The sequence below is a fragment of the Bacillus sp. LL01 genome, from assembly GCF_001037965.1.
The window spans coordinates 288,358-646,247 of sequence record NZ_LFEL01000002.1 but is presented as its reverse complement, the minus strand read 5'-3'; the positions used below and the strand labels follow the sequence as shown (position 1 = coordinate 646,247).

The window sequence follows — 357,890 nt, the reverse complement described above, 5'->3', positions numbered from 1 at the left end:
AAAATGGATAGGTCTAAACGAAGTACAAATTCTAATAATTTCAACGAAAACGGAACAATAAAAAAAGGTAGGCAAACTTGGATATACTCAAAAAAATACGAGAAACTACGCAAAAAAAGAAAAGAACTTTATCGTAAAATCACTGTTCAACGTAAAATGTCACACGAAAAAATGGCTAATGACATCCTTTCTCTTGGTTCTGATGTTCGAGTGGAAACCATGCGGTTTCAATCTCTGCAAAAGCGTGCGAAAAATACCACACGCAATAAGAAAAATGGCAAAATCAATCGCAAAAAGAGGTTTGGAAAATCAATCGCCAATCGTGCTCCTGCAATGTTGTTAACGATAATTGACCGCAAACTTGGTTATCAAGGCAGTTCTTTAAAGAAAATAGATACTCACGCCACAAAAGCGAGTCAATTCAACCATATAACAGGAGAATGCAGTAAAAAACAACTTTCAGAACGTTGGAATGTTTTTGGAGAAATCCTTATCCAACGTGATTTATACAGTGCCTTTTTAATAGGTAACACAACTGAAACGCTTAATTCTGTTGATATAAAATTATGCAATGCTCAGTGGAATAATTTTGTAAAACTTCATCATCTTGAGGTGGCACACCTAAAACAATCTCAAAGCAAAACGTTGCGGTGGTTTATCGCATAAAACAAATCGAATTGGTCATGACAACGCCCAATAAAAGTCGGAACGAAAAGCATATCAAGAGTCTTTCTAGGCTTGTTGAGAGAGGTGCCTTGCTATACGCAATACGTCCGTTAATGTTTTAGGAGAAAGCACGCCAGTGCTTTGGTGGAAACTCTTTTCGAAAGGAAAGATAAGGGCATCATCGAGAAGCGTGAAAGTACCCTAGAACCCCACTGCTTTAGCTGTGGGAGTTGTCAGATAAACGTATGAGTGGAAGATAGAAGACATTAGCTGCTAGAGCCTATCCATTTATCCGATATTAGGAGGAGAAGAAATGGAAGAGAAAAAAGTGACAGATTATGAGAAGTATATTCGTACGGAAGAGCTCTTAAGTTTGCAAAAAGAAGATGGGGAACGCTCCTGCGAGGACGAACTTACATTTCAAATGATTCATCAGATCGCAGAGCTCCATTTCAAGCTGATTATCCAGTACATTCACTTAGCGGATGCACACATGCAGCATGGGGAAATCCTGCAAGCTACACACCAGCTCCAAAGAGTGAATATGCATCTGAAACAGTTGCCTCCAGTATTTGATATGGTAAAAGTGATCAGTCCGAGAGATTACCACACTATCAGACTCGCTCTAGGCCGGGGGAGCGGACAGGACTCACCGGGATTCAATGAGATTCTTAGACTTGGACCAACCTTGTGGACACCGTTTGAACAGCTTCTGAATGATAAGCAAATGACTCCGTTCATGCTGCATAAGGCTGCAAGAGACAATTATGAGTTATATATGCTTATGCAGGAGATGACTGCATTCGATGAGAACTTCCAGACATTCCGTAAGCACCACATACAGCTTGTCCGCAGGATGATTGGATTGAATACGAAAAGCTTGAAAGGGATACCTGCTCAGGCTTTGGAAAAAGGAGCGAAATTCGAGTTTTACCCTAAGCTTTGGGATGCGATTTGTGAATTGACGGATTGGACGGGATCGAGTTACGATCCGAAGCCGTTGTAACGAGTTCTTATTAGAAGGACGGAATTCCTTTAAAAAAATAAAAGAGCAGCAGGGAGTCTCCCATGCTGCTCTTAGTTGTAGTTATATCTCTATTGTTTCTGCTCGGCCCATTCTTCCACATTCCAAACTTTCGTCACCCAATCCTCATAGAAGCTAGGTTCATGACAGACAAGTAGGATAGTGCCCTTATACGCTTTGATGGCGCGTTTTAGCTCCTCTTTTGCTACCACATCCAAATGGTTCGTCGGCTCGTCAAACAGCAGCCAGTTGCTCTCGTGCATCATCAGCTTGCATAATCTAACCTTTGCCTGCTCTCCACCGCTCAGCTGGCTTAACGGTCGGGAGATATGTTCGTTCTTCAACCCGCACCGTGCCAAGATCGCACGGACCTGGTGTTGATCAAGGGCTGGGAACTCATTCCACACATCATCGATCGGTGTGATATCCTTCGCCTTAACTTCCTGCTCGAAATAGGAAGGGAAGAGGAAGTCACCACGGATGACAGAACCGCCAAGAGGATCTATTTTACCCAGAATCGTTTTCAGCAATGTCGATTTACCAACCCCATTGCAACCAACGATCGCAATCTTGTCCCCACGCTCGATTTCCATGGTAAGTTTCGGCAATAGAGGCTCAGAGTACCCAATTTCGAGGTCCTTCGCTTCCACTACATAACGGCTGCTTGCACGAGACTCTTTAAACTCAAAAGTAGGCTTTGCAGATGTCTCAGGGCGGTCGATCCGCTCCATGCGGTCCAGTTGCTTTTGACGGCTTTTCGCACGGCCTGTCGTGGAGTAGCGCGCTTTATTCTTCGCAATGAAGTCCTCTTGCTTCTTGATGAACTCTTTCTGCTTCTCATAAGCATTGATGTGCTGGTTCTTATTGATCTCCGCAAGCTCAAGGAACTTCTCATAAGATGCTGTGTAGCGTGAGAGCTTGGAGAATTCCAGATGGAAAATAACATCCACCACGCCGTTCATGAACTCGGTGTCATGAGAGATCAAAAGGAAGGCATGCGGGTATTCTTTCAAGTACGAACTTAACCAGCGAATATGCTCCACATCCAGGTAGTTCGTAGGCTCATCCAGTAGTAACACTTGCGGCTGCTCAAGCAACAGCTTTGCTAAAAGAACCTTTGTACGCTGTCCACCACTAAGAGCAGCAACGTCACGGTCGAGACCAATTGCATCCAAACCAAGCCCCCGTGCAGCTTCCTCTACCTTGATATCAAGGTTGTAGAATCCACCTGCGTCCAAATGGTCTTGAATTTCTCCCATCTGCTCAAGCAACTCTTCCAATTCTTCGGGAGTAGCAGTTCCCATTTTATCCGTAATGGCATTCAATTCTTTTTCCTTCTCATATAAAGGGAGGAAAGCATCGCGCAGAACATCCCTCATCGTTCTCCCTGGCGTCAACACAGTATGCTGGTCCAAGTATCCATAATGCACACCTGGCGTCCATTCCACACGTCCTGTGTCGTACACGATCTCTCCTGTAATGATATTCATCAAAGTCGATTTACCGACCCCGTTAGCCCCAACAAGGCCTACATGCTCTCCTGCCAATAGGCGAAGGGTAACATCCTTAAATAACATACGGTCGCCAAAGCTGTGGCTTAACCCATCTATGCTTAATAAACTCATGTTTGTATCCATCCTATCTAAAAAAATATCTACTTTTCATCATACTAAAATTTCCTGAGAATGGCTATGTGGGATATGAAAGAAGTTTCTCCTTCCCCGTTATTATTGCATATACTAATTTCTCCCAATCTACTATAAAATAAAAAGTAGATAAAAAGAGATGGTGGGGAAACCAGATGAAAAGACGGGCACCGTGGATCGTTGTAGTAGTTTTGCTAGTAATTATAGGAAGCGGCTTTATACCGACTGGATATGATGTATTACTTGCAGGGAACCCAATAAACCTGGATGAGTTTGTCCAGTATGAGGGCGGCTCTGAGCTTGATGGAGATCTAGGGATGACCTATGTCTCCACGCTGGAAAACACCATCTGGCCATTCATGATCTTGACACTTTTGCTCGAAGAAGGGGTAGATATTGTCCCTGCATATTCCGAGCACGTAGATATGGAGAAAGAGGATTTGGATTATCAATACAAACAAATGATGGAACAGTCGAAAATCAAGGCGGAATACATAGCACGCGGTGTACTCGGTGAAGATCCGAAGCTAGATTTACTAGGCTTCTATCCGGTTCATTTTTTACCGGACTGGGCTGATAAGGATCTGGTAAAGGTAACAGACCTTCTAATTGAAATGGACGGTGAAAAGCTGGAATCCTATGACCACCTGGATCAATTGATTGTCGAAAAGGAAGCCGGTGAAAAGACCATGTTGACGCTGCTTCGCGACGGAGAGCCAATGGAAGTGGAGGTCACCACATACCCGCACAAGGACTTCTACGGTAACACGATGCTTGGCGTATTTTTTGAAGAAGTGTTCGAAACGAGCAAGGATAAAAACATTCAGTGGCAAAATATAGAGAACCTTGGCGGCCCAAGTGCCGGACTAATGATCACCCTCACTCTCCTGGACAAAATGATGGAGAATTCCCTCCTCAAAGGAAACGAGGTTGCCGGTACAGGGACCATCACAATTGACGGGGAAGTGGGGCCGATCGGCGGCGTGAAACAAAAAGTTATTGGGGCTGCCAATGCAGGATTTGACTACTTTATCGTTCCACAAGATGACGGATGGGAAAACAATGAAACAATTGCGAGAAGGACTGTAAAAGAAGAAGGGTTAGACATTATCCTAATTCCAGTAGGGACGGTAGAAGATGCTGTGAAAGCCTTGGAGAAACTGCCGGAGAAGAAATAGAAAAGAAAGTAATAAATATAATGGAAAAAAGATGTAACTAGGAGTATTTATAGGAATAAGGAAAGGAAGCGTTTAATGTGTTTTTCTTATATGCAATCTCATTTTTATTTTTTGGGTATATCTTTATCCTATCTTTAATAAAAGCTATGAAGGACGAAGTATCTCATCACCTTGTAGCGATTCTTTTTATCACTTGGGCTTCATTATCATTTAACTATATTGGGGGTGTACTATGAGTAAAAATAAAATACTTACATTAGTGATTATTGTTTTGCTGATCGTAAACATATACCAATTTCAACAAATGAACTCTTTAAATAAAAAGCTAGAAGACAATTTAAAAGTGGAACTAAATTCTGCTTTTAGTGTGGCAAAAGAAATTCTTCCTCCAGATTTGGAAAATGCAATAAACACCAAACAAATCACTCGACAGGAATTCGATAATATCTGGTACGTATCTAATGATATTCTATTTGGAATTGACGATTCTTTAACTTTTGCCAAACATTATGACCTAGATTTTAAAGAATATCAAAATAATTCAAACAATCTTGCTGGGGAAGTCAAAAATTTCTATAGGGAATTTTTAAACAATAATTTTCAGGATGGTATTGAAATTGTTCCTATTTCTGATAAAGATATGGAGTATTTGAAAGTTTTAAAAGAGCTATCCCAATCAATTGGTGCGTTAACTTCAACTGAAGGCGAGGCTCTAAATATTGAAGAAACTATAGAAAACATAAGTGAAATTAGCATTCAATACGAGGAAGAGTTGAATAAAATTAGAACATCTTAGTTTCTACATCCTTGCAAGTTGGTTAGAGTGTTTAATTAAAAAAGGCGGTGTTATATGAAGACAAAAGTTTTTTTGTTACTTTTTTTTAGTTTAGTTGTATTAGTGTTAGGAATACGGTGGATTCACCTATCCACTTTATCAGAGTCTAGCACTACCGCTATGAGCTATTTACAGGATGAAGGTATATTTGTTATGTACCATGAAGGTGAATATGGACCCTATACAATTACAAAGAAAAACGTTAATGAGAAACCATATCTTAACTATCTGTCAGTACAACAGCATGATCAAGAGTTCTATATGGATAGAGAACTTCACCATGAGTTTTTCTATGTAAGCAATCATCCATTAAGTGATGTATTATTAGGTCGTATATTAGTCACCGTTATGATGAGCGAAGGAGAGGTTGTAGGAGCGTTTTCTGTTAAAAAAGGTAACGTGTATTCTTTGCTCGGAGAAGAGAAATAAAAGATTGTTCTACAATCTCGGAGCTTTAATGGAATAAACATATTTAGGACAAAAGCTTTGGGAACATCCCCAAGCTTTTTGTGTTTATTGTATTGTTTTAAGTGTTATCAAAACTACTGACCAGACAATGGTCTTCTCTTTTTGACTACCGTCACACAATATGTAAAGATTAGAAGACAGGAAGCTTGAAAGGATTGTTACTATGCCAAAAACTGTCGTTCTTGCAGAGAAACCCTCTGTAGGTAGAGATATAGCAAGAGTATTGAAATGTACGAAAAAAGGAAACGGATTCTTCGAAGGGGACAAGTACATCGTCACTTGGGCGCTTGGTCATCTCGTCACCCTGGCTGACCCGGAAGCATACGACGCAAAATTCAAAGCATGGAAACTCGAAGACCTGCCGATGTTGCCAAACGAAACGAAGCTCGTCGTTATCAAAAATACAAGCAAGCAATACAGCGCGGTAAAAGCGCAGCTTACCCGAAAGGACGTAAAAGATATCGTCATCGCAACAGATGCCGGCCGTGAAGGGGAGCTTGTTGCCAGATGGATTTTGGAGAAAGCGCGTATTCAAAAGCCTGTGAAGCGTTTATGGATCTCCTCTGTTACAGACCGCGCGATAAAGGAAGGCTTTGCAAAGCTTCGTGATGGAAAAGAATACGAAAACCTCTTTTACTCAGCAGTTGCCCGTGCCGAAGCGGATTGGGTAGTTGGAATGAATGCGACGAGGGCACTTACCACTAAACATAATGCCCAGCTTTCATGCGGAAGAGTGCAGACTCCTACGCTTGCCATGATTGCCAAGCGGGAAGAAGAGATTAGAAGCTTTGTGCCTAAAGAATTTTATGGTATGAAAGCAATCACTGAAAAGGGTTTCCAGTTGGTTTGGCAAGACGCCAAAACGAAGGAACGAAGAAACTTTAATAAAGAAGTGATGGAAGGCCTACATAACAAGGTGAAAAACAAGCAGGCAACCATCACGGATATAAGCAAAACCGAAAAGAAGACCTATGCCCCGGCCTTGTATGATCTGACAGAACTTCAACGCGATGCCAACCGTATTTTCGGCTATTCCGCCAAAGAAACGTTGTCCATTTTGCAACGCCTATACGAACAACATAAGATCGTCACGTACCCGAGAACGGATTCCAGATACATCTCCACTGACATGGTGGATACGCTGAAGGAACGCGTAGAGGCAATCCGTGCTCACTCGTATAAATCGATTGCTTCCAAACTGTTGACCAAACCGATCAAGTCCAACAAATCGTTTGTGAACAATGAAAAAGTGACCGATCATCATGCCATCATCCCGACAGAGCAAGCAGTCCTATTAAGCAAGCTATCTGACAAGGAATACAAGATTTACGACCTGATTGTGAAACGATTCCTTGCCGTTCTTTTACCACCTTTCCTATATGAACAGACGAACATCACCGCTTCCATTGGTGCAGAGCAGTTTGTTGCAAAAGGAAAAACGGTCATCTCCCAAGGATGGAAGGAAGTCTTCAGTTCTATGGAAGAACAGGAGGATGGAAGTGACGGATTCACGGACCAGCTATTGCCAAGTTTAAATAAAGGCGACGTACTGCCGATCAGGAAGGTCGAACTGACATCTGGTAAAACAAAGCCGCCGGAGCCATTTAACGAGGGTACATTGCTTTCTGCGATGGAGAATCCTGCAAAGTACATGGAACAAACTGATCAGAAGCTTGTGAAGACACTAGGTGAAACAGGCGGGATAGGAACAGTTGCGACAAGAGCGGATATCATAGAGAAGCTATTCAACAGCTTCCTGATGGAGAAGCGTGGCAAAGGCCTGCACATCACATCCAAAGGGAAACAGCTGCTGAATCTTGCTCCAGAGGACTTGAAGTCTCCAGCCCTAACAGGAGAATGGGAGCAGAAGCTTGGTATGATTGCAAAAGGACAGCTGAAAAAAGCAGCATTCATAAATGAAATGAAGGCTTATGCCAAACAGATTGTCCATGAAATTAAAAATACAGACCAAAAGTTCAAACATGACAACCTGACAGGCAAACGTTGCCCGGACTGTGACAAGCCTATGCTTGAAGTGAACGGGAAAAAAGGAAAGATGCTCGTATGTCAGGACAGAGAATGTGGTCATCGTAAGAATGTCTCCAAGGTGACAAATGCGCGTTGTCCGAAATGTCGCAAGAAGTTGGAGTTGCGTGGGGAAGGGGAAGGCCAGATGTTTGCCTGCGTATGCGGACACCGCGAGAAATTAAGCACCTTCCAGGAACGACGCAAAAACAACGCCAATCAGAAAGCTTCCAAGAGTGATGTGAATCAGTACTTGAAAAAGCAGAATAACGATGAGCCTGTTAATACCGCATTAGCGGATGCACTGGCGAAATTGAAGTTGAAATAACTAGCTGGGCCGCACTCTTTTGATTAGGAGTGCGGTTCGATTTATGTTGGGAGATTACTTGGCGCCCCGCTCGCCCGATATATCAAGAAAATTTGCGGTATATCATGAAAAATTCAAGGATATCAAGAAAAATCACAATATATCAGGAAATTTTAAGATATATCAAGAAAAAATCAACTATATCAAGAAAACTGGCTCCCCCTCCTACTAAAAGCAGGTTAGCCGATCACCAAAGTTAGGCTATCACCCAAACAAACCCTGCCGCATAGGCTAAAAGGAATCGCAATTGTAAGATAACCTACCATCGAAAGGATGTTTTGACTTGGCAGGGAAAATACTGAACTATTATGCTGGTGGAAATACAGCGCGTGGATTTTACAGCCTTTATGAATCGAATATAGAAGGACTGGACCGGATCTTTATTTTAAAGGGAGGACCAGGCACGGGGAAATCCTCGCTCATCAAAAAGATCGGGAAAGCCTGGAACGAAAAAGGATACGATATTGAAATGCTTCATTGTTCATCCGATACGAAATCGGTGGACGGGGTAGTTATCCGTGCGCTTGGGGTTGGGATTGTAGATGGAACTGCTCCACATGTTATTGAACCGAAAGCTCCAGGAGCTGTCGAGGAATATGTCAACCTAGGCGAGGCGTGGGATTCCCAACTATTAGCGGAACAGAAAGCAGAAATACTGCATTTGGTCACGAAAAAGAAGGAAGCCTTTCAGACAGCTTACCAAACATTTGCAAGAGCGTTGAAAATACATGATGATTGGGAAAGATACTATATTCATAATATGAACTTTGAAGCCGCAAATAAGCTGACAAGTGAGCTCGTGGAAAAATTGTTCCAAGGCAAGAGACTTGATAAAAAAGCGGATGTCAGACACCGTTTTCTAGGAGCGGCAACACCTGCAGGTGCAAAGGATTACGTGCCAAATCTGACAGAAGGACTTACACACCGTTACTTTATAAAAGGGCGCCCCGGCTCCGGAAAATCTACTATGCTGAAAAAACTCGCCAGGGCATCAGAAGAGAAAGGGTTTGACGTAGAAGTTTATCATTGCGGATTTGATCCATACAGCCTCGATATGGTTATCTGTCGGGAGCTTGGCTTCGCGATTTTTGACAGCACCGCCCCACATGAATATTTCCCGGAACGCGAAGGGGATTCCATCGTCGATATGTATGATATAACCATCCGTAACGGAACGGACGAACGATATGAAAAAGAGATTGCCGTTGTCAAGGAACGATACACCAACGCCATGCAGGAGGCCATTGGGAAACTGGCAGAGGCAAAGGAATGGCACGGCAAATTGGAAGGGATTTATGTAAAAGCAATGGATTACGGAGTAGTGGATGAGTGGACAAAGAAAATCCAAGCGGAAATTAAAGCCATTGCTGCTACAAAATAATCAGGGAACGAGCCAAATTCAAACAAAAAAGGTGAACAGCAGATACATGCCGTTCACCTTATTACAATTTCCCCGGAAATGTGCCAAAAATCGACTTAAATTTCCAACGTTATTTCCACCCCGTAATGGTCCGATACAACTTCTCTGTTGCTTCCGTTAAAGACAACCTTGGAAGATGTCACCTCAGGAGGGTAGCTTGCCAGTATCAGGTCAATGCGCAAATCCTGTTTATTTTCATCCCAACCAGCAATTTTCCCTTCCACCGTCACTCCTGAATCCTTTTCAGAAGCCAGCAGATAAGTATCATGCAACCCGGCTGCGGAAGTCAGATATTCATAGCCCTCTCCTTTAATATGGGCGCTATTATTGAAATCGCCCATCAGGAAGTAAGGTTCTGTTCCGCGGACCTGTTTGAGGAGCTGCTCCATCTGGTACTTCGCAGGCTCCTCTTCATCACTCCACCAACCTAAATGACAGGTATAGAAGGACATCTCCACACCCTTCACCTCAACGGTCACGCCGACTATTTTACGTGTCTTCCAACAATCAGTGTTAGTGCTTTTCGATACAAAGAAAGAATGTGTATGTTTGATGGGATGTCTAGTCAGTATAGCAAGGCCCTCTTCATACGTATCATAACCCATATGGGCGAAGTCCCAGACTAACTCGTAGTCGGGAACCCCAAGTTTCTCAAGCTCCTGTTGTAAAATAAGGCCAAAGTTATTACGTTTGATGTTACCTTTGATGTTACCTTGGACCACTTCGGCATCGATGCTCTGACTAACCTCCTGAAGAGCGATGACATCGTATGCTTTTTCCTTAATGGCGTGGGCGATATGCTGTATCTTTTTCATTTGGTTCTCTTCCTGCCAGGAATGACAGTTTAAGGTTAGTAGATTCATCTTTTATTACGCTCCCAACAAGTCTTGAATATCAGATTTGATTACATCCGCTTTTGGTCCATAGATCGCTTGTACGCCTTTGTCTTTTACAATCAAACCAAGCGCGCCTTTCTCTTTCCATGCAGCTTCATTTGCAACCTTTTCTCTATCTTTTACTGTAACACGAAGGCGAGTCATACATGCATCCACGTCTTCGATATTTTCCGCTCCACCAAGCAATCCGATAATCGCAGGTGCCAAGGAATCCGCTTGAACACTTGCAGCAGCACCCTTACCAGCGCCTTCTTCTTGCTCGATATAGTTTCCGTTACGTCCCGGAGTAGGGAAGTTGAATTTCTTAATCATGAAGTTCGCTACCGCAAAGTTCAATCCAAAGAATACAAGACAGGCAATAACAAAGTTCACCAGATCCAACCATAAGCCAGCTTTCACGATCATCGGTGTACGTGTGAGCAATTCAATAACCCCGAAGGCATGGACACGAATGTCAATGATGTCAACAATGGCAAACGCAAATCCTGTCATAATCGCATAAATTACATATAACACAGGAGCAGCAAACATAAACATGAACTCAATTGGCTCTGTAACACCAGTCAAGAATACAGCAAGTCCTGCAGAGAAGAACATGGATTTGTACTTTTTACGTTTATCTTTGTCCACGTTGCGATACATCGCATAGGCAATACCAATCAATGCAGCACAAGAAAGAATCATTTGTCCTACTTTGAAACGGGCAGGTACCACTTCACGAAGAAGAGCCTCATAAGATTGTGTATCTCCAGCTGCCTGGAAGTTATTCAAATCGGCAACCCATGCAAGCCATAATGGGTCTTGACCAGAAACAACCGAACCTGCGCTACCCCCTGTCAGGATGGTATAAGTTCCACCAAGTGACGTATAGTTCATCGGAACAGTTAACATATGATGCAATCCAAAAGGTAATAATAGACGTTCCAAGGCCCCGAAAATGAATGGTGCAATGATTGGCGCACTGTCTCTAGAAGAGGCAATCCAAACACCGAAATCATTTAATAACCCTTGAATAAACGGCCAAACAACACTAAGTACAATACCTGCAATAACAGATCCAGCAATGACAACAAACGGTACAAAACGTTTTCCGTTAAAGAAGGATAATGAATCTGGTAATTTACTATAGTTGTAAAATTTATTGAATAAATTTGCTCCAAGGAATCCGGCAATGATACCAACGAATACTCCCATGTTTAGTGCTGGAGCACCTAACACAGTTGTGAAGTAATCACCAACAACTAGTTCTTGTCCAAAAAGTGTGGTGAAAGTAGCTTCAGGGTCAGCTACCATATCGTTGTTAACCCCAAAGATAGCACCAGTGATACGGTTGATAAGAACGAATGCAATCAATGCTGCAAAAGCTCCCCCCGCACGTTCTTTAGCCCACGATCCACCAATGGCAACTGCGAACAATACATGTAGATTGGTGATGATTCCCCAACCGATATCCTCCATTACTCTTGCAATCGTTTGCACAAGAGCCATGTCTCCTCCAGTCATCCCGACCAACTTACCAAGAGAGATCATAATACCAGCAGCAGGCATAACAGCAACCACTACCAGTAAAGCTTTACCGAATTTCTGCCAGAAATCAAAAGATAAAAAGTTCCTCATTTAAACAGCCTTCTTTCTATATTTATTTCTATTTTCTGATGAAAACGAATTCATTTTAATGTAGGGTAATGCACATAAAGTGCAACCGTTTGCATTTACCTATTGTAAGAGATGTTGATTTACAATGCAAGTAGAAAATATTAAATGATAGTATATCAGAAAAATTTTTTGAAGAATCTAACATTGCAGTTAGGTCTATACAGTGGTCGTGAAAACGAGTACACTATTTCCGTAATGGAAGAAGTAAAGGAGATTTGAATATGAAAAAGTTAATTTTTTCTATGGTTCTTGTTTTAGTTATCGTACTTTCTGCGTGCAATGAGGAAACAAATGAAGTGGACACTACCGAGACACAAGCAGTTCCTGCTGACCAAAGTGGGGAAACGGTAACAGTCCTTATGAATATACAGATGAAAATGATTCAGACCATCCGCAAGCATCTTGAGCCTGTTACCACTTATGAAAGGTCAGAAGGGACTGGAGATCTTGAAGCAGCAGTAGAGGCGAGCAATCGTATTGCGAACGAGCTTCGCGGGATAGAGATTCCTGAAAACTTGGATGCTAGCCTTCAAGTTGACATGAAAGATTCCATCGAACTGTTGGCCCTTTATTTTGAAGAGCGTGCTGCAACTTTGGCAGACGGATCTGATATGGAAGAGATGGACGCTGCATTGGGAGATTTCCACCAGAAGATCGGTGATACTTTTAGTGCTGCAGGATTGCATGCACCTAATTTTGAAAAGGATGTACAATAGTTTTTACGCTTTTAACGGGAGCGCCTTCCAATGTTGAGGGCGTTTTTTGGTGAACATCATCAGGACATTATTCATTAAAGTCATAATAAGATAACAATAAACCAAACAATTTTATTTAGCTATACGAAAGACTTGTTCATTTCCAAGTTTCATGATAGGATTAATAAAGTTAATAATAATTGAATAGTAAGTTTTCTTATCAAGAGAGGTGGAGGGACTGGCCCTATGAAACCCGGCAACCGTACTGACAATAGTATAGGTGCCAATTCCAGCAAGACAAACGTTCTTGGAGATAAGTGGATGTTACGGGCTCATAGTCAAACTTCTTCTTATCGGAGGAGTTTTTTTGTTTGTCTATTTTTCACAAAAGGGGTCTGTTAAAGCAACGTCTTATTACAAAGCTTCACGACAAAAATAGCAGGGGGAATTCTGATATGAAGTTTGGGTTTTGGTTGCCAATATTCGGCGGTTGGTTGAGAAATGTGGAGGACGAAAACATGCCTCCTACATTTGACTATGCGAAAAAAGTAATTCAACAGGCGGAACAGCTTGGATTTGATACGACATTGATTGCGGAATTATTTTTGAATGATATAAAAGGACCACAAGAAGACACGTTAGAAGCCTGGTCGACAGCTGCGGCACTTGCTGCTGTTACGGAGAAGATTGAAATTATGACAGCCATCAGGCCAGGGTTTCATAATCCAGCGATTGCCGCTAAAGCCACTGCCAATATCGATCATATCAGTAACGGGCGTTTTACCTTGAATGTTGTCTCTGCTTGGTGGGAGGAGGAGGCTCGTCAATATGGCGGTATTTTTACCGAACATGATGAGCGCTATGACCGCACCAAGGAGTTTATCGAGGTGCTCAAAGGTTTGTGGACAGAAGACTCGTTCAGCTATGACGGGAAATACTACCAGCTGAAAGATACAAAGCTTTTCCCGAAACCAGTACAACGCCCTAATCCGATTCTTTATGCAGGCGGGGAAAGCCCAAAAGGGAAAGAGGTGATCTCCTCCCACTGTGATGCCTATGTGATGCACGGGGGAACAGTAGAGGAAATGGCTGCAAAAATCGCCGGAATGAGAGAGAAGAGATCTGAGACTTCCAATCCACCGTTCCAATCCTTTGGGATGGCCGCCTATGTCATTTGCAGGGATACGGAGGAAGAGGCGCAGGTGGAACTTGCCAGAATCACAGATGTGAAGGAATCCGAGGCATATGCTGGGTTCGTGGATTTTACAAGTAAGTCGCAGCTGGAGCAGCAAGTACAGCTCCAGGATTATTCGGTTTCTAACAGAGGGTTGCGCCCTAATTTAATTGGTACCCCGGAGCAGATTGCTAATAGGATAAAAGAATACGAACAGGCAGGCGTGGATCTATTGTTGTTGCAGTTCTCACCACAACTGGAGGAAATGGAGCGCTTTGCAAAGCAGGTAATGCCACTTGTACACCCTCAAGCGGAAGAGCTTGCCGAAGCATAACATCAACAGAAAACTTTTAAAAATGGAGGCAAACATCGTGGCAAAAATCTATATTATTCATGAAAATAGCGAATGGACGACACATCTTACAAATAGATTGGAAGAATTGGAACTTCCTTTTGAAGAATGGCATTTAGACGAAGGGGTTGTTCCATTGACCGAAGTGCCCCCTGAAGGCGTATTTTATAATAGAATGAGCGCTTCTTCCCATACCCGAAACCATCGCTTTGCACCGGAACTGACGGGATCAGTTTTGGCATGGCTTGAGCATCATGATCGAAAAGTGTTGAACGGCAGTCGTGCGCTTCAGCTGGAATTAAGCAAGGTGAACCAGTACACGGCCCTAGAGAAGGCTGGAGTAAAGACGCCAAAGACCATTGCTGCAGTGGGAAAATCAAACATTTTACAGGCGGCCAAGCGGATAGACTCGGATTCTTTTATCACAAAGCATAATCGCGCTGGAAAAGGGCTTGGTGTTCAGCTTTTCCATTCTACAGCTTCCCTTGAAGAGTACCTGTATGGTCCTGATTTTGAGGAACCGGTGGATGGCATTACACTTATCCAGGAATATATCCAGGCCCCGGAATCTTTCATCACTCGTTGTGAATTCATCGGCGGAAAGTTTGTCTATGCTGTTCAGGTAGATACGTCCGAAGGTTTTGAACTGTGCCCGGCTGATGCCTGCCAAATTGGTGACCTTTTCTGTCCGGTAGGGGAAGAGGTGGAAGAAACGCCGAAATTCAGGATCGTGGAAGGTTTCTCCGACCCGATCATTCATAAATACGAGAAGTTCTTACAAGAGAATAACATTCAAGTGGCGGGCATTGAATTTATCCGTGACCGGAACGGTGTTGTTTACACGTATGATGTCAACACGAACACGAATTATAATGCAGATGCAGAGAAAGCTGCCGGAAAGTACGGGATGCTGGAGCTTGCGAAACTACTTGGAAAAGAGTTAGAGAGTCTAAAGGTAGCGGAAGTCCTTTAAAAAAGCATAAAAAAAGCTATCCAGAAGTTCTGATAAGAACCCTCCGGATAGCTTTTTCATCGTGTTATTAAAAGAAGAACAAATGCGCCATCAACGCGATGACAGGCAACGTAATTAACGTACGTAGGATATAGATAACAAACATCTCCCAAAGGGATACTGGAACTTTGGATCCCAGGATGACACCCCCTACCTCAGATAGGTAGATCAGCTGCGTGACAGAGACTGCTGCCACAACGAAGCGAGTTAGTTCGCTAGGAATTTCTGATGCCAAAATTGCTGGCAGGAACATGTCTGCAAACCCGACGATAAGTGACTTGGATGCCTCTGCTGCATCTGGTATTTGCAACAGTTCCAGCAGTGGAATGAAAGGCATGCCGAGGTACACGAATAGTTTCGTATTTTCAGCTAGGATGAGTGCAATCGTACCGAATGTCATGACGATAGGTGCAACTCCCATCCACATATCAAGGACGTTGCGGCCGCCGTCTCGGAAGAACTTGCCGGCACTCTTATTTTTAGAGGCACGCTCCACCGCTTGGTTGTAACCCCATTTCAGTGGTGATGCCCCTGATGGAATCAGTTCTTTCTCATCCTGTTCCTCGCCGTTATAGTACGTATCCGGCTTTCTGGATAAAGGAGGGATGCGCGGCATGATGATTGCTGCGATAAAACCTGCAACACCTATTGTGATATAAAACGGAATGAACATGTGGCCAAGGTCGACTTGAGTGATAACCACTAGACTGAAAGTGATGGACACGATGGAGAAGGTGGTAGCGATTACCGCAGCCTCTCGCTTTGTGTAATACCCTTCTTCATATTGCTTACTTGTGAGTAGGACCCCAATTGTTCCATCTCCTAGCCAAGATGCTAGGGCATCGATGGAAGAGCGGCCCGGTAATTTAAACAATGGGCGCATAATTTTAGTAAGAAGTGCTCCAAAAAGCTCCAAAAGACCGAAGTTCAATAATAATGGTAAGAACAGACCTGCAAAAAGGAACACAGTTAGTAGTACAGGCAGTAAATCATAAAGAATGACAGCACCTGTAACCTCGCTCCAAACAGCTTCCGGACCAATTTCAAACAAGGTCATGATGGCAAGGATCATAGCCAGGACCCTCACAACTGTCCAGAAAATGGAGACATTCAACAAAGTATTAAAGAAACCATCTTTTTTTGTAAAAGAAGGTTTGGCGATTTTGGTAACGACCGTAGCAATCGCTGTGATAGTGATGATAGTGGTCATGATGGCAGGGATGGTATCCCCAAGCAAATCGCCTAAAATTTCTGCAAGAATGGCGATTGGAATCGTTAATTTTTCATTATACATAACAGGGAACATAAACAATAAGATCCCGATAAGTGAAGGAATAATAAATTTGAGTTTATCTGAAGTTCTGAAAGATGCTTTTTTCAATGTAATAATCTCCTTATGTGTAAATATGCAACGTTAGTCATTTTAATACAATTTTAAATCTTTTCAAAGGTAGTTACTGGAATTAGGCATTTCCCCCCATATACATACCCCGAATATAATGGCTGCAAACCTTATATAAAGAGACTAATTGGCGAAATCAAGAATCTCCAACTCTTTATTTTTTCTAAGGTCAATAAAGTGGTCATCAACCTTGATGATCGGTAAATGTGGTTCATCCGAGTGGATGAAAATAATTTCGGCAAGCTGTCCGTTATTCAGTACTACCACTTCACGCAGATGATTGGAAAGTACATAACTGACAAATGGATAGACAATCGCCGGATTCAATCTATTATAATTTGCCTCTTGTACTAGAATTTTAGTAGTGGTAAATAAATTTTGCTTCGGACGATAGCTTCTTTCCGATGAAAGTGCATCATACATATCCGCTACAGATAGGATTTGAACGAAATAAGGAATCTTGGAATGCTTGATCCCTGTCGGGTAACCGCTTCCATCCAAACGTTCGTGATGCAATAGGGCACCTTGAAGAATATGAGGGTCAATCGCCCTGTTCTTTCTTAGCAATTCATACCCATAGGTCGTATGCTTCTGAATTTCCATCCATTCCTTTTCCGTCAGGCGTGCAGGCTTCTGTATAATGGTCTTGTCGATGAGCAGCTTTCCGACATCATGAAACATCCCCATTTGACCTAGTAGGCTTATGCTGCTTTTATCCAAACCCTGCAGCTTCCCGATCAAAGAAGAATAGATACCAACATTCAAACTGTGGGTGTACGTGTAATTGTCATAGCTTTTCACTTGTTCTATGTAGCGGATGAAAACGGGATCGTCCACGAGCTTATCAACTAGTGGGGTCAACATCTGCTGGATATCTTCCAATGGAGGCAGATTCTCCTGTTCCAGGTTGGCGAAAATGGATTGGAAGGCATCAATACTCTTTTCATACATATTTTTTACATGCTGAAAATACTCTTTGGACAAATGATGGGGCTCGTCCATTACAAAGGCCAGGTCGAAATAATAGGCATGCTTCTGTAAACTTTCCACATGCTTAGCATTAAGAACCGTCCCTTTTCTTAATAAAAGATTCCCCGATAAAGAGTAAATATCATTAATCAAGATTTTACCTATATGATTGGAGGAAATTTTCATAGGGTTCTACCTCACCTAATCCGTATAATACCTTTATTATAAGGGATTTCAAGCTTTTAAAACAGGATTAATTAAACTTTTCAAAATTTTTAGCATAATATTTTCGCAGTATAATGTTTGAAATACGTAGAGAGATTAACTAGGATAGGGGATATACAAAATAATCTACATATAAGAAGGTGAATTCACTTGGTAAAATGTATAGCCATAGATATGGATGGAACGTTATTGAACAACAACCATGTAGTAAGTGAAGAGAATGCGGACGCGGTAAAACTCGCCCAAAAAAATGGAGTGGAAGTGGTAATCGCCACTGGAAGAGCCTATTCAGAGGCCAAGGATGTTCTGGCGGAAGCGGGAATACATACCCCGATAATTTGCGTAAATGGAGCGGAAGCGCGCACGCCGGAAGGGGAAGTTGTCGCGACCAATCCTATTGGAATTATTCTTGGAAGAGAGCTTGCGCGAATTTTGGACAAGCATGATGTCTACTTTGAAATCTATACCCAAAACGGGACATTCTCGAAAGATTATGATAAGGCGATAGCAACCATTATGGATGTTTTCATGTCAGCGAGTGATGAAAACGACTATGACAAAGTTTTAAAGGCTGCACAAGAAAGAATGGAAGATGGGAATGTAAAAATGGTTGATAGCTTTGAACCTATTTTGCAAGATGAGGGGAAAGTTATCTATAAACTCCTTGCCTTCTCCATGAATAAAGAAAATCTGGAAGCGGCACGTTCTGAACTGCTGGAATTAGGCACGGTTGCCGTTAGTTCATCTGGTAAGGATAACTTGGAAATTACAAGTGTGGACGCTCAGAAAGGGATTGCTCTGACTACTTTCACCTCAGAGCGAGGAATTTCGATGGAAGACACGATGGCCATCGGGGACAACTACAACGACGTGTCTATGTTTGAGCGTGTCGGTAGAGCGGTTGCGATGGAAAATGCACCAGATGGGGTTAAGGAAAAAGCGCATATGATTACGGATACGAATGTCAATAGCGGTGTTGCCAAAGCGATTATTGATGCGATGGCGAAGAGTGAAGTTGGTTGACGGAGGTTTGGATGTTGGGCTTTTGGCTTTTGACCGGGCGGCTTGTGGGCTGCCTGGTTTGTTTTTGTTTTAATTGGGAATGGGGCAAGGTAATTTAGGGGTGATTTTCCCCCAACTTGAGAGGAAGGGCAGTGCTAGCTGAAATATATCAGTAAATTTCGAGATATATCATGAAAATCCGGAATTTATCAGGAAATTTTGGGATATATCAGGAATTCTCAAGATATATCAAGAAATCCAGAGATATATCAAGAAATCGACATGAAACCCCACCATTCGACCCTCCGGTTTCCCCCCCACTCCTCCCCTGATTCTCCTACCAAAACATCCCAAAAATTCACCATTGAGACCACCCCATCTATCCCTTATAATGGGTTAGTTGCAACAAAAGAATTTCGGCTAACAAAAGAAACATTTTACATATACAAGGGGGTCCTGCTGCCATGAAGTTTCGTACTTCTGCTGTGCAATATCCATTGCATACGATTTCAAGCTTTGACGAGTTTGCAAATCAAATCATTCATTATGTGAAAACTGCCGCTGAGTTTGATGCGGATTTTGTCCTGTTCCCTGAGTTTTTGACGACCCAACTGATCTCTTTTCCTGTGAATGGGAGAGAGCAGACCATCTATGACCTGCCAAAGTACACGGAACACTATCACCAGCTGTTCAGTGGAATTGCCATCCAGACCGGCATGCATATCATCGGCGGCACACACATTATTGAAAAAGAAGGCAAGCTTTACAACGCAGCCCACCTGTTCTACCCGGATGGACGTATTGCCACACAGGCCAAGCTGCATCTTACACCGACAGAAGTGTATGAATGGGGTCTGACCCCTGGTGAGGACCTGCAGATCTTCCATACGGATTTCGGTCCCATCTCCTTGCTTACGTGTTATGACATCGAGTTCCCGGAAGCTGTCAGACTCGTGAAGGCGATGGGGGCGGATGTGGTATTCTGTCCATCTTGCACAGATGACCGCCACGGCTTCCACCGAGTAAGATATTCCTGCCATGCGCGGACAATTGAAAACCAGATCTATGTCGTGACAACAGGAACAATCGGTTCCTTGCCGACTGTCGATTTCATGCGTGGAAACTTCGGACAAGCTGCAATCATTTCACCAAACGATGTGCCATTCCCTCCGCGCGGTATTGTAGCGGAAGGGGAGCTTAACACCGACATGATCATTACAGGCGACCTGGATCTGACACTCCTGCACAAAGTAAGGGAGAGCGGATCTGTTACAACCTGGCGAGACCGACGCAACGACCTCTACCCAGACTGGGAAAAGCTTGTCAAAGGCACACTCACATATTGATTGACAAGGCTGTTTTCTCAAAGATTGTTGCTACTCGCTAGTAAAAAGTCGGCATTTGGACTTTTTACCGTTTATCTACTCTATAAAAGCCATGCAGTCTATCCTGTAAAGCAAGGAAAAGAGCACGACAGCAACGATTATAACGGTCGTTATAAGAATACGAATAGGCAATAAAGTATGCGAAAAGATCCATTGACAAACAGAGCGATCTGTCTTACCTTATAAACATAATAATATAAACACACACATAGGATTGTGACTGGTAATGCAGGCAAGACCTAATACGCTTACTTCTACAAAGGAGAAGCGTATTGGGTCTTTTTCTATTTCTGCACAATTCAGAAAATTGGGAGGAAAATCATATGTCATTTTTCAAAAAGCTTTTCGGAAGCAAAGAAGAAGTGAAAACAGAAGAGGTCTTAATAGCCCCGATTACAGGGAAGATTGTTCCGCTTGAAGAAGTGCCAGACCCAGTATTCGCTCAAAAAATGATGGGAGACGGCATCGCAATTGAGCCGACTGAAGGAACGGTTGTATCCCCGGTAAACGGAGAAATCGTGCAATTCTTCCCAACAAAACACGCGATCGGAATTAAATCCGAGACAGGTGTGGAAGTTCTGATTCACGTAGGACTTGAAACGGTAGGCATGAAAGGCGAGGGCTTTGAAGGTCTTGTGGAAGTTGGCGACAAAGTAAAAGTCGGTACTCCATTATTAACATTTGATATTGAGCTGATTAAAGAAAAAGCGAAAAGCATTGTAACGCCTGTTATCCTGACAAACGGGGATATCATTGATACAGTGACAAAACATGCTGTCAAAACGGCAACAAAAGGCGAAACAGCATTGGTGGATTGGAATATCAAAGCTTAATTTTCCCGAGGACGCCCTGTTTTCTTTTACCCACTACGTTACTGCTTTGTATAGCCAACTGGATTGGTTATAATAAGAGGTAAATAGGACGGTAAATTGGGGAGAGACGAGATTGAAAATAAGTAAAGTGTTAAACAATAATTCGGTCGTCGTGAAAGAGGACGACCAGGAAAAGATTGTGATGGGTCTTGGTGTCGGCTTCCAAAAACGAAAGAACGACCTAGTGGACCGGAGCAAAATCGAGAAGATCTTTGTGATGAAAGAGGAGAATGACAAGTTTCAAGAACTGCTTTCCACCCTTCCTGTCGAGCATATAGATGTGGCAGAGGAGATTATCAGCTATGCAGAAGGTAAGCTGATGGTACCTTTGAGCAACCATATCCATATCTCCTTGACGGATCACCTCTCTTTTGCGATTGAACGTTTGGAAAAAGGCTACATCATTCAAAACAAATTGCTGAACGAAATTCGGGTCCTCTACAAGCCCGAATTTGTAATCGGCCAATGGGCACAGCAATTGATTAAAGAAAGGCTTGGCGTGGATATTCCGGATGATGAAGTGGGACATATCGCCCTGCATCTTCACACCGCCAAAATGGGATCGAAAAGTATGGAAAACACCATGCAGCTGGCCACCATCATCCGCGATGCGATAGAAATCATTGAGAAAGAGTTTGGCATGACGATTGAAGAGACTTCCATCAACTATCAACGTCTGCTCACACATCTTAGATTTGCAATCAACAGAGTCGAAGAAGGGGAACCTTTTCACGCGATGGACCCTGAAATGTTGGAATTATTGCAGATGAAGTTTGGGAGAGCATTCGGGACTGCGCAAAAGATTGCCGATTTTCTCTTTGCTGAATATGACATTCACTTTCCGCTATCGGAAGTTGGATACATCACGCTCCACATCCAACGGTTGACGGATAAGTAAAGAGCCTAATTTTATCGAACGGGTGAAAATGTAACCGTATTCGCTGACATCTATATACAGGATTGTGACTGGTAATGCAGGCAAGACCTAAAACTGCCAAGGACACGTAGGGACCACTCTACCTACCTTGCAGGTTTTGGGTCTTTTATTTTGAAAAATATTTGGAAAAAGAGGTGCTCAATATCATGAATTATAAAAAGATAGCCAAAGACCTTATCCCCCTGCTTGGAGGGGAAGACAATGTCATCAGTGCCACACACTGTGCCACTCGCTTGCGACTTGTCTTGAAAGATGACGAGAAGGCCACAGCAAATCGTGACAAAATAGAAGAACTTGAAGAAGTAAAAGGAGCGTTTGCTAGCTCCGGACAGTTCCAAGTCATTTTCGGTACAGGAATCGTCAATAAAGTATATGCAGAATTTGCAGAAGAAGTGGGCCTGAAGGAAAAAGACACACAAGATCACGCAGAAGCGGCGAAAAAGAAAATGAACCCGTTCGCCCGTTTCGCAAGAACATTGTCCAACATTTTTGTACCAATCATCCCCGCCATCGTGGCAAGCGGTCTTTTGATGGGACTGCTTGGGATGGTGACAACATTCGGATGGGTGGACGACGACAGTTCATTTGTGCAAATGCTGAACATGTTCTCCAGTGCAGCTTTCATCATCTTACCGATCCTGCTCGGTTATAGTGCCGCAAAAGAATTCGGAGGGAATCCGTTCCTTGGCGCTGTGATCGGGGGAATCATGACCCACCCTGACTTGCTGAATCCATGGGGGCTTGCAGAAGCGCAGCCGGAATATATGGATTTCATGGGACTTGATGTAGCATTGATAGGCTACCAGGGAACCGTCGTACCTGTTCTACTTGCAGTGTTCGTGATGAGCATGATCGAAAAAAATCTCCGAAAAATCGTGCCAAGTGCAATTGATTTACTTGTAACACCATTTGTGACCGTCATCCTGACAGGATTTTTCACACTTCTTGCCATCGGACCATTGGGAAATGCTATCGGTTCAGGTATCACGTTGGTTCTAAACTTTGTCTATGACTATGGAAGTGTGTTTGCCGGCCTTATTTTCGGTGGATTATACTCGCTGATCGTGATTACAGGGGTTCACCACAGCTTTCACGCAATTGAAGCAGGCCTGCTTGCGGACATTGGAATCAACTACCTCTTGCCGATATGGTCCATGGCTAACGTAGCACAAGGTGGAGCCGGGCTAGCCGTTTACTTCCTAGCAAAACGCGCGAAAACGAAAGAGCTTGCCTTACCTGCTGCCCTTTCTGCGTTCTTGGGGATTACCGAACCAGTTATTTTTGGAGTAAACTTAAGATATCGTAAACCATTTATCGGTGCAGCCATTGGTGGTGCACTAGGTGGAGGCTATGTCGTTCTGACTAACGTTGTCGCTAATGCCTATGGGCTAACAGGAATCCCGATGATCGCCATCCTTGTCGAGTTCGGAACGGTCAATGTCGTCAACTATCTCATAGGTTTCGCTATCGCCGTAGTCGGTGCCTTTGTAGCCACTTGGATTATGGGCATTAAAGAAGAGGATGTAAAATAATCACCTATCCCCCCTGTTGACTGAAGTGCAGGGAGTGAGACTCCAGCGGGAGGTAGCGGTAGCTTGAGACCCCACAGCGCAGCGAGGAGGCTCAAGCAGACGCCCCGCGGAAAGCGAACTCCCGGAACGAAAGGAAATAGGGAGTGAACCGGATATCCATCAGATTTAAATGAATAGGAGGAACCAACCCATGAAAAAAGGAATCATCTCACTAGGAGAAGCATTAATCGACTTCATCCCGCTTGACCCCGACAACATTACCTATCAAAAAAGCCCAGGAGGAGCCCCTGCCAATGTAGCAGTCGGTGTCGCACGCCTTCAAGTAGATTCCACCTTTATCGGCAAAGTCGGAAATGATGTGCTGGGAAGATTCCTACAGAAAACACTTTCAAGCTACGGTGTAAACACGGACTCGATGGTGCTGACAGACGACATTCGTACAGGTGTCGTGTTCGTCACTTTAGAAGACGGGGAGCGCAGCTTTGACTTCTACATCAATCCAAGTGCCGACCGTTTCTTAACAGAAAAAGAAATAGATGAGAAATTGTTCGACCAAAACAAGATCCTGCACTTCGGCTCCATCTCCCTCATTAGCGAGCCATCCAGAAGCGCCACGATTAAAGCAGTGAAGTTTGCCAAAGAAAGAGGCTTAATCGTTTCCTATGACCCGAATCTCCGCCTTGGCCTTTGGGACAGCAAGGAAGCGGCTAAAGAGCAGATTATATCCATGTTACCCTATGCAGATATTTTAAAAATTTCAGAAGAAGAACTGGAGTTTATTACTGGCGAGAAGGACATTGAAAAAGGGGCGGCAAAGCTCGAAAAGTACGAGATTCCACTTTTGCTAGTGACACTTGGATCAGAAGGAAGCTATGCATTTACAAAAGATGGACATCAGCACGTACCTGCCCGCAAGGTTGAAACAGTGGATACAACGGGAGCGGGAGATGCATTTGTCTCGGGAATTCTCTATATGGCAAATGAATGGGAAGGAGATGTTCGCTCCATCACACTCGAAAGTGCAGTGGAAATGGCGACCTTCGCAAGTGTCTCTGGCTCCCTTGCCGCTTCGGAAAAGGGTGCCATGACCGCGCTCCCGACGTTAGATCAAGTTCAATCCATACTAGCAAAATAAAGGAGTTTTTCTTTTATGACGGAAAGAGAGCAAGAGCTTATCAGACTTGCAGAGGAAGAAGTGGAGAGAAGTAGAGAGATGGTCGAGCGTGACCCATACCGTTTGCGTTACCATCTGATGCCACCAGTCGGATTGTTGAACGACCCGAACGGATTTATCCAATGGAACGGGAAATATCATCTCTTTTATCAATGGATGCCATTCAAGACGGGGCATGGGGCAAAATTCTGGGGGCACTATTCTTCAGACGATCTTGTCACTTGGAAGCATGAACCGATTGCCTTGGCACCGAGTGAGTGGTATGAGAAGAACGGCTGTTACTCCGGAAGTGCTGTGGAGCATGACGGGAAAATGGTCCTCTTTTACACCGGTAATGTGAAGGATGAAGAAGGAAACCGCGAAACCTATCAATGTATGGCCGTTTCTGATGATGGAGTGACGTTTGATAAAAATGGTCCGGTTGTCGAGCTGCCGGAAGGGTACACCCCCCATTTCCGAGATCCCAAGGTGTGGAAAAATGGCTCTCACTGGTATATGGTCGTCGGTGCGCAAAGTGAGGACCTGACTGGCAAAGTGGCTCTCTTGAAATCTGCTGATTTAAAAGAATGGGAGCATGTTGGTGCCATTGCAGGATCTGGCATGAACAGCTTAGATGACTTCGGATACATGTGGGAGTGCCCCGACCTGTTTGAGCTCAGGGGTGTGGACGTACTCATTACATCTCCCCAAGGCCTTAAGCCTGATGGAATGAAGTATCATAACGTCTACCAGGCAGGCTATTTTGTTGGAAAGCTTGATTACGAGCAGGCAAAATTTGAACATGGTGAATTTGTAGAGCTTGATCGAGGATTCGAATTCTATGCCCCTCAGACCACCTTGGATGATAAGGGGCGTCGCTTGATGGTCGGCTGGATGGGCGTGCCGGAGCAGGATGAGGACAAGCATCCGACAATTGAACATAAGTGGGTTCATGCATTAACACTGCCGCGTGAACTGAAATGGAGCGAAGGGCGGTTGCTGCAGCTACCTGTAGAAGAATTGTCGCAAATGCGCGTGGGCGAACCGTTAATCAATCGTGATTTGAAGTTGTCGGCTGAAAAGGTGGAACTGTGTACGGAGGCTCCAGGTAGTTCTATGGAGATAGAATTCAAATTCGGACCATTGGAAAAAGCGGTGACTTCGTTCGAATTGAATCTATTAGAAACATCAAAGGTAACTTTTGACTCAGAGGCCGGCGTCTTTTCCCTTCACCGCAAAAGCTTCGTTACAGGTGAATGGGAGACACGCAGCTGTGCATTAAGTGCTCTGTCGAGTGTACGTCTTTTCCTCGATACCTCCTCCATTGAGCTATTTATCAATGAAGGGGAAGAAGTCTTTACCGCGCGAATCTTCCCGGCTGAAGATGCACAAAGAACAGTGCGGGTATCTGGAGCAGGTCTCATTTCCGAAATGAAGAAATGGAGGTTGAAATAGAACTGCAATCAATAAAGCAACCCCTTCGCTTCGAATAAATCAATACTTTTGAGAAATGCTAAAGAGAAGCAGAAACAATGGCTTCTCTTTTTCCTATCCATCAAGTAATGACCGTGTCTTACCATCCCAAAAAATTTAACAAGGAGGAAAACCCCAAATGGAAATAGTCATCTACCTGATCCTGACCTGGTTCATAGCGGTATATTTCCTGTTTCAGAAAAAGAGCCTGCTTCTGATAGAAAACCTTCTGCTATTCCTCTTTTTTCTTTTCATAAACAAATGTGTCCTGACGTTGATAAGCATGAATCTAAGCTTAATCATGTACAGTAAGGAGCCACATCTATTCATCTGCTTTTGGCTGCAGCGGAATATCATTTTCCCTCTAATTCTGTTGATTTTTGTTAACGGCGTTTTCCAGAGATCCACACGCACAAAAGTGGTAGCAGGAGTGTTTACTTTGATTATCGTTCTATTAAGTGAGGCGCTGGCAATCCATTTTTCCATCATACATTATCATATGTGGTCATTTTTCATCTCATTTGTGGTGGCTGCACTTTATCTTTTGGCTGCATTGGGAATCTCTTCATACTATCGCCGTCTATTAATAAAAGAGGGGATGGTGAGCACCTGAAATGGAACCAACTCCAACGATCAACTATGATTATTATTTCAACTCAAATGAATGGTTTATTATCGTTTCCCTGCTAGCAGGCTATGCACTCATTTTCTTTTTACCGAAAAGGTTCCCGTTATCGCTGACTCTTCTTTTTCTCGTTATCGGAATCAACAGTGGCATTGTATTTGATCACACCATCAGCATCCCGCCTTTCGATTTTTACGATGTCAATGACAGCTCCTATTTCGAACTGTTCGATTTTCTGTCCTATATCCAGTACGGACCGTTTGGATATCTTTTTTTCTATCTTCATAGCTACCTCAAAATAAAGGGCTATTTCAACATGCTCTATATTGTTATGTGGTCGATCATTGCCATGTTCACCGAGGGAATTGCTGCATACCTGGGAGTTTTCCATTACAAGGGAGGCTATGTATTCTACTACTCGTTCCCTTTTTATTTTTACATCCAGAGCATTACATTGGTGCTCTATCTTTACATCATGAGGGTCACAAAGATTCCACAAAAATACCCTCCACACCAGTGATTGCGTGTAGAGGGTATAAAAGGCTTAAGGTCGTACCCGGCACGTGCCCGGTCTTTTAAAGTAGGATCTTGGACTTTTTACGGCTTATCGACTCTAAAAGAGCCTTAAAGTAACAAAAATGCCAGAGAAATGATGGCGCCACTTACAAATAGTACAATGACACAGAAGCCCATGATGTCCTTTGCTTTCAAACCGGCTATGGCCAAAGCAGGCAAGGCCCAGAATGGTTGGATGAGGTTCGTCCACGCATCGCCCCATGAAACAGCAAGGGCAGTTTTGGCAATAGAAACATTCATCGTTTGTGCGGCCTCTAACATGACTGGAGCTTGAACAGACCATTGTCCTCCACCTGAAGGGACGAAGAAGTTCACAATTCCGGCACTAAGGAAAGCGAAGAAATGGAATGTGTGCTCATTGGAAATGTTGACGAACGCTTCAGACATGACAGCAGCAAGTCCTGACGCGGTCATCATACCCATGATCCCTGCATAGAAAGGGAACTGGATAATGATTCCGCTTGCCCCTTTCACCGCATTTGTGACAGACTCAAGGAAGTTCCTCGGCCGCCAGTGGAAGAGGATTCCCAGGAACAAGAATAGGAAATTGACAATATCAAGATTTAGTTTAAAACCGTTGTCTGCAAAATAGTAAAATAGGAATAGAAGACCCATAACAGATACCACTAATGATAGAACCCAGCTGTTCTCAAGACGCTCGGCAGGTGTCATGGTTGATTTTTCAATGGTTGCCGCCTGCAGACTTGATGCATCATCCAACACGGCAGGATCGACTGTGATGGTTTCTTCCTTTGATGGCATCATGAAACGGTTCAATATTGGCAGTGTCACAAAGAGTGCTGCTAAGATAATCAAGTTGAAAGGGGAGAAAATGGTCTGATCTGTTGAGATAACCCCGATCAACCCCTCTGAAAAATGTCCCTCTGTTGCGATGGTGAGCGGAATGGAGCCGGAAAACCCTCCGTGCCATACGATGAATCCACTGTAAGCGCTTGCAATTAAGAGTCGGTAATCCACATTTTGTACTCGTTTCGCGAGCTCCTTTGCAAATAAGGCACCGATAACAAGACCGAAGCCCCAGTTGATCCAGCTAGCAATAATAGACACAATAGTTACGATAATAATCGCGCTGCCCGGAGATTTAGCTGTGGAAGCCAAGGCGCCAAGGAACCTTTTGAAAATGGCGCTGCTTGCTAGTACGTATCCTGTAACAAGAACAAGTACCATCTGCATAGAAAATGTGAGCAGAGCCCAGAAGCCGCCGCCCCAATGTTGTACCATTTCAGTAGGACCGCTATCGGTAAATAGGAGTCCAAGGCCGAAAACCACAAGTGTCAGGATGATTACAAACAAGAATGGATCTGGTAGATAACGCTGCATAATACGATTAAAAAATGAAATGATTCCCTTCACAATTACTCCCCCCAATATAGTTTTTTGTCGAAATTTATCCCTTCCCTCCTTTACATTTCTATACTAATAGATATATTCCTGCTTTTTAGGGGCAGTCCACAATACACAAAAAAATACACCCTCCGATAAAAGAGGGTGCAATCATCACAATTTTTTACTTCTTTTCAACCCCGGTTCTTGCCTTAATGATTTAAAGAGGGAGTAACAGATTCCTACTAAAATGACGGTAAACGGCAGTGCCGAAACAAGAGAGGCTGTCTGCAAGCCTTCGAGCCCACTTGCCAATAATAGCACTGCGGCAATCGCCGCCATCAAGGTTCCCCAAATGACACGCAATAATAGGGGAGGATTCAAGCTTCCACCAGATGTCATCGTCCCCAGAATATAGGTAGCGGAATCTGCAGAAGTAATCAAAAACGTAAAGATAAGTAAAATCGACAACAATGATAAAATAAACGTGAACGGGAGCTGGGCAAAAGTTGCAAACAGGGCGGAGGTGATATCATTATCCACCGCCTGGGCAATCTCCGTACCGCCAAACAGATCAAAGTGTAAAGCCGTTCCTCCAAATACCGCTATCCAGAACAAGGCAATAACAGGAGGGACGATCAGCACACCAAACACAAACTCCCTGATGGTTCGACCTCTAGAAACCCTGGCAATGAAAGCCCCGACAAATGGAGACCAGGCGATGGCCCATGCCCAATAGAAAATCGTCCAATCACGTACCCACGTACCTCCCTGATAAGGGGTTAAACGCAAGCTCGTGTTGAAGAAGCTGGATATGTAATCACCAATCCCTAACGTGAAGGTATTCAATATAAAAACGGTCGGACCTGTGAAAAACACGAAGACCATCAACAACAGAGCCAGTGACAGATTCAAATTACTCAAGTACTTTATCCCGCGCTCAATCCCGGTAGTAGTGGAAGTGAGGTAGAGAACCAGCAGCACCGCAATGATGATAAGCTGCATCATCCCATTATTGGGAATGCCAAACACCACATTCAAGCCACCGTTGATCTGTAAAATTCCAAGTCCAAGTGAAGTGGCAACCCCCATCACTGTGGCAATAACCGCCAAGATATCAATCGGTTTACGTATGTATGCACGTTTCTTCTCTCCGATAATCGGTTTCAATGTCGTAGAGATAAGCCCGTCCTCTTTTTTTCTAAACTGAAAATATCCGATTGCCAAGCCCACAATAGTAAAGACGGACCACTGGCTTACTCCCCAATGGAAAAATGAATACTGCATCGCAACCCTTGCAGCATCTTCACCTAACGCCTCCACCGTTTCCCGAGGTGGAGTAAAAAAATGGCTCATCGGCTCGGCAATTCCCCAGAACACCAGTCCTACACCGAATCCTGCACTGAACAGCATCCCTATCCATGTGAAAAAAGAATATTCAGGTCGGTCCTCGTCATTGCCAAGTCGCACCTTTCCATACTTCGTGAGTGCAATCACAAAGCAAAATAAAACAAAAAATAATACCGCCAATAAATAGAACCAGCCGAATGCATAGGTAGTAAAATTAAAAATTTCTGTTGCAACTGTTGCAAAGGCCTTAGGTGCAACTGCACCTATGATTACCAATAATGCCACCACAATGGCGGAAAACCAAAATACAATGTCTAGCTTTTTCACCGTTAAATCTCTCCAATCTCTCTCTAAAGAAGTTCAATATTTTATATTTCCCTATCTTTAGAGATTTACACTTTCTATTGACAAGGCTCTTTTCTCAAGGCTCTTTTCTCAAAGATTGTTGCTATTTTATAGTAAAAAGTCGGCAATTGGACTTTTTATCGCGCATCTACTCCAAATTAAGCATGCAGTCTATCCCGTATAGCCAGGAAAAGAACACGATAGCAAGGAATATAACGGTTGATTTATAAATACGAAAAAGCAACAAAGTTTACGAAAACAACCTTTCTCAAAGATGGTTGCTATTCCCTTGTAAAAAGTCGGTATTTGGGACTTTTTACTGCTTATCTACTATAAAATTGGCATGCAAGTTATCCTGTACCGCCAGGAAAAGAGCACGACAGAAAGGAATATAACGGTTGGTTTATTAATGCGTAAAAGCAACAAAGTTTACGAAAATAGCCATTGACATAGAGTCTGTCCTTCCCGTATGATTTAATAAAAAGTGAGTAATCACTCATTTTAAAAGGTAAGAAAGTATATAATTCTGTTGATTTCCATTCCAGGCGCTTCGCTTTCCAGTGGGCGGTCCGGGAGCCTCCTCAGGCCTCCTGCGGGGTCTCCCCTGTCCCTTCCACTCCAATCAACAAGGTAATTTCATTCATCGAAAGGCTAACTAAAAAACTATCTTAAAGAGATAACTGGTTTCTAGCTGTGTATTGGAGCAAATGGCGAAGACTCCCACGGGGGAGTAGCGACAATCTTGAGACCCCGCAACGGAGTGAGGAGGCTCAAGGTCGCCCCGTGGAAAGCGAAGCCATTTGCGGAAAGGAACAGCGCCGATTAACCAATCAACTAAAATTTTTTAGCTTTAAAAGGACCGGGCGGTTTTTCTCGGTTTTTCTTAAAAGAGAGGAGTAAACTAATGTCCAACCAAGTCTGCACTGTATCCCAATTATCTATTTCGTTTGGAAAAACAGAAGTATTGAAAAATATCAGCTTAACTATAGAAAAAGGAGAGATCTTCGGCTTTTTAGGACCATCAGGAGCGGGAAAGACAACACTTGTAAAAGCAATCGCCGGTCTTCAAGTCATCAATAAAGGAACAGTGGAGGTGCTGAATGTTAAAATGCCCACCCTGTCACTCTCGGAAAGAATCGGGTATATGGCGCAATCAGATGCTCTGTATCAGGATCTGACAGCCCAGGAGAACCTCCAGTTTTTTGCATCCCTTTATAAAATGAAAGCAACAGAAAGGAAAAAAAGAATCCAGGAAGTGATGGAACTGGTCAACCTGCAGGAGCACCTCCATAAACCTGTTCAGCAATTCTCGGGCGGGATGAAGCGCAGACTGTCCCTTGCGATATCTCTTCTTCACAACCCCGAAATCCTCATCCTGGATGAACCTACTGTAGGAATTGATCCTCTATTGAGGAAGTCCATCTGGCAGGAGCTGAAAGAACTCACTAGTAAAGGCACTACTGTACTGGTCACCACGCATGTCATGGATGAAGCGCAAAAGTGCGACCGACTTGCTATGATCAGAGAGGGAGAGTTGCTTGCCGTGGGAAGTACAGAAGAACTGGAAAGGGTTACTGGTACGACTAATATGGAAGACGCATTTCTGAAGCTTGGAGGTGCAACAGTATGAGAGTTACTGCTGTAATCATCCGTATTTTACGCCAGTTTGTTCGGGATAAAAGAACGCTGGGCTTAATGATTGTTGCGCCTATGCTTATCTTGGCCCTGATGAATGTGGTATTTGCAGATCAGGAGCCAAAGATTGAAGTTGGATTGGTTGGTGAGGCTCAGCTTCTGGAATCCCGTTTTCAGGATGACAATATTCGAATAATTTTAATAGATAATGAAGAACAAGGATGGGAGAGAATATCAGAGTCGAAAATCGATGCCTTTCTGACAAAGGAAAAACTAGTACTTGAAGGCAGTGATCCGTCCGTCAACCGGGCTATCTTACTTAAAATGCAAGGGATGAGTCAACCTTCTGATGATAGAAGAACATCGTTTGAAGTGCAGTATGCATACGGTTCGGAAGGAATGGAGATGTTTGATAACATCGGTCCCTTTCTTATTGTCTTCTTCGTTTTCTTTTTCGTCTTTTTGATTGCAGGGGTTTCTTTTCTCAGGGAACGTACAAGTGGGACGCTCGAACGCCTGATGGCTACACCGATCAAGAGGTGGGAGCTTGTGACCGGGTATGTGGCTGGCTTCGGAATATTTACCCTCATCCAGTCTAGCATCATCGTCCTGTTTACCATATACGTTCTGGACATTCAGATGGCAGGAAGTATACTCTCCATCCTATTTGTCACATTCACTGTGGCGATTACAGCGTTGACACTTGGAACCTTATTATCTGCATTTGCCCGTAACGAGCTGCAGATGATCCAATTCATTCCGCTAGTTGTCGTGCCGCAAGTCTTCTTTTCCGGCCTGTTTTCCATTGAGGCCATGCCGGATTGGCTCCAGAAAATCAGCTTGGTCATGCCTTTGACCTATGCAGGGGAAGCGATGAAGGATATTATGATTAGAGGGAAGGGACTTGAAGAAATAGTCGGAAACGTTCTACTGCTGTTTGGATTCTCCCTTCTGTTTATCCTACTAAATATAAGAGCATTAAAAAAATACCGTCCGACATAGGTTCATAGTGCGGAAAGGGGCAGGCATGAACAATCAAGATGAAAAGAAAATGAGTGAAAAGCATCGAAAAATACTGGAGGCGGCCATCGAAACATTCGCCGAGAAGGGGTATGCCGCCACCTCTACGAATGAAATTGCCAAAAAGGCGGGGGTAGCGGAGGGCACCATTTTCAGGCATTACAAAACGAAAAAAGAATTGCTTCTGTCCATCGTATCCCCGACAGTAGCCAAGTTTGTCGCACCACATTTCGCCAAATCGTTCTCCAAAGAAGTGCTCGAGGGGGAGTATGACAGCTATGAAGCATTCCTAAGAAAACTGGCATACAACCGCTATGAATTTATAAAACAGAACTTCCCAATCCTAAAAATATTCATCCAGGAAGTGGCGTTCCATGAAGAGTTTCAAAAGCCATATTTCACCCTCTTCAAGGAAGTCATCCTTCCCAACTTTACAAAAGTGGTGATACACTTCCAGGAAAAAGGGGAGCTGAAAAATCTCCCACCCGAAACAATCATCCGGTTTACAGTATCCACCATTGCGGGAACGATCTTCACGCAACGCTTTCTTGATCAAAAACAGAATTTTGATCAAGAGCTAGAAACGGCCATTTCCTTTTTGATGGATGGATTAAAGCCTCGGGATAAATAGTGCGAGCGGTTAAAGTGGAAAAGTGATTCCTCTCCTGTGTACAATGGAAAAAAGACTACTGGAGGGGAATTACCATGAATCCGACTATCGAAACCATTCTTTCGCACCGATCCGTTCGAAAATTTGAAAACAAAGCTTTAAGCGATGAACAAATAAAAACAATTGTTAAAAGTGCACAGGCAGCTTCAACGTCAAGCTTTGTACAAGCCTATTCCATTATTGGAGTAAAAGATAAGGTGAAGAAAAAAAGGTTGGCTGAGCTTGCAGGAAACCAGCCATATGTAGAAGAAAATGGCCACTTCCTTGTTTTCTGCGCGGATTTCCGTAGGCACGCATTAATTGGTGAAATGGAAGAGACAGACGTCACAGCCTCCATCGAAAGCACGGAAAAGTTCATGGTAGCCGTCATCGACGCGTCACTCGCTGCACAGAACGCTTCTGTTGCTGCAGAAAGCATGGGCCTTGGTATCTGCTATATCGGTGGGATCCGCACCAATATTGAAGAGGTTGCTGAGCTATTGAAAATGCCAGCCAACACCATACCTTTGTTCGGACTTGCTATCGGCTATCCGGCACAGGATACCGGCGTTAAGCCGCGCTTGCCTTTAGAGAACATCTACCATGAAGAGATGTACCAACAGGATGAAACGTTGTACAAAGAGCAATTGGAGGACTATAACAAAGAGATTTCAGCCTATTATCATGGACGCACTCAGGGGAAACGTTCAGATACATGGACAAGCCAGATGGCGGGCATGCTGAGGGAACCAAAAAGAATGCATATGAAAGATTTTATGGAAAAACAGGGATTTGCAAAGAAGTAGAGTTTTGGAAGTAATATAGGCAAGAAGTTGGACAGTCCATCTGAGGCTGTCTTTTTTCATGCTTTTGTAGGAGAAAGAATCGTTTCATTTGTCTCTATGAACCGTCAGGCACTACTAGTATCGTTCTAAACAGGAGTTTTTTTAATTTTAAAATTATTGAAAACTCACTGCACATGAACATGACGAAGGAGCTGGAGAGATGAACTGGAACTGGAGAAAGCCGTTTTTTGCTTTCTTATCTGTTTGGATGCTTCTATCTGTGGCAATCCCAATGCAGGGGACTCAGGCAGAAAGCATCATTCAAACAGTAGCAGAAGAAGAGATATCGACAAGTATTTCCACCGTTTCCATGACGGAAAAAAGACAGATGGAAGTACAAATTGATTTTGGAGAAAGGATCCCGCTTGAAAAGCTAGAATGGACCTTTGGTGACAAGCCATTGGAAGAGTGGAAAACTTACAACTCAGAGGATAACGATTATACGGGAGAACCGTTCATTACATTCGCAGAGCCACCTGCATATGTAGGGGAAACCACTACCATTAAGGCAGTCCTCGACTTTGACCTCTTATTTGGAACAGATAATCTGGCCCCAAGAAATATAAGAGTCCTATATCCGGAGTTTATCGCTACATACGATTTGACAGTAACAAATAAAGATACTGGCGAAAAGTTAAGTAAAGAAATTACATACAATGTTTATGACGAATATTTGAAATTTGAGCAATTAAAGCCGGAACTTAATGAAATTACAGAAGCTGCTCAAACGAAAAATGAAAGATTCATAGAATACAAGTCACTTGGACAATCCTATGAAGGACGGGACATTCATTTTATTACACTGGCAAAGGACCAGGCTGCAGTAGAAAAATACTTGAATGAAACCCTACCTGTAGCCTTGGAAAATCCGGCAGAGCTTTTGCGGAAAATAGAGGATGGAACCATTGGAGATTATCAGGTTCCAATCTGGTTCAATAATATCCACCCAGATGAAGTGGAAGGTGTGGACGCACAGGTTGAACTGTTCCGAAAACTTGCACAGGATGAGGAAATCACTTTTAAAACGGTAGATGAGAGTGGCGCTGAAAAGGAGATCACGCTGAATGTAGAAGAGGCGTTGGAACATGTGATTTTTCTTTTTAATTTTACCCATAATCCTGATGGACGAGTTCATAATACACGTGCGAATATCAACGGATTTGACTTAAATCGGGATAACGCTTTTCAAACGCAACAAGAGTCCGTTTATGTAACAGAAGAGATTGCCAAATGGTCTCCGTTGTCCTTCTTGGATATGCATGGATATGTGAATGATTTTTTAATAGAACCATGCACGCCACCGCATAATCCGAACTTCGAATATGACCTGTTGCTCGATAACATGCTTGAACAGGCACATGCAATGGGACAGGCAGGAGTGGCAAACTCTGACTATGAATCTTACGCTATTCCTTATGAGGACTATGAAAATGGCTGGGATGACATGACGCCAGCATACACGGCCATCTATTCCATGTTACATGGTTCACTTGGGCATACGATTGAGGTGCCGGGATTAAATCAGCAATCCCTTTATGCCATGGTACACACTGGATTAGGGGCAACAAATTTCGTATTGGAAAATAAAGATGACCTTTTCAAACAACAACTAGAATTATTTAAACGCGGTGTAGAAGGCGAAGATAACCAGGCGGTCGATCAGCACCTAGTTAATCAAGAAGGTGAAGTAATCGGTCGTGACCGCGGTGAAAATGAGAACTTCTTCCCGGAATATTATGTACTTCCCATGCACGACCTTCAAAAGAATAAATGGGAAGCGGCAGAAATGGTAGAGTACCTATTGAGAAATGGAATAAAAGTAGAAAAAACAACTGCTACGGTAGAAATAGACGGAATCAACTATCCGGAAGGTACGTATGTTGTACCGATGAAGCAGGCGAAGCGTGGATATGCGAATGCTGTCCTTTATCAAGGGGATGACATTTCAGACTGGAACGCCATGTATGATGCCATCGTCGTAAACTTCCCGGATCTGCGTGGATTTACAATCGAAGAAGTACGTATAGAAGATGCTTTTGAAGGAGTAGCGGAAGCAGTGTCAGAAGCTGAATATCCTACAACAGCAGTGGAAAAGAACAAAGGGCACTATGTTGTTAAAAATGTGAACAACGAAGCGGTCAAAGCAGTTAACGAACTGTTAAGCACAGGAAAATCAGTAAGCGTAGCTACTGCTGATGGCAATGGCTACAGCAAAGGCGACTATGTCATTCACCGAAAGGATTTAATGGCGATTAAAGACAGCTACTACTTGGAAGTGGTTCCATTAGACAATAAATCGAAGGTGGAAAAACTGGAAGGAACGCCTAAAGTAGCCGTAATTGGCAGTGGTGCAAGCCGGTTTGTTTTAAAGCAGTTAGGTTTTGAGATTACTAGTGTAGAAGAAGCGGATGTTATCGTCGACCCGACAGGACAGGTGGATAATGAGGCTATCGCTGCAGGAACATCTTACATTGGCATTGGCGGCAGAGTCCTTCAGGCAGTAAAACATAGCGGAATTCTGGAAGGCTTTGATTTTACCCACACAAAATTCACGCATGAAGGACTCCTTAAAACGTTTGTAAACACAGACTCCTTCCTTACTTCAGGTTATGGGACGGAGGAAATCTTATACGGTACATCTGGGTCATGGATTACAAGTGTACCAGACGGAGCCGAAACATTGATCCAAGTGCAAGATACGGAGGATTATTTCGTTGCCGGCTGGTGGCCTGGAAAAGAAAAAGTAAAGGGGCAGACATGGGCATTTACAACCACAGTTGAAAGCGGTGCAAATATAACCTTATTTGCAAACGACCTGTTGTTCCGAGCCCACACAGAAAACAGTTACCGTCTGCTTGCAAACGCAATACTACTAGATGATGTACAAGAGAAGAAGAAAGGAAAAGGAAAGAAGCATAGGTAACAAAAAAAATACGGAGGAGAGCTTAAAGTGGCTCTCCTCCTAAGTGTGTAGTTAATTAATTGGAAATGCAGAAATCCAGTTGATCGTAGTGGAAGGCGCGCAACGGTTTATAGCCTATTTTAAAGGTTACCTAACTATAATCACCTTTTGGAACCAAGGATACAGCCCGTATCCGATATAAAATCCAAATACATTCAGAATCAAATCATCTATATCAAGGCTCCCTCTGCGTGTCAGGTATTGGGTGATTTCAATCGCGCTTACCAACAGAAACGGGAGGATGGTAAGAATCAGTTTGTTAACTGTACGCTGTCTCAAAAGGATCCCAAACGGAATAAACAAGCCAATGTTAGCCGCCAAGTTATAGAAGGCAATAACCCAGTGGACTTTACCAGAGAGATAGAAAATGATGGTATCAAAGGGCATTAGGTTAAAGTACTCCATGCTTTGTTCATTAGGACGTATGAATAGGAGAATGAGCAGGGCGATCGTGTAAAGGAAAAAGCAGCCATAAAATACCCTTCGTGGGATAGTGAGCGAGAGGTTCATCACAAATAAATAAACGGATACGGTTGCTGCCAAAATACAAATAAACACTACAAAGAGAACAATGGGATGAAGATTGTCTGTCAGGTGTGCGAAGATAGGACTCAGGAATAGGAATATTCCACATGTAATAATAGTCGGGACAAGAAATTTTCTCATGGTCATGTTAGGCTACCTCTTATTAAAAATCCGGGCAGATGACACTGCCCGGTTATTTCTCTTCTTTTTCCGTTTCAACTTCATCTGCTGTACCTTCAATCAGACGCTTCAGTTGGTTAAGATGATCCCCATCTTCTTTTTTCAGGATTTTTCGGATGATTGGCTTGGTCAACTTCATAATGATCCCTGATGTATGAATATCCCCTTGGAAATGCACCTTCGTGCCACCTTCAACAGTAGGCTTAAAATCATAATAGTAGATGACCTTCAACCCGTTGGTTTCGCTTTTTACTGCATAACGCTCATTTGGAATGTATTCCGTGAACTCAATAATGGATGAGGCTTTGCGCCCACGGATCTCGCGCGTCTCTTTAAACTTGCTTCCCACATTTAAGGGACCATCTGTCAGCTTTTCGATAGCGACCACATTTTCCATGACCTGTGTGGAGTTGTCCAAATTGGAGGCGAAGGAAAATACCTCTTCCACTGGCTTGGAAATAATAACGGAATCTTGAATATCTGGCAATGTGATTGCTCCTCTCATTAAACGTGTTTTGCAATCATATAATTAGTTTAATAATAGCACAGAAAAAGGAAATCTTTTACGAGTATTTCTATTGGAAGTTTAAAAAGTTCTACCAACGGAAATATACACTGTAACAAGTAAAACAATATAAAAGTAAGAGGAGGAAAACATTATGTTAGGATTATTAATTACCCTTTTAATAGCAATTGTAATCGGTATGATCGGAAGTGCCATCGCACCAGGAGGAATGCCAGGAGGAATCTTGGGAGCTATGCTTGCAGGTCTTGTCGGAGCGTGGATTGGTCGCGCATTATTCGGATCTTGGGGCCCTGTCATTGCTGACTTTGCAATCGTCCCAGCCATCATCGGTGCAGCAATCTTCGTATTCTTGCTGACATTGATTTCAAGAGGAATGAGAAGCGCAACATAATAGCAGGATAAAGAAAAAGAGGTAGCCGTTTTAATCCGGCTACCTCTTTTATATGCAAATAATTATTTCGCTTCTAAACGGCGAATACGCTCATTTAAATCAGGGTGTGTAGAGAAAAGGGAACTCTTTCTCTTACCATTAATTTTAAGGGATGCAATAGCAGTGTCCTTCTCTTCGGATACACGGCCAGTGTAAGCCTGAAGGGAACGCAATGCATGAACCATCTTGTCTTTTCCAGCTAGGTCTGCGCCTCCACGGTCTGCGTGGAACTCACGGTAACGAGAGTAGGCGAATACCACAAGACTTCCAAGAATCGAGAATGCGATCTGGAACACGATGATGGCAATAAAATGCACGATTGGTGCCATTTCTTCCTTAACAAAACGGGAAACGGCAAATGCTGCGATACGTGCAAGGAATACTACAAATGTATTCACAACACCTTGCAATAGAGTCATTGTTACCATATCACCATTGGCGATGTGGGCAACCTCATGGGCGATAACACCTTCAATGGCAGCATCATCCATTTCTTGTAATAGACCAGAGGAAACAGCAACTAACGAACGGTTCTTGGAAGGACCCGTTGCAAATGCGTTTACTTCTGGAGAATGGTAGATTCCGACTTCCGGCATTTTCGTAATGCCAGCAGCGCGAGACATACGGTGAACCATTTCAACAATTTGACGCTCTTTTCCACTCATCGGACCATCTGGATCGATGACCTTCACGTTCATCATTTTCTTGGCCATCCAGCGGGACATCAACAAGGAAATGAAAGCACCAGTGAAACCGATAATGGCACTGAAGATCAATAGTGCGCCATAGTCAATTCCGCCGTCTTGAATATAGTTTCCTGCACCAGTCACCATAAAGATGATGGAAATCGTTGTTAACACAAGTACGTTCGTTAAAATAAAAAAGAATATACGCTTTGCCATGTTTCTCCTCCTGATTGTTTTGAGGTCTTATGAACCTCTATCTCTCTTGCTTTTATTATAGATTGAAACGTTTAATATTTCAATTAAAGTGTCTGACATAATTTGACGAAAACGGTTTACCATTTTACTATTAATGCAAGAATGACGGACGAAGAGGGTGTGTTTGGCCATGGGGAAAGAGTGGACCAGAATGGAGATGGCGGAGTTTTTGGTGAAGTTGGAACATGGAGTGCGTTCTGTTGAAAATAGACAGGACATGCCGAAAAGTTTCCAAAATCTTTTGCTGAAAAAAGGGAAAGAGGAGGTCGGCTTGACGATGTCCAATATCGTCTGGCTCGGCAATCAACTCGAAAGCACGGACTATACGGAACACGCTCTGAAGAATTGGGTAAAACGCGAGATAAAAGAGTATATAGGTGCCCCTCAGGTCGGGCGCAAGTATTCTATCGACCAGGTGGCGCTCCTTTTTATAGTTAAAGATCTGAAAGTGCTGCTTGATTTTGAAGCGATACGGAAGGTGTTAGGCTCTATTTTCAATAACCCGGTAGAGCGGGAAGATGATATCATCAGTCCGGTTCAGTTTTACAGAGCGTACGGAGGCATGTACGAAAATCTGATAAACCAGACCGAATTATTATCAGAAGATAACATTAAAAAAGAAATCCAACATTTTTTACAAAAACATGACGCCTTCTCAACAGAGGATAAAGGCAAAATCTCCGATGCCATGATGGTGGCGACTCTTGCCGTGCGAACTAATTTTTTGAAAGCATGGGCAAAGCGGTATGTGATGGAAGAGAACGGAAAAGAATAAGGAAATAATAATTTCAACCCGTGTAAACGCTTCACTCTCCGAACATAGGTTATAATAGGTATAAAGCTTGATTCGACGTGGCTTTGTATGGTATTTTCAATTCGGACTATCGCGAAACAAATTACCTTGAAGAAGGGAAGTTTTTATAATATGGCAAAGCAGCAAATCGGTGTTATCGGTTTAGCGGTAATGGGTAAGAACCTTGCAATGAACATTGAAAGCAGAGGCTATTCCGTTTCCGTATTCAACCGTTCGCCGGAAAAAACAGAAGAATTCCTGCAAGAAACAGAAGGAAGAAATTTCAAAGGTACATACAACATTGAAGAATTTGTACAATCATTGGAATCCCCTCGCAAAATTTTACTGATGGTGAAAGCGGGCGGACCGACGGATGCAACAATTGAATCGTTGAAACCGCATCTTGATAAGGGCGACATCCTGATCGATGGCGGGAACACTCTTTACACGGACACAATCCGTCGTAACAAGGAGCTTGGCGAGCTTGGCTTGAACTTCATCGGTACAGGCGTATCCGGTGGAGAAGAGGGAGCGTTAAAAGGTCCTTCTATCATGCCTGGTGGTCAGAAAGAAGCATACGATTTAGTGAAGGACATCCTGAAGAGCATTTCCGCAAAAGTGGAAGGTGACGCTTGCTGCACTTACATCGGTCCGGACGGTGCCGGCCACTATGTGAAAATGGTGCATAATGGTATCGAATACGGCGACATGCAGCTGATTAGTGAAGCGTACTTCTTATTGAAGAATGTGCTAGGACTATCTGCACAAGAGCTTCACGAAGTCTTCGCAGAATGGAACAAAGGCGAGCTCGACAGCTATCTGATCGAAATCACTGCAGACATCTTCACTAAAGTGGACGACGAAACAGGCAAGCCACTAGTGGATGTCATCCTTGATACAGCAGGTCAAAAGGGAACTGGTAAATGGACAAGTAAGAGTGCATTGGACTTGGGTGTTCCACTTCCAATCATCACAGAATCCGTTTTCGCACGCTTCATCTCCGCGATGAAAGAAGAGCGCGTGAAGGCGAGCGGCATCCTTCGCGGACCAGAAACTGTTGGGTTCACAGGAGACAAAGATGCATTTATCGAGAGCGTGCGCAAAGCGTTGTATATGAGCAAAATATGCTCCTACGCTCAAGGCTTCGCTCAGTTACGTGCAGCATCCGAAGAGTACGGATGGGATCTGAAATACGGCGAGATCGCAATGATCTTCCGCGGCGGTTGCATCATTCGTGCGCAATTCCTGCAAAAAATCAAGGAAGCATATGATCGTGAAGCGGGACTTGCTAACCTGTTGCTTGACCCTTATTTCAAAGAGATCGTGGAGAGCTACCAAGGTGGACTTCGTGAGATCCTTGGCGTTGCCATCCAGCACGGCGTACCTGTACCATCCTTCTCAAGCGCGCTGGCATACTATGACAGCTACCGTTCCGAGACGTTGCCTGCGAACCTGATCCAGGCGCAACGTGACTACTTCGGTGCTCACACGTATCAACGTGTGGATAAGGAAGGTATTTTCCATACGGAGTGGATGAAATAATTGATTAATTGAATGATGGAAATTGGACCAATTCATGGTTGCTGCTTGTGAGCAGGGGCTGTGGATTGGTTTTTTTGTGTGGTGAGGGATTTGGAGATTGGTTGATAAGTGAAGGGAGTTGGTTGATATAGTTGAAAGTTGGTTTATAAATGGGCGACTTGGTTGATAAAATGAAAACTTGGTTGATATCCGAGGGCCCGGCCCATCAAGCTTGTGTGGAACCTCCTAATATCATCCAGTAATTATTGATATATGCGTTTTTTTGTTGATATCCACCCGAGTTTTCTTGATAAATCTCAAAATTTATTGATATATCCCGAGTTTTCTTGATATATTTCCAGAATTATTGATATCATCCGAAACCCCAGCTACCACAAACGACTTTATGCCCCAAAACAAACTCAAAATAAACAAAAAACCACCCCACCCCCAAATTCCGCGGGGCAGAGTGGTCAAAAATCTCACCAAACTTACTTCATATCCATCAAGACAATACGAGCTGGCGAAGCATCCACGCCGCTCAGTTTCAATGGCGCAGCACACATGATGTACTCGCCCTCTGCGATATCCTTCAGGCGCAAGCCTTCAATGATGATCACGTTACCCGCGAAAAGTGTCTTGTGTGTCGGGTGGCCCTCTTGGCTACGCTCGATGCCAAGTGCATCCACACCAACGCCGCTCACGCCGATTTCAGCCAAGTACGCTGCAGCGTCCTCCGCGACAAACACAAAGTCAAAATTGAATTCTTCATCAAAGGAGTTTTTCGTTTTAAATAACAGGAAATCGTCCTTCTCAATATTTAGCCCTTCAATATCCTTCACCGTAATCCGGTCCTCAACAGATGTCAGGTCGAACACTTTGCATGGACCAACGAGCTTGTCCAACGGTAACGTTTCGATCGTTTCCCCATCTACCACCATATGAAGAGGTGCGTCCACATGTGTACCGGTGTGAACATCCAGCTCAAGGCGGGTTTCGGTTACATAACCGTTCGTGTTAGTCGTTTGTTTCGGCTGTTTTTCAGGTTTGTTTTTATAAACAGGCATTCCCGTGAAAATCGGGGAAGATACGTCATATACTTTCATGTGTAAAAAACTCCTTTCGAATTTGGCTCGTGCAAGTGCAACCGCAACCGCAATCGCTCAAAAGTCAAGCGGGTCGATACGCCGACAGCCTATAGTGGCCACCAGTGGAAGCCATCTTTATGAAGCAATTCATCCGCCTGCTTCGGTCCCATAGAACCGGATTCGTAGTTCGGGAAGTCGAATGATCTGGTGTTTTCCCAGGCTTTGGAGATCTCATCGATAAAGCTCCAAGATAGGGCCACTTCATCCCAGTGCGTAAAGTTCGTCATGTCACCGCGCATCGCATCATAGATGAGGCGCTCGTAAGCTTCCGGTGTGTTGAACCCGTCGATGCAGTTGTTTGTATAATCCAGTTTGATTGGGGTCGTTGTAATATCCTTACCCGATTTTTTGGCATTTAAATGTAGGGTGATGCCCTCTTCCGGCTGGATGTTGATAACAAGGAGGTTAGGATCCACCTTTTCCCCGCGATTGTAGTAAAGGTTCATCGGAATATCCTTGAATTGAACGACCACTTTCGTGGACTTTTCACTCATTCTTTTTCCGGTACGGATGTAGATTGGTACCCCTGCCCAGCGGAAGTTATCAATTAGAAGCTTCCCGGCAACATACGTCTCCGTGTTGGAATTGGTATCGACAGAGTTCCCGTCACGGTAGCTCTGAACCTGATCTCCATCCACGATTCCGGCTCCATACTGACCGCGTACAAAATAATCCTCCACATCATCCGGACCGATTTTACGCATCGCACGAAGCACCTTGACCTTCTCGCTGCGGATCTCTTCCGGATTCAGCTTAATCGGGGGTTCCATGGCAAGCAAGGCCACCATTTGAAGCATATGGTTCTGCACCATATCCCTTAAAGCTCCGGAGCTCTCGTAATACCGACCTCGGTCCTCGACTCCCAGCACTTCACTCGAAGTGATCTGGATATTGGAGATGTAACGGTTGTTCCAAAGCGGTTCGAAAAGGGCATTAGCAAAACGGATTACCTCGATATTCTGGACCATCTCTTTCCCAAGGTAATGGTCGATACGGTATATCTCCGACTCATCAAAAGCTTCACGGATTTCGGCGTTCAGGTCTTTTGCGGAAGGAAGGTTGTGACCGAATGGTTTTTCGATGACAAGACGCTTCCAGCCGTCCGTTTCCGTCAACCCTTCCGATTTCAGATTGGAAGCGATTGTACCGAAGAATTCTGGTGCCATCGCTAGATAGAAGATGCGATTACCGTTTGTAGCGTAGTCGGAATCCAGATCGCCCAAAAGCCCCTTAAGCTGCTGGTAGGACTCACTGCTTGTTACATCAAATGGATGATAGTAGAAGTGGGAGCTGAACTCCTCGACATTACTGTCACCGTTTGCCACACTGTTAACGGAGGCAGATACGTTCGATCGGAACTCCTCATTGGAAAGTGGACGTCTTGCCACGCCGACTACAGCAAAGTTTTTGGAGATGCTTCCATTCTTATAAAGACGATAGATGGAAGGATATAGCTTACGTTTCGCTAAATCACCGGTTGCACCAAAGATGACGATCAAGGAAGTCGGATTTTCTTTTTTACTCACAGTTAGAACCTCGCTTTATGTACTAGTCTCAAAAGAATGTTTAGCACAATCGCTTGATTATGATAAACAATTATGTAAAAAGTAACAAATTCACTGAAATAGTATGAAACATTATGAAAAAGAACTACCCAAATATTTTATATGGAAGTAGATAGGAATTCAATACATTAATGAAGCTCTTAACCTTTACGTTCCACTATAACATATCCAGACTTCAATTCCTGAATGATAGGCTCGTCGTTAGTATGAAAAAATACAAGCAAAACCATGCATCCACAAAACTTCCCAGACCCAAAATGAATTCCAATATGATAAAGTAGGAATGACAGAAAGGGACGGAGGGGCATGCAAGTGGAAAATCTCAGTGGTGCATGGAAGTCATTGGTGGAAAAAGAATCATGCAAGGACTATTACATAAGGTTGATGGACTTTCTCGACCATGAATATGCCTCTAGAAGTGTCTACCCGCATAAAGAGGCCATTTTTTCTGCGTTTCAGGCGACAGGCTATGAGGACGTGAAGGTCGTCATTATTGGACAGGACCCCTACCATGGCAAAGATCAGGCCCATGGTATGAGCTTTTCCGTCCAGAAGGGGATCCGGGTGCCTCCATCTCTGAAAAATGTCTATCAGGAATTACAAGAAGACATGGGAATAGAGCCTGTCCCTCATGGTTTTTTAATGGAGTGGGCTGCTCAAGGTGTGTTATTATTAAATACGGTTTTAACAGTCAGGGAACGGGAACCGAACTCCCATAAAGGGAAGGGCTGGGAACGTTTTACCGATGAAGTGATACAGGTGTTGAATGATAGGGAGAAACCGGTGATTTTCATCCTTTGGGGCAAGCATGCCGAACAGAAGGAACCCATGATCACAAACAGCCACCACTACATCATCAAAAGCCCTCATCCAAGTCCATTTTCTGCACGAAAAGGATTTTTTGGAAGTAGGCCCTTTTCAAGAGTGAATGGCATACTGACTAAAATCGGCGAGGAAGAAATCGATTGGCGATTGACGCCATAGAAATAAACAAGAATATCTAGAGGAAGTGCACGAATGCAAACTTGGAAAACACCGATACAACATATAGTCGGACATCGCTATTTTACAAATGCGGTAATGTTCGTCATCCTATTGAACGCGATATTGATAGGTGTAGAAACCTACCCGTTGTTGAGAGCGGAATACTACGACATCATTCATGGATTTGAAGTTTTCTTTTTATGGTTCTTTACAATAGAGATTATTTTGAGAATATTGGCGGAGAAAAAGATCCACCACTTCTTCCGCAGCAGGTGGAATCTCTTTGACTTTTTCATTGTGGCAGGGGTACTTTTCTTCAGTGGAACGTACTTCATTTCCGCTATCCGGATCCTGAGGGTATTCCGGGTCCTGCGTGCCGTTACCGTTGTCCCGTCCTTGCAAAGGCTTGTGACGGCATTCCTGAAGACAATCCCGTCCTTGGGGACCATCATGATGCTATTATCGTTAGTATTTTATATTTTTGCTGTTTTGGGCGTCATGTTTTTTGGGGAAATCTCACCGGAATACTTCGGATCGCTGCACCTCGCCCTTGTGACACTATTCCAAGTCATCACACTCGAGTCCTGGGCAAGCGGAATCTTCCGTCCGATTTTTGCTGAAAGTCCTTTATCCTGGGTCTACTTTGTCGCCTTCATTCTTGTTGGGACCTTCATTGTCCTGAACCTGATCGTCGGGGAAATCCTAAATAACATCCAGGAAGCAAAGGAAGAAGAAACGAAGGAAGAGAAACTTGAGATCAGTAAAAAAGAATTGGCAAAGATCACCGACGAAATTGCAGAGTTGAAGCAATTATTGATCAATAAAGAAAAAAATAACGGATCATAATTTTCAAAGAACACGCAGGGAATGAAACAGTCCTGCGTGTTCTTTTTTTTGCAATCGGAAGAAATATTTATTAATCATATTAAAGACCCAGGCGCATTTTGCCGAAATAATAAGTAAAGAGAGAAAACGACAATATCAATTTGTGCAAACGGTTTCATGTGTAGATGACAGTTTTACTAGGGGGAAGAAGAATGGGGAGCATGAGGAAAAGACTAATAGTATTGATCTGTTTGATTGGGGGAATAGGACTCGCTGCATCGCTTGTTATCTGGATGAATAGCATGCAGGTGCAAAAAGGGGTCAAGGAGTTGGATGAGATCACGAAGCTGAATGAAAGCTATTTTGAATTAGTTCAATCCTATCAGAGCACTTTGGCAGATATGTATTTTGTCGTATCCAATGGGTATTCCAAAGCGCATATTGAAAAAATAGAAGAAAATTTAGGGCAAACAGAAGAAAAGCTACAGGAATTCGAGCCTTATTTTACGGAATTTGAAGAATTAGGACAATGGAAGCAGTATTTTGTTGTTTCACATGGAACATTGTCCAAACAATTCGACACCATCAGCGACGTTTCCAACGCAGCCAACATGGACCGACTGCGGATTACGACATCAGAAGATTTGGCTAAGGCCAGGAACCAGGTGGAGCGGGCAAATGTAGGGGGAATGGAGTTCCTGCAAGCATACAACGATGAAAATAGACAGGTCATCCAGGCTAAAGTGTCGTCTACTGAACGATGGACATTATTGACGCTTGCCATCCTTGTGTTTGTGCCCATTCTTGCACTGTTATCGTTCAGACATGCTTTCAACAAAGGTGTAAATCAAGTGCTTGGACGAGTGAATGCATATCAGGATGGAAATTTTCTGTATGAAGCGGATCAATCTGTCAGAAGAGACGAGTTTGGGCAGATAGAAACATCACTCGCGACGATGGGTCAGAATATCGAACAGCTCATGAATGGAAGTCTTGGGGCTAACCAACGTCTTCAAGTTGTCATGAAGGAGCTTCTGGTTGTAGCTGAAAATAATTTGGAGGAATCGGCTGGGATCAAGCAGCGTTCGGCACAGGTGACCGAAAAAGTTTCGATGCAGTATGAGGGAACAGCCGCAATATCTGCCGTAACCGAGCAGGCCTCTGCCAGTACGCAAGAGATATACAGTATTGTGGATGAAATGAAACGCAACCTAGAAGGGATGGAGAGCCTTTCCAAAAGAGGTGCGGAATCATTGAAAGAGATGGTTGCTGTCATGCACCAATCTTCAAAAGAGACCGAAACGATAGTAGATAGATTTTCGAAAATAAAAGTGAATATCGATGAGGCGAACAGCTTCCTGAAAGGGATAACAGAAATTACGACCCAGACAAACCTACTTGCCCTCAATGCATCGATTGAAGCGGCACGTGCAGGAGAGGCTGGAAAAGGATTTGCTGTTGTGGCAGAAGAGATTCGCAAGCTCTCCGGACAGACCGATCTCTTTTCCAAGCAGATCAACAGCATCACCGGCCGCATTCAGGAAGATACCAATGAAGTGCTGAAAGAATTCCAATTGTTCAAGGAAACGATTGAGGAAACGAACGAAAAAAATGAAGCATCAGCCAACCTGTTCCAAGAAATCGCCACAAGTAGTGGAACGTTGCTGGCACAGGGAACCCACATTACCGTCACGATGGAAGAGATCAGTATGGGTGTCAATGAAATCGTCCATTCCGTAAATGACCTTGTCGCATCCTCATCTGAATTGACGGAGGAAATGGGAGAGGTTGTAAAAGCTGCCGATCATCAGGTGGACCTTTCCCACAATATGAGGCGAACCGTTGATACGGTGAAAGAGACTGTAGAGGATTTGGCTGCAAGCATCGCCTCCATAAATATGAATAAATCTTGAACAAGAAACCTGTGGGGTGGATTCTCCGCAGGTTTAATATTTTATGCGGAGATGGAAGATGGTAGAATGAAGGATGGACAAAGCATGGTTGCGAAAGGGAGGGAAGAAGGGTGGCTAGTCGAATAAACTGCTTGAAATGCAAGCATTATTATGTGACATGGGATGCCAAGTTTCCGAAAGGCTGCAGGGCATTCGGGTTTAAAACGAACCAAGTTCCTTCCGTTGCCGTCCTCCGATCTTCTGGAAGCCCGTGCTTAAAGTTCGCCCCGAAAGATTCACCAATAAAACCCGGCCAGAACGGGTACTATGTGTAAAAGGAGTTTCCTTATGAAAAAAATAAATTATTTGCCATGGATTATCGGTATCTCTATCGCGGTCAATGCGTTAGTGGTGGTATTGTTTTTCCTGCCCCAATATGAAGGGCTTGCTCACGTGGACTTGACCTTTCTGCCGATGATGAATGCGATATTCAACAGTTTCACCTTTGTCTTTTTGGTGTGTGCCCTTATTGCGATCAAGAAGAAAAATATTACCGTGCACCGCCGATTTATTTTGGCGGCATTTACATCCACCACACTGTTTTTGGTTACATATGTGACGTATCATTCGCTTACTGAATCAACTCCATTCGGCGGGGAAGGAATCATCCGTTCCATCTACTTCTTCATTCTGCTGACTCATATCGTGTTGGCGGTAGTGATTGTACCGTTGGCGTTGTATTCATTGGCTACAGGCCTTAGCATGCACAAAGAACGCCACCGCAAAATAGCGCGCTGGACGATGCCGTTGTGGTTATATGTCAGCTTGACCGGAGTTATTGTGTATTTGATGATATCGCCGTACTACTAAGAATGACATTGTAAGATTTAGAATAAGGAGGGATGAATGATGAGCATTACACTCGATAAGGTCCTTGCACGCCTAGAGTCGGAGCTTGAGCGGGCGATGGACACGGGAAATGTACAAAAAAAGCGCGAGCATCTTGCCGCAATGAAATCGTTGTGTGAGTTGGCGCTGGAAACAGATGCGGATGTTGCAGATCGCGTAAGTGCTTCGGAGGCTGTGCATGCTCCTACTTCCCGTACGCCTCACTACCCTCAAGCGTCCTATCAACAAACAGCACCAAACTACACACCACCAACCCAAGCACCACCAATAGCAAACGTCCCATCCAAACCAATCAAAGAAGACGACGCAAATGGGGATTCGTTGTTTGATTTTTAAAAAAGAATAAAAGGGGTCAGACCCCTTTTATCTCTCTAACGAACTAAAGTGAACTTCCCACCACAACTTACCATACTAAAAACGGCAATGTAACCTAAACTATAAACACCCCAGTAAGTAATGGAGGTGTTTTACATGCCTGGTGGTACAGAGGGAACGATGTTGGGTTTGGCAGCGTACGTGAACAGCAATTTTGATTCATCGACAAAGCTTTCCCACGATCGTTACGAAGTTTATGTAAATGGTGACTTTGTTGGGCAGAAGAACTTGCTCTCCACTAGAGAAGATGTCACAAGTGTCAATGAATTCTTGCAATCACATGGATATAATGACTTTTTGTCTAACATAGATGGTGATCATTATCATATACAAACGAAAAAAAGAGAACGCGAGCTAAAGCAGGCTCTCCAGATTTATCTTCATTCAAGATAAGTTTAAGTTTAATGCCCTATCCACTAATTAATATGTGTGGAGGGGTTTTTTGTTTTGTTTGGAGAGGGGGGAAGTGAACATTGTGTGTACTTCCAAGTTCTTTAACAGGACAAGCTTAGGTGTACGGCTTGGTCCAGGGAAGCTAATACTATATAATTCATTATATTGAAGAAGTATTTCTTATCATATCAGTCCTTAACTTAAGAAAGGTGGAAAACAACCGTGAATTTATTCATCATCTTAGCAGCAATAAACGGGTTTTTGGCAGTCGCGCTGGGTGCATTCGGTGCCCACGGCCTTGAAGGAAAAGTGTCGGAAAGAATGATTGAAATCTGGAAAACCGGTGTTACCTACCAGATGTTCCATGCGGGTGGCCTCTTCGTTGTTGCCCTACTGATGGAACGATTCAGCAGCACCGGCCTATTAAACGCAGCTGGCTGGTCCTTCCTGATCGGAATTATCCTTTTCTCAGGGAGCCTATATGTGCTAACCCTTTCCGGAGTCAAAGTACTCGGAGCCATCACACCACTCGGAGGAGTCGCATTCCTCATCGGCTGGGTACTCATCATCGTCGCAGCTGTGAAAGCATAATAGTTGTTAGTTGATTTATTGCGTTTTTTACCGCGTTGAAGTTTTAAAGCGGTAAAAGGGGTCTGACCCGCTGTGCGTTAATGCGTTAACACAGCATCGTCAGCCCCCTTTTATTTATCGTTATCTTGGTTGGTATTGGCTTAAGCCTTGGCCGCCGCTGTTGAATGGGTATTCGTAGTCCAGTTCTTCGTCGAAAGTGATGTAGTCTAGGTAGACCATCAGGAGCAGATAGCGTTTTCCAGTTTGCGGATCACTAAGGATGATGTGATCACGTCCTGCCGCTTCGATAATTCCTTTGAATATTTTGGCGTTCCACTCGCGGTTATTTTCGAATGTCATGTACACGGTTGCTAGCTTTCCGCGATTTAAACGGAGAATATTTTCGATATAGGATTGTTCGAGTGGAAGCATACCTGGCACATCAGGACCACCTTGCTGGCCTCCAGATTGAAATTGAGTAGGATAAGATGGTATGCCTGTTTGCTGACCTGCAACTTGCTGTTGTGGTTGTGGTTGCATCTGTTGCATCGGAAAACCTCCACCTCCACCGCCGCCATACCATTGCTGTCCATAGTTTCTTAAATAGGATGAGTAAGGATCTGCTCCGTACCCCGCTGAAAAAGGGGCACCTGCTACCTGTGAAAACTGTTGATTCATCTGTCATTCCCTCCTCAAAACTTTTATCTGCTTCATCGTGAGAAATAACTCCCATTTCCACGCCTCAAACCCTTTATAATGGCACATAGACCTATTGTTCACATAGCGGTTGGGCTAAGACGGGTGTTAAGATTCAAGTAATTAAACTACACTACTTGATTGTATGAAAATTGGAGGAGGAATATGACAGGGGTGGAAGAGGTAAGGGTGTTGTAACCCAAAAGCCTAAATCAAAAAAACGCCAAGCCACCAAACTGGAAATCCAGTCAGTAGACTTGACGTCATCAAAAAATTCGTTATTTTACACATGCAAGAAAGAGTACACGCTGTCCTCTTCCAAAAGGTTACCTACGTAGAACGCTCCGAACTCACCGAAACGTGCGCTCACTTCGTCAAAGCGCATTTCATAAACAAGTTTCTTGAATTGAAGTGCTTCGTCAGCAAATAAGGTAACACCCCACTCGTAATCGTCGAAACCTACAGACCCAGTGATAACTTGCTTCACTTTTCCAGCATACTGACGGCCGATCATACCGTGGCTACGCATCATGCGACGGCGATCTTCCATCGGCAACATGTACCAGTTGTCTTCCCCGTTGCGGCGCTTGTCCATCGGGTAAAAGCAGACATGCTTCGCTTTTGGCAATTCTGGGTATAGTCTAGCGAGGATTTGCGGGTTCTCGTAAGGGTTCTCGCCTTCCGGTAAATAATTGCTAAGCTCCACAATCGACACATACGAGTGCACAGGGATTGTGTATTGAGCCAAAGTAGTTTTATTGAATTCATTTTCAATGGCATTCAATTCTTCCAAAGTAGGTCGAAGAATCATCATCATGAAGTCCGCTTTTTGTCCCACAATCGAGTACAAAGCGTGGCTTCCGTTTTTCTCTAACTGGACATTGTTCCATTTTTCTACAAGTCCTAGAAATTCATTAATAGCCGATTGGCGTTCTTCGCTCGAAAGCGTCTTCCAAAGGCCCCAATCTACTGTACGAAAATCATGCAGGCAATACCAGCCATCTAATGTTTGAGCTGCTTCACTCATTACAATCACTCCTTGAAAAGATTGTCTATGTATCATGTATCCTTTCTTACTATATCACAGTTTTGCCATGACTTCTTGTTTGTAAAACTAAAGCTCTTTTCCATATTTACCGTTTGAGCATGAACCTGTAAAAAAATCGGGTGTTGGATTTTTTTATGTAAAGTCTAATTGTTTGCTTAAACGTTATTTTAAAAGTCGTTATAGGAAAAGAGCCCGACAGCATCTAGTTACAGGTGATAAATGTAGCTCGAAATCTTTACAATTGTGTGAAGGGTCTCAAACCGGATAAATGTGAAACCTTCATGAATAGGATGAGGCAGCTCAGATACAATAGTAGGGCATAGGTGGAGCAGTTTTTTTAGAAAATAAAGACTTTTTTCTGTAAGCGATAACAATAGAAGGTATCGGTTGCTTTTCCATGTTGAAGGAGTATCCTAAACAATAGAAGCGAAAATAAAGCGGATTAGGAGTGACCTTTGTGAGTGACTTATTTCAAACATTAAAAGACAAGGTAGCAGGCAAAGATATAAAGATTGTATTCCCGGAAGGTAACGACGAGCGTGTGTTGACTGCAGTAGCACGTCTTGCTGCGGAAAATATGGTTCAGCCGATCGTGGTTGGAGATCTGGATGAGATCAACGGACTTGCATCCGAATTGAAACTGACATTAGATGGCGTGGAAATCTACGACCCGAAATCGTACGAGCATTTAGACGAGCTTGTGGCATCATTCGTGGAGCGCCGTAAAGGAAAAGCAACGGAAGAGGATGCACGCAAAATATTAATGAACCCGAACTACTTCGGAACGATGCTTGTACACGTGGACCGTGCACAGGGACTTGTAAGTGGAGCGGCACATTCGACAGCTGACACAGTGCGTCCGGCCCTTCAGATCATCAAAACAAAAGAAGGCGTCCGCAAAACTTCCGGCGTGTTCATCATGGTCCGTAATGACGAGAAGTATGTATTCGCAGACTGCGCGATTAACATCTCCCCTGACAGCAACGACCTTGCGGAAATCGCTGTGGAAAGTGCGGCAACAGCGAAAATGTTCGGTATCGATCCGAAAGTCGCGATGCTAAGCTTCTCCACAAAAGGATCAGCAAAATCCCCTGAAACTGAGCGTGTGGTGGAAGCGGCTCGTATTGCTTCCGAACGTGCACCAGAGCTTGTTGTGGATGGAGAGTTCCAATTTGACGCGGCATTCGTACCATCTGTTGCGGAAAAGAAAGCACCAGGTTCTAAAATTCAAGGTGACGCCAACGTATTTGTATTCCCGAGCCTTGAAGCAGGAAACATCGGCTACAAAATCGCCCAGCGCCTAGGAAACTTCGAAGCGGTAGGCCCGATCCTTCAAGGTCTGAACAAACCGGTAAACGACCTATCCCGCGGCTGCAGCGTAGAAGACGTGTACAAGCTTGCGCTGATCACGGCAGGACAAACGGTTAACTAAGATTGGATGTTAGTGAGATCTTCAATTTGATTCTAAAAAGAAAGAGGTATGCGCCGGAATATGCGCATACCTCTTTTTAGTATTCGACGGAGAGATAGAAAATCCTTTGGGGGTCTGACCCCCAAAGCCACTTTCTTTCCACAAAAGCATGTATTATAATGCTAAGGAACCTAAAAGTACGAGATTTGTAGAGGAGCAATAAGGATTATGACAGAACCATCTTTCCAGCCAGCCATGCAGCTGTTGCAACAGCCGAGCTGGCGAATTATCGACCAAACTTCATTAGGGGCATCTTTTCATGCACTGCAATCTTTTGCGATGGACGACACGTTATGTACGTCTGTTGGAAAAGGTGATAGCGGAGCGGTATGCCGGACGTGGGTGCACCATAATACCATCGTGCTCGGTATTCAGGACACAAGGCTCCCGTACCTTCAAGCAGGAATCGACTACTTGAACAGCTGTGGCTATGAAGTGATTGTCAGAAACTCTGGAGGCCTGGCAGTAGTTCTTGATAAGGGGGTCCTGAACATTTCCCTCGTTTTTCCGGAAGGCGAGAAGTCCATTGATATAAATAGAGGATACGACGCAATGTGGGAACTTACAAAGCACATGTTCCGCGACATCCCTCACATCATCGAAGCAAAAGAAATTGTTGGCTCCTATTGCCCTGGCAGCTACGACCTCAGCATTGAAAACAGAAAATTCGCAGGCATCTCCCAGCGCCGAATTCGCGGAGGGGTCGCTGTGCAAATTTATTTGTGCATAGATGGAAGCGGCTCCGAACGGGCTGCTATGATCGGAGAATTTTACAGACGTTCCCTTCAAGGAGAACAAACCAAATTTGCTTTTCCGACAATAATCCCGAACGTGATGGCATCACTAACAGAACTGACTGGCCAAAATCTGAACGTGCAAGATGTGATGCTGCGATTGCTGACTTCACTTAAAGAAATAAGCGGGACCATTTTCTCCAACACCCTGCATGGCCAGGAAATGGACTGGTACGAACAATACTTTGCCAGAATCATGGAACGGAACGAAAAAATACTAGGCAAACAATAAAAAGACAAAGGTGCCTGACCCCTCTTTAACACTTTAACTCAAGTGGGGTCAGGCACCTTCTATTTCTATTCCGCCAGTTTCTCCAAATTACCGTTGCGGTCCATCATGAACTTGGATGGCACGTGGTCTTCTTCGTCAAACAAGACAAGTTTGCGGGCGCGGTTCATGATTTTCATGAGTGTTTCGTAGTCTTCCTGAACCGTCACCTGCTCGTCTTGAAGTTTTTGAACACGCTTTTCCAGTTCGTTGTTCGCACGGGAAAGTTCGGCATTCTCTTTTACTAATCTCTCATTTTCCTGTTGTAGAGCGCTAGTATGGACGTTTGAGTGTTTCATGGTTTGTAAGAAACCAATCACCTGCTCCATCGATAGAGTGGCTCCATTTCCGTTGCCACTGCCATACGTAGCAAACGATGGCTGCGACTTCAGTTCTGCGGCTCTTCTTTCCACTCTCGTTTGAGGGGCGGTAACAGGCAGCTGCGGTTGCTGTTGAGACGAAAATGCTTCAAACGCCTCAAACGCTTCCGACAGCGGCTTTTCTTCCATCTGCTCCAACACATAAGGTAGTTCCTCATTCACAACAACTTCAGGCGGCGTGTACAACAGCTTCTTCGTAGGCTGTCCAAGGGCACGTTGACGTTGCTTTCGCTGTTTCTTTGCAAGCTGCAACGCTTTTTCATAGTCATGGCGGACAACCGCGTTCCAGCGGAAACCACAAGCAGCGGACGTACGGTTCAACTTGTCGCCAACCTCCTCAAACGCATTCAGCTGCGTGCTCCCTTCACGGACATGGCGCAGTACGGTTTCTGCAAGCAATAAATCATTCTCTTCGGACCAAGCATCTTGACGATCTTTCATATATTATCCAACTCCCTTATTCAATCATCGTTCTGTCTATATTTTTGACGGAGAAAAAAATATTTATACATATTCATAGAAAAAATTACTAGATTGTTATCTGTCGCGATTTCGCCTCAAATCTCCTAGAAACGAACTTGCATTGTCACATGATTCCCTGTAAAATACCTTTTAGTTAACGAACGATAAAGTGATTCGCATCACTTTTTGAATAGAAAGGGCTGTGTAGAACCATGGCAAATGAGTTTCGCATTTGTGATGACTGCGATGCAACCAACGTGAAAACCCTGATTCCGAAACTAAAAAAAGTTGACGACGGGGCATGTGTGGAAGTGGGCTGTCAATCCTATTGCGGGCCGGGAAGAAAGAAGTCGTTTGCATTCGTAAACAACCGTCCCGTATCCGCACCAACGGAAGATGAACTGATAGATAAAATTATGAAAAAGCTAAAAAAATAAAATCGCCTCTGTATTCGTACAAAGGTGATTTTTTATTCGCCTTTTATAGAAAATGCAAGACTAACCAGCAACCAAGTAGGGTAAAGCTTAGAGGTAGTTTCCCTGTTTGTCGCAGTGCAGGGTGTTCGACTCCAGCGGGAGGTAGCGGTAGACTTGAGACCCCGCAGGGCGCAGCAGCCCGAGGAGGCTCAAGATTGTCGCCCCGCGGAAAGCGAAGCTATTTGCGGAAATCAACAGCGGTGTTTACCCAAGAACTAAAATTCAGTACTTTTTCAGTGGCCTCGGCAAAGCCGAGGAGGCTCAAGCACCGCCCATTGGATAAGCGAACACCCGGAACGAAGACTAACAGGAGTTAACCTAAATACTCATAATTCGAAAAATGACTAAAACCATCTTACCCGTAAATCCAAACAATCCATCCTTTTCTTGTAAAATATTTACGATATAATAGAGTTATCAAGAAAACAGTAGATAAATATTATGCCGAAAATAATGAGGTCAATTACATGAGTTATGCTACGGAAAAACTGAGTGAAGAAAAGGTGTTTAAAGATCCTGTGCACAGATATATCCATGTGCGCGACAGGGTTGTTTGGGATTTAATCGGTACAAGGGAGTTTCAACGTCTGCGTCGTATCCGCCAGCTAGGTACTACCTATTTGACGTTCCACGGAGCTGAGCACAGTCGCCTTAACCATTCGTTAGGGGTGTATGAGATTGTGCGCCGCATCATTGATGATGGGTTTGAAGGAAGGCAGGACTGGAATCCGGATGACCGCCTATTATGCTTGTGCGCTGCCTTATTGCACGACCTGGGCCATGGTCCTTTCTCGCATTCCTTTGAAAAAGTTTTCCACCTCGATCATGAGGATTTCACCCAGGCCATCGTGTTGGGGGATACGGAAGTGAATGCGGTGCTCCGCAAGGTCCATAGGGATTTTCCGAAGGATGTGGCCGAGGTCATTGCCAAAACGTATAAAAATAAATTGGTAGTCAGCATGATTTCTAGTCAGATTGACGCTGACAGGATGGACTATCTGCAGCGTGACGCCTATTTTACAGGTGTTAGCTACGGGCATTTCGATATGGAACGTATTCTGCGCGTGATGCGTCCGAGGGAAGACCAGGTCGTAATCAAGTCGAGCGGAATGCATGCGGTGGAAGACTATATCATGAGTCGCTACCAGATGTATTGGCAAGTATATTTCCATCCGGTAACAAGAAGTGCGGAAGTTATTTTGACGAAAATCCTGCACCGTGCCAAACAATTACACCAAGAAAATTACACATTCAAATATAATCCTGTTCATTTTTACTCCCTTTTTGAGGAGGAAATATCAGTGGAGGACTACATAAAGCTTGATGAAGCGGTAATTATGTATTACTTCCAATGCTGGCAGGAAGAAGAAGATTCGATATTAAGTGACTTATGTCGACGATTTATGAACAGGAATTTGTTTAAATACGTCGAATTTAATCCTAATAAGCAAATGATGGACTTGATGGAACTCACAAGTCTCTTTAAAAAGGCAGGTATCGACCCTGCATACTATTTGGTGGTGGATTCCTCCTCCGATCTGCCGTATGACTTCTATCGTCCGGGAGAAGAAGAGGAACGCCTTCCGATTCACCTGCTTATGCCAAACGGGGATGTTCGTGAGCTTTCTAGGGAATCCGAAATTGTGGATGCCATATCCGGCAAAAGAAGAACCGATCACAAGCTTTATTTTCCACAAGACATGCTAGAAGATCTATCATCCAAAAAGACGGCAAAGAAAAAAATTAAAGAGATACTAGGAATATAGGCAACGGCTAAGGTTAGGAGATGAAAGGGTTTGTTGACAGATCACGCAAAATTAATGAAGGTGTTTGCATCGGCAGGAGAAGTCATCGGGAGAAAGAAATTACAGAAAATGGTGTACATAGCAAAAAAGCTGAACTACCCATTCTATGAAAAGTACAATTTCCATTTTTACGGACCATACTCAGAAGAGGTGACGTTGCGAGTAGAAGAACTTTGCAATCTCGGGTTCCTAAGCGAGCTGAAAGAGAACAAAGGGGGCTACTCCCAATACCGCTACGCCCTGACGGAAAATGGGGAGGAGTTCTTGACCCACTACGATCTTGAAATGCCAAACCTGAACGAATGCATGACCCAGATGAACGAACAGAGCTCCCGCTTTCTGGAGCTCGTATCCACCGTACTATTTTTCGAGAACCTGCCTCCTGATGAGGTAAAGGAAAAAGTCTTCACCTTGAAAAGCAAGCAGCGCTACACGGCGGAAGAAGTGGACGAAGCATACGAATATATCGAAAATCTGCGTGCTTGTATAAAGCAATGATAGATGGACTGGAGCTCTCCTGATTTTGAGAACAGCCGGTCGCATAAAGCTCAAAAGGATGGTTGGATCCTTTTGGGTTTTTTATTTTGGGGGGCAAGGTAGCAATCTGGGGATATGCCTGTTGGTCAAATTGTACCATCGTTACAATAACGGCTGAAAAAGTTACAATTCATCCACGAAAAGTTACAATTACCCTCAAAAAAGTTACAATACCCAATCGAAAAGTCACAATAACTAAAAAAGTACCCGTAATTCACCTGATTTTCTGCTGCGTAATGTCTGCTCCAATCCAAAAAAGCTTAACCCCACCCAAAAAAGGGAATGCTACTTACACAAAGCCCATAAAAAGAGGAGCAATATACATATGGAAAAGTGGACCCTAAGAGCAAGGAAGGAAATCTGGTTTGTACCGAGTTTGTACGCACTGGCAAGTATCATTCTTACGGCAATTGTTATTTCAATTGATACCGTGTTTGCGGATTCTGTTCAAGAATATCTTCCGAAAATCTTTTTCACCAACGTGGATCTCAGTACGACCATTCTAAGCTCGATTGCAACGGCCATCCTCACGATGACCACAATCTCTTTTTCCACCATCATGGTCGTTCTGACAACCTATTCGAGTCAGTTTTCGCCTCGGACGCTACAAGACTTCATGACACAAAAGACTACTTTGCGTGTGCTTGGTGTGTTTGTCGGGTCTTTCATCTATTCCGTCCTGTCGCTGCTATTCATGAAGGATTGGCTGGATGAGCAACGGGTCCTGGCCTCAGGAGTGAGTGTGATCTTGGCCGTCATCTGTGTCGGCTACTTCGTATTCTTCATCCACCATGTGGCGAGGTCCATCCAGGTCAGCAAGCTTATCGAACGGCTCATGAAAGAGGGGCTGATTTCCGTCCAGAAGAGGAAACTTCTCTACAAGGCGGAGAAAATTACATTTGGGACGATGGAAACTCCGACAACCTACGCAGATAAAATAGAGCTCCGTCCGAAAGCGACAGGCTATGTCCAAGTGATTGATATGGAAGGGCTGGCATCCAAAGCGAAAGAGCACAAATTTTATATCATTTTTTCAAAAAGGATCGGGGACTTTGTGACTGAACGCACCATGTTTGCCGAGGTTTATTATACGGAGAAAAAGCCAAAGGATCTGGACCTGACTTCCTATATTGAGGTCGGGGAGGAGCGAACGCCGCTTCAGGACGGGGAGTTTGCTTTGCAAAAGCTTGCCGAAGTCGCGCTGCGTGCAATTTCACCAGGGATCAATGACCCCAACACCGCCAACAACTGTATCCGATATATGAGCAGGCTGCTGATTGAGTTCGGAGAGGTGGATTCGGAGGCTATTTCGTTTCTTGATGATAATAAGGAGAAGCGTGTCACTATACCGCAGAGGACATTCGAAAAAATCTTATATACGGCGTTCTATCAGATCCGGATTTACGGGGAAAGGGATATATCTGTTGTTTTGACGATGCTCGAATGCCTGATACTTACTGCGGAGGGAAGTAAAAAGGAAGTCAGGAATAAAATCAGAAATATGTGGGGATTCCTGGTGGACAGTATCAAAGAGGAGTTATTTGAGCCGCTCGATTTAAAAATGATAGAAGAGAAGAAACAAAAGTTAAACAGATTGTTGAACTAGAAAGGGATTCGGAAGTATGTCCGAATCCCCTTAACTGCATCTTATTGGTCGCTTAAACGCTTGCCGCCCACAGCATAGTGGCCCTTTGTCATTTCTTCAATAAAGACGACAATCTTTTCTTCAGGTGCTCCGGTCGTTTCACTGACAGCTGTTGTCACTTTCTCCACCAACGCTTTTTTCTGTTCCTCGCTACGGCCTTCTAGCATCTTCACGGTTACGTATGGCATAACGTGCACGCTCCTTTATACTTCTATTGTTTTTCCATCTCTCATAAATTATTGTATAATTAAAAGAAAAGCGCAAGCGGCACGAACGGAGTAGCCACTGCAGCGCAGCTACATAAATGGTAAGGGGGCAAGAATGATGGATCAGGAAAAGAAAAAGAAACCAATCGGCTTTAATATCATAAAAAACGACCCGACAGATGGGCACGGTGGATTCGGAATCGGGGCGTTGAGTCTGGATAATGTGTCACCTGTGTTTGTAGATGTCGAGGGTGGAGATGCTTTTGTGGACATCGGGGCAATGCATGCGCGCAGCACGGTGGAGCGCGGCATTAAATTTCTGCCGAACAAAGAGGACGTTCCGAATGGAAAACCATTTTGGCTTGTGTGGGTAACAATTGACCGGAGGCTTGAGGGACCGTATTATGCCGGGGTGACCGCATGTGAAATGACAGTGGACCGTGAAATCAGAAGAGGCTACAAATCCCTTCCAGAGCATGTCAACAAGATGGATAAATCCATGAAGCGCCATATCATGGTGGCCCACATGGATGACCGCTCCAAAGCTATCCTGCAAAACTATCTAGAGTCACATGATAGTGGAATGTGGGAACGGTCTTCCGAAGATTTGAAAAAAGGATTAGCTACTAACTAATTTGTCAAGGGCTTACCGAAAATAAAGTTGTGACATTTTTTTGAATGTTCGACTCTACCCACTTGAGTTATTTCGACAAAAAAAGTAAACTTAATCTACATGTGTAGAACACATGGAAAGCTAGGACACCTAAAACCCCCGGGAGACATCCTGGGGGTTTTAACTTTCTTAGGATACTATTTTAATTATCTCACTTAACTCCCTCATGATTTTCGTTCCCAGGTGTTCGAAATTTCCTAGGGGCGGTGCTTGAGCCTCCTCACAACGCTTCAGGGGTCTCAAGCTACCGCTATCTCCCTCAGGAGTCTCACACCTTGCACTACAATCATAAGGGGAAATTTGTTATAACATTACATCCAAGGTACAAATCGCTTCCACCATTTTTTATTTTCTTCTTTTGGCTGTTCCTCAGAGGTTGCTTCTTCCTTTTTAACATCTTCTAAATGAGCCATGCAATACTCCGTCGGCTCGGTCCCTTTTACATAATAGCTCAATCGGGAAACGGGACAGTCGCTTGTGGCAAGGAGCCCGCTTTGAGGATTGACCTGCACCCCGACAACGCCTTCTGTCGGAGCGAACGCCACGACAGATTTATTGTCCAGGGCTCGTTCCATGAATCCCGCCCACAGATTTTTCGCATAATGTTTTTCCGCCGAAAGCGTAACCGCTTGGTCGCGGTCATAGCCTGTCCAGACGGCACTGACGAGCTGTGGGGTGTAGCCGATCATCCAGCTGTCGGTTTCCGTGGAACCTGACTTTCCGGCGTAGGGTCTTGTCAGCTGGTCCCGTATCGTATTGCCGGTTACAGCCATGTATCCGTTTAAGGCCGGATCGAACATTCCTGTCATCATATGGTTCAGTACGAATGTCACATCAGGGTCCAACAGCTGCTTCGTTTCTTTTTCCCGCTCAAAAAGCACCTCTCCACGGTAATTCACCACTTTTTCAATGAACACAGGCTTGACCGATTTCCCCCCATTGGCAAATACACTGTACGCATTCGCCATATCAAGAACCCGGACGGGGGAGGTACCAAGCGCAAGTGATGGAACGTCCTTGATCTGCGAGCGGATTCCAAGCTCTTTTGCCTGCTTAGTCAGCTCTTTTTCACCAAGCAGCAGATGTGTTTTGACGGCAAATACATTATCGGATAAAGGCAAGGCCTGCATCATAGTCAGCGTATCATTTGCATAGTAGTTGTTGAAATTATGAGGCGTGTACGTCGATCGTCCGTCGTCCACCTGGAAGGTCGTCACCTCACTCCGGAAACCGGTGGACGGGGTGAATCCTTGCTCAAGTGCTCGGTAATACAATAGCGGTTTGAATGTCGACCCTGGCTGTCTTTCGGCTTGCGTTACCCGGTTGTACGGACTCTCTTCATAATCTCTTCCACCCACAAGCGCAAGCACCCTGCCTGTTTTCGGATCCATGGAGACAAATCCGACCTGCATAGCGGACTCCGGATCGAACGTTTTCTCCACTTCTTCCTCGGCAATGGCTTGGAGCGTTGGATCCAAGGTGGTATAGATGTGAAGACCGCCCATCTCAAGCTCCTTCTGCAAGTTCAACTCATTTCTGATTACGGACCGAACAGCATCCTGAAAATAAGGTGCCATAAATTCCTTTGGCAGATGTTCACGGTTTCCATAAGTCAGCGGCATTGCTAGTGCATCCTCAGCGACTTCCTTCGTAAGAGAGCCGTTTTCCACCATGGAACTCAAGACAATCTTTTGCCTTTGGAGCGCACGCTCGCTGTCCACATAAGGGGAGAATACCCCAGGACCTTTCGGAATTCCCGCAAGCATACTCGCTTCTGCTAGCGTTAGTTCTTTTGCCGGCTTGTTAAAATAATAATAGGACGCCGATTCGATTCCATAAGCGCCATGACCATAGTAGATCGTATTCAAATAGCCTTCAAGAATCTCTTCCTTCGAATAGTTAGCTTCAATTCTAATAGTATAAAGCGCCTCTTCCATTTTCCGCTTCCACGTCTTATCGTGAACGAGAAAAAGATTACGTGCATACTGCTGGGAGATCGTGCTTGCACCTTGCACCTTCGCGCGCGCCTTGATATCGGCAAGAATCGCTCCACCAATCCGCTTCGGATCAAAGCCGTGATGGCTAAAAAAGCGTCGGTCCTCCACCGCAATCGTGGCATCAATCAAATAAGGGGAAACATCCTCTAACGCAACCCAATAACGTTTCTCGCCACTATGAGCCTCCCCAATAATCGAACCGTCCTTGCTGTAGATAATTGAGGACTGGGTCACAGAAAGGGGAGGGGCACCCTTGGACTTCGCATAGATCCACACACCGCCAACCAGCAGGAAGAAAGAGATTGATAGGATAATTCCCACAAAAAACAAGGCACGAACATATTTTATAACCTGCTGAAACCGGTCATTTGTGATTAATTCCATTTTTCTCAACCCCCTTTAAATGTGGCATCTATTTATTTAAATTCTCCATAAACATAAAAACAGTTTTTATTTCCTAGTATGAAATTCTTAGAACCTTTTTAAACATTTATAGAAAAATAAAATTTTTACTTGAATTTTTGCTAGATTCATCTATACTTTTTTCTTGGTGATGAGAAAAGTGGAGGCGGTTGTTTTATGGACTGCCGAAGCACGAAATCCCGATTAATCAATGTTTCATTTTTCATCGATAGGGAACGATAAAGACGAGCATTTAACGATAGAAAATTTCGATTATGGCCGCAAGATAGATAGATCATTTTATTTTGGAAGGGAATGTTGTACAAAATGGAATTATGGTACACAGAATATCAAACGAAAAACTTCGGTATCACAGCGAAAATTAAACGCACTTTACATACAGAGCAGACGGAATTCCAAAAGCTTGATATGGTAGAAACAGAAGAGTTCGGCAACATGCTGATATTGGATGGCATGGTCATGACAACGCAAAAGGACGAGTTCGTCTACCACGAAATGGTGGCACACGTGCCTTTATTCACACACCCAAACCCTAAGAACGTGTTGGTTGTTGGTGGAGGAGACGGCGGAGTGATCCGTGAAGTGCTGAAGCACCCTAGCGTGAAAAAAGCAACTTTAGTGGAAATCGACGGAAAAGTAATCGAGTACTCCAAAAAATACCTTCCGGAAATTGCAGGAGAGCTTGAAAATGAGCGCGTTGAAGTGAAGGTTGGCGACGGCTTCATGCATATCGCAGAAAGCGAAAGCGAATATGACGTAATCATGGTAGACTCCACGGAGCCGGTTGGACCAGCTGTAAACCTATTCACAAAAGGTTTCTACGCAGGAATTTCCAAAGCGCTAAAAGAAGACGGTGTATTTGTAGCACAAACGGACAACCCATGGTTCACACCTGAACTGATCACAAATGTACAACGCGACGTACGTGAGATCTTCCCGATTACACGCCTTTACATCGCAAACATCCCAACATACCCAAGCGGAATGTGGACATTCACAATCGGATCCAAAAAACACGACCCACTGGAAGTAAGCGAAGACCGCTTCCACGAAATCGAAACCAAATACTACACCAAAGACCTGCACAAAGCAGCATTCGCCCTACCAAAATTCGTTGCTGATTTAATCAAGTAATGCGGTAGAGGGCTAAAAGGGGTCTGACCCTCAACGCTTTAAAGCGCTGAGGGTCAGACCCCTTAAATGAAAAAATCAACTATGAGGGTTAAAAATGAGTTACGTCATGATTTGATCTGTTTCCCCTGGTGAATGAAGTGCAGGGTGTGAGACTCATACGGGAGGTAGAGGTAGACTTGAGACCCCGCAGGCAAAGCCGAGGAGGCTCAAGCACCGCCCCGTGGAAAGCGAACACCCGCAACGGAAATCAACAGGGTGTTGACCAGTTCACATCATTTTCATGGAAGCCTACCCTCACTCAAAGGAGGAACCCACACATGCGTTTTGATGAAGCTTATTCAGGTAACGTGTTTATAAAAAGCCACCCAAGCTTTGAAGATAGCCAAGCAGTAATATACGGAATGCCGATGGACTGGACGGTCAGCTACCGCCCAGGTTCCCGTTTCGGCCCGTCCCGCATTCGCGAAGTGTCAATTGGACTTGAAGAGTACAGCGCATATTTGGACCGCGAGCTGGAAGAAGTGAAATACTTTGATGCCGGGGACATTCCATTGCCTTTCGGAAACCCGCAAAAAAGCATCGACATGATTGAAGAGTACATTGATGGACTTTTAGCCAAAGACAAGTTCCCACTTGGAATGGGTGGGGAGCACCTTGTATCCTGGCCGGTTATCAAGGCGATGTACAAAAAGTATCCCGATCTTGCCATCATCCACATGGACGCTCACACAGATCTTCGTGACGACTATGAAGGCGAGCCGCTTTCCCACTCCACACCAATCAAGAAAGCAGCAAACCTGATCGGCCCGAAGAATGTGTACTCATTCGGAATCCGTTCTGGCATGAAGGAAGAGTTCCAGTGGGCGAAGGAAGTCGGCATGCACATCTCCAAATTCGAAGTGCTCGAGCCGTTGAAAGAAATCCTTCCAACTCTAGCAGGCCGTCCTGTTTACGTTACGATCGACATCGATGTACTTGACCCAGCACATGCACCTGGTACTGGAACGGTGGATTGCGGCGGAATCACATCCCGTGAGTTGCTTGCATCCATCCATGCAATCGCAGGCTCAGATGTGAACGTAGTTGGAGCAGATCTAGTGGAAGTGGCGCCGATCTATGACGCTTCTGAGCAGACAGCCAACACAGCGAGCAAGCTGATCCGTGAAATGATTTTAGGTTGGGTAAAATAAGAGAATAGAGTTAGGGCCCTGTTTTCCGAGCGCGAAGGTGCAAGGGGACGGGGCTGATTTTTGTGGTTAGACAAACGGAAAAAATCCCTTCATAACTCCACATAATCCCTTCACAAGCACTCATAATTCCGTCACAACTCGATTTGTCCGCAAAAGAATCACTAAATTCACCCTCCCTAGCCACCTTACAGCCGACCGGGGAAACATTTCTTCTCTCAAAATCCATCAACTTTCCCTCCCCAATCAACATCCTCTATTGAACTCCCACCACAACTTGTTTTATACTATGAAGGTTATAGAAAAAATAGCGCAAACCAAATAGCGTAAATATAAAAGAGATATAAGGATGTGGGGCCAGATGGCAGACAATCAAAATCACTTAAAAATGCCGATAAAGGTGACGTTCCAGTCGGAAATAATTCATGCGGATAATGACAGGGAATTTGTTGTGTTTGGAGCAGATGGTCAATACTACATAAAAGGTGAATCAGAATACATCGTCTTCTCGGAAGAGCTCGAAGGGAAGGAGAAGGTCGATTGTTTTTATAAAATAACAGACAAGGAAGTGCGTCTGAAACGTTCGGGTGACATTAAGATGCTGCAATCCTTCCGTGCTGGAGAAACGACAGAAGGTAGCTACCAGGGGGCCGGCGCAGGTTTCCAATTTGAAACCGAGACCGAAAAAGTGGTCATGATGAAGGATCCAAAGAACAACCGAGGCTGTTTGCAGCTGAACTATAAATTGAAGGTTCAAGACGAAATAACCGGTCAATACTTGATAACAATTAACTACGAGGAGGAACAGGCAAGATGAATATAGTAGAACAAGTACAAGAGCGCCTGAAAGCGGAAATTAAAGCGTCCGTTCTAAAAGCAGGCTTGGCAACAGAGGAGCAGATTCCAAACGTTGTTCTTGAAACACCAAAAGATAAAGCAAACGGGGACTATTCCACAAACATGGCGATGCAGCTTGCACGCGTTGCAAAAAAAGCTCCGCGCATGATTGCGGAAGAAATCGTGAAAAATTTTGACCAGTCCAAAGCCTCCATTGAAAAAATTGATATCGCAGGTCCTGGTTTTATCAACTTCTACATGGACAATGCCTACCTTACGGAACTGATCCCGACAATCCTGAATGAGGGGTCCAATTATGGTAGTTCCAATGTCGGTAACGGCGAGAAAATCAATGTCGAGTTCGTTTCGGCAAACCCTACAGGAGACCTTCACCTTGGACATGCCCGCGGCGCGGCAGTAGGGGATTCCCTATGTAACGTACTGGACAAGGCAGGCTACGAAGTAACACGCGAATACTACATCAATGACGCAGGTAACCAGATCAACAATCTTGCGCTATCTGTAGAGGCACGCTATTTCCAGGCGCTTGGCCATGAATCGGAAATGCCGGAGGACGGCTATCACGGAAAAGACATCATCGGGATCGGCCAGGCAATTGCTGATGAGTTCGGCGACCGTTTCGTCAACGAATCAGAAGAGGACCGCCGCAGCTTTTTCCGTGAATATGGCTTGAAATACGAGATGAAAAAACTGCAACAGGACCTAGAAGAGTTCCGTGTCCGTTTTGACGTTTGGTACTCAGAGACTTCCTTATATAACAACGGAAAAATTGATGAGGCATTGACTACTCTTAACGAACAGGGTCACATCTACGAAGAAGAGGGAGCAACTTGGTTCCGCTCAACTGAATTCGGTGATGACAAAAATCGTGTACTAATCAAAAATGACGGGTCCTACACGTATTTGACGCCGGATATCGCGTACCACCAAGATAAACTGAAGCGCGGCCATGACAAGCTGATCAATATTTGGGGAGCGGACCACCACGGCTATATCCCGCGTATGAAGGCAGCAATTGAAGCATTAGGCTACGGAAAAGATGCATTGGAAGTGGAAATCATCCAGCTTGTCCACCTTTTCCAAAACGGTGAAAAAATGAAAATGAGCAAGCGTACTGGTAAAGCGGTAACGATGCGCGACCTGATGGAAGAAGTGGGCTTGGATGCCGTACGTTACTTCTTCGCAATGCGTTCAGGTGACACGCATTTGGACTTCGACATGGATCTGGCAGTTTCCCAGTCCAACGAAAACCCGGTATTCTACGCTCAATACGCACATGCCCGTATTTGCAGCATGCTTCGCCAAGGCGAAGAGCAAGGACTGAGCCTAGAAGGAGATTTCGCGCTTAAGCACATCTCCTCTGAAAAAGAGATCGACTTGCTGAAAAAACTTGGGGAATACCCACTTGCGGTAGCAGAAGCGGCAGAAAAACGCATCCCACACCGTATCACGAACTACACATTTGAACTGGCATCCGCCTTGCACAGTTTCTACAACGCTGAAAAAGTGCTGGATGCAGACAATATGGAAAAATCCAAAGCACGTCTTGGCCTGATGAAAGCCGTTCAGATCACCTTGCAGGACGCAATGAGGTTGATTGGGGTTTCTGCGCCAGAGAAGATGTAACAATATAGGAACATAGAAAGCTCTCTACTGGAATTTAGAGTAGAGAGCTTTCTTTTGGTCAAAATAAACAACATAAGACAAAAACAACAAGGGAGTTTTTCAACAATGAAAGAAAGCTTACTAGCACTAGCAACCGGAATGGTCGTAGGATTCCTATTCGCCCTATTCCGCCTGCCAATCCCAGCACCACCCGTATTCTCCGGCATCGTAGGAATCGTCGGCATCTACCTCGGCTACCGCCTCTTCACCTGGATAGCCCCAATCTTTCAAACAAGCAACTAACATACAAAAGTGATTGCAAAACAAAAAAAGGGGTCTGACCCTCACCGCTTTAAAGCGCTGAGGGTCAGACCCCTTTTATCTCTTCACCGCATCACCACTCAACCGCACCACCGCTAATCCTCTTTACCCCACGGATTTTCGCGATGTCTTCGCACAGCTGCAAAGCGGCTTCGTCCTTCCTTTTCGCTTCCACCATAAAATCAACATCCTGCCCAAGCTCAACGACCACTTTCAAAAACTCCATCAAAAATTGCACATCCACATAGTCGGCATGGTGCCGCAACTTCTTCTCCGAGATAGGGGAGGAGATATGTATCTTAGGAATGATGCCGATATCCTTCCACGTCGCAAACACCCGCGGCAGCAACTCCTCCCACGACACAGAACTAGGATTGGCATATTCATGGTGATAATCGAACGCCAGCGGAATCCCAAGCTCCTCGCACAACACCATCGTCTCCTCCGTTGTATAGGTCTTGTCATCATTCTCCAGTGTCATCCTCGCTCTAACTTCATCCGGAAGCTTCTTAATATTCTCCCGAAACCGCTCGACAGCAAGTTCCTTGTTCCCATAAGCCCCACCGACGTGGATATTGATAGTCCCTTCACCCTCTAGCCCCATCGCCTTCAGCATTTCATAATGATAGACCATATCAATCACGGCATTCTCTGTAATGTGCGGTTTATCACTCGTAAACAAAGTAAATTGGTTGGGATGAAAGCTCGAACGCATCTCATATCGCTTCACGAGATCCCCAATCTCCCTGAACTCATCGGCAAAAGGCGTGACAAAATCCCACTTCACCTCAGGATGAGTGGCAAGCGGGACAATGGAGGAGGAGAATCGGAACACCTGAATTTCATGCGCGATACAGAAATAGATGGTCCTAAGCGTGCTCTTCAAATTTTCTCGCGTTACAGCCAAAAGCTTCTCTTTTCCCTCATCAGCAGACATCTGTTTATATCGGGTATAGGTCAACGTCCTGGCAGGGGAGGCCTCCCAGAGCGTCCAGGACTGAGATACAAACCCAAATCGAATCCTCATGGAACCGGCTCCTTTCAAAAGCTTACATCACATCAACGGGGCAAGAATCTTGGAAAGTTGTTCCTTACTCTTGTCTAAAAACGAACGATTATGAATAAACTCTAACGTCAACTTTTCCGAATTGTGGATGTCCTTATGAATCTCTTGTACGGTCATATGGACGAATTCCTTATCAAAAATCAAACAATTTATTTCATTGTTCAAAAACAAACTCCGTTTATCAAAATTTGCCGTCCCGATATCACACGTATGATCATCAATTACCATGACCTTTGCATGATAAAAGCCAAGGTAAAAACGGTACACTTCCGCACCCGCTTCAATAATGGTCCTAAAGTAGGGAAAGGCCGCATCCATGACCAATGCATGATCAGCCCTGGCCGGAACAAGAACGGTGACCTTCACACCACGTTTCAGCGCAACAAGCAGTTCATCCAACAACGGCTCACTCGGAATAAAATAAGGAGTACAAATAATAATGGAGTTCTTAGCTTTTTGAAGAAGTTTTAAAAACGTTTCGCTCAGGTGCCCGCCATTTGTCGGAACAAGCTCATGTGTAATCGGGCCGCTCTCCAACACAGGGTAATACGTATCCCCCCACTCGCGCGAAGGAAAATCGCCTGCCTGCTCCCAGTTTTGGATGAACTGCGCTTGAAGATCCTGTACACCTTCACCTTCAAGCTTCAAATGATAGTCGCGCCAAACGCCAAATTCCGGATCCTGTCCCAGATACTCTTTTCCAATATTAAATCCCCCTACATAACCGATCTTCCCGTCAACCACCGTGATTTTCCGGTGATTACGCTGATTGATGCTGAAGAAGAAGAAAGGGAAAGCGGGCTTATGATAAACCTCCACTTCAATCCCGTGCTGCTTCAGCTCCTTGATTGTCTCTTTTTTTACATCAAATGACCCAAAATAATCAAGAAGGAGCCGAACCTCCAGGCCTTGATCTGCTTTATCTTTTAAAATCGATAAAAACTCTTTGCTGGCATGATCGTCCCGTACCATGTAAAAAAGGGTATGGATATGGTTTGTCGCTTTACGCATATCATGGAACAAATCCTTATATAGCAAGTTTCCATCGGAATATAGAAGAATGTCGCCTTGGCGTTTAGGGAATTTCAACCTTTTAACCTCTTTTAAATGTTTCTTTCTGCCCAGATACAAATCTAGTGCCAACCATCCGAAAATCAAGCCGACAACCAATATGAAATACAATACTACTACCATGTTCTTCCCTCCCGCTAACACGTCCATTTAGTTTTTACGTAACTGGGCCTTCTTATCCTATATCTAATTACCTATACCCCCGTTCAACAAAAAATAAAGCCATCTTTTCAAACTAAATGTGTTGACTGAATGCTCATTCAGTTATAAGATAAGGGTAAATTACTAAAGTTCTGAAAATTATATTCTTTCCAAACATTAGGGCTCTTTCGTTGCAAATAACACGTAAATTGCCGACATTAAAAGGGGACACGAAAGGAGTGGAGAGATGTGAGTAACGGTTTGTTAATTGCCAATTGGATTTTAACGATAATTGTAACCGCTTACGCATTATCGCTGTTTGTTTATTTAATCAGAACAAGGATTCAATTCATCAAGCTAGGGAAAAAAGTTGAATTCGATAACAAAGTGAAAGAACGATTGGATAAAGTATGGGTCAATGTATTTGGCCAAAAGAAATTATTGAAGGATAAGAAAAGTGGAATCATTCACGTCATGTTCTTCTACGGATTCCTGATGGTGCAACTTGGGGCACTAGATCTTATCATCAAGGGGCTTGTACCTGGGGCACGCTTGCCGCTAGGACCGCTGTATCCGGCATTCACCTTCTTCCAGGAACTTGTGACACTTATGATTCTTGTAGCGGTTGTGTGGGCATTCTACCGTCGCTATATTGAAAAACTTGTCCGCCTAAAAAGGGGCTTCAAATCAGGACTTGTTCTACTGTTCATCGGTGGTTTAATGCTTTCCGTCCTATTTTCAAACGGTATGGGAATCATCTGGCATGATCACGGTCTGACTTGGAGTGAGCCGGTTGCATCCGTCTTCGCCTTCTTATTCGGCTGGATTAATGAAACGGCTGCCATTGCACTGTTTTACGTAGGCTGGTGGATCCACCTATTATTCCTATTAACATTCCTTGTCTATGTGCCGCAATCCAAACATGCGCATTTAATTGCAGGACCAGCGAATGTGTTTTTCCACCGTACTACTAACGCGGGGAAATTGGAAAAAATCGATTTTGAAGACGAAACACAAGAAACATTCGGTGTCGGGAAAGTGGAAGACTTCACCCAATACCAATTGATTGATATGTACGCATGTGTCGAGTGTGGCCGCTGTACCAACATGTGTCCGGCTACAGGCACAGGAAAAATGCTTTCACCAATGGATTTAATCATTAAAATCCGTGACCATTTAACTGACAAGGGAGCGGCCATCACGTCCAAATCCCCTTGGGTACCAACATATGCCTTCAACAACACGCAAGGAAATCAACTTGCCATGGCTGCTGCCGGCAAAGGGGCACAGGAAAGTGCGGCAACAATCGAATACAGCCCGAGCCTGATTGGTGACGTCATCACAGAAGAAGAGATCTGGGCATGTACGACCTGTCGTAACTGTGAGGACCAATGTCCGGTAATGAACGAGCATGTCGATAAAATCATCGACCTTCGCCGTTACCTGGTTCTTACAGAAGGAAAAATGGACCCAGACGCGCAGCGTGCGATGACCAACATCGAGCGCCAAGGAAATCCATGGGGCCTAAACCGCAAAGAGCGCGAAAACTGGCGCGATGCAGCACCGGAAGTAAGCATTCCGACCGTAAAAGAAATGAAGAAATCAGGAGAAGAGTTCGAGTACCTCTTCTGGGTAGGGTCCATGGGATCTTTCGACAACCGTTCCCAGAAGATCGCCATCTCTTTTGCAAAATTACTAAATGAAGCTGGCGTAAAATTCGCGATTCTCGGCAACAAGGAGAAAAACTCCGGAGATACACCGCGCCGCTTAGGAAACGAATTCCTATTCCAGGAGCTTGCAACAAGCAATATTGCGGAATTCGAGAAAAACGAAGTAAAGAAAATCGTCACGATCGACCCGCATGCCTACAACATTTTTAAAAACGAGTACCCGGATTTCGGCCTCGAAGCTGAAGTCTACCACCACACAGAAGTGCTGGCGGAGCTTGTAAAAGAAGGAAAGCTGACACCTGTACACGAGGTAAAAGAGACCATCACGTACCACGATTCCTGCTACCTCGGAAGGTACAACGAAGTCTACGAGCCACCACGTGACATCCTGAAAGCCATCCCAGGCGTAAAAGTGGTCGAAATGAACCGCAGCCGCGAAACGGGCATGTGCTGTGGAGCCGGCGGAGGACTCATGTGGATGGAAGAGGACACAGGCACACGTGTCAACGTCGCCCGTACCGAACAAGCACTTGAAGTCGCACCAAGCGTCATCAGCTCCGGCTGTCCATATTGCCTGACGATGCTTTCCGACGGCACCAAAGCCAAGGAAGTAGAAGAAAATGTCGGCACCTACGACGTAGCAGAATTACTTGAGCGTTCCGTATTCGGTGAAAAACAGGAATTAGTATCATAATAGAAAAATAGATTCACGGCTCAAGGTGTACGTAGTTCTCTACGTGCACCATATGCTTTTCACCAAAACTGAGCGACCGTTCAGTTTTTGGATAGAAATATTGTAAGCGTTAACAAATGTTGTTTACAAATTCCCCCCAGTTGATTGAAGTGCAAGGTGTGAGACTCCTGAGGGAGATAGCGGTTGCTTGAGACCCCGCAACGAAGTGAGGAGGCTCAAGCACCGCCCCTAGGAAAGCGAACACCTGGAACGGAAATCAACTGGGAGTTAACCCGAAACCCTAAATTTTTTTTCGAATAAAGAGGAGGAACCACCAATGGGAAAAACAGTAATCGTAAGTGGAGTCCGCACACCAATCGGCCGTTTCGCAGGAGGCCTTAGCACCCTAACCGCATCAGACCTAGGAGCAACAGCCATCAAAGAAGCACTTGCAAGAGCAAACGTCTCAGGCGACCAAGTCGGAGAAGTCATCATGGGCACCGTCCTTCAAGGCGGTCAAGGACAGCTTCCATCAAGGCAAGCATCACAAAAAGCAGGCCTGCCATGGGAAGTCCGAACAGAAACCATCAACAAAGTATGTGCATCCGGCATGCGTAGCGTCACACTCGGCGACATCCTAATTCGCTCCGGCGAAGAGGAAGTCATCGTGGCAGGAGGAATGGAATCCATGAGCAATGCACCATACATGCTACCAAAAGCAAGATGGGGTCTGCGGATGGGCGACAGTACCGTGCAGGACTTGATGGTACATGACGGTCTTACTTGCACGTTCACCGGTGTTCACATGGGCACGTACGGAAACAGTGTCGCCAAGGAAATGACCATCACAAGGGAAGACCAGGATGCGTGGGCTTACAGAAGTCATCAGCGTGCAATTGAAGCAAGCGAGAATGGCATATTTGACGCAGAAATCGTTCCTGTCTCCGTGCCGCAGCGTAAAGGGGATCCAATCGTTGTGAGCAAGGATGAATCGCCTAGAAAAGATACTTCCGTGGAAAAACTGTCATCCTTAAGACCAGCTTTCGATCATGACGGAACGATCACAGCAGGAAACGCACCTGGCGTAAATGACGGCGCAAGTGCACTTGTTCTAATGGGTGAGGACCGTGCGGCGAAGGAAGGGAAAGAAGTATTGGCAACCATCCTTGGTCACACCTCTATTGCAGTGGAAGCAAAGGATTTCCCAAAAACGCCAGGACTTGTCATCACAGAACTTTTAAAGAAAACAGGAACGAAGCTTGAGGATATAGATCTTTTTGAAATAAATGAAGCATTTGCAGCAGTAGCTTTGGCATCAGCAAACCTTGCCGGACTTGATTTGGAAAAAGTGAATGTAAATGGTGGAGCCGTTGCTCTTGGACATCCAATTGGAGCAAGTGGAGCTCGCATTATCGTTACTCTGATTCATGAGCTGAAGCGCCGTGGTGGTGGACTTGGGATTGCGTCCATCTGCTCAGGTGGCGGACAGGGCGATGCGATATTGATCAAAGTATAAGCGACAAACTTTTAGGAGGAACCAGGACATGACAATTCAAAAAGTAATGGTAATCGGCGCAGGACAGATGGGCTCAGGCATTGCGCAAGTGTGTGCAATGGCCGGCTATGACGTATATATGAACGACCTGAAGCAGGAATTCCTCGACCGCGGACTTGCGGGCATCACAAAAAACTTAAGCAGATCCGTGGACAAAGGTCGCATGACAGAAGACGAGAAGGCGGCAGTCCTTGGCAAGCTGCAAACAACCACCACGCTTGAAGATGCGAAACATGTCGACATCGTCATTGAAGCGGCTATTGAAAACATGGACATCAAAAAGAAGATTTTCGCAGAGTTGGATCAGCACGCACCGGCTCACACAATTTTAGCAACCAACACATCTTCCCTTCCAATTACGGAGATTGCTGCAGCTACAGGCAGACCGGAAAAAGTGATCGGCATGCACTTCATGAACCCAGTACCTGTTATGAAGCTCGTGGAAATCATCCGCGGCCTACAGACGGTAGACGAAGTGTACGGTTCGATCGAGGATATGACGAAAAAGCTATCCAAGGTTCCGGTTGAAGTGAACGATTTCCCTGGCTTTGTTTCTAACCGCGTGTTGATGCCGATGATCAATGAAGCGATTTTTACGGTCTATGAGGGGGTAGCAACTCCGGAAGCGATTGATGAAGTGATGAAGCTTGGCATGAACCATCCGATGGGACCGTTGACACTTGCTGATTTTATCGGACTCGACACATGCCTATACATCATGGAAACGTTGCATGAAGGCTTTGGCGATGACAAATATCGACCATGTCCACTACTTAGAAAATATGTCAAAGCCGGCTGGCTGGGACGCAAGACTGGACGCGGATTTTACACGTACGAGACATAATGGTCTGATAGTCAACATAGGGAGATTTTTAAGACATCAGGAGAGGGGTCAAATAGCATGAATTTACGTTTTACAGAAGAGCAGGATATGGTCCGGAAAATGGTGCGTGATTTTGCGGAAACCGAGATTGCGCCATTCGTTGAAAAGATGGAAGAGGGCGAATTCCCTCGGGAGATCCTAAAGAAGATGGCGGACCTTGGCCTGATGGGGATGACGATTCCGGAAGAGTACGGCGGAGCGGGGATGGACTTTCCTTCCTACATCATCGCGATCAATGAACTTTCCCGCGTGAGTGCGACACTCGGGGTCATCCTTTCCGTTCACACATCGGTCGGGACGAATCCAATTCTTTATTTTGGCACAGAAGAGCAGAAGCAGAAATACGTGACAAAGCTTGCTTCCGGTGAATACCTTGGGGCGTTCTGCCTGACCGAACCAAGTGCAGGATCAGATGCGGGGAGCCTGAAAACACGTGCGGTGAAGCAGGGTGACCACTATGTGCTGAATGGTGCAAAGGTGTTCATCACAAACGGCGGTGAAGCGGACACCTACATCGTTTTCGCATCAACTAACTCGGAACTGGGGTCCAAAGGAGTTTCGGCCTTTATCGTGGAAAAGGATACTCCGGGATTTGTAATCGGAAAAAATGAGCACAAAATGGGTCTGAACGGTTCGAAAACAGTGCAGCTGACATTTGAAGATGCGAAAGTTCCTGTGGAAAACCTTCTTGGTGCAGAAGGAGAAGGCTTCAAAATTGCGATGGCAAACCTCGATGTCGGCCGAATCGGAATCGCGGCGCAGTCACTTGGTATCGCGGAAGCGGCATTGCAGGCGGCAACAAACTACGCAAAAGAGCGCGTCCAGTTCGGCAAGTCGATCGCAGCACAGCAGGGTGTCTCTTTTAAACTAGCAGACATGGCAACTGCGGTGGAAAGTGCAAGGTTGCTGACATACCGTGCTGCCAACCTGCGAGCGTTAGGAAAGCCTTGCGGAAAAGAAGCCTCCATGGCAAAACTTTTCGCCTCCCAAACGGCAATGAACGTGGCAATCGAAGCGGTCCAGGTTTTTGGCGGCTACGGCTATACGAAAGACTATCCGGTCGAGCGCTACTTCCGTGACGCGAAGGTTTGCGAGATCTATGAGGGAACAAGTGAGATTCAGAGAATGGTGATTGGGAAGCATCTGATAAACTAGTTGAGGCGGATCGGCGGGGCGGTGGACTTTCCTTACTGCTTTTGGTGGGAAATGTGGTGCCTTCGATAGGAATGTCCGAAGTTTTGTGTAAGTTGACCGAAGTTTTTCAATTCTTGACCGAAGATTTCGCAAAGTTGACCGAAGATTTCCCTAGATTGACCGAACCAATTTTTCAAATGTCCGAACACACCAACAGAGTTGTCCGAACAAGCTCAAAGATTGACCGAACCACCGGTAAAAGAGCATAACAAGTGTCCGAAAGACCTTTTCAAATGACCGAACGGTTTTCAAGTACACTTAAAATAGCAAAAAACGATAAAAAGTCGTAAAATCGACCACCAAACCAAACCGCTCAGCCCGGCCCCGCGACAAACGAAGCCTAAACCTGGTCCGTGGTGCGGAAATCAACAGAGGCCTCTAATAGAACATTAATACTCTTAAGTCAAGGCTGTTTTCGTAAACTTTGTTGCTTTTTCTTATTTATTAACCAACCGTTATATTCCTTGCTGTCGTGCTCTTTTCTCGGGTATCCAGAGTAAACTACATGCCTATTTTTGAGTAGATAAGCCGTAAAAAGTCCAATAGCCGACTTTTTACTAGTGAATAGCAACAATCTTCGAGAAAAGAGCCTAATTCAAATACAAATAAAATCATCGGGGGATGAAAAATATGAACTTTCAACTATCAGAAGAACACGAAATGATTCGCAAAATGGTACGCGACTTTGCCAAGAACGAGGTCGAACCAACAGCAGCTGAGCGTGACGAGGAAGAGCGTTTTGACATGGATATTTTCAAAAAGATGGCGGACCTTGGCCTCACTGGGATCCCGTTTCCGGAAGAGTACGGCGGAATTGGCAGTGACTACCTGGCGTATTGCATCGCGGTTGAAGAATTATCACGTGTATGTGCATCCACAGGTGTAACACTTTCCGCGCACACGTCACTTGCTAGCTGGCCGATCTACAAGTACGGAACAGAAGAGCAAAAGCAGAAATACCTAGTACCACTTGCACAAGGAACCAGCATCGGCGGTTATGGCCTTACAGAACCGGGGTCAGGCTCTGATGCGGGCGGAATGCGTACAACGGCGAAACTTGATGGCGACCATTACGTCCTGAACGGCTCCAAAATTTTCATCACTAACGGCGGAATTGCAGATATCTATGTGGTGTTTGCCGTAACAGATGCAACTAGCAAGCATAAAGGCACAAGCGCATTCATCGTCGAGGCGGACTTCCCAGGCTTCAGCGTCGGGAAAAAAGAGAAAAAATTAGGTATCCGTTCTTCACCAACAACAGAAATCATTTTTGAAGACTGCCGTGTACCGGTTGAGAACATGCTTGGAGCAGAGGGTGAAGGCTTCAAAGTGGCGATGACAACGCTTGATGGCGGCCGTAACGGGATTGCTGCACAGGCTGTCGGAATCGCGCAAGGTGCGCTGGACGCTGCCGTTGCCTATGCAAAAGAGCGTGTTCAGTTCGGGAAGCCGATCGCAGCACAGCAGGGTGTTTCTTTTAAACTGGCAGATATGGCGACAACGGTGGAAGCTTCGAGATTATTAACTTACCAGGCGGCGTGGAGAGAGTCCGAGGGCTTGAGCTATGGCTTGGAGTCAGCTATGTCCAAATTATTCGCAGGCGATACGGCGATGAAGGTGACAACAGAAGCGGTTCAAGTTTTCGGAGGCTACGGCTATACGAAGGACTATCCAGTGGAGCGTTATATGAGAGATGCGAAAATCACGCAAATCTATGAAGGAACTCAAGAAATCCAACGACTCGTCATTTCCAGAATGCTTACTAAGTAAGTAGGGGGCGGACAGGATGATGAAAAAACGTCAAGTACATGCATCCGTAAAAGACGAGCGGCTGATTGAGAAGCGCCGCGACCAGATGATCAAGGGGGCGGTGAGCCTTTTCAAAGAGAAGGGCTTCCACCGCACGACAACAAGGGAAATTGCTAAAGAGGCCGGCTTCAGCATCGGCACGCTCTATGAATATATCAGGACAAAGGAAGATGTGCTGTATCTCGTCTGTGACAGGATTTATGACCAGGTGAGCGAGCGCCTTCAGATGGAACTCGATATGAAGCGAGGCAACCTGGACAGCCTGAAATCCGCCATGCGCTACTATTTTCGCGTCATGGATGAAATGCAGGATGAAGTGCTTGTCATGTACCAGGAAGCGAAATCCTTATCCAAAGATGCGCTTCCCTACGTGCTGAACAAGGAGCTTGCGATGGTGGCCATGTTCGAGCAGGTCATAAGAAACTGCATCACAGCAGAAGGTATCGACATGAAAGAACAGCAGATTCAATTGATTGCACATAACATTTTTGTACAGGGACAAATGTGGGGCTTCCGGCGTTGGGTGCTGCACAGGCACTTTGAGCTTGAAGCCTATATCGAAGGCCAAATTGAACTATTATTGCACGGACTTACAAAGGGGGAGAATGTGAACCATGGAAGTATATCGTCCAACTAACCATATTCGTTTTGTGACAGCTTCAAGTCTTTTTGACGGGCATGACGCCTCCATCAACATTATGCGTCGCATCATCCAGGCGAGCGGTGCCGAGGTCATCCATCTTGGCCACAACCGCTCCGTCGAGGAGATTGTAAACGCGGCGATCCAGGAGGATGTACAGGGAATTGCGATTTCCTCCTACCAAGGCGGCCACGTCGAATATTTCAAATACATGTATGACCTATTAAAAGAAAAAGGCGCCTCTCACATTCGCATTTACGGGGGTGGCGGTGGTGTAATCATTCCTAGTGAAATCAAGGAACTCCACGCATACGGAATTGCCCGTATCTTTTCACCTGAGGACGGCAGGGAGCATGGGCTACAAGGAATGATCAACTCGATGCTGAAGGAATGTGACTTTGTGACAGTCAAGTCCCTTGGAGATGAAGTAGAGCGCCTTCGCGCCGATGACCACCAGGCAATTGCGAAACTGATCACCTTGTCTGAACTTCAAGTAACTTCTGATGAAGAGGTGGCGGCAACAGCCCAGGCGGCACTTGCCAAGGTAAAAGAAAAGCAGAAAACGGTTCCGGTCCTCGGAATCACCGGTACAGGTGGAGCGGGGAAAAGCTCGCTTACCGATGAACTGATCCGGAGATTCATAAATGAAGTACCAGATAAGAAGGTTGCGATTCTTTCCATCGACCCGACGAAACAGAAGACAGGTGGAGCGTTACTTGGTGACCGTATCCGCATGAACGCCATTTTCAATCCGCGTGTGTATATGCGTTCGCTCGCGACCCGTGGTTCTCGTTCCGAGCTATCCTTGGCGATCCAAGATGCAATTGCTGTCACGAAGGCGGCCGGCTTTGACTTGATCATTGTTGAGACGAGCGGGATCGGGCAGGGAGATGCCGGTATCACCGAGATCTGTGACATCTCCATGTATGTGATGACAAGTGAGTTCGGGGCACCTTCCCAATTGGAAAAAATCGATATGATTGATTACGCTGATTTAATCGTTATTAATAAGTATGAGCGAAAAGGATCCGAGGACGCGAAGCGCCAGGTACAGAAGCAGTATCAACGCAGTCGTCTTTTATGGGATAAAGAGCTTGACGAAATGCCGGTGTACGGAACGATTGCAAGCCAGTTCAATGACTTGGGGACGAATACCCTTTTTACAGCGTTAATAGAGTTGATGAATGAGAAGACCGGTTCTTCGTATGCTAGCACCCTTCCGACTTCCAAGGATGTAGAAAAGCAGAACGTCATTATTCCGAATGACCGCCGCTACTATCTGCGTGAGATCAGTGAGACAGTCCGCAATTATCATAAGATGGCGGCTGAGCAGGTGGAAATCGCTCGTAAATTGTTCCAGTTGGATGGAGCGATGGAGGCTGCTGGCGGAAACGAGGAGCTTGTGGCGGCACTTGCCGGACTTCGCCGTGAATATGAGGAAAAATTGACAAGCGAATCTAGCAAAATTCTAGCAGGCTGGGAAGAGAAGAAGGAGAAATATTCCGGAGACCAGTTTGTGACAATCATCCGCGACAAAGAAATTATCACAAAACTTACAACGAAAAGCTTGTCTGGCTTGAAAATCCCGAAAGTGGTCCTGCCGAAATATGTGGACTACGGAGAGATCCTCAAGTGGGTGTATCGTGAAAATGTACCTGGCGAGTTCCCTTATACAGCGGGAGTATTCCCGTTCAAACGTGAAGGAGAAGATCCGAAGCGTCAGTTCGCAGGGGAAGGAACGCCAGAGCGAACCAACCGCCGTTTCCACTATTTGAGTAAGGATGACGACGCGAAACGCTTAAGCACAGCATTCGACTCGGTGACTTTATACGGAGAAGATCCGGCTGAGCGCCCAGACATCTACGGAAAAGTCGGAAACAGTGGCGTCAGCATCTGTACCCTTGATGACATGAAAAAGCTGTACGCAGGCTTTGACCTGTGTGCACCAAGCACGTCTGTTTCCATGACAATCAACGGTCCTGCGCCGGTTATCCTGGCGATGTTCATGAATACGGCAATTGACCAGCAGGTGCAAAAGCGTGAAGAGGAGCTTGGCCGCATCTTGACGGTGGAAGAGTACGCGGAAGTCCGTGCGGTAACGATGCAGACGGTGCGCGGAACGGTCCAGGCAGACATTTTAAAAGAGGATCAGGGCCAGAATACCTGCATCTTCTCCACGGAATTCGCGCTTCGTGTGATGGGCGATATCCAACAGTATTTTATTGATAAAAAAGTACGCAATTATTACTCCGTTTCGATTTCCGGTTACCATATTGCCGAGGCAGGCGCCAACCCGATTACGCAATTGGCGTTTACCCTTGCAAACGGCTTCACTTATGTCGAGTACTACTTGAGCCGCGGCATGAAGATCGATGACTTCGCACCTAACCTGTCGTTCTTCTTCAGTAACGGACTGGATGCGGAGTACACGGTAATCGGCCGTGTGGCCCGTCGCATCTGGTCGACGGTGATGAAAAATAAATATGGTGCCAATGAGCGCAGTCAGAAGCTGAAGTACCATATCCAAACTTCCGGTCGTTCCTTGCATGCACAGGAAATCGACTTCAATGATATCCGTACGACGCTGCAGGCACTGATGGCGCTGCAGGACAACTGTAACTCGCTGCATACCAATGCATACGATGAGGCGATTACGACGCCGACAGAAGAGTCTGTGCGCCGTGCGATGGCAATCCAGATGATCATTACGAAAGAGCATGGCTTGGCGAAAAACGAGAATCCGTTGCAGGGATCCTTTGTGGTGGAAGAGCTGACAGACCTTGTAGAGGAAATGGTGCTGCAAGAGTTTGAACGCCTGAACGACCGCGGCGGCGTCCTTGGGGCGATGGAAACCCAGTATCAGCGCGGGAAAATCCAGGATGAGTCCATGTACTATGAAATGAAAAAGCACACTGGGGAACTGCCAATCATCGGTGTGAACACGTACAAAAATCCGAACCCGCCATCAGAGGATGACTTGAACGACATCGAGCTTGCCCGCTCCACAGAAGAGGAGAAGCAAACGCAGATCCAAAACCTAGCAGCATTCCAGAAGCGTAATGCAGTGGAAGTGGAAGAGGCGCTACTAAGACTGAAGCAGGTAGCCATCAGCGGCGGCAACATCTTCGAAGAACTGATGGAAACCGTCCGGGTGGCAAGCCTCGGCCAAATCACCACAGCCCTCTACGAAGTCGGCGGCCAATTCAGACGAAACATGTAACAAACGGAAATACAAAATAAAAAGGCGGGGAATCATGGTCTCCTCATGGTTTCCCTGCCAACTTTATAGAGTTCGACACGGAGAGAGAAATACCTTTGGGGGTCTGACCCCCATTTGTTGTTTTTTTCTCTTTTTTAGTCGGTTTTTAATTTTTTGAGGGAAAGATTTATTTTATGCTGGATTAAACATTGGTATTTTGTTTATAATGAGTGGTATGGATTTTTCTAGGAATTGCTATGAATATTGTCTTTTTACATATATAGAAAGGATGTGCAGACATTGGCATTAAAGCATTTAACGGCAGAAGAAGTTAAAGAGATGTCATTGATCGAAATCGCTACTGCTTTATTCGATGAACAGAAGCAGTCTGTGACTTTTGGTGAGTTAGTTAAGGAGATCAAGAAAATCACAGGTTTTAAGGATGCAGACCTTAAGGGTAAGATATCCCAGTTCTATACTGACCTGAATATTGACGGCCGTTTCATTTGTATTGGAGAAAACCAATGGGGACTTCGTGCATGGTATCCTTATGATCAAATAGAAGAAGAAACAACTCCTCAGGTTAAGACGAAGACAAAAACGAAGAAGAAGAAAAAGGCTGCGGATGAGGACGATATTGATGCAGTCGGATTCGATGAGTTGGATGAAGAAGAACTCGAATTTGATGATTTGGATGATTATGAAGAGGATGAAGTTGAAGAAGAAGACTTTGACGAAGCCGAAGATGATGCTGAAGACGAAGATGACGACGATGAAGAGTTTGAAGAAGACTTGATCGAAGACGACGAGTACGAACTCGAAGACGATGAAGAAGACGAAGAATCGGAAGAGGACGAGGAAGAAAAACTCTAATCTTCGCTTATGAACACTCCCTAGGACGTATGTGGGAGTGTTTTTTGATGGGCAAAAGAGTGAAAATTCGTAAGTTGATATCAGTCCTTGACTTTTCATCCCCAACTAGGTAGAATCTTTTTTGGGCTCCTTAAAAAAGGACACGTATAATTTGTTGAACATATACACGCTCCCCTTGCTGCAAATGCTGGCAAGTGGGGCGTTTTTTATTTTATTAGTGAATGAACATCCATATGCTGTACCTGAGAAATTGGGGGCAGCTTCATTTTTTAGTAAATGAATTTCGTGTTTTTGACTAATGATAAAAATGTTAAATGCCTCTTAAGAAGCATGTTCGTTACTTATTATTATTTTTAAATAAAATTAATTCGAGGGGGAGACAGCATGACAAAGTATATTTTCGTAACAGGTGGCGTTGTGTCATCTCTAGGTAAAGGGATTACTGCTGCATCTTTAGGCAGATTGTTGAAAAATCGCGGGTTGGATGTGACAATCCAGAAGTTTGATCCATATATCAATGTGGACCCGGGCACGATGAGTCCTTATCAGCATGGTGAGGTATTCGTAACGGGTGACGGAGCAGAAACGGATTTGGACTTAGGTCACTATGAGCGTTTCATCGACATCAATCTGAACAAATATTCCAACGTGACAACAGGGAAAATCTACTCCACTGTTCTGAAAAAAGAGCGCCGCGGCGACTATTTGGGTGGAACAGTGCAGGTTATTCCGCACATCACGAACGAAATCAAAGAGCGCGTTTTCCGTGCCGGTCGTGAAACGAATGCAGACGTGGTTATTACGGAAATCGGTGGAACGGTAGGGGACATCGAGTCACTTCCATATCTTGAGGCGATCCGCCAAATCAAGAGTGACATCGGTCGCGACAACGTGATGTACATTCATTGTACACTTGTACCTTACATCCGCGTGGCGGGCGAGCTGAAAACAAAGCCGACCCAGCACAGTGTAAAAGAACTTCGCGGACTCGGAATCCAGCCGAACATCATCGTATTGCGTTCTGAAATGCCGATCTCCCAGGATATGAAGGACAAGATTGCGTTGTTCTGTGATATCGATGAGAAGGCGGTTATCGAATCCATCGATGCTGACACACTTTACGAAGTGCCACTTGCTTACCAAGCGCAAAACATGGACAACATTGTGGTGGATCACCTGAAGCTTGAGACAACTGGCCAGGCGGACATGACCGAATGGACGGCACTTGTGAACAAGGTGAAAAACCTTTCCAAGAAGACAACGATCGCCCTTGTCGGAAAATATGTGGAGTTACAAGATGCGTACCTGTCTGTTGCGGAAGCGCTGCGTCATGCTGGTTACGAGTACGATGCAGATGTGAAAATCAACTGGGTCAACTCTGAAGAAGTGACTGCTGAGAACGTGGACGAGCTGTTGAACGGTGCGGACGGAATCCTTGTTCCTGGTGGGTTCGGCGACCGTGGAGTCGAAGGGAAAATCGAAGCAATCCGCTATGCGCGTGAGAACAAGGTACCATTCTTCGGAATCTGCCTTGGCATGCAGCTAGCTTCTGTCGAGTTTGCCCGTAACGTCCTTGGATTTGAAGGCGCACACTCTGCTGAGCTTAACCCGGAAACGCCATATCCGATTATCGACCTGTTACCGGAACAAAAAGACATCGAGGACCTTGGCGGAACATTGCGCCTCGGATTATACCCTTGTAAGCTGAACGACGATTCCTTGGCTCAAAAAGCATACGCAGACGAAGTGGTCTATGAGCGCCACCGTCACCGCTACGAGTTCAACAATCAATATCGTCAGCAAATGGAAGAGCACGGATTCATCTTCTCCGGCACAAGCCCTGATGGCCGCCTGGTAGAAGTGATTGAGATCAAAGACCACCCATGGTTCCTTGCATCCCAATTCCACCCAGAATTCGCTTCCAGACCAAACCGCCCACAACCGCTATTCCGCGACTTTGTGGCAGCATCCTTGAAAAATGCTGAAGTAATGGCGTAATTTTTATATGAAAAAGGAAAAGGGAAGGCCTCGTTGATGAGGGCTTTCCCTTTTTGTTGTTTCGTTTCTAGCTGTTCTACTCCTGCTCCTCTAGCATCTCTTTCAATGTAAAAGCAAGCCCATGATACACGTATAAAGCCGTCATGCTGGACGGAAAGCCGAATCGTTCCCCGTCATCCCCGGGAATTAAAGGCTTTTTCAGTTTCATGTCTATATGTACGTCAGATAAGGTTTCAAGGGTTTCGTAACCGGCGGATTCTTGCTGCTCTGTCACTGTGGAGATTCCGACAATCTTAATTCCAAGCTCCTTCAGTGCCTTTGCCGTACTCACCGCTTCCTCATCCGTTGAAAAACGGGAAACAATCAACGCACGGTCGGTATCAGTCAGGTCATGATAGCTGTCAAGATCAGACAACAGCGTAGCCCTCACCAGCGGCTCCGCTCCTTCCGTCGCCTCCGCCTCGATTGCTTTCATCTCCTTCACCCCATGCACATAGATGCGTCCATCCCCGACAGCCGCCTGTGCCAAAAGCCTGGCTGCATCCTCAAATCCAAACTCCTCACTCGAACTAATCCTATTAAACACACCCTGCAACTGAGTAGTAAAAATCTTCAACACCCCAAATCACACTCCCATAAACAAATTATTAGCATATTCCCATACCCTCATTCCACCAAAATTCAAGTATAATAAAGGCGGTACGACATAAAGGGCGAAAATCCTTGAGGGGTCTGACTTTTCGTTCGCTTTTTTCCTACATATTCCGACAGTAGCCAAGGCGGCCGGAGCCTTCTACGTCAAGGCGGAAAGTCCTGCCGGGGTCTGACCCCTTTTTCGAAATTTTCTCTACAAAAAAATTTCCCGGTCGAAAAAGGAGGAAATAAGACTATTATAGTAGAATTAGGTGGGTGGATGGAAACGGATTGATTATTTTTAGAGATGGGGTGTAATGGTGGGTCAAAAATTACTGATTGTGGATGACCAGTATGGGATACGGATCTTGTTGAATGAAGTATTCCAGAAAGAGGGCTATCAGACGTTTCAGGCAGCAAATGGGTACCAGGCATTAGATATCGTAGAAAAGCATTCACCGGACTTGGTATTGTTGGACATGAAGATCCCCGGTATGGACGGAATTGAAATTTTAAAAAGACTAAAAGCGATCAATTCTGATATCCAAGTTATTATTATGACAGCTTATGGAGAATTGGATATGATTCAGGAATCCAAAGATCTTGGAGCGATCACGCACTTTGCCAAACCATTCGATATTGACGAAATTAGAGATGCGGTACGTAAAAATATGCCGCGCCAATCGGTTTGAGAACCCGATTTACTAACTGAATATTAAAACATTTCATGTGTTATCGCTTACATTGAAAAACGGCATGCTACAACAGTTGCCGTTTTTCTGCATAGTTGATATGCTAAGTGTTGGATAAAAAACATCCGTCAAGTTTTGCACTTTGTTGCCCCGTTATACATAACTGGTTTTCCAAATGGTCAAGCTAGTTTTGATATGGGCGAAACTTTTACAAACAGGTACACATAGAAGTGCGATCTCCCCATTATGCCAAAAGGGGAATCGATCTCATTGTTTACCGACTTGTAAGAACGGGAAAAACTTTTCGGAGTGAATATATTACAAAGGAGGATGTTATTATGCCTTTAGTTTCCATGACAGAAATGCTGAAAAAAGCAAATGTAGAAGGCTATGCAGTAGGTCAGTTCAACTTGAACAACCTAGAGTTCACACAAGCGATTCTACAAGCGGCACAGGAAGAGAATTCACCAGTTATCCTTGGTGTTTCTGAAGGTGCGGCTCGTTATATGGGTGGCTTCAAAACAATCGTAGCATTAGTAAAAGCGTTAATGGAAGAGTACGGTGTAACTGTACCTGTAGCGATTCACTTAGACCACGGTTCAAGCTATGAGTCTTGTGCAAAAGCGATCCATGCTGGATTTACATCTGTAATGATCGATGCTTCTCACCATCCATTTGAGGAGAACATCGAAACAACTTCCAAAGTTGTAGAATTAGCACACTTCCACGGAGTTTCTGTTGAGGCAGAGCTTGGTGTAGTAGGTGGACAAGAAGATGACGTAATCGCTGATGGCGTTATCTATGCAGACCCACAAGAGTGTGAAGAACTTGTAAAACGCACAGGAATTGACTGCCTAGCTCCAGCTTTAGGTTCCGTACACGGTCCTTACAAAGGCGAACCGAACCTTGGCTTCAAAGAGATGGAAGACATCAACAACCGTGCTGGCGTTCCTCTAGTATTACACGGCGGAACTGGAATTCCTACGCATGACATCCAAAAAGCAATCTCTTTTGGAACAGCGAAGATCAACGTTAACACAGAAAACCAAATTGCATCTGCAAAAGCAGTTCGTGAAACACTTGCTGCCAAAACAGAAGAGTACGATCCTCGTAAATACCTAGGACCTGCTCGTGACGCAATCAAAGATACAGTAAAAGGCAAAATGCGCGAATTTGGATCTTCCAACAAAGCGTAATAGTAGTTTCCCCTGTAGATTGAAGTGTAAGGTGTGAGACTCCAGCGGGAAGTAGCGGTAGACTTGAGACCCCACAGGCGAAGCCGAGGAGGCTCAAGCACCGCCCCGCGGAAAGCGAACACCTAAAACGTAAATCAACAGGGAGTACAACTGATACATTTCAAAACAAGACAACAACACCATTCAACCAACAACAAGGCAACGATATGCAGAACCGCCACACCAGGCGGTTTTGTTCTATTTATCAATGAAAGCGCCAACAACATTAGCACAAAGGAGAGACTTACATGAAATTTTTTATAGACACAGCTAACCTCGATGAAATCAAGGAAGCACACGCACTAGGATTACTTGCAGGGGTAACGACCAACCCAAGTCTTGTAGCAAAAGAAAACATCACTTTCGAAGACCGTCTTCGTGAAATTACTGAATTCGTAGAAGGATCTGTCAGCGCAGAGGTTATCGCGCTTGATGCAGAAGGGATGATTGAAGAGGGGAAAACACTTGCAGCAATCGCGCCGAACATCACAGTGAAAGTTCCGATGACTCCAGATGGCTTGAAGGCGGTAAAAGCATTCAGCGACCTGAACATCAAAACGAATGTAACTCTTATTTTCAACGCCAACCAAGCATTGATGGCAGCGAGAGCGGGAGCTACATATGTGTCCCCATTCCTTGGCCGTCTCGATGACATCGGACAAAACGGAATGGACTTAGTTGCAACCATTGCGGACATTTTTATGATTCATGATATCCCGACGGAAATCATCGCAGCATCCATCCGTCATCCGATGCACATTACAGATGCTGCCCTTAATGGTGCACACATCGCGACAGTTCCTTACAAAGTATTGATGCAGCTTTTCGGACACCCGTTAACGGATCAGGGAATCGAGAAGTTCCTAGCTGATTGGAATAACCGTCAACAATAAATTTAATAGAAAATTTACCCCTGCTGGAAAACGGCGGGGGTATTTTGTGTAAATTCACGATAAATTTCGACAAAAAGTATATGTCGAATATAGGCGGATGGTATCAAATATTACGATTTGATAAAGAATCATGCTTTTTCATATATGAAAAGAAAGTTTTCGTGTAAACTAATACTTAACGTAAAATTTTACGATTGGTAATAATTGTGTATAATAGACAATAGCACTTTTGGTAACCAACCTCGCCTTGAAGGGAGAAATATATGGAAAAGTTAAAAATTCTTGGTGGTAATAAGTTAAATGGAACAGTACGCGTAAGTGGCGCGAAAAATAGTGCAGTGGCCTTGATCCCTGCAACAATTCTAGCGGACTCACCCGTAACGATTGAAGGATTACCGAAGATATCGGATGTTGAAATTCTAAGCAGCCTATTGGAGGAAATCGGCGGAACTGTATCTTTGGATGGGGAAGACCTGACTGTGGATCCTTCCAAAATGATCGCGATGCCGCTTCCGAGTGGAAAAGTGAAAAAGCTTCGTGCATCCTATTATTTAATGGGAGCAATGCTTGGCCGTTTCAAAAAAGCGGTAGTCGGATTGCCTGGAGGTTGTCATTTGGGCCCAAGACCCATTGATCAGCACATCAAAGGCTTCGAAGCACTTGGAGCAGAGGTAACAAACGAACAAGGTGCCATCTATCTGCGCGCAGATGAGTTGAGAGGCGCGCGTATTTATCTTGACGTGGTAAGTGTCGGCGCAACGATCAACATCATGCTTGCAGCAGTAAAGGCAAAAGGCAGAACCATTATCGAAAATGCCGCAAAAGAGCCGGAAATCATTGATGTTGCGACGCTTCTAAGCAGCATGGGTGCAAAAATTAAAGGTGCGGGTACAGATGTAATCCGTATCGATGGCGTGGAAAATCTTCACGGATGCAAGCACACCATCATCCCTGACCGTATCGAAGCAGGTACATACATGATTATGGCTGCTGCAACCGGCGGTGAAATGATTATCGATAATGTCATCCCTACTCATTTGGAGCCACTGATTGCAAAGCTCCGTGAAATGGATGTACGTATAGATATCAACAATGACCAGGATCAGGTGCTAGTCGTTCCGCCGGAAAAACTGAAGTCGGTCGACGTAAAAACACTTGTACATCCAGGATTCCCAACCGACCTTCAGCAGCCGATGACTACTCTGCTGACAAAGGCGCAAGGAACAAGCATCGTGACCGACACGATCTATTCCGCCCGCTTCAAGCACGTGGATGAACTGCGTCGCATGAATGCCCAGATCAAAGTGGAAGGCCGCTCAGCCATCATCAACGGTCCTGTCCAGTTGCAAGGCGCAAAGGTGAAAGCGAGTGACCTTCGTGCAGGTGCAGCGCTTGTCATTGCCGGACTGCTCGCAGACGGAATGACGGAAGTGACGGGCCTGGAGCATATCGACCGTGGCTACAGCCATCTGGAAGAGAAGCTTGAAGGACTTGGTGCCACCATCTGGCGTGAAAAGCTGTCAGAAGAAGAAATCGATCAAATGCAGAATTCATAAATGGTAAAAAAAGAAGGAATCCGCTGTAATTAGTGCGGGTTCCTTTTTTGTTTAAGATTAAGAAAGTATATAATTCTGTTGATTTCCGTTCCAGGTGCTTCGCTTTCCTGCGGGCGGTCCGAAAGCCTCCTCACTCCGTTGGAGGCCACTGAAAAACTAAAAAATTATAGATTTTGATGATTTCTAGCTGTTGCTTGGAGCAAAAGACGTAGACTCCAGCGGGGGAGTAGCGACAATCTTGAGACCCCGCAGGGCATAGCCCGAGGAGGCTCAAGGTCGCCCCGCGGAAAGCGAAGTCTTTTGCGGAAAGCAACAGCGGTGTTTAACTAAAACCTAGAATTAAGTACTTTTTCAGTGGCCTTCTCCGTTGCGGGGTCTTACCTGTCCCTTCCTCCCGCGGGAGTCTGCGCGCCTTCCACTGCAATCAACTGGGCTTTCATTAAGATTTCCGATATTTACTAGACATTAGAAGAGAGCGGATATTTCGATTTTTAATGAAAAAATAAATCCTATAATCGTTAAGAGGCTACCCCTGTGAACTGTAGTGCAAGGTGGAAGACTCCGGCGGGAGATAGCGGTAGACTTAAGACCCCTGAAGCGTTGTGAGGAGGCTCAAGCACCTCCCCGCGGAAAGCGTACACCTGGAACGGAAGGGAACAGGGAGTTAACCCAACCACCCCATTCCTCTATTTAGTTTTTTCACGTTTCCACTTTCAAATTCCGACGAATGTGATATACTATTAACGAAAAGTATAGCACAATGCCTATAGTTGCACAGACAACCTATGGGCCTACCATAAAAAAATGACTAGTTTCTTAGAATGCAAAGGGAGTGGAAAGAATGGAAAGAAGTTTATCCATGGAATTGATTCGAGTAACAGAAGCGGCGGCATTATCTTCTGCACGCTGGATGGGACGCGGAGATAAAGAAAGTGCAGATGGTGCGGCAACTTCCGCTATGCGCGATGTGTTCGATACAGTACCGATGAAAGGCACAGTCGTTATCGGAGAAGGGGAAATGGACGAAGCTCCTATGCTCTATATCGGCGAAAAGCTTGGAACAGGCTACGGACCTCGCGTAGACGTTGCGGTAGATCCGCTTGAAGGGACAAGCATCGTGGCGTCTGGCGGCTGGAACGCGCTGGCAGTACTTGCGATTGCCGATCACGGAAATCTGCTTCATGCACCGGATATGTACATGGATAAAATAGCTGTTGGACCTGCAGCTGTCGGGAAAATAGACATCAACGCATCCGTCATAGACAATCTTAGAGCGGTAGCAGAAGCGAAAAATAAGGATGTTGAAGACGTAGTGGCGGTTATTTTGAACAGACCACGCCATGAAAAAATCATTGCGGAACTAAGAGAAGCTGGAGCACGTATCAAGCTGATAGACGATGGAGATGTGGCTGCTGCTATTAACACGGCGTTCGACCATACAGGCGTAGACATTCTGTTCGGTTCAGGTGGCGCACCAGAAGGCGTTATCGCAGCCGTCGCATTGAAATGTCTTGGGGGAGAAATCCAAGGAAAATTACTTCCGCAAAACGAAGAAGAATTGATCCGTTGCCGCAAAATGGGAATTGAAGATATAGATGCGGTACTAAGAATGGAAGACCTAGTGCGCGGAGATGATGCCATCTTTGCTGCAACAGGTGTAACGGACGGAGAACTTCTCCGCGGAGTCCAGTTCAAAGGAACCAATGCTACAACACACTCCGTCGTCATGCGCGCAAAATCAGGAACAGTCCGCTTCATCGACGGCCAACATAACATCAAGAAAAAGCCTAATCTCGTGTTTAAACCTTAAGGGTTTATAAATAAATGTTTGGGTAAGTTTTGAAAGCTTAAAAACTTTCCCCTGTTGATTGAAATGCAAGGTGTGAGACTCCTGCGGAAGGAAGGGACAGGGGAGACCCCACAGCGAAGCGAGGAGGCTCCCGGACCGCCCGCGGAAAGCGAACACCTGGAACGGAAATCAACAGGGAGTTAACGAGAATACGCACTTGTAGCATAAATGTAAATGACCGTAAATGGAACATCCCATTTACGGTTTTTTCATATGACTACGTCAAAAAACCTTCACATTACTCGAATAATGTAATGGACAACTAACCATTTTCGACAGATTTAGGGGAAATACAAGAATATTCCCCAGAAAATAAACGCAATACACAAAGCTTGTCTACAGAAAATAGTTGCTTAAAAGTGCAATTTGTGGGTAAAATAAACAATACTACGAGTATTTTGCGAAATCTACCTTATATCTTCCTAGCGATTCTTCTACAATTTCTTCATAAGGAGAGTTTATCCCACAAACACAAGGGAATACGTCCTCACTTCCATTTCATTTTCTTAAAAGTGTGGTGACTACAATTAAATTCCCGATCCTTCGAACTTAATTTCAGCTTGAATCAGTGTTGGAAGACAAACCATTATCCTTGGATTATGAACATAACAACTAATAAAACGAATAGAGTGGTGTTTTCTTTTTATGGATTTAACTATTTCTCACTTAGAAACTTTAAAACTGAAAGAACTATACGAGTTTGCCCGTCAACACAAGGTTTCGTACTACAGTAAACTGACGAAAAAAGAACTTATTTTTGCTATTTTGAAAGCGCAGGCAGAAAAGGACGGCCTATTGTTCATGGAGGGGGTGTTGGAAGTCATCCAGTCGGAAGGCTTCGGTTTCTTGCGTCCGATCAACTACTCTCCAAGCTCGGAGGACATTTACATTTCTGCATCCCAAATCCGCCGTTTTGATCTAAGAAACGGGGACAAGGTATCAGGAAAAGTACGTCCTCCAAAAGAGAATGAGCGCTATTACGGCTTGCTCCATGTAGAAGCGGTGAACGGGGATGACCCGGAATCTGCAAAGGAGCGTGTGCATTTCCCAGCGTTAACTCCTTTATATCCTGATCGCCAAATCGTGCTTGAAACGACTTCCAATAGTCTTTCCACACGCATCATGGATCTGATTGCACCGGTAGGTTTCGGTCAGCGTGGCCTGGTCGTTGCTCCCCCTAAAGCGGGTAAAACGATGCTAATCAAGGAAATTGCGAACAGTATCACAACAAACCATCCGGAAGCGGAACTGATTGTGCTTCTAATTGATGAGCGTCCTGAAGAAGTAACCGATATCGAACGTTCTGTTGCAGGAGACGTTGTAAGCTCCACATTTGATGAAGTTCCTGAGAATCACATCAAGGTGGCAGAGCTTGTATTGGAACGCGCTCTGCGTCTTGTTGAGCACAAGCGTGACGTAATCATCCTGATGGACAGTATCACCCGTCTGGCGCGTGCCTACAACCTTGTCATTCCACCAAGTGGACGTACACTATCGGGTGGTATCGACCCGGCTGCGTTCCACCGTCCGAAGCGCTTCTTCGGAGCTGCACGTAACATCGAAGAAGGCGGAAGCTTAACGATTCTTGCGACTGCACTTGTTGAGACAGGATCCCGTATGGATGACGTCATCTATGAGGAGTTCAAGGGTACAGGGAACATGGAACTGCATCTTGACCGTCAACTTGCAGAACGACGCATCTTCCCGGCAATCGATATCCGTCGCTCCGGAACGCGTAAAGAAGAGCTCCTTATCCCGAAAGATCATCTGGATAAGTTGTGGGCGATCCGCAAAACGATGTCCGACTCTCCAGATTTTGCAGAAAAACTATTACGCAGACTCCGTCAATCCAAGTCGAACAAGGAATTCTTCGACATGCTCGAAGAAGAACAGAAAGCTGGAACGGCAAAACGATATTAATATGACACTTATGCGCACCTTGCTTACGCAGGGTGCGTTTTGATTGGGGAAATATTTGGGGTTGAATAAGTCCAAAAGTAATGTTGCAAAACATGTCATTAGTTGATATAATTTCATCAGTGTGTTTTTAAGATAAATGATGGCGACTCACGTGGTTGGTATCATTTGAATGATAACTCTGTTTCGAAAGACTCAGGGCGAAAAGGAGATGACAAGAATGAAAGCTGGAATTCATCCGGATTACCGTAAAGTTGTATTCATGGACATCAACACTAGTTTCAAATTCATCACTGGTTCTACGATGAAAACAAACGAAACTGTTGAATGGGAAGATGGTACTACTTACCCTCTAATCAAAGTTGAGATCTCTTCTGATTCTCACCCATTCTACACTGGACGTCAGAAGCATGCTGCTGCTGATGGACGTGTTGAGCGTTTCAACAAAAAATACGGCCTTAAGTAATAAAGTGAAACAGGCAGGTTATCCTATATCTTGCCTGTTTTTTTACTTTTATTTTTACATAATTCGGTGCTTGGTTCAGGTCGCTAAGCACTTTTTATACGTAAAATTTTCAAAAAGGAGGGGCCGTATATGTATGTAATGAAGCAAACAGGTTGGGTGGAAGTGATTTGTGGCAGTATGTTTTCCGGTAAGTCGGAAGAGTTGATCCGTCGCATGAGACGATCCCAATTTGCCAAACAAAAAATTCAGGTATTCAAGCCTGCTATCGATAATCGCTATAGTGATGAAGCAGTTGTTTCTCACAATGGTACTTCAATCATTGCCATGCCGGTTCCGACTTCTCAATCGATTTTGGACCAGGTGGAAACACAGACTGACGTTGTCGGCATTGATGAAGTGCAGTTCTTTGATGATCAGATCGTGGAAGTGGTTCAGGAATTGGCTAACAGAGGCTACTGTGTCATTGTAGCAGGTCTTGACCAAGACTTTCGTGGCGAGCCGTTCGGAAAGATGCCGGAGCTGTTGGCAATTGCTGAATTGGTAACTAAACTGCAAGCGGTATGTGCCGTCTGTGGATCCCCTGCAAGCCGTACACAACGCTTGATCAATGGAGAACCGGCTGGTTACGATGACCCAATTATTTTAGTAGGCGCTTCGGAATCATACGAACCTCGCTGTCGTCATCATCATGAAGTTCCTCACAAAGTGTCCGTGCTGCAAGAAATGAAAAAATAAATATTCCTGATGAAAGAGGATACGCTAAGAAACAGGAGGTGTTTGCATGAAACATGCAGTCCTGTTACTGGTGGTATGCTCTTTTTTTATTGCCGGATGCACTGGTGAACAGCGCTTCGGTTCTGACGAGGATTTCAACGGAGAACGATTGATTGGTGTGAAAAATGATGAAAAAGATGGCTTCTATGATCGTGACTTAGACACAGAAGACTACAACACCAACCAGAATCCCAATTTCCTTGATCTCTCGGAAAACCGTCCTGACTATGGTGACGACGAGGATAAAATTGTTGAAGTGATCGAAATGAACAGCGACCTTGAACCCGGATCCGTCTACATAACCGGAGACACGGCAAGAGTCACTGCCTATGCGCCGAGCGGGATTTCCAAAAAAGAGAAGAAGCGCCTGAAAAAAGAGCTGAAAGAGAAATTTATGGAGGTCACGCCTCGCTACCACGTCAAACTGACAATAAAAGAAAGATAAGGGGAACTCGTTCTGATTTTTCGGGACGGGTTTTTCTTTTAGACTCTTTTCTCAAAGAATGTTGCTATTCACTAGAAAAAAGTCGGGCATTAGACTTTTTACAAGAAAAATCGGCCTTTGGATTTTTTACAAGAAAAATCGGCCTTTGGATTTTTCACAGCTTATCTATTCTAAAATAGGCATGTAGTTTACTCTGTACACCCAGGAAAAGAGCACGACAGTAAGAAATATGACGGTTAGTTGATAAATACGAAAGAGCAACAAAGTTTAAGAAAACAGCCTTCTTTTATTGGTTTCGGAGTAGGAAGAAGTGAAAATCTATGAAACTCTTTAAGTTTCTTTTTCGTCGATAAAGGGAAATGTATAAAAACTCTAAATTTTTATTGGAATTTTATTAAAGTACTTCCTAATAATAGAAATTCATTTCAAGATTGAGCAATGTATTATTAATAACATTAATTTTAGAGGCAATTGGAGGAATTACGTTGATAAGTGATAACCGTGTAACCATCTTAATCCCGGCCTATAATCCTGATAATAAGCTAATGGAACTGGTGAAAAACATAGTGAAAGAAGGGTTTCAACAGATATTGGTTGTGAACGATGGAAGCAAAAAAGAGTGTGAATCGATATTCAACAAGCTGAAAAACGTAAAGCAGTGTACTGTTTTGGAGCATGAGGTGAATAAAGGGAAAGGTCAAGCTTTAAAAACTGCATTTTCCTATTTTCTAGATAGGTTTCCTGAAGATGTTGGATTGATTACAGTAGATGCTGATGGTCAGCACGCAGTAGAAGATGTGAAAAAAGTAGCGAAACGGCTTTTTGAATGTCCGAAGAGTCTCGTGTTGGGTGTAAGAGATTTTCAGGTGAGGATATCCCTCTTAGAAGCAGGTTTGGGAATGTCATAACTAAAGGAGTGGCACGTTTTGCATGTGGAATTAAAATATCTGATACACAAACCGGATTACGTGGCATACCTTCCCAATTTGTAAAAAAACTGATTAATGTTGCCGGTCAACGGTACGAATTCGAAATGAATATGCTTGTAGAGTGTAAACCGAACAATGTAGAGATAGAGGAAGTGAGTATTCAAACGATATATATTGAAGAGAATGAATCTTCCCATTTCAATCCCATTAAGGATTCAATCAGAATCTATGCGGTATTCTTGAAATTCGCTTTTTCTTCTGCCCTATCGTTTATATTGGATATTGTCTTATTTGCCCTATTTGTGATGATACTGAATGGAGTCTTCGTAGAGTCCTACATAATTATAGCAACCGTCATAGCAAGGGTCCTGTCCGCATTATTTAACTACGTGGTAAATAGGAGAGTTGTTTTCAAGTCAACAAGTTCCCATACTCTGGTAAAATACTTTGTCCTAGCAGTAGCTCAGATGCTTGTCTCCGCAGGTGGAGTATTTTTGATTTATGAAGCAATCGGATTTGGTGAAGTGGGAATTAAGGTTGTAGTGGATGGAATTCTATTCCTGATCAGTTACATCATCCAAAGAGATTGGGTATTCAAGAGAAAATATGAATTAGGTGCCGGTTGATGGGAAGCTCTCTATTTTATTTTGCCATTCTATTCTTATCGTTTATCGGATGGGGAGTCCTTTCCGCACATAAATTGAAACTTCATCAGGCTATTATTCCTTTGTTTGTCTTTTCCGCAATAACGACCATCTTGTTTGTAGCCGGCCTGTTGAATGTGATGCCGCAGATGGTACTTATTCTATTTGTTTGTGGATCTGGTTTAAGCCTTTACTATTTATACCTGTTCATTAAGAAAAAAGGAAAAGTGCCACTGCACCTTACACCCTCGACTATTATTTTTTTTCTGGCGGTAATGTTCATCATAATTTTATTAAGAGGGGTTATTCATACCCACTACGATGATTTCAGTCACTGGGGACTTATTATTAAAGAAATGCTCCATGTTAATGGACTTCCGGATGGCCGTTCCATAATCAGTTTCACAAATTACCCTCCAGGGAGTGCTACATTTATTTATTATGTATTGTCCATAATAGGTTATTCCGAGAGCTACACCTTCATGGCCCAAGGCTTTTTGATTACTGCCTGCCTAACCACCTTGTTCATCTTTTCTAGCTGGAAACGTCCTGGGAGTGTCATTACTGCTTTTGCTGCCGCATTGGCATTGTTCAGTATAAACAGAACCTATATTTATACTCTTTTAGTGGACAGTCTGTTAGGAATGGTGGCATTGGCCGTTTTAATCATCGCCTACTATTATCGAAATGATTGGACAAAAGGGGTGTTGGCCAATACCCCTATCATGATTCTGCTTCTTCTCATAAAAGACAGCGGGAAGGTCTTCTTTTTATTCAATCTGGTCATTATTCTTTGTTTTGTGTATTCGTATTATTTAAAAGGGAGTATCCTGAAAAGGAACAATGTCCGTATTGTACTTTGGGTAACGGTGTTCACGTTGGTGTTGCCACTTTCGATGAATTTCCTTTGGGGACAATATGTGGACAAGGCCGATCAAAAAGACCATTATAATAAATTTGCCGTCAACAGAGGAAAACTTCTGGATAACAATAAGACGGAAGAATTTAGGGAGAATCTCGGCCCGATGGTTTTTCAGGCCGCAACAGATATTAATAACAGCGGAATTAAGAGCATGTTAATTTTGAATGGCCTTGCTTTGGCAACGATTTTGATCTATATAATGCTACATAGACAACTTGCAGTTCGGCTTGTTGCAATCACCTTTTTTGTCAATATCGCCTATATAATTTATATCTTCACTCTGTACTTGATGTATTTGTTCCTAATGCCGGAAAATGAGGCTATAAGACTTGCAGGCTTCAGTCGGTACTTGGCAACAATTGTGGTATATTGTGCAGGAATATTGATGATTTCCCTATATAAGGAATGGTTTACGGCGCCTCGGGAACGTAGCCACGGCGGTCTCCGTGTGGCAATGGCAGCTGTACTTATTATTGCCTTCATGTATCCGCAATGGGAGAATATGAAAGCGATAACCCAAAATAAACCCGACACCTCAGACTCCATCCGATGGGGAATCAAAGATCAGTATCAACGCATATTAAATGATGGACTGCCAGGCCCTCAAGTGTTTTACTATAGTCCAGAAAGCTTTGAGGATAGAGGCTACCTCGACTATGTTCTCCGGTTTGAGCAGACGAACCATAAATTTACGGTATTAAGAAGTCTCGAAACAGCCGAGGAGGAAACTTCTTTCATAAATAGAATCAAAGCCTCGCAATACTTTGTGCTGGTAGGTGAAGATGAGCGTTCCCAAGTACTGCTCAAGGATCTGTTCACAGAGAAAAGTCCATCCGGTGTATATCGTGTCAACCTGAAAGATGATGAGGTGGAACTGGAACCAATCCGTTAGAACCGGGTTTATTGAATTTAACACATGACAGATAAAAATGGATCTTTCCTGTTATTCCTTATCCCTAGTGAATGGGGGAGTGTGTTTACCGTATTCCCGGCAATGTTGATTTTGACGGACCACCTAACCTATACTATAATTAAAATGTTATAGATATAAAAATAATTGCAGATTTTTCTGTACACATTTATAGAGGTGAATGCACGTGTTTGATCGTTTGCAGGCAGTAGAAATGCGTTACGAGAAATTGACGGAGCTTTTGAGTGATCCGGAAATCATCAGCGATACGAAGAAACTGCGCGAGTACTCAAAGGAGCAGTCCGATATCCATGAGACGGTGGAAGCGTACCGTGAATACAAGGCTGTCAAAGAGCAGCTTGATGAAGCGAAAGTGATGCTTGAAGATAAAATGGATGCCGACATGCGCGAGATGGTGAAAGAGGAGATTTCTGAACTTGAGGAGCAACAGGAGAACTTGGCAGAGCGCCTACATATACTTCTTTTGCCAAAAGACCCGAACGATGATAAAAACGTAATCATGGAGATCCGCGGAGCAGCTGGTGGTGATGAGGCGGCACTGTTTGCAGGCGATCTATACCGCATGTACAGCCGATATGCCGAAGCTCATGGCTGGAAAACGGAAGTGATGGAAGCCGCGTCCACTGGTGTTGGAGGTTACAAAGAAATCATTTTCATGATCACAGGTAAGGGTGCATATTCCAAACTGAAATTCGAAAATGGTGCACACCGCGTGCAACGTGTTCCGGAGACGGAATCCGGCGGACGGATCCATACGTCAACTGCAACGGTTGCCGTATTGCCTGAGGCGGAAGAGGTCGAGATTGAAATCCATGACAAGGATATCCGTGTGGATACATTCGCGTCTAGTGGACCAGGTGGACAATCCGTTAATACGACGATGTCCGCAGTCCGTCTGACGCATATCCCGACAAATACGGTGGTATCCTGTCAGGACGAAAAATCCCAGATTAAGAATAAGGAAAAAGCGATGAAAGTCCTTCGTGCCCGCGTATATGACAAGTTCCAACGTGAAGTACAAGCTGAATATGATGCGAACCGTAAGCAGGCGGTAGGAACCGGTGACCGCTCCGAGCGAATTCGTACGTACAACTTCCCGCAAAACCGTGTAACAGACCATCGTATCGGCCTGACCATTCAAAAGCTTGATCAGATCCTTCAAGGAAAGCTTCAAGAAGTCGTTGATGCGCTGATCATGGAAGACCAAGCGCTAAGAATGGAACAGATGGAGAAATGATGAAGGCCATGAAGGTGTACGAAGCCCTAAACTGGGCTTCTTCTTTTTTAAAAAAGAACGATCGCGACGAAAATGCGGGAGAATTGTTGTTGCGACACCATATGAAACTGGATCGGGCCCAGCTTTTTAGTAGAATGCAAGAAATGATGCAGATGGATACCCAAAGCTCCTTCATTTTTAACGTGCACAAGCATGTAGCCGGCATCCCAGTGCAATACTTGATGGGAAAAGAGGAATTCTACGGACGCAGCTTTTTTGTGAGCGAAGAAGTTCTGATTCCAAGGCCGGAGACGGAAGAGCTGGTGGTTGGAGTCCTGGATCGTGTGAAGAAGCATTTTAGTACTACGGATACTGATGGTGAAAAGTTGAGCGTCGTGGATGTCGGGACAGGCAGTGGCGCGATTGCGATTACATTGGCGCTGGAAAATAGCCGTCTTGCGGTGAAGGCGACTGATATCGCCGGTGAATCCTTGGAGGTTGCCATTGATAACGCGGAAGCGCTTGAAGCCGAAGTGGAATTTTTGCAAGGCGATCTGTTGCTTCCATTCATTGAGCAGGATATCAAAGTGGACGTGGTCGTTTCGAACCCGCCGTATATTCCGCAAAAGGATTATGATGGCTTATCAACGGTCGTGAAGGATTTTGAACCATATCGAGCATTGGTTGGCGGTGTGTCAGGATTAGAATTCTATGAGCGTTTCATGGACGAACTGCCGAAAGTGTTGAAGGAGCGTGCGATTGTGGCGTTTGAGGTCGGTATGGGACAAGGTGAAGTCGTGAAAGCGTTGCTTGAACAGACTTTTCCTCAAGCGATTGTAGAGGTTGTATTGGACATCAACGGAAAAGATCGGATGGTATTTGCAGAGATAGGGTAATTTTTTGTGCTGGAGGCAGGTTGCCTGAATGTTTTAAGAGGAATAGAAGAAGGGAGCTGCACCTTGCTGCGGTTGGTTTGGGCAAGGCGATGGTTTATCGGGCGGCGGAAGTGTTTGGGCTTTAACTCCACCGGGCTGGCTGCTATGCTTCCATCATAGTTCCCTCTTCCTGTTGAGGTCTGGCAATTGTCAGGCCTCTATTTGTTTTTTCTTCTACATGCTTAACAAAAGCCTGGCGGATTTCTTCCTTCTTTTCCGCGGTGCAGAAGTTAATTAGTTGGGATAAGTTCGAATCATAGGAGATGGTGCGATGGTAGTGATGGTAAAACACTTGACCGGTCATCCATCTGCCGCCTACTAGAATTTCGAAAACGATAGGTATGCTGATGTGATTGAACGCACCCTTCATTTCCCCAATGCGAAATGACTCAATGTTGCAAGTAAACGATCTCATAAAGCTATTCTTCCTTTCCAAAAATATAAAAATCTAAAGTAACACGTCCTTTTTATATACCCGCTTCCATGCCCCTTGAAACCTCCAAACTAGCAAACTACCAAAACAAAAGAAACTTGCTGGGGGGTTCGACGTGGAGGGCAAAAATCCTTGAGGGGTCTGACCCCATATTTTTCGACATCAACAATCCTGGCCCCCCTCTGGATTCCGCGTTCGACATGAGCGAGGGAATTCCTGCTGGGGTCTGACCCCTTTTTTAACTTTTTTTAAAAAGTTCTCCTCTACTTTTTTGCATTTTAGTAGTTTAGGATTTTTGTTTTTTGCCTAGACTGTTTGCTAGAGGGGAGCTGGGGGAAATGTTGAAGAAAAATAAAATTACTTTATATATAGTATTACTTTTTGTAGGGGCTTATCTTTCGCTTTTGGGGGAGCAGGCGACAGCTGGAGCAGACGTAAAGAATGGCGCGATGGTGATTCCAGACGAGGCAATCAGACTTCGCATTCTCGCGAACAGTGATAGCGAGCAGGACCAGGAGTTGAAGAGGAAGATCCGTGATCGCGTGAACGAGGAGATTACGGTTTGGGTGGAAGGATTGACTTCCATGGAGAATGCTCGTGAAGTGATCACTGGAAATATGGATGAAATCGAACAGATTGTGGAAGAGGTCATGGCAGAAGAAGGCATAGTTCAGTCCTACAATGTGGATTTTGGAAGAGTGGACTTTCCGACTAAAATGTATGGAAAATTCATCTATCCAGCAGGAGATTATGAGGCGATTCTAATAACGCTCGGAAAGGGTACCGGAGCGAACTGGTGGTGTGTATTATTTCCTCCATTATGTTTCTTGGACTTTTCAAACGGGGAAGCAACGGCAACTCCTTTTGAAGAAGAGGAAACAGCAGACGTGGCCACTGTGACAGCTTATGCTGACACATCAACATCGGAAACACAGGATTTTGTAGTAGACGAGGAGCCGGAGGAAGTGGAAGTGCAATTCTTTCTAGTAGAACTTCTATCATCTCTATGGAATAAAATTGCCGCTTAAGGTTCTACTTTTTCACTCATCTCAATAGAGTAGTAATAGAAAAATTACTAGATGAGGTGAAAAAGGATGAAAGTATTGCGGTCTGCAACACAGGATGACCTTTGGGCATTGCAGGTGTTTTTACGAAGAGCAAACATCAATGTAGTTGGACTTGAAGATAAAATAGAGGATTTCATCATCCTGGAAGAAGAGAACGAAGGCATTTGTGGAACGATAGGGATAGAAACGTATGGAGATGCAGGGTTATTGCGGTCGCTCGTGATCGGGCCATCTGTTAAACAGTTTCAGTTATTGCAGATGTTCGAGCACACCCAGCAGCATGCACGCAAAAAGGGGCTTGCACAGCTCTACCTAGTTACCAACAAGAATAACTTCATACAATTTTTCGAACTGCTCAGCTTTTATCCACAACCTATACACACAGCACCACAAACCATGCTCGCATCCGACTTCTTCCACGAAATTACCCAACAAGACGGTTGCACCTTGATGGTATGCGAACTCTAAGGGAATGTGGAGAAAGGGGTCTGACCCCTTGTCAGTAAGGTAACGCATTAACGCGCAGCGGGTCAGACCCCTTGACCCTTTTTATCCCTTAATTTCACAATACCCACAAAGTTATCCACGGAAAGGCATAGTCTTATCCACAGTTTGTGGATAAGACTTGTGTTATTTGGGGGAGTTCTTTATACTTTCAGAAGAAAACCTTACATATTCACATGTTAATAGATTGTAGAATGAGGGATTAGTTATGAATACGAAATTTTGGACTGTGGATAAAGAAGAGCCCTTAAAACACAGTTATCCACAGATTGAAGAGGCTGCCGAGTTTTTAAAGCAAAATGAAGTGGTGGCATTTCCGACAGAAACGGTATATGGTCTAGGTGCCAATGCGCTGTCAGATCAAGCGGTATTAAAGATTTTTGAAGCAAAGGGACGTCCAAGCGACAACCCTTTAATTGTGCATATAACGAAAATGGAACAACTCACAGAGCTTGTGGATAACCTGACAGAAACGGCTCATAAACTTATGGATGCTTTCTGGCCTGGGCCGTTAACGTTAGTTCTCCCCAAGAAGGAAGGGGTCTCTCGATATGTGACTGCAGGCCTTGATACGCTTGCTGTCCGTATGCCTGATCACCCGGTGGCACGAGCGTTAATGGAGGTTTCCGGCCTTCCGCTAGCGGCACCGAGCGCCAATTTGTCCGGTAAGCCGAGTCCCACAACCGCTAAGCATGTGGAGGAGGATCTAATCCACAGAATATCCGGAATTGTGGATGGTGGGGCCACTGGTGTCGGTCTGGAATCCACTGTCGTCGATTGTACAAACGAAATCCCGGTAATTTTACGTCCAGGCGGAGTGACGAAGGAGCAGTTGGAGGAAGTTGTGGGAAAAATGGATGTGGATCCCGCACTTCTCACTAATGAGGAACAGCATAAACCAAAATCGCCAGGTATGAAATACACTCACTATGCCCCTGTGGCGCCTGTTTATTTAGTGGAGGGAAGCATCGAGTTCCTGCAAACTACAATGGCGGCTGCGCAAACAGCAGGACGAAGAGTCGGCCTGCTTGCAACAGAGGAAACCATTTCCCGAACTGACACAGAGGGGATTACCGCAATCGCCTGTGGGACACAAACAGACCTTGCAACCGTGGCAACCCAGTTGTACGATGCTCTCCGGGCGTTCAACGCGACGGATGTGGATGTCATTTACAGCGAAACGTTCCCTAAGCAGGGAGTGGGAGTCGCCATCATGAACAGACTCGAAAAAGCGGCCGGGCACAAAATCATAAAAGAATAACCGTAAGGACCTCACCTATCGAGGTCCTTTTTTTGAATCCCCAAACCAACTTGTACCATTTCCCTTCTATTCCCGAAAGCTTGTGCATATCTTGAAGTAGACAAGTCCAGGGGGGGCAGCGCATGACGATCATGGTTGGGGAATTTATGACACTTTTATTGATGGCAATAGCACTAGGGATGGACGCATTTTCGGTTGGACTTGGGATGGGTATGATTAAGCTGAGATTGCGGCAGATCTTTTACATAGGAATAACGATTGGTGTGTTTCATATAGTCATGCCGCTTTGCGGGATGGCGATTGGCAAGATGCTTTCGCAGGAATTCGGTTCCATTGCGACGCTCATAGGCGGGTTGTTGCTGGTAATGCTCGGGTTGCAGATGATGCTTTCCTCGTTCAAGAAAGAAGAAGGGCCGATGATATCTCCTGTTGGGGCAGGGCTGTTCATTTTTGCTTTGAGTGTCAGTCTGGACAGCTTTTCGGTGGGTCTGAGCCTTGGGATTTATGGGGCAAGGACTTTGTTGACCATTCTATTGTTCGGTGCGGTAAGCATGCTGTTGACATGGATGGGCCTTATTTTCGGAAGAAAGCTGCAGGGGTGGCTTGGTTCCTATAGCGAAGCGCTAGGCGGTAGTATTCTGCTCGGGTTCGGCATTAAGCTATTATTCTTCATCTAGCTCTGAGATTTTTTTGCGCAGGACTTTTTTACTAGAAGGAATATTTATACTTCATGTAGAAAATAATGTATAGAAAAAGAAAGGCGGGTGATCTCTTGGTCAATAATTGGAGGGAGGCTTATGCGAAGAGGATTAAGCCGGTTTTTTTCATTCAGGTAATGGGGAGCGCGTTGATCCTCAGTCTGTTGGCAATGAACTTTATGGTGGAATTTAATTTGGTGCAATTCAAAATAGTATTTTGGTTGCTGGCTGTGATTAGTTTCGCATTGGCGCTGGAGGATATGCAGTTGAAGAGGCAGAGATCGGTCTATATTTTTAAGTTTTCGACGACACTCGTTTATCTTGTCTTTCCTTTTTTATTATTTGGTACGTAAGAGGACCTGAAGTAGGTCTTTTTTTTCGTTTTATCCTTTAAGATTTCCGACTTCATGCCGACATAAGAAGGGAGAGTGTCTTTATGACTATTTCTTCTTCTTTCTTTTTGTCTATAATAAGGAAAAAAGGAGGAGTCAGAATATGAATGTATTATTTGTGTGCACAGGCAATACGTGCCGTAGTCCGATGGCTGCCGCTATTTTAGCAGGTCGTGATTTACAGGGTGTTGAGGTGAGGTCGGCAGGTGTATTTGCCATGCCGGGCAGTCAGGCTTCAAGTCAGGCAAGAGAAGTGTTGATGGAAAAAGGCTTGCCGGTGGAGCATCGTTCCTCCCAGGTAACGGATGAGCTGGTGGAGTGGGCGGAATATATTTTCACCATGACGGCCCAGCATAAAATGCTACTGGAGAACAGTTACCCGCAAAGTGTGGGAAAAACGTATACGCTGAAAGGTTTTGTGGAGCAGTCGGGTGAAGTTTCGGACCCGTTCGGTGGTTCTGTTGCCACATATCGCGAGACATTCGAAGAGCTTCAAGAGGTAATAGGATCTATTGTAGAAAAATTAAAATAAGACTCATGCAGGACGGCTTTATAGAGAGAACCGCCCATGCATGGAGGGGGAAGCATGATGGGGGAAAAAGGGAAATTTAAGTTTGGATTGCGCTATAAATTGGTGTTGTTCACCACGATTTTAGCTGTCATCACCTATACGGTAAGTGGAATTTTCATTTATGTTGTGGCTGATTATGTAGACTTTATGGGAGCAAGTGTCTTTACCATCCTGACATTGATTCTTGGTATCGCATGGTCAGGGATTCTGGCATTCTTTGCGGCAAAATATATCACAAAGCCATTGCAACAGCTGGAGGCGGTTGCTCAGAAAGCGGCAAATGGAGATCTATCAGAGGATGTGCCTGTCTCCGATTCGCGAGATGAGATCAGTGCGGTCGGGACTGCGTTCAATTTGATGTTACATAACTTGCGTGACATGGTAAAAACCATCAATCATACATTTGAGAAAACGAATGAAAAAGTGGAAGAAATAAGTGAGGTGTCCATGCGGGCTTCCGAGCAGGCAGAAAGCATCTCCCTTACCATAGAAGAGATCGCCAAAGGTGCCGAAAGCTCTGCCTCCTCCATCCAGGATACGGCGGAATCGGTGGAAGAAGTTATCAAGATTGCCGACGCAGTCCATGAAAAAGCGACCTCGTCCCAACAGCTTTCAGAAGAGATGGTCAAAGATCTCGACGAAAGCAAAGAAGTCATCCATTCCCTTGTGTCCGGCATCCAGAAGTTGGCCGGGGAAAACCAGACGTCCTTAAAGACGGTCGAACGACTTGAAAAGAATGCAAAAGAAGTGGAAAACATCATCTCGCTTGTTGGGGATATTGCTGGCCAGACGAATCTTTTAGCTTTGAACGCCTCCATAGAAGCGGCACGTGCCGGCGAACATGGACGCGGGTTTGCTGTGGTTGCCGAGGAGGTTCGCTCGCTAGCGGATGAGAGTGCCAAAGCGGTTAAGGGAATTTCCGAGCTGATTAAAAACATCCAAGAAGAAGTGAAAAATGTCGTAACGCAAATCACTGGCCAGGTAAAGGCTGCAAATGTCGAAGCTGAAAAAGGAACGGCAACCAACGAAGTGATCGCAGAAATGACCAATTCCGTAATGGAAGTGGCTGCTTCCGTCAAGCAGATCGCAAGCCTTGTAGACCGCCAGATGGACAGCATCCAAACGACAGCGCGCCAATCACAAGAGGTAGCAGCGATTGCAGAAGAAACCTCCGCCGGAGCAGAAGAAGTCACCGCGACAACCCAAGAACAGGCAAGCATGATAGCAGATGTAGAGAAAATCTCCCAAGAGCTTGCAGGACAGGCAAACAACCTCAAGCGCATGATTGCGAAGTTCAGGGTGTAGTTGAGAAATTTTTAAAAATATAGGGAAAGCCTGGGCGCGATTGGTGCCTGGGCTTTTATGTGTTTTGGAGAGATAAACAGAACAATGGATTTTTTCCCTCCCGGGGGGTAAGATGTACATATAACAGATCTTTCGGACAGGGGATGAAAACATGAGAGTGGCAATCGCCTCAGACCACGGTGGAATTAAAATCCGTGAAGAAATTAAAGGACTACTAAAAGAATTGAACATAGAGTTTGAAGACTTCGGATGTGAATGTGAAACGTCCGTAGATTACCCGGATTACGCCCAGCCGGTTGCGATGAAAGTCGCTGAAGGTGAGTTTGATCGCGGAATCCTTATATGCGGAACAGGTATCGGAATGTCCATCGCGGCAAACAAAGTCAAGGGTATCCGTTGTGCGCTCGTGCACGATATGTTCAGTGCCAAAGCGACACGTGAGCACAATGACAGCAATGTCTTGGCGATGGGTGAACGCGTTATCGGCCCAGGACTTGCACGTGAAATCGCAAAAATCTGGCTGACAACGGAATTCGAAGGCGGACGCCATGAGAACCGTGTGAACAAGATTCATCAGTTGGAAAAATAGGTCATAAGTGATGTCGACTGTTTTGGTATGTTGGGTATCAATAGCTTAGTTGAAAAATAACAAAAAGCCTGTGGATATGGGAGGTGCTATCATACTCTATGTTCATGGGCGTTTTTTTAAAGCTCTTTGCTCGAAGAATGTTGCTATCTATTAGTGAAAAATCGGCACTTGGACTTTTCACCGCTTAACTACTCTAAAGTAGGGATGCAATTTATCCTGTACAATTAGGAAAAGAGCACGACAGCAAGGAGTATATCGGTTGGTATAAAAATACGAATAAGCTACAAAATTTACGAAAATAGCCTTTTTGAAAGGGGCAGTGAAATAATGCGTGACGAGTGGAGAGAGCAATTGCAACAGGTGTTGGCCGACTTGCAGGATCAAGCCCAACTGAAGAAGGGCCAAATCCTGGTGGTTGGATGCAGTACAAGTGAAGTGATTGGGGAAAAAATTGGGACAGCTGGAACGGACGAAGTAGCAGAAACACTCTTTGAGGTCTTAGGTGAATTTCGCAAGCGGACAGGTGTTGAGCTAGCATTCCAATGTTGCGAGCACTTGAACCGTGCACTTGTGGTGGAGCGGGAAACAGCGGATAGACGAGGGCTTGATGAGGTGACAGTTGTGCCGGTTCGACATGCGGGTGGTGCCATGGCATCATATGCCTACCATCAGTTTGACGATGCAGTCATGGTGGAGCATATCAAAGCGGACGCAGGAATCGACATTGGGGACACCTTGATCGGTATGCACATCAAACACGTGGCAGTCCCCGTACGAAGCACCGTCAAATCCGTCGGCAATGCCCACATCACCATCGCCCGCACCCGCCCCAAACTCATCGGTGGCGCCAGAGCAACTTATTAGGGGACGGTTCTCTTGCTTCCTTCGAACCTCGAAGGAAGCGAGAGAACCGTCCCTCTTTTCACTTTTCACGAAAGTTTTTAATAGTAAGCGCTATCAATCTTCCTTTTCTGTTTCTATCTTTTTGGTTGCGTGATAAAATGGAGGAGATAAAGGTTGAAAAGCCGAATGTAGTTGTTTTTTTAACAGTTAGCTCTGATAATGGGTTTGATTAATTTTACAGAGCCGACATTCCAAATTTGATGTTCATACTTAAAGGGGGATTCCGAAAGTGAAATTAGCACAACAGGATCAACAAGTGTTTCAATCAATCCAGGATGAATTGGGAAGACAACGCTCGAAAATTGAGTTGATTGCTTCTGAGAACTTCGTGAGCGAAGCCGTTATGGAAGCTCAAGGATCTGTTTTAACGAATAAGTACGCAGAAGGATATCCAGGCCGTCGTTATTACGGTGGTTGTGAACACGTAGATGTAGCAGAAAACATTGCCCGTGACCGTGCGAAGGAAATTTTCGGAGCCGAACATGCAAATGTTCAGCCTCACTCTGGTGCCCAAGCGAACATGGCGGTTTATTTTACCATTCTAGAACAGGGCGACACCGTTCTTGGGATGAACCTTTCCCATGGTGGCCATTTGACACACGGCAGCCCGGTAAACTTTAGTGGTATTCAATATAATTTTGTGGAATATGGAGTGGACAAGGACTCCCATACCATTAACTATGAAGATGTAGCGGAAAAAGCAAGATTGCACAAGCCGAAGTTGATCGTTGCAGGTGCAAGTGCGTACCCTCGTCAAATCGATTTCGCGAAATTCCGTGAGATTGCCGATGAAGTGGGAGCATACCTGATGGTAGACATGGCTCATATCGCAGGTCTCGTTGCGGCTGGTCTGCATCAGAATCCGGTACCTTACGCTGATTTCGTGACAACGACAACGCACAAAACATTGCGCGGACCTCGTGGCGGAATGATCCTTTGTAAGGAAGAATGGGCGAAGAAAATTGACAAGTCCATTTTCCCTGGCCTTCAAGGTGGCCCTTTAATGCATGTAATCGCGGCAAAAGCTGTTGCGTTTGGCGAAGCATTGCAACCATCCTTCAAGGACTATGCACAAAAAATCATCGACAATGCCAAACGTTTGGCAGAAGCATTGAAAAGTGAAGGCATTTCTCTTGTTTCTGACGGAACGGACAACCACCTATTGTTAGTGGATGTACGCTCTTTATCCATCACTGGAAAAATTGCTGAAAAAGTGTTGGACGAAGTTGGTATCACTGTGAACAAAAATACGATTCCATTCGATCCGGAAAGCCCGTTTGTTACAAGTGGAGTCCGTATCGGTACGGCTGCAGTAACTAGCCGTGGGTTCACGTTGGAAGATATGGATGAGATTGCATCCATCATTGCTTTCACGTTGAACAACCATGAAGACGAAGCGAAACTAGACGAAGCAAAGGCTCGCGTAGAAGCAGTTTCTGGTAAATATGAACTGTATCCTTCTTTAGGATAAAGGTGTGTGAGGGAGAGGTCTGAGGTTAGACCTCTCTTTTTTGTGGAAAATAACTTGAATCAAGTTAGACTTTTCTGTAGAATCAATGGAAGTGTGATTTGAGAGTCCGGTCCCGTAGAGAGAAGACCGGCTACTATCTGACATGAAGGCTCTTTTCATAAAGGTTTGTTACCTGTCCATAGTAAAAAGTTGGTAGTTTGACTTTTTACAAGTGGTTAGTACGGTATATTGCAGCCTATTTAAAAGTATCTGCAAGAAAAGAGCACGACGGCAACGTTTAATACGTCAGAATTCATAATACGCATAGGCGAAAAATATGCGATTGCAACCCATGATAAAAAGGAGAGATTTCGAATGGCAAAAGTGTTCGTATTTGATCACCCGTTAATTCAGCACAAACTTACATATATCCGCGATGTAAATACAGGTACAAAAGAATTCCGCGAACTAGTGGATGAAGTGGCAAGCTTAATGGCATTCGAGATTACCCGTGACCTTCCACTGCAAGAAGTGGATGTGGAAACACCGGTTTCTGTTTCAAAATCAAATGTGTTAGCAGGGAAAAAGTTAGGAATCGTTCCAATTCTTCGTGCCGGCCTTGGGATGGTTGAAGGAATGTTGAAGCTGATCCCGGCTGCCAAAGTTGGACATGTCGGCTTATACCGCGATCCGGAAACTCTTCAACCTGTTGAATATTACGTGAAATTACCTTCCGACGTGGAAGAAAGAGACTTCATCGTTGTTGACCCAATGCTTGCAACAGGCGGATCTGCAGTAGAAGCAATCCAATCCCTGAAAAAGCGCGGCGCGAAAAGCATCAAGTTCATGTGCCTAATCGCTGCTCCAGAAGGTGTCGAAGTCATTAAAGAAGCGCATCCTGACGTAGATATCTACATCGCTGCCCTTGACGAAAAGCTGAACGAAAAAGGCTACATCGTCCCAGGACTAGGCGACGCTGGAGACAGACTGTACGGAACGAAATAATCATTACACAAATAATTCTTTTAGCAAATTAATCTTTTAATAAAGCTGTCCAAAGGTCGAAGTGTATTTTGACCTCTGGGCAGCTTTTTTGTATTTTCAAAAAAGGACTAAATACTCAGGGGGATATATGGATTGTCGACAATTTCAGATGATTTATTGAATAATTAAGCCGCTTTATTGAATAATTGTCCCCGTTTATTGATCAAACCACCTAATTCATTAAATAATTCCAAAGCCTCACATCAACCATTCACCTTCTTCCCTCATTCCATGCATAATCCCTTCCCAATAACAAATGCTAATTATTAGAGGTGAAGGACGTGAAAATCAGAAAGGTTTTTTTATGCGTGGGGGCTGCTGGATTGTTGCTCACCACTCAACTTCAGCCGTTAAACACAACAGCTTCGGCATCTATATCACCATCTTCAACAGTCAATGCACCTACAAACGACTTTTTACATACAACCAACACAACAAAATACCCGAAAAGGCCGCCGCTTCCGGTAAACAGAACAGGCAATGAACAGGAGGAGCAGACGGTTATTTTAATCGTGAAGGACAATAGCCAGGACGCGATCCAAAATATAATCCAACAAAAATACCCGAACTTAACAATAAAACGCACCTATACAGCTGTGTTCAAAGGGTTTGCCATTCATGGCCCCCTGAAAGATCTGGAGCAGTTACAAAAAGAACCAGGCATCCTTGAAGTTTCCCCTGTCACCAATTACACCCCGACCATCGATGAGAGTGTACCTTTCATTGGGGGAGAGAAGATGCAACGACTATACGACAAAGAGGGAAACCGACTCACCGGCAGAGGAGTGAAGGTCGGCATCATTGATACAGGCATTGACTACACCCATCCGGATTTAAGAAATAACTATGGCGGTGGCTATGACTTTGTCGACGAGGACGAGGATCCGATGGAAACGAAGCGTTCCCAAGGGATGCCAACACTACATGGTACACATGTAGCAGGGATAATCGGTGCAAATGGACATCTCCATGGTGTTGCGCCGGAAGCGGAACTTATCGCCTACAGAGTGCTTGGGCCAGGTGGGCAAGGGTCCAGTGAACATGTCATCGCGGCGATCGAGATGGCCATTCATGACAAGGTCGATGTTCTCAATCTCTCACTTGGAAACACGATTAATGGCCCGGATTGGCCGACAAGTCTTGCGTTGAACAAAGCGGTGGAAAAAGGGGTCGTTGCTGTCACATCCAGCGGCAATTCCGGCCCGAACCTTTGGACGGTTGGTTCGCCGGGGACGTCTTCTGAAGCTATATCGGTAGGTGCTTCTACGCCGCCACTTCATATTCCACATTTGACCCCAATTTTCTCCAGAAGAGAGATAGAAATGCTGCCTTTACAAGGCTCGCTCCCTTGGGACTTTTCCAAAAAGCCCATGGGTATGGTGTATGCGGGACTTGGGGAGGAAGATGACTGGAAGGATTTGAAGGTGGAAGGGAAGATTGTGCTGCTCGAACGAGGTAAGATTCCTTTTTCGGAAAAAGCCCATAATGCCAAAATGCGTGGAGCGGCCGGGCTGGTCATCTATAACAATCTAGAGGGTAATTTTACAGGGACCTTGGAAGTTGAAATGGATATCCCGGTCGTTTCGATTTCAAGGGAGGATGGGGAGTATTTACAAAAACATCTGAAACGAAGCTTTTCGATGGTGAAGACGACCTTCAAATGGCATAAGGACGATATCGCAAGCTTCAGTTCCCGGGGGCCGGTGACGCATACTTGGGAGATCAAGCCTGATGTGGTTGCGCCTGGTGTGGCGATTGACAGCACGATTCCAAACGGATATCTGGCACTCCAAGGTACAAGCATGGCTGCGCCACATGTGGCTGGTGCAAGTGCACTCATCAAGCAGGCACATCCCGACTGGACGCCGGCTAAAGTGAAAGCAGCCCTGATGAATACGACCAAGCCTCTTATAAAAGAAGACGGCAAAGACTATTCCGTCCTTGAACAAGGAACGGGTCGCATCCAGCTCGATGAAGCCATCAGGACAAACAGCCTCGTCTACCCTGGATCGCTCAACTTCGGAATGCTGCAAAAGAAGGAAACCAGAAAGCAAAAGGAAATTCCGATAACCATTGAGAACGTATCAGATAAAGAAGTCACATACTCAATTGAACCTCCGAAACAACAAAAAGGCATCCAGTGGAAAACGCCGATTACGTTTACCTTGCAGCCAAAAGAAAAACGCGAAACCAAGATCACACTTGATATCACCCCCAACCAGCAAACCACGGGGATGCACGAGGGAGAGGTTGTTGTAAATGCTAACAGCCAGAAAATCCGTCTGCCTTTCCTCTATATAATAGAAGAACCGGATTATCCGCGGATTATGGGATTCCAGTTCGGCTATGGAGACAAGGAAGGTGAGTACCAGTATGAGGTGTACCTGCCAGAAGGTGCAGAGGAACTCGGAATAGCTCTCTATGAAGTGGATACGCTCCATTTCATTGACTACCTTGACTGGGAGCGGGATCTACCGCGCGGGCTGTATAAAAACCAGATTCCTGCAGATCGGGTGAAAGTGAAGGGGCTTGTGAAAGCGGTCGTGTTTGCCAAAAAGCTGGACAAGGAAGACACGGTGGAAGCTGACCTTTATTTTGAATGAGTGGGTTGCGTGAACAGGCGTGCCTGACACCCTTGGGGAGCGAAAGAACCGTCCCTTGGACATTTTTGTCGAAATGTGTCAAGCAACACATCCTGAAACGGCGTAATAGTCACATAATGTTCACAATCGACAAACTTAATCACTACGACATATATGATAAAATAATGTTATACAACAGCCGAATGAGGAAGAGCGTTCATCATTTGGCTGTTTTTTTCTGGGGAATTACATGGCCAGAAAATGCCGTTATCAAGCGTCAAAAAGAGAGAAATCTTACCATCGAAAAGATTGTCGATTTTTCCCTATAACACATTGACATTGATAAAGTGCTATTGTATGCTTACAAAGGGTATAAAATGACAGGGTTTTCATAAGCCATTTACAGACATTTTATTACATATTTAGCATCGATTTATAAGCAAGACCTCATGATTTTTACCGCATGTAAAACGGGGTGTTTTCTATGGAAGATAAACGCCGCCCATTCCAAGCAATGGCTTTGATGTCCGGAATCCTTTCCTACTTAGTTGGTCCCACCTTAGTCGGATTATTTGCAGGGAGATGGCTGGATGGCAAGATTGGTACAGAACCATTGTTCCTTATTATTGGACTTCTTTTAGGACTAGTAGCCGGTGTATTAGGAGTATTATACCTGGTCCAAAAATTCTTCTCAGGAGAGTCATAAATATGCCTGAATCAACTGAAAGTTTTATAAGGCATATGAAGTATTTCTTATTTTTTCTTGCCTTTTTTGTAGTAGGGTGGGGATTCACTTCCCATCAGGAATGGTTCGCAGGATTGATCCTGGGGACAGTGATAAGTGTTTACAACCATTGGCTGTTGCATCGGAAAGTGAAGAAGTTCACGGAAGCGGTTGCCGAGGGTGGGAAAGCTGTCACATTAGGTTCTCTTTCCAGAATGGCCGCAGCAGTTCTCGGTGTGGTCATCGCCATGAGATATCCAGAAACTCTGAATCTCTACGGCGTCATCATAGGGATTATGACATCCTATATTGTCATTATCATAGATTCATTTGTAACACTCTTTAAAGCAGTGGGGAAGAGAGGTGAGTAGTGTTGGGTCACAGTGCTCCTATACGGACGGTTGACTTGTTTGGTTACGACCTGCATTTCAACTTGTCAAATATTATGATGACTATAATAACAGCCTTAATCGTGTTTCTTATTGCCTACTTGTGCACAAGAACACTGGCATTGAAACCTACCGGAGCGCAGAACTTCATTGAATGGTTGGTTGACTTTGCAAAAGGTATCATTAACAGTACCATGGATTGGCAAACAGGAGGTAGATTCCTTGCATTAGCTCTGACAATTATGATGTATGTATTTGTCGCGAATATGCTCGGGTTGCCATTTGCGATCATACTTGGTGACGACCACACTTTATGGTGGAAATCGCCGACAGCAGATCCTGTTATTACGCTTAGTCTCGCGGCAATGGTAGTAGCATTGACGCATTATTATGGGATTAAGATGAAAGGCTTTAAGCAATACGGGAAGGACTTCTTCAAACCGATGGCGTTCTTATTCCCACTTAAGATTATTGAAGAATTTGCTAACACATTAACGCTTGGTCTACGTCTTTACGGTAACATCTTCGCAGGTGAAATTCTGCTAGGGTTGTTAGCTGGACTGGCAGTTAACGGTTATCAAATGGGCTTCATGTCCGGAATTATTGGAACAGTTGTTGCAATCATTCCTATGTTGGTATGGCAAGCATTCAGTCTTTTCATTGGAACCATCCAAGCATTTATCTTCACCATGTTAACAATGGTTTATATGGCACACAAAGTGAGTCATGACCATTAATTTATAAATTTTTAATAACCAAAAAAACTTTTTTTAATCATAAGGAGGAAATTATCAATGGGTCTTATAGCAGCAGCAGTTGCAATTGGTTTAGCAGCACTTGGAGCAGGTATTGGTAACGGATTAATCGTAAGTCGTACAGTAGAAGGGATCGCTCGTCAACCTGAGCTTAAATCCACTCTTCAAACTACAATGTTCATCGGGGTAGCACTAGTTGAGGCGATTCCTATCATCGCTGTAGTTATCGCGTTCATGGTTATCGGTGGTTAATAAACTGCTCGAATATTTCTTAAGTTTCAATAATGGCGAAGTACGTCTCACCTGAGAACCTTCGCCTTTCCTTTAGTATGAACAATTTCCAGCTGATTATTGGAGCACAGGGCGAAGACTCCTTCGGGAGGTAGCGCTTGGTTGAGACCCCGCAACGAAGTGAGGAGGCTCAAGCAGCGCCCCGAGGAAAGCGAAGCCCAGTGCGGAAATCATCAGCGACGTTTAACGCAACATAAAAATACTTGGGTCTCCAAGTATTTCGCCTTGTAAGTAAACAAAATGTCTAGCCAAGGTGCCCTTTAGGTGCTTGTGCTTTTCTTATGTATTCCTCGAAGGGAGTGAAAGCATTGTATAGCTTAGATCACTTAGTGCTTGGTGCAGGATCCCTAACTTTAGGAGATGCACTATTCCAGTTAATTACGTTTTTAATCTTACTATATTTCCTTAGAAAAGTTGCTTGGGATAAGCTAGTTGGGATGATGAAGCAACGTGAAGACCACATTGCAAACGAAATTACAGCGGCAGAACGAAGCAATGAAGAAGCAAGAGTTCTTGTAGATGAGCAAAAAGCTCTTTTAAAAGAAGCTCGCACTGAAGCTCAGGCTTTGGTGGAAAGCGCGAAAAAGATAGCAGAAGATCAAAAAGCAGATATCGTAAGAGCTGCTCAAGAGGAATCTGCACGTTTGAAAGAAGCGGCAAGAAAAGAGATCGTTCAGGAAAAAGAGCAAGCAGTTGTTGCTTTGCGTGAACAGGTTGCTTCCTTGTCCGTATTGATCGCTTCTAAAGTGATTGAAAAAGAACTAAACGAAAAAGATCAGCAGAAGCTTATCGATGATTACGTGAAACAGGTAGGCGAAGTGCGATGAGCAAAAGCGGAGTAGCAAAGCGTTATGCATTGGCTCTTTTCGAACTGGCTAAGGAAAACAATCTTTACGCCCAGTTTGACGCAGAGCTTGCAGAAGTGAAAAAGGTGTTCATGGACAACAAAGAACTTGATGTTGTGCTGAGCAACCCGAAAGTACGCAAAGACTCTAAAAAGCAAATCGTTCGCGAGGCATTTGCTTCTGCATCACCATTTATCGTAAACACTTTACAGCTTTTAATAGACCGTCACCGTCAAGGTATCGTTATCGATATGATTGACGAGTACAAAGAGCTTTCCAACGAAGCGCTTAATGTGGCAGACGCGAAGGTTTACTCTGTTCGTGCATTATCTGATGCAGAGCAGGCGACACTTTCTTCTGTATTCGCAGCAAAAGTTGGAAAAGGTTCCTTGAACATTAGCAATATCGTAGATCCATCCTTAATCGGCGGTGTGAAGATTCGCATCGGCAACCGTATTTTTGATGGAAGTGTCAGTGGAAAATTAGAACGTCTAGGACGTCAACTTACAACGAATAGATAGTAGATAGGGGTGAAATTCATGAGCATCAAAGCTGAAGAAATTAGTGCGCTGATAAAAAAGCAAATCGAAAATTATCAGTCGGAAATCGAAGTTAGCGATGTTGGTACTGTTATCCAAGTTGGGGATGGTATCGCTCGTGCTCATGGTCTCGACAACGTCATGGCTGGAGAGCTAGTTGAATTTTCTAACGGAGTAATGGGTCTTGCCCAAAACTTGGAGGAAAACAACGTCGGTATAATAATCTTAGGACCTTATACTGGAATCCGCGAAGGCGATGCAGTTCGTCGTACAGGCCGTATCATGGAGGTACCGGTAGGTGAAGCACTTATCGGCCGTGTAGTAAACGCATTAGGCCAACCAGTAGATGGTTTAGGTCCAATCGAAACAAACAGAACTCGTCCAATCGAAGGGCAAGCTCCTGGTGTTATGGATCGTAAATCCGTTCATGAGCCACTTCAAACAGGTATCAAAGCGATCGATGCGCTTGTACCAATCGGACGTGGACAACGTGAGTTAATTATCGGAGACCGTCAAACAGGTAAAACATCTGTTGCGATCGATACGATTCTTAACCAAAAAGACCAAGACATGGTGTGTATCTATGTTGCAATCGGTCAAAAAGAATCTACTGTTCGTGGAGTAGTAGAAACGTTACGTAAGCACGGTGCACTTGATTACACAATCGTTGTAACTGCATCTGCTTCTTCACCAGCTCCAATGCTATTCCTAGCACCTTACACTGGAGTAACAATGGGTGAAGAATTCATGTACAACGGCAAGCACGTTCTTGTTATCTATGATGACTTAACGAAGCAAGCTGCTGCATACCGTGAGCTTTCCCTACTATTGAAACGTCCTCCAGGTCGTGAAGCATACCCTGGTGATGTATTCTACCTTCACTCCCGCTTGTTAGAGCGTGCAGCGAAGCTAAGTGATGCAAAAGGCGCTGGATCTTTGACAGCTTTACCGTTCATCGAAACGCAAGCTGGTGACGTATCCGCCTACATCCCGACAAACGTTATCTCCATCACTGATGGACAAATTTTCTTACAATCAGACCTATTCTTCTCCGGTGTTCGTCCTGCGATCAACGCTGGTCTTTCCGTATCACGTGTTGGAGGATCCGCTCAAATCAAAGCGATGAAAAAGGTATCAGGTACATTACGTCTTGACCTTGCATCCTACCGTGAGCTAGAAGCGTTCGCGCAATTCGGTTCTGACTTAGATAAAGCGACTCAAGCAAAACTTAACCGTGGAGCTCGTACAGTTGAAGTACTTAAGCAAGGCTTGAACAAGCCACTTAAGGTAGAAAAACAAGTTTCCATTCTTTACGCTCTTACAAAAGGCTTCATCGATGATGTTCCTGTACAAGATGTAACTCGTTTCGAAGACGAAATGCTTACATGGTTAGAGCACAACCGTAAAGAACTATTAGAAGAAATCCGTACTACTAAAGGATTACCAAGCGACGAAGCAATGGCTGAAGCAATCACTGCATTCAAAAAGACTTTCGTAGCTACTGAAAAGTAATAAATCTAGATCGACATTGTGAGTTACACACCATGCGATGGAGGAAGCCGAACCAATCTTCGATTCCTCCTTTCCATGTGTCTAACCGCTCTGAATAGGGTTAAAAAGGTGGTGAGATCCTTTGGCATCATTACGCGACATTAAAACGAGAATTACCTCGACGAAGAAGACTAGTCAAATCACAAAAGCAATGCAAATGGTTTCCGCATCGAAACTGAATCGTGCAGAAACAAATGCAAAAGCTTTCAATCCTTACATGAATAAAATCCAAGAGGTTGTGGCAAGTATCGCACTAGGAAGTACAGATGTATCGCATCCAATGCTAGAAAGCCGTCCGGTAAAACGTACAGGCTACATCGTAATCTCCTCTGACCGTGGTCTTGCAGGTGCCTATAACAGTAACATCTTACGTACGGTTTATCAGACGATTCAAAAACGTCACAAGTCTCAAGATGAATACGCAGTAATTGCCATCGGACGAATCGGCCGCGACTTTTTCAGAAAGCGTAATGTTCCTGTATTCTCAGAAATTACTGGTCTAGGCGACCAAGTATCCTTCTCAGACATCAAGGATATTGCGAATCGTGCAGTTAGCATGTACGCGGATGGGACGTTTGATGAGTTATACGTGTATTACAACCACTTTGTAAGTGCAATCTCCCAAGAAGTAACAGAGAAGAAGCTTCTTCCTCTTACTGACATTGCACCTACATCCAGCAAGATTACATCCTATGAGTTCGAGCCTTCCCAAGAAGGTATCTTGGAAGTATTGCTACCGCAATATGCGGAAAGCCTGATCTACGGCGCATTGTTAGATGCAAAAGCAAGTGAGCACGCTGCTCGTATGACAGCGATGCAAAGTGCAACAGATAACGCGAAAGAGCTTATCCAAGGCCTTACACTTTCTTACAACCGTGCCCGTCAAGCAGCAATCACACAAGAGATTACCGAGATTACGGCTGGTGCTTCGGCTCAACAGTAATATAGAACGTTTGAATCAAAATTTTGCAAAAGTAAGTTAGGAGGGAATACGATGAAAGGTCGCGTTACTCAAATCATGGGTCCAGTTGTTGACGTTAAGTTCGACAGCGGACATCTTCCTGAAATATACAACGCTCTTCATATTAATCACAAAGCGCGTAGCGGAAACGAAGTAGATATTACTTTAACGCTTGAGGTTGCACTTCACTTAGGTGACAACACAGTGCGTACAATCGCTATGGCTTCTACAGACGGTGTCGTTCGTGGCATGGAAGTAGAAGATGCTGGTCACCCTATCTCTGTACCAGTAGGTGACGTAACACTTGGTCGTGTTTTCAACGTACTAGGAGAAAACATTGACTTAGATGCTCCAATCCCTGCAGGTTCTCGTCGTGATCCAATTCACAGACTAGCTCCTACATTCGAACAGTTATCTACGGATGTGGAAATCCTTGAAACTGGTATCAAAGTAGTAGACTTACTAGCTCCTTACATCAAAGGTGGTAAGATCGGTCTATTCGGTGGTGCCGGTGTAGGTAAAACGGTACTTATCCAAGAATTGATCAACAACATCGCACAAGAGCACGGTGGTATTTCCGTATTCGCAGGTGTTGGTGAGCGTACTCGTGAAGGAAATGACCTTTACCACGAGATGACTGACTCTGGCGTTATCAAGAAAACTGCCATGGTATTCGGACAAATGAACGAGCCGCCTGGAGCACGTATGCGTGTTGCACTAACAGGTCTTACAATGGCTGAGTTCTTCCGTGATGACCAAGGTCAAGACGTACTATTCTTCATGGACAACATTTTCCGTTTCACACAAGCAGGTTCTGAGGTATCCGCCCTTCTAGGCCGTATGCCATCTGCCGTTGGTTACCAACCAACACTTGCTACTGAAATGGGTCAATTACAAGAGCGTATCACGTCTACATCTGTAGGTTCTGTAACGTCTATCCAAGCGATCTACGTTCCAGCCGATGACTACACGGATCCGGCTCCAGCAACAACTTTCGCTCACTTGGATGCAACAACTAACCTTGAGCGTAAGCTTTCCGAGATGGGTATCTACCCAGCGGTTGATCCTCTAGCATCCACTTCCCGTGCATTGGCACCAGAAGTAGTTGGAGACGACCACTATGCAGTAGCTCGTGAAGTACAGGTTACTTTACAACGTTACAAAGAATTGCAAGATATCATTGCTATCTTAGGTATGGATGAGTTAACGGACGAAGATAAACTAACCGTTCACCGTGCTCGTCGTATCCAGTTCTTCTTATCTCAAAACTTCCACGTTGCCGAGCAGTTCACTGGACAAACTGGTTCTTACGTTCCTGTTCAAGAAACTGTTAAAGGTTTCAGAGAAATCCTTGACGGCAAATACGACCACCTTCCAGAGGATGCATTCCGTCTAGTTGGACGCATCGAAGAAGTAGTCGAAAAAGCGAAGCAAATGGGTGTAGAAGTTTAATTAAAGGGACCTAGGAGGGAATGAAATGAAGACGTTAAAAGTCAGTGTAGTTACTCCCGATGGCCCGGTTTATGAATCAGACGTAGAAATGGTAGTAGCCCGCGCTCAAAGCGGTGAGCTGGGAGTTCTACCAGGACATATCCCTATGGTTGCTCCACTTCAGATCGGTGGCGTCCGTATGAAAAAAGACGGCAAAACCGAACAAGTGGCAGTAAACGGAGGCTTCCTAGAAGTGCGTCCTGATAAAGTAACGATCCTTGCCCAAACTGCAGAAGCAGCAGAGCAAATCGATCTTACACGTGCAGAAGAATCAAGAAAACGCGCCGAGCAACGTCTACAGTCCAAACAGGACGACATCGACTACCGCCGCGCCGAACTTGCCCTTCAACGCGCAATCAACCGCATCAACGTAGCCAAAAGAGGGTAACATTACCCTGTGCATATAAGAATGTTAAAACCCCCTCTCACCAGAGCAGACGTGCTTTGGTGGGAGGGGTTTTTGTGATTTAAAGAACTAAAGGGGGTCTGACCCGCTGTGCGGTGAAGTGTTAAAGGGAAGGGGCTGCACGCATGATGGACAGCTCATGACGGGGGATTAGAGATGTCGACTTTGCTCGAGGTGTGTCGATTTCCTGATATAATCGAAGTTTTCTTGATAAACACCCGAGTTTTCAGGATATATCTTAATTTTTCCTGATATATCGTGAGTTTTCTTGATATATCCTGACTTTTCCTGATATCCGAAAAGCCAATTACCTCCTTTCAACTAAAACCCCTCAGATAACCCAATTTCATCAGCTCAAACACGCAACCAAGCTGACTTTTTTTAAAACAAGCCAATTTTCTTTTGAATTTTGAGTGAAGTTGCCCTCAAAATGATCCGCAATATACGAAAACTTGGACAAAAACTTCAATTTGCTAGTTTTAGAAAATCCCATGTTATCCGTTTCTCCACCCGGTCCTCCCAAAAAACAAGAAATTCACCAGCCAGCAAAAATAAGTCTCTTCGCCCCCCTAAAAACAATAGCCATTATAAGGATATCTCCTGTCGACACAGATATTGGTATTTGATATAATTGTTATCGGTTACATTTTTAAATATTATGAGCAGTCTGAAAATGAATGAGAGACTTCGGAGGGGGCGGGCATGAATCTACTAAACTTATATCAAAATAACTATTTGATAGTGGTTGTATTCTTGGCTCTAGGGGTATTGCTTCCGGTCGTGGCGCTTGCTATTGGACGGGTTTTACGCCCGCATAAGCCGAGTGTTGCCAAGCAAACGACCTATGAAAGTGGAATTGATCCCTTTCATGATTCACGTGTTCAGTTTAATGTTCGTTATTACATATTTGCCCTATTATTTGTCATTTTCGACGTGGAAACGGTGTTCCTATATCCATGGGCGGTGGCATATGAGAAGTTGGGGATATTTGCACTAATTGAAATGCTTATTTTCGTAGTATTACTACTTATTGGATTAATTTACGCATGGAAGAAGAAGGTGTTGAAATGGATCTAAATCTAGAGAGTATTTCACCAGAGGAGATGGAAGAGCTGAAACAGACGATCTTCCTGACAACATTGGAGGAGCTGAAAGCTTGGGCCCGCAGTAATTCCATGTGGCCGATGACTTTCGGTCTTGCTTGCTGTGCAATCGAGATGATGGGTGTAGGATCCTCACATTACGACCTCGACCGTTTTGGTTCCTTTTTCCGTACATCTCCTCGTCAATCCGACTGTATGATCGTATCTGGTACCGTGACGAAAAAAATGGCACCAGTGTTGAAGCGCTTGTATGATCAGATGCCTGAGCCGAAATGGGTCATTGCGATGGGATCCTGTGCAACTGCGGGTGGTCCGTATATCAAATCCTATGCCGTAGTCAAAGGAGTGGACCAGATTGTACCTGTAGATGTCTACATACCGGGATGTCCACCGAATCCAGCGGCTCTTATTTATGGAATCAACAAGCTCCGTGAAAAAATCCGCTACGAAGCCAAGACAGGGAAGCAGGTGATCTAGCAGTGAGCGACGAGAAAAGCCTGGAAGAAAAAAAGAAAGAGGCCGCAGCCAAAGCGAAAGCTGCCGCACTTGCAAAGTTAGAAGCGAAAAAGAAGATGGAAGCAGCACAGGCTTCTCAAGATGATAATGAAGGCACATCCGATACACCGGAAGCATTAACCAATGACGAAACACGCCCGGAAAACAACACAGATGACGCTAAAGAATTGGCGAAAAAGAAAGCCGCAGCAGCAGCCAAAGCAAAGGCCGCCGCACTGGCAAAACAGAAAGCAAAAGAACAAGTTGCATCTGACGCGGAATCACCTGATGCAACCGACGACGCCAAAGAGCTAGCCAAGAAAAAAGCCGCAGCAGCAGCCAAAGCGAAAGCTGCTGCACTCGCAAAACAAAAAGCAAAAGCCGCATCCGAAGAAACAGCAGGGGACACGAGCACTGACTCCTCCGCAACCGACGATGCCAAAGAACTAGCGAAAAAGAAAGCCGCAGCAGCCGCAAAAGCAAAGGCCGCCGCACTGGCCAAACAAAAACGAGAAGCAGGCGACACGTCATCCGATTCAACTGCATCCGATGGAGACGATGCCAAAGCAAAAGCCATCGCCGCAGCAAAAGCAAAAGCTGCAGCAGCCGCTAAGGCCAAAGCAGCAGCACTAGCCAAACAACAACGTGACGGAGGTTCGCCAGCAACATCAGATTCCACCGACACCGGCACAGATGACCTGCAAGACGAAAAAGCGAAAGCCATCGCTGCCGCCAAAGCAAAGGCAAAGGCCGCAGCAGCCGCAAAAGCGAAAGCAGCCGCCGCTGCCAAAGCAAAAGGAGCTGCATCCGGCACAGCAGCCGACGGAACAGGAACAGAAACACCGGCACAACCATCACCAAACCAGAAATATCTAGATAAATACGTAAAAGTGATCAACGATAATCTTGGTGAAAACACCCTGGAAGACGCGTACATCAACACGCTCTCCAAAGATGTTCCGACACTTGTCGCGAAACCCGAGACCTATTTTAAAGTGGCATCATTCCTGCGCTACAACGAACAACTGACGTTTGAATATTTGTCGGAGATGCACGGATCGGACTTTGAGACACATATGGAGATCTACAACCATTTTTACTCCTATAAGAACAAGCAGTCCGTGGCATTGAAGGTGAAAATAGATCGGGAGAATCCTGTCATCCCATCCCTGCAGCCATTGTGGGAAGGGGCGAACTGGCCGGAGCGTGAGACGTACGATCTGCTCGGCATCCAGTTCACAGGACATCCCAATTTGACGCGAATCATGATGCCGGATGATTGGGTAGGTTATCCGTTGCGCAAAGATTATGAGCCGTACGATGTGGAGGTGTAGCAGATGATTCGCACAGAGGAGATGCTACTGAATGTCGGACCACAACATCCAAGTACCCACGGGGTGTTCCGACTCGTTATTAAAATCGATGGGGAAATCATTAAGGAAGCGACACCGGTCATCGGATACCTTCACCGCGGAACCGAAAAACTCGCGGAGAACCTCCAGTACACACAAATCATTCCGTACACAGACCGGATGGACTACTTATCAGCAATGACGAACAACTATGTGCTTGTTCACGCGGTAGAAACGATGATGGGGCTGGAAATTCCGGACCGCGCCGAATACCTCCGTGTCCTTGCAATGGAACTCGGACGTGTAGCCAGTCACCTTGTTTGGTATGGTACATATTTGCTCGATATCGGGGCGGTCAGTCCGTTCCTATACGCGTTCCGTGAGCGCGAAATGATCATCAACCTTCTAAACGAGCTATCAGGTGCCCGCCTGACCTTCAACTATATGCGTGTTGGAGGCGTGAAATGGGATGCGCCTGAAGGCTGGATTGAAAAAGTGGAAGAGTTTATTCCATATATGAGGGAGCAGCTGAAAGGCTACCACGACCTTGTAACAGGCAATGAGATTTTCATGAGCCGTGTGAAGGGGGTTGGCCGTTACACGAAGGAGGATGCCTTTGCGTACTCCCTGAGTGGAGCCAACCTCAGATGTACAGGCGTGAAATGGGATCTTCGTAAAGATGAGCCATATTCCATCTACGACCGCTTCGATTTCGACATTCCGACCCGTGAAGGCGGAGATGCATGGGCACGTTACCACTGCCGCATGGAGGAAATCGAAGAATCGCTGAAAATCATTGAACAAGCAGTCGCTCAATTCCCGAAAGAAGGCGAGATCATGGCAAAAGTTCCAAGGATCATCAAAGCGCCAAAGGGAGAGGCATATGTACGCATCGAATCCCCGCGTGGCGAGATCGGCTGTTACATTGCCAGCGACGGAAAAAAAGAGCCTTACCGTCTGAAATTCCGCCGTCCGTCCTTTTACAACCTGCAGATACTGCCGAAGCTTCTAGAAGGCGAAAACATGGCGAACCTGATTGCCATTTTAGGGGCAATTGACATTGTCCTCGGGGAGGTGGATGGCTAATGATGGAAGGATTATTGCATTCATCACCATCCTGGACGAATTTTTTCATATTCTTCGGATTGGCTACCGCACTGCTGCTTGCCGTCCTGGGCTTCGTAACGTACGGAATACTTGCCGAGCGTAAGGTAATGGGCTTCATGCAAGGACGTATCGGACCGAACCAGGTCGGGGGCTCCTGGGGATTGCTCCAGACAGTTGCCGACGTATTAAAGCTTCTTATAAAAGAGGACACGATCCCGAAACTCGCGGATCGACCATTATACATCATCGCACCAGTAATCGCCTTCACACCGGCGTTCATGGTGCTTGCCACCATTCCATTCACCGACCGCTTCCAGTTTGCGGACATCGGGGTGGGCTTGCTCTACTACATCGCCATTTCCGGTATTACAACGATCGGCGTCGTTGCGGCAGGATGGGCATCGAACAACAAGTACTCGCTACTCGGGGGTATGCGTGCAGCGGCCCAAATGATTTCCTATGAAGTGCCGCTTGTCATGTCAGTAATTGGGGTTGTCCTGCTAGCAGGTAGCCTTAACCTAAACGAAATTGTCGCCGCTCAAGGCGAAACATTCTGGTTCATCATCCTGCAGCCGGTCGGATTTCTCATTTTCGTAATCGCATCCGTGGCAGAGTTGAACCGTACACCATTCGACCTGCCGGAAGCCGAATCAGAGCTTGTGTCAGGTTACCATGTCGAGTACTCCGGCTTCCGCTGGGCATTCTTCATGCTTGCAGAATATGTCTACCTATTCGCGATGGCATCCTTGACCACCGTCCTATTCTTAGGCGGATGGCTGCCACCATTCGAGTTCCTCGGATTCATTCCTGGCGCCGTCTGGTTCGCACTAAAATTCAGCGTCGTCGTATTCGTGCTCATCTGGATCCGAGTCACCTTCCCGCGTCTGCGCGCAGACCAACTCATGGAATTCGGCTGGAAAGTACTCTTACCAGTAGCACTAGCAAACATCTTCTTCTCAGCGATTATGAAGGAATTGTTCTTTAAATAACTCGGAAGTAAGAGAGATCCATAGCTGGTGATTGGAGCACAGGGCGTAGACTCCTACGGGAGGTAGCGCTTAGAGGAGACCCCGCAGGCAAAGCCGAGGAGGCTCCGCAAGCGCCCCGTGGAAAGCGAAGCCCGGTGCGGAAATCAACAGCGGTGTTTAAGCAATAACAAAAACTCACTTTCATTACTAAAGGGGTAACGGAAGAATAGGGGTGAAACGAAATGCGCGGTCTTGCAAAAGGTTTAAAATATACCCTACAAAACTTGACGAAGAAAAAAGTGACCTATGACTACCCGAACGAGCCGCTCCCACTACCGGACCGGTTCCGCGGCATCCAGAAGTTCTACCCGGAAAAATGCATCGTCTGCAACCAGTGCGCCAACATCTGCCCGACAGACTGCATCCAGCTTACCGGGAAAAAACATCCGGATCCGACGAAAAAAGGGAAAATCATCGACACATACGATATCAACTTTGAAATCTGTATTCTGTGCGATCTCTGCACAGAGGTCTGCCCGACCGAAGCCATCATTATGACCAATAATTTTGAGCTTGCCGAATACAGCCGAGATCGACTTTTCAAAGACCTGCAATGGCTCGATGAAAACGATACGAACATCCGAAGGGAGAACAAGGCATGACCATTTCCGGTGAATTTATCGCATTTCTATTCCTAGCAATCGCTGCGATCGCCGGTGGAGTCCTCATGCTCAACCTGACGAAAGTCGTCCACATGGTCGTTTCCCTTGTGTTCACCTTCATCAGCATCGCCGGCATCTATGTCATGCTCTCTGCTGAATTCGTAGCGGCTGTCCAGATTCTCATCTATTCCGGAGCCATCACCATCATCATGCTATTCGGAATCATGCTAACCCGTCACAACGACGAATCCGAAACATCAGGACTTGGCCGTAAAATACTCGTCGGAGCAGGAGTCCTCGGCTTTGCTGCAGTCATGTACTTTGGACTCTACAGCCTTGACCTGGGATCACAAGAATCAGCCGACCTGCATGTAAACAACACCGAACAAATCGGGGTGGCCATCTATGCCAAATACGTCATTCCATTCGAACTGACCTCGGTTATACTGCTCGTGGCCCTTGTCGGAGCGATCATCCTGGCAAGACGAGATGACGAAGACGCAGAAGTTGTTAAAGAGGAGGCGACCAAGGAATGAATGGAGTTCCATTATCAGCCTACCTAGTACTAGCACTAATATTATTCTGTATCGGACTTTACGGGGCACTAACCAAACGCAACACCGTCATCGTCCTGATCTGTATCGAACTCATGCTGAACGCCGTCAATATCAACCTTGTCGCATTCAGCAAATTCGGCATCGCGCCGTCCATCACAGGGCAAGTATTCTCCCTGTTCACCATCACCGTCGCAGCAGCAGAAGCCGCAGTCGGCCTGGCTATCCTCATAGCCCTCTACCGAAACCGACGCACCGTCAATATCGACGAAATGAATACGTTGAAAAACTAGCGAAACAACCAAGCTGTTGATCGAAGCTTCTTGCGCAAATCAACAGCCGCGTATAAAGTAATTTTCAGTTGAGTTTTAGAAAAAGGTGAAGCCAGAAATGCACACCAGTTTCCCCAGATGGTTGGAGTGTAGGGTATGAGACTCCTATGGGAGATAGCGGTAGCTTGAGACCCCGCAACGAAGTGAGGAGGCTCAAGCACCGCCCCATGGAAAGCGAATACCCGAAACGCAAATCATCTGGGAGGTCACCAAACAACAAAGCTTTTTGGTTGCCTTACAAAAATAAACTCTACCTCCGCAAGCACCAACTCAGCTTGCACAAAAACGCAGCCAACAAACACAAACCTGCGTAAAAGAAGGGGACTTGATACGATGATGGAAAATGCCTGGATCATCCCGCTTTTTCCGCTGATCTCCTTTATCCTACTACTGCTTGTCGGCAAAAGAATGAAAGAATCGAGCGCACTACTTGGATCCGCACTAATCGGTCTGTCGCTCATCTTTTCCCTCATGGCACTTTGGGAGCGGTTTTCAGCACCAACCTTTAAAGCCACATTCGACTGGCTCCAAATAGGAAACGTCGTCCTGACGGCGGGATATGAAATCAATCAATTAAACGCCCTGATGCTTGTCGTAGTATCACTTGTCAGCTTACTCGTACATATCTATTCCAAAGGTTACATGAACGGAGACGACCGTTTCCACGTGTTCTACGCCTACCTAGGCCTGTTTACCTTTGCCATGCTGGCACTAGTGATGTCACCGAACCTGCTTCAGCTCTACATCTTCTGGGAGCTTGTTGGAGTAGGATCGTTCTTGCTCATCGGGTTCTATTTTTATAAAAATGAAGCAAAAGCCGCTGCCAAAAAAGCGTTCATCATGACGCGTATCGGGGATGTCGGGTTATTCATCGGGATTATCCTATTATTCTGGCAGGTCGGCAGCTTCGAATACGATGTGATTTTTGCCGCAGTCGAAGCAGGCGCAATATCCGCCGGCATGCTGACCCTCATTGCCATCCTTATTTTCATAGGGGCGATGGGGAAATCGGGTCAATTCCCATTACACTCCTGGTTACCGGATGCGATGGAAGGTCCGACACCGGTATCCGCCCTTATCCACGCCGCGACAATGGTTGCAGCAGGGGTGTATCTAGTGGCAAGCCTGTTCCCGCTATTCAATGCCAGTGAAACAGCGCTTATGACCGTCGCCATCGTTGGTGCGTTCACCGCGATTTTCGCGGCGTCAATCGGCCTTGTGCAAAAGGATATTAAAAGAGTACTAGCCTACTCCACCGTCAGTCAGCTTGGCTTCATGATGCTGGCACTCGGCTCGGCAGGCTATGTGGCAGGGGTTTTCCACCTCACCACACACGCATTCTTCAAAGCATTGCTGTTCCTTGCAGCAGGTAGCGTCATCCATGCCGTTCATACGCAAAATATCGACGAAATGGGCGGACTTTGGAAAAAGATGCGCACAACAGGAATCCTGTTTCTAATCGGAACCCTTGCCATCACAGGAGTTCCGCTGTTCTCCGGGTTCTTCAGCAAAGAGGAGATCCTCATTGCCGCCTGGGTGAACGGTAATCCATTCCTATTTTTACTGGCACTAATCGCCGCTTTTTTCACGGCATTCTATATGTTCCGCCTGTTCTTCCTTGTCTTCACGGGCGAGGCACGCGGGGACCAGAGCCATGCCCATGAGTCACCGTCCGTCATGACCATTCCGTTGATTGTGCTTGGCGTGTTGGCCGTGGTGGCCGGGTACATGAACACACCTTGGTTCGGCCATTTCCTTGGTGACTGGCTGACAGAAGGGACCACCATGTACGGACCGTCCCATATTGAAGGCCCGCTCTGGATCATGGTCGCCGCCATTCTCGTCTCGGCTGCCGGAATCGGAATCGCCTACCTGGTTTACTATCGCCGTTCGATTCAACGCGAAACGTTCAGCCAGGGAGCACCACATCTTTACGGGATTCTACGCAATAAGTACTTTGTCGATGAATTCTATAAGATGACGTTCGTCTATGGATCACGCGTCATCAGCCTTTTTCTGAAATACATCGACGAGTTCCTTGTCCACGGAACGATGAAGGGAATCGCCGCGGCGTCCCAACAAATCGGTAGACTCGGAGCCAAAGTCCAGAACGGCCAAACCCAGACCTACGGAGCCGTAGCGTTTGTCGGTCTCGCCATTCTCATCATCATTTTCGTCTTTACAGGGGGGTACATCGGATGAATAGCTTATTCTTGACAGCCTTGATCTTCGCCCCTCTTTTAGGTATCTTAGTACTTCTTTTTACACCAAAAACAAATGTGGAATCCATCAAAATTGTCGGTTTCCTCGCAACCCTGCCATCGTTGGTGCTAGCGCTCATCGCGTTCTGGCAATACAAGGCGGGAGCAGGACTCGAGCAGTTCGCAGTAAAACACGAATGGATCACGTTCGGCAACCAAGGACTGACAAAGCAAATCTACGGTTCCCAGGTGTACCAACCGATTTCCTACGAGCTTGGAATCGACGGCTTCTCGCTTGTCATGATCCTGTTGACGGCAGTCCTTTCCACGCTTGCAGCAATCGCATCTGTCCATATCAAAAAAGAATGGAAAGGCTACTTCATCCTCTTCCTTCTTTTACAAATCGGGATGCTAGGTGTCTTTGCAGCGGAAAATCTGCTCTTATTCTTCTTTTTCTTTGAACTCACCCTGATCCCGATGTTCTTCCTAATCGGGAAGTGGGGCTATTTTGAAAAAGAAAGCGCGGCCTACCGTTTCCTAATCTATAACGGACTGGGTTCAGCCATCCTGCTAATCGTGTTTGTCGTCCTTTTTGCAAAAACAGGAACGATGAACATAGCAGAAATCACGGCCATGTTCACAGGCAACAGTGACGCCATGTTCCTTGGCGAGGTTTCAGATGACCTACGCATGGGGCTACTCATTGCATTGCTCGTGGCATTCGGAGTCAAGCTGCCGATCGTGCCACTGCACAGCTGGATGCTGAAAGTGCACGTTCAAGCACCGCCATCCATCGTGATGCTGCATGCCGGCGTCCTTTTGAAAATAGGGGCATTCGGTCTCATCCGTTTCGGTGTCGGAATCTTCCCGGAACAATTCGACCAGCTCGCATTCATTCTAGCAATCTTGGGTGTCGTGAATCTCCTTTACGGAGCGTTCCTCGCACTCATCCAAACAGATTTCAAAATGGTGCTGGCATATTCCAGTATCTCGCATATGGGAATCGTCCTGATCGGCCTTGCAGCGCTAAACGAAGCGGGAATCCAAGGCGCGATCTTCCAGGTTGTCTCCCACGGCTTCATCGCGGCACTCCTGTTCTTTTTAATCGGAGTCATGTACGAACGCACCGGAACAACCGACATCGGAAAACTTGGCGGCCTTGCCAAAGCGATGCCGTTGACTGCAGGATTCTTCCTGGTCGGAGCCATGGCATCACTCGGTCTCCCGGGGATGTCGGGATTCGTCAGCGAATTTCTTGCCTTCATGGGGCTTTTCCGTGAAATGCCAGTCGTTGCGGCAGTCGGAACACTTGGTATTATTTTGACAGCGGCGTACCTGCTGCGAGCTGTGCTTGGAATGACATTCGGGACCAAAGCGGCAGGCTATGGCGAAAAAGTCGTCGACCTCCGCGGAGTCGAATACATTCCCGTGTTTGCCATGCTATTCTTCATCGTCCTGATCGGAGTCTACCCGAGCATTCTCGCACAACCTCTGCAAGACACCATCAACGCCATCATTTTAGGGATAGGAGGGTGATAGGAGATGGATTTAGAAACCTTACTCAGCTTTGATTGGAGTGTCATGGCACCAGAATTCATCATCCTTGGTGTAGCAACCCTTCTCTCACTATTGGACTTATTTTTACCGAAAAAAATAGATCGGAGACTGCTCGGATGGCTCGGATTCGCCAGCATCCTAACAGCCCTCGGATTTTTGGTGGGCATGTACGACAAGGGGCCGACGGAAGTCACCACGATTTTATATGAAACATACCGACTCGACAGCTTTGCGATGGCATTCAAAACGCTGATCCTAGTAGGAGCCGCGTTCGTCATGCTTATGGCCATCAGCTACGAGCCGAAAGAAGGATTGAAGGAGTACAGAGGGGAGTTCTTCTACCTCTTGCTGCTCGGCGTACTCGGAGCCATGATCATGTCTTCAAGCGGCGATTTGATCACACTTTTCATCGGACTTGAGCTGTTGTCTTTGGCTTCATATGTATTGGCTGGCCTTCGCAAAAAGAATATGCAATCCAACGAAGCGGCCATGAAATACGTCATCAATGGCGGAATTGCCACCGCCATCACCCTGTTCGGGATGAGCTACGTGTACGGTCTGACCGGCACGACCAACCTGCAGGAAATGTGGATGACACTTGCCCAAATCAACGCACGCGACATGCAGTTCCTGCTGGTCATCGCCTTCATGATGATGTTCGTCGGCTTGTCTTTCAAGCTTGCAACAGCACCATTCCACATGTGGGCACCGGACGTCTACCAAGGCGCGCCAACACCGGTAACAGCATTCCTTGCAGTCGTATCCAAAACAGCAGGCTTCATCATCGTCCTGCGTCTGTTTGTTACATTGTTCTTCCCAACGAAGGCAGCAGAAGGCTCGTCCATGTTGTTCTCCATGGGTGAATTCATCGCCGTGCTGGCCGTTGCTTCCATGATCATCGGAAATTTCGTCGCACTGCGTCAACGCAACGTCAAGCGCATGTTCGCCTACTCGGGAGTGGCGCACGCCGGCTATCTATTAGTACCTTTGGCAACCATCAATTTCATCTTCATTTTCGAAGCCATGTGGTTCTATTTAGTAGCTTATTTGTTCATGAACATTGGGGCGTTAGCGGTATTGCAAGTCGTGACAGCGCGTGATGACTCCGAGGATATAAGCCGGTTTGCCGGTCTATACCAACGGTCACCGTTGCTTGCTGTGTTGATGTCGGTATTCCTGCTGTCTTTGGCCGGAATCCCAGGTACAGCCGGATTCATTGGAAAACTATCAATTTTCGTCGGTGCCATATCAGAACCGAACAACGCATACGTACTTGCATCGGTCTTAATCCTAACTACCGTCGTCTCATACTTTTACTATTTCGGTATCATGACCCAAATGTTCTTCCGCCCGGCAGCAAGCCAAGAAAAAATCCACGTTCCCATTGGAATCTGGATCACAGTGCTGGTGTGCGCGGTTGGAACATTGGTGCTAGGTATCCTTCCAGGCCTTGCCATGGACATGTTTGGGAACAATTTTGACATTCTGTTGGATATCTTTGAAACCGACAAGAACCACTGATTCTGAGGTTTGTCACATATAAGGGGTATATGATTTAATAGAAAAGAAGGAGTTGGGGAGCTCCTTCTTTTTCGTGTATTATTATAGGAAGAAACTATTGAAATAAGGTATATGGAGCTGGTGATTGGAGCGAAAGGCGGAGACTCCTGTGGGGGAGTAACGGTTGGTTGAGACCCCTGAAGCGTTGTGAGGAGGCTCAAGCACCGTCCCGCGGAAAGCGAAGCCTAGCGCGGAAATCACCAGCGGCGTACACCCAGACTTTTAATTAAAAATATAGAGGAGGCAGCAATTCGCCATGATCGATATCGGAGTACAAGCACTCGTCAGCATCATCTCACACCTACTATTCATCAGTATCACCTGGTGGGCACTCCAAGCCGTACAATACGAAAAATGGATGAAACCGAAAAAAGTCGTCCAGGTCAGACTTCTGCTTATTTTGGTCACCGTTGCCATCGGCTCTTCAGTAAGTAATTTCTTTTTAGACTATTTGTTCCTGTCACAGAGGTTGCCGATGATTTGGTAGGGGAGGAGTTAAAGGGCTGGTTTAGAAAGATTGGAAAACAGGGGGGCTGGTTCTTTGCTCACTTGCAACACCTAACTCACTCACGGCGAGAAGCCGCCCGTTCTGGTGTCCGCTGAATCATTAGACGTTTTCGCTGGAATAAATGAAAAAACGCTGAATTATCTACATTTTCGCTGAATTATTTAAATTAACGCTGAAAAAATAGAAAATTCGCTGGAATATCAAAATATTCGCCGAATCGCCTCTCCACCAGCCAACCTGCATAAATCAATCTCGTAAAATACCCACTTTCCTATGGGTATTTTCTTTTTTCTGGCCTCTAAAGCACCAAAAACCACTCGAATTCCTTCTCCAAAAACCAAAAAAACAAAAACAAAACCCAATTACCAACTTCTAATAAAACCAAAAGCCTCAAAATATTTAAACCTAGCTTTTTCGACATCCATCGCAAAACTCCTGCGAGGGTCTGACCCCCTTTTTTTTCTTTTTTCCTCCTCGGCGACCAGTTTCGACATCCACCCAGAGACTCCTGCCGGGGTCTGACCCCTTTTCACAAAAAAATTGACGAACAAACCTATGTATCTCTCACTCCCAACCTGGCCACACTGGTTACTAACAAGCAAAGGGGCGTGGGGGATATGCGTGTGAAGGATAATAATACAAAGGGCGTAATAACTAATACTAAATATGCAGAAAAGAAGTGGGCTTTTGTTATTAATAGATTGCTAGGACTATTTTTTATTTTATTAATATGTTTTACAGGGGTAATTCTTGGGAATGAAAGAAGCAGAGCTCAATTACCAAACGATATCAGTACTGAGATACTCGAAATCGCAAAAGTTTTTCAAAAGGAGAAAATAAATGTTCAGGAATGGAAACTTTATGGGCGGATGAACGTCTATAAAATTAGGGATTTAGTCACTTTTCAAAAAGAGATAAATCGGTTAAAACAGAATATGGGCCATCTTAGTTGGAATGTGATGGAAGAAGAGGATCAATGGAAGGCAGTTGGGACTTATTATAATGATTTACTTAAACAAGAAGAGACCCTTCAGCTCATCACCACCCACACAAAGACATCCCCAAGCTCGTATCTATTATATGAGGTCACAGGGTTTGGCTGGCAAGATGACTCAGCAACAGAGATAATAAACAATTTCCATTCGAATGTTACCAGTATTTCTCAGGGAGACTTTGAAATATTTAGTTGTATGATCGGCGATTTCAGTGCTAAAATGGAAGGTGGTTTGCAAAATACGACAAATATTTTGCTAGACTCATTTTCAGCACAAATAGTTGAAGAGATTCAGGAAGATACCTTTGTTTCCGTTTCAGCATATACTGAAGCATGGAATAATGTTCTTCCGACACAACAGGGAAAGATGAACTTACAAATCGGGCTACGAACTCAAGGAATGGGCGATAAGACTACCGTGATTGTAGGCACGCCAATTATTACTGTTGAATATTAATATATAGAATATAAGACGCGGAGGGGAACGTTTTGGAAAAAATCATCGTCCGCGGCGGACAAAGGTTAAAGGGTACTGTGAAAGTAGAAGGTGCAAAAAATGCAGTACTACCTGTCATCGCCGCAACTTTATTAGCTAGCAAAGGCAAATGCGAAATCTTAGATGTACCTGAGCTCTCCGACGTTTATACGATTAACGAGGTTTTGCGTTATTTAAATGCCGATGTTGATTTTGAAAATAATCGTATAATTGTCGATGCAACAAGAGAGCTTCACACAGAAGCACCGTTTGAATATGTACGAAAAATGCGTGCATCCGTATTGGTAATGGGATCATTGCTTGCACGTAACGGAAAAGCGCAAATTGCTTTACCTGGAGGCTGTGCAATTGGTTCAAGACCAATCGATCAGCATTTAAAAGGATTCGAAGCGATGGGTGCGAAAGTAAAAGTTGGAAATGGTTATATCGATGCCGAAGTAGACGGAAGATTACGAGGCGCGAAAATATATCTTGATTTCCCAAGTGTGGGAGCAACGGAAAACATCATGATGGCTGCGACTCTTGCTGAAGGTACAACAATCATGGAAAACGTTGCAAAAGAACCGGAAATCGTAGACTTGGCGAACTTCTTGAACTCCATGGGAGCGAAAGTTCGTGGAGCAGGTACTGGAACAATCAGAATTGAAGGGGTTTCCGAATTACACGGTTGCCAACATAACATCATCCCTGACCGCATTGAAGCAGGCACATTCATGGTAGCAGCTGCAATCACAGGTGGAGACGTTATCGTTGAAGGCGCAGTGCCGGAACATTCCAGCTCTTTAATCGCCAAAATGGAAGAGATGGGCGTTAAGTTTGAAGAAGTTGAAAACGGATTACGCGTTATCGGACCGGAGAAGCTGAAGTCGATTGACATCAAAACGATGCCTCACCCAGGATTCCCGACTGATATGCAATCCCAAATGATGTCCTTATTATTAGCGGCAGAAGGCACTAGCATGATCACCGAAACAGTGTTCGAAAATCGCTTCATGCATGTTGAAGAGTTCCGTCGTATGAACGGCGACATTAAAATCGAAGGACGTTCCGTTGTCATCAATGGCCCATCGAGCTTACAAGGCGCAGAAGTGGCGGCAACAGACCTACGTGCAGCAGCAGCATTAACCTTGGCGGGATTAATTGCAGACGGATACACTCGAGTAACCGAACTGAAACACTTAGATCGTGGCTATGTCAACTTCCACAACAAGCTGGCAGCACTAGGTGCAGACATCGAACGAGTAAGCTCAATGGATCAAGAACAAACAGTTATCCTAGAGCAAATCAAAGAAGCCTAAACACACCAAAATAGCCAATCATATATTTATATTCTACATCAAGGGTCAGACTCCTTTAGGGGTCTGACCCTTTTTTGAAGTTTTTTTGGAACCTTCGGAGACTTCGACATAAGTGCGGAAATTCCTGCGGGGGTCTGACCCCAGCAGGGAACTTTTTTTCTAACTACTTACTAATATTCCAACTATTTTTCTATCAGACCAATTTTTTCGGTGGTAAAGGTGAATTTTCAGAAAGTGATAGCTTATGTATATATAATATAGAAATTTGTAGGCATTTTGCTCCTTATATCTTCGTTCATCACTCGGTATGAAACTCGCAAAACCTGCCCATTTTTTAGTCATAATTGCTTGTCCACTCCCATAAGAATGAAAGAGTAAAGGTATCCAGTATCCAACCCTCAACAACCTACTACTTTTTGTTATCGGAGGCTCAGCGCTATGAGAAACTTGAAACCAATTATCGTACTCACATCTGTCCTATTTGTCATGGTATTAATGGTACCCACATTGTTAGTTATGCCGTTTGTTGATAAGGAAAGCGGCCAACTGGCAGAAGAACTCCAATCGAAGCAAGAAGTCCAAACACAAGTGGAAATAGCTGAATCCCCCATTGATGTGGCAGTGTATCGCAACAAGCAAGAGATGATCGAGAATATTCCATTGGAAGATTATATTGTCGGAGTGGTTGCTTCCGAAATGCCTGCCGACTTCGAGCTTGAGGCATTAAAAGCCCAGGCACTGGCAGCGCGTACGTATATACTAAGGCAACTTCTAGCTGAAGAGAAGCTCGGAACACCCGATGGTGCGGATGTGACTGATACCGATCAACACCAGGTGTATAAAAGTCCAGAAGAACTCAAAGCAATTTGGGATGCAGATGATTTCGACTGGAAAATAGAAAAAATAAAACAGGCAGTGGCCGAAACGGCCGGAACTGTCCTTACCTATAATAATGCACCGATCGATGCAAGCTATTTCTCCACCAGCAACGGCTACACCGAAAACTCTGAGGAATACTGGCCAAATGAAATCCCATACTTACGCAGCGTAGCAAGCCCATGGGATGTAGATTCGGAAAAATACTTGAGCCAAGTAACACTGACCATTCAAGAGTTTCAATCCAAGCTTGGTGTGACGCTCGGAAATGACGGTGCGGTAGGGAAAATCATCTCCCGCACGACAGGGAACCGAGTAAGCACCGTCGATATCAACGGTAAGCAACTCTCAGGCAGGGAAGTGCGCGATACCCTTAAGCTGCGCTCCAGCGACTTCACCTGGGAACGCAAAGGAGATAACATCGTCATCACCACCAAGGGCTTCGGCCACGGCGTAGGCATGAGCCAATACGGTGCCAATGGCATGGCCCTAGAAGGCAAAAGCTACACCCAAATCATCACCCACTACTACAAAGACGTGGAGATCGCCAGCGCCGACCAATACCTCAACAAAGTGACTGCGAAGCAATAGCGGCAATAGCAATAGAAAAAGAGAAAAAAACCTTTTGGGGGTCAGACCCCCAAAGGATTTTCTTCTTTCATGTCGAATATAGGTTCACCCGTCAGACCCCGGCTCCTGCCGGGGTCTGACCCCTTTCCAAAACTTTTTTCAAAGCCCATGCATAAAACACGCCTCAGTGAAGGAAAATAAGCATTTCAAAAAAATTTTCAGCACGGATGTATATTATTCTGTGAATCTGTTCAGAATGATTGCTGAGGTGATGATACAATGAGAGAGGAAGAAAAGAAACGGACTTCTCAAAATTCAAATTGGCAACGCTTAATGAAAAAGCGTTGGGTGTTCCCAGCAATCTATCTTGGGTGCGCAGCAATCATTTTGACAGCGGTTTTAATGTTCCAAGCAGGTAGTGAAACAGATGTTAATCCAGGGAATAATACTGAAGGGCAAGGACCTTCTACTTCTTACGGCGATCAAGATTCCGTGGAAGTTAACAGCCCGGTAGAAAACTTTGTAATGCCGGTAACAGATGTGAACTCATCTGTCATCCAAAAACCTTTCTGGGATGAAAATGGATCCAAGGAAGAGCAAGAGGCTGCTTTCGTTGAGTATAATGGAAGATACCAACCAAACACAGGTATCGATATCGCAATGAGGGACGGCGAAACATTCGAAGTAGTAGCATCCTTAAGTGGAACAGTAACGCATGTTGAAAATGACCCATTACTAGGAAATGTCGTAGAAATCGAGCATTTTGACGGTGTGAAAACAATCTACCAATCACTGACTGACGTACAAGTTAAAGTCAACGATTTCGTAGAACAAGGCGAAACAATCGCAAAAGCGGGTACAAACCAATTGAACAAAGACGCAGTACATGTTCATTTCGAAATCCGCAAGGACAATGTAGCAGTGAATCCAATTAGCTTTTTTAACAAACCGGTAACTTCCCTACTAGAGGAAGAAGGACAAGCTTCTGAAGAAGGAAGCGAGCCAGCTGGTGAAGGACAAGAACAAGAAGAAGCTCCAGCAGAAGGCGAAGACAAGCCTGAAGACGGAGAAGACAAAGACGGCGACGAAGGATCCTCTGACGAAGAAGAGAACTCCGTTAGCTATCTAACATAATATTAAGTCTTGTTGATAAAATAAAATGCTAGAACGATAAACTCTATTGACCCAAAGAGCAGCTTACAAACGGGGAAAACAAATCCCGGAAAGCTGCTCTTTTTCTTTGCATTTTTTGTGCTTCTAACCCCTCCAACCAGGAATAAAACCAAGCTTAACCGGGTATAATAACACTACCGATACACAAAACAACACAACGCGCAAAAAAACGAGAATGTCTCAACCGCCAAACGCAGGTACCGTTTGGCGGTATTTTTATGTCTTTTAAAAAAACTTTTTTTAAAAAGGGGTCAGACCCCAGCAAAAAAACTTTTTTTAAAAAGGGGTCAGACCCCAGCAGGAATTTCCCCCTCCATCTCGAATACAACCAAAGTAAGGATCTGTGTCGGAATTTGGCGGACGAAAAGGGGTCTGACCCTCAAAGGATTTTCACCCTCACCGTCGAACCACCTCACCCCTCAGCACTACACATCCCACCACCAAACCTCCCACACACAACCAAAATCCAAAATCCCACCCCCGAAAGGAGCACCACCCGCCATGCCACGAAACCCAAGAATCTGGTTCCCCGGAGCCAAGTATCACATCACAACAAGAGGAAACCGCCGCATCATCTTCTTCGAGCCAAAGGACTACCAAACCTATAAGCGCATTCTCCTCGAAATCAAATACAAATACCCATTCAAACTGCACGCTTACTGCCTCATGACCAATCACACCCACCTGCTCATCGAAACCGAAACCACCCACATCAGCCTTATCATGCAAAAGATCAACACTAAATACGCCCAGTATATCAACAGCAAATACCGCCTTACCGGTCACCTCCTAGAAGGAAGGTTCAAATCAAGCCTCATCCACGACATCGACTACCAGATTGACGTTAGCAAATACATCCACCTAAACCCCGTCGCCGCCCAAATGGTTCACAACCCCGAAGACTACCCATTCAGCAGCTATAAGCATTACCTCTACAACAACAAACACGACCCACTCGTCACCACAACCGACATCCTGAAATACTTTTCCACCACACACCACCAAGATTCCTACCCACACTACGTCAACACCCCAAACACCAGAATCCATTTCACCCCCAACAACAAAGCCAAATTTCTTATTTTGAAAAAATAAAGAATATTAAGTATAATAGAGATTAATTCGCATAACGAAATAATAGGGGGAACAACAAAAATGACACTCAATCTAGACTATCTCAACAATCCATATCCATCCCAGCGCAACACCGTCTTCGCCAAAAACGGAATGGTTGCCACATCCCAGCCGCTTGCCGCACAAGCCGGCCTCGACATCATGAAAAAAGGAGGCAACGCCATTGATGCTGCCATCGCTACCGCAGCCTGCCTGACTGTCGTGGAACCAACCTCAAACGGAATCGGCGGCGACGCATTCGCACTCGTCTGGACCAAAGGGGAGCTTCACGGCCTAAACGCAAGCGGCCCAGCACCACAATCCATCTCCCTCGACGCGGTAAAAGAAAGAGGCCACGACACGATGCCCAAAATGGGTCTCATTCCAGTAACCGTCCCTGGCGCACCATCTGCATGGGCAGAGCTTTCCAAAAAATTCGGCAAACTGCCACTCTCTGAAGTCCTGCAGCCTGCCATCGACTACGCGCAAAACGGCTACCCAGTCTCGCCAACACTCGGCAAGTACTGGAAGGGCGCCTACAACGCTTATAAAAAATTTTGCACGACTGAAGAGTTCACCCACTGGTTCGAAACCTTCGCACCAGACGGACGTGCACCAGAGATCGGCGAAACCTGGTCCTCCAAAGGTCACGCTGACACTCTGAGACAGATCGGCGAAACAAACGGAGAAGCCTTCTACCGTGGAGAAATTGCCCACAAAATTGCCGACTTCTCCAAACAGCACAACGGCTTCCTTACATACGAAGACTTGGCAGCATACCAACCGGAATGGGTGCAACCGATCAAGGTCAACTACCGAGGCTACGACGTCTGGGAGATCCCGCCAAACGGTCAGGGAATCGTCGCACTTATGGCACTCAACATGCTGAAGGAGGACACCTTCAACGAACGCGACAGTCTCGAAACCTATCATAAACAGATTGAAGCCATGAAGCTGGCGTTCATCGACGCAAAAAAATACGTATCAGATTCAACCACCATGACCCATACGGCAGAAGAATTGCTCTCTAATTCCTTTGCAAAAGAAAGAAGAGATCTCATCACCGACACGGCACTCACACCTGAGCCGGGAACTCCGCCAAAAGGGGGAACCGTCTATTTGGCCACTGCCGATGGGGAAGGGAATATGGTATCCTTTATCCAGAGCAACTACATGGGCTTCGGATCCGGCGTTGTCGTACCAGGAACAGGAATCGGCTTGCAAAACAGGGGCCATGATTTCTCGCTCGATCCTGAACACGAAAACGCTCTGGCACCAGGGAAGAAGACATTCCACACCATCATCCCTGGCTTCCTGACAAAAGACAACGAAGCAGTCGGGCCGTTCGGCGTCATGGGAGGCTACATGCAGCCACAAGGACACATGCAGGTCGTCATGAACACCGTCGACTTCCACCTTAACCCACAAGCTGCCCTAGACGCACCAAGATGGCAATGGATGGAGGACAAAACGGTTCACGTCGAGCACCACTTCCCGCAACACCTGGCCCAAGCCCTCCAACGCAAAGGCCACAACATCCAAATCAGCCTAGACGGAGGCAGCTTCGGCCGCGGCCAAATCATCTGGCGCGACCCAAAAACCGGCATCCTCTCAGGCGGCACCGAACCAAGAACCGACGGCTCCATCGCAGCCTACTAAAGGGGTAAAGAGGTAAAGGAGTAAAAGGGGTCTGACCCTCACTCTATTAAAGCATTAATCAACTAAAAAGGGTCTGACCCTCATCAAAGGAGGAAATCACACACCATGAAGCAATGGAACCTATTCATCGCATTCTTCCGTGTCGGGATGCTCGGCTACGGCGGAGGTCCGTCCAGCATCCCGCTTGTACATAAAGAGGTAGTGGGCAAGTACAAATGGCTATCAGACGACGATTTCTCGGACATTCTTGCACTCGCCAATACACTCCCTGGCCCGATCAACACCAAAATGGCCGGCTACATTGGCTACCGCGTCGGCGGCTACACAGGCATGATGAACGCAGTTATTGCCTGCACCATCCCGACCATCATACTCATGATCGTCCTGCTCACCACCCTCACAAGCTTCAAAGACCAAGCGTGGGTGCAAGGCATGACTAAGGCAGTTCTGCCCGTCGTAGGCGTCCTGCTCGCTGTCCTGACCTGGGACTTTCTATCAAAATCACAAAAAGGACTAGGCTGGACCGCGGCAATCCTGCTAATCCTAACAAGTTTCCTATTCATCGAGATTCTCGGAATCCATCCAGGAATCGTGATTGCCCTGCTACTCGCAGCGGCTGTCCTGAAAAAAGACAAACCAAAACCTGAAAAAGGAGGGACCCAAACATGATTTACTGGGAGATTTTCCTCGCCTTTTTCATACCGGGCATACTCGGGTACGGGGGAGGCCCCGCATCCATTCCGCTTGTAGAGAACGAAGTCGTCCACCGCTACGGCTGGCTGACCGTCTCCGAATTCAGTGAGGTCCTCGCCCTCGGAAACGCTTTGCCAGGACCGATTGCAACCAAAATGGCCGGCTACATCGGCTACGAGCAAGCAGGAATACTCGGAGCAGCCGTCGGCGTATTCGCCACCGTCGCACCATCACTTATCCTGATGATCGCGCTCATGAGCCTTCTATACAAATTCAAGGACTCACCAAAAGTAAAACGAATGTCCAACTACGTGCGGCCAACCATCGCACTCCTACTAGGAGTCATGGCCTACCGCTTCTTCGCCGAATCCTACGAAGCAAGCGGCACCATCCAAACAGTGTTTCTAATTATTGTAAGCTACCTTCTTCTTGAAAAATGGAAAGTGCACCCGGCATACGTAATTGTGGGAGCATTAGTTTACGGAGCAATATTACTTTGAATAAGCAGGGGGGACAGTTCACCTGCTTCCTTCGAACATCGAATGAGGCGCCAAAATCGTCCCTCCGCTTCCAAAATAAAAGGAGGTCTTCCATCATGACCAAAACCCTACTTTTAACTAGTTTTGAACCGTTTTTGAATTATAAAATCAATCCAACAGAGGAGATTGTCAGGGAGCTGGACCAACAGGTAATTGGTCGTTATAAGGTCGTGAGCCGAGTGCTGCCTGTTGATTTCACCGAATCGGAAAAGTTGTTATTGGAGTATATGGAGGAGCTACAACCAGATGCCTTGGTTTCCCTTGGGCTTGCTGCGGGTCGGGCGCACATAACACCGGAGCGAATTGCCATTAACTGTAAGGATGCTGGTGGTGCGCCTGATAATAATGGAGTCGTGCTTCAGGATGCACCAATCAACCCAGATGGCCCCGACGGCTACTTTTCCACTTTGCCGATCCGCTCGATGGTAAACCATTTAAACGAAAATAACTTTCCTGCAAAAGTATCCAATACAGCAGGGACCTACCTATGTAATAACGTCATGTATGCCGCCCTGCACAAGCTTGCGCATCAAAACGCGAATAGCGCGGCTAACCTTGCTGATAATGGCGAATCGAACTCAGCCCAAATCCCGGCAGGCTTCATCCACATTCCAGCCTCACACCAGCTTGCAACCCAGCTAAACAACACACCAAGCTGGTCCCAGGCTGACCTGACTGCTGCTATCAAACTGACCATTGAAACGATGTGAGTGCAAACATCAACTCTGCAATCAAAAACAAAGGGGAACTAAGTAAAATGTAAGTGATTTACTTTACCCCTTTGTATATGGAGGAAGAGAAGGATGCTAGAGAAAACCCAAATAGAAATTTTTTTATAATTCAATGATATTCTCCCCCAATTTCTTTAGCGCTTCATCATGTGTGACCATAATGACCGTTTTTCCTGATTGGTGTAGTTCTTTGATATGTTCCATGACCATTCCGGCGTTGTGGCTGTCAAGGCTGCCGGTTGGTTCGTCGGCTAGAATGATTGTGCATTTTTTCATAAATAGGCGGGCAATGGCCACTCGTTGTTGCTCCCCGCCGGACAAGGTGAAAACCTTTCTTTTTTCATACCCACCTAAACCGACCTTCTTCAACACTTCGTCCACGATGACATCATTTCGATATTTTTCATCGATCATCAGGATATTTTCTTCCACCGTCTTATTGTCTACCAAGGCGAAATTCTGAAAAAGGAAGCCTATTTTTTCGCGATATAATTTTATAATATCCTTGTTATTAGATAGACTCAGGTCATCCACCATGATCCTGCCAGAGTCCCACTGCTCAATTCCGCCAATCATATTTAAGAGGGTCGTTTTTCCGCTTCCACTTTTCCCGCTAAAAACCACAAACTCCCCCTGCTTAATGGAACAACTGAATTCTTCAAAAAGAATTCGCTCCCCGAAATGCTTCGAAACCTTATCAATTTTTATCATCTAAATACCGCCTTTTAAGATACGTGGGATGCTAATACTTTCATATTTTCTAATAAACAAGGAAAGAATCACACTAGTATTGATGAACACCAAGTTGCTTGCAAAAAAAACATAGAATAAAGAAAAATTCTGGAACAGCCATTTACCTGCAATAGCAGTGGCTACACCGACAACAAAAGCACCAATCAATAATCGGAACAAGGCCTTATATCGTTTCATGAGTGTTTTTCCAAAGATTTTATCAACTGCAATTTCAACAGATCGTGAATCGAAATCCATCTTTAAAAAAGCAGTTAAAGAAATAGTAAATAATATCATAATCATGATACTCAAAATAATATTGATGATGAGAACCAAGACTTTTTCCGCCTTTTTCTTCGAATACAAATCTTGAATATTATTTTGATAATAAACTTCATTTTCATAACCTATTGCGTTGATGAAGCTGTGAAAATCATTATTCTTATCAAATTTCACTAGTGAGTTAAAAACAAACCCACTTAATCTTTCATCCGGCAAAACACTATGGGTATCCACAAGGATAATCGGATTTTCTTTGTAATTATCAGCGAGGTTGTCGATGTTAATATCATGTACTAAAAATACATACGAATCAGCAATGGTGATGAACTCGAAGTTTCCCTCGTTCTTATTAAGAACAAAACTTATTTCATCCGTTTCCGTCCCATCATAGATCCCCAGTTGTTTTAACTCGTCCTCAGTATAGCGAGAAATAATATAATAAGTATCTGCCTTGAATTCCTCTGGTTCAAGCCCTAAATGTTTAACCTCAACTTTTGCATGTTTGTTTAAGTAAACAATAGGCTCATCCGTATCCACAATAGTGGACGAGATCCCACCATTATAAGAAAAATCGAAGGAAAGGTGCATGTTATATTTATCAATATTCTCATTATAAAACCTAACCGCATGGGCTTCATCGGTTTCCACGCATCGTGTATCGTCTTAAACGTGAACGATAAAATTAGAATGGAAGTGATGGATATAACCGATAACACAAGGAAAGCCAGCATCTTGTAACCAATTGTATAATAGCTCCGTACAAACGTCTTTTTTACATTTAAATTAAATAGAAGAAGAAAGAAGCTATTGGAGAATAGTAATAGCACGATCACTGCAACAATTGTTATGTAAGCGAATTTATAGGATTCTGTAATGAGCAAGGCAAGGAACAATCCGATAATCGCTGCGAAAATGATCGTAACAGTATTTGTGATAACCAATGGCTGTACGACATTCTTGATATTCGTACCATTTAAATATTTAAACAATGCTTCTTTTTTATAATTATTTACTTCAAAAAAGCTGTAAATTAATATAATAGAAAAAATAAAAATCCATGCTGCAGACAAGATGAATGGAGCATCATTTGCATAGTTATTGTCTTCGGGCTTACTCATCCCATATTTATCATTAGTTGCGGAGCGTAATTTCTCCACATTATCTTTTGTACCAAACACATAATAATTTTTTTCATTGATTTGGGTGATGTCTTGAAAAGGCTTGAAAAGAATCTCTCTTTCCCCGCTAATTAGCGAATGAAAGGAGGGGTTGTCCTGGTTAGACAAAATACGGTTCTTAAAAAATTCTTTGTCTTCATCTGATGAATAGATGGTATAGGTAGCCGAATTTTTGGAAGTGACATCAGATGTAACAACAAATATTTTCAGGTCAAACTCTTCACTATACCTTCCTAAGTCCTGAACATATTCTTGCTTTAACTCTCTGTCCTTAATATCCGTTTCATACCTAAAATCACTCTCAAACACTTTGCCATCCAAAAAATAAATATATGAGTCTCCAACAATCGTAAAAATAATGAAAAAAAGGAATGAAAAAAAAGCAAGCTTCTTCTTATTTATCATGACCACAGCTACTCCCAGAAAAATAAAAGATGAAATATTCTGACACAACACTAATTTTAATACACGCTCATTACTTTGTAAACTTATTCCAATAAGCAGGATGGGGTAAGGGGAAGACACCATCACTTCCATTCTGCTTGTCGAGAACGTAGTGGTCCACGGCTGTTGCCTGCTTCCCATATTCCAATTCAACGAAGTCCTAAGCAAACAACCATATTTTCCCCACAACTGTAATAAGACAAATCAACCCCGAAATATGGTAAGAGGTAGAACTCATCAAACAAGGAGGCAACACAACTGTGAAAAGACAACTTTGTCTGTTTACCCTTATATTTATCATGCTGCTGTCAGCCTGCTCAAACACCGATCCGGTGAAAGATGACCTCATAAACTATGTAAATACCGAACTGCCAAGCGTAGCCGACTTGGAATGGGAGGCGATCGACTCATACAGCAGTGTCTCGGGCCAAAACTATACAGACGACTGGACCATGCACGAAACCCTCGACACCATTACCTTACCTGCCTATGAAGAATTCATCACTAAACTCGAAAACATTCGCCCGAAATCAGAAGAAGTCAGAGAAATCCATGAAATTTACATCGAAGGCAGCAACGCCCAGCTTCAAGGCTTCAAAAAGATCCGCGTTGCCCTCGAACTCCAAGACCACGACAAAATATTCGAAGCAAACGAACACCTGGACCATGGCCGCGCCAAGCTTCGCGAATTCCAAACCAAACTAGAAGACCTCATGGAAGAGCACGGCGTAGAGTACGAAGACGAAACACTATAAAACCCGTTCGTTATTTTTATGAAACGGCATCCTTCATTAATCTAGAATTCATCTGCTCGCTCAAGAGCGCCGGTAACAACGACCCATACCACAACATCATAGCCAACACCAGTTCTGTGAAAAAAACACTAAAAAACCTGTATTCCTCTGGATAGTGGAATACAGGCCATTTCAGGTTCCTTTTTCAATCTTTCACAAGAATCAATTTATACAGTTGAATCAGTACCAACGGCATAAGTGCCAGAGCATAGACATAACCGAACTGGGCAGAAGTTAGTGTGGCAACTTCAAAAATCCCTTTTAAAGGATCAACCAGCAGAACAAGCTGCAGTAGCGCGATGCCTATGAGGACTGCCCCTATCAAGTAGAGGTTCGAAAACAATCCAACTTTGAATATCGACTGTCTGGAACGTGCGTTGAAGCCATGAAACAGTCGGGCAAGACATAGTGTGGAAAAAGCCATGGTACTGGCTGTCAGAGGGTCGTCCATAGTTAATCCGATATGAAACGCAATCAAGGTAGCTACGGCAATTAGGAATCCTTCACTAAGGAGCCGGGCTGCAAACACTTTATTGAGAAGCGGGGTTTCCACATCCCTCGGCTTTTCATCCATCACTTTTTTATTATGAGGCTCAAGTCCAATTGCAATCGCCGGCAGGCTATCTGTCAGCAGATTAATGAACAGCAGATGCACTGGCGCAAATGGAACAGGCAATCCGCCTATAGCAGCATAAAGAACAGATACAATTCCCGCGGTGTTACCGGCAAGCAGGAACCTGATGGAATTTTTGATGTTGGCATAGATGCTTCTTCCATTGGCAATCGCCTTAACGATGGTGGAAAAGTTGTCATCTGTCAAGACCATGGACGAGGCATCCTTGGCCACTTCCGTTCCTGTGATTCCCATGGCGATTCCAATGTTCGCCTGTTTCAATGCAGGACCATCGTTGACTCCGTCGCCGGTCATTGCAACGATATTCCCTTTGTCCTGCCAGGCTCGGACAATTCGTATTTTATGCTCTGGAGATACTCGTGCATAGACGGAAATGTCCTCCACCATGCTTTTTAACTCCTCGTCACTTATCTTTTCGAGCTCATATCCTTCAACTGCTCTATCGCCATCTCTGAAAATCCCGATTTCCTTTGCTATCGCAGAGGCGGTTATTTTATGGTCGCCTGTGATCATTACTGGTTTGATGCCTGCTGAAATGCATCGTTCGACCGCTTCCTTAGACTCCGCACGGGGTGGATCCATCATGGCAGTCAATCCGACAAATATTAAGTCATGTTCATCCTTTGACGAGATATTCTCATAATTCTCCACCTCTTTATAAGCAAAGGCAAGCACACGCAGTCCGCTTTCCGAAAAGGTATGATTCACTTCCTCGATTTTCTTCCTGTCCTCTTCTGAAAAATTGGTTATGCCATCTGAAGTTTCTATTTTCACTACCCTATCCATTAAAACATCAACGGCACCCTTAGTGATCAGTACCTGTTTGGAATCTAGGGTATGGACAGTACTCATCAGCTTTCTGTCAGAATCAAATGGGACTTCCTTCAGTCTAGGGTAGGATTTTCTTGTTTCCATTTCGTCCAATTCATAGATTTCTTCCCCATAATCAACCAAGGCAATCTCTGTAGGATCTCCAATCTCCTTATCCTTGGTGGTCTCTGCATCGTTACACAAAAGCTGCATAAGAAGGAAGTTTTTATGCAGTGTCTGGTCCAGTCTCAATTTGTCATGCTCATGGATTTCTGAATCCAGAAACACTTTCTGCACGGTCATTTTATTTTGTGTCAGGGTACCGGTCTTATCTGAACAAATGACAGAGATGCTTCCGAGACTTTCTACTGCGTGAAGTTTTCGAATAATGGCATTTTCCTTTGCCATCTTTTGTGTGCCAAACGCAAGCACGATTGTTACGATGGAACTTAATGCTTCCGGTATGGCCGCGACTGCCAGGGCAACGGCAAACATGAATGAGTCAATCAATGTCCGTCCCCGAATGATATCAATCGCAAAAATCAGAACAGCAATAATGATAATAGCAATGGCAAGCTTCTTTCCGAAATTATCAAGATTCATCTGAAGTGGCGTTTTCTTCTCTTTGGCACTTTCCATCAAGTTGGCGATTTTACCGATTTCCGTTTTCTGTCCGATTTCTGTTACCACAATTACAGCTCTTCCATATGTAACAAAGCTTCCGGAGAATACCATATTCGTCTTATCGCCAATGGAAACATCGTCCTCATTAATCGGATCAAGAGTTTTAAGTACACTGATGGATTCACCGGTCAAGGAGCTTTCATTTACCTGAAGGCTATGACTTTCGATAATTCTGCCATCCGCACTTATGTAATCCCCTGCATCCAGGTAGAGTATATCTCCAACCACAACTTCCTTGGATGGTATTTCAATCTTATTTCCATTTCTTAAAACTTTGGCAGTGGGCGAGGACAGGCTTTTCAGGCTCTTTAGCGATTGCTCCGCTTTTACATGCTGGACGGTTCCAAGAATGGCATTGATGATAACCACGACCACGATTACGATAGTGCTCTCGAATTTCCCTAAAAAGGCAGATAGTAAAGCTGCTACTATCAGAATAATGACAAGAAAATCCTTGAACTGTTCCATAAAGACCTGAAAGGTGCTTTTTCGCTGTTCTTCTCCAAGTTCATTAAATCCATACTGCTCCTGTCTTTTTTTTACTTCCGAATCAGAAAGGCCATCTTTTGTAACCTCAATAGTCTTCATCACTTCTTCAAAGGGTAACTTATAAAATTTATCCATATATAGCTCCTTTCTTTACATATTTATACTGTCTATACCCGAACTTTACCCACTACATACTATTCCTAAAAAAAATACTGTTATACACGTTTTTATAGGGACGGTTCTCATGCTTCCTTCGCACCCCGAAGGAAGCGCAAGAACCGTCCCCCTCCCAAACCTCATTTGTACTAATACACACAAAAAAACAACCCTCGAAAAATGTAGATTACCCTTCAGTAATTTATAGTTGACTTCAAACATCCCTTATACCATAATCTAATTATTAGAATTGTTATAAAATTCTGTTTTAATACAGAATACCCATCAAGACAAAAGGAGGATAGATTCGACAAGAAAATAAAAGCGCTTACAATCGAAAGAGGTGCACATTCAAAATGCTTCTATTCTGGGCTTTCCTAATCATCACTGTAACCTGCATCTTCCTAGCAATCAAAAAACAAAAACCAATCTTACTATCAGTCCCAATAGCAACCCTAATCACCTACGCCGTCGTGGAAATCGCCATAGTTCCGGCACCCTTCCTCGACACCGTCAAATTCATCTTCAGCCTAAAATAAAAAAGAAAAAGGAAAATAAAAAAATTTAAAAGAAAAGGGGTCAGACCCCGGCAGGAAAATCTACGCCAACGTCGAAACCCCAGGCACCGCAGAACCACCCCAAAAAAAACGACCAAATCAAGAGGAGGCTAACCCTTGAAAAAAATCGAAAAATCCGTTGCTGATGCCTATTTCCGCGAAAAGAACAAATTCATCCTAATCTACCTAGCAATCTGGCTTGGCGTATCATTCGGCATCGTCCTGTTCGCCGAATCCCTGCAATTCACCATATTCGGAGGCTTCCCATTCCACTACTACATGGGCGCACAAGGCTCCGTCATCACCTTCATCATCCTGTTGTTCGTCAACGCCAAAGTAAGCGACAAAATCGACGCAAAATACGGCATCGACGACAAAGCCAACGAGGTCCTTAGCGCAGGCAAAACACTCGACCACTAATCAGACAAACCACACACCAAGACTCTCACACACGTACACCTAAAATCCAAAACAATAAAACTACCAATCACAAAAACCAACAAAAACCAAAGGGGGCCCCACGATTGGATAACCAGTTTCTCGTCTCACTAACACTAATCCTAATCACATTCGGACTCTACATCGGAATCGCCATCTATAACAAAGCACGCCAAACCTCCGACTTCTACGTAGCAGGGCGCGGCGTACCACCAATTTTCAACGGAATGGCCATCGGAGCTGACTGGATGAGTGCAGCTTCATTCATCGGAATGGCCGGAACCATCATGCTTCTCGGCTACGACGGACTTGCATACATAATGGGTTGGACAGGCGGTTACCTGCTCCTGACCTTCCTCCTTGCACCACAACTAAGAAAATACGGCCGCTACACCGTACCAGAATTCATCGGCGACCGTTTCAACAGTCACACAGCCCGCGTCATCGCGGCCATCTGTACCATCATCATCAGTTTCACCTACTCCATTGGCCAGCTTTCCGGTTCAGGAGTGGTAATCGGCCGTCTACTTGAAGTGGACGCACGAATCGGAACCATGATCGGGGTCGTCTTGATCGCATTCTACGCCGCATTCGGTGGAATGAAAGGGATCACCTGGACACAGGTGGCACAGTACATCATCCTGATCATCGCCTACCTGATCCCAGTAATTTTCATGTCCCTGCAACTAACCAGCAACCCGTTACCATGGCTCTCCTACGGTCAAATTGTCCAAACAATGGGCGAACTCGACCGAGAACTCGGCGTGTCCGAATACTTTGCACCGTTCACCAACGGGACCAAATGGCAGTTCATGGCCCTCATGTTCACACTCATGGCCGGAACAGCAGGACTTCCGCACGTTATCGTCCGTTTCTACACCGTATCAACCATGAAAGCAGCTCGCTGGTCAGGCGCATGGGCCCTACTTTTCATCGGCCTACTCTACCTATCCGCACCGGCATACGCAGCATTCTCCCGTTTCATCCTGATGAGACGTGTAGCGGGACAACCTATCGACCAGCTCCCAGCATGGACGGAATCCTGGGTCAACACAGGCAAACTACAAGTCGCAGACACGAACGGTGACGGCATCCTCCAATGGAACGAGCTCATGATCGCCAATGATATCGTCGTAATGGCAACACCGGAAATCGCCAACCTAGGCGTATTCATCATCGGACTTGTAGCAGCAGGGGCAATGGCAGCAGCACTTTCCACAGCAGGTGGACTGATGATCGCCATCTCGTCCTCATTCGCACACGATATCTATTACCGTGTCCTAAGACCTGACGCAACCGATAAAAATCGTCTCATGGTCGGCCGAGTCACCATCGTGGCAGCAACAATCCTTGCGGGTCTTGTAGCACTTAACCCACCAGGGGCCATCACACAAATCGTCGCATGGGCCTTTGCGCTAGCATCCGGAACCTTCTTCCCATCGCTCCTCCTTGGAGTTTGGTGGAAACGTGCCAATGCACAAGGCGTCATCGCCGGAATGCTTGTAGGACTTGGCGTTACCCTATCCTACATCTTTGCGGCAAAATACGGCGGCTTCACCATCCTTGGTATCATCGACACAGGAGCCGGTGTCTTCGGGGCGGCGGCAGCCATGATTACCATCGTTGTCGTATCCTTAAGAACGAAAGCACCATCACAAAAAATCCAGGACGAAGTAGTCGACCTTCGCTACCCGGAACAAATGTCTTACAAAGACGGAGACGTCTGGATCGACAAATAAACCATAAAGCAGGGAGGAGCAGCGTAACACCACGTTGCTCCTCTTCCATGCAAAAAAGGAGGCACCAACATGAAGCATCTCCTAATCCAAAACCTAACCGAAAACCAAGCAACCAATCTACTCAGCCAATGCCAAACCTTCCATTACAACCAAGATGACATCATCCTCCAAGCCAACAAAAGTCGCGAAGGCGTCTTTCTCGTGCTCTCCGGCATGGCCGAAGTCTATATCCCATCCCAAACTCCATCCAATTCCAAAGGCGAAGTCCTCGAAATCATCAAACCAAACGAACTCATCGGCCTGTCCAACATCCATCACTTCCTCACCACTCCACTCCCACAAAACCAACACCAAGAAGCAAAAACACCACTCTACCCAGACCAACTTCATACCCATCACCCGCAGCACCACCAGACCCTACTACAAGTCCGCGCCATCGACGACACACAAGCGCTATACATTCCATACCATATCCTAAAAGAACGATGGTCCGAGCCTGCCCTACGCGACTACATTCTAGACCAGGTGAGCTCTCGCCTCCATGACGTCTACCACTCGCTCGCCGAACAGATCACCATGAGCAAATCTCTCGGCCAATCAACCGACCCGACCATTCTGCGAGTCCAAGACATCATGCAAGCAACACCAACCATCATCACAGGCAAAACAACCGACACTATCCAATCCGTCGCAGAAAAATTGTCCGAAAACAGCACCACGACTGCAGCCATCATTCTGGGCAACGAGAAAATCCAAGGCATCGTCACAATGCACGACTTCGTCAATCGCGTCATCACCAACGCCAAAAACACCCAAGACCAAATCCAAACCATCATGACACCAAACCCGACCACCATCCAAAGGACCGACTACTACTACGAAGCACTCACCACCATGCTTCTGGGCGGCTTCAAACACCTGCCAGTCACCAACGAAAATAACCAGCTTGCAGGCATCGTCACTCTGACCGATCTCCTGCAAGCCAAGCAACCGACAGGAATGCTCCAAAACAAGGAACAACTGAAAAACGCCACCAAAGAATCACTGCCAAAAATCAAACAACGACTATATGGAACACTCGACACTATGCTACAACAACAGGTCCCAATCCTGACCACACTCAAAGTCATGAACACCCTATACGACCAGCTCATCGAACGGGCAATCGAACTTTCCATAAAAGAAATGCCAACCGCACCACCGGCAAAATTCTGTTTCTACCTCATGGGAAGCGGCGCCAGAAAAGAACAGTTCCTCCTCACCGACCAGGACCACTTCCTTGTCTATGAGGACCTTCCAGACCTAGATCAGCAATCAACCGACACAACCCATATCGACCATATCGCCACCCGATACTTCGCAGATCTCACAGAAAAAATCGTCACCAACCTGGAACTCGCCGGCTATCAAAGATGCAAAGGGGACATGATGGCCTCCAACCCGAAATGGCGCGGCACCCTAGAACAATGGGAATCCCTCCTCAAGGAATGGACACTAAACGCAACCAACGATCGCCTGCTCCTAGCTCAGAACTTTTTCTCATATCGCCATATATACGGCGACGATACACTACACCAGCAATTCCAGCGAAAAATAACCAACTCACTAGACCGAGCTAAAATATTTCTATATCGCATATCCCAGCTCGAACGGGAAAACCCGATACCAACCTTAGAACAGCCAATCAGATCCATGTTCCGCCGTAACAAAAAGCAGATCGACCTAAAAAAAGAAGTGCTGTTCCCGTACCATCACAGCCTGCAAATACTCTCACTCATGCACGGCATCACTTATGGAACACCAATCGAAAAAATCGACCAGCTGTACGAAAAAAAGATCCTTTCAGAAAACTTCCAAAAGGATCTCAAAGCGTCCGTCGCCACCATACTCAATTATTACGTCAGAAACCGGCACCAGCAGCACCAAAACGGTGAAGAGCTCACATCAACCCTGAACCTGACAACCCTGACCACCCGTGAAAAAGAAGAACTCATGCTCAGCATCCGTCTCATCAAGGAGCTCCAAAGCCACATGCTTTCCTACTACTAAATAGGAGCTCCCAGCATCCGACAACCCATTCAAACTTCAAAGGAGGCGACATATAAAATATGTTCCCATTCGCAAAAAAACATTATTTCCCGAGCAATTTAGCAGAAAATATACCGCTTTCCACACCTGTCGACAAACTCGAATTCACTGTATTTGATACCGAAACGACCGGTTTTAACGTGTCAAAAGACGACCGACTCATAGAACTAGGAGCCATCAAAATAAAGAACCTCCAGGTTATCGAGGATACCGCCTACCAAACCTATATCAACCCAAATCGACAAATTCCTCGGGAAATTACCGAGCTTACCGGCATCACACAAGAACAAACAGAAGAAGCACCAACAGCCCTGATGGCAATCGAAGACCTAAGGGACCTCGCAGCCGGCAAGTCCGCCTGCTATGTCGGCCACTACGTAGCGTTCGATATGCTCGCCATCAACTCAGAACTAAAACGCCATAACCTGACCTGGAAATCACCCAAAGCCATCGACACTCTCAACCTAATTGGCTATATCGCCCCAAACTACGACATGCGTGATCTTGAAAAATACGCCAGGGACTTCGGCACAAGAATTTACCAACGTCATTCCGCAATCGGGGACGCACTTACCACTGCATACCTTTTCATAGAACTTCTCCAGCTATCCCAAGAGCGTAATTTGAAAACATGGGGGGACTTGCTTAATATCGGGATGAACTAAATTCGGGATGTAAGTATAAAAACAAAAGAAGAAAAATAAACGCCTAGCCCATTAAAAATGGTTACTCTAGGCAAGTCTAAGAATTATAATTATCAATTTTCTCTATCAAGCTATTAAAATAGTTAGTGAAAGTAGTATCTCGGTGTATTTTTGTGTGGAGTGTGGGAGGGATTTTCACAAAACGATGAGTAAGAATGTTATAAAGCTTGTCTTGATCTGGTGCTTCTAATAGAGGTAAAAGTATAAAATCTTTAATATTGCCGGTAACCATTATAAAGTCGTGTTGCCAACTTGTGCATAATATTCTTGCGTCAGGAATACTAGGATACTTTAACTTTTCTAACCCCGTGGCAACCATTAATTCTTCTCGAAATTCAGCAGTTACATATGCGGAGAATTCAATGATGAGCTCTTCAATTTCTGGTGTTGTAATATTATCAATAATTGTACTAAAACGGATAATATCTGCGATGTTTATCAGCTCTGGAGAATTCCTGAATTTAATAAAAGAGAAAGATTGATTAGTTAACTCTCTAATTACTTCGCGAGGAACAAAAACATTAGCAATTCCGTTTTCCACGTCGACTATAGTACTTCTCCAAAAACGCCGAGCAGGTTTAATGTTTTCCATTTTATTAATTCTATATCTAATTGAATTAGTGTCTACCATATACTGTTTAACGTCAATAATTCCCCCATATTTTATTGAATATCATCATCACCTACGATATCTAACATCTTCTGACTAAGCTTAAGCGAGTTGTCTTTAATTTTTGCGCGTTTTTGGATGAACTTATGCCAATTACTATGTTCCATGAACTGTTTGGAACTAATTAGCCATTTACCACTGTTTTTAAATCTTTGTGTAGATTGGAGTTTTCCTTCCGCACAATACCTACGAACCATTTGTTGAGAAACATCAAGTATTTCCGCGACTTCATGAACGGTTAGATGTTCAGGAATACTATACTGTTGCTGAAAAGATTTAAAGGTTTCATCCCTTTCATTTTGATTTAGCTCAAGGTAGATACGTGTTTTTTCTACCTCGGCAAGTTCAATTAGTTTGGAAAGCTGTTTAAAATACTTAGCTTTGTCACTAGCATTTATCGATGCCCCTAGTTCTGCAAGCTCTTTCTCTACCTCTTCTAGTAGTGCTGTCATATTATTCACCTCACTCTACCTCCATTATAAATTAAATATTCAAAAAATAAAAGTTTTAGCGAAACAAACGAAACTTTTTACAAGTATATACCCTGGAAAGAAAAAAGATACAATTGAATGAAAAATTTTAAATCATCGTACTAAGCTAACTATTAAATAACAATAAAAAGGTGAATAAATAACCTACTATCAATCCTCACAACATCGTGCTATAATGTTCTTAATAAAGAACAAGTGTACACACAACCTCAACTCAAAAGGAGCCACAAATTCCATGACAAAACCCAAAACCCAACAACTCCACCTAATCCAACTGCTGCGTGCAGTCGCCATCCTGTTCGTCATGCTCGGCCATCTCAACGGACTCCTCTATAAAAGATATGCCCAGGACTGGTTCGGGATGGGTGAGTGGGGGAGAACAGGCGGGGTGGACATGTTCTTTGTCATTAGTGGATTCATGATAGCTTATTTATACAAGCACAAAATAGGAGAGTCAGGACAAGCAGGAATCTTTCTTCAAAAACGCATCACAAGGATTATCCCGTATTATTGGCTTACAACTTTTGGCGTACTATCGATACTGCTCATCTTTCCATACTTCGGCGAACAATTCAGTCTGACATATGTTATTCAATCGATGTTCCTCTTATCAGATGATCCCATTCTGACAGTCGCATGGTCCCTGACACACATCTTTTTCTTCTATTTTATGTTCACCTTGCTATTGTTCAAACCAACTTTTGGCCGCCTCACAATCGCAGCCTACCTAACATGCATCGTCACGTTCTACTTCATCGACTTCTATCCGGAAAACATGCTGGCCGCTACACTGCTCAATGTCAGCAATCTGACCATTTGGCTCGGCGCTTTCGTGGCATTTGTCCTGACCACATCTCGTGTGAAAATCAACACCATCATTGGAGGAACACTGACAGCCATCGGAATCGCTGCATTCCTATTCATCTGGTCGAACAACACCTATCAATTTATCACTATAGAACAGGGAACCATCCGACCGCTCCTTTACGGAATCAGCTCCTGCTTCCTTGTGGCCGGATTAGCATCCATTGATCTCTACCAAAAAACTAAAATCAACAAACTACTCCACCACATCGGGAAAGCATCTTTCTCTATCTTCATGACTCATAGCTTGTTTCTCATGCTCTCTATTGTCATCTTTATTGAAAATCTAAAATTACAGCAGCTGCTCGGATGGGACATTACCATGCTGACCATCATCCTGTTGACCACCATTGGCGGACTGCTAGCCTATCAATTTGTAGAAAAACCATTGAACAAACGACTGAACACCTTACTAAACCGTAGAAAAACAAATCAATATCCACTACCGGCTAATAAGCTGCTCATAAAAGTGCGACGATAAAAGGACGGTCCAAAAGAACCGTCCCCACAACCAAATCACAACGACAATTTCTTCCCCTTCATAATCCTCCGCTATCCTTATCAACTCACCTTTTAAGACGAAACAGTTTTCAAACAACACTTAAAGAAAACAAAAAACGTCCTCACGACGGGTATCTTTCACCACTCCGTTCATTAGAAAGAAAACTGAATCGTAGGTCATTTTTTACAAGTGCTTAGGGCTCATGAAAATAAATTAATATAGTAATAGAATAACGAATGAAAATATTTACATAAAAGGGAGAAGATTTTGATGGTGAAAAGATTATTTGTAATGGCTTTAATAGTCACTCTGATGGTAAGTTCGATTCAGGGAGTGGCAAAAGCTGAAGAGTTAACAGCTAATCCTGAAACAGTCCAAGAAGGGACAGATCCTGACTTTGCATTGCTGGAAGAGGCATTGTTACTTGTGGAAAAAATACCTGAGGAATTATTAACTGAAGAAGCTACACTGGAAAGATTAGAATGGATGATCACAAATGCAGGGAATGTGGAATTAAAAGCTGCCCTTCAAAATGAATTGCAAAATATTGTAATGCCGGAACCGATGTTCAGGTCAGCTTCTGCTTGGGAGTGTGCAAAAGGCATTGGATATGCAATCGCACAAAACGCTGTTCCAATCACAAAGCTCCTTAAAGTCAAACAAGCAATAAAAGCCGCTGGCGGTGCGACTAAATTCGCAAATAAACTAGTAGAGAATTATGATAATTATAGAAGTATAAGAAAACCCGGGAGCAGAGTCTCCAAATATACAAAAACAGAGGCTATGAAATTAGCAATCAAGAAAACAGCTAACACCACTCCTGATGTTTTTGATGCCCTTTTTGCATTCTTAGGGGTAGATACGGTGAAGAAAAATTGCTTTGACTGATTATGATATGTAGATTGGACGGTGAACAATAATGCTTGCGAGTAAAAAAACCTATCAACTATTAATTGCGTTAGTTGGAATTCTTTTCTTTATCTACAATTTCACACTTAAAGCTAATGTAAGTTCGGATATTGATACATACATCATTTTCCCAGTTACATTAGTGTTGCTTGGATTCTTTGCATTTTTGTATGTGAAGGCTGATAAGGCGTCAAAATAATTCTAATTTAATATCATCCCTTAGAAAGCATGCGGAGTCTCTGGGTGCTTTCTTTTTTTCTCAATAAAAAACCCGTCCTCATGACGGGTTCGTACTATCACACATCAAACTCCAATCTATCCCTAACATCAGGCCAATCCGAATCAGCCAGCCACACGATCACTTTATGTCGCCCAGGCTGTAAATTCTTCAACGGAATATCAAAACTCAATTCCTGCCCGGCCGCCACCATGATCTCCTCATAAATCATCGTAAACATCTTTCCCTGTGAAAATTGCTCAATCCGCGCGCCATCCCTATACAAGATATAGTCATATCGCTGCCCGCTACGGAACGTAACCTTTTCACTTGAACCACCTGTGTTCTCTACGACAAAATGCAACATCACCGAATCTGGACCACTTTCCGAATACGTCAACTTCGCTTCCAAACCCATCCTTCAACACTCCATTCCAATCAAACTCTTTACTAAAGGCTGTTTTCGCATACTTTGTTGCTTTTTCTCATTTATAAACAAACCGTTATATTCCTTACTGTCGTGCTCTTTTCCTGACTATACAAAAAGAATTTCATGCTTTTTTAGAGTTTCTATGCTGTAAAAAGTCCAATTGCCGACTTTTTACTAGTGAGCAGCAATAATCTTTGAAAAAAGAGCTTTACTAAAATATTCGACAAAACCGGAGCTATACCTCTAATGATTTACTAAACGGAAAAAAGGGTATTAAATTCATAGCAGCGAATTTAATAATTAGGAAAAACGTAATATTAGATTTACCTTGCCTTTACAATCACTTGTTAGAATAAAGTTAAGTAAGAGAGAATCATTCATTCTTCACTGGGAGGTTTTATGATGATTTCGAACATAAAAAAAGAATGGCACAAGTTCTGGTACTTCAATTATAACTATCTGTTGGCAAGTGAAGAAAACGACCAACAATACAATAAATATTTATCCAAATCCAAATACCACGGTAGTAAACTAATGCAGCTCCTGTAGCTGCATTTTTTTTCCCTGCTAAAACCGTTCCGCAAGTACTTCATAATTCTCCGTTTAAGATCCCTCTGGATTAAAGAACGCACTAAGCTTAATAGAATGTTTTGCACTAGTCATCCTCCTCGCAGCCATTATAGAAAAATAAAAAATCCCCCATGCAAAATACATGGAGGATAACAGGAGATTACATCAATTTTAACTCCCTTAAGTGGAAGCGCAATAAGGTTTTTTCTCCTGGTAAAAATTCGAAATATAATTCGTACTCATCGTCAATAATATAGTAATAGATATATAATCCCTCTAGTTCGCTGAGCCCTTCTTGTTCCGGTTCACCAAATAGCTCTTTAATATCATCTGGTGTCAGCTTTTCAGGTCGAATGACAGTTAGTAATCCAACTGTCTTATCTCCCCCAGCTGTGCCATAGCCGGTATTGGAATAAATTCTGTAAAGAGCTTCATTTCGATTAATCTCTGCATCTGGTTCACCAAGCGCATGCATAATGGTCATTATCGATGTTCCTATGGCATAACCATCTGGAGTAAACCTACCTTCTTTTATGCTTTCTATAAAATGTTCATCTAGGACAAAGGTTTCCGGAGGGATAAATGAATGGTTAAAGTCGACCGTAAGCTCGGGATCGGCACAATTCTTAGACTCTTTCACTTGTATGCGTTCCACACCCATATGGAAAGTGAGCAAGCAACCATTAGCTTCTTTTTCGGAAATCGCGACTAATCCATCCTTCTGTGCGTATCCACTTATTCCCTTTATAGAGATTATAAGTTCTGAAGAAATTACAGACTTTGTAGGATTATTATTCGATACCTTTATATTAAAATAAAAGCCTTCATCTGTTTCATTAAATATAGATAAATTGCCAATAATAGATGAGTCGGCAGAAATAAACCAATCTCCTTGCCAATTTGCCGACTCAGGAACATCTTCCGCTGAAGTTGTTTCCTCTTCTTCTTCCATTACTTCTACTAATGCATCCTCAGCAGAAGTTGTTGTTTGAAAATCCGCTTCATTCTGACATCCCACAAGTAATGACAGTAAAAAGCATATAGATACAAATAATAACTTATTAATTGTAAGAACCCCCTAAATATTGGTTTTCGGACCAATTATAGCATTTAGAAAGTTAAAATGGGTCCATTTTTAAAAAAATCAAACAAAACCCTTGTCCCTCTTGACATTCTAGGCATAAACAACAACCCAAGCTAATAAACTGATACAAACCAAACATACAAAGAGAGTGTTTGAGGTGAGGGATCGTAGATTGTCTCGAAGAATAACAACAAACATCCTAATCGTTTTTATTATACAGCTGTAAACTTAGTGCACTTCGTTACATCGGAATAAGCGGATCTCATTTCACACTTCTCAACATCCACAATTTAGGGAGGGCGAGTGGTGTGCACGATTACATCAAAGAGAGAACTATCAAGATTGGAAAGTATATCGTGGAGACAAAGAAGACAGTTCGCGTGATAGCGAAAGAATTTGGCGTTTCCAAAAGTACTGTCCATAAGGACTTGACCGAAAGACTGCCGGAGATCAACCCAGACCTAGCCAATGAAGTCAAAACAATCCTTGATTACCATAAATCCATCAGGCATTTACGAGGCGGCGAAGCAACCAAGATGAAGTACAAGAAAGAAGAGGAAGCGGTAAAGTAAAAGAGATACCAGGGCAAAGCGCAACGCATCTTTGTTCTGGTATCTTTTATTGGTTGGAAAAAAGACCTTCGGTCAATAAAAACATTTAAGCGCCAAAGAAAAAGAAAGACCTTCCGGTTATTCGACAAAACCCTCAACAAATTGACATGAAACCACTGTTAAATATCACCTTTATTTAGTAAAATGTGATAGAATATACAATTAGGACTATAGATAGTGTTTAAAGGTAATTAATTGAATCTTTAAACATTCGGATAAAAGTCGCAAAGCATGATGCAAGGAGGAAAAAAGTAAGATGTTTGCAAGGGATATAGGAATTGATCTAGGTACAGCCAACGTGCTGATCCACGTAAAAGGCAAAGGCATCGTCTTGAACGAGCCATCCGTAGTAGCACTTGATACCAACACTGGAAAAGTTTTGGCGGTAGGAGAAGAGGCCCGCAAGATGGTGGGGCGGACTCCAGGAAACATTGTAGCGATGCGACCGCTAAAAGATGGAGTAATCGCAGATTTCGAAGTCACAGAAGCAATGCTGAAGCATTTCATAAAAAAATTGAACGTCAAAGGCTTCCTATCAAAGCCACGTATCCTCATCTGCTGCCCAACGAACATCACATCCGTTGAGCAAAAAGCGATCAGAGAAGCGGCCGAGAAAAGTGGAGGCAAGAAAATCTACCTTGAAGAAGAGCCGAAAGTGGCAGCAATCGGAGCCGGAATGGACATCTTCCAACCGAGCGGAAACATGGTTGTAGACATCGGTGGCGGAACGACGGACGTTGCCGTTCTCTCCATGGGCGACATCGTAACCGCATCTTCCATCAAAATGGCAGGCGACAAATTCGACGCCGAAATTCTTCAATACATCAAAAAGAAGTACAAGCTATTAATCGGGGAACGTACAGCCGAAAACATCAAGATTGAAATCGCGACCGTGTTCCCAGGCGGACGAAACGAATCTATCGACATCCGCGGACGTGACATGGTATCCGGTCTACCACAGACCATCACCGTAAAATCCGGTGAAATCGAAGAAGCGCTTCGTGAGTCTGTGCAAGTGATCGTCCAAGCGGCAAAAAGCGTCCTAGAACGCACACCGCCTGAACTATCAGCAGACATCATCGACCGCGGCGTCATCCTGACAGGCGGAGGAGCACTCCTGCACGGCATGGACCAACTCCTAGCAGAAGAACTCAAAGTCCCAGTCCTAGTAGCAGAACAACCAATGGACTGCGTAGCAATCGGCACTGGCATCATGCTCGACCACATCGACCGCCTACCAAGCAAAAACTTTGCCTAAATTAAAAAAACAAAAAACACATCTACAAAGGAGCACCCCACCGGTTGCTCCTTTTCTCTACCCCAAAACCCAAAATAAAGAGCAAAGGGGTCTGACCCCCAAAACAAACACCACCACGCACCTCAAAACTCCCTCGCGGGGGTCTGACCCCAAACCCCAAACTCACCCAAACCCACAAAAATCCCCATAAACCAAAAGCCTCAATAATCCCCTCCACCCACAAAAAGTTACAAAACCTCCACGAAGGGTATACACATAACACCAACACAAATTCGGAGGTGTCCCAACTTGATCCAAAACCTAATCATAAAGTGGCACACAATCAGAGCCAACTACCACGAGCTCATCATCGACGACTGTCTCGACGAAACCCTAAAACAATCCCTAACCCAAAAACTTAATTACCATAAACAACAACTCCAAAAACATTACCAAATAAGCGCCTAACAAGGCGCTTATTTGCATTCTCCCCAAACATTCACAAAATTACATATATCGACAATTCAAAATTTATACTATAATAGAAAATAGATAAATATGTACGTTACCAAAAACAAGAGGTGAACCAAATCATGTTACGTGGATTCCACACAGCAACAGCCGGAATGATCTCCCAGCAGCGCAGAATGGAAATGCTCTCAAACAACCTGTCCAACTCCAATACACCAGGCTACAAAGCGGATCAATCATCCCTAAGAGCCTTCCCTGAACTGCTTCTAAAAAAAATGGAGCAAGCAAATGTCCCAACAACCAAGCCACTCTCATTCACTCAGAACCAGACAATCGGACCATTACATACAGGTGTCTACATGCAGGAAACGGCACCAAAGCATACTCAAGGCGACATGCGCCCAACCGGAAACCAAACTGACCTTGCTATTCTCAACCAGACTCTCCCTGAAGGATCTTCCATCTTCTTCACGGTAGAAAACCAGGACGGCACCCTAAGATACACAAGAAACGGTAACTTCGCCATCGACCAACAAGGCTTCCTAACAACTAACAACGGCCTGTACGTACTTGACGAAAACAACACAAGAATTCAACTGCAAACCGACACTTTTGATCTACAACAGGATGGCACCATTCTAGAAAACGGCGTTATCAACAGTCGTATAGGTATCGCCCTTGCACCGAATGCCAATGATCTCACACGAGATAACAATGGTTTGTATCGGTTAGATAACGGTCAAGCCCTACCAAGCGCGCTAAATAATCCGGGTACAGTCTTCCAGGTTCTACAAGGCCACATAGAGCGCTCCAACGTTGATACCGCCCAAACGATGAGCGACATGACCGCAGCCTTCCGTGCTTTCGAAGCGAACCAGAAGGTCATCCAGGCATACGACTTGAGCATGCAAAAAGCTGCCAATGAGATCGGACGCATCAACTAACACATAAGAGAAGGGGGAAAGACCTAAATGAGCAGAATCATGCTGAACGCCACCAACACAATGAATCAGTTGCAAAAGCAGCTTGACACGATCGGACATAATATCGCCAATGTAGAAACAGTCGGTTACAAAAACCGTCAGACATCCTTCCAAGAGCTCTTGGTTCAACAAAACAATAACCAGACCCTGAATCAATACGAAAACGTCAGGAACACACCACTTGGAATTCGTATGTCCTCAGGAGCAGGTCTTGCCCAAACAAAGCTTAACCTGACACAAGGTGCTTTGAAATCCACGGATCGTATGCTAGACTTTGCTTTAGCGAAAGAAGACCAGTTCTTCACGGTTCAAGTGACAGAAAACGGACAGACGAGTACACAGTTCACAAGAAACGGTGTATTCTATTTGTCACCAATCAATAACACGGAAGTGATGCTCGTGACAGCAGAAGGACACCCGGTGCTCGACAACAATGAGCAGCCGATTCTCCTTCCGGAGAACATAAAAGAAATCAATCTTCAGCCAGGCGGCGTCCTGATGGCAGAGCTTAACGACGGTCAAGCGTTTGCCCGTGAGCTTGGTATGGCTCAGGTCATCCGTCCGCAGATGCTGCAAGCAAGACCTGGCTCTCTGTTTGCACTTCCACCGGCTGAAATGGCGAATCCACAAGATGTGGTGGGGTTCATCCAAGGAGCGGCACGTGATGACATCAGCATGAGACAAGGAATGCTCGAGCAATCCAATGTGGATCTGGCTTCCGAGATGACCGAAATGACCCTTATGCAGCGTTCGTATCAATTTAACGCACGTTCTGTCCAATTTGCAGACCAGATGATGGGACTTGTGAACGGACTGAAATCATAAACATAACTTTAGACCAAGAGGAGGTTGCGCAATGGAACAAAAACAACCAAAAAAGAGCTTAACAAGGGAAGAATTGCGCAAAGCTCAGAAAAATAAAGCAAGACAGCAAGAAGAAATTGCAACAACAGAAGAACAGGAACGACCGAAAAAACTCAAATGGCGCATCCGCCTCATTCCAATTTGGTTACGCATTGTGATCCTACTGGCAGCGATGGTTGTAGCGGTAATTGCGGGAGCCATGGTAGGTTACGGAGTTCTTGGTGGAGGAGATCCAATGGATGTCCTCAACAAGGAAACCTGGCAGCATATTTTAGACCTAGTTAACAAAGAATAAGGAAGACCCTTAAAAGACCTCTCCTTAGGTGCAACAAAGTCTTGGTTCCGTGCATCTAAGGAGGGAGTCCTACAAAGGACTTCCTATTTTTTATGCCTTCCTATATAATTGTAAGTAACTATTAGTAGGAGGTCACAAAATCATGCTTGATATTAATCAAATCAAAGAAATCATCCCACATAGATATCCTTTTCTTTTAATCGACCGAATCATTGAGGTCGAAGAGGGCCAACGCGCCATCGGAATCAAAAACGTAACAGCCAACGAAGAGTTCTTCAACGGACACTTTCCGGAGTTCCCGGTTATGCCTGGTGTCCTCATCGTAGAAGCGCTTGCTCAAGTCGGAGCAGTAGCGATGCTGAAAAAAGAAGAAAACAAAGGACGCCTTGCTTTCTTCACCGGAATCGACAAATGCCGTTTCAAAAAGCAAGTAGTACCTGGGGACCAGCTTCGTCTCGAAGTGGAAATGACTCGAGTGCGTGGCAGCATTGGAAAAGGTAAGGGAATTGCGACGGTTGACGGACAGCTTGTCTGTGAGTTGGAAATGATGTTCGCTCTAGGTCAAAAGCAATAAATTTAAAAAAATGCATTAAACATGCAAACTTTCTCGAATGTTGGGGAATATAAAAAGGGACCAAGCAAAATGAGTCAATCAGGTCTTGAAATTCCATATACGAAAGGAGAAGGTTTAAATGAACAGCAAATGGTTATTAAAATTATCTGGTACAGCTTTAGCGGCAATGTTGATTACAGGATGTGCAGCAAACAATCAGGATACTCCTCCGCCAGAAGAAGAGCAGCCACCAATGGAAGAACCTGCAGATCCTGAAATGGAAGAAGATCAGAACATGGAAGAAGATATGGAGCAAGATGAAGAGAACATGGAAGAGGAAGAAGACCAGCAGTAACTTCTTTCATAAAACGAGGGACAGTCTATGCTGTCCCTTTTAATATGGAAACAAACCCCTTGGGGGTTGTAAAGTATTCGCCTCTGAACTCAAGTGAATTAATCACTTCTTATAATCCCACAAAATCCGCCACTCCCCCTCCTCACGCACAACATAGACATACTGCACAAACAAAAAGTGACCATACTTCCCATGATAATCCTGCCTTACCTCAAACTCATAAACAGTACCAAATGTTTCTCCGTCCTTCAACGAAACTAGTTTTCCTGATCTCCATGATCATCTAAATCATTATAAAAACCAGATTCCATCAACTCTTTATGCGTCTCATCAATCAATTGATCAATACTGAATTTTGCTCCAGTACGCAACTTATACATCGTAATAAAATTAGGGACTCTTTTCCCATTTTCAAACCTTGTCAACGACTTCTGGCCAATATCTGCATCCTCCTCAATCTGCTCTTGACCAAAATCCAACAAATCCCTGTGACGCTTAGTCTCGATAGAATACGAGTTTGTGGGATGAGAAGACAAGTTATTCGCTCCATGCAGCTTCGCCGGTTTGAAAACAACTTCAAAAACTTCTTTGAAAATAAGCTTATTTTCCTTAAAATTAAAGGATTTTGTAAATATTTGATGAAGTTAAATGTATAAAATAGTAACGGAGGAAATAATTTGTTCAACGAAAGAGAAGCAATGAAATTGAGATTAGAGCAAATGCAGCAAATAGAACTTCAGATACTCCAAGAGTTCCAAAAAGAAAGAAACCAAATCCTAGATAGAATAAGAGAATTGGATGAGGGTATCGAACTCAAACTAAAAAGAGTTGAATTCCCAAAAGAAGCACCTAAAAAGAAGGGACCTAATCAAAATAAAAAGCATACACCTCTTACCACAGAAGCCATAAAGGTATTAAAAGATCACTCAGCTGCAATTAGCGGAAAAGAATTAACCACCACCGTTGAAAAGAACACAGGCATAGATGTAGGAAACATAACGCAATTCATGAACAAAGTCATGAAGATAGACACAAACGTGAAAAAGCCATATAGAGGTCAGTATATTTATGAGAAGCCAGGTCACAATGAGGACCCAAATGATACTAAAAACCCCGAAGTGGTGGAAACACGCGCTTAAGCATAAGGAAGCAGGGATCTACCTCTGCTTCCTTTCCATGTAGTGTCACGCACATCAGTTTGCTGGAGGTGAAAAATCATTCCTAAAATCGATAATACCCTTGCGATATTATGGATGCTTCGCTCGGGAGAAAAAATAACCGCAAAACAAATAGCGGAAAAACTAGAAATGAATATCAGAACTGTGTACCGTTACATCGACACACTTTCAACAAGCGGTGTTCCTATTATTTCCGATACCGGACATAACGGAGGCTACACATTATGGAAGCCATTTTATGAGGCACCTCTATTTTTTGATCTTGAAGAACAAACCTCATTGTTACATGCTGCAGTTTTTGCAGAGGAAGCGGGATACTATGGTGGGGAAGCATTGAATAGGTCTATTACAAAGTTAAACAACTATACAAATCAAGAACAGGAAACAAAAATAGCCCAACAGTTTAAAAGCCTTGAAATAATTAATCGCTCAAATTCCCTCTCTATTCAACCCTTTCTTAAACAATTGGAGCTTGCCGTGGTAAGTGAATACTCCGTCAAAATCCAATACAAGAAACGCAGTGGAGATCATTCTAATAGAACGATAGATCCATACAAAATTATATATTGGAATCATAATTGGTATGTGGGAGGCTTATGTCATTTAAGAAATGATATACGCAGTTTTAGAGTTGATCGAATAGAAACGCTAACACTAACGGAAAACCAGTTCAAACAGCCAGAGGATTTCCCAACACGTACATACTTTCTGAACAACCTCTTTCCCTCTCCTGAAAACCAAGCAAGATTAGTACTTACGGGGAGCAAGAGTTCACTAACAAACATCTGCCAACATTGGTTTTTTGAGAATTACTTACAAGAAAAAACGGAGGGGCAAGCAACATTCCTACTTGAAGAAGAATCTATGCATGCCTATGTCCCTACCTTACTCTTACCATTCGGTACTTCTATCAAAATAATGGAACCGGTAAGTCTTAAAGAGAAAATGATGGAACTCCTAACAGAATGGATACAATTTTATCAACAATAAAAACTTCCCTGACAGTGGTTGTCAGGGAAGTTTTATTATACTAGGTAATATCAATGATGATGGGAGCAATCGCAGATGAAAACTAATAAAGCCTATCTGTATGTATTTAATACTATGTCAGATTGGTGGCTATTTAATAGCTGAACTAAACACTGGGAGATACTTTAAAGAAGAAATCGCCCCTATAAACGTAGTAACAGTAGGAACTACCAAAGAAACGATTACCACAATGGGAGGACTCAAAATAACTCCAGACCTTTCCCTTGATCACTGTACCTTTAAGAAGTCAGATCTGCTCATTTTACCTGGAGGGGAAACCTGGGGAGAAACTGCCCAACACCCCATTTTACAAAAAATTGCTGAAGCATTGGAGACAGGAACCATAGTTGCCGCAATATGTGGCGCAACCTTGGGACTTGCAAATATGGGCTACCTCGATCATAGAAAACATACAAGTAATAACTTGGACTACTTAAAAATGGTATGTCCTCACTATAACGGAGAAAAGTTTCACGAGGAGGGACAGGTAGCAACAACCAGCGATAACCTAATCACCGCATCCGGCATCGCTCCCCTTGAATTTGCAAGGGAAGTACTCGTAAAACTAGAAGTATTATCACCCAACACATTACACTCATGGTATCAACTTAACAAAACCCAAAAACAAGAACACTTTTTTAGTTTAATAAATTCCGTCTGAGAGAGCAGTTGCTGGGAAGCACGGGGACAGATCATTGCTAATATAGGATAGTCTCTTGAAGATATAAATTAAGGGTGGGGGTAAGTTCCTCCACCCTTTAGAATTTTGGTGTTAAGTCTGTTTTGAAGATATTATGTTGAGAAGGAAGCGAAGAACCGTCACGCTGCTTCTCATAAAACTAAAAGAATCCATCTAGCTGCCTGTTCTTTACCCTGTTGAAATTACATTTCTGGTAAGACCCCCTCACTTCCAGCAAAAAACATTCACGCCATTTCCTACAGAGAAAACTTCGTTGGCATCTTTATCCTTGGACAATTAGAATCTTGTTGTCTCAATGAATGCCATCCCCCTTTCTTAAAGTAATTCTAAATAAGATTAATTCCTTATTTTTATATAAAAACATATTTTCAGAGCTGAATAGAGTAGAAAACCTGTTTCTTATCGTGTTTATTGGAAAATTCATATAATTTTGACTTATGTTATTATTCGTTCAGGGCCTAGTTTATAGGAGAGGAGGAATAATGATGAAAGAACTTAACTTGAAAGTTGAGGACTTCGAACTAGAGTTAGAAGTGTACGAAGTTTCTTCCGCAACTGTACTTGATACAATGGGAGCATCTCAAGGGCATAACTCTTGCTCAGTAGTTGTAACTCAAAGCTAATTTTGTTTTTATACTTTTCTACTGATTGCTCAGTTCAAATTTGAACTGAGCTTTCAACTTTCATTTCAAATTTTCGCTTGAAGGGAAGGTCCTAAAGAATGGCAGTAATGGACAACTATTTAGTAAGGAGGCCAGCGCTGAACGTAGATGTGCTGGATACAATATTTAATAATGATGAGGAGCTAGAAGCAGTATTAGCTGCTTATTTAAGTCAAGATCAAATCAAAGAAAGAATTCTTATTGCAAGCGCTAGTCTATACCAACAATTAGTAGATGGAAAGCTTACTGCTGGTGCAAGGTTATCACTTGTGAAGTACTTACTTCGTATGTCCTCAAGAACCATGCCTTTTGGACTGTTCTCTGGAATATCTAGTAGGGAATTTTCTGCAGCTGTAGTTGAGCAACATGCATCAGCTGAGAAAAAAGTTAGACTGTCTATTAAATGGTACAAAAAGCTAGTAGCTATCATAGAAGATGTACAAGGAATGGAATCTGAAATGAAGGTGTCATTAAATCCATTAGTAGTAGAAAGCAGTCAACATTATAACTTGGATATTATTCTTCAGAATAACTTTCAACAACTGAAAATTAAAAAAGGTCTTCTTATCAAAACCCTAGTAAACCATTCTATTTCCCCTATAAAGATAGTAGATTTATTAAATCGTATTGTTCCAGAAGATACGGATAAGAAGCTTCTGTGTTTGACAACGATAAAAAATCTGTTAAAAAATCAATTTCTTGTTAGTGAGTTACAGCCGTCTGTTTACTATGAAAAGGATGATGATCTACTAGAAAAGCTTTTAGCAAGTTCAGGATTTTTTGGTGATGAGCTATATTCCACAATCCGTTCTATCTCCACTATGATTGAGACCTATAAGGATCAAAAAGTGGGAGAGGGAATACCAACATATTTGGAAATTATCAGCACAATGAAAAGGCTAGTAGAAAGTGATAAATACCTTGTCATCGACTCTGTCTATCGAAAGCAAATGGATGAGCAAACAGAATTAGATAAAAACGAAATCGAGGCAATGGTAGAAAACCTTTCCCTTTTGGCAAATCTCAGTCAGCAGTTTACAGCAAATACTTGGGATCATTATTATTTACAGTTTGTTGATAAATATGGATTTTTTAATGAAGTGCCATTAATAGAGTTACTCGATAGTGATAAAGGTATCGGTTTGCCGTCCTTTCAAAATCAAAATCAAAACTCGGAGCAGGATGAGGAGTTTATTTCCTATATGCTGGATAAACTTTGGAGCAATCAATGTTCCAACCAGTACACGTTGGAGCTACATGAAGATGACATGAAGGCTATTTCCACCATTTATAAAAATAATCGTCAGCACAAATTAAAAGATGGATATGATATGAAATTTTCCACCGTGGAAGAAAACGGCCAGAAACTCTTTCACTTAGGAGTAAATTCTTTCGGAAACACAGCAACCTCCTTTTCAGGAAGGCTGGACTTAGAACAGCATCAGGAAACGGCCCCATATTATTCGGATGACCACTATATCAGTTGTGAGTTAAATGGAGTACCCATCAATTATCCTGATTTAGGTATTTCTTATAAAAAGCCAGATTATGTGATTGATATCACCTCTAGAAGTGAAAAGAAGGACAATGTCATCCAACTAGGCGACATCTATGTTGGAGCAGATTCAGGTGGGTTATATCTAAAAAGTCGAAAACACAATAAACGATTGTTACCGGTCTCTACTCATATGCTTTACTACAATAATTTTGTGGAGCAAAAGCCGCTTCTTTTTTTATCTCTGTTTGGCAAATACATTAGTGAAGTACCAACAAATATAAGCTTAGGAAGATTGAAAACGCTCAGGTATCTTCCAAGGATTCAGTATAAAAATATTATTCTCTCTCCACGAAGGTGGAATATTCCGTTGGAAGAACTAAAAGCGGAACCACGGCAGCGCTTAAAGCAATTGGTAGAAGAGAATTCCTTAGCTGAACACTATGTTTATCTCCTTGATGGAGATAAAACCTTACCGATTTTGCTACATACCACTATTGGTCAGGATTTAGTAATTGATGCCATTAAAAAGACTAGTAAATATAGTAACTATTTAACATTTATCGAAGCGCCAGAACTAAATGAAACCATTCAACATAAACGAAATTATGTGAAAGATTACATTGTTACATTACCCCCAATGCCCCGAAGCTCAGTTAGGAATGTCCCCGCAGAAGATGTGGGTACATATGAAAAACTGATCGAACATGAATGGGTGTACTATAAAATTTATTACCATCAAAATCAAAAGCAAGCGGTTCTAAGTTCCTGTTTAGATAGTCTATATAAAAGCAAATTTTCAGAGGTGTTCTATATAAACTATTTGGATTTTTCAGGACAGCCGCACCTAAGAATTCGATATAAAACAGTGAAAAGTCTTGATACGAAAAATTCGTTAATGGAAACCCTAGAAGATCTTCGAATGAATGAGCTAGTAAAGGATTATTCTACCCATTTATTTGAACCTGAGCATAGCAGATATGGAGGAAGCACTATCTCTAAAGGTGCTTACCAATACTTTTGCCAAGAAACAATGGTAGGTTTTCAACTGAATCTGCAAAAGAAGTGGCAAATGACAAAGGAAGCAGAACAAGGCATTATTTCGATGTTATTTACAGTATTCGATTTTCACGACAGCTATGAGAGCGCAGCATCCTATCTTGAGCAGCTGCATTTGCATGTTCAGGCAAATACCGATGAAGATTACTTGAAGAAGTTTAAGTCAAACAGGAATTTTTATACGGGGCTTGGAAATCAGGCGTTGGAACTATATAAAGAACATCAGCATGGACTTTTTAAGAGAAAAAAGGAAGCAGGACGGCGTTACTCGAGCATGGTAAATCAACAATTTTCACCAGAAAGAAGAGATTACATTTTTAACAGTATCATTCATATGACCTTAAATAGGGTGATTGGGATCAATAAGCAACTGGAAGGCGAAGTGAATTGCTTGGTCAAATATATTTTTCACAATTTGAAATATAGATTGCAGATTAAAGGAGAATACGATGAACTTTTATGAAATGAACATCTTCATGAATGAAGTGGACCATCACCCAATTTATTCATCCATCCGCGCTTTGTTGAAGGACGATACAAGGGTATCTCTCAAGAAGAGCTTTGAAAACGGCTTTCATCTATCGGTTTTTGGTTGGTTTACCCATACTCAAATAAGCCAGATTTCCGCTGAATTTGCCAGCTTGCTAATTGCTCACCCAACAGAGAGGTATGATGAGGCAGCTTTCAGAAACAGATATAAGAAGGTTGCAGAGATAGCCATGAAAGAGAAGGCGCTCGAGGTTATTCATCAAAACAAAGTTCTCATTGCAAAAAGGGAGGATTTATACGGCTTTCAGAATAAAAAGCAATTACAGATATACATAAAAATTAATCAAATTTTTGACAGGTGGTTTATTAATTGTTATTGGAACAAGGATAACAACATCCTCTCTATTACAAAGGATATAGTACCTTTTTGCGCGTATCTACCAGATACGGTACTCTCTAGGGAGCATGCACTCTATTCCAATGGTTTTGTTTCACATCTTTCTCATTACCTTGGTCTATTACACTCTTTAAATGAAAAAAATAAACAGGCTATCGTCGAGAGATTTGAACAAGCTGCTGAGAATGATAGGGAGAGCTTAATGGAAAATTTGGATAAGGATAATGCTCTAACACGAGAGTTAAAAGTGCTGTTTCAAGAGATGAAGGATGCTGTGAAACGTGACGTGCTGGACTTTCATTCGCCACATGACGATGCCCATATCGAGAAGAAGGTGGCAGCATCCTCAAACAGGCATAAGCTTGCGATGGGAACTCCCACGTTAAGTAAATTAATTTTAAAGGATTCGGTTTTAATCACCAACCGTTGGATATTAAATGTGTTATATGAAAAACTGGTGCTCCTAAACATCAAACCACTAGACAAATTTTATATGAATTATTTGCTATGCTCGATCAGGTTTAAGAAGGAGGAGGTACACGGATGAAGGTATTTCTTGACCCAACCATATATATCATCGATACAGAAAATGATTTTTATATTTGCACAAAAGAAAAAAATTTAAAGCTAGTGCTGAATGAAGCGTCAAGGAATAGAGTTTATCAAATTATTAAAACATTGAAAGCAGGGGAACCTGTTGCTTCTGATCACGCATTTGACGGGAAGATTTTGCAATTGCTGTTGGAAAAAGGAATGGCTACGACCTTAGAGAAAAAGAAGGAAGTTTCCTTTGATGACATCCACCGCATTTCTGGTCCTCCGCCGTTTATCGAGGTTTTAAAAAGAGAGTGTGGTCACAAAGTTGAAAGTGTAGATGGGGATTCCTTCCTTTTAATTAATGGTAGTATTGGCGAGTATGAACTGCACGTTACATTTTTGGAAAGCGAAATGTATATTTCCAATTACGCAATTGATACTAACAACTCAGAAGTTTGGAGCGATGATTACTTAGAATATGCTGCCCATGTTTTTTTAGAGCAACTGCAACAGAAAGCTATTCAACCATCACTTCTTAAAAGTGGAATAATGGTTATTGATCTATCCATATACGAAAACACATCAAGAATGATCGCGCAGAATCATATTAACTACAAAAATTTCAAATCCAGCATTTTCATGAATGAAAAATTAAACAAAGGGCCAGTAACCTTTGATTTTAAACACTATTTCCCTTTTGTTCGTTTGTCCTATCAATCAGACTGGCTGGAAAATGATCTTGTGAGTATAGGTTTTCAGGAAGAGGATGCAATCAATAATCTTCTCCAGCTGCTTGCACGGCATTTTCAAATGGAAGCTACCATTGATCTGCTACCTATTGATAAGGTCGAGACTGAAAAAGTCAAAACACTCCTAAAAAAGTTATGGTTCATTAAATTTCAGCAAGAATTGGAAATAGAAGAAACAAATGATTCTTTGTACCTTGCTATAAATAAACAAACGTATTCACACCCGAAGACCCCAACCATCAATCCGATAAGCTACCTATTAACCTTGCATCTCAATGGAATCACCGCTCCAGAGAAAACAGAGGAATTAGTACGATGATGGGCATCAAAGAGGTAAATGCTGTTTTCACCAAACACTTTCTATCAGGTGAATACGGCCACTACCACATATCCTTTGTCTCAGATGATGAAAGTATTACAATACAAAGGAAGAAAAAAGAAGAGCAGACACTGAATAATCCAATACTTTCAGGAGAGGTACCCACAAGCTCCTACTCATGTCCAGACATCGAAAGTGTTGAGAAAAGCATCTTGTTTTTCAAAATAAACGTGCAAAAATTTAAAGAATATAATCTGGATATCCCAAAACGGACCGTAACCTTCACCTACGGTTATGACCGGATAAAACAACCAATTAAGAACACAGCAAGCAGTAAGCGGTTGCCATCTCACTTGTCGCTTGAGGATCTGAAAAATGCGTTGTTTCATATACATGGCGGTTATGTTATCAGAGATACAGGATCTTCCATCGCAGTTGCAAACAGAAAATACTTCACGATACAAGGGTTTGGGTTTGATTACCATCCACCTACAGCAACAAGAAAAGCGTTAATGGAGTACACCGAAAGGTATTCTAGCCTACTGGATCTTCCTGATGCCATCACAGGATCTTATCATCAACTACAGAACAAAGTGGCCGTAGTCAATCCAGAAAAATTCGGTCTTTATCCTTCAAAGACTCCTAAAGATAAGTATCACTTGGTAAGCTATCACCATGACCTGGAAATTGTCTGGGTGAAAGCACATTCATTAGTAAACGGCGAGTGTTTCTATGTGCCAGAACAAATGGTTCAATACTTAAAGCCGGCGATGAAAAATAAATACACAATTGAAAGCTCCAATGGCTGTGCTATTGGGAATTGTGACGAGGAAGCGGCTTTGTTTTCCATCCTGGAAGCATATGAAAGGGATATCTTCTTCAAGTCATGGTTTCGAAATGCACAAATAATTGAAATAGAAGATTTAAAAGGATATGAATGTCAAACGCTATTTTTTGCTACCGAAGGCTTTGAACTAGAATTCTATCTGCTCCCAAATGAGGCACAAATACCTGTTGTGTGGGCACTCATACGAAGCAATGATGCTCATAACCAAATCTATTCCATCACAGGGCTTGGCTGTCATCCACAGCTTGAGCATGCGATAGAATCAGCCTTTCACGAATTATATAATGCCTACTTAAATTTAACAGGCTTAAAAGAAGGTACCCTAAACACTATGATTAGAGAAGTAGAAGCAAAGGAGAGACTTGATTCCATTGAAGATCATTTCTACCTATTTGCCTCTTACAAAGTAAAAGGATTATTAGAGAAGAAGCTTAGTAATGTTAGAAGAGAAGCGTATGCTGACCTGTTGAAATACTCATTTTATACCGAGGATTTACAGAAGGAGCTTGCTTATGTTGTCAAGAAAGTGAAAGCACAATATGAAAACATTTTACTTATTCATCAATCCAATTCACTATTAAGCTCCCTTTCTTTATCCTGTACCAAGGTACTTCTCGTTGGCGCTTTGCCTGTCGACTTCACATCTGACTTAGTCAGGGTAACCAATACGCTTGATGACGAAATAAGATGGGAAGAACGTAATATTCACCCACTGGCATAAGGAGGAGCAGGCATGAATTATACAAGGAATGATTTTCTTCAAGAACTAGCATTCAATTCACTTTTTAATAATGAGGAACAGGTGCTAGAGCATCAGATAGATGATTATGTCCTTTTGGATGGCAATGCTGTCTGTGATGATCAAGTTCAAGAGATCATGTTAGGACTCAACGATTACAACAGAGTAGAAAAAAACACTTACTTTAAGGTTCACAAAGGCTACCCATCCCCACGAAGCTTGTACCCGATTCGTTTATTCGTTGCTACGAAAAGTGGCTCGTTTATAACCAAAAACGAACAAACGAAAAAGTTCGAGCTCTATGAGAATTCTGCAAGAGAAGGCGATGAAGGGGACATTTTGCTTGAATACGGCAAAGAATATCCCGCTTATTATAAGTCCATCAAAAAAAGCCTACTTTTATTAGAAGCCGGCCATTTAATTTTCAACATCAATTACGTTGCAACACTTTGTGAGGCTCGTTATAAAGTTTTTGAAAAAAACGGGTATCTTTTATTAAAAAAAGCAAACAGCCCAAATCAAGATTTTCAGCATGCTAAGTTGGAGAAATTCTATCATTTAAGCTCCATTAGGAACAGCGGACCATATTTACATCCAATAACAGCCTTTAATCTTGTACCGTTACTTGATGATGCTTCAGATTTTCAACGACTTTGTAAACAATTAGACAGTTTATTTGTGGAACCACTAAAAAATAGCGCAATCCAGTTAATCAAACTACAGAATGACGGAAATGGGATCTTCAACATACCAGAAAGGCAAACAAAGGTGGACTATAAACAGTTAAATAGTATTTATCCCTACATTAACTTTAAAGGCGTATCAGGGATGTATGTTTTTACCATCGATAACCATGTTTTTAAAGAAGAAGAGAAGTTCACTCCATATATCTTGGCAATTGGTTTTCTCGCACAATTTTACTGCATGATGTATGCATCAGAAGAAAACTATTGCAGGCCAGTTAAAAGCTTTAGTGTAGGAGATTTCGAGAATTTACTAGACATCAATGGAAGTCAAAAAACCATTATGTACAGTGTGATTATAGGGGCTAAATAGAACTTGGGGGAAAAACAATGGATACAAAATGGAGAACATTATTAAAATTTTCTCTCCCTGTAACATTAATTGGAATAGCAGATTTGCTATTAATCTTAATAGATCTTCTATGGATCAGAGTATTCATTGGTGATACAGACGCATTGTCGGCACTGCGCCTATCTACATCTATCATCACATTTATCGAAATGGTACTCATAGCAGTCACTTCAGCTCTATTAATTTTTATTAGTCAAAACTATAGTGCTAGTAAAACAGACCAAGCAAAAGCAGGAATTAAAAATGCATTTTCCTTTTCTATATACAGTGGTGTCATTGTGATGCTGTTAGGATTTTGCATTCTTCCCTTCATCAAATATATTTTTGGGGTGAACGACTCTGTAAATGGATATTTGAATAACTATCTACTAGTATATTTTGCTGGGTATTTATTTTTCTCTTTAAATAACTTTCTCTTGCTTCTTCCAAGATATTTTCAAAAGCTGAAAATAATCTATATGAGCTTCCTTTTTGCAATTCTGATAAATATACTCATCACACCACTAGCAATGCTACTATTTGATTATTACAATATGTCGATGATGAGTGGAGCAGCAGCTGGTACCGTGTTGGCGAATATAATAAGCACACTATATCTGCTGATTAAGATTTTCAATCAAGATTTTCTAAAAATTGGCCTGTCCAAAGCCATGATGTCATTCAAACCAACATTTGAGATCATCAAAGAGAACAAAAAATTTGTTGGTTCCCAGATCTTCAACGGAATCACCTTCAACTTGTCCATGTTCTTGTATATTATCATTCTTTCCTATTATCCGGATGAAGCATTTAATGTTTATGCCGTTGGGATGTACGCCTTTATGGTATTCGGGGTATTCGCCCAAAACTTTGCAGCCAGTTTGATTCCGATTGTTTCTGGTTATATGGGGAAAGAAGATATAAAATCTATTAAAGAAACAGTCAGGAAAGTGTTCCTCGTGTTGGGAGGCTACGGTATCTTTGTTGTCAGTGTTATCCTACTATCTAATGATATACTTGCATCAGCACTTTCCGCAGATGCCGACATGATTGCAAGGTTTAAAGAATTCTTCCTACTTTATAGCATTCCATGGGCACTAAATACGATTTCTTTCATCTTTGTTTTTGTCGTGGCTGGCTCCGGGGACTATAAAGGTGGCATGTACCTTACCATAACCAATATGTATGTAATTGTCCTTGGTAGCTTACTAATTATCCCTAATCTATTTGCGGATAAGGTTTCAGGTGTCATTATTGCCCTTTCCCTTATCAATATTATGACGTTTATAAATTCTTTGTCCTATTACCTCATAGGAAAATGGCAAACTGCCTCCCTAGTAAAAAAAGAAAAGGCAAATAAAGAACTATCGGCCTCTTGATTCAATAGAAACTGTAGAATTGACAAGCTCCAAGACCGTCTTGCGGTTTTTGAAGCTCGTCTTTTTTACACTTGAGAAAATTCCAATTCTGAAACTTGTTTTTCCAGCTCCTTAATAAATTCTAAATTTTTTTGCTTTTTCGTTATTTGAAAAACAAACTTAGCGTTATCCATATATTCTTTTATAGTATTAGAATCAAATGTTTTCAGCTTAAGCATGCTTTGAGAAGCCTGAATATATAAGTTTCCTAACATTGATATATCCTCTAGTTCACGAGATAACTTTATGCCCTTTTCCGCAATTTCAATCGATTGTTCGTACAACTTTTCGTAAAAATACAACTTAGAAAGGTTAAAATATACTTTCAGTTTAAAACGTCGATATGCTTCCAGGTTAATATTTGCTTTCAATATATCAGTATAGTACTTCAGGGCTTCCTTATAATCTCCGTTTTCAGCATATACATTTGCAATGACATTTTTAATTCTTAGGTTTTGAAAATGCACTTTATTTATCTCTTTACTCAAAAGTAAAAGCTTCAAATGTTCCACACATTCTTCCCAAGAAATCAGGCCAATTATTTGTGATGACCTATAGAAATGCCAATCAACAAATTGATTAAACATCCTGCCAAGATCTCTTGCTTCACGTAACTTTCTCTCAAGCTTCGTTATCTCATAAACCTCATGGTATTTTTTTGCTTTTACATACTCTTCAATGCTGATAATTGTATCAGATATATATGTTTGATTGTTTTGATAATTGTTTTGAAAGAAATAGTCAATGGTAACATTCAACCGCAATGCAATAAAGTACAATATATCAATACTAGGTAACGCACGCCCTTTCTCAATACTACTAATAGTTGTCTGGCAGCAAATTCCATCGGATAACTCTTTTTGAGATAATAGCTGTTGTTTTCTCAACCTTTTAATTTCTTCTCCAAATAGTTTACTGTCCATCATTTTGTCCCCCCCTAAAAATAAGACAAATATCATATATTATACACAATTTATTACAAGTAGGAGTAAAATCCAATACTTTCTCCGATAATGGACCTATACATCAAAATCATTACACTTGAAAATACACTATAATTATACTAGAAGTAGATATTAATTAGGAGGAATCAAAATGAGAAAATTGTTGTACATTTGTTCTGCAATAACAGTAATCTGCCTCTCCCTAGGAATTTCTTCCACATCTTTCACAAGTACCGAAATGCTAGCTTCCCAAGAAACAGTAACCCCAGACAATCGTACTGATCCAACATTACCTTCTGAAGATTGATGAGTAGGATATAAGGGACAAATGACAGAGGGACAGGTCATGTCCTTCTTTTTATGTAATAAAGGGCTGTTTTTTAAATGGATATAAAAGCACCACAAGAAGGAATGAAGTTATTAGTAAATCTATCAAACATTTTATTCTTTGTTTCTTTGGTGTTTTTTGTGTTTAAAAGTGGAACAAGGAAAAATTAAGTGGACAGGCAGCTGCCCTATCTATACGTTAGAGCGTTAAGAAGCAAAGGTGAAGCAAAGGGACGGTTCTCTGCTTCCTTTTCCCGATTGTTTTTTGAATTTTTTTTCGTCGTATGAAGCCCAGAACTGAAGGCGGTAAGTGAATCTGGTAGTCATAGGGGACGTAGCCCGAAACTGAAGTCAGTAAGAGAATCCGGTAGTCATAGGGGACGTATGAAGCCCGAAACTGAGGTCAGGAAGTGAATCCGGTAGTCATAGGGGACGTATGAAGCCCGAAACTGAGGTCAGGAAGTGAATCCGGTAGTCATAGGGGACGTATGAAGCCCGAAACTGAGGTCAGTAAGAGAATCCGGTAGTCATAGAGGACGTATGAAGCCCGAAACTGAGGTCAGGAAGTGAATCCGGTAGTCATAGGGGACGTATGAAGCCCGAAACCGAAGGCGGTAAGTGAATCTGGTAGTCATAGGGGACGTATGAAGCCCGAAACCGAAGGCGGTAAGTGAATCTGGTAGTCATAGAGGACGTATGAAGCCCGAAACTGAGGTCAGGAAGTGAATCTGGTAGTCATAGGGGTCGTATGAAGCCCGAAACTGAAGTCAGGAAGTGAATCCAGTAGTCATAGACGCCGTATGAAGCCCGAAACTGAAGTCAGTAAGAGAATCCGGTAGTCATAGACCTAATGCATAGACTTTTCCTGAAAATTGTCGCTATTCCCTAGAGAAACGTCAGCAATCAAAAAAAAATATACTTTCCTAATAAAGCAATTTTTAAACAAACGTTTGTTGAAATGTATCTATGGGGTTGTTTTAAAAGGGTTAGTAGTTCTTCGAGGTTTCTCGACTATTTGTGCATGGTATATCGGGATAACTTTGTAGTTGTGAGAACTGGCCAAAGGCTGAATGAAGAGGATGATCGGCGTCGTAGTAAGGGTTTGGGGCGTTTAAGTAAAGTGTTGTTTACATTGGAACTATTTTACTTCGATAGTTATTTTTAAACAAATGTTTGTTTAACTGCAATTTTTCCGTTATGAATAAAGGGGTGTATGCCCTTCGACAACGCTCAACTATTTCCGCAAGGTATAATGGTATAATTTTAGAACATTCTTTAACTGCAGATTTTTGATAACAATCTTTAAATGTTGGTTTAAGTCTGTTTTGAAGATATTATGTTGAGAAGGAAGCAGAGAACCGTCACCTTGCTTCCTAAAATAAACGCAGGAGGTAAATTCCCCTGCGTTTTCTTGTGCTATTTTAGTTTTTGGAACGGTTCTCGTGCTCTTCCAGATTATGAGGCTGCAATAGAACCGTCCCCATGATTCCCCCCTTTTTTACTTCAATTTAATTTGAACTGGATTGCTTCCTTGCGTATGAATGGTTTTTTGTTGTCTCTTTTGCATAGCCGTTCTCTTTATCTCACTTGTAACATTGTGTATCATATCCCCTACATCATGAGCGGACTCAATTAGAGGGTCTACGGCTTTCATTTTCCCTTTTACATCATCAGAAATTTGGTTGGCTGTATGAATTAAATCCTTTGCTTCCTCTGTTATTCCGTTCACCGCTGTCCGTGCGTCAGACAGCGTTTGTTCCGTTTCAGCAAGTGTGGTCATTACTTTTCTTAATGTCATAATCAAATAGACGACGAGAATGGTAAACGCGACAGCTGCAATAACAGCACTCCACTCAAGCATTGAGACCAGCTCCCTTCTTTTACTCTAAGCCTATGAAAATGGAGACTCAGACATTCCTTTTCTTGAAAACGAAGTCGTTCTGTGCAAAAGATAGAGTAGATAACAAGAAGGTGGAAAAGCACTGAAAGGTAAGCGCATTGCGATGGGTTTTTCTCAACAACAGTTGGAGGAAGTGTCTGAAATCATCCTTCCGCTTTCACTTATATATATTAAAGTGTTAACTTGTGATTATGAACTCCCTCTTCAAATCATTTTCTTACTTTTCTCAGCTCGCTTTATTCATATACACAACTTTTTTCGTTCTTGCATGTTCGTTGATTATGTTTTTTAATTTTTCTTTTTCTTCGTGTCCGAGGTATCTTTGCGGTAGGATGATTGCTCTATTTTTTGAAAAGAAAAAGAGGAATGAAGTCTTCGTTTCGTGGACAGATAAAATGTTATCCCACGTAAAGTCAGCCTGTGAGTTTGATAGGGTTTGGATAATTCCATCCGGGCTTACCTCTAAATGAATGTCGTTATGCATACGTCGGTCACTTCTGTATTCTGTTGCAGCCTTCCAATTAATAACGGTTGATAACAAAAACCTGTTGGCTATGCTGATGGCTACTGCAAATGCTGCGATGAAAATGGTTATTTCCTTGAACAAGAGCAGTGCTAAGAGAAGATAAATCACACCAACCCAAATCGGAAACAATACCTTCGCTTTTCTTGCGAGGAAGTGAATATAGGCAATGTACATCTTTTCACTAATGAAGATGGTAAAGCTTACACCATCGGGGTTTTCTGATTGTTTTCTTGCAACCGGCTCAGTGTATTCGAGGGCAGCACCCTTGGAATTCTCCTTTTCCTTGATGAGCTGACGCAAGCGCTGCATCTCACTTTTCAAAAGGAATTTTTGCGGAATGACGATTGCTTTGTTTTTTGATATGTAAAATAAAAACAGGTTTTTGGTTTCGTGGATGGAGAGAATGTCTTCCCATCTTGTCAGCATTTCTGACCTTCCCACTTTTTGATGAATCCCCACTTCATTGATTGTATAAAAAACTTCTTGCTGCATGAGCAGATCACTTCTATATTCTTTAATCCCTTTCTTAGAATACATCTTCGATACCATAAACCAAACAATGGTGCCCATAAACAAGTTGGCAATTAGCATGATAATGACCGATACATCAGGGATTGCTATACGTATCAAGACAGAATAGAGTAAAACCGATAAAATCACATACCATATTCTTGTTTTGCTCGAGTGAAACACCATATATTCCTTCATTGCTTCTTCACTTATTAAGCCACTTACTTTTATTTCGCTATTTTCCATAAAACCACCCCTTTCGTATTAATTATAGCATGGCGAGGGGAAGCACAGTGACGGTTCCCTGCTTCCTTCCATCCCGCCTGTAATTAATGCCGGTTAAACATTTTCTCTTGTTGGCCCGATGGGCCTCATAAAGGTGCTATTAGTACAATTTGTTTACTTCTTAGAGGTAAAGGATTTGGCGGGTAACAGTATACCAACAAATCTTAACAATCTAACCATAGGTTTAGGGGGCAGGCACGTCGACCCGTCTTAACATTGATAAGAAGAAAGGTCTGAGGATCATTTCCTCAGACCTTTTTGTATCATATTTTCCTTGAATAATTCCTTGAATAATTATTTTTAAACAAACGTTTGATTAAATCTGTTTATGAAGTTAGCATAATGGGGTTTTAACTTATTCGGGATATATCGACCATTTTCGCATAGTATTGTAAGAAAGTTTTGGAACGGCATTTCCCCAAAAGCTCTTGCGAAATATTCTTTATATCTAAATTCTAGGTAATTAGTAACAAATTTCAAATTTTTACCGATAAGAAAATAAGAAGAGAAAAAGTTAGCCCAAAAACCGCATTAATAGAAAACAGAGAACAAACCTGCATCTAAAAAATAATATTCACCACCGAAACCCCAAAATAGAAAGGTGATAACCATGAACGACACAAAACTACTGAACAGAGATCCAGGAAAACTATTAAATCTGCTAGCTGACGATGTTCAGGAACTAATCGCACTGATTGCAGAACAAGATTTATTGCAAGCAGCTTCAAATGAATTCGAAAATGCAAAGCTTTTAAGCGGCCAATTGAATATGGCACGAAAAATACAAGATAAAACAATCTTCTCTGTCACAGGTCTTCAAGGTGCAGGAAAAACCACCTTTGTCCAAAGGCTATACCAGCTACCGGATGGTATACTGCCAATCAGTGCTGGCCGCAGTGAAGCGCTGCCTATCCTGATAACAGAATCAGCCGTCATTAATAGTGGCGAATATGTATACAAATTGAGACGTTCCATGGTAGATCAAACAAATGAACAGTGTAAATTTATCATTAAAGATGAGAGAATCTCCCATAAGAAATTTTTAGAAACTGCCAAAAACCCTATGTCCGAAGATCTTTGGCTTGAGATAGAAGTTCCCATCACTCATTTTGGAGCCGGGATTTCCCTTGCACTGTTACCAGGCTTTGAGCGAAACGAGCGGAACCGCTCACAGCGTGACCTTGAATTCATGTTGTCCCTGTCTACCTCCGTCATATTTGTGTTGAATTATCGCATGCTAGCCCAAGAAAACCTTCAACTCATAATGCAAACAATGATAAATCGTTACAAAGACCAAGCGCCACTCTTTGCCGTCTCCTTCAGTGATGAATTATCATTTGACCAAAGAGATTATTATGCAAAATTACTAAGTGAAAAATTTGATATACCGGAAGAGGAAGCCGGGCGGATTACCTTTACAGGAAACAGTGCGGACTTATCCAACTGGCAGGATACCATAGTAGCCTCTATCAATCGTTACGGTAAATCAAATCACTTCTCCTATAAAAAACAAATGGAAATCATGAGAGATTTGAGTGCTGACGCAGTCCTGCTCGCCAACGCAATCAATGAACAAATTCGCTATAAAACTCTTGACGAAGAAGAAAATCGGACGAGCGTATCCGAAGTTTTAAAAACGTTTAACAATGATAAAAAAGCATTAAAAAAATCTTTGGAAGAGTCTCTGCAAGACTCGCTTGGTAAATATGCAATTAATTGTTCGACTGAAATGAACAAGTACCTTGTGCAACATAACAAAGGCCCACTCAAAGCATTTGCCCAATTCTTTAAAGGTGATGAAATACAACTAACGGACCGCATTACTTTTAAAGAGAAGACCACGGACATATGGAATAAAGGTAACGAACAAGTTTCTGAAAAACTGATCATGGAAGTACTCAACACAACTTTTAAAAATAAAGCAGAGGAACTCGGTTTTGCACAAGAAGGGGAACAGCAGGTTAAGGTGGAAAAAGCACCAAATAATCCTTTTGCCATAATTGCCCCTACTTCCGGAAAAGCAACACAGTCACTCCAACTTAACTTAGATGGTCCATCTGCCTTAGAGAGACTAACAAACTATTTGCAACCACAGAAAGCAGACACCCCAGTTGAATTGGAAAAAGATGATCTTAAAATCCTCCCATTTCTGGCATTGGGCTTTACCCAAAGTCTCCTTGCCGCTTCGCCTGTGCTGCAAAGGGTGGAGGGAATAGAACTGGAAGCAAGTAAACAGAAAGTGCAAACACTTGCCAATAAGATTGACAATCTTAATATCAACACATCCCATCTAGTAAAAGGAACGGCTCTGTTCATGGGAATTGATGCAATGGATGGAACATTTGATACGTTTGGTGCCTTGACGGGAATCCTCACTAAAATCGGAATTTCCTCAGCCGCTGCAGGACCAGTTGCCGGCCTATTAATAGGTGGAATTGTGGGAGGTCTCGCTGTAAACTCAGGCTTGCAAAAAGTCGAGCAACAGCGTCTGCATCAAAGTACATATGCAAACAGAGCCTTTCAAACGATTGCAGTTCAGCAGAAAGAAGCAATCTTGGCCACCTTGGACAAAGTGATGAGCAAAATGGAAGAGCGTCTGGTTGCTGTTGAAACCTTTCAAAACCACTCAAACAGCAATTTCGGGAAGCTGGATACAACGAGATATAAAGCTGCGCATATTAAAGAAGTAGCTGGAACCATACAGGGGATGACCTATCGCAATGAACTCTATTTGGGATAATGTCTATCAAAAAAGATGGGATTGGGCACATAAAGCAGAAAAAGAATTCAAACAGAGTCTTCAAAAACTTCAAGTCGACGAAGCCATTCACAATGACAACCTTTCAGAGATTACTATTGGAGTGTACGGCCCGACCCAAGTAGGAAAATCCACTCTCATCTTGAGACTATTAGGAATCCGTCAAGATTCTATCGAAACTGTATCAGGGTGGCTGCGGGGAAAAAGAACCCTCGGTCACTCTGCCACGGTTACAGCAACGGAATACAAGTTATCACATGACGAATATTTTCATTTCTTTTCTAAAGAAACTGGCTGGAAAAGAAACTTGACCGGTCCGCAAATGGAACAAACCTTATTTGAAGTACGAAATCATGTGGAAACTAAAGGTCAAATTTCCACAGACCAACTAGTCATTGAGATCTCTAATCTATATTTTGACACTGAAATCCCAGCCCATGGGCTTAATTTGGTCGACTTGCCGGGAGTGTATTCCGCAGAAGAGGCGGAACAAAAGCAAGTAAGGGAATGCATAGAACGATGGCTGCCCATCTGCGAAATTATTTTACTTGTAGAAGATGCCACCGTCATCAATAACTACGTCCAACTCGAAGACGAAAACGTAAAATACTGGATGAATGAAACAGACCGCTTCCGGCTTGTCCCCACACACGCAGCAAGCCTGGAGTCGGTACAAAAAGAACTCTCAGAAAATCTTACAATCGAAACCCTAAAGAACTATTACACAAATGAACTGTTTTTCAGTTTAGAAGGCAAGCTCGAAACGCACGAAATTTCTTCTATTTTATACCCAATCGAAATTGGCAAGTCATTAGAATCTTTGATGAGTTCTGATCAACGTATGTATGAAAAGGTAGCTAATCTTATGGAGGAGCTCCTTCAAACCCTCCGACACGATTTAAGCTCACAAAAAGCAGAGGCCATGCACTACAAGCGACTGGCCTCTCTTTATCGCCTTGCCGAGGAAAAAAAGAAAGAGGAAATAGAAGAGATTAGAGCAGAGTTAAGATTGATGAACGAACACTTAAAGAAACAAAAAGGATTCGTAAATAAGCTACGCGAAAGAAACCAGAAGTTAGATGAAACCCAGACGACATCAAAGAGCAAACCTGAAATAGAAAATATCCAAAATAGTTTCTTAGGTTGGGAGGCAGATCTTCAAAGTAGATTTGAAGGAATAAGGGGTGCAAAACGAGCATCTGCCATCAATGCACTTGCCTCCAGCTATCAGCATGAATGGGAAGATATCGTGAATCAGAAGGTTATTGCCATAAACATAGAGTTGGAGGAGTGGGGGATACAGTTGATGCCTCCCGTAACAGACCATTACATCGAGCACGTATATACCAAAATGGATGCATACCTGATTGGGAAAAACTATGACCGGGATCTTGAAATGGTGCTTGAATCAACTCAAAGGTGGATGGACAGCTATGTTAAGTCCTTTGAAAGAATGGTATCAAGAGCTGAACGTGAGCTGGCGGAAGTTTTCAAAAAAGAGATACTTCTGAATGCTGCCAAAAAGAAAAAGCGTGACCTTGAGCTGCAAGAAGAAGTAAACAACCTTCAGCAACTTGAAGACTCTCTTCAGGCACTATTGCATAACCTTGTCCAAGAAGAAGCCATTTGGCAGCAAGATATTGAACATTGCCAACAGCTAGAGAAGTATTTCAGCAAAAACGCGCTACAGGCTTTTCATTCTTTAAGATCAAATTTACTTAATGGAACCGACGTGGAGAAATGGCAAGCTTTTCATCTGCTACATTTATTAAAAGAAGATAGCAAGACCATTATCAGCTATGTAAAAGGGAAGGAACGACCCAAACATGAAACTGCTTGAAAAAGAAAAGGAGTCCCAAGAGCTCACAGAAGCCATGGAAGAGCTCCAAGACATGTATAACACTTTGTTTTATAACGAAATTAAAGAAAAAATGACAGATATCCTTACAGAAGTGCAAATTGCCCAAACCACATTGGAACGAGCAACGAAAAGATCAGCAGACTCCGTTAATAGCTATCTGCACTTGATAAAGGAAGACCTCGAGACACAGGTGGAGGAAAAGCAAAAAGAAACATTAAGCAATATCAGTAATTGGCTGCATCACCTAAGCCAATCGGTGGTAGTGCAATCTAAAAAGGGCTCTGAATTATTGGTAGAGCAGCATCAACATTTATTGTATAAAGTGGAGTCATATAATACTGCGCTTGAATCTAGTAAAAATGAACTGGTCAGCAAGCTCAACCAATTTATTCACACTACTGAACAAGGTCGAGAAAATGTACTTAAAGCTCTAATCGAAACAAAAGAATCATTATCTAGTAGTTTGATTGATATAAAGGACAATCTTAGAGCAATACACGAAGGAATAGAGCTGAATAATCAGCGGAGCGAAGCGAAACTATTAGCAGGAATGGAAATTGTAAAAAACCAGATAGAAGAATTAAAGAAAGCTTCTGAAAGCCGTATTAAAAACATGGAAGAGAAGTCGCACGCTAATGCAAAGACAACTAAAATGCTGTTGTATGGGGTGTTGGGATCTCAGGTTGTGTTGATAGGGTTGGGGGTTGTTGGTTATTTTATTTAAACATTAGGAGGCCGTGAAAAGTAGCGATGAACACTATCAAACAACAATTAGATTATGTAATCAAAAACAATGAAGTACCTAAATTAATCAAACTATTACAGCACCATACATATACAAAAGAACAACTAAATATTGCTTTATTAAGTGGAGTATATATGAAGGATAGAAGGATTTGCAGAAGCTATTGAGCTATTAGAATTACATGTAAAGACCGATGTTACTCCACCTAATTTACAAGTTACAGAGAACAATAACGCCACACCTACTATATATGAATATCCTGAAACCTCTTTCTTAAGCAAAAAAGGATATCACACAAAATTAAGCAGAAATAGAAGATGGAATATACTCATAAATGAGGTATTGCCTGAATACCCAACATCTGAAGTTATTGATAAACTAGCAAGCTTTATTATAAGATTCAAAGCTCAAAGAAACGGAGCAAAGAAATATGAAAATGCAATTCAAGAGTGGGAATATGACATTCAAAAGTTGCTTAATAATAGACAAGCATAAAAAAAGAAGTGCGGTGAGAAGTAAAGATTGAGGTATGTTGATTCTAGATTAATTCGATATATTATAACTTATAGGATTTAAATATTAAAAAGAAAGAAAGGCATGGACCCTTCTTTCTTTCTATATGTCGTATTATTTATTTGCGGGAAGTGCTTGGCGTTTTCTAGACCAAGACCCACGGTTATTTAAGTTTTCAATGTCAGAAATATAACTAGTAGCATGCCGTAAATTGTTATAATCATTGATGCTTCCATAAATACTTCTTTGACCGAATATAGCAGCTATGCCTAAAACTTCTCTTAAGAAATCTAATTGTGGCGCCTCACTATTTATTAGTTGAAAAACACCAATACTTGAAGCTATGCCAGTTGTACCAAAATAAGTAGCAATATTAGCAAGATATTGTCTTTTGGCATCAAAAAGTTCCTTCTTAATATCAATCAATTCGTTTTCAGATAAACTTTCACTAGATAATAAGCCTAATTTTTCAATGGCGCTTTGAAACGCTTGTAGGTTTCTTTGATTGTTTGGATGATTTCTAAATTCAATTAAACTTAAAAGATCTGTTTCATCAATATTTTCAGGTATATTAACAGTAATATAATCAGTAAGTGTTTTATATTTATTGGGTGTTCTTTGGTGAGTTTTTATAATGCTATCAATCGTGGCAAAATTCACATTGTTTTTCACATCTGTAATTGTTGAAAGTTCTTTCTCTACTGCAATAGTGTGCGCCAAGATAGCCATATATATATTAGCCATGTTTTTATGAACAAGTATTCCGTTTTGACTTTCACTTGCAAAACCATTTGAAATTAACATTCTCTTTAATTCTAAAGGATATTTCCCTTCAAACAATTCGTAGGTAAATAAGTTTTCATCTTTCAATTGAGTTAAATTACGCGGTCCACTATACAAGAATTCATTTATTGGATTATTCATAATAAGACCTAATTCCATCCCCATCTTTTGTGTTGCAACTTCAATTTCATTCTCAGTTGGTGAATGTGAATTTAATAGATCTGTTTCTTCTAATATAAGTCTGTGGGTATCAGTTAAAAAGCTATTTGCCTCTGTTGGGACAATCGTAACTACTTTCCCTACATACAATAAAGCGAATTTAAGCCATGATTCATCTTCAATAAAGAAATTAGGATAATATAATAACTCTCTCATCTTATCTCCTCCTCATGTAAGTATATTTCAACAATAGATTCAAATCTCCTTCCAAATTGTGTGTGGTGAACTGATAATAAAGGCTTTTTACTCCTCTTTCATATCCATCTCTATCAAGTGCTTACATTTAGGACACTTGCATGATAGCTTGTACACTTTTTTTTTGGATTGTATTCATTCACAAAATGATCTATTATACCGTCTAGAAATAATCTTATTACTCCTCTATTTAAAAGGTTTATAGTCCAAAAATCCCATTTCCCAATCCCATGCAGGAATTTCCCCTTTTAAGTCGAAACCTCATACTTACACATATACAGTTTCTGTAAAAAACTGAAGAAAGGAGGCGAACCATGAAAGTTTTAGACGTATCCTCCCTGCACGATGGAGTCAAGGGAATGAGCCGGCAACTGTCGGATCTCGAGAAGCAACTACATAATGTAGAGAACGGAATTAGGTCGTTTGTTTCCTCAAAGGATTCCTACCGCGGCAAAGGAGCCAGTGCGATCAGGCGGTTCTATGAATATGCGCACCTCCCATTCCTGCAATTCTTCCAAACCTTCCTGGCAAACTTTCAAACGAAGCTTCAACAACTGCAATACGAATTGGATGGACTGGAAGGCAACGCCCGCGGGTTTATCGACGAGGGTTTCCTGACAAGTGAGCTAGAGGACGGGTTGAATCAGATCAACCGAATGGTGACCGACCTGACAGGGGAGACGAACTACCAGCTCAGCCGTGTCAGTGACATTGTGCACCTCTCAAGGCTGCAAGATTACCAGTTCCACGAGGGCATCCAACAAGCCAAACAATCAGCAAACCAAACCGTGGACAAACTGCACCAGTTCGACCACCAACAAACCCAATCGTTCACGGCGTTAATAGAAGACTTATTTCTAATACAGAGTTACATAGAAGAAATGAGCCAACAATTCGTTTCTGGTAAGATGAAGTTGACCAGCTTCTCACCTGTAATGCTTCAGGATCTAGAGGCTTACGGAAAGCTCCAGACAAAGCTGTACAACCAAACCGTCATGCAGCGGTGGAACAGTGAGCATTTTCCGGAGCTTGGTGTGTTTTATCCGGTTGGGCAAGCGGCGTCGTTTGATCAATGGGTGAATCCGAGTTGTGCTAAACCAGAGCCGAAAGGTGCAGTGGAAGCTGGTGTGGATTTTGCAGGTGGATTGTGGACAGGGTTTCTGAACGCGGGAAAGGACACAATTGAAGGGCTGCGGCGTCTTGTTTTTGAAATGGATGAAGTACTTCTTGAGACAGTCAATTTTGCAATAGCGGTTGCAGATAATCCAGGACTTTTGTTGGATATTGGTCAGAGTTTAATAGATTCCTACAATGAGCAGGTTGTTCATGGAACAGCGGAGACTCGTGGTGAATGGTTTGGATATGCGGCTACTATAATTGGAACGTCTGTAATTGGAGACAAAGGTCTAACGAAAGCTGGTAAACTAGGCAAGCTTGGTGGAAAACCAGGGAGGGAAATAGAGCATAACCTGAAAATTCAAATTGAAAGCCAGAAAGTGAAGCTTAAAAATGCTGTGAGTGGATTCTCGGCTAAAGCAAAAGAAAATGTAATTTACTACAAAGATAGAGCAAAAAATGCCGTCAGCACTAATGTTAAAACAGGTATGGAACGTGTTCGTCAATTAATGGATGTAATGGTTCCAAGAAAAGACATGGAGCCAGCAATGGCTAGTGGACCGGTAAATGTACTTGATGGTTCTTTTTATAAGAAAGAACTTCAGGAAAACAATAAGAATATCATTACCAGAATTGAGATAGAGACGGGTAAAGGTAAAGGGAAATTAGAGCTAGAAGACTTTACAAAAGAAATTCTAAGAACCAAACCAATGAACTCGCCAATACCAGAAAAATGGTATAAAAAAGGTGGAGTTATTGCCATTGATGGTGAGGGTACTTGGATTTATACTAATAAGACTGGAGTTACAATAAATTACCCAAATGGATATCCGGACTTTTCTCAATACGCTCATCCTATTGTTAAGCCTGTAGAAATTCAAATTGCTAAACCTATTAATCGAAGAGAAGATAATAAAAGAGCAAATATTATAGCTGGTTTAAATAAAGACAGTAATCCACCTGTACCTGCACCGAATCAACCACCAAAGGGTTATACGTGGCATCATCACCAAGATGGAAAAACAATGATTCTAGTGGATAGAAAAGTCCATGCAGAATTTACACATAGTGGTGGTGTATCTACTGTCAATGGTAAATAGACTTATAAAGGAGAATGTAAATGGTGAAAATAATAGATTCTCACAAGCCCCTGTCAGTTAAAGAAATTGAGCAATTTGAGAATACTCATAATGTTAAATTCACTGAGCTATATAGAAAGTTTTTACTTGATAATAATGGTGGGTATGCTGTGCCTAATGTCTTTAATGTATCTGATGATCAGGGTGAGAGTGTCTTAAATGCAATCTACGGTATAGGAGATATGTATGATAGTTTAGAGGATTTTATAGACATATATGAGGGTAGGCTTCCAGAAGGTTTCATACCAATTGCAGATGACTCCAATGGGAACGTCATATGCTTAGGAACAGATAAAAAATACTATGAGAAGTTATATTTTTGGGATCATGAAAAAGAGGCAGAAGATATGAGCAATATGTATTTTCTCGCAAATAATATTTATGAATTTTTAGATAGTTTATATGAGGATACTGATAGTTAAATTGAGGGAACAGGCAGGGAGACACGTTTATTGTTAACAAATAAGGTTTGAGGTTCAGAGCGCTCAAACCTTTTTGTTGTTTTTAGTAGCACAGTCCTCTGCTTCCCTCTAAACTCAAATATCCTTGGAGGTGAAAGATCATCCCTAAAACGGACAATCTCTTGCGATTCTTTGGATGCTTAGCTCTGGAGAGAAAATTACCGCCAAACAGATAGCAGAAAAACTGGAAATGAATATAAGGACGGTCTATCGTTACATTGATACACTTACAACAAGCGGTGTTCCTATTATTTCAGACACCGGACATAACGGAGGGTACACATTACTGAATCAATTTTATGAATCCCCTCTCTTCTTTGATCAGGAAGAGCAGACTTCCTTACTGCATGCTGCAACATTTGCAGATGGCGCTGGGTATTATGGCGGCGAAGCGCTGACTAGGGCTATTTCCAAGCTAAGCAACTATACAAATCAAGAACAGGAAAAAAAGATAGCCAAGCAGTTTACAAGCATGGAAGTAATAAATCGCCTGAACTCTCATACTTCCCAATCCACTCTCCAAGCTTTGGAACAAGCCATTTTGGATGGATATTCCGTAGATATCCAATACAAGAGTGGCAGGGAACAACATTCTAAGAGGAAGATAGATCCATACAGAATTATTCATTGGAATCTTAATTGGTATGTAGCTGGGTTTTGTCATTTTAGAAATGACATTCGCAGTTTTAGGGTCGATCGAATAGAAACTTTAGTACCAACGGAAAACCAGTTTAAACAACCAGAGGATTTTTCAACAAGCGCGGATTTTCTAAACAATCTTCTTCCATCTATTGATAAGAAAGAAACTGCTGTGCTCGTACTTACAGGGAGTATGAGTGCACTAAAGGATATCTGTCAACATTGGTTCCTTGAGAATTACCTACAACAAAGAACAGATAATCAGGCAACCTTCCTTCTTGATAAGCAAGTCTTGCACACGTATGTTCCTTCCTTACTTATCCCCTTTGGTACCTCCATCAAAGTCATGGAGCCACAAAGTCTAAAAGAGGAAATGATAAATGCCTTATCAACATTGATAAAATTTTATCAAGAATAAAACTTCCCTGACAGCGGATGTCAGGGATGTTTTATTATACTTAATAATATCAATGATGATGGGAGCGAACACAAATGCAAACAAAGAGCGCGTATCTATATGTATTTCATACAATGTCAGATTGGGAATATAGCTATTTAATAGCAGAATTAAACACAGGGAGATACTTTAAAAAAGACGTCCCCCCTTTAAACATTGTGGCAATAGGAACAACCAAAGACACAATCACCACCATGGGAGGATTGAAAATAACCCCTGACCTTTCCCTTAATCAATGTTCCTTTAAAAAGGGAGATCTAATCATTTTACCTGGAGGGTTAACCTGGGGAGAAACTGCCCAACACCCCATCTTACAAAAAATTGGCGAAGCATTGGAAACAGAAGTCATCGTTGCTGCAATATGTGGTGCTACAGAGGCACTAGCGAATTTAGGATACCTCGATAACAGAAAGCATACGGGTAACAACTTGGATTATTTGAAGATGGTATGCCCTACCTATAAAGGTGAAAAGTTCTACGATAAAGAACAGCTGGCAACAACCAGTGATAACCTAATCACCGCATCCGGCATCGCGCCCCTTGAATTCGCAAGGGAAGTGCTTAAAAAACTAGAAGTACTATCGCCCGAAACACTAAACGCTTGGTATCAACTTAACAAAACACAAAAACCAGAACATTTCTTTGAATTAATGAGAACGGTTTAAATCAAGGGGACAGGCATGGAATTTCGTGGGCTGAGGGGAAAGGCACGCCGACCCGTCTATGCTTTAATGCTAAAAAGTGATGGTGCTGAGGATAAGGAATATTATAAAAATTTTTGAAATTCTATTTTCCAAAGATAATTATTTTTAAACAAACGTTTGACTAAACGATATTTTTGACTTGCTCAGATAAGCCTACTATTAATGTGATAAATATCGACTAATCTCGCATGGTATATCGAAATAATATAAAAAACAGGTCCGTTTCCTTGTAGGCGACGGACCTGTTTGTCCCCATGATCTTACTTCAATTTAATTTGAACTGGATTGCTTTCTTGCGTATGAATGGTTTTTGGTTTTCTCTTTTGCATAGCCGTTCTCTTTATCTCACTTGTAACATTGTGTATCATATCTCCTACATCATGAGCGGACTCAATTAAAGGATCTACGGCTTTCATTTTTCCTTTTACATCATCAGAAATTTGGTTGGCTGTATGAATTAAATCCTTTGCTTCCTCTGTTATTCCGTTCACCGCTGTCCGTGCGTCAGAAAGCGTTTGTTCTGTTTCAGCAAGTGTGGTCATTACTTTTCTTAATGTCATAATCAAATAGACGACGAGAATGGTAAACGCGACAGCTGCAATAACAGCACTCCACTCAAGCATTGAGACCAGCTCCCTTCTTTTACTCTAAGCCTATGAACATGGAGGCTCAGACATTCCTTTCTTGAAAACGAAGTTCTGGTCACAGTGACTCCTCGAATATTCTCGAGCATTGCATATTCAGGGGCGAGGGGGAGAGTCCGCTTCTGTTAGCTCGATAAATATCGACTATTCTTGCAAGGTATAGTGAAATAGCTAGGGAAAAAGGAGTTTAGGGATTATGACTAAAAAATTTTCACAAAGGAGAAGTAGAGTTTAATCCCTAAATACTCCTTGTAAATAGCTAATTATTCAAAATTTTCTTGCACTAATTAATTAACAATGTTATTTTATCTATTAAGAGTAATGAAAGCGCTTAAAAAAATTTTTTGAACAAAATCTAAACGTTTACATTTGGGTGATGAGACATGAAGAAGAAACCGACAATAGAGGATGTAGCGAGGGCAGCAAATGTCTCAGTGGCTACTGTTTCACGGGTGGTCAATAGGCAAGGTGGCGTGCGCCAGGCAACAGAGGAACGAATTGTACGCGCGATTAATGAGTTGAATTATGTAAGAAATGCAATTGCCAGAAGCATGGTTCGAAAGGAAACCAAAACTATTGGGGTAATCATTCCTGATTTCACCAATCCGTTTTTTTCTGAAGTAATCTCAGGGCTCCAAAAAGCGGCCCTCGAACAGAATTATTTCACCCTCATCAGTAGCTCCAATGAGTCGAAAATGATAGAGAGTGAAATATTGCAGCATTATATTGAGCGTGGTGTGGACGGGCTTATGGTGACTACAGCTGACGAAAATGGGAACCAGTTAGATCCGGTTATTAAAGCGGGGATTCCAATTGTTGCTGTCGATAGGCAAATACATAACTATGATGTAGACACAGTATTGACTGGTAACCGTGAAGGTGCCTATGAAGCTGTCAAACACCTTATCAATAAAGGGCATTCAGATATTGCCATCATTAGAGGACCACAAGATACCACACCAGGACTTGAACGTTATCGTGGCTACGAAAGAGCAATGAAAGAATATGCCTTACCAATTAGGCAAGAGTGGATTGGGGAGGGGGATTTCAGAGAAGGTAGCGGCTACACAAGCGCCAAGAAATTTTATAAAGCTGTAAAACGGCCAACAGCTATTTTCTCCTGTAACAACCTTATGAGTATTGGTGCCGTGAAAGCATTGCAACAATTAGAATGGAAAATTGGCGAAGAGGTTGCATTTGTTGGATTTGATGATATCGAAATAGCCACATTCATTAAGCCGAATTTGACCATGGTATCAAGACATATGCGCAATCTTGGGGAGATTGCTTTTCAACTGTTGCATGACAGGATGATGAACAGCCAGGAAACGAATCCTTTAAAAAGACAACATATTTTATCCCCTTACTTAATCGTGCGAGAATCGTGTCAAAAGTTCAACTAAAAAATTTTGAACAAAAATCTAAACGTTTACATTTGGAGGGAACATAGATGAAACGGAATGGAATTTTGCATCCTCAATTAAACAAATTGATAGCTGAGACCGGTCATATGGAGCGGTTGGTTGTGACCGACGCAGGCCTTCCAATACCAGAAGAAGTGAACACCCGCGTGGATTTGGCCCTTAAAGAAGGGATGGTTCCTTTCTTGGAATTGCTTGACACTGTACTTGAAGAATTTTCTGTAGAAAAAGTAATCATGGCAGAGGAAATCAAAGAGAAAAGTCCAGAAATGGAAAAAGAGATATTGCAACGTTTTCAAACGATAGAAGTGGAATATATCCCACATGTGGAATTCAAAGAAGAAACAAAACTCACGAGAGGACTAATCAGATCCGGTGAATTCACCCCCTATGCCAACGTCATTTTGGTTGGAGGAGTCGTTTATTAATAGGGCATTATTTTCAGAGGTTGATGCTATTTTAAAGGCTCTGTTACAGTTAACCGTTGATAATAAAAAGATTTCTAGCTGTTGATTGGAGCAAAAGGCGTAGACTCCTGGGGGAGTAGCGACAATCTTGAAACCCGCAGGCGAAACGCCGAGGAGGCTCAAGGTCGCCCTCTGGATAAGCGAAGCCTTTTGCGGAAAGCAACAGCGACGTTTAAAAGAACCTTTTCAAAAAAGGAAAGTTTACTAAAAAGGTGGTGCAATCAATGAGCCTACTAAAAATGGAGGACATCAGGAAATCATTTAATCGATTAGAAGTATTACATGGAATTAACCTTGAAGTTAATAAAGCAGAGATAGTGGCACTACTAGGAGAGAATGGTGCTGGTAAATCTACTTTAATGAAAATACTTGCAGGTGTTCACCTCCCATCCTCTGGAAAAATCAGCATAGAAGGAAAAGAAGTGGTGATTGGGAGCCCGAAAGAATCTCAGCAATTAAAAATCAGCATTATCCATCAGGAGTTCAATCTCCTTAAAGACTTGTCCATTGCCGAAAATATCTTCCTCGGTAAGCAAATTACTTCTAAAATGGGCATCATTAATTGGAAATTAATGCACACACAAACTGCAAATCTATTAAAAAGGGTTGGACTGGCACACCTTCCACCAGATCGACTTGTCAACGAATGTTCCATTGCAGAACAACAGTTAATCGAAATAGCCAAAGCCCTATCATTTGAATCCAAAATTTTAATTATGGATGAACCTACTGCCACCTTAAACAATGAAGATACCCAGAAGTTACTTTCCTTAATGCAAGAGCTTCGGGCAGAAGGAATGGGCATCATTTTCATCACACATAGGCTAGATGAAGTAATGATGGTCGCAGATCGGGCAGTTGTAATGCGAGATGGTCAATACATCGGGAATGACGAGGTGAAAAATCTGACAAAGGATCAGATTGTAAGAATGCTTGTGGGACGAGATCTGACAAATATGTATCCTGAGCGAGTACCCCCTCAAAATGAAGTCATTTTAGAGGTAAACGACTTGTCTGTAAGTAAGCGTTTACATAACATCTCTTTCTCGGTAAAGAAAGGGGAAGTATTGGGTGTCGCAGGCCTCCTTGGGTCAGGTAAAACAGAATTGTCGAAAGCAATATTCGGACTTTTAAAACATTCCGGCGGAGAGGTAAGGATGCAAGGTGAAAAAGTTAATTCACCCAAAGGTGCCATTGATGCAGGTATTGCCCTTGTAACAGATGATCGAAAGGATGAAGGGCTTGTCCTTGATCTATCCGTTGCAGAAAACATCTTAATACCTAGTTATCGAAAAATATCCCAATTCGGTGTGTTAAAAAAAGGAACCATGAAAAAGATTGTAGACCGCTGGGGCAACTACCATTATAGGTACTTCCGTTGTGGGAGGTAAAGGACTCTCCAAAGTTGGTGGTATTGCTGGGAGGCAGTCCAGCAAATCTTGGCTGCAAATAATGATTAGGCATTATCTGCACCATCAAATCACGCACGCGCTCCAACCCAGCTGCAGAGGACCGCTTGACCGAATTCATCACTTTTTCCTGCTGACCTTTCAGCTTGATATTAAGGTCTGCTTCCACCCGGGTACCAAGCTCAACGGACATATTGAAGGTGCTGATCAGTCCATTGAATATTTTATACCTGAGATTAAGGAAATGGAAAATTACGAAACACTTAAAACCCTCACCATTAAAGATTTATTGACATGTGATAAGGGACAAAACATATTTATCATACCAGAAGAAGATATAATTGTTGTTTTCACAGCACGAATCCTAGACAATGACATAAGTATTTACTATGCACTACTGAGAAACTACTTGATTGATTATATAGAAATTATGGATTAAGTGGATTAAGAGGACAGGCATGCCGACCCGGTTTTGCTCTAATCTGTTAAATGGCCAACGGGTCAAGAGACCTGTCCCCACAACCCACTAAATAATGTAAGGAGTGTAAAATGATACGTGTATTCTTTGTTTTACTGATGTTAATGTTAGTGGGCTGTAATCCCGCAGAAAAGAGTATTGAAAAGGGAATAGAGGCAGAAATAGATTTTGAAACGTTAAATCTAGAAGAATATGTTTTTGCGGGTACTGGGACAAAAACAATGCGTGCTTTAAACCTTCCAGAACCAGAGGATTACACCATTTTTCAAAAAGAATTAAAGCGTGAGGGAGAAAAAGTTACATATTATACGATTTCGGATAAAAGATACGATTCCACGAGAAGGGAAAATGGGGAGGAATCTGTCTATTCTGTAACCAAAAATCATGTTGTCTTAGAGGAGACAAGAGATATTTGGTATCATTCACCTCCTACGACCATTCTAGAAAATAAACAACGATTTGAAGATACCTATTGGTACGAAATACATCCTACAATTGTCAATATCACAACACCTGCTGGTGAGTTTTTAGATTGCCTTGCTGTCACCATGTTATTGGAAGACTATCCGAGAGCAAAAGTCACCTATTGTCCAGGGGTGGGAGCGGTGAAGGATGAAAGAAATGACATTATGGTTGAAGAGGATAAGTGGTTTACTGTAGAGGAATTGGTTGATTTTGAATACCTTGATTTAGATGAAGAAGGAATTGAAAAGGAAATTGAAAAAATTCAAGCGCAGCAAGAGGCACATCGGGTTACTTACAAAGAGGAATTAGAGAAAGCTGAAGAAGAATTGCAACAGCTACTCGCCGAAGAAGAGGAAAGAAAAAAGGATCTACCATTATTAGAGCAGGAATCATATGGCGACTGGGAAGTAAGAGATGGGCAAGATGTTTACACGACTAAATTTTTCGAAGTGATTTTCCCTAAGGAATATTCAGGTGATCTGTATAGCGCATTTTTACCGGAAAAGGGACTACACAATCACCATTTTTTCAAGCCCAAGGCAAATGGAAGTTTACTTCAAGACACCATTTTCGAAATTAGACAATCTGTACAAAATCCCGCAGAATTTACTATGGACTCAAGTGACGGGAGCGAAATGCTCTATATTGATAGCAGCAATGGATTGTATTATTACTTCATTTACAACCAATTTGAGGATGGATCAGAAGAATTAAAAAAACATCCAGAATATGAAGAAATAGTCTACCAGATGAGACGGGAACTCGATCAATTAGAAGTGAGATTTAAATAAAAGGGTTGAAGGGACTTTCCCCTTAGCCCAAAGGAGTGAACTATGCGATATACAATATTAATTATATTCTGCTTCTCACTTCTCACAGCTTGTGGAACAAATCCACTGACCAATGGAGAAAACCCATACTCACATTATGAAGACGATAAAATGATCGGAAAGGTGTGGGAGGTGAGTGGAAATAGCGTTGAGGTAGACATTTCTGAATGGGTGAAGCGGAATCGTAAAGGTCCCAATCAGACGGACGAAGGCTACTCATATATGGCTAATTTAACCAAAGAAACTGCGATAAAATTTGAGGATGGAAAAGAGGCTTCTATTGAAGATATGAAAAAGGGGCAAAAAGTGTTAGTGAATCCACCAAGTGAAGGTAGTTTCGAAGGTACTCCGGAAGAAATCATTTTATTAGAGATGACCTATGAAGAAAAGTATGCAAGGCTGTTATCGCATGTAGATGGCTATAATCTCGACGTCATGTTTGAAGAAGGGTCGATATTGCCTTCTGAGTTGCAAGAGACTCTATATGAAAAGATCCGGGAGCTCGCGGATGAAGAAGTGGTTGCTACTTGGATGGTTTACGATGAGGAGTATGTAGTGGATTACAAAGAAGAGCTTGGAATTGGAGAATTTCCAGTTATGTTGGTTTTTGATAGAGAGAAATTGATCTTTAAGGCGAATGATGTGGAGGAATTATATGAATTTTTCGAGGATTGACTTGTAGATTCATAGAGTGATTTTCGGGCTCTTACTTTATTAAAATAGAAAATTTTAATCAAACGTTTGAATAAATTAATTTTTGGTAGTTTTGCATTAGGGGTTAGAGGATTGCGTCATATATCGACTAATTTCAAGTGGTTTATCGATATAACATCGTCCGAGCGGACTGGTTGCCTTGCTGGGTTGGACTGAATGACTCCAAGTTAGATTAGTGAAGTGAATTATACAATAAACTGAATGAATTATTCAAAAAAGAGTCGAAAGTGTACAAAAAACGCTCCTAAGTATACAAAAAACACGTTCAAATTACGACAATCCATATATTTACATAAATAATCTCTCTGGGGACCATTTGGGGACGGTTCTAGCGCTTCCTCCTTGTAAAATTTTCTAGTTATTTTGGGGCTAGGACTGCTTGCACACATAACAAAAAGCCTGCTCATTCAAAAGGAATGTGCAGGCTCTTTTTAGTTTAGTACTGTACTAATTAGTTCTATTTTACTGATAATTTTACATAATATACTAGATTCTAGCCAGCGCTTATCCTATTATTGGAAGTGTGCTAACTATTAAAACTAAACGAGGTGTCTATTTGTCTAACCTTCAGAAAGTCGCAGTTATTTGTATTGGTGTCATTATATTATCTTTTATTGCTCCTTTTGTTTTACCATTTATTTTCTTAGCAGGTGTCCTATACTTAAAAGCCAATTTCGCAACGATAAAAGGAGCAGCGGGGGAGCGGGCAGTGAACAAGGAGCTTGCTAAACTTGGGCCTATGTTCAAGGTCTATCATGATTTATATGTTCCAAATCAAGAAGGTGGCACTTCGCAAGTGGATCATGTGGTCACTTCGCCAACCGGTATTTTTGTTATTGAAACGAAGCATTATGATGGGTGGATTTTCGGGAAGGAAAATCAACGGAATTGGACGCAGGTGATTTATAAGCGAAAAGAAAAATTCTTGAACCCAATCTGGCAAAACTATGGGCATATTCAGGCACTAAAAAGTTACCTTGGAGAGCAACATAACTTTCAATCTATCATTGCTTTTTCCAGTAGGTCTACCTTGAAATTTGAGGACGACTTTAGCTCCGCGCGAGTCATTCAGATTCCAGAGCTAAACCGTGTCATAAAGGAATCGTTAACTCGACAGATAAGTGAGACGGGGCTCGGGGAAATCAACAATGCCCTTGAACAACTGGTCATTAAGGATAGAAAGCAAAAGAAGATGGTACATAAAAAACATGTAGAGGCGATTAAGAGTAAGAAAAGTCAGAAGGCAGCAATAGTAAAGGCAGTAGGGAAGAGGGAGATAGTTACCCCAGTGAGTTCCGATTTGTGTCCCAAGTGTGGTGGGAAGCTTTCTTTGAAGAAAGGGAAGTATGGGGCTTTTTATGGATGTAGCGGGTATCCGGTATGTAGGTTTACGGGAAAGGTGGGTTAGGGAGAGGGGACTCGAGGGGACAGGCACGCCGACCCATTCCTATGATAAAATCAAAGCAATACGATTAAAGGAGAGTTCCTATGCTAATTCAGTGCACGAAGAAGCTATTCGACGAGTTGAAAGTGACGCCTCAGGAACCTAGAGAAGAAGGTAATCCGCTGCTTGGGTGGCATGCCAATTTTATGAAGTTTGGCAGGGAAAAGTTCTTCGTTCTTGTTAATGATAAAAATCGGTATGCCGTTGTACTTTATGGCTTGAAAGCAAAGGATAAAAAGAATTTTGACACGTTAATTAAGGATGCGATTCGTGAGGTTTTTCATGCTGAGTCTATTAATGAAGAGATCATTGAAGGGTATCTGCAAGCTTCAACAGGCATGATGTACTCCAAAACGAAAGACCGTAAGTTGGTGGCGCGGTTAAATAAGGCGTGTGAAGCAGTTCATTTTGGTGAGGATTTATGGGAACCGGGTTCCATCGTGCAAGTGGAGATGAGCAAGTGGATTAGCTCGATGTTGGTTGGGGACGGGAAGAAGGCTTATTTTTATCCTAATAAACAGATGTATAAGGATTTGGAGGAGTTTTCGGGTCAACCTGTTTTTAATACGGAGGCAATGGTGCTGAAGGTCACGCTGGAGCTTGAACAGCACAATGTGTGGAGGCGGATCACCGTTCCTGCCGGCATCACTTTCCCAGAGCTACATGACGTTTTGCAGACTGCTTTCTCCTGGCAAAATAGCCATCTTCATGACTATGAAATTTTTGAGAAGAAGGAAGATGGTTCCGAGTGGCATGATAGACCAAGCCTTAACCTGGTCTGTAATGATGAAGCTTTTGGCTACCAGGGCGTGATTTCTATGAAAATGGAAACAGGCGAGAAGCTAAAGGATTTTGCGGATACAAAGATCGTTTATAATTATGATTTCGGTGATAACTGGAAGCATACCATTGAAGTGGAAGAGGTTATTGATGATTACACGGTCAACTTCCCTATTTGTACGGGTGGTGAAGGGGATGCCCCGCCTGAGGATGTAGGAGGAGAGATGGGGTTTGAGACATTTCTTTCTATAATAAATGACGCCTCCCATGAAGATTACCACCAAACAAAAGAGTGGGGGGAGATGCAGGGGTATGAGGAGTTTGAAATTCGTGAAGTTAATTGGCGGTTGAAGAAGGGGTGAGGAGCGTCGTGGGGACAGGCACGGTGACCCAATTTTGAAGACGTTCCCTTCATACTACTAATTTTGGTCGAGGAACTTGTCCCCGAATAAAGGAAGGTGTAAAACAGCAGTGAAAGACAAAGTTGTAGCACTAATTGACTTAGGATCCAACTCTATTCGGTTAGCTTTATATATAATTGATCCTGCTGGAAACTTTGAAGAAATTAAAAAAGCTAAAGTTGCAACACGGCTTATGAATCATTTAAGTGGGAATGGACATCTGAGCAAGGAGGGAATCCAGCTCATCATTAACACGTTAAAACAATTCCAACAGGTGATTGATTCTTTTAACGTCTCAGAAGTTATTGGGTTTGCAACCGAAGTAATAAGAAAAGCGGTCAATCAGGAAGGAATTTTATCTATAATTAAAAAGCAAACAAGTTACTCTTTCAGTGTATTGAGTGAATATGAGGAAGCATATTACGGATATTTAGGAGTGATTGATTCCATCACAATGGAGGATGGAATAATAATCGATATTGGTGGTGGAAGTACAGAAGTTACCTTATTTCGGGAGAGGAAATTTGTTCAATACCACAGCTTTTCATTTGGTGCTGTATCCTTAAATGCCAAATTCACCTCTACAAATCAAGTATCTAGTATGCAGGTAAACAAGCTTCGCTCCTTTCTATCCTCTAATTTCCGATCTGTTTCGTGGTTAACGGATGTAAAGCACCCTGTTATCGGTATCGGGGGCACAGCCCGTAACTTAGGAAAAATATATCAAGCCAAATACAACTCAAAGCAACATGAAATGAAAGTAGAGGAAATTAAATCTATCGCTAGAGACCTCTCACTTTTATCACTTAATGAGCGAACAAAAATAGAAGGACTCTCTAAAAAAAGGAAAGACATTATACTACCAGGCATCGAAACAATAGCTACCCTAACCGAAGTAGTCCAAGCTCCATATTTCATTTTCAGCAAAAGAACAATAAGAGACGGCATTTTGTTGGGAAGGGAGAGGGGAGGGTAGAGGGGCCATGCACGCCTGCCCATTTTTGAAGTACCCAGAAAGTCAGTCCTCTCAGATACAAAAAAGCGAGCTGAGATAGAGATAGGATATGAATAGCCCAGGTTATGTACATTAACCTTGGGCTATTTTTCTCGAAGGCACGTGAATCCCTCTGTCTAGCGTCTTTTACCATTGTTTCTCCGCTTTATTTCTTCTAATTTAACTTCTTTTACCGTCTCTGTCTTGTTATAAAAACTAATCGTTACATTGACCCCGAACTCCCTATCCCCTTCTTTTAGCCATAACCTAAATTTTTCTGTTGTTAACACGGGGCCTTCCTGTCTGCCCACATGAAGATAATCCACAATATTCGCTTTAGGGTAGGCTTCTTTCATACGTTTCATCGCTAGCTGCCCCCACTTTGCATAGCTTGGCGCCTGTTCACTTGATTGCTGTGTTGCCTCTGCAAAGGAAGCTGGTTGAAGTCCCATTAGCAGTAGGAATGCTAAACATGAAAATAGTGTAATCCTCTTCATCATCTTAAATCCCTCCAGTTAGCGTATATAGTGCCCCAATTGTAGTTAATTAATTTGGATATGTATGTATGGGGACGGTTCTTTCGCTTCTTTAGAGTGGTTTACGTAAATCTCCGTTTTTCCGGTTGGAGAGGTCTTCATGTAGGGTATGAAGACCTGTTGACGGTGATTTTTGAATGTCCCCCTGAAGCACTTGGCAATCTACTATCAGCTAGAAACACTTGGCTCTATAACGGTTAAAGTAGTATTAGTTGTATTCAAATTAACAGTTGCCCCTATCGGAATAGCAGCTTTATATCTGCCATGTCCAGTAGCTAGATTTACCATTAGCGGTTTCTTCATTGGCACGAGAAAATAATTCACCAGGTCTGCAAATGTGGTGTTATAGGAAACCGGACAATCGGTACATTCCCCCATAATAATGCCAAGGCAATCATCAAATTTCCCTGCCATGGATAGCTGGGTAAAGTACCGGAGCATCATGTTCATTGGTGTGTGGACATCCTCTAGGAATAAAATTTTCCCTTTTGTATCGATTTCATATGGGGTCCCGAGGGTATTCACGATGGATGTCATATTCCCTCCAACTATGGGACCTGTCACATTTCCAGGTGTTATACTCATAAGCGCCATTTCCGGTGGATTCAGAATGGGCCGAGGAGAAGTTAATGTGGAGGTCGCTGCAAAAAATTGATTAAAATTATAAGCAGGAGTCTCCGGTCGAAAATCAATAAGCATCAAGCTATGAAAGGTAATGAGATCACTAAACTGATTCAGAATGTTTAACAATACAGTGATGTCGCTGTACCCTGAAATGAGCTTAGGGTTTTCCCTGATGACATCATAATCCAAAAAGGGAAGAATACCCTGAACCCCTGTCCCCCCACGTGTCGGTAGAATCATCTTTACATTCGGATTCTGGAACATATCCATAATATCCTCTGCTCTTTGATCTGCAGGAGCTGCCACGATACCATCTATAGAATACACGTACTTCCCAAAAACAACATTAAACCCCATGTCTCTCAAAAATTGCACCCTTGCATCTATAATCGCCGCATCAAGCGGACTTCCCGGAGTAACTAAACCAATCGTATCTCCTCTCTGCAACACTGGTGGTCTATTCGCCATGTTTTTCGCTCCTTGTGAACGGACATTATTACTAAGTATATGAGGGGGAAATTATTTGAGAGGTGAGAAAGAGCGTGGGGACGGGTCTTTTGCTTCCTTTTTTCTTAAAAAGAAGCGCAAGAACCGTCCCCATTGCAATTCCGACAGTGACAGCCACCGATTCATCTGTTAATTTATAAGAATAGTAAGAAAACAAAATAATACCTTATAAACGTTATTCCATTAGAATAGAAGTAATAATTATAAAGGTTATCTCTCTGGGGGGCTATATGTTTTTTTCGTTGCGAAATCGGCTGTTTTTTATTTTCACCATTATGTTAACGGTCCCATTTATTGTTCTGTCCATTATCATTCCGAGCTGGTTTACTTCGGTTATTGAAGAGCAGACTAAGAGCAATACTCTTGATATGATGGATCAATATTCCTTATATTTAGATTCCGTAACTGTTCAAGCCGAGGATCTTGGAAAGCAGGTGCTGGTGAATCAAAACACGCAGCAATGGCTGCAGCTGGAAGAGAGCGATAATGCATCACAGGCGGAACTTCATTTTATCCGAAACGAACTAAGAGTCTGGCTGTCTTCCATGGCCTTGAATAATTCTAACACCATGTCCATTTCTGTCTTTATGAATGATGGCACAGGAATCTGGACGAATCACCCTTTTCTCTCCGAAGTAGAGTGGTATCAAGATTACTCAGAAAAAAATCAGCGTTGGATCAAGGCACATACAGACGCCTATCAGCAAACTTATGTACAAAGCTATGTAAATAGTTTTGTAATTCCTTTGTATGATATCTACACGCTTAACCTCTCCGGAGTGATAAAGGTGAATCTGCCATCAACCTTGCTGGAAAAGGCCCTAGAAAAAGTAACACTAGGGGAAAATGGCCGGGTTTACTTAATGAACAGCATAGGTGAAAATGTTCTGACAGGCAGCATACGCACTCCAGAGAAAGTACTGGATGATAGTCTGGAGAAAATTGCGAATAGTAGAGGCGATAACGGTTTAATAGAAACTTCTCATGAGGGGGAGGAATACTTCGTTTTCTATCAAAAACTCTCTGTAGGAGAATGGATTCTCTTTAGTGAAATCACCAAATCGGAGTTGTTTTCCAAGGTCCATGAATTGCAAAAACGATTGCTTTATACTTCCGCAGTCATCTTTATCCTGACAATTCTTGCTTCCTATCTGTTTTCCACCAATATTGTACGACCTCTGGGGAAAATGACCAAAGCGATGGGATATGTCGAGCGAGGGGATTTTACAGGTGCAAAGCAATATATGACTTCAATAAAATCACCCAAAGATGAAATCGGCTATCATATTAAAGTATTCGACCAGACCATTGACCGGTTGAATAAACTGATTACAATCGAATATGAAGCAAATCTCCGGAGAAAGGATGCAGAATATAAAGCATTGCTTCTCCAAATTAATCCTCACTTTATGAATAATACGCTCGAGATTATTGGAGGATTGGCTGCACAGGGGAAAAACAAAGACGTTATCAATGTCAGTGTCTATTTGGGGCGGATGATGAGCTATTCCTTGAATACCCACAGCGATGTCGTATCATTAGGCCAGGAAATAAATTATATTCGCAATTTTACAGACATTCTCAAAGTCAGGTACGAAGATGCCATTTCCATTAGTATTGAAGAGGAACCGGAAACAAAGCTGCTGCCTATTATTAAATTTATAATCCAGCCACTTGTGGAAAATGCTGCAAAGTACAGCTTTATAGAGAACACGTATGCAGAAATAAATATTAAGACAGTAAAAGAAAAGGACCGGGTATTCATCTCGGTTGAAGATAATGGCATCGGGATGTCAGAGGAAGTCATAATAGATTTGATGAATGCAGATATGAATGATTCCACGAATGTGCTGGCCAGCAAAGGGACAAGTATCGGGTTGAAGAATGTCCTGGGGAGATTGATGCTCTATTATGGGGACGATTTCAGCTTTCACATTGATTCTGAGAGAAACAAAGGAACGAAGATAACATTATGTATAAAAGTTAAGGGGGATATACATGATGAAGGTACTGATTAGTGATGACGAGATTCAAATTCGTAAAGGTCTCCGAATGAAAATGGATTGGGCACAGGAAGGCTTTGAAATTGTCGCTGAGGCAGCAAACGGTCAGGAAGCCCTCGAGATTCTGAAAGAACAAGAAGTGGACATCGTCATTACAGATGTTCGCATGCCGATTATGGATGGAATGCAATTTGTCAAACGATGCCATGTGGAGTACCCAGATATAAAAATAATCGTGTTATCGGGCTATTCCGATTTTGAATATGCAAAATCCTCGATGAGGGCGGGAGTAAAAGATTACCTTCTAAAGCCTGTTGCTCCTGATGAATTGGAGGAGGCACTGCAACGAATCCGCATCGAAGCAGATGAGGAAAAGAAAAAACAACTGGAAACGGAGCGCATGAGCAGGGTTGTCCATAACCAGCTGGAGGAGATGCGCGAGCAGTATTTACTGTATTTAGTGAAGGAGGAATTCTCGGAATATAATGTTGCCAAGGAAAGGTTAAAACAGTTGCAACTGGAGACTTTGGCACAGGAGAATACCGAGGTACAATTCATAACGGTTGAAATAAGAAGAGCAGAAGGAAGCCCCGAAGAATTAAAAGAGCTGCTGTTACCATTCAAGATGTTCTGCAAGGAATATGCTGAAAGAAATGAAGGTACATATTTCTTCTATGATGCAGGCTATGCCAATATGATTCACTTTATATGGCAAAAGAATGATACAGCCTTAACGCACTCATCGAATTTTATCAGAAACTTGCAGGTCAAATTAAAAGAATATTTAAAAGTAGAAACGGTTATCGGAATCGGGAAGAGTGTCACAAGCTTTCCACAATTTAAGAATGGTTATATTTCCGCGCTGCTCTCCTGGAGTCAAAGTCAGGTGGGGCCCCTTTCACAGGTTATTGAAGGGGTGGCTCAAAACGATGTATTCAATTTCACCTTGGATGTGGAGATGAGATTAACGAATGCCATTGAAAATGCCGACCAACGGGCATTCCAGAATTCCCTCCAGGATATTTTAGGAGAAAATCTCTCCATGATGGCATTTTCCTTCCTCTCCAACCGGGTTCTATTTCTATTAGGTTCACTTGCCAGAAAATATGATGTGGATACGGTGGAGGGGAGAGATAGAATCTGGAATTGCCAGCAAAGCATATGGGAGCTCAATTCCCAAAGCAGGGTGAAAGAGCAACTTCATCAATTGGCTCAGGCCATTGTGGAGAAGGTAAAGGAAGTCCGCTCTTCTTCAAGCGGTTCTGAGTTGGTGGAAAATGCAAGACGATTCATTGAGACTCATTATGCCAGTGAAATTACACTCTCCACCTTATCCAAGCAATTCCATATTAATAGCGCTTACTTATCTGAGATTTTCAAAAACCATGTCGGCCAAAATTTCAGTGATTATCTAAATTGTCTGCGAATGGAGAATGCCAAAAAATTTTTAAAGGATCCGCAGCTTAAGATTATTGACGTTGCTCATCTGGTTGGCTTCTCCAGTTCAGGGTATTTCAGCACGGTTTTTAAAAAGCAATTTGGCCAATCTCCGGCAGATTATCGCAAATCCATACACCCTGACAGCTGAGGTGAATAGAAAGAGAGGTGATCTTATGAAAAAAAGGATAGTCCTTATCCTTGTACTGCTGGGTTTAGTCATTGCTGCAGGGTATGCCTTGTTTGTAAATAGCTTCTCTGATAAAAACGTGGATAATGGGGAGGAAGCGGAAAGTGTTGAACAGGTAGAGCTCACCTTTTGGCGCAATCTAGGAAATGCATCATTCAATTCTGCATATGAACAATTAGTGGCAGATTTTGAGGCACTCCATCCGGATATAAAAATCAATATGCAGGCACAGTATTGGGGACGTGAATATGAACTGCGTCTTCGAACAGAATTGGCTGCCGGAAACCATCCGGATATTATGACAATCGACAGTCCTAACTTAGGGCTCTACGCCAATGCAGGATCACTTTTATCCTTGGACCGGCACATGAAAGAGGAAGGCAATATTGACGATATCTCAAAGCCGACCATTGCCGGATTAACCTTTGAAGAGGAAATATATCTTGCACCCATTGTCGAATCGAGCATAGCCTTGTATTATAATAAGCATTTGTTCAGAAAAGCCGGCATCCCTTTTCCTTCACAAGATCCCGACAATCCGTTGACATGGGAAGAGGTTTTAGAGATTGCGTTAAAAATAAACAATCCTGACCATGAGGTATATGGAATAGATCCAGCCCAGGGATTCATGGACGGCGAAGGACCTGCCTATTTCAAGATGCCCATACTATGGCAGTTCGGCGGAAGTGTACTGAGTCCTGACGGAACAACAGCGGAAGGTTACTTGAACTCCGAAGCATCTTTAAAAGCACTGCAATTCTACCAAGACCTCTATTTCGAACATAATGTGGCTACTATGCAATTGCCTCCAGCAGCTTTTGAGACAGAGAAGCTTGCGATGACCATTTTGGGATCCTGGGATTTGCAGGAGTTAGAGAACATTCAAGACTTTTCACTTGAAGAGGACTTCGGAGTCGCACCGCTGCCGATGGGAGAATATCAGGTGACTCCAAGCGGAGGATGGGCCGTCGGGATATCGTCCCAAACGAAGTACCCGGAAGAGGCCTGGGAATTCGTTAAATTCCTGACAAGCTATGAGGGCTCCAAAAAGTTTGCGGAACTCACGGGGGAAATCCCTGCTAGGTATTCGGTAGCAGAGGCTCTTCCTGAGTTAAACGAGTATCCCAAAAATATCTTTATCCAACAAGGCCAGAATCATTCCAGAAACCGCCCGGTGACCCCCGCTTATTCCGTAGTCAGCGATACAGTAAAGGAATTATTTGAAGATGTGGGTATTAAAGGCAGGGATATAAAGGAAGCGGCAGATGAAGCGGTTGAAAAAATAAACAATGCCCTCCAAGAGAATGAATGAGTTGTAAACCTCCAAATATATATTGGAGGTTTTTTGTATGCGTTTTCAACATCCGAAAATATTAAAAGTCCGCAACCGAAAATATTAAACTATCATTCTGGTCATCTTTGATAAAGTGAAGGGGAGACGGGGGAATTTCCGTCGTCATTGTGATGGAGGTGTAATCATATGTTTGATATGTCTCAATGGTACATTCGTTTAGGAAATTGGGCATTTAATCTAGTATTACTCAACCTTCTATGGGTTTTATTTTCTATATCAGGTCTTTTGATAGCAGGACTTTTCCCTGCAACTGCGGCAATGTTTGCAGTTTTAAAGCAAATGATAATGGAGGATGAGGATACAGCTGTTATTAAATCCTTCTGGAATCATTTTAAATCAGAGTTCATTATGTCCAACGTGATAGGGTATCTGGTGATGATGGTGGGATTAATTTTATATCTGGATATCCGAGTGCTGCAGCAGATGGAGAACGGCATTCTTCAATTGGTTTTGGCAAGTGCAACGGTTGTCATAGGTATTCTCTATCTTTTGACCATATTGTATATATTTCCGATATTCGTACATTTTGACTTGAAGCTTTTGCAGTATCCATTCCATGCGGTAATTCTTGCGGTTGCAAAACCGTTTCATACCATTTTCCTGCTTGCATTACTTGCAGTGGTTGCTTATGCCTATATGGTGATTCCGGCATTAATACTTGTTTTCGGTATAAGTCTCGCAGCCTATTTCATGACAAAAGTGGCCTCCCATTCCTTTCCGAGAAAAGAAAAAGCTTCACATGCTGAGAGTTTTCCCTCTGAAGCTCTTTAATAATATTTAAGTTTTTGAGAAAACCTTTACTATCATGAGGGAGTATAAAATCCGGTTGATCTCCGTTCCAGGCACTTCGCTTTCCAGTGGGCGGTCCGGGAGCCTCCTCTGGCCTCCTGGAGGGCACTGAAAAACTGAAAACGAATTGCTTTTAATGGTTTCTAGCTGTGGATTGGAGCAAATAGCGTAGACTCCCACGGGGGAGTAGCGATAATCTTGAGACCCCGCAACGGAGTGAGGAGGCTCAAGGTCGCCCTTAGGATAAGCGCAGCTATTTGCGGAAAGGAACAGCGGCGATTAACCAATAATTTTTTATCTTTATTAAGGACCGGGCGGTTTTTGCCTGGTTTTTATTTTTAGGCTTGTTTATATTGTAACCGGTTTCAACTACCGAAGATTTTAAAACACTTAACCCAAAAATATTAAACTATCATTATCTTTTTTTTTGCTATATTTGAACAAAGAAAGCGTTATCTTGAATCCTCAACAGGTCTGAAGCAGGCAGCGAAGGGCTTGTAGAACAAAATCGCAAAAAATATATAAAGGGGTGATATTCATGAGTCAGGGTTTAGAACCTCTGAACAAGCCGGTAGAAATTACAAGTGAGGCCACGAAAGTTCCTAAAACAAAAAAAAGGAAGCAGAACCGAATGGCCTACATAAAGAAAAATTGGGTTTTGTACTTATTCCTGGCACCAGCAGTGTTATCTGTTTTTATTTTCAACTATATACCAATGTATGGCGTGCTGATTGCTTTTCAGAACTTTAGTGTGACAAAAGGGATATGGGGAAGCGACTGGGTTGGTTTTGCCCACTTCACCAGTTTCCTGACGTCACCAAACTTTCTGCAGATTTTCCTGAATACGATTAAGCTGAGTTCTTATGAACTGCTTATCGGGTTTCCTGTCCCCGTCATATTGGCACTTATGCTTCATCAGATCAGAAGGTCAGGAATTAAAAAGAACATCCAGCTGGTTATCTATGCACCATATTTCATTTCTACGGTTGTTATCGCCGGAATGCTGTTCCTCTTCTTATCTCCGGCAGGACCTATTAATGGATTGCTGGGATGGATTATGAATCGTCCTGTTTCATTTATGTCTGAACCTGATTACTTTAGGACCATCTTCATCACATCTGGTATATGGCAGGGTGCCGGCTTTGCATCAATTGTCTATGTTGCGGCCCTATCCAATTCTGATCCGCAGCTACATGATGCAGCAACAATCGATGGTGCCTCTCTTTTACAGAGAATCTGGCATATTGATCTTCAGGTACTGAAACCGGTCATGGCAGTTCTGTTCATTCTTTCTATTGGAGGAATCATGGGTGTCGGGTTTGAAAAAGCCTACTTGCTCCAAACAGACCGAAACTTGCCCGCTTCCGAAATTATCGACACTTATGTATATAAGCGCGGACTTCTTGCAGGAGATTGGTCATTCGGGGCAGCGGTAGGTTTGTTCAATACCGTAATTGGTCTTGTATTGCTAGCAACAGCGAATCAGGTAGTGAAAAAACTAAAAGGCGAAACGCTTTATTAGGAAAGGAGGAAAACGATGAGTAATTCTAAAAGAACCCATTTACTAGACAGCTCAAAAACGGACCGTATAATTCTTCTGGTCAATAAAGTGTTGTTGAGTCTGGTTGTAATCGTTGTAACAGTTCCTCTCTTATATGTCCTGCTTGGCTCGTTTTTGCAGCCCCAAATCCTGGCTACAAAGGGATTGTCGTTCAATCCTGATCATTGGACAATTGACGGATATGTTCGAATCTTCCAAGATGGCACGATAATGAGAGGATTCTTCAACTCTGTTCTATATGCATCAGGATTTACATTTGTGGCCATCAGCTTTACCGTTCTTGCTGGGTATGCATTATCAGTGGACGATCTTGTCGGGAAAAAGTTCTTTGTTATCTTCTTCCTTATTGCCATGTTTTTCAATGGCGGAATGATTCCGACCTATTTGGTTGTCCGTTCAATGGGATTGTTGAATACTCCATGGGCGATCATTCTGCCTGGTGCAGTTGGAGTTTGGAATCTTATCCTGGCAAGGACATACTTTAAAGCGATCCCAAAAGAACTGAAAGAGGCAGCAAGAATAGATGGCGCATCTGACTTGATGATCTTCTGGAAAATTGTATTGCCCTTAGCCAAACCAATTATCTTCGTGCTGGCACTATTCGCCTTTATCGGTCAATGGAACGCCTATTTCCAAGCGATGATTTATCTGGATGACCGTTCACTCTATCCGTTGCAACTAGTATTACGTGAAATCCTCATTCAGAACGAAGTACAGCCTGGCATGATTGCCGACCAGCTGGCACGTGCCGAGATGCAGAAGATTGCAGAAATGATCAAGTACTCGTCCATCGTTGTAGCAAGTTTACCTTTATTGATAATGTACCCTTTCTTCCAGAAGTATTTTGAAAAAGGGGTTATGGTTGGGTCATTGAAATAAAGCTCTTTTCTGAAAGATTGTTGCTATTCTTAGTAAAAAGTTGGCAATTGGACTTTTTACCGCTTTTCTACTCTAAATTAGGTATGCAGTTTATCCTGGACAACCAGGAAAAGAGCACGACAGCAAGGAGTATAACGGTTGATATAAAAAAACGGAAAAGCAACAAAGTTTACGAAAACAGCCTGAAATAAAACTCTATAAAAATGAAAAGTGGGGTAAGGTTATGAAAAAAATGTACAAAGTATTGCTAGCTTCCTTTCTGGCAAGTGTATTATTGATTGCTGGCTGTTCCAACAATACAGCACAGACATGGTCAGATGATTACGAGTTAGAAGATATTACATTCCCATTGAAGCAGGAAGACATTTCGTTGAAAATTATGACATCCAGCTCTCCATTGGCTCCTGATGATCCGAACGAAAAGTTGATTTATGAAAGATTAGAAGAAAAAACAGGTGTTCACATTGAGTGGAGAAATTTCACTGGAGAAGTATTTGGAGAAAGAAGAAACCTTGCGATGGCTACTGGCGAAATGCCGGACGCGATCAAGAATGCTGCCTTCAGCGACTATGAGCTGTTAAAGCTTGCAGAAGATGAAGCAATTATTCCACTAAACGATCTAATTGAAAATCATATGCCAAACCTGAAAGCTGTGTTGGAGAAAGCTCCACAATACGAAGCGATGATGACAGCTCCTGACGGAAATATCTATGCCTTTCCTTGGATTGAAGAATTAGGGGAAGGAAAAGAAAGCATTCATTCTGTCGATAATTTCCCTTGGATCAATGTAGAGTGGATTGACCAGCTAGGACTGGAAATCCCGACAACGACTGATGAATTAAAAGAGGTATTGATTGCCTTCAGAGACAACGACCCTGCAGGAGACGGACAAACAATTCCGATGTCATTTATTATAAATGACGGTGGTCAAGATCCTGGCTTCCTATTTGGATCATTCGGTCTTGGCGATAACTGGGATCGCACAGTAGTAACGAATGATGGGGAAGTGAAATTGACTGCAGCTGATGAAGGTTATATCGAAGCAATCAATTTCATGAACGAATTGTATGAAGAGAAACTTCTTGATATTGAGGCATTTGAGCATGAATGGCCTGCATATGTGGCAAAAGGACAAGAAGGACGATATGGAATGTACTTCACATGGGATAAAGGAAATATTACAGGTATGAACGATAAATACGATTTAATGCCTCCTTTATCCGGACCAGATGGGCACAAGAACGTTACAAGAACCAATGGAATGGGCTTTGATCGCTCCAGAATGGTTATTACAAGTGCCAATAAAAACCTTGAATTGACTGCTAAGTGGATTGATGAGCTTTACGATCCAGCACAATCTGTACAAAACAACTGGGGTACCTTTGGTGATGATGAGGAACAAAACATCTTTGAGTGGGATGAAGAGGAAGAAATGCTAAGACATTTGTCTCTGGACGGTACGGCACCTGTTGAATTGCGCGAAAAAACCTCTGTCGGTGGACCACTTGCAATTCTTGATAGTTACTATGGTACGGTTACTACCAAGCCGGATGATGCTGCATGGAGATTGAACTTGATGAAAGAAGTTATGGTTCCACACATGAAAGCAGATAATATCTACCCGAAAGTATTTTTCGATAAAGAGGAACTTGATCGCCTCTCCACCATTGAAGCGGACTTATTTCCATATGTAAACAGAAAGCGTGCAGAATGGATTACCAATGGAAAAATAGAAGCGGAATGGGCGGAATACCTCGAAGAATTGGAGCGCCTAGGTTTATCTGAATGGCTTGAGATTAAACAAGCAGGATTTGATAGACAGTAATCATTTTACAAGTGCCTGTCACCACCCGGAATATGGACGTATATTGTCAATAGTTTGGGAGGTGTCCGGCATTTTCTTTGTAATCTGGCGAAAGCCTCGTAAAGGAGAGAGTGTTTATGACAGTTCAATATAAAGAAAATCATCGCCCACAATTCCATTTCTCCCCCAAGGAAAAATGGATGAACGACCCGAACGGGATGGTGTTTTTCAACAAAGAGTATCATTTATTCTATCAGTATCACCCGCACGGTACGACATGGGGGCCAATGCACTGGGGCCACGCCGTAAGCAAAGATATGATCCATTGGGAAGAGCTTCCTATTGCATTATACCCGGATGAGCATGGTGCCATTTTCTCCGGAAGCGCGGTTGTGGACTGGAATAATACTACAGGATTTTTTGAGGAAGCTCCGGGGTTGGTTGCGATTTTTACACATGCAGATAACTATCCTGGCACAGAGCGGCCACGACAACGTCAAAGCTTGGCGTACAGCAAAGATGATGGAAGAACATGGGAAACTTACGAAGGAAATCCGGTCCTTTCTGATGTGGACATTACCGACTACCGTGATCCAAAAGTGTTCTGGCATGAAGAATCAAACAAATGGGTGATGGTGCTGGCAACAGGTCAAACTGTTACAATCTACACATCCCTCAACTTGAAAGAGTGGGAGTTTGCAAGTGTGTTTGGAATAAAAGAAGGGTCACATGACGGTGTCTGGGAATGTCCGGATCTATTTCAATTGCCTATTGATGGAGAACCGGGGAACAAGAAATGGGTCATGCTCGTAAGCATTGGAGATAACCCTAAATTCAAAGAAGGATCCAGAACTCAGTATTTTGTCGGGGACTTTGATGGCACAACCTTTTTGAATGAAAATTCTGAAGAAGTTGTTCTATGGCTGGACTATGGCAGAGATAACTATGCAGGTGTCAGCTGGTCAGATATTCCAAGAGAGGATGGCAGACGGATCTATATTGGCTGGATGAGCAACTGGCGCTATGCTAATCAATTGCCAACAAAAGAATGGCGCAGTGCGATGACATTACCAAGAGAATTATCTCTAACATCCACGGCCGCCGGTCTGCGAATCTTGCAGTCACCTGTAGCGGAAATCAAAACCATCCGAGGGGAAGCGGAGTCATTTAAAAATCTAGCTCTTGACGGAAATGAACCGATTTCTTACAAGATCAGTGAATTAACGGAGATAGAGGTTAAATTTGAAAAAGAGACCGCAGAATCATTCGGTTTATCCGTCTTGAATTCCAAGGAGGAAAAGACAACAATCAGCTATGATGCAGTGAAGGAAGAGTTAATTGTTGATCGTACGGGTGCTGGTGATAATAGCTTCTCAGAATCATTCGCTGCTATCCAGGTGGCACCATTGAATATGGATGGTAAAACAATAAATCTTCAAATCTTCGTGGATGCATCATCCATTGAGGTCTTTGCAAACAATGGAAGGATTGCAGTTACCAGCCTTGTCTTTCCTCATGAAAAAGCAGATAAGGTGAATTTATTTTCAAAAGAAGGAACGGCAAACGTACGTCAATTAACACTTACACCACTAAAATCAATCTGGAGTAAGTGAATATTAGACTCAGTTAAAGTTAACTGTGATTATAATCTGGTTTCTAGCTGTTGATTGAAGCAAAAGGCGGAGACTCCTGCAGGGGAGTAGCGGCAATCTTGAGACCCCGCAGGGCAAAGCCCGAGGAGGCTCAAGGTCGCCCTTGGATAAGCGCAGCCTTTTGCGGAAATCAACAGCGGTGTTTAGTAGATACAAAAATAAAGAAAAGCTCTAATCGAATTTCTGGTTAGAGCTTTTCAACTATGGATGTAAAGGTGGGGCTTTTAATGGGAGGAAATACTTCCGTCATTTGTATGGGAGAGCTGCTGATAGACTTTTTCTGTACAGATGTGGGCATTGATTTAGTAAAAGGGAAAAATTTTGAAAAGCAAGCAGGGGGAGCTCCTGCTAATGTATGTGCAACCATTGTGAAATTGGGGGGATATGCGCTGTTCAGCGGGAAGGTCGGGAATGATCCCTTTGGACACTTTCTAAAAAGTACATTGGAAGATGTAAAGGTAGACACGTCGATGCTTGTAATGGATAATACCAACCCGACAACATTGGCATTTGTGTCTTTAAAGAAAAATGGCGAAAGAGATTTTGTCTTTAACCGGGGGGCAGATGCCTTTTTATTGGAGGAGGAACTTGATCAAGACAAAATGGAGCAAGCTTCCATCCTGCATTTCGGTTCTGCAACCGCTCTATTGGAGGAGCCTTTCAGAACCACCTACTTGAATACCTTGCATTCTGCAAAGGGAAGAGGACAGTTTATATCCTTTGATCCTAACTATCGGTTGGACCTTTGGAAAGGAAGAGAAAGTCTTTTTGTCGACTTAGTGAAACAAGGAATCTCGCTGTCTGATTTTGTGAAAGTCAGTGAGGAGGAATTGGAAATAATTGCAGGGACCGAAGAGCTCGAAAGCGGTGTGCAAACTCTTCATGCATTAGGAGCTAAAATAGTAGCCATTACATTGGGGAAAAGAGGAACTTTGATCTCAAATGGACAGCAGCAAGAAATTATACCTAGTATTCCCGTAGATTCTATTGATTCGACTGGGGCCGGCGATGCATTTGTTGGAGCAGCACTTTACCAATTTTCCAAAGGTGATAACGCTGAAAAAATATTGGGAGATTTTCAACATCTTAAAGAGATTATCTTATTCAGCAATAAGGTGGGTGCCCTGGTTTGCACGAAAGTAGGGGCAATTTCAGCTATTCCAACCATGGAAGAAGTTATATAGATACAGTAATCAGTAATTTTTCTCGAGGGGGTGTAACATGATTTATGGATTCAAGCGCATTAATTTCCAGATGGCAGTTTGAAGAGCAGGAGGGGAACACCACTCTTGACGGAGTGTCGGGCATAAACGACACGGTTCATTATATTTTTGATGAGGCGATGTTTCAGCCGAACAGGCAGCTGAAAAGAAGAAAAGGGATCAGTGGGAATGCTCTGTGGTTTGATGGCTTTTCCACGTACATTGAAAGAAAACAAGATAAATTCAAGGTGGATAAAAATAGTGTGACCATTTCAGGCTGGGTGGCGCCTCATGCTTTTGGTGGTCTAGAGGACAAACGATTAACTGCACTGGTAAACCAGCATGATCTTAAAGAAGAGAAAGGTTTCATTCTCGGCTTCCATAAGCATGGATTGCTTTCTTTCCAGCTAGGCTTAACTAGTGGCTGGAAGGAAGTGTGGGGTGAAAACCATTACCTACCAAAGGATGTCTGGTCCCATGTTGCAGCAACCTATGATAAAAAAGAAAGCTGCATGAAATTATACTTAAACGGTGTACTGATAGGAAGTCAGCAAACGGAACAAGAGGATATTGCCCCGGCTGATGTGGATCTGCTAATCGGAAAAAATAACCTTCCATTCATGGTAGCTGATACATTTGCGCTTAATATGTTCAGCGGCCTGATGGATGAGGTCAGTATTTATAATCAGGCATTAACAGAAGAAGAAATCCTGAATCAATATCATACATATCTTGAAAGAGCGGAAGGTGTAATTTCTGATATTCCCTATGAAAATATCAGTATTGACCGGAACGAATTTGCGGCGGATAAACATCGGCCCCAGTACCATGCCACTGCTCCAGGGCATTGGATGAACGAGCCACATGCCCCTCTGTATTATAAGGGAAAGTACCATCTGTTCTATCAACATAATCCTCAAGGTCCTTATTGGGGAAATATACATTGGGGTCACTGGGTAAGTGATGATCTGATCCATTGGAAGGATCAACCTGTCGCTTTGGCACCTGCCAAGGATGAAGTCGATCCTGATGGAACATGGTCCGGCTGTGCCCACTATGATGAAAAAGGATTGCCGGTATTATTTTTCACAGCTGGAAATCACCATTATCTACCTAACCAGATGATAGGGCTGGCAAGAAGCACCTATGAAAAAGATGGGGATGTAAACTTGTCACAATGGGAAAAGCATTCTGAACCTGTCATTTTTCAGCCTGAAGGTCATCAGCTTGACGATGATGGTTTCAGAGACCCATTTGTCTGGAAAGAGGACGATACCTGGTATCAAATTGTGGCCTCTGGGATTAATGGACAAGGAGGAACTGCACTTTTATTTGAATCTGCTAATATAGTGGACTGGCAATTCAAAGGCTGCCTATATGTCAGTGATTATGAAAAGTATCCTTATCTGGGCAGGGTATGGGAGCTGCCGATTCTTCTGCCGCTTGGGATGAATAGTAAGGGAGAAGAAAAGCATCTCTTTATCATCAGTCCTGTAGGAGAAGGTGCTGACGTTGAAGTTTTCTATTGGGTCGGCGCCTGGGACAAGGTAAAAGGAAGCTTTACACCGGACGAGGAAGAACCGCAGCTTTTCGATCTTGGTGATTTTCATTTTACCGGACCAAGCGCAATGGTCGATCCCGTTACTAAAAAACTGCTTTTATTTACAATTGCCCAAGGGGAAAGACCAATTGAATATGAATATGCTTCAGGCTGGGCCCATAATGCCGGCATGCCTGTAGAAGTGTATCTTGGACATGATGACCGGATGAGAATAAAGCCGGTGGATCAAGTGAAAAAGCTTCGTAAGGATAAACTGCTTGACCTCAAGGATAGAACCTTGGCGGAAGTGAATGAACAGTTAAAACAGCTCAGCGGTGATATGTTGGAAATACGTCTGAAGTTTAAAGAAGCATATGAAAGCAGTTGCGGATTGTATATTAGGCAATCAAAGGATAGAAAAGAGGAAACATTATTTTATTATAATCGCTCTGAAGATGGATTCTATGTGAACCGCAATAAAACATCAGTGGATAAAAGGGAAAGAACAACAGGCATACAAGGAGGAGTAGTGCAGTTAGGGGAAAACCCATTGGACCTTAGACTGCTGCTAGATAAATCTTTGGTTGAAGTCTATATAAATGAACTGAAAAGCCTGACCACACGTGTCTATCCTGCTCAGGAAGATGCCAATGGCATTCTGTTGTTTGGTGATGCCGAACTGCTAGTGGAGAGGGTGGAAATTTGGTCAATGAAGAAAATTAATTAAAATGGGGTATGTATGGGGACGGTTCTATCGCTTCTTTAGAGTGGTCTACGTCTCCATTTTTTTGGTTGGTGATATTACTTGTCAAATCTAACTTTTATTAGAGTGAAGGGGACTGGTTTTTCAAAATAGTAATTATTGAACAAACGTTTGATTAAATGGATTTTTTGTATTGATTGGTAGAAACTGAAATAGCCTCGATAAAGCTCGACTATTATTGCATGGTATAGTGAAATAATTGTAGAGAAGTAAACCTGGTACTCATGGTTGGAAACAACTACTTCTAAGGTTCCGTTCACCCCTTAAAAGAAAACCCTGCCTCCTCCAAAACAGCCCTCAACTTCGGCAAAGAAGCCGGCCCCATTCCATGAAACTTCAGTAGTTCCTTTTCACTATAGCCGGATAGCTGTTCTAAGGTAGTTATCTGATGATGTTCGAGCGCACGTCTTGCTGGAGCGGAAAGCGCAGCAAGAAATCCGCTGTTAGGCTTACGTTCTTGTTCGCAATTAGGGCAGGTTGGGCAATCACTGCTTTTATAATAGGTATGGCCATTACTACATGTTCTTTGGCTTCCACGAGTTGTTGTCATCGTCACAGCTCCTTTTCAAATGAGTTAAATAGTCTTGAAGACTCCCACTCTAAAATTTATCTTGAGCAGCAGAGAAATCTTTGGAATAATTAGGAATAGAAGAACCAAACAAATGAATAGAGGTCGATGTTGTGCGAAAGTTTTCCATTGCTTATCTTGTAGTCTTTAGTATCAGCACCATCCTAACACTTATTATAGTATACAAGGATATAAACCATCCATTAGCAACGGCAATGATGTTCGGTTATGCGATTTTTCTGGTTGCTTCATTGTTTTATTTCCTCTGTTCCATCCTATGGAAAGCAAGAAGGATGCCGCGTCCAGAGCTCAAAAGGAGAGGGCTCAGATTCTTTCTTTATTTTGCATTGTTTTTTGCACTGAGCGTCCTTATTAATCTGAGTGATCCCAATTATTTTAAATCTATTTCCATCGCTTTAGGTATGTCACTTGGACTGTCATTTTTCGATTTGGCACTATCCTTCGATAAAAAAGAGGCTAGTCAATAATGGTGTAGGTTTCTAGGTGTGTCGTCAAAAAAAGTAAATCCCCATGATGGATAAAAAATAGGAGGGTGACATGCGAAAAACGATCTATATTGTTCTGACTTTGTTCTTGGTAGCCTGTGGTTCGGATGAGGTGGAAATAGCGAGTAATCTTAAAAGTGATGCGCATCACATTGGGAAAATCGTAAAGGTAGATAGGAAAAACAACAGGTTATTCCTTGAAGAAATCCAAAATCATCTGGATCAGCCCCTCTCCAAAATTTGGATTACCATAAATGAAGAAACGGAACTACTGAGTGACCACAACAACGAAATAAAAACCACTGATCTAAAAAAAGGCGATCACGTGGAGGTTTGGAACAACGGTAGGATTCTGGAATCAAATCCCGGACAAACAACCGCCGTGAAAATAAATAAGTTCTACTAGGGAGATGGAAGGGAGAACGACATGAAACACTTGCGGAAGGGTTATGGTCTCGATGCCAATGGATTTATTATAAGGGATGTTGGACTAGAAAAGATTTCAACGGACTATCAGAAATGTATCCAAGGAACTAAGGAAAACCTTCGACAGCTGTTTCCGAACCTGCTGCATAGTGTGTATGTGTACGGCAGTGTAGCCAGGGGAGATGCCATAAAAGCGAGCTCGGACCTGGACATTCTCACGGTATTTCATCGAGAATTAGATCCTAGTGAATCTGAAAGCATAAAGCAACTTGGGAAGGATTTGTCTAAAAAATATCTTTCTTTGGTTCGTGATGTAGGCATTGCGAAGACAAGTCTGGATTATGTCATGGATCCGAAAAATTATTACGAACAAGCATTTTTAAGAGAGCTCTGTGTTTGTGTAGATGGAGAGGACCTTCGCGAACATTTCGGTCCTTACAAGCTGACCGCGGAAATAGCGATAAGCTTTAATGGTGATATAAGGGAGGTTTCTGATAGATATTTAAGAAGGCTCGAAGCTGCATCTGACCTTGAATTTCCAGCAATCGCACAAGCCTTCGCCCGAAAGCTAATTCGAACATTCTATTCCATGGTGATGGCTCGCTCGCAGATATGGTCCACAAGGCTTGATGAGCAATCCGAAATCTTCCTTCAACACTTTCCTGAAAAGGCACCGATTGTACACATTCTTCAGAAATGGATAAGGGAGGTACCTACAGACTACCTTAAAGTTTTCGAATTTTTCGAAAAGGAAAGTGTGTGGGCAAGTGACAATTTTAGGATGGAGGCAATTAGTAGCGATTTCAGAACCCAAAAGTAGAAAAGTATAAAGGGATATTCTTTGAAACACAGTTAAAGCAATTTGCCTTTTTTTAAGAAAAAAAGGGGTAGGTCAAAATTTTAATACAGCAGAAGTATCCCAATATGGAGACGGACGGGACAATAAAGAGGATCCGGGAATTGGTTATAAATATTAAGCTTTCAAGAAACAGTGAAAACTGTTCTGCTATAAACCAAAGATGACTTGTTTGCTTTCTAGGAGCTCCGTTATTACCCCGGAGTTCCTTTTTTAATATGGATGGGTAGTAAAAAGAAAGTACCTCGCCAGCATTACGACACTAAACCGGTGGAGATGGGCTTTTTCCTAAAGGCAGCAGAAATATGCCAAATGAAACAGCACATTGGGAGTTTTACAACTGGAAGAGCTTTTTGAGTACAATGGAAGGAATCATACAGGACTCAGATATGGTAGCGATTGAAGAGTGGGTGGAGCGGATTATCGAAAAACAGGTTTTGATCGGAAGTTTTTATACGAGGTGTTAGGGAGATATCAGTTGATGGGAACATAAAGATATAGTTGCGCCTAATGGAAAAGGAAATTTAAAAAAGATAATATTCCTTGATAGGAATATTCCTTCTATGGTATATTTGAATCATGAAAGTTATAAATGTGTTAGCTGAACCGAAACGAATGCTAATTGTGGAACTTTTAAGAAAAGGCCCTCATTCTGTTGGGGAAATTGCTGAAGAGTTGGGATTCAATCAACCTCAGGCGTCCAAACATCTAAAAGTTCTTAGCGAGGCAGGTATCGTGGAGGTGGAGGCAATAACAAACAAAAGAATATACAAACTACGACCAGAGCCTTTTCAGGAGCTTAGCGTATGGGTGGAATCCTATTTGAAAATATGGGAGGAACGGTACGACAATCTTGATGAATATCTTAAGAAAATGCAACTAGATGAAAAAAGGAATAAGGACGACTCTTAGAGAAACATGCAATAAGGCCATTCAACTAGAATCCACGGAGGAGTTGTAAAAAAACAAAGTAATGGAGGAACGAAAATGATCTCAAGAGTGGAAGGTAACGTACTTGTTTTAGAGCGTGAATTCAATGCCCCGAAGAAATTGGTATTTAAAGCTTTTTCAGAAGCTGAGCATCTTAAGCAATGGTGGGGACCGCGTGGTTGGGTTTTGACAGTATGTGATCTTGATTTTAGAGAAGGTGGCGTATGGCATTATTGCATGAAATGTGTAGATGAGAACCAAGGCGACTTCTTTGGTTTCGAGTCTTGGGGAAAAGCGGTTTACACCGAAATCATTAAAGATGAAAAAATTAAATGCACTGATTATTTCTCCGATGCAGAAGGCAATGAGTCTACTGAAATGCCTGCAACTCTTGCTACGATGTTGTTTGAAGAACATGATGGAAAGACAAAGCTGACTAATCGTGCTGAGTATAAATCTCCAGAGGATTTGAAGAAGGTCTTGGAAATGGGGATGGAGCAGGGAATAGCCGAAACGTGGGATCGGTTAGAAGAGCATTTGGAGGATAGGGGACGGTTCTAGCGCTTATTTTCCGTTGACTTAAAATGGGACAGTTCTTTTGCTTCTAGTGTCTCAAGAAGCAAAAGAACCGTCCCTAATTTGTAGTTTCACAATTAATGAGAGTAGTATCCCGATCATAGAGGCAGCCAAAAGTGTGTAAGGTTCAAACATAATGGAGGACGGTGGGTTACCGATGCAAGGTTCAAACAAAAAAACACAACTAGCGCCTTAATGCTAGTTGTGCCATAACCCTTAACATTCTGTTGTATGCATAAAGCAAAAGGGAGCGGGAGAACCGTCCCTTAAACAGAAGCGGAAGAACCGTCCCTCAATTTGCTCTCTTCTTTGGCTAAATTCACCGTCTCTTTTACTACATAGATTGGTCGGTTTTTGCTTTCGTCGTATATGCGTGCGATGTATTCGCCGACGATTCCCATTCCAAGGAGTTGGATTCCGCTGAAGAAGGTGATCGCGACCATGATGGATGCCCATCCTGCTTCTACCTCTTGTCCGAAAAGTTTAACGAGTATAGCGTATAGAAGGACTCCGAACGAGACTAATACGGAAAAGAAACCGAGAGACATTACTATTTTCAAAGGCTTGGTAGAGAAGGCAATAATTCCGTCCGCAGCAAACCGGATCATCTTTTTCAACGGATACTTCGTTTCGCCTGCGAACCTTTCATCACGTTCATATTCAATGAACGTCTGTTTAAAGCCGATCCACGAAAACATTCCACGGACAAAACGGTTGCGTTCTGTCATCTGCTTGAACACATCCGCCACTTTTCGGTCAATCAGACGGAAATCGCCTGTATCCTTGGGGATTTCGATATCTGACATATAGTTCAGGAATTTATAGAAATATTTTGCCGTAAGCAGCTTGAATTTCGTTTCCCCGGCACGCTTCTTACGCTTGGCATACACGACTTCATACCCTTCACGCCACTTCCCTATAAGCTCAGGGATAACCTCTGGCGGGTCCTGCAGGTCGGCGTCAATAATCACAATTGCATCTCCTGAAGCATAATCGATACCGGCTGTCACAGCAGTCTGATGCCCGAAATTACGAGCGAAATTGACAATTTTGACCTTGGGATCGATCCTTGAAACATCTACTAATATATCCATCGTGCGATCGGTGCTACCATCATTGACAAAAATGAATTCATGATCAATAAAATTTTCATCCATCACGTACTTCAATCTGTTATAGCACTCCTGGGCAACTTCTTCCTCAAAATACATCGGCACCACAATTGAAATAAACTCTCTCATAAAATCCTCCATTATCCTACTTGCTGTTGATGGAACGTCCATCTTGAATTTAAGAAATAATTGATGAATAAACTTGCAGCAGTAGCCATAAGGTTTGCCCCTACAGGTTGAAGCCCAGCGTTGTTCACCAGTAGAAACAGAAGACCAGTATGAATGCCAAGCGTCACCAAATTAACCGCAACAAATTTATAAAAAATGGCCGTTTTTTTCCTTTCATCCTTAAACACCCATCTCTTATTCCAATAATAGCTATTCAACACCCCAAGACCATAGCCCATTACATGTGCCAATAAATAATTTATTCCAATATAATAAAATACCGTAAAGCTAAAGAACGTAATCAATGTATTAAAAACACCAACAGTCCCAAATTTGAGGAATCGCTTCATCCTATGAATCTCCTAATCTTTATTTTGAAATAACCCATGCAACTCAACAGGATGATCAGCGGCGTTACACTTACCAAATATCGCGAACGCGTCTCCCACAAAAGAAAGAATAAGAAGTAACCGATGATGGACAACATACAAAACATCACGAAAGCTCTTTTATCTTTGTAAAGACTGGCTGTAAATAGCAATCCGATAAATAATATCAAATGCTGAACCCTCGCATAGCCCTGGAGCAAATTCCCGGACTTATAGTCGAGCAGGCCGGTAATATTCTCTGGCACCACTGGATTTCTCTTAATTTTATTCAAGGAGTAGTAGGTTCCATCTGTCCAGGTATGTTTGATCTTCTCCAAGTTGAAGGCCAGATTTCCTTGTAGGCCTTTTTCCGATACACGATTTTCGAGCTCCTGGTAATGGATCTCGGAAACCTGGCTCCGTGAATGGTCCGCCAATAGCTGCTTTGTCCACTGCACATCGTTTTCAGCGTATTTTCCAACTCTTTCCCCATTTTGGGCCATAACCAACCAATGAGAAACCGGGAAACTGGTTTGCTGCAACTGTTTTTCATTCAATATATCCAACTGATAGAGAGCGCTGTTGAATAAGATTTTCACCAATATAAGCACCACAAAAGGAAGTACAATATATGCTTTTTTCCAACCTTTCATGTAAAGGAAAAGCGTGATGCTGAATGCGATGATAAAAATGATAAGGGACCCCTTCAACAGCATTCCTAACGCGAAAATAAATGCTGCCGCTAAAATAATGGAAAGATTACTTCTAAACTCCCCGTTTCTATCAAGCAGCATGTGTAATGGTAGAAGTAAAAACAATAACGATATCGTATCTGTATAAACAATTGGAGCAAAAAAGATATATGGGAAAAACAATACGCTAACAGCCAATGTGATCATCCCAATGGTATTACCCGCTACCTTCCGAGCAATCAGGAAAATCAAAAGCTGGCTGAAGGTGATGATGAAAATATTAAAAAGTAAATAGACGATAACGGAAGGTGTGAAAACTTTCCCGATGACCACCAACAGGCAAAACAGAAAGCTATTATTAGGGTAGATGGATAAATAGCTGCTTACCTCCCCAGTTTCAAGAAACAGCCTCGCCCCATTTACAAGCGCCCCAAAATCCCAAGACGGCCTGACCGCAAACAGCTTGACGACCACCAGCTGAAGAAAAAGGCTAAACCCTAAAAACCCGGCAACCCAAAAGGTCACCGGAAACTTCTCTAGTAATCTAACAATATGTTGTCGAAATTTAATCAAAGCTACAATAAGCAGTATCACAATAATAAACGTAATAGATTTAAAATATATCGGATAGTCGGAACTAATTGAATGGTGCCCCCTCGTTACAAAGATGTTCACCCCAACAATCAATCCGATTACACTAAAAAAAATGAAAGAAATAAATCTCTCTAAAGAACGAAAAACACCAGAACTCACACTTGCTCACCCTAAATCCAGACATATAATATCCAGATACTTCTTCCTCTAGAATCTCAAAGAAAATAATTCCTTATATTAGAAAAAATAAATAACTGAATAGATTATATTACAGAAAGAGGAAATGGACAAGAGGAAATTGGGGAGGAAATTGGGGACGGTTCTTGCGCTTCTTTTTCAGAAATCAGCGCTTAAGAAGTAACAGTACCCCTTATATAATTTTTTTGTAACTGGTCGGGCCTTTTAAATTACTAGGATGTTGGTTCTTTAACAGCAAAGAGTCATTCTCAATGTAGCGGAAGAACCGTCCCTGTATTCTTCCCAAGTCATCAAACTATCTCCTTCTATCTAAAACTACTAATCTAGGGCAAAGAAGGGACGATTCTTATTGCTTCTAACCATAAAAAAATAGCCTGCTCATTCTATTAAATGAGCAGGCTGTTTTTATGTTGTGACGTCTGATAGATATTTGTCGATAGATTAAAATTATGTTTTATTCCCCCGTACGAGGCTGGAAAGATAAGATCTTGTCGATATATATACCCTCAGATTTTGTAGATATTTCTCAGGAAATTGTTGAATTATGAAAGTGGGGAATTAGTTTGGGACAAAGTCATCTGCAGTTTTTGCGTGCTAAGAATAAATAATTCTCGCAAATAACAAAAAACACAACGCTTCATAAATTAATAGATACTTACATCAAATCACTTTCAAACTTTTAGGGATAAGGGATGATATGTAGAATTTTAAATTGTAAAGAAGAGCCTGTGGTATCTTTCTATGGTTGGAACTATCAAGTGATATATCGTCCAGAGGTTTCCCGTATTGCGTAACGCTATAAGTAAATCGTTACGAGTGAAATCAGGTCAGAGGATAATTTCACTCTAAGCTTTAAAAAAGAAGCAATTTAACTCATATCGCCTGGCGATACGCAATGTACTAGGAGGATAAATCGTTTCATCTGGATAGCTATACAAAGTAATATACTTCCGAATATCTTACTTCTTGAAAAGGGAGAATAGCCAGCTCCAATTTCCGTTGCGCTTATGTATCTCTTCTTCTAGCCGTTTGTTAAAATCATTTTGCGAAACCCACTCATTCTTCTGTTCTGCCCTCATTTTTTGTATTTCTTCTTGCAAGAGTTCCGTTCGTTGTCTTTCTTGTTCTAGTAAGGTTTCATAGTGATTCTTTTGTTGCTCCGTTAATTTTTCAATTTTTGTATTGGTTCGTTGTGAAGAATTACCGATACTGGAGCTTATCACATGATGGTCCTGTTGAAGCTGGGAAACGGTTGTTTTGATCTGTGTCATATCGTTTTTCAGTTGGATATTCATATCGCGTGCCGCTGCAAGTTCATTCACCAGATACTTAAAGGCCTCTTTTAATTGGTTCGGGTCTTGTAGCAACTGTTCGCCTGTATCGGGTAGCGCTATATCGGTTTCGCTCATTTCTTCAAATCGCTCTTTTTGTTGATCTGCAAGATTCCTAGCTGTACTGTCTAGCGGCTTGTCCGTATCGCGTAGCGCTATTAGTGCTATGATATCAGTTTCAACAAAGATTCTCCGGTCTCCATCCTTCAAGAACTCATATCCATTGCGCTCCAGGATTTGTCCATACTTTCGCACAGTAGGGGTTGCAATTCCTACCTCCTCCGCCACTTCCTTGGTGGAATAAGCCCGTTCATTTGCCTTTATATCGTTTCGCATATCGTATCGCACCTCCTACCTTTAAATATGAAGGTTTAGTAGGATATTTGCAAGAGGTATATCGCCTAGTGTGGGGACGGTTCCTTCGCTTCTTTCACCAGTGAACGCTGAAATAGAGGCAATCTGCAATAGAATATGGAAGCGAAAGCTCCGTCCCTATTTTTCTATTTTATTAGCTTGGAAGGTCTCCACTCATATATTGTCGAATAGGTTTATTGATTCATAATTTAATCGAAAGGGATGAAAGCGAAAGAACCGTCCCGGGAGGTGAACCCAAATGCCGAGACAAGCAAGGAGAAAAAGTGTAAGTCGTATATATCACATCATTTTAAGGGGGGCTAATAAGCAAGAAATTTTTCATGATGTTTATGATCGAAGTCGATTTTTGGAGATTCTTGATAGGTGTCAGAGAAAAGTGGATTTCTCGCTATATGGTTGGTGTTTGATGGGGAATCATGTGCATCTTTTAATGAAGGAGGGGGAGGAGTCGATATCCAATACGATGAGGCGCATAGGGGTGAGCTATGCGATGTACTATAACACCAAATATCAAACGATTGGCCATCTCTTTCAGGACCGGTTCAAAAGTGAAAACGTGGAGGATCGCCGTTATCTAATGACGGTCATTCGGTATATTCATCAGAACCCCGTTAAAGCTGGTCTTGTCGGGAAGCCTGAGGAGTGGAATTGGAGTAGTTGTGCCGGATATTACGGTAGCAAACGCCAGCATCCTTGGAAAATCGTAGACGAACGCTTTATCCTCCAATTATTCTCTGAAGAAGAATCCAAAGCCAGAGCGCTGTTCAAGGAATTTAACGAAGAGAGAAATCCCTATGAGGATGAATGCATGGATCCATACACGCCGAGACGAAAGCTAACAGATGAAGAAGCAAGGACCGCCATCCAAAAAGTAATCTCCCCCATGGAAGTACCCCATGTCAAAAGCCTCCCACGTGCTCAACGAACAAGAACCCTACTTAAAATCAAACGCATCAACGGAGTCACCCAAAGACAAGCCGCCAGAATACTGGGCATATCGGAGAGTTTGGTGTTTAAGGCGTAGTAAAGGGACGGTTCTACCGCTTCCCCCAAGATCGCTATAAATAAAAAGAAGAGGGAGAACCGTCCCCATTAGGTCCCCATTAGGTCCCATTAGTTCCCCCACAAAGGAATCGGTTAGAGCACATCAACACCACCCGTTTCCCCTTCCAAACTGACAGCGGATTTAAATTGCTGTGGTTGTGATTGGAGTTATTCTGGGTCTGATACTAGACCATAAAGTGCTGGATGTGTGGAAGAATCTTGCGCTTGTATTGGCGGGTGGCTCATTCTTGGTGAGAGGACAGCGCCCATTGTTATTCGGGGTGTTAACAGTGCTGGTTTTACTGAGATTCTTGTCGGTGATGAGTGGGTAGAGGGAAAGTGCCTCTGCCCGTTTTTCTATGTATATAGAATTACTATTTATTGAACAAACGGTTTAAGTAAGAAAAGATTTTAGCTGTGGGGCGAGGAAGGGTGCCCTTTAGGGTGAGTTTTTTAGCCCTCTCTTCGTACAAATTAGGAAGCGCAAGAACCGTCCCTCAATAAAAAATATAAAAACTTTTATATTATCCTAGAAAACGTCAGGATTCTTCGTATTTCCAAAGGCTAAATCTCTTTATTGTTACATTTCTGGAAATCTACATATTTCTACTTTGTGATAGATTTTATTTATCGTTAAAAGGGAGGGAAGAGAAAAGATTTACAACTATTAAAAAGGGAGAGAGGGAATGAGATGAAAAAAATTATTATATTGTTATCAATTGCATTTGGACTAACTTTTTTATTGAATGAAAATGCTGCAAAAGCCGAGGGTAAACATTATCCAACTGGATCCGAAATAGAGGCAATGAATCAAGAGCTTGAAGGAATGGTAGAAGAATTGAATGAAAGATTGGCAAACGGGGAGAAAAATATTGAAATATCTTCAGAGAATCTTACCGTAGGTTTTAAAGAAGTTAATGGTATTCAGCCTTCTTCCATATCCACTTTTGATCAACAGAACTTGAATATAGAGTCTGTACAAGCAAGTTCCATTGGGTCTAAGAGCTATCAAGCCTTTGTCTCTAATACAAATGGCTTCAACTTTAGGCACGCAGTTTATGGGACTTTTACATGGAATGGAGATAAGTTAGCAGCTGTTACTGCTGATGAAGATTTATCCGGACCTATGTACTCTAAATCAGCTTCTACAAAAATTCAAGGAGTAGATGGTACTATCGGCAGCACTGCGAAAATAGGAAAGGTTTCCAGTAATGGGAAATTCACTCCCTTAAAGTGGTCACCGGCTTCTTTCTATACAACCCTTATTGTTGATGTTTATGCCCCAACCCAAAGTTATCGTATTATCACAGCCAAAATTTCCAGCTAATTGAAGAAAGGAGAAGAGAAGATGAAAAGTGCTACTATGAAATTGTCAACGTTACTAATTGTGTTTGTTTTAGGATTGACTTTAAGTGTGAGTCCCGCTTCAGCAAATGTCCATATTACAAATTATAGTGGAACTACGAAAGAAAGCACTACCTCCCATAGTAAAAACTACCACCATTTTTACTCAAGTAGGGAAACGATTAATGTCAAATTTAAAGTAGATCAGTTTGTAAAAACTGCTAAAAACAAGACGGTATATGTTCAAGTACAAAAAAGTAATGGATTCTGGTGGTCAACACAAACTACTAAATCAGTTACAAATACCAATCAAATAAGTTTTAATGTAAGTGCAGGGACCGGAGATTACCGAATTGTAGTTTATGACGCAGCGGAACCAACCGGTTATGACAAGCCGCCGTTGTATCGTGCTAAATCAACTAAATATTCTGGTTCGGTATCAGGACTATAAGATTAAAAAGAGGATTGTTTCTAGGCTATTAGAAACAATCTTCTTACCCTTATATTCTCATATATACTAAAAATTGCAGGTGTGGTACCATGAAATCCATATTAAATAATAGTAAGTATGGGGGGAATTAAAGATGGATTTAATAATGATTTTCTTTGTTTTTGGAATATTAATGGCGATTACTTCAACTATAAACATTCTACTGAAAACAACGAGGAAAAAAGATTGGTTAATATCCTTATCAATAAGTTTTGTACTTTCCATTGTATTTACAGCGATGTTGAGCGGCTAAAGGAAAGTTGGGCAGGTTCCCGCTCTTCCTTTAGCAACCAAGTATCATATTCTATTTTTTAACATATCCACTAATTTTTCTACTACCTTTATATAATCCTCCTGATTGAACAACCTGAATAAGAATAAGGCATTATCATAAAACTCCATACTCTTCTCGGGTGCTCCACCCATTCTATATAGACTTTGCCCAGCCTGAACATATAATGGTCCAAGGTTGGACATATCAGCATTTAATAGAGAATATTTTATCCCTTCCATTGCATATCGATGTGATTCCCTGTAGTTTTCAATTTCATAATAAACCTTAGAAATATTAAACAAGACCTTTAGTTTCATTCGATGATATCCATCCATGTTTACTTCCTCATTCAAGATTTCTTTGAATATTTCTATAGCTTGACTATACTCTTCATTTTTGGCCAAAACATTTCCTAAACTATTTTTGATACGGATATTCATAAACTGTTGTTTGATGGAATAGTGATTGCTGTTTAAAAGATTTAGAAGTTTATGGACGCAACTTTCCCAATCTATTCGTTTTAACTCATAGCTGGAGATAGTGTGCTGCCATTTCAGATACAGTTCAAGGGACTCATCTTTATATCCACTGTTGCGTTTCAACTCAAACTCAGTTAATTCTAATAGTTCTTCAAAATTATTTTCACTAATCAGGCCTTCTATATACGAGTAAGTATCATTAACATATTGCTCCTGCCGGAATGTGATTTTTTCGAAGAAATAGTCCATAGAAACTTGTAAACGCAAGGAAAGATAATACAATATATCAATACTTGGAAAGGTTCTTCCGGATTCAATTCCACTTACTGTTGCCTGTGTGCAAATTCCGTTTGCCAAGTCAGCCTGGGTCATACCTTTAGCCTTTCGCATTCGTTTAATTTCTTCACCTAGAATTTTACTGTCCAGCGTCACAAGCATTCACCCTCATCACTTAGTCTCTAATATTGTCCTGCAAATAGGTATTTAAATGTACATACTATACAAGAACATATTCCCTAAAATAAATGTAAAAAATACCTTAATATAACAACTTTTATAATTACACTAGAGAGAAAGAGTTATATACAGTTTTTATCCCCTTATATAAGGTAAAAGGGTGTTATTCGAAAAAATCCAATAGCGTAATTTATATTATAATAATACTAAGTAAAAGACATAATTTGGAGGTTATTTATGAAAAAACTATTAAAAACTCTTATGATATTTTCATTATTAGCCAGTTTCAGTGTTGCAATGGGAACTCTTGAGGGAGGGGCTCCTAGCATCACTATTAAGGAAAATAAAGTATCCCAGTACGGAGATGGAAGAGATAATAAAGATGATCCGGGAATTGGTTATCAGTATTAAGCGTGTAAAAGCCAGTGATAACACACTGGCTTTTTTTAATTTAAATGATAATCTATCAATGGTTTTCTCCAAGTAAAAGCTGCGGAAATTTCGAACCTCACTAAAAAAATTCGCAACTCGAAACATTTCCGTTGCATTTTCCCTCAAACCGCCCTAGACTGATTACAAACAATCAGAAAAAGAGGGAACTACCATGAATTTGAATCAAACAGCAGGAAGCAAGGAGCTCGGTATAGGGATTGCCTTTGCGGGATTATCGTATATATTATGGGGGTTTCTCCCTCTGTTCTGGAAGCTGGTGGACGAAGTACCGGCGGGTGAGATACTGGCCCACCGGATTGTCTGGTCGCTGGTGTTCATGTTGGCGATCCTGCTGATTTTGCGGAAGATTCCAGCCTTCACTTCGGAACTGAAAAGCCTCATGGCCAACCGGAAGCGGCTCATCGGAATTAGCCTGGCCTCCATTTTCATCAGCATTAACTGGGGCCTTTATATTTGGGCGGTGAATGCCGACCGGGTTATTGAAGCGAGCCTCGGTTACTACATCAATCCGCTCGTAAGCATTCTTCTGGCCGTCATCGTGCTGAAGGAAAAACTCTCCGGAATGCAGATATTATCAATTATACTAGCAGGAGTCGGCGTGCTCGTGCTCACGGTCAACTTCGGTTCGTTCCCATGGGTTGCTATTATGCTTGCCCTCAGCTTTGCTTTTTACGGACTGATTAAGAAGATGGTCCAGGTCGGGGCGCTGATGGGGCTGGCGATTGAGACACTATTAATTACGCCGTTTGCTTTGCTGTTTTTGACATTTGTCCATAGCGGTCCAGAGAGCGGAAGTGGAAGCGGAGGAGCGTTCGGAGGCAGTTTATCTATCACTCTGCTCCTGTTGCTCTCTGGTGTAGTGACAGCTATACCACTTCTCCTTTTTGCAAGTGGCGCAAAGAGGATTCCGCTCTCCATGGTCGGCCTTCTGCAATACTTCGCGCCTACCATCAAGCTCATTTTAGGGGTGTACCTATTTCACGAGCCGTTCACCAGCGTACATCTCGTAGCATTTGCGTTTATATGGAGCGCGCTAATCCTCTACACGATGACATTGATGAGAGGCTGGCGGGTGAGAAGGGCGGTTGTTTAGGGACGGTTCTTACGCTTCTTTACCTGAATTGGCGAGGAAGCAAAAGAACCGTCCCCTCAAGAAAACGCTTGCAACCCACCTCTCCAACATGTTACCATCACAATATACAACAAACTGTATATTGTGATGGTGAAGATATTGAAAAAGAATGTAAATCTGTACACAAAGAGTGGAATTATTCTGCAGAAGCTTAGTGAGAAGCTGCTATTTGTGGAAGTGAATGAAAGAATCCCCAGAGTGGAAGACTTATCCATGGAGCTAGAGGTCGGTCGTGGGACTATCCAAACGACCCTTCAGAGGCTGGTTAAGTTGGAGGCCATTTCCTTGGAATCAAGAGGCCATCTTGGAACATTTCTCCGGTATAAAGATACCAAAGAGTTACTGAAATGTGCAGGGATGAACCAGGTAACAGCGGTTATGCCATTGCCTTACTCGAGAAAGTACGAGGGGATGGCAACTGGACTTACGATTGCATTTGAAAAGCTGAACATTTTCTTTAACATTGCATTCATGCGCGGTTCTAGTCTGCGTATAGAGGCACTGCGCGATGGACGATATGACCTCGCACTCGTATCAAAGTTTTCAGCCCGACAGCATCAGCATATGGCTGAGGATAACGAGTTGGAAATGGGGTTGGTCTTTGGTCCCCAATCATATGTATCAAACCATGCTCTTATGTTTGCAAAAAAAGAGTCCTCATCGATTCAGGACGGAATGAAGATAGGGGTCGACCCATCTTCAACCGATCAGAAGACGTTGATTCTTGCAGAAACGGAAGGCAAGGATGTGGAGTTGATTTCTCTAAACTATATGCATCTCTTATCCAATCTTCATGCAGGGGAAATTGATGCAACAGTATGGAATGTGGATGAGCGAAACCATGATCAGATAAACATCCGGCCGCTGACTGCTCTAGCTGCAATACAGATGGAAGAGGAAATGACTGAAGCGGTGTGCCTGATGAAAAAAGGCAATAGGAAGCTGCAATATCTATTAGAGCTTATTTCTATAGAAGAGGTCACGCACATTCAGAAACAAGTTGAAAGGAATGAAGTGATTCCTAGATACTAGGGTATATACTGGGCTACTTTTCAAAAAATTCATAGATTCCTAGATTATTATCTAGATAGTAAGTGGAGTCTCCAAAGGGATGCACGTTTAATGGAAGTCCCCAAAATCCTGGGGCAATCCGTTAAAACACCAGTGTCCCAATCTATTTACTGCCAAAATACAATTTCCTGTATATTGAACATAATCAAAATATATCAGAAAGGTCGTAATCACAATGAGCATGCTCAAAGAAAGAGTAGACATCCTGATGTCAACAGAAACCATTACCGAACGAGCGAAGGATATTTCATTGAAGACAATGACAGCTTATGTAGATTCCACCAAAGAAGAGAAATACCAAATGCTCATCACCCACCTGGCTATGGCAGTAACGAGAATGGACAGAGGCGAGGAACTTTCCGCTCCGCCTGAAATAATCATGCAGGAGGTGCAACAATCCCCTCATATCCAGGAAGCCAACAAAAGGGTGGAATGGATTGAACAACAACTGGGAGAGCCTTTGCCGCAAGAGGAGAAAGCTTTTTTACAAATGCATTTTGTAAGCGTTTTAAACAATTAATCTACTAATCTTAACCTGGAGGGATTACCTATGAAAATTGTAATTGGCGGGCAAGTGGAAAAAAGCGAGATCGAGAAGCTAGTAAAAGAGCATGGCAATGGAAAGGTCGAAACGCAAGTCAAACCTGATCTAGAAGCGGCCATGATGTTGAAAAATGGACAAGCGGACTATTATGTGGGAGCCTGCCATACCGGTGGAGGGGGAGCGCTCGCGATGGCAATTGCGCTTCTAGGAAAAAATAAGTGTGCGACCATCTCCATGCCGGGTAGACCGCCTGTTCAGGCGAAGGTGGAGGAAGCTGTGGAGCAAGGGGCTACCGCATTCGGTTTTACAGGGGATCATAAGGAAAAAGCGGTGGAGCTGCTATTGGCTGAGCTTTTAAAAAAGTAGGGAGAAACGGGGGAGTTTTTCATGGTATTGGAAGCAGGTATATTAATTTTACTAGGGGTAGTAGGAGCCGTTATGGCGAATATGGGGATTGCTGTTTTTAACGACGGTTTGAGACCGGTCGTACCGGAGAATTTGGAAGGACGCATGTCCCGGAAGGAATTGTCCGTTACTGCATTTGCGATGAGTTTTGGTCTAGTAATCGGATTTGGGATACCGATCTCGATTGCAGGTGGGATCCTGTTGATTCACAGTATTTTGCTAGGAACGGATATCATCGGTCTTTCCTTGAACAAGGGGAAAGTGTCGACTGCCGTTGCGGGACTAATTGGTGGACTTTACGGTGCCGGTGTTTATTTCGGTCTACAGTTCGTGGTGGCAGGCTTTGAAAAACTGCCATTGAATTTCGTTGAAGGATTCAACCTTGTCGGTGCACCAGTTGTGGTATCCTTCATGGTTTTCCCGGCTATTGCTATTGCGTTGCAGTTCGGCGTAAAAAAAGGGATCATCGCCTTTTTAGTCGCGGCCATTGCGCGTCAAATTATAGTTTTCACGAACACAGAACAGCTGATTTCCATCGGTGGAACGCCGGTTGTCCTGAGTCCTGAAGGGATTGCCCTTGTGGTAGGGATGATTTTCTTAATGACATTTGCCATCCGAGAAAAGTCGGATGATACAAGCTTGTCAACACTAGCTAGTCTGTTTGTGGACCGTGTGAACCGTATCAAAAAGCATGTCTGGATTCTAATGGTCAGTGGGGGACTCATTTCTGCAGCTGCCAACTATCTGATTGTTGCAGGAGACCCGATATCTCTTAATCTTTTATCAGAAGGAAAAATTTCCGAAGGTGCCATCGCTTCTTTTGCAAAAGCAATAGGATTTGTGCCGTTGATTGCGAGTACTGCGATTGCAACGGGGGTATATGGTCCTGCCGGCTTCACGTTCGTCTTTGGTGCGGGAATACTGTCACCTAATCCGTTGGTTGCAGCTATTGCCGGTGCTTTGATCATTTTTGTTGAGGTTTGGTTATTAACCTACTTGGCTAAATTCCTTGACCGTTATCCTGGCGTACGTGCCTCTGGTGAAAACATCCGTACTGCCATGACACGAGTTCTAGAGGTGGCACTATTAATCGGTGGAGCAAACGCGGCCAATGCGATTGTACCTGGTTTCGGATTCTTCGCTATTGCCGGGATCTACTTGCTCAATGAAGCGGCTGGACGCCCGATCGTCCGTATGGCGGTAGGGCCGCTTGGAGCGATTGCAGTTGGTATCATCGGAAATATTTTAGTGTTACTCGGTCTATTCACACCACCGCAATAAACCTTGACTAGAAGGAGACGATCCACATGTATATTCAAACGATCTTTGGCCCGATTGCTCCGGAAAAGTTAGGAGTATGTGCGTGCCATGAACATTTAAGCATTGACCTAAGCAGGATCAAAGGCGATCCAGATACGGCCCTGCAGGATGTCAGGCTTGTAACGGAAGACTTGAAGAGCTTTAAAGCCTATGGCGGCAAAGCAATTATCGAAGTGACCAATTATGGAATGGGCAGGAATATTCCAGCCCTTCTACAGATTGGTCGTGAACTAGACCTACAGATTGTCGCAAGTACCGGCTGTTACAAAAACCCGTTTATCCCGGAGGATCGACTAAGTTACACCCGGGATGATTTCCGCGATTGGATGATTGATGAGATCACCAATGGAATGGATGGGACGGATGTACTGCCCGGTATTATTGGGGAGATTGGTAGCAGTCTCAACAAGTTCGAGCCGATCGAGTTGGAGTTGTTCCATGGCGCGATTGAGGCAGCCAAAGAGACAAAACTTTCATTATCCACCCACACCACACTCGGAACGATGGCCTTGGAGCAGGTTGAATTATTTGTAAAAGAAGGTCTTCCATTAGATCAGGTGATCATCGGACACCAGGACTTGAACGAACAAGACGAGGTGGTGCTTGATGTCCTTGCTTCCGGTGCCTATGTGGCGTTAGATACGATTGGCAAGGAAAATTACCGAACAGATGCAGACCGCCTCTCATCACTGTTGAACTTTTTAGAAAAAGGCTTTGAAAACCAGTTGTTGGTGTCGAGTGATCTGACGCGCAATTCTCATATGCGGGTGAACGGCGGCCAGGGCTATGACGTCGTGCTTCGCAGCTTCCTTCCAAAACTGAGAGAGCTAGGAGTGGAAGAAACCGTCATTCACAAGCTATTAGTCCAAAACCCACAGAAAGCATTCAGCATTCGAAAAGAGGCGAGCTTATGAGATACGAACAGTCCATTTTACCGAATTTGAACATGAAGGAGGCGCAGCAACTTCAGTTCCGTCTCATTGATGAAATTACAAAGGAATTCAAGAACAATGAATTTTTCCAGACGGGAGATGTTGGACTGCACCCTGCCTTTAACCGTCCATATGTGACGGCAAGGGTGGAGCGGGTCCTTGCCGAAACATTTGATGCAGAGGCTTGTGCATTGGTAAGAGGGAGCGGAACTGGAGCGATTCGGGTTATTATGAGCCAGTTGCTTGAACCTGGTGATGCATGCATCGTCCATACTGCACCGGTGTATATGACAACCAAGGAAACATTAAGGATGATGGGAATTCAAACGAGTCAGGTGGACTTCAATGATTTGGAGAAGGTGCGCGCGCATTTGCGTTCTGATAACGATTCCAGAGTCTTCTACGTCCAGCATGCAAGGCAGCAGCCGACAGACACATATCGTTTGGAAGAGGTCATCCAACTTGTAAAAGAAGTGCGCCCCGACCTTCCGATTGTTGTGGACGATAACTACTGTGCTATGAAAATGCCAAAGATCGGCGTTCAATACGGAGCGGATTATTCCACCTTTTCAGGCTTCAAGCTGCTCGGACCCCAGGGGATAGGAATTCTTTTGGGTAAAAAAGAAGTAATCGACGAAAGCCATCACCGCAATTATTCCGGTGGCGGCCAGGTACAAGGCTTTGAAGCACACGAACTGTTACGGAGCCTTGTCTTTGCACCGGTTATGCTCGCTACTCAAAACGAGCAAGTGGAGGAGTTGAGAGAAAGAATCGCGTCGGGCGAAGTCCCTCATGTAAAAGAGGTGTACATCACCAATTCACAATCCAAAAATGTCATCGTGGAACTCGAGCAGCCGATTGCTCAGGAAGTGATCAAGGCAGCTTCTGAATTCGGTGCTGCCACCTATCCAGTCGGTGCGGAATCACGCTTTGAGCTGATTCCGATGATTTATCGTGTTTCAGGAAGCTTTTTGGAAAGCCAGCCGGAGCTCAAAGAGTATGGTCTGCGCATCAACCCGATGAAATCCTCGGCAAGCACGGTCATCCGTATCCTGAACCAAGTGCTTGAGAAAATGGCAGAGAGGTGATCCGGCATGTTTCTTGATATGACACTTAAAAGGAATGAGGAACTGGTGAGGACGGCGACCTTGCTTCACCGCAATGGCGATATTCCTGCTAACACGTATGTCCTGGACCTCGACCGCATCGAGGAAAATGTCCAGGCACTCTCCAGGTCTGCTTCCGAACACGGCATAACCCTCTATTATATGACCAAACAGATAGGAAGAAGTCCGTTTATTGGTCAGATTATCGAGCTGAATGGGATAGAGAAGGCTGTAGGGGTGGATATCGATGAGGCTTCCCTGCTTAAGAGTGGGGGCTGCAAGATCGGGAACCTTGGTCATCTTGTCCAACCTTCTAAAAGCCAGTGGAAATATGTGCTCACAGAGATCCAGCCGGAAGTGGTCACGTTATTTTCGTTTGAAAGGGCGCAACAATTATCAAAAGCGGCAGTGGAGCTTGGGACAAGGCAGGATGTCATTTTGCGAGTCATCAAACCGACCGACCAGGTTTTCCCCGGTCAGTTTGGCGGGTTCCTTCTGGAAGAGCTGGATGAAGAACTCCAGCGGCTGGTCACTCTTTCGGGAATTCGGGTCATCGGGGTAACGAGCTTTCCGGTCTTCCAGCTAAATGAGGAGAAGGACGGCATGGTCTTCACCTCCAATATCCAAACGCTAAATAGAGCCAAGAGGATTTTTGCACAACAGAATCTGGACGTACTGCAGGTGAATGCCCCAAGTGCTACGAGCTGCTATACCATGCCTCTTTTAAAAGAAAGCGGTATGACACATGGTGAGCCTGGTCATGCGATAACAGGGACCACCCCATTGCATGCGTATAGAGAAGACCTAGCAGAAGTGCCATCCATGGTGTACGTCTCGGAGATCTCCCATATGGATCAAGAGTACGCATATACTATAGCCGGCGGCTTTTATGCGAGAGGCAATATGGAAGCTGCTTTATATGGCAGTGACGAAACAGCGCTTCTCACCCAACGCACCAAGACAGCACTAGTCTCACCAGAAAACATTGATTACTACGGGGCTCTTGAGAAAAAAGAGAACATGAATGTCGGTGATACGGTGATTTATGCTTTTCGTACCCAGATCTTTGTCACCCGTGCGCACGTGGCCTTTGTACGAGGGATTAGCACTTCATGTCCTGAAATTGTGCATTTTCAGAAAAGGGGGCTATAACCGATGAAGAAAGTCACGCTATTAGTCTTGGATGGTTTCGGAATTGGCGCGATGGAAGATTGCAAGACTGTCAAACCGGAGGATACAGAGGCGAATACGTATAGAAGCATCCGTGGAACGGTAGGGTTGGAGATTCCCACCCTTTATCGGCTTGGTTTGGGGAAAATAGCCGATGGTCATAGTGTACCTACTCCTACTGCCGCATATGGAAAAAGCAATCTCGCCCATTTTGGAGCGGATACCTACATGGGTCACCAGGAGCTGATGGGCAGCAAGCCAGGCAGACCACAAGAAAAATTAATGAAGGACATTGCCTCTGCATTGAAAGGAGCTTTGGAAGCTTCGGGGTATAAAGTGGGCTACCCAATAAAGGGAGTGCCTGTCCTTTTAGTGGAAGATTCCGTGGTGATTGGAGACAACCTAGAATCTCAGTTCGGCAATATCATCAACGTGGTATGCGACCTGAACCGGATTAGTTTTGAGGATGCCTGTGAGATTGGGAAGGTGGTACGAAGCAATGTGGACACCAGCAGGGTCATTGTCTTCGGCAACACCACCACCTCCACGGAAATCATCCTTTCGACCGTCCATGAAAAAAATCCGGGGCAATGGGGTGTGGACTCACCTAAAGCAAAGGTGTACGGCCCCGGCTACCGTGTGCTGCACCTCGGCTATGGAGTAGACAGTACCAAACAGCTTGCCTTTCTTGCTGAAAAGAAGGGGCTGCCTGTTTTCCGGATAGGGAAAACCGCGGATGTTATTCAGGCGGATGGGTATGCTGATGGTGTGGTAGAAACGGTTGCAGTGTTACGAAATTTTCAGGAAAAATACACCTCGACGGAAAAAAAAGCCCTCTTCCTCGTGAATGTCCAGGAGACGGACCTTGCAGGCCACAAAGAGGACAGCAACTGGTACAAAGAAGTTCTGGAAGAGGTGGATGGTTTTCTTTCTCGGTTCATCCCGACGCTAGGGAAAGATGAGTTGCTAATCATCACCGCAGACCATGGCAACGACCCAACCATCGGCCACTCCAACCACACCCGCGAACAAACCCCAATATTAGTGGTGGGCGAGGGAGTTTCTCCTGTCGATCTTGGTACAAGGAGTACCATGGCCGATATTGCAGCGACCATTGCAGAATACCTAGATGTGGAAGAACCGGAATTTGGGGAGAGTTTTTTGAAGTTGATGTAGGGACGGTTCCTGCGCTTCTTTGCCGGAATTGGCGAAGAAGCGAAAGAACCGTCCCCTAAATCACAAAGATGAAAGTGGTGATAATTGAATAAATAATGACCATACTAACTGCTACAAAAATTCCTAATATACTTTTCCCCCCGGACGTCCTAATGGAGTCGAGATTATAGTTTCCATTTTGTTGATGCTTTTCGATTTTTTTGGAAGAATGGATGTAATACAGATAGTTCCCCAGTACACCAAGGAAAGCACCGGTCCCAATTCCTATAAGATAATCAAATTTACTAGGGGTACCTGCAGAATACATAATCCCGTCCAATAGGAGAAATATCAAAAAAATAACGAAAATATGAAAATACATTTTACGGTATCCCATCCAGGAAATACTCAAAAAGAACGCAGCCCAATTCCAGCTTTGCTTCCTAACCTCGCTGCCAACCTCCAATCCCCATTTTTCACAATAGTAGTCATCATTAGGGCCGACAAATTCCCTTAAAGCTTCTTCCTTTGGACCCATTCCATGTGGCTCGGATTGACCAATTGGGTAAATGCTCGCAGCTACCTCTTTTTGCGGTGCATCCATGTTGTTTTCTAATGAGGTGTAGCTTGGCTCATCATGTGCAGCTCCGCATTTGGAACAAAAGATCGCATTTGTCGGTTGCTTCTCTCCGCATGATATACAGTACATAGGTGCTCCTCTCTTTTAAAAAAGATAGTTTTGGAATAATATAGAATATATGTATTAGTTTATCATTTTGTCAGGATACCTACAATTGGAATAATAGGTATCGGGTGTTACGAGTGGGTTAATGGAGGGGAAAATTTCTTAAGATGAGAATGAGTTTGGATAGGTCTTAATAAAAGAAATGAAAGACTCTATTTGAATGGGTGGACTAACAGGGAGTCTCAGTTTTTTTAGTGAAATACTAATTTTTGAACAAACGTTTGATTAAACAGGAATATCAATATGAATGGATGAGGGTTTTAAAGCTTGTCTGTTTATATCAACTTATTTTGATGGGTATTTTAGGATAATTTTTAAATGGATGTAATAATACTATGTCTACTGGAGGTGGTAAAACTATGGACTCTTTAAAGATACACCAAGTAGATGCTTCAAACTGGCGTGAAATCATTGCCCTGCAGGTTACTGAAAGCCAACGGAAATTCATCGAGAAAAATGAGATTTCACTACTAGAGTCATTATACGATACAAGACACAATTGGCAATGTTACGGGCTGTTTCAAGGTACGACAGCTGTAGGTTTTGTCATGATCGGCGCTGAAAATAAGGGGGAACGCTATATTTGGCTCGACAGATTTATGATTGATTGCAGGTATCAGAGGATGGGCCTGGGAGCCGCTTTCCTAGTGAAAGTTAAAGAATTCACTGCAAGTAATTTTGAAATCGACGAAATAGTGTTAAGTGTGACCAAAGATAATCCGGGCGCTAAAGCGTTTAATGAGCGGCATGGTTTTGTAAATACTGGTTTAGTAGATCAGGAGTTTGATGAGGAGATTTTTGCTTATAAGTTGGATGGTTATAGAGGGTGAAGTATGGAATTCAGGGGAAAGATAGCCTTGTTTAAGGGGAGAAACGAGTGTTTTAAAAAACTATCCCCCTCATCCCCCCACGCAAAAGCGTAAACTCACCATCAACTGGTACCATTCCCCCCATAAATGCGGGCAATCCATCCACTTAAGGGGGTCGTTCCCTCCACACCAACTTTAATCCCCCCACACATTTAAATAATTCCACCGGTAGAGCCGATAATCCCCCCATTCACAGCTGTAATCCCTCCACAAATCGTAATAATCCCCCCACAACTCTACCAGACCTCTTTTTCCTACCGGTCCTCCTGCAAGATATCCCAACAATTTCTTTTCTAACCTAAACAGAAGGGATTCTCCTACTTGAAATCGAACAGTAAGAATATACATACTCTACCTTTATATTTTCCAATTTCAATAATGCTCTAAGAAAGGATGACTACTCAAATGAACCAAAGTTCAAACAAAGAAAATGCAATTTCATTTCTACAAATGGTGGTTGACGGAAAAATACGAAAAGCGTACGAGCGCCACATCGACCCTGATCTCCGCCATCATAATCCCTATTTTAAAGGGGATGCTGAATCACTAATGGTTGCCATGGAAGAGAATGCAGTCGAAACACCAACCAAGACGCTCGAAGTGAAGCACGCCATCGCAGACGGAAATACCGTCGCTGTCCACTCTCATATCAAACAGAACCCTGAGGACCGCGGAGCTGCAGTCATACATATCTTCCGTTTTGAGGGGGAAAAGGTGGTGGAAATGTGGGATGTCGGCCAGGCTATCCCGGAAGATTCGCCGAATGAGAATGGCATGTTTTAGTCTTTGCGACCTCAGCTGTGATAGTGGTAGTTCCGTTTGCTTTAGGAGAAATTCGGTACTGATTGGGGTATCTACCCTACCCATTGTGTCAAATTCCAGGGAAGCAGGCGATCGACCATGAGTTTTTTCGATAAAATAAAAAATAGCGTCAACCATATCAAAGACGATAAGGGTATCCCTGTCCCAATCACCGCCAACATGTTGGCGGTGGTGCTTCGGCGAAATGATAAACTGCAGGCTGTTGCGGTGGAAATCACGGAAGGGGAGATCGTTGTCTCCGGCAAAGCGGAAGCTGACCTTAAGATGACCAAGAAGGACCTCTCATTCTCTATCACCCTCCAGCCGGTTCAGATGGAAGGAAGAGTGTTGGTGTTCAAGATTGCTAAACTCAAACCGTTGAATGTTGGTATTCTTAATAAGCGAATTTTCGACAAGCCGCCGCATCTTATCTACAAGAGTGGTTATATTAGAATTGATTTTAATAGCTGGGAGATTGTCCGTAAGATTCCGGTGGGGAAGATCAAGAACTATAAGATGGGGGAAGGGGAAATTACGGTTGTAGTCGGGATTTAAGGTTGGAGTGATAGGGAGTGATAGGGACGGTTCTTTCGCTTCCTTTATTAATATAATTTTTTTTAAACAAACGTTTGATTAAACTCAAAAAAGAGGTTGATAGGTAGGGTTTTTTTGAAAATCTCTATTAATCAACTTTTATTGATGGGTATATTAGAATAATAAGTATTGCCCGATGAGAGGGGAGAGCGGAAGAACCGTCCCTCTATATCCTCTCCCTTCCCTTCCGTTCCAGCTCTTCACGTTCCTTCTTTTGTTTATATATGGCAAGAGGGTCCGAATAGTAGCCGTAAATGTCCCCTTGTTTATATTGCTCCTCGTTCTTTGGTTCATATTTGTTGTGTAAAGATGTCTGTCTGGTTTCAAAAGCTTTCGGTCCACCAATACCCGGAAGTGCTACAGCGGTCAGTAGGATGACAACCACTATCCCCCATAAATTACCCTGAATGAGAAAGTAAAGAAACATAATCCCCAGTAATATCAACCACATAAGAGCCTCCAATCAAATGAAAGTACATAACTACTTATATGGTGATAGGAGGTGAAATATGAGTGGGAGTGTTCTCATGATTTTTTCCGCCGTCAAGCTTGAAAAAAAAGCACAAGAACCGTCCCCACCCGCACATTCTCTCAAAATTTTCATAGAATAATAGGGTAATGAGAGGAGGTGAATTGGTAGAATGAAATACTATCAGTATAAGAGTGAGGATTATGAGCCTATGCATCACGATTCAAAGAAGGATGGCAAGGATATTAACATCATTGTTAAATGTGGGGATGGAAATGGAGAGCAGGAGCTTGCCGCTTTCAGAGCAGTAAATAATGCTCTTCAGCGAGTTGATGTACCCGATGAATTCTATAAAGTCCTGTTCCAAGAAGAGCAGTTTGATATCGGAGGCATCTACAACGCGAATACTTCTACATTTGTTCCTCGTGAAGACGGTGTCTATTATGTAGCGGGAACCGTTACTTTCTTCCCGGATAACACGGAAGATCCGTACCGTGTCCGTGTCGAAATCCGTGTGAACGGAGTAAGTGTAGCTGCGGACAATGATTATTGGGGAGAAGGCTTTTTGGTGAATGCCATTAACGTTGCCACCATCCTGCAGTTGGAAGCAGGCGACCTTGTTGAAATTTTCCTGACTAGCACCACGCCAGGTGTAATAGAGCAAAATAGCACAGAGCAGCAAGTCTACAGTACACGTTTTGAAGCTTCAAAATTCTAGTAAGCTGAACGTTCTTCTAGCTATTCGCTACTTTACACTCGCGCTTAAAAATGTACTCTCCTCCCTCTAGCATCCACCCAATCAATTCCCCTCGTAAGTCATAGAATAATAGAGATAATAGGTAGAAGCGGGACGGTTCTCTTGCTTCTGCCACCCACCCAAATGATTAAAAGGAAGCGGAAGAACCGTCCCCAAAAGGAGGTGAAAAATATGTCATGCTATTACAAATACAGCCCCAACCACAACCACAACCAACAAGTAAATCATGTCCAAAAATGTAAAACAGATATCAATATCAAGGTGAAATGCAACGATGACAACGGCAATGGTAACGGCGAAACAGCCGCTTTCCGTGCAGTAAATAACGAGCCTCAGCTGATTGAAGATGTGAATACGTTCTATAAGGTCTTATTCCAGGAAGAGCAGTTCGACATTGGCGACATTTACAATGCCAACAACTCCACATTTGTCCCTCGAGAGTCCGGTGTTTATTATGTAGCAGGAACGGTTACTTTCACTGCAAATGATGGCACTATCCCTTACCGTGTCCGTGTTGAGATACGTGTGAACGGAGTGAGTGTTGCAGCAGATAATGATTTCTGGGCCGAAATTGACGACCAATTTTTATACGTAAATGCGATTAACGTTGCCACGATCCTTCAGTTGGAAGCAGGCGACCTTGTAGAAGTGTTCTTGACAAGTACAGCTCCTGGAACAATTGCGGAGAACGTGCCGGACTTTAGCACGCGTTTTGAAGCGGCGAAGTTCAGGTAATAGATTTTGGTTTCCGTTTGAAGCAGAGGGGGATCTCCTCTGCTTTTACTTATCCTTCAATCTACCACCACTAGGAAATTCCACTCCTCCGAGAAGGTATCTACCCATACAAGCTGAAACAAAATACATAGAATAATAGAAAAGGTAGAGGGACGGTTCTCCAGAATAAATCACCTGACAACTCCACCATCCATCTATCTTTCAAAGGAGGTGCAACACGCATGAAATGCTACTACTACCTTAGCTCCAAGGATGACTCCAAACCGCATTGCAAACCGAAACATAAAGATAAGCACCATTGTAAAAAGTGCGAAAATAATTTCAACATCAATATTTTCGGAATCAGTATTAACATTGGAGGGAAGCGTCATTGTTAGGTGGGCATGATTTTAGTTAGGGCAGTGAAAACTGTCCTTTTCTTTGTGTCCACCCTCTATTTTCTGTTAGATGGAAAGGTAGATTCTACAAAAAAATGCCGGTTGCCGTTATTATTTCACGACAAAAGGCATTATTTTGGAAACAGGTCATATAAACAGTAAGTATATGTGGCACTAAACTTTAAGGTTGAAATAACGTAGCCATTGAACAGAGGATAGAAGATAGAAGAGACCTGTATCAAGACTGTTCATGTTATGCACTGACTTTTGATTGGGACTGCTTGCTGACAGCTTTTAAAATGAACAGTTTATCTTGAACCGTTAGCATTCTCCAGCTTTTGACTTTAATTTTCATTTGAATTCTCCCCTTTAATATAAAATTTTCCGATAAACTTCTATAGTTGAAAAATACCTTTTTCAAACATGATATAAACAACAAAAATTCCTACATTATCCGCGAGAAATCAAGCGATTGCCGAATATTTTTATCGAAACTTTGTAGAAAAAAGTAAGATGGCGTAATCTTGAGAAATATGAGTATAAGAAAGGATTTATTTACCATATTTACATATTGGGAAAATAATATAATATTTTACTATTTTATCCTTCTATTAATCATGATAAAATTAATACTTATTGATAAATTAAGCTCTTTCGCAAAAGTTGTCCCAATCGGCTAGTATTTTTCAAGCTTTTGAAACTAAAACTGGTCATTATTCGTATAACTCATATAGGTAAAAAACCGTATGCGAAAACAGCTACATAATTAGAGGAGGAAGAAGAAATGAAACGTACAGCAGAGATAGTAATGACGGTTATCGCAGTTTTTCTCAGCGGATTGACTGCAATTATTGGTGTATTCTTGAATTTTGGGATGTCAGACCCTGAATTCACAACGATGATGGAACAGGAAATGGGCGCAGATCCGGCAATGGAAGGAATGGACATGTCATCATTCATGGACATGTTGGCATTAGCTGGCCCTACCTTGCTGACTGTTGGGATACTTTCGTTGATTCTTGGTGTAATCGGGATTATTGCGATTAAAGGCAACAAAAAGCCTGTGCTTGCCGGTATTATGCTGATTTTGGCTGCACTTGTAATCGGAATAGGAACAATCGGTTTCGGATTCATACCAGCAATTCTGTACTTGATTGCAGGAATTATGGCATTTGCCCGTAAGCCTAAAGTGACAGAACATCATATTTAATGGAAAACGAACAGAGGGCGATGCTCCTCTGTTTTTTTCTGGCCTTCTAGGAGCCATTATGTGCATATTCTAGCCATTTCGTCACCATTTGGCCTTCTGATTCCGGTTTCACACCCCCTTAAGGGAATTTACTTTCCGTACTGGGAAAAATATTTTCCATTCAGCAAAAATACGAGCCGAAACTCCTGGAATATTTTCAAAAGCGCCATAAATATTTTCCAAACACAAAAGATACATGCCGTTCGACACCACTCCCGAAGAATAGACACGCCCACCAAGCCGCACGCCCACTCCCTCACCAGTGTCCAAACTTCCCAGATACCAAGCAATAAAGGTCACCAAAAACAACAAAGAGGCCCCATACTACCGAGGCCTCTTTCCATCTGTCAATCTAAGTTGTCAATTAAAATTTAACAAGTTAAATCCTGAATTTTCGTTCTGCACTGAATTGCTTCCAGCTTATGTGACTCCGCTTTTTTCACCAGTTGCTTCTTCATGTCCTTGTCCAGACAATCCTCTGCAATAACAGTGTAGTAGTGGGCTCGCATAGTATGCCAGAAGTACTGTAAGTTTCTTACCGTCTTCATAGCAGGACCTCCTTTTCACTCATAAATCAACGGAGGTTGGTGCGGGTAACTGGCTAACTGGTCTGCCGCAAAAGGCATACTGAAGTCCCTGTAGTTTTGCGTCACTAGCTTTCACTAATTTTGCCTTTTTCCATGATTTATGAAAAGTACCTCCCTATTGTAGTCTTTTAGGAGGTGTAATGACATAGGTCTTTTGGGGTGTTTTGTCGTATTGTGTCGGTCCATAAAGTTAAGAAATCTTTATAGAGTTCCCTGTTACAATCAACTTCTAATGCCGGATACAGACCCTTCAAGGTCATCCGCAATACTTCTAATTAGCCCATCAATCAGGTGCTGCAATCCGTCCACCTCCAGTGGCAAATTTTTATTTAGTATAACCTTTATGGCGGGTTTCTAGTATGAAAATGATAAGAATATAGCGGTATATTTTACTATTTTTAATAGAGTAGGGCCAATCCAAGGGCTTTAGTCGGATAAAAAGTAGTTAGGGTCATAAAGTTATTGATTATTTAGAAAACTCATAGTATCTTTATTTATAGATAGGTTGGCAGCGTTTTCATGTATCTACATAGTTTACTAGTTAGGAAATCTTTCATGTGCAACATTGCGCAAACGATTTCACAACTAGATTTCTCTGCAATTATTGTGCAAACGCTTCCGCATTTTAGTAAATTGAGTCAAACATGTAACGAAAGGGGCAAGGGTTATGAAGAGAAGGTTTCAAAGGGGAATGGCTGTTTTGCTTTCCGTTCTACTTGTTGTTTCCATGTTTGCAGGCTATTTGCCGGCAACAGCGGTAGCCGAGACTGGGGACAAACATATTGCATTTAGCTACGAGCGGCCTGATGGGGAGTATGAGGGCTGGAATCTGTGGGTCTGGGGGACTGGTGTAAAGGATGACCAGATAGACTTTACGGAATTCAAGGATGGAAAGGCGTATGCCAACATCACTGTGAGTGAAACAGCGGACAAAGTGGGCTTTATTGTCCGTAAAGGGGATTGGGAAGAAAAGGACTATGATGGGGACCGTTCGATAACGGTAAATCAAAACGATGCCATCACCAAAGCACATATTACAAGCGGGCAAGAAAAGTTTGTGCAGGTTCCAGATGGCAGTGGACCTGTTTTAGCTGATGGAAGCGCAGAGTTCTTTTTCCGTGATAAAGACCTGTATGCCACAGGTGAAATGGACAAGGTCGAGAAAGTCGAGCTTTCCATTCTTGGTGAAAAGTACGAAATGCTAGCCGAGCCAATAAACGAACGCTTTACCTTTAAGGTGAACGATCTTCCGGTTGGCGAGCATGAATACACTTATTTTGTGACAGTGGATGGTGAGACAGCGGAAATTACCGATCCATATAATACGGTTGATGGGAAATCGGTTGTCGAGCACCTCACATCCGAACTCGATGTGACAGCTTCGGTTGCTCCAACTGATGTGGATTACAATCAAAATGCAGTGGTAACGGTTGATTTGAAAACAGAGACGGATACGAAGGCAAGAGAGCTTTTCATTAATCTATACGAAATCGGTGGAAAAGAGAAAGTGACAATCGACCCTGAACTGAAGGAACTTACAGTGGCAGTCGACCAGCAAGTAACGGCTGGTGTGAAAACACTTCCGATTACGGCTATCGATGAGTTCGGGAACCGACACGAGGGATCTGTGCAGCTTGAAGTGAAAGCACGCACTTTCACTGGTGAAGAAGCAGATTTCGATTGGGATGAGGCTGTTGTGTATTTTATGCTGACAGACCGATTCTTTGATGGGGACTCTTCCAACAATGACCCTCATGGTATCGAATATGACACATCCAAGTCCGGTACATACCAAGGCGGGGATTTTAATGGGATTACGCAAAAGCTGGATTACTTGGATGGGCTTGGAATTAACACCATCTGGATTAATCCGGTTGTTGACAATATTAAATATGATGTGAGACACAATGAAGACGGGGATACTCCTTACTACGGGTATCACGGTTACTGGGCGGACAATTTCGGGGAGCTGAACCCTCATTTCGGTTCCATGTCCGACTTCCATCAACTGATTGACGCAGCGCATGACCGTGGAATGAAGATCATGGTTGATGTTGTGCTGAATCATACGGGATACGGCTTGAAAGCTGGCGACAGTAGCAGTGTGGCTAACTTCCCTACGAACGAGGACCGTGCACGTTTTGACGGCATGCTTCGTGAAGTAAGTGAATCTGGCGACATACGTTCGGAACTAGCTGGTCTACCTGACTTTTTGACAGAAGAATCTGCTGTTCGTGAACAGGTTGTCCAATGGCAGACAGACTGGATTGAAAAGTCCAAAACAGCTAAAGGCAACACCATTGACTATTTCCGTGTCGACACAGTAAAGCATGTTGAAAACACGACATGGATGGCATTCAAGAATGCATTGACAAAAGAGATGCCGGAACACAAGCTGATTGGGGAAGCGTGGGGAGCCGGTATCAACAATGACCTGGGTTACCTGAAAAGCGGGATGATGGACTCGTTGCTTGACTTCGAGTTCAAAACTTATGCTCGTGATTTTGCAAATGGGCAGTTGGATGCAGTGCAGACGAAACTCGAAGCACGCAACAGCAAACTAAGCAACACAGCAACCCTTGGTCAATTTTTGGGAAGCCATGATGAGAGGCGTTTTTACGAAGAGGTAAATGGCGACCTTGGAAAATATCAGGTGGCAGCATCTTTGCAACTGACGGCTAAGGGTCAGCCTGTCATCTATTACGGAGAAGAGCTTGGCCTGCCAGGTGAAGCGAACTACCCTTATTACGATAACCGCCAGAACATGCCTTGGGATGAAGTAGAAGGAAACGAAGTGCTAGAGCATTATAAAAAAGTGCTGGCCTTCCGTAATGACAATCCAAACACTTTCGCTAAAGGGGACCGTGATAAAGTGGCGGGATCTGATAGTGACAAATTCATGGTATTCTCCCGCACATATGGAGAAAACGAAGTTTATGTTGGCTTAAACACGGCCGCTGCGACAAAGGATGTTACCTTGAATTTTGGTTCTTCCGAAGCTGTGGTGACAGACCATTATTCCGGTCAAGCGTACCAGGCAAATGAAGAGGGACAAGTGACCTTCACAATTCCTGCGATGGAAGATGGGGGAACCGTTCTGCTTGAAGTGGAGAACGGCGGAGCCCCTCCTGTTGAAGAAGAGCCTACGGAGCCGGGTGAAATCGGTGAAAACACGCTTCGTATTCACTATCAACGCTCAGACAACAGCTACGAAAATCTTGGTCTATGGCTATGGGGAGACGTGGCGGCACCTTCTGAAAACTGGCCATCAGGTGGTACACCGTTTGAAGCCGGCAATGTAACGGAGTATGGTGCTTATGTCGATGTGGAGCTGGCAGAAGGCGCGCAAAATATCGGATTCCTTGTCCTGAACAGAACAAACGGAGACAAGGATGGCGGCGACAAAGGTGTTGAGCTGTTCAGTCCAGACTTAAATGAAGTATGGATCAAGCAAGGATTTGACGAAGTATTTTTATACGAGCCTGCCGACCTGCCAGAAAATACAGTCCGCATTCACTATGAAAGAACGAACGCAGACTATGACGGCTGGGGCTTATGGAATTGGGAAGATGTCGAGTCCCCATCTGACGGCTGGCCGAATGGTGCCGCGGATGCTGCCGGTATCGGCAAATACGGTGCCTACTACGACATCAAACTGAAAGAAGATGCGAACAAAATCGGCTTCCTTTTTGTGAACAAGCAATCAGGGGACCAATCGGGAGATATGACGTTTGATATGCTGAAACAATACAATCAATTATTTGTAAAAGAGGGCGAGGATAAGGTCTACACGAACCCATATGGAACGGTACCTTTAGGGCTTGTATCCGGAGAGGTCCTTTCCGATAAGCTCATTACCCTTACTTTTACCAAAACAGAGGGCTTGGATTTAGCGGAATTGAAAGAGCAGTTAGAAATCAAGGATGTAGACAGGAACGATGTAACCTTCACGGACGTGACCATTGAAGGGGAGAAAACAGTCCACGTTCATGGAGAGTTTGACTTGGGGAAAATTCCATTCACTGTGACATATGGGGACCGCACCATTTCTGTAAAATCAGGCTGGAAGCTGATTGACGAAATGTATGCTTATGATGGCAAACTTGGAGCGGAATTACATGGAGACGAGACGGCTACATTGAAAGTGTGGTCGCCAAAAGCGGACAATGTGTCTGTTGTTCTTTATGACAAGGACGACCAGAAAGAGATCGTCGATACGATTGAGATGGTGAAAGGGGACCGAGGTGTCTGGTCTGTGAAGCTATCTGAAGAAAACACAGGCTTAGCTAGTTTAAAAGGCTACTATTACCAGTATGAAATTACGCATGGTGATGTAACGAATCTTGCCTTGGATCCATATGCAAAATCAATGGCAGCATGGAACAACGAAGCGGGGGATAAGGTTGGAAAAGCCGCGATTGTGGATATCGGCTCCATCGGGCCAGAGCTTGATTATGCTGACATCCCTGGCTTTGAGAAACGCGAAGACACTATCATCTACGAGGTTCATGTGCGTGACTTCACGTCTGACCCGAACATTGGTGAAGAACTGAAAGCAGAGTTCGGTACATTTGCTTCTTTTGTTGAAAAATTGGATTACATTGAAGACCTAGGTGTCACGCATATCCAGTTGTTACCGGTGATGAGCTATTATTTCAGCAACGAGTTCGAGTCTGGCGAACGCATGCTGGAGTATGCTTCAACGGCGACGAACTACAACTGGGGCTATGATCCACACAGTTATTTCTCTTTATCCGGTATGTACTCAGAAAATCCAGAGGATCCGGAACTGAGAATAAAAGAATTCAAGAATCTGATCAACGAGATTCATAAGCGCGACATGGGAGTAGTATTGGACGTGGTGTTCAACCACACGGCACAGGTTCATATTTTCGAGGATCTTGTACCAAACTACTATCACTTCATGGACGCAGACGGCACGCCTAGAACAAGCTTTGGTGGCGGACGTCTTGGTACAACACATGAAATGTCCCGCCGCGTGCTGGTAGATTCCATCAAGCATTGGGTGGACGAGTACAAAGTGGACGGCTTCCGCTTTGACATGATGGGTGACCATGATGCAGAGAGTATCCAGATTGCTTTTGACGAAGCGAAAAAATTGAACCCGAATATCGTCATGATCGGGGAAGGCTGGGTAACATTTGCTGGGGATGAAGGCGAGCCGGTTCAAGCAGCAGACCAGCAATGGATGAAAGACACCGAAGCGGTCGGAAGCTTTTCAGATGAATTCCGTAACGAGCTGAAATCAGGCTTTGGAAGCGAAGGGCAACCACGCTTCATCACAGGCGGCGCGCGTAACGTGCAACAGATTTTTGACAACATCAAAGGACAACCGTACAACTTTGAAGCGGACGATCCGGGCGATGTGGTCCAATACATTGCCGCACATGATAACCTAACATTACATGATGTCATTGCGCAATCTATCAAAAAAGATCCGGATGTGCCGGAGAACAGTTTAGAGATTCACAAACGAATTCGAATAGGAAATGCAATGGTGTTAACGTCGCAAGGGACAGCGTTCTTGCATGCAGGCCAAGAGTATGGCCGCACAAAGCAGTGGAGAGCACCTGCCTCTGAGGCACCTTACAAATCTACGTATATGGCGGATTCTGAAGGTAACCCGTTTGCCTATCCTTATTTTATCCACGATTCCTATGATTCTTCGGATATCATCAACCGAGTCGACTGGGAAAAGGCAACAGATGAAGAGAAATACCCTGTGAATAATATGACACGGGAGTACACAACAGGCTTGGTCGAACTACGTCGTTCCACGGATGCGTTCCGTCTTGGTACGCGTGAACTTGTGGACTCCAACGTAACCATGGTGACCGCACCTGAAATCAAGGAGCAGGACCTTGTGGTTGCATTCCGCAGTGTTTCAACTGCAGGTGTGGAGTATTACACATTTGTTAATGCGGACACTTCTAGTAGAACATTGACGTTAGGTCAGGACCTGACAGATGGTGTGGTAGTGGTCGATGCTGATGAAGCTGGTGTCGTGGAGGTTTCGGAGCCTACTGGTTATGAACTGACTGCGGAAGGCATCACACTTGAGCCGTTGACGACTGTTGTGGTGAGAGTTGGCGAGCAGGAAGGGACGGATCCGGGTGATGGGGACGGAACTCCTGGAGATGGTGATGGAAACACGCCGCCGGGAAATGGCAACGGCAATAACCCGGGTACGCCACCTGGCAAGGGTGGAGAAAACCCTGGTAAAGGCAAAGGCAACAACGGCAAAACCCCACCAGGAAAAGGTGGAGAGAACCCTGGAAAAGGGAACAAGCTTCCGGTAACCGCAACCTCGGCATTCAATTACATTATGCTGGGTGTAGCGATGTTGATGGTGGGTGGAGTGTTGTTTATGGGAAGAAGAAAAGTGGGAATGAGTAAGTAAAATAAGTAGATTTTATAGAGTGTGGGGGACTTTTATATAGTTCCCGGCACTTTTTTAGTTTGGGTCTTTTCTCAAAGATTGTTGCTAATTGGTAGTAAAAAGGCGGCATTAGGACTTTTTACCGTTTATCTACTTTAAATAAGGAATGCAATTTATATTGGACAGCTAGGAAAAGAGCACGACAGCAACGATTATAACGGTTGTAGTAAAATTTCGAAAAAGCAACAAAGTTTACGAAAACAGCCTTTAGTTTTTAGGCTCCTTAGATGATTTCCTGACTTTCCCCACTATACGTCTGTTTCCCTGTGTGGTACCATATGGAGAAATAATTTACCCAATTACAAAGGAAAAGCATCTTTCCCCCTAAGGAGCCCGTCAATCATGCAAAACACCAAATACTACCTAGCGCTTCTTGTCATCATGATTTTCTGGGGCACGAACGTTCCATTAGTAAAAATTTTAGTGGAGAACTTGAGTCCGGTCACCATGACAGCATTTCGCGTGATGACAGCGGGCCTTACTGTCTTCTTAATTCTCACGATATTCAAGCTGGTCAGACTACCAACTAAAAAGGAAGCCATGTACATCTTTCTCGGCGCATTCCTAAATGTCGTCTGTCATCACTACTTTTTATCGCTTGGTCTAAAAGGGACAACCGGCACGAATGCTGGAATCATTTTGGGATCGGGTCCGGTCCTGACCGCATTGATTGCAGCCGTCTTTATTAAAAAGAAAACAAATCTCCTAAGGTGGATCGGATTTATTTTAGGTGGTGCTGGTGTCACAGTCACGATTCTTGTGGGAAGTAATGGAGTATCCGAAGTCAACCTCGGAGACATCTATGTGTTCCTGTCTATCTTGACACAGGCCTTCAGCTTCATCCTCATTAGTAAACTCGCTAAAACCCTGGATCCTCGTTTGCTGACGGGTTATATGCTGGTTATTGGGGCGGGCGTCCTGTTGATTATTGGCCTCATAACGGAACCAGGTGCTGTAAAGGAGTTTGCAGATATATCATGGAAAGTATGGTTGGCATTCTTCACATCGGCAATAGTAGCAACCGCACTTGGCCATATGTCCTATAACTTTATCATTGGAAAAATCGGTCCCGCCGAAGCATCCATTTTTCTGAATTTCACGCCATTCTTTGCGCTTATCGGCTCGGTCTTTATGCTTGGTGAAAAGGTCACTTACTTTCATCTTATCGGCTTGTTTCTCATTGTGGTAGGAGTATTGCTGGGATCAGGGGCTTTGGAGCGGAAAAATGAATCTGGGGAGCAGGGAACGGTTAACCAACTGCGGGGGATTGGAAGATAAAAAGCAATTGAGCTAGGTTTGGGCACCTCCGAGTATTGTCATTTTGGACCTTTCTCATATCTAACTATCATTTTTTTGAGGAAAATGCAGTGAAAAGATGGCCTGAACGACTTTTTAACGTTCTTTATGCAACAACTTTGAATCAAATCTCACAAAGTTGCTTTCCAGTACCCTGTATTTCCTTGAATACTCCCTTGAAAAGCAGGCCAAAACAACTTACTGTCCAAAACCACCTGTTTACTGTCCGTTGAAGGGTGAATACTGTCGCAATTTTAAAAATACGATCCGAGATATCCTGTCTACTGTCCAAACTCACTCCAATACATGCCAACCGACAAAAAAATACAAATATCGACATGGACGATATCCACCAAAGTAACACAAGTACCCTAATTTCACCATCTCCACCACGTGACCCCAGCTCAGTACAAGTATGAGTGTTACCAAAATATGCATAAAAAAACCGACCAGAGATTTCTCTCTGGCCGGCTCCTATTGTTTTAAGTGAATGCCCTCATACAATATCCAGCCCTCAAGCCACCGCTCTGCGTCTTGCCAACCAGAATCCTGCTGCACCAACCACCAACAACGCCAATCCAATCAGGATGTAATTTAATGTGTTAGTAGCAGTTACAGGAAGCTTATTGCCTTTTTTCGTATCTATAGCTGGCTTCTCATCGGTTTTGTTCTTGTCTTTATCCACCGGTTTTACCACAACTGGTGCTTTATCCTCTTCTTCTTCTTTAGGCTCTTCTTCCTCCACAGGCTTTTCTGCAGCCGGTAAAGTGGAAGCGGTGATCGGGATATACTCATACCAATCTCCTGCTGAATCAACAGGAACAACAGCAAGCTCATAACTGGTATCCGCTTCAAGATCCGTATAGATATAGGAGTTTTCATCAGTAGTATCAATTACTTCACCATCAAGAAGCACTTCGTAGTAATCAATTTCAAATTCTTCCTCATACTCGTAAGTCCACTCAATCTCAATGGTGCTTTCCGTTACATCCACCACTTCAATCGTATAAGGAACCGGCCCATAATAGTCTTCCTCAGAAAGGTAGACAATGACACCCATTGCTCTCAACTGTTCCACCACAGCAAGCTCTGGGGAACCTTCTTCAAATGTTAACCCTTCTATTCCAAACAGAGTAACTTCCCACAGATAGTCAAGCTCAAGAAGGACGCTGATATCTGTGATATTTGTGTAATGGAGGTTCACCATTTGCAAGTCAAGTAATCCATTCAAGGCTGAAATGTCTGTGATTGGATTATAGGAAAGGTCAAGCCAGTAGATGTTTAATCCTTTTAACGGATTGATATTGGTAATCAAGTTGTCTGATAGAGTCAGAAATTCCAAGGATTCAAGTCCTTTTAAAGGGGAAAGGTCCTTGATTTCATTTTCACTGACATCCAGGTCATAAAGGTTTTCTGCATGCTCGAGTCCGTTCAACTTTTCGATACCCATCCAGGAAGCATGTAAGGACTCTAGGAGTTCCATATCTGATTGGTAAATTTCACGATCTAGAGCATGAAGCCCCAACTGATAACGGATGGCTTCTTTCAAGCCTGCATCCGGAATGTTGACGATATCACCTGATGGTGGTGCTAGAGTTTGCGCCATATCAAAGGTGTCGTACATGAATGTTCCATCCGTATCATACATTTCCACTTTAATAATATAGTCTTTCAATGGGTCAAGTCCCAATATATTCAATTCTGTTAAAGTGGTTTCTTCATATAATGTGCCATTTACATACACTTTGTAGAGGTATTCTTTTTCATAGTCATCTTCCTCTTCGGAATAATGCCACCAGGACACAGAGATGCTTTGTTCCGTAATTCCATAAAAATATAATTCTAATGGCTCGAAATAGTCCTCTTCCAGAACGTCCACATACACTCCTGATTCCTTCCACTCATTTAGCAGGACCCAAACAGGTGATTCCGGTAAGAAATCAATCTTTGTGTCTGCCAATGTAAGAAAAGTCAGGTTCTTAAGGTTTGCTAAAACAGAAATATCACTGATCTCCGTATTGTGCAGAAATAAACCTTCCAAACTTGTCAACCCTTCCAAGGGCTGGATATTACTAATTGGATTGTTCGCCAAACCAAGAATATATAGTTCGTTTAACTTGCTTAAGGAACTGATGTTCTTTATTTTATTGTCTTCAAGATCCAATAGGAAAAGCTTCGTCAACCCGGCAAGCGGGGTAACATCCTGAATACTGTTAGAGTATAAGAATAAAACCTCTAGATTGACCGCTTTCTCAAGTCCTTTAAGGCTTTTGATACCCAAGGAACTTGCGTCAAGCATGGTCAGGTGTTCCATATCAGTTTCGTGGATTTCCCTGTCCAGTTTCATCTGGGTTTGGATGGCCTTTGCCAAATTGGCATCCCCGAATTTCACAACTTTACCGGTTGGGGCAGGAAGGGTCTTTATTTTCAACGACTCTTCGACTAATACATCATTCGTTTTATTTAAAGCCTTCACCTTGACCTCATAAACAGTTTCAGGTGTTAAGTTAGTAAACTCATAATCTGATAATCTAGGTCCGCCTGAAGTGATGAGTGTATCGTTAAGGTACAACTCGTACGTTGAAATTCTTCCAAGACTCTTATCGACATAGCCAAACCACATGACTGCAAAAGAATGCTCATTGACGAACATTTTATCAAGAAACAGGAATGCTTCCGAGTCTTCATCAATCAAGGTATTCTTTAAATAAATCTCTTTTTCTGTCGGCACGAAATTCACTTCTGCACCGACTACTTCTTCCACAGAGGCTACGGTGTTTTCCTCTTCCGCAGTGGAAGGGGTGCTGCTTTCAGGTGTGACAGACTCTTCCTCATTAGAAGCTGTTTCATTTTCCAAGGACTCTTCCTCACCAGAGGATGTTTCATTTTCCAAAGACTCATCTTCAACTACCGTTTCTACTGTCGTTTCCGTAGAACTGTCCGTTGTTGGTTCTTCTGGAGTGGTTTCCACCAAATCCAAAGCAAGCGTATTACTTTCATAAGATTGTCCATTTTTCTTCCATACTACACCATACTCGATAGCTGTTGGGTTATCTACCTTGTCTGTATATGTATAGACTTTTGTGGATTCTGTAGCCTGATCAGCAAGTTCCTCAGGAGCTACTTCTACTGCATCACCATTTTTTACTAACACAAAAATTTGTTCGTCACTGCCAGACCAAGGATCCTCATTATGAGTCTCCCAAACTAGAACATTTCCATCCTCTGATGGTACTGCTTCCTTTAATAATACCTTTGACGTTCCTTCTTCGGTTCCTTCCGAAAAAGCCTGTGCAGCAGGACTTAATAATGAAAGTAGCAAGGTAAATACAACACTTACATTTAGCCAAAAACTTCTTTTCAACTAAAACAATCCCCCAATTCGAAATATAGAAATTTACCCAACAGAAAGATTATACTACCAAAGTTCGTTTTAGAGAATTACTTTTTTATGTAATTTTATAGAAAAATATGGATTTTTGTATGCGGTTTAGTGGAATTGAATGGTGGAGAGGGATGTGCTAGGGAAAAGTACACCGGGTTCTGTCCCTCGCAAGGAATTTGGCAGAAGAACCCGGCTCTCCTGTATATTAGTAACAGATTGTTGTAACCTTACTCCACGATTGGGTTGCAGCAATATCTTACTAATTCATGGTGAAAATCCTAGTCTTTCTTTCTCTTGTTATCATTCCGTGAACGTTTTACTTTTGGGTTTAACGAGAAGTTGAACTGTTTGTTTGAACAGAAGCGTGTCAAGACGACAGCGGCTTTTTTGACCTGTTCGTAGATGGTGATGGCCGACACGTTGAGTGCCAGACGGTCATGATTGTTAAAGACCACTATACATCTCGTAGAGGAAACAGATTCAACATGTGATAGATGGTGAAGAAATAACCAACAGCAAGTTTCCTGATCAGGTGAATGCGTTGGAATGGCAATGATTCCTTCCGCCTGGTCAATAAGAATTGGTGTTTTTTGAATATAATTCGTAAAATGAATCGTGGCAATCCTGCGCCCGTCATACGTACAGCTGTCATCCAGGCAACCCCTATGCAGAATTTCTCTTGCTGTGTCATCAGTCATAAAGTCCCCCTCCATATCTTTTATCTGTGTCTGATATTGAGGGTGCCTATGAGATAGCAACGCCATCGTCGTAAGGCCAATTCGATATTGATATACCACATGTAACTCCTTTTTCATCGTTCTCTAAATCCCTCCCATACCCCTGATAATTGTAACAAAACGCTACATTTTCTATTATAAAGTAAAATAGGTAATATTTACTATATATTTTTGAGAAAATTGCGATAATTTGTAGAAGAAAGTTGAAATTTAAGGAGGAGGGGATAGAAAAAGTGTCCGTACTCCCTAGGAAGTCAGACACTTTTTCAAAGGATTATTTCTTATAACCGTTCGGATTGCTTTTTTGCCACTTCCAGGAGTCCTGGCACATTTCTTCAAGTCCTTTTTCCGCATACCAGCCAAGTTCTTTTTTGGCTTTGGTCGGGTCTGCATAACATTCCCCTATGTCGCCTGGTCTTCTTGCGACAATTTTATATGGGACGTCTTTTTCAGAAGCTTTTTCAAAAGCTTTTACCATTTCCAATACACTGTATCCTTTGCCGGTTCCAAGGTTATATGCATGAACACCCTTATCATTCAGAACTTTCTCCAATGCTTTAAGGTGACCCTTCGCAAGGTCCACAACATGAATATAATCTCGTACTCCGGTTCCGTCCACAGTGTCGTAATCATCTCCGAACACCTGAAGTTGCGGAAGTTTTCCAATTGCTACCTGTGTAATAAAAGGCATTAGGTTATTTGGGATACCATTAGGATCCTCTCCGATTCGACCGCTTTCATGTGCACCGATAGGGTTGAAATAGCGCAATAAAGAAATGCTCCATTCCGGGTCTGCCACATGAAGATCACCCATGATCTGCTCAATCATCAGTTTCGTCTGACCATAGGGATTTGTTGCACTTAATGGAAATGTCTCCAAAATTGGTACACTTTCAGGCAAACCATACACCGTCGCAGAGGAGCTGAATACGATATTTTTTACCCCATGCTCCTGCATCACTTCACACAAATAGATGGTGCCGGTGATATTATTGTGGTAGTAATATAATGGCTTCTCCACAGATTCCCCTACAGCTTTAAGGCCTGCAAAATGAATGACCGCATCTATTGAATTGTCACGGAAAACCTTGTCTAATCTGTCTTTATCCAAAAGATCAACTTCATAGCAAAGGAATTCCTTTCCAGTAATTTCTTTGATTCGATCTAACGAAACATGATTACTATTGGATAGGTTATCGACAATCACGATTTCATGCCCAGCATTTAACAACTCTACGCAAGTATGGCTGCCGATATAGCCGGCTCCGCCTGTAACTAAAATTGCCATGTTATGTTCCTCCAATTTTTTGAAAATGACTAATCCAGTTATAATCATAATAGAAATCTGTTCAGCTTTAAAGTAATAATATAGGAAAAGTTGATTCCGTGCATTATGTATAAATTATGATAGAATAGAAAAAAACTATGAGATAATGTCTCTTTAATGATAAAGGATGATTAATTTAATGAAAGTACTACACCTATCTTCGTACTACATAACGAATAAGTTATATATGAATTTATTTAAGCAATTATCCACTGAGGGTATGGAACAGTATGTTTTCATTCCAGTAAAGAGTAACAATAGTATAGGAGTTAATCAATTACCACCGGACTTCAAAACGGTTCACTATCATTTTAAAAATATTATCAAGCCATACGACAAATTTTTGTTTTTTCATAAAATCAACAAACAAATGAAGGAAATTGAAAAGGACATACTATCAAAAAATCAAATAGACATCATTCATGCACATACCATTTTTAGCGATGGAGGATCAGCATATAAGATCCACCAGAAGTACAATATCGACTATGTAGTGTCAGTAAGAAGTACGGATATTAATTTCTTTTATAAATATGGTGTTCATCTTCGTCCTTTCATGTATAAAGTCCTTCTGAATGCGAAGAATGTAGTCTTTATTTCTAATGCCTATCAGAAAAAGGTGTTTGAATTGCTACCTGATAAAGTACTTAACAGGATTAAAGACAAATGCCTGATAATCCCGAATGGAATAGATGATTACTGGCATGAACATGCCCTTTCTACAGAAAAATCAGTTCCTACAAATAAATTGAAACTGGTTTTTGTGGGTATTCTGGACGAAAATAAAAATATAAAAACGGTCATCAAAACATGTGCCTTGCTTAACTCACAAGGGATTGATACGACATTAGAGGTATTTGGAAATGGTCCACTTGAACAAGAGTGTAAAGACTTATCCAAGTCATTGTCCATTCAAGAGAAGGTCACCTTTCACGGTTATATTACGGATAAAACAGTTATCGCTGACACCATGGAGCGTTCGGACATTTTTGTCATGCCATCATTCAGAGAAACTTTCGGACTAGTGTACATTGAAGCCATGTCAAAAGGACTTCCCGTAATTTATGCCAAAGGGGAGGGGTTGGATGGAATGTATAAAGATGGGGAAGTGGGCTATGCTGTAGATCCCAATAGTGAGGCGATGATCACAGATACCATTCATACCATTTTAGATAACTATCAAGTAATATCAAATCGTTGTTTAAAAGGGGCTCAACCCTTCAATTGGAGAAATATCGGCGGTAAGTACTTAAACCTTTATAAATAATCAAAACCCCGGAGTTATTATCTCTGGGGTTTCTTATTTTACAAATAAGTGTCGATCCTATGCTGTTACATTAATTATTATTAAAAATCCTTTTACATAGGGAGTTTAAAAAATAGGAATGTTAAAATGTAGAGTATTTGATTGGAGGTACATCATGAATAAACAGATACATGAAATATATTGGATAAGGGCCACTGCATGCCTCAGTGTTGTATTTATCCATGCATTAACAAGAACATATACTAATTATGAAGTGCCTGGTAGCACCGTCCAACTTTTGCAAACCATACAAATTTTATTGATGTTTGCTACACCGATGTTCATCTTGATTTCTGAAGTGATAAGCTCTAGGGTTTATCCGGATGCTTTACCAAATAATTTCTTTAAGAAAAGATTTAAGTTCCTGTTCCTACCCTATATATTTACTCCATTTTTATATGGTTTGTATCAATTTTTTGTGAATAAGTCGTCCTTGGAAAAAGTAAGAGGAGATATACTGGATGATATTTTTCTAGGAGCGTGGCACGGATACTTTATTGTAATTATTTTGCAGTTCATGGTTATCCATTGGATTTACATAAAATGGCTTAAAAATGTATCTGCATGGACCATGCTATCAATCACTTTTGTTATCAACGTTGCTTATCTCTATATTGCTAACTATCAAACGAAATTGCTCCCACTATTCATGCAAGAGTGGCTGCCTTTTATTAGAATGCCATTCATAGGTTGGATATTCTATTTTACAGTAGCCTACTATGCGGGACGATATATAAACGAATTAAAAGAGAACAGAAAATGGGCTTTTCCCTTCTCGATCGTAGCTACAGGAATAACAGGGTATTTATTAGCCAGCATTTTCACATCCGGGGCATACACGCTGTTATCATCCGTGAGACTTGATATTCTTTTTTATACGGTGTCCCTTTTCTTTGCACTCTTTTACTTTTTTTCCTACATGCCAACCGTGCCAAAAATCATCATGTTTATTAGCAAATATTCATTTCCGATATTCCTGCTTCACTATCTGTCATTTAATTTGATAAACATTGTCTTACCGGAAATGAACATTAAATGGTACGCTTTGACATTATTTTTGGCAGGAGTATTTGGTTCCGTTTTACTTGCAAGGATCATAAACCTTTTACCGTTTGGAAAGTATATAGTTGGTCCTATTCGTAAAGCTCCAAAGCTGAAGGGAAATAGTCCGTCTAGTGCTTCCTAATCTCTTGTCACCAATCTTGTATTTTTCTTAGAATTCCTTTTATTGTTATTATAAAAGACTTAGCTAGAGTCTCTCACTATAGAATATATTAAGATTTACAATATCTCACATAAAAAAGCCGGATTGGAGGTTGCCTCCACTTCGTCTTTTTTTGTCGAAAAATAATGGAGATTTCTCGGGAAATAGTTTGTTTCACCACATGTTTTGTCGAGAACTATTTCCAGTCCTCGCTGTTAAAAATATCGGTAGGCATCTGCCTACTAAACATCTTATAGATAGAGAGCTCTCCTCCTTTCGTAGGCGGCTCCTGAAAATTCGGATTGTGATGTTAAGTGCGGTTTGGTTGTTTCGTTTTTTGGAGGAGCGGTGTATGCTATAATGATGAAATGTCTAGTTAAATATTAACAGTTTTAAGGGAGTAGAAGTATGCAGAAGAGAAGTTTTTACGAGATGATTTTATCTTGGGGTAGTGTTCTAGGTTGGATGGCACTCATTTTCTATCTTTCAGCCCAGCATGCCGAACAGTCAGCAAACCTGAGCGGAGGGATTACAGATGCCGTTAAAGTGTTTGTCGATCAGGTTGCGCCGGAATCCAATATTAACATAGAATCACTAAGTTATTTTGTCCGGAAAAATGCGCATTTCTTTGCCTACTTGTTGCTTGGATTGTTCAGCCTAAATGCATTAAGAAGAAGTGGAGTGACCTTGGGGAAAAGTGCTGCGTTAGCATTTACCATATCTGTGCTCTATGCCATCTCGGATGAAGTGCATCAACTCTTTGTTCCAGGCAGAATCGGTCAAGTAAGTGACGTGCTCCTTGACAGCGCTGGTGCGTTGGTCGGCATTGGTTTGTACTTGCTGGTTAGGCGTTGGAGGAGTAGAAGATAATTTATATAATCAAGAAGAAATCAAAAAGCCAAAACACACAGATCACAAATGGACTGTGTGCTGGCTTTTTTCTTTAGTGCTTTAACTAACTGAGGGTCAGACCCCTTTTAACACTCTACCTCAATAAAGCTTCCCTTGCCTATAAAGCACGGTGGAGAGCTTCATGACGGAGTGGATGTAGCAGTTTTGCCTTAGTGGGTACGGGTCACCGAAGAAGGCGGGGAGGATGGTGTCCATGGTGTTTTTCATTTTCTCTAGTAGAAGCTTGTACACTTGGTCTTCCGTGTAGAACTGGGTTTCTCGGCCTTGCATCCATTCTAAATAGGATACGATAACCCCGCCGGCGTTGGCCAAGATGTCGGGTATGATGATGACACCTTTAGCGCTGAGATATTCGTCGGCCTCACTTGTCACTGGTGCATTGGCTCCCTCGACGATAATGCGGGCTTTCACGTTTTCTTTATTGGCATCGTGGATCTGGTCTTCAAGAGCTGCAAGAATCAACACGTCTACGTCCAAGTACAATACATCGCCCCTGTCCTGAATGGTTGCCTTGATATTTGCATCCAACAGCTGACTCTCGCTGATTGGTAGGTCGCCACCATTCAGAGCCACAAATTTTATCAATGCTGGAATATCGAGTCCATCTGAGTTAAACAGCGTGACATTCCGGTCACTAACAGCCACTACTTTATTTTGAAGGTACTGACATTTGTAAGCCTCAAGCGCAGCTACCGACCCTACGTTTCCAAAGCCCTGCAAGGCAATGGTCAAAGGGCTTCCATCATACTCCAGTGCCGTTTTGGCAAAGACGTTCTCATTGTTGGTAAGGAATTTCCGTTGCTCCTGCAGAAAGTCATGCAGCAAGTAACGGAAAGTAAAATAAACTCCTTTTCCGGTTGCTTCGCGCCGTCCTAAGGAACCTCCGTTAATGACACTTTTTCCTGTAAAGCTACCTTTATAGGCTTGCCCAGGCCGGATGCTTTTGTACTCTGACATCATCCAGTCCATTTCACGCTCCCCAGATCCCATGTCGGGAGCCGGAATGTCCTTATCAGGCCCAAGTATATCACTGAAATATTGAACGTATTTTTTGCAGATCAGATGAAGGTCTTTCACGGAATAAGAGCGTGGATCGAGTACTATTCCACCTTTACCTCCACCATAGGGTACATCATGTAATGCGTTTTTCAATGTCATCAGGGAGGCGAGGTTGATGACTTCCTCCTCATTCACGGACTCATGAAAACGAATACCTCCTTTATAAGGACCTAATGCATTGTTATGCTGCACACGGAAAGCGGGAATTCTGACAACGCTTCCATTCTCAAGCGCGATACGTAGAAACGATTTATGTAGATGGTTTGGTGTGGAAAGGATTGCACCGAGTGATGTGAAAGCCTGTTTTCTTGAATCCCCCTCAAGTTCCGGTATAAAAGCGGTATCCTCAAGCAAAGCATCCAACGACTCCTGTACAATCATTCTTGTCTGGCTAATCATAAAAAAACCTCCATATTCTCTGTATTATCTAAAAATTATAACACAATAGAAAAAGAAGCACCCTCGAGAAGGTTTATCTCGAGGGTGCTTGGGGACGAAGTCATTCATCAAAGGGTGGGAGCTCTTATTAGTGCGTTGCCGCTTTAATAGAGTGAGGGTCAGACCCCTTTTACTTCTATACCGCACTAAAACCTACTGATTTGGTAGCCGTTGCGGCCGGCGTTTTTGACGGCGTAGAGGGCTTGGTCGGCTTTGCGGAAGAGTTCTTTGACGGTTGCTCCGTTGGCTGGGTAGGTAGAGATGCCGATGGAAGAGGTGGCATGGATTAGGTGCCCTTGGATGGTGTATGGGCTTTCCAAGGTTGTCAAAATCCGTTCGGCCACTTTGTCCACCTGTGTCATGTTGTCGATGTCGTGTAGCAGGATAACAAATTCATCTCCACCTAGTCGGGCCACGATATCAAGTTCTCTTACGCACTTTTCCAAGCGTTTGGAGAAGGCGATGAGCAGTTCGTCGCCAACTTCATGTCCATAGGTATCGTTCACTTTCTTTAAATGATCGCAGTCGAGGAATAACAGGGCAAGCATGCTTCCATCTCTTTCGGAGTCTGCGAGAGATTTTTCCAGCTTTTCCTCCAGCAGCCTTCGATTCGGTAGCTCTGTCAGGCTATCATGATAGGCTTGGAAGGTAAGCTGTTCCTGCAGCTTTTCCCTTTCTTGTTCAATAATTCGTTTCTCCGTAATGTCTTGTGCGATGAAATACGTCCCCTTGACCACACCTTTTACAATGATAGGGACATTCGTCACTGACAGGAATAAATCACGTCCATTGGCATCCGGAAAGAGGAGCTCAAAGTTTGCTACCTTTCCACGCTTGGACTTGTCAAGATCAAGCTCAGGAACTATGTTTTTTGCGTATTTCACAATATTTAAGCCAATTATCACTTCTTTAGAAAAGCCTGTAATTGTCATGCAGGCATCATTGATATTCTCGATAACCCCTTCTTCATTTACCATACAAACTGCATTCTTATGATAGGAGAATAACGATTTGTATGCTTCATTGTTCTCCTCCAGCTTTTCTTCCAGCTCTTTTAAATGCTCGATGTTGCGATAAATCATGGAGATGGCAACTACCTTTTCTTCCTGATTTAGGATGGGTGAATAACTGACAGAGGTGTGGATTGCCTTTCCTTCTTTTGTAAGACGAACGGTCTCCTGGAAAGGGACGGACTCCGCTTCCATCAGTAGTGCCAGCGTATCAATTGATTGCGTTTTCAATTCATCCGGGGTTATGTAAAACGATTCCCAAGATTGTCCGATTAGTTCGGATGAACTCCAACCAAATTGCCGGACAAAGGCCTCATTGATTTTCAATATATAACCATCGGTATCTATGACAAGCATGGCATCGACCGTATTTGCCACCAAAGACTCCAGGAATATATAATCCTCCGCCTTCTTTTTCAGCGCATTTACGTTTTTGGTGATAGCAAGCACGTACGTTTTTTCATCCTCTTCTATAAGAGTAAGACTTGTTTCAGAGGCGGGAAGATCGGTTACGAAAAGGTTCAAATCCGAATAGGTAACCGGCTGCTTAGATTCTATGCAGTTTACATATTGCTCGACCAATAAAGCATAAACGGAAGCTGGAAGGACATCCACCAATCTTCTGCCCACCATGTCTATCCCAAGCTTCTGCTGGGCAGATGGATTGACACTTGTGTACCATAATTCGTTATTCCTCCATTCTACCAAAAAGACCATATCGGCCATCTGACTGAAAAACAATGAAAAATGCTGTTTTATATTCATCGTACTCCTACTTTTCACAAGGATTTAAATTAATTAAGCATATTCTTCCATTATATCAGAATATTCACGGAGGTTTAGAGATTGTAAAGAAATAAGTAGAACAAAAAAAGGGGGGTCAGACCCCAGAAGGAATTTCTCCTCTCCCGTCGAAGGGCCAAAAAAAATCCACAAAAGGTGCCTGACCCCCAAAGGAATTTCCGCCTTCGTGTCGAATGCCCTCGTCCATCGGTCAATCGAGTACCCCAAATGTGTCAATTGAGTGACCCTGAAATTTTGTGGAAGCGATTTATAATGTAGGAAAGCGTTTACAAAAAGGCGGTGAGTGAGTAAATGGAGACGAAAGTAGAACCTAAGGTGGATCCTGTTGTGCCGAACACGTCAGGCAGGACGAAATTGCATGATGTGAAGGGTGATCCGAAAAGGAAAGCCAAACTCAAGAGTATTTTAACGTACACGGCTTTTGTAGGGCCTGCACTTATTTTTTTCTTAGTAATCCAGATCATCCCGTTCCTCATGGGAATCTATTATTCTTTTACTTCTTGGAATGGGGTCAGTTCTACCATTGAGTGGGTGGGGCTCCAAAACTACAAGAGAATTTTCACAAATGATGAAGTGTTCTTCAACTCTTTCATGTTTACGACGAAATTCATGTTCGCAGCAGTTATCATCAGTAACGTAATAGGTTTCGGACTGGCGCTGTTATTAAACGCAGCACTGAAAACGAAAAATATACTGAGAACGGTCTTTTTCATCCCGAACGTCATCGGGGGTCTGTTACTCGGTTTCATCTGGCAGTTCATTTTCGTCAGAGGATTTGCATCTGTAGGTGAGCTTACAGGCCTTTCCTTTTTCAAGCTGCCATGGCTTGGAGATGAGACAACCGCATTTTGGGGAATCGTCATTGTTTTCGCCTGGCAGATCAGCGGTTACATGATGATTATCTATATCGCAGCGCTTCAAGGAGTGGACAATTCCTTGCTGGAAGCAGCCAGAATTGATGGAGCCAACAACTTTACCTTAATAACAAAAATTATCATTCCATTGATTTTACCGGCCTTTACGATCTGTTTCTTCCTGACAATCGCGATGGCATTCAAAATATTCGACCTGAACCTGAGCTTAACAGGCGGTGGACCATTCAACTCGACACAATCGGTGGCCATCAACATCTATCAGGAAGCGTTCCAGAATAACCGATATGGTCTTGGGACGGCAAAAGCAATCATCTTCTTTGTGGTCGTAGCGATCTTTACGACATTCCAAGTAATGGCGACAAAGAAAAGGGAGGTTGAGGCATAATGGATCAGAAGTACACGAAACGGACCTTTGTGCTGGAGATTTTCGGAATACTCCTTGCCATCATCTTCCTCATTCCCTTTTACTTTGTGATTATTAACTCAGTAAAAAGCTTTAGTGAAATATTGATTGACGCAGCCGCATTGCCGACAGAAGTCCTGTTCAGCAATTATGCGAAAGTGTGGGAGATCATCCAATTCCCGAGAGCATTTTGGAACTCGCTCATCATCACGGTTCTAAGTAACATCGGAATCGTCGTAATTAGTTCGATGGCGGCGTGGAAAATGGTCCGCACTCCCGGAAAGTTTAGTAAAATACTATTTGTAATCATCGTTTCGGCAATGGTTATCCCATTCCAGACAGTCATGATTCCACTGATGAAGCTTGGAGGAGCACTTAACCTCATTAATAGCATTCCGGGAATCGTGATCATGTACTTCGGCTTTGGCGTGCCGCTGTCCCTCTTCCTCTATCACGGATTTGTGAAAACAGTCCCAGTGGAAATTGAAGAGGCGGCAAGAATTGATGGGTGCAGTCAGTTCGGGGTATTTTGGAGAATCGTATTCCCACTCCTCAAACCAATTACGGTCACAGTAGTGATTCTTAATACGCTGTGGATCTGGAACGATTACCTTCTGCCATTACTTGTACTGCAGACAGCAGAGCTAAGAACGATTCCGCTTGCAACAAGCTCCTTCTTCGCCCAGTACACGAAACAATGGGATATGGGGCTGGCAGCATTGATGCTGGGTATCGCACCAATCATCATTTTCTTCCTATTTTTACAAAGGCATATCATCAAGGGGATTGCCGCAGGTTCTGTTAAGTAGACTTAGCAAGGGCCACAGCCTTTATGTGGCTTCTGTAAAGTTACTATAAAATTTTTTATTTAAAACAAGGGGGGCAATTCAATGAAACGCTTAGTACTTCTTTTATTATCGTTGTCATTAGTGGTTGGGATTTTTGCAGGCTGCTCAAGCGACAATTCATCCGGCAACAGTGGCAACAACTCCGGTGATGGAGACCAGGTAACACTGAACCTTTTCCAATTTAAAGTGGAAATCGCTGACCAATTAGCGGAAATGATTAAAGAATTTGAAGCAGAGCATCCGAACATTAAAGTGAAGCTTGAAACAGTTGGTGGCGGTGCCGATTATGGTGCGGCATTGAAAGCGAAATTCGCATCCGGTGAACAACCGGACATTTTCAACAACGGTGGATTCAAAGAGCTTGAGCTTTGGAAAGAGCATTTGGCTGACCTTTCTGAAGAGCCTTGGGTAGAACACGTACTGCCAATCGGAAAAGTTCCAATGACAGATTCTGAGGACGGTAAGCTTTACGGAATGCCGGTCAACCTTGAAGGATATGGCTTTATCTACAATAAAGACCTTTTTGAAGAAGCTGGAATCTCTAAAGCTCCTACAAACATCACAGAACTGAAAGCTGCTGCTGAAAAATTGAAAGCGGCAGGCATTACACCTTTCTCTGCAGGTTACGGAGAGTGGTGGGTAATTGGCCAACATTTACTTAACATTCCATTTGCACAGCAAGAAGATCCGGAAGCGTTCATCGCAGGTCTTTATGACGGTACGGAGAAAATTGTTGGAAACAAGCATTTCGAAGATTTTAAAGAGGTTCTTGATGCAGAAATCAACTTCGGGAATGCAAACCCATTAACAACAGATTACAACACGCAAGTAACTCAATTTGCTAGCGGCAAAACAGCGATGCTTCAACAAGGGAATTGGACGGAGAACATGATCTATGAAATTTCTCCAGACATGAACATGGGCTTCCTACCGATCCCTATCAATGATGATGCAAGTGCAGACAGCCTGCCTGTTGGAGTTCCGAATAACTGGGCAATCAACAATAAATCAGAACATCTGGAAGAAGCGAAAACATTCCTTAACTGGATGGTTTCCTCTGAAACAGGTCAACGCTACATCACAGAAGAGTTCGCCTTCATTCCTGCATTCGATAATATCGAGCCGGCTGGTTTAGGTGACCTTGGTCAATCCATTCTTGACTACTCTACTGCAGAAAAAACGGTTCCTTGGACTTGGTTCATGTGGCCGGACGGAGCAAACAAAGAGTTTGCTGCAACGATCCAGGAGTATGCAGCTGGGCGAATCGATTACGACACAGTACTTGAGCGCTTCCAGACTACTTGGGATAACTTGAACTAATACGAGGCACGCACACTGTGTCCGAATGAATAACTTTTGAAAAGCATGTCTCTTAGCGGGCATGCTTTTCTGCTATAATTAAAATAAAAGATTTGTAGGTTCTGTTTGACACCGCTGGTGATTTCCGCACTGGGCTTCGCTTTCCGCGGGGCGACCTTGAGCCTCCTCGCTACGCTGCGGGGTCTCAAGATTGTCGCTACTCCCCCGCTGGAGTCTACGCCATTTGCTCCAATCATCAGCTAGGGACCATCAAATACTATATGTTTCTCAGTTTTTCAGTGGCCTCGGCAAGTCTCCGGGGTCTCCACCAAGCTCTACCTCCCTAAGGAGTCTACGCCCTGTGCTCTAATCAACAGCTAGGATCTGCACAATTAAACAGTAAACCTAAATAGAGTTAAGGTATGGAAGATTACTTAAAATGCGTTCAACAAAACAAGCCCCTTTTCGTAATAGCGTAGGTTAATCTTGGTTGTTTTCACTAAGAAAGCAATCAGATCAGAGCTACAATACGAAATGAGCCTGTTATGATCAGGATGCCAAGAAAATTAAGGATTTAAACATCGTATTTTTAAACTCAACCAAATTCGACAGATATATTTGTTTTTTAACTAATTGGTAATGTAGTTTGAAACGTAAAACCAGCTGACCCTGTTGACTGTAGTGCAAGGCGTGAGACTCCTGCGGGAGGTAGCGGTAGCTTGAGACCCCTGAAGCGTTGTGAGGAGGCTCAAGCACCGCCCCGTGGAAAGCGAACGCCTGGAACGAAAGAAAACAGGGAGTTGAACGGGTAAGTAAAAATGTAAGCGCTTAGGAGGTGGCAAGGGATGTTCAAAAAAAGTATTCGTAATAAGCTGATCGTGTTATTGTTGATCATCACCATCCTGCCGTTTGGAACCTCCATCATCATCACCTACTACCAGACAAAAGAGGCGTTTAAGGATCTAGTAGTCCAGGAGAACAGCAACCTGCTCTATCAGGGGAAAATAAACCTCCAAAACTATCTAGCCGAGCTAAACGGTCTCACTCTATCACTCTACAATAATCCCGACTTTATCAATTACATGAGGGCACCGGATAATGAAGATAACTATATAACAATAGGGATGGTCCGGAACGTTCTTCAAACCATTCTCTATGCCGAGGATAACATCACAAGGGTTCAGATCTCGTTTGCAGAGGACAAAAGGGGAATCACAGCCTCCAAGCGATCGACGGTGGTGTTTTCTGACAGAGTCTCAAATGCGTATGAGGAAGCTTATAAACGGGCGCAACTAAGTCCATATAATTATAATATAGAAACAGATCAGCTTCAGCAGGGCCGCAATATGATTTATGTGCACCGGGTGTTGAGGAATGTACCATCCGAGAGAGTGCTGGCTTTCATTACACTAGAAGTAGGGACGGAAAAGATCCTTGAACTGAGTGAAAATCTTTTCTCAAAGGAAACAGAGGAATTTTTCATCCTCTCACCTACAGGAGATCTCATATACAGCTCGAATCCCGGTGTCGCCGCCAATCAGGAGGAACAGCAATGGATTCCCGCCATTATGAAATCCGATATGGAGAAAGGTACAATGGAATGGGAGAACGGTGAGTTTCAGGGTGTGATGATGTTCGACCGGACAGATCTTGCTGTCGGGGGCTGGATATTGGTCAAACGGGTCCCCTACACAACCCTCTATGATAATGCTTTTGTTGTGACAAAAATTAACATACTGTTCGGCGTCATTGGATTATGCCTTGTCATCTTGGCTTCCTTGATTGTCTCTTTTAAAATTACTTCCCCTATCAGGGTGCTTTTGCAAAATATCCAACAGGTAAAAGAGGGAAATATGAAGGTGCAATTCGAATCATTAGGGAACGACGAAATTGGTATTTTAGGATACCGTTTTAAGCAAATGATGGAGCGAATTAATATGCTAATCAACCGGGAGTATAAGCTGGAGATCGAGAACAAAACCAACCAGTTGAAAGTGCTGCAATCCCAGTTGAATCCGCATTTTCTCTATAATGCCCTTCAGTCGATTGGAACATTGGCACTCAAGAACAATGTGCCTCAGATTTATACCCTCCTGACACACCTGTCCAAAATCATGCGTTACGGAATGAACATGGATGAGGATATGGTCCCTTTGAAAAAGGAGATCAACTACCTGAAAGCTTTTCTTTTGCTACAAAAGGAGCGATTCGGGGAGCACTTCGACTATACCTTCGATGTGGAGGAGGAAGCATTGGATATCGAGGTGCCTAAAATGATAATGCAACCGATCATCGAGAACTATTTTAAACATGGATTCGATATTCGTGATGGTGTCGGGAAAATAGAGATATCCGGTGAAATAGTGGAGGAATACCTGCACCTGACTATCCGGGACAACGGTGCCGGAGTGAGTGAAAGCAGGCTGAATGAAATTTATAAGCTTCTTACGGAAGGAAATCCGGACCCAGAGGCAGAAGAAACACATATAGGGCTCAGAAACATCTATACCCGTCTACAGTTATATTATGATAATTTAGCGACGCTTCGTTTGGAAAACCATCAGGACGGTGGTTTTATGGTAACGCTGAAGCTTCCGCTTAATATTGGGGGTGAACAAGGTGAAGGCGATCATCATTGATGATGAAAAGCATGTGCGAGAGGGCCTACAACTGCTGGCCGATTGGAAAGGAAACGGCATCGACACGGTGTATGAGGCTGAAGATGGGGACGAGGCGATAAGGCTCATCAAGGAGCATCGCCCTGAAATCATCTTCACCGATATGCAGATGCCAAAGCGAGATGGGATCAGCCTGTTGAAATGGATTGCGGAATCGGAGCTCACGAGCATCACCATTGTGGTCAGTGGCTATGACGATTACACATTTATGCGAAATGCCATCTTTTATAAAAGCTTTGATTACATATTGAAGCCGATCGATCCTGATCTGTTGAATGAAACGTTGGAGCGGGCGGTGAAGAAGTGGAAGGAAGAGGCCTTGACAAGACGGGCTTCGCGCAATTTGGAAACGATTCCTTCCTCCCTGCAGAATGCTACACCTTCCAGTATGGGAAAAATAGAGGAATACTTGAGAAGCAACTATCAGCAGGATATTACTCTACAGGAGATTGCGGACCGGTTTTACTTGAGCAGGGAGCATATTTCACGGAAGTTCAAGCAGGAGTATCATGAGACCATTACAGACTATGTCACCCGGATCCGGATGGAGAAGGCGAAGGAGCTGCTGGCCAATCCGGGCTCCAAAATCTATGAAATTGCCTATCATATTGGCTATCATAACGAAAAATATTTCAGCAAGGTTTTTAAGAAATTTTATGGAATCTCCCCAAATGAATACCGGTCTTCGCTAGTGAAATGATAACTAAACAATGAGAACAGATATGAGGTGCAGATTATGGAAAAGTTAAGAATGGGAATTATCGGAGTTGGCGGCATTGCGCAGAACCGTCATATCCCGACGTTTATGAAAATGGGCGATAAAGTGGTGGTTGAGGCAATCAGTGATGTGAACGAGGCGACAGCCAAAATGGTGGGGGAGAAGTTTGGTATCCCGAAAGTGTATGCGCATTATGCGGATATGTTCGGCGATGTGGATGCTGTGACCATCTGCACACCTAACAAATTCCATGCGGAAATTACGATTGCAGCGCTAGGGGCGGGCTTGCATGTATTCTGTGAAAAGCCGATGGCGATGCGCCCGGATGAATGTGAGGCGATGATTGCTGCCGCTGATGCTGCAGGCAAGCATTTGGCAATTGCTTATCATTACCGCTTTATGAAGGAATCCGTTGCCGCTAAGCGTCTTGTGATGGAGGATGAAATAGGTAGTCCGATGGTGGCAAGGGCAAGAGGAATCCGCCGCCGAAAGGTACCTGGATGGGGTGTGTTTACAAACAAGGAATTGCAAGGCGGGGGAAGTCTGATTGACTACGGATGCCACTTGCTGGATCTGTCATTATGGCTACTTGGTAATCCGAAACCTGTGGAAGTGATGGGAACCACTTATAACGAGTTAAGCAGAATGCCAGGTCAGGTGAATCAATGGGGCAACTTCGACCATGAAACGTTTGAAGTGGACGACCACGTAACGGCATACATCAAGTTTGAGGGCGGGGCGTCCATGTTGTTTGAAACGTCCTGGTCCGCAAATGTTAAGGGTGATGAGGAAAGTGTTAGCATTTCCGGCATGAGTGGGGGAGTGGACCTGTTCCCATTCCATGTCAACCAGATGAAGCACGGCATGCTTCTGAACACAGAAGCGGACTGGGTGCCAGGCGAAGACGACCCAAGCCTCCCGCAAGCCCTGAATTTCGTGAACAGCTGCCTAGGCATGGAAGAACTGGTCGTGAAGCCAGAGGAAGCAATGCAAACCTCCCTTATCATCGATGCAATTTACCGCAGCAGCGAGACCGGTAAGAGTGTGAGTTTATAAAGAGGAGAGGGTTCGACGTCGAAGGGAAAAATCCTTTAGGGGTCTGACCCCTTTTTTAAATTTTTTCTTTACCTTCTTTTCCTTTTTTCCTTCTCTCCGCACAAACAAAGGGCATCAGCCTCTGGCTGGTGCCCTCCCACTGTATTATACAATTCTACCTACCTATCTATTTTTTCTAAACAGGTCGTCGTTTTCTTTGTCGAATAGTCCGGAGCGCTTGGTGTTCATTTGCTCCTTTTTACGGGAGGAGAATAGTTCGGAGTCTTCCTCTTCGAAAACTGAAGTCTCGTTCTCGTAGGTATGATCTGACTCTGTATAGAGATCGCTCTCTTCCTGGCCAAGTACTGTTTCTTCATGCTCGGGAGTATAAAGGTCACCTGGTTGCTCTGTTCCAATTGGCGCGTGCTCTTCCAAACCAGGCTCCATTTCCATCGTTGGCTTGTCCCGCTCTATTTCGTTTAAGGTATCCTCAAAGAGAATGGGACCTCGATTCTCTTCCGCCATAATTTGTTCCTGTTCCAGGCCGGACTTAGGTCTAACTCCTTCTTCAGAACGAAATAGTGGCTCTTCCCGCTCGGTTGCGGTTGCATCACCAGGCACTTCCTCGACGTGCAACGGGCCATCTGCCATGACATTTTCATCATATACATCTTCTTCGTATGGCTTTTCCATAGGGAACGGCTGGCCATGCTCGTATAGCAATGCCTTGTCTACATCTTCTTCCGTTTTGTTTTCCGCATATCGCTTTCCGGTATTGGGTCCGCCTGCGTAATCATCAGGCTCAACCGCTCTTGTATCCTCACGGTGCATAGGAGGTGCCTCATTGGTGACACTTGCCTGGTCATGCAGGGATATCAACTCCTCACGAGCGAAGTCCTTCTCCGCTTTTTCCATATCAACAGGCTCTCCGGTTAGTAATTGCTCGTCCAACGGAATGCTACCATCGATATTGGTATCTGTTAGGGGTCTGTTGATGGAACGACCAGATACAGAGGGTGACCCAACCTCATCGGAAGTGGTTGTAAAGTTCTCTCGACCATCTATTTCAACGTGGCGCTCAGAAGTCCCGAACTCTCTCTCTGTGCTTCCGGCTTTCAAGTTATCCTCGTATTTTCTATGATCATCACGGTAGCCCGGGCTCCCGACAACACCCTTGGCTGAGCGTCCTGCCCCAGGCTCTCTGCTCACACCAGGCTCCACTCCACTCCCACTGTCATCATCCTCCATCAATGCCGGCTCCTCGTTCTCCATATAACGATCCATCCTGCTCCCTTCCACCTCTATATTACGGGATTGCATTGGAGCAGGGTCAGCCAGAATCAGCATCTTTCCGACCTTCACATCAAATTCATAGCGGTAGGCTTCCTGTTTATCAATTCCAAGCTCCATCAGGGTGGCAGCGACACTTTTTGACTCCGGAGTCAACAGACTGCCTGGTGAAACAACGGAACTTGTGGCATTCAGGTTGGTGTAGTCGGTTTGCTCCGAACTCACACTGCGTGGCTCCCGTGTAATCGGCTCCTCGCCCAATTGCTCCAGCACGCCGCGTTGGTCCCGAATGAGCCAGATTTCCTCTGAACGATAGCCTTCACCTTTCAACCAGTTAACTTTATCCATCGCTTCTTCTTCCATCAGGTAAGATCCAACAATTTCTTTTCGTTGCTCGGTCATGCGACTTCCTCCTCATGTGTGCTGTATTTTATATTGGCATATTTCGCATTCTGCATTGTTATCAGTCTCGTAAAACTTACGAAAATAGCTTAATGGTTATATACCCGGTAGTCGAAAAAACGTAAACCAACCTAGAAAAAATTTACTAGTAGGGCGCACCGGACAGTGAGCTCATCAATCTAAATACCCCCATCTTTTAAGTAGATAGGGGCATTTGCTTTGCTTATATAGCTTTTTCAAAAGTTAATTCGAAATGCAGCGGCTGTAACATATGGGAAACCTGACTTTCCATTTCCGGTTAGTCAAACGTTTGTTTGAAATTTGCTATTTTAATTTAGTGAATGGTTCGGAATATCCTATCATTCTATGGATTTCGACATCAGCAAATATATATTTCTGCAATAGCTTTTTCAAAAGTTAATCCGAAATTCAACGGTTGTATCCCTTGGGAATACTGATTTTCTTTTTCCTCTTACTCAAACGTTTGTTTAAAAAATACTATTCTTTGTTTGGCTCCTTACGTGGAGGAAATGTAATGGCGGTAAGCGAGCGGTCTTGTACTTCGACACTTGCGATATGTTGTTCAGGCAGGGTGATGTGATTCACTTCAATGAAATAAGTATAGGTTCCAGGGAGCGGAACTATATCAGTCCACGTTATTTTAGTCGTATTAATAATGGTTTTCTCGCATTCACTTTTCCCCATCTGGTTGATTAATGCAAAGCTTTCGCTTGTAAGTGGAGTGGTTTCCCGCAGTAATGAAAATTCCACAATAAAACTGTAGTTAGGGTCATTTTCTGTTAGGATGAAGGCCTCAATCATCGCATCCAATTTAACTGTTTCATTTGGAAGAAAGGTGGTAATATCCAGCTCGATGGCCTGGGTCGGCGTATCAGCCAGGATTGCCAGCATTTCATCCGCCTGGGTGAAATAGTACCGCGGTTCCGTGCTCTTCGGTTGCACTTCACAATTACACGGTACCCTGCACCCGCAACTCTTTCTCCATTCAAAATATAATGACATAGTATAAATGCCTCCTTTAGACATACTATCCACTCCATAACATATGCTTGTCATGGTTGTTTGGCGAGGGTATGAGCCTTGAAAAAGAAAAAAATAAGCCTGTAATCCCATTATTGAAGGGTTCACAGGCACATAATTTATTATTTAGAATGTATATAATCGAAAGCATCTGCAATTTTTTCAAAATGTCTCTCTCCATTTACATCAATATTACCTACAACGAGTTCTTCCAGAAATAATTAAGTGATGGCCCTTCTCCTTGTTGGCGATGGATGGGCCATCACTTTTTTATTCATACAATTCCTTATAAATGATCGCCTTCAACGCCAGCAGTTCCTCATCTGTCAGCTTATCCTCAAACGTCTGGAGCATTTCCATGGCTTCCTGTTCGGACATGCCGCTGGATGCTTTCGACTGGATCTGTTGCATCTCCTGGAAGCTGAGCTTGCTCATGACCATCCTCGTCGCTTCTTCTCTTGTCTGAATCGGCAGCTCTTCTAAATTGGCATTCGAACCCTCTGCGATATAGTTTTTCAGCGCCGGGGAATTGTCGACATATTCCCTTGCCATAGCAAGATCGTTGTTATTCACCATGTCATTTTCGACATACTCCACAGCCTGATCTTCTATGTATTTATTAATAAAGTAATAGCCTGCAAAACCGAGTCCTCCAATAACTAGGGCAGTGATGAATATTCCTTTAATCACTTTCAAATCGGACACCTTCTTTCCCTTCTAACTATAAAAAATGCTGTTCCCAAAAGCAAATTTTGAGAAAATAAGTTTCAAAAGGTGACAAAAAGGCTAAAGAAAAGAAGAAGAGAACAACGACGATAATCTTACATTAATTGAAATATTTTCAAATTAATCTTGTATTTTCTTGAAAAAATAGTAGAATTGTAATATATTTTGTAATTCATTGGGCGGTGAAATTTTAAAAAATGAATGACTTTAAGAGCATTGATAATAAAGACGAGATCATAAAGGTGCTTCAGTATGCCTATCAACAGGGTACGGAGCGAGAGAATATCTCCATGATGGAACTTGTGAATGAAATGAGAGAAAAGCTACAGTTGCTTATAAAATAAATGATAGATTGCTAGATGGCACCTCTGACTAATACTGTCGGAGGTGTTTTTTATAGGCTCTTTTCTCAAAGGTTGTTGCTAATTGTAGCAAAAAGTCGGCATTAGGACTTTTTACCGTTTATCTACTTTAAATAAGGCATGCAATTTATATTGTGTAGCTAGGAAAAGAGCACGACGGCAACGATTAAAACGGACGTAATAAAAATTCGAAAAAGCAACAAAGTTTACGAATACAGTCTTTTTATAAAATGTAGTTGGCTACGATATCCAGTGGTTGAATTCCTCCACGAATGGTGGAAGTATGTTAGAATTAAACTCGTTGTCTATTTGGAAGATTGCAAACAACTAAGAAAAAACTAAAAGTGTAAGGTGATAGAATGATTGGAAGAAATGAACCATGCCCTTGTGGTAGTGGAAAGAAATATAAGAAGTGTTGTGAAAAGAAGCAGGACGGTTTAGGAAAAGTGTTGGAATCGGAGTTGATGGGCCTGCAGGTCGATATCATGCGGTTCGCTTATGAGAAATTTTCAGGAGAGCTTGAGCATGTGAGCACAAAATATTTACATAAATACTCAATGGATGAGATGAAGGAGGAGGCCTTTAATGAGCTTCTACATCTCTGGTATATGTTCACGGTGAAACGTGATAACGGCCTCAAGATTGTGGAGGAGTTTGCTGGTGCAAATGCAGGGAAGTTCTCCCGTCCTCAAGTGAAAGAGTGGGCCGAGAGATGGCAGGACGCCTATCCCTCCATCTACAAAGTGGCAAATCTCCGTGGAGAAGTTTATACGATGGAAGACTTTTTCACTAAGGAAAAAGTGAAGGTCACCTATATCGGCAGGGAGGACAGCTTAAGCAAGAACGAGCTTGTCATCGGAATGTTTGTCCCTTATCAGCAAGCGAAAGTTGTGTTTATGTCGACCTTTGAACGAGGAGTACTTGAGGCGATCCGCTTGGAAGAAAAAATGGCGGACGCGTTTGGCGATCTTACTGTCGACGAGTCCTATATTCGTGAAAACTTCCCAGACCTCGCAGGGCGCATGGTCGAATTTGAACTGAGTGAAGAGGATGTGCAGGAACTTCCTGTACAGGATGCGGCTCAGGGACGGGTACTTGAACTGTTTGCAGAAGCGGCACTGAAACGAAGCTACCCGGAAAAATTCCTTGAATTTGCCAACATGCTATGGTCCATTTATTGCATGAAAGAAAGTCCGGCAATCCGCAATGAACAGAACTATGCGGCAGCCTTGATTTACTTCTTGGATACCCATTTCATGAAAGAGCAGCTGGAAACTCAAAAGGCGCTTGCTGAGGAGTTTGGGGTATCACCGGGAAGTGTGTCATCTACCTTCCGTAAGCTGGATGAGGTATTACAGCCTGTTCTCCAGACTTTTGAAGAAGATATTGAAGCGGCATTGCAGGGCGCTTCTTAGGGATCCGTTAAACACCGCTGTTGATTTTCGCGAATGGCTTCGCTTTCCGCGGGGCGCGGCTGGAGCCTCCTCGGCATGCCTGCGGGGGTCTTCACCAAGCGCTACCTCCTCGGAGTCTTCGCCTTTCGCTCCAATCACCAGCTAAATATTGCTGAAATCAAAGAATCGTTTTACAGAGTTAAAAAGATTAAATGGCATCTGGTTTCCACCGTTAATGTAGGCGTGGAGACTGGGTGTTTTTTTATGATTTCAAGCGCGATTTAACAGAATCATCTTTTGTATAATTTTTCCGTTTGTGCGCATCCTACTAAAAAAATGTAACGAGGAAAGGGAGGCATTTTGGATGCAGCGGATTATTTTGTTTGCTTGTGCACTGATGGTGGGGACGACATTGTTTCTCGGACCGGTCGGTGTTGGTGCAGCACCGAAAGAGGATGAAGTGGATTCTTATTTGAAAGAGATTGGTTGGACGAGGAAGGACCTGGATAGCTATTTGAAGTTCTATGAGGTGAGTTTGAAGGACTTTAAGGACATCGACCATCTTCGTGACGAGCTGGGCACACCGATTAATGAGGAAAATATTCTGATCATGCTGGAAACGTATGATCTTACAAAAGAAGAGTTGGAAGTCTTGCTGTCACGGTTTGGTGAAAAGGTTCAGGATTACACGTTCATCGAGGACTTGGAGCTTGCAGTGGACTTTTATATGACACATGAGGAGGAAGTGGCTCGGGCGGAGGACTTTCTTGTATCAATGGGATTCGAAGCAGAGGAAGCCCGCCTTATTTTTCATCATATTTTAAGCCTTCCAAAAGACGTGCTCGCACAAGAGCTGGAAAGGCTAGAGGGAATGCTGGAAGAGGAGCTGAACTCCGTGGATAAGGTGTTTTCTCTCTGGACGGAATTCATGGGTGTATTCCGTGTGGATGCGGATCTGCATGTCGAGGATGGCGTGCGTATGAAAGTGACGGAGGAGGCCTTGATGCAACCGGGATGGTTGGAGGGCAAGGAAGTTCATTTGGACCTTTATAATGGAGAAGGAAGTCTGCTTGCTTCTGCAGTAATGGATGAGCAGATTGTGTCGCCTTCTTATGTACAGGCTACGGGGACGGAGCTTGTACATCTAGGACAGGTTGGGGTCAAGATGAGCGATGAGCTTTACCATAATAGAATGCCGGATACAGGCTCTCTGTATGGCTTGGGAATGTTGGCGGGGCTATGCATGCTTGTTTTTGCAGGTGTATTGTTGAGATGGAGCGGCAATGGCTTGGGCTTTGCTCGCAGGGGCTAGTTGATGGAGAGTAGAAAGCGTCGTCGTGTCGTATTATTACGTGGGATTCGGGTTTTAGGAATAATGCTATTTGTTGTGGGGGCTGCTTTGTTTGTTGGAAGCGGCCTTTTGTATTGGCAGGGGTTTTCGGCAGTGGAGGACCTATCCTCGAGACATTTGGGGAATCATGAGGGGGCTGCGGAAGATGTTAAGCAGTTGTCTTCTGGTTTGGGAGTTATGGAGCTTCGGGATGTTGAGGAAGGTAACAGGAATGAGGTTGCGTCTGTCACTGTAGAAAAAGGAGAGGAAATCGGGGAAGTCTTTTTTCCAGATCTAGAAGTGGGAATGCCGGTATTCCATGGTGTATCAGAGGAAGAACTCGTAAAAGGCATCGGTCATGTTCCCGGTACCCGTTTGCCTGGGGAAGGGGGGCATATTGTGCTGTCAGGTCACAGGGATACCGTATTCCGAAGGCTTGAGGAGCTTGAAGTAGGGGATAAAATCGTGCTGTGGTTCGGTGGTGGTGTGTACACATATAAGATTGGGAGAATAAGAATTGTAGACAAAGAAGATACTTCGGTAGTTGTCCCAAGGCCTCGGGAGATGTTGACGATTACGACCTGCTTTCCATTCAGATTTATTGGAAGTGCACCTGAGCGATATGTGATGGAGGCGGAGTTTATTGGGAGAGATGATGAGAGTGGATGAGTCAGTAAGTTGCGCTTTTAAACAAAATTTATTCGAAATTGAGTAGATTAGGAACGAATACCATTGCTTCCAGAAGTGTTCGGACACTTACCTACGAATCACCTGAATCGATAGATAAAACTCCTCATTTACGCGAAAAGGGGTCAGACCCCTCTTTAGTGCATTAACGCACAGCGGGTCAGACCCCTTTAAGGGTTATTTGCTCTTCTCAAGCACCGGCTTTTCTTTGATTTTGGTTTTGAATGCTTGTACGAGTTCTTCTCCTGAGTAGCCTTCGATGACGAGGCGTTCAAGCAGATTTTCATGGTAGTTGGTGTTTTTGCGGAATAGCTCACCTTCAAAGAGTATGCTCATTTTATCCTCCATTACTGCCACTTGGCGGATGACAGCCTCAAAGGAAGCTGGATCGTTTGTTGGTTTAGAGATGGTGGCCTGAACATGAAGCGTCTCTTCATTATCACGAAGTGCTTCGTATTTTTCCGGTTCGATCTTCGGAAGCAATGCCTCGATCAGCCAATTTTCTTTTCCGTACTCTCTATTGATAATCAATCCGTCTTGTAAATCCAGTTGTTCAACGTCTTCACCATGTACTAGGGATATTGCTACCAGTTTGAACGTTTTCATGATTTTCCTCCAACGGGTATTTTTTCGGCCCCTATCACTACTATTAATGCGCCGATATCATGTACCAATATTTTGTCTTATTATAACATAAGCGCAAGGAAAGATACCTCTACAAGAGTAAGCATAAAAAAATATCCAATTACTGAAATATCATCATTCGACATCCCCGTGCACGTAAAAAACCCTATTTTCCCCTAAAAGAAAAACACGATTTTCCCAGAAAAATGCAAGCGAAAATGTCAAAACCCTCATTTTACCAGATTTCCATATGCAGTTATGATAACGAAGCAGCACGAAAATTGTAGAAAAAAGGAGGGAAGAAAATGATAAATGAAGTAGTGCTCATTGGCCGGATGGTAAAAGATCCGGACCTGCGTTATACGAGTGATGGTACACCTGTTGCTAGTTTTCGGTTGGCTGTCAATCGATCTTTCAAAAATCACGAAGGTGTCATTGAGGCGGATTTTGTCTCGTGTACCGCTTGGCGGAATCTTGCAAAGACGACAGCGGATTATTGCCGCAAGGGAGCATTAGTGGCAGTTACCGGAAGGATCCAGACTAGTCGGTATGAAGGAAAGGATGGAACAGCGGTTTTTGTCACGGATATTGTAGTGGATAATGTGCGGTTTCTGGAAAAGAAACGCGAGGATAAACAGGCGGTGGCTGCGAATGCAAAAACTACAGTTTTAGCAAATCCTCCCCCACCTGCTCCTGACAACCAGCAATCCACCGGCACGGAGCAAGGTCAGAAAGACAGCCGGAACTGGGAATGGACGCGGGTTCCGCAAGAAAACAGGGAAGATACTCAAAGTACACCGAATCAAGAAGGTTCGCAAAATCAGCAGTTTCAAAAAGGTTCACATGAGTCCTCCCATACACAGAAGGTTCCGGATTTTCTGTCCAAGCAGAAAGAGCCTGAAAATGTGGAAGTTTAGAGTATAATCTCACAAGGTCAACCCGATTGACTCAAATATTATGTATCAAGCAATCTTTACCTATAAAGCAAAGGGCTCCCCTCCCATATTTGCTTTTAGCCTTCCTGAAAAAGGCAACTTGCGGAAACAAGCTGCCTTTCTTTTTATGCTTATCAGCATGATGCAGAGGATAAGCCCTCCTGGTTCCTCTATAGAGAAGTTTTGCCTCTTTGTATCTCCATTTTATGGTGCCAGCCTTTGAGGGTTGGCTTTTTTTCTACTTTCTGGTGTAGGGGGATGTTTGTGGACACTTATCTATTCACATAGATACCCATCATTTCTTCCATCACTTTTCTATCTGTGATGTTTTGTCTGGTGTGCTTATGCTTTTCCGCATTTCTTTCTTTAAACGTAAAGGATAAGAGAAGTGACGGCTGTTCTTAAACGGAATAATCAAGTTAATTGTCTCATATATAACATTGTCGAATTTTGCAAAATCAAGAGAATAAAGGAGAATAGTTAAGAATACCTAGACAAAAACGGCGCACCCCTCTATTTCCTATATTTTCAATAAAAAGTAAATTTATCTATACTTAGGAGGAGTGAAAAATGCAAGAGGGAGTGATAGGAATGACAGATTACAAGTTAACTACGGTTAGCTTTCATCCTGATCCGGCTAATAAGAAACCGGAGGGACAGAACTATTTCATTTATGTAAAAGAACCAATGGACGGCTACTCAGGACAAGGAGCCTCTTTTTTTGACGCGTTGGAAATCAGTAAGGAAAAACCGTCATTAAAGGAGAATTGGCGCTGTATTTCCACAACCAGTCACCAGGCAGTTGAACTGCACTTCCGTTCCTATGCGGATAAACGAATCATCTCGGTCACCATCAACCTCCCTAGCTATCAACTTGATATCTCCTCCTATGCCTGGTACCAGCAGCGTAAAGCTTTCCTCAAAATAGACTATCCTGAACATGTGGGCAATAATTTAGTGGAAGGGCTCTTACAGAGAATACTTGTTAAATATAAAGGAAAAACCGCCTATCTGACGATGAAAGAATCGAAGTCGGGCGTTACAAGCAAGAGATTTTAGAAGGAAGGGTAACAGTTGGGACACACCGTAATTAAGATACTGAAAAAGTAACATTTACGGTGGTGCTCTCATATGGGAAAGAAAAGAATCATATACTATTTGTTTCTTGCTTTGGGATGGACCGTCATCCTGTTCTATTTGTCTTCCATGTCCTACGCCGATCAGGATATCAGGCCGTATCTGCGGATGCTGGTAGCGGAGGAGCATATTGTACAGGTATTCTCCAACGTTGAAATACCTTATCGTAACAGCACGGTGAGTGTGGACAATATGGGAGGATATCAGTTTGTGGAATTTCTTTTCCGCAAAGGAGCCCATCTGTTTTTCTATAGTGTTCTGGGCTATCTGCTTGTGCGGTATTTTGCGAGTTCTTTAGGCAGGAAGTATATGAGGGTCTGTTTTTTCAGTCTGTTCATTCTCCTTACAATTGCGATGCTTGATGAATATCTGCAACATATGCACCCGGAAAGAAGCGGGCAGTGGGCGGATGTTTGGTTGAACTGCATGGGAGGGATCAAGGGGATAGTCACCGGTTTCCTGTCCACCTATATTAAAAAGAACCGGACCGAAGCCACGCAAAAGAGCGCGGATCCATCTATGTAAGATGGGTCCGCGCTCTTTTTTCTAGAAAAAGAAAGCATATAATTCTGTTGCTTTCCGTTCCAGGCGCTTCGCTTTCCAGTGGGCGGTCCGGGAGCCTCCTCGGCAAGCCTGCGGGGTCTCCCCTGTCCCTTCCTCCCACAGGAGTCTGCGCGCCTTCCACTCCAATCAACAAGGTGGTTTCATTCATCGAAAGGATAACCAAAAACTATCATATGAGATACTGGTTTCTAGCTGTGGATTGGAGCAAATAGCCTAGACTCCTTGAAAATGCGAGCATTTTCTGCGTGCGATGTATCGCTGCCGTAGCCTTCCTTGTCCTACGGGGGAGAAGCGACAATCTTGAGACCCGCAAGCGTTGTGAGGAGGCTCAAGGTCGCCCCGTGGAAAGCGAAGCTATTTGCGGAAAGGAACAGCGGCGTATAACCACCCAACAAACAATGAAGTGCATTTTTCAGAGTTAAAAGGACCGGGCGGTTATTCCCGGTTTTTCTTATCAACGTAATGTCAATAAATCTCTCAAATCCTCATTATCAAGCTCCGTAATCCAGCCTTCGCTTGTGATGATTTGGTCATTCAGCGCTTGCTTGGACTCGATCATAGCGTCGATTTTCTCCTCCAACGTTCCTGTGGCGATAAATTTATGCACATGGACAAATCGGTTCTGGCCGATTCGATAAGCCCTGTCAGTCGCCTGGTTTTCAACAGCCGGGTTCCACCAGCGGTCATAATGGATGACATGGTTGGCAGCAGTCAGGTTCAGGCCGGTTCCACCAGCTTTCAGCGAGAGGACCAGGACATTGAATTCCCCGTCCTGGAAATCCTGGATAAGCTGATCGCGGTCCTTTTTGACCACACTTCCGTTCAGAAACCTTCCTTTTTCACCAAGCGAGGATTGCAAAGTCTCAATAATCATATTTCCCATTGAAATGTATTGCGTGAAAATAAGGCAACTTTCCCCACGTAAACGGATTTGCTCCACCAATTCCACCAGTTTTTCCATCTTACTGGAGCGCATCAATAGGTTATCCGGAGTTTCCTCTTTCAAATAGAGGGCAGGATGATCACAGACCTGCTTCAATTGCCCAAGCATTTTCAGTACAAGGCCGCGACGCTGGATGCCCCCCAATTCCTCCACTTTATCCAAGGTCTCTTTTACAAGCTGTTCATAAATCGAAGCCTGTTCAATGGTCAGTGGACAGTATTCCTTCTGCTCTTGTTTGGCAGGGAGATTCAGGGCAACCTGTTCATCCTGTTTTGTGCGACGCAACAAGAATGGCTGAATTAACATTTGTAACTGCTGAATCTTCTTTTTATCCTGATCCTTTTCAATCGTCAAAACAAACTGCTTGTGGAAGGAACCAAGTGAACCCAGATAACCTGGGTTGATGAAGTCAAAGATTGCCCACAGCTCTGACAGGCGGTTTTCCATTGGCGTTCCTGTCAAGGCGATATGATGTCCACCGCTTAGGTTCCGTACTGCCTGGGACTGTTTCGTATCGGCATTTTTGATGTTTTGCGCCTCATCCAGACAAATGGAGCGCCAGCCGACACTTGCCAGCTCCTCTTCATCGAGGTGGGAAATGGCGTAAGAGGTTAACACCACATCAAAACCTAACACAGACTCCCGGAAAATAGATCCTTTTCCGCGGTTCGGTCCGTAATGCAACATGACATCAAGGCTTGGAGCGAATTTTTCCAGCTCCTTCTGCCAATTTCCAAGTACCGAGGTCGGGCAAATTATCAGTACGGGTGGTCCATCCGGCTCCTTCTCTTTGCAGGAAAGGAAATAGGCGATAAGCTGAATGGTTTTTCCGAGTCCCATGTCATCCGCTAGGCAGGCTCCGAAGCCGTGCTCCCTTAAAAAGGTTAGCCACGCAGCACCATGTTCCTGGTAAGGTCTGAGCTCGCCTTTAAACGTGTCAGGCACCTCAAAAGGAGGGATGTCCTTCCCTTGATACAACTGTTCGATCAAGTGTTCGGCCGAGCCGGTCAATTCGTAGGATATATCCTTCACAGAATAGCTTGAATTTGCGGCATCCGCTTCATCCGGGAACTCCTGGCCCATGCCTGCAGCATTGCTTTTAAGCAGATCCTCCATACGAATACCGTTTTCCTCTGCATGCTTCATCATCCGTTTGATCTCTTCTATGAAGTGCGGATCCAACACGACCCACTCGCCTTTTATTTGTACAAGACGGCGGTTTTCTTCCACCAGAGCCAGAAACTCCTCTTCAGAGAGCTCCGTATTGCGGGTTGAAAAGCGCCATTCAAAATTGACCAGCGATTGCAGTCCCACGAAGGATTGGGAATGGTTACCGCCTTTTTTAGATCCGTTCACGCGTGCCTTCACTTTGATGCGTGAATCTTTGATCGCCTGCCACCAAGGAGGGAGGTAGATGAAGCTGCCGATTGCCAGCAACCTTTCGCTACCTTCCACAAGGAATCGCCAGGCGTCCTCTTCCGTCAAGTAGTCCCTGATCTGGCCGTTTGAAAAGAGGGAAGGGGTCAGCTGCTGCCATTTTTTGAAGCCACGGTTCACTTCTTTTTTGTATTTTTTAAAGGAAGGAGGAAGAGTATCTTCTTTCCATACATATAACTCTTCGGTCTTCTTGTCTTTAAGAAGGGTTTCCAGCTTCCAGTCCTGCTCTCCTTTTTCAGCCTCCAATAGACGCAATCCAAGCTTGAATGGGGTGGAATCCTTCGTCCAGCCGATATCGCGGAGCCAATCCTCCTCGTCCAGGTACTCGACAAGCGTCCCTTTCGCTGCAAGTTCGCGGGGATCTCCAGCATAGTTCATCCAGTATGTTTGCAGGCTTTCGGTCTCTTCCCGGTCCATCCAATCCTTCAGAATGGCATCGAGCCACTCTTCCATTTTATGTTGGTAGGAGGGGAGAAGTGGGTTCTGCTGAATAAGCTGCATTCCTTCTTCGTTCAAAGTATATGAAAACCTTCCTTCTTGCCATGCAGTAAAGTCCGGTTTAAAGGCTCTTTGATTCAACACGTCTGAGACGACTGGGGCAATCAGGCGATACTGTTCGGATTGATCACACCATTCGAGCTGCAAAAAGGAGTTTTCCGTATTGTTTGCAAACAGCTCAAGTGCATCTCCGGGATTCAGAAAAACACCTGTATTTCCCTCATTCGTAGACTCTTGAAAAAACGAACCGAAAAAAGACCCTTCATGCCAAGTGAATAGGAGCGGAATAAATCTTGATGGTGGAAGAACGGAAGATTTGAGTTTTACATAGAGAAAAAACTGGTTCCGTTCTTCGATGTAGGTTGAATTGGCATATAACGCCTCATTAATCATAACTGAATCTTCCCTTTTTCAATTCTTCTTGGAAGGAGCGGAGTCGCTTGGTTCCTTCTTTTAACTGTTGTAAATAATCGAGCCAGACATCTTCCAGCTTTTCTTTTTTGTAAAGGCTATGTAATGCCTTAAGGAGAGAGGTTGCCTCTTTGTATGCTGTCTTGTTCCGTTGCTCCAACGTCTTATGGATCGCCACATGGTAAAGCGGGAAAAGGGCATACGGGTCCGTTTTCTTTATCTCTTTCAGTTTATATGCCTCCAGTCCGCTTAGCTCAAACCCCATCCAGAGCTGCAATTCCACCCATTTGCGGTAGTTCTTCGTTTCGAACAGGTACCATTCATATTCTCCATAACTGTAAGGCATCAGATGGCGTAATGCTTCCTTATACAACCTGTCATGCTTTGTTTCCATCGCGTATTCAGTCAATAGCTTAAGCAGGTGTTTGGTCAGCTGCCTTTTCCGGTCATAGGTAGGCTCTGAATGAATATAGTCCGTCACAATCGGTAGGGACGTGGCCAACCAGCTATCCAGGCGGTCCTTTGCTTTGGCTGAAACAAGTGACTGTAACCAATGGAAAATATATGGAGCGTATTGATTGTCATTCTTTCGAACTAATTTTAACGCAGCTTCATCCTTTTTCTGCAAAAATAACAGATGGGTTTTGGCCAGTTCCGCCTGAAGGGAATGTTCCCCCTCAAGCTCCTTCAATTCCGAACCCATCCAGTTGCGTCGTTGAAATACATCATTCCAGGTGAATTGGTACACAAAAAACATTTCTCGGATAAAAGGTTCCTCTTGCTCCAACAGTTTAGCACGGATCAGCTGCCTGCTTTCCTTCAGTAGGGAGTCCAACTGAAACGCAATGGCGCTATGGAATAACCCTTTGGATTCCTCTTCCACAATATCCACAAACCGGTGGAGGATGTCTGATATGTACTGATAAGGCTGTGAGCTGTCATAGCTTTTGATTACCTGTTCCATACAATAGAGGGAGGCATGCAATAAAAATAACGGACGTATTTCCGCCTTTTTCGGAGCCTGAAGACGCAATTTCGGAAAAAACACATGCGTCAGACCGGTCAGATAAGTCCTCTTGGTTGGAATGGACCTTTTATATTCTGCGTGCTGATATTCCACAAAATCCAGCCAACTTGCAAGGGAGGTTTCTTCGTAGCTGGTCGCCTCTTTTTTTGTATCAGTAGCAAGAGGAGAAAGGATGTTTGTGGTCGACTCATCCTTCCAGGCGTCTATTAGGGATGCGATTGTTTTTGTTTGTGACCAAACGGATAGAAAGGTGGCAAGTTGGTGGGAGCAAAGGGTAGATGCACCGCATGAGCATCTGCTTAGGTCGCCGATTTCTGCATCAAGAAGGACGTGTTTTTGACCGTTGTCTTGGACTTTTCCGACCATGGTTGTGCCTTCTTGGTAGGCGTGGATGACGTTGCCCTGGCGAAACAGCTTCAGGCCTTCTTTTAGGGTATGCCGATTTTCATCTTGTGAGAGCGGATAAGTATCTATTAGCCATGCTGCAAACTGCTCCATTTTTGTGTCACCTTCCATTAACGAGTAAAAAGTATGTTATAGCCAAAAACGAAAAGGTCTACTTCATCGCGTAGACCTTTGCCGGTAAAATCTTCTTATTCTATTATAGGTTTTTTACGATTGAGTTACAACCTCGTGGCACAGTTCCGTAAATCATTCGATGGTGAAGGTTTCTTTTGCTGAAGCGTGATGGTTGGCGTCTTTGAAAATGAATTGGATAGTGTATTCTCCTGCAGGAAGGTCCGCTGTCACTTCGTTGTATGCTGCCGGATATTCAAGGCTTTCCCCTGGAGCCAGTACAAGTTCTTTTATTGCTTGTGTGTACATCATTCCTGTTGAGTGTCTTTTTACGGTTTTGCCGGATTCGTCATATACGGCATAATCATATTCCTGGCCGGAAGAAAAGGTGATTTCCGCCTCTTTGTCCTGGTTGTTTGTTACGGTGAAGAGAAAATTTTGGTCCTGTCTGTCGATTTGACCAGCCAGTTCACCTTCTTTAGTACCTTCAATTTCTAGATTCTTTTTCAATTCCTCCTTCGACTTGTCCGAGTCTTCAGGTGCATCTGCTTCATCCGTATCATCGGAAGTATCTCCTTCATCCTCTATTTCGCTGCCGGAAGAATTGCCATTTATCGAATTAGAACTTTCCTCAGAGGAGTTCCCCCCTGTTCCACATGCAGCGAGCATCATGAAAACTAGTAGCAATATCGTCATTTTATACATCTCTACACCTCCGTATTTGTAATATGGGCAAGTCGAACGAGTGGTTCCTAGCATTTCTTTTACTATATATGAACCATACCCCTCTTTGTATTGTTAGACGCTAAATTATATAAAAGGTTACAGAGAGGTGGATAGGTAAGATGCCTTTTTTTGTAAAAGTTTTACAATTGCGACATATAATGATAGTACAAATGGTCTAAATTTGTAGAAAGAGGTGGAATTAATGAAGATAGTGTTGGACGCAGGGCATGGATATAGTACCCCTGGAAAACGTACACCGGATGGGATGCGGGAGTACGAATTCAATCGAGTGGTGGCACAGTACACAAGACAGGAATTGCTTCGTTATCAGGATGTAGAAGTATTACTCACCCACTCCGATGACAGGGATATCCCTTTGCAGGAACGTACGGACAGGGCAAACATTTGGGAAGCGCGAGCATTTGTCTCCATCCACGCCAACGCCTTTGGAAATGGAGGTTGGAACACGGTCCAAGGGATTGAAACATACACCCCGGTTGTCCACTCCCCCAATTCCGATCGCCTCGCCAGTATGGTACACCGCAGACTTATTCAAGCAACAGGAAGAAGAGATAGAGGAATCAAATCCGAGAATTTCCATGTTCTACGCGAAACGAATATGGCATCGATTTTGTGTGAATGTGGATTTATGACCTATTATCAGGAAGCGCAGCTATTGAAAACGGATAGCTACCGCAGAACCTGCGCGCTCGCCATTGCAGGAGGGTTGGTGGAATACTTCAACTTAAAGCTGAAACCAACTCCACCACCGACTACTAGAATATACAAAGTACAGGTAGGGGCTTTCCGCGCGAAGGAGAACGCAGACAGTCTAGCTGCAGAATTAAACAGAAAAGGCTTTAATACATTTGTATTCAGGGATGAAAACCTGTACAAAGTGCAGGCGGGAGCTTTTTCGCAAAGGGAAAATGCCGATCGTCTAGCGGCATCGTTGAGATCCCAAGGCTATTCGACCTTTATCAGTGTATGAAAAAAGGCCCTCCATGAGGGTCTTTTTTCAGTTTCGACATTTTTCTAACCAAAATTAAGAAAAAAACAGGGAAAATGTACTTATTTATCGAAATATTAAAAAAGAGATAAATGAAAAGGGTTTTAGGGGGATTCTAAGAAAATGAAATCTATTGAATGGTGGCCGAAAATTAAGATCTTCATCAATTCTGTCTGCTTTGCACTCTCGTTGCTTTTATTACTTTACAATATCAGTATAGTGGGGTTTTTCTATTTATTAGTTACATACGGGGAATCTCAGGGGACGATGATCTACTCCTTATTGAGCGTGGCTGGGATTCTTTTGGTCATGATCCCGCTGGTGTTTCGAATGGCAGAAAAGAAGTTCTACCATTTTGCCTTGATAGGCCTACATTTTTTGGCGGCATTTTTACCTATACTGATGAAAAATATGAATGGTGTGTTTGACAGACTATTGTAATTTGTCGAACCGTTGGTAGTTGATGTTTTTCCGGTATCAGGTAGAATTGATATTAATAGAAAAGACGTCCAAAAAAGCTTTAAGAGGTGACGGGATACAGTGAAAAAGGGAATGATTGTGGCCATCCTATTTATTGTCGTTGGTGTTTCATTTATAGGCTATGGCCTTTTTGAAAAAATAAGTATGGATCGGAAAACAGAGGCGGCTCTAAGGGATGCTGTTGGAATGACGAAGGAAAAGGTGGGGGCGAAAGCGAATCCTGAAAAAAAGGAACGTCCTACTAAACCAAATGACTTTGCACCAGAGATAGGAGAAGTCATCGGCCTCCTGGAAATTCCGAAGCTTGATGCCGAGCTTCCGATAGTGGAAGGAACAGATCCTGCAGAGCTTGAAAAAGGGGTAGGTCACTATAGAGGGGCATCCTTTCCGGGAGAACTCGGCCAGATTGTGTTTTCCGGACACAGGGATACGGTATTCCTGCGACTAGGGGAGCTAGAGATTGGGGATAGGTTCTTTGTCAGCATGCCTTATGGAGATTACACGTATGAAATCTATGATTCAAAAATAGTGGATGAGGATGATAGGTCCGTCATCACCTTGCAAAAAGAGAAAGAGGATCTGCTTTTAACAACGTGCTATCCTTTCACACTTACCGGTGCTGCACCAGAGAGGTATATTTTATATGCTAAACCCGTTGATTCTAGATAGAAAACACCTTTCGAGGTGTTTTTTTCTTTCTCTCGGCAGGAAGGAGAAAAAGTTTATAGATACAAAGTAGCTTTTTCTAAAAAGTATTTTAATGTCGAAAATAAGGCTCTGTTTGGAATTATCTGTAGATTTTTAATATATTGATATATCTTTTAGTGAAGTGTTTTTGGCTTGAATAGTGCTGGAATTACTGATTTCCCTTAATTCGACAAAATACACCCATTCTAATTAGACTTCTACTATGATAATATAATGGTAGACTATAAAAGATAGAGAGATAGTACAAAAGTACTGTTTTTTGGAGGGGTTCAAATGATTGATGTTCATTGTCACATTCTCCCAGCTTCCGATGATGGAGCGAGACATATGACTGAGAGCTTGGAAATGGCCAGAGCGGCTGCAAAAGAGGGAATAACGAAGATAGTGGCCACTCCTCATCATAATAATGGGCAGTATATGAATTCAAAGGTAGAGATATTGGAAAAGGTCAAGGAACTCAATGATCGTCTATCGAAGGAAGGGATTGATATATCCATCCTGCCAGGCCAGGAATGCCGTATCTCAGGTGAGTTGTTGGAGCAGTATGAGAATAATGAACTGTTGACGATAAACGATACGGATCGATATGTATTTATTGAACTTCCTTCCAGTCAAGTACCTCTTTATACGGAAAAAATCATCTATGATGTTCAGTTGAAAGGACTTACCCCAATTATCGTACATCCTGAACGAAATGCAGAATTGATAGAAAATCCTGAAAAACTGTATCAGCTAGTGAAAAAAGGTGCCTGTACCCAGATTACAGCAGCCAGTGTAGTAGGGAAGTTCGGAAAAAAAATCAAAAAGTTTTCATTGGATCTGATAGACGCCAATCTTACGCATCTTGTCGCATCTGATGCACATAACTTGAAGAGCAGAAACTTTCAATTGGCGGACGCTTATAAGGTGATTGAGAAAGAATGTGGTAACGATGCAAAGTATTTATTTATGGAAAATGCGGAGTTGCTGGTGGAAGGTTCTATGATCATGAAAGAGATTCCGGAAAGAATCAAGAAGAAGAAGCTGTTCGGACTGCTTGGATAAAAGGGATTTAAGTATAAAAAGAAAGAGGGGCTTGCACGTACTGCAAGCCCCTCTTTCTTTTAATTGTTGGTCGCAACTTCCGAATCGAGTTCTAAGTGATCTTTTAGCAAGTTGGAAAGATTCAATCGATCTTCTTCTCCAACTAAAAGGTAATAAATATTATCTATTCTAGTACCTGATCCATTTACCTGGTGTTGGGTAAGGTTATGGCGAGCGTCTTTATAATTTGACTGGATATTGACCATTTCATCAAAGGTCAAGTTGGTTCGGATGTTATTTCCAAGTATATCAAGGATATCATCAAATTTTGTAACACTAGAAACCGAGGCACCTTTATTAATGATTGCTTGGATAACATCTCGCTGTCTTTGCTGACGGCCGAAGTCGCTATCTGCTGAACGCATGCGTGAAAAGCTTAATGCTTCATCTCCGTTTAACTGAATCTCTCCCTGTGGGAAATGATGCCCGCTTTGGCTAAATTCCAACTTATTCTTAATTGTTACTCCACCAACAGCATCTACAATATCTTTGAAGCTTTCCATATTGACCTGTACGAAATAGTCGATAGGAATATCCAAGAAATTCTCGACTGTTGCAATCGACATTTCAGGTCCCCCAAATGCATAGGCATGGTTAATTTTATCATCAAACCCTTTTCCGACAATTTCCGTTCTTGTATCACGTGGAATACTTACCATTTGCATGGATTTCTGATTAGGATTTACGGTTAACACAATCATAGAATCGGATCGTCCACGGTCTCCAGGGCGTTCGTCCACTCCTAATATCAGGAAGGATAATGGATCTTTCTTATTGAAATCCACTTCTGTAACCCTTTTCTCCGAATTAGGTCTATCTAATGGGGAATGCATCGAACCTGCCGCATCTTCCAATGATTTGTACACACTAAAAACAAAAATTCCGACGCCGATTGTAACAATTCCAAGGACACTTATTAAAATTTTGAACCATAATTTCTTAAACATTCAGCACTCTTCCTTCTTTTAGTTATCTATATTAGATTATATGGTCAAACTTAATCTAAAACAATACATTAATAGGAAAATACTCCTTTTTATTGTAAGTTACTGTAGATATTTCTGTGCACTTTATGGAGGAGTGTTACTTTAACTTTACAAAATGGAGTTAAAGTGGATTTTTTGAGTATATCAAATTATAATGTTTCCTTAGGTGAAACTTGTATTTCCAAAAGTAATTCTATATATTTTAAATCACTATCAAAAAACATTAATTGGATAAAAAGCATCTCCACTATCTTAGGTATTTTGCCAAGGAGGATTAACAGATTATGAATAGAAAAATAGCACTCGTAGGACTAGGGTATGTTGGTTTACCAGTAGCGGTTGAGTTTGGTAAAAACCATCATATTATCGGTTTTGATATTAATGAACATAGAATCAATACATTAAAGCAAGGAATAGATTACACGAATGAGGTAACATCAGAAGACCTGAAGCAAGCAGACATTGAATTTACCATGAATGAATCTGACCTCTCAAAAGCGGATTTTATCATTGTGGCTGTTCCGACGCCAATTTATAAACATAATGTTCCTGATCTTACACCATTAATAAAGGCTTCTGAAACGGTAGGGAGAAACCTGTCTGAAGGGACTATTGTGGTGTACGAATCCACTGTTTATCCTGGGGCAACAGAAGAAGTTTGTTTGCCTATATTAGAAGAGAAGTCAGGACTAAAAGGTGGAAGAGATTTCTTCATTGGTTATTCACCTGAAAGAATTAATCCTGGTGATAAAGAACGTACATTCAGAACCATTACTAAGGTGGTATCCGGTCAAAATGATGAGATTCTGGAAATAGTAGCCTCCGTTTACAATTCTGTTGTAGAGGCTGGCGTCTATAGAGCCAGTACCATTAAAGTCGCAGAAGCAGCAAAAGTGATTGAGAATACACAAAGAGATTTGAATATCGCCTTAATGAATGAGTTAGCTCTGATTTTTGATCGATTGAATATTGATACAGAAGAAGTACTGAAGGCTGCAGGAACGAAATGGAATTTCCTTCCGTTTTCTCCGGGGTTAGTTGGAGGTCATTGTATCGGTGTTGATCCATATTATTTAACTTCAAAAGCCGAAAGTGTTGGATACAATCCGGAAGTGATACTGGCAGGACGCCGAATTAATGAAAATATGGGCAAACATATCGCCACTTCATTAATTAAAGAAATGATAAAAAAGGATATGAAGGTACAAGGATCGAAAGTAACCATTCTCGGCTTAACCTTTAAAGAAAATGTTCCGGATTTAAGGAACTCAAGGGTTATTGATGTAATTGATGAGCTAAAGGAATTCGGGGTAGAAGTCCAAGTTACCGATGCACATGCAGAACAAGAGGATGCATTTAGAGAGTACGGGATTGAGTTAGTGGACTATGAGAACCTGCAACCGGCTGATGCAGTAGTTTTTGCAGTTCCACACCAAGTCTATGTAGAAAAAGGCTGGAGTCAGTTTGCAGGTCTATTAAAAGACAGTTCTGGCGTGGTAGTGGATATTAAGAGCAAATTGGTCAAGGAAGAATGTCCGGAAAATGTAACTTTGTGGAGATTATAGAAAGAGGGAAGAGCTTGGATGCCTTGGTATCCAGGCTTTTTTTTATTTCAGATTCATCCATTTTTCTCTCCATGAATCATCCCTTTACATAGGGAAGTTTACAAAAGAATTACACTGTATTAACATTATCTTTACATGTAAAATTAAGAAGGACTGGGAAAATACAGGATAAACACTGTGTTTTTCTGAAAAGGAGGGCAGACATCCGATATGGCACAAGAAATTTTCAGCCGATACGAATTGAAATATTTAATCCCCTTCGACATGTACTTAATGCTTGTTGAAGAAATGACACCTTATATGAGGTATGACAAATTTGGGACGGAGGGAAAATACAATATTATCAGTTTGTACTTTGATTCGCCGGACTACAAAATCTACTATGAAACTCGGAATAAATTATATTTCCGTCAGAAATTGAGATTACGAGTGTACAATGAAGTGACAATGGAAGATCCCGCTTTTTTCGAAGTGAAGCAAAAGTATAAGAATGTGGTAAATAAAAGAAGGACAAAAATTTCCTTGCAAGACGCATACCGCTATTTAAATCAAAGCGATTTTTCTCTTCCACAAGATTTAAACATTTCCAATCCCCAAACAATGAAAGAAGTTCATTCCTTTCGCTCGCTATATCAATTGCAACCGGAAGTGGTGGTAAGCTATGATCGCCAAGCGTTTCATGGCATTTACGATGAAGACTTACGGGTCACGTTTGATTATAATCTAATGTGCCGTTCTCATGATTTGCGGATTGAAAATGGTCCACTCGGAACGAATTTCGTGGATTCTAATCTAGTCATTATGGAAGTAAAGGTAACCCATAGTGTTCCTTTGTGGCTGACAAGACTTCTAAGTGACTTTCAATGTAAAAAACAAAGCGTTTCCAAATTTTGCACAAGCATCGATTTGATGGCCGAAGAAAGAAAAAGGGATACTGCTTTAGCGAATCCCACGGTCTATACAGGATAAGGGGAAAAACACATGAATAAATGGTTGACACTCACACTAATGATTTTTAGTTTTCTGGCCGTTTTCGGGTTGGCGTTTTTCCTTGCAGCCTCTCCGGATTCCATCGCTCCAAATGAAAAAGAACAGGAAGAGGTTGAGGTGCCTGAACATACTCCTGAATCCAACGAGGAAATTGGGAATCTGTATGTAAGCGTAGATGAACAGGAATTGGACTACTTATATAGCAGAGAGGCTTCAGATGATCAACGGATAAACGTCGCGGTTGCTGTAGACGGAGCATCAGTGGGACATACTGCAGAGCTTAGATTCAGAGGGAACTCTTCTAGAGGCCTTCCGAAAAAATCATGGAGCATCCGTTTCGATTCCCCCAAAGGCTTTATTTTCGGTGGGACACACATGAACCTGAATGCCATGTACACAGACCCGTCCATGATGAGGGAGAAAATCTCGTTTGATATGTTTCAAGAATTGGGGCTTCCGGCACCTCGGACAAAATATTTCAATATTTACGTGAATGGTGTTTTTGAAGGGTTATATCTTCATATTGAACGGATAGACGAATCTATGCTGTCACAAATCGGGTTAAATCCAAGAGGGACATTGGTAAGGGATGAATTCAGACATAATCAGCAACTGGAAAACGTTGAGTCCACCTCCATATTCAGCTTTGATATTCAAACTGTGGAAAATAAAGTGGATTTTCTGGAACAGACCACCAATTACCGGAATAATCCGGACTGGGGAGCTTTTTCAGAGTTCTTGGATTGGGTGTACCAGACCGATCCTGGGCCGGATTTTGCTAGTGAGATTACAGAGCGTGTGGATATGCAGACCTTCATCGACTGGCTAGTTATTCATTTTTTAGTAGCTGATGTTGACGCTTTCTCCGATGACTATTGGATGTACCTTGATACACAAACGGAAAATGCGAAATGGAAACTGATTCCATGGGATAAGGATCTTTCGTTTGGTTCTCATTATCGTCAAGGGGCAGGAACAGGGAACCATTTCTTTGCCTATGAATCTCCTATCCAATCAAGATTTGATAACCAACTGTTACAAAAGTTTCTCGATACACCAGAGTTGCGTTCTCAATTAAATGAGCGGATGCAATACTTGATGACTGAAACCTTTACACACACTTATTTCAAAAACAAGATAGCCGAACTATCTGATACCTTGGCCTTAAACGGCGAATATATGGCGGAAAAGAAATTTCTCTTACATCAACAGAACACCATAGGCGAAAAAGAACACGAGGAACTTTATAAAGAGAATATACTCGACTTCATAGAACTGCGTTATCAATATCTAACGCAATACCTAGAAGGGATAGGGACTGAAAGCAATACTGCGACTCTAGATGTTACCAACTCCAAGGCTGGAGATGTGCTCTATTTTCGAGACCAAGAGGGATGGGTAATCGGAAAGGTGGATGTGGAAAGTATCGAGAATGTCCAAAGCGTAACCTTTACAGTAAAACCATCCAACATCTCGCCTGACATTGACCGCAGCTGGATAATTGAAACGAATGGTGGTAGCTTGAAGGGCAAGCTGACACTCTTTTATCGAAATGATACGGGCTGGATTGGAAAGGAAAACTGGTACGTTGAGGATACGCCAACAGGTGAACAATGGGATTTACAGCTGGCTCAGCTGGGCGGAGCTGATCGAGTGAATACAATAGCATCCTATGTAAATCCATTCTCCAATAAAGTTACAAGTGAAGAGCCTGTAGAACTAAAAGAAAAACAAGAATTTATTTTGATTAAACCATAATAAGGAGGGGAGCTCTTATATGCAGAAAAAGCTCATGCTCATTATTCTTTTAACACTTCCTGTGCTGTTTCTTTGGGGTTTTGTATTCCAAGTCTCACCAAAAGGGATATATTTTGCAGATAAAAGAGTGGAAGAGGCGGTCCGTGAAGTCATTCAGGAGGATGGCCTCATCACCCAAGACCAATTACAAACAATAGAAGAACTAGTTATCCGCGACGCGGGGATCGAGAGTCTGGAAGGATTACATTTCCTCTCCGACTTAAAAACACTGGATCTGCGTGATAACCAGATCACTGACCTCACCCCTATTGAGGGATTGTCCAAACTAGTAGACCTTAATCTGAGGGGCAACCAAATAGCCGATATCTCAACTCTGGCGAATCTCGAAGATCTTAGGATACTCAATATCCGAAACAACCTGATTGAAGATATTTCCCCTCTTTCAAAAACGGTGTACTTGGAGGATATCAACCTTCGATACAACCGAATTACGAACATTGAAGCATTACATGATCACGAATACTTAACAACACGCCTTTACTTAGAAGGCAATCCGATAAAGGATTACAGCCCAATCGACCACTACTACCCTTCCATTGAAGACAAAGACTTCTAACCGGAAGAAAAAGAAAGGTGACAAGCATGAACCAACTAATCGAAGAGTTTTCCAAGCTCGCCAATTTAACGACAAAACTTACGATCGTCCAAGCATTTATCGCCATATTTTTGACCTTCATCCTTACCATCATCATTACACAGGTCTACAAAAGAACACACAAAGGAAACAACTACTCCCAATCTTTTGTCCATACCATCATCATTATGGGTGTCGTCGTCTCCATCATCATGATTGTCATCGGGAACAATGTCGCAGTCGCATTCGGTCTTGTAGGGGCATTCTCCATCATCCGATTCAGAAGCGCCATGGCCGATCCGAAAGACATCGCCTTTATCTTTTTCGGAATGGCAGCAGGAATTGCATGCGGACTAGGATTCTACCTACTTGCCATCCTATTTACCGTGTCACTATCCATTCTGATCTACATCCTGTTCCTATTCAACTACGGACGCAGAGGAGAAGCAACCAAAAGCCTGAAAATCACCGTGCCGGAAAACCTGCACTATGAGAATCTGTTTGATGACATTTTTGAAAAGTATCTAGAAACCTACAGCCTGCAAAAGGTTGAAACCACGAACCTTGGGACGATGATACAAATGGAATACCTCATTAATAATAAAACGGATGTAAGCGATAAGGTCATTATTGATGAGATTAGAGAGCGTAATGCCAATTTGAAGGTTAGTATGAATTATGTGAAGTATGAGGGAAAGTAGATTTCGAAATACCTAAAAAACATATTTAAATAGGTTATAACGTTTATTGAGAAAGTAGTATAATAATTAGCAAATACACTATACTAATGAGGTTAAAAATTGTTATTAGTAATAGATACGAACTGCAAGCATAGAGGTGTACAATATGAAAAAAATTAAGGTAATGACAGTGTTTGGTACACGCCCTGAAGCAATTAAAATGGCTCCCGTGATAAAGGAGATTGAACGGAATAGTGATGTATTCGAACCTATAGTAACGGTTACTGGGCAGCATAGAGAAATGTTAGACCAAGTTTTGGAGTTGTTTGGCATAAAAGCTGATTATGATCTTAATATAATGAAAGAACGTCAAACATTAGTAGAAGTTACTAAAAATGTATTAGGTGAACTGGATGAAGTTTTTAAAAATAACAAACCTAATATTGTGTTAGTTCATGGCGACACTACAACATCTTTCGCTGCAAGTTTAGCGGCTTTTTACAATCATATTACAATAGGTCATATTGAAGCGGGTTTAAGGACCTATAATAAATATTCTCCTTTTCCAGAAGAAATGAATAGAGGGATGACAAGTGTGTTGGCTGATTTGCACTTTGCTCCAACAATTGAAGCACGCCAAAACTTGCTTAATGAGAATATAAATCAAAATAATATTTTTGTGACTGGGAATACTGTTATTGATTCTTTAAAGATAACAGTTAAAAATGCATATACTCATAATTTATTAGCTGCTGAAGGTCGATTGATTCTGCTGACAGTTCACCGTCGAGAAAACATAGGTCAACCGATAAAGAATGTATTTAATGCAATTAAAAGATTAGTAGAAGATTTTCAAGATATATATGTCATATACCCTGTGCACTTAAATCCTGAAATAAGAAAGTTAGCAGAAGAAGCATTGAAAAATTGCCCTAGGGTATATTTAATTGATCCCATAGATGCCTTTGATTTCCATAATTTAATGGCTAAATCATATGTCATATTAACAGATTCCGGAGGAGTACAAGAAGAGGCACCTTCTTTGGGGGTACCTGTTATTGTCCTAAGAGACACAACAGAACGTCCAGAAGGTTTGAATGCTGGAACACTAAGGTTAGTGGGAACTAATGAGAATAAAATATATGAAGAAGTTAAGCAATTATTAGTTAATGGAGAGTTGTATAATGATATTAGTACAGCTGTCAACCCATATGGAGACGGTAAGGCTTCAGAACGAATAGTAGATGTTATTAAATACCATTATGGATTAAGAGAAAATAAACCCTCTGAATTCACATTATATTAAAGCTGTCTTCAAGATTAATAGGGGGAATTTCATGGAAAAATTAGCGCTATTAGGAGCAGGAAGCTGGGGTACTGCTTTAGCGTTAGTCCTGGCAGATAATAATAACGAAGTGAGATTGTGGACATATAAGGAAAAAGTAGTAAGAGAAATAAATACTTACCATACCAACTCTAAGTATCTACCAGGAGTAAACTTGCCTAAAACAATAACAGCAATGTCAAGTATGAAAAATACTATTGAAGATATAGAAGTTATCATCCTAGCAATACCTACTAAAGCTATGAGAGATGTTTTAAGTGAAATGAAAGAATTTCTTTCTGTGCCTGTGACGATTGTGCATGTATGTAAAGGTATTGAACCGGAGACACACCTAAGGGTATCAGAAGTAATAAAATCTGTAATACCGTCAAACCTTATAAAAGATGTGGTTGTACTCTCAGGACCTAGTCATGCAGAAGAGGTAAGTGTTCGGCAACCAACTACCGTAACTGTAGCTTCTGAAAAATTAGAGGTTGCAGAAAAAGTACAGGATTTGTTTATCAATAATCAATTTAGAGTTTATACTAATAACGATATGATAGGAGTGGAGATAGGGGGATCTCTAAAGAACATAATAGCATTGGCTGCAGGAATTTCTGATGGGTTAGGTTTCGGTGATAACGCAAAAGCAGCGTTAATTACCAGAGGTTTAGCCGAAATAGCTCGTTTAGGTAAAGCACTAGGAGCAAACCCGATAACATTCCTAGGTCTAACCGGTATGGGGGACTTAATTGTAACATGTACAAGTATCCATAGCAGGAACTGGAGAGCAGGAAATAGGATAGGCAAAGGCGACAAATTAGATGCAATTCTAGAAGAAATGGGGATGGCAGTTGAAGGTATAAGAACCACAAAAGCCGTTTATCAATTAGCGAAGAAATTAGAAATCGAAATGCCGATAACAAATGCATTATATCAAATAATATTTCAAAAGGTAGATCCCAAAACAGTTGTTGAAAGATTAATGAAAAGAAGTAAATCTACCGAGATAAGCTAGAATTATGATAAGAAAAACCCCATCATTAAAAGATGGGGTTAAATTTTCAATTAATTATAATTAATTCTTGGAGAATATAGTTCTTAAATTACTAATTTTTTCCTGAAAAATGGTTGAAAAAACTTTAAATAGATAAATAGGAATTGCTAAAGATCTTTTTAATCTTGTTGGTTCACTTAATATTCTGTATAACCATTCTAGATTATACTTTCTCCAAAGTAAAGGGGCCCTTTTTGTTACTCCAGCTAATATGTTAAAACTGCCTCCAACCCCTATAAAGATACCTTTTTTAAAATGACGCATATTTTCGTGAATCCATTTCTCTTGCTTAGGATACCCTAAACCGACAAATACTAAATCAGGTTCTCTTTTTTTAATTTCTTCGATAATTAATTCATCCGATTGAAAATAACCATGGTGATATCCAACTATTTGGATGTTCGGGTAAGTTTTTTTTATATTATCGGCACATAAATCAATTATATTAGGTTTTGTTCCAAGTAAATAAATTTTTAGTTTTTGGTTTTGTGATAATCTAAGTAGTTCCTTCATCAAATCAAATCCCGGTACTCTTTCCTTCAATGGTGTTTTTAGTAGTTTTGATGCGATAACTATACCTACTCCATCAGGAATAATGTAATTTGCTTTTAATAGTATTTCTTTATACCATTCGTATTTATTAGCAAACGTTATTATTTCTGGATTAGCGGTTACTATAAATGTCTTTGAATTAGTTTTTATTTGAGTATTTATAGCACTTAATAATTCTTTCATTGTGCAATTAATAAATGTAAAACCTAAAATTTTTACATGTTTAAACATTTTTATGTTACTCCAATTTAATTTGTTAGAATTTAATTAATAAGGTCATTAATTCCATTGTGACATAAGTTGTGAATTTATTCGACATTTTTTTTAAAAAAATAGAAGTGTGTAATATTTTTAATAATTGTTAGCTTAAATTATTCTTTGAGTTTATACCTCAATACTTAATAAGTATCTTAACTAAAGTAGAACGTCATTTAAGATAATCTAATAAAAATTACAAGAAACTTAAAATAATAATCTAATAATGAAAGAGTCTTTAAGTTTAAGGTTATCTTAATGTTCCAAATAATCCCACTGTAAATAATATGAAAAAAAGTATGAAAAATAGTATGTTTTGTAGTATAATGTCAAATATACTTTTGATTCTACTATGCTTATAAAGTAGAGGCACCTAAGGTAATGATTGAAAGAATATCAATGGACTAAAATTCTTTTATCATTTAAGAGGTGCTCTTTATATTTAATAGAAATAAATGGTAAAAAATACATATAAGAGGGGAAAGAGATGAGAAAAATATTAACATACGGAACGTTTGACTTATTACATTGGGGCCACATAAATTTATTAAAGAGATCGAAAGAATTAGGTGACCATTTAACTGTGGCAATATCCACAGATTCATTCAACAAATTGAAAAATAAAAAATCTTATCATAGTTATGAGAATAGAAAAATGATTTTAGAATCTATTCGATATGTAGACAAAGTAATTCCAGAAGAAACCTGGGATCAGAAAATTCAAGATGTTATAAATAATGATGTCGATATTTTTGTTATGGGGGATGATTGGGAGGGTCACTTTGATTTCTTAAAAGATTATTGTCAAGTAATTTATTTACCAAGAACAGAGGGTATCTCAACAACGAAAATTAAAGAGGATCTTTTTGCTGTTACCAATGCTTAGAGAAATAGCTATTAATATATATCTTTTTTTCTTCAAATTCTTTTTTAATATATTTAAGATAATACCACTAAAAAAACGCATAGTTTTTGTTGTCACTTTTGAAGAAAATGTATTGCAAATATGCAAAGAAATTAAAAATAGTAAACATAGTGCACTCGTTACCATTATATGTCACAGTAGAATATTGTGGCAATTAAAAAAATGTTTACCCGAATTTGATATTATTCCTTATAATTCTATAAAATCTAGTTTTTTTCTAAAGAGTATTTTTTTATTGTCAACTTCTAAAACCATTGTTATTGACAATTACTTTGCTTTCCTTTCGGCAATTAGATTTAAAAAAAATGTAGAATGCATCCAAATATGGCATTCTGTTGGTGCGATTAAGACCTTTGGCTTGTTAGATAAGTCGGTGGCAAAAAGAACTGATATTGCCAGAAAAAGATTCGAGAATGTGTATAAGCAATTTGATAAAGTAGTTGTTGGATCTAATAGAATGAAACAGGTTTTTACAGCTGCATTTAACACTCCGCAAGAAAACTTTCTTGAAACAGGTATACCAAGAACGGATGTTTTTTTTAATAGAGAAGAAGTTAATAAAATTAAATTTAAGTTTTTTCAACAATACAAATTTCTAGGAAAAAAAAAGGTTATCTTATACTCACCTACATACAGGGATGAGGAATTGAAAAGTTACAAACTGAAACTTGATTTGGACCTTCTATATAAAGAATTGAAAGAGGATTATGCTCTAATCGTTAAATTACACCCAGCAGTAAATAAAGTGAAATCCTATATAGAGAAATACCCTGACTTTTTAATTGACCTTTCTAATGACTATAGAACGAATGAAATCTTAATCATTAGTGATTATCTGATTACCGATTATTCATCAATCCCTTTTGAATTCGCGTTACTTGAAAAACCCATAATTTTTTATCCTTATGATTTAAACTACTACAAAGATAACAGAGGTTTATTGTTAGACTTTGATACGGAATTACCAGGTCCAATAGCTTATAATACTTCTGAGATACTCAAACTTATTAAAAGTAATCAATTTGATGAAAGAGAAATCACAGATTTCTCCTATAAGTGGAATCATTACTCAATAGGACAGTCATCATCTAACTTTGTAAGGTATTTAATAAAAACTTTATGAAAAATGTTTTATCTGTAGAAAGGAGGAAAAAGGGTTTGGGGATAATTAGATATGTGAAAAGAAGTTCCATTACATTAAAGATATACAAAATACTATTTTCAATAATAGGCTTATTTCCTGTTAAAAAAGATCTAATTATATTTGAGAGCTTTTCGGGTAAACAGTTTAGTTGTAATCCGAGAGCTATATATGAATATTTATGTGAAAAGAATTCTCCTCATAAGATGTATTGGAGTATAGATAAAAAGGCTGAAATAACTGATATCAATAATAGTGTCCTTACTGTTAACCGTTTTTCAATTAAATGGTTATTTTTATTGCCTAGAGCAAGGTATTGGATTTCTAATAGCAGAATGCCTTTATGGATGAAAAAACATAAAGATACAATTTATATACAAACATGGCATGGTACACCTCTGAAGAAATTGGGAGTGGACATAGATGAAGTTGTAATGCCAGGTACAACCACAGATGACTATAAAGAGAATTTTGTTAAAGAGACTGGAAAGTGGGATTATCTAATATCTCCTAATGCATATTCTACTGATATTTTCAAAAGAGCTTTTAAGTTTAATAAAAATATTATAGAAACAGGATATCCTCGAAACGACTACCTGATAAGCAACAACAATTTTGAAAGAATAAATCTTTTGAAAGAGAAATTAGGCATCCCAATAGGGAAAAAAATCATTCTATATGCACCTACTTGGAGAGATGATGAGTATCATCGGAAAGGTGAATACAAGTTTGAGTTAAAATTCGACTTGAATAAATTTGAAAAAGAACTTAAAAATGATTATATAATTCTATTGAGGATGCATTACCTAGTTAAAGAATCATTTGACCTTAGTGGTTATAAGGATTTTATATATGATTATTCTGATTATAGTGACATAAGGGATTTGTATCTAGTTTCAGATATACTAATTACTGATTATTCATCTGTGTTTTTTGATTACTTAATCCTAGATCGGCCAATAATATTCTTTACCTATGATATTGAAAAATATCGGAAGAAAACTAGGGGTTTTTATTTTGATTTAGAAGTAAATTCACCAGGGCCGTTAGTAAAAACATCAAATGAATTGCTAGAACTTTTACAGTTAATTACCAGAACGGAATACACAATATCCGAGAGTCAATTAAATTTCAAGTCTAAATATAGTTATTTAGAAAATGGAAGTTCCACTAAAAAAGTTTTAAAAAAAATATTAATAGAAAATCAAATTTGAAAATGATTTTGCAGGAGGAAAATGATGAAGAGAGTAAAAAAGGCTATAATTCCAGCTGCTGGTTTAGGAACAAGATTTTTACCCGCAACTAAAGCTATGCCTAAAGAGATGTTACCTATCGTTGACAAACCAACCATTCAATTTATTGTAGAAGAAGCAGTAGCATCAGGGATAGAAGATATTATTATTGTTACAGGAAAAGGAAAACGAGCAATCGAAGATCATTTTGATAATAATCCAGAACTGGAAAATAACTTAATAGAAAAAAACAAATTCGATATTTTAGATAAAGTTAAGCATCCTTCAAATTTAGCTAATATTTATTATATAAGACAGAAGGAGCCTAAAGGTCTGGGTCATGCAGTTTGGAGTGCGAGGAACTTTATTGGTAATGAACCTTTTGCAGTTTTACTTGGGGACGATATAGTTCAAAGCGACACCCCATGTATGAAACAATTAATTAATCAGTATGAAAAAACAGGGTCCTCTATAATAGGTGTCCAACAAGTAAAAGATTCAGAGACACATAGATATGGAATTATTGATCCTATGACGAAATTTGACCGATTATATGAAGTCAATAATTTTGTAGAAAAACCAGCTCAAGGCACAGCGCCATCTAATTTAGCTATAATGGGAAGATACATTTTAAATCCTGAGATTTTCTCGATTTTGCAAAATCAAGAAGAAGGTGCAGGAAATGAAATTCAGTTAACAGATGCCATACAGAAGTTAAATGAATTACAAAAAGTGTACGCATTTGATTTTCAAGGTAAGAGGTACGATGTAGGGGAAAAGGCTGGGTTTGTAAGAACTACTTTGGAATTTGCGCTGCAACATGACGAAATAAAAGAAGAAGTGCTTAACATAATGGAAGAATTGTTGAAAAGTGAATTAAGTTTAATTAGCCGATAATAAACGAAGAATAAGTTCAAATAGGAGTGTAAATTTTTGTGAATAAGAAGATATTCAAAAGAAAACTAGACTTCATTATTCAGCCGATAACTAATTATCTGAATAAGCCTAATCATAGAAGGGTAAATAAATACGCTAAATATTATGATAAATTAAGTATAAATAAGGGTACTATCTTGTACGAAAGCAGAGATGGAAATAGTATTACTGATAGCCCTTATGCGATCTTCAAGTACCTACTTGAAAATCCAGAATATAACCATTTCACCCATATATGGTCTATTGCAAACTTTCAAGAAATGAAAACTGTTATAGAAAAATATAAAGGTATTAAAAATATAAAATTTGTAAAAAGAAATTCCAATGAGTATTTAAAACATTTGGCTTCCGCAGAATATCTAATTAACAATTCCACATTTCAGTCATTTTATATCTCAAAGGATGGACAAAAGTATATTAACACCTGGCACGGAACACCATTAAAAACTATGGGCTTTGATATACCGGGTAACCCTTCTTTATCTCAAAATGTAGTTAGGAATTTCTTAAGTGCGGATTATATAATTAGCCCAAATGCGCATACAACACAAGTGTTTTTTAAAAGTTATAAATTAAATGGTATTTTCCAAGGAGAAATTTTAGAAACGGGTTACCCTAGGATTGATTTGACTATCAATACTAATCCAGACGAATATATTAACTATTTAATAGGGTTAGATATTAGCATTGATAGAAAAAAGCAGAATATATTATATGCTCCGACATGGAAAGGCACTAATGTTACAAACGTAAAAAACAATTTAATGCAAATAGTATCAGACATTAACTATCTTAAGAAGAGTGTTGGAAAAGAATATAATCTCTTAGTTAAAGTGCATCCATTCTTATATAAAGAAGCAGTTTTACACAAAGGTTTAAAAGGAACTTTAATTCCGGATAATATTGATACCAATGAGCTTTTATCTACAGTTGATATATTAATTACAGATTATTCAAGTATCTTCTTCGATTTTTTAGTTACAAATAAACCCATTCTCTTTTATACATGGGATTCAGATGAATATAGCGAAGAAAGAGGTCAGTACTTCTCTGACTCTGAACTACCAGGGCCGTTGCTTTATAATGTAAAAGAATTAGAACAAACTATAAAAAAACTCTCGGGAAAAACACATTTTGAAAATGCAAATTATAAAAGTATGAAAGCAACATTTACATCACATGAAGATGGAAACGTTACTAAGAGAGTAATTAAGGCTATTTTTGAAAGTAAAGATCCCAAAGTAGTTAAAAATAATAAATTACTAAAAAGAAAAGAGAATTTGTTATTTTACCCTGGTGGAATGAGAGATAATGGAATTACAAGCTCATTCATTAATTTAATGAACAATATTGATTATAATAATTACGATGTAACTATCTTTATGGCAACACCCAAGGCTAAAGAGGTACTGAAGAATATTAAAAAGGTGGATAAGCGCGCAAGATTTCTTTTTAAACCCGGTTTACCTGTTTATAAATTTTCTGAAGTTTATAGAGATAGATTTATCCATAACAGAGGAGAAAGAGGTTTATTAGGTAAAGTTATTTATCCAGAGAAGGCATATAAAAGAGAACATAAAAGATTATTTGGGAATGCTAGATTTGATCATGTAATAGATTTTAGTGGCTATAGTCTCTTTTGGGCAAAGTATTTATTAGGAGCAGATGCCAAGAAAAAAATATGTTACATGCACAATGATCTTCTTTCTGATAGTGAAAGAAAGATAAAAGGGAAAAGGCCACATAGAATCAATTTAAGAGGATTATTTACTGTTTATCATAGATTTGATAGTCTAGTTAGTGTTTCTAAAGGAACAATGGAATTAAATAGAAGCAATTTATTAAAATATGCAGATTTTAATAAATTCGATTATATAATGAATTCTATAAATCCAGATAAGATACTAAATTTATCAACTAATGATGAAATTCAGGAGAATCATAATTTTAAAGTAGAAAACTTTAAGTCTCGGGCTATTATAATGAATAGAAAAGGATATAAATTATGGAATACACTCCCTGATAGACTTAATGCTAAACAATGCCTTCTAGAAAAAACGTTAATAAATAAAGAATTGCTAATTACTAGAAAGACAATTATTAATGACGAGCTTTTTTACAAAGTTTCTTTTGAAAATCAAGTGATAGGTTGGATTAATGAATATGCACTAAAGTTGTTACCCGATAGCATAGTGGAAGAAGTTGAAGTAGATCAACTTGGAGAAATTATTAGACCTAACGGCAACCATATTTGGTCAAAACCTTATAAAATTGAAGGGTGCTATAAAGTTTCTACTAGTTTAGATTTTAAAGGGATAGTTTTTAGAATAAAAAAAGTGGCCACTACTCAGCATGGCAATTATAGTGAGATTTCTCTAAATAGTAACGTAATAGGTTGGATTGATAATAGAGCTTTAAAAATTATTAAAAATGCCACTGTAACTGAAGATATGAAACCTAGAGAAATGGTCAAGATTAAGAAGTATCAGATTAAAGTTCTTAAAATAAACTATGACAATAATAAGAATTTCATAGACAATATTTCAAATAGAACGTTAAGAGAAACAAATAGGTCCATGTATGCTGTGATTTTAGAGATCAATAATCATTCGATTTGGACAAAAGCGTATCCCAATTATGGTGTGGAAAAAGTTGAACCTCCAAATGAACTTTCAGGTAACATAGTAAAAATTGTTACAACTCATAAAACATGTAAGGGAACATACCACTTATTTGAGTTTGAAGACCAAAAAATCGGTTGGCTAGATCAAAGAGCTTTTAAAATTATCGAGAAACAACCAGTTATTCTTCAACAAAGAAAAATATCTCAAACAGCAGTTGTAGCAGCAAAAGAAGAAGACTATATTTGGGATAAGCCTTATGGGTTAAGAAATGCAAAGAATATAAAAATTAATATGGAAAAACTAAATGATTCAATTGTTGAAATTGATAAAGAAGCAACCACCTTTAAAGGGACTTACTCCCACATATTAAAAGATGGGGTGTCTTTAGGTTGGTTGGATAACCAAGCCCTAAAAATTAAAGAAAACAAGGGATTAACAGTTAACGGGAATCTAATTATTGAACCCCAAGAAGATGAATTGAATTTTGTAAATATGGGTAGATTGTCGCCAGAAAAAGGACAGGATAATTTGATTAAAGCATTTTACAATTTTCATATGGATAATCCTAAGAGTAAACTATATATTCTAGGTCAAGGTCCATTATTGGAAGACTTGGAATCCCTAATTAATGACCTTGGTCTAAATAAATCAGTGTTTCTACTAGGTCAATTAGAAAATCCATTTACCTTTATGAAAAAGTGCAACTGTTTCATCTTATCATCACACTATGAAGGACAACCTATGGTTCTTTTAGAAGCTATGACACTTGGTATGAAAATAATTGCAACAGATATAGTTGCGAATCGTACGGTACTAGAAGATGGTAAGTATGGCCTTCTAGTAGAAAATAGTATAGATGGACTTGAAAATGGGATGAAAGATTTGGCTAACGATAAAATATATAACGAAGAGTTTGACTTCGAAAATTATAATAAGATTGCTATCGGAAGTTTCTACCAGCGTTTGTAATTGAATAAATAGGACAGGTAATTATATATACCTGTCCTTATTATTGTACTATTAACAAGAATTTACGGATTTCTGAACGGAGACCAATTATATGAATGCTAAAATATATGCTATAAATCAAGTAACGGATGAAAAAATAAAGATATGTGGCATCTTTGAATCAAGCAATGAATCAAGCCTTCCTACTTTCTTCTTACAAGAAAGAATACCTATAGATGATTACATAATTCCGGAAAGAATTTATTTAGAAGTTCAGTGGGATGAGTATGAGTTCGAATTTTTGGCGAATTTTGCACAGATAGTTGAAAATTCTAAAAGACACATGATTTGGGACTGTTTTTTTTCTATAGGGAATATGGTTGAAAAATTGACTTTTGATATAGTTCATAACGGATACTCTAAAGAGTATACTAATATTGATTTTATCATTAATATGTACCAAACAAAAATAAAGACACTTGCATTTTCAACAAAAGGAAGACCAAAACAAGTGGAGAATTTAGAATTAAAAGTTATTAACGATGTTATAGTTGGAAAGTTTGAATTAGATTCATTATTAATATTGAAAGCTGACAAATTGTCAATAATTACTAAAAAAAGAATTCAAAACGATATACTCTATCATAGTGATTAGTGATTCTATATTATCTGAAGCAGTATGTGTCGATAATATTTTTCATTTTGAAATTAACTATAAATCATTTTTTGCACATGGAAGTCATCTGAAAAACACTTGGGATTTTTTTGTTGATGTAAAATATCAAAATCAAAAAGAAAGTACGCAATTCCCTTTAGTTTTCGAAAGTAGTAATTTCACAAAAGCAAACTATACTTATAATAAAACTTTGGATTTTAAATTTTATCAAAATTATAGAAAAGCTTTGTCTCTGTCCACTTATTTAAATAAAAATAAACCATTTTTAAAAGTTCTTAATATAGATATAGATGGTGAGGATATTAGATTAGTCGGTAAACTTTCAGAGCAGTTGGACTTGCATAAAGTTGTTATGAGGAAAGATTCAAAATTTAAGCATGGAGACTTGTCAGTAGGTTACCTGGAAATACCTTTCTACTATGATGATGATCACGAATTAATTATAAGTATTAATTTAATTGATTCTATGTCTATACTTTTCTTGGAGGACGGAACCAAATTTATAATAGAATTGGAATTAATAGAGAAAAAAGGGAAAGGGAAATACTTCCTGCCATTAATTATAAATGAACATATACCCCCTCAACATTTGATGTTGAATAATAATTTTCAAGCCACAGTTACTAAAGACTCTTCACATCAGTTAACTGTAAACATTAAAGGAAAAACCTTAAAAAATGAAAAAAACATTATAAATATTGCAGTGAGTGGGTCTTGCTTTAGTAGACTTGCATTTAGTTCAAATGAGTTTTACAACCCTAATTATAAAAATAAATATAAGTTAAGTTTTACTCAGTTTCATTCTTCTGTTGTTAGTATTATGAGTAACCCAGTAGATTTTCCTGAAAGTAAATTTGTGGGGTTTAACAAAAGAGAAATAGAATATATTAAAAGCGATTATGAAAAGGATTTCTTTAAAAAGCTTGAATTAGAAAATCCGGATTTTCTTATACTCGATTTTTATGTTGATGGTTCCAAAGATTTACTTTTTTTCGATAATGAACATATAGTAACAATAAATTATATGCTTAGAAGAAACACTAACTACTTGTATGAAATTAAGAACGATGTAAAAGTTTTAACACATGAAAATATTGAAGATTATTTAGATTTATGGTGCGAAGCAATTGAGAAATTTGCTGAAAAGATAGTTCGAATTATTCCTGAAGAAAGAATAATCTTACAGAAAGTCAGAAAAACTGAAAAATATATTAACAAGGATGGGAAATTAGAACCGTTTAAAGATATAATTAGGCATATTAAAAGAAGTAATTACCTTTTTGAATATATGGAAGATTATTTCGTGAAATTATTACCAAATGTAAACACGATAAATTTAACTAATAATGATTATTATTCTATTGAAAATCATCCGGAAGGCAAAACTCCAGATCACTTAGAAAGCGTTTATTATAGGGATTTCCTTAAACAACTTAATGAAATAAGTTTAAAAAAATATATAAGAAATTAAGGTGGATATTTAATGATTTTAGTAATTGGAGGGGCTGGCTACATTGGTAGCCACCTTGTTAAAGAGTTAATCAAAGTAGAAGAAGTATTAATTTTAGATAATTTATCTACAGGCTATAAGTCGCTGGTTGAGTCTAGAGCTACTTTTATTAAAGGCGACCTGGGAGATGAAAATCTTTTAAATGAGATTTTTGCAAGGTATTCAATAAAAGCGGTGATGCATTTTGCTGCAAACAGCTTAGTCGGAGAGTCAGTCGAGAACCCACTAAAATATTATGAGAATAACGTTATTAAAACTATTACCTTACTAAAGGTAATGATGAAGCACAAAGTCAATAAATTTATATTTTCTTCAACAGCTGCAACTTATGGTGTACCTGAAGTAGATGTTATTGATGAAAAGCAATCTACCAATCCAATTAATCCTTATGGACAAACCAAATTAATCATTGAAAAGGTATTAGAAGACTTTAATAATGCTTATGGATTACAATTTGTGGTTTTACGGTATTTTAATGCTGCAGGTGCTCACGAGTCTGCTCAAATAGGAGAAAAACATGACCCTGAAACACACCTGATTCCAATAATTCTTCAACACCTTTTAGGGAAAAGGGAAAAAATATCTGTTTTTGGGACAGATTATCCTACTCCTGATGGAACTTGTATTCGAGATTATATACATGTTACAGATCTTGCACATGCTCATATAGCAGCACTAAACGCACTTCTTACAAAAAAGAAAGACTGCGCTATATATAATCTTGGTAACGGTAAAGGCTATTCAGTAAGTGAAGTGATAAAAACTTGTGAAAATGTAACCGGAAGAAAAGCAGACATTAACTATGCAGATAGACGAATAGGTGATCCTGCAAAATTAGTAGCATCAAGTGATAAAATTTATGAAGATCTTGGATGGAAAGCTTCTATAAGCTTAGAAGACATCATCAAAAGTGCATGGAAATGGCATGCGAAATAATAATGTCTAACAGTAAACCAAAAGAGTAGGAAAGACTTTTTTTTCTATTAATGTTAAAATACGATTGTGCAGAGTATATTTATATATAATATTTGGCAGAAAGGTCATGACTATATGCAACATGCATTTACTATAGTTAAAGAACAGGTTTTAAATTTTTACCTAGCTAGAAGGTTATCTTTATATGAAATGAAGAGTTCTAATAATAACAATTACCTTGGTTTTTTATGGGAAATTATTAATCCTTTGATACTAATTTCTATTTATTGGTTTGTGTTTGGGTTTGGGATATTTAGAGATAGAGGTAATATTGAAGTAGCTGGTGCGGATGTTCCATTTCTACCTTGGATGCTTTCAGGATTTGTGGTATGGTTTTTTATTAGTCCTTCTATACTAGAAGGATCAAAATCTATATATACTAGGATAAAAATAATATCAAAAATGAATTTTCCTATTAGTGTTATTCCTACATATGTAGTTTTATCAAAGCTGTATCAACACTTTGCAATGCTCATAATTATATTTATTTTATTGCATCTTTTCGGATATCCTGTAAATATCTATTACTTACAACTTCCATATTTCATAATTTCTACAGTTATTTTTCTTATTATTTTAACTTTATTGACATCGACATTAACTGCCATTGTAAGAGATATACAAATGGTTATACAATCTTTTGTACGAATATTAATATACCTAACGCCTTTTCTGTGGCCACCTTATAACCTTAAACCAGAAATTATCCCAATATTAATGAAGTTGAACCCATTTTATTATCTTGCAGAAGGGTACCGCTATTCCTTATTGGGAATAGCGTGGTATCCTATTGAGAATTGGCAATATAGTTTATATTTTTGGGGAATAGCCTTGATTTTATTAATTATTGGTTCAACTTTGCATATTAAGTTCCGAGATAGGTTCGTAGATTTCCTATAAGGAAGTTTCTGAAGGAAAGAAAGTGGAGAAAACTTATGAAACATTCAGTTGTATTTCAAAGTGTAACGAAGAAGTATAAAATGTATAATAAAAGTTTTGAAAAACTTTTGGATATATTTACGCCTAAAGGGTTTGGTGAGGATTTTTACGCTCTCCAAAATATCGATTTTGTTGCAAATGCTGGTGATGTTATTGGTGTTATAGGTGTCAATGGTGCTGGTAAGTCAACTCTTTCAAACCTTATCACAGGTGTAATACCTCCCACTTACGGCAATATTAAAATTTGTGGGAAAGCATCATTAATAGCTATTTCATCAGGGCTAAATAATCAATTAACCGGTATTGAGAATATAGAATTAAAATGTTTGATGCTAGGATTTAGTAAAAAACAAATTGACGAACTTATTCCAGAAATCATTGAATTTGCTGAGTTAGGAAAATTTATTGATCAGCCAGTAAAAAGTTATTCTAGTGGTATGAAATCACGCCTTGGCTTCGCAATTTCAGTAAATATAGATCCTGATGTCCTTGTTATTGATGAAGCGCTTTCAGTAGGGGATCAGGCCTTTGCAGATAAATGTTTAGCTAAAATGAATGAATTTAAAGAAAAAGGTAAAACCATTTTCTTTATTAGTCATTCGTTGGGACAAGTAAAGCAGTTCTGCCAAAAAGCTCTATGGCTAGAAGCTGGTGAGGTCAAAGCCTATGGTGATATAAATGAAATTGCCCCTAAATACGAGGCATTTTTAAAAGAATTCAAATCTATGTCAAAAGAAGATCAGAAAGCATTTAAAAAAAATATAATGTTAAAGAGAGAAAAACTGAATCAACCTTTATCATCTCTGAATGAGTACACAGGGAGACAATCGAATTTCCATGAAGGAAGAATATCAGATAGGAAGAATAATAAAAGTAAATTTACACTTAACAAGTGGTTTTTACTTGGATTACTTTCAACCATTGCAGCAGTACTTGTGATTTTCTTTTTGTCTGGGAATGAAAATGTATCCAAAATTGTGGAAGAAGAAGTAGTTAATGAAAACTCTGAAAAGCCATTGGCGAATTCAATTACACCTACTCAAGTGCAAATGAATGGTGTTATAACTACAGAAGTAGCCCCAGTATATTTTGATGAGAATTTGGAGTATAAATTAATTGATGCGATTTTTTCAACAGTAGTGTTTATTGATTCAGAAATAAATGGAACATATAAAATTGAAATAGATAATCAAACAGGGTATATTAACAAGGAGAACATTGAAATTCTAGAAGAATCTAAAGAAACTACATTATTCTCTTTACAAACATTTACATCTCTCTATCCAGAACAATTTTCAAGCTCATACGAATATTATTTTGCATTCCTAGGCAGTGAAAAGCATGAAATAGAAAATATATTCTCGGATTCAACTGTAACAATTGACGCAAATGGATTGGAGTATTTAGAATATCCATATGCCAATGTGAGGTATAAGTTTAATGAAAATAACGTAGCTGATACGCTTTTAATAAATGATATTCTTATTGAGAGTGCCTTGATTCAAGAATTACAAAGTGAAGCTAAGTACCTAAGTCCAAATGGTCAAGTTATGTTTTATGAGCTCCAAGATGACAGAGTATTAATTTTAAACATGAGAGAAAAGACTCTCGAATTTAAACTTAATAACAGGGATTGATAAGAAAGTGATTCATAAGAAAAGGACAAACGCAAACATTGCTCTTGTCCTTTTTACATTTTAGTCATTACCGATAATTAATGATTCCTTTATTTTTCTGATATTTCCAATTTTACTTACTAGATTGTCTGTATTTATAGTAGAAGCAACCGCACCTTTAGTTAATACCTGCTCCAATTCATCTAATTGTTTAAAAGAAATCTTTTGTGCCAAATCCTTATTTGAATTATTGTTATAAATATTTTTTGCTTCAGAAATTGAAGTCCCTTCTACCAAGATAGATGCTACATTCTCAAAAATATATTCATCCATGTTTTTGAGTTCAGAAGTATGTTCATTGTATATTTTCATCATGTCTTCTAGTGTTATAGCTGTTTCAACTACAAACTCTTCTATTTCCTCTAATATTTCTTCTTCCTCTACTGTCTCTACATTTGACTCTTCCAAGTCCGTTACTGTCTTAGGAGGCAGCAAAGGTGTTGGTCTTGTCTCAGGCTTAGGTTTAGGCACAGGCTGTGGTTTAGGAGTTGGCGTAGGCCCTGGCTTAGGATCTTGAATTGGCGCAGGCTGCGGTTCAGGGACTGGCTCTGGTGTAGGCACAGGCTCAGGCTCAGGTTCTGGTTCGGGCTCTGGTGTAGGCACAGGCTCAGGATCAGGTGTAGGTTCAGGGTCAGGCTCAACTATGGGATTAACAATTGGATTGGTATTCGCAAAATAAAGATTTGTAAGAGGATGGTGTGTATGTATGCTTGTTTCAGAAGATGCAACGCTTCCGCCACCTAAAGTAGCGGTGGTTAATATTAATGTATAGATGAGAGGAGTGCGGGCTGTAAATTTCATTTTTTCCTCCTAGGAAATTAATTGTTATTTTCTATAGAATTTTATCATATTTTGTAAAAAAATGCTTATAAAACTATTTGTTTTATCCTAGTAAGTATATAATTATTTGTAGAAAATGTTTGGGAGATTGATAACTATGAAAAAATTAGTATTGGTATTGTTTTGTGTATTAGGACTTTCATTGATCATCTATGGTAAATCACAGTATGAAAACAAAATTGCAATATCTGGTCAAAAGAAGGTAGAAGCGGTAGAAGAAGTAAATACTGAGTTAGTAGATATGACAGATAATATGAGTAACAAAGTTAAAGAGCTGGTGATTGAGAAAATTGAAAAAGAAGAAAAAATTCAAATCTTAATTGTAGGATCTAACGCTATAATGACAGGTGACGCTGAAAATCTTCCTTGGCCATTGAGGGTGAAAGAGGGCTTAGATAAAACATATGGGGAAGGTGTTTTTGAGCTCGAAGTGATTAACTATAAAAACATCAGCACGAACCATTTAATAGAAAGTGAAGCGTACAAAAGCATTTTTAAACATCATAATGACATAATACTCTTTGAACCGCTACTTTTAAATGATAATGGCTTTGTCAAGGTAGAAGATTCGTTGGCTAATATCAGTTTGATATTAGAGGCAATTGCCATGGAGTTACCTCAATCTCATGTTATTCTTCAACCAGCTAATCCAATATCCCATGCCCCTGTATATGTAAATCAAATTGAAAAGTTACAAGAGTATGCTAAAGAAAAAGATATTGAATACTTATCTCATTGGGACAGTTGGCCAAATAGTGATGAATTGGACGGCTATCTTAAGGGGGGGTATCCGAACAGCAAAGGGCAGGAACTATGGGCAAAATATATATTAGGCTACTTTGCCTCTAATTAATGCACTCTAGCAAATTAGATGTTTTGAATATTAAAGAGTAAAAAAGGACCGGGCAAAATTTGCCTGGTCTCTTAAATTTCATAACTCATTTTCTTTGTTGCTCCAAGAGGGGAATATATTACTTAAAATCTTATCAAGATTATCCAAAGGATAAAAGTGAGTATAAGTAGACATAGAAAACTATATGATATTACTTTCCCCATCCTAGAATGAGAGGTCATATGCTGTATAAAAAGCGTAGGAATCAATAACCAAGGCACTAACAGAATAAATGAAAGAATATATCCGATTAGAGAGTGGGAACCCGTTGCCAGTTTGAATGTGAGAGCAGGAATCACAGTCAACAGGGGAGTTAAACATGTTAAGATAATTAATCGGATTCCATACGCATTCATAAAAATTTTAGTGTTGTCCCAATTCCAATCCATTTGGTAAGCTTTCAAACCTTCATACCTGTTCTTCATATAAGGAACCAGTTTGTTTGTAAGTGCTGCCAAATTGCCACCCTCTTCCTTGAAAATGTATTTGTATTAATCTATGAAGCTTCCTGGAGGAATATACATAGAGTTGTAATAGAAATAGGAGGTTATAAGACTCTCAAAATGTAATTTCCCTATTTAAAACAATTTCAAACAATAAGGCTCTTTTCTAAAAGATTGTTGCTATTTACAAGTGAAAAGTCGGCATTTGGACTTTTTACCGTATATCTACTTTTAAATATCATGCAGTTTCTCCTGAATAACTAGGAAAAGAGCACGACAGCAACAATTAATACGGATGTTGAAAAAATACGAAAAAAAGCATTCTAGTCAAGTCACACTAGAATGCTTTTAGTTATGCAGATTTTGGCACCTGATTGTTTCTTCTGTTGGAGTTTTTTATTTTCGGTACTGTCACCAAGTAATGATCAAAAGGCAATAGCTGAATTGCTTTTACAAACAGGACAGAGCCTATAATTATGCCAATAAAGACAACAGGAAAGTTTAATGTTGTCCATATGAAGTCAGGCAAATAATTTACAAACGCATATATGATAAACATGTGTACCAGGTAGATTCCCATAGATAACTGTCCGACATAAGATAGTGCATTTTCCACTACCTTTACTTTGGATATATAGTCATAAAGGCCAATAATTGTAATAAAAATCACAGGTATATAAATAAAGTTCAATGGTCTATTAGAAGATACCGATCCGTTTGCTTTATACTCAAAAACCGTGAGTAAAATGATAGAAATAGATGCAAGTAATGAGACTACCTTGATTTTTTTTGAAAAATTATAAATACTCTCCCAATTATATGCAGCAAAACCGCCAAAGATAAAAAAGAAAATCCAATTTAGAAACAGGGCACGTTGTGATAATGCATAATGGATTAGTTCGTTATTGGCGTTTGGAGTGTAAATCTCTACAAAGAAATAGTTCAACCCTAAAGATAGTAGAAGGAGGATGCTCCATAAATGTTTGGATCGAATTTTTTGCAGTAATGGAAACAACAGATAAAATTGAAAAACAATTGACATAAAATACAGATGAACATAAGAGTTACCTAAAAGGAAGTTAATAGTGAAAACTTTTTTTCCTTCTGCTAAAGGTGTTGCCCCTTCCAAAATTACTAGTAAGAGAATATAGAATAAGCTCCAAAATAAAAATGGTGAGCCTACTTTCACAAACCGGGATGTAATGAATTTGTTGAATTGAAATCCTTTTTTTCTTACGTGATAAAATAATAGAAAGCCACTGATGACTGCAAAAAGTGGCGTGCCGAATCTTCCTATTTGATTGAAGAAGAAAGTTATATTGTTATACCCATCTTGTTGATAGTAATAGGTGGCAGAAACATGGACTAACACTACAAGTAGACAGGCAACAGCTCTAATAATGTGAATTTCTTCTATATAACCCGATTTTTGTTTTTCCATATTGTTTCACTCCTTAGCTGGAATGCCAACAACATTGTAACGGAATTATATTAGTATAACAATGGTTAATAATTGAAAATAAGCAAAATGATACTAATAATTCATTGACTAATAGCCGTTCGTTTCTTAGTATGATAATGTGCAATTATAAAGAGAGGAGGAAATGCATTGAAGAAATTAGCGATTTTAATGTTTTCCCTTGTAATGATATTGTCAGCATGCGGAACTTCAACTACCAATAATGTTGGTCAAAATGAGTCAATTGAAGAAACTTCCGGTGCTAATAATAACAATGGGGAATCAAATGAAGAAGCTCAAGATGCAAACATCCAGGAGTCCGTCGGTGTGTTTAAAGGATGGGCAGATAATCATACTATTGAAGTGGAAACTGACAATGGATATGTTACCTATTATATAACACCTGAAATGCAAGATGCAGTTAATGCGTTGGAAGAAGGATCCGAGGTATCAATAGCCTTTTTTGAAAATGAAGAGGGCAGATTGGAACTTCAAAGTGTCGAAGCTAAATAATTTTTTACATAAACACCCATAATAGGGTGTTTTTTTATTTGGGGAATTTTACGGAAGTCGACCCCCTATTTCCTTTTTTATTACAGTAAATAATAAAAGATTACAATCAATGATAAAAGATTACAATCTATGACAAAATACCCGTTTACTAAATGGTAATATTTTGATAGATTAGTAATATAGAGATAAATAGGAAAAGTCTAAGGGGGATACATAAAAATTGAATAAATTAAAGTTTTTGTTAGTTTCAGCGCTCGCATTTCTACTGTTTTTTTCACCAGTTTTCACATCGGTAGGTTCAGCATCGAACATTTCTATTAAGTTGCAGAATTATGTCGGAAATAAAACCGAAATACAGATTAACACTACGGGCCAATACAAACTTGAAAATGGAAATGTCAGACTATCAGGTGCTGACCGCTTTGAAGTGGCAGCAAATATCGCTTCAAGTGGCTGGAATGTTTCCAATACGGTATTTATCGTCAGCCAAGAAGCTTATGCAGATGCGTTATCAACAGCACCATATGCATTTGCAAAAAATGCACCAATTCTTCTGACACGTCCACACTCCATTCCTGATACCACCAAAAAGAAGCTTCAACAATTGAAGCCTAAGGAGATTATCGTCATAGGTGGAACAAACAGTGTATCCAATACTGTTTTGAATGAACTAAAAGGAATCACTCCTACTATTTCTCGAGTGAATGGTGCAGATCGATATGAAGTAGCTAAAAACATTTCTACTTTATTGGGTAGTTCCAATCGGGCTATTGTTGTAGGTGGAAATGCCTATGCAGATGCATTATCTGTAGCGCCATACGCTGCTGTCAATAAAATTCCAATACTTTTAACAAGAGATAAAAGTATTCCTTCTCCAACATCTGAAGCTCTTAAAGGGAAAACACAAGTAACGGTTATTGGTGGTACAACGAGTGTTTCTCAGAATGTCTTTAATCAATTGCCAGGCACTAAAAACCGTATAGGTGGTGCAGATCGTTACGAGGTTTCTGCGAATATTATTCAGACCCTGAATTTAGAAGCGTCTGAGGTGTACCTTGCAAATGGAGAGAAATATGCGGATGCATTTACAGGAGCAGTGTTAGCTGCCAAGAATAACCGTCCTCTGTTACTGACAAGAGCGACAAGTATCCCATCTCCTGTTCAAACTATCATTAAGAGTAAGAACACCAAATCCTTTACGATCCTAGGTGGTACGCTATCTGTTACAAGAGAAGTGGAGAACCAGCTTCCAAATGAGCTTTACCTTGATAGCAGTAAGACATATCATGTCAAGAACAGTAACGGACGAATTGGTGTATATGAAGGTACACAACTTCTGAAGGACTTTGGAAGTGCGAATTTCAGCATGGTTCCTCAAGCATATAATGAGAGTAATGTCATTAAGCTGAATAACCGTCCATATCTAGGCAAGATAGAGTTTCTTCTAGAAAACGGCTTTGTTAGACCTTATAACCGTAATATCCCATTTGATGATTATTTAAAAGGTGTTGTTCCTGCTGAAATGCCGGCATCTTGGGAAATGGAAGCATTAAAGGCACAGTCTGTTGCAGCGAGAACATACGCTTATTCCACAATGGGGACTACGATCAATGATACACAAGGATTTCAGGTATATAGAGGTTATGAGTGGCATGTGAATACAAACAATGCAATCGAAGCTACAAAAGGGGAAATCCTGACGTTCAACGGTAATCCTATTGGCCAAAATGCGGTATTCTCCTCAAGTAATGGAGGTTTTGCAGAATCGAATTCCAATCTTTGGGGCGGCTCCCAAATTGCTTATTTAACGGCAAAGGCGGATTCTATGGATACTTCCTATCAAGGATGGAACCTTACAATGAACAAGAGTCAATTGGACTTGGACGCTCTAGATTTGAAGAACCCGAATTCTTGGTGGAATGCGACAGAGGAAGTTCAAGCGAGTTCTATGAACGGCTTGAGAAAGTGGTTGTTAGACAATCACCACAGCAATTCGGAGTTTAAAATTGTAGGCTTGAACAATATTGAACCGCTGAATGTTAATAGTAGCGGACGTAACAAGGATACAAAAATTGAGATTGAGTACTTTGTAAGGGACCTTAGTAAAGGATTTGTAAATGAATCCGATGGATCTTTGAAGAAGCATACTTTATCGCAAACGATTACAGCAAATGCGTTCAGAACCATGTTTGGTACGATGAACATCAAAAGCACGATGTATGATGTTGAAAATGGTGAAGAAACGTTAAAAGTGGTTGGTAATGGGTTTGGACATGGGGTAGGTATGAGCCAACATGGTGCACAATCCCGTGCAAAAGCAGGTCATAATTACAAGCAAATCTTAGACTTCTATTATAAAGGGACAAATGTCACGAAAAGATAAGCCGGATCACTCCGGCTTTTTTTTATGGTCCTAGTAAATTAAGGTTTCTGTGATAATTGACTTATTTTTGCAAAAATCGACTTTTATTTGTAATAAACTAATGAAAAATATGCAGAATTTTGATATATTTGTCGAGAGATGAAAATTTTAGGGAGGTAATCAAGTGCGTAAGTTTATTATGCTCATCTGTTTGGTTCTTTTTACTACGCTTATCGGTGTAAATACTGCTGAAGCTAGTGGACCAAAAAGAATAGATGGAGCAAACCGTTACGATGTTGCTGTGAATGTTTCTAAGGAAGGCTGGACTACATCCAATACCGTTATCATTACTTCAGGTGACGCATACGCGGATGCGTTGGCAGCTTCTCCGTTGGCATATCGTTTGAATGCACCGATACTATTGACGCGAGCTGGAAGTCTACCGGATACAACCAAAAAGAGATTACAAGAGTTACGAGCAAGTACTGTGATTGTAATCGGTGGAACGACAAGTGTATCTGATAATGTAATATCTGAGATTAGAAGATTAGGAAACAATATTACTGTAAGAAGAATTAGCGGGAAAGACCGATATGAAGTTGCGGCCAATATTGCAAAAGAGATGCCAGCAAAGAATATTGCAATCGTTGCAAACGGCAGGACAGCGGCTGATTCACTATCTATCGCCCCTTATGCAGCAAGAAATGGGATTCCGATTCTTCTGACAGAAAACAATAGTATTCCAACTGTTACTTCTACTGTCTTAAGAAACAGAAGTGTATCAACTACATACGTTATGGGAGGGGAAACGAGTGTTTCCCGTAATGTACTCAACAACTTGCCATCTACGAACAAAACGAGAATCGGCGGAAGTGACCGTTTCCAAGTTGCAACGAATGTTGTGAAGCAGTTAAACCTAAATTCAAAGAAAGCTTACATTGTTAATGGACATGCTTATGCAGATGCATTGGCTGGGTCAGTCCTTGCAGCTAAGCAAAACTCTGTTATTCTTTTGACTCAACCTACTCAAGTACCGAGTACAACAGTTAGTGTAATCAAGGAAAAAGGTATAGGATCGTTTGTGGTTTTAGGTGGGTCAACTTCTGTTGGACCAAACGTTGTAAAAACACTCTCGGCACCAATGCTTGGGAAGAGAATAGCCATTGATGCAGGACACGGTGGTACAGATCCAGGTGCTGTCGGAAATGGCGTACAAGAAAAAACAGTCGTGTTGGATATTGCGAAGCGACTTCAGACTAAAGCGACCAATGCGGGGTCACTGCCTTTGATGGTAAGGTCCAATGATGTTTATATTCCATTGGCAGATCGTGTGCTAGATGCACAGAACAGAGGCGCGGATATTTTTGTCAGCATTCATGCAAATTCTTTCACTACTCCTGATGCCAACGGAACGGAGACCTGGTATAGTGAGAGATATCAATCAAAGGAAAGTAAAGAACTGGCAGAAGCAATCCAGGCAGAGTTAGTGAAGGAGCTCGGACTACGTGATCGAGGTGTGAAAGAAGGTTCCTTCGTCGTCATCCGGGACTCACAGATGCCTAGTGTGTTGGTGGAAGTGGCTTTCATCAGTAACCCTGATGAGGCAAAGTTATTAGCAAATGCATCCTTTAGAGAAAAGGCTGCCCAAGCAATCTATAAAGGGGTAGAAAAGTATTTCTCCAATTAAAAAATTGAACAACCATTTAGCCTGTTTCTTTTCAGAGAAACAGGCTTTATTTTTTTGGGGAATTTAGTGTGAGAATTTTTACATGATTGAAAAGTAATTGTAATATCTAAACGGCTTCTTAGAGGTAGTAATAAATTACTTTGTGCTATAATCTATAAATGGGTTTTTAATTGTAAATAATAGAAGAAAGTTAATTTAAAGTAGGTATTAAATATGTCGACAATCACAAAACAAATTTTATCCGGAGCAAAATGGACAGCACTAGCCACGATTATCATTACTGTAATTCAGATTGTTCAATTTGCCATCCTGGGTAATCTATTAACAAAAGAACAATTCGGTATCGTGGGAATGATAACTACGGTTGTTATTTTTACACAGATTCTTTTAGATATGGGATTCAGTGCAGCTATCATCCAGAAAGAAAAGGTTTCAAATGAGCAATTATCTACATTATACTGGCTGAATATTATCGTAGGTATTGTATTATTTGTTGCCTTGTTTTTTGCTAGTCCGATCATTGCCGGATTCTATAACCAGCCTGAATTGATTCCTTTAATAAAAGTACTCGGAATCATGTTTCTGATAGCTCCAATCGGTCAGCAATTTCAATATTTGCTGCAGAAAGACCTTAATTTCAATCTTCTAAGCAGGATAGAGGTAGCAACGAACCTTGCTTCCTTTGTAAGCTTACTTGTTTTAATCTTCCTTATTCAGGAGTTATACGCTTATGTCATCTCACAAGTTATTCTAAACTCATTAAAAGGTATATTGTATTTTGTAGTGTACTCGAAAACATGGAAGCCGTCCTTCATATTTAATTTATCTTCCATTAAAGAGCTGATGTCGTTTGGTGTCTTCCAACTGATGTCCCGCCTAGTAAATAGGATCGGTGCAAACATCGATTATATCCTAATAGGAAGATTTCTAGGAGCAGAAGCCCTTGGTATCTATTCACTGGCCTATCAAGTAGTGACAATCCCAGTAATGAAAATTAACCCTATCATAACAAGGGTGGCATTCCCTGTTTTTTCAAGAAGCCAGTCTGACAATAAGTTGTTGATAGAAGGGTTTCTGAATGTAACAAAAATGCTGGCACTTGTCAGCCTGCCTTTATTATTGGGATTAATGGCAATTTCAGATCTATTTATTGAAGTGTTCTTTGGAGCAAGGTGGTTGGAGGCAGCGCCTATATTGGGAATCTTGGCCGTAGTGGGTATCTTGAGGGTATTGATGAATCCGAACGGTTCCATCATATTGGCAAAAGGAAAAGCAAATATTGCCTTCTATTGGGATTTTGGTGTCATGCTCTTATACGGTATCACTATGTACTTTGCTACCAAGTATGATATATATATAGTTGCTTGGACGTATGTTGTCACAAGTTTCATCAACTTCTTTATTGGAAGATGGCTATTAAAATTGTTAATTGATCTTGAAATGAGGGAATATGTTAGAACATTACTGAAACCAATTCTTCTGACAGGTTTAATGGCCATTCTAGTTTATTTCCTCAAAACGGCTTTATACAATGTTGAATTTGTGAATATCTATATAAATATTGCCCTCTCGGTTGGCCTAGGTGGGATCATTTATACCTTTGCCATCTATTATGGATATCCGGAAGTAAGAGAATGGAAGCCTGTTAAAAAAATTTTTAGTAAAACAAGGGGGGGATTGTGATGAAGGTGCTTTTTATTACAACCGCTTATCCTTCTGATCATCTGCCGGGTGCTGGTGTTTTCCACCAAACACAGGCAGAGTCTATTCGCGGTTTAGGGGTGGATATAGAGGTGGTGGCACCTGTACCATATTCACCTGGCATTTTATCACGAGTCAGTAAGAAATATAGTAATTATAAAAAATTCCCTGAAAGCTATGAATGGAATGGGATCAAGGTTCATCGTCCAAGATTCATAGCCATTCCAGGGCAATTAAAATGGGCCCAGCCTCATAAACGTTTTGCAAAAGCAATTGACCATTTCATAAAAGAGAACAATATAGAATTTGATGTTATACACGCTCATTTTGCAATGCCTAGCGGTGGGGCAGCGGCTATTCTCTTAAAAAATCACAAAAAACCTTATGTATTAACACTACATGGTAGTGATGTAAATATATATCCACAATACAGTAATGGAGCGATGAGAGCCTTTAAATTTGCAGTGCAAAATGCAGGGAAAGTTACCACAGTGAGTACTGCTTTAGCAGAGAAGACAGAGAAAATGACAGGTATAAAGCCTGAAGTACTTGCTATTGGGGTAAACATGGATAGATTCTCCGGAAATGATATGACCCAAGAACTTAAAACTGAATTAAGAAAACAACTTGATTTGCCAACAGATAAAAAGCTATTACTATATGTAGGAAGACTCATGAATGAGAAAGGTATAAGGGAGCTAGCATCAGCAATGGAAGAACTTGATGACCGCTTTAGACTTGTTCTTGTAGGTGATGGTCCTATAAAGAGTTCTTTAGAGGAAAATGAGAAGATCCTCCTGACAGGCCAAGTACCAAACGAAAAAGTAAAGGAGTACTTACAAGCTTCGGATCTCTTTATTCTTCCATCCTATAATGAAGGAATGCCTACTGTTATTATTGAAGCATTGTCTTTAAAAGTTCCTGTCCTTTCTTCTAATGTTGGTGGTATTCCGGAATTGTTTGGAAATTACAAAAATCTTTTAATAGAGCCGAGGTCCACCCAAGAAATTATAGATGGTGTTAAGCGCTATATAGATGAAGATGAATTCAGTACAGAAGTTTGTAATGCTCTCTACGAAAGAGTAAAAACAAAATTTGATGTAACTAAAAATTCTAATGAGCTAATTCGCATTTACCATAGTTTAATGAAATGAAAATTACTCCCATGAGGTGGAAAATATGACAATTAAAAAGGTAATTATCCCAGCAGCTGGACTTGGTACCCGTTTTTTGCCTGCCACAAAAGCACAACCTAAAGAAATGCTCCCGATCGTAGATAAACCGACAATACAGTATATCGTTGAAGAGGCGGTACAATCAGGGATTGAAGATATCATCATTGTTAGTGGAAGAGGAAAGCGTGCAATAGAGGACCATTTCGATAAATCCTATGAACTGGAAGAAACGTTAGAGAAAAAAGAGAAATACGACATTTTAGAAGAAATTAAATCTATTGCCAATTTGGCGAACATCCATTACATAAGACAAAAAGAACCGCTTGGATTAGGACATGCCATTTGGTGTGCAAGAAAGTTCATCGGTAATGATGCTTTTGGTGTCATGCTTGGAGACGATATTGTTAAAGGAGAGACACCTTGCCTGCAGCAGCTGATTGATGTATATGATAGATACGGATCATCTGTAGTCGGTATTCAAAGCGTACCTGATGCTGATGTTTCAAAGTATGGTATTGTTTCCCCGAAAAAAGAAAAGCTAGAAGAGAATGTAATAAATGTAGATGGATTTGTAGAAAAGCCTAAGCTGTCAGATGCACCTTCCAACTTTGCAATCATGGGTCGTTATGTTTTGACCCCGGAGATATTCGAAATACTAGAGAATACGCCTAAAGGTTCAGGTGGGGAGATACAATTGACAGATGCGATAAATACTTTAAACGGCCATCAACAGGTATTAGCCTATCAGTTTGGTGGAATACGTTATGATGTTGGAGATAAGTTCGGCTTTATTAAAGCGACTGTTGACTTTGCACTTGATAGAGATGACTTGCGAGAAGAAGTGATAGAATATCTAAATTCCTTAGCTAATTCTAATTACATCACGAAAGGATAGGTAGTATGAAAAGAATAGCAGTAGTGGGAACCGGCTATGTCGGATTAGTGTCGGGGACTTGTTTTTCAGAGATTGGCAATCGTGTCATTTGTTGCGATATAGACGACCAGAAGATAAATAATTTAAAGAATGGGATTATCCCTATTTACGAGCCGGGTCTTGAAGATTTGGTGAAAAAAAATGTGGAAAATGGAAATCTTTCTTTTACCACAGATATTGCAGATGCCATTAAAGATTCTGAGATAATTTATATAGCGGTAGGAACACCTATGGCTGACACAGGTGAAGCCAATCTAACCTATGTTGATGCGGTTGCAAAAACAATCGGTGAAAACTTAAATTCTTATAAAGTTGTTGTAAATAAAAGTACCGTCCCAGTAGGTACAGGTAAAAGGGTTTCTAAAATCATCAATGAGGTTTCTGGAGGTAACCAGGAGTTTGACGTGGTATCCAATCCTGAATTTCTACGTGAAGGGTCAGCTATAGAAGACACAATGAATATGGAACGTGCTGTAATTGGTGCGTCCAGTGAGAAGGCGGCCAGCATAATTGAAGAATTACATTCTCCTTTTAATACCATCATTTTAAAGTCTGATTTAGAAAGCGCTGAAATGATTAAATATGCTTCCAATGCCTTTTTAGCTACTAAAATTTCGTTCATTAATGATATCGCAAACATTTGTGAAGAAATTGGAGCTGATGTCACGAAGGTGGCAGAAGGAATGGGTTTGGATAGCCGAATCGGTAAGAAATTCCTTAATGCCGGGATAGGATATGGAGGATCGTGCTTCCCTAAAGATACAAGTGCCTTGCTCCATATCGCAAATTCTGTCGGTTACGACTTTAAATTAATCAGAGCAGTAATGGAAACCAACGATTTTCAAAAGAGCAGGGTCGTCCAAAAGGTCATGGATATCTTTGGTGAAATTGAAGGAAAGACATTTGCTGTTATGGGCTTGGCATTCAAGCCGAACACAGATGATATGAGAGATGCTCCATCACTTGAGATCATTCCTGAACTTCTTAAGGCTGGTGCAAAGGTAAAGGCTTTTGACTCGATAGCAATCACTGAAGCAAAAAAGCATTTTGGTGATAGCATCGATTATTTTGAGCATGAATACGAAGCTCTAAATGATGCAGATGCTTGTATCATTGTTACAGATCTACCTGAAGTGAAAGAACTGGATCTCCAAAAAATGAAAGAATGCTTAAAAAATCCTATTGTTATTGATGGTAGGAACATTTTTGATCTGAACGAAGTGAAAAAGTATTCCATCATCTATCACTCCATTGGTAGACCTGTAATCAATTAACGTATAAGTATCGGCAGTAAAGAATTTGGAATAATATAATTAACACTTCTTTTTGATGGAGGCTTTCTAATGCCGTGTAGGGAGCTCCATTGATTAATAAATTGGTAAGTGGATTTAGGAGGAGGAAAATGAACCTGGGATTTGCTGGCATCAGGCAAGTGGTAATTGGGGTAGGTGGATTATTACTGGGGGCAATACTTACAGCAGGTTTCATCTTTATTGATAAACCGAACATATATATACCCTTGGTACTTTTCAATTTTGCTTTACTAATATTAGTCATCTTAAAGGAATACCTTTTCGATAGTAGATTTTTGTTGGTTTCAATCTATGTGTTATTGGGCCTAACCTTTTTAAACAACGCTTTTTTTGCAATAAACTTAGGGTTCTTCAGCTTGTTTCCCTACAGGATATTGTTAATAATAGTAGGCTTTTTGATTGTTTTCAATTTGATTCGCAGTGAGTTCAGAAAAGATTTATGGTTACAATGGGAAAGAATAAAGGTAAAAGGAATGCTGCTTTTTTTTGTTTTTTGGATTTATTATGCTCTCCTGACACTATTGTGGGCTAAATCGGTTACAAATGGTATTAAGTATATTTCCATCTTAGTAATGGGGATTTTCCTCATGTTTATCGTCACGCTATTCATTAACAATTTGAAGAGATTAATGAATTTCTATTATATATGGGTCTTCATGTCTGTATTTGTGATGTTAATTGGTTATTGGAATGCTTTTACCAAAAATCATCTTCCTAGTTCCACTTTATATCTGGGTCCTGAATATAAACAGCATTATCCTACCTCTGTTTTTACTAATCAAAACGATTTTGCGACTTTCCTTTCCGTTTCCTTGTTCTTTTTTCTATCGTTGATTAGAAATGGAAAAAATAATTATTGGAAGGCTATAGGGGTTGTATTATCACTAGTGGCAATTCACCTGATTCTGCTAAGTGAATCCCGTGCCAGTCAATTAGCGGTCGTTGTTGGGATTGGAGTGTATGTATTTATTTTATGCAACAAAAAGTTGAAACGGTGGATATTAGGTTTGGGAGCAGCTGGTGCGGCGTTGTTTGTTGCAGTATTTTACAATAAGCTCTGGACCACCTTTTCCACCCTGTTCATGAGTCCTACCATACATGATTTTTCAGAGAGACTTCCTTCTAATGTCGGAAGAGCGAATCTAATTAGAAATGCATTTAATTTTTCTTTGGATTCCTTTGGCATGGGAGTAGGAGCTGGTAATACCGAATATTACATGCGCAATTATTCCATTCATGATACCGATGAAGTTGCTAATGTACATTTCTGGTTTTTGGAAATATTCACGAACTTTGGTATATTTGTGCTTTTAGGCTACTTAACATTGTATGCATATCTCTTGTTTAAACTGTACAAACACCATGAGAATGGATTAACCAATCAATATAAGCTTGTTACGGAAGCAATCCTTGTCGCTTTAGCTGCTTTTGTCGTTTCAAGTATAAGCCCTAGTTCTGTTTCCAACCTGTTTTTCCATTGGGTGCTGTTGGCGTTTGGAATAGCCTCACTAAATATATTGAGAATAAAAGGTAGAGAAGAAAAAGTGATACTATCTAATCATAACCTTTGAAATAAAAGGAGAATAAAATGGACAACTTATTAAATAAATTGTTAATCCGGATTAAAAAATCCATTCCTTTAATTATTATTTTACCCTTGTTATTAGGCGGTTTAGGTTATTTCTTTGAGAAAAATTCAAAACCTGTTGTCAGCTATGCCGCTAAAACAAAAATAGAGTTAGGCTATTATGACGACCCGAATATGAATAGCCCGGAAAGTGTTAAAACTCTCTTGTCTGGCTATTCGTTTCTCGAATCAGTATTTCCTGCATATCAGCCTGAGGATTTAGAAGATATTAAATCGGGCTTAGTGATAAATACCGTTTCAAACAGTGCCATTGATATGACTTACCGATCAGACAATGAAGAGGAAGTAGAAAAAGTATCAAATGAGCTTGTAGAAGCATTTTTAACATATGATAATGAAAAGTACGAAGAAAAAGCATCTATTTTAGAAGATAGTTTTCAAACGTTGAGTGATGAAACAGTTAGTGAAGACTCAAAGGTGGACAAACAACGTTTCATCTATGAACTACAAAATGAATTGCTAACGTTGTACCCTTCACAGTTATCTGAACCGGTAAGAGTGAATGAATATCGACAGGAAAGTTTTTCTGCAAAGAAGCGTGCTGTGTTGGGTGGACTTGTTGGTTTAACGTTTGTATTCGCTTATATTGTGGTCCCAATTTTATTTAGAGAAGACGAAATGTAAGGATGGTGTTTATGTATGTCTTCCCCACAAATTTCAGTCATAACTCCTTCCTATAATGCTGAGAAATTCATTGCTGAAACCATTGATTCAGTCCGAGAACAAACATTTGCTAATTGGGAAATGATTATTGTGGATGATTGTTCCAGTGATAAAACGAAGGAAATTTTAAGTAACTATGCAGCCCAAGATCCACGAATCAAGCCAATATTTCTAGAGGATAACAGTGGTGCTGCGGTTGCAAGGAATACAGCTTTGAAAGAAGCGAAGGGTGATTATGTAGCCTTTCTGGACAGCGATGACTTATGGTTGCCGGAAAAGCTTGAAAAGCAATTGGCTTTCATGCAAGAACATAATCATGCGTTCACTTATACCGCATATAATTTAATGGATGAAGGCGGTAAGCTGCTGGATAAAGTCATTAAAGTTCCGCTTAAAATTAATTATAAAGGTTTGCTGAAAAATACAATTATTGGCTGTTTAACCGTCATGATTGACCGGAGGCAGGTTGGTCAACTGCAAATGCCTTTAATAAGAACCCGACAGGATTATGCCTTATGGTTGCAAGTGCTCCGTGAGGGACATGTCGCGTATGGGATGCAAGAGCCGTTATCCAATTACCGACTAGTGGAAGGGTCTATATCAAGCAATAAATTAAAGACCGCAAAGAGAAACTGGTATGTCTACAGAAAAATTGAAAAGCTAAGTGTTCCTTATGCCAGTTGGTGTTTAATCAATTATGCATATCATGCAATCAGAAAAAGGATTCAAGCATAAGTAAATAGAAAGCAGGAAGGGAAAACAATCAGTTTTTCCTCCTGCTTTTTTATTGTGAAACGAAAGAATTTATTTCCAATTTATTTGTTGAATGGTTATAGGGAAACTTTTGGAGAGTTTTTACGTCTTAATAAGTGGGTATAACAAGGTAGAAGTTTAATCTATATTCACAATTTACAAACGTAACATAAAATTAATTCTCCAGACAGTTTATTAACACCAAATTATCTGTTAAAATGGTACAGGATTAAATTTTTTCGTTTAGCGTGCAAATTTTGGCGAAAAAAACCTAACATTCATTCTTCTTGTCAGGTGAAAAATAAAATAAGACTTAAAAATAAAATTACAGGTGGTTCTAACAATGGACATTAAATTGATTTTGACATTCTTGGCTGCTTTCGGTACAGTCCTTTTGGTTACCCCCTTAGTGATAAAATTCGCTCACAAAATTGGAGCGACAGATAAACCTAATCATCGAAAAGTGCATCAAAAAGTCATGCCGCGACTCGGTGGTTTAGCGATATTCATTGGTGTAGTAGTTGGATATATCGTATCAGGTCTTTATGATGAAAGAATATACGGAATTACAGCAGGGGCTATCATCATTGTAGTGATCGGTATTTTAGATGATATGTACGAATTAAAAGCCAGAACCAAATTATTAGGGCAGCTTCTCGTTGCAGGTGTAGTAGTTTATACGGGATTAAAGATAGAATTTATTACCATTCCTTTTGTCATTGAACGATTTGATTTAGGTTGGCTGGCAATCCCGGTAACTATTCTGTGGATTGTAGGTATTACCAACGCCATCAACCTAATTGACGGACTCGACGGACTAGCTGCTGGGATTTCCTCTATTGCGATTGCCACATTGGCGGTAATGGCGGGTATCGCAGGAAAAGAAATGATCCTGACATTATGCTTAATTGTATTGGGAAGTACGATTGCATTCTTATTCTACAATTTTCATCCAGCGAAAATTTTTATGGGTGATACTGGTGCATTATTCTTGGGTTATTGTATATCCGTATTCTCTTTGTTGGGTTTGTATAAAAGTGTAACTTTGTTCAGTTTCGTTATTCCAATTATCATTCTTGGTGTTCCGATTTTTGATACAGCCTTCGCTATCATCAGACGTTTCTTAAATAAGCAGCCTATATCGGCACCTGATAAGAGTCATCTGCATCATCGATTACTCGCGATTGGAATTTCCCATAGAAATACGGTCCTACTCATTTATGTATTCGGTATTTTCTTCAGCGTATGTGCTGTGATGCTGACTTCTGCGACATTTCTAGGCACTATACTGATAATGATTGCATTGGTCATCACCATACAATTCATTGCGGAAATAGTCGGGATTATCAATGTAAAAAATAGGCCGTTTTTGAATTTCTATAAAAAAGTTACAGGTAAAAATTAATGGTAAAAAGAATGTAGAAGCTCAAAGTTTTCTACATTCTTTTTTTATGCAAATAAATGAAGTCTTTAGCTTTTAGGGACTGGAGATTATTACTATATCCTAACTCTATAAAAGTTATACGTATAATTTAACTATATCTCTAAAAGAAGAGGCAGTTCGTAAAGTAGGTTCATACCTGCTTCACGGACTGCCTCCGTTTCATTATTCTTCAGTCGGTTGTCTCTTCGATCTCCAAATGCTTTTTCAGAGTGCTTCTGATATCAAGGATGCTCTCTTCATATGGAATGAAGTAGTAAACACCGGTACTGCTGTCATCAGCGCCTTCGAGTGTAAGGCTCTCCAAGCTGGAGGAGTTGAAACCTGCATAAAGTTTGCTTAAACCAATTCCTTCGGACACTCGAATGTTCGTTTGGACATTGGTTCCCATTTCTTTTGCGATGTTATCCACTTTAAACAGATTGCTTGGAGAAAGCATTTCGCTTACTGCAGCCTGAATGATCTGTTTTTGTCTGTCGTTCCTACCAAAATCACCACGAGGATCTTGTTTTCTCATTCTAGCGTAAGCAAGTGCTTCTTCACCATCCAGTTTCATAGGTCCCTCTTTAAAGTATATTTTGGAACTGTCCACATCAGATTTTTCAGTAAAATCAAACGGAACCTCTACTTCTACTCCGCCCACAATATCAATGACGTTCTTGAATCCTTCAAAGTTCACTGTGGTATAATAATCAATCGGAACTTCCAGCAGTTCTTCCACTTTTTCTATGGTCATTTCTTTGCCACCATACGCATTTGCATGATTTATTTTGGAATAATAGCCTAGGTGTTCAAAATAAACTTGCGTATCACGTGGGATACTTAACAGTTTCATTGTTTTATCTTTTGGATTAAGGGTTGCGACCATCAGTGTATCTGTTCGACCATTTTCTCCACCTGTAGAATAATCCTCAATTCCCATGATTAGTACGGAAAATGGATCTTTGTTGATTTCCACTTCCTTATCCCGGTATTTGGACTTGTCCCTGTCCAACTCAGTATATGCTTCATTTGCAGCTTGGTATGTTTCGAGTAATAGGTAACCACCATAAGCAACTACTGCCAAGAAAAGCGTCAGAAAAACGAAAAGGATACGCTTTAATCTTCTACCCTTCTTTCTTTTCTTTTCATATCTAGAATTAACCAATGTCTTGTCTCCTCTATAAAAGATTTACACGTCCTGTTCAAGGTAAAGCCGCTCTCCAGGAGTGATTTCCGCTTTTCCATTTGTGATGTCTGTCATCCAGTCCAGGAAATCCTGTAATTTATCTTCCTCTACATACACGTCGAACGTTACATCTTCCAGATAGTGAATGTCCTTCAAACGGTGTATGGATGAAGAGCGTAATTCATTTTCTATCTTACCTAGTAATGTGTACTCAACTTTTGTATGCATAATTTGCACTAATTCCCGTTTTACCATTCCTGTAGCGTTAATTCCTTCGGAGGTGGCTTTTCCGTAGGAACGGATTAGTCCTCCGGCACCAAGTTTAATGCCGCCAAAGTAGCGGGTAATGACAACTACAGTGTCTTTCAGATCCTTTTTTTTCAGAACTTCAAGGATGGGGACGCCGGCTGTGCCGCTGGGCTCTCCGTCATCGTTGGCTTTTTGGACCTGGTTGTGTTCACCGATCATATAGGCGGAGCAGTTGTGGGTTGCATCCCAGTGCTTCTTTTTGATGTCTTGGATAAAGCTTTGTGCTTGTTCTTCAGTGGTTGCACGGGCAACGTGAGAGATGAATCTTGATTTTTGTATGTTTATTTCATGCTCTCCATGCCCTTTTACGGTATAGTAGTGAGATAGCAATCTGACAACTCCCCTTTGATGATTGGCACATTTGTAGGTCTCTAAATAAAAGACCCATGCCCTTTCTATTATAATTGCTAAAGGTGAGGACATCAAATGAATTCTAGTCCATAACTCCTTTTGTGCGGCAAAAATCGACAAAGTTTAACCCGATTGTAATAATAATGTTATACAAGTAAAACTTTCGTCCGATATAATGAAGTGTGGACAATTTTCGACAGGTACCCCCATAAACAATTGGAAGATTTGGAATGATATAGCATATGGTGTCTTTCTTAATTTTGGGTATAATGTACTATATCGATAAAGAAGCATTCTCGATATTCTTTTAAGAATACCGGGTCTTTTGGAGGATGTCCTATGTCTCGGAAAGTTATAAACTCTAAACAATTAGACATGATTATTGAACAAATGGTAAATACGGTGGAAGTGAGCAAGGACGAAATTTTCGAAATAGGGGAAAGTTCCCGTAAGGAATTTGAGAACCTTGGGAAAGAGTTGAATGCGGTAAAGCTTGAAGTCACGCAGCTTATACATAAACAGGATAAGCTTGAGGTTCAAGTCCGCATGGCACGAAACCGTCTTTCGGAAGTAAGCAGGCAATTTAAAAATTATACAGAAGAGCAAATCAGACAAGCGTATGACCATGCACACGAGCTTCAACTGGAGCTACATACCATCTCGCAAAAAGAGGTGCAGCTGCGGAATCGCAGAAATGAGATTGAGCGTAGGTTGCTAAATCTCGAGGAGACAATTACTAAGGCGGATCGGCTTGTCAGCCAGGTTTCCGTGATACTCAATTATGTCACAGGTGACTTGCAGCAGGTCGGACAGATGATAGCGGATGCCTCCGAGAAGCGTGAGTTCGGCTTCAAGATCATGGAAGCGCAGGAAGAGGAGCGCCGGCGCCTTTCAAGAGAAATACATGATGGCCCTGCACAGATGCTGGCAAATGTGATGATGCGCTCGGACCTGATCGACCGGACCTTCCGGGAGCGCGGGCCTGGTGAAGCATTATCGGAGATCCGTTCATTGAAAGTGATGGTACGTTCCGCCTTATATGAAGTACGAAGAATCATTTATGATCTTCGCCCGATGGCACTCGACGATTTAGGGTTGGTGCCTACGTTAAAGAAATATATTTCGACTATCGAGGATTATCATAACGGCTATCCCCGAATTGAATTCATGAACCTTGGAGTCGAGCATCGCATTTCGTCGAACCTGGAAGTTGCAGTGTTCCGGCTTGTGCAGGAATCACTCACAAATGCGATTAAGCACGCAGAAGCAAGCTCCATTTATGTGAAATTAGAAGTGAAACCTACCCATATTATTGTCATTGTAAAAGATGACGGTGTAGGATTTGATACGACAGAAAAAAAAGAAAAGTCGTTTGGCTTGATTGGAATGAGAGAACGGGTAGAGCTTATCAGCGGGGAACTGGATATCCAGTCCAAGGCTAGCAATGGTACCACCGTCTTTATCAAAATTCCGTTAAGCTGAAAATGTATTTGGGAGGATGAGAGGAATGGATACGACAAAAATCGTGATTATTGATGATCATCAGCTTTTCCGTGAAGGAGTAAAACGCATTCTGGATTTTGAAGCAAACTTTCACGTGGTGGCAGAAGGGGACGATGGAGCAGATGCGCTCGAATTAATGCAAAAGCATGAGCCGGACGTCTTCATCATGGACATCAACATGCCGAAAGTAAACGGTGTGGAGGCTACAAGGCAACTTGTCGAAGCCAACCCGGAAGCGAAGGTCATCGTACTATCCATTCATGATGACGAAAACTATGTAACGCATGCATTGCAGACTGGTGCACGCGGGTATTTGTTGAAAGAGATGGACGCAGATGCACTGGTGGATGCCGTAAAGGTTGTCGCTGATGGCGGATCCTATCTTCACCCAAGAGTGACGCACAACCTCGTAAGAGAATACCGTCGCTTAACCGAAAACGGAGTGGGCAGCGGTGCGCGTGGGGGCAATGGTGGCTCGACTGTTACAACATACCAACAAGTTGAAATTCGCCGTCCACTTCACTTACTGACTCGCCGCGAGTGCGAAGTGCTTCAGCTATTGGCTGACGGAAAGAGCAACAAGGCAATTGGGGAATCGTTGTTCATTAGTGAGAAGACGGTTAAGAACCACGTAAGTAACATCCTTCAAAAAATGAATGTAAATGACCGTACACAAGCCGTTGTTGTCGCAATCAAGCATGGCTGGGTAGAGGTTAGGTAACCTTGGGGATTTGGTTCTCCAGGGTTTTTTTGTGGGGATTTTTGGGAGAGATAGGGGGAGGGGACGGGGGGCTACTGGTGGCGACGGGCGAAACTTGTCTGGTGGTGTCGAATGGCCTTTAAATGCTGCGACTTGGCTCATAAAATGAAAAGTTGGACTATAAATCAAAAAGTTGGCTTATAAAACAAAAACTTGGATAATAAGTTCCAGGAGTTGGACAATAAAAGAAAAGCTGGCTGATAAAGTCACCTGTGAGCTCTGTGTAATGTGGTTATAGGACGCCAAAAGGCTACAAAGTGTCCACGATTCCCTTCCCCGAACAAGAATTTGATTTGCTTTTTGTAAAAACCCCTTCAAAATTAACTCGAATTACATGACCGCCCTGAGTATCTTCACCCCTCCAAATAAAAACCAAACAAAAGATGAAACTTATTCCCATATCATGTACAATCTAAATAGATAACAGAAATAAGTTGTATAAGGAAGGTCTACCATTATGAGAACGGCGATTGTAACAGACAGTACAGCCTACATCCCAGCAGAATTACGCGCAAAGCTTGATATACATATGATCCCGCTGAATGTCATTTTCGGGAACGAATCGTACCAAGAAGAAGTTGAAATTAAAGTTGACCAATTCTATGAAGAGGTAAAAAATAGTCGTGACCTGCCGTCTACTTCACAACCGGCAATCGGAGAATTCGTTGCACTTTATGAAAAGCTTGCAAAGGATTATGACGCAGTAGTTAGTATCCACCTTTCAAGTGGCATCAGCGGCACCTACCAAGGGGCAGTTGCGGCAGGCAATATGGTCGAGGATATTCTGGTTCACGCTTTTGACTCCGAGATCAGCTGTATGATCCAGGGATTCTACGTCTTGGAAGCTGCGGAAATGGCCGGGGAAGGAAAGACGCCTGAACAGATTATTGAACGCATGAACATGATGAAAGAGTCTGACCGTGCCTACTTTATGGTGGATGATCTTTCCCATCTTCAGCGCGGAGGTAGACTTAGCAGTGCTCAAGCGATTCTCGGTAGCCTCCTGCAGGTGAAACCGTTGTTGCATTTTGTCGACACGAAAATTGTCCCGTTTGAAAAGATCCGCACACGCAAAAAAGCGATTAAGCGCATCCATGACTTGTTTGATGAAGATGCTTCCCAACAATTGCCGATGCGTGCAGTGGTGATTCATGCGAACCGTGAGGCGGAAGCGGAAGATATGAAAAAGGAACTTGAACAGAAATATCCACACGTCGAGTTCTTTTTGAGCTACTTTGGTCCGGTAATTGGGGCGCATTTAGGTGAAGGTGCTCTTGGGCTTGGCTGGTACAAAAGATAATACAAACTACGAAAACAGACATCATGAGCAGGCTTGCTTGTGGTGTCTTTTTTGGGATTGTTATATCCGTGCAAGACATAGCTTTAGAATCGGGTTATACACCGCTGTTTATTTCCGCAAATGGCTTCGCTTTCCGCGGGGCGACCTTGAGCCTCTCGCAACACTTGAGGGGTCTCAAGATTGTCGTTACTCCCCCGCCGGGTCTTCGCCTTTCGCTCCAATCACCAGCTAGAGTTTCTAATAAACAACCGCATCCTAAAACTACACTAACTAAGGAGGAATCCAATGCTTTTCAACACCACACAAAATAATTTATTGACCATCAAAAGGAATGGCGCGAAGAGAATATCCGATATCCTTGATATCCCCCATCCGCCAATCCAACACTCACTCCCCTTCAACCACGATCTCCAACAATACCTCAACGGTAAGCGACTTCTCCCTGATGAAATTCCTTTTTCCAAAGATACCATCCAATCTCATTATCAGCATGGGTACATAAGATACGGTCATGGCATGAAAATTACTAAGTCCGGTCATTCATGTCAAAGGTGTGGTAACGGGAAGCCTAGCCTATTTGCTTCATACCATTGTGCTCGCTGTCTCCAGGAGTGCACCTATTGCCGGAATTGCATCATGATGGGGAGGGTCAGTGAATGCACGCCGCTCATCAGTTGGAGTGGACCGCAACCAGAAAAGGTAACCCTTAACTGTAAGCTTGACTGGGAAGGCACTCTTTCTAAAGGGCAACAGCTAGCTTCCGGCAAAGTGGTCGAAACGGTCCAAACCAACACTTCCTTACTAGTATGGGCTGTGTGTGGAGCCGGTAAAACTGAGGTTCTATTCAAGGGTATAGAAACAGCGTTATCAAAGGGCAAGCGAGTCTGCATCGCTACCCCACGTACCGATGTGGTTCTAGAACTGTCTCCACGCCTCCAACAGGTGTTTCCGGATATAAATATTGCCACACTTTACGGCGGCAGCGAGGACAGGTCGAAAAACTCCCCGCTCACCATCGCTACGACCCATCAGCTTCTTCGTTATTACCGCGCATTTGATACCCTCATTATTGATGAAGTCGATGCTTTTCCTTATTCTGTTGACCCTGTCTTGGAATATGCAGCCAGCCAAGCTAGAAAGGAAGAGGGGAGCACGATCTATCTGAGTGCAACACCATCCAAGAAAATGCAGCGCGATGCCCATTCGGACAGGTTGCCTTCTGTCATCATCCCGGCAAGATATCACCGGAAACCGCTACCGATACCAGCCATGGAATGGTGTGGAAACTGGGAAAAACGGTTGAAGAAGAACAGGCTTCCGGGGAACGTGCTTTATTGGATTAACAAGTACAAGGCTGCAAATCGACCAATCTTTCTTTTTGTCCCTAATATTGCTTTCCTAGAACAGATTGTCGCTATTCTTCAAAAAGAGCACGGAGATCTTGTAGCTGGTGTTCATGCCAAGGATAAGAATCGCAAGGAGAAAGTGGCGGGCTTTCGCGAGGGCAAAATAACCATTCTGGTGACAACAACGATTCTCGAGCGTGGAGTGACGGTTAAGAATGTTCAGGTAGGTGTAATTGGAGCAGAGGATAGCCTTTTTACGGAAAGTGCACTCGTGCAAATCGCTGGCAGGGCTGGTCGCAACAGTCAGCATCCGGACGGGGATGTGCGTTTTTTTCACTATGGCCGAACCCGCGAAATGATTGCGGCAGTCGACCAGATCAGACGCATGAATTACAGGGCGGAGAAAGGAGGATTTCTTAATGAATTACTGTTTAATATGTAAGGAAGAGATTACTTCTTCCTTCGGCTGGGGGGAGTTCCTTGGTATTAACAAGCCCAAGCAGGTTTGTGAGCCATGTGAAAACTCTTTTCGGAAAATCTGCGGTAAATTATGCAGAATTTGCGGCAGGGTATGGGAAGAGGTCCCATTGGAGAACCGTTATGAGGATATTTGTTTTGACTGCCATAGGTGGGAGAGAGAAACGGAAACAGCGGGAACTTTACAGATGAACCGTTCCGTCTTTTCATACAATGAACCCATGCAGGAAGTATTGGCGCTATACAAATTCAGAGGGGACGCGATACTTGTAGAAGCTTTTAGCAAAGATTTCCGTCAAACGTATGATTTGTTTTTCAAAAAAGAACAACGCATGCTAATTCCCATTCCGTTAAGTGACGAACGCCTCTATGAGCGTGGATTCAACCAATCACTATTATTGGCAAAACTACTATCCTCAACAGAAATCATTGAGCCCCTCGCTAAAACAGATTCTGTCAAACAATCCAAAAAAATCCGCCGAGAACGACTGCAACAAGAAAATCCGTTTTCCGTCATTGAGCCCCAAAAGGTAGAGGGGAAAAAGATTCTCCTGATCGACGACATCTATACAACTGGAACAACTATACGGATGGCTGCAAAGGTCCTAAAAGAGGCTGGGGCGACTGATATCTCCTCTCTCACTTTAGTTCGCAGTTAACATTTCGCCTTCCCTTACGATATAAAGAGTAAGAACTTTTTGCTCGAAAGGAAGTTGCCTCATGTCCCAACTAGATAATTGTCCAAACTGCGGGCAGATTTATGTTAAAAATGCCTTCAGGGAAGTGTGTGAAGCATGTTATAAAGAAGAGGAAACGCAGTACCAAAAAGTGTACAAATACATTCGCCAACGGGAAAACAGGATGGCGAGGCTGGACCAGGTTGTGGAAGGTACCGGTGTTTCAGAGTCCTTGATTCTGAAGTTCATCCGAAAAGGCCGAATTCAGCTGGCTCATTTTCCAAATCTGGGGTATCCGTGCGACCGATGTGGTAGGATGATTAGAGAGGATAAGCTCTGTATCGGCTGTAAAAAAGACATCCAGGGACAGCTTTCACAGTTGGACCGGGAAGAGGAAAGACAGCAGAAGATCAGAAGTGAAGGAAGAACATACCATGCAATTGATAAGAAGTTCCTATAAACATTCGAGAAACTGTGCCGATATTTATAGATAGACAAACTGTTCGAAAAGGAAGGGATAACAATGAAGATTAATAATATTGGTCCTTCAGGAGTAAACCCATATAAGAATCACATGAAACAGCAGCAGGTTATAGCGCCAAACCAGGCAAAGAGCGACCAGGTGGAGATCTCCAGCAAGGCAAAAGAGATGCAGGAGCGTTCCCAATTTGCAGCTGACCGCCAGGAAAAGGTTGCAAAGCTTAAGGTTTCTGTGGAAAACGGTACCTATCAAGTGGACCCTAAGACCGTTGCAAGTAAGATGATTGATTATTATTTTAATAAATAGGGTCTGTTAAATAGTATTTTATATAACGGAAATCAACACACTCGTTATAAACAGGTCCTTAAGAATAAGGAGATCCTATGCCAATCCCAACTATTATATCCATATTAGAAAAAATGCTCACCTTGCACGCCTATCTCTATGAACTGACTGTGCGGAAAGAAGAGGTCGTAAAAGCGAACAAGGTGGACGAGCTGCAACAGATCACAAGAGAAGAAAAGCAATATACACGAGCGATTGTCCAGCTGGAAAAGCAACGAGCGGATCTCTCTCATGGGAAAACGGTGACCGAGCTTGCGGAAATGGGCACACCGACTGAGAAAAATGCGCTGCTTGACCTGAAAACAAGGCTGACTGAAACGATCGGCAACATCCAAAAGCAGAACGAGCTTAATCAACTCCTTCTCCAGCAGTCCCTGCAATTTGTCACGATGACCATCAACACCCTTAACCCGCAGCCGAATGCTGTAAACTACGAAAAACCTGCGAACACGAAGAAAAGCGTGAGTGCACCTGCGCGCTCCCTGTTCGATTCAAAAGCTTAGGAGGAACACCCATGCGTTCAACATTTCATAGTCTCGAAGTTGCGAGACGTGGTCTGGTTACCCAGCAAACTGCCCTTCAGACGGTCGGTCATAACATTGCCAACGCCAATACACCGGGGTACACAAGACAACGCGTCAATTTTTCCCAAACAGAACCGTACCCACCAGCTTCCATGAACCGTCCTCAAATACCAGGACAGATGGGAACCGGGGTAGAGGCAGGCAGCATCCAGCGTATGCGGGAGAGTTTCCTGGATATCCAGTATCGCGGGGAAAACAATAAGCTTGGCTATTGGGAATCTCGTGCCGATTCTTTGCAAAAGATGGAGGAAATCATGAACGAGCCATCCGAGACGGGGTTATCCACGACGTTGGACCGTTTCTGGCAAGCTTTTCAGGATCTTGCGGTTAATCCTACCAATGCTGGTGCACGTTCCGTTGTAAGACAGCGCGGTTTGGCGGTTGCGGAAACTTTCCGATTTCTTTCGGATTCCCTGAGTTCGGTTCAGGGTGATCTCAAAAATGAGATGGATGTCACCGTGAAGCAGGTAAATGCGCTTAGCCAGCAGATTAATAATATCAACAAGCAAATCGGTGAAATAGAGCCTCATGGGTATCTCGCAAATGACCTTTACGATGAAAGGGACCGTTTAGTTGATGAATTATCCCAGCTGGTTAATATAAAGACTTCTACAGTAGGTAGCGGCGGTAATTCGAGCAGTATCGCAGAAGGAAAGTTTACTATTGATATGGTGGACGATTCCGGTCGTAAAATAGGTACACTGGTGGATGCCTCTAGCCTGAGAGTAAACAGTCTATCCTTAGAATACCGAGCAGATACTGGACTTGTCGATGGCTTCAAGTTAGGGGATACAAGCTTCGGAATCGGTAGCATGCAGGCTTCCGGTAAACTGCGAGGCCTGATTGACTCATATGGATTTATGGAAGGGAACGCCCAAAATGGTCTTTACCCTGATATGTTGAACCACTTGGATACGGTTGCGTTCGAATTTGCCCAGGAGATTAATAGGGTTCATGAATCCGGCTGGAGCATCTCGAGCATGGAAAACGGAGAACACACAGCTTTTAAATTCTTTGAATTTAAAAATACAGACATCACTGCTGACAATAAAAAGAATGCAGCTAAGCTGTTTACGGTATCCGCTGACATCGTCCAATCCCTGGACAATATTGCAGCATCCGGTTACAACAAGGGAATCATCACAACAGGGGAGTTCCATGGCTATAATAGTGTAGAAAATGTGTCTGTTACTGTGCAGTCTACTGTGGATGCCGATGGGGTTCAACAGTTTACCTACAAAATATATGATGCAGTTAAGTCACCAAAACAGGAGATGAAAACCTCTGGGAATTTCACCAGTCTAGAAGCGCTCGGAGCAGGACTTTCCGAAGAGTTTACGGATGGTAACGGAAATCCTTCGGTGAATTTCAATTTGGATAAAGTTCGCCTGGAAGACGTGTCAAAAGGCAACTTCATCAGCGTGGACATCCCGAAAGTCGGTGAAGTCGGCGGACGTGTCGGGGACGGAAGCAATGCGGTTGCATTAGCTGAAGTAAAATCACGATCGCTTCAGTTGAACGGTGTTTCTACCACGTTCCAAAACTACTACGAAAGTGTTATCGGCGGATTGGCAGTAGATGCCCAGGAAGCGAACCGACTTGCCTATAACAGTGAAACGTTGAGGCTGTCTGTGGACCAGCGTCGCCAATCGGTCAGCGGTGTATCCCTAGATGAAGAAATGACTAACATGATCCAGTTCCAGCATGCTTATAACGCATCTGCAAGAATGATCACGTTAACAGATGAACTTTTAGATAAAATCATAAACGGAATGGGAATAGGCGGAAGGTAGGTGTAGATAAATGCGCGTAACACAGAGCATGCTGACGCAGAACTCACTGCGACAATTAAGTACAAGCTACAGCAAAATGGGCAAGTTGATGGAACAGCTCTCCACCGGTAAGAAAATCTCCCGGCCATCCGATGACCCGGTCGTTGCGATGAAGGGGATGTACTACCGTACAAACCTGACGGAGCTTGAGCAATACAAACGAAACCTGAGTGAATCGTACGCTTGGATGGAGAATTCGGAGGCGGCATTGGATCACGTTCAAAGCGTGATGCACCGAGCGCGTGAATTGGTGGTGCAGGGTTCCAATGATACATATTCTCCTGAAGATCGTCAGGCAATGGCAAAAGAGATCGAGCAGTTGAAGCATGATTTCGTTCAGGTTGCGAATACACAGGTTGCAGGGAAGTACATATTCAATGGGACGGCTATTGATAAGCCACGTATCACGGATGCGAATGATCCGACTTCTGTGAGCACGGAAAACTCCCCGTTCGAGGTGGAGGTCTCCCGTGGAATCAAGCTGCAATCCAACATCAATTCAGAAAATGTCTTCAACAAGGACATGATGGATATCTGGAATGGTCTTCAGTCGGCATTGGAAACGAGTGATACGGATGCGCTGAAAGATTTGATGGGACGTTTTGATAAGGCTGCCGATACGATTTCAGCGGAGCGTTCGGAGCTTGGTGCTCGATATAATCGTTTGGAGATGGTGGATAATCGTATTGGCTATCAGGAAGTGGTGGCGACGCGGATCTTGTCTGATAATGAGGATGCGGATATTGAGAAGGTTATTACGGATTTGACGTCGCAGGAGAGTGTGCATCGTGCTTCGCTTGGTGTGGGTGCGCGTGTGATTCAGCCTTCATTGTTGGATTTTTTAAGGTAGGGAGTGGAACTGTCTTGGAGGGAGCTGTTTAGGTGGCAGTTGTTTCTAGGGCAGTTTTTTTGTGAAAAAATTATAGCATATTCGCTCTACGGTTGATTTCCGTTGCAGGCGCTTCGCTTTCCAGTGGGCGGTCCGTGAGCCTCCTCACTTCGTTGCGGGGTCTCACCTGTCCCTTCCTCCCACAGGAGTCTACGCGCCTTCCACTACAATCAACTAGGGTTATGCATTCACAATAAAAAACTTCGAAACCCTTTAAATAAAGGAGTGAACAAGAATGCTTTTTCCACAGATTCGTTTACAGTCGGCGTTTGCACAGACTGAACTGCAGATACAAAAACCTGTTCAGAGGATTGAACAACCCAAATCGGAGCTGAGTATTGAGCAACCGAAGGCGGAGTTGGTGATGGAGCTGACGCCTGGGAGGTTGACGATTGATCAGACGCAGGCGCGAGAGGATATGGATTTGAAGAGTGTTGGGAGAAGGATTGAGGAGGCGGCGCAGTTTGGGCGGCAGGATTGGTTGGCGGGGCTGGCACGGGTTGCGCAGGATGGAAATGAAATGATGCGGATTGAAAATGGCGGCGGGGCGATTGCGCGCCAGGCAAAGCGAAACAGCGAAGGTCCGCCAAAAGAATTCAATATCGGCTGGATTCCATCGCATTTTAGTGTGAAAATTGATTATGAGCCAGGTCGAGTGGATATTAATGTGCAGGAACGCAAGCCTGTAATAGATGCGAAAATAAATAAGCCGGTGCATGAGTACACACCAGGTTCCACACAGGTCAACATGGCCAACCATCCATCACTGCAAATAGACTTTGAGAACCTGCGCCATGTCGGCACAGGCGGCTACGAACAAAAAATATAAGGTTGTGAAACGATGAAAATAGAAACGAAATATCATGGATTGATAGAAGTGCAGGAGAAAGAAGTGGTAAGGTTCCCGAATGGACTCCCGGGTTTTTTAGAGGAGAATGAGTTCACGGTCATTCCTTTTTCGGAGGAAGGGACGTTTTATATTCTGCAGTCGCTCCAAACACCGGAGCTTGGGTTTGTAATGACCAATCCATTCACGTTCTATCCCGATTATGATTTCAATTTGGAGAACCAAGCGGTGGATACCCTTGAGCTGGATTCTCCTGAAGATGTGACTGTCTTTACGGTTTTGACGATGGCAGACCCGTTCCATCTAACAACTGCCAATCTCCAGGCACCTGTTGTGGTGAATACGAAAAAGAAGCTCGGTAAACAAGTGATCCTGACAGGCAGCCCTTATCAGACGAAGCACAATCTATTCCCAGAAACGATAGCAAAATAGAGAGGAGGAGACCGCATGCTAGTACTAACCCGCAAAAAAGACGAAGCCATCAAAATCGGTGACGACATCGAGATCACGGTCCTCAGTATCAACGGCGACCAGGTGAAGCTCGGCATCCAAGCACCAAAGCATATCGAGATACTTAGAAAAGAAATCTACCTTTCCATCCAAGAGGAAAACAACGCAGCATCCCACTCCTCTCTTGACCTTTTGCAGGCTTTAAGCAACCAATTAAAAAAATGATACAATTTGTAAAAAAATTCTCTCTCACCCTATAAACAGTTGTCGAGACAGGTCGATATAAAACATGTAAGCAAATAGAATCAAAAGGCGGCCGACTTTTGACCTATCTGCAAATCTAACTCCGATTACACAAGGACGTGAAATCGGCGACAACTCAAGGAGGAAAATTGTAATGAGAATTAATCACAATATCGCTGCGTTGAACACGCACCGTCAATTAAACAGTGCTACTGCTGGTCAAATGAAATCTATGGAGAAATTGTCTTCTGGTTTACGTATTAACAAAGCTGGGGACGATGCTGCTGGTCTTGCTATCTCTGAGAAAATGAGAGCTCAAGTTCGTGGGTTGGATCAAGCTTCCAGAAATGCCCAGGACTCAATTTCGATGATCCAGACCGCCGAAGGGGCGTTAAATGAAACTCATGACATCCTTCAACGTATGCGTGAATTAGCAGTTCAAGCTGGTAATGATACAAATACTGGATCAGATCGTGGAGAAATTCAAAAAGAGATTAACCAACTTACAAGTGAAATTAACCGTATTGGAAATACAACTGAATTTAATGGTCAGAAATTACTAAACGCTACTGATGGAGTTGTAACTGGTGGAAGTCCAGCTGTACCAGGTGCACCTGCCGTGCCTGCAGCAGCAACTTCAAATCAAACTAACGGAACAAGTGGGGAAGTTACTTTTACAGATGCAACAACGTTTACAGGATCTTCAGCAACATGGACATTAGCAACTGCTGATGGAACAGCCTTTACTTTAGATAAAGGTGATGGAGCGGGAGCAAACCCTGTAACTTTCACTTCAGGTAGCTTAACAGTAGATGGTTTAGAATTAAATCTACCAACCACACCAGCTGCAGGAGATTCATGGGAACTTGATGTAACTGCAGCAACACCTGCTGGAACTGGTACGCCTGCAATTGGTGCAAGTTCTTCATTCTCTACTCAGATTGGTGCGAACGAGAATCAAACAATGACTTTAGAGTTTTCTGATATGAGAGCTGCGGCACTTGGTCTTACAGGTACTGCAAGTTCTACAGGGTTTACTGCTACAGATACTGTAACAGATGGAACAAACAACTCTGCTAACGCAGCAGCACTTGATGTTTCTACAGCTGCTAATGCCGGCAACGCCGTTACAGCAATCAACAATGCAATCGAAGCAGTATCTGCTGAACGTTCTAAGCTTGGTGCAAACCAAAACCGTTTAGAGCACACAATTAACAACCTTAATACATCTTCTGAAAACCTAACAGCTGCGGAATCTCGTATCCGTGACGTTGACATGGCGAAAGAAATGATGGAACAAACAAAGAATTCTATTCTTGCGCAAGCTTCACAAGCAATGTTGGCTCAAGCTAACCAACAACCACAAGGAGTTTTACAACTTCTTCGTTAATAATAATTATAATGGAGACCTTAGAATTACTAGGGTCTCTTATTTTATTTTAATCCCCATTACGCTTCTACTATTATTTCTTACTCTAACCTCTTTATATCCTTTTTTACTTACCGATAATACTAATAGAGTATTTATTTCACGGAGGGGACCCGTATGCACATTTCGCCAATGGCCAGCACCTTTGATCCCACAACACGAGTAAAGACGAATCAAGGAACAGTTTCAACTAAAGTAGATGTATCAATCCAGGAAACAAAGCAAGCTCATCCTGAACAGAGCAGAAGACAGATGGAAACGATCGTGGATGGAATGAATGATTTTATGAAGCCTATGAATGTGTCTGTTCGTTTTGAGTTGCATGATGAGTTGAATGAGTATTATGTGACGGTGGTGGATATTGCCACTGATGAGGTTATACGGGAGATTCCTTCAAAGAAGTTTTTAGATATGTATGCAGCAATGACCGAGTATATGGGGTTGTTTGTAGATAAAAAGATTTAGGTGGTGAAGGATATGCGTTTGACTGGTTTTCAGAGCGGGCTTGATATTAATCAGATGGTAGCTGATCTAATGAAAGCTCAGCGTATGCCAATGAACAAATTGACACAGCAGAAGCAGTTGTTGGAGTGGAAGCGGGACGAGTATCGAGAGGTTAATAGATTGCTTAATGAGTTTAGCAATTTATCTTTTGATATGACCTTGCAGCGGACATATTCTCAGAAACAGGTTACTTCAACAAATGACAAGGTTTCGGCTTCCGCCACTTCATCAGCGGCGAATGTTTCTTATACGATTTCTGATGTTCAGGTTGCAACAGTTGCCACCAATGCTTCCACCTCTTCTATGATGGATGGAACGAAAAAGCTCGATACATCGAAAAGCTTATGGGAGCAGCGTGGGAATATTGCGAATTATAATGCTTTATCACCAATAGTTCCCTCCACTACATTAACTGAAGCGACAGACAGGATACAGGCTGGCACTGGTATTGACTCGAAGGATATGTCGTTGGTGAAGGTGAAAACTGGGGATGGGGAACTTCTTACCTATACACTGGTAAATAGTCAGGAGCAGTTTGAAGAAGGAAAAAATCAAGCCTATTATGATGAAACGTCCGGTGAGATTATTTTTAATAACACTTTAGACGTTGGGGCAGAAGTGGAAGTGCCTGCTAACTATCGTTTTTCCATTACGACTTATAATCAAGCAGGAGTAGCGGTGGAAAATGAATTTAATTTTCATGCGGACACAACCATGGATGAGATGGTTTCCCAAATTAACGCTTCCCCTCTTGGGCTAACTGCTTTTTATGATGAACACAACGGTGGATTGGTCTTCAGTAAGAGAGAAGCTGGTGACTTCAATAGCGCGGGTAAGGAAATAGAATTTCAAGGGGCATTTTTGACTGGTGTCATGAACCTTGACCAAAGCCAAGAGAAAGGTGGTACCGCTGCAACAGTTACCATCAAT

321 protein-coding genes, 2 pseudogenes and 2 riboswitches (1 of these 325 running past the window's edge) are annotated in these 357,890 nt (G+C 42.4%); of the genes and pseudogenes, 258 read left to right on the top strand and 65 right to left on the bottom strand.

The window, feature by feature from the left end:
• Positions 1–666 (top strand): annotated as a pseudogene (locus tag AB685_RS31255) (RNA-guided endonuclease TnpB family protein); the annotation flags it as partial.
• A 313-nt stretch (positions 667–979) separates the two neighbouring features.
• Positions 980–1,672, top strand: coding sequence for a tryptophan 2,3-dioxygenase family protein (locus AB685_RS09515; protein WP_047970335.1), 693 nt, complete (start codon positions 980–982; stop codon positions 1,670–1,672).
• An 89-nt stretch (positions 1,673–1,761) separates the two neighbouring features.
• Here the strand turns inward: AB685_RS09515 and AB685_RS09510 are convergent, their stop codons facing one another.
• Positions 1,762–3,315, bottom strand: coding sequence for an ABC-F family ATP-binding cassette domain-containing protein (locus AB685_RS09510; protein WP_047970334.1), 1,554 nt, complete (start codon positions 3,313–3,315; stop codon positions 1,762–1,764).
• A gap of 176 nt (positions 3,316–3,491) precedes the next feature.
• Here AB685_RS09510 and AB685_RS09505 point away from each other — a divergent pair, with 176 nt between their 5' ends.
• From AB685_RS09505 to AB685_RS09485, 5 genes are all read left to right on the top strand, one after another.
• Complete coding sequence (locus AB685_RS09505) at positions 3,492–4,514, top strand: S16 family serine protease (RefSeq protein ID WP_047970333.1); 1,023 nt, start codon at positions 3,492–3,494, stop codon at positions 4,512–4,514.
• 232 nt (positions 4,515–4,746) lie between these two features.
• Complete coding sequence (locus tag AB685_RS09500; protein WP_047970332.1) at positions 4,747–5,310, top strand: hypothetical protein; 564 nt, start codon at positions 4,747–4,749, stop codon at positions 5,308–5,310.
• Between the two features lie 159 nt (positions 5,311–5,469).
• On the top strand, positions 5,470–5,778 hold the full coding sequence (locus tag AB685_RS09495) for a hypothetical protein (protein WP_198530481.1): 309 nt from the start codon (positions 5,470–5,472) through the stop codon (positions 5,776–5,778).
• 202 nt (positions 5,779–5,980) lie between these two features.
• Positions 5,981–8,170 carry a DNA topoisomerase III gene (locus tag AB685_RS09490; protein ID WP_047970330.1) on the top strand — a complete coding sequence of 730 codons (2,190 nt, stop codon included), beginning with the start codon at positions 5,981–5,983 and terminating at the stop codon, positions 8,168–8,170.
• Positions 8,171–8,492: 322 nt separating this feature from the next.
• Positions 8,493–9,590 (top strand): PRK06851 family protein, encoded by a 1,098-nt coding sequence (locus AB685_RS09485; protein ID WP_047970329.1) that lies wholly within the window; start codon positions 8,493–8,495, stop codon positions 9,588–9,590.
• A 95-nt stretch (positions 9,591–9,685) separates the two neighbouring features.
• On the opposite strand, the gene AB685_RS09480 is transcribed toward AB685_RS09485, so the two are convergent.
• A complete protein-coding gene (locus AB685_RS09480) occupies positions 9,686–10,492 on the bottom strand; it encodes an endonuclease/exonuclease/phosphatase family protein (protein WP_047970328.1) in 807 nt (268 codons plus the stop codon).
• Between the two features lie 6 nt (positions 10,493–10,498).
• Positions 10,499–12,142: a PTS transporter subunit IIBC gene (locus AB685_RS09475; protein WP_047970327.1), complete on the bottom strand. Its 1,644-nt coding sequence runs from the start codon at positions 12,140–12,142 to the stop codon at positions 10,499–10,501.
• Positions 12,143–12,402: 260 nt separating this feature from the next.
• Here AB685_RS09475 and AB685_RS09470 point away from each other — a divergent pair, with 260 nt between their 5' ends.
• The 3 genes from AB685_RS09470 (at position 12,403) to AB685_RS09460 (ending at position 15,375) form a co-directional block, all read left to right on the top strand.
• Positions 12,403–12,897, top strand: coding sequence for a hypothetical protein (locus AB685_RS09470; RefSeq protein ID WP_047970326.1), 495 nt, complete (start codon positions 12,403–12,405; stop codon positions 12,895–12,897).
• Between the two features lie 193 nt (positions 12,898–13,090).
• Positions 13,091–13,196, top strand: a riboswitch (SAM riboswitch).
• A gap of 135 nt (positions 13,197–13,331) precedes the next feature.
• Positions 13,332–14,384: an LLM class flavin-dependent oxidoreductase gene (locus tag AB685_RS09465; protein ID WP_047970325.1), complete on the top strand. Its 1,053-nt coding sequence runs from the start codon at positions 13,332–13,334 to the stop codon at positions 14,382–14,384.
• Positions 14,385–14,421: 37 nt separating this feature from the next.
• Positions 14,422–15,375 carry an alpha-L-glutamate ligase gene (locus AB685_RS09460; RefSeq protein WP_047970324.1) on the top strand — a complete coding sequence of 318 codons (954 nt, stop codon included), beginning with the start codon at positions 14,422–14,424 and terminating at the stop codon, positions 15,373–15,375.
• Between the two features lie 67 nt (positions 15,376–15,442).
• Here AB685_RS09460 and AB685_RS09455 read toward each other — a convergent pair whose 3' ends face one another.
• Positions 15,443–16,795, bottom strand: coding sequence for a YjiH family protein (locus tag AB685_RS09455; protein WP_047970323.1), 1,353 nt, complete (start codon positions 16,793–16,795; stop codon positions 15,443–15,445).
• Between the two features lie 144 nt (positions 16,796–16,939).
• Positions 16,940–17,938 (bottom strand): HD-GYP domain-containing protein, encoded by a 999-nt coding sequence (locus AB685_RS09450; protein ID WP_198530480.1) that lies wholly within the window; start codon positions 17,936–17,938, stop codon positions 16,940–16,942.
• A gap of 222 nt (positions 17,939–18,160) precedes the next feature.
• Here AB685_RS09450 and AB685_RS09445 point away from each other — a divergent pair, with 222 nt between their 5' ends.
• The 9 genes from AB685_RS09445 to AB685_RS30255 all read left to right on the top strand — a co-directional run bounded on the left by AB685_RS09445 (position 18,161) and on the right by AB685_RS30255 (position 27,509).
• Entirely contained in the window at positions 18,161–19,033 is an 873-nt protein-coding gene (locus tag AB685_RS09445) for a Cof-type HAD-IIB family hydrolase (protein ID WP_047970321.1), read from the top strand.
• 443 nt (positions 19,034–19,476) lie between these two features.
• Positions 19,477–20,358 (top strand): carbon-nitrogen hydrolase family protein, encoded by an 882-nt coding sequence (locus AB685_RS09440; protein ID WP_047970320.1) that lies wholly within the window; start codon positions 19,477–19,479, stop codon positions 20,356–20,358.
• Positions 20,359–20,720: 362 nt separating this feature from the next.
• A complete protein-coding gene (locus tag AB685_RS09435; protein WP_047970319.1) occupies positions 20,721–21,230 on the top strand; it encodes a PTS glucose transporter subunit IIA in 510 nt (169 codons plus the stop codon).
• Between the two features lie 112 nt (positions 21,231–21,342).
• Positions 21,343–22,167 (top strand): PRD domain-containing protein, encoded by an 825-nt coding sequence (locus tag AB685_RS09430; protein WP_047970318.1) that lies wholly within the window; start codon positions 21,343–21,345, stop codon positions 22,165–22,167.
• 185 nt (positions 22,168–22,352) lie between these two features.
• The gene (locus AB685_RS09425; RefSeq protein ID WP_047970317.1) at positions 22,353–23,738 is read left to right on the top strand and encodes a sucrose-specific PTS transporter subunit IIBC; all 1,386 of its coding nucleotides are present in this window, start codon (positions 22,353–22,355) and stop codon (positions 23,736–23,738) included.
• 190 nt (positions 23,739–23,928) lie between these two features.
• Positions 23,929–24,873: an aminoimidazole riboside kinase gene (locus AB685_RS09420; RefSeq protein ID WP_047970316.1), complete on the top strand. Its 945-nt coding sequence runs from the start codon at positions 23,929–23,931 to the stop codon at positions 24,871–24,873.
• 15 nt (positions 24,874–24,888) lie between these two features.
• Entirely contained in the window at positions 24,889–26,346 is a 1,458-nt protein-coding gene (locus tag AB685_RS09415; protein WP_047970315.1) for a sucrose-6-phosphate hydrolase, read from the top strand.
• A 157-nt stretch (positions 26,347–26,503) separates the two neighbouring features.
• Positions 26,504–26,977, top strand: a complete 474-nt coding sequence (locus AB685_RS09410) for a hypothetical protein (RefSeq protein ID WP_047970314.1) — start codon at positions 26,504–26,506, stop codon at positions 26,975–26,977.
• Between the two features lies 1 nt (position 26,978).
• Entirely contained in the window at positions 26,979–27,509 is a 531-nt protein-coding gene (locus tag AB685_RS30255) for a hypothetical protein (protein ID WP_082153573.1), read from the top strand.
• A gap of 104 nt (positions 27,510–27,613) precedes the next feature.
• Here AB685_RS30255 and AB685_RS09400 read toward each other — a convergent pair whose 3' ends face one another.
• Both AB685_RS09400 and AB685_RS09395 read right to left on the bottom strand, forming a co-directional pair.
• Positions 27,614–28,939 (bottom strand): short-chain fatty acid transporter, encoded by a 1,326-nt coding sequence (locus tag AB685_RS09400; RefSeq protein WP_047970385.1) that lies wholly within the window; start codon positions 28,937–28,939, stop codon positions 27,614–27,616.
• 144 nt (positions 28,940–29,083) lie between these two features.
• Positions 29,084–30,586, bottom strand: coding sequence for a BCCT family transporter (locus tag AB685_RS09395; protein WP_047970312.1), 1,503 nt, complete (start codon positions 30,584–30,586; stop codon positions 29,084–29,086).
• 922 nt (positions 30,587–31,508) lie between these two features.
• On the opposite strand from AB685_RS09395, the gene ccmA reads away from it, so the two are divergent.
• The 5 genes from ccmA (at position 31,509) to AB685_RS09370 (ending at position 37,676) form a co-directional block, all read left to right on the top strand.
• The gene (gene ccmA / locus AB685_RS09390) at positions 31,509–32,234 is read left to right on the top strand and encodes a heme ABC exporter ATP-binding protein CcmA (RefSeq protein ID WP_047970311.1); all 726 of its coding nucleotides are present in this window, start codon (positions 31,509–31,511) and stop codon (positions 32,232–32,234) included.
• Positions 32,231–33,241, top strand: coding sequence for an ABC transporter permease (locus AB685_RS09385; protein WP_047970310.1), 1,011 nt, complete (start codon positions 32,231–32,233; stop codon positions 33,239–33,241). The genes ccmA and AB685_RS09385 overlap by 4 nt, the downstream gene beginning before the upstream one ends.
• 25 nt (positions 33,242–33,266) lie before the next feature.
• Entirely contained in the window at positions 33,267–33,890 is a 624-nt protein-coding gene (locus AB685_RS09380; RefSeq protein ID WP_047970309.1) for a TetR/AcrR family transcriptional regulator, read from the top strand.
• Positions 33,891–33,964: 74 nt separating this feature from the next.
• Complete coding sequence (gene nfsA, locus AB685_RS09375) at positions 33,965–34,714, top strand: oxygen-insensitive NADPH nitroreductase (protein ID WP_047970308.1); 750 nt, start codon at positions 33,965–33,967, stop codon at positions 34,712–34,714.
• Positions 34,715–34,913: 199 nt separating this feature from the next.
• Entirely contained in the window at positions 34,914–37,676 is a 2,763-nt protein-coding gene (locus tag AB685_RS09370; RefSeq protein ID WP_047970307.1) for a M14 family zinc carboxypeptidase, read from the top strand.
• 126 nt (positions 37,677–37,802) lie between these two features.
• On the opposite strand, the gene AB685_RS09365 is transcribed toward AB685_RS09370, so the two are convergent.
• Together AB685_RS09365 and AB685_RS09360 are read right to left on the bottom strand one after the other, a co-directional pair.
• Positions 37,803–38,387, bottom strand: coding sequence for a VanZ family protein (locus tag AB685_RS09365; protein ID WP_053073771.1), 585 nt, complete (start codon positions 38,385–38,387; stop codon positions 37,803–37,805).
• A gap of 46 nt (positions 38,388–38,433) precedes the next feature.
• A complete protein-coding gene (locus AB685_RS09360; RefSeq protein ID WP_047970306.1) occupies positions 38,434–38,907 on the bottom strand; it encodes an SRPBCC family protein in 474 nt (157 codons plus the stop codon).
• Positions 38,908–39,079: 172 nt separating this feature from the next.
• Here AB685_RS09360 and AB685_RS09355 point away from each other — a divergent pair, with 172 nt between their 5' ends.
• Entirely contained in the window at positions 39,080–39,337 is a 258-nt protein-coding gene (locus AB685_RS09355; protein WP_047970305.1) for a GlsB/YeaQ/YmgE family stress response membrane protein, read from the top strand.
• Positions 39,338–39,399: 62 nt separating this feature from the next.
• On the opposite strand, the gene htpX is transcribed toward AB685_RS09355, so the two are convergent.
• On the bottom strand, positions 39,400–40,278 hold the full coding sequence (gene htpX / locus AB685_RS09350) for a protease HtpX (RefSeq protein WP_047970304.1): 879 nt from the start codon (positions 40,276–40,278) through the stop codon (positions 39,400–39,402).
• A gap of 169 nt (positions 40,279–40,447) precedes the next feature.
• Between htpX and AB685_RS09345 the strand changes: the two genes are divergently transcribed.
• Positions 40,448–41,092 (top strand): DUF1836 domain-containing protein, encoded by a 645-nt coding sequence (locus AB685_RS09345; RefSeq protein WP_128755829.1) that lies wholly within the window; start codon positions 40,448–40,450, stop codon positions 41,090–41,092.
• Between the two features lie 150 nt (positions 41,093–41,242).
• Entirely contained in the window at positions 41,243–42,652 is a 1,410-nt protein-coding gene (gene gndA, locus AB685_RS09340) for an NADP-dependent phosphogluconate dehydrogenase (protein ID WP_047970303.1), read from the top strand.
• Between the two features lie 470 nt (positions 42,653–43,122).
• Here gndA and AB685_RS09335 read toward each other — a convergent pair whose 3' ends face one another.
• Together AB685_RS09335 and zwf are read right to left on the bottom strand one after the other, a co-directional pair.
• Positions 43,123–43,737: a cyclase family protein gene (locus tag AB685_RS09335; RefSeq protein ID WP_047970302.1), complete on the bottom strand. Its 615-nt coding sequence runs from the start codon at positions 43,735–43,737 to the stop codon at positions 43,123–43,125.
• Positions 43,738–43,826: 89 nt separating this feature from the next.
• Entirely contained in the window at positions 43,827–45,305 is a 1,479-nt protein-coding gene (gene zwf / locus AB685_RS09330) for a glucose-6-phosphate dehydrogenase (RefSeq protein ID WP_047970301.1), read from the bottom strand.
• A gap of 351 nt (positions 45,306–45,656) precedes the next feature.
• On the opposite strand from zwf, the gene AB685_RS09325 reads away from it, so the two are divergent.
• The 8 genes from AB685_RS09325 (at position 45,657) to AB685_RS09295 (ending at position 51,313) form a co-directional block, all read left to right on the top strand.
• Entirely contained in the window at positions 45,657–46,328 is a 672-nt protein-coding gene (locus AB685_RS09325; protein WP_047970382.1) for a uracil-DNA glycosylase, read from the top strand.
• 33 nt (positions 46,329–46,361) lie between these two features.
• The gene (locus tag AB685_RS09320; protein ID WP_047970300.1) at positions 46,362–47,174 is read left to right on the top strand and encodes an ion transporter; all 813 of its coding nucleotides are present in this window, start codon (positions 46,362–46,364) and stop codon (positions 47,172–47,174) included.
• A 164-nt stretch (positions 47,175–47,338) separates the two neighbouring features.
• Positions 47,339–49,066 (top strand): methyl-accepting chemotaxis protein, encoded by a 1,728-nt coding sequence (locus tag AB685_RS09315; RefSeq protein ID WP_082153572.1) that lies wholly within the window; start codon positions 47,339–47,341, stop codon positions 49,064–49,066.
• 110 nt (positions 49,067–49,176) lie between these two features.
• Positions 49,177–49,380, top strand: a complete 204-nt coding sequence (locus AB685_RS30250; protein WP_082153571.1) for a hypothetical protein — start codon at positions 49,177–49,179, stop codon at positions 49,378–49,380.
• Positions 49,381–49,393: 13 nt separating this feature from the next.
• Complete coding sequence (locus AB685_RS09310; RefSeq protein WP_047970298.1) at positions 49,394–49,915, top strand: DUF420 domain-containing protein; 522 nt, start codon at positions 49,394–49,396, stop codon at positions 49,913–49,915.
• 36 nt (positions 49,916–49,951) lie between these two features.
• Positions 49,952–50,290, top strand: a complete 339-nt coding sequence (locus AB685_RS09305) for a YwdI family protein (RefSeq protein WP_128755828.1) — start codon at positions 49,952–49,954, stop codon at positions 50,288–50,290.
• A gap of 135 nt (positions 50,291–50,425) precedes the next feature.
• Positions 50,426–50,722 (top strand): hypothetical protein, encoded by a 297-nt coding sequence (locus tag AB685_RS09300; protein ID WP_047970296.1) that lies wholly within the window; start codon positions 50,426–50,428, stop codon positions 50,720–50,722.
• Between the two features lie 222 nt (positions 50,723–50,944).
• Positions 50,945–51,313: a DUF423 domain-containing protein gene (locus AB685_RS09295; RefSeq protein WP_047970295.1), complete on the top strand. Its 369-nt coding sequence runs from the start codon at positions 50,945–50,947 to the stop codon at positions 51,311–51,313.
• A 120-nt stretch (positions 51,314–51,433) separates the two neighbouring features.
• Here the strand turns inward: AB685_RS09295 and gerQ are convergent, their stop codons facing one another.
• Complete coding sequence (gerQ, locus tag AB685_RS09290; RefSeq protein WP_047970294.1) at positions 51,434–51,970, bottom strand: spore coat protein GerQ; 537 nt, start codon at positions 51,968–51,970, stop codon at positions 51,434–51,436.
• 301 nt (positions 51,971–52,271) lie between these two features.
• Complete coding sequence (gene hemQ, locus AB685_RS09285; RefSeq protein WP_047970293.1) at positions 52,272–53,015, bottom strand: hydrogen peroxide-dependent heme synthase; 744 nt, start codon at positions 53,013–53,015, stop codon at positions 52,272–52,274.
• A 478-nt stretch (positions 53,016–53,493) separates the two neighbouring features.
• Here hemQ and pta point away from each other — a divergent pair, with 478 nt between their 5' ends.
• Both pta and AB685_RS09275 read left to right on the top strand, forming a co-directional pair.
• Entirely contained in the window at positions 53,494–54,468 is a 975-nt protein-coding gene (gene pta, locus AB685_RS09280) for a phosphate acetyltransferase (RefSeq protein ID WP_047970292.1), read from the top strand.
• Positions 54,469–54,702: 234 nt separating this feature from the next.
• A complete protein-coding gene (locus AB685_RS09275) occupies positions 54,703–55,533 on the top strand; it encodes a biotin/lipoate A/B protein ligase family protein (protein WP_047970381.1) in 831 nt (276 codons plus the stop codon).
• A 65-nt stretch (positions 55,534–55,598) separates the two neighbouring features.
• On the opposite strand, the gene AB685_RS09270 is transcribed toward AB685_RS09275, so the two are convergent.
• Complete coding sequence (locus AB685_RS09270) at positions 55,599–56,390, bottom strand: RsfA family transcriptional regulator (RefSeq protein ID WP_047970291.1); 792 nt, start codon at positions 56,388–56,390, stop codon at positions 55,599–55,601.
• Between the two features lie 233 nt (positions 56,391–56,623).
• Between AB685_RS09270 and AB685_RS09265 the strand changes: the two genes are divergently transcribed.
• The 4 genes from AB685_RS09265 to AB685_RS09250 all read left to right on the top strand — a co-directional run bounded on the left by AB685_RS09265 (position 56,624) and on the right by AB685_RS09250 (position 60,835).
• Positions 56,624–56,848, top strand: coding sequence for a DUF1450 domain-containing protein (locus tag AB685_RS09265; RefSeq protein ID WP_047970290.1), 225 nt, complete (start codon positions 56,624–56,626; stop codon positions 56,846–56,848).
• Positions 56,849–57,354: 506 nt separating this feature from the next.
• Positions 57,355–58,653, top strand: a complete 1,299-nt coding sequence (locus AB685_RS09260; protein WP_047970289.1) for an HD domain-containing protein — start codon at positions 57,355–57,357, stop codon at positions 58,651–58,653.
• Between the two features lie 30 nt (positions 58,654–58,683).
• The gene (locus AB685_RS09255) at positions 58,684–59,190 is read left to right on the top strand and encodes a YwgA family protein (protein WP_047970288.1); all 507 of its coding nucleotides are present in this window, start codon (positions 58,684–58,686) and stop codon (positions 59,188–59,190) included.
• A 364-nt stretch (positions 59,191–59,554) separates the two neighbouring features.
• Entirely contained in the window at positions 59,555–60,835 is a 1,281-nt protein-coding gene (locus AB685_RS09250; RefSeq protein WP_053073769.1) for a DUF2254 domain-containing protein, read from the top strand.
• A 41-nt stretch (positions 60,836–60,876) separates the two neighbouring features.
• On the opposite strand, the gene AB685_RS09245 is transcribed toward AB685_RS09250, so the two are convergent.
• Positions 60,877–61,062, bottom strand: coding sequence for a 2-hydroxymuconate tautomerase (locus tag AB685_RS09245; protein WP_047970287.1), 186 nt, complete (start codon positions 61,060–61,062; stop codon positions 60,877–60,879).
• Positions 61,063–61,198: 136 nt separating this feature from the next.
• On the opposite strand from AB685_RS09245, the gene AB685_RS09240 reads away from it, so the two are divergent.
• Entirely contained in the window at positions 61,199–61,714 is a 516-nt protein-coding gene (locus tag AB685_RS09240) for a YwhD family protein (protein WP_047970286.1), read from the top strand.
• A gap of 350 nt (positions 61,715–62,064) precedes the next feature.
• Here the strand turns inward: AB685_RS09240 and AB685_RS09235 are convergent, their stop codons facing one another.
• Positions 62,065–64,134, bottom strand: coding sequence for a PBP1A family penicillin-binding protein (locus AB685_RS09235; protein WP_047970285.1), 2,070 nt, complete (start codon positions 64,132–64,134; stop codon positions 62,065–62,067).
• A gap of 345 nt (positions 64,135–64,479) precedes the next feature.
• Here AB685_RS09235 and speE point away from each other — a divergent pair, with 345 nt between their 5' ends.
• The 5 genes from speE to AB685_RS09205 all read left to right on the top strand — a co-directional run bounded on the left by speE (position 64,480) and on the right by AB685_RS09205 (position 69,260).
• Positions 64,480–65,307: a spermidine synthase gene (gene speE / locus AB685_RS09230; protein WP_047970379.1), complete on the top strand. Its 828-nt coding sequence runs from the start codon at positions 64,480–64,482 to the stop codon at positions 65,305–65,307.
• Positions 65,308–65,624: 317 nt separating this feature from the next.
• Positions 65,625–66,497: an agmatinase gene (gene speB / locus AB685_RS09225; RefSeq protein WP_047970284.1), complete on the top strand. Its 873-nt coding sequence runs from the start codon at positions 65,625–65,627 to the stop codon at positions 66,495–66,497.
• Positions 66,498–66,855: 358 nt separating this feature from the next.
• On the top strand, positions 66,856–67,311 hold the full coding sequence (locus AB685_RS09215; RefSeq protein WP_047970282.1) for a DUF1934 domain-containing protein: 456 nt from the start codon (positions 66,856–66,858) through the stop codon (positions 67,309–67,311).
• A complete protein-coding gene (gene argS / locus AB685_RS09210) occupies positions 67,308–68,978 on the top strand; it encodes an arginine--tRNA ligase (protein ID WP_047970281.1) in 1,671 nt (556 codons plus the stop codon). The genes AB685_RS09215 and argS overlap by 4 nt, the downstream gene beginning before the upstream one ends.
• Positions 68,979–69,083: 105 nt before the next feature.
• Complete coding sequence (locus tag AB685_RS09205; protein WP_047970280.1) at positions 69,084–69,260, top strand: DUF1427 family protein; 177 nt, start codon at positions 69,084–69,086, stop codon at positions 69,258–69,260.
• Positions 69,261–69,351: 91 nt separating this feature from the next.
• Here the strand turns inward: AB685_RS09205 and uvsE are convergent, their stop codons facing one another.
• Positions 69,352–70,305 carry a UV DNA damage repair endonuclease UvsE gene (gene uvsE, locus AB685_RS09200; protein ID WP_047970279.1) on the bottom strand — a complete coding sequence of 318 codons (954 nt, stop codon included), beginning with the start codon at positions 70,303–70,305 and terminating at the stop codon, positions 69,352–69,354.
• A 27-nt stretch (positions 70,306–70,332) separates the two neighbouring features.
• Positions 70,333–71,526, bottom strand: a complete 1,194-nt coding sequence (cls, locus tag AB685_RS09195; RefSeq protein ID WP_053073776.1) for a cardiolipin synthase — start codon at positions 71,524–71,526, stop codon at positions 70,333–70,335.
• Positions 71,527–71,805: 279 nt separating this feature from the next.
• On the opposite strand from cls, the gene AB685_RS09190 reads away from it, so the two are divergent.
• The 9 genes from AB685_RS09190 to AB685_RS09150 all read left to right on the top strand — a co-directional run bounded on the left by AB685_RS09190 (position 71,806) and on the right by AB685_RS09150 (position 86,050).
• A complete protein-coding gene (locus tag AB685_RS09190; protein WP_047970277.1) occupies positions 71,806–73,920 on the top strand; it encodes a (Fe-S)-binding protein in 2,115 nt (704 codons plus the stop codon).
• Between the two features lie 316 nt (positions 73,921–74,236).
• Complete coding sequence (locus AB685_RS09185; protein ID WP_047970276.1) at positions 74,237–75,415, top strand: acetyl-CoA C-acetyltransferase; 1,179 nt, start codon at positions 74,237–74,239, stop codon at positions 75,413–75,415.
• Positions 75,416–75,443: 28 nt separating this feature from the next.
• The gene (locus tag AB685_RS09180; protein ID WP_047970275.1) at positions 75,444–76,298 is read left to right on the top strand and encodes a 3-hydroxybutyryl-CoA dehydrogenase; all 855 of its coding nucleotides are present in this window, start codon (positions 75,444–75,446) and stop codon (positions 76,296–76,298) included.
• Positions 76,299–76,355: 57 nt separating this feature from the next.
• A complete protein-coding gene (locus tag AB685_RS09175) occupies positions 76,356–77,492 on the top strand; it encodes an acyl-CoA dehydrogenase (protein WP_047970274.1) in 1,137 nt (378 codons plus the stop codon).
• A 669-nt stretch (positions 77,493–78,161) separates the two neighbouring features.
• Entirely contained in the window at positions 78,162–79,301 is a 1,140-nt protein-coding gene (locus tag AB685_RS09170) for an acyl-CoA dehydrogenase (protein WP_047970273.1), read from the top strand.
• 19 nt (positions 79,302–79,320) lie between these two features.
• Entirely contained in the window at positions 79,321–79,977 is a 657-nt protein-coding gene (locus AB685_RS09165; protein ID WP_047970378.1) for a TetR/AcrR family transcriptional regulator, read from the top strand.
• Entirely contained in the window at positions 79,955–83,200 is a 3,246-nt protein-coding gene (gene icmF / locus AB685_RS09160; protein WP_047970272.1) for a fused isobutyryl-CoA mutase/GTPase IcmF, read from the top strand. Before AB685_RS09165 ends, icmF begins: the two co-directional genes overlap by 23 nt.
• Positions 83,201–83,479: 279 nt before the next feature.
• Positions 83,480–84,052: a DNA-directed RNA polymerase subunit delta gene (rpoE, locus tag AB685_RS09155; RefSeq protein ID WP_047970271.1), complete on the top strand. Its 573-nt coding sequence runs from the start codon at positions 83,480–83,482 to the stop codon at positions 84,050–84,052.
• 384 nt (positions 84,053–84,436) lie between these two features.
• Entirely contained in the window at positions 84,437–86,050 is a 1,614-nt protein-coding gene (locus AB685_RS09150; RefSeq protein WP_047970270.1) for a CTP synthase, read from the top strand.
• Between the two features lie 76 nt (positions 86,051–86,126).
• On the opposite strand, the gene AB685_RS09145 is transcribed toward AB685_RS09150, so the two are convergent.
• Positions 86,127–86,669: a DUF2529 domain-containing protein gene (locus AB685_RS09145; RefSeq protein WP_047970269.1), complete on the bottom strand. Its 543-nt coding sequence runs from the start codon at positions 86,667–86,669 to the stop codon at positions 86,127–86,129.
• Positions 86,670–87,000: 331 nt separating this feature from the next.
• Between AB685_RS09145 and AB685_RS09140 the strand changes: the two genes are divergently transcribed.
• The 14 genes from AB685_RS09140 (at position 87,001) to prmC (ending at position 102,048) form a co-directional block, all read left to right on the top strand.
• A complete protein-coding gene (locus tag AB685_RS09140) occupies positions 87,001–87,375 on the top strand; it encodes a response regulator (protein ID WP_010197444.1) in 375 nt (124 codons plus the stop codon).
• A 338-nt stretch (positions 87,376–87,713) separates the two neighbouring features.
• Positions 87,714–88,571 carry a class II fructose-bisphosphate aldolase gene (locus tag AB685_RS09135; protein ID WP_047970268.1) on the top strand — a complete coding sequence of 286 codons (858 nt, stop codon included), beginning with the start codon at positions 87,714–87,716 and terminating at the stop codon, positions 88,569–88,571.
• Between the two features lie 287 nt (positions 88,572–88,858).
• Positions 88,859–89,503 (top strand): fructose-6-phosphate aldolase, encoded by a 645-nt coding sequence (gene fsa, locus AB685_RS09130; RefSeq protein ID WP_047970267.1) that lies wholly within the window; start codon positions 88,859–88,861, stop codon positions 89,501–89,503.
• Positions 89,504–89,766: 263 nt separating this feature from the next.
• A complete protein-coding gene (locus AB685_RS09125; protein ID WP_047970266.1) occupies positions 89,767–91,059 on the top strand; it encodes a UDP-N-acetylglucosamine 1-carboxyvinyltransferase in 1,293 nt (430 codons plus the stop codon).
• 841 nt (positions 91,060–91,900) lie between these two features.
• Complete coding sequence (gene glpX / locus AB685_RS09120) at positions 91,901–92,869, top strand: class II fructose-bisphosphatase (RefSeq protein WP_047970265.1); 969 nt, start codon at positions 91,901–91,903, stop codon at positions 92,867–92,869.
• 684 nt (positions 92,870–93,553) lie between these two features.
• Positions 93,554–94,828 (top strand): transcription termination factor Rho, encoded by a 1,275-nt coding sequence (gene rho / locus AB685_RS09115; RefSeq protein WP_047970264.1) that lies wholly within the window; start codon positions 93,554–93,556, stop codon positions 94,826–94,828.
• A gap of 217 nt (positions 94,829–95,045) precedes the next feature.
• Positions 95,046–95,291 carry a type B 50S ribosomal protein L31 gene (locus tag AB685_RS09110; protein ID WP_047970263.1) on the top strand — a complete coding sequence of 82 codons (246 nt, stop codon included), beginning with the start codon at positions 95,046–95,048 and terminating at the stop codon, positions 95,289–95,291.
• Positions 95,292–95,420: 129 nt separating this feature from the next.
• Complete coding sequence (locus tag AB685_RS09105; protein ID WP_047970262.1) at positions 95,421–96,026, top strand: thymidine kinase; 606 nt, start codon at positions 95,421–95,423, stop codon at positions 96,024–96,026.
• 46 nt (positions 96,027–96,072) lie between these two features.
• Positions 96,073–96,510 carry a hypothetical protein gene (locus AB685_RS09100; RefSeq protein WP_047970261.1) on the top strand — a complete coding sequence of 146 codons (438 nt, stop codon included), beginning with the start codon at positions 96,073–96,075 and terminating at the stop codon, positions 96,508–96,510.
• 485 nt (positions 96,511–96,995) lie between these two features.
• Positions 96,996–97,418 (top strand): glycosyltransferase, encoded by a 423-nt coding sequence (locus tag AB685_RS32075; RefSeq protein WP_241773267.1) that lies wholly within the window; start codon positions 96,996–96,998, stop codon positions 97,416–97,418.
• 8 nt (positions 97,419–97,426) lie between these two features.
• Complete coding sequence (locus AB685_RS09095) at positions 97,427–98,065, top strand: GtrA family protein (RefSeq protein WP_241773266.1); 639 nt, start codon at positions 97,427–97,429, stop codon at positions 98,063–98,065.
• Positions 98,065–99,897, top strand: coding sequence for a hypothetical protein (locus AB685_RS09090; protein ID WP_047970260.1), 1,833 nt, complete (start codon positions 98,065–98,067; stop codon positions 99,895–99,897). The genes AB685_RS09095 and AB685_RS09090 overlap by 1 nt, the downstream gene beginning before the upstream one ends.
• A 205-nt stretch (positions 99,898–100,102) precedes the next feature.
• A complete protein-coding gene (gene prfA, locus AB685_RS09085; RefSeq protein ID WP_047970259.1) occupies positions 100,103–101,173 on the top strand; it encodes a peptide chain release factor 1 in 1,071 nt (356 codons plus the stop codon).
• A gap of 8 nt (positions 101,174–101,181) precedes the next feature.
• Positions 101,182–102,048 (top strand): peptide chain release factor N(5)-glutamine methyltransferase, encoded by an 867-nt coding sequence (prmC, locus tag AB685_RS09080; protein ID WP_047970377.1) that lies wholly within the window; start codon positions 101,182–101,184, stop codon positions 102,046–102,048.
• A gap of 142 nt (positions 102,049–102,190) precedes the next feature.
• On the opposite strand, the gene AB685_RS09075 is transcribed toward prmC, so the two are convergent.
• Positions 102,191–102,502 carry a hypothetical protein gene (locus tag AB685_RS09075; RefSeq protein WP_047970258.1) on the bottom strand — a complete coding sequence of 104 codons (312 nt, stop codon included), beginning with the start codon at positions 102,500–102,502 and terminating at the stop codon, positions 102,191–102,193.
• A 356-nt stretch (positions 102,503–102,858) separates the two neighbouring features.
• Between AB685_RS09075 and spoIIR the strand changes: the two genes are divergently transcribed.
• The 44 genes from spoIIR to AB685_RS08850 all read left to right on the top strand — a co-directional run bounded on the left by spoIIR (position 102,859) and on the right by AB685_RS08850 (position 145,358).
• Entirely contained in the window at positions 102,859–103,548 is a 690-nt protein-coding gene (spoIIR, locus tag AB685_RS09070) for a stage II sporulation protein R (protein ID WP_047970257.1), read from the top strand.
• A 66-nt stretch (positions 103,549–103,614) separates the two neighbouring features.
• On the top strand, positions 103,615–104,055 hold the full coding sequence (locus AB685_RS09065) for a hypothetical protein (protein ID WP_047970256.1): 441 nt from the start codon (positions 103,615–103,617) through the stop codon (positions 104,053–104,055).
• A gap of 244 nt (positions 104,056–104,299) precedes the next feature.
• Positions 104,300–105,352: an L-threonylcarbamoyladenylate synthase gene (locus AB685_RS09060; protein ID WP_047970255.1), complete on the top strand. Its 1,053-nt coding sequence runs from the start codon at positions 104,300–104,302 to the stop codon at positions 105,350–105,352.
• A 122-nt stretch (positions 105,353–105,474) separates the two neighbouring features.
• Positions 105,475–106,029, top strand: a complete 555-nt coding sequence (locus tag AB685_RS09055; protein ID WP_047970254.1) for a manganese efflux pump MntP family protein — start codon at positions 105,475–105,477, stop codon at positions 106,027–106,029.
• A 65-nt stretch (positions 106,030–106,094) separates the two neighbouring features.
• Positions 106,095–106,403: a hypothetical protein gene (locus AB685_RS09050; RefSeq protein WP_047970253.1), complete on the top strand. Its 309-nt coding sequence runs from the start codon at positions 106,095–106,097 to the stop codon at positions 106,401–106,403.
• Positions 106,404–106,545: 142 nt separating this feature from the next.
• Positions 106,546–106,974: a low molecular weight protein arginine phosphatase gene (locus AB685_RS09045; protein WP_047970252.1), complete on the top strand. Its 429-nt coding sequence runs from the start codon at positions 106,546–106,548 to the stop codon at positions 106,972–106,974.
• A 57-nt stretch (positions 106,975–107,031) separates the two neighbouring features.
• Positions 107,032–108,318, top strand: a complete 1,287-nt coding sequence (locus AB685_RS09040; RefSeq protein WP_047970251.1) for a methyl-accepting chemotaxis protein — start codon at positions 107,032–107,034, stop codon at positions 108,316–108,318.
• A 151-nt stretch (positions 108,319–108,469) separates the two neighbouring features.
• Entirely contained in the window at positions 108,470–108,907 is a 438-nt protein-coding gene (gene rpiB / locus AB685_RS09035) for a ribose 5-phosphate isomerase B (protein WP_047970250.1), read from the top strand.
• A 327-nt stretch (positions 108,908–109,234) separates the two neighbouring features.
• Positions 109,235–109,771 carry a TIGR01440 family protein gene (locus AB685_RS09030; RefSeq protein ID WP_047970249.1) on the top strand — a complete coding sequence of 179 codons (537 nt, stop codon included), beginning with the start codon at positions 109,235–109,237 and terminating at the stop codon, positions 109,769–109,771.
• Between the two features lie 268 nt (positions 109,772–110,039).
• The gene (gene glyA / locus AB685_RS09025) at positions 110,040–111,281 is read left to right on the top strand and encodes a serine hydroxymethyltransferase (RefSeq protein WP_047970248.1); all 1,242 of its coding nucleotides are present in this window, start codon (positions 110,040–110,042) and stop codon (positions 111,279–111,281) included.
• Positions 111,282–111,635: 354 nt separating this feature from the next.
• Entirely contained in the window at positions 111,636–112,265 is a 630-nt protein-coding gene (gene upp / locus AB685_RS09020; protein ID WP_047970247.1) for a uracil phosphoribosyltransferase, read from the top strand.
• A 320-nt stretch (positions 112,266–112,585) separates the two neighbouring features.
• A complete protein-coding gene (locus AB685_RS09015; RefSeq protein WP_047970246.1) occupies positions 112,586–114,907 on the top strand; it encodes a S8 family serine peptidase in 2,322 nt (773 codons plus the stop codon).
• A 182-nt stretch (positions 114,908–115,089) separates the two neighbouring features.
• Positions 115,090–115,215 (top strand): hypothetical protein, encoded by a 126-nt coding sequence (locus tag AB685_RS32355; protein ID WP_277814277.1) that lies wholly within the window; start codon positions 115,090–115,092, stop codon positions 115,213–115,215.
• A 155-nt stretch (positions 115,216–115,370) separates the two neighbouring features.
• Positions 115,371–115,592 (top strand): AtpZ/AtpI family protein, encoded by a 222-nt coding sequence (locus AB685_RS09005; RefSeq protein ID WP_047970244.1) that lies wholly within the window; start codon positions 115,371–115,373, stop codon positions 115,590–115,592.
• Positions 115,593–115,594: 2 nt separating this feature from the next.
• Positions 115,595–115,981, top strand: a complete 387-nt coding sequence (locus AB685_RS09000) for an ATP synthase subunit I (protein WP_047970243.1) — start codon at positions 115,595–115,597, stop codon at positions 115,979–115,981.
• 2 nt (positions 115,982–115,983) lie between these two features.
• Positions 115,984–116,736: a F0F1 ATP synthase subunit A gene (gene atpB / locus AB685_RS08995; RefSeq protein ID WP_047970242.1), complete on the top strand. Its 753-nt coding sequence runs from the start codon at positions 115,984–115,986 to the stop codon at positions 116,734–116,736.
• Positions 116,737–116,793: 57 nt separating this feature from the next.
• On the top strand, positions 116,794–117,006 hold the full coding sequence (atpE, locus tag AB685_RS08990; protein ID WP_010200387.1) for a F0F1 ATP synthase subunit C: 213 nt from the start codon (positions 116,794–116,796) through the stop codon (positions 117,004–117,006).
• A 320-nt stretch (positions 117,007–117,326) separates the two neighbouring features.
• Complete coding sequence (gene atpF, locus AB685_RS08985; RefSeq protein WP_047970241.1) at positions 117,327–117,872, top strand: F0F1 ATP synthase subunit B; 546 nt, start codon at positions 117,327–117,329, stop codon at positions 117,870–117,872.
• On the top strand, positions 117,869–118,411 hold the full coding sequence (locus AB685_RS08980) for a F0F1 ATP synthase subunit delta (RefSeq protein WP_047970240.1): 543 nt from the start codon (positions 117,869–117,871) through the stop codon (positions 118,409–118,411). The genes atpF and AB685_RS08980 overlap by 4 nt, the downstream gene beginning before the upstream one ends.
• Positions 118,412–118,429: 18 nt before the next feature.
• On the top strand, positions 118,430–119,941 hold the full coding sequence (gene atpA, locus AB685_RS08975; RefSeq protein WP_047970239.1) for a F0F1 ATP synthase subunit alpha: 1,512 nt from the start codon (positions 118,430–118,432) through the stop codon (positions 119,939–119,941).
• 121 nt (positions 119,942–120,062) lie between these two features.
• The gene (locus tag AB685_RS08970) at positions 120,063–120,923 is read left to right on the top strand and encodes a F0F1 ATP synthase subunit gamma (protein WP_047970238.1); all 861 of its coding nucleotides are present in this window, start codon (positions 120,063–120,065) and stop codon (positions 120,921–120,923) included.
• Positions 120,924–120,974: 51 nt separating this feature from the next.
• Positions 120,975–122,393 carry a F0F1 ATP synthase subunit beta gene (gene atpD / locus AB685_RS08965; protein ID WP_047970237.1) on the top strand — a complete coding sequence of 473 codons (1,419 nt, stop codon included), beginning with the start codon at positions 120,975–120,977 and terminating at the stop codon, positions 122,391–122,393.
• A 25-nt stretch (positions 122,394–122,418) separates the two neighbouring features.
• A complete protein-coding gene (locus tag AB685_RS08960) occupies positions 122,419–122,820 on the top strand; it encodes a F0F1 ATP synthase subunit epsilon (RefSeq protein WP_047970236.1) in 402 nt (133 codons plus the stop codon).
• Between the two features lie 720 nt (positions 122,821–123,540).
• Positions 123,541–123,915, top strand: a complete 375-nt coding sequence (locus tag AB685_RS08955) for an NADH-quinone oxidoreductase subunit A (RefSeq protein ID WP_047970235.1) — start codon at positions 123,541–123,543, stop codon at positions 123,913–123,915.
• On the top strand, positions 123,906–124,418 hold the full coding sequence (locus tag AB685_RS08950; protein ID WP_047970376.1) for an NADH-quinone oxidoreductase subunit B: 513 nt from the start codon (positions 123,906–123,908) through the stop codon (positions 124,416–124,418). Before AB685_RS08955 ends, AB685_RS08950 begins: the two co-directional genes overlap by 10 nt.
• A 2-nt stretch (positions 124,419–124,420) precedes the next feature.
• A complete protein-coding gene (locus AB685_RS08945; protein WP_047970234.1) occupies positions 124,421–125,770 on the top strand; it encodes an NADH-quinone oxidoreductase subunit C in 1,350 nt (449 codons plus the stop codon).
• A 3-nt stretch (positions 125,771–125,773) separates the two neighbouring features.
• Positions 125,774–126,874, top strand: coding sequence for an NADH-quinone oxidoreductase subunit D (locus AB685_RS08940; protein WP_047970233.1), 1,101 nt, complete (start codon positions 125,774–125,776; stop codon positions 126,872–126,874).
• The gene (nuoH, locus tag AB685_RS08935; protein WP_047970232.1) at positions 126,874–127,884 is read left to right on the top strand and encodes an NADH-quinone oxidoreductase subunit NuoH; all 1,011 of its coding nucleotides are present in this window, start codon (positions 126,874–126,876) and stop codon (positions 127,882–127,884) included. The genes AB685_RS08940 and nuoH overlap by 1 nt, the downstream gene beginning before the upstream one ends.
• A gap of 221 nt (positions 127,885–128,105) precedes the next feature.
• Positions 128,106–128,525: an NADH-quinone oxidoreductase subunit NuoI gene (nuoI, locus tag AB685_RS08930; RefSeq protein ID WP_047970231.1), complete on the top strand. Its 420-nt coding sequence runs from the start codon at positions 128,106–128,108 to the stop codon at positions 128,523–128,525.
• Entirely contained in the window at positions 128,522–129,061 is a 540-nt protein-coding gene (locus tag AB685_RS08925; protein ID WP_047970230.1) for an NADH-quinone oxidoreductase subunit J, read from the top strand. The genes nuoI and AB685_RS08925 overlap by 4 nt, the downstream gene beginning before the upstream one ends.
• Positions 129,058–129,372: an NADH-quinone oxidoreductase subunit NuoK gene (gene nuoK, locus AB685_RS08920; RefSeq protein ID WP_047970229.1), complete on the top strand. Its 315-nt coding sequence runs from the start codon at positions 129,058–129,060 to the stop codon at positions 129,370–129,372. The genes AB685_RS08925 and nuoK overlap by 4 nt, the downstream gene beginning before the upstream one ends.
• Positions 129,373–129,744: 372 nt before the next feature.
• The gene (gene nuoL / locus AB685_RS08915; RefSeq protein ID WP_047970228.1) at positions 129,745–131,613 is read left to right on the top strand and encodes an NADH-quinone oxidoreductase subunit L; all 1,869 of its coding nucleotides are present in this window, start codon (positions 129,745–129,747) and stop codon (positions 131,611–131,613) included.
• Positions 131,610–133,148 carry an NADH-quinone oxidoreductase subunit M gene (locus tag AB685_RS08910; protein WP_047970227.1) on the top strand — a complete coding sequence of 513 codons (1,539 nt, stop codon included), beginning with the start codon at positions 131,610–131,612 and terminating at the stop codon, positions 133,146–133,148. The genes nuoL and AB685_RS08910 overlap by 4 nt, the downstream gene beginning before the upstream one ends.
• A 6-nt stretch (positions 133,149–133,154) precedes the next feature.
• Positions 133,155–134,690 (top strand): NADH-quinone oxidoreductase subunit NuoN, encoded by a 1,536-nt coding sequence (nuoN, locus tag AB685_RS08905; RefSeq protein ID WP_047970226.1) that lies wholly within the window; start codon positions 133,155–133,157, stop codon positions 134,688–134,690.
• 295 nt (positions 134,691–134,985) lie between these two features.
• A complete protein-coding gene (locus tag AB685_RS08900; protein ID WP_047970225.1) occupies positions 134,986–135,216 on the top strand; it encodes a DUF1146 family protein in 231 nt (76 codons plus the stop codon).
• A gap of 644 nt (positions 135,217–135,860) precedes the next feature.
• The gene (locus tag AB685_RS29710; RefSeq protein ID WP_053073768.1) at positions 135,861–136,688 is read left to right on the top strand and encodes a YwmB family TATA-box binding protein; all 828 of its coding nucleotides are present in this window, start codon (positions 135,861–135,863) and stop codon (positions 136,686–136,688) included.
• A gap of 32 nt (positions 136,689–136,720) precedes the next feature.
• Positions 136,721–138,025: a UDP-N-acetylglucosamine 1-carboxyvinyltransferase gene (gene murA / locus AB685_RS08890; RefSeq protein ID WP_047970224.1), complete on the top strand. Its 1,305-nt coding sequence runs from the start codon at positions 136,721–136,723 to the stop codon at positions 138,023–138,025.
• Between the two features lie 438 nt (positions 138,026–138,463).
• Positions 138,464–139,492: a stage II sporulation protein D gene (gene spoIID / locus AB685_RS08885; protein ID WP_047970223.1), complete on the top strand. Its 1,029-nt coding sequence runs from the start codon at positions 138,464–138,466 to the stop codon at positions 139,490–139,492.
• A 258-nt stretch (positions 139,493–139,750) separates the two neighbouring features.
• Positions 139,751–140,605 carry a M23 family metallopeptidase gene (locus tag AB685_RS08880; RefSeq protein WP_047970222.1) on the top strand — a complete coding sequence of 285 codons (855 nt, stop codon included), beginning with the start codon at positions 139,751–139,753 and terminating at the stop codon, positions 140,603–140,605.
• Positions 140,606–141,145: 540 nt separating this feature from the next.
• Positions 141,146–141,739 (top strand): transposase, encoded by a 594-nt coding sequence (locus tag AB685_RS30245; protein WP_082153566.1) that lies wholly within the window; start codon positions 141,146–141,148, stop codon positions 141,737–141,739.
• A gap of 60 nt (positions 141,740–141,799) precedes the next feature.
• Positions 141,800–143,416, top strand: coding sequence for a gamma-glutamyltransferase family protein (locus tag AB685_RS08865; protein ID WP_047970219.1), 1,617 nt, complete (start codon positions 141,800–141,802; stop codon positions 143,414–143,416).
• Positions 143,417–143,521: 105 nt separating this feature from the next.
• The gene (locus AB685_RS08860; protein WP_047970218.1) at positions 143,522–144,085 is read left to right on the top strand and encodes a chromate transporter; all 564 of its coding nucleotides are present in this window, start codon (positions 143,522–143,524) and stop codon (positions 144,083–144,085) included.
• On the top strand, positions 144,082–144,609 hold the full coding sequence (locus tag AB685_RS08855; RefSeq protein WP_047970217.1) for a chromate transporter: 528 nt from the start codon (positions 144,082–144,084) through the stop codon (positions 144,607–144,609). Before AB685_RS08860 ends, AB685_RS08855 begins: the two co-directional genes overlap by 4 nt.
• A 95-nt stretch (positions 144,610–144,704) precedes the next feature.
• Positions 144,705–145,358 (top strand): pyroglutamyl-peptidase I, encoded by a 654-nt coding sequence (locus tag AB685_RS08850; protein WP_047970216.1) that lies wholly within the window; start codon positions 144,705–144,707, stop codon positions 145,356–145,358.
• Positions 145,359–145,481: 123 nt separating this feature from the next.
• Here the strand turns inward: AB685_RS08850 and AB685_RS08845 are convergent, their stop codons facing one another.
• The 3 genes from AB685_RS08845 to AB685_RS08835 are packed head-to-tail and all read right to left on the bottom strand — an operon-like array spanning position 145,482 to position 148,168.
• A complete protein-coding gene (locus AB685_RS08845; protein ID WP_047970215.1) occupies positions 145,482–146,090 on the bottom strand; it encodes an ATP-binding cassette domain-containing protein in 609 nt (202 codons plus the stop codon).
• Positions 146,091–146,930, bottom strand: coding sequence for a hypothetical protein (locus AB685_RS08840; RefSeq protein WP_047970214.1), 840 nt, complete (start codon positions 146,928–146,930; stop codon positions 146,091–146,093).
• Entirely contained in the window at positions 146,900–148,168 is a 1,269-nt protein-coding gene (locus AB685_RS08835) for a hypothetical protein (RefSeq protein ID WP_198530478.1), read from the bottom strand. The genes AB685_RS08840 and AB685_RS08835 overlap by 31 nt, the downstream gene beginning before the upstream one ends.
• 107 nt (positions 148,169–148,275) lie before the next feature.
• Between AB685_RS08835 and AB685_RS08830 the strand changes: the two genes are divergently transcribed.
• The gene (locus AB685_RS08830; protein ID WP_047970212.1) at positions 148,276–148,770 is read left to right on the top strand and encodes a hypothetical protein; all 495 of its coding nucleotides are present in this window, start codon (positions 148,276–148,278) and stop codon (positions 148,768–148,770) included.
• 184 nt (positions 148,771–148,954) lie between these two features.
• Here the strand turns inward: AB685_RS08830 and AB685_RS08825 are convergent, their stop codons facing one another.
• The gene (locus AB685_RS08825) at positions 148,955–151,561 is read right to left on the bottom strand and encodes a calcium-translocating P-type ATPase, PMCA-type (RefSeq protein WP_047970211.1); all 2,607 of its coding nucleotides are present in this window, start codon (positions 151,559–151,561) and stop codon (positions 148,955–148,957) included.
• A gap of 695 nt (positions 151,562–152,256) precedes the next feature.
• Between AB685_RS08825 and AB685_RS08815 the strand changes: the two genes are divergently transcribed.
• The 4 genes from AB685_RS08815 to AB685_RS08800 all read left to right on the top strand — a co-directional run bounded on the left by AB685_RS08815 (position 152,257) and on the right by AB685_RS08800 (position 157,069).
• A complete protein-coding gene (locus AB685_RS08815) occupies positions 152,257–152,559 on the top strand; it encodes a sodium/substrate symporter small subunit (protein WP_047970209.1) in 303 nt (100 codons plus the stop codon).
• 104 nt (positions 152,560–152,663) lie between these two features.
• On the top strand, positions 152,664–154,316 hold the full coding sequence (locus tag AB685_RS08810; RefSeq protein ID WP_047970208.1) for a sodium:solute symporter family protein: 1,653 nt from the start codon (positions 152,664–152,666) through the stop codon (positions 154,314–154,316).
• Positions 154,317–154,385: 69 nt separating this feature from the next.
• Complete coding sequence (locus AB685_RS08805) at positions 154,386–156,365, top strand: DUF294 nucleotidyltransferase-like domain-containing protein (protein WP_047970207.1); 1,980 nt, start codon at positions 154,386–154,388, stop codon at positions 156,363–156,365.
• A 59-nt stretch (positions 156,366–156,424) separates the two neighbouring features.
• A complete protein-coding gene (locus tag AB685_RS08800; RefSeq protein ID WP_047970206.1) occupies positions 156,425–157,069 on the top strand; it encodes a 3'-5' exonuclease in 645 nt (214 codons plus the stop codon).
• A gap of 76 nt (positions 157,070–157,145) precedes the next feature.
• Here the strand turns inward: AB685_RS08800 and AB685_RS08795 are convergent, their stop codons facing one another.
• Together AB685_RS08795 and AB685_RS08790 are read right to left on the bottom strand one after the other, a co-directional pair.
• Positions 157,146–157,700, bottom strand: coding sequence for a DUF4411 family protein (locus tag AB685_RS08795; protein ID WP_241773264.1), 555 nt, complete (start codon positions 157,698–157,700; stop codon positions 157,146–157,148).
• A 71-nt stretch (positions 157,701–157,771) separates the two neighbouring features.
• Positions 157,772–158,230: a helix-turn-helix domain-containing protein gene (locus AB685_RS08790; protein ID WP_128755826.1), complete on the bottom strand. Its 459-nt coding sequence runs from the start codon at positions 158,228–158,230 to the stop codon at positions 157,772–157,774.
• Between the two features lie 274 nt (positions 158,231–158,504).
• Here AB685_RS08790 and AB685_RS08785 point away from each other — a divergent pair, with 274 nt between their 5' ends.
• The 3 genes from AB685_RS08785 to AB685_RS08775 all read left to right on the top strand — a co-directional run bounded on the left by AB685_RS08785 (position 158,505) and on the right by AB685_RS08775 (position 160,743).
• The gene (locus AB685_RS08785; RefSeq protein ID WP_047970204.1) at positions 158,505–159,614 is read left to right on the top strand and encodes an acyltransferase; all 1,110 of its coding nucleotides are present in this window, start codon (positions 158,505–158,507) and stop codon (positions 159,612–159,614) included.
• Between the two features lie 291 nt (positions 159,615–159,905).
• On the top strand, positions 159,906–160,523 hold the full coding sequence (locus AB685_RS29705) for a hypothetical protein (protein WP_053073766.1): 618 nt from the start codon (positions 159,906–159,908) through the stop codon (positions 160,521–160,523).
• Between the two features lie 31 nt (positions 160,524–160,554).
• Entirely contained in the window at positions 160,555–160,743 is a 189-nt protein-coding gene (locus AB685_RS08775) for a hypothetical protein (RefSeq protein ID WP_047970203.1), read from the top strand.
• Between the two features lie 97 nt (positions 160,744–160,840).
• On the opposite strand, the gene AB685_RS08770 is transcribed toward AB685_RS08775, so the two are convergent.
• Entirely contained in the window at positions 160,841–161,173 is a 333-nt protein-coding gene (locus tag AB685_RS08770; protein ID WP_198530477.1) for a BsuPI-related putative proteinase inhibitor, read from the bottom strand.
• A gap of 417 nt (positions 161,174–161,590) precedes the next feature.
• On the opposite strand from AB685_RS08770, the gene AB685_RS31250 reads away from it, so the two are divergent.
• Positions 161,591–161,740, top strand: a complete 150-nt coding sequence (locus AB685_RS31250) for a hypothetical protein (protein ID WP_198530476.1) — start codon at positions 161,591–161,593, stop codon at positions 161,738–161,740.
• A 181-nt stretch (positions 161,741–161,921) separates the two neighbouring features.
• Here AB685_RS31250 and AB685_RS08765 read toward each other — a convergent pair whose 3' ends face one another.
• A complete protein-coding gene (locus AB685_RS08765) occupies positions 161,922–162,779 on the bottom strand; it encodes a DUF4309 domain-containing protein (RefSeq protein WP_128755825.1) in 858 nt (285 codons plus the stop codon).
• Between the two features lie 374 nt (positions 162,780–163,153).
• Between AB685_RS08765 and spoIIID the strand changes: the two genes are divergently transcribed.
• The 7 genes from spoIIID to AB685_RS08725 all read left to right on the top strand — a co-directional run bounded on the left by spoIIID (position 163,154) and on the right by AB685_RS08725 (position 168,214).
• A complete protein-coding gene (gene spoIIID, locus AB685_RS08760) occupies positions 163,154–163,417 on the top strand; it encodes a sporulation transcriptional regulator SpoIIID (RefSeq protein ID WP_010200304.1) in 264 nt (87 codons plus the stop codon).
• Positions 163,418–163,712: 295 nt separating this feature from the next.
• Entirely contained in the window at positions 163,713–164,714 is a 1,002-nt protein-coding gene (locus tag AB685_RS08755; RefSeq protein ID WP_047970200.1) for a rod shape-determining protein, read from the top strand.
• Between the two features lie 572 nt (positions 164,715–165,286).
• Positions 165,287–166,108 (top strand): flagellar hook-basal body protein, encoded by an 822-nt coding sequence (locus AB685_RS08745; protein WP_047970198.1) that lies wholly within the window; start codon positions 165,287–165,289, stop codon positions 166,106–166,108.
• Between the two features lie 27 nt (positions 166,109–166,135).
• Entirely contained in the window at positions 166,136–166,972 is an 837-nt protein-coding gene (locus AB685_RS08740; RefSeq protein WP_047970197.1) for a flagellar hook-basal body protein, read from the top strand.
• A gap of 31 nt (positions 166,973–167,003) precedes the next feature.
• The gene (locus AB685_RS08735; protein ID WP_053073765.1) at positions 167,004–167,306 is read left to right on the top strand and encodes a DNA-directed RNA polymerase subunit beta; all 303 of its coding nucleotides are present in this window, start codon (positions 167,004–167,006) and stop codon (positions 167,304–167,306) included.
• 142 nt (positions 167,307–167,448) lie between these two features.
• Positions 167,449–167,880: a 3-hydroxyacyl-ACP dehydratase FabZ gene (gene fabZ / locus AB685_RS08730; protein WP_047970196.1), complete on the top strand. Its 432-nt coding sequence runs from the start codon at positions 167,449–167,451 to the stop codon at positions 167,878–167,880.
• A gap of 118 nt (positions 167,881–167,998) precedes the next feature.
• Positions 167,999–168,214, top strand: coding sequence for a hypothetical protein (locus AB685_RS08725; RefSeq protein ID WP_047970195.1), 216 nt, complete (start codon positions 167,999–168,001; stop codon positions 168,212–168,214).
• Between the two features lie 257 nt (positions 168,215–168,471).
• On the opposite strand, the gene AB685_RS08720 is transcribed toward AB685_RS08725, so the two are convergent.
• Positions 168,472–168,750: a helix-turn-helix transcriptional regulator gene (locus AB685_RS08720; RefSeq protein WP_047970194.1), complete on the bottom strand. Its 279-nt coding sequence runs from the start codon at positions 168,748–168,750 to the stop codon at positions 168,472–168,474.
• A 162-nt stretch (positions 168,751–168,912) separates the two neighbouring features.
• Between AB685_RS08720 and AB685_RS08715 the strand changes: the two genes are divergently transcribed.
• The 10 genes and pseudogenes from AB685_RS08715 (at position 168,913) to AB685_RS08675 (ending at position 180,867) form a co-directional block, all read left to right on the top strand.
• Positions 168,913–169,353 (top strand): hypothetical protein, encoded by a 441-nt coding sequence (locus AB685_RS08715; protein ID WP_198530475.1) that lies wholly within the window; start codon positions 168,913–168,915, stop codon positions 169,351–169,353.
• A 78-nt stretch (positions 169,354–169,431) separates the two neighbouring features.
• Positions 169,432–170,382, top strand: coding sequence for a YafY family protein (locus AB685_RS08710; RefSeq protein ID WP_047970192.1), 951 nt, complete (start codon positions 169,432–169,434; stop codon positions 170,380–170,382).
• A 75-nt stretch (positions 170,383–170,457) separates the two neighbouring features.
• Positions 170,458–171,082: pseudogene (locus tag AB685_RS08705) on the top strand (type 1 glutamine amidotransferase family protein).
• Between the two features lie 521 nt (positions 171,083–171,603).
• Positions 171,604–171,744 (top strand): hypothetical protein, encoded by a 141-nt coding sequence (locus tag AB685_RS31245; RefSeq protein ID WP_157860709.1) that lies wholly within the window; start codon positions 171,604–171,606, stop codon positions 171,742–171,744.
• 98 nt (positions 171,745–171,842) lie between these two features.
• A complete protein-coding gene (locus AB685_RS08700; protein ID WP_047970191.1) occupies positions 171,843–174,800 on the top strand; it encodes a thiopeptide-type bacteriocin biosynthesis protein in 2,958 nt (985 codons plus the stop codon).
• Positions 174,787–175,770, top strand: a complete 984-nt coding sequence (locus AB685_RS08695; RefSeq protein ID WP_047970190.1) for a hypothetical protein — start codon at positions 174,787–174,789, stop codon at positions 175,768–175,770. The genes AB685_RS08700 and AB685_RS08695 overlap by 14 nt, the downstream gene beginning before the upstream one ends.
• Positions 175,767–176,828: a hypothetical protein gene (locus tag AB685_RS08690; RefSeq protein WP_047970189.1), complete on the top strand. Its 1,062-nt coding sequence runs from the start codon at positions 175,767–175,769 to the stop codon at positions 176,826–176,828. The genes AB685_RS08695 and AB685_RS08690 overlap by 4 nt, the downstream gene beginning before the upstream one ends.
• Entirely contained in the window at positions 176,825–178,396 is a 1,572-nt protein-coding gene (locus AB685_RS08685) for a YcaO-like family protein (protein WP_047970188.1), read from the top strand. The genes AB685_RS08690 and AB685_RS08685 overlap by 4 nt, the downstream gene beginning before the upstream one ends.
• Positions 178,397–178,408: 12 nt before the next feature.
• On the top strand, positions 178,409–179,470 hold the full coding sequence (locus AB685_RS08680) for a hypothetical protein (RefSeq protein WP_047970187.1): 1,062 nt from the start codon (positions 178,409–178,411) through the stop codon (positions 179,468–179,470).
• Between the two features lie 17 nt (positions 179,471–179,487).
• Positions 179,488–180,867 carry an MATE family efflux transporter gene (locus AB685_RS08675; RefSeq protein WP_047970186.1) on the top strand — a complete coding sequence of 460 codons (1,380 nt, stop codon included), beginning with the start codon at positions 179,488–179,490 and terminating at the stop codon, positions 180,865–180,867.
• Positions 180,868–180,932: 65 nt separating this feature from the next.
• Here AB685_RS08675 and AB685_RS08670 read toward each other — a convergent pair whose 3' ends face one another.
• From AB685_RS08670 to AB685_RS08660, 3 genes are all read right to left on the bottom strand, one after another.
• Positions 180,933–181,832 (bottom strand): helix-turn-helix domain-containing protein, encoded by a 900-nt coding sequence (locus AB685_RS08670; RefSeq protein WP_047970185.1) that lies wholly within the window; start codon positions 181,830–181,832, stop codon positions 180,933–180,935.
• A gap of 1,843 nt (positions 181,833–183,675) precedes the next feature.
• Positions 183,676–184,038 (bottom strand): DUF948 domain-containing protein, encoded by a 363-nt coding sequence (locus tag AB685_RS08665; RefSeq protein ID WP_047970184.1) that lies wholly within the window; start codon positions 184,036–184,038, stop codon positions 183,676–183,678.
• Between the two features lie 265 nt (positions 184,039–184,303).
• Positions 184,304–185,359, bottom strand: a complete 1,056-nt coding sequence (locus AB685_RS08660; protein ID WP_047970183.1) for a YcxB family protein — start codon at positions 185,357–185,359, stop codon at positions 184,304–184,306.
• A gap of 649 nt (positions 185,360–186,008) precedes the next feature.
• On the opposite strand from AB685_RS08660, the gene AB685_RS08655 reads away from it, so the two are divergent.
• Genes AB685_RS08655 through AB685_RS08645 form a run of 3 tightly spaced genes read left to right on the top strand, consistent with a single transcriptional unit; the run spans position 186,009 to position 190,741 of the window.
• On the top strand, positions 186,009–188,138 hold the full coding sequence (locus AB685_RS08655; RefSeq protein ID WP_047970182.1) for a hypothetical protein: 2,130 nt from the start codon (positions 186,009–186,011) through the stop codon (positions 188,136–188,138).
• On the top strand, positions 188,119–189,996 hold the full coding sequence (locus tag AB685_RS08650; protein WP_047970181.1) for a GTPase: 1,878 nt from the start codon (positions 188,119–188,121) through the stop codon (positions 189,994–189,996). The genes AB685_RS08655 and AB685_RS08650 overlap by 20 nt, the downstream gene beginning before the upstream one ends.
• On the top strand, positions 189,983–190,741 hold the full coding sequence (locus AB685_RS08645) for a hypothetical protein (RefSeq protein ID WP_047970180.1): 759 nt from the start codon (positions 189,983–189,985) through the stop codon (positions 190,739–190,741). The genes AB685_RS08650 and AB685_RS08645 overlap by 14 nt, the downstream gene beginning before the upstream one ends.
• 648 nt (positions 190,742–191,389) lie before the next feature.
• Here AB685_RS08645 and AB685_RS08640 read toward each other — a convergent pair.
• Entirely contained in the window at positions 191,390–192,433 is a 1,044-nt protein-coding gene (locus tag AB685_RS08640; protein WP_047970179.1) for a hypothetical protein, read from the bottom strand.
• Between the two features lie 353 nt (positions 192,434–192,786).
• On the opposite strand from AB685_RS08640, the gene AB685_RS30240 reads away from it, so the two are divergent.
• From AB685_RS30240 to AB685_RS08620, 4 genes are all read left to right on the top strand, one after another.
• Positions 192,787–194,688: a T7SS effector LXG polymorphic toxin gene (locus AB685_RS30240; protein ID WP_198530474.1), complete on the top strand. Its 1,902-nt coding sequence runs from the start codon at positions 192,787–192,789 to the stop codon at positions 194,686–194,688.
• A 20-nt stretch (positions 194,689–194,708) separates the two neighbouring features.
• A complete protein-coding gene (locus AB685_RS08630) occupies positions 194,709–195,149 on the top strand; it encodes an SMI1/KNR4 family protein (protein ID WP_047970178.1) in 441 nt (146 codons plus the stop codon).
• 166 nt (positions 195,150–195,315) lie between these two features.
• A complete protein-coding gene (locus AB685_RS08625; RefSeq protein WP_277814278.1) occupies positions 195,316–196,245 on the top strand; it encodes a YafY family protein in 930 nt (309 codons plus the stop codon).
• A gap of 74 nt (positions 196,246–196,319) precedes the next feature.
• Positions 196,320–196,949, top strand: coding sequence for a type 1 glutamine amidotransferase family protein (locus AB685_RS08620; RefSeq protein WP_047970176.1), 630 nt, complete (start codon positions 196,320–196,322; stop codon positions 196,947–196,949).
• Between the two features lie 299 nt (positions 196,950–197,248).
• Here AB685_RS08620 and AB685_RS08615 read toward each other — a convergent pair whose 3' ends face one another.
• Positions 197,249–197,611, bottom strand: coding sequence for a DUF948 domain-containing protein (locus AB685_RS08615; protein WP_047970175.1), 363 nt, complete (start codon positions 197,609–197,611; stop codon positions 197,249–197,251).
• 404 nt (positions 197,612–198,015) lie between these two features.
• Between AB685_RS08615 and AB685_RS08610 the strand changes: the two genes are divergently transcribed.
• The 9 genes from AB685_RS08610 (at position 198,016) to AB685_RS08570 (ending at position 207,017) form a co-directional block, all read left to right on the top strand.
• Positions 198,016–199,035 (top strand): LacI family DNA-binding transcriptional regulator, encoded by a 1,020-nt coding sequence (locus AB685_RS08610; RefSeq protein ID WP_047970174.1) that lies wholly within the window; start codon positions 198,016–198,018, stop codon positions 199,033–199,035.
• 47 nt (positions 199,036–199,082) lie between these two features.
• Complete coding sequence (gene rbsD / locus AB685_RS08605) at positions 199,083–199,481, top strand: D-ribose pyranase (protein ID WP_047970173.1); 399 nt, start codon at positions 199,083–199,085, stop codon at positions 199,479–199,481.
• A 263-nt stretch (positions 199,482–199,744) separates the two neighbouring features.
• Positions 199,745–200,911 carry a sugar ABC transporter ATP-binding protein gene (locus AB685_RS08600; RefSeq protein ID WP_053073764.1) on the top strand — a complete coding sequence of 389 codons (1,167 nt, stop codon included), beginning with the start codon at positions 199,745–199,747 and terminating at the stop codon, positions 200,909–200,911.
• 61 nt (positions 200,912–200,972) lie between these two features.
• Positions 200,973–201,368, top strand: a complete 396-nt coding sequence (locus AB685_RS08595; RefSeq protein ID WP_128755824.1) for a hypothetical protein — start codon at positions 200,973–200,975, stop codon at positions 201,366–201,368.
• A 110-nt stretch (positions 201,369–201,478) separates the two neighbouring features.
• Positions 201,479–202,663 (top strand): hypothetical protein, encoded by a 1,185-nt coding sequence (locus AB685_RS08590; RefSeq protein ID WP_047970171.1) that lies wholly within the window; start codon positions 201,479–201,481, stop codon positions 202,661–202,663.
• Positions 202,664–202,705: 42 nt separating this feature from the next.
• The gene (locus AB685_RS08585) at positions 202,706–203,377 is read left to right on the top strand and encodes a hypothetical protein (protein WP_047970170.1); all 672 of its coding nucleotides are present in this window, start codon (positions 202,706–202,708) and stop codon (positions 203,375–203,377) included.
• A 595-nt stretch (positions 203,378–203,972) separates the two neighbouring features.
• Entirely contained in the window at positions 203,973–204,824 is an 852-nt protein-coding gene (locus AB685_RS08580) for an NERD domain-containing protein (protein ID WP_047970169.1), read from the top strand.
• Positions 204,825–204,904: 80 nt separating this feature from the next.
• The gene (locus tag AB685_RS08575) at positions 204,905–206,002 is read left to right on the top strand and encodes a plasmid pRiA4b ORF-3 family protein (protein WP_047970168.1); all 1,098 of its coding nucleotides are present in this window, start codon (positions 204,905–204,907) and stop codon (positions 206,000–206,002) included.
• Between the two features lie 109 nt (positions 206,003–206,111).
• Positions 206,112–207,017 carry an exopolyphosphatase gene (locus AB685_RS08570; protein ID WP_047970167.1) on the top strand — a complete coding sequence of 302 codons (906 nt, stop codon included), beginning with the start codon at positions 206,112–206,114 and terminating at the stop codon, positions 207,015–207,017.
• Between the two features lie 155 nt (positions 207,018–207,172).
• Here the strand turns inward: AB685_RS08570 and AB685_RS08565 are convergent, their stop codons facing one another.
• Entirely contained in the window at positions 207,173–207,535 is a 363-nt protein-coding gene (locus AB685_RS08565; protein ID WP_053073763.1) for a DUF3889 domain-containing protein, read from the bottom strand.
• Between the two features lie 204 nt (positions 207,536–207,739).
• On the bottom strand, positions 207,740–208,663 hold the full coding sequence (locus tag AB685_RS08560) for an LD-carboxypeptidase (protein WP_047970166.1): 924 nt from the start codon (positions 208,661–208,663) through the stop codon (positions 207,740–207,742).
• Between the two features lie 269 nt (positions 208,664–208,932).
• Between AB685_RS08560 and AB685_RS08555 the strand changes: the two genes are divergently transcribed.
• From AB685_RS08555 to AB685_RS08510, 10 genes are all read left to right on the top strand, one after another.
• The gene (locus AB685_RS08555; RefSeq protein ID WP_047970165.1) at positions 208,933–210,720 is read left to right on the top strand and encodes a sensor histidine kinase; all 1,788 of its coding nucleotides are present in this window, start codon (positions 208,933–208,935) and stop codon (positions 210,718–210,720) included.
• Positions 210,701–212,293: a response regulator transcription factor gene (locus tag AB685_RS08550; RefSeq protein WP_047970164.1), complete on the top strand. Its 1,593-nt coding sequence runs from the start codon at positions 210,701–210,703 to the stop codon at positions 212,291–212,293. The genes AB685_RS08555 and AB685_RS08550 overlap by 20 nt, the downstream gene beginning before the upstream one ends.
• 25 nt (positions 212,294–212,318) lie before the next feature.
• A complete protein-coding gene (locus AB685_RS08545) occupies positions 212,319–213,644 on the top strand; it encodes an ABC transporter substrate-binding protein (RefSeq protein WP_053073762.1) in 1,326 nt (441 codons plus the stop codon).
• A gap of 168 nt (positions 213,645–213,812) precedes the next feature.
• On the top strand, positions 213,813–214,457 hold the full coding sequence (locus AB685_RS08540; protein ID WP_047970163.1) for a DUF624 domain-containing protein: 645 nt from the start codon (positions 213,813–213,815) through the stop codon (positions 214,455–214,457).
• Between the two features lie 649 nt (positions 214,458–215,106).
• Entirely contained in the window at positions 215,107–215,997 is an 891-nt protein-coding gene (locus tag AB685_RS08535) for an ABC transporter permease subunit (protein WP_241773272.1), read from the top strand.
• A 15-nt stretch (positions 215,998–216,012) separates the two neighbouring features.
• Positions 216,013–216,915, top strand: a complete 903-nt coding sequence (locus tag AB685_RS08530) for a carbohydrate ABC transporter permease (protein ID WP_047970161.1) — start codon at positions 216,013–216,015, stop codon at positions 216,913–216,915.
• 223 nt (positions 216,916–217,138) lie between these two features.
• Positions 217,139–218,740: an extracellular solute-binding protein gene (locus tag AB685_RS08525; protein ID WP_047970160.1), complete on the top strand. Its 1,602-nt coding sequence runs from the start codon at positions 217,139–217,141 to the stop codon at positions 218,738–218,740.
• A 116-nt stretch (positions 218,741–218,856) separates the two neighbouring features.
• On the top strand, positions 218,857–220,332 hold the full coding sequence (locus AB685_RS08520; protein ID WP_047970159.1) for a glycoside hydrolase family 32 protein: 1,476 nt from the start codon (positions 218,857–218,859) through the stop codon (positions 220,330–220,332).
• Between the two features lie 266 nt (positions 220,333–220,598).
• Positions 220,599–221,555 (top strand): carbohydrate kinase, encoded by a 957-nt coding sequence (locus tag AB685_RS08515; RefSeq protein ID WP_047970158.1) that lies wholly within the window; start codon positions 220,599–220,601, stop codon positions 221,553–221,555.
• 44 nt (positions 221,556–221,599) lie between these two features.
• Positions 221,600–223,840, top strand: a complete 2,241-nt coding sequence (locus AB685_RS08510) for a GH32 C-terminal domain-containing protein (protein ID WP_047970157.1) — start codon at positions 221,600–221,602, stop codon at positions 223,838–223,840.
• Between the two features lie 292 nt (positions 223,841–224,132).
• On the opposite strand, the gene AB685_RS08505 is transcribed toward AB685_RS08510, so the two are convergent.
• On the bottom strand, positions 224,133–224,426 hold the full coding sequence (locus AB685_RS08505) for an RNA polymerase alpha subunit C-terminal domain-containing protein (RefSeq protein ID WP_047970156.1): 294 nt from the start codon (positions 224,424–224,426) through the stop codon (positions 224,133–224,135).
• A gap of 131 nt (positions 224,427–224,557) precedes the next feature.
• Here AB685_RS08505 and AB685_RS08500 point away from each other — a divergent pair, with 131 nt between their 5' ends.
• The 6 genes from AB685_RS08500 (at position 224,558) to AB685_RS08480 (ending at position 227,723) form a co-directional block, all read left to right on the top strand.
• Positions 224,558–224,932 (top strand): hypothetical protein, encoded by a 375-nt coding sequence (locus tag AB685_RS08500; RefSeq protein WP_047970155.1) that lies wholly within the window; start codon positions 224,558–224,560, stop codon positions 224,930–224,932.
• A gap of 70 nt (positions 224,933–225,002) precedes the next feature.
• Positions 225,003–225,356 (top strand): DUF3221 domain-containing protein, encoded by a 354-nt coding sequence (locus AB685_RS08495; RefSeq protein WP_047970154.1) that lies wholly within the window; start codon positions 225,003–225,005, stop codon positions 225,354–225,356.
• A 21-nt stretch (positions 225,357–225,377) separates the two neighbouring features.
• Positions 225,378–226,196, top strand: a complete 819-nt coding sequence (locus tag AB685_RS08490) for a nucleotidyltransferase domain-containing protein (protein ID WP_047970153.1) — start codon at positions 225,378–225,380, stop codon at positions 226,194–226,196.
• A gap of 341 nt (positions 226,197–226,537) precedes the next feature.
• Positions 226,538–226,699: a hypothetical protein gene (locus AB685_RS31240; protein WP_157860708.1), complete on the top strand. Its 162-nt coding sequence runs from the start codon at positions 226,538–226,540 to the stop codon at positions 226,697–226,699.
• Positions 226,700–226,811: 112 nt separating this feature from the next.
• Positions 226,812–227,144, top strand: a complete 333-nt coding sequence (locus tag AB685_RS08485; RefSeq protein WP_047970152.1) for a metalloregulator ArsR/SmtB family transcription factor — start codon at positions 226,812–226,814, stop codon at positions 227,142–227,144.
• 75 nt (positions 227,145–227,219) lie between these two features.
• On the top strand, positions 227,220–227,723 hold the full coding sequence (locus AB685_RS08480) for an SRPBCC domain-containing protein (protein ID WP_047970151.1): 504 nt from the start codon (positions 227,220–227,222) through the stop codon (positions 227,721–227,723).
• Between the two features lie 281 nt (positions 227,724–228,004).
• Here AB685_RS08480 and AB685_RS08475 read toward each other — a convergent pair whose 3' ends face one another.
• The 4 genes from AB685_RS08475 to AB685_RS08460 all read right to left on the bottom strand — a co-directional run bounded on the left by AB685_RS08475 (position 228,005) and on the right by AB685_RS08460 (position 232,537).
• Positions 228,005–228,979, bottom strand: a complete 975-nt coding sequence (locus AB685_RS08475) for a glycosyltransferase family 2 protein (protein ID WP_047970150.1) — start codon at positions 228,977–228,979, stop codon at positions 228,005–228,007.
• Between the two features lie 11 nt (positions 228,980–228,990).
• Positions 228,991–229,368 (bottom strand): GtrA family protein, encoded by a 378-nt coding sequence (locus tag AB685_RS08470; RefSeq protein WP_047970149.1) that lies wholly within the window; start codon positions 229,366–229,368, stop codon positions 228,991–228,993.
• Positions 229,365–230,831, bottom strand: coding sequence for a hypothetical protein (locus AB685_RS08465; protein ID WP_047970148.1), 1,467 nt, complete (start codon positions 230,829–230,831; stop codon positions 229,365–229,367). The genes AB685_RS08470 and AB685_RS08465 overlap by 4 nt, the downstream gene beginning before the upstream one ends.
• 998 nt (positions 230,832–231,829) lie before the next feature.
• The gene (locus AB685_RS08460; protein ID WP_047970147.1) at positions 231,830–232,537 is read right to left on the bottom strand and encodes a hypothetical protein; all 708 of its coding nucleotides are present in this window, start codon (positions 232,535–232,537) and stop codon (positions 231,830–231,832) included.
• 277 nt (positions 232,538–232,814) lie between these two features.
• Here AB685_RS08460 and AB685_RS08455 point away from each other — a divergent pair, with 277 nt between their 5' ends.
• The 3 genes from AB685_RS08455 (at position 232,815) to AB685_RS08445 (ending at position 235,415) form a co-directional block, all read left to right on the top strand.
• Positions 232,815–233,600 carry a transposase gene (locus AB685_RS08455; protein ID WP_047970146.1) on the top strand — a complete coding sequence of 262 codons (786 nt, stop codon included), beginning with the start codon at positions 232,815–232,817 and terminating at the stop codon, positions 233,598–233,600.
• A gap of 711 nt (positions 233,601–234,311) precedes the next feature.
• Entirely contained in the window at positions 234,312–234,947 is a 636-nt protein-coding gene (locus AB685_RS08450) for a hypothetical protein (protein WP_047970145.1), read from the top strand.
• Between the two features lie 21 nt (positions 234,948–234,968).
• Positions 234,969–235,415 (top strand): hypothetical protein, encoded by a 447-nt coding sequence (locus AB685_RS08445; RefSeq protein ID WP_047970144.1) that lies wholly within the window; start codon positions 234,969–234,971, stop codon positions 235,413–235,415.
• A 336-nt stretch (positions 235,416–235,751) separates the two neighbouring features.
• Here AB685_RS08445 and AB685_RS08440 read toward each other — a convergent pair whose 3' ends face one another.
• Positions 235,752–236,645, bottom strand: a complete 894-nt coding sequence (locus AB685_RS08440) for a helix-turn-helix domain-containing protein (protein WP_047970143.1) — start codon at positions 236,643–236,645, stop codon at positions 235,752–235,754.
• A gap of 255 nt (positions 236,646–236,900) precedes the next feature.
• Between AB685_RS08440 and AB685_RS31235 the strand changes: the two genes are divergently transcribed.
• From AB685_RS31235 to AB685_RS08395, 10 genes are all read left to right on the top strand, one after another.
• Entirely contained in the window at positions 236,901–237,074 is a 174-nt protein-coding gene (locus AB685_RS31235; protein ID WP_157860707.1) for a hypothetical protein, read from the top strand.
• A gap of 193 nt (positions 237,075–237,267) precedes the next feature.
• Positions 237,268–238,209: an EamA family transporter RarD gene (rarD, locus tag AB685_RS08435; protein WP_047970142.1), complete on the top strand. Its 942-nt coding sequence runs from the start codon at positions 237,268–237,270 to the stop codon at positions 238,207–238,209.
• Between the two features lie 126 nt (positions 238,210–238,335).
• A complete protein-coding gene (gene yhfZ / locus AB685_RS08430) occupies positions 238,336–239,280 on the top strand; it encodes a GntR family transcriptional regulator YhfZ (RefSeq protein ID WP_047970141.1) in 945 nt (314 codons plus the stop codon).
• Between the two features lie 214 nt (positions 239,281–239,494).
• Positions 239,495–239,839 (top strand): PRD domain-containing protein, encoded by a 345-nt coding sequence (locus AB685_RS08425; RefSeq protein ID WP_047970140.1) that lies wholly within the window; start codon positions 239,495–239,497, stop codon positions 239,837–239,839.
• 30 nt (positions 239,840–239,869) lie between these two features.
• On the top strand, positions 239,870–240,229 hold the full coding sequence (locus AB685_RS08420) for a DUF2620 domain-containing protein (RefSeq protein ID WP_047970139.1): 360 nt from the start codon (positions 239,870–239,872) through the stop codon (positions 240,227–240,229).
• 21 nt (positions 240,230–240,250) lie between these two features.
• On the top strand, positions 240,251–241,549 hold the full coding sequence (locus AB685_RS08415) for a YhfT family protein (RefSeq protein ID WP_198530473.1): 1,299 nt from the start codon (positions 240,251–240,253) through the stop codon (positions 241,547–241,549).
• A gap of 26 nt (positions 241,550–241,575) precedes the next feature.
• Positions 241,576–242,502 (top strand): phosphotriesterase, encoded by a 927-nt coding sequence (locus AB685_RS08410; RefSeq protein WP_047970138.1) that lies wholly within the window; start codon positions 241,576–241,578, stop codon positions 242,500–242,502.
• Positions 242,499–243,608: an aminotransferase class V-fold PLP-dependent enzyme gene (locus AB685_RS08405; RefSeq protein WP_047970137.1), complete on the top strand. Its 1,110-nt coding sequence runs from the start codon at positions 242,499–242,501 to the stop codon at positions 243,606–243,608. Before AB685_RS08410 ends, AB685_RS08405 begins: the two co-directional genes overlap by 4 nt.
• Positions 243,609–243,614: 6 nt before the next feature.
• Positions 243,615–244,778: a YhfX family PLP-dependent enzyme gene (locus AB685_RS08400; RefSeq protein WP_047970136.1), complete on the top strand. Its 1,164-nt coding sequence runs from the start codon at positions 243,615–243,617 to the stop codon at positions 244,776–244,778.
• A 3-nt stretch (positions 244,779–244,781) separates the two neighbouring features.
• Positions 244,782–245,972, top strand: a complete 1,191-nt coding sequence (locus AB685_RS08395) for a phosphopentomutase (RefSeq protein WP_047970135.1) — start codon at positions 244,782–244,784, stop codon at positions 245,970–245,972.
• 55 nt (positions 245,973–246,027) lie between these two features.
• Here the strand turns inward: AB685_RS08395 and AB685_RS29700 are convergent, their stop codons facing one another.
• Positions 246,028–246,660 (bottom strand): DUF2628 domain-containing protein, encoded by a 633-nt coding sequence (locus tag AB685_RS29700; protein ID WP_053073761.1) that lies wholly within the window; start codon positions 246,658–246,660, stop codon positions 246,028–246,030.
• Positions 246,661–247,055: 395 nt separating this feature from the next.
• Here AB685_RS29700 and AB685_RS08385 point away from each other — a divergent pair, with 395 nt between their 5' ends.
• The 3 genes from AB685_RS08385 to AB685_RS08375 all read left to right on the top strand — a co-directional run bounded on the left by AB685_RS08385 (position 247,056) and on the right by AB685_RS08375 (position 248,921).
• Complete coding sequence (locus AB685_RS08385) at positions 247,056–247,526, top strand: GNAT family N-acetyltransferase (protein WP_047970134.1); 471 nt, start codon at positions 247,056–247,058, stop codon at positions 247,524–247,526.
• Between the two features lie 444 nt (positions 247,527–247,970).
• A complete protein-coding gene (locus AB685_RS08380) occupies positions 247,971–248,348 on the top strand; it encodes a nuclear transport factor 2 family protein (protein WP_198530472.1) in 378 nt (125 codons plus the stop codon).
• 117 nt (positions 248,349–248,465) lie between these two features.
• On the top strand, positions 248,466–248,921 hold the full coding sequence (locus AB685_RS08375) for a hypothetical protein (protein WP_047970132.1): 456 nt from the start codon (positions 248,466–248,468) through the stop codon (positions 248,919–248,921).
• A 205-nt stretch (positions 248,922–249,126) separates the two neighbouring features.
• Here AB685_RS08375 and AB685_RS08370 read toward each other — a convergent pair whose 3' ends face one another.
• A complete protein-coding gene (locus AB685_RS08370; protein WP_047970131.1) occupies positions 249,127–249,411 on the bottom strand; it encodes a hypothetical protein in 285 nt (94 codons plus the stop codon).
• Positions 249,412–249,601: 190 nt separating this feature from the next.
• Between AB685_RS08370 and AB685_RS08365 the strand changes: the two genes are divergently transcribed.
• The 3 genes from AB685_RS08365 (at position 249,602) to AB685_RS08355 (ending at position 252,508) form a co-directional block, all read left to right on the top strand.
• A complete protein-coding gene (locus tag AB685_RS08365) occupies positions 249,602–250,147 on the top strand; it encodes a hypothetical protein (protein WP_047970130.1) in 546 nt (181 codons plus the stop codon).
• A 210-nt stretch (positions 250,148–250,357) separates the two neighbouring features.
• Complete coding sequence (locus AB685_RS08360; protein ID WP_047970129.1) at positions 250,358–250,921, top strand: hypothetical protein; 564 nt, start codon at positions 250,358–250,360, stop codon at positions 250,919–250,921.
• 1,161 nt (positions 250,922–252,082) lie between these two features.
• On the top strand, positions 252,083–252,508 hold the full coding sequence (locus tag AB685_RS08355) for a DUF4064 domain-containing protein (RefSeq protein WP_047970128.1): 426 nt from the start codon (positions 252,083–252,085) through the stop codon (positions 252,506–252,508).
• 108 nt (positions 252,509–252,616) lie between these two features.
• On the opposite strand, the gene AB685_RS08350 is transcribed toward AB685_RS08355, so the two are convergent.
• Complete coding sequence (locus AB685_RS08350) at positions 252,617–252,856, bottom strand: hypothetical protein (RefSeq protein ID WP_047970127.1); 240 nt, start codon at positions 252,854–252,856, stop codon at positions 252,617–252,619.
• Positions 252,857–252,918: 62 nt separating this feature from the next.
• Positions 252,919–253,095, bottom strand: a complete 177-nt coding sequence (locus tag AB685_RS31230; RefSeq protein ID WP_157860706.1) for a hypothetical protein — start codon at positions 253,093–253,095, stop codon at positions 252,919–252,921.
• 41 nt (positions 253,096–253,136) lie between these two features.
• A riboswitch (cyclic di-GMP riboswitch) is annotated at positions 253,137–253,230 on the bottom strand.
• A 571-nt stretch (positions 253,231–253,801) separates the two neighbouring features.
• On the opposite strand from AB685_RS31230, the gene AB685_RS08345 reads away from it, so the two are divergent.
• Together AB685_RS08345 and AB685_RS08340 are read left to right on the top strand one after the other, a co-directional pair.
• On the top strand, positions 253,802–259,555 hold the full coding sequence (locus AB685_RS08345; protein ID WP_082153561.1) for a pullulanase: 5,754 nt from the start codon (positions 253,802–253,804) through the stop codon (positions 259,553–259,555).
• Positions 259,556–259,936: 381 nt separating this feature from the next.
• Entirely contained in the window at positions 259,937–260,872 is a 936-nt protein-coding gene (locus AB685_RS08340; protein ID WP_047970126.1) for a DMT family transporter, read from the top strand.
• Positions 260,873–261,404: 532 nt separating this feature from the next.
• Here the strand turns inward: AB685_RS08340 and AB685_RS29695 are convergent.
• From AB685_RS29695 to galE (AB685_RS08320), 3 genes are all read right to left on the bottom strand, one after another.
• Positions 261,405–264,254 (bottom strand): LPXTG cell wall anchor domain-containing protein, encoded by a 2,850-nt coding sequence (locus AB685_RS29695; protein ID WP_053073760.1) that lies wholly within the window; start codon positions 264,252–264,254, stop codon positions 261,405–261,407.
• 299 nt (positions 264,255–264,553) lie between these two features.
• Entirely contained in the window at positions 264,554–265,090 is a 537-nt protein-coding gene (locus tag AB685_RS29690; RefSeq protein ID WP_053073759.1) for a competence protein ComK, read from the bottom strand.
• 196 nt (positions 265,091–265,286) lie between these two features.
• Complete coding sequence (galE, locus tag AB685_RS08320; RefSeq protein ID WP_047970124.1) at positions 265,287–266,300, bottom strand: UDP-glucose 4-epimerase GalE; 1,014 nt, start codon at positions 266,298–266,300, stop codon at positions 265,287–265,289.
• A gap of 178 nt (positions 266,301–266,478) precedes the next feature.
• Here galE (AB685_RS08320) and AB685_RS08315 point away from each other — a divergent pair, with 178 nt between their 5' ends.
• The 3 genes from AB685_RS08315 to AB685_RS08305 all read left to right on the top strand — a co-directional run bounded on the left by AB685_RS08315 (position 266,479) and on the right by AB685_RS08305 (position 269,719).
• Positions 266,479–267,606 (top strand): glycosyltransferase, encoded by a 1,128-nt coding sequence (locus AB685_RS08315; RefSeq protein WP_047970123.1) that lies wholly within the window; start codon positions 266,479–266,481, stop codon positions 267,604–267,606.
• A gap of 154 nt (positions 267,607–267,760) precedes the next feature.
• Positions 267,761–268,831 carry an acyltransferase family protein gene (locus AB685_RS08310; protein WP_047970122.1) on the top strand — a complete coding sequence of 357 codons (1,071 nt, stop codon included), beginning with the start codon at positions 267,761–267,763 and terminating at the stop codon, positions 268,829–268,831.
• Between the two features lie 426 nt (positions 268,832–269,257).
• Positions 269,258–269,719: a VanZ family protein gene (locus tag AB685_RS08305; RefSeq protein WP_047970121.1), complete on the top strand. Its 462-nt coding sequence runs from the start codon at positions 269,258–269,260 to the stop codon at positions 269,717–269,719.
• 120 nt (positions 269,720–269,839) lie between these two features.
• On the opposite strand, the gene AB685_RS08300 is transcribed toward AB685_RS08305, so the two are convergent.
• Together AB685_RS08300 and AB685_RS08295 are read right to left on the bottom strand one after the other, a co-directional pair.
• Entirely contained in the window at positions 269,840–271,219 is a 1,380-nt protein-coding gene (locus tag AB685_RS08300; RefSeq protein WP_047970120.1) for a Glu/Leu/Phe/Val dehydrogenase, read from the bottom strand.
• Between the two features lie 185 nt (positions 271,220–271,404).
• Entirely contained in the window at positions 271,405–273,033 is a 1,629-nt protein-coding gene (locus tag AB685_RS08295; protein WP_047970119.1) for a diguanylate cyclase, read from the bottom strand.
• Between the two features lie 330 nt (positions 273,034–273,363).
• Between AB685_RS08295 and AB685_RS08290 the strand changes: the two genes are divergently transcribed.
• From AB685_RS08290 to AB685_RS08265, 6 genes are all read left to right on the top strand, one after another.
• Positions 273,364–274,332, top strand: coding sequence for a sugar ABC transporter permease (locus tag AB685_RS08290; RefSeq protein ID WP_047970118.1), 969 nt, complete (start codon positions 273,364–273,366; stop codon positions 274,330–274,332).
• Positions 274,332–275,159 carry a carbohydrate ABC transporter permease gene (locus AB685_RS08285; RefSeq protein ID WP_047970117.1) on the top strand — a complete coding sequence of 276 codons (828 nt, stop codon included), beginning with the start codon at positions 274,332–274,334 and terminating at the stop codon, positions 275,157–275,159. Before AB685_RS08290 ends, AB685_RS08285 begins: the two co-directional genes overlap by 1 nt.
• A gap of 81 nt (positions 275,160–275,240) precedes the next feature.
• Entirely contained in the window at positions 275,241–276,518 is a 1,278-nt protein-coding gene (locus AB685_RS08280) for an ABC transporter substrate-binding protein (protein WP_047970116.1), read from the top strand.
• A gap of 824 nt (positions 276,519–277,342) precedes the next feature.
• Positions 277,343–279,136, top strand: a complete 1,794-nt coding sequence (locus AB685_RS08275) for a sensor histidine kinase (protein WP_047970115.1) — start codon at positions 277,343–277,345, stop codon at positions 279,134–279,136.
• A complete protein-coding gene (locus tag AB685_RS08270) occupies positions 279,117–279,875 on the top strand; it encodes a helix-turn-helix domain-containing protein (RefSeq protein ID WP_047970114.1) in 759 nt (252 codons plus the stop codon). Before AB685_RS08275 ends, AB685_RS08270 begins: the two co-directional genes overlap by 20 nt.
• A 36-nt stretch (positions 279,876–279,911) precedes the next feature.
• Positions 279,912–280,949 carry a Gfo/Idh/MocA family oxidoreductase gene (locus AB685_RS08265; protein ID WP_047970113.1) on the top strand — a complete coding sequence of 346 codons (1,038 nt, stop codon included), beginning with the start codon at positions 279,912–279,914 and terminating at the stop codon, positions 280,947–280,949.
• Positions 280,950–281,111: 162 nt separating this feature from the next.
• On the opposite strand, the gene AB685_RS08260 is transcribed toward AB685_RS08265, so the two are convergent.
• The 3 genes from AB685_RS08260 to AB685_RS08250 all read right to left on the bottom strand — a co-directional run bounded on the left by AB685_RS08260 (position 281,112) and on the right by AB685_RS08250 (position 284,366).
• Complete coding sequence (locus tag AB685_RS08260; protein ID WP_047970112.1) at positions 281,112–282,620, bottom strand: general stress protein; 1,509 nt, start codon at positions 282,618–282,620, stop codon at positions 281,112–281,114.
• A gap of 498 nt (positions 282,621–283,118) precedes the next feature.
• Entirely contained in the window at positions 283,119–283,643 is a 525-nt protein-coding gene (locus AB685_RS08255) for a hypothetical protein (protein ID WP_047970111.1), read from the bottom strand.
• 288 nt (positions 283,644–283,931) lie between these two features.
• Positions 283,932–284,366, bottom strand: coding sequence for a hypothetical protein (locus AB685_RS08250; protein WP_047970110.1), 435 nt, complete (start codon positions 284,364–284,366; stop codon positions 283,932–283,934).
• Between the two features lie 218 nt (positions 284,367–284,584).
• Here AB685_RS08250 and AB685_RS31225 point away from each other — a divergent pair, with 218 nt between their 5' ends.
• From AB685_RS31225 to AB685_RS08230, 4 genes are all read left to right on the top strand, one after another.
• Positions 284,585–284,731: a hypothetical protein gene (locus tag AB685_RS31225; protein WP_157860705.1), complete on the top strand. Its 147-nt coding sequence runs from the start codon at positions 284,585–284,587 to the stop codon at positions 284,729–284,731.
• Positions 284,732–285,108: 377 nt separating this feature from the next.
• Entirely contained in the window at positions 285,109–286,164 is a 1,056-nt protein-coding gene (locus AB685_RS08245) for an SEC-C metal-binding domain-containing protein (RefSeq protein WP_047970109.1), read from the top strand.
• Positions 286,165–286,507: 343 nt separating this feature from the next.
• Positions 286,508–287,455 (top strand): processed acidic surface protein, encoded by a 948-nt coding sequence (locus tag AB685_RS08235; protein ID WP_047970107.1) that lies wholly within the window; start codon positions 286,508–286,510, stop codon positions 287,453–287,455.
• Between the two features lie 3 nt (positions 287,456–287,458).
• Positions 287,459–288,142 carry a class D sortase gene (locus AB685_RS08230; RefSeq protein WP_053073758.1) on the top strand — a complete coding sequence of 228 codons (684 nt, stop codon included), beginning with the start codon at positions 287,459–287,461 and terminating at the stop codon, positions 288,140–288,142.
• 195 nt (positions 288,143–288,337) lie between these two features.
• Here the strand turns inward: AB685_RS08230 and AB685_RS08225 are convergent, their stop codons facing one another.
• Positions 288,338–288,766, bottom strand: coding sequence for a YwpF family protein (locus AB685_RS08225; protein WP_047970106.1), 429 nt, complete (start codon positions 288,764–288,766; stop codon positions 288,338–288,340).
• A gap of 323 nt (positions 288,767–289,089) precedes the next feature.
• Here AB685_RS08225 and ssb point away from each other — a divergent pair, with 323 nt between their 5' ends.
• The 3 genes from ssb (at position 289,090) to AB685_RS08210 (ending at position 291,381) form a co-directional block, all read left to right on the top strand.
• Positions 289,090–289,701 (top strand): single-stranded DNA-binding protein, encoded by a 612-nt coding sequence (gene ssb, locus AB685_RS30235; RefSeq protein ID WP_082153558.1) that lies wholly within the window; start codon positions 289,090–289,092, stop codon positions 289,699–289,701.
• Positions 289,702–290,289: 588 nt separating this feature from the next.
• Positions 290,290–290,778, top strand: a complete 489-nt coding sequence (locus AB685_RS08215) for a hypothetical protein (protein ID WP_047970105.1) — start codon at positions 290,290–290,292, stop codon at positions 290,776–290,778.
• Positions 290,779–290,850: 72 nt separating this feature from the next.
• Positions 290,851–291,381, top strand: a complete 531-nt coding sequence (locus AB685_RS08210) for a VanZ family protein (protein ID WP_047970104.1) — start codon at positions 290,851–290,853, stop codon at positions 291,379–291,381.
• A gap of 493 nt (positions 291,382–291,874) precedes the next feature.
• On the opposite strand, the gene AB685_RS08205 is transcribed toward AB685_RS08210, so the two are convergent.
• From AB685_RS08205 to AB685_RS08195, 3 genes are all read right to left on the bottom strand, one after another.
• Entirely contained in the window at positions 291,875–294,691 is a 2,817-nt protein-coding gene (locus tag AB685_RS08205; RefSeq protein WP_053073757.1) for a DEAD/DEAH box helicase, read from the bottom strand.
• Positions 294,684–296,234, bottom strand: coding sequence for a hypothetical protein (locus AB685_RS08200; protein ID WP_047970103.1), 1,551 nt, complete (start codon positions 296,232–296,234; stop codon positions 294,684–294,686). The genes AB685_RS08205 and AB685_RS08200 overlap by 8 nt, the downstream gene beginning before the upstream one ends.
• A 153-nt stretch (positions 296,235–296,387) precedes the next feature.
• Entirely contained in the window at positions 296,388–296,957 is a 570-nt protein-coding gene (locus tag AB685_RS08195; RefSeq protein ID WP_047970102.1) for a BsuPI-related putative proteinase inhibitor, read from the bottom strand.
• 223 nt (positions 296,958–297,180) lie between these two features.
• On the opposite strand from AB685_RS08195, the gene AB685_RS08190 reads away from it, so the two are divergent.
• From AB685_RS08190 to AB685_RS08175, 4 genes are all read left to right on the top strand, one after another.
• A complete protein-coding gene (locus AB685_RS08190; RefSeq protein ID WP_047970101.1) occupies positions 297,181–297,969 on the top strand; it encodes an N-acetylmuramoyl-L-alanine amidase in 789 nt (262 codons plus the stop codon).
• 141 nt (positions 297,970–298,110) lie between these two features.
• Entirely contained in the window at positions 298,111–298,428 is a 318-nt protein-coding gene (locus AB685_RS08185) for a hypothetical protein (RefSeq protein WP_047970100.1), read from the top strand.
• Between the two features lie 99 nt (positions 298,429–298,527).
• Positions 298,528–299,136, top strand: coding sequence for a class D sortase (locus AB685_RS08180; protein ID WP_047970099.1), 609 nt, complete (start codon positions 298,528–298,530; stop codon positions 299,134–299,136).
• Between the two features lie 312 nt (positions 299,137–299,448).
• Positions 299,449–300,219, top strand: coding sequence for a CpsB/CapC family capsule biosynthesis tyrosine phosphatase (locus AB685_RS08175; RefSeq protein ID WP_047970098.1), 771 nt, complete (start codon positions 299,449–299,451; stop codon positions 300,217–300,219).
• Positions 300,220–300,278: 59 nt separating this feature from the next.
• Here the strand turns inward: AB685_RS08175 and AB685_RS08170 are convergent, their stop codons facing one another.
• Positions 300,279–301,205 carry a LytR family transcriptional regulator gene (locus AB685_RS08170; protein ID WP_047970097.1) on the bottom strand — a complete coding sequence of 309 codons (927 nt, stop codon included), beginning with the start codon at positions 301,203–301,205 and terminating at the stop codon, positions 300,279–300,281.
• 323 nt (positions 301,206–301,528) lie between these two features.
• On the opposite strand from AB685_RS08170, the gene AB685_RS08165 reads away from it, so the two are divergent.
• The 7 genes from AB685_RS08165 (at position 301,529) to AB685_RS08135 (ending at position 309,213) form a co-directional block, all read left to right on the top strand.
• On the top strand, positions 301,529–302,809 hold the full coding sequence (locus AB685_RS08165; protein ID WP_047970096.1) for a nucleotide sugar dehydrogenase: 1,281 nt from the start codon (positions 301,529–301,531) through the stop codon (positions 302,807–302,809).
• Positions 302,810–303,019: 210 nt separating this feature from the next.
• Positions 303,020–303,778 (top strand): polyphosphate polymerase domain-containing protein, encoded by a 759-nt coding sequence (locus AB685_RS08160; protein ID WP_047970095.1) that lies wholly within the window; start codon positions 303,020–303,022, stop codon positions 303,776–303,778.
• A 12-nt stretch (positions 303,779–303,790) separates the two neighbouring features.
• On the top strand, positions 303,791–305,557 hold the full coding sequence (locus tag AB685_RS08155) for a CotH kinase family protein (RefSeq protein WP_047970094.1): 1,767 nt from the start codon (positions 303,791–303,793) through the stop codon (positions 305,555–305,557).
• Between the two features lie 19 nt (positions 305,558–305,576).
• Entirely contained in the window at positions 305,577–306,173 is a 597-nt protein-coding gene (locus tag AB685_RS08150; protein WP_047970093.1) for a leucine-rich repeat domain-containing protein, read from the top strand.
• A gap of 26 nt (positions 306,174–306,199) precedes the next feature.
• Entirely contained in the window at positions 306,200–306,892 is a 693-nt protein-coding gene (locus tag AB685_RS08145; RefSeq protein ID WP_053073756.1) for a DUF4956 domain-containing protein, read from the top strand.
• 145 nt (positions 306,893–307,037) lie between these two features.
• The gene (wecB, locus tag AB685_RS08140) at positions 307,038–308,177 is read left to right on the top strand and encodes a UDP-N-acetylglucosamine 2-epimerase (non-hydrolyzing) (protein ID WP_047970092.1); all 1,140 of its coding nucleotides are present in this window, start codon (positions 307,038–307,040) and stop codon (positions 308,175–308,177) included.
• A gap of 31 nt (positions 308,178–308,208) precedes the next feature.
• Positions 308,209–309,213, top strand: a complete 1,005-nt coding sequence (locus AB685_RS08135; RefSeq protein WP_047970091.1) for an NAD(P)H-dependent glycerol-3-phosphate dehydrogenase — start codon at positions 308,209–308,211, stop codon at positions 309,211–309,213.
• A 60-nt stretch (positions 309,214–309,273) separates the two neighbouring features.
• On the opposite strand, the gene AB685_RS08130 is transcribed toward AB685_RS08135, so the two are convergent.
• Positions 309,274–310,035, bottom strand: coding sequence for a WecB/TagA/CpsF family glycosyltransferase (locus tag AB685_RS08130; RefSeq protein ID WP_047970090.1), 762 nt, complete (start codon positions 310,033–310,035; stop codon positions 309,274–309,276).
• Between the two features lie 511 nt (positions 310,036–310,546).
• Here AB685_RS08130 and tagD point away from each other — a divergent pair.
• The 10 genes from tagD to tagH all read left to right on the top strand — a co-directional run bounded on the left by tagD (position 310,547) and on the right by tagH (position 323,602).
• A complete protein-coding gene (gene tagD / locus AB685_RS08125) occupies positions 310,547–310,945 on the top strand; it encodes a glycerol-3-phosphate cytidylyltransferase (protein WP_047970089.1) in 399 nt (132 codons plus the stop codon).
• Positions 310,926–312,107: a CDP-glycerol glycerophosphotransferase family protein gene (locus AB685_RS08120; protein ID WP_082153556.1), complete on the top strand. Its 1,182-nt coding sequence runs from the start codon at positions 310,926–310,928 to the stop codon at positions 312,105–312,107. Before tagD ends, AB685_RS08120 begins: the two co-directional genes overlap by 20 nt.
• A 35-nt stretch (positions 312,108–312,142) precedes the next feature.
• Positions 312,143–313,339: a CDP-glycerol glycerophosphotransferase family protein gene (locus AB685_RS08115; protein WP_241773263.1), complete on the top strand. Its 1,197-nt coding sequence runs from the start codon at positions 312,143–312,145 to the stop codon at positions 313,337–313,339.
• Between the two features lie 24 nt (positions 313,340–313,363).
• Positions 313,364–314,254 (top strand): UTP--glucose-1-phosphate uridylyltransferase GalU, encoded by an 891-nt coding sequence (gene galU / locus AB685_RS08110; RefSeq protein WP_047970087.1) that lies wholly within the window; start codon positions 313,364–313,366, stop codon positions 314,252–314,254.
• Between the two features lie 38 nt (positions 314,255–314,292).
• Positions 314,293–317,886: a CDP-glycerol glycerophosphotransferase family protein gene (locus tag AB685_RS08105; protein WP_047970086.1), complete on the top strand. Its 3,594-nt coding sequence runs from the start codon at positions 314,293–314,295 to the stop codon at positions 317,884–317,886.
• A gap of 91 nt (positions 317,887–317,977) precedes the next feature.
• A complete protein-coding gene (locus tag AB685_RS08100; protein WP_047970085.1) occupies positions 317,978–318,520 on the top strand; it encodes a hypothetical protein in 543 nt (180 codons plus the stop codon).
• The gene (locus tag AB685_RS08095; protein ID WP_047970084.1) at positions 318,513–320,012 is read left to right on the top strand and encodes a DUF6270 domain-containing protein; all 1,500 of its coding nucleotides are present in this window, start codon (positions 318,513–318,515) and stop codon (positions 320,010–320,012) included. Before AB685_RS08100 ends, AB685_RS08095 begins: the two co-directional genes overlap by 8 nt.
• 12 nt (positions 320,013–320,024) lie before the next feature.
• On the top strand, positions 320,025–320,987 hold the full coding sequence (galE, locus tag AB685_RS08090) for a UDP-glucose 4-epimerase GalE (protein ID WP_047970083.1): 963 nt from the start codon (positions 320,025–320,027) through the stop codon (positions 320,985–320,987).
• Between the two features lie 114 nt (positions 320,988–321,101).
• Complete coding sequence (locus AB685_RS08085; RefSeq protein ID WP_047970357.1) at positions 321,102–321,926, top strand: ABC transporter permease; 825 nt, start codon at positions 321,102–321,104, stop codon at positions 321,924–321,926.
• Positions 321,927–321,961: 35 nt separating this feature from the next.
• A complete protein-coding gene (gene tagH / locus AB685_RS30230) occupies positions 321,962–323,602 on the top strand; it encodes a teichoic acids export ABC transporter ATP-binding subunit TagH (protein ID WP_082153555.1) in 1,641 nt (546 codons plus the stop codon).
• Between the two features lie 60 nt (positions 323,603–323,662).
• Here the strand turns inward: tagH and AB685_RS31220 are convergent, their stop codons facing one another.
• Positions 323,663–324,442 carry a hypothetical protein gene (locus AB685_RS31220; protein ID WP_053073755.1) on the bottom strand — a complete coding sequence of 260 codons (780 nt, stop codon included), beginning with the start codon at positions 324,440–324,442 and terminating at the stop codon, positions 323,663–323,665.
• 136 nt (positions 324,443–324,578) lie between these two features.
• On the opposite strand from AB685_RS31220, the gene AB685_RS08070 reads away from it, so the two are divergent.
• Positions 324,579–325,334, top strand: a complete 756-nt coding sequence (locus tag AB685_RS08070; protein ID WP_047970082.1) for an SGNH/GDSL hydrolase family protein — start codon at positions 324,579–324,581, stop codon at positions 325,332–325,334.
• Positions 325,335–326,168: 834 nt separating this feature from the next.
• Here the strand turns inward: AB685_RS08070 and AB685_RS08060 are convergent.
• On the bottom strand, positions 326,169–327,257 hold the full coding sequence (locus AB685_RS08060) for an acyltransferase (protein ID WP_047970080.1): 1,089 nt from the start codon (positions 327,255–327,257) through the stop codon (positions 326,169–326,171).
• A 168-nt stretch (positions 327,258–327,425) separates the two neighbouring features.
• On the opposite strand from AB685_RS08060, the gene AB685_RS08055 reads away from it, so the two are divergent.
• The 11 genes from AB685_RS08055 (at position 327,426) to AB685_RS08005 (ending at position 341,429) form a co-directional block, all read left to right on the top strand.
• Positions 327,426–327,788 carry a hypothetical protein gene (locus AB685_RS08055; protein WP_047970079.1) on the top strand — a complete coding sequence of 121 codons (363 nt, stop codon included), beginning with the start codon at positions 327,426–327,428 and terminating at the stop codon, positions 327,786–327,788.
• Positions 327,789–328,008: 220 nt separating this feature from the next.
• Entirely contained in the window at positions 328,009–330,171 is a 2,163-nt protein-coding gene (locus AB685_RS08050; RefSeq protein WP_047970078.1) for a SpoIID/LytB domain-containing protein, read from the top strand.
• Positions 330,172–330,334: 163 nt separating this feature from the next.
• Positions 330,335–331,837, top strand: coding sequence for a cell wall-binding repeat-containing protein (locus AB685_RS08045; protein WP_047970077.1), 1,503 nt, complete (start codon positions 330,335–330,337; stop codon positions 331,835–331,837).
• A 213-nt stretch (positions 331,838–332,050) separates the two neighbouring features.
• The gene (locus AB685_RS08040; RefSeq protein ID WP_047970076.1) at positions 332,051–333,520 is read left to right on the top strand and encodes an MOP flippase family protein; all 1,470 of its coding nucleotides are present in this window, start codon (positions 332,051–332,053) and stop codon (positions 333,518–333,520) included.
• Positions 333,520–334,692: a glycosyltransferase gene (locus AB685_RS08035; RefSeq protein ID WP_047970075.1), complete on the top strand. Its 1,173-nt coding sequence runs from the start codon at positions 333,520–333,522 to the stop codon at positions 334,690–334,692. The genes AB685_RS08040 and AB685_RS08035 overlap by 1 nt, the downstream gene beginning before the upstream one ends.
• 25 nt (positions 334,693–334,717) lie before the next feature.
• Positions 334,718–335,608 (top strand): UTP--glucose-1-phosphate uridylyltransferase GalU, encoded by an 891-nt coding sequence (gene galU / locus AB685_RS08030; protein WP_047970074.1) that lies wholly within the window; start codon positions 334,718–334,720, stop codon positions 335,606–335,608.
• Between the two features lie 5 nt (positions 335,609–335,613).
• Positions 335,614–336,921 (top strand): UDP-glucose/GDP-mannose dehydrogenase family protein, encoded by a 1,308-nt coding sequence (locus tag AB685_RS08025; protein WP_047970073.1) that lies wholly within the window; start codon positions 335,614–335,616, stop codon positions 336,919–336,921.
• 128 nt (positions 336,922–337,049) lie between these two features.
• Positions 337,050–338,531, top strand: a complete 1,482-nt coding sequence (locus AB685_RS08020; protein ID WP_047970072.1) for an O-antigen ligase family protein — start codon at positions 337,050–337,052, stop codon at positions 338,529–338,531.
• A 17-nt stretch (positions 338,532–338,548) separates the two neighbouring features.
• Complete coding sequence (locus AB685_RS08015; RefSeq protein WP_047970071.1) at positions 338,549–339,232, top strand: hypothetical protein; 684 nt, start codon at positions 338,549–338,551, stop codon at positions 339,230–339,232.
• Between the two features lie 15 nt (positions 339,233–339,247).
• Positions 339,248–340,006 carry a glycosyltransferase family 2 protein gene (locus AB685_RS08010; protein ID WP_047970070.1) on the top strand — a complete coding sequence of 253 codons (759 nt, stop codon included), beginning with the start codon at positions 339,248–339,250 and terminating at the stop codon, positions 340,004–340,006.
• A gap of 361 nt (positions 340,007–340,367) precedes the next feature.
• Positions 340,368–341,429, top strand: coding sequence for an MraY family glycosyltransferase (locus tag AB685_RS08005; RefSeq protein ID WP_047970069.1), 1,062 nt, complete (start codon positions 340,368–340,370; stop codon positions 341,427–341,429).
• A 208-nt stretch (positions 341,430–341,637) separates the two neighbouring features.
• On the opposite strand, the gene AB685_RS08000 is transcribed toward AB685_RS08005, so the two are convergent.
• Both AB685_RS08000 and AB685_RS07995 read right to left on the bottom strand, forming a co-directional pair.
• Positions 341,638–342,612, bottom strand: a complete 975-nt coding sequence (locus AB685_RS08000) for an LCP family protein (RefSeq protein WP_053073754.1) — start codon at positions 342,610–342,612, stop codon at positions 341,638–341,640.
• 24 nt (positions 342,613–342,636) lie between these two features.
• A complete protein-coding gene (locus tag AB685_RS07995) occupies positions 342,637–343,272 on the bottom strand; it encodes a YigZ family protein (protein WP_047970067.1) in 636 nt (211 codons plus the stop codon).
• Positions 343,273–343,632: 360 nt separating this feature from the next.
• Here AB685_RS07995 and AB685_RS07990 point away from each other — a divergent pair, with 360 nt between their 5' ends.
• The 16 genes from AB685_RS07990 to AB685_RS07915 all read left to right on the top strand — a co-directional run.
• Positions 343,633–344,775, top strand: coding sequence for a sensor histidine kinase (locus AB685_RS07990; RefSeq protein ID WP_047970066.1), 1,143 nt, complete (start codon positions 343,633–343,635; stop codon positions 344,773–344,775).
• A 25-nt stretch (positions 344,776–344,800) separates the two neighbouring features.
• Positions 344,801–345,517, top strand: coding sequence for a response regulator transcription factor (locus tag AB685_RS07985; RefSeq protein ID WP_047970065.1), 717 nt, complete (start codon positions 344,801–344,803; stop codon positions 345,515–345,517).
• A gap of 496 nt (positions 345,518–346,013) precedes the next feature.
• A complete protein-coding gene (locus tag AB685_RS07980) occupies positions 346,014–346,856 on the top strand; it encodes a DegV family protein (protein ID WP_047970064.1) in 843 nt (280 codons plus the stop codon).
• Positions 346,857–347,141: 285 nt separating this feature from the next.
• Positions 347,142–348,644 (top strand): DEAD/DEAH box helicase, encoded by a 1,503-nt coding sequence (locus tag AB685_RS07975; protein ID WP_047970063.1) that lies wholly within the window; start codon positions 347,142–347,144, stop codon positions 348,642–348,644.
• Entirely contained in the window at positions 348,622–349,338 is a 717-nt protein-coding gene (locus AB685_RS07970) for a ComF family protein (RefSeq protein ID WP_047970062.1), read from the top strand. Before AB685_RS07975 ends, AB685_RS07970 begins: the two co-directional genes overlap by 23 nt.
• A 61-nt stretch (positions 349,339–349,399) precedes the next feature.
• Positions 349,400–349,816: a TIGR03826 family flagellar region protein gene (locus tag AB685_RS07965; protein WP_047970061.1), complete on the top strand. Its 417-nt coding sequence runs from the start codon at positions 349,400–349,402 to the stop codon at positions 349,814–349,816.
• 63 nt (positions 349,817–349,879) lie between these two features.
• On the top strand, positions 349,880–350,143 hold the full coding sequence (flgM, locus tag AB685_RS07960) for a flagellar biosynthesis anti-sigma factor FlgM (RefSeq protein ID WP_047970060.1): 264 nt from the start codon (positions 349,880–349,882) through the stop codon (positions 350,141–350,143).
• 77 nt (positions 350,144–350,220) lie between these two features.
• Positions 350,221–350,685, top strand: a complete 465-nt coding sequence (locus tag AB685_RS07955; RefSeq protein ID WP_047970059.1) for a flagellar protein FlgN — start codon at positions 350,221–350,223, stop codon at positions 350,683–350,685.
• Between the two features lie 11 nt (positions 350,686–350,696).
• Complete coding sequence (gene flgK, locus AB685_RS07950) at positions 350,697–352,559, top strand: flagellar hook-associated protein FlgK (RefSeq protein ID WP_047970058.1); 1,863 nt, start codon at positions 350,697–350,699, stop codon at positions 352,557–352,559.
• 10 nt (positions 352,560–352,569) lie between these two features.
• On the top strand, positions 352,570–353,448 hold the full coding sequence (gene flgL, locus AB685_RS07945) for a flagellar hook-associated protein FlgL (protein ID WP_047970057.1): 879 nt from the start codon (positions 352,570–352,572) through the stop codon (positions 353,446–353,448).
• Positions 353,449–353,722: 274 nt separating this feature from the next.
• The gene (locus tag AB685_RS07940; RefSeq protein ID WP_047970056.1) at positions 353,723–354,316 is read left to right on the top strand and encodes a DUF6470 family protein; all 594 of its coding nucleotides are present in this window, start codon (positions 353,723–353,725) and stop codon (positions 354,314–354,316) included.
• 12 nt (positions 354,317–354,328) lie between these two features.
• Complete coding sequence (fliW, locus tag AB685_RS07935) at positions 354,329–354,766, top strand: flagellar assembly protein FliW (RefSeq protein ID WP_047970055.1); 438 nt, start codon at positions 354,329–354,331, stop codon at positions 354,764–354,766.
• A gap of 15 nt (positions 354,767–354,781) precedes the next feature.
• Positions 354,782–355,009, top strand: a complete 228-nt coding sequence (gene csrA, locus AB685_RS07930) for a carbon storage regulator CsrA (RefSeq protein WP_047970054.1) — start codon at positions 354,782–354,784, stop codon at positions 355,007–355,009.
• Between the two features lie 172 nt (positions 355,010–355,181).
• Positions 355,182–356,417 carry a flagellin gene (locus AB685_RS07925; protein WP_047970053.1) on the top strand — a complete coding sequence of 412 codons (1,236 nt, stop codon included), beginning with the start codon at positions 355,182–355,184 and terminating at the stop codon, positions 356,415–356,417.
• Between the two features lie 156 nt (positions 356,418–356,573).
• Positions 356,574–356,921, top strand: a complete 348-nt coding sequence (gene flaG, locus AB685_RS07920) for a flagellar protein FlaG (protein WP_047970052.1) — start codon at positions 356,574–356,576, stop codon at positions 356,919–356,921.
• A gap of 12 nt (positions 356,922–356,933) precedes the next feature.
• On the top strand, positions 356,934–357,890 hold the 5' portion of the coding sequence (locus tag AB685_RS07915; RefSeq protein WP_047970051.1) for a flagellar hook-associated protein 2. The gene runs 798 nt beyond the window's last position; the window shows 957 of its 1,755 coding nt (coding positions 1–957); its start codon is at positions 356,934–356,936; its stop codon lies beyond the right edge, outside the window.

Bases quoted from the DNA above. Each gene is read 5' to 3' on its own strand.
- AB685_RS09515 (WP_047970335.1), top strand. From the start codon at position 980: ATGGAAGAGAAAAAAGTGACAGATTATGAGAAGTATATTCGTACGGAA.
- AB685_RS09510 (WP_047970334.1), bottom strand. From the start codon at position 3,315: ATGAGTTTATTAAGCATAGATGGGTTAAGCCACAGCTTTGGCGACCGT.
- AB685_RS09505 (WP_047970333.1), top strand. From the start codon at position 3,492: ATGAAAAGACGGGCACCGTGGATCGTTGTAGTAGTTTTGCTAGTAATT.
- AB685_RS09500 (WP_047970332.1), top strand. From the start codon at position 4,747: ATGAGTAAAAATAAAATACTTACATTAGTGATTATTGTTTTGCTGATC.
- AB685_RS09495 (WP_198530481.1), top strand. From the start codon at position 5,470: ATGAGCTATTTACAGGATGAAGGTATATTTGTTATGTACCATGAAGGT.
- AB685_RS09490 (WP_047970330.1), top strand. From the start codon at position 5,981: ATGCCAAAAACTGTCGTTCTTGCAGAGAAACCCTCTGTAGGTAGAGAT.
- AB685_RS09480 (WP_047970328.1), bottom strand. From the start codon at position 10,492: ATGAATCTACTAACCTTAAACTGTCATTCCTGGCAGGAAGAGAACCAA.
- AB685_RS09475 (WP_047970327.1), bottom strand. From the start codon at position 12,142: ATGAGGAACTTTTTATCTTTTGATTTCTGGCAGAAATTCGGTAAAGCT.
- AB685_RS09470 (WP_047970326.1), top strand. From the start codon at position 12,403: ATGAAAAAGTTAATTTTTTCTATGGTTCTTGTTTTAGTTATCGTACTT.
- AB685_RS09465 (WP_047970325.1), top strand. From the start codon at position 13,332: ATGAAGTTTGGGTTTTGGTTGCCAATATTCGGCGGTTGGTTGAGAAAT.
- AB685_RS09440 (WP_047970320.1), top strand. From the start codon at position 19,477: ATGAAGTTTCGTACTTCTGCTGTGCAATATCCATTGCATACGATTTCA.
- AB685_RS09435 (WP_047970319.1), top strand. From the start codon at position 20,721: ATGTCATTTTTCAAAAAGCTTTTCGGAAGCAAAGAAGAAGTGAAAACA.
- AB685_RS09425 (WP_047970317.1), top strand. From the start codon at position 22,353: ATGAATTATAAAAAGATAGCCAAAGACCTTATCCCCCTGCTTGGAGGG.
- AB685_RS09420 (WP_047970316.1), top strand. From the start codon at position 23,929: ATGAAAAAAGGAATCATCTCACTAGGAGAAGCATTAATCGACTTCATC.
- AB685_RS09415 (WP_047970315.1), top strand. From the start codon at position 24,889: ATGACGGAAAGAGAGCAAGAGCTTATCAGACTTGCAGAGGAAGAAGTG.
- AB685_RS09410 (WP_047970314.1), top strand. From the start codon at position 26,504: ATGGAAATAGTCATCTACCTGATCCTGACCTGGTTCATAGCGGTATAT.
- AB685_RS30255 (WP_082153573.1), top strand. From the start codon at position 26,979: ATGGAACCAACTCCAACGATCAACTATGATTATTATTTCAACTCAAAT.
- ccmA (WP_047970311.1), top strand. From the start codon at position 31,509: ATGTCCAACCAAGTCTGCACTGTATCCCAATTATCTATTTCGTTTGGA.
- AB685_RS09385 (WP_047970310.1), top strand. From the start codon at position 32,231: ATGAGAGTTACTGCTGTAATCATCCGTATTTTACGCCAGTTTGTTCGG.
- AB685_RS09380 (WP_047970309.1), top strand. From the start codon at position 33,267: ATGAACAATCAAGATGAAAAGAAAATGAGTGAAAAGCATCGAAAAATA.
- nfsA (WP_047970308.1), top strand. From the start codon at position 33,965: ATGAATCCGACTATCGAAACCATTCTTTCGCACCGATCCGTTCGAAAA.
- AB685_RS09370 (WP_047970307.1), top strand. From the start codon at position 34,914: ATGAACTGGAACTGGAGAAAGCCGTTTTTTGCTTTCTTATCTGTTTGG.
- AB685_RS09365 (WP_053073771.1), bottom strand. From the start codon at position 38,387: ATGACCATGAGAAAATTTCTTGTCCCGACTATTATTACATGTGGAATA.
- AB685_RS09355 (WP_047970305.1), top strand. From the start codon at position 39,080: ATGTTAGGATTATTAATTACCCTTTTAATAGCAATTGTAATCGGTATG.
- htpX (WP_047970304.1), bottom strand. From the start codon at position 40,278: ATGGCAAAGCGTATATTCTTTTTTATTTTAACGAACGTACTTGTGTTA.
- AB685_RS09345 (WP_128755829.1), top strand. From the start codon at position 40,448: ATGGGGAAAGAGTGGACCAGAATGGAGATGGCGGAGTTTTTGGTGAAG.
- gndA (WP_047970303.1), top strand. From the start codon at position 41,243: ATGGCAAAGCAGCAAATCGGTGTTATCGGTTTAGCGGTAATGGGTAAG.
- AB685_RS09335 (WP_047970302.1), bottom strand. From the start codon at position 43,737: ATGAAAGTATATGACGTATCTTCCCCGATTTTCACGGGAATGCCTGTT.
- AB685_RS09320 (WP_047970300.1), top strand. From the start codon at position 46,362: ATGCAAACTTGGAAAACACCGATACAACATATAGTCGGACATCGCTAT.
- AB685_RS09315 (WP_082153572.1), top strand. From the start codon at position 47,339: ATGACAGTTTTACTAGGGGGAAGAAGAATGGGGAGCATGAGGAAAAGA.
- AB685_RS09310 (WP_047970298.1), top strand. From the start codon at position 49,394: ATGAAAAAAATAAATTATTTGCCATGGATTATCGGTATCTCTATCGCG.
- AB685_RS09305 (WP_128755828.1), top strand. From the start codon at position 49,952: ATGATGAGCATTACACTCGATAAGGTCCTTGCACGCCTAGAGTCGGAG.
- AB685_RS09300 (WP_047970296.1), top strand. From the start codon at position 50,426: ATGCCTGGTGGTACAGAGGGAACGATGTTGGGTTTGGCAGCGTACGTG.
- gerQ (WP_047970294.1), bottom strand. From the start codon at position 51,970: ATGAATCAACAGTTTTCACAGGTAGCAGGTGCCCCTTTTTCAGCGGGG.
- hemQ (WP_047970293.1), bottom strand. From the start codon at position 53,015: ATGAGTGAAGCAGCTCAAACATTAGATGGCTGGTATTGCCTGCATGAT.
- AB685_RS09275 (WP_047970381.1), top strand. From the start codon at position 54,703: ATGCAGCTGTTGCAACAGCCGAGCTGGCGAATTATCGACCAAACTTCA.
- AB685_RS09270 (WP_047970291.1), bottom strand. From the start codon at position 56,390: ATGAAAGATCGTCAAGATGCTTGGTCCGAAGAGAATGATTTATTGCTT.
- AB685_RS09265 (WP_047970290.1), top strand. From the start codon at position 56,624: ATGGCAAATGAGTTTCGCATTTGTGATGACTGCGATGCAACCAACGTG.
- AB685_RS09260 (WP_047970289.1), top strand. From the start codon at position 57,355: ATGAGTTATGCTACGGAAAAACTGAGTGAAGAAAAGGTGTTTAAAGAT.
- AB685_RS09250 (WP_053073769.1), top strand. From the start codon at position 59,555: ATGGAAAAGTGGACCCTAAGAGCAAGGAAGGAAATCTGGTTTGTACCG.
- AB685_RS09245 (WP_047970287.1), bottom strand. From the start codon at position 61,062: ATGCCATACGTAACCGTGAAGATGCTAGAAGGCCGTAGCGAGGAACAG.
- AB685_RS09240 (WP_047970286.1), top strand. From the start codon at position 61,199: ATGGATCAGGAAAAGAAAAAGAAACCAATCGGCTTTAATATCATAAAA.
- AB685_RS09235 (WP_047970285.1), bottom strand. From the start codon at position 64,134: ATGGAATTAATCACAAATGACCGGTTTCAGCAGGTTATAAAATATGTT.
- speE (WP_047970379.1), top strand. From the start codon at position 64,480: ATGGAATTATGGTACACAGAATATCAAACGAAAAACTTCGGTATCACA.
- speB (WP_047970284.1), top strand. From the start codon at position 65,625: ATGCGTTTTGATGAAGCTTATTCAGGTAACGTGTTTATAAAAAGCCAC.
- AB685_RS09215 (WP_047970282.1), top strand. From the start codon at position 66,856: ATGGCAGACAATCAAAATCACTTAAAAATGCCGATAAAGGTGACGTTC.
- argS (WP_047970281.1), top strand. From the start codon at position 67,308: ATGAATATAGTAGAACAAGTACAAGAGCGCCTGAAAGCGGAAATTAAA.
- AB685_RS09205 (WP_047970280.1), top strand. From the start codon at position 69,084: ATGAAAGAAAGCTTACTAGCACTAGCAACCGGAATGGTCGTAGGATTC.
- uvsE (WP_047970279.1), bottom strand. From the start codon at position 70,305: ATGAGGATTCGATTTGGGTTTGTATCTCAGTCCTGGACGCTCTGGGAG.
- AB685_RS09185 (WP_047970276.1), top strand. From the start codon at position 74,237: ATGGGAAAAACAGTAATCGTAAGTGGAGTCCGCACACCAATCGGCCGT.
- AB685_RS09180 (WP_047970275.1), top strand. From the start codon at position 75,444: ATGACAATTCAAAAAGTAATGGTAATCGGCGCAGGACAGATGGGCTCA.
- AB685_RS09175 (WP_047970274.1), top strand. From the start codon at position 76,356: ATGAATTTACGTTTTACAGAAGAGCAGGATATGGTCCGGAAAATGGTG.
- AB685_RS09170 (WP_047970273.1), top strand. From the start codon at position 78,162: ATGAACTTTCAACTATCAGAAGAACACGAAATGATTCGCAAAATGGTA.
- AB685_RS09165 (WP_047970378.1), top strand. From the start codon at position 79,321: ATGAAAAAACGTCAAGTACATGCATCCGTAAAAGACGAGCGGCTGATT.
- icmF (WP_047970272.1), top strand. From the start codon at position 79,955: ATGGAAGTATATCGTCCAACTAACCATATTCGTTTTGTGACAGCTTCA.
- AB685_RS09150 (WP_047970270.1), top strand. From the start codon at position 84,437: ATGACAAAGTATATTTTCGTAACAGGTGGCGTTGTGTCATCTCTAGGT.
- AB685_RS09140 (WP_010197444.1), top strand. From the start codon at position 87,001: ATGGTGGGTCAAAAATTACTGATTGTGGATGACCAGTATGGGATACGG.
- AB685_RS09135 (WP_047970268.1), top strand. From the start codon at position 87,714: ATGCCTTTAGTTTCCATGACAGAAATGCTGAAAAAAGCAAATGTAGAA.
- fsa (WP_047970267.1), top strand. From the start codon at position 88,859: ATGAAATTTTTTATAGACACAGCTAACCTCGATGAAATCAAGGAAGCA.
- AB685_RS09125 (WP_047970266.1), top strand. From the start codon at position 89,767: ATGGAAAAGTTAAAAATTCTTGGTGGTAATAAGTTAAATGGAACAGTA.
- glpX (WP_047970265.1), top strand. From the start codon at position 91,901: ATGGAAAGAAGTTTATCCATGGAATTGATTCGAGTAACAGAAGCGGCG.
- rho (WP_047970264.1), top strand. From the start codon at position 93,554: ATGGATTTAACTATTTCTCACTTAGAAACTTTAAAACTGAAAGAACTA.
- AB685_RS09110 (WP_047970263.1), top strand. From the start codon at position 95,046: ATGAAAGCTGGAATTCATCCGGATTACCGTAAAGTTGTATTCATGGAC.
- AB685_RS09105 (WP_047970262.1), top strand. From the start codon at position 95,421: ATGTATGTAATGAAGCAAACAGGTTGGGTGGAAGTGATTTGTGGCAGT.
- AB685_RS09100 (WP_047970261.1), top strand. From the start codon at position 96,073: ATGAAACATGCAGTCCTGTTACTGGTGGTATGCTCTTTTTTTATTGCC.
- AB685_RS09090 (WP_047970260.1), top strand. From the start codon at position 98,065: ATGGGAAGCTCTCTATTTTATTTTGCCATTCTATTCTTATCGTTTATC.
- prmC (WP_047970377.1), top strand. From the start codon at position 101,182: ATGAAGGTGTACGAAGCCCTAAACTGGGCTTCTTCTTTTTTAAAAAAG.
- AB685_RS09075 (WP_047970258.1), bottom strand. From the start codon at position 102,502: ATGAGATCGTTTACTTGCAACATTGAGTCATTTCGCATTGGGGAAATG.
- spoIIR (WP_047970257.1), top strand. From the start codon at position 102,859: ATGTTGAAGAAAAATAAAATTACTTTATATATAGTATTACTTTTTGTA.
- AB685_RS09065 (WP_047970256.1), top strand. From the start codon at position 103,615: ATGAAAGTATTGCGGTCTGCAACACAGGATGACCTTTGGGCATTGCAG.
- AB685_RS09060 (WP_047970255.1), top strand. From the start codon at position 104,300: ATGAATACGAAATTTTGGACTGTGGATAAAGAAGAGCCCTTAAAACAC.
- AB685_RS09055 (WP_047970254.1), top strand. From the start codon at position 105,475: ATGACGATCATGGTTGGGGAATTTATGACACTTTTATTGATGGCAATA.
- AB685_RS09050 (WP_047970253.1), top strand. From the start codon at position 106,095: ATGTATAGAAAAAGAAAGGCGGGTGATCTCTTGGTCAATAATTGGAGG.
- AB685_RS09045 (WP_047970252.1), top strand. From the start codon at position 106,546: ATGAATGTATTATTTGTGTGCACAGGCAATACGTGCCGTAGTCCGATG.
- AB685_RS09040 (WP_047970251.1), top strand. From the start codon at position 107,032: ATGGGGGAAAAAGGGAAATTTAAGTTTGGATTGCGCTATAAATTGGTG.
- rpiB (WP_047970250.1), top strand. From the start codon at position 108,470: ATGAGAGTGGCAATCGCCTCAGACCACGGTGGAATTAAAATCCGTGAA.
- AB685_RS09030 (WP_047970249.1), top strand. From the start codon at position 109,235: ATGCGTGACGAGTGGAGAGAGCAATTGCAACAGGTGTTGGCCGACTTG.
- upp (WP_047970247.1), top strand. From the start codon at position 111,636: ATGGCAAAAGTGTTCGTATTTGATCACCCGTTAATTCAGCACAAACTT.
- AB685_RS32355 (WP_277814277.1), top strand. From the start codon at position 115,090: ATGAGGAAGAGCGTTCATCATTTGGCTGTTTTTTTCTGGGGAATTACA.
- AB685_RS09005 (WP_047970244.1), top strand. From the start codon at position 115,371: ATGGAAGATAAACGCCGCCCATTCCAAGCAATGGCTTTGATGTCCGGA.
- AB685_RS09000 (WP_047970243.1), top strand. From the start codon at position 115,595: ATGCCTGAATCAACTGAAAGTTTTATAAGGCATATGAAGTATTTCTTA.
- atpE (WP_010200387.1), top strand. From the start codon at position 116,794: ATGGGTCTTATAGCAGCAGCAGTTGCAATTGGTTTAGCAGCACTTGGA.
- atpF (WP_047970241.1), top strand. From the start codon at position 117,327: ATGTATTCCTCGAAGGGAGTGAAAGCATTGTATAGCTTAGATCACTTA.
- AB685_RS08980 (WP_047970240.1), top strand. From the start codon at position 117,869: ATGAGCAAAAGCGGAGTAGCAAAGCGTTATGCATTGGCTCTTTTCGAA.
- atpA (WP_047970239.1), top strand. From the start codon at position 118,430: ATGAGCATCAAAGCTGAAGAAATTAGTGCGCTGATAAAAAAGCAAATC.
- atpD (WP_047970237.1), top strand. From the start codon at position 120,975: ATGAAAGGTCGCGTTACTCAAATCATGGGTCCAGTTGTTGACGTTAAG.
- AB685_RS08960 (WP_047970236.1), top strand. From the start codon at position 122,419: ATGAAGACGTTAAAAGTCAGTGTAGTTACTCCCGATGGCCCGGTTTAT.
- AB685_RS08955 (WP_047970235.1), top strand. From the start codon at position 123,541: ATGAATCTACTAAACTTATATCAAAATAACTATTTGATAGTGGTTGTA.
- AB685_RS08950 (WP_047970376.1), top strand. From the start codon at position 123,906: ATGGATCTAAATCTAGAGAGTATTTCACCAGAGGAGATGGAAGAGCTG.
- AB685_RS08940 (WP_047970233.1), top strand. From the start codon at position 125,774: ATGATTCGCACAGAGGAGATGCTACTGAATGTCGGACCACAACATCCA.
- nuoH (WP_047970232.1), top strand. From the start codon at position 126,874: ATGATGGAAGGATTATTGCATTCATCACCATCCTGGACGAATTTTTTC.
- nuoI (WP_047970231.1), top strand. From the start codon at position 128,106: ATGCGCGGTCTTGCAAAAGGTTTAAAATATACCCTACAAAACTTGACG.
- AB685_RS08925 (WP_047970230.1), top strand. From the start codon at position 128,522: ATGACCATTTCCGGTGAATTTATCGCATTTCTATTCCTAGCAATCGCT.
- nuoK (WP_047970229.1), top strand. From the start codon at position 129,058: ATGAATGGAGTTCCATTATCAGCCTACCTAGTACTAGCACTAATATTA.
- nuoL (WP_047970228.1), top strand. From the start codon at position 129,745: ATGATGGAAAATGCCTGGATCATCCCGCTTTTTCCGCTGATCTCCTTT.
- AB685_RS08910 (WP_047970227.1), top strand. From the start codon at position 131,610: ATGAATAGCTTATTCTTGACAGCCTTGATCTTCGCCCCTCTTTTAGGT.
- nuoN (WP_047970226.1), top strand. From the start codon at position 133,155: ATGGATTTAGAAACCTTACTCAGCTTTGATTGGAGTGTCATGGCACCA.
- AB685_RS08900 (WP_047970225.1), top strand. From the start codon at position 134,986: ATGATCGATATCGGAGTACAAGCACTCGTCAGCATCATCTCACACCTA.
- spoIID (WP_047970223.1), top strand. From the start codon at position 138,464: ATGAGAAACTTGAAACCAATTATCGTACTCACATCTGTCCTATTTGTC.
- AB685_RS08880 (WP_047970222.1), top strand. From the start codon at position 139,751: ATGAGAGAGGAAGAAAAGAAACGGACTTCTCAAAATTCAAATTGGCAA.
- AB685_RS30245 (WP_082153566.1), top strand. From the start codon at position 141,146: ATGCCACGAAACCCAAGAATCTGGTTCCCCGGAGCCAAGTATCACATC.
- AB685_RS08865 (WP_047970219.1), top strand. From the start codon at position 141,800: ATGACACTCAATCTAGACTATCTCAACAATCCATATCCATCCCAGCGC.
- AB685_RS08860 (WP_047970218.1), top strand. From the start codon at position 143,522: ATGAAGCAATGGAACCTATTCATCGCATTCTTCCGTGTCGGGATGCTC.
- AB685_RS08855 (WP_047970217.1), top strand. From the start codon at position 144,082: ATGATTTACTGGGAGATTTTCCTCGCCTTTTTCATACCGGGCATACTC.
- AB685_RS08850 (WP_047970216.1), top strand. From the start codon at position 144,705: ATGACCAAAACCCTACTTTTAACTAGTTTTGAACCGTTTTTGAATTAT.
- AB685_RS08845 (WP_047970215.1), bottom strand. From the start codon at position 146,090: ATGATAAAAATTGATAAGGTTTCGAAGCATTTCGGGGAGCGAATTCTT.
- AB685_RS08825 (WP_047970211.1), bottom strand. From the start codon at position 151,561: ATGGATAAATTTTATAAGTTACCCTTTGAAGAAGTGATGAAGACTATT.
- AB685_RS08805 (WP_047970207.1), top strand. From the start codon at position 154,386: ATGAAGCATCTCCTAATCCAAAACCTAACCGAAAACCAAGCAACCAAT.
- AB685_RS08800 (WP_047970206.1), top strand. From the start codon at position 156,425: ATGTTCCCATTCGCAAAAAAACATTATTTCCCGAGCAATTTAGCAGAA.
- AB685_RS08795 (WP_241773264.1), bottom strand. From the start codon at position 157,700: ATGGAAAACATTAAACCTGCTCGGCGTTTTTGGAGAAGTACTATAGTC.
- AB685_RS08790 (WP_128755826.1), bottom strand. From the start codon at position 158,230: ATGACAGCACTACTAGAAGAGGTAGAGAAAGAGCTTGCAGAACTAGGG.
- AB685_RS08785 (WP_047970204.1), top strand. From the start codon at position 158,505: ATGACAAAACCCAAAACCCAACAACTCCACCTAATCCAACTGCTGCGT.
- AB685_RS29705 (WP_053073766.1), top strand. From the start codon at position 159,906: ATGGTGAAAAGATTATTTGTAATGGCTTTAATAGTCACTCTGATGGTA.
- AB685_RS08775 (WP_047970203.1), top strand. From the start codon at position 160,555: ATGCTTGCGAGTAAAAAAACCTATCAACTATTAATTGCGTTAGTTGGA.
- AB685_RS31250 (WP_198530476.1), top strand. From the start codon at position 161,591: ATGATGATTTCGAACATAAAAAAAGAATGGCACAAGTTCTGGTACTTC.
- AB685_RS08755 (WP_047970200.1), top strand. From the start codon at position 163,713: ATGTTTGCAAGGGATATAGGAATTGATCTAGGTACAGCCAACGTGCTG.
- AB685_RS08745 (WP_047970198.1), top strand. From the start codon at position 165,287: ATGTTACGTGGATTCCACACAGCAACAGCCGGAATGATCTCCCAGCAG.
- AB685_RS08740 (WP_047970197.1), top strand. From the start codon at position 166,136: ATGAGCAGAATCATGCTGAACGCCACCAACACAATGAATCAGTTGCAA.
- AB685_RS08735 (WP_053073765.1), top strand. From the start codon at position 167,004: ATGGAACAAAAACAACCAAAAAAGAGCTTAACAAGGGAAGAATTGCGC.
- fabZ (WP_047970196.1), top strand. From the start codon at position 167,449: ATGCTTGATATTAATCAAATCAAAGAAATCATCCCACATAGATATCCT.
- AB685_RS08725 (WP_047970195.1), top strand. From the start codon at position 167,999: ATGAACAGCAAATGGTTATTAAAATTATCTGGTACAGCTTTAGCGGCA.
- AB685_RS08715 (WP_198530475.1), top strand. From the start codon at position 168,913: ATGAAATTGAGATTAGAGCAAATGCAGCAAATAGAACTTCAGATACTC.
- AB685_RS31245 (WP_157860709.1), top strand. From the start codon at position 171,604: ATGATGAAAGAACTTAACTTGAAAGTTGAGGACTTCGAACTAGAGTTA.
- AB685_RS08700 (WP_047970191.1), top strand. From the start codon at position 171,843: ATGGCAGTAATGGACAACTATTTAGTAAGGAGGCCAGCGCTGAACGTA.
- AB685_RS08695 (WP_047970190.1), top strand. From the start codon at position 174,787: ATGAACTTTTATGAAATGAACATCTTCATGAATGAAGTGGACCATCAC.
- AB685_RS08690 (WP_047970189.1), top strand. From the start codon at position 175,767: ATGAAGGTATTTCTTGACCCAACCATATATATCATCGATACAGAAAAT.
- AB685_RS08685 (WP_047970188.1), top strand. From the start codon at position 176,825: ATGATGGGCATCAAAGAGGTAAATGCTGTTTTCACCAAACACTTTCTA.
- AB685_RS08680 (WP_047970187.1), top strand. From the start codon at position 178,409: ATGAATTATACAAGGAATGATTTTCTTCAAGAACTAGCATTCAATTCA.
- AB685_RS08675 (WP_047970186.1), top strand. From the start codon at position 179,488: ATGGATACAAAATGGAGAACATTATTAAAATTTTCTCTCCCTGTAACA.
- AB685_RS08670 (WP_047970185.1), bottom strand. From the start codon at position 181,832: ATGATGGACAGTAAACTATTTGGAGAAGAAATTAAAAGGTTGAGAAAA.
- AB685_RS08665 (WP_047970184.1), bottom strand. From the start codon at position 184,038: ATGCTTGAGTGGAGTGCTGTTATTGCAGCTGTCGCGTTTACCATTCTC.
- AB685_RS08660 (WP_047970183.1), bottom strand. From the start codon at position 185,359: ATGGAAAATAGCGAAATAAAAGTAAGTGGCTTAATAAGTGAAGAAGCA.
- AB685_RS08655 (WP_047970182.1), top strand. From the start codon at position 186,009: ATGAACGACACAAAACTACTGAACAGAGATCCAGGAAAACTATTAAAT.
- AB685_RS08650 (WP_047970181.1), top strand. From the start codon at position 188,119: ATGAACTCTATTTGGGATAATGTCTATCAAAAAAGATGGGATTGGGCA.
- AB685_RS08645 (WP_047970180.1), top strand. From the start codon at position 189,983: ATGAAACTGCTTGAAAAAGAAAAGGAGTCCCAAGAGCTCACAGAAGCC.
- AB685_RS08640 (WP_047970179.1), bottom strand. From the start codon at position 192,433: ATGAGAGAGTTATTATATTATCCTAATTTCTTTATTGAAGATGAATCA.
- AB685_RS30240 (WP_198530474.1), top strand. From the start codon at position 192,787: ATGAAAGTTTTAGACGTATCCTCCCTGCACGATGGAGTCAAGGGAATG.
- AB685_RS08630 (WP_047970178.1), top strand. From the start codon at position 194,709: ATGGTGAAAATAATAGATTCTCACAAGCCCCTGTCAGTTAAAGAAATT.
- AB685_RS08620 (WP_047970176.1), top strand. From the start codon at position 196,320: ATGCAAACAAAGAGCGCGTATCTATATGTATTTCATACAATGTCAGAT.
- AB685_RS08615 (WP_047970175.1), bottom strand. From the start codon at position 197,611: ATGCTTGAGTGGAGTGCTGTTATTGCAGCTGTCGCGTTTACCATTCTC.
- AB685_RS08610 (WP_047970174.1), top strand. From the start codon at position 198,016: ATGAAGAAGAAACCGACAATAGAGGATGTAGCGAGGGCAGCAAATGTC.
- rbsD (WP_047970173.1), top strand. From the start codon at position 199,083: ATGAAACGGAATGGAATTTTGCATCCTCAATTAAACAAATTGATAGCT.
- AB685_RS08600 (WP_053073764.1), top strand. From the start codon at position 199,745: ATGAGCCTACTAAAAATGGAGGACATCAGGAAATCATTTAATCGATTA.
- AB685_RS08595 (WP_128755824.1), top strand. From the start codon at position 200,973: ATGATTAGGCATTATCTGCACCATCAAATCACGCACGCGCTCCAACCC.
- AB685_RS08590 (WP_047970171.1), top strand. From the start codon at position 201,479: ATGATACGTGTATTCTTTGTTTTACTGATGTTAATGTTAGTGGGCTGT.
- AB685_RS08585 (WP_047970170.1), top strand. From the start codon at position 202,706: ATGCGATATACAATATTAATTATATTCTGCTTCTCACTTCTCACAGCT.
- AB685_RS08575 (WP_047970168.1), top strand. From the start codon at position 204,905: ATGCTAATTCAGTGCACGAAGAAGCTATTCGACGAGTTGAAAGTGACG.
- AB685_RS08565 (WP_053073763.1), bottom strand. From the start codon at position 207,535: ATGATGAAGAGGATTACACTATTTTCATGTTTAGCATTCCTACTGCTA.
- AB685_RS08560 (WP_047970166.1), bottom strand. From the start codon at position 208,663: ATGGCGAATAGACCACCAGTGTTGCAGAGAGGAGATACGATTGGTTTA.
- AB685_RS08555 (WP_047970165.1), top strand. From the start codon at position 208,933: ATGTTTTTTTCGTTGCGAAATCGGCTGTTTTTTATTTTCACCATTATG.
- AB685_RS08550 (WP_047970164.1), top strand. From the start codon at position 210,701: ATGATGAAGGTACTGATTAGTGATGACGAGATTCAAATTCGTAAAGGT.
- AB685_RS08545 (WP_053073762.1), top strand. From the start codon at position 212,319: ATGAAAAAAAGGATAGTCCTTATCCTTGTACTGCTGGGTTTAGTCATT.
- AB685_RS08540 (WP_047970163.1), top strand. From the start codon at position 213,813: ATGTTTGATATGTCTCAATGGTACATTCGTTTAGGAAATTGGGCATTT.
- AB685_RS08535 (WP_241773272.1), top strand. From the start codon at position 215,107: ATGGCCTACATAAAGAAAAATTGGGTTTTGTACTTATTCCTGGCACCA.
- AB685_RS08530 (WP_047970161.1), top strand. From the start codon at position 216,013: ATGAGTAATTCTAAAAGAACCCATTTACTAGACAGCTCAAAAACGGAC.
- AB685_RS08525 (WP_047970160.1), top strand. From the start codon at position 217,139: ATGAAAAAAATGTACAAAGTATTGCTAGCTTCCTTTCTGGCAAGTGTA.
- AB685_RS08520 (WP_047970159.1), top strand. From the start codon at position 218,857: ATGACAGTTCAATATAAAGAAAATCATCGCCCACAATTCCATTTCTCC.
- AB685_RS08515 (WP_047970158.1), top strand. From the start codon at position 220,599: ATGGGAGGAAATACTTCCGTCATTTGTATGGGAGAGCTGCTGATAGAC.
- AB685_RS08510 (WP_047970157.1), top strand. From the start codon at position 221,600: ATGGATTCAAGCGCATTAATTTCCAGATGGCAGTTTGAAGAGCAGGAG.
- AB685_RS08505 (WP_047970156.1), bottom strand. From the start codon at position 224,426: ATGACAACAACTCGTGGAAGCCAAAGAACATGTAGTAATGGCCATACC.
- AB685_RS08495 (WP_047970154.1), top strand. From the start codon at position 225,003: ATGCGAAAAACGATCTATATTGTTCTGACTTTGTTCTTGGTAGCCTGT.
- AB685_RS08490 (WP_047970153.1), top strand. From the start codon at position 225,378: ATGAAACACTTGCGGAAGGGTTATGGTCTCGATGCCAATGGATTTATT.
- AB685_RS31240 (WP_157860708.1), top strand. From the start codon at position 226,538: ATGCCAAATGAAACAGCACATTGGGAGTTTTACAACTGGAAGAGCTTT.
- AB685_RS08485 (WP_047970152.1), top strand. From the start codon at position 226,812: ATGAAAGTTATAAATGTGTTAGCTGAACCGAAACGAATGCTAATTGTG.
- AB685_RS08480 (WP_047970151.1), top strand. From the start codon at position 227,220: ATGATCTCAAGAGTGGAAGGTAACGTACTTGTTTTAGAGCGTGAATTC.
- AB685_RS08475 (WP_047970150.1), bottom strand. From the start codon at position 228,979: ATGAGAGAGTTTATTTCAATTGTGGTGCCGATGTATTTTGAGGAAGAA.
- AB685_RS08470 (WP_047970149.1), bottom strand. From the start codon at position 229,368: ATGAAGCGATTCCTCAAATTTGGGACTGTTGGTGTTTTTAATACATTG.
- AB685_RS08460 (WP_047970147.1), bottom strand. From the start codon at position 232,537: ATGCGAAACGATATAAAGGCAAATGAACGGGCTTATTCCACCAAGGAA.
- AB685_RS08455 (WP_047970146.1), top strand. From the start codon at position 232,815: ATGCCGAGACAAGCAAGGAGAAAAAGTGTAAGTCGTATATATCACATC.
- AB685_RS08450 (WP_047970145.1), top strand. From the start codon at position 234,312: ATGAAAAAAATTATTATATTGTTATCAATTGCATTTGGACTAACTTTT.
- AB685_RS08445 (WP_047970144.1), top strand. From the start codon at position 234,969: ATGAAAAGTGCTACTATGAAATTGTCAACGTTACTAATTGTGTTTGTT.
- AB685_RS08440 (WP_047970143.1), bottom strand. From the start codon at position 236,645: ATGCTTGTGACGCTGGACAGTAAAATTCTAGGTGAAGAAATTAAACGA.
- AB685_RS31235 (WP_157860707.1), top strand. From the start codon at position 236,901: ATGAAAAAACTATTAAAAACTCTTATGATATTTTCATTATTAGCCAGT.
- rarD (WP_047970142.1), top strand. From the start codon at position 237,268: ATGAATTTGAATCAAACAGCAGGAAGCAAGGAGCTCGGTATAGGGATT.
- yhfZ (WP_047970141.1), top strand. From the start codon at position 238,336: ATGGTGAAGATATTGAAAAAGAATGTAAATCTGTACACAAAGAGTGGA.
- AB685_RS08425 (WP_047970140.1), top strand. From the start codon at position 239,495: ATGAGCATGCTCAAAGAAAGAGTAGACATCCTGATGTCAACAGAAACC.
- AB685_RS08420 (WP_047970139.1), top strand. From the start codon at position 239,870: ATGAAAATTGTAATTGGCGGGCAAGTGGAAAAAAGCGAGATCGAGAAG.
- AB685_RS08415 (WP_198530473.1), top strand. From the start codon at position 240,251: ATGGTATTGGAAGCAGGTATATTAATTTTACTAGGGGTAGTAGGAGCC.
- AB685_RS08410 (WP_047970138.1), top strand. From the start codon at position 241,576: ATGTATATTCAAACGATCTTTGGCCCGATTGCTCCGGAAAAGTTAGGA.
- AB685_RS08405 (WP_047970137.1), top strand. From the start codon at position 242,499: ATGAGATACGAACAGTCCATTTTACCGAATTTGAACATGAAGGAGGCG.
- AB685_RS08400 (WP_047970136.1), top strand. From the start codon at position 243,615: ATGTTTCTTGATATGACACTTAAAAGGAATGAGGAACTGGTGAGGACG.
- AB685_RS08395 (WP_047970135.1), top strand. From the start codon at position 244,782: ATGAAGAAAGTCACGCTATTAGTCTTGGATGGTTTCGGAATTGGCGCG.
- AB685_RS29700 (WP_053073761.1), bottom strand. From the start codon at position 246,660: ATGTACTGTATATCATGCGGAGAGAAGCAACCGACAAATGCGATCTTT.
- AB685_RS08385 (WP_047970134.1), top strand. From the start codon at position 247,056: ATGGACTCTTTAAAGATACACCAAGTAGATGCTTCAAACTGGCGTGAA.
- AB685_RS08380 (WP_198530472.1), top strand. From the start codon at position 247,971: ATGAACCAAAGTTCAAACAAAGAAAATGCAATTTCATTTCTACAAATG.
- AB685_RS08375 (WP_047970132.1), top strand. From the start codon at position 248,466: ATGAGTTTTTTCGATAAAATAAAAAATAGCGTCAACCATATCAAAGAC.
- AB685_RS08370 (WP_047970131.1), bottom strand. From the start codon at position 249,411: ATGTGGTTGATATTACTGGGGATTATGTTTCTTTACTTTCTCATTCAG.
- AB685_RS08365 (WP_047970130.1), top strand. From the start codon at position 249,602: ATGAAATACTATCAGTATAAGAGTGAGGATTATGAGCCTATGCATCAC.
- AB685_RS08360 (WP_047970129.1), top strand. From the start codon at position 250,358: ATGTCATGCTATTACAAATACAGCCCCAACCACAACCACAACCAACAA.
- AB685_RS08355 (WP_047970128.1), top strand. From the start codon at position 252,083: ATGAAACGTACAGCAGAGATAGTAATGACGGTTATCGCAGTTTTTCTC.
- AB685_RS31230 (WP_157860706.1), bottom strand. From the start codon at position 253,095: ATGAAGACGGTAAGAAACTTACAGTACTTCTGGCATACTATGCGAGCC.
- AB685_RS08345 (WP_082153561.1), top strand. From the start codon at position 253,802: ATGAAGAGAAGGTTTCAAAGGGGAATGGCTGTTTTGCTTTCCGTTCTA.
- AB685_RS08340 (WP_047970126.1), top strand. From the start codon at position 259,937: ATGCAAAACACCAAATACTACCTAGCGCTTCTTGTCATCATGATTTTC.
- AB685_RS29690 (WP_053073759.1), bottom strand. From the start codon at position 265,090: ATGAAAAAGGAGTTACATGTGGTATATCAATATCGAATTGGCCTTACG.
- galE (WP_047970124.1), bottom strand. From the start codon at position 266,300: ATGGCAATTTTAGTTACAGGCGGAGCCGGCTATATCGGCAGCCATACT.
- AB685_RS08315 (WP_047970123.1), top strand. From the start codon at position 266,479: ATGAAAGTACTACACCTATCTTCGTACTACATAACGAATAAGTTATAT.
- AB685_RS08310 (WP_047970122.1), top strand. From the start codon at position 267,761: ATGAATAAACAGATACATGAAATATATTGGATAAGGGCCACTGCATGC.
- AB685_RS08305 (WP_047970121.1), top strand. From the start codon at position 269,258: ATGCAGAAGAGAAGTTTTTACGAGATGATTTTATCTTGGGGTAGTGTT.
- AB685_RS08300 (WP_047970120.1), bottom strand. From the start codon at position 271,219: ATGATTAGCCAGACAAGAATGATTGTACAGGAGTCGTTGGATGCTTTG.
- AB685_RS08295 (WP_047970119.1), bottom strand. From the start codon at position 273,033: ATGAATATAAAACAGCATTTTTCATTGTTTTTCAGTCAGATGGCCGAT.
- AB685_RS08290 (WP_047970118.1), top strand. From the start codon at position 273,364: ATGGAGACGAAAGTAGAACCTAAGGTGGATCCTGTTGTGCCGAACACG.
- AB685_RS08285 (WP_047970117.1), top strand. From the start codon at position 274,332: ATGGATCAGAAGTACACGAAACGGACCTTTGTGCTGGAGATTTTCGGA.
- AB685_RS08280 (WP_047970116.1), top strand. From the start codon at position 275,241: ATGAAACGCTTAGTACTTCTTTTATTATCGTTGTCATTAGTGGTTGGG.
- AB685_RS08275 (WP_047970115.1), top strand. From the start codon at position 277,343: ATGTTCAAAAAAAGTATTCGTAATAAGCTGATCGTGTTATTGTTGATC.
- AB685_RS08265 (WP_047970113.1), top strand. From the start codon at position 279,912: ATGGAAAAGTTAAGAATGGGAATTATCGGAGTTGGCGGCATTGCGCAG.
- AB685_RS08260 (WP_047970112.1), bottom strand. From the start codon at position 282,620: ATGACCGAGCAACGAAAAGAAATTGTTGGATCTTACCTGATGGAAGAA.
- AB685_RS08255 (WP_047970111.1), bottom strand. From the start codon at position 283,643: ATGTCATTATATTTTGAATGGAGAAAGAGTTGCGGGTGCAGGGTACCG.
- AB685_RS31225 (WP_157860705.1), top strand. From the start codon at position 284,585: ATGAATGACTTTAAGAGCATTGATAATAAAGACGAGATCATAAAGGTG.
- AB685_RS08245 (WP_047970109.1), top strand. From the start codon at position 285,109: ATGATTGGAAGAAATGAACCATGCCCTTGTGGTAGTGGAAAGAAATAT.
- AB685_RS08235 (WP_047970107.1), top strand. From the start codon at position 286,508: ATGCAGCGGATTATTTTGTTTGCTTGTGCACTGATGGTGGGGACGACA.
- AB685_RS08230 (WP_053073758.1), top strand. From the start codon at position 287,459: ATGGAGAGTAGAAAGCGTCGTCGTGTCGTATTATTACGTGGGATTCGG.
- AB685_RS08225 (WP_047970106.1), bottom strand. From the start codon at position 288,766: ATGAAAACGTTCAAACTGGTAGCAATATCCCTAGTACATGGTGAAGAC.
- ssb (WP_082153558.1), top strand. From the start codon at position 289,090: ATGATAAATGAAGTAGTGCTCATTGGCCGGATGGTAAAAGATCCGGAC.
- AB685_RS08215 (WP_047970105.1), top strand. From the start codon at position 290,290: ATGCAAGAGGGAGTGATAGGAATGACAGATTACAAGTTAACTACGGTT.
- AB685_RS08210 (WP_047970104.1), top strand. From the start codon at position 290,851: ATGGGAAAGAAAAGAATCATATACTATTTGTTTCTTGCTTTGGGATGG.
- AB685_RS08205 (WP_053073757.1), bottom strand. From the start codon at position 294,691: ATGATTAATGAGGCGTTATATGCCAATTCAACCTACATCGAAGAACGG.
- AB685_RS08200 (WP_047970103.1), bottom strand. From the start codon at position 296,234: ATGGAGCAGTTTGCAGCATGGCTAATAGATACTTATCCGCTCTCACAA.
- AB685_RS08195 (WP_047970102.1), bottom strand. From the start codon at position 296,957: ATGTATAAAATGACGATATTGCTACTAGTTTTCATGATGCTCGCTGCA.
- AB685_RS08190 (WP_047970101.1), top strand. From the start codon at position 297,181: ATGAAGATAGTGTTGGACGCAGGGCATGGATATAGTACCCCTGGAAAA.
- AB685_RS08185 (WP_047970100.1), top strand. From the start codon at position 298,111: ATGAAATCTATTGAATGGTGGCCGAAAATTAAGATCTTCATCAATTCT.
- AB685_RS08175 (WP_047970098.1), top strand. From the start codon at position 299,449: ATGATTGATGTTCATTGTCACATTCTCCCAGCTTCCGATGATGGAGCG.
- AB685_RS08170 (WP_047970097.1), bottom strand. From the start codon at position 301,205: ATGTTTAAGAAATTATGGTTCAAAATTTTAATAAGTGTCCTTGGAATT.
- AB685_RS08165 (WP_047970096.1), top strand. From the start codon at position 301,529: ATGAATAGAAAAATAGCACTCGTAGGACTAGGGTATGTTGGTTTACCA.
- AB685_RS08160 (WP_047970095.1), top strand. From the start codon at position 303,020: ATGGCACAAGAAATTTTCAGCCGATACGAATTGAAATATTTAATCCCC.
- AB685_RS08155 (WP_047970094.1), top strand. From the start codon at position 303,791: ATGAATAAATGGTTGACACTCACACTAATGATTTTTAGTTTTCTGGCC.
- AB685_RS08150 (WP_047970093.1), top strand. From the start codon at position 305,577: ATGCAGAAAAAGCTCATGCTCATTATTCTTTTAACACTTCCTGTGCTG.
- AB685_RS08145 (WP_053073756.1), top strand. From the start codon at position 306,200: ATGAACCAACTAATCGAAGAGTTTTCCAAGCTCGCCAATTTAACGACA.
- wecB (WP_047970092.1), top strand. From the start codon at position 307,038: ATGAAAAAAATTAAGGTAATGACAGTGTTTGGTACACGCCCTGAAGCA.
- AB685_RS08135 (WP_047970091.1), top strand. From the start codon at position 308,209: ATGGAAAAATTAGCGCTATTAGGAGCAGGAAGCTGGGGTACTGCTTTA.
- AB685_RS08130 (WP_047970090.1), bottom strand. From the start codon at position 310,035: ATGTTTAAACATGTAAAAATTTTAGGTTTTACATTTATTAATTGCACA.
- tagD (WP_047970089.1), top strand. From the start codon at position 310,547: ATGAGAAAAATATTAACATACGGAACGTTTGACTTATTACATTGGGGC.
- galU (WP_047970087.1), top strand. From the start codon at position 313,364: ATGAAGAGAGTAAAAAAGGCTATAATTCCAGCTGCTGGTTTAGGAACA.
- AB685_RS08100 (WP_047970085.1), top strand. From the start codon at position 317,978: ATGAATGCTAAAATATATGCTATAAATCAAGTAACGGATGAAAAAATA.
- galE (WP_047970083.1), top strand. From the start codon at position 320,025: ATGATTTTAGTAATTGGAGGGGCTGGCTACATTGGTAGCCACCTTGTT.
- AB685_RS08085 (WP_047970357.1), top strand. From the start codon at position 321,102: ATGCAACATGCATTTACTATAGTTAAAGAACAGGTTTTAAATTTTTAC.
- tagH (WP_082153555.1), top strand. From the start codon at position 321,962: ATGAAACATTCAGTTGTATTTCAAAGTGTAACGAAGAAGTATAAAATG.
- AB685_RS31220 (WP_053073755.1), bottom strand. From the start codon at position 324,442: ATGAAATTTACAGCCCGCACTCCTCTCATCTATACATTAATATTAACC.
- AB685_RS08070 (WP_047970082.1), top strand. From the start codon at position 324,579: ATGAAAAAATTAGTATTGGTATTGTTTTGTGTATTAGGACTTTCATTG.
- AB685_RS08060 (WP_047970080.1), bottom strand. From the start codon at position 327,257: ATGGAAAAACAAAAATCGGGTTATATAGAAGAAATTCACATTATTAGA.
- AB685_RS08040 (WP_047970076.1), top strand. From the start codon at position 332,051: ATGTCGACAATCACAAAACAAATTTTATCCGGAGCAAAATGGACAGCA.
- AB685_RS08035 (WP_047970075.1), top strand. From the start codon at position 333,520: ATGAAGGTGCTTTTTATTACAACCGCTTATCCTTCTGATCATCTGCCG.
- galU (WP_047970074.1), top strand. From the start codon at position 334,718: ATGACAATTAAAAAGGTAATTATCCCAGCAGCTGGACTTGGTACCCGT.
- AB685_RS08025 (WP_047970073.1), top strand. From the start codon at position 335,614: ATGAAAAGAATAGCAGTAGTGGGAACCGGCTATGTCGGATTAGTGTCG.
- AB685_RS08020 (WP_047970072.1), top strand. From the start codon at position 337,050: ATGAACCTGGGATTTGCTGGCATCAGGCAAGTGGTAATTGGGGTAGGT.
- AB685_RS08015 (WP_047970071.1), top strand. From the start codon at position 338,549: ATGGACAACTTATTAAATAAATTGTTAATCCGGATTAAAAAATCCATT.
- AB685_RS08010 (WP_047970070.1), top strand. From the start codon at position 339,248: ATGTCTTCCCCACAAATTTCAGTCATAACTCCTTCCTATAATGCTGAG.
- AB685_RS08005 (WP_047970069.1), top strand. From the start codon at position 340,368: ATGGACATTAAATTGATTTTGACATTCTTGGCTGCTTTCGGTACAGTC.
- AB685_RS07990 (WP_047970066.1), top strand. From the start codon at position 343,633: ATGTCTCGGAAAGTTATAAACTCTAAACAATTAGACATGATTATTGAA.
- AB685_RS07985 (WP_047970065.1), top strand. From the start codon at position 344,801: ATGGATACGACAAAAATCGTGATTATTGATGATCATCAGCTTTTCCGT.
- AB685_RS07980 (WP_047970064.1), top strand. From the start codon at position 346,014: ATGAGAACGGCGATTGTAACAGACAGTACAGCCTACATCCCAGCAGAA.
- AB685_RS07975 (WP_047970063.1), top strand. From the start codon at position 347,142: ATGCTTTTCAACACCACACAAAATAATTTATTGACCATCAAAAGGAAT.
- AB685_RS07970 (WP_047970062.1), top strand. From the start codon at position 348,622: ATGAATTACTGTTTAATATGTAAGGAAGAGATTACTTCTTCCTTCGGC.
- AB685_RS07965 (WP_047970061.1), top strand. From the start codon at position 349,400: ATGTCCCAACTAGATAATTGTCCAAACTGCGGGCAGATTTATGTTAAA.
- flgM (WP_047970060.1), top strand. From the start codon at position 349,880: ATGAAGATTAATAATATTGGTCCTTCAGGAGTAAACCCATATAAGAAT.
- AB685_RS07955 (WP_047970059.1), top strand. From the start codon at position 350,221: ATGCCAATCCCAACTATTATATCCATATTAGAAAAAATGCTCACCTTG.
- flgK (WP_047970058.1), top strand. From the start codon at position 350,697: ATGCGTTCAACATTTCATAGTCTCGAAGTTGCGAGACGTGGTCTGGTT.
- flgL (WP_047970057.1), top strand. From the start codon at position 352,570: ATGCGCGTAACACAGAGCATGCTGACGCAGAACTCACTGCGACAATTA.
- AB685_RS07940 (WP_047970056.1), top strand. From the start codon at position 353,723: ATGCTTTTTCCACAGATTCGTTTACAGTCGGCGTTTGCACAGACTGAA.
- fliW (WP_047970055.1), top strand. From the start codon at position 354,329: ATGAAAATAGAAACGAAATATCATGGATTGATAGAAGTGCAGGAGAAA.
- csrA (WP_047970054.1), top strand. From the start codon at position 354,782: ATGCTAGTACTAACCCGCAAAAAAGACGAAGCCATCAAAATCGGTGAC.
- AB685_RS07925 (WP_047970053.1), top strand. From the start codon at position 355,182: ATGAGAATTAATCACAATATCGCTGCGTTGAACACGCACCGTCAATTA.
- flaG (WP_047970052.1), top strand. From the start codon at position 356,574: ATGCACATTTCGCCAATGGCCAGCACCTTTGATCCCACAACACGAGTA.